The organism is Vibrio sp. BS-M-Sm-2, assembly GCF_041504345.1.
In the GTDB taxonomy this organism is placed as follows: Bacteria; Pseudomonadota; Gammaproteobacteria; order Enterobacterales; family Vibrionaceae; genus Vibrio; species Vibrio satsumensis.
In genome coordinates this window covers 230,686-692,058 of the sequence record NZ_CP167894.1, presented here as the reverse complement: position 1 = coordinate 692,058, position 461,373 = coordinate 230,686, and the positions used below count along the sequence as shown (strand labels likewise).

The following is a 461,373-nucleotide window of genomic DNA, read 5'->3' as shown; positions in this document are numbered from 1 at the left end:
AAGTCGTTCATAGACAGTACCAAGAGCACAACCACGTGCAGGTGAGTACGCTTTTATCGATAAAGACAGGTGCTTGCCCTGAAGATTGTAAGTACTGCCCTCAAAGTGCTCACTACCGAACGGATGTCGACAAAGAACGCTTAATGGAAGTTGAGCGTGTTTTGGATGCGGCGCAAAAAGCCAAGAATGCGGGCTCAACTCGCTTCTGTATGGGCGCGGCATGGAAAAACCCGAAAGAACGCGATATGCCTCACCTAACTGACATGATCAAAGGTGTGAAGGGCATGGGGTTAGAAACCTGTATGACACTGGGCATGTTAACGCCGGATCAAGCAGGTGAGCTAGCCGACGCAGGTTTGGACTACTACAACCATAACCTTGATACGTCTCCAGAATTCTACGGCAGCATTATTACCACTCGTACTTACCAAGATCGTTTAGATACGTTATCTCACGTGCGTGATGCCGGAATGAAGATCTGTTCTGGTGGCATCATCGGTATGGGCGAAAGCACCAATGACCGAGCAGGCCTTCTTGTAGAGCTGGCGAACCTTCCAGTACACCCAGAAAGTGTGCCAATCAACATGCTTGTAAAAGTGAAAGGCACACCGATGGAAAACGTCGATGATGTTGAGTCTTTCGACTTCATCAAGCTGATTGCAATTGCACGTATTATGATGCCTATGTCTGCGGTTCGCTTATCTGCAGGCCGTGAGAACATGAATGAACAGATGCAAGCGATGTGTTTCATGGCGGGTGCGAACTCTATCTTCTACGGTTGTAAGCTACTGACTACGCCGAACCCAGATGAAGACACGGATATGCAGCTGTTTAAGAAGCTGGGTATCAACAGCCAAGAAGTGGCTCAAAAGCCTGATGAAATTCAAGAAAACGAACTGTTAGATCAAGTGGTGGAGCGCGTTGCTGCTCGTCCAACGAAAGATGACATGTTCTACGATGCCACTGTTTAAATCTCGTATCAAAAGAGCTCTTGCTCATCGCCGTGAGCAAGGGTTAACTCGCCAACTTAAGGTGTTAGAAAACAGTAATGGTCCTTTGCTTACTAGCGAAGGTTCTAGCTTCATTAATTTTTCGAGTAATGATTACCTAGGCTTGGCGAGCGATCCTGAATTGGTGGAGGCGTGGCAAGCGGGACTTTCTCAGTATGGTGCTGGTAGTGCGGCATCGCCATTGGTCACGGGGTTTACTCCTGCTCATCGAAATTTAGAAGCTCAACTTTGTGAATGGTTAGGTTTTGAACGTGCCATTCTCTTTAGCTCTGGTTTCAGTGCTAATCAAGCCTTGTTGTTTTCTCTGCTCGAGAAAGACGATTCACTATTGCAAGACAAACTTAACCACGCCTCTTTGATGGAAGCGGGGATGCTTTCTCCTGCCACAATGAAACGTTTTAAGCATAACGACACGCAACATCTAGAGTCGTTATTAAGCCGTTCTCCGCAATCCTTGGTTGTGACGGAAGGCGTGTTCAGCATGGATGGCGACCAGGCACCCCTTAATCAAATATCTAACCTGACCAATCAATACGACAGTTGGCTAACAGTTGATGATGCCCACGGTATTGGTGTATTGGGTGATAAAGGGGCAGGGAGCTGCAACGCTTCGCAAATAACGCCTGATATCTTGGTCGTGACCTTTGGTAAAGCATTTGGCCTATCTGGTGCTGCGATTTTGTGTTCATCAGAAGTGGGTGACTACTTAACTCAATTTGCTCGTCATCATGTGTATTCGACGGCAATGCCACCTTCACAGGCTGTGGCTTTGTCTCATGCGTGTCAGATGATTCAAACGCAAGAGTGGCGTCGCGAGAAGCTAACCGAGCTAGGGGCTCTCTATGCGGAGCAGATGAATGGCGTAAAAGGTTTTGTTGATACTCATACTCCGATTAAGCCGTTTGTGATCGGTGAGGCTCAGGCTGCGCTCTCCGTTGCAGAAGAATTAAAGCGCAACCAAGTTTGGGTCACTGCAATTAGGCCACCCACGGTTCCGACCGGGACGGCTCGTCTGCGTATTACATTAACCGCCAATCACACTCAAAAGCAGATTCTTCAGTTAACCCGTTCGTTACGTCAAGCAGTCGAAAGAAATGTTCAATCAAGTGAATCAAGCTTTGAATCGAATAGCGAAACTCACATCGAAATAAACAATGAGGCTCAGTAAATGTCACAAGAAGCAGTCGTGCATAATTACGTAGGCCAAGATAAGAGTGCGATTGCCGACGCTTTCGGCAAAGCAGCAACAACCTATGATAAACACGCTGAGTTTCAGCGCGATGTCGGCCACCGATTACTGGATAAGTTACCTAGCGACCTCTCCGGTTTAAAGGTACTCGATTTAGGTTGTGGTACGGGGTATTTCTCCGAACAGATAGTGAAGCGTGGTGCTGAGGTAGTGTGTGCTGACCTGTCTGTTGGAATGTTAAAAGCGGCAGAACAACGCTGCGGCTCATCAGTCTCTTTATATCAACAAGCTGACGCTGAACAGTTGCCGTTTGAGGATGGGTGTTTTGACATCGTTTTTTCAAGCTTAGCGTTGCAATGGTGTGATGATTTATCGTCGCCTTTGAAAGAGATGAAGCGCGTTACAGCAGCTGGTGGACGTGTGATTTTTTCAACTTTGCTTGATGGGTCACTGTTTGAACTGGAAAAGTCATGGTCCAAAATTGACGCACATCAACACGTTAACCATTTTATTACAATCAATCAGGTAAAAATTGCGTTAGCGCAATCTAGCTGTACTGCTCATCAACTAGACTTGCCCACCATCACCGTTTGGTACGACACTGCGTTTGAACTGATGCGCGACCTTAAAGGCATCGGCGCTAATCACGTAAGTGGTCGCTCACAAGGTTTAACAAGTCGCCGCATGTTGCAGCTTGTTGAACGGGAATATCGAGAGTTCAAAAACCATCAAGGTTTCTTACCAGCAACATATCAAGTTTGTTTAGGGGTTATTCAATTATGATTGATGCATTATTCATTGCAGGTACGGATACCGAAGTGGGAAAAACTGTGGTTTCAAAAGCGATTCTTCAAGCTTTGGCCGCACAAGATTTATCAACAATTGGCTACAAGCCAGTTGCTGCAGGGTGTGAGCAATACCCTGAAGGGTTACGTAACAGTGATGCATTACATCTTCAAGAAGCGGCGACACAAGACATTGCTTACGAAGACGTTAACCCGTACGCACTGTTACTACCATCATCACCTCACATCGCAGCCAAGCATGACGGTGTCGTGATTGATGAAGCGGTATTATCAGCGAAGCTAGACGAGCATAAGCAAAACTCTGACATCGTCCTAGTTGAAGGTGCGGGTGGCTGGCGTGTACCTGTTTCAGATGACGAATACTTGTCTAGCTGGGTTAAAAAAGAACAGCTTCCAGTTGTATTGACCGTGGGTATTAAGCTGGGTTGTTTAAGCCATGCTCTGTTAACGGCAGAAGCGATTCGTGCTGACGGGCTAAACTTAGTTGGTTGGGTAGCAAACCGCATTAATCCAGGCACTGAGCACTACGCTGATATTATTGCGATGCTTGAAGACAAACTAGGTGCGCCAAAGCTAGGTGAGATCCCTTACGTACCAAAAGCGAAGTCTAAGAATATTGGCAAGTACATTAATGTACAGCCATTGCTTGAGCTTTAATTCTCAAGCTATACGTGACACAAGAAAAGGGCTGCGATTGCAGCCCTTTTGCTATTTTAAGCCTGTGTAGAGTTAAGCTTGGGATTAATGTTCTTTTGTAAGTCCCATTAGTGCTTGTTGTGTCTCTGTTATATTGGTTTGCGCTGCTTGTGGCGTAAGAATACCGATCTGTTTCTTTGCTTCTTCTTCAGTAATCCCTAGGTGACAGCACAGTAAATCGATAGCCATTTGAGTGTTAGTACCTTCAACCATGATCCTTTCCTTTTGTTCCATGAACTAGCCAATACAGTAATTGACTGACACTCTAAACGGATCGTTGGTGGTTAACCATACTACTTAGGTCTAATGGACGATTGAGAAATGAACCACTCCCGTAATCAAATGTTGCAATTTAATGCTTAACCTTGTTTTCTTAATCTAAGACTATATGTATAAGTAAGTATAAGTCTCAAGGTTGGAATCAATTGCTGTCTGCCTTGTCTATAACAATAAGTTTTATAAAAACAGCTTTCATGCGGAGATAAGTAATGAAGCGAGTAATGTTGTTCCTTGCAACCAACCTTGCGGTTGTATTGGTACTAAGTGTTGTTCTTAATATTGTATACGCAGTTACAGGTATGCAACCAGGAAGCCTCTCAGGCTTGCTGTTAATGGCTGCGGTATTTGGTTTTGGCGGCTCATTCATTTCATTAATGATGTCAAAGAAAATGGCGCTACGCTCAGTTGGCGGCATGGTCATTGAAAGCCCACGTAATGAAACAGAACATTGGTTGATGGAGACGGTAAGCCGTCAAGCTCAACAAGTTGGTATTGGTATGCCAACAGTGGCGATCTACGATTCGCCAGACATCAACGCATTTGCTACAGGTGCTAAGCGTGACGATTCATTGGTAGCAGTATCAACAGGCCTGCTACATAACATGACACGTGACGAAGCTGAAGCGGTATTAGCGCACGAAGTTAGCCACATCGCAAACGGCGACATGGTGACAATGACCCTAATGCAAGGTGTCGTGAACACGTTCGTTATCTTCCTTTCTCGTTTCATCGCGAACATTGTTGCGTCGAATGATAACGAAGAAGAGGGTGGCAGCAACATGATGGTGTACTTCGGTGTGTCTATGGTGCTGGAATTGGTATTTGGTTTCTTGGCAAGCTTCATTACGATGTGGTACAGCCGTCATCGTGAATTCCATGCCGATGCAGGTGCTGCGCACTTGGTAGGTAAAGAGAAGATGATTGCAGCGCTAGAGCGTCTAAAAGTGAGCCACGAGCCACAACTCGAAGGTTCTATGATGGCGTTTGGTATCAACGGTAAGAAGTCTCTAACTGAGCTACTAATGAGCCACCCACCGCTAGACAAGCGTATTGCGTCTCTACGTAACATGTAATGTCTAATACGATTAGCCATCGCTAATCGACAAGGTAAATCTAAAGGCTTCCTTCGGGAGGCCTTTTTTGATCTTGGCGTTTAAGATAACAAGTGTTGAGACATGAGGTGCAGTTGTCGCTAGGTGAATAATGAATGAGTAAGGGACGAGTAGATCAATTGAAGAAGGCTTGGTGTTCTATGTTGACGATTCTTTTGGCGATAGATTTAGTTCCGCGCAATAAAAAGGCTTCCACATGGGAAGCCTTGATCTATTCTGCGATTCGAAATTCGAATATTACAGCTTGTCAGTCAGCTCGATTGCTTGACCGATGTAGTTTGCTGGAGTCATCTCTTTCAGACGAACTTTCTCGTCTTCAGGAATCTCTAGACCGTCGATGAATGCACGCATGCCTTCGCCGTCTACACGCTTACCACGAGTTAGCTCTTTAAGCTTCTCGTATGGCTTCTCGATGCCGTAACGACGCATTACTGTTTGTACTGGTTCTGCTAGTACTTCCCAGTTCTTGTCTAGTTCAGCAAGTAGCGCTTCACGGTTAACTTCTAGCTTGCTAATACCTTTCAGAGTTGAAGTGTATGCAATGATTGCGTAGCCAACACCAACACCTAGGTTACGAAGAACCGTAGAGTCTGTTAGGTCACGTTGCCAGCGAGAAACTGGAAGTTTCTGTGCTAGGTGGCCAAATACAGCGTTAGCTAGACCAAGGTTGCCTTCAGAGTTTTCGAAGTCAATTGGGTTAACTTTATGCGGCATTGTAGAAGAACCGATTTCGCCAGCAATAGTCTTCTGCTTGAAGTGACCAAGAGCGATGTAGCCCCAAACGTCACGGTCGAAGTCTAGAAGAATTGTATTGAAACGAGCAACAGCGTCGAATAGCTCAGCGATGTAATCGTGAGGTTCGATTTGAGTTGTGTACGGGTTCCAAGTTACGCCAAGAGATTCAGTGATGAACTCTTCGCTGAATTGGTGCCATTCAACTTCAGGGTATGCAGAAAGGTGAGCGTTGTAGTTACCTACAGCGCCGTTGATTTTCGCTAGGATCTCAACGCTTTCGATTTGCTTGAATTGACGTTCCATACGGTACGCAACGTTCGCCATCTCTTTACCCATAGTCGAAGGAGAAGCTGGCTGACCGTGTGTACGAGAAAGAAGAGGAATATCACGGTACTCGTTCGCAAGTGCTTTGATAGCATCGATTACGTTACGAATTTCTGGAAGAATCACTGTGTCACGAGCTTCTTTAAGCATAAGCGCGTGAGAGGTGTTGTTGATGTCTTCAGAAGTACATGCAAAGTGAATGAATTCGTTAACTGCGTGAAGCTCAGGAACGCCCGCAACTTTCTCTTTCAAGAAGTACTCAACCGCTTTTACGTCGTGGTTTGTCGTGCGCTCGATCTCTTTGATACGCAGAGCGTCTTCTTCGCTGAAGTTAGCGGCTAGTTCATCAAGAAACTGGTTAGCTTCTGCACTGAACGCTGGTACTTCTTTGATTGCATCAGTTGCTGCAAGCTTTTGTAACCAACGAATTTCAACGATAGAGCGGTACTTTAGTAGTCCAAACTCACTAAAGATGCTGCGTAATGCAATAGTCTTACTTCCGTAACGGCCGTCTACTGGTGAAACAGCAGTCAATGCTGACAGTTCCATGGTGTTCTCCTGAATTGAGTTTTCTAAATTTTGAGAGGTTTATACCAGTAACAATCTCAATTGTCACGCACATTGCGCAATCGTTTGCGTGAGAGTTGTGTTGGTACAAAAAACAAGCTCGCGACGAGGCGCGAGCTAATAAATTACATTCGAGCTAGCAGGATTTGAGCCTGCTCGATCATCTTCTTGCGACCGAAGATAAGGTGGCGGCGTTTACCACCAACCTGGCGCCAAAGAACAGCGCTTCGAATTCCTGACAGAAGGAGTGCACGAACTTTGTGCTGGCTCGATGTCTGTTGAAGTACCGCTGGTGTGCCAGATACCTGAATACGTGGACCAATAGGGCTCACAACATCAAGGTAGATGCTCGCTAGGTTGCTGATCATTTGCTCGTCAAACAGATCAAAGTGTTCAGTTTGGCGTTCTGCAGTTTGAATGCGATCGCCAAGCTGAGACATTGAGTCGTTACGAGAAGATAGCTTACGCTCAAGAGCCATCAAGCTGATGATGTAGCGAGTAATATCGCTACCAGCTGGAGTACTATCGATACCTTTTACTAAGCACTCAAGACCTAGCTTTAGGTTCGCTTCACGTCCAAATACGCCCACAGTGTTCGCCGGGTTGGTATTTAAAATAGCACTGAGTGAAGCTTCGAAGGCATCTTTATCACAATGGCCGTCTTTCGCTACTTGTTGAACCAAAGCCACAGCTTGGCAAATTCCGGCGAAAGCAATCGTACGGTCATAAAGTGTATTAGCCACGTAGTAACTCCTAGTTGTCTTCTATCGTTTGTTGTTCGTTCGATTAGATGCGCTTTTCGATGATACCGCCACCAAGACAAACGTCGTCTAGGTAGAACACTGCCGATTGACCTGGGGTCACAGCAATCTGTGGTTCATCAAAAATAACCTTAATGTTCTCATCATCAATTGGGATGATTGTACAAGGAATATCGGTTTGACGGTAACGTGTTTTTACCGTGCATGTCATAACTTCAGTAATTGGAGTGCGATTTACCCAGTGAAGCTGAGACGCGATCAAACCTTCTGATTTTAGAAGAGGGTGGTCTTTACCTTGTACTGCGATCAGAACATTACGCTTGAGATCTTTTTCACCAACAAACCATGGCTCTTCGTTACCGCCGCCACCTTTAGTGCCGCCAATATGAAGGCCTTTACGCTGACCTAGCGTGTGGTACATCAAACCTTGGTGTTGACCAATAACTTGGCCTTCAGGTGTTTCGATGTTACCCGGTTGTGCTGGTAGGTATTTGCCTAGGAACTCAGTGAACTTACGCTCGCCGATAAAGCAGATGCCTGTTGAATCTTTCTTCTTCGCTGTGATCAAGTCTTGCTCTTCAGCAATACGTCGCACTTCTGGCTCTCTCTAATTCACCGACAGGGAATAGGCTGCGTGCCACTTGATCTGAGCTTAGCGTGTATAGGAAATAGCTTTGGTCTTTGTTGCTGTCTAGACCGCGTAGCATTTCTGGTTTTACGCCAGCGTCTAGCTCTTCTTGAGTTGGGAAAGTACGACGAACGTAGTGACCCATCGCAATGTAGTCTGCGTCTAGCACTTCATCCGCAAACTCTAAGAATGCTTTGAATTTGATTTCTTTGTTACAAAGGATATCTGGGTTAGGCGTACGGCCTGCTTTGTACTCTTCAAGGAAGTATTCGAATACATTATCCCAGTACTCTGCTGCAAAGTTGATAGTGTGAAGGTGGATACCTAGTTTGTCACATACCGCTTGAGCATCAGCAAGGTCTTCAGCTGCCGTGCAGTATTCTTCGTTATCGTCTTCTTCCCAGTTTTTCATGAAAAGGCCTTCTACCTGATAGCCTTGTTGCTGAAGAAGATACGCCGATACTGACGAATCTACACCGCCGGACATACCGACAATTACTTTCTTTTCGCTGTTTCCAGAGCTGATATCTGACATGTCTAAACACCGTTACTATTACTTGGTCGCAGATTCTAACAGAAAGAGAAACGCCGTGACAGATCCGAGACCGGAATCACAGTTTCATTTGCACAAATAGTGCGCTGACTTTGTTAGAGAATCGCATGAGAGCGAGGTGAGTCGCTAGGATGTCAGAAGTATATGTGGCATAGTCGCTCGAAATCCAAGACCTGAGATAAAAAAATGTCTGAACAAAATGAATTTATGCAAGAAGAAGAGCTGATTGAGATTATCGAGAACCAGCTTGAAGATGGCGAGCCAGTGAAAGTGAAAGAGACGTTGATGCGTTTAATGATGACTGGTACTCCTCGTGAAGAGGCAATTGCGGCTATGGCATGTGCATTGGCAATTGAAGTATTTGACGTTATGAAAAACGGCGCGGAGTTTAATCAGAAACGTTACGCAGAGCATTTGGGCATGCTGCCTGATTTAAGCTTTATGGAAGGCGAATAAAAAAAACCTTCAGCAAACGTTTGCTATAGTTTGAAAGATTGCCGCGTTAAATATAGCGCGGTAGAATCCGCCACCTATTTCCCCTTGACTTAGACTAGCCCTATGAAATTCCCTGGACAACGTAAATCAAAGCACTACTTTCCGGTTCACGCTCGTGATCCTCTAGTGAGCCAAGCTCAAAGCAGTAAAAGAATGTCACGCACTCATATTATCGGTATTGACCAAACATTGGTGGATATTGAAGCAAAGGTGAGTTCTGAACTTATTGAGAAGTATGGTTTGAGCAAGGGACATTCACTGGTTATTGGTGACGCAGCCGCTGAATCTTTATATCAAGAATTAAAAGAACAGTGCCTGATTACCAATGAATACGCTGGTGGCACAATTGGTAACACATTACACAACTATTCAGTGCTAGCGGATGACCGTTCTACTCTACTGGGTGTCATGAGCCAAGATATTAAGATTGGTAGCTACGGTTACCGCTATTTATGTAATACATCAAGCAGAATGGATCTGAACCATTTACAAGGGGTAGATGGTGCAATCGGTCGCTGTTTTGCATTAATTACAGAAGACGGTGAACGTACTTTCGCAATTAGCGAAGGACAAATGAACCAATTAAAACCAGAAAGCATTCCTGAAAAAATCTTCAAAAGTGCTTCTGCTTTAGTTTTAACGGCTTATTTAGTTCGTTGTAAACCAGGTGACCCTATGCCTGAAGCAACAATGAAAGCGATCGAGTACGCGAAGAAATACGATGTGCCAGTAGTTCTTACATTGGGTACTAAGTTCGTTATTCAAGATGATCCAGAATTCTGGAAAGATTTCCTTGAGCAACACGTAACGGTTGTTGCAATGAATGAAGACGAAGCTGAAGCATTAACGGGTGAAAGCGATCCACTGGCTGCATCAGATAAAGCGTTAGAGTGGGTAGACCTTGTTCTATGCACTGCGGGACCTGTTGGTCTATTTATGGCTGGCTATACGGAAGATGCAGCTAAGCGCGAAACGTCACTGCCTTTACTTCCAGGTTCAATTGCGGAATTCAACCGTTTTGAATTTAGTCGTCCTGCGCATAAAGATTTATGTGAAAACCCAACTAAAGTGTATTCGCACATTGCGCCATACATGGGGGGGCCAGAAAAGATCAAAAACACTAACGGTGCAGGTGATGCTGCGTTATCAGCTTTATTACATGATATGGCTGCTAATAAGTACCACAAAGAAAACGTACCAAACTCAAGTAAGCACCAACATTCATTCTTGACGTACTCTTCTTTCTCACAAGTTTGTAAATATTCAAACCGTGCGAGCTATGAAGTGTTAGTTCAACACTCTCCACGTTTATCTCGCGGCCTTCCTGAAAGAGAAGATAGCCTAGAAGAAGCGTACTGGGAAAGATAAGCTACTTTCTTTAATCAGTAGTACTATCAGTATCAGCTCATTTTAATACTGATAGTATAAATATAAAAAAGGCTCCGAAAGGAGCCTTTTTTGTTTCTGAATATATTGAAGTCGTAAATAATACTTTGGTTGACTTAAATATTAATTCTATTGCTTAGTGTGTAATTGATTACTCACTAAGTAAACTAAATGCTTAGATAGCAAACTCTTCTAGAGATTTACCAGCATCTAGCTGTTCTTGGATAGCTGAAGGCGTACGGCCTTGACCTGTCCAAGTTTTCTCGTCGCCGTTCGCATCTACATATTTGTATTTCGCTGGGCGAGGAGCACGTTTAGCTTTTGTTGTTTTAGATTTTGCTTCACCAGAAAGTGCAGCAATAAGATCGGCAACATCAATTCCGTCTTTTGCAATTTGTTCAGCAATAGCAGAAAGTTTAGCTTCTTGTTCTGCTTTAGCCGCACGCTCTTCAGCTTCTGACTCTTGACGCTCTTGTACAACAATAGTTAGCTTGTCTAGCGCTTCTTCAAGTTGCTCAAGAGTTAATTCACGTGAGAACGCACGAAGGCTACGGATATTTAATAGAGTTTTTGTTAATTCAGACATGATATTTTCCATCAAGGTAAACTAAATAATCCTCCTAATAATAAACAGAGCCCAAGAATAAAACAAATAGTATTTCTTCTATTACATATTAAAATATAAAAGTGAGATGAATAGTTGAAAACTCAACGTTGTATTCCTATCGAATTTATAATAATTATTAAGATTATCTTAAAAAATGATATGTGACTGGTGGAGTAGTTCACCAGAGTTGACTATTCTGTTATTGATTGCTTCATTAACAAAAAGCTATTTTTCTCGGAATGATATGTTGCATTGTTGCTCTTCATGAGTACAATTGCGGCTACCTGATGCGAGGCTTTGGTTAATCTGTTGTTAAACTCTGGTTTACACGGTTAATAATGTTATCGCACGTAGAGGTGCAATTATAAAAAGTAACTTCCGTTGGGGTGATGCCAATGAGCGGGAATGAAAGGTGTAATTGCCGAAGTAAATTGTATATCTAAGCAATTTGCTGGGGTTGTGCTCAATAGGTACAACACTGCCATAGTCTTAATTTTAAACTATGGAGCGCTACTGTAGGGTTGGGTGAAGTGTTCACTTCCCTTTCGCTTAGTTCAACATGAACTTGGTCAGCCGTATCAAGTTTGTCTGCAGTAGATCTCTAGCCAAATAAAAAACTGGTTTTTGAAGATCATGAATTTAATAGATTTTGCAACATCGCCTTTATCACTGCTTCCTCCTTTGGTTGCATTGACTCTTGCTATTGTTACCCGACGTGTATTGGTTTCTTTGGGTGTCGGTATTGTTATGGGTGCGATTCTACTTGCTGATTACTCAGTAGGTAACGCAGCTAGCTACGTGTTTACTAAAGCATCGGGTGTTTTCATCGAAGATGGTGGCATCAACACTTGGAATATGAGCATCATTGCATTCCTAATTATTCTTGGAATGACAACTGCACTATTAACACTGTCTGGCGGTACTCGCGCATTTGCTGAATGGGCACAGTCTCGCGTTAAGAGCAAACGTGGTTCAAAACTACTTGCTGCTTTCTTAGGTGTATTCATTTTTGTTGATGACTACTTTAACAGCCTAGCAGTTGGTGCCATCTCTCGTCCTGTAACAGACCGTTTTTACGTATCTCGCGCTAAGCTTGCTTATATCCTAGATTCAACGGCTGCTCCTATGTGTGTGATCATGCCTGCTTCTAGCTGGGGTGCTTACATCATCACTATCATTGGTGGCATCTTAGTGACACACGGTGTGACAGAGTATTCTGCACTGGGTGCTTACGTTCGTCTTATCCCAATGAACTTTTACGCTGTATTCGCTCTGTTAATGGTGTTTGCCGTTGCATGGTTCGGCCTAGACGTTGGTAAAATGCGTGAGCATGAGATCGAAGCATCTCAAGGCCGTGGCTTTGAAGGCGACAACGATCAAAAGCAAGCGCATGATCTAAATGAAGAACTAGATATCGAAGAGAGCGAGAATGGTTCTGTTTCTGATCTGGTTATGCCAATCGTATCGCTAATCGTAGCGACCGTTGCCGCGATGCTTTACACAGGTGGGCAAGCGCTTACTGCTGACGGTCAAGCATTTAACCTTTTAGGTGCGTTTGAAAACACGGATGTAGGTAAGTCTCTTGTTTACGGTGGCATCATCGGTCTACTTGTGGCGTTAGCGACTGTATTTAAGCAAAAGCTGTCTATGGCAGACATCGCAAGAACAATGTGGATCGGTGCAAGCTCTATGTTTGGCGCTATCCTAATTCTTGTGTTCGCTTGGACTATCGGCTCTGTTATCGGCGACATGAAAACAGGTTCGTACCTATCATCTTTAGCAACGGGCAATATTGATTACCACTGGCTACCAGTTATCTTGTTCCTTCTTGCTGGTTTGATGGCTTTCTCGACAGGTACATCTTGGGGTACGTTCGGTATCATGCTACCTATTGCGGGTGACATGGCTGCAGCATCTGACATCGCGCTAATTTTGCCGATGCTAAGTGCGGTTCTTGCGGGCTCTGTATTTGGTGACCACTGCTCTCCAATTTCAGACACAACGATTCTGTCTTCTACTGGTGCTCGTTGTAACCATATTGACCACGTATCGACTCAGCTTCCATACGCGCTGTCTGTGGCGTTCGTATCGTGCATTGGTTTCATTACCCTAGGTATGACATCTTCAATTAGCATCGCATTTGGCGCAGCGTCTCTAACGTTTGTCGCTGTATGTTTTGCATTGGCTTACTTCTCTCGCTGTAAAATGGCGACGTGCAAAAGCTAAAACTGAAAGCTAATCAGTAAACTATCAGGGAGGCGTTAGCCTCCCTTTTTTGTGCTTGTTAATTTAATTTTAAGTTTCGTGAAAAAAGTTCGAATAAATGGTTGAAAAAGGATCTCAGCTTAGTTAGTGTGGAGACAAGACAGCAAACAACTGAAGAGCTTATAAGTATGCGTAAATTAGTAATGAACATTCATCACCATCATCACCCTATCTAGTCTTTCGGGGAGATTTACGTATACCCGGGAGCAAGAATTCTCCCGGAGGTTAAGTCAAAGAATTTAGATTTAAACCCTCGGGATGACAAAGTCTTCCGAGGGTTTTTTAGTTTTAGCGCTTTTAAATAATCAATAAATTCAAATATTTGCACAGGGATACAGCAATGCAGACACAACGCCTAAGAATCGCAATTCAAAAGAAAGGTCGCTTAAGTAAAGAGTGCCAAGATCTACTTAAAAAATGTGGTGTTAAATTTAACATCATGGGTGAGCGCCTAGTTGTTCATTCATTAAATATGCCAATCGACTTGTTATTAGTTCGTGATGATGACATCCCAGGTCTTATCATGGATGGTGTGGTTGACCTTGGTTTTATCGGTGAAAATGAACTAGAAGAAGTTCGCCTAGACCGTGTTGCTCTAAAAGAGCCATCAGAGTTTCGCACACTACGTCGTTTAGATTTCGGTGGTTGCCGCCTTTCTATCGCAATCAACAAAGATGAAGTATACAACGGCCCACAAGATCTCGCGGGCAAACGTATTGCGACAACTTACCCACAACTACTAAAAGCCTACATGGATGAGCAGGGTGTTGAATTCAGCACTTGTATGCTAACAGGTTCGGTTGAAGTTGCCCCTCGTGCAGGTCTAGCAGACGCTATCGCAGATTTAGTTTCTACAGGTGCAACGCTAGAAGCAAACGGCCTAAAAGAAGCAGAAGCTATCTTCCAATCTAAAGCAACACTGATTCAACGTGTTGGTGAGTTCGACGCAGACAAAACCGCATTGATTGAAAAACTACTGACTCGTATGCAGGGTGTTCAACAAGCGAAAGAGTCGAAGTACATCATGCTTCACGCGCCAACATCTCAGCTAGAGCAAATCAAAGCACTATTACCCGGTGCTGAAGATCCGACTGTTCTTCCACTATCTACAGACAAAGACAAAGTTGCCGTTCACCTAGTAAGTACAGAGAACTTGTTCTGGGAAACAATGGAACAGCTGAAAGAGTTGGGTGCTAGCTCGATTCTAGTATTACCAATCGAAAAAATGATGGGGTAGTGACGATGAGAACCGTTGTTTGGCAATCTTTAAGTGAATCACAGCAAGACTCGGTATTAGAGCGTCCAGCTATTACTGAAGGTGCAAACATCACAGCGACAGTTTCTGATGTGATTGCAAAAGTACGAAATGAAGGCGATGCCGCGCTTAGAGAGCTGACTGCAAAGTTTGATGGTGTGACTCCAGAGTCTATCCGTGTCAGCTCGGGTGAGATCGAAGAGGCGTGTGCTCGTCTAACACCAGAGATGAAGCAAGCGTTAGAGCAGGCTTATAGCAATATTGCTAAGTTTCACGAAGCTCAAAAGCCACAGCCAATTAAGGTTGAGACACAGCCTGGTGTTGTGTGTGAGCAAGTGACGCGCGCTATTAATACTGTTGGCCTTTATATTCCAGGTGGCAGTGCGCCACTTCCGTCAACGGTTCTTATGTTAGGTGTTCCAGCTCAAATCGCAGGTTGTCGTAAGGTTGTGCTTTGTTCACCTCCGCCAATCGCTGATGAGATCTTGTATGTCGCCAAGCTTTGTAAGATCGACGAGGTATACAACGTTGGTGGTGGTCAAGCGGTGGCTGCAATGGCTTACGGTACCGAGAGCGTGGCTAAGGTCGACAAGATCTTCGGCCCGGGTAATGCCTATGTAACGGAAGCGAAACGTCAAGTAAGCAATGACTTCCGCGGCGCAGCGATTGACATGCCTGCGGGCCCGTCTGAAGTGTTAGTGATTGCCGATGAAACTGCAGATGCAGACTTTATTGCTGCGGATTTGTTGAGCCAAGCGGAGCACGGTCCTGATTCTCAGGTTGTACTGGTAACACCATCTCCAGTGGTTGCAGACCAAGTAACAGAAGCGGTTCAGAAGCAACTGAAAGAACTGTCTCGTGCGAACATCGCTCAGCAAGCATTGGCTTCAAGCCTAATCATCATTGCTGAATCTATCACTCAAGCTATTGCGATTTCGAACTTCTACGGTCCTGAGCACTTGATTGTTCAAACTAAGAATCCACGTGAATTGCTGCCATTGTTAGATAATGCAGGCTCAATTTTCCTTGGTGACTGGTCTCCAGAATCTGCAGGTGACTACGCATCAGGCACAAACCACGTTCTTCCGACTTACGGCTATACCAAGACTTATTCGAGTCTAGGTTTGGCTGATTTCTCCAAGCGAATGACGGTTCAAGAGCTAACGGCTGATGGTTTGAAAGGCCTAGCGCCAACAGTAGTAACAATGGCGGAAGCCGAGGGCTTGGATGCACACAAACGCGCTGTGACCATCCGAGTTGAAAAGTTAAATAAAGCAAAATAAGGGTAGGGCATGGAAAAGTTAGCAAGAAAACAAGTTCAGGCTCTGACACCTTACTTGTCTGCAAGACGCATTGGTGGCAGTGGAGATGTATGGTTGAACGCCAATGAATCTCCGTTTGATAATGAGTACAACCTGAACTTGTCTCGTCTTAACCGCTACAGTGAGTGTCAGCCAAAAGAGCTGATTGACGCTTACGCCCAATACGCTGGTGTGAAATCAGAACAAACACTGACAACGCGTGGTGCTGACGAAGGCATTGAATTACTGATTCGTGCTTTCTGTGAGCCGAACGAAGACGCTATTCTTTACTGCCCACCCACTTACGGTATGTACGCAATCAGTGCAGAGACGATTGGTGTTGAGCGTAAAGTTGTGCCTCTGACTTCTGAATGGCAATTGGATCTTCCAGCGATTGAAGCTCAACTCGACAACGTAAAAGTGGTCTTTGTTTGTAGTCCAAATAACCCAACCGGTAATTTGGTTGATCGTAAAGACATCATCAAGCTGCTTGAAATGACACAAGACAAAGCGATTGTAGTGATGGATGAAGCGTATATCGATTTTTGTCCAGAAGCGTCAACCGTTGATTTGCTTGAGCAATATCCAAACCTTGCGATCCTGCGCACCTTGTCGAAGGCTTTTGCTTTAGCGGGTTTACGTTGTGGTTTTACGCTAGCGAATAAAGAGCTTATCGATGTGCTGTTGAAAGTGATTGCTCCTTATCCTGTGCCAATCCCTGTTGCTGACATAGCCGTTCAAGCACTTTCAGAACAAGGACTAGCGCGAGCTAAGTTCCAAGTTCTGGATTTAAGTGCTAACCGAGCGTATTTGCAAGCGGGTCTATTAGGCATGCCTCAAGTGACGGTATTTGATGGTTGGGGTAACTACTTACTGGTTAAATTCCCGAACGGCGATGAGTTGTTTAAAGCTGCTTGGGATACGGGCATCATCCTGCGTAATTCACCAATTGAAGACTGTGTTCGTATTAGTATTGGTAACCGCGAAGAGTGCGAAAAGACACTTGGATTCATTCGTAACTTTTATCAGTAACGAAAGGCTTACCAGTAATAACATTTGCCAGTTTGAGTTGATTAATCGCAGGCTGGCAAGTGAAACCAATATTTTGGGTTAGCGTTTGATTTTAGCTAGGCCACCAGATTTAAAATTAAAAGGAAGTTCAAGTGAGTAAACAACAGAAAATACTTTTTATAGACCGTGACGGCACCTTAATTGTTGAGCCGCCAGTTGACTTTCAAGTAGACCGTTTAGACAAACTAAAATTTGAACCGCTAGTGATTCCTAGCCTACTTGCACTGCAAGATGCTGGTTACCGCTTGGTGATGGTAACGAATCAAGATGGTCTAGGCACAGATAGCTACCCACAAGAAGAGTTCGATGCTCCGCACAATATGATGATGGAGTTCTTTGAATCTCAGGGCGTTAAGTTTGATGAAGTCCTTATTTGCCCTCACTTTGACGAAGACAATTGCTCTTGCCGCAAGCCTAAACTGGGTATGGTTAAAGAGTATCTACAAGGCGGTAAAGTCGACTTCCAACACTCTGTTGTGATTGGCGATCGAATGACGGATCTTCAACTGGCTGAAAACATGGCTATCCGCGGTATCCAATATGGCCCAGATGCGGAAACTGAAGGCACGCTTAACTGGCCACAAATCGTTAAAGATCTGACGGTTAATGCGCGTATTGCCGAGGTAGTTCGTACCACTAAAGAAACAGATATCAAGGTGGCAGTAAACCTTGATGAAACTGGTGGCAACAAGATCGATACAGGCATGGGCTTTTTCGACCACATGCTTGACCAAATCGCGACACACGGTGGCTTCCAAATGAATCTGACTGTGAAGGGCGACCTGCACATTGATGATCACCACACAGTAGAAGATACCGCTCTGGCTTTAGGCCAAGCATTGAAAGATGCACTAGGTGACAAGCGTGGTATCGGCCGTTTTGGTTTTAGCCTGCCAATGGACGAGTGTTTGGCTCAGTGTGCGCTAGACCTTTCTGGTCGTCCATACCTGAAATTCGATGCTAAGTTCAGCCGTGAGCAAGTGGGTGATCTTTCAACCGAGATGGTGGTTCACTTCTTCCGCTCTCTAACCGACACACTGGCTTGTACGCTACACCTTTCTTCTAATGGTAATAATGATCACCACATCATTGAGAGCCTGTTTAAAGCGTTTGGTCGTACTCTTCGCCAAGCAATCAAAGTTGAAGGTAATGAGTTACCAAGCAGCAAAGGCGTTCTGTAAGGGATCGGTATGAAAGAGCAGAAAGTAGTTATTATTGATACTGGTTGTGCCAACGTTTCTTCAGTGAAGTTTGCGATTGAACGTCTGGGCTACGCAGTTGAAATTTCAAAAGAACCAGAAGTTGTTCTTGCTGCCGATAAGTTATTCCTACCCGGTGTAGGCACAGCAAGTGAGGCAATGAAGAACCTACAAGAGCGCGACCTTGTTAGCCTTGTGAAGCAAGTAGAGAAGCCTCTGCTAGGTATCTGTTTAGGTATGCAACTGTTAGGCAAACTGTCTCAAGAGAAAGGCCAAAAGGCTGACGAGTTAGTTGAATGCTTAGGTTTGTGTGATGGTGAAGTTCGTTTACTTGAAACGGGCGACTTGCCATTACCACACATGGGTTGGAACACTGTAACGGCAACACCGAATCACCCTTTGTTTAAAGACATTGAAGAAGGCGAGTACTTCTATTTCGTTCACAGCTTCGCAATGCCAGTGGGTGACTACACAATCGCACAATGTGATTACGGTAATCCGTTCACTGCAGCGGTGCAAAGTGGCAATTATTATGGTGTTCAGTTCCACCCGGAGCGTTCGTCAAAAGCTGGCTCTAAGCTGATTCAGAACTTCTTGGAATTGTAATAAGGATTAGGCAGCGGCTAACGTTGCCATATAAGGAATGTAAATGATTATTCCCGCGTTAGATTTAATTGAAGGCCAAGTAGTTCGCTTATTCCAAGGTGATTACGGGCAAGTAACAGAATACAAAGTAGACCCAGCAGAGCAGTTTAACCTGTACCACCAAGCTGGTGCAGGTTGGCTTCACCTCGTTGACTTAACGGGTGCAAAAGACACAACGGCTCGTCAGTTAAACTTGATTGCTAAGCTACTGGCTAGCACGCCTGCCAATATCCAGATTGGTGGTGGCGTGCGTAACGAACAAGATGTCGTTGATCTGCTAGAAGCGGGTGCACAGCGTGTTGTGGTTGGTTCTACAGCAGTAAAACAACCTGAGTTGGTGAAAGGCTGGATGGAGAAATACGGCGCGGAAAAAATCGTGCTTGCTCTGGACATCAACATTGACGAAAGCGGTACACGTAAAGTCGCGATTTCAGGTTGGCAAGAAGATTCAGGCGTGACCATTGAAGCGCTAATTGAAGACTACCTCACGGTTGGCCTTAAACACGTTCTGTGTACCGATATTTCACGTGACGGTACGCTAGAAGGATCAAACGTAGAGCTCTATGTTGATCTTTGTAAGCAGTACCCACAAGTGCAATTCCAATCATCGGGCGGCATTGGCAACCTAGCAGACATCGAAGCTCTAAAAGGTAGCGGGGTGGCTGGTGTGATTGTGGGTCGCGCGCTACTTGATGGCAAGTTTACCGCAGAGGAGGCATTTGCATGTTGGCAAAGCGAATAATCCAAAGTTCGAATGCTGGTTGATATAAAATCCTATAAATATCCTGATGCTGAATTTGGTTAAATTATTGATATGTATAAATAATTGCTTATAAGCTAAGCTTTTTAAGCGTCAGGGTATTTATGGTTGCTAATAAATTTTGTTGAAAATCTGTTGAAAAAAGAGCAGGCTGTTGAACATATGTTGAAAAAAACACATGGTCAGGAGTGAATTTTTATGCCAAAAATTGCATGCAATTTTAGCGAAAGCTGGGTGCAAGAGGAGCTGAAAAAGGAAGGTGCTGGAAGTCGCTTATTTAAAGATACGCATAAGAAAGCTAATGGACTGATGCTTAGGGTATCGCCTAAAGGTAAAGGGGCCTATTTTATTGAAGGGCGTATAAAGGGTAGCAACGGTAGCGTGCTTCGACCAAGTGTGGGCGACCCATCGAAGATGCATCTCTATGAAGCTAGAAATATCGCTTCTGAGTTCCACAATCTCATGGAGCTAGGTAAAGATCCCCGAGTTGCTTATTACTCTCAAAACTTGTCGGCAAGCCTTGAGTCAGTTCATAACGACTACACCTCTCAGCGCGACTTAAAAGATTCGAGCCTCAAATCTGTTAATGGCTTTTTGAAAGCCATGAGCCCCAAATTTAAGACGCGCAACATTCTCAGCATCAGGCAAGACGATATAATTAAAGAGCATGAGAGCATCAAAGTGCGTCACACAGGTAAAGTTGCTGACAAAGTAATGCGACATGTTGATGCTCTCTATAGGATGGCTGCGGCTGTTTATCTCGATGAAGATGAAATGCCCATTGTTCAAAGAAATCCTGTTGATGTCCTCCGAACCCAAAAGAAATGGTTTTTCAATAATGGCTATACAGGACGTAAAGCTGAAACTATCGATACTGTCCATTTACCTTCAATCTTAAGTGCAATCGCTCAAATGAAGGCATATCGCGGCGTTAACAAGTTTGTGCACAAAGAGAACCAAAGCATGTTTGTAGCAGCGTGTTTCTTTGAGTTACTGCTATTCACAGGCTGGCGTCCAAGTGACGCTGTAAGTATTGAATGGCACCAAGTGTCGGATGATTGCAAAGAGGTAAGTTGGAGCGATGAAGAGGCGGCTGAAAAGCTGAAAAATGCTGAAGGGATGTATAAAGCGCCTTTAAATAGGCAGGCTCAGAATGTACTCCTAGAACTTAAAGCACGTAACTTTGACTGCAAATACGTGTTTCCAAATGCTAGCTTAAGCAATCATCTTAAAGCAAACCCCACGGACTACAATAACAAGCTAACAGAGTTAGCTGATACAGGTCAGCGCTACACTGCGGGTATTTTCCGTAAAGCCTATCAAACTTTTGCTGAGTATGTTGGGGTTAACTCAGTAACCATCAAGCGTCTTGTGTTTCATACTCAAAAACACTACACAGTACAGGGTGGATATATCTTTCCAGAGCGCGAGAACCTAAGAAAGAAGAGTCAGAGAGTCGCTGATTTTATCTTGTTACACGGAGATCGTACTAATGAGCTAATGACAAGGGAAGTTCAGATTGATTCAAAGTTGTTTTTATATGCTCAAGAAAAGTTAAGTAAGAATGATAGCCAGTTTGACACGGCCGAAGATATTCTAGAACATTGGTGCAAGCAGGGGCGTGCTTTTGAAGAGATGAAAAATAGCTAGGTGTATCGGAATCGAAGCTAGTGCAATTAATGATGCTACCTAGGGAATGTATATGAGTGAATTTGATCTTACGGAAGAACAAAGATCGGTGATTGCAAAGGAGCTGCAAGGCGTTGCTGAGCAATCTGTAGCTTCAATGCACTTGACTAAAGATGGTTCAGTTGTTGTGCAGGTTGGAGCAAATATAACTGTGTTACAACCTGGGCAAGCTGGGGCAGCCAAAGCAGCAAGTGCGCTATTCCAAGCTATTGAACAGTCGGGTGAATGTTGAAATTGAATCCCTAGTAAAGGAGAACTGAACGCCAACCAAAAACTGTCTGTCCTATTGATTTGATGGCGATTGATGGTTGGTTTCCCCCTAATAACGTATTGAATAATATTAATAAGCGTTGGGGGAGGAACCTAAAGCCTGTGATGAGGCTAGAGCGACTTACTTTGCTTAAATCTTGTTCTATTAGATTAGGGAAGTAACACGATGAACAGTCAAAGTCATCAACTGAAATACAGGGTAGGGTCTAGTTAGCTTGACCTAAAATGCATTGTCAGACGTAAATCCATTATGTTCAGTGCCATGAGCGCCGCAGCTATGCTGCGAACTGTCGATTGTTTTGGCTATCACTTCTTCAATCTACTCACTTTTTACTGTTTTTATATATAACAATTAAAAAAAGTGAGTGGTTCGGTTGTAAAGTGTACCAATTTTGATGGTGCTGATGATTAAGGTTAGCTGTATGAGAAAATCTAGGTAATCGTATCATTCCTGCGGAGCAAGGTTTGTTCTCTTTTATTTTATTGGTAATTAATATTTTGAAAATAAATTGACTGCGCCATAATGTCGTAGTATTTTTGTTGTACAGATAACAATTATAAGATTAAAGAAGGCGTAAATGACCAGGCTAGAAAAGGCAAAACATACGGCACCTCACGTAGCTTACAACGTTGATTTTGGTGAATCAAAAAAGAGAGAAATTGCAATAGCTCCTGAAGAGATTGCGAACAGAATATTAGAGCGAGACCCTTGGGCAAGAGTAATTAAAGTAAGTAATGAGGGGGCAATGCTTGATGTTTTGGATTACTACTCAAATGATAAATCGATTAAGCTTGTTGTTACAGTTAGTAAGGACAGCTTGTCAGATGCTATTCAAGAACAAAAGTTCACTTACAAGCGTGATATTGTTTGTTTCGAAACTGGTGAACGCTTTAGTTTTAAAGCCATTCTAGAGTTGAACGCGCGGATGTTTGTGTTGACTGGTGATAGTGCTTACAGCGATGCCTTGGCATTCATTATTCAGTCGATAATTAATATCAAAGTGGGCAAAGCAAAGCTGGTTAAAATTCTTAGTAAGCTCGGTATGGCGCAACCAGTAATTAAAGACTTGATGAGCCGAAAGAACGGGAAATTAACAAATACAGTCAATGATAATCTATTTTTGCCCAAGTCGATTAATATTCTAAATATAGTCCATCTTTCAGAAGTGACTAATGCAGCGGCATCAGCAATGAAAGCTCAAACGGGCTACGGAAAAAATGTTGATTATATCGATCCTGCTATCAGGAAAGCTTTAGGTAATGGCGAGAAAGTGTCATTTATAACTTCTCTAAAGACAATTATTAACAAGAACTCCAAAACGCATGAAGATGTTTGCATGGGTTTTACTAGCTATGAGGTGGGACAGAACATTATTGATGTGACAAGCCCTAATGCTTTCGCAGTGTGTATTAATTCTCTCAACCGAAAAGTCTTTCTTGAACAGGTGCTTGGTAGTGACTTAGTCGTAATTGATGAAATTGAATCGTGTATCCGAGGAATTTTGTTGGGCAATGATAGTGAAAAATCTAAGCGTCGTATGTCAAAGGAAGAGCGTAAGTCAATTATTGACGCATTAACCAGAGTAATTAAGTCAGCACCCAAGCTTATGGTTGCAGATGCCGATATCTCGCCACTGACCGCCAACTTTCTAATTTCTATTCGCCCTGACATTCAAATCTATAACATTGAGCAGGACTACCGTGACGTTACAGCAAGTGTTGCGACAAAAGCTATGGTGATGCAAGAAGCCGCATACTCAATCCAAGAATATACTGACAATGTAGTTGTAATGTTTGACCAGATAAGAGAGTTAAATGAGTTCTTGAAGGGATTAGACCTTAACGATGAAACAGCTCTTGAAGCGGGAATTCTGGTGCTCAACTCAGCCACTAGCGGAAGGAAAGAGCAAAAAGAATTTCTTGATGATCCAAATTCTATATTAGCTCAGAACAAGTATAGGGCGATCTTGTGCTCGCCGACTTTAGGGCGAGGGTTCTCGATCACTCATCATTACACCCAAAAAGTGTTTGTAATTGCCAATGGTGTGCTTGACCCCACAAGCACAGTGCAGTTTGCAAGACGCTTTAGGACAGCTACGGAACTTGTGTTTGGTGTTAGTACTAAGCACAAAATAACAGTTGATCATGTCGCCTTGTTAAAACCAGAAGCTAGTGCATTTGATCGAATGATTGCCGAATACAAAACCGAACATGAGCTACTTACGAGCAATATTTCAATTACTCTTACGGAGACTCTCAGAGCTCTGAAGTTCAGAATGGTTGAGCACGCTTCAGTAAATGCTTCAGAAGAAGAAGTGAAGGCCGCAGAGATAGAGGCTAAAACTAATAGAAAAAAGAATAAAGATAATGAAATTAAATGCATATTAAGGGCAGGGGATAAGACAGAATCTGAAATCAAGTTGCTTAAAAAGAAAGTAGGAAGGACGAGACAAGAGAACTTTGAGGTTACACGGCATGAGTATCAGCAGAAGACGGGTATTAAAAATATCACCAAAGCTGAGATTGATTTCTGTAACAGTTTTTCAATCGGTGCATTCAGGCTTCTTGAAAACGAAAAATCTCAAATACGTGCCGCTTTTGATAAAGTGACAGTAAGAATACGTGGTAACTCAGAGATTTTAATCAATCAGAGTATTGCTATGAGCATATACAGAGAGCTCCAATTGAGCATACAAAGCATCAATGGTTCTCTTGTTGACAACCTGCGATCTGAAGACAAAATGAGCCCGTCGAAGGTACAAAAGTTTGTGAAAGATATTCTTAACGCCGCAGGCTTTAGAAGTCGGAGGCGAAAGCGCGTAATTGGTGGTCGATCAGTTAATGTGAATGTCTTTACGTTATCACCATATGCCATAACAAACGCTAAATACTTTGGCTTAGAAACGAAAGGCTTGCAAAAGTATCAATGTTCAGATAAAATAATATTTTAAATATAATCATGACAGTTCAAGGCGTATGATTACTGAGAAACAATTAGAACAGCAAACAGAACTATCAGCAGAAGAGCTAAGGAATCTTTTGCTAAGTCTTGGGTATATGAATCATTTAAAGAACCCATGCTCTAAAACACTCTCCTTGATGTTGAACATAAGCATGAGAAGCGCCCAAAGAATGCTAAACGATGCTGGCTTATCTACAGTCTATTACGATCATTTGCTGTTCCAATTAGGTGTTAAAAAGCCAGCTTTCCCAATACAGAAAATAATTAACCCTCTAACAGAATGATGTTGATTTATCCAATTTAATTAATAATTTAAAAATAAATTAACCATTGAGATGATGGAGAGACACGTAAAGGTACTAAAAATGAAAAAACTAAATATTACAATTAACATAGATGCATACGACGAAAAATTCCCATTTTACGATCTTGATGGTTATGATTGTCCTGACGAACTCTACGTGGTTGTTGACTTAGATACGGGCGATTGTTCGTTGCTGAACAGAAGTGCAGGTGAAAAAGGGGTCTCCTTTGAAAAGCATAACGGATCGGAGGAGTGGTTTAAGATAGATCCCAAAGTTACTGTCGAAAATCTTCTTGAGACCATCGAGTCAAATAGAACCTTGCTTGAAGAGTTAATGAATGAAACTCGAATTGAGTATAAAGGAGGTAATAAAATTGGAATTACTTCCGAACGAGGCATAGAAATTATACAGCACTTTGAGATGGATGGTTTCGGAGAGGTCAGTGAAGATTACATAATTACAAATGATGAAGATCTGTTGTTTTATGCCGAAGAACTAGAAGGTGAATTTGGAGATAAGGCTTTTCTTGAGGCCAGTGAAGAAGTAGCTCAAATGAAGTTGAAGCGTTTAGCTGAGTCCGTTGTAGCCACTCATGGTGAAAACATGACAGAGTGGGTATTAGAAAATATCGACTCAATAATGTGGAGTATTAGAGAACGCTATGTTGAAGAGGCTCATTGCTCGTGAAGTTTGAAGTGTAAAACCAATCAAGAATTTCAAATAAACTTCAGTAATCATTGTCAATATAATTGGTGTCGAGCAGGTCTGGCATCAATTAATAAAATAAAAATTCCAACCTAACTCTGTCTTTTTGGTTCAATTTGCCAGTTATTAATGTATGTGGCAAGTGGGTTTGAGTGACATTCTATTGGTGTTTAGTAGTCATTTTAAATATAATATATTAAAAATAAACTAAGGATGTTTGATGGCGAGGAAACCCTTAACTGAGTACGAAAAAGCTGTTAGAGCTGCGTGTAGATCACATGTGAAGCTTCAGGAGTTGATGACTGCTGCACGGGCAGAAACCGAAGCAGACCGAGAAAGAATTGCGGCGTTGAATAAATCTCGTCGTGGAAGACCTGCTCAAACGGCTAAAGACATTGCACTCAAAACCCATGAAGCATATCTGGTTGCAGTTGCTCGTGTTCGTGAAATAGAGAAACAAGATTCTCGTCCCGAAATGAGTGAGTTTGACATTCAATCTTACAATGATCCTGTTATCAATAAGCCCAAAGGGGTCGGTCATTCGGGGCAGCCTAAGAATAATGAGATCGATGATTTAGAAGCACTAATCAGGCGTATTCGTAAACGCATTGATGCGATTAACAGCGGTAAGGAAATATCTAAATATCTAACTAAAAAGGAAAAAATTTCTGGCTGTGAGAAACAGATTCAAGATGCAGAGGCTCAAGTTAGGGAACTAGAAGCATTACTGACACCACCAGAGTCTGCTTACCAACAAATTAAGCGTGCTCGTCAGAATCGTAGAGAAGCGAGAGCAGAGTACAAAAAGCAGTGCATGATGTGTGCTTTGCATGGTAAGTCTGAAGAGGTTTTTGATGAGAATGGTGTAGTCAATGCTGAATTACTTTCTGCGAAAAACAACTTAAATGAAGCTGAGTCTCAAGTAAAAATATTAGAGAGCGCTTATAACAAAGAGTTTGGTGAATTTAAAAATAGTGAATGTGGAGCGGATAACCTATCACGTCGATTACGAAAGAATACTCTTGCAGTTCAGCATGCAGAGGCGCTAATGGTAGCACGAAAAGCACAAAGGCACCCTAAACAACGAACAACAAGCATTCGAAATCTAGATAAAAGAGATGAAAAAACTGGTCAAAGATTTAGGAAAAGGAGCGATTAGAGATACTTAGCTTAGTTCTTAGCAATTTTTAACCAATCTTAAGTTCATTAATTGACCAGAGATACGCCTTAGTATTTTAAGAAGGCGGGCAAAACTCGTCTTTTTCAGGAAAGCCAGGCGTTGGCTTTCCTGGAGGTAAGCTAGCTATATTTCCATGTGAATACGTACAACTAATAGTCGATTTTCCATTAGAAAACTCACAATACAATAACTAACCTTCTATATCACACCATCTAATCATTTTGATTGTACCATGCTTGTGTTTAGAGTATATTTACCGTCAGATATTCTCAACAGAAGTTTCTGATGAAAAAACTCGAACAACTACCTCACGCTCAAAGAGAACGCTTGGCGTTTATCGATTTTAGTTTGAGCTACTTTGGTGAGATTGCTAGAGCCGATCTCATCGCTAAATTCCAAACAGGTTTAGCTGCTGCAACTCGTGACTTCGCCACTTATAAAGAGTTTGCTCCTTGCAACCTAGAGCTAATTCATCAATCAAAGTCTTATCATCGTACAGACCAGTTTGTGCCTCTGTTTGACCACGACCCAGATACCGTATTAGTGAGCCTTGCTAGAGGTTTTGGTGATGGATTGGCGAGTCAACTGGAAAACAGCCAAGTTTGTATTCAGCCTCAACAGTTGAACAAACCTTCGACTGATATCCTGTCGGCAGTTATGCGTGCCATACACCAAAAAATGGCTCTTAAGATTAAGTACATTTCCTTTAGTTCAGGTAACTCAACAAGAACCATTGTGCCTCATAGCCTTGCGAATAACGGCAGTCGTTGGCATGTTCGTGCTTATGATCGTTCGACAAGTTCTTTTCGTGATTTCGTTCTTACTCGCATGAAATCCGCGAGCCTTGCTCCGAACGAAATCGATAGTGTGAAAGAGTCGATTTCAGCAGACAAGCAGTGGAACCGCATTGTTGATTTAACCTTTGTTCCTCATCCTGCGGCAAAACACCCTGAAGCGATAGAACTTGATTACGGTATGGTGCATGGCAAGCTTCAAGTTGAATGCCGTGCTGCGCTGGCTGGATATTTACTAAACCAATGGAATGTGGATTGCTCAAGTACTTATCAATTAAACCCACAGCAATACCATTTAGCACTAGAAGAAAATGCAGTTATTTATGGTGTTGAGACCGCCAGTTTAGCTCCTGGTTATGAAGGTAATAACAATGAATAATCAAGCTTACCTGAACGCTCTGGGTTTTAAGTTCGGTAATAGTGGTGCCCATACATCTCGCAGTATGATGATCGAAGAGCTAAAGATCTTATTATTTGGACGTCCTGAAAACGCAACCTTAGAAGACTACAGAGAAGATATTGAAGTATTCAACGTTCTTCAAAAACCAAGTGAAAATGCACGTAAATACAGTTTCCAACCTCTGGCTTCAATGTATGGTTTATCACCTGATATCTTCCTCTTTAAAGTCCTTCGAGACTGGTGGGAGCAGCATGAAGGATCTCAATCGATTCTAGCGTTGCAACTTGCTGTAGCCAGAGACCCATTGTTGCGTAGTTCTGCTGAAGTGATTTTAAACCTAGAACCTGGTCAACATTTGTCTAGAGAGACAATGGAGACCTTTCTATCCAAAGATGACCCTGAGCGTTTCAGTGCGGCATCCCTAAAATCTTTCGCACAAAACATTAATGGAACCTGGACTCAAGCAGGATACCTATCAGGTAGAGCAAAGAAGTATCGAGAAATCCCAGAAGTGAGCTATGTGAATGTCGCATACGCTCTATTTCTAGCCCACTGCCATGGGCTAAGCGGGCAACGTTTATTCGATAGTTTTTGGTGTCGTATATTGGCTCAAGACAAAGAACGATTGTTTGAACTAGCACATAGAGCATCGCTAAGAGGAATGATTAACTTCAAGCAGGCAAGTGAAGTCGTTGAAGTAACTTTCCCTGGCCTAGTCATGCCTGAATTAAACGAATCTGAGGACAAATGATGTCAGATCGATTATCCAAGTTACTAACAAGCTTTGAAAAACACATTAGTATCCCATGGCCAGTGGCGGTTTCTGCTGATGAGCGAACCATCTTTCTGGTCTACCACAAAGAAGATGAGTTAAAACTTCGTGCGCGTGTCGAAGAGTTTGAACAAGCATGTGTTAAGCATAACCACCCCTGGCAACTTCTAGATTTGACTCATAGTTTTGAAAACTGGATGTCGGATCAAGATTACAAAGAAACCTACTTTGAAGATCCTGAGTATCTTAAAGGATTGTACGATGACTTCGCCGATGAACTAGTCGAAGAACTGACCAATAAAGTCGAGTCAAATCAAACAGAAGATGGAGTCATTGCTCTTCTTGGCTGCGGCACTCTATTTGGATTCGCATCTGTGTCGGGGGTCGTCGAATCTTTAGCTGAAAAGGTGACAGGGCGCTTAGTCGTCTTCTTCCCTGGTGAAGTACAAAACAACAACTATCAATTATTAGATGCGAAAGACGGTTGGGGATATCACGCAACCGCCATTTCAGCAACGTCATAAGGGCTTTATTCAATGTTAAACCGCGAAATTTTTGTAAACGATCCAGTTAGCAGCCGCTTGGCTAACAACGGGGTTGCTCAAGTAAAGGATGACCTGTCTAAAGGAGCGCTAGATACGCTTGAATATGAGTTGCGTACATTCGTTTGTGATGGTGCATATGCCAAAGGCATGGACAGCATTCTGAGCAACTATTTGTCAGCGTTTAAGACAAACAATGAGCAACCAGGTGTATGGATCAGTGGCTTTTTTGGTTCAGGTAAATCTCACCTTGCTAAAATGTTGCGTACACTCTGGACAAACCAAACGCTAAATAACGGCTCTGATGCCCGCTCAACCGCAGATTTACCAGAGCACATTGCGAAGCATTTTGATGAGTTATCATCCATTGCCGCAGGTAACGGTGGCCTTTATGCAGCTTCAGGTACTTTAGGTGCAGGTGCTGGCGATAAAGTTCGCATGGCGTTTCTTGGTATCATTTTTAAATCCGCTGGTTTACCAGAGCAATATCACCTAGCACGTTTTGTCATGTGGTTAAAAGCGGAAGGTGTTTTTGAACAAGTTAAGTCATTTGTTGAAGCTAAGGCAAAAGTGAAAGAGGGTGTAGACCCTTGGACGAAAGAGCTTAAAAACTTGCACGTATCTCCAATCATGCATGATGCGGTTTTACAAGCGATTCCAGGCATCGGCGCAGATATGAAAGAAGTGCGCGAGATGCTACGCGCTCAATACAAAATCATTGATGATGTGACCAACGATGAGATGGTCTCTGCGATTGTTGATGCCATTTCTAATGACGGCGAATTACCATTAACTCTAGTTGTACTGGATGAGGTGCAACAGTACATCGGTGACAACGTTCAAAAAGCATTTGATGTACAAGAAGTAGTAGAAACCTGTAGTGGCGCTAGTGCACTTAAGTCAAAGCTATTGTTCGTTGCAACAGGTCAAAGTGCCTTGTCTGGTATGGCAAACCTGCAACGCCTAATGGGGCGTTTCCAAGTTCCAGTGCAGTTGGAAGACACAGATGTAGATGCAGTTATCCGTAAAGTTATCCTACAAAAGAAATCGTCAGCAGAAAATGCTGTTAAAACGGTTGTCGATGATAACTTAGGAGAAATTTCTCGTCACCTACGTGGCAGCACCATTGAGCATAATAAAGATGATGAAAAGTGGATGGTGCCAGACTATCCACTACTACCTGTCCGCCGCCGTTTCTGGGAACGAATCTTACCAGCGCTAGATAAAACAGGCACAGGTTCGCAACTCCGTAACCAACTCCGTGTTGTGCATGAAGCATTAAAGACAACAGCAGATAAAGAGCTGGGTTATGTCGTTCCTGCTGACTTTCTTTATGACCAGATCTCAACAAACTTACTGCAAACAGGCGTGATCTCTAAGGAGATTTACGAAACCATCAGCCGTAAGCGTGGTGGTGATGAAGATGCGCAACTACAAGGTCGATTATTATCTCTGATCTTACTGATTAGCAAGCTACCAGCAGAGATGGAGTACGGCATTTATGCAACAGTAGATACGCTATCTGATTTGCTATTAGAAGATCTACAAAACGACAAACACAAGCTTCGCCCGCTTGTGCCTAAAATGCTGCAACAGCTTGAAGATGAGCACCTAATTATGTCCCGCGAGACAGCACAGGGGCGCGAGTTCAGCTTACAGACGGTAGAAAGCCAAGCTTGGTACGACGAGTTCCGTCGCCAAGAAAACGATCTTATGGGTAACCCTCAGACATTAGAGGCGTATCGTTCAAAAGAAATCCAACGTTATATTACTAAGCAAGTAGCTCAAGCTCGAATCACCCAGGGTGAGGTAGCAGAGCCACGAGTGATCAACGTGTCATTTGATTCAGAGTTGCCAAATGAAGCAACAAAACGCATTTATGCTTGGGCACCAGAGCAAACCGAGAAGCAATTTAATGACCTTTCTCGTGGCGCAGATCCAGATGGTGCAACCATCTTTGTTTATGTACCAACGATCCACCGTAGTGAGCTTAAGAATGCCATTGTTGCGCTGAAAGCGGCAGAAAACACGTTAGAGGTTCGTGGTCGAGCAACAACAGAAGCGGGTAAAGACGCCTTACAGGCAATGGAAACTCGTTTGAGTGAAGCTGAGCGTGCCAAGAAAGGCTATTTGAACGATATCTTTTCACAGATACAAGTGCGTTTAGCTGGTGGTCAAGAAGTTGAAGGCGAGACACTTGCAGAACAAATTCAAAACGCAGGGGCATTAGCGTGTCAGCGCTTGTACAACAAATTCAAAATGGCAGACAGCCGTGGCTGGGCAAAAGTGTACAGTCAAGCTAGTCAACTTGCCGATCCAAATGCGCTTGAAGCGGTAGGCTTCAACGGAGAAGCAAACCAACAACCAGTGTGTGCTGAGATTTACCGTTTCATTGGCGCAATGAAAACAGGTAAAGACATTCGAGACAACTTTAATGATGCGCCATACGGTTGGGGTAAAGATGTCGTTGATGGTGCGTTGTATGCAATGTTAGCGGCAGGCGTGCTACGAGCGTCTGATGTGCAAGAGCGTGCGATTGATGCCAAAAGTCTAGATCGTAGCTCAGTGACGCAAACTAAGTTCCGACCAGAAAACGTAACGCTATCTAAAGTTCAGCTTATTAAAGTCCGTGGTGTGGTTTCTACCTTGCTTGAAGAAGCATGCAATACGGGTGAAGAGGCAACTAAGCTACCTTTCGCGATTATTAATGCAAAAAACGTGGCTCGCAGTGCGGGTGGTGACGCGCCACTCCCTATGGCACCAAGTACAGCATTACTATCAGATCTTGAAATGTATTCAGGTAATGACCAACTGCAAAAAGCATTTGATAGCAAAGACCAATTGATTAGTGACTTCCAACAGTGGAAAGAGCAAGCCCATAAAGCTGAACTTCGTATGAAGCTATGGAAGAAGCTAACTCAAGCGATGGAGTACTGTTACCCACTTGCTATATACAAAGAGCTGAAACAAGAGCAACAGGCCATCGTAACTAACCGAAGCTTGTTATCTGAACCTTGCCCAGTTAAACCATTGCTAGACAAAGCGACCAATGAACTTCGCACCGCGTTGACTGCACATCGTGAGCGCTATGAAGAAGAGCATCGCGCTTGTATGTCTGACTTATTAGCAGATGAAAACTGGCAAAAGCTTGATGAAGCAAAGCGTAATGAGTTTTTGAACAAGCGCAGCTTAGACGTTATTCCAGCAATTAATATTGCTGATGAGGACTCGGTATTCAACTCGCTAGATGAAACCAGCTTTGATAGATGGAATGACAAAGTCGCCTTGCTTCCTGGCATCTTCGATGCGGTACTGAAAGATGCGATCAGTGAACTTCAACCTAAAACGAAGTACTACAAGCTCAATAAACCATTACTAGAAACGGAAGATGACTTGCAGAAGTGGCTAGCTGACGTAGAGCAAGAGCTACGTTCGGAATTAGTAAACGGGCCAGTTGTACCACAGTAATATCACTTTGTTTTTAGAAACCACCTCCTAAAAGGAGATCGCCTAGGAGGTATTCCCCTAGGCGAATTGAAGTTTGTGGTTAACGAACACTATCTCACTAGTCCAAATGCTCTTATTTAGGTAGGGCAGACTAATAGAATTAAGAAGAACGATATGAGACAAGCATTAGATAAAACACTGCGCAAGAAGCTAGAAGAAACGGTTGTCAAAGCCCGCGATATTGTAGAGCAAGCCGTATTTGAAGCGCTACAACGTTTGGGTGTTGCAGAAGCTCAAGCTCCAAGCTATTTGAGCGAAGAAGAACGTGCGCTACGTAATAAGTTGCGTGCCCATGCTCGTCAGCTCGGCGATAAGCTAAAAGATGGTAAACAGGAAACTGAACGACTAATCAATGAAATGTCCTATGAGCATTGGCATCGTATGCTGTTTGCTCGTTACCTAGAGCAAAACAATTTATTGATGTATGACGAGTACACGCCTGTCACACTGGATGAGTGTTTTGAGTTGGCAGAAGAAGAGCCAGATCCTATTTCGGGAAGAGCGGACGGCTGGGCATTAGCAGGTCGGTTGGCGCAAAAAATGTTGCCACAAATTTTCCGAGTAGACTCGCCTGTTTTTGATATCAAGCTGTCGATGAACCGCGTTGAAGAGTTAGAAAATCTAATTGCACAATTAGACCCTCAAACCTACCAAGCTCAAGACAGCTTAGGTTGGTGTTACCAGTTCTGGCAAACCAAGAAGAAAGATCAGGTAAACAAGTCTGGAGTGAAAATTGGTGCGCAAGAACTAAGCCCTGTCACGCAGTTGTTTACTGAACCGTACATGGTGAGCTTCCTACTCGACAATGCGCTTGGCGCTTGGTGGGCGAACAAGCGTCTTTCTCAAGACGATTTAATTCGCGCAAACAACGAGCAAGAGCTTCGTGAGTTAGCGGCTATTCCTGGGGTTCCTCTAGAGTACCTTCGTTTCTCTAAAGAAGAGGACGCAGAATCATGGAAACCAGCAGCGGGTGGGTTTGAAAAATGGCCTGAGCACTTATCGGAGCTTAAAACACTCGATCCTTGCTGTGGCTCTGGACACTTCCTGGTTGCCGTTTTTCTGATGCTTGTTCCTATGCGTATGCAACTTGAAGGGATGTCTGAGAAGCAAGCGGTTGATGCGGTACTGCGCGAAAATATCCATGGTTTAGAACTAGACCAACGATGTGTAGAACTGGCTGCATTTGCGCTGGCTTTAGAGGCATGGCGCTACCCCAATTCGGGAGGTTACCGTGTGTTGCCTGAGCTCCAATTAGCTTGTTCTGGTATGTCGATTGCTGAAGCTCAAAAAGAGTGGAAAGACCTAGCGAAAGGTGACGAAGCATTAACAGATGCTATTACTTGGATGCAACATACCTTCAAAGATGCGCCAACTTTGGGGAGTTTGATTGACCCAACGAGAAATCTTCAGGAAAGAGAGACTTTACCGTGGGTTCAATTACAAAATGCAATAAATAAAAAAGCGAATGCAAGTATTGAAGCGAAAGCGGCTGCTCATGGGTTAGCTAAATCAGCAGACTTGCTTTCTGAACAGTATCATTGGGTTTTGACAAATGTACCTTACTTGACTAGGAACAAGCAGTCAGATGTATTGAGAAACTTTGTCGACGAGCAATATCCGAATTCAAAAAATGATTTAGCTACGGTGTTCCTTGAATATGGATTACGGTTGTCCTCCAGTCTTGGAGGAGTTGCGAGTATTGTACTACCTCAGAATTGGCTTTTCTTGACTACCTACAAGAAATTCAGAGAGGAGTTACTGCAAAACTATACGTGGAATAATATCGCTAGACTTGGTGCTAAAGGGTTTCAGACACCAATGTGGGACTTCAACGTGCAGTTACTTACAGTTTCGAACATAAGACCCTTTGAAAACCACATGATATCGGCAATTGATGTTTCTGATTATGGAAGTGCGGAGAAGAAATTAGAAATGCTGCCAACTAGTGAGCTGTTTGTTACTCGACAAAGCACACAGTTATCTAATCCTGATGCGAGAATATCCTTAGGGGACGAGAATGAGCTTCCGCTTTTGAGTGAATATGCGGATGGACTAGTTGGAATGCAAAGTAGCGATGATCCAATGTACATGGCAGGTTTTTGGGAAATAGAGCGCCAAAACTCTAAAGTTTGGGAATGGCTACAAGCTACACCAGACTCTTATACACGCTTTGATGGCCTATCCTGGCTAGTTCGTTGGGAACAAGGTAAGGGAAGGCTACATGCATCACCAACAGCATACCCTTCTAAGGGGCTAAAAGCTGTAGGTAAGAAGGGAATTGCAGTTCATCGTATGGGACAATTGTTTTCCTATCGATATAGTTCGGAACGTTTTCATCAAAATGTTGCTACGATAATGCCAAAGAACGAGCATTACTTAGAGGCGATATGGGCATTTTGTTCTTCAGATAGTTTTGGGGAGGAGGTAAGAAAGGTAGACCAATCACTAAAGGTCACAAATGCAACTTTAGTGAAAATACCTTTTGACCTAAATAAATGGTCAATTGTTGCTAACGAAAAATATCCTAATGGTCTTCCTCTACCTCATTCGGATGATCCAACGCAATGGATTTATCATGGTCACCCATGCGCATCAGTTATTTGGGACGAAGAGGCTAAAACTACTGCCGTAAGTAATAATCGCGAAGATGATTCAGTACTTCAAGTCGCTGTTGTTCGTTTACTCGGTTACCAATGGCCTGCTGAACTTGATCCTGAAATGGAACTTGCGCCAGAAATGTGTGAAGTCATTAAGAAGAATACTGATTTTACGGACTTGATTGATGATGACGGTATAGTTTGTATTCCAGCAGTACGTGGTGAGAGAACAGCGGCTAAGCGTTTAGAAGCGATTTTACATAAAGCCTACGGTGACGAGTGGACAAGTTCAGTCGAACAAAATCTACTTAAAGCAGTAAAGGCGAAAGATCTAGAAAGCTGGTTGCGAGACAAGTTTTTTGACCAGCACTCAAAACTGTTCCAACACCGTCCGTTTATTTGGCAAGTTTGGGATGGGTTGAAAGATGGCTTCTCTGCACTGGTTAACTACCATAAGCTTGATTATAAAGGGCTTGAGCGCCTGATCTACACCTATCTGGATGACTGGATCAGTACCCAGAAACGTGATTTAGCTGATGGCAAAGATGGTGCCGATATTCGCTTAACTGCGGCTGAAAACCTTAAAAAGCAGTTAGAGGCAATTCTTGCTGGTGAAAAAGGTTTAGATATTTTCGTGCGTTGGAAGCGGTTAGAAGAACAGCCTATTGGTTGGAACCCAGATCTGAATGATGGGGTACGTCTCAACATCCGCCCATTTATGCTAGCGAAAGATGTGGGCAAAAAAGGTGCAGGTGTACTGCGTGGTAAGCCAAACATCCACTGGAAAAAAGATCGAGGCACAGATGTAGTTTCAGCTCCATGGTTTGACCTTGGCCCAGTCTACGGTGAGAAAGAGGGTAGTCGTATTAACGATCATCACCTGACGCTCGCTGAAAAGAAAGCGGCTAGGGAACAAGTGAATGATTAAGTCGGTAGAAAACTACGCGGTTTCTGCCCTGTTTAGCGTAGATGAGAAAGTCATCTACGCTATCCCTAGGTATCAGCGTGAATACACCTGGGGTAAATGGCAGTGGGACACATTATTTGAGGACTTGCTCGATAATGATCCAAGCTACTTTTTAGGTTCTATTATCTGTATCAACCAAAGTACTGACGCACTAGCCGTACAATCATTAGAGCTGGTTGATGGTCAACAGAGAATGACTACTCTGTCATTGCTTAAAGCAGCCATATACTCCTGCTTCAAGAACCTGGACGTAGAACTCGAATTTGAACAACAACTCGAACTTCATAACTTGAAGCATAAGCTGATTTTGAAAAGCAATGCAGATCAGACTCGTATTGTGCCGCAGGTTCAAAATAGCAATCAGCAGGATTATTTCTGGGTATTAAATCAAGCGGGCGTACTCAAAGAAGCCGACTACCCATCAAATGCAGGTAATCGGCGAGTTGTGCGAGCTTTTCGACATTTCAGCTCTCGAATTGAGGAATATCTCCAAGAATCAAGCGATAGAGTGTCAGCGCTAACATCACTAATTGAAAAAGTTAATACTGCAACCTTAGTCAAGATTGAGGTGGCAAGTCATTCTGATGCGTACACATTATTTGAATCATTGAACAACAGAGGTGTACCACTTACCGCGATCGATCTTATCAAAAACAAGCTCCTGGCTAAGCTTGAAAGTGATGATGAAGGCCAAATTGACAAGCATTTCAATAATTGGACGAAGGTATTAGGTTACCTCGGTGATGATTATGGCGTTCAGGAGCGCTTTTTTAGGCAATACTACAATGCGTTTAAGCCTAAGTTGAAAGACATAGTTAGTGTTCCTGTTGCGACTAAGTCGAACCTGATGCAAGTCTATGAGAAGCTTATCTCACATGATGCAGAGACATTTCTTGCTAAGATGATTAAGCATTCCGAGCTGTATGCACAGATCATTTGCCATAACCAGGTTCCAGAGCAACCAAGGTTTTCTTATTTGCTTGAAGATTTAGAACGTGTTCAAGGGGTGCCTTCTTATCTGCTTCTGATGCTGCTTTTTGCTAAGCAAGAAAAGCTAGGGTTGTCATTTGATCACCTAGAAAATATCACCAAGTTATTGATTGCTTTCTTTGTTAGACGTAATACAACCGACAAACCTGCCACTCGCGATCTTACTCGAATCTTTATGGATTTGACTGGGGTAATACCAACTCTTCAAGGGGATGAAATTGTTGATGCGGTGGCGACGAGCTTAAGTCGAGTTAGTGCTGATGACGAAACATTTAAACGTGATTTGTCAGGCAACTTATACGCAGACAATAAGTCGGTGTGTCGTTACGTGTTGTGTGCGCTAGAGCAGAGTCGGATGACACGAGAGACAGAGCGCAACTTGTGGGCTGTTAAAGGTAAGCAGTTTGTCTGGACTATTGAGCATATCTTCCCGCAAGGAGAAAATGTTCCTCAGTGCTGGGTCGATATGATCGCACAAAGTGATGAGGCTTTGGCGAAGCAGTATTTGGAAACACACGCTCATAAACTCGGTAATCTGACTATTTCTGGCTACAACAGTACGCTTGGAAACAAAAGCTTTATTGAAAAGCGAGATAGGCAGGACAAGAAAGGCAGCCCTAGTGGGATACAATAATGGTTTGTACCTCAATGCTGAGCTTGCTAAAGCTGATTCATGGTCAGTCGAGCAAATCGACAGTCGAACGCAAGATCTTGTGCAACAGATTTTGCAGATGTACCCGTTACCAATTTCGAACAAAGAAAGGCTTTAATGTTAGTCGTTAATTATTTAATCGAGCAGTTGCGAAAAGCAGCAACTTTTAATAAGTCAGTTCAAGTGGCACCTGCTGCTATTTTGTGGACAGACATTGATTGCCAGTGGCAATCCGCAATGCCATACATAAAACAACAGTTGCCTGAACTTATTGAACTCGGTGAATACAAGCCAGAAGAGCGTACAGGCCCAGCGATTTGGGTTAAGTGTGCGATTGCCGCAAAACTAGAAGAGTGCGAACTACCTGAAGATAAAACGCCAATCATTTATCTTCCTGGTGTTGGGCGAAAAGATTTGCGAGCTATTGAGCAATGCCCTGAGTATTTGCAACCATTGGCTGAGCTGCAATACCGTGGTTGCTGGTGGGCGTATAACACGGCAGGACGTGACTGGTCTGTTGGTTCATTTCTAACTAACCCTAAAGTAGGTTTAGAACTCGACCTTGCAAAAGACACTAAAACTCAAGACGCGATACTGAAGGTATTACCCGATCTACTAGAAACACCAGCTACGAAGCTGATGGGTAAAAAGTTAGAAGCCGAAGATTTTTACTCTATCGTTCTCGATGATCCTATTAAAGACATTTTGGGGTGGCTAAACAACCCAACAGAAAAAGCTGAGCAATGGCAAGGCAGTAAGTGGGATATTTTCAGCCAGTCCTGCATTTCAAGATACGGCTTTGAACCGAGCGAAGCGAATATGGCACTTGCTTTGGAGCTGCTCTGTGATGCTCAAGGTGAATGGCAAGGCGTATGGGAGCGATTTGAAGAGACAGCAAGCAATCTTTCTGCATTGGTTGATCGCCTAAAAACAGTAGTACCATCGGGGCTTGCGTTTGAGGCACAAAATTACTTATCCGAAAACTTGCGTGATGAATCTGTTATTGAAAGTGCATTTAAGCATATTGCGGGCAGTAATCGTGAGAACCTTAAGCAGACGTTCACTACACTGTGGAATAGCCAACAATCGCGCCAAGATTGGATATGGTCTCAGCTAGGCTTTTCTCCTTGGTTAGACATTTTAGAGCAAGTTACGATTGTTCTTGAGCATACAGAGATTCCATTTACATCAGGTTCGCCAGAGGGCATGGCTGAGTTGTATACCAGTCGTTTCTGGCAGGCTGATGCAGCAGTGCTAAGTGCGATGGCAAAAGCGAAAGATATTCACCATCAGCAGTTGGTTGCGGATGTACTAGCTATTATCTATACGCCATGGTTGGAAAGGGTGGCGCTTAACTTCCAAGATCAAGTCCGATTGAATGGTTACCCTGGCGAAAAACAGTTAAAAGAAACATCAGCAAACTACTCTGTTGGTAGCCAAGTGATTTTCTTTGTTGATGGGCTACGTTTTGATACCGCTAAGCAACTGGAGAACAAACTTTCAGCCATTGGTGTAATTACCGATCTCACTTCGCAATGGTCTGCGCTCCCGTCATTGACAGCAACAGCCAAAGCCGCAGTAACACCGCTGGCTGATTTGCTAACGGGTTTAGAGGATAACGATGACTTCATTCCAGCGCTAGCGAGTACACAAGCGTCTTTTAGTAGTCACTACCTCAAGAAGCTACTTGCCGAACGAGGCTGGCAATACTTAGATGGCCTCGAAACAGGTGAACCGAATGGTTATGCCTGGGTTCAAACTGGAGACCTAGATAACTTAGGTCACAAGCAACAGTTAAAGATGCCACAGTACATTGAGCAGGTATTGGATGATGTGGTCGCACGAATCCGAGGTCTATTGGACGCGGATTGGAAGCGGATCAAAATCGTCACAGACCACGGCTGGTTGTGGGTGCCAGATGGCTTACCAAAAGGTGAAATTCACAAGTCATTGGGAACAAACCGTCAACGTCGCTGCGCGATATTGAAGAGTAATGTTCAATATGATGGTTTAGTCGTCCCTTGGTTCTGGAACCCGAGCGTTTCTATCGCGATGGCTCCTGGTATCTCAGGCTATGTGTCGGGCGATCACTATAATCATGGTGGACTGTCATTACAGGAGTGTTTGACGCCTGTATTGAATATTAATCGCTAAATAAAAGTGACTCACATATGAAGTCACACTGATAATAAAGGTTATAAATGGCTGGGAACTTTGAACTTCTTGAGCATCGCTGGCCTCAGTTAGCTAGTTTTGCTCAATACGCAGAGGGTTATGCATATACTGACCCTCAGTCGTCTTTAACAAAACTTCGTTGCTTCTGTGAAGCGCTTGTGGGTATTTTGTATCGTGAGCTTTCCCTGCCGTGCGAGCCACGAACCAACTTAATCGATAAACTCAAGTCCGACGAGTTTATCGAAGTTGTTGGTGATGATGTGTGTCAGAAACTTCATGCGCTTCGTATGAAGGGGAATAGGGCGGTACATCATGATGAAGGAACAACTGACGATGCTCTTTGGCTAATTAAAGAGGCCTACCTTTTAGGTCAATGGTTATATAAAGCATATAGTGGTGAATCAGATGAAAGTTACCCAGCCTTCGTTCAACCACAGAAACCAGATTCATTTGGGCAGCTATCTAAAAGCAATGAAGAGTTGAAATCACAGCTAGAAGTAGCTAAACAGGAGCTGTTATCCGTTGAAGCTAATGAGCAAAGTGCTTTAGATGAGCTTTCTAAACTTCGTGGGGAAGTTGATGCGCTTAAACTTGAGAGGTTTAAGGAAAGTGCAGAGCAAGCAGCTCAATCTATTGATTTTGAACAGGAAGTAACTAATAAGAACATTTCAATTCATGATAGCTTTTCGGAATATAATTTAACTGCTGGGCAAGCTGAACTTGTAGAGCAATTAGAGCAATTTCTTTCTAATAAAGAAAAGAGTGTCTTTCAACTAAAAGGTTATGCGGGTACTGGTAAGACTTTCATTACAAAAGGCCTTACTGAGTACTTTAGGTCAATCGGTCGTACGTGTGTACTATCTGCGCCTACGGGCAAAGCTGCAAAGGTTATCTCAAATAAAACGGGATGCAGCGCCTTCACTATCCATAAAACAATCTATTCTTTCAAAGATTTAGTTGAATATCGAGACGAATCAGGTGAAGAGTCTGAGACATACAAGCTCTATGCTCAGATCGCGGTAAATGAGTTATCTGCTGATACTGTATTCATCATTGATGAATCTTCTATGATTTCTGATGTATACAACGATAATGAATTTTTCCGATGTGGTTCAGGAAAGTTATTGAGTGATTTATTGAAGTTCGTAAATTTAGATCACAATGATCACCGTAAGAAAGTTATTTTTATTGGGGACGATGCACAGTTACCGCCAGTTGGAATGAGTTTTTCACCTGCACTCTCCGCAGATTACCTGAAACAGAAATTTGGGTTAGATACGGTAAGTTACGAGTTAACTGAAGTTGTCAGACAAAAAGCTGACAGCGGTGTAATGAAAAATTCAATTCAGTTACGTAATGCACTGAAAGCAGGAGTCTTTAACCAACTTAGTCTAGACACTACCTCTGCCGATGTTGAGGAAATAGAATACGCTGATTTATTACCTAAATATCTTGAGTCATGTCAGGGGAAGATCAACGGTGAGTCTATAGTCGTTGCTGGTTCAAATCGTGATGTGATGCAATATAACTGTCGAATTCGAGATCACTTCTTTCCAGAACAACCAGAAATTTCAAATGGCGACAAAGTCATCGCTGTCTCAAACAATGACAGCTATGGATTCTATATTTCTAACGGTGAGTTTGGCTTAGTTCGTCAGGTACTTGGGCCGAGTGAAGTAAGAAGAGTCGTTTTAAACCCAAAAAGTAAAGAGAAGAGAGTCGAGGTAGAGCTGAGCTTCCGAGAGGTGGGCATTGGTTTTAAAGATCTCACAGGAACCGCGCGTTTCTTTAGGGCAAAAATAGTCGAAAATTTACTTTACTCAGAGCAACCACAGTTATCTTCAGATGAAAATAAGGCTTTGTATGTTGATTTTTGTATGCGGCATTCAAACCTACGTAGGAATAGCTTAGAGTTCAAAGAAACACTGCGAGCAGATCCGTACTTTAATGCACTTCGTGTTAAGTTTGGTTATGCGATAACATGCCATAAAGCTCAAGGTAGCGAATGGAATCATGTTTTTGTTAAATGTAAAACGCATCAGAATACACTCAGTGCAGGATATTTCCGTTGGTTTTATACCGCAATCACTCGTACCGCCAAGCAGTTGTACTTATTAGAGCCTCCCAAAATAAAACTTGGTGGGGGTTTGAAATCAGTAACAACCGTTGGTAATGGTTTTATAGAACCTGCTCCTAAAGCAAATGTGCGCGAGACTACCGTTTCCTCACAGCTTGAAGGTAACAACATTGAGCAATCTCCAGTATTTGATCTCTCAGATGACAACACATTTGGTATACCTCAGAGTGAAGCATTTTTAATACAGCTATTAGGCTCAGTTCGTGACTCCTTAAAAGCTAGTGGCTGTGCTGTAGTTGATATTGATCATAAGCAATATCACGAGGCATATACTATTCAACGAGGAAGTGAATTCGCTCGGATCAATATTTGGTATAACGCAAAGGGAAAAGTGAGTCAGGTTAAGTTGACCGAAGTTAATCCGTTTAGTAGCGAGGTTGCAGAGCTACTAGCACCATTAAAATTTGGCTTGGTCAATGATTCGAGTGAAGTACCTGAAGTTTTATTTTCGCAGGAATTTCAAAATCAGTTTCACCAGCGTCTGATGGAATTGGTGAGTAGTGCAGGTATTACTTTGAACTCAGCGGAAGAGCAGCAATGGGCATTGAGATATACGTTTAGTAAGGGCAATTCTGTTGCAGTTTTTGATATTAACTTTAATGGTAAGCAACAATTTACTAAAAAGTCTGTTTTACCAAATAAATGCGTAGGTTCTGAGCTTGTCGGTGAGATTGATATGATACTTACAGAGGGGCTGAGTGGATGATTACTAGTAAAGACGTTTTTGCTAAACGGAAATCAGGGCAGCTTGATGAAGCCTATCAAATGGCTGTAGAGCTTGTTAAGGTGAATGCTTCTGATGAGTGGAGTTTTAAGGCGTTAGCTTGGTGCTTAATCGATTTGTTGAAACGAGACTCTCAGTCCAATCATCAACAGAACTTAGCTTATTATTCACAGCAACTGCAATCGATAGACGTTGCTGCAAGTGATGAGATATTAACGACTCAGGTTCAATACGCACTATCGTTGTGCAACCCTAATGGGCAATTGATACAAAAGGCCAAATCTCTAAGTAAACAAGGAGATTACCTTCAGGCTGCTAATATTTATAAGCAGCTTTGCAGCACAGGTGCTGGTGATTTAAATGTACAAACCTCTTTAGGGTGGGAGTTATTTCGACTCTTACAGCACTCGTTGGGTCAAGAGCACATAAATGTATCAAGTTCAAAAAGGTTGTTAGCTGACTATCTCAAGCTCAATCTAGTTGAAAAGCCGTCACTATTGCATTCAAGCATACTACAACAAGCAGCTAAGTTAGCTGGTAATTCTAGTTTTAGTCTCATCAGCTTTTCGAGGTATTGGCAGTTAGACTCTCTCAGAGAAGAGGACTATGAACCTTATATCAACAATAACGGGGTTCAATATCCATCGTTAGCTGAAAAAGTCATACAGCAGGCTGCTAAGGAATCTATTGCTTCTGATATTATTGAGAATCAACAATATATTCTCCCACATTTAGATAATGCTATTGAACGTTTTCCTGAAAATATTTGGCTCAAACTCAATAAAGCGAAATTACTCTTAAAATTAGGGAAAAGTAAAGAGGCTTTAAGTTTTGCTACCGATGTTACCCGCTCTAAAGTCAGTGATTACTGGTCTTGGGCATTGCTTGGGGAAGTTAATGCAGATCTTGATAAGTCAATTGAATTGAGTTGCTATTGTAAGGCTTTGCTTTGTTATACCGATGATAAATTTACAGCTAAAGTGCGTATTAAAATGGCGCAAGCATTGGCTTCTCTAGGGGAGTTTGCTGAAGCCAAACATGAAGTAGATAAAGTCGTAGCCTCTAAAACGAAGGACGGACTGAAAGTTCCAGAAGATGTTGAGAAGCTTCAAGCTCAGGAGTGGTACAAAAGCTTTGCTGCTACAGAATCTAACAAGAAGTATTATCAATCCAATGTTTCAAAGGCAGAAGAGTTACTATTTAGCGATTTACCATTCGTGAAGGCTTGTATAGGTGAAAAATTCACTTTACCTGATAAGCCAAATAAACCAAAAAGAAAGTTGTATCTAGTACCGCACGGTAAAGTTGAACCAATAGAAATCTCAGTTCCTGAAAACAAGCACAAATTTGGTGATGTCGGATCTGGGTTAAGCATTAAAGGCGACTATGATGCTAGTGGTAGATATCAAGTTTATTTGATAGCTAATCGTGATTGTGGTGTTAGCTGGGACATCTTTACCGATCATGTTGCGGTAGTTGACCATGTGAATCAGAAAAAAAGGTGTTTCATTTCATTGTAAACAGGAAAATTAGTTCAGTTGTACATTTTTCAGATATTGACTTTACTGTAAAGGAAGGTGATTTTCTTGCTGTAAATGTCGCTCAGTTTAAAACTAAGCAGGGCGAACGCTATCGAGTTTTATCGGTTGAACCGACAGAGAAAACACCAAGCTCACTCGTGTATAAAGACTTTAGTTGTAGTGTTCGAGCATCTAATGGAATGGGGTTTACTGACGACAATATTTTTGTTCCGCCAACACTTATGACAAACCACAATGTTGGCGACGGTGATACTATAATTGGTACTGCGATACTGAATTACAACAAAAAAAATTCCAATGGGGTTGGAAAGTTTTAAATTTGGAGTCCGTCTGTAAGCCCGATCCTAACCAAAAAATTATTCAAGGCTGGGAAAGCATGCAGGAAGCTGCAAGCAAATCCTTTCAGCATAGTATTACTGAAGACAGCTATACAGATGAAGAGGCACTGGAAGATTTGAGTCATGTTGATGTGCGTACAGAGGAAGAAATAGAGGAAGAGTGGATTATAGGTCAACGAAACAAGTGGGGGCTTTAATTTAGCACCTAGTGCTTCCATACATGCACTCAAAAAAATAAGAATACTACCTAGCTGGTAATATTAAAGAATCACTGATAGTTGTAATTTCTCGAAGGTAAAGCCGCGAACAATGCGGCTTTATTGTATCTAGATCTAGAAGATACTGTTATGCCGTATCTGAGTGGTTTGGATGGCATGGCTAAGGTGTTGTCTAGCGTCTGAGTTAGTTTCTAGGAGTTTCCCACGTTGGTAAAGAACAATGACAGTATTGTCTTGTTCTACATTGAGCAAGCTACAGATTTCTTCCATATCATCAGAATCTAATGAGCGCTTGAATGAGTCTATTTGACCTGAAAGGTTATAAGTACTGAAGATACTTGCCATAACTTTCTTATCTTCTGTTTTTTCACCACCACCTGGATTGACTACTTGGTTAAAGGAAACCTCTTCACCTTTATCTAGTTGTGAGGTGAAAGCTAATGCTCTTGCCTTTGCACAACTTTGAGTCCCATCATCATACGTTGCGCCATTTACCCATTGTGCTTTGATCCAATTCTGATGTTCACCACGAAGGGCGCGGTTCTTCTTTCTATATGGCCCATCTTCGCCTATCAGTTCTTGACGGATTAAGCTAATAGCCTCTAAAAGTTCTGGGTCAGTAGTAAAGATGGAGAAATCGAAATCAGGGTCTCGAAGTTTACCAGGGACAGCAATATAGCCTTTGGTTGAGTAGGTTTTGCTATCGGTAAGTTTTTTCGTAACCTTAGTTTCAGAAACAGGGGCTATTGTCGTACCACGGTCAAACCCTCTTACTTCATAACGTGAACAAATTTGGTCAAATAACTGATGAAGTCCTTCAAACTCATGGCTGTTATGATTGGACTCTAAATGATCAAGTAGTTCACCATAGGCTCTGACTGCATCGAGGTTGGTGTAGTGCTTTGCTGTTGTATTTTCATGATAGCCACAAGCTCGACCAATATTAGCTTGTACAACCGCTGCAATATTAGCAATTGTGCTATCCCAAGAGTTGATCAGTGTCTCTTTCATCTCTTGACCGAAGTTAACGCCAGCCCTAAATCCCGCTACAGTTATTGCTATCAGTTTGTCATCAAATAATGCAGCAGTTTCGTATTCACGCTTAAAGTCATTGATAGAGCAGAGTTCATGTTCTTCTAGACCTACTAGTTTTTGACCAATAATATGTATCTGATGTGGCTCAATACCGTTAGAGAGCAAAACATCTCTTGCAATTTTTGCCTGACTGCTAGGTACTCGAATTAATGACCAACCAGAGCCTTCATGTTCTTTGATTTGGCGAATAAAACGGTTTCTCAACAGCGAGCTGTCGCAAAAATCACGTGAATTTTCATCCAGTTTAATGATCTGGTTATTGCGGTGCATTTGGCGAATGCCATGGTACTCATTACTGGTTTTATGGAAGACCAAAGAGGTGTTGAAGTTATGGCGGAGAATGGAGTCTTCACCAGCCGCATAGAGCGCACTAAACGGAGTCGCAGAGACAAAGGCAACATTGCAGTGGCAATTGTCATGCTCAAGGTAATTGAAAACCTTGTCGTATCGCACGCTATCAATGCTTGAACCATAGTGACACTCATCAATAATGATCAGCTTAGGGGCTTGAAACTTGAAGTGTGTCTTTATTGCGGATTCAAAATTTGTAAAATTACTGACGACCACGTTTTTGCTAGCAGACAGGTCTTGTTTGGCCTGTTCTTGAAGCGCAAGGTCAGCCATGGTTACTAAATATAACGTGTCTTTCAGACATTTTCTGTCGATTATCACTTCATCTGAAAGTGAAAGTCTTTGTAAGCAAGATAGGGCAAGTGCAACCCCTGATTTACCAGATTGCATTTCCGCAGCAATGACGACTGCTCTAGATCCTGCCTTAAACTGGTTGAATGCTTGTTGTGCTGCTTCGCGTTGGTGTGGATACGTATTATTTGAAATTGTATGCTCAGCAACTTTGCGGTGCTTATCAGAGTTATTCATGGTTAGTACCAAAAGTGGGAGCTAACAAGCCCCCGCTAAGATTATTAATGTACCGATTCGGTTTTGTCTGAAAAATGAGATTCATCGCTTAGATCTCCAGATTTTTCAGGCAATTCATTATGTTGTTTCTTTGCGATGGAACGCTCGATATCGTATTCACCACGTTTGTAGAGTACAAACATTGTGTCGTCTCGCTCGATATCGAAATAATCACACACGTCATAAACATCCTCTAAGGTCATAATTTTTTTATCAACCTGGCGACGAGAGATGTTGTATACACTGAATATGGTCGCGGTAACTAGCTTGTTTTCTGACAGTTCGCCTGAACCAGGAGCGACAACACGGTTAAACTCAAGGTATTCATCGTTGTCTAGCATTGCTGTGTAGAGCTTTGCTTTCTCTTCCTGAGTACCGTCCGCATGAGCTTTCTCAGGGTTGTTGTAACTATCACCATTGACCCATTGTGCTTTTATCCAGTTCTTCTTTTTGCCACGCATCGCTCGATTGCCTTTGACGCTTGGCGCTCCTTTGGCAGTAAACTCATTGCGAATTATCTCAATAGCTTGAAGAAGGTGTTTATCTCTGGTGTATTGGGTAAAGTCTGCTTCGTCATCCAATAGTTTAGCTGGAACAGCGATATAACTGTCTGTTCGGTAGGTTTCAACGTCACCGATAGGTCGTCTACGCTTATATTTGATCGTTAAACCAACATCTAGACCGTTAACTTGATACTCTTGACATACATCTTCAAAGAATTCTTTTAGTCCATCAAAGTCTGAGGCAGCTTCCTCGGAGCACGTTTTTTCTAAGTGATCCAAAATAGAGGCATAAGCTTCTGTTGCATTGAGATTCGTAAAGTGCAGTGAAGAATTGTTGCCATGGTAACCACACGCACGACCTATGTTGGCTTGTACAACTGCTGCAACGCTAGCAACAGTACTATCCCAAGTCGAAATTAGATTGTTCTTCATCATTGCACCAAAGTTGATGCCAGCTCTTGCGCCAGCAACAGTGATTGCAATTAATTTATCCTCAAAGATGAGAGCATCATCAAACTCACGTTTAAAGCGTTCTATACTGCAATGCTCATCCTCGGGAACACCAGTTAACGAGTTGCCAAGAATATAAACAGAACTTTCATCTACGCCTTGACTGATCAGAAACTCTTTAGCATCCATTGCAAAGCCAGCAGGGACTCGGACTAAAGACCACCCCATACCCTCGTGAGATTTAAATTGTTGGATAAACTCGTTACGTTCAGGTGAGTCTACTAGGAAGTTTTTAGTGTCTTGATCCAGTCCTTTGACTTTGCCACTCTTTAGCATTTCACGGACACCATAGTATTCATCGCTGGTTTTGTGAAATACTAATCGAGTGTTGAAATCTCGCCTCAAAATAGAGTCTTTAAGTGCACTTTGGGCGGCTTCTTTCGCCTCAAGAATAAGAGCCTGATCGTCTTCGTATTCGGCCTCTTGTTGAATTTCAATCGCCTCTTGATATTCAGTTTCCGCTCCGTACAGAGCGCCGAAAGGAGTAGCAGAAATGAATACAACCTTACAGCTATCGTTCTCTTGTTCAAGGTAATCAAAGATCTTACTGTATCTGACAGCAGATACGTTTGAACCGTAGTGACACTCATCAATGATGATCAGCTTAGGCGGATTTCCTTTAAAGTCATTCTCTAACGCTTTTTCAAAATTAACAAAGTTACTAACGACTACATTCTTCGCTAATCTTAGGTCAGCTTCGGCTTGTTCTTTTAGTGCTGTATCAGGCATGGTCACTAAGTAGAGTGTATCTTTAAGTTGCTTGCGATCACAGATATCGATGTCACTTAAACTGAGTCTTTGTAAGCAGCATAGGGCAAGAGCTATTCCTGATTTACCTGCTTGCATTTCTGCCGCAGTTACAACTGCTCGGACATCACCAATAAGAGCATTAAATGTTTTGGTTGCTGCGTTGACTTGATGGGAGTGAAGAGAGTTACTCTCAAGTATTGAATGTACCATCTGACGAAGTTTGTCTGCTTTAGTTGTCAATTTTTCTAGCCTAATTTGTACTAAAAGAATAGTTGCATATTATAACGTAGTTGACTCTGATTTGACGAAAAACTCTTTATGAGAAAGTGTTTTTCTGCAATACACAACTAAACAATCACAGTATAGGTATGAGGAAATAGAATCGGGTCTGGATAGAGCCGATTTTGGGCAACTTATTTGAAAACTTGTATCGTTCGACAATTAAGCGACGGAATCAAAACTTATCCACCTTAGTTGTATTGAATAGCTTCAACCTGCTGCATGTATTCTTTTACTTGGGTGTGAATACATGTCGTTTTTTTGAGCAACATTTCTATCTCTTCAACTGTTAAGCTTTCGTCAACTCGCATTACTTTTTTGAAGGCAGAGTCATAGTTTTTATCAGCTAGTCGCTCATCTCTAAATCGTTTATAGCTAAATTTTTTGGATTCGTTGTGACTCCTGATGTAGGCAGAGAATGGTTTAGCCCACTCATCTAGGTACTTTCTAATACGAGCAACTTTTACGTATTTATCGCTAGTTTCTCTTAACATTAGTTGAAAACTTTCTTTATGTTCATTACTCATTCAGTTAGTCTCTTTTTAAATATTTTAAAAATAATGAGTTTCAGATTTGTGGATACTATGCTCTCTTTTTTTCATGTCAATAGTTCGCTGCTTTTTCTGTCGATAGGTTTTGGTAAAGTGGGTAAAGCTGTTTGGGCGACTGGCTGCTAAATAATAAAAGTTATAATAATTAAAATATATTAACTGATTGATTGAGTTTGCCCCTACCTTTTGCATGACTGATCGTTTACAAGATTCTGCTCAAGTAGGGTAGTGTAACTCGCTTGGTTCACGTTAAATGTGATCTGATTGATAGCAATAATGCTGTTGTGGCTACAAGCACTGTAACTGACAACCAAGTAAATTTTAGTTAAATATTGAGCCTTAACGGACTGAAAATAAAGACTATTATGCATGGTGCGGCGGGTGAGTAAGAGCCTGTTGTTATTTAGCATTCCCACGGAAAAGTGTGATTGTTTGGCAATTATTCACGGGAAAAAGTGTAGTAGTCGCCAGACTTTCCCACGGAAAAGTGTAGTAGTAAGTGAACTTTCCCAAGGAAAAGTGTAGTGGTCAGCAAACTTTCCCACGTAAAAGTGTAGTAGTCAGCAAACTTTCCCAAGGAAAAGTGCGGTGTTTTAAATTATTCCCACGGAAAAGTGTGGTGGTCAGAATTATTCCTATGCTGAAATTGCTAGATTAGGGTTGAAATGTGATACGTTTTGCTTAATATTATTGATAATGTCAGACAAAGAGTATCAATAGGTGAATCCACTACACCTGGAAAAGCTAAAGGAGCTATCCATATTTACTGCATCAGATGCAGCAAAACTCGGCATAACGCGAGCAGCTCTTTCTCGCGCCGTAAAAAAGGGGCACTTGGAAAGGTTACAAAGAGGGCTTTATGGCTATGTGGGGCGAGAAGAGTCGGAGATGCAGTCGTTTGCTGAAGTTGGAGCCAGAGCGAAAAATGGTGTTATTTGCCTTCTGTCAGCTCTCAGATACCATAATCTCACCACTCAAGCTCCTTTCGAAGTGTGGCTGCGCATTAAAAAAGGCGATAGGGCACCAAACATTAAATACCCAAGCATTCGAATCATTCGCAGTCGCGAGACTGAAGATTTCGGGGTTATATCCACACAGATTGATGGTGTTCCTGTGCTAGTTACAGATATCGAGCGAACAATCATTGATTGCTTTAAGTTCCGCAACAAAATTGGCATTGACGTTGCCATTGAGGCTCTTGCAGAAGCGAAGCGGGCCAACAAGCTGAATCAAGAGAGGCTGTGGGAGTGCGCTAAGCGCTATAGAATGACGAATGTAATGATGCCGTACTTGGAAGCCCTAAGTAAGCTCTGACAAGAAAGAGGGCCAGCGGCCCTCTGTGTTTGTTTTCAATTCTGTGCCGCCTGCGGCGAAGGGGTCGAGTTATTGTTGCTGCTTCTTCCTTCTTTCTTTCTCCTGCTCGTAAGCATCGCGACATTTAGATGAGGAGCTTTTCGATATCGGATCAAGCAGATCTTCATCGCAGTTTGCGAATCGTGCAGCTCTTATTTGGTCGAGCTCGGCCTTCTTCTGCGCTTTGGTTTTTTCTCCACCTTCTCTGTTTTTGCGACTTATGATGTCGTACTTTTTATCAACAGCTTCAGCGATTTCGTCGTTTTGATACTTCTCGATATTGAAGCCTTTTGATTCGTACCCCATATTCGCAAGAATAGACTCAAGCCTGGCAGCCGCTTGCTGGATGTCTTGCGCCTCGTTTGCTCTTAGCTCTGCAACACCTCTCTCTTCAACTTTACCGATCCATTCGCATAACTCATGAATTGGCTTTGCGCTGTTGTAAATCATGCTGCCGTCTTCGTACTCAAACTTTTCCCTGCGATCATCGAACTTTTGTGCTGCTAGTTGGTTGTGCAAAACAGCAAGCTCGCAAAGCGGTTTCATCTTTTCGAAGTAGTCGGATTTAAGGTGCATCAGCTCAGGGATAAAGTGCTCAGTTGCGAACCGCTCAAGCACTTCTTTTTTGCTAACTGGAACTTTGGTCAGCTCATGAAGCGGAATTTTGATAATGGAGTTGCTTTTGCCGCTATTGACCGTAGCCCTTACATGAAGTGTTGTCTTTTTGCTTTTCTTGGTAGATAGCTCTTCGATTGTGGTAACGGAAGGAAATACCTTGTCGTAAGTAATCCTAGCTACAGCTTCTTCTTTCTTATTTTCGGATGCTTCGATTTTTTGTTTTGCAGCCAAAATGCGTTCTTCGATATTCATAGTAATCACCGTTTATTATTATTAATTAGTTTATATGTATATATTTACATGTATTCGAAAATACGCCAACAAAATATTTGACAATCTGACAAAATAATATTAATTGATATTCTATTTTGTTCAAAAATAATATTTAAGAATTTTTGAATATTGGAAAAATGGCGGGGGGAATATGTTTTGTTGATTAAATTTAATTATTGGTTATAGTTTGAGAGTCCAAATATATATAAAAATTAATTAATGTCAGGCTGGGAAAATAAAATAGTATGTTTTTTGGAATATCAAATATAGTAGCTAATATTATTTATGCAAATAGAAGAAAGGCTCCAAGTTAATTATACTTCGATTTAAATTAATAGCTTATGATGGGTTGGTGACAAGAGAAAAGCCACCCGTAGGTGGCTAGAGTTAGAGGGAAGGGGAGTAGTCAGAAGTCGTAAGTGACCGTTTTGGCAGGGGAAGTGCTGTCTGACTTCTTGGGTTTTTGAGGTATGTTTTTTGGTAATTCAATGACCTCATGTTGAGACTCGGTGATGACTTCGTTATTAAGGTTGATGCCATGGAGCTGGATGTAACTCTCATCAGGGCTTAGTGCGTGCATCAATTCGCCGTTGTCATACATCTCTTTTGTTCTCAGTGGGTCAGGCTCATTCCATCCAAAGAACTCCCCAATCATCTCTATTAAGCATTCAGCAAATTTGCGGTTAATCATTGCCTCATATTCAGGCTTGGTCATTTTTCCCAGTCTCCTGAGAGCAGTCATTTTGATGCGTTGGCTAACGCAGTACCTGCCGTCTCTCCTGTGGACTTTGAAATTTTTTCGGTTAGGCTTCCTCATCCGTTTAGCGAAGAATTGCTCGTCCATCATTGCCTGAACATCGAATGCAACTTGAGCAAGAAGCTTGATGTCTTTGATCTTGGTGAATGCAATCACATCAGCCTCAAGACCGTCTCGCATTCGGGTTTCACGCTCCGAAAGTCCTTTGGCAGCGTTAAGTTGAGCTACCGTGATTTTGGTTAGGCGCTGTTGCATCTTTTTGAATCCAAACCTTCCTGAGCCGCCTAGCTTCGATGCAGAGCAGATGAAGTTTGGGCCACCTTCTTCAGTCTTGATTCTGTAAGTGATGCCCTTGACTTTACCCGCTTCTGTGAAGCTCATCTGGACGCCAACGCCCGCTTCTCTTAGTGCTAGCATCCATTCGCTGAGGCTGGGCTTGTAGTCTTCATTGAAGAGGTTTTCATGAATAGCATTGAGTCTTCTTACAATGTCGTTTTTGTGGGGCATTCGCTTCTTGTCTGATAGCTCCTGAGAGTTGTTTTGAACCATCTCGTATGAGCCGTCAGGTTGCTTGACTGGCTTCATGTCGTCGCCTGGGCTAGCTAGCCGAGTAAGGTTGAAATCCTTTTCAATTTGACGAACAATCTCGAAAGCTCTTGTGTGCTCCTGCCATTCGGGAACTACATTGTTTGTCATTAGGTCGATTCTTGAAGCGATGATGTGCACGTGCGGATTACTTTTTTTGTTGTGTAAGAACGAGATCCAGCGAGTGTTTTTGTAGCCAAGCTTCTGCATAAAATACTCAGTTGCTTTGGCCCAGTCATCTTCTGAAAGTAAGTCTTCTTCAGGAAGTGAGAGAACAAAGTGCTTCAGGGGCTTTTCGCAGCGCGGGTTGCGATTGTTAGCATCGATGAACTCATCAATGACATCGTCCCAGTTTTCGTTAATTGCCTTTGGTTTGAATATCATCTCATCTGCTGACTCAAGCTCGTTGGATGTGATATAGATGCTTTCAGATGCCTCTTTAGATTCAGCGGCGTAAATGAGAAGCTGGATGGCGTCCAGCTCCTGATCGTCTTCTACATCCTCAATAGGCTCATGGGTGCGTGATGCGTACCTGATGAGCCTTGTTGCGTCCTCGGCGGTTTGCCTGATGTTCTTGGGCATACACTCTTTAAAAATCATTGTAGCCCCCCTTTTGCTTCAATAGTCTCTCTGACTACATCTAGCTCATTTAGCGTGAGCTTGTTGATGGCAAGGGCCATGATGACGTCATTGCTTAAGTCGTTTTGGATTTCAGCTCTCAGTCTCCTGAGTTCTTTTGTGAGTTCGATGCCGCTGCGCACTAAGTGTCGCGCTTCGTCGTCACTGATAATTGACTTGTATGTGTTGATGTGACGCATAAGCTGGCCGTGATTGGAAAAGTGGCTTGAAGACATAGAGAGAAAGCCCTTGGTGAGCTGAGTGGTCTTTGGCACGGTATTGCCGATGATGCGGTCTCTACAGTACTCGGAGACTTTTTCGTAGCCCTGATCCTCTGCTCGCTTGCAAGCTAGATCGTGGACAGATTCTGTAACCCTGCATCTCAGGTCTTTAGTCTGTTTTTGGTCGGGGGCTTTGCGCGGTGCGCCGCCCCTCTTTTTATTAGTAGTGTTCATTCTGTTTACCTATTTAATTATTATTATTTTGAGGTTAGCATTTTCTGCTGTTTATTCTTATTATTGTTTGTAAATATTCTTCAAGTGCCACTGGCGGCACAACAACTGTCACTGGCGGCACTGAAAGTGCCATTCACGGCACCAAGGGTGCCCGTGGCTCCTGAGCGAAGCGAAATCAGCGCAAAACACGAAGTGGTTTTGTAAGAGCCTGCGGAGCACTAGCAGTTGGAAGGGCAGGAACGAAGTTCCGTGTCCCTGACAACTCCAGCTAGCTACCTATATTTCAATCAAAATAAGGCTTTTACTGAATAAAAACCTCTTCATATTGCTTAGCAGTGCACGTGTGCGCTGAAATATAAGCTCGCCAAGCCTTTGCTTTGACAGTGTGCGCTTTAATTTCTATATTTTTAAAGAGCGACTGGAATATTTTCCCTAGTCATATTTATATATTAAAACTAGTGTTTCTATTAATCAACTGACATCATATTTATTATCTGGTATGCTATTAAAACTTTTTCGCTAAATATGAGTTGCTCGAAAGTTTCCCCAAAAAATATGAGCGACGCACAAATGGTTAAGTATTTGTATTAAAAGTAAACATCAAAGTAATGCTTTTTTGGAGAATTTCACTTCATACCCAATAAATTAATTTAGTAATATTACAAATGAAGAAAGATGAATTGTGAGTAATGATTGCGGTACGGCTCAATCAACCAAAAAAGGTGGAAGGGTTGCGTATACAGAGTTCATTGCGCATCACGAAGATTTTTAAGAGGTAGAAGTCATGGCTACCACAATAGAGCTGACAGGATCACGAGTGCTCCCTTAGCCGCCTCTGGCGAATAGCTCGATGTTATCTCATTCGTCTTGCTTTTAGCTTTTGGAAGTATTCATCCAAGCCTTTTAAGTCTGCTCTATCTCTTCGCAGCTCGGAAATGCTCCGCTGGCTTAGAGCGACATATCGTGTCCAAACATATAAGTGCTACATTTGCTCATCGCGGAATCGATTGTTTCAATATCGATCTCAGAGGTGCCAGCTAAATGATGAAAACGTTGTGGTTTAATCTCGTGATTAAAACGCTCAACAACACCTCGAACTAACCTCTCTTCAATGAGTTGCTCAAACGTTTCTCTCATTCTTGAGTAAATGGTTTTAGCTTGATACTTATAATCATCTTGGGAAGCGCTGCTGCTTTCAGGGCCAAAACAAGATACTCCTTCAAAGCACCAATTGGTGACTTGGTTTTCATTGAGTCATGTGGTGGAACTCCGTGCAATGCTCGTAAGAGTTTTCTTCATCGTTAATGCCGTGATTGCTCTATTCCGTGCAAAGTGATAGCAACCAGATTTTCGGTGGAGTTCATAAACTAATAGCCCAACATTTTTTCAGTATTGATGTCTGTTAGTATCTTCTACGAAAGTATTTCACAACATCAAATATGCGCCTGATTTCGCTAGGACAGTGCCTATCTGATTCGTTTTTTCGGTAAGTATTTTGAGAGTGCACATAGCACATGAAATGGAAATCAAACTGCTATATAGTTAGTCAATCGGAGCCCTGAATGGGTATGAATAATTAGTCATTGCATGAATAGACACTGCATAAATCTCCAACTTTATAAGCCATGGTTTATACGAACTGTTGAAAATGTGATGAAAAATAATTTTAGAGGGAATTTAAGGCGTTGATAAAAAACAATCAAAATCAAACAGTTAAGTTGATAAAGAAAACCTCCTTGGCAAAGCGAATAATCCCTTGTTTGGATGTCCGTGATGGACAAGTGGTTAAGGGCGTTCAGTTCCGTAACCATGAAATTATTGGTGACATCGTTCCGCTAGCACAACGCTATGCAGAAGAGGGCGCCGATGAGCTGGTATTTTATGACATCACCGCATCAAGTGACGGTCGCGTGGTTGATAAGAGCTGGGTAAAACGCGTAGCAGAAGTGATCGATATTCCTTTCTGTGTGGCTGGTGGTATTAAATCTGCAGAAGATGCAGCGCGCATTCTTGAGTTTGGTGCGGATAAAGTGTCTATTAACTCACCGGCATTGGCTAATCCACAACTGATCACTGACCTTGCTGATAAGTTTGGCGTGCAGTGTATCGTTGTCGGTATCGACTCATACTTCGATAAAGAAACCGGTAAATATCAGGTTTACCAATTCACTGGCGATGAGGCGCGTACTAAAGCAACCAAATGGGAAACTAAAGATTGGGTGCAGGAAGTACAGAAACGTGGCGCAGGTGAGATTGTGTTAAATATGATGAACCAAGATGGCGTTCGTAATGGCTATGACATCGATCAGCTAAACATGGTGCGTGAAGTGTGTAATGTGCCGTTGATTGCCTCTGGTGGCGCGGGTGCAATGGAACACTTTGCTGAAGCCTATAAGAAGACCAACGTGGATGGGGCGTTAGCAGCTTCGGTATTCCACAAGCAAGTCATCAATATTGGTGAACTTAAACAGTATTTAAAACAACAAGATGTAGAGGTGCGACTATGAGTTTTGAAACCGCAAGCTTATCAAAAACAGAAGTAGGCGCATTGTCAGAGCGTATTAACTGGGAAAAAGTAGATGGCTTAGTGCCAGCTATTGTTCAAGATTACCAATCGAGCCAAGTTTTAATGATGGGGTACATGAACCCAGCAGCACTTGAGAAAACAGGTGAAACTGGCAATGTGACGTTTTTCTCTCGCACAAAAGAGCGCCTTTGGACGAAAGGTGAAACGTCAGGCAACGTATTGCAACTGCAAAACATCGCCTTGGACTGTGACAGCGACACTTTACTGATTAAGGTTAATCCCATTGGCCCAACATGCCACACAGGTACAACAACGTGTTGGGATGGAGACAAGCAAGAAGAGTCTCAGATGGTGTGGCTTCATCAGCTTGAGCAGCTATTGGCTGCCCGCAAGGACGCAGACCCTGAGTCTTCTTATACTGCCAGCCTATATGCCCGTGGCACCAAGCGTATTTCGCAAAAAGTGGGCGAAGAAGGCGTTGAAGTCGCGCTTGCGGCGACGTCGGGCGATAAGGCGGAATTAGTGTGTGAATCAGCAGATTTGATTTACCACCTAATGGTTCTTCTTCAAGACCAAGGCTTATCGATGAACGATGTGGTGAACAAATTAAAAGAGCGCCATAAGTAAGCTCTCTTTGGATTAATCGAACCACGTAACAGATAGATAAAGCCCCGTAAGCGTTGTCGTCTACGGGGCTTTTTAGCGTTCAACTCCTGAGTATATATTTTCACTTTTAGGCCTCGTCATTCCGAGGAGCCTAAGCGACATCAGGAATCTCTTCTATTAATCTGACTTCCTAGTTGTGCGAGTTACCCGCAGCACTTTTTATATTTCTTCCCACTACCACAAATGCACGGATCATTACGGCCGATCTTGAAGCTTTCAACCGTTTGGTTTAGGCGAGGATCGATTTCTGGTTCTGGTTGGCTTTGTTCTAGGAATTCACCGTCGATATAAAACCATAGGCCGTTTTTACGAACGAAACGCGAGCGCTCTTGCATACAGTACTGCGCGCCGTCTTCATTGAAGTAAGCTTTAAATTCAACAAAGCCTTCGTCTTGGTGCGAGCCTGCCGCGGTATCGATGACTTCTAAACCTGCCCAGTCACTGTCGATAGATTCGGCAATGCCTTCTCTTTGTGCTTCTGCATTGCAGCTAGGGTGATAAGTCGCAACAACATAGTCAACCAAACCCAGCACGTGTGCTGAATAACGAGAGCGCATTAATTGCTCTGGTGTTTCAACGGCACTGTGGTTAAGGTGCGCTGATTCACAGCACTGTTGGTAAGTATTGTTGCTACCGCATGGGCATAAAGACATAGTCAGGTCCTGTAAAAATGGCCTCTATTAAGAGGCCATGAATGAATGCGTGGGAGTTTACCAAGAAACGATCGCTCACCAAAGCTTAGTTTCTATTGAAACTATTAAAGCTATAGTACGAAGTATGTTATTTCAGGGCTGGAGCCAATAGCTCTTGGGCCCAAGTTGTCGCTTCGTCATAAGCTTGACCAAGTTGAGCTTCACTCAGTTTGAGAAGCTGGCGAATACGAGTCGCTTCATCCCAACGAGCTTGTTCATAAGCAACGACCATCGCCAATACAGCACCTAACACGCCTTTACGTTGAATTAAGGCTTGTTTGATCTCTACGTCTATCGGCACTGAATCGAGTACTTGTTTCAATGGTTGGTCAAAGAGTGAGTCCAATAGAGAGAACATACCAGTCAAAAAGGCTTGTCCAGGCTCAACCTTAACATTCATCTTTTCGACTAAGAGTTCACACTGACGTGCGCGTATTACCGCTAAACCATAAAGAGAGTCGGGCTTATCTTCTTTCGCGGATGCGATAGCCACTAGTGAAACGAACTTACGTAGCTTCTGTTCACCTAGGTAAATAAGCGCTTGGCGGAATGAACGAATTGTCGTTGCTGATCCTCCTGCGGAGTTTACGTACGTAAGCAGCTTATACGACATGGTCACATCAAGCGTAATTAAACGCTCTACTTCACCAAAATCGATAGGGTCGTGTGCAATCTCTTTTAACAGTTGAACGGTAGTCAGAAATGCAGGGTTGAGCGCACGGGTTTGGATCATCTCTGGTTTGCTAAAGAAGTAACCTTGAAAGTAGGTAAAGCCGGCTTTCTTCGCTTCTTGGTATTCTTCGTATGTCTCTACTTTTTCGGCAAGGAACGTGATATCTAGCCCTTTGAGAGAGTTCATAAACATCGCCGCTTTGGCAATTGGAGTCAAACGGATATCAAACTTGATAATCGAAACGAAGGGTAAGAAGCGTTTCCAAGCTTTACTTGGCACAAAATCGTCTAACGCGATCGTGTAACCCGCGTCATAGATTGTTTTGATTGCTTCAAGTAATTCGTCTGTTGGTTCGCAGTCTTCAAGAACCTCTACAACGAGGCTTTCTTTGGGGAACAGAGTAGGGACTAAGTTGATTAGGCTTGCGTAAGGGAAGTTTACGAACCCAAGCTTATCACCCAACGTATTATAGTGAGTTGATAAGAAGTGATCGGAAAGCAAACGGCTAGTAGCGAGCTCCGGCTCTACTTCAGGGAAAGTGTTCTTAGGACCGTCCCTGAATAGCAACTCGTAACCTATGGTTTTCTTGCTTGTATCGAGTATTGGTTGACGCGCTACGTATGAATATTTCAACTTGGTACTGTGTTCGGTTTATTTCTGGTAGAGAGATAATAGCTAATTCAGTAGAAATTACCATACACTTTCTAAGAAAGTCTGACCGACAATAATAATCAAACTGAAAGTTTAAGAGTGACGTTAAAAGCTATTGCTAAACGCTCGATTCTGTAGTTCAAAACTTTGCGGCGTGAACACCAGCACGGAACCTTGCGTATACCAATCGCCAAGTACGATACGGGTTTTAATGCAATTATTGGCACTGAATGTGTGGATGTCTGGACGATGAGTATGACCGTGGATCATCAGAGCGACATTGTTTCGTTCCATCACATCTTCAACTTCTTGCTGTGTCACATCCATGATGTCGAGAGACTTGGTCTGCTTGTCATCTTTGATATCAGATTGAACCTTCGAAACAATTTTCTTCTTGATGAAAAATGGAATTCGATTGAAGACCCATTGTAACCATGGCTGATGCACTTTTTCGCGGAAGGCGAGGTACTTTACATCTTCAGTACATAGCGTATCACCATGCAACACCACTGCTTTTTGCCCGTAGATATCGATTGTCGATACTTCGTCGAGAAGTTGAACGCCCGTTTGCTTGGCAAATTTTTTACCGACAAGGAAATCACGGTTCCCTTGAGTGAAGTAACAAGGTACGCCTGTTTTCACCAAATCGATAAACGCTTGGCGAATAGAAGTCGCGAACTCACTCTTGTCGTCGTCACCAATCCAGAATTCGAAAAGGTCGCCTAGCACGTATAGTGCATCTGCTTCGATGGCTTCCTTCCTCATAAAGGTTAAGAAGCAGTCTGTGATGTCTTGTCGTGACGGAGCAAGGTGCAAGTCTGATATAAAATATGTTTTCATAGGTCTAAAAAAAGGGAGCGATTCGCTCCCTATATCCTGATTTTATCGGCTCATCAATACTAACCGAAAGCGATGAATTAAGCTTCGATTGTAGTACCAGTGATGATCACTTCTTCTAGAGGTACGTCTTGGTGCATACCCATAGAACCAGTGCTAACACCTTTAATCTTGTTTACGATGTCCATGCCTTCAACAACTTCTGCGAATACACAGTAACCCCAACCGTCTAGGCTTTCGCTACGGAAGTTTAGGAAAGAGTTGTCGTTAACGTTGATGAAGAACTGAGAGCTCGCTGAATGCGGTTCCATAGTACGAGCCATTGCTAGCGTACCAACTTTGTTCGCAAGACCGTTGTTTGCTTCGTTCTTGATCGTTGCACGAGTCGCTTTTTCTTTAAGGCCAGAAGTCATGCCGCCGCCTTGAATCATGAAACCATCGATAACACGGTGGAATAGTGTGTTGTCGTAGAAACCGTCACGGCAATACTGTAGAAAGTTTGCGCTTGTTTCTGGTGCTTTTTCTTCATTAAGTTGAACTTTGATGTCACCAAAATTTGTGTGAAGGATGATCATGATTGTTACCTTACTGTCTTTTTAATATGAAAAGCGATTCTAGCCTAGTTTGATTGAGTTTCAAAATACGAAATCGTCAATAGATAACAAGGAGTTTAGCCGATTTGGTGGTGAAAGGTATTACCTATTAAGGTATGACTTGTTATACTGCGAGCTTATTTTTGATTAATCCATAAAATAGATAGAGATCATGCTGAAGATATATAACACGCTCACAAGACAGAAAGAGGAATTCAAACCAATTACAGCTGGCAAAGTCGGTATGTATGTCTGTGGGGTAACCATATACGATCTCTGTCATATTGGTCATGGTCGTACGTTCGTTTCTTTCGATGTAGTAACTCGCTACCTTCGTTACCTTGGCTACGATTTGAACTTCGTTCGTAACATCACAGATATCGATGATAAAATCATCAAACGCGCTAACGAAAACGGTGAGTCTTGTGACTCTCTGACTGAGCGTTTAATCGGTGAAATGCACGCAGACTTTGATGCATTGAACATGAAACGTCCTGACGTCGAGCCTCGTGCTACAGAATACATCACTGAAATCATCGAGCTTGTTGAAAAGCTGATAGAACGTGGTTTCGCTTACGTTGCAAGCAACGGCGACGTGATGTTCGAAGTAAAGAAATTCGACGAATACGGCAAGCTTTCTAAGCAAGACCTTGATCAGCTTCAAGCGGGTGCTCGAGTTGATATTGAATCTGCAAAACGTAGCCCATTAGACTTCGTTCTTTGGAAGATGTCTAAGCCTGGTGAACCTACATGGGAATCGCCATGGGGTCCGGGTCGTCCAGGTTGGCACATCGAATGTTCAGCAATGAATTCATCTATTCTTGGTAACCACTTTGATATCCACGGTGGTGGTTCAGATCTACAGTTCCCTCACCACGAGAACGAAATCGCACAGTCTTGCTGCGCTCACGGCACTCAGTATGTAAATACTTGGATGCACAGCGGTATGGTGATGGTAGACAAAGAGAAGATGTCTAAGTCACTTGGTAACTTCTTCACTATTCGTGATGTGCTAGCACATTACGATGCTGAAACGGTACGTTACTTCCTTATGTCTGGTCACTACCGTAGCCAGCTAAATTACAGCGAAGATAACCTAAACCAAGCTCGCGCATCACTAGAGCGTCTATACACGTCACTTCGTGGCCTAGACCTTACAGCAGCTCCTGCTGGTGGCGAAGAGTATGTGACTCGATTCTCTACAGCGATGAACGACGATTTCAACACGCCTGAAGCTTATTCAGTACTGTTTGAAATGGCTCGTGAAATCAACCGTATCAAGCCTGAAAGCATCGAAAAAGCGAGTGGACTTGGTGCATTGATGCGTGAACTAGCAGACATCATCGGTATTCTTCACCAAGAGCCAGAAGCCTTCCTACAAGGTGATGCGGCAGGTAATGACGATGAAGTGGCTGAAATCGAAGCGTTGATCAAACTGCGTAACGACTCTCGTGCTTCAAAGGATTGGGCAAACGCCGATCTTGCACGTGACAAGCTAAACGAGTTGGGTATTGTTCTGGAAGATGGCCCAGAAGGTACGACTTGGCGTCGTAAGTAAATCTTATAAAAAGGGCTGATTTTCAGCCCTTTTTTCTAGCACGAATTCTCTATTTTCACCTTTCTATCTTCAACTTTTAATTAACAGGAATATTTCTGTGGCTCAGATGTATTTTTATTACTCGGCAATGAATGCGGGTAAATCAACAACGCTTCTTCAATCTTCATTCAACTACCAAGAACGTGGCATGACGCCAGTGATCTTTACGGCAGCGTTGGACGACCGTTATGGTATCGGTAAAGTGAGCTCACGAATTGGTCTGCAATCTGAAGCTCAGCTGTTTAAAAATGACACCAACATGTTTGATGCGATCAAAAAGCTTAATGAGGAAGAAAAGCGTCATTGTGTTTTGATCGATGAGTGCCAATTTTTATCGAAGGAGCAGGTGTACCAATTAACAGAAGTGGTTGATAAACTGCACATCCCTGTACTTTGTTACGGCTTACGTACCGATTTCTTGGGTGAACTGTTTGAAGGTAGCCGTTACTTACTGTCTTGGGCAGATAAACTTGTTGAGCTTAAAACAATTTGTCACTGTGGCCGTAAAGCGAACATGGTAATCCGTACCGATGAGCACGGTGTCGCGATTGCTGAAGGCGACCAAGTGGCTATTGGTGGTAACGACAAATACGTTTCTGTTTGCCGCCTGCACTACAAAGAAGCGTTAGGTAAATAAGTCGATTTATAGTTCAGCTAGCTAAAACGAAAAACGGTGACCAAGTGTCACCGTTTTTGTTTATTGAGCCAGTGCTGTTTCTTTATTCCAATCAGAGCTTTTGATTTATTCGAATCCGAGCTTCTTCAACGCTTGATAAGCGTGATCAACGTCGTCGGGTATTGGCATTTCAATCTGAAACCCTTTATCTGGATAGGATTTGATTCGTTCATAATCAGCAATTAATGCACCTAACACCATGTTTAACGGCAACTCTTCGTTAAAGTAATCAACCCAATCCTGCCATTTTGAAGTCACCGTGACTTCTGTCGTTTCTTCAGGCCACTGTTTGCTAAAGGTAGCGTAGGTTCGTTTCTCCATGAAGGGCTTCTGAACTAAGGTTAGCCTCTTCGGCGATAACCCTTGCTCTGTCAGTAACTTATGAGTGAATCGTACATTTTCCCCAGTATTTGTTGCGTGTTTCTCTATGATAATGTCAGAGTCAGGCACACCACAATCTCGTGCGATAGAAGCGAATGTTTCAGCTTCTGAGCGTTCAAAGCTTCCTTCCGTAAAGCGTCCCACACCACCAGAAAAAACAATGTAAGGCGCGACCTTTTGGTTATACAGATCCGCTGCGTACTCAGCGACGCGAGTATCATTACTGCACAATACAAAGATACAGTCTGAAGGCGTAACCTTGTGACCCATAGACATAAAGTTCCAAAGGGTGTCGACTGAGCGATGCAGTTTTATGTTGGGATCTTTGTTAGCTATAGATTGTTCAGTCATGAAGTGCGTCCAGTGTGAATTCGAATTTAAATGAATAACCTAAGCCGAGAATCTTCTTTGAAGAGATCAGTTTGTCTGGGGTATCAACAACAGCGGGTAGAGGCTCACTGCTGTTGGCGCTTTTCAGTGCTGCGGCATAAAATTCCGCCTTACTTACTGTGTTTGGTGTTGTCACGTTAACCACTTCGTTGTGCAGTTGACTGATAGCGAAATCGACAGCGCCAATCGCGTCGTCAAGGTGCAGCATATTGGCTGGAGCTTGGGTGCTGACTTGTTTTAACTTGCTTGCAAAGCGTGATGGGTGACGGCTTGGGCCTATTAACCCACTAAAACGAAGAATGGTGTAGTCGATACCTGAATCAATCACTGACTGTTCAGCTTGCAGCATGATTCGCGCGTTATCGGAAAATAAAGACGCGTGCTCGTTATCTGAGGTTGAAAGGGCTAGCGATGCATCCAGTTCGTTCAACACACCCGGCTTGGTTGGGTATACCGTGGTTGAACTGACCATAATGAGCTTTTTAATGTTGGCCTTTTGGCATGCGTTGGTGAGCTGCTGCCAGTAGTCGGCATACTCTTGTCCGGCTCCTTTTCTAAAGCCAGGGGGAAGCTACCAATTACAATCTCAGTGTTGTTTTCGAGTAACAGTGAATAGAGTCGCCCGATAGTCTGTTCTGGCTCGGATGAATCAAAACTAAACACTTCACATGGGATTTGCTCGCTACCAATGGTGTTTGCTCCCGCTTGGGTCGTTTTCGTGACCACCACTCGGTTACCATGTTTTTCTAAATGTTCAGATAAAGGTGCACCTACCCATCCCGCACCGACAATAAATATAGAAGCCATGTGTTCCTCACAACTGCAAATTACGAATTTACAATAAGCCTAACAAACCTTTGGCCAAAAATGAAAAAACTCCACGGCCGAAGCGAGTGGAGTTTTTGCTAGTACAATAGAGCTTTATTTAAGTACGCGAAGCAGCTTGTCTGCACGCTCTGCCATCTCAATACCTTCATCTGTTAGGTAACCGCCGTCTGGCTGAGTACAAAGGTTTTTTTCGAATAGGCGCTTAACAGCGTCTTGAGTTTCTTGAGCAGCCTCTTGATGAACTTTAATTCCAGTAGCAGCACTACTTACATCAAATTGAAGAAGGAGGTTTAAATCAGCAATATGTTCAGCGTTGTACTTCATAATTAACCTATATATTCATAACGTTCTCTACCTTCACCTTAGTGCGCATTCTCGGCTCAGGCAATAGCAAATAAAGAGAATTGATAAGTGATACCAAATTGATTAATTAATCATCGAGTGATGAGTTTATTTTGTTTATATTGGGTGATTTGCACCCACTTAAATCATCAGTGATGTTTATTGCTAAGTGGTTGTAATATATTGTGACTAGAAATAATTTGCATTGAGCGAATATTGTATAAAAAGGATATGCATAAGTGAGAGCGAACAAAGTAGCATTAACGATCAGTATGCTATTTGCTATCTCAGGTTGTCAAAGCACACCCTCAGAGCAGACAGACGCGAACCAAAACACAAACAACAATAATGAATCTACAATAGAAGTCCGTTCATTTCAGTCTGTCCAAAGCGTTTACTCCGAATGGGAAGTTAAGCTTGAAGACCATGCTCAATTGTCTCTCTATGCACCAGAGAATTACAATGAACTATTAGACGCATGGGATGATGCTGAAAGCATTTATGCGGACTTATTGAAAGACGAAACTCGAATAACCAAGAGTTACTCCATTTTTTCGAGCCTAACTTACGCTGAAGCCTTCGATGAAAAAATCGCTTTGATCAAATCAAACTATGACTCGATCTTAGTGTTAAAGAAGAAGGCTGACCGAGTACTCGCTGATTCGATTGTCCAAATGGATTACCTAAAGTTCCTTGGCGCAGATACCATGTTTACCTCGAGCTATAAACGTTTGTATTCAGAATACAGTGAGTTGTTCGAGTATGTGCTGGTCGATGAGCTTGAAGACGCTCAAGAAGCGCAGGTCGAATTTCTTAACAATGCTCGTTTACTCGAAGTTAAAGTGGCGCATAAGAAATACATCGAACCTTTGAAGAACGAATTAGAGTTCTTGGAAGATGAAGATTTTGATGATGTTGCTCCGCTGACCTTTGCGAAGGCGACATCTCAAATTGCGTTGGCCGAAAGCCAAGTGAAAGCCAGCCCTCGTGAAAAGTCGATCATTGAAGACGCGGTTCACGCTGCAGAGTTTGAATTGAATCACGTGCGCAGTGTCGCTCATGAAGTCAAAGTGCTCGCGAGTGTAAAAGGCGACAAGTTCGAACAGTCGGTTTTGAATACTGAGAATCAGCTACTGAGCATTTCACAAATCGTCAATGATGAAGATTACCGTGATGTTGGGCTACGTCAGCAATCACAGAAGATTGTAGCGAGTGTTAAAGCGTTAAAAAACTCCGATATGACAGAGCTGTTAAAGTCAGAGATTGAAACTTTAACTGAGCAATTGGCTCTGCTGGAGTCTGAAAACCAGAAGCAAGCGCAGCAATTGTCTGAAGCAACCAAGCACAGTGAGTTTCTAGGTGAGCAGATTACGAAGAGTGATGCTCACATAAAAAGCTTAGAAGAGTTAGTGGATAGTTTGAAAAGCTTAGGTGGCAAAGTTGCCAACGAAAGTGACTCTGATGTGATGCCCCCGACTATTGAATCTAATTTAGAGGATGCAACCTTAGAACAATCATCAGAAGGAGTGATTGAACCTTCGGTTTAGTATCACTAATTTCTTTATTTGTGATTGAGTTAAAAGCGCCTAAGGGCGCTTTTTTGCGTTCTGTTGATCTATATCAAAATCTACAAATAAAAGCGCTCAGTGAGTCGTTATAGTGTACGTCATTCTTTTGGTTTTAATGTAACTTGTTGATATTTATAGGTGTGTTATTTTCTATGCTGATAACTAATCATTCAGCAGAGTTTTCTTTTTACTACTAAAGTCGTATGAATTTGGAATAACTCGGACTATTTGCTTTCAACAAGGCTGTGAGAGGCATTTTGAGCCTAAAATAGCTCTTGAATTCAGAAATGAAAGAGAGGATTATCGCGCTCCCGACGACATGTTTCAAAATGTAAATCATCATGAATCTAAACCAATTTGACTCATTATTACCGCCACAAATGGCTGAGCGCGCTGCAGATATTGGCGTAGGTAAAGCAACCAAAGACCCAATCAAATCTTTTCTCTTAGCGATTTCCGCTGGCATACATATCGGTATTGCGTTTGTGTTCTACACCATCGTAACGACCGGTGCTGGTGATTTGCCTTGGGGTATTACTCGCCTATTAGGTGGCCTTGCATTTAGCTTGGGCTTAATTCTCGTTGTTGTTACCGGTGGTGAGTTATTTACCAGCTCGGTGCTTACTCTGGTTGCTCGTGCAAGTGGCAAAATTACTTGGCGCACGCTCGTCAAGAACTGGGCTACGGTTTATGTAGGTAACTTGATTGGCGCATTGTTGCTGGTGGCATGTATGCTTCTGACCAAACAGTACATGTTTGACCATGGCCAGGTTGGTTTAAATGCAATGGCGATTTCCCAACACAAGATGCACCACGATTTTATCCAAGCTATCGCGCTTGGTATCATGTGTAATGTATTGGTTTGTATCGCGGTATGGATGACGTTTAGTGGACGTACACTGACCGACAAAATCGCAGTAATGATTTTACCTGTTGCGATGTTCGTATCGGCTGGTTTCGAGCACTGTATTGCGAATATGTTCCAAGTCCCTTTAGCTATCGGCATTAAAACATTTGCTCCAGCTGAATTCTGGACAATGACAGGCGCTAACCCAGCGGACTATGTTGACCTGAACATGATGGACTTTTTGATGAACAACTTGCTGCCCGTTACCATCGGTAACATCATTGGCGGTGGTATCTTTGTTGGTATGTGGTATTGGCTAATCTATTTACGTGACTAATTCAGTTTACGAGATTAGTTGAAGCTCAGTGACAATACTGAACTGACTTATGACATTTACCAGAAGACGGTCTGCATTGCAGGCCGTTTTTTATTTGTGGAAAACCTACTCACTCACTTCTCAAATTGTCATGTGAACGCTCAATAGTATTACTCAACGTATGTGTATATGTCTTTGAAAACACCGAAGGATCAACGGTAATGATCGTTCTTTGGGTGGAAATGGACAAAAAAGGATCTATATTGTTTTGGTTATCCACAATTTCTGTGGATAACCTGTCTCAAATTCAGTGAGTAACCAGGCCTCAAGGGAGTGGGGAGGTTATTTCGAAGGCTGTATTTTAGCGAGAACTCGTCCTTCTTTCGTCAAGCAATTCTTCAATGAAAGGTGAAGAGCAAGTGCCAAAGAGCAACTCATCATCACGAAAATAGCCAGCATGATCATCAGTTGATACTTAATCGCGATCATCGGTGACGCCCCACCAAGAATTTGTCCTGTCATCATTCCTGGTAGTGTCACTAAGCCTGTCGTAGCCATAGAAGCCATAATCGGAGACATCGCTTTCTGTATTGCATTACGTACAAAAGGCGAAGCTGCATAGCTTGGTGAGGCTCCTAACGCGATTGCCGCTTCATATTCTGATTTCTGCGTTTCAAAAGCATCAAACAGGTTCTGCAATGCCACTATATTACTGCTTAAGCTATTACCCAATAACATCCCTGCTATCGGGATAAGGTATTGCGCGTTAAAAACCGGTGTTGGTTTAATGATGAAAAAGCAGATGAACAAGACAATAGGTACACAAGTTACCGCAAGGCTAATGGCGACAGGAGCCAAAAGTAGGTTTCTTGGTAGCCTAGACTTTTCAACAATCGAGCTTGCTCCGACGATAATCATCGCAAGCAACCACAGTAAATTGACCCACAAGCTATTCAACGTGAACAGATATTCTAGGTAAAGACCAACGAGAAATAATTGAACAGCCATGCGAATTATGCTGATAGAAGCTTCTTTGCCAAGGCCGAGTTTTAATTTGTGGTTGATGGTAATGGGTAGCAAGAGAAGTGAGCTGAAGAACAATAACTGCCACCAAGATATATCAATAACGTCTTGCATAATGATTCCTTTTAAGTGGTCTCCATCATATCTGAAAGTACCAAATCATGCATTTCAACTGTAAAGTCACCAATTCTAAAAATGATCAATCATTTAACAAACAAAACACAAAATAGTGGTTGTTTGAGGCTTTTTTAGCTACTACTTAGTAGGTAAAAAGTTAAAATTGGTTGTCAGATGGTTGCGTGCATGTTGGTTTTTAACATTTGTGAAATATACTTAATTCTTCACATTTGTTAATACTTTTTAATAACTTTGTTTAACTGAAAACAAGTTTGGATGACCTCAAAAAAGTATTGATTAGCAAGGGTTATAACGGGGGATTTGATTGAACCCTACTTTGTGTATGGTCTAAAATTTGTTGTTAGATACTCAAGAACTTTAGCCCCATAGAATGGGTTACTCGAAATTACTAAATACAAAATAGGCAAAATGTATGAGTGATGTTAATAAAATTGAAACTGGCGAAAAACGCTCGTTGGAGTGGAAGTCTTTCCTCTTCATCGCGGTGGTTCTCTTTCCAATATTAAGTGTGGCTTTTGTAGGCGGTTACGGCTTCCTAGTTTGGGCACTGCAAGTGTTTGTATTCGGACCTCCTGGTGCTCACGGCGGCATGTAATGCCCTCTAGTAACAACATTTTTTAAAATCAATATTTAAGAGAGCTAAACATGAAATCATTTTTAGTTAAATTATGGCGCACAATGACTCGCCCTGCAGTACACATCAGTCTTGGTGTACTAACTATGGGTGGCTTTATCGCCGGTGTTATTTTCTGGGGCGGTTTCAATACAGCGCTAGAACACACAAATACAGAAGAGTTCTGTGTAAGCTGTCACACGATGCGTGACAACGTGTACGTAGAACTGCAAGAAACGGTTCACTGGAAAAACACTTCTGGTGTGCGTGCTACTTGTCCTGACTGTCACGTTCCACATGAATGGACAGCAAAAATCGCTCGTAAGATGCAAGCATCTAAAGAAGTATTCGCTCAAGTATTTGGTGACCTAGATACACCTGAGAAATTCGAAGCTCGTCGTATCGAACTGGCTAAACACGAATGGGATCGTTTCTCTTCGAACAAATCTCTAGAGTGTAAAAACTGTCACAACTACGATTCAATGGACTTCGAGAACATGCGCCCAACAGCGCGTATCCAGATGAAGAATGCAGCAGAACGTGATCAAAGCTGTGTTGACTGTCATAAAGGTATTGCTCACAACCTTCCAATGGATATGGCATCAGCAAGCGGCATTGTTGGCGAGCTAGAAAACGTAGCAAGCAGCACATCTTACACAAATGGTTCTGACGTGATCTCTATTCGTCACCTACCAATGTACACAGATGAAACAGCAACAGTAGAAGCGGGTCTACTAAGCCCTGCAAGTAAAGTTGCGGTTATCGACGAAAAAGGCGACATGATCAAGATTCAAATCGACGGTTGGCGTAAAGCGAAAGGCTTCGGACGTGTAATCCAAGAAGACTTCGGTATGAACATCTCAACTGCAATCTTGACGAAAGAAGTATCTCAAAGTGACGTTATCACTGTTGGTGAGAAGAAAGAAGATGAGCTTACTGGCCTTCCATGGGAAGAAGTTAACCTAGCACTTTGGATGAAGAAAGAGTCTATGGTTGATAACTTCGATCCAATCTGGAACGCAGCGGGTCAAGCGTACCAATCTAACTGTTCAACGTGTCACTCACAGCCAGATGAAGCTCACTTCAGCGCTAACGGTTGGGTAGGCATGCTAGATGGTATGATTGCGTTCGTTAACTTCGATACAGATACAGAAGCACTGGTTCTTAAGTATCTACAGAAGCACTCATCAGATTTTTCTGAAGGCCATCACTAATAAGACGTCAATTGGAGTAACACAATGGCAATTACAAGAAGAAGTTTTCTGAAAGGTGTCGCTACTACAAGTGCGGCATCGGTTATCGGTCCAAGCTTATTGGCGTCGGCATCAGCGTCTGCAGCAGAAACAGACGGTGCGTGGAAAGTCTCTGGTTCTCACTGGGGTGCATTCCGAGCTCGTGTTTATGCGGGTAAAGTACAAGAAATTAAACCTCTAGAAATCGATCAACACCCAACTGAGATGTTGAAAGGTATTAAAGGTATTATCTACAGCCCATCACGTGTGCGTTACCCAATGGTTCGCCTAGATTGGTTGAAGAAGCATAAATACAGCGCAGACACGCGTGGTAACAACCGTTTTATTCGTGTGACTTGGGATGAGGCACTAGACCTTGTTTACCGCGAGCTAGAGCGCGTACAGAAAGATTACGGTCCATGGGCGCTTCACACAGGTCAAACTGGTTGGAGACAAACGGGTCAGTTCCACAGCTGTACTAACCACATGCAACGTGCAATGGCACTTCACGGTTACTCTGTGAAGAAAATCGGTGACTACTCAACAGGTGCTGGTCAAACGATCATGCCTTACGTGTTAGGTTCTACTGAAGTTTACGCACAAGGTACATCTTGGGAACTTATCTTAGAAAACAGTGACAACATTGTTCTTTGGGGTAACGATCCAGTTAAAAACCTGCAAGTAGGTTGGACATGTGAGACTCACGAGTCGTTCGCATACCTAGAACAGCTGAAAGAAAAAGTTGCTAAGAAAGAGATCAACGTTGTTTCTGTTGACCCTGTTAAAAACAAAACAGGTCGTTACCTAGAAAACGCGCAAATGTACATCAACCCACAAACTGATGTGGCGTTCATGCTTGGTGTTGCTCACGTGCTTTACAACGAAGGCCTATACGACAAGAAGTTCATCGAAACTTACTGTCTAGGTTTTGAAGACTTTATCAAGTACGTTCAAGGTGAAACGAAAGATAAAGTTGAGAAGACACCTGAGTGGGCTTCTGCTATCTGTGGCGCAAGCGCGGACTCTATCCGTGACTTCGCTAAGATGCTGGTTAACGGTCGTACACAGATTCTTGTGGGTTGGAGTATCCAACGTCAAGAGCACGGTGAACAGCCTTACTGGATGTGTGCAGTTATCGCAGCAATGGTTGGCCAAATTGGTCTACCGGGCGGTGGTATCTCTTACGGTCACCACTACTCTGGTATCGGTGTATCTTCAACTGGCTTCGCTGCTCCGGGTTCTTTCCCGCTGAACATCGACCAAGGTCAATCACCTAAGTACACCAACACAGATTACAACGGCTACAGCCGCGTAATCCCAGTTGCTCGTTGGGTTGATAGCTTGCTAGAGCCTGGTAAGAAGATCAAAGCGAATGGTTCAACGGTAACACTACCTGATATCAAGATGATGGTATTTAGTGGTAACAACCCGTGGCACCACCACCAAGATCGCAACAAGATGCGTAAAGCATTCAAGAGCCTACAAACTGTAGTGGCTGTTGATTTTGCTTGGACTGCAACTTGTCGTCACTCTGACATCGTGCTTCCTGCATGTACTCAGTGGGAACGAAACGATATTGATGGTTATGGCGCATACTCTGGTCGTGGTTTGATCGCGATGCACAAGCTAGTGGATCCTCTGTTCCAGTCTAAGACTGACTTCGAGATCATGTCTAGCCTGACTAAGCGTTGGGGTCGTTACGACGATTACACGCGTGGTATGGACGAAATGCAGTGGGTTAAATCACTGTACGACGAATGTCGCGCTTCAAATGAAGGCAGCTTTGAAATGCCTGAATTTGCTGAGTTCTGGGAGAAAGGTTTCCTAGACTTCGGTAAAGGTAAGCCATGGACTCGTCACGCTTCATTCCGTGAAGATCCAGAGATCAACGCACTAGGTACACCTTCTGGTTTCATCGAAATCACAAGCCGTACTGTTGGCAATATGGGCTACGAGCACTGTCAAGAACACCCAATGTGGTTCGAGAAATCTGAACGTTCACACGGTGGTCCAGGCTCTGACAAACACCCGTACTGGCTACAATCTTGTCACCCAGACAAGCGTCTTCACTCTCAGATGTGTGAATCTGAAGAGTGGCGTGCGACTTACGCGGTACAAGGCCGTGAGCCAATCTACATCAACCCAGTAGATGCTAAGAAGAAAGGCATCAAAGATGGCGATGTAGTACGTGTGTTCAACGACCGTGGCCAACTACTAGCGGGTGCTGTTCTAATGGATAGCTATGCTCCTGGTGTTGTTCGTATCGAAGAAGGTGCTTGGTACGGTCCGATCAACGAGAAAGTGGGCGCGCTAGATACATACGGCGATCCAAACACACTGACTCAAGACATCGGTACGTCTGAACTTGCTCAAGCAACGTCAGCAAACACATGTTTGGTCGACTTCGAGAAGTTCCAAGGCAAGCTGCCTCCAGTAACTTCATTCGGTGGTCCAATCGAAGTTTCTTAAGCATCTCGCTTAAAAGCTAAGATTAAAGCTTGAATTAAAGCCCCTGTAAGCACTCTTACAGGGGCTTTTTGTATTTTAGATGTCTGTGTTAGTGTTTCTAAATAAGCATTGTAACAGGGCTAATAGAGGGCGTTTTGAGCAGGCTGTAACGCGCTGTTTGAGAGAGGTGGTAGAAGCAGTGAAGCAGGAAGGGAATGTAAAAAGAACCTGTGGAAAGACTTAAGCAGACGGAAACAAAAAGGCCGATACAAAGTACCGACCTTACAGAAGCCTATGTAGTTAACTCTGATCAAGTTAGATCTCAAACATAAACCAATAGCCATAAGCACAGATTAAAGCGGGCACACTTGAATACAAGGTTGCGACCAGTGCTGCTTTCGGTGCCATCGCAATCGCAGGGAATAGCGCATCTCCATCATTTGAAATTGCATTACCTACCTGAGCAGAAAGTGGAAGCGCACCTGAAAGGTAAAGGCTAGTCACCAATAATTGTGGTCCACAGCCCGGTAGCAAGCCCATCAGGACCCCTGCCAGGGGGAGCATAATGCCCCAGCTTGAGAATAGCGTCGCAAAATCCACATTTGCTAGCACAGAGCCAAATTCGAAGAAGAGAAAGGCAACTACAACCCACGCTGTGACAAAGTTGGTGTCTTGAGCGGTTTTTTGCAGTGGATGAGAGCCTAAACATTTCTCATCTTCACTTACTGCTGATTTGTAATCTTCAATTTCGCGAGTGAGACCCCATAGAAACATTGAGCTAATCAGTAAAATTGTTCCCGTCCATTCCATCGACATTTCAGGCAACGCGAGTAACTCGTTTACATCTACTTGGAAAGAGCCAAGTAAGGCCACTGCAGCGCCGGGAATAATGAGTACAGACCATAGGTAGCCTTGCAGGTTGATCGCCTTTTTAGATACGGATTCTTTGTCTTGGGATTGAGATGAGCAACTGCGAACGGCTTCATTTTGCTCAGCTTGTTTTGGACGTAAGAAGTCATCCGCATGGAATAGGTTAATGATTCGACCTGACGCAGTACCTACAATCACACCCATCGCCATCATAGCCAAACCCGTTTTGGGTTCACTTGCTATCAACAAGAAGGCGGCATCTCCCATGGTGGAGACAAGTACAGCAACTACCGCACCAAATCCGAGTTTTCCCGAGATAAATTGTGTGGTCACCACGATCGCACCGCCACAGCCGGGTAGCGCCCCCATAAGTGCTGCGAAGACAACTTGATTGGAGCGGGATTGATGGACGAGTTTGTTGAAGACGTTATCTTTGTTGATGTACAGGCTTAACCAGTGGTAAATCGCCAAGGTTAAAGCCACATAGCATGACACTGCCCAGAAGGCGTCAGATAAAGTAGTGACTGTCAGTTCTCGCGTAGCAGGCGCCGCAACCAATGCTGCAAGTGAGATAGGTAATAGTAGCCGTTTAAATGACAGTGAAAACTGAGTTGTTTTCGCAGCGCTACTGCTTGGTAAAAAAGAGATTAGTCGATCCATAGGTGTTACTCAAAATTAGTGGCTTAAGATAAATATATACGAATGATAATAATTATCAATTGCATTTGTTGTTTTTTATCTATTGTTACTATTGGCTAAACCTACGAAACATGACCAATCTAAAAAAATGAGGTAAAGTATGGGTAATAAAGAGAGGCTCTAAAGGTAGAGTCATAATTGTTAGTGTAATAGGAAGAAACATGATTTTAGTTGTTGGTCACAAAAACCCTGATAGTGACAGTATTTGTAGTGCGTTAGTTGCAACTGAGCTTCTTAAAGCTCGTGGCGAGGAAGCGACACCAATTCGCCAAGGCGAGATCAACCGCGAAACTCAACACATTCTTGAAGTTGCTGGTGCAGAAATGCCAGAGCTTCGTACTTCTGTTGCTGGTGAGAAAATCTGGCTAGTAGACTACTCAGACCTAGCACAAGCACCAGATGATGTTGCTGATGCAGAGATCGTAGGTATTGTCGATCACCACCGTCTAGGTGACGTGATGACAGTAAACCCAATGGAAGCTTGGATCTGGCCTGTTGGTTGTACAAACACTGTACTTTTCAACATGTTCAAGATTGAAGGTCACGCTATCTCTCAACAAATCGCTAAACTAATGATGTCTGCAATTCTTTCAGACACAGTTGGTTTTGCTTCTCCAACATGTACTCAAAAAGACAAAGACGCTGTTGCTGAGCTTGCTGAAATCGCTGGCGTAAAAGACGTTGATGCTTTCATCAAAGCACTTCTAATCGCTAAAACAAACATTGAAGGCCTATCTGCTGCACAGCTAGTAGAAAAAGACCTTAAAGGCTACCCATTCAACGGTCGTGATGTTGTTGTTGGTCAAGTTGAACTTGCGACTCTTGAGCAAGTAGACGGCATGATCGAAGCGCTAGAAGCTGATCTTGAAGAGCGTTGTGAGAAAGATGGTCTAGCATTTGCTGCGGTAATGCTAACTGACATCACTACTGCGCAAACTCGCCTTCTTTACAAAGGTGAGTGGGCTGAGAAATTGGTTAAGCACGAGAAAGACGGCGTATTGATGATGGAAAATACACTAAGCCGTAAGAAGCAAGGCTGGCCTTGGCTGCAAGGTGAGCTTGTTTAATCAAGTCACTTAATAATAAACGCCTGCTACTTTAGCAGGCGTTTTTCTTTGAAGTAGATTTTCTTCTTCATCGATAATGTTTGAAGTTAAAAGCACTCGGCATAGAATAGCTTTGAGAGCAAAGTTACTGACTAAAGTAGGAAATTAAGATGACTACACAGCTAGACGATAAAAAAATCGCTGAAATCAACAAGTATACAGGCGAGCAACGCCTGAAATACTGTGTGAAAGAAATCGTAGCAAACCGTGAAGTATGGATCTTAACCGATGAACACGGTTGTGTAATGCTGAACACAGAAGATGAAGACTGTGTTCCAGTATGGCCAAACCAAGAGTTCGCAGAATCATGGGCAACGGGTGATTGGTCTGAGTGTAAAGCTGAGTCTATTTCGCTAAACAAATGGCACAGTCGCTGGACGAATGGTCTAGAAGACGACGAGCTTGCTGTTGTAGTATTCCCGAACGAGCAAGAAGAAGGCGTTATCTTGTTCCCGGATGAGTTCGATTTCGAATTGAAAAAGCAGGCTGCTAAGCGCTAGTTCTTTCGTAATACTGTAACATCGTAAGTCAGCGTTGCCTTTCTTAGGCAGCGCTATCATTCAATTATCTCACCTAAGCTGTTTCAACGTATTTTCTTCAATACCCAATCAACTGATACAAGGGCGCTTGTTGTGCGGCTTTAGAAGCTTGTTGAAGCACACCTGTTTTGCTGTATCTCTTGAGTATCTTTCGAACGATAGGCTTTACTTCAGACTTTGTCATTCCAGCTTTCAATTCGGGTTCATACAGTAGTTGCAGTAGCACCACATCTAAGGGCGATATCAAGTCTTCTGGTGTATGGTCATTGAAAATAGAAGGGTAGGCTTTATCTGAATCATTCGGCAGGCCTAGAGCTTGTGTGATCTCTTCTACGATACATGCGACTAACTTACCTCGCGATCTTGCCTGATCAACGGGAATTACAATCCCAGCGTAAACAATCTCACTTTTAGAATTGGTTCGATAACCCGCCGTGCAGATGGCGCTATTTAAATGCTGAGTTGATTTGAGCTTGAGCACTGATTTCGCCTCAGATATCCACTGGCTCTGCCTCGTGTATATCCACTTAACGTTCGCTTCGGACTCTTTACTGACGATTGTTATCGGGTGTTGAGTGACTTCAGATAGGTGTTGGATATGAAGCTCTGTGAGCTCTTGGTGTAGTTCCTCATCACCGACGAGGTGATCGATCCAAATCTTGATCGGTTGTTTCCATTTGGCGAGCGGTTTGTTGCCTTGGGAATATTCGTGTTGAAGCGCGACGTTATAAAAGGCAGTTTCGACGAAGGTTCTATCTAGCCAAGTGAGTGGTGTGCTTGTTGCGTTAAAGGAAAACAGTACCAACAAGAGGGGAAGCATTGAAGCTGTTCGTAACATACTTTTCCCCTCTGCTGAATGAAGCGTGATTACAGATTAGTGGTTCGGCGCTTTGGAGAAATGGCTCTCAACCAATCTTTGGGTGATTTGGTGAGTTGGATTGGTCAACACTTGATCCGTTTCCCCACTCTCAACCACATTACCTTCGTGCATGACAATGATCTTGTCGGTAATGTGCTTAACAATACCGAGGTGTTGGGATACATAAACAAACGATACGCCCATCTCTTCTTGTAACTCTAAGAACAGGTTGATGATTTGCGAGCGCATTGCCATATCCAAACCATTCAACGCTTCATCAGCGACAATGATGGATGGCTGAAGTATTAAGGCACGAGCCAAACAAACCCTTTGTTTTTGGCCTGCCGCAAGCATCTGAGGGTAGAAGTAAGCATGTTCTGGTAGAAGCCCCACGCGCAGTAGTGTGTCTTTCACACGACGCATACGGGCTTCTGGTGGCATGTTGGTGTTTCGTTTTAATGGACCTTCAAGAATTCGACCGATCTGAATGCGTGGGTTTAGCGAGGTATTCGGATCTTGGAAGATCATTCGAATCAGCTTACAACGAGTCGAGTAGTCTTTGTGCTCTAGCTTTTCGCCATTCACGCGGATCTCGCCTGCGGTTGGTTCAACCATGCCTGCGAGCATTCTTGCTAATGTTGATTTGCCAGAGCCATTCTGACCGATAAAACCTATCGTCTGACCTGCTTCGAGGGAAAAGCTAACTGGCTTCACCGCCTGATGGATCTTTTTACGGAAAAGACCAGAGCGAGTCGTAAAGTCTTTAGACAAATCACTGACTTCTAATAATGCACTCATGATTTCTTTTTCTTCTCCATATTCAGAGGGAAGTGACAGTTAAACTTGTGGTTTTTGATTCGCTTGGTATGTGGGATCTCGACACACTGCCTTTGCGCATACGGGCAACGAGGCCCTAATCGACAACCAATAGGAAGATGCTGCAGCGGCGGAATTGATCCTGGCAAAGATTGCAGTTTCTCTTTGTGGGGAATCCAGTCGTTAAAGTCTGGCATCGCTTTTAGCAGAGCAACGGTATATGGGTGTTTGGGTGCATCCAATAGCTTCTGCGTATCAGCTGATTCTACAGACTGACCACAGTACATAACGGTAATGCGAGTCGCCCATTGAGTAATGGTGGTTAAGTCATGGCCGATCAGAATGATGGTCGTGTTATTGATCTGATTCATTCGGCTCAATAAACGCAAGATCTGAGACTGAGTAATCGGATCCAAATCATTGGTTGGCTCATCTGCAATCAAGACTTTTGGCTTGGCAGCAATTGCCATTGCGATCATGACTTTTTGACACTCACCATCGGTCAGTTCATAAGAGTAGCTGTCCATTAGACGAGAGTGGTCTTTGATGCCCACTTTGTGCAATAACGCGATCGCTTGCTTCTTACGCCACTTAAATCGCTGCCACCAACGACCTTCAAATGCGTGTGAAGGAATCGCTTCAATGAGCTGATTGCCCACTTTTTCCGATGGATCAAGACACGTAGAAGGTTCTTGGAAGATCATCGCGATATCACGAGCAATTACACGCCTGCGCTCTTTAGGAGTCAGTTGCAGTAGGTCGATATTACCTAAGCGCATTCGGTCTGCAGAAACCTTCCAGTTTTCTTTACAAACCCCGACGATCGCTTTTGCAACCAAGCTCTTACCTGAGCCTGATTCACCCACTAAGCCACGAATTTCCCCTTCATTGAGGGTAATACTCATTCGATCTACGGCTTTAACCATCCCTTGAGGAGTCTCAATTTCGATAGTTAGATGTCGAATATCAAGTAACGGCATTATTCGATTCCTGCATTTAGCGCTTGGCGAACACCTTCACCGACGAGGTTAATCACGATAACTGTAAACATAATAGCTAAGCCGGGTAGGGTTACTGTCCATGGCGCAAGGTAAATCAGCTCGACTGAATCACCCAAGATTGATCCCCATTCAGTACTTGGTGCTTGAGCGCCAAGCCCCAAGAAACCCAAGGCTGTGATATCAAGAATTGCGACTGATAGTGCCAGTGTAATTTCAAGTGCCACCACGGTAAGAATGTTAGGAAGGATTGAGTTCCAGAGTAGATAGAAATCGTTCGCGCCATCAAGGCGAGAAGCCAAAATATAGTCTTTTTCTACTTCAGCATGCACGGCAATGTACACTGAGCGTATAAAGCGCGGAATCAATGCCAAACACAAGGCCAGTAAGATATTAAACTCGCCAAAGCCCAGGAACGCCACGAAAATAATCGCCAGCAGAAGAGATGGAATCGACATAACGGTATCAAGCAGGTGGTTTAGCGTGCTTGATAGCAATCCACGAGTCATCCCGGCGAGTACGCCAATCAGACAACCAATGACTGCTGCGATAAAGGTAATAACCACCGCAGCGCCGAAAGTAAGCTGAGAGCCAATAATCAGGCGAGAAAGAATGTCTCGACCTAAGTCATCGGTACCTAAAAAGTATTCGACCGTGCCAGCAGGATCCCAAGAGGGTGGTGTTAATAGGTGACCGGTTTGTTCTTGTGCATCATGGGGTGCTAGCCACGGAGAGGTGACGGTAACCAGAATGATAAGCACCAAACACCACAAGCCAAACATAGCCAGGTTATTGCTACGGAAGCTGCGCCAGAAACGTTCGAACTGGGTTGGAATTTGTTCTTCTTGGTAGACGTTATTTGTTAGCATACCATTCCTTCCTTACCAGTGGGTTGATCATCGCGCCCAGTAGATCGGACAAAATGTTTGCGGTCAAAACCAAGGTTGCCACCACAATCACGCCTGCTTGAATAGAAACGTAATCTTGATTCGATAATGCATCCAATAACCAGCGGCCAATGCCCGGCCAGTTAAAGATAGACTCGGTAATAATAGCAAGCGTTAACATACTCGATAGTTGAACACCAACCTTAGGAATAATCGGAGGTATCGCGTTTCTTAGCACGTGCTGCGTGATGATCTCTCTCGTAGAAAGACCTTTAATTCGCGCAGCACGGATGTAGTTTTGCGTCATTACTTCAGCCACTGACGCTCTCATTAATCGGATGACCTGAGTGGTTGGCGCCAGCGCTAAAACAAGACAAGGCAACGCCATATGCTCGATAACACTTTGTAATGCGTGTGCGCGGTAGCGACCTTCGGCAAAAAAGGCGTCGATCATCGCGAAGCCAGTCACGTGTTCAATTTCGTAAAGCAGGTCGTATCGACCACCAACTGGGAACATTTCAAAGTGCAGTGAAAACACCATGATCATCAGCAATGCGACCCAAAAGATAGGTGCAGAGTAACCAGCCATTGAGGTGAAGGAAATGGTGGTATCGACGAACTTGCCTTGCCTCATACCTGCAATCGTGCCAAAAGGGATACCTATAAACAGCGCAAGCACAAAGGCAAAGAAGCACAGTTCTAGCGTTGCAGGGAAAACCACGGCTAACTCATCGATGATAGGGACACCATGCTTGCTTAGACCAAAGTTTAGTGTCGACAATTCAGTGATATAACTAAGCCAACCGGGCCAAAAATCTTGAATTGCCCAAGGTGAGGTTTGGTCTAATCGAAGCAGAGCAAAACCCACTAATGTCAGAATTCCTAACGTAATAATGAATAAGTTTACACGTCTTAATGTATACCAAAACATTACTGCACCTCTCTTCTGACTTGATCAAAAGGTTGAGCATTGAAAGGGCTCTGCTTAAAACCAGTTAGCGAACGATCGTGCACGCGGAATTGCACGCCATGAGCCAGAGGGATAACAGGAACTTCTTCATTGAGAATATTTTGGGCTTGTCGATACAAGTTCACACGGTGCCTTTGTTGATTGATCTCTAATGCTAAGTCGAGGAGGAAATCAAAGTCTGAATTACACCACATAGAGACATTTAACCCTGCACGTTCAGAGCTGCATGAGAGAAGCGGACGTAAGAAGTTATCAGGATCACCCGTATTGCCTATCCAGCCTGTAAGCAACAAATCTGTTGAGGAAATAGAAGACAATTGTGTGCGGTCAAATCGGTCGTCGGTATAGAGTTTCAATTCAATACCTATATCGGCCAAGTTTGCTTGGATCAGCTCTGCCGTTTTTCTTGGGCTTGGATTGTATGCGCGTGGCTCTAGTGGTACCCACATCGAAAGCTCTAATCCGGGCTCGACACCGGCTTCTTTAAGAAGCGCAATCGCATAGTTTCGGTCGTAGCGAACTTGAACACTGTCTTTTTGGTGAGCCCAAGAAGTAGGAGGAAGCAATGTATAGGCCTTAGTACCGGTACCGTAATATACAGAATCAAGAATGTTCTGACGGTTGATGGCTAAATTCAATGCTTTACGTACTCGAGAGTCACGCAGGGCTGGGTGCTCAGTATTTAGCGCGATGAAAGAGACATTGACCGCAGGCGTGGCGGAAATCTGCAACTCTTCATGAGCTTGAATAATAGGAATTTGGCTAGAAATCGGTGAGTTCAACACGTCACATTCACTGCGAAGGAGTTTGGCAAGTGTCCCAGTCCCTCGTTGTGATGTGTCAAACACAACTTGGTCCATTTCTACGTCACCCTTCCAGTAATGCTTGTTCTTTTTTAAGCGAACTAGATCATTGATTTGGTATTCATCTAAGTAGAAAGGTCCGGTGCCGACAGGGTTGGAATCGATTTGATTTTTCTCATCCGCTGCAATGAGCTTGTTGGCATATTCTTTAGAGTGAATGACCGCATAGCTGGTGGCGATATTGTTGAGAAATGAATTGTCTGGGCGACTTAATTGGAATTTCACCGTTAAGTCGTCAACGGCAGTGATATCGACAATCAGGTTTTTGAAGTCGATGCCGGCAAACCATGGATATAGGCCGCCGCCCACATAATGAAATGGGTTTGAACTATCAATGACACGTTCAAAGCTAAACACCACATCTTGTGCATTCATGCTACGAGTTGGGGTGAACCAGTCTGTAGTTTGGAACGCAACATTTGGGCGCAGTTTGAAAGTGTACTCTGTACCTGATTTATCAACAGACCAACTTGTCGCCAAGTTCTGTCTTGGTCGGTAAGTCATTGGATCAAGAGTGAGCAGTGTATCGAAGATTTGAGGGCTCAGCGATTCTGCGGTAATACCACTATCAACCAGTTGTGGGTTGAAGGTACTAGGATTACCTTGGCCGCAATAAATGAAGCCTTTTTCGCGGATTTGCTCGTGATTCACACTCTCACCACATCCAGCTAGAAAGCTCAGCGTACAGATGCTCAGTGATAGTCTTATTAGTGCTTTCATAAAAAGAAATACTTTTCGAAACGAGGCGTTAGAGGAGCCTCAAGATCCGGACAATTTAACATTTTATTTATTCGGCTCCAAATAATAATCAAGTGTGGACAGCTATTTATCGTTAGCTTGTCCGACAATCGCATACTTCCTCACCATTCCACGTAATTGGTTGTAGGTTAACCCAAGTAATTCTGCGGCTTGTTTCTGGTTATACTTGCTCTGTTTTAGGGCTTGATTGAGTAGCTTGATGTCTTGTTGTTCTTGCCATGCTTTGTAATCAAGCGGCAAAGAAAACGAACTCTCTGATGAAGTATGGCTGTTAGACGGCTCATTGCCAGTTTCCTGCGTGGAATATTGCTCTGTTTCCCATGCGGGCTTAAATGGGTTAAACACCAAAGATTCAATAGGATATGGATCTTTACCGTGTTGGTAGATAGCACGCTCAATGACGTTCTTGAGTTCTCGAACATTCCCCGGCCAAGAATAATCCAGCAGCGCCTCAACAGCAGACGGAGCAAAGCCGACAAACAGCTCCAACTCTAATTCACGACACATCTTAATAGCGTAGTATTCTGCTAGCAGCGTGATGTCTTCTTTTCGCTCACGAAGAGGAGGGATAGTAATCACGTCAAACGCCAGTCGATCTAATAAATCGGCTCTGAATTCACCCTTTAATGCCATGTCTGGCAAGTCGGCATTGGTCGCGCACACCAACCTTACATTGGCACTTAAGGCTTTTTGTCCACCGACACGTTCATACTGTCCGTATTCAATAACACGCAACAATTTCTCTTGAACGGCAAGGGGAGTGGTCGCGAGCTCATCCAGAAACAGTGTCCCACCTTCGGCCCTCTCAAAACGACCTTGATGACGACCTTTTGAGCCCGTGAAAGAACCGGATTCATGACCAAACAGTTCTGAGTCAATCAAACCTTCACTGAGGGTTGAGCAGTTCAATGAGATCAACGGTTGATCCCAGCGTTTTGAAAGGTAATGCAGCCTTTGTGCGATCAGCTCTTTACCCGTACCTCGCTCGCCAATGATCAGAATAGGTCTTTCGATTGGAGCCAGCTGAGAAACTTTATCTAAAACAGAGAGAAAGCTAGGTGACTCACCAATGAGGTTCTGCTGCATAGCGGGTCCTTATGCGATTTAAGTACTGAAGAAGGTCATGTTAAGGCTGTAGTGGTGAAAAATACCAATACTTGGTTAAATTCATCATAGCATGATTCGAGTTAATCACCATTTTATCGTAAGTGACTGATAAACAATGCCTTAAAAGTTGGCACGCAACTTGGATTATTTATGGTAGGTTTAACAACTAACGTAAATTTTTGAGCAAGTGGATTGAGAGTCGAATAACGATTTAAAACACATTTGCCATCATTGTAATTAAGGAGTTCCTCATGGGCATTTTTTCTCGCTTTGCAGACATTGTAAATTCAAACATCAGTGCACTATTAGATAAGGCTGAAGATCCTGAAAAGATGATTCGCCTAATTATTCAAGAAATGGAAGATACGCTGGTTGAGGTTCGCACTAACTCCGCAAAAGCGATCGCAGATAAGAAAGAGTTAGCACGTAAAGTTGAAGCTATCGAAACTCAGATTCTAGATTGGCAAAATAAAGCGACTCTAGCACTGACTAAACAACGAGAAGATTTAGCTAGAGCGGCTCTAATCGAAAAGCAAAAACTGGAAGACATCATCAAGAGCCTGCACACCGAGCAAACTTTGGTTCATGAAACCATCGAAAAGCTAACCAGTGAGATCGGCAAGCTTGAAACTAAAATTGCAGAAACTCGCGCAAAGCAACAAGCATTAATGATTCGTAATAATGCGGCGAGCAATCGTCGTGATGTTCAAAAACATCTGCATTCAAGCAAAACCAACGAAGCAATGGCGAAGTTTGAGCAATTCTCGCGTAAAGTGGATGAATTAGAAGCTGAAGCGGACGTTTACGCTAAAACGGGTAACGCAAAATCTTTAGACCAAGAGTTTGCCGAACTACAAGCTCAAGATGAAATCGAAAAAGAGCTAGCGAAACTGAAGCAACAAGTTGAAAACCGCGATAAATAATTTAGGAGTTGTCTATGTCAACATTTCTAATTGCAGGTCCACTGATTGTCTTCTTAATCTTCGTGGCACCGCTATGGTTATTCTTACATTACCGCAGCAAGAAGAAATCCAGCAATGGTCTTTCAGAAACCGACCTTCAACGTCTGCATAAGCTTTCTGCGCAAGCCGAATCCATGCAAGACCGAGTGAAAACGCTAGAAAAAATACTGGATGCGGAGTCGCCTAACTGGAGACGAAACTATGAGTAGAGAACTGTATCGCGACACGATTAACGGCAAATTGTCTGGTGTGTGTGCAGGGTTAGCGAACTACTTTGGCCTTGAAGTGTGGTTGGTTCGTATCTTAGTTATCTCTGCGGCACTGCTTGGTGGTAGCTTTCTGGTGTTATTAGCGTATTTAGCTTTGACATTTATGCTTGAAAAACAACCACCTCACTATGTTGATGAGATGAAAGCCAAGCAAGAGCACACACTCAAGCAAAAACCTTGGGAAAAAGGGCAAACGGCAGAGTCGTTACTGGGCACTTTAGAGGGTGATTTCCAGCAGTTAGAGACCAGTGTCCGCAACATGGAAGCTTATGTGACCTCCGACACTTTCAAAGTCGACCGCGCTTTTAAGAACATGTAACGATAAGTCTAAAAAAGATTAGATAACGGTTTAGGAAAATTTATCCCAAGCCGTTATTTTTTTTAATAATTTTGTCTAAATAAATCTTACGATAACTGGTAAGTTACATGTGATTAATCTATGTTATAAAAATATTTATAGATATGGATGATCACCAATGTATCGAGCCTCCGTTGTCCTTCTGACAGCTTTAGTTGGGTTGTCTGGGTGTGGTAAGGAGCTTCCTCCCGTACCTGAACCTGATTCTAGACCCGCCAAACTCTTCACTGTCTCTGTCGGTAGTAATGCCTTTGAACGTAGCTTTCCAGCCACCACTGAAGCCGGTGACAAAGCGGTACTTGCATTCCGTGTTCCTGGATTGCTTCAGACTATCGATGTCACCTCTGGTCAAAAGGTCAGCAAAGGTGAAGGGCTTGCAACGCTCAACCCTGACGAATATCAGCTGTTAGAGAAGCAAGCAAGAGCCAATTTTAAGCTTGCTGATGTTCAATACCAACGTTCGATTAAGCTACGTAAAGACCGAGTGGTATCAGAGCAAGATTTCGATCAAGCGAAAGCCAATCACAATTCTGCTAAAGCGATGCTTAATCAAGCCAAAGCAAACCTTCGCTATACCACTCTAGTTGCGCCTTACGATGGAACAATTTCCATTATTCCGGCTGAAAACCATGAATACATTGCTGCTAAAGAAGGCGTGATGAATATTCAAACCAATCAAATTCTTAAAGTCGTCTTCTTATTACCCGACCAACTTATTACGCGCTTTTCTTCAGGGTTTGAGACGGATGCAACCATGGTTTTTGATGCATTTCCTGAAAACTCTTATGCTCTAACCTTCCAAGAAGTGGATACCGAAGCAGACCCGAAAACAGGTTCGTACAAAGTCACTATGGTAATGGAAAGACCAACCGATGTGGGTATTTTGCCGGGCATGTCTGGCACGGTAAATTTGGTTTCAGCGTTAGCAGCCGCCACCAAAATTCCAACGTCAGCAATGGTAGTCGACGGGGATGATGTATCTGTTTGGCGTGTTAACAGCGATGGCATTGTTGAGAGTGTCTCAATCGTCATCGATGAAAAACGCCATATTGTCTCTGGACTGGACGATGGCGATCGCATTGTGACTTCTGGCGTCAATGGTCTTGAATCGGGCATTAAAGTTCGAGAGTGGATAAAGGAAAGGGGGCTATAACATGAAAATACTTCAAGTGGCCGCTGGCCTGTCGTGTTTGGTCTTACTTACGGCTTGTAAAGATAAGCAAGCTGCAGAGGTGAATAATTCGCCCTTGGTTAAAGCTATCGAGATTTCAGTCATCGACTTTAGTGACAAACTCTATTTCCCAGCAGTAGCAAACGCTGCTGAGAAAGCTCACCTCAGTTTTCGTGTGGCTGGTGAAATTAATAAGCTTGATGTCAAAGAGGGTGAACGTGTTTCTAAAGGGGACATCATTGCAGAGCTTGACCCAACCGATTATCAATTGGATGTCGACAACGCTCAGGCGCGTTACACGGTAATCAACAGTCAATACAGACGTTCAAGCCCGCTAGTGAAGAAAGGCTTATTGGCTAAGTCGCAGTTTGATGAAATCGCAGCTCAACGTCAGATTGCTTATGCCGAATTAGAGTTAGCAAAACTTCGCTTGTCGTTCACTAAGCTTCGTGCCCCTGTTGATGGGATTATTTCACGTGTCAGTGTCGATCAATATGAAAATATTCAGGTAGGTCAACAGGTCGTTAATATTCACAGTGTTGAAGATGTTGAGGTTGTGATTCAACTCCCTGATCAAATCTATGTGAATCAACCGAACGAACAATTGCTCGCGAACGTTGAAGCTGTGGTTAGAGTACCCAGTGGAAATGAATACACAGCAGGTATTAAGGAGTTCACTACTGAGCCTGACCCAAGCACAGGTACATTCACCGTTACGCTTGCTCTACCTATGCCAGAAGATGATTTGATTCTTGATGGTATGGCAGTTGAAGTGACGTCAAACGGTAGAGATATCGGATTGGACTTAAAAGCTGGTGTACTTATTCCTATTGAAGCAGTTTTTAACGCTGATGGGGATGAATTAACTCGTCAAAACTCATATGTATGGGTGCTTAACGACGACAAGACTGTATCGAAACAGCAAGTCGTGTTAGGAAAAGCAAATCAGAAAACATTGCAGGTTACGAAAGGATTAGAAATGGGGCAGCATGTGGTTGTTGCAGGCGTATCGCGATTGCGAGATGGGATGACAGTGGAAGTACTATCTCAGGAGACAAACAATGAGTGAAGAGAATAACAAGCCCCAAAATGACGCTCAACAAGGTGATGAACAGATCACAGGTGTTGCTGCTTACTTTATACGTAACAAAGTCATCAGCTGGATGCTGTCTCTGATCTTTCTTATTGGTGGTGTTTCTGCCTTCTTCGGTTTGGGTCGTTTAGAGGACCCTGCCTTTACCATCAAAGATGCAATGGTAGTGACTTCGTACCCAGGGGCTACGCCTCAGCAGGTGGAAGAAGAAGTGACTTACCCACTAGAGAAAGCGATTCAACAGCTTACCTATGTCGACGAAGTGAACTCTATTTCTAGCCGTGGCTTGTCTCAGGTAACGGTAACGATGAAGAATAACTACGGCCCCGATGATCTTCCGCAAATATGGGATGAACTTCGTCGAAAAGTGAATGATTTGAAGGTCGAACTGCCACCGGGCGTGAATGACCCTCAAGTTATCGATGATTTCGGTGACGTTTACGGTATTTTGCTGGCGGTAACGGGTGATGGCTACAGCTATAAAGAGCTGCTGGATTATATCGATTACCTAAGGCGAGAGCTGGAGTTGGTTGATGGGGTCAGTAAGGTCTCTGTTTCTGGTCAACAACAAGAGCAAGTTTTCATTGAAATATCAATGAAGCGAATAAGCTCCTTAGGTCTGTCTCCAAGCACGGTATTTAATCTTTTATCGACTCAAAACATTGTATCAAGTGCGGGTGCGGTAAGAATTGGTGACGAATACATTCGAATCCATCCAACGGGTGAGTTCCAGAATGTAGAACAGCTTGGCGATTTGATTCTGACTGAAGGCGGTGCTCAAGGTCTTATCTATTTGAAAGACGTAGCTGACGTCACTCGTGGCTATGTTGAAGTACCGAGCAACATCATCGGTTACAACGGTAAACTTGCACTTAACCTTGGGGTGTCCTTTGCACAAGGTGTGAACGTGGTCGCAGTGGGTGAAGCGTTTGACCGCAGACTTGCTGAATTGAAATACCAACAGCCGGTCGGGATCGATATTTCAGAGGTTTACAACCAACCGAAGGAAGTAGATAAGTCAGTAAGCGGCTTCGTGGTGAGCTTAGGGCAGGCGGTTGCGATCGTAATTGTAGTTCTACTGTTCTTCATGGGTCTACGCTCAGGTCTGTTGATCGGTTTGATACTGCTGTTGACCGTGTTCGGTACCTTTATTTTCATGCAGTACTTCAAGATTGACCTCCAGCGTATTTCATTAGGTGCATTGGTTATCGCCTTGGGGATGCTGGTGGATAACGCCATTGTGGTGGTGGAAGGGATATTGATCGGCACGCAGAAAGGGCGAACCCGGATGCAGGCCGCCACCGATATCGTAACCCAAACCAAATGGCCTTTGCTTGGTGCTACCGTCATTGCAGTAACCGCATTTGCTCCAATTGGTTTATCTGAAGACTCAACTGGCGAATACTGTGGCACCTTGTTCACAGTTCTACTTATCTCCTTGATGCTGAGTTGGTTTACTGCCATCTCGCTCACGCCGTTCTTTGCTGACATGTTCTTTAAAGGTCAGAAGGTCGACCCAGATAGCGAAGGTAAAGACCCATACAACGGGATGGTTTTTGTTATCTACAAAAACTTCCTTGAGTTCTGCATGAAGCGTGCCTGGCTCACCATGTTTGTCCTGATTATTGGTTTAGGCGCGAGTGTGTACGGTTTTGGCTTTGTGAAACAAGCTTTCTTCCCCTCTTCAACGACACCTATGTTCCAAGTTGATGTGTGGATGCCGGAAGGGACGGATATTCGAGCGACGAATACCAAGCTTAAAGTGCTTGAAAGTTGGTTAGCTGAGCAGGACGAAGTTGAACACATTACGACAACGGCGGGTAAAGGTCTGCAACGTTTTATGTTGACCTATGCGCCAGAGAAAAGTTATAGCGCTTACGGCGAGATAACGGTTCGCGTGAAGAGTTACGAAGTGCTTGAAGGGTTGATGAAGCGTTTCCGTGAACATGTAAACGGCCAATTCCCAGAGATCGACTACAAGCTAAAACAGATTGAGTTAGGTCCTGGTGGCGGTGCGAAGATTGAAGCTCGTATTGTGGGTTCTGATCCAACGGTGTTACGTTCAATCGCAGCACAAGTGATGGATGTAATGCGTGCCGATAGCGGTGCATTTAACGTTCGTCACGACTGGCGTGAAAGAACTAAGGTTTTAGAACCTCAGTTCAACGAAAGCCAAGCGCGTCGTTACGGTATCACCAAGTCTGATGTCGATGACTTCCTAGCGATGTCTTTCTCTGGTAAATCAATTGGTGTATACCGTGATGGTACAACGCTGATGCCGATTGTGGCTCGTTTGCCTGAAGATGAGCGTGTTGATATTCGTAACATCGAAGGCATGAAGATCTGGAGCCCTGCGTTAAGTGAATACATCCCACTGCAACAAGTGACTTTAGGTTACGAGTTGGAGTGGGAAGATCCACTGATCATTCGTAAGAACCGTAAGCGCATGCTGACAGTAATGGCGGATCCAGATCTACTGGGTGAAGAGACAGCATCAACTTTACAGAAACGCTTACAACCACAGATTGAAGCGATTGAGATGCCGCCGGGTTACTCACTGGAGTGGGGTGGTGAATATGAGTCATCAGCGGATGCGCAGGCGTCACTGTTCACGACCATGCCTCTGGGTTACTTGTTTATGTTCTTAATCACTGTGTTCTTGTTTAACTCGGTTAAAGAGCCTCTGATTGTTTGGTTAACGGTTCCATTGGCGTTGATTGGGGTGACGACAGGCTTGTTAGCCTTGAATACACCATTTGGTTTTATGGCGCTGTTGGGTTTCTTGAGTCTATCTGGGATGCTTCTGAAGAACGGAATCGTGCTGCTTGATCAAATTGAGATTGAGATGAAATCAGGCAAAGACCCGTATGTAGCGGTTGTTGATGCGGCACTGAGTCGTGTTCGTCCGGTATGTATGGCAGCGATCACAACCATTCTTGGTATGATCCCTCTATTGCCGGATATCTTCTTCAAACCAATGGCGGTGACCATTATGTTTGGTTTGGGCTTTGCGACTGTACTGACGCTAATCGTGGTACCCGTGCTGTATCGTCTGTTCCATAAAATTGAAGTGGCTTAACGCTAATTAACCTTTGAAATAATGCCCCTGAATGGGGCATTATTTTTATGTACGATTACTAAAAGAGACTATCGAAATGGAAGCGAATACAGTGGATAGAACCTGTGCATGGGCACTTAAACACGAGCTTGAAAGGGAGTACCACGATGTAGAGTGGGGCGTACCTGTTTATGATGACCAAGTTCTATTTGAGTTCATTACCTTAGAAGGTGCTCAAGCGGGTCTGAGTTGGATTACGATCCTTAAAAAGCGTGAAGGGTATCGTGCTGCATTTGATAATTACGATCTAAATAAGTTAGCTGAGTTGAATGAAGACAACGTGCCGCACATCATTGAAAACTTCGATGTGGTTAAGCACAAGGGCAAGATTGCTTCGGTATACAATAATGCGAGAGCAACGCTTGAATTACAGCAAGAGTTCGGCTCTCTTTCAAATGCTTTATGGCAGTTTGTCGATAACAAGATGATTGTGAATCAATGGACTGAGATGTCTCAAGTTCCCGCTTCTACCGAGCAATCTAAAGCGATGAGTAAGTTTTTGAAGAAGAGAGGCTTTAAGTTTGTAGGGGAAACAATCTGTTACGCGTTCATGCAAGCGACAGGCATGGTTAATGACCATGTTGTGGGTTGTCCGCACAAATAAAAGTGTTATTTATTGTCGAAAAATAATTGCGTTAATATAGGAAAATTTACTGGTCATTTATAAACTATTCAATATCATATGCGACCAAATTCAAACCTAGAAGACGATAGTGAAACAACAAAGCTACCAAATCTGTGATGCTCGTTATGATCCTTTGCTTAGGCAGTTTGTGCGTGAAGATGGCCACGTAGAAACTATCGCGCCGATAGAAGGTAAGGTGTTTCTGTTCTTACTTGAAAATGAAGGTGAGTGCATTGAACGAGGCCTGATATTTGATAGGTGCTGGGGCAATGTGATTGTCTCAGAGCAAGCGCTCACTAACGTGATATCTAAGATTAGAAAAACGCTGTCACGAGTGACTTGTGGCTGTGCGACCATTCGCACGGTCAGTAAAACGGGTTATTCACTTGAAATCTACGAGTCGATAAAGCCAAGCAAAACTGAAATTTTGCCTTCTCAAGTGACTGCGAAGGCATCTAAATCAAACTCTTCGCCTATCGCTAAAGAAGTGTTGGCTGCAACTGAAATATCTACAGATGTTAACACGGCAACGGTAACTGATACTGGTTTCAAGACGCCTTCCAACCAAGAACCGAACTCAACTGAATTAGAACCTTCAAATTCAAAAAGTAATGCTCATGTCGTTCAAGCGGGCTATTTAGTCGCATTGATTTGTGTCGTCGTAACGGCGTTCAACCTTTTCCAAACCTATTATACGCCACAGCCTTATTTTGTGGATAAGACGGAATATCGCGACAGCTACACAGATAATACCAATCACTACTTTTTCCATATTGCGCACAATGATTCCTATTCGTTGCCTGCGATTACTCAAAAGCTAACGGATGTGATACCTAGCCAGTGTAATGTTGATGTGTTTGTCCGTATCTATCCATCAGTCGATCAACCGGAAAGTGATGCGTTATATATGCTGGTTCAGAGGGAAAATGGGGAAGCTTTGAATTACGGTGCTTCAGTTTTCAATGTAGAGTCATCTTTTGATTCATTTACTCAGTACATGGAAAAGAGGAGTTACTTTTGCGACTAATTGGCTTACTCGTTCTTGTTGCAATCGCTGCTGCGAGCTTTTTGTTGGAACAAAGCGTACTAGCAGGTACTCGATGGCACTGTAAAACGGTCAAAACTGATTTTTTATCTCAGGCATTCCAACCATACCAATCACTTTATGAGCGTATAAGTATTACTTTTCAGTCTGACCATACTTTCAGTATGAGAGAGTTTGTGACGATTACCGAACAAGATGGGAAGGAGAGTACAATGGAAAATTTGTATTCCGGGTACTATGGCCTTGATGGTAATCGTTTGTCGATGAGCATTATTGATGTGAGAACGGCGACCCCTTTTCATGATCCTATTATTAATCAGGATTACAGTGAGTATAAAGGGGTGACAATAGACTACGCCATTGTGGTAAAGGAACAGTCGTTGTATATGTTCAATGAACACCGTTCTGAAATTTTCAATTGGGCCTGTTTTAACGTTCAATAGCTTTTTAAAGCTATGTGTCTAATACGCTAATCTGAAAAAGGCAGGAATATCCTGCCTTTTTGGTCTGAGTCTGTTAACGCTTTAAATTAAACGAGTGCGTTGTAACGCTCTAACCCTGCTTCTAGGTCTGCAATCAGGTCATCAACATCTTCTAAGCCGATATGAACGCGAATTAAGGTACCTTCGAAGTTAGGGTTCGCTACTGTTCTTAGGCTATCAAAACTGTTCGGTTCGTTTGCTAGAATCAAACTCTCAAAGCCGCCCCATGAGTAACCCATACTAAAGTGCGTCATACCATCAAGTAGCGCTGTGGTCGCCTTTGTGTTGGAGTTCTTCAGTACGAAAGAGAACAAGCCATTACCACCGGTGAAATCTCGTTTGAAGAACTCATGGCCAGGACAAGACTCAAGCGCAGGGTGACGAACGTGGTCAACCTCAGGGCGAGTCTCTAACCATTTTGCGACTTTCAAGCTGCTTTCTGCGTGTTGGCGTAGGCGAACATCAAGAGTACGAATACCGCGTAGTCCTAGGTAAGCGTCATCTGGCGATACACACTGGCCCATCAGGTAGCTCTGTTCTCTCAGTTGGTCCCAACATTTTTCATTGGCGACCGCAGTCCCTAACATCACATCAGAGTGGCCCACGATGTACTTAGTCGCTGCTTGGATCGAGATATCAACACCGAAATCAAATGGTGAGAAGTTAACGCCGGCTGCCCAAGTGTTGTCTAACATCACGATGATGTCATGTTCATGGGCAATTCGCGCGAGCGTTGGAATGTCTTGAACTTCCATGGTGACTGAACCCGGAGATTCGGTAAACAGAACCTTAGTGTTTGGCTTAATAAGGTCTTGGATGCCTTCACCAATCGTTGGCTCGTAGTAAGTTGTCTCGACTCCCATCTTTTTCATAATGGTGTCACAGAAATCACGTGTCGGTTCGTAGCAGGTATCGACCATCAGAATATGGTCACCTGTTTCTACGAAAGAGAGGATAGCATTAGAAATGGCAGCTGTACCACAAGGGTAGAGTGCACAGCCTGCGCCGCCTTCAACTTCAACCATGGCATCTTGGAAGGCGAAATGAGTATTGGTTCCACGACGTCCGTAAAAAAGTGTTTTGTTAGCGCGGTTAATCGTAGCTTTACGCTTTTCTTCTACTGAGTTGAATACGACAGTTGAAGCGCGCTGTACTGGTGGGTTAACGACACCATTGGTCCACTTCTTATCACGACCTGCAGTGATCAGCTTAGTGGTTTTGTTCTCGGACATGCTGTGAATTCCTTATCAATCGGTTATGTCCTATTTAAAACATGCCAATAGCCTTCAAAGCAAGAGGGGAGCCGGAGTTTTTACGCTTTTCTTTCGCTTTTTAACCTTTCACTTAATTAATGGTAAAAGGTTAAAAACTTACGGGAGGAAGTGATGAGCCGCAATCGACTCATCATAGGTATTACAGCAGAGGGTTGAACAAATAGAACAATCTTTCAAAGAAGCGATTTCGCAACTTTCTCTGTTCCCACTGGTCCAGTACAACTGGGTGAGATAATTCAATGTACGATTGCTGTAGCTCAGAGAGCTGTTGAGTGAAGTGTACATCGTCAACGGCGAGCGTCACTTCGAAGTTTAACCAAAGGCTGCGCATGTCGATATTGACCGTTCCGATTAAACAAAACTCTTCATCAATCACTACCGATTTGGTGTGAAGAAGCCCACCGTAAAACTCGTAAATCTTCACGCCTGCTTCAAGTAGTTCGGTATAAAACGCGCGCGAAGCCCACTTAACCATCAGTGAATCGTTGTTATGTGGAATGATCAGTTCTACGTTTACACCACGTTGCGCCGTCATTTTCAGTGTCTCTAATAAATCGGCACTCGGTACAAAGTAGGGGGTTGTGATGCGAACAGAATGGTTTGCCTGATTAATCGCAATGGTCAGAACTTGTAGGATCAAATATTCCGGCATGCCAGGACCTGATGGCACTACTTGAACAGGGTGATGCGTTATTACCTCTTCAACCGGACACTCTGGTAAATCAGGAAGGATTCGTTCACCTGTTTCGACTTCCCAATCCCAACCATGAATGGCTGACAGCACATTTACGGTTGGGCCAGTTACGCGAACCATTACGTCAATCCACTGGCCAACACCTGAACTCTGTTTGAAGTGAGCAGGGTCAACCATGTTCATTGAACCGGTATAGGCAATGGTTTCATCAATCACGATGATCTTACGGTGCTGCCTTAGATCTAAACGGCGTAAGAAAATACGCCAAGGGCTTACTTCCAGTGCTTGTACAACTTGCACACCGGCGTCTTTCATCATTGAGCGCCAGTGACTTTTGAAAAAGCGCGGGCTACCTGCAGAATCAAGTAAAACCTTAACATCTACGCCACGTTTGGCAGCTCGAATGAGAGCGGAAGCAACCGAATCAGTTAAGCCTCCTGGGTGCCAAATATAGAAAACCATCTTGATACTGGTTTGGGCATTTTCTATATCTTCGATAATTGCGTGTAAGATCTCATTGGGAGAAGCTTGCAGTGAAAGCGTGTTTCCGCTAAGTGCAGGAATGCCCATCCGATTGTTACAAAGTTCATCAATCTTGTGGATAGGGGAGCCGACCTTTCCTGGAAGGTGGAGCTGACAATCATCTAGTTTTCGGAACCAATCGCCAAACGGAGTAAACATGCGATGTGCGCGCTCAGCCCGCTTTCGGCCTAGGTTTAGCTCTCCGAAAAGGAAGTAACAAGCCACACCAACTATTGGGATAATGTAGATAACCATGAGCCACGCGAGAGAAACGCTGACAGAGCGGCGTTTTAGTACGACACGAAAAGTCACACCGGCTACAAGTACCCAGTACAAAGCGACAGAGGCTAAAGTTAAAAAATGGTAGAGCTTTTCCACATTGAATACTCGAAAAAAGAGACACTTAGATAGTAATGCTATTTTACGGATATGGGAATTTAAGGAATCAACTATTTACAAATTAGAGCTAAAGCTGTAAACAGGTTATAGTTGTTAAGTTTTGGTTAACTTAAGACGAAAACGATTGTTTTGTATGAAAAGGCGGCATTTAACCATAAAAATTTACATTGGTAACGAAATTTATACGGTTCGGGCTTCCAATTTTATTCTTAAACTGGTTTACTTGCTATATAACGAGCGTCAATCAAATCTTTTAGGTGTGTAAATTTTCATGTACACCTTATCTTTTAAAGACGCCACCCAAAGCAAAACACAACATCACATAACACAAAAGTTTGGAGTAAACGTGGCTACTAGTAATACAACCACAACACCCCGCGATACCTGGGGTTCGAAGTTAGGATTCGTAATGGCTGCAGCAGGTTCTGCTGTTGGCTTAGGTAACATTTGGAAATTCCCATACACAGCAGGCGAAAGTGGCGGCGGTGCATTCGTTGCAATTTACCTGTTTTTTGTAATCTTTATCGGTTTCAGTGTCATGCTGACTGAGTTTGCGATTGGCCGTCATACGCAGAGATCAGCAGTAGGTGCATTTAAATCAACTGACCGTCGCTGGACGTTCGCTGGTGTAATCGGCGTAGTAAGTGGCCTGCTAATCATGGGTTTCTACCCTGTAGTAGGTGGCTGGTCTATCGCATACATCGGTAAAATTGCTGGTGGTCTACTAGACGCACCTGAAGCAATTGGTGACAGCTTTGGTGGCTTTATCTCAAACCCAGTTCAACCACTTATGTGGATGGGCTTATACCTACTACTTAACGTTGTAATCGTTATGAAGGGTATTTCTGGAGGTATTGAGAAAGCGGGTAAGATTTTGATGCCACTTCTTTTCATCATCCTGATTGTAGTATCCATCAAAGGCATCATGCTTCCGGGCGCGATGGCTGGTCTAGAGTTCTTATTCAGCCCTGACTTCTCTAAAGTAGACAGCGGTGTAATCCTAGCTGCATTAGGTCAAGCATTCTTCTCACTATCTCTTGGTATGGGTTGTATGTTGACATACGGTTCTTACCTGAAGAAGAAAGAGAACCTAGTTCAAACTACAGCTATGGTTACAGCAATGGATACAGGCGTTGCTATCCTAGCTGGTGTTGCAATGTTCCCTGCAATGTTCGCATTCGGTATGGAGCCAGCAGCTGGTCCTGGTCTAGTATTCGTTGTTGTTCCTCAGCTATTCGCTGAAATGGGCGGCGTAGTTGGTCTTCTATTCGCTCTAATGTTCTTCGTTGGTCTAAGTGTTGCGGCACTAACATCTTCAGTATCTCTACTTGAAGTTGTGGTTTCTTACCTAATCGATGAGAAAGGCATGAAGCGTGTGACTGCGGTACTATCTGCAAGTGTAGTAATGGCGATTCTATGTATCTTCGCTTCTCTATCACTTGGTGGCTTCGGTCCTACACTGTTCGGTACTGGCGCATTCGATATCTTCGACCTACTAACTGATAAGATCTTCCTAGCAGTTGGCGGTATGTTGGTATGTATCTTCGCTGGTTGGAGACTAAACCGCGCTGACCTAGAGAAAGAGATCACTAACGACGGTGAAGTATCTTTCCCACTATTCGGTTTATGGTACACACTAGTTAAGTACATCATCCCAGTAGCTATCGCTATCGTTGCGTTTATGGGTATCTCTTCTGGCTTCGACAGCGGTAAAGGTGCAATCATGCTACTAGGTATTGGTATCATTGCTGGCTCTGCGGTAATCTCTAAGAAGCTATAGTTCTTAGAAACCATAATTCTTAGAAGCTACAATCGCGAGCTAAAGTAAATTAAGAAACGGGGGTCATTGGCTTCCGTTTTTTTATTTCTGAAATTTGATTTTCGACGAAAAATAAAATCTTGCATAGGGCGAGTTGCTTTGTGCGAATTACTTAAATCTAATCGAGCAAATACTAAGCACTAATTGGTACAGGTTGAAAAGAAGCCCAATGATTCAATGTTTATTGAATGAGTTGGGCTTTTTCGTAGCTGGAATCTGGATTCAGACACGGTATACTCCACGTTCTACAATGGAGCTAGCCTTTACATGTTCGATATTCTTCTGAACCACTCTGATTTTTTACTTATCAATAAGCATCCTGGAGTCAGCGTCCACAAAGACGATGGCGATACTATGTTACTTCAAGAAGTTGCTAAGGCAATCAATGAGCCTAAGCTGTATCTCGTTCATCGATTAGATAAAATGACCTCGGGCATTCTGCTGCTAGCAAAAAGTGCGTCGGCGGCGAGCGAGCTTTCACAGCTATTTGCAAAGCGTGAAGTAGAGAAATACTACCTTGCGCTCGGTTCTAAGAAGCCAAAGAAAAAGCAGGGGCTGATTTCTGGTGATATGGAGCGTTCAAGACGCTCTAGCTGGAAACTTCTGGCAACTAAAGAAAACCCGGCGATTACCCAATTTCTATCTGCAACAGCGGAACCCGGTGAACGTCTGCTGTTATGCAAACCCTATACAGGGCGAACTCACCAGATCCGTGTCGCGATGAAATCGATCGGCTCAGCCATTGTTGGTGACCCTATTTATAATCCATCGAGTGAGGCTGACAGAGGTTATCTGCACGCCTTCGCGATTCGATTTACTTATCAATCAGAAGCCTACGAATATGTCTGTGACCCAAGGAGCCTAGACTCTTTAGGCGAGAAGTGGCACCAAGAAACCGTATCTAGCGGTTTGGACGGTTGGCTTGAACCTTGGTCATTAAGTTGGCCAAAGCTAAACACTAAGTGAGTGAAATAATGGAAGCATCAGCTTTACCTCTGTTTTTTAGTCATATTGAACAGCAATTAAATGAAGTGCCAAACGAACTTCGCCGTATTTTCCACGGCCGCGGTAAGTTTTGGCCTGGTCTAGAGCAACTGACATGTGACTGGGTTGATGGACAGTTACTGGTTAACGTGTTTAAAGAGGTAGACGACGAATTCTTGTCATCTCTCAAAGCTGGATTGGTTGAACTCACCGACAAAGATATCTGGCAATCAAAGCAGGGCACAAGCATTGTTCTGCAACACCGCTATGCTGACGGTGCACCTTCGGAAGTACTGTGGGGTGAGCTTAACGACTCTCCAGTGGTTGTTGAGCATGGCCTTAAGTATCAGTTAGACATTGGTCGTAATCAGAACTTTGGTCTGTTCCTAGATATGCGTAATGGTCGTCAGTGGGTACAAGGTAATGCTAAGGATAAGAACGTTCTTAACCTGTTTGCATACACTTGTGGCTTCTCAGTAGCGGCTATCGCTGGTGGTGCCCGTCAATGCATGAACGTGGATATGTCACGTGGCTCACTGAACAAAGGCCGTGATAACCACCGTTTGAACGAACATGACATGCGCTCGGTGAATTTCCTTGGTTACGATATCTTTAAGTCGTGGGGCAAAATCAAGAAAGGCGGTCCTTATGAGTTGGTGATTATCGACCCACCTTCGTTCCAAAAAGGCAGTTTCGCCCTAACTAAAGACTACAAAAAGATCTTACGTCGTTTGCCAGAGCTTCTAACGGAAGGCGGTGAAGTGATTGCGTGTGTGAACTCACCTGCAGTGTCACCTAACTTCCTTATCGAGACGATGGCAGAAGAAGCGCCAAACGTTGAGTTTATTGAACGCTTAGATAACCCACCTGAGTTTGTGGATGTCGATCTTGATTCAAGTCTAAAGGTATTGAGATTTCAAATTAAAGCCTCTGCCGATGCTTAATTGAATTTCAGAATCAGCTAAAAAAACGCCGCCCATCTGAGCGGCGTTTTTGTTTATAAACTAATACTAGCTGGTTTGATTCTTGAGGGTCTGGAATCCAAAATAGATACGCATAAATGTGGTTAGCCAACACGCGGCACCAAAGGTGTAAGCGATAACCGCAAAGTGTTGAGGCCAAATACAGAAAGCAATGAAACAAGCGATGGTTTCTGTGCCTTCGGTTAGTCCAGACATGTAATACAGAGACTTATGTTTATAGACTGGGTTTTCAATGCCTCGCTTACCAGCCATAACCGCAAACGCTAAAAAGCTACTGCCTGTGCCGATAAAAGAGAAAATCAAAAATGCACCGGCAATGGCGTTGTGTTCTGGGTTGGCGATAACAAAGCCAAAGGGGATTAATGAGTAGAATAGGAAATCTAGGCTGATGTCTAGGAAACCGCCCGCATCACTAATGCCTTGGATTCGAGCCAAGGCTCCATCAAGCCCGTCGCAAACCCTGTTAAATACAATAAACCCTAACGCCCAATCGTATTGTTGAAATGCCAATGCTGGAAACGCTAAACATCCAACCAGAAACCCAAACAGGGTGGTTTGGTTGGCTGTGATGCCGAATCTATTAAGTAGTTTGGCTGATTGATTTAATGGCCACTTAATGACCTTAATAGAGTACTTATCCAACATGGTTACTTCTCCATGGCCAAGACAGAACTTTTGCCCCTTGAGGCACATCGGCTTGGTCGTGCGTCACCATTAATGTTGGAATATCCGCTTTAGTGAGTTGCTCAAATACCCAGTCGCGAAACTGAGCTCTGAGTTCTTGGTCGAGCTTACTAAAAGGCTCATCAAGCAACGCCAATTTCGGTTTCGCCAATAGCATACGAGTTAAGCTAATTCTCGCTCGCTGGCCGCCAGATATTTGGTCGGGAAATGACTCCGCCAAGCGGGTCAGTTCAATGTCTTTTAACGCTTCCATTGCTTGTTGTTGGCGATCTGACCCCTTAACCGAGTTTGGTAACGAAAAGGCCAAGTTCTCCCATACTTTTAGGTGTGGAAACAACAAGTCATCTTGAAACAGAATGCCGACTTCACGCTGATGTGATGGGAGCTCGTCTAGCTGAATATCGTTCAAAATAACGGTGCCAGAGTATGAGAACTCGTCATTCAGGTGACCCGCGATGGCATCTAACAAAGTCGATTTTCCGCAGCCGCTTGGCCCCATCAACGCCAATATTTGGCCTGATTCTAATGTTACGTTTAGCGCTGAAAACAGCGATTCGCCATCGGTTTTACGGATGGTGAGGTCGTTGAGGTACAGACTCATTACTTAGGAAACCTTTAAAAGTAAGACGGCGATATCTAAGTTGAAGTCGGCTGACTAATATCGCTAAAGAGAAAAAGAACAGAGGCAATAGGGCCTGCCAAAGGGCATAGATTGCTGTCACCCTGCGGTCGAAACCACTGGTTAGGGCAACGGCTTCGGTTGTGATCGTGTTAATGCGACCCGCACCGAGCATCAATGTTGGCAAATACTGAGCCAAACTCACGCTGATTCCGACCGCCCAAGCAAAGGCGATAGCAGGAAGCAAAATTGGCAGTTTGATTGAATACCAACTCTGAAATGGCGATTTACCCAAGCTCAGTGAAGCTTTTATCAGCCCATCGTTGAAGCTTTTCCATGGGCCGTCCAAAGACAAGTACACAAATGGAAAGGCGAAGAATACGTGTGCCCAAATCACCCAAAACTCGTAGGCGTTGCTGCCTATGTATAGGGTGGTCACTTGCATGCCAAACAATACTGAGAGTTGAGGTATCAACATGGGAATCGCGATAATAAAGCCCGGAACTTGCCACTTGTATTTGATTCGGTATTCGTGAGCAACCAGCGCAAGCAACAAAGCGACTGAAGCCGCAATCAGACCAATCCATAAGCTTTGACTAACGGTGCTCATGATGCCATCCCACTCGAACTCCCAGAAGCGCACGCTGTAGCGGCTCGGCAGTAAATCAGGGAAACGCCAGCGCTGAGCAACGCTCCAAATTGCCATTAAAGGAATGACCAGCAATGAAAGGCTAGCAAGGACAGTGAATATGGTTTTCCCCGGCAAGTTAGCCCCTGTTCTTCCTGAATACTGCCAAGTTCGAAAGTACTTAAGAATTGCCCATTCAACTAAACGCGCCAAGGCGATGATCAATGAAGCTAAGCCAAACAAAACGATAGCACCAGCAGCAGCTCGCGGGAGTAGATTAAGATCCGGATCGTTGAACCATTGCCATACTAAAACGGCAAAGGTCGGCGGGTTGGTTGGGCCAATGATCAGAGCAATATCGACAACCGACACGCTGTAGGCGAGTACCGCCAACATTGGGAATCGAAGCTTAGTAAACCATTGTGGGAAAATACATTTCCACCAGATCTGAGCACGACTATAACCCAGAGATGCACTGACCTTAGTGATACGCTCTACATCAATTTGCTGAAGTATCGATATGCTCATCAACAATAAGAAAGGGACTTCTTTAAGCGCCAACATGATGATGAGGCCGAATGCGTATGGGTCTTTGACCAACAAAGCTAATTCAGAACTCGTGGCCGATTCACCAAGTAAGTGATGTACGGCTCTTGCGCCAAGGCCTGTTGGGCTAAATAAAAACGCAAAGCCAATGGCGAAAGCCACATGTGGAATGGCAAGCATTGGCGATAGCGTTAACTCAATCTTTCTCCAAAATTGGTTTCCCCAAGAGGCTTGAAGAATACAAAAGGTCAGGAAGCAGGCAATATAGCTGCTTGCAATCGCTGAGCCTAGGCTTAAGCCAATAGAGTGCCAAGCCCCTTCCCATTGAAAGACTTGGCTAAAACCGTTGAGTGTTGGCTCATCTAAACCTAGGGGCGGGATGAAACTCAGTGATGAAGCCACGACTCCCGCTACCCCAGGAATGGTTGGGATAATGCACACAGCTATAACAACAAAATATAGAGCGCGTAGCATGGAGGTTAGTTACCGTATCGCTTAAGCCACTCTTTCTCGAGCGCGTTTTGCCAACTAGGATGCGGTTCATCAATCGATTTAAATTGCTGGGTGTTTTTAGCGCTGCCAGTGAGGTACTTGCTGCTCAGAACCGAAGGATCGCCCCAAACATTAAGGTCACCTTTGCGAGACTGTGCTTCTGGGCTCAGCAAGAAGTTAATGGTCACTTGAGCACCTGCGGTTGCATTGGCATTCCAAGGAATCGCAAGGAAGTGAATGTTAGATAGAGCGCCGCTATCTAGAGCATAAGCCTTAGTGGTTTCCACTAGGCGACCACTTGCTTGTGCTGAATAAACAGAGTTTGGATTAAACGTAATCGCGAGGTCGAGCTGTCCGTCATCCAGAAGTTGAATGCTTTCAGATGTACCTGCAGGAAATTGCTTTCCGCCTCGCCATGCCACTTTATGGAATTTATCTAAGTAAGCCCACAGTGGTTCCGTAACTTCTTGGAAGGTATCTTCTGAAACGGGTTTAGCAAGCGCAGGACTGTTGTTTGTTAGCTCAATCAGTAGAGACTTAATGAAGCTCGTACCATGAAACTCTGGTGGGCGCGGGTAGCTTAAGCGATTCGGGAAAGCCTGAGCGTAGCTCAACATCTCTGAAAACGATTGTGGCGGATTGTGCAGTGTTTCTTGGTCGTGGATGAAGACAAGTTGCCCAACGCCCCAAGGTGCTTCAAGGCCTTCTGTTGGTTCAGAGAAGTCGACATCAATCGGTAAAGATTTATCGACATACTGCCAGTTTGGAAGTGTTTGAGTGAATGGTCCAAACAACAAAGCGTTGTCTTTCATTGAGCGGAAGTTCTCGCCATTGATCCAAACGATATCAACACTGCCTTCAGTGTTCTTTCCTGCCGCCTTTTCTGCGAGTAAGCGAGTGGTAGTTTCTGCAATATCGGTTACTTTCACATGTTTTAAGGTAACACCGTACTCACTTTGTAATTTCTTGCCCGCCCACTGTAGGTAACGATTGATTTCTTGGCTACCGCCCCAAGCGTGAAAGTAGACAGTTTCTCCCTCTGCCTGCTGTTCTATTTGGTTCCAACTGTCGGTGGATGTTGCTTCATCAGCATAAGTGGTTGCGCTGTATGCAACGGTTGCCATGATTCCTAACGTACTTACTATCTTGTTCATAAACTTTTCCATTTGGTAGTGAACGGGCAAGAGCATTGTGTTTTCGAACGCCCTAATAGTTATTCTATCCGTTTCTCAAATAAATTCTAATTCAACAGTAAATTCAATCAATTACTTGAGAACAGGCAGGGAGTTCGCGGTTGAGTTTGTTCGATATGCGATCGTCTCGAAAGCTCGACAGACTTTAGGCTCTTACCATCCTAGCAATAGACCGATAAACCAGTGAATTTATTGCATCTAAATGAGAGATATTTGAGGTTTATTGGAGTTTGGTACGAAAAGTAGTCGATGAGTGTTAATTTTGAAGGTGTTGTGAGGGTAAGCAGGCAATAAAAAAGGAGCCATGAAGGCTCCTCTAATCAATATCTATTTCGAGAACGGATTAGTTTACCCAATCACGAATTGTGTACGTTAGCGTGTGTACATCGTTTTTCAGTACTAGCGTATCGTTTGTTAGGGTTACGTCGCTCCACTCGCTTAGAGTAGCAGAAACCGACTGTTCGATTTCCATCGCAGAGCCGTGACACATTTTCATTGTCATGCCCATTTGCTTGATACGGAATTGACCGTCTTTCAGCTCGCCTTGACCGAAGAAGTTGTTACAACCAGCCATGCCGTTTGCAGTCATCTTTTCGCCGATCTCTAGGCGAGGAGCTGCTTGGTCTTCGCTTTTCACAATGTCCTTGCCATCAATTTGCGCAAGTTCCCAATTATGGTGCTGTAGATCGGTTGGTGTTACTTGCATCGCGTTGTCACCTGTTGTTGTGCATGCTGCTAGCATCATAGGTAAAGCGGCTACTGCTAGTAATTTTTTTGAACTAAACTTCATATTATAAGGCTCCAAAGGAAAGAACGAAGTTACCGAATAAGTGTAACTTGATGGGTTCAAAGTATAGTTTACAAAACACTATATGTGTCAGTATAAGGTCATAGTTTAGTATGGATTTCATGAGCTAGGCGATAAATTAATCGCTTATTTTTGAGATAGTAAGCGTAATTTTGAATGTGTAAGGAGGCACGGTGGAGCAGTTAGAGTTTTTCCAAGTTCCAAGCCCTTGCGTTGGGGTTTGTTCAAGCGATGACAAAGGCTATTGCAATGGTTGTATGCGCAAGAGAGAAGAGCGCTTTAACTGGATGTCGATGACACCGTCAGAACAATTGCACGTGATAAAGCTGTGTCGTCAGCGCTATAGACGAAAAATAATGAAGCAAAAAAACTTGGTTGGTAAGTCGGTCGACGAAGAGGGAAATACAAGTCCCCAAAGAGATCTTTTTGGCTAAAGAGGATGTATTAAGATTTTATTTAACTCCGATGTAACTATTACTTTACATAATGGTTGGGGTGTAATATTAAGATAGGTACCTTTGTACCTGAAGGAGTGGTGTCGGTATGAATAAAAAGAACGTAAAACTCAAAAAAGAGCCAGTCAAAGCACTGGATCGTAAAACGATCGGGGCGAAAGATGACCCTGAAGAGGCTCCGCGTGATTGGCATTCGATGTCAGAAGAAGAACGAATGGAAATCCTTTCTCACCTTTCAGACATGCCTTTTCAATAACACCACTGGTTCTTCAGAGTCTTTCTTAAACCCCTGTTTTCTTAAATAAACAGCTTTCTGAAATAAACATATTATTAAACAAACATGTGATTCGCTTTCGTTACACCACGATGATACGTGCAAAATGTATCATCGGCTTCGGTGGTTTTACTATGGATCTTAATGTTTGTGATGACTTCAACAGCCCCTGCATCGTAGCAAGCTTGCTCTGCTTTTTTAACGATATCGAGTAATTGGTTGAGTTCACCTTTCATCGTGGTTTCCATTGCACCAACCTGGAACGGCACATCGGATGCTTTCACAACTTCAATGGCTTTATCAACCACTTCGAAGTTGTTGCCTTCTTTAACGCGAGGTATTACTTGGAAGGCAACCATCACTTCTTTTTCTCTTTTTAACTCAGACACTTTCTGCTTACTCTAGGATAGGGAATTGTTGCAGATGATAGGTTAATGCGGAGATAAATACTACAGCGGCTATGCTGGTTGGATTACTCTTATTGTTCTACTTATTACCCCAGTGGTCGCTTACCCAGCCACCTATGTGTTCATCAAAATGACTGCCACTGAACCTCTGGTTGCGTTCCACCGAGGTATCACAATCATCTTTATTATCTAATAGGGTTTGTATGTAGTTTGCCATCGGGTCATTGGAACGTTGACGATCTCGGCGGGTTGCCACTTCCTTAATCAGTTGTAATCGATATGTAGAGCTAGCACGTTTCATTTCAATGACCTCCTGTTGTAGACACTAATAGAAAAATCTAGTTGCCAGATATAGGGGCGTCAACGTGATTTGATAGTATTTTTTTGAGCAACCAAGAATCAATACGTTGGCATCGTAATTCACAAAAGTGTCATTTAAGTTGGCAGCTTTAGGGAAGTTTTTGGGTGTGGATTTATGTTTTGTTGCATATAAAAAAGCCCAGTGCAAACTGAGCTGACCATTCTATTTCTGATTGCTTAGAGCCATTCCTGGTTACTTTGAGCTATTTGTTTTGCTTTTAAACTGCTTAATGCTCTTCTTTTTGGCTGTTCTTCGATTGGCCATTTTGTCTTTTGGCGGACGCTTACGAGCTGTTGATTCTGATGCAGGTTTATCAGTTACAGGGAAACCTTCCAACGATTGCAACGGAAGTGGCTTATTAGTCAGAGTTCGAATCGCATTGAGGTGCTCGTTTTCACTGTGGCTAACCAGCGAGATAGCACAGCCTGCGCTTCCTGCTCTCGCCGTTCTTCCTACGCGATGTACATAAGTTGCTGAGTGAGAGGGCAATTCAAAGTTGATCACAACAGGTAGCTGATCAATATGGATGCCACGAGCCATCACATCGGTTGCGATAAGCACGCGAGTTTCACCATTTTTGAAACTCTCTAATGCCTGTATGCGCTCTTCCTGGCTCTTGTTGCCATGTAACGCACTTACGCTGATCTTGGCTTTGTTCAATCGCTTGGTTAATGCGTCTGCATTGTCTTTGGCGCCAATAAAAACCAACACTTGCGGCCATTGGTTTTGATTAAGTAGGGCAATCAGTGCTTGAGCCTTGTTGCCTTTGTTTACGAGATACAGTGTTTCTTCAATGGTTTCGACAACGCTGTTTTCTTGGTGAATCGTGATCTTCTCTGGGTTTGATAAAAGCGCTTCAGCCTGATTGACCAACTCTGGAGGAAGTGTCGCTGAGAATAGCAGTGACTGTCGTTTCGCTGGCAGAGCTTCGATGATCGCTTGAATATCAGGCCAAAAGCCCATGTCGATCAATCGGTCTGCTTCATCAAGAACCAATGACACACATTGAGTTAACTCTAATTCGTCACTTTTGATAACAGCCAGCAATCGGCCCGGTGTTGCGATAGCAAGCTGTGGCCCCGTTAATAATTGCTGTTGTTGGTCATCTGCGTTCACACCGCCAGTTAACGTAATCGTTTTGATATTAAGAGCAGTTGCGATGGGTTCTAAAGACTTAGCGACTTGAGACGCAAGTTCACGTGTTGGAACGATAACAAGTGCTTGCAGTTCATTTACATCATGATTGATGTTGTTCAGCAAAGGTAAGCCGAAGGCCAATGTTTTACCGCTACCCGTTTGAGCCAATGCAAGTACGTCTTTCCCCGTAATAATTGTAGGAATTACCGCTTGCTGTATCTCTGTCGGCTTATTGAATTGAGATGGGAGCGCGGACACGGTTTTTGCGTTAAGGGTTAGGCTATCAAATGACATAAATGAACCAAGTATCAAAAGGGATGTGGAGTCTAACAGGGCTGCAAATGTTAGAGAATCAGTTTTGTACGTTACACGATAAACGTATTGATTATACGCGCGAATTATATATGTTAGCCATACGTGATAATTAAGCGTTTGTCATATTGTAATGGCAATGAATGGACGTACAATGTCCGCCCTAAAAATGTTCATGAAATGAGATCGAAATGAGTTGGGACAGTATCTGGCTGTTTATTGTTATCGTGTTTTTTATTGCCATTATTCCGGGGCCTAATGCTTTATTGGTATTAAGCACAGCCTTAACTCAAAGGAAGCTGTTCGCATTTGTGAACGTGTTGGGCGTGTCATGTGGTTTCTTTTTTCATGCCTTTATCTCGGCCAACGGCATAAGTCTGTTACTGTCGAACACCCCCATGGCCTTTGAAGGGCTAAAATGGGCTGGGGTTTTGTATCTTGTCTGGCTTGGGTATAACCATTTTCGTGCGGCACTGCGCGCTCAAGAGGGCGTACTTTCTGTGGTAAGTGCATCGGGAAGTAAGTTATATAACCAATTTTTCAAAGGGCTCCTTACTAATCTTCTGAATCCTAAAATCGTCCTGTTTTATCTTTCTATATTTCCTCAATTTGTTTCAAAAAATGCGATTGTGGCAGACAGTCTCATGCTTGGTGGGATTCAGGCGTCAGTGGTATCGATGTGGTTCTTGGTTGTGATCTTAATGGCGGATACGTTTAAGCGCTTGTTGGTTCAAAAGCGAACCTCACAAATGATGAACATCGTTTGTGGTGTTCTATTCGTGGGCTTCAGCATCCAGTTGGCGTTGTTTCAGCTTTAGGGGGCGACGTGAAGAATTGGCTATTTAGCTATCGGTTCAGTTCTGATTTCCGTCTCAGTTCTCATTTTCTACTGAATGCTAAGCAATCCTTGTTTCTCTGTATAAATCTCTAAAGTATTATCCCGGTAAGTCGATATAATAATCAGCTATTAATTTGGTGAATGTGTTTGTTTGAAACCAATTGAAGCTAAAGTTTATTGCTTGACCGAATAACAGAGACAGGGAGTCATTAATGCGTGAAGATTCATTCACCCAGAAACGCAAATATTACCGCTTAAAGTACCCTCAAAAGGCACGCCCGGTGATGCGAATTAAGGATGAGCTTTTTCATGTCAGTGAAGTGTCTGAAAAAGGTGTACGCCTGATGATGCGCAACATCATTCCGGTTTATCGTGGCTTTTCAATGGCCGGCACCTTGAGGCTGCATGACAACAACAGTGTCGATATTAGTGGTGCTGTATTGAGACAAGAGGGCGATGAAGTGATCGTTCAGTTATCACAAGGCCCCAGCTTCAAAGATATGGTGTCTGAACAAAGGCATATTAGGCAAAGATACCCGGTATTTTTTGCAAGCCTGAGAGTGGCTTAAAAGCGGCTGACGTAAGTTCCTTAAGGCGCAAATAGCTTATTCTAAGCAGAGATTAAAAAGCCCAGCACTTTCATAAGTGCTGGGCTTTGTTATATTGACCAAACTAGATAGAGAGTCAAATAAAGAGCATGGCTAATCTATAGCTCGTCTACTGTTGCCCAAACTGCTGCTAGCATGTCGTGCCCAAATGCGGCACTACGCTCTGGCGACCAGCCGTAAAGTTCGTCAGCGTGGCTGATGTGATCTTTAAATGGCATCTCAACCGTGTAAGCCAAACACTTGAACTGCTCGCCAATCCAGTTTGTACCAACGGTCATGTTCGCTTTGCCTGGTTCGTCTTTGTCGTAACCAAACTCATCTTGGAACTCTGGCGTGATCGTCAGTAGCGCTTGCTTGAAGTGGTTCTCTAATTTAGCAATACGCTCATTGTATGAAGGTGTGCCTTCGCTACCAGCAACAAAGTTATATGGAATCGCTTCATCGCCGTGAATGTCTAGACATAGGTCAACGCCAGTTTCTAGCATGCGCTCACGTACAAGGAAAACCTCAGGGCTGCGTTCCATAGAAGGTGACTGCCATTCACGGTTTAGGTTAACGCCGATCGCGTTGGTGCGCAGGTGGCCACGGATGCTGCCATCTGGGTTCATGTTAGGCACAACACGGAATACAACGCTGTCTAATAGTGAACGACCCACTGTGTCTGTCTCATCGAGTAGACGTTGAAGTAGACCTTCGATCAACCATTCAGCCATAGTCTCGCCAGGGTGTTGGCGACCAATAACCCAGATATTTTTCTTCTCTTCACTTGGCTCGCCGATAGTTAGCAAAGTGATGTCGTTGTTGTCTAGCGTATGACCCAGAGTTTCAAGCTTACAAGCCGGGTGCGTTTGAGCACTGTGCAGAAGATCTTGATGACGATCATATGAGTACGGTGCGAAGTACGCGAAGTACATTGAATCGTGCTCTGGAATGATATCAAAGCTTAGTGTGTCGCCATCGAATTGAGATGGGATACGGAACCACTCTTCACGGTCATACGATGCAACCACATCGTAATCTTTCCAGCCTTCAGGGTATGCAGACGTTGCCAGTTGGCCGATTTCAAAGTGGTGTGCTTGTTGAGCATCGCTTTCTAAACGGAAGTGAAACCACTGAGAGATTTCAGTCTGGTTGTCTGCTGGGATAGTCAGTTGAATGTTTTGTGGTGAATCTGCTGAAACGACGTGAATGTTGCCGCTTTCGAAATTGCTGAAAATTTTCATTGTAGTTTTTATCTCGTAGTTGAGTTGCCGTAAGACTAGCACACTTTTTTTCGAGCAAACCACTAACTAAATCGTAATGAGATGTTATTTCAACTATCTACTTTTTAGTTGTCTATTTTGAACAATTACTTTCAATCTATCGGCGCTGGCAAGTCGTACACCCGCGACAGGCAGAACGTGTGTGGCGATCTAACTTGCTACGTTGCACCTTGCAATAAGCGTTTTTCAATGCCCTTCGTCCAGAAAACCAATCATCAGGTTTCGCAAGAATCAGATAACCATTAAATCGTTTAACGAGCTCGATTCTGTTTTGATCGATGAACTTGCTATCAAAGCCAATCTCAAAGTAATCAAGCGCTTGTTCGATGGCAGTGAAACTCGCTATTTTTTGTTGGAATTCTGTTTGGCTCATGGGAAGTAGGTTTCTGTTCTGGTGACAACTATTGTATCGAGTTTACGATTTGTTTTATTGATTTTAGTTATGACTTACCTGGGTTTGAATCGTGGGCTTTTTAAACTTGAAGTGATCTTTTTAACTCTTTGAGGATTATAGATAAAGTATTAAAAAACTAAGACAGGACAGAACCAATGAATCGAATCAATCCAAAGAAACTACTTCGCAGTAAATGGACGGCCGTTAGCCCTTTGAAGAAAGAAAAGCACTTTATGGTCACAGAAGTTGAATTTGATGAAGGGGAAGTAGTGCGCTGCATGATAGAGGCAGTAATGACTAAACGAGAAGAAAACATCAATTGGCGAGAGCTTACTGATAATCAAAATTGGCTCCCAGGCTGGAAGTAGGGCTAGAAGCCTGTTTGATTCTAATCTGTTGTTAATGGCGAACTGGCGTTTATCGGATACTCGACGCACGCCCTTGCCAGTATTTAAGGCCTTCTAACACACCCTCAGCGTGTGTTGCTCTACTCGTGTATACGTTGTCTCTATCCGATAGGTGAGCAACCTCAGGATAATGATTAGCGACCAATATCGAGTTTACGCCCTCAATGGTGAGCATCGAGGTGTCGTTAGCAGAATCACCCGCTACGCACACTTCCGCAACGCTCAAATCATGTTGTTTGAGCAGATGATGAATCGCGGTAGCCTTATTGACGCCCTTCGGGGTGATGTCCAGATACCAGTCGTGAGAGTAGGTGAGATGTACATCCAATCCGTGCGATTCCAAACTTGATTCGATCAACTCATGTTGAGGATCAGACAGTTTCCCTTCAAAAGTAATCTTGTAATCACCTTGATGGTTTTCGAAGCGCTCACCCATAAAATCAAGTGGTGCGAGAGCCGTCTCTACCTTTGATTTGTTCCAAGAAGCTTCCAGTTGGTTATGCCAAACATGGTCTGGTTTTTGGGAATGAACATGATGAATTTTCGTGCCCACATCGCTAATAATACTGTGTGGTTTCGGGTAGTTATCCGATTCTAAACCCACTCGAATCGAAGGTAATGTTCTTCCCGTCGCTATGATAAAGCGGATATCAGGTTGCTCTGTGAGGTAATCAAACAACTGGTTAACACCGTGAGATGAACCACCATCAAGCGTACCGTCAAAGTCACACACCAACATTTTTATCATTCGAATTCCTTGTCTTTTTCTCTATTTCGTCACGGGAAAATGTTTATTTCTTTTATAAAGAATGGCTCAGCAATGAGCACTCTACAAGTTGATGTCCAGCTTAGGTAATCACCAATTGAGAGTTTGCAGCAAGTATCACAGTTGGTGTGGTGTATTAAAATTCTTGGTTGAAAAAGTTGATTTAGACTCGCTGACTTTAGCCGGTTGACCTTTGGTGTTTAGGTAGAGATTGAGAGTAGATTTTAGCTTTGTTGCCGAATGAACTTTCGCCTCTGAAACGCCATGAAAGCTTAATAAATAGTTTGTATTCGAATTATTTGTGCACGAACTAATTGTGGGTTTTCTTGGTTCATCCAGCCTATTAATTGCTCTAATGTAAAATTAATATTCAATAATCTATGAGTAAGCAATACATAATATTGGTCGTATGTTTGTTTGATTTATTCTTTTAATTATCAATATCTTGTCGTGTATTGGCTTGTTTTTTGAACTTGGCGTTATTGGTGTGGTTTCTGGTTATCTCCTTTCTTTGCCGAACGAAGCTCCTTGATTTACACTTGTTAATTACTTAGAGTGCTAATCGTTTTTCGGGTTTAAATAACCATTTTTAAGTTTAAATAACTGAGGAAGGATTAGATTACATGGATCCCATACTGGAAGTTAAGGGACTGTACAAGGTGTTTGGTGAAGACACCGACCGTGCTTTTACAATGATTAATGAAGGCGCGAACAAAGATAAAGTTTTCGAAGAAACAGGTTTAACGATTGGCGTTAACGATGTTTCTCTTAGTATTCAAGAAGGCGAGATTTTCGTAATAATGGGACTGTCAGGATCTGGCAAATCAACCCTAGTACGCCTTCTTAATCGCTTGATTGAACCTACCAAAGGTAATGTGTTTCTTCGAGGCAAAGACATTGCCCACATCTCAGAAGATGAACTCCGCGAAGTCCGCCGCAACAACATCTCAATGGTTTTCCAAAACTTCGCATTGATGCCTCACATGACAGTAATTGAAAATGCCGCGTTTGGTCTTGAGCTAGCGGGTGTTGAAGTCGATAAGCGAAAACAGTCAGCATTCGAAGCGTTAGAGCGAGTAGGTCTTGGCGCGTATTCAGAATCTTACCCTGATGAATTGTCTGGCGGTATGAAGCAGCGTGTTGGTTTGGCTCGTGCTCTAGCTTGCGACCCTGATATTCTGTTAATGGACGAAGCCTTTTCTGCACTCGATCCTTTGATTCGTACTGAAATGCAAGATGAGCTTATTCGCCTGCAAAATGACGATAAACGAACCATTGTTTTCATCTCGCATGATTTGGATGAAGCGATGCGTATCGGTGACCGAATTGCAATTATGCAAAATGGCGAAGTGGTTCAAGTAGGTACTCCAGACGATATTCTTAATAACCCAGCTAACGATTATGTCGAAGCTTTTTTCCGTGGTGTAAACGTAGCAAGCGTGCTTACTGTGAAAGACATTGCGCGTAAGAAGCCAGCTGCGGTATTTAAAAAATCAGAACACGATGGCCCAGCGTCCGCTCTACAAATTTTGATGGATAACGACCGCGAATACGGCATCGTAGTTGAGAAGACCAGTCGTTACTCCGGCATCGTCTCTATTGATTCCCTTCGTAAAGCCCATAAAGAAAACAAATCACTCGTCAGCGCGCAGCTCGATGATGGTTTAACGCTGAACCCTGATTTACCAATCAATGATGTGCTTGGCCTTGTTGGCGGTGTGCCTTATTCCGTTCCTGTTGTGGACGAGCAAGGTAATTACTTTGGCGTTGTGACTAAGTCACGACTGCTACAAACATTAGATAAGGGGGATAGATCATGTCGTCTGAACAAACAAATAATGACCCATGGTCACAGTCTACTCCTGCCGCTCAACCTGCAAGTGATCCTTGGGGCCAAGCCGCTGATACTTCACCATCTGCAGATTGGCTAAGCAGCGAAACCGTCGAAACGACACCTTTTGATCCACTTAACCCATTTGCAGAAGCAGTTCTGCCTGTTGATACTTGGGTTGAGTCTGGATTAAATTGGTTAGTTGAACACGGACGTCCGTTATTTCAAGCAATACGTGTGCCTATCGATTTCATCCTAAGTTCATTTGAAACGGCGTTGGTGTCTACACCAGCTCCGTTTATGTTGATCATCTTGTTTCTCGTCGCATGGCAGTTTTCAAATCTGAAGCTTGGCGTGGCTACCGCAGTATCGTTGACGTTCATTGGCTTGATTGGCGCTTGGTCTGAAGCGATGACCACACTTTCACTGGTTATGACGTCGGTCTTCTTCTGCCTGTTGATTGGTTTACCCATGGGGATATGGCTCGCGCGTAGTAATACTGCGGCTAAATTCGTACGCCCAATTCTCGACGCCATGCAAACGACGCCAGCCTTCGTTTATCTTGTACCCATCGTAATGTTGTTTGGTATCGGTAACGTTCCGGGTGTGGTGGTGACCATCATATTCGCACTTCCTCCTGTTGTACGTTTGACTATCTTGGGTATTCAGCAAGTACCGGAAGAGTTGATCGAAGCGGGTCACTCATTCGGTGCAAGCAAAAAGCAGATGCTTTACCGAATTCAACTACCACTTGCACTGCCAACCATCATGGCGGGCGTGAACCAAACACTGATGTTGTCGCTATCGATGGTGGTTATCGCATCAATGATCGCGGTAGGTGGATTAGGTCAAATGGTACTGAGAGGTATTGGCCGACTGGATATGGGATTGGCCGCTGTTGGTGGCCTAGGCATTGTTATTCTCGCAATCCTACTTGACCGCATTACCCAAGTTCTTGGAGTAAATGCAGGTAATACAAAATTACGCTGGTACCACATGGGCCCTGTTTCTCTTGTGCTCAATGCGATAAATCGCGGTAACAAATCAGAACTACAACTAAGGAAAAACACCAATGAATAATTCATGGAAGAGCAAACTAGCCGTTAGCATCGTTTCGACACTGGCTGTATCAACGAACGTGTGGGCAGCAAGCTTGCCAGGTGAAGGTGTATCAGTTCAGCCAGTTCAATCGTCTGTTGCGGAAGAAACATTCCAAACGTTGATTGTTAACCGCGCTCTTGAAGAGCTTGGCTACGACGTGAAATCTACGCAAGAAGTGGATTACAATGTAGGTTACACCTCTATCGCAAAAGGTGACGCGACGTTCCTAACGGTAGGTTGGTTCCCGCTTCATGCTGATAAATACAAAATGGCGGGCGGCGATGACAAATTCTACCGCGAAGGCCAATATGTAAGTGGTGCCGCTCAAGGTTACCTAATCGATAAGAAAACGGCAGAAAAGTACAACATCACTAATATTGGTCAATTGACTGATCCAAAAATCGCCAAGCTGTTTGACGCAGACGGTGATGGCAAAGCAGACCTAACAGGCTGTAACCCAGGTTGGGGCTGTGAAATGGTTATCGAACACCAACTATCGGCATTCAAGCTGGACGATACGGTAACTCATAATCAAGGTAACTATGCGGCGATCATTGCCGACACAATTTCACGTTACCAGAAAGGTGAATCAATCCTTTACTACACGTGGACACCTTATTGGGTGAGTGGCGTATTGGCGCCTAACGAAGATGTAGTATGGCTAGAAGTTCCGTTCTCTTCACTACCAGGTGAGCGTGCGAATGTTGATACTACTTTGTCTAATGGTAAAAACTACGGCTTCGAAATGAACTCAATGCGCATTATTGCGAACAAAGAGTTTGCTAAGAACAACCCATCAGCGGCTAAACTTTTCGAAATCATCAAACTTAACATCAATGATGTAAGTGCTCAGAACATGATGATGAGCAAAGGTAAAAACAGCTCTGCGGATATCGAAGCGCACGTAAACGGTTGGATCAAAGCGAACCAAAGTACGTTCGATGGTTGGATTACAGAAGCGAAGAAAGCAGCGCTGTAACTTTGACTTGTATTTGCTCTGTATTACAAGACATTTTGATTTGAAATGATGAGCGTGTTGAGTGATTGTGTAGAGTCACTCAATCACCTTCAAATCAAGTGAAATGGCGACAGAGTGAACATTAAAAAAGCCAGCAGTCTTATTTGGACTGCTGGCTTTTTGCTTTCTGTTTTACTCTTGAGCTTCTAGCGTTCGCCTTGAACTTCAAAGTAGTCGCTTACTAGGCGAGCATGGCCATCGCCTTCCAAAGCCCAGTGCTCACGGTGCACGACACCGAATGCCTTGTTCATCGTCCAGCTTGCAGTCAGGATGTAGCCGCCTTCTGGGTGTTCTGCCCACGTCACGTCTGTGTAATCAACGTCTTTGAAGCCTTGGTCAATAATATTCTGCCAAAATGCTTGAATCGCTTCACGACCTTCAAAAACACCAAACGGACGCGCTTCCATCACACATACTTCAGTGTATTGAGCTGCACACTCTTTGGCATCTTGGCTGTTGAATGCTTTCTGCCATGCGTCAATGCCTTGCTTGCATGCTTCTAATATTTGGTTGTTTAACATTATTCTCTCCATAACAGTCTTCTTTCAAACACTGTGTTTTGATTTGGGTATCTTGATAAGTTGGATTCAGTTTAGTTCTATAAATTGAATGGAAAAACAGAGATAATAAAAAAGACTGTATGTAAAAAGAGAACAATTAAATGAATAAGCTAAAGCAGATGTCTATTTTCGCTCATATTGTAGAGCAGGGTTCAGTATCAGCGGCGGCTGAAAAGCTTGAACTATCTAAGTCTGTCGTCAGCCAGCACCTTAAAATACTGGAACAAGAGTTAGGCGCCTCACTTCTTAAACGAACAACGCGGAGACAGATCCTGACCAGTATGGGGGAGCGTTTTTATCTAAGCTGTAAAGACATCAACGTGATCGCTGACTCTGCTTGGGATATGGCGAAAGCAGAATTAGAAGAGCCACAAGGTCGGATTAGAATCACGGCTCCGAATGCGTTAATGGATTTGTTGGTCGCGCCTGTTATTGCAGAGCTAATGAAGCAATACCCAAAGCTAAAACCAGAACTGATCAGTGATGATCAGCACTTAGATTTCATGGAACATGATATTGATCTCGCAGTTCGAGTAGGCAGCTCCCGTGACAGTAACCTTAAGCAGAAGCGCTTAGGCGAGTTCAAAGATGTGTTGTGTGGTGTTGAAGGTATGCAAGATAGAGAGCTTGAATCTATCCCTTACATCGCAAATTCTTGGCAGGGGAAACAGGTGACTCATCACTTTAGTTCTCAAAATGAACAAGACTTTGTCTACCAACAGCAAGCCAGCTGTACCACCAACTCTTTTCACAGTTGCCTTGCCTTAATCAAATCAGGCGTTGGTATTGGTGTAATACCAGATTTCTACCTTCATCAGCTATCCGATGAGGTGGTCGATGTCATACCGAACTTTCAATTGCCAACTAACACGGTCTATGCGTTAACCCCATTCGCTGCAAACACACCGATCGCCATTAAACTATGTGTTCAAGCATTGGAAGAGAAGCTAAGGCAAACTTTGTATAAAACAGCTGTTCAATTGAATTCTGATGCTCAATAGTCAATTTTATATTACGGACATCGAGGTTTAGGTCATTTGGTAGGTTGTTGATCGCCAGAGTAACGCCATCAAAAAAATGAATGAAGAAGTACTTATATAAAGCTAATTACATTTGGCTTAACGGCTCTTTATATGGACATAGCGGGTAGATGGCAATTACACAGGTACAATCGGCATGAACTGTTCCAAATTAGGCAAACAATACCACTCTATGAATGAACGGGTAGTTGAGGTTCATTTTAAGTAAATTTTTTGAAGAGTCCGTTTTGTTTAACATCTTTGAATATGTTCGAGATATTAAACACGGACTTTTCTTGAAACCATATTTGATTGGTGTTCCATATAAATCCTTCAATTCCGTGAACGAAATAATGCTGTTCCTATTACTTAATGGTCGTGATGAAGGTGATGAATTTGTCGACCAGTGATGGATTAAACTGCCCCTCCGATCTCTCATTAAACAGAATACGTAGTGCTTTATCAGTAGGCATGCCAGTACGGTAAGCTCTTGTTGATGTCATAGCATCCCATGTGTCGATAAGAGCAAGAACCTGTCCAATCAGAGGTGTTTCTTCTCCTTTCAATCTTAGAGGGTAACCATTCCCATCCCATCGTTCATGATGCAGTGCACCCAAAATAGAAGCAAGTTCTAACTCAGAAACGTGCTTACTCATAATGTAAGATTCTTCAACATGCTTGTTCATTAGTTGACGCTCTATCGGTGTCAGCTTCCCATTCTTATGAAGTATGTTGCCGGGCGTTTTTAACTTGCCTAAGTCGTGAACAAGGGCAGAGTCGAAAATTAACTCTAGCTGCTCTGCATCAAATCCTAAGTACAGACCAAATGAATAAGAGAGCAGGCAGACCCTTAATGTATGTTCATAAGTTTCGATCGAATGATGGCGCATTGGTTGTAACAACCTAAGTGCATCGAGTGAATGTTGGTGTTGTAGCGCAAGTGTGTACACATGGTCAATCTTGGTTTGGTTCATAGATGTTTGCCGTGTCAATGTGAATGAGTCGGGCAGTATGGAGAGGATGAGTGGAGGAGTTAACTTAATGTGATTGAATATTTATTAAACACTCTTTCTCAAATTTCATACCGAGGTTTAGAAAAATTTAGAAGTTTGAAAGGTGATAAAATTTGCATTAATAGCTTTAATTATCAATGGTTTAATTTTTAATAATGAATCATAGTTATTTAATGGAGTAGAAGTGACACAAAGTTCATAATGCAGATCTACTTCATTAATCAGAGTGCTTTTAATGTGTCAATTCAACAGTGATTTTTTGAAACGGAATTCAACACTAAATGTGTTTAGCTCAGTCAGTTTAGCAGTCTTGCTAGTAGGCTGTGGTGGTGAATCTAATTCTGGTGGAGAACAAGTCGTTATTGAATCACCAACTGGAACTGCCTCAATTTCTGCGCAAAATATTCAAGATAACTCACTAGTAGAACAAAGCTTCACTATTGATCTTACTGAGCATGTTCATACGTCGAACAACCAAGATTTTGTTGTAACCAATGCTCGCTCTCTATCTGATGATACGTGCCAAGTTCAAGGTATTAGTGAAGGTAGTTTTAATGTCTATTCGTCTGATGTTAACGACTGCTTGTTCGCGTATGAAGTAACGACTGAAACCAGCACTTCAATGACAACTGCATATGCACGAGTTGCTATGGGGCAGAATTACTCGTCTACCATACTTCCTCGTATTACAGTTTCAACCTTCGAATCACAGATGGTGGTGGTTGATCTAGAGAGGGAGCTAGGTTCATCGTTACCGAGTGATGACTTTGTACTGCAAGACAGTGTTATCAGCCTAGGCTCAGGTATCGCTCGTGTATCTGGCGAGCATCAGATTGAATTCACGCCAACCGCCAAAGGTCAAACTGAGGTGTATTACAGCTACCAAAACGGTGAGTCTATTCAACAAGGCTCACTGTCGATTGCGACTTCAGAGGTTACTTATAATACCGCACCCACAGCGGAAGATTTCGCCTTTAGTGAGTTAGTATTATTGGGTGAAAACATTGTGGTGGATGTAACTGATTATATATCAGATGTAGACCTAGACGACGTACAACTCGTTGGTGTACAGGATTTCAACTCAACAACATCACTCTACGATCCTGCCAATGTCACCAACACAAAGTTTGAGTTTTCGTCTACCCAACCAGGACCGCACGATGTGGCATATACAGTTAGTGATCACATGGGTGGGTATACAACAGCAGTAGCTCGAATTGAAGTCGAGCCGGATTTCTCCTTGATTCAGGATTGGGAAGATATCGTTACTTACGACCCAGTTATTGATTCGGATATTCGTTTCTTTGCGCCAATGACAAAAGTGTATGCAGACTACGTGAATGCATCTTATACGGGAACATATACAGAGGACGGAACACAAGGTTTGAAAGACGCTGAAATCGTGACTCAAACACTGAGCCAAGCGCGTCAATATTGCAAAGTCCGCGGCGGTCGTCTGCCTTTACAGCGAGAACTTGAAACGCTCATTATTAACGAAACCAGTGCATTCACCAACCATAATTGGCCTACAAGTAAGAAGTATTGGACAGCAGAAAATGTTAGTGAAACCAACGCTGCCACTGTTCATTTGAATGATGGCTCAATTGGCAATCAATCAAAAACGGTTGCTATATACACGACATGTGTTGATTTGAGTAACCCGAGTGTGAGCGATTTTTCTGTTGCCCCTCAATTAATATCAGCTTCAGGAAATGAGTATAGATATCAAATAGACGTAGTACATCCTGATGGCGACGTTGGTGCTTTTCAAGACATTAATTTGGAAGCTTTGAACGGAAATGGGGTGTTTGATTCGGGAGAGTTTTCAGAAACACTAACGGTCAATGAAACCGGAACGACAGAGATGAGTTACTACGATACGGCGTTTAATAAGTCGGTTATTGCGTTAGGCGTGAGTTCTGTGACCGAGTTATACCCCTTTATTCCAGATGAAGAAGCTTCAGCGCTTGAAACAACAGACCCAACTAAATGGAACCATGTTGATATCCGTTATGGTTTATCAATACCTCAAATAAGTGGAAATGGTATTCCCATTTTGTTCTCGTATGATTCTCCTGATGGAATGGGAAGCAGTTCTGTTTATAAAGAGAGTTTTCAGGGCAATGACTTTGTTATGTCGCTACACATTAAAAATAAGGGAAATAGAACTCATGGTGCTGCCTCTTTTTTCATAGAACAACAAGGTAATTTACCTGATTCAAGTTGGTATGACGTGACAAGAGCACAACCAGGAGCGCCACTGACGGACGATACTTTTAATATTGTCACTCATTTTTTCCTAAATGAATTCAATTTTTATTCGGGTTACAACAATTTTGTCGGTGAAGCAAATGCAAAAGTTCAAGAGACCGACATATATTTGTGGTTCCAGAAAAAAGGAAATCAACTCTATCACTATTCATCGTCAACAGAAACTAGACCTGAAAAGCCTGATTTTATTGTTCCCTTTAATTGGGGGGCGATTGACCCCTCACAACCATTTTGGGTGGGGACTGGTGGCTCAACTAATTATGAAGATGTTGAAGCTTATGTTGTAACCGCTAACTTTTCTGCATACCTATAGGAGTGTTAAATATGAAATTAATGAAAGAAATAATCATCACACTCTGCTCCACAATTTCGTTATTTGGTTGCGGAGAAGGTTCTGATTCAAGCTCTCAAACGACTCAACCCACTTCACCTTCAGAGGTAAATATTGAAGCCTCTGTGGTTCAGTCAAAAGCGCTGGTCGATATTGAATCTCAAACGGTTGTCAAAGTAGATTCAGATATTGATTTTCGTTTAACGTCAGTGAACCTAGTCAGTGATGGAACAGCTTGTGAAGTAACTTCTGTTGAAGGTATGACGTTTACAACTTTATCGGCTCAGGTTGGCGAGTGTCAATTTGAATATAAAGTAGAACCCGTTGAGCAAGATGTATATTCTGGGCAAGCCTCATCACTCGCAAGGGTATCTGTTTCTGAAACTGCTGATAATAATACACTGCCGAATTTGTCAGAAACGACCAATGTCGAGACTCCAGTGACGATCGACCTGTCTGAAGAATTTTCGGATGACTTGGATACATCAATATATACGGTTTCGGAAGAGGTGACTTTATTAGGCTCGGGCTCAGTTGAAGTCGACTCGCTAAATAATACGATTACATATTCACCGGCAGATATTGGTGTGACACGCATTATGTACTCAATGAGTGATGGCTCTTCAACCAAACTCGGAAACATCGATGTAGCTGTCTCTGATACTGGCAATACACCACCAATCGCTAATGACTATATTAGAGAAGGTAAGCTAGCCAAAGACATGTCGGTTGAAATCGACCTAACAGACTATGTATCTGACGCTGAAGATAGTGTGATTTTAGATTCTGTACGTGCCTATAACGCTGAAACGGAGATTACCTCAACATCTAAGCACACTTTTACGTTTCAATCATCAGAAGCGGGGCCGCACGAGGTCGCTTATACGGTAACGGATGGACGTGGTGGGTATGCAGTTGGGCAAGTCTATCTTGAAGTAGAACCTGATTTTAGTCTTGTGCAAGATTGGGACGACATTACGATTTTAGATAGTGTTCTAAATAGCGAGATTACTTATTCTGCACCCATGTCCAAAGCGATGGCTGATTATGTTAATTCCGATTATTTAACGGTTCAAACCGAAAATGGTGACTATGGGCCTAATGGTGCTCAAATTGCAGAAATGAACTGGTTACAGGCGAAAAACTATTGTGAGACACGCAATGGTCGTTTACCCCAAGAGAGAGAACTCGAAGCTTTAGCTGAGACTGATCCATACAAGAACAGTAACTGGCCAACGAACACACCTTATTGGACAGCCACAAGAGTATCGGAAACCGATGGTTCTATAGTCTCTTTAATTGATGGTACGTTCAGCAGTCAAAGTATAGAGGGTGTTGGATATGTTTCATGTGTTTACCTCAGAGGGGATGTAAATGATTTCTCAATTTTAGATGTGGAAAATAGTGACAATAACGAACCGACTAGTACGCTTCGCTATGTTACTGCGACTTTGTTAGACCCCGATGGAATTCCAGCACCTTACCAAAATATTACTTTTTGGACTAGGAATGAGCAAGGGGGGTTTGGTGTAACAAAAAACGAATTAGAAATTGAATCTATGACTGATTCTGATGGTAGTGCTACTGCTGTTTATTCTTTCACTAGTGGCTATGACGACTTTGTGATGGCGCAGTACAGAGACAGTGCGTTATTTACGGCTGTTAGCTTACAATCATCAGGATTTGATGTAACCAATCCTGATGATTGGAATGTATCAAAGGTTTATGGGGATGTTTTACTTGCTGACTATGAACCGATTATTGATGAAACTGGAACAAAGGTAGCGTTAGGAGATATGAACGAGTATCTAACAGCAATATCGAAAACTCCGATTATTGGTAGCCAGGTAACGATTAAGTTTGGCATAGATAGGACAGAAGCTGACAAGTTAAATGGCGGTGCTATCAATGTCATATTTCAGCAAGTTAGTTCCCTAGCTCCAGATATAAATGAATGGTGTGATGTTATGGTTCATGGTGACTGTGAATGGAGCCGTTTTGGAAAGCAAACCGCAGGGTTTCCTCAAAATGACACCCGCTCTTTAGGTTTTACATTTGACTACTATTACCAAATCATAAATTTTAAAAATGCGAATGAAATTGTAGCTTCAGGAACATTGTTAAATAGAACGTTAACACAACTTTATTACAAGGTTGTTATTAAAGATGGAAGTTTGTACATATATCAATCAACTCAGTTTGATTATTCTGATGAGTCGTTGGTTATTGATTATCCAATGTCAGATATAAATATAGATACTAATAAGTTTTTCTATTTTGGCCTTTCTGGCGGTGGAGATGGTGCCGATGGAACTAAAGCAAAAATTAATTATCTAGATTTTGATTTTTAGATATTATACAGCCCCTATGCTATGTCGTAGGGGCAGTACTAGTTATGTTATGTAATTTGATTGAATTAAACCTGTAACCTACGACCTGATCCTTTATATTTATGAGCCCTCGTAGTCTAATGCCTGGTCCTCATTATCAAACGCCCCCAACGTGGTTAAACCATACCTGTTCAGTGTTTTACCTATTACCACAACACCCATGGTTGAACAGTACTTCTAAAAGTGTCGTTGTAGCCGAAATCTTACAGTTGGTTGCTAGAATTTATACACACTGACTCAAAAGCAACAATGTATCGAATTTAATGGTTGTTTAGAAGTCATGTAGCTTAAGATATTATAATTCGCAGTTAGGGAACCTACGCCATGCTCAAAGAGCACTGAGTTTAATACGTATGAGACTTCCCGTGCTTGTTGATAAATGCTCAGGTCGTGAGGTTTCGTCTAGAGGCTGAATTAAGCAGAAAAGCCTCAATTGGGGCTTTTTTGATGTCTATAACTTTGAAACTATCAATCGATCGTTGGGTAGCTCCCACTAATCTTTGCCCGTTGAGTCTGAACCGCTTCAAAATTGAGCTCTTCATCGTAGGTAATCAATATTTCATCATTGGTTTGTTTACTTAAACGTGCATCAAAAAAACGATTATTTACATTGATGAAATCGCGTTTTAGCTCTGGTGTTAAGTAATCTCCAACATGAAGGAATTTAGAATTCAGTGTAAGAAAATAGAAGGAATTATTTGTAAAGCCAATTAGCCCTGAGCTTTTACGCGTTGTACCATCAGATAAAGTAGAAACAAAGGTAAACAGACCATAATTAGCGTATACATGCAATGAACGCTCTGGATTGGATAATCGACTTTCGATTATAAATTCTGAACCCAATAAGCGTATCCAAGGGCTAAGGATAATAAGAAAAAAAGGCGAGAGAAATCTTCCAAAGCGAGAATTTACCAGAAGCCCAACTTACCTTTAAATTGAATATTTTTGATCTTTTCATTGTCTAGTCGCTGTCGCATATAAATAGTATGTTGATCTGAACTTAATTGAACGATATTAATACGAGATAAATGTTGTATTGAGTCTGTTTTCAGTACTTCACCATCATCAGTGTTTTTGTTCAAAAACTCATAGTCTTTGTTTAAAGAGAGCATGAATACAGTGTCGTTAAATACGCCGTAAACGCCATATCCATTTCTCACCACCTCATTTGGGAGAAATTGAACCGATGAGTAAACGCCATGGCTAAACTGTATGTGAATTTCAGCATATTGCTTGGATATAGGGCTGTAAAAGGAAAACTCACCGCCAGTTGCATTGATGTAAGGCACTGCCAAAATCGCAAGAATGATGATAAGTGGTCGCTTTAAATTCATGATACAGAACCTCAGTTGTAAATTGAGTGATAGAGTGCAACAGTATATGCCCAGATACAGACTGCGAGTATCAGGTCACCCCAACGAATATGCCGTTTGTTGTGTTCACAAGTTGATTGGCTTGGTTGGGTCTGTTTTCTTTTAACTTTGGTGCGTTTAGACGGGGAGCCAATTTCATTAATGTATGAAACCTTTCGTTGTTTGGGGCTTTCTCTTAAATTCATGTTGGGCCGTTGGTCTTCACCAACTAACTGAATTGATGTCGGGATTTGCAACTTGTATCCATGAGAGGGCACAACCTTTATTTCTGACTCAGGAGTGAGGGACTTGAGCTTCTTTCGAAGATGCATTATGCATACATTAAGTGAATTAGGACCAACGACACGATCTGGCCATCCCGCCTTTTTTAAGTCTTGACGACTACAAGGCTTATAACTGTTGTTATAGAGAACAAGCAGAACATTAAACTCGATGGTGCTCAGAGATACAGAGTGCAACAGAGTGAGTGGTTCTCCGTCATACAGTTCTAATGCATCTTGTTTTGAATTTAGATACAACAACATGGCTTAATTACAGTGTGCGTTGGGAAGAAACACGATATCGCCCGTATGAATCAAGTCGATATCTTTGAGATCTTTAAAGCTATGATTGTGCTTTTTCAGTTCTTCAAAACTAATGTGGTGATTGTGAGCAATCTTAATCAGCCAATCGTCTTTCTGAACGATGTAGCGAACAGGCTCACAGGTTTGAGGCTCTACCTCAGCGACAACTTTAGGTTCATACACCGTTACTTCTGAAGTAGAAGTGACAGAAACGTCGTCGTACACAATCGGTTCAGAGACGGGTTCATTTTGTGTTGGGAAATGGTAGCGCATACCGACACTAAGAACTTGCAGCTCTTTTTCTGGGTCATCGCTGAAGATGAACTTATAGCCAAACTTCAGGCTTAGCTGTTCATCAAACTCATACGTCACGCCAAGCTGGCCGATCGGAGACCATGTATTGCCCTCCAGTAACGAACCCGCGCCAGCGTAAAGGTTGTAATGGCGTGACAGTGGAATAGTACCGAGTAACGAAATATCGGTACTGTTGAATCTTTCTTCATGAACGTCTGAATAAGGGAGGTCCGGTTCTTCCATGGTTTTTATATGTCCGTAATAACCGGTGCTAGCTTCTAGTGACCATGTTTTGCTTAGGTCGTAACCCAATAGAATCTGCCCACCAAATGCGGTGTCAGATACCTCAGAGTTTGTCTTACCTGCATTAGTGACATCAGCACCGATGTAAAACGGCGAGGCGTCGGCCAAGCATAGGTTAGGTAACATCAAGGCTCCTACGATAACGTATTTAGTCGTTAAAGTATTATCGAAAGAAAAAGTCGATAGTTTCATTAATACAGTTCCTCAAACATCACGGTGAAGTTTCCTGAATAAGTACCGGTTTCAACGTCTGTCGAAGGAATATTCTGGTAGTTAACATTAAGATCGAAATTGATCACTGAGCTCGGTGATTGAATCACATAGCTGGTTTGACTATTGTCGAGTTGATTGACGCCATTTTTAACCCAATCCGTATCCTCACAGTTAGCTTCATTGCACTTAATCGAGTAGGGGATAGATGTTTCTCCTGACGCTGATTTCAGCTTAAATTCATTGGTAAGTAACGTCATCGATAAGCCAGTACTGAACTGGCCTAACGCGGTGATGTTGAACGTGGTCTGCGCTGAAACGGTATGATTCGTTGTGTCATACACAGGGCTCAAAACCCCGTCGCCTGTAACGTCAATACTCTCTAAACTGTTTGGCGTGTAATCGATATTCACCGTAAAAACGTCTGGAAGAATACGGTAGGTTAACGCCCCTCCTGAGGACTGATAGTAGTATTTTATGTCAGCTGGAATCGTTGCCGTGTACACACCTTTTTCCTGACCTTGAAGCGCGTTCAATAGAGAGGTTGTATCTATATCGAAGGTCGGACGATAGAAATAAAACGGCGTAATGGATTGCGGATATTCAAGTGAGAAGTCCGCACTACAATTCTGCGTGTCATTGTCATAAAGTGTCACAATGTTGCCTGACAAATTAGAGGTGCTGCATATTGGTGCTACTAATTCACTATGGTCCACCATATAAAAATTTGAAGACACATTGTATTGCAAACCTTTTAGGGCGATTTGAATGTCGATATTCTGTCCGGCATTGTTGGTCAAGGACATGGTGTCGGGCTTATCTGTAACAAAAGCGCTCGGTAAGAACTGACTTGTTGTGGTGAGGCCATTCGCGATAGACCAATCACTCAAGGTATACTGGTTTCCACCTAGAGTGATGGCGTTTTCAAAACTTACTTGTTGCCCTTCAATATTGATATTGAGAGTGGCTGCGTAGTTAGGCATAGCCGCGAATAATAGCGACATTAAAACGAGTCGTTTCATTACTTACTCTCACTCAGACTGACATCTTGACGGTAACTTTCGTCGTGGTTAACGATCGTTACTTTTAAGCTTGAGGAATCAATGTTTTTTGGTAGGGGGTAACTACGCTCTCGACCCGCAAGAGACATGATAGTTACTTCACAATCTTCCGTTACTTCATCGCTGCATTGATCGATATAAGCACGTATAAAACTATTGCCTGTATTGTTGATGTACAGCTCGCCCTTGTTCAAAGAGATTGAGTAATCAATATCTTGATCTTGTGCAGGGATAACAAACAAAGGTCGGTATCCAAAGTTGATGGTGACGGCAGAGTTAAGCTTGCCTTCTGGATCGTACGGAGAAGGTTCAAAGCTGACGAGGTAGTATTGGTCTTCAGTGAAATCACATTTGTTACCACACAAAGAGCGAACGCCTATTTGCTTTTGACGGTGCGGTTCTAGAATGGTTTTGTTATGAGTCAGTGTGACGTGCCAATCTTCAAAGTTGTTATCTGAGTAAGGCACACGCGTGATCTCGCCATCCTCAACCACCAATTGAGTAATGTTGGATTGGATGAATTCAGTGATCTTATTACTGTTAGTCAAAGTGAATACGCCGTTTCCGTATTCGTCTCCAACCAATAACATGGTATCGACGTTCATCGCGTTAACAGAGGTTGCTAGAGCAGCAGTCAGTAAAATAGGAAGCTTTTTCATAATCAGTTACCTTCAGGTCGGTTAAGTACAAAGTTGTGCTCTCGTAGCGATTCCGAATTGGCGTAGCGAGCAACATTTTCTATGTGTTGACGTTGTTGATGACTGAGTTGAAGATCCTTATTTACAGTCAGGTAAACAAAAGAAGTACGACCTAGACGCGTGGTAATAAACTCCATCCCGTTGTCAGTCAGTGCATGCAATTGTTCGTTCAGTGTGTTGATGTCATCGAATTCACCGATGTACATCACGTTAATTTCTTTGTCGTTGCTCACCAACATCATTGATTCCATTGGACTCAAGTTTGGCTGGCAGAAGTTGGTACCAAAGTTCAGCTGTTTCGCGTCATCGACAGACGGTAAGTAACATTGCTGGCCGTTACTAGTTAGTGCGAACTGTTGACCTTCTTGTACATCGACTTTGTGAATGCCGGACGTAATGCTTGATACGTTCAGGCAAGCTGGGCCTTCACATTCAATGTGGTGTACATCGTTGCCGAAAATATCTTTGAATTTGCTGACAAAACTGATCACACGACTTACGTTTGAATTCAATTCGATGACCGAACCAGGGTGCGTATATCCCGTCACTGATTGCTGACCAGTGTTGTGCAAAGCGACGCTCTCGACATCAAGCTCGATGGTTGCGGCTTGGTAGTCATCTAGCGTAATGACCGCTCGGTCGTCATAGATGTATTGTTTATTCATCACTTGGTCATCGGTTCTTACGACCACCAAGCCTTTGGTTCTGCGCTCATCGGCATCAAAGCGAATGTTGTTTTGGGTATCGACCACCACATAGGCATCACTTTGTGCTGTAGTGAAACTCACGCTCTTGCCACCAATAATTTGGGTACTGCGTAATGTCGCGTTTAATGCTTTTTCGCCATTGTTCGCGGCGTAGACAAAGCCGTCAGCTTGGTAATGTTCATCCCGTTTAGCGGCATACGCTGTTACATTCGTCACTGCCGCATTAGGGGAGTTAACGTAGTAACTGTTACTGGCAGTAAGTCGTAAGTCTGTATCTTGGTCCTCGACTAAATCTTGTGTCTCTAAGCTGTTGGTATATTGGCTAAAGCCATTCTCTGTGACGGTGAAACCCGTATTGCCAGTAAGCTTCGATGAAAGAGGTACCGACCAATTTAGAGAGATGGAGAGCTCACCATCGTCCCAATTAGATGTCAGTTGCTCATTGTTAAAAGTGACGTTTAGGTCGAGAGTTGAATCGACAATGAACGGTGTACTTAAGCCAGAAGACAGTGACCAGTTACTTAGCGAGCTGTTGTATAAATTACTTTGTTCGATGTAATTCACTGAGCTATACCCACGCACTGTGTCACCAATGGTGTAGCTGGTGGAAATACCGAGCTGTTCTTTGTCACTGGCACCGTATAAGTATTCTGCAAATGGGTTTTGGTCTGGGTTGTTTAGGCGCTCATAGGTAAAGCCCAAGCTGCCAAGGTTCCAATATCCTGACAAATACCAAGCTTCGCTATCGATGTTAGAAAGGAACATTTCATAGCGGCTATCGAATGGTAGGTAGCCTTTAAAACCCAATTGCCCCATCGCATGTTCGTTGGTCAAAGTGCTACCAATCGCGACCGTTTGTGTATCCAACCATTTATAAGCCAATCCACCTTGAAGGAATGCCACGTCTTCGAATTCATTAGTTGAAGACATCCCGGATGGTTGGTCTTCGTCACTTTGGTAAGTGTCGTTGTCTTGAAATTGGCCCGCGGCGATCGAATAATCGAATTCGCCAGTATTCAATGTGTCTGTATTCGCGTTGTAAATTCGCACCGATTCAGAAGAAACCACTTGAGTACCCACGGAGATCTCAACGGTTACGTCATAAACGCCGTTTGGTAATTCTGAGTAGCTAACGCTTCCTTGGCCTTCTTGTACAGATTGTTGCACGATGATTTGCTCATCGCGGAAGATCTTGAGCACGCCTTGTGTTTGCGCATAGAAGTACAGTGATTGGTCTTCGTTTTTAGCAGTACGGCTTAGGTTCTTGCTTGAAGATAAATTCACGTTTACGTCATGATATTGCGTGCTGTTGAGCAAGAAAGAGGTGCTGTTTAGCGCCAAGCGATCTTGGTGGTAGCCTGCTGTTAAACGCAGGTTTTGGTACTCTAGGTTGTAGTAGCCGTAATTCAGCTCGGACGCATCTTCTTGGTTGCTCAGATAGGTATCAACATGAACCGAGCCATAAGGCAGCCCCAAGATGAATTGATCACTTAAATTCACATTCAAGTCATTAGTAAAATCGCTTGATGTGTACAAGCTTGCGTTGTTAATCAAGCCTGGGTTTGCGTTGTAAGTCGACGCGTAATGCTTCTTGATTGCTTTCGGTTGGCTCTCTTCAAGCAGTTCTTTATTCACATAGAGGTACAGCTTGTTTGAGTGATAGTCATAAAATGTGTCGTAGCTTTTCGGTGTAAGGCTACATAAGTTCAGGTCACCTTGGCAGTCGACAGTATTAGACTGACCGCGAGTAAACCCAGAGACTATCTGCTTTGCTGTACGCCCATTTAATCCTGATGACATCAGCTCATTTGCAACGGTAGTTGCATCGTCAGGGTTACTGAATTGCACTGAATCGTAAGTTACAGACATAGGAATCGTCATGTAACGACCATCAATGTTTTTTATCTCGACATCGCGCTCTTGTTGCGAATAAAAATCTTCAAATCCCGCTGGGACTAAAGTGTTTCCATTAGCAAAGACCAGTTGTGACAAGGTCAACGAACCTAAGATCGTTGTTGTAATAAACGTGCTATTTTTCACAGTGAAAGCTCCGCTAAAACAGATAACTGGCCTTGGCACAGGTTTGAGCCTGTCGGTAAAGCCCCAAAGGATAAGATGACGTCGTACTCGCCACCCTTTAGGTCGTCTGATGTGGTATTGAAATCCATCAGAACTGGGTTCGATGACGTTAGAGGGTTATCCGCGAGAGTGACATTGACAAGGTCAGTTGGCGTAGGTAATGCTTGCTTATCAATGTCGAAACACTGCGCAGTGTTGTCCATCATGAACAGCTGGAAGCGAGTCGATTGGTCTGAACTTGGAATGTCGGTTTCAACCAATAACTGGGTTGTTGCATCACGGAAAGAATCGCTTTTTGGATCGACCGTTAGTGTCAATGAAGAAGGGGAAAACGCGATCTCTGTAATCTGATAAGAGAAAAAGTGCTTCTTATCGATATCACTCGTTAACTGGAACGTATGAGTTTCTGCATTGGTATAAAGGCTCATAGCGCCTGCAGTCAACAGCACGAGAAGTGGGCGAGTTAAGTAATTCACAGTTTTCCCCAAACGACTTAAAGTGCCGCTACGTAGCTAGCAGCCATTTGAACGATAACTTGTGCTTCACCTTCCACCGCCACATCCGTCACGGGATTTGTATTCTTAACGTTAAGTTGAACGTAGCCGCCAGTAGCTGATCCTACAGAACCTTGGTCAAGCTTTTGCTGGTCGTTGTAAACTTCAACGTTTGCATCTTGAGTTACTTGGCTACCCATCAGAACTTGAGAGGTTACATAAGTCCATGTTGCTTCTGGTTGGCGATCGCCCACGGTTTGATCTTCTGGAGTGAAGTCACGAGCTTCCAAAATCACATTAGAAGAAGTGAATGTGCCATCGGTATTTACATATAAGCTGCCTTGTTGAATATCGCCACCAGCCTCACCTGTGATGATTAAATTTGAGCTCGGCACTGAACCACCAATTACACCGCTCCAAATCGCATCTGCAAGTGCTTCATCTGCCGCATATACCGAACCAGAAGTCATTGCGAATGCTGTTGCGCTCATCACGAAAAAATTATTAAGTTTCATATTTCTTACCTATTGTTGATTAATGTATGTATAAAAATAAAAGGTGCATTTGAATTGAGATTACTTGCACACTTTCGAGGTGATTGATTTGACTCCAATGGCGTATGAATTGGAAATAAAAGCCCGTTAATAGTGCTTTATACATAGTTAATAACGTTTAATTTTTTAGGTTTATGACTAGCAAGTGACTGAAAAGTCGTGTTTTATGTTTTTTTAGGCTACTTTTAATAGGTAGAAGCAATACAGGAAAAAGAATGTTTAAAAAACTTTCTATAGATACAATAAGAAGATCCATCACTTTGATAAACAGTGATTCGGGGCAAGACAATCAACCCTTGGAACTGAATCGAAGTGAATATAATTTACTGTTGGCTTTTTGTGAGTCACACGGTGAAGTGATCGATAAACAAGTTCTGATAGAGAAAGGTTGGCCAGGTAGAGTTGTTGGGGACAACTCGTTGGCTGTGGCGATCATGAAGTTAAGGAAAAAATTAGACAGTCTAGAGCTTGGATTTGAAGTGAATAATTTACCTGGAGAAGGGTATGTATTCATCAATGCAATGAACATCGAAATTGTACATGATGAACCTGGCGCTAATAATGATAATGTCGTTGAGGCTAACGAATCAGGCTATGGAAAAGAATTCTACCAAGCACCTATTTTACAAGCTGATGAAGACCATACAGATACGTCTACTCATTCTATTCAAGAAGAATCGTCTTCAACATCTAACGTATCTCATCGTTGGATCAAGAAGCCTGTGGTGTGGGAGATCACCATTGCATTATTTATCGGCTTGCTCACTTTTTACTTTGTCTATCGTGAGGCATTCGAATGTTTTGAATGTTTTGGAGGTGCTGGTGGTTAGCCTTAAATCTCTGAGTCTACGAATCGGGCTTTTCATGGTAGTACTATTTTTAGTGCCATGGTACTTGTCTTTAGGTACTTACTTTTCTGGCTACGCCCATTTTGAAGATGATGAACACGATATTATCTTAAATGCTAAATCGGGTATTTATAAGACTATTCATAGTTATGAAGGGAAAGTCTATCGCGTGCATCGTGGAATTTATGCTGCGTTAGGGGATTCTCTGTATTTCTTTTCTCTCACCGGTGATTACGTAACGGGTTTGGACCATGAGTTTGCCCAAAAAGTGGTGGCTTTAGATCTGGAAAATTACTTCCGAGGTATGACACATATTAAGGTTCAGCAACAAGGCGAACATATGATTGGATTAATGCAGAGAGATGATGTCGAAGAGAAATTTGATCGTGTCATCGTTCAAGGAAGGTTCAAGGTATGGGATTAACTACAACGAAAAAGAAGTTGTTGATCTGTGCGCTTTTATTAGCTCCTTTAAGTCTTCCTTGGATTAACGCTTTGTTCAGTGATTTTGTATTAACAAGTCAATTTTCTGATCGCGAAATCAAAATGGTAGGATCTCACGGCAGGTTTAAACTTCAGACTGAGTACGAAGATAGAACACAATCAGTAGTGACAGGTTACTACGGCTCGTTATTTGACACTCTATATATGTTAGGTGTTAGACAAAATCAAGTAGTTGAAGGAAACCCTAATAACCTAAATGTATTCTTAAAATCTCATCAACTACTGGTGGTGTTTAAGATAAAGCATAGTGATGGTCGAAATTTTATACTTAAGAGAGTCGAAGAGGATCCAAGGTTAGGCATGCGTAAAAACAAAATGGAAGCGACAGGTTATTTTGGCCCGTTATCATCGATTTAGTAGTGTTAAGGTATTTTCAGGTATCACTTTAAGCTTCTTTTAATCTGCACCGAGACTGAAAGAAGCTTACTGAATTGAAACTCTACTCAGATGGCAGGTTCTGCTTCAGCTCTAATAACATTTGATACGCGCTTTCCCCAGACATTTCATATGGGTTAAATTGGTTAGAGGCCGAAAATTGTAAGTTCAACAATTCAGTCAAGCTAGATTGGGGAATATCACCCATTGACCAATCACCAAACTGTCGGCTATCAATTTCTTTGTAATAGAGAATTGTCACGTTGTTGTGGCGATGGTCATTGAGAATATGGTTGTAGGTATGATTGACCGCATCTCTCGACCCCTCTATACACTGAAGAAAATACTTTTGATTATGACTAAGTAGCCCAGTTAAATGGCTTTGTTTATTGTGGTCACGGGAAATATCCAAAATATCATCTAAAGCTTTGGCGTCGCAACTTTCGCAAAGCGTACTGACATAAATCAACCGAGTTAGGAACATAAACACCACTTCAATTTTTGTTTAAAGGTTACCTACAAATATAAGCCAAGTTGATGGAATTGCGAATTCAGCGACAAAACAGGGTGTTCTAATGATTGATTAGTCAGTAATTATCAGAATCTAATTGGCTTGTTAGTGCGGAATTTTATGAACAAGGAGTATCATAACAATACTCCTTGTTCACTTTTCATGATATTTAGACTGACGTTAGTAGTGACCAGGGAATGTCGGACTAAATACAGGGTAGAGTGCTCTCAGCTCATCTTGGCTAAGGTAGCCACGTTGAGTCTTGATGACTTCTCCATTTTCTCGGTATACAGCCATAGCACTTGAGTAGGTGCCGGTTTCTAACCAAGAGGTCTTGAATTCGGCACAATAAGCGTCGATACAATTTCGTGGGTTTTGAGTGGCCCAACTGCCAAATCCAGTCTTCCAACCCAATAGTGTAGAGCCTTCACTTACGATTTTATCGTCATCTATGTAATGAAAACTTGATGAAGAGTGTTCAATTTCGATTTCGGTATTTCCAATTAAATCACTGTAAAATACGTAAGTAGGCCATAAGTCAGCGGTGTTATGAGAAAGAATGAAGGTCACTTTAGCTGAGCCTTCTAATAATTGTGTTTCACGCTCTATAGTAAATATGATTCTTTCTTGTATGTCCGCAAGGTTGCAGCTCCAAAGTTGACACGCATTGTACATCTCGTCGTAACTTGTTCCCCAGCGTTGGGCTGCTTCAACTATTAACGCGTCTTTAGATGGATTTAAGTCTGTATCTTCATCAGGATTGGTTTGATCGCCCGCAGAGCCATCGCCGCCTTCTGGTGGTAAGATCGGTTTTTCAGGGTTATGAGGTGCTGAACCATCAACTGAATTAGAATCATTTGAGCTGTTACATCCGGTCAGTAACGCCGCTATTAAGGAGGCAAATAAAGCTGTTCTTTTCATTTTGAAACTACTCTCTACTTTAGAAAAAAGTATCCTAACTATGTGACAAGCATTATCTTTCAATGATGGCTTATCGATAACTTTCCATTGATAGAGGTATAGTATTTGCGATGTTTACAACTGGCTAACTAGTGGTTTGAATATGAATAATAAGTAGCGCTTATCACGAGAAGGCGGAAGCAGGTGAAGTGCAGAGTCATGCTTTTATCTCTAATCAATAAACGGTGAGCTATATTATCTAAGCCCACCATCTAAGTAATTGAATCTAATATTTAGTTATTCACTACTGAGATTGACTCAACATTTGAAGATAGGTCGAAGCGAACATTAACAAGTACATCTTCACGTTTAAAAGTCACATCATCAAAATCTGTTGTCGCAATTTTAAATCCATTTCTTGCGAATAAGCTCGTCACAATTGTGCGTTGTTTTTGTTCCATTGCGTTTGTCAGTAGCTTGTCCATTATTATTTCCCTTGAGTAACCGTATGCATAAAGCAAAGGTACAGCTTCCAATTTATGAGATCAATTGCTTAATAGATAGTCATGGTTAATGTGTTGTTTAGTATTATTCAGGTATGTTTTATTGTGATAGAACGGGGTGTTTTTTTTACGTTTACTTATTGAATTTCAAGGATTTTGTGATGTGGCTTCAAGCGGCTTTGTGCGTTTTAGCAACCAGTATAATTATGAGTGAAACATATGCTTACAAAGTTGTAGGTTTTGCAGGCTAATATCATCTGTGCATTAATCTGATACTCAGCGGTAGTTCGGGTGAAGCATTACATGGGTGTCACTAATGCTCAGGCCCCTTCTAATTATGATAAATGTTATTAACCATATAAGCTTGATTTTAATATTGGCTTGATTTATAAATTCACCGTTCATTAATAACTTCATGATTATATTAGCTTTTACTAACCTTTAATAACATGGAGAAAAGCGATGAATAAGAACCATAAGCGCAATAGGTTGGCGAATATAATGCGATTTCGTAAGTCTTATAAGGAGACTGATTTTCTTGTAAATGACAGTGAATTACGAGTTAAGAAGGACGTTTATAGCGTACGGAAAATTAAACAGTTAGAAGTTCGTCAGTTAGGCCTTAAAGAAAACGCAATCAATATCGTTTCATTGGCTTTGGTGCTTTCCGCTGCTACTTGGGCATTTGTACCTCAGTTTGGTTTGCCTATGCTTGCACTGACTTTTATTTTGGCCTTTATCTCATGGCGAAGATATGAGTTGCGTGTAGAGTTTAAAGGGTCAGATGAAACGGGCGATCATTGGGTGTCTGTCGCTCGTGGTTGTACTCGCGAAGAATTCAAAGTCTTGAAAAACGTTGAGTTGGAGTTACGTGACCAGGTTTATTCGTAAACTAGTTTTCGTAATGTAGATAGCATCACTCTAACTACGCTTGTGAAAACAAAGCTCGTCATTATTTGACGAGCTTTTTGTTTTCTGAATAGCATGAATAAAGTATTCCATTATTTAACAACGATTGTTATTCGTATGATTCTTGAGTTGTGGCATTTATGATTTGGTTTTGTTCTTAGATGTAGTGATTGTTAAAACGTCAAAGGGACTATATTCAATTTCTAGGCTGGGATTTGAACTGTACGGTTTACATTGGCTCCTAATGATAGTTATCGTTGAGATTGATAACCCTTTTAATCAGGTTTGGAAAGTATATGAAAGTCACTATTAGGCCCGCCATGCCAAGTGAATTGGCCGCTATTTATGCTTTGGTCACCTCAAACGATGAGTGGACGAAGTTTAATGGCCCTTATTTTTCGTATTCTCATCCGTCATTAGAAAGTTTTGAAGCGCATTCGTTCAAACGACTGATCGAGGGCGATGATCTACAGCTGGTGGTTGTCGACGGTGTACCTGTTGGAACCGTGAGTTGCTACTGGGAGTGTGAAGAGACACGTTGGCTCGAAGCTGGCGTGGTCATTTATAACTCTGATTATTGGGGGAAGGGGATCGCAGCATTGGCACTTCCGCTCTGGATTACTTACCTATTCGACAACAAACAGATTGAGCGTGTGGGGCTAACTACTTGGTCAGGTAACCCGCGCATGATGTCTCTTGCTTTGAAGCTAGGTTTCCAGCAAGAGGCGAAGCTGAGAAAGGTGCGATATTACCAAGGCGAGTATTATGACTCGGTGAAGTATGGGGTGCTGCGTAGCGAGTGGCTGGAGAGAGGATAGCGACAAATATCTTTTTTTTGTTTGATGATTCCTTATCGATTCAGTGGTAACACCCTGATCTAAAAAGTGAGAGTGAGCGTACTTCTACTCAGATTTTAAAGGATGAGTAGACAATGAAATTATCTAAAGAGAGTGAATCAAGAATTATTGAAATGGCGTGGGAAGACCGAACGCCATTTGAGGCAATAGAACACCAATTTGGTTTAAATGAATCACAGGTGATTCGTTTTATGCGTAGCCATATGAAGCTGGGTAGCTTCAAATTGTGGCGCGCTCGCGTCGCAGGTCGTGCGACAAAACATGTAAAACTTCGTAGCTCTGAAGTGTCGAGAGGTTATTGTCCAACTCAGTACAAGCATCGTTAAAAGAGGGGATGCCAAGTCAGTATCCCAAATCAATACTCAGATATGGGGAATGAAAGAAATGAAGGTAATGAAACAATTTTGTGCTCTACTTTTAGGGCTGCTTAGCTTCGGCATCAGTCATGTTCAAGCGAATGATACGCGACTTAAGCAAGCTTACGAAAATCACCACAGCGACGTTCAGGTGCGCGGATCGGGTACGGTGTATCGATTACTGCCAGATGATAATAAAGGTTCTCGGCATCAGAAATTCATTTTACGACTTGATAGCGGACAAACATTGTTAGTCGCACATAATATTGACTTAGCTCCTCGTGTTCAGGATCTGGCAAAGGGCGATCGAGTTGAATTTTATGGTGAATATGAATGGAACAAGAAAGGTGGCGTAATGCACTGGACGCACAAAGATCCTCGCAATCATCATGCTCATGGTTGGTTAAAGCATAATGGGAAAGTATACGAGTAAGTGACAACTCGTTTTGTTTTAACGTGAAAAAGGAATTTTGATGTTCAAACTCGAAACCAGCAGACTGATTCTTCGAGACATGACACTCCAAGATGAGATCGCCTTTGTTACCATGTCTCAAGACGCTAAATATCAGCGCTTCTATGATGAGACTGATTGTGAACCTAGTAAATACCATCAACTCACCCAATTATTTGTTGAACAGGCTGAGGAAGATCCTCGTCAGTCCTATCAATTAGCTGTTGAAAGAAAAGAGTCAGGGAAGTTTATCGGAACCGTGTGTTTACGCCTTGAAGATAACCAGCAAGCTTCAATGGGCTGCGCTTTTGCGAGAGAAATTCAGGGGAAAGGGCTACCCATAGAAGCGGCCAAAGCTCTGGCTGGTTTTGGGTTTTCAGAGTTAGGGGTTCATCGAATTTATGCGGAAACCATTGGTGAGAATCTAGCGGCGATAAGATTGTGTAAGTCACTCGGGATGAGACAAGAAGCTTGCTTTAAAGAGCACCGATTCTTCAAAAATAAGTGGTGGGATACCGTTGTATTGGCGATTCTTAGTACTGAGTGGGAATGATGTGGCTACCAGCAAGAAGCATGTTTAGCTAATGCTAGGCGTTTACCTTCTGGAGAGTTAGACAGCACGCTGGTTTTCGCCAAAACGTGCTTGTCTTAATTTCTAGGATGGCTGAATCTTGATGCTTGGCATTCTCTAAGTTTATTTGTGTGTACCAACACGTTGAGTATTAAACTAGAGCTTAGCTGTCTGGTTCGTCATCCACGGTGACATCGCCATTCATCGAGTTGTAGTAAATAGATATCCCCGGTACGACTCGATAATGATAACGGCATTGGTCGGCGTGGATGTACTCAGCGATATAGTCAGTATCAGTCGATGAGTTGAAACTAGAAACGCTTGGTGGATCAAGCAGGAGAGCTCCCCATACCGAAATACAGTCTTCCGGGTTATCCAACCTTGGAAAATCTTCTGCGTAAGGCCATTGCTGTACTGGGTATCCCCATTCATTGAAGTCAAGCTGGCCAGTGGCAGAGTCATCATAGATAGGGATGTTCGTAGATGGACCGCCACCGTTTAAGGTCAAATTTTTTGAGTAGGCAAGATCGACACCTGCTTTGAAAGCAGCGCCAGTACCTTTCACGGCTGCAATATGCGAATCTGTACTCACATTCAGGAATCTGGGCGCTGCCGTAACGGCGATTATTCCAAGAATCACAATAACGACAACAAGCTCAATAATTGTAAAACCGTTCTTTTTCATTATGCACCTCTTTTGAAGGCGGCAAGTATGCACCATAAGTGACTATTGCCAAAGGAAATTTCTATATTGCAGAGGTGATTTTATTAACCAATAATGAATGTTGTGATTTACATGGCTTTATTTTATAAAACTTAATCTAGAAATATCTTAAGAGCCGGATATCTCACTTCAATATTGAATTTAGATAGACAAGGAGTTTGTTTTAGTGAGTATGGTCGAAACGGTAAAGCAGCATCTTTCAGAAGTGGGTTATCCGAAAGTGGGTATCAAAACAGCTCAGGTTCGTTCCATTTCTGCTCAGATTTTTAAGACTCTTGAAGGCAAAGATATTTCTAGCGTGTTGTCTCTGTGTACTCAATTATTGGAGCAAAGAGACTGGGCGCTAGGAGTTATCGCGTACGATTGGGCTTTTAGAGTAAGAAAACAATATTCAAGAGACACGTTTCCTGTTTTTGAGCGTTGGTTAAAAGAGTTCGTCACAGACTGGAACGATTGTGACGACTTTTGTACTCATGCTTTTGGGGAGTTACTGTCTCAATACAATGACTTGTTCGATCTCACAACCAAATGGGTCGAGCATTCGAATTTCGCTGTACGCAGGGCCGCTGCGGTCGTCTTAATTTATCCTACCAATAAGAATCGTTACGCTGCGTTGGATCCGTTTCACGTGGCGGATCTATTGCTCGAAGATAAGCATGACTTAGTACAGAAAGGCTATGGTTGGATGCTTAAAGTACTCAGTCAAAAAGAGCCTCAACAGGTTATTGGTTATCTGAATGCTAAGCATGCCGCAATACCAAGAGTGGCTTTTCGTTACGCGATTGAAAAGTTGGACAATGAAATTAAGCGAGAGTTAATGTCGCTTTGATTAGCAGTGTTTGAAGCCAAATTATAACCACAACACCTTAACGTAAACCGCATTTAACTATGTAGAGATTTCTGTAGCGATTTTTGTTCTTTGGAGAAGTTTGAAATGAGTGTCACTATCAGTTTGGCCCAAATTCCTATCGTAAGAGGCAACTGGAGAGAAAACCTTAAGCAACATCTAAAAATGGTAGAGCAATCGTCAAAGTACAATGCGGATGTGGTTGTTTTCCCCGAGCTATCACTGATTGGCTATGAGCTTGATTTGGCTGAAGAACTTGCATTGTCTCTTGAGCCATCAAATTTTGAAGAACTCTCCCGTGCTTCAGTTCAAAGTGAGATGATTGTTGTGGCTGGGTGTCCCTTGCGAGTTCCTGGCTTATCCCATCCCACCATAGGCGCCGTTGTTTGCTTTCCCGATGGCAGAGTTGAGTTCTACTCTAAACAGCACCTGCATGATGGTGAGGGTGAATACTGCTCCGCTGGCGATGTTGATTATGTATTTGATGTGAATGGGCATCAAATCGCGCTAGCAATATGTGCTGACTTCATAGAGGCGGATCACTCCCAACGAGCTAAACATCTAGATGCTGATATCTATTTAGCGAGCGCTTTAATCTCTGAGAATGGCTTTGATCCGGATTCTAAAATCTTATCTGGAATTGCGTCGGAACACGGTATACCAGTATTACTGAGTAACCATATCTCTATGACGGGAGATTGGGAAACGTGTGGCAAGAGCTCGGTTTGGAGTTCGCAAGGAGAGCTCGTGATCAGTGCAAACTCAAAAGAGAGTGGCATTGTTCTATGTACGATCTCGGGCTGTGAAACGGATCTTAATCTAGCTGGAAAGTGGCATGCTGAATCAAACTAGAGGTCTCGACAAAGACGGGTTCATCGAAAACCTATACTCTCATAAGAATATCGCTCCCGAATTCCAAGAGGTTGTGAGTGCCGTTATTGATTCGTTGTTAAGTGGCCTTCCGAATCAAATTGATGGTATCTATCTATACGGAAGTGTGCCGAGAGGAACGGCGGTTGTTGGTCGCTCGGATTTGGATGTTTCTATCGTACTCAATACACCTATTGGTCAAAAAGAGAAGCGACTATTTCAACACCTTTATGACACCATTCCCAAAGCATATCCCCAAGTCAGTAAGCTTGATATCGACCCTGGCTTTCTTTCAGAAGTGTTGCAACCACAAGAAAAATTCCATTGGCAGTTTTGGCTCAAGCACTGTTGCTGTTGTATTTGGGGTAATGATCTAGCTATTGATTTTCCACGTTACAAACCTAGTAGTGAAATAGCCCAAGCTCTCAATGGCGACTTGTCTACATTTCTGGATCAAATGAGTTCGACCTTTAAAACAATGACTGATGCGGATGTCGCTAAGGTGATTGGCAAGAAGTTGGTGCGGGCGGCGTACTACTTTGTCGCTGAGAAAGACGGCAGTTGGTACACCAACCTGAGCCAGTGCACTGCTGTAGCCAAGCGTCATTATTCAGAACAAAGTGACGATATTGAATTAGCACACCAATACGTTCTCGGGCAATTAACCTCTAAAGTTGAAGCCTTGGAGTTGTATGAAAGGCTAAGCAAGAATTTGTCGTGAGCTTAGTGAGCCTGCAAATCGGTGGGGTAAATCATTGGCATATGCATGCCGCTTCGCATTTGTTTTATAAATCATAGCCAGTTGAATGTATTAAAAACTGATGTGTTGTAAGGTCTGTGCTTTATTGCCAATAGAGACCAAGGAACAAAAATGTATGCCAATAAGTATTCTAATTTCTGGAGACGCTTCTTCGCTATCTGGATAGATTCAATCGTATTTTTACCTTTGGAGTGGATAGATGATTATGTACTTTCTGGCGTGATAAGTTCAGGTGGTATTTTTGCTTGGGGAGCGGTGAATTCACTAATTGGTGTCACTTACTACGTTGGCATGCATGCTAAATTTGGGCAAACAATCGGTAAGATGGTCACCCGAGTGAAAGTAGTCGATGTATCTGAAAGTCGAAACCTAACCCTCAAACAGTCTTGTATGAGAGATATTGTCCCAATTATGCTTATACCCTTTAGTCTCTATGCTTACGCGCAACTGTCTTTTTACGGCCAGACTTGGGAAAGTTTAGAGCAAGGCCGGGCCTTTATTTTTGTTGGGTACGCAATGATCGGATGGGTTCTTTTAGAGTTCATCTCCATGCTATTTAATCATAAACGCAGAGCGATTCATGATTTCATTGCGGGCTCTGTTGTCGTAAAGAAAGTCTAATTATCTAAACTTTGGCTTAAGGAAAAATCGATGGATGTACATGAGTGTGTTTCTTTTATCTTGCTGAACGAATCACAAGTATTGTTAGAAAAACGCAGCGAGTCTAAAGAGACGGATCCGGGATTGATTACCATACCTGGCGGTCATATTGAGCGCGGTGAAAGTCAGGTACAGGCGTTGTTTCGTGAGCTTAAAGAAGAGCTCAACGTTACTCCTACTGAATACACGTTCTTATGTTCACTTTACCACCCAACAACAGAGACCCAGTTGATTCATTACTTTGTGGTAACCCAATGGGAAGGGGAGATAATCGCACAAGAAGCTGACAGCATCGCGTGGTATTCGCTAAATACTGCTCCTGTTGGTATAGCGGCCGATGGTATTGCTTTGAGAGAAGTGGAGCGAGTGGGTAGTTATCTTTAGTTTGGATTCGATAACATGTTTAAGACGTTTTTGAGGGCCCAAAAACGGTGAAACCCCGATGTTGGTAGCATCGGGGTTTCGAATTTCTAGATTTCTCGACTGGTAAGATCGATTATCTTTTCTATGCAGAAGGCTGGATTAATCCAATCTTATTCCTTGGTAGGGAATTAGATACGGATGAAGTCCATGTGCTCAACTTTTGGCTTGAACGCGTGACGTTGAACGTCTTGCGGCTTAACCTTAACTTCTGCGCCGTCAATCAGTAGAGTGATTGCTTCGTAGAATTCAGGCTTATCCATTTGGTTGATCACGTCAGCGTGAACAAGTTCGATAGCTACAGCTGCTGCTTCGCCACCGTAGATTACAGCTGGGAATTTACCAGCGTGACGTAGGCGGCGGCTCGCACCTTTACCTAGTTCAGTACGTACTACTGCTTCAAATTTCATAGTTTTACTCTCAAATTAGTAAAAATTAACTTCACACCTCAATGCGACCTTGAGTATGTGGTAATGCCTAGGCATAAACGAGTTCATGCTTAAGCGAGCGCGGATACTAACATCACATTCCAATATGAGCAAGTCAGAAGCCCACCTCAAAGTGAATTTCCTTCAATAATGGGTTCGTTTGGAGATAAAACGTTCGCTAATGCTTGTTGAGCCCATTTTAGCCCCTATTACATCGCCATTCTTATCTATTTATATCGCTGCTAAATCATCAAGTTAATGAACGGAAAATGAATGCTTAGCTAAGGCTTGGTTAAGGCTTGGTTAGTTAATCTTAGTGTTAATTAAACAGCAGAATGAATAGGTGAAAATATGGAACCGGTCAGCATTGTCGTTATTACACTAAACGAAGAGAAACGTATTAGCCGCTTAATGGAAGAGTTGAGCGTGCAAACCCACCAAGAGTTTGAAGTGATTGTTGTCGACTCGAACAGTGAAGACAACACAAGAGGAGTGGCACAAGCTTATGAAAGCGCGTTGCCAAAATTAACTGTTCATCATATGGAAAATCGTGGTGTGAGCCTTGGCAGAAATACTGGCGCTTCTTTGGCTCAGTACAACAGAATCCTTTTTTTAGATGCCGATGTGAGCTTGCCTCGAAACTTCCTTGCAAAAGCGCTTTATGAACTAGAAGAGAACAAGCTTGAGGTCGCAGGTGTGTACATGAGTTCGAAAGGTTTGCCGCTTGTGCACAAGTTTGGTTATGGGCTATTTAACGCAGGCCTGTTTACTACCCAGTTCTTTTTTCCTACGGCGATTGGCGCGTGTATTTTCTCGACGAAACGAGCACATGAAGAAATCGGTGGTTTCGATGAAGAGATCGTACTGTGTGAAGATTGTGACTACGTTAAACGTGCAAGCAAGACATGGCGCTTTAGGTTTCTAAATCTGACCTTTGGGTTTGACCCACGTCGATTAGATCAAGATGGCGTTGTGAAGACAGGCTCAACTTACCTTAAAGCCAATGTCAGACGCTTCTTTAAAGGAGAAATGCGTAACAATGAGATGAATTACAAGTTTGGTCACTATAAAGAACAGTAAGCATTGAGGTTGTTATGTTTGATGGACTAGGGCTGTTTTTGGGAGCATTGGGTGATGCTCTCATAGGCCCAAACCTATTTGTACCGGGAGAGCCTTTTTTTATCGCAGCGGGCTTTCAATTGTATTCAGGTGCATGGATGGCGTTAGTTTTAGTGATGCTAGGTGGCTTGCTTGGTGATCAACTCAGTTATTTTATAGGTTATAAATACGGTGCTAAGGCGCAACGAAGGCTCATTAAGTTTCGCCCTAAAACCAAAAGATTAATTGCGCGCTGCCGCTACCTGATTGCTCGCAAAGGCACATATATCATTCTTTTTGCTCGTTTGTTAGGACCTATTGCTTGGGTTGTACCATTTATTGCTGGCTCGCATCGTGTACCGTGGCGCAATTTCAGTGTGTTGGCCTTTACTGGTTTGGTTCTTGGTGGTGGACAGTTCATTGCTTGGGGCATGTTGCTGGCGCATGGCGTTGAAAGCTTTCCGTGGCTTAATAGCCTTAAGATATTTATCTCTGAGCATAATAGCTTGATCGTGGGTGTGTTCGCGGTATTGGTCTTCACCATTATCGGTTACCGAATGAAGTGGCGACGCTTGGTTCTTAAGTCGAGTGCGCTGTTGTTGGCGTGGGTATTGTTTGCAAATTACGCACACTTTTTCTGGAAGGCCGATGATTTTCAGAATCAACAAGGTACGGCTCAAATTAGTAAAGTAGATTGGAACTCGGTTTCCTATAAAGCATTCCCAGGGAAATCGTCATTCTATTCAGCACAAGCGATCAACGTGATTTATGTGGGCTCAACCCCAAGAGATTTAATGCAGCAATTAGGCTGGATAGAGAATCAAACCTTTTCTAGAAATGAGATTGAATGGGCTGGTTATCTCGCATTGCTCAGAGACAAAACACCGCCAGTGTCCGATTTATATTGGCGAGACAAGCCGCAAGATATGGCGTTTCAATTGCCGGGTAACCTGATGAAGCGCAGCCATATTCGCTGGTGGCGTGCTGGTGTTGATATTCAAACTAATCAGCCTCAATGGTTAGGCGCAATCAGCTATGATGATGGCCTTAAAGTCACTCCTTATTCAGGTATTGTGACCATACTTCATAACATTGACCCTAACGTTGATGAAGAGCGAGATAGGCTCGCTAATCAGATTCGTACGTTACTGCCTGATATTGAGTTAGATAAGTATCCATTGGCAACTGTGGAAGTGATCGATGAAGATCATGATTATTATACTGATGGTAGAATTTTAATGATTGGAGCAACGACCCTGAGTGATGATTCCCAAGCTTGGGATGTCGCTGTGAACGATATATAGAGTTTGTATGCCCTAGCATTACGTTAGGGCTTATTGTGTTTAACTTTTACTTAGCTTGTTCAGCCTTTACTTATTTTAAGTACCAGAGAGGCTTTTAATCCGCCCATTGAGCTCTTGCCGAGCGTTAAGCTGCCTCGGTAACTGTGCGCCATTTCATTTACGATGTTAAGCCCCAAGCCTGTTCCTGGTGTGGTTTCATCGAGTCGAACGCCACGTTTGGTCACTTGCTCAAGTTTCTCTTCAGGAATGCCTTGGCCATCATCTTCAATCACCAATTCTATGTTGCCATCGTCGAGTTCATTTGCATGGACTCGAATAATGCTGCTCGCCCACTTGTAACTGTTCTCGAGTAGGTTACCGACCATTTCATCAAGATCGGTTTTTTCTACCGCCACTTCAATCTCAGAGTCTAGCTCGTTAATCATGGTGACTTCATTGGCGGCATACACTTTATCAAACGCCATTGAGATCGCTTCGACACGCTCGCAAGGTGAAGACTTCACAGAAAGAATGTTCATTGCACCGGCCATACGCGCTCGGCCAAGGTGATAATCTATTTGGCTTTGAATTTGATGAATGGGCTGTTGCAGCAGTGCTTTGTCATCCTCGGGCAGTCGCTCTATCTCATTTTTCAGAACGGAAAGCGGTGTTTTCAACGCGTGAGATAGGTTTCCAGCGTGGTTGCGAGCTCGCTCCAATAACTCTTGATAGTGGAAGAGTAGGGCATTGAGGTCAGAAACTAGCGGAGAAACCTCTTTCGGGTAGTTATCGCTTAACCCTTGTTGCTCGCCGTTTCTTAACATTACCAGTTCACGTTGCATCTTGCTGAGTGGTAATAACGACCAACTGACTTGAATGCCGATGAGCAGTAGCACACCCACAAACAACAACATCAGAATCAACCATACTTGACTAGTAAGCTCGGTCAATGTGGATTCTAGTGGGTCTTCATCAATACCTATGGTGATGGTAACGGGCTCATTTAGTTCAGGTAAGTAGATGTCTTGCTCAATGTAAATCAGCTTCTCATCTTGTGGCCCTTTGACCGATGTGTGGATAGGAGAACGCTTGATGGTGAGGTCTTTGTCCCATAGAGATCGAGCTCGAATAATCTGGTCTTGGGTAGCCGCTCGCCAATAAATACCACTGTAGGGTTGGTTAAACCTAGGGTCAGACAGACGCTCTGCCATGATGAGGTTACCATTGTCGTTGGTTTCTATGTTGGCGGTTAACTCGTCCATGGTTAGGCTGAGCTGTTGCTTGACGTCATCGACCAAGTAATCGTTAACCAACTTAGGTATTCCAACGCCTGCCGCTAATATCATCGCACCTAGCCAAAAAGCCGCGGCGAGGAGCAAGCGGCTTTTTAGACTGACGTTTTTAAGTGTTCGTTTTTTTAGATTCATACGTTATCAGCCTGTCTTTGCTCATCTTGCTATGAGAACAACGATGGTCAGCACAGGCTGTCCACTTAATTGATGGTTGTGCTTAAATTGACGACTGCTCTTAGCTTAATTAAATACAGCATTATTCAGCATTCAGTTGGTAGCCAAGGCCACGAACGGTTTTGATGATCTTAGGTGCGATTTTCTTACGAATACGCCCGATAAACACTTCCACGGTGTTTGAATCGCGGTCGAAGTCTTGTTTGTAGATGTGCTCAACCAACTCAGTGCGCGAGATAACCTTGTTTTGGTTATGCATGAAGTAAGCAACAACTTTGTACTCCAATGCTGTCAAGCTGACGGCTTGGCCTTGCCATAACACTTTAGAACTGCGTGTATCTAGGCTTAAATCACCAATTTGAAGTATCGGTGCCGCACTGCCTGACGCTCGGCGTAGTTGAGCACGAATGCGGGCGATAAGTTCAACCATTTCGAATGGCTTAGTTAGGTAATCATCTGCACCTGCATTCAAGCCCTCAACACGCTGAGTTAGGGTGTCACGAGCACTTAAAATAATTACTGGTGTGTTAATGTTTTCGTCTCGAATGCCTTTTAATACGGTAAGGCCATCAAGCTTAGGTAAACCTAAATCGAGAACAATCGCGTCCCACTCTTCTGATGTTGCACGGTAGAGTGCATCAATACCATCTTGAGAAAGCTCTGGAACCCAGTCGGCTCCCTCAAGTGTTTCAATAATTTGTTGGCCCAAACGAGGCTCGTCTTCAACGACTAAAATTTTCATAATTGTTCTTCTTAATTCTGTAATGACTGTTCGTTGTGCTTAATTGCTCGTCGTGATTAATGGTGTCTTTAAAGTTGCGGCTCTTACTTATTCACCGTGCTTAATTGCGTCTTTAAAGTTTCGGCCTTTAATCATGAGCATTTCTAACGTCTCAGCGTTGTATTCGACTTTGATGATGTTGTTTTGGTAATTGATTTTTAGTTCATACACCCAAATGTCGTCATCTTCTTCTAGCTCTACTTTAATAATTCGACCATGAAGATCGTTTTCAACCGCTGCATACATTTCTGAGAAAGGGCGGATATAACCTTCTCGAACCGCTTCATAGACTTCGTCTTGATCTTCTTCAAATTCGATACGAGTTCCTGCTTTGTGAACGTCTTGTACTAGGTCGTGACCATTATGATGTGAGTCAGCCCATGCGCCAGCAGAAACAAATAAGCCTAAGCTTATAGAAAACAAAGAAATCATAGCTTTACTAAACATAGCGAATCCTAGAGAAGGTTGATAGCGTTCAGTATAAAAAAGTAATTCTGAACAGAAAGTGAACCTGATTAATAATGAGAATTTGAACCTAAAAACTTCAAACTTATTGGTTAAAGACTTGATAACTGCAGACTAACCATTGAGTGTTAAGAACATAATATCTAGCGTTGTTGAAGCTCGTCTTCGAATATCTTGTCTCTCATTTTCCAAAAGCGTCCGACTTTACGTGCGATGACGAATTGAGGTGGCCGGAATCTGTGTTGGTGAGCAACCACTTTCGTTGGTGACGCTTCTTCAAAAGGGCGGTGTCTGTCTGCAAGGTGAGGGCGAACAAACTGGTCTTTGAAGTTCTGCTTCTGCTTTTTGGTGGTTAATGACCAAAACTCATGCACTTGCGCTTGGTTTTCACCGCGATAGGTGACTTTAAGTTGTGATTTATCTTTATCATCTTTAAGCACGTTGAGGTCCATTTCTAAGCACTCGAATACCAAAGCATCTTTTAGGTTCAGTGCCTCTTTAAGTTTTTTGTCTGGGTCGACTAAGGTTGCATCGCACTCATGACAAATACGCGCGGCAATGTCGTTATCGGCCCCACATTCACCACAATATTTCGCTCGGAAGCGATAATTACAGTGTTCGCGTTCGCCAGTGTCTTCATCGGTAAAGTAGCCTTGGCATTTACGACCAAAGTGTTCAAGCAAGAAGCCGTTGCTGTCCAATTTCCCCCAAAAATTGTTATTGAAACCGCAAGCCGGGCAAGGGATGGTGATGATTTCACTGTCTGAATCGGGTTTTGGGTCGCCCACTTCAGGTTGGTATAGATCGTAACTGTTGCCCGCATAGTCGAGCACTAAACACTCTTTTTTACCTGGAGACAAACGTAAGCCACGACCAACGATTTGCTGGTACAAGCTGATGGATTCAGTTGGGCGTAGAATCGCTATTAAATCGACATGCGGCGCGTCAAAGCCTGTGGTTAATACCGATACGTTGACTAAGAATTTGATCTTACGTTCTTTGAAATCGTTGATGATTTGATCGCGCTCTAGCGTAGGCGTGTCACCAATTACAATTGATGATTCGCCTTCTGGCAATAAGCCAAGGATCTCTTGTGCGTGTCGAACCGTCGCAGCAAATACCATGATGCCGAGTTTGTCTTTGGCCAGTTCAATGATTTGGTCGACAATTTGTGGAGTAGCGCGTTTAGATTGCTCGATCACCATGTCGAGTTCGGCTTCTTTATAGCGACCAGTGCTCGCTGGCTTTAACTGTGAAAAGTCATAGCTTAAAACTGGCGCATCGATCATACGTGCAGGGGTTAAGAAGCCTTCGTCGAGCAGGTAGCGAATTGGAAGTTCGAAAATACAGTCTCTGAAAAAGCGAGGTTCTTCAGATCGAACTTGTCCACGTGTGTGGTATTGGTAAAGCCACCCCATACCAAGACGATAAGGGGTAGCGGTTAATCCAAGCACCTTGATGCCCGGGTTATTCTCACGCAAGTGAGTGATTACTTTTTGATAGCTACTGGTCTTTTCATCGGGAACACGGTGACACTCATCGATCACCAATAGTGAAAATTGGTTAGAGAATGAGTCGAGGTTTCGAACGACGGATTGCACCGAAGCAAACACGACTTGTTGGTCGGTCTCTTTACGTCCTAAACCCGCAGAGAAGATCGACCCCTTCAGCCCGTAGCCTTCATACTTTTCATGGTTCTGCTCAACCAGCTCTTTTACGTGAGCAAGTACCAGTACACGACCTTTCGCAAGCCTTGCCAGTTCTGCAATTACAAGGCTTTTCCCAGCACCTGTCGGAAGCACAAGAACAGCCGGAGTTTGGTGTTTTCTGAAGTAATGAATCACTGATTTTACGGAATCAGCTTGGTACGGGCGGAGTGTATACATATCGCGTCTTGTAAGGTGGAAAACAAATAGTGTGAAATAGCTCAACTAATTGAGCAAAGGTGACTATAATACCCGACTTAGATTAGTTGAGGTATTCATGCGTTTAGATAAATTTCTGTGCGATGCATTAGGCGTCACTCGAAGAGAAGCAACACACTTATTAAAATCCAAGGCAGTGACAGTTAATGATGTCATTCAAAAAAGCGGTTCACTCAAGGTAACTGAAGAGTGTGTTGTCGAATGGCAAGGCAATGAACTGAATGTGCATGGCCCTCGTTACATCATGCTTTATAAGCCAGAAGGCTTTGTTTGTTCGCATGAAGATGGCGCAAATCGTATCGCGTTTGAATTACTCGATGAAATCAAAATGGATAAGCTGCATTTCGCTGGTCGTCTAGATATTGATACAACGGGTCTTGTGTTGATTACTGATGATGGTAAGTGGTCTCACCGTATCACATCACCAAAGCATAAGTGCGAGAAGACGTACCGTGTGTGGTTGGTTGAACCGGTTGAAGACGATTACGTTGAAAAATTCAAAGAAGGCATTCAGCTTAAGAGCGAAGATGGCCTAACACTTCCAGCACACCTAGAAGTTCGTGCAGAGCGCGAAGTATTGCTAACGATTCATGAAGGCAAATACCACCAAGTTAAACGTATGTTTGCTGCACTTGGTAATAAGGTAGAAGCGCTGCACCGTGAACGTATTGGCGAAATTGAAATGGACGAATCTTTAGAGCTAGGTGAATACCGCTACCTAACGCAAGAAGAAGTCGACTCTATCTGGAAGTAATCCTTTCTATCGTGGATGTAGCCGACCAAGGATAGCGTCGGCTGATTATTTTGACTGGTACTAGGACAGTTTCAGCCATTATTACTATATGTTCATGTATGTGTGCGCATATTCGTGTATCACTGTACGTATTCGTATATTGCTGCGTGCATGCTCGTGCACAAATAAAACCTAGTACTTAGCCGGAGAGTTATGCAAACATCGCCCCCACAGAGCCCAAGCTCCCAACCAGAACCCCCTCAATTAGGCTTAGTGCTGTTTTTGATTCTAGGTGCGATTGGTGCACTGACTCCGCTCGCCATTGATATGTATCTGCCTGCGATGCCTACCATTGCCAAAGATCTTGGTGTGACGGCGGGTGAGGTACAAATTACGCTAACAGCGTATACCGCGGGTTTCGCACTGGGGCAGTTGCTGCATGGTCCGTTGGCAGATAGCTACGGTCGTAAACCTGTATTGCTCATTGGTGTGTTCTTGTTTGCTATCGCGTCTATGGTGAGTGCGACAACACACGGCATTGAAGCGCTGACTTACATCCGTACTGCTCAAGGTTTTGCTGGTGCTGCCGCAGCGGTTATTATCCAAGCGGTGGTAAGAGACATGTTCGATCGTGAAGATTTCGCGAGAACCATGTCTTTCGTTACCTTAGTGATGACGGTAGCGCCATTAGTCGCTCCGATGATTGGCGGCTACTTAGCGTTGTGGTTCGGTTGGCGCTCTATTTTCTGGGTGCTGGCTATCTTCTCTGTGATCGTAATTCTAGCGGTATCGATGAAGATCCCTGAAACGCTCCCCGCAGAAAAGCGACAGCCACTGCGCTTTAAAACAACGATTCGTAATTACGCGCGTTTGTGTAAGAACCCAACGGCGATGGGCTTGATTTTCTCTGGTGCATTCTCTTTTTCAGGCATGTTTGCGTTCTTAACGGCTGGCTCATTCGTTTACATTGATATCTATGGTGTTCGCCCTGATCTGTTTGGCTACCTGTTCGGTCTGAACATTGTTGCGATGATCTTGATGACGAGCATCAATGGTCGAATCGTTAAGAAAGTGGGCTCTCATGCCATGCTTAGAGTGGGCTTAACCATTCAACTATTTGCTGGCTTAGGCCTACTCGTCGGTTGGATGCTGGATATCGGTTTGTGGGGTATTGTGCCGTTTGTGATGCTGTTTATCGGCACACTGTCTACTATTGGTAGTAACTCAATGGCACTGCTTTTAAGCGGATACCCGAATATGGCCGGCACAGCGTCTTCGCTTGCGGGCACATTAAGATTTGGTACTGGTTCTGTGGTAGGGGCAATTGTTGCAATGCTACCAAGTGACACTGCAGGGCCAATGGCTATGGTGATGGCAGTTTGTGCAATACTGTCAGCATTACTATATTGGACATTAGGAAAGAAGGCATAATGTCAAAATACTATATTGAAATTCAGAAGTTAGTGAACGATGCGTTAGGCGAACTGTATGCTCTACATAAGTCAGGTAAAGCGATCGATGCGCCTATCGCGAACAACCTTTACCTTGTTCGCTGGGTAACAAAAGCGATTAAGTCTCAAGCGTATGATCGTGTGATTGTGCCGGACTTGGTTCGCTGGCAGAAACAGGGGCGCTCAAAAGGCAACAACTCTGATTTAACTTTTACCTTTAAACGTATTTCTGCGTTTTACGGACGTTTTTTCCCTGAAGGCGAAGAGCCTAAAGCACTAAAAGACAGTGATGTTGAAGCGTTCATGGACAAAATGTACGAGATGGGGTGGAGCGTATCGAGTGAAGACGAGCTAACGACTGGCGGTAAGATCCAATTCTTCACCGATGGTGAGCACTCTTTTGCCTTGTGTGGCAAACAGTGCGACGACTCTTTTGACGGTGAGTTGATGGTTAAGCCTATGAACTGGTTTGTTCGTGGTAACCACGCTGAGTTCATCCAAGCGGCGATGGAAGCGGGGTTCATGCTTCACAAAGTAACGGACTATAAGTCTGCAGTGAAGTATCACGGTGAATACATCGTTTACCCTGCTAATCAAGGCAACCAATTGGCTGAGATCCCAATTAGCGTTATTGGCTAGTAGCGGATTCGGGATACGAGATGAGAGATACGAAGAGCGGAATTATCCGCTCTTTTTTTGCCTCTCATAGCGCGTGTCGCTAATTTGCTGTTAAGTCTTTTCGTATCCCGTTACCCGAATCTCGTATCCGTTTTAATCTATTCGCATCTCGACACTCGAATCCCGCATCTGCTTTTAGTCTTTTCGCATCCCGTTACCCGAATCTCGCATCCGTTTTAATCTATTCGCGTCTCGACACTCGAATCCCGTATCTGCTTTTAGTCTTTTCGCATCTCGACACTCGAATCTCGCATCTGCTCTTTTGCTTGCTTCTCAATCGCCTTCACCATGCCTTTAAAGATAAATAGGTGAGCTGGCATCATTGCGAACCAATACAGTAATCCAAGAAAGCCTTTAGGGTGCCACCACGCTGAAATGTTCAGCTCGCGAGAGTCTCCGTGGTCAGAGACGGTAATTTCGAGTCGTCCTAAACCGGGGCCTTTCATACCGAAAAGCAGAGATAAAAACTGATTCTCTTCACAGCGAATGACCTTCCATGAATCGATTTTGTCACCGACTTTTAGGTTGGGGCCTTCTGGCATTTGACGAACAGGTACCCCGCCACCGAAAAGAACATCCAACCATTCGCGTGTGCGCCATAAAGTGTTAGCGAAGAAGTAACCTTGCTTCGGGCTTCCGATTTGCTGAGCAACATGCCAAAGCGATTCTAGTGGTGCACTTGAGGTGATACTTGCGCCTGTTTTCTTCGGGTAATAGCCATACCCAGCTTGCCAGCGTTTGAAGGCGGTTTTGTCAAAACCCCACACATTACTCTTTACGAAGTTGCCCTCAGAATGAATAGCTTGCTCAACCATATTCTCGAACGAGATAAGCTTCTGAGGGTACTTTTCTCTAATGGTGGTCGAACTGGCGATAAAATCGTGTTTTAAGCCTGCGAGAAGCGCTCTGCCTATGTTAGAGGGTACAGAGGTTACCACGCCCAGCCAATATGAAGCGATTGACGGCGTTAGTAGCGATGTCGCCCAAAGCCTGAGTGGACGATCGGCTGTTTTGGCTATGTGAGCAAATTGATTTCGATAAGAGACAATATCCGGCCCGCCAACCTCGAAGGTTTGGCTTTCGCTAGGCGTTTCTTGTGCAAGTTTCAGTAGGTAGTGGTTTAGGTTCTGCAATGCAATCGGGTTGGCTTTAGAATCGACCCACTTTGGCGCAATCATAATCGGCAAGTTGTACACAAAGTCTCGCATGATCTCGAATGCCGCAGAGCCTGGGCCTATGATCACGCCTGCTTGAAGTTCGGTTATCGGTACTGGTCCTTTACGAAGTAGCTCACCGGTTTTCTTTCTCGCTTGAAGGTGCTCTGAGTCGCCGGTTTGAGGCTGAAGCGAGCTTAGATAGATAACGTGCTGGTTTTTAGGGCCAAGTGCAGAGACAAAGTTGCGAGCTAGATTTAACTCATAATCAATAAAGTCGTGGCCTTCTGCCATTCCATGGACAAGGAAGAAGATAAGATCAAAATCGGGGACTAAGGCTTGTGTTGCGGCTTGATCAGCCAGGTCAAGATACTTAAGTGATAAGTTTTCGTGAGGCTCGGTCCGTGCCTTTAAATACTCGATATGCCTTGCTGCTGCAGTGACTTGATAGCCTTGCTTAAGCAGAAGAGGGAGGAGTTGCGAACCAACATATCCAGAAGCGCCTAAAACCAGTACTTTCTTCATTGTTACTCCATGTAATGTGCTATTCAAAGTTCGGACACGTTACTCAAGGTAACTGCGTTAACTTGCTTATACACCAATTTACCAGTGATGGATGTAAAAAAGCCAATAGAATTAACCTATTGGCTTTGAGCTTCAAGAGCAGCCTGCTCTTTTATCTAAGAACGAGCGACATAAGGTATTACTTACGAGGTTGGGCTAAGGTTTTGACCTTTATATTCACCAGTGAGTGTCTTGAGGAATGCCTTAATCGCATCAACTTCTTGGTCGCTCATTTCAACACCTACTTGATACTTACCCATATCGAAAATCGCCTTGTCTAAAGTTTCTGCCTGTCCGTCATGGAAGTAGGGCGCTGTCAGCTCGATGTTTCTCAGTGTAGGGACTTTAAACTTGTGTCGGTCCGATTCGATACCTGTTACGTTGAAACGCCCCATATCTTCTGGTGTGATGTCAGAACCACGGTCAGAGAAGTAATCCGCTTTGAGGCCCATTGCCTCAAAGGTTTCACCGCCCATGGCTTCACCCGCATGGCATGTACCGCAGCTATACTTTTTGAAAAGCATTAGGCCATATTTTTCATGGCTATCTATAGCATCGACGTTACCCGTTAAGTATTGGTCAAAACGGCTGTTGGGTGTCGTCAATGTCTTTTCAAATTCAGCGATAGCGTGAGTGATTGTGTGGCCGCTGATTTCACCTTCGTAGGTCTTGTCGAACATAGCCACTAATTCTTGGTCGTGGCTAAGCTTGTCAACTATCTGATCCCAACCTTCAGAACCCATTTCAATTGGGTTGAATGGAGGACCGCCAGCTTGGTCTTGTAAGTCACTTGCTCGACCGTCCCAAAATTGGAGCTTGTTGTACACTGAGTTGAAGACGGTTGGTGCATTGATTCCGCCCACTTGACCATGAATGCCGACCGAGCCAACGAGGTTGTCTACTCCACCCGTATCAAGGCCATGACATGATGCACAAGACACGGTGTCATCTCCAGACAGGCGCGTATCGTGATATAAGGCCTTACCTAACTTAGCCCTGTCTTCGTCAACGTCAAAGCTAGAATAGATAGGCTGCAAAGCGAGCTTTTTTCCCTCGTCATGCACCGGTGAGTTGGCGTGAAGAGTGGCACGAGTGTGACGAATCCATCTAAGAAGCGTGTGTTTTTCTTCTTTTGAAATTCCCGCTGACCAGTGCATCGATTGGTAGATTTTTGGTGGCATGGAATCGTCATAAAGCACTTTTTCGATACGAGCTAATGCCACTTCAGATATCGGTTCTTTACCTTGTACCCCATTGAAGAGCTGAGTGATTTCAAAGTGTTTCATACCAGATTGAAGGTCTTTATCCATAAGGTTTTTAGCGATTGGCCAGTTGGCATAAAAAGGCATCTCGCTGTCGCCTGTATGGCAATAACTACATCCCTTATCTGTAAGTACTTTCATCGCTTGATAATCAAGAGATGACTTATCGAGTGATGAGAATTGCGCCAAGTTTTGCTCGGCCAGTTTTTGGTCATTTTTGTCGACCCAATACACCGAGCCTAAATAAGCCAATATCCCTAAACCAACTAAACTTAATATTATTTTTTTATTATTCATCTTTTAACTCCCTAGTGAATTGGCTAGGAAGTTATTGAATTTAAGCGACTTTATGAAATGACAAAAAGGAATCAATATTAATCGAATAACTAGATGGAGAATAATTTAACGAAATAAAGCCTTTTAATTCATGTGGTTATGTTGGTTTGTTAAAAATGGCAACAAATACAACGCGATGCCGATCGCTACTAACTTTGATTTCAATCAATTTACCTGTCTATAGCGTCAAATGTGTTTTTTGATATGTGCACCTGTATTAATAATGCTGATTTGATGATTTCCGCCTTGTTCGAGAGAGTGGTTGAGTGAATGTGCTTTGCTAGTTCGGTGAGTAAGGAACAAGATTATGTCACTATTGTCTGGCTAATCGAGTTTTCACATTTGAACAAGTGAATGATGCATAAATTAGGATGCTATGCGGGAATTCATGTTCACCTCGTTATTTATGTATGGTTAAAAACCGAACGTTGATATAATGGCGGGATATTTTCCTTTATTCATCAATACGTTCCGTTTAGGTATCTCTATGTTGCTCTCTTCAATTATTCATCATACTCGAGGTGATTTTGTTCGCAGGCTTATTGCGATTGCTTTGCCTATTGCTTTGCAGAGCATTATGTTTTCAAGCCGAGGCTTAGTGGATGTGTTGATGTTGGGCCAACTTGGCGAAGCAGACATTGCGGCTGTGGGTGTTGCGAGCCGAGCGATGTTCGTGACGACCATTATGCTGGTGGGTGTCACCACCGGCGGCGCGCTTCTTACTGCTCAATATTGGGGAGCGGGTAACAGGCAAGGTGTGAGAGAAAGCACCGCACTGACGTGGCTGGTTTCGACCCTATTTGCGTTACTGACCATTGCATTTTTCGTTTCATTTCCTGCACAAATCATGGGCGTGACGACCGACTCTCAAGAGGTCATCAACCTAGGCGTTGAATACATCGTAATTACCTCATTTAGCATGCTAGCGGTATCGTGCGTAAGCAGTATGGCTGTGGGTTTGAGAGCGATGCACAAACCTGGACTAAGTACCTTTTTCAGCGGTATCGGTATCCTGTCTAATATATTCTTAAACTGGGTGCTGATTTTCGGTAACTTGGGTTTTCCAGCACTTGGAATCAAAGGCGCAGCAATTGCAACAGTACTGAGTGGCGCAATTGAAGTCGCGACTTTGTTTGGTTATCTCTATTTCTCTAAGCATTTATTAGCTTTCAAGTTCTGCGATATTAAAGCGGCAGCTTCGATCGAAAAGGTGGTTCGCTTCTTGAAGTTGTCTCTCCCGACCACGTTCAACTTTTTAGCATGGGCGGGTGGCTTGTTTGCTTACCATGCGATCATGGGACAATCGGGCGTTCAAGGTTTAGCTGCACTTTCAGTAATGACGCCGGTTGAGTCTATCTCATTGAGCCTATTGATTGGTTTGTCAAATGCGGCAGCGGTTCTGGTGGGTAACCAACTTGGCGCGAAAAACAATGAAGCGGTTTACTATCAAGCGTTGGGCTTAACGATTCTGTGTTTCTTAACCAGTATCGTAGTGGCCGTTTTTCTCTACTTCGTTCAAACGCCAATACTTAATGCCTTTAGCGCATTGACTGAAGAAACCAGAGCCCTTTCAGAAAAGTTTATTCTGATTCTAAGTGTAGGTATTATTATTCGCTCGGTACCGTTGACTGTGATTGTTGGTGTGTTGAGAGCGGGCGGTGATGTGAAGTTCTGCCTCTATCAAGACTTGATTGCTCAGTGGGTGATTGGTATTCCACTGGCGGCTATTGCTGCTATTTATCTTAAGTTTCCACCGGAGTGGGTATATCTGCTTTTCCTAACCGAAGAAGTGATTAAGTGGGGCGGGTCGCTCTATCGCATGAAAACAAGAAAATGGATTAAAAACTTGATAGGAAGTTGAAGTAGGACGCACCAATCACGTCACTTTATCATTGGTGTGTGATCTATCTTTCAAAATACTTCCTCCTAACAGGGAATTAGTGTAGATTCTCCTTCCAAATTCTAACTAATGCGAGCTGTTTAATGTTAAAGCTGTCAGACCTATGTAAAGGCTATGTCGATGGGGGGAGTTTCACCCTGTTTTGCAAGGTGCTGAATTAACATTAAACCAAGGTGACCAGCTAGCATTAATGGGAGAAAGCGGGTCAGGTAAAAGCACTTTACTGAACCTTATCGCGGGTTTAGACCTTGCTGATTCAGGTGAAATCGCTTTCCCTCACTTCAATATGCACGACTCAACCGAGCGTGATCGCACTGCTTATCGTAGAAACAACATTGGCCATATTTTTCAGCAGTTCAACTTACTGCCAACGCTAAATATTGCCGATAACATCCGTTTTTGCCGTCAGTTAAAAGGCTTACCTGAAGACAAAGGCCTCTGGAGGCAGATTCTTTCTGCTTTAGACCTTATGCCTTTGCTTGGCCGTTACCCAGAAGAAGCGTCTGGTGGTCAACAACAACGTGCGGCAATTGCGCGTGCGCTGTATATGGAACCAAAAATATTACTGGCCGATGAGCCGACCGGTAGTTTAGATGAGCGTAATGCAGAAGCCGTAATGCGTTTGCTGACCTCTTTGGCTCGCCAATTAGAATGTACCTTGTTGCTGGTGACACACAGTGAAAAAGTAGCACTGCACATGGATGGCAGGATCCGTCTACAAGGAGGGCAACTGCATGTTATGGCCCGTAGTTAAGGCACTACTCGGTCACTATCGACGTTACCCACTGCAGATTATTTTGGTATGGCTTGGTTTAACCCTCGGCGTATCACTTTTGGTTGGTGTTACTGCTATCAATCAACACGCCAAGCAAAGCTATGCACATGGCGAAAAACTCTTTTCGAATCCTCTTCCTTACCGTATTCGACCAAAACACAACGCTAATAAGATCCCACAAGGTTTTTATATCCAGCTTCGCCGTGAAGGCTTTCAACAGTGCTCTCCTTTTGACCACCATCGTATCACTGATGAAAACGGCGCGAACTTCATGCTTATCGGCATAGACCCTGTTTCTATGCTTCAGTTGCAGCCGGGTATTGCGTTAAAAGATCTCACCACTTTAAACCTCATGAAACCGCCATATCCAATCCTTGTAAGTGATGATCTCGCTGAACACATGGAGTGGAACAACGGTGATTACATTCCTCTGATGGATGGCTCTGAGCTCGGTCCTGTGGTTGTCGATCAAAACAACCTGATTAATGGCACCAGGTTAATAGCAGATATTTCCTTGCTCCGCATGCTTAAACGCAGTGCAGGGCTTTCAGTTATTGCTTGCTCAGACATGTCTACTGAGAAATTTGAGCGCCTAAAAAATATGTTGCCGAATGGGCTGACGATCACCCGCAGTTCTAAAGCGGAACTCGAGTCGCTGACCAGTGCTTTTCACTTAAATCTTAAAGCGATGGGTATGCTGTCGTTTGTGGTTGGCTTGTTTATTTTCTATCAAGCGATGTCGCTGTCGTTTATTCAGCGCCAACCGTTAGTCGGAATTTTAAGACAAACAGGTGTATCGGGCTGGCAACTGGCGAAAGCGCTTTGTTTAGAGTTGTTGCTATTGGTAGTACTGAGCTGGATCTGCGGTAATGTATTCGGTGTCATGTTGGCTAATCAATTGTTACCGGCAGTATCTTCAAGCTTAGGTGACCTATATGACGCCAATGTTGGTTTAACGATTGACTGGAATTGGCGATGGAGCGGTTACAGCTTGTTAATGGCACTACTTGGTGCCTTCTTAGCGTGTGCTTGGCCGCTGGTTCGTTTGCTTAGATCACAACCTATTCGTTTGACCTCTCGATTATCTTTGATGCGCTTTGCGGGTACGGAATTCACATGGCAAGCATTGATTGGGTGTGGCTTCTTGGTTGCAGCTGTCGCTGTGTATCAAGCCCCTCAGACTCAAGAGTCTGGTTTTGCGATTATTGCGTTGATGCTCGTCAGTGTGGCTCTGTTTACGCCATTCTTGATGTGGAAGCTATTTAATAGCCTCTCTTATTCACTGCGCTGGGTTCGTGCTCGTTGGTTCTTTGCTGATGCTGCGTCAAGTATGAGCTACCGTGGCGTAGCAACAATGGCGTTTATGTTGGCGCTGACTGCAAACATTGGTGTAGAAACCATGGTAGGTAGCTTTAGGGATACCACTGATAAATGGCTAACACAGCGTTTGGCTGCAGATCTTTACATCTACCCAACCAACAATGCCGCTGCTCGCATGAGTAACTGGCTGTCAGGCCAACCAGAAGTGGACTCAGTTTGGTGGCGTTGGGAAAAAGACGTAGCTTCTCCAGTGGGTAGTATTCAAGTGGTCAGTACTGGTCCTTCTGAAGGCGAACTAGAAGCTCTGACCATCAAATTAGGTATTCCGAACTACTGGTATCACTTACATCACTCGAAAGGTGTGTTGATCAGTGAGTCGATGTCTCTTAAGTTGGGGATTCGCCCAGGCGACTACATTGACCTTTATGACAACCTCGGTTCCGGTTGGCAGGTTGTCGGTGTTTACTACGACTATGGGAACCCTTACCATCAGGTCATGATGTCGCATCGAAACTGGCTGTATGGATTTGCAGGGCGCGGCAATGTGGGCCTTGGCGTGATACTCAAAGATGATGTCAATTCAGTAGGACTTCGCAGCCGACTGGAAAGTGTATTCAGGCTTGGTTCTGAGCGAGTTTTTGATAACAACAATATTCACAGTCAAGCAATGCGTGTGTTTGATAGAACGTTTGCGATCGCTGATACGTTGGGTAACATCACATTGGTTATCGCAGTCTTTGGTATCTTCTTCGCAACCGTTGCTGGTGAAGTGTCTCGACAAAGGCATATCTCGCTGCAGCGCTGTTTAGGTGTATCGGCGAAGGAGCTGATTCTGACAGGTAGCTTACAGTTGTTTGTGTTTGGGCTTATTTCCTCCTTGATTGCGATTCCGCTCGGTTTAGCGTTAGCAAGCTTGATTGTTGATATCGTTATTAAGCAGTCTTTTGGCTGGTCTCTCGAGTTACAAGTGATTCCTTGGGACTATTTACAGACATTTGCATGGGCCATGGCTGCATTGATGTTGGCTGGTGCTTTGCCAGTGATGAGAATGATTCGGAATACCCCGATGAAATCATTGAGGGATGCGCTTTAATATGCTTCAACGAAACGGCTCAACGAAACTCAGACACCGATTTATTTCCTCTCTATTACTGATTGGTTTCTTTGGCGCTATTTTAGGTATCTGGGCGTACTATTCTTATTTTGTTGACGTTGGTGAAAAGGGGGTTAACGAGGTTAACTCAGTACTTGTTAGCGAACACTTCAATGTGTTTGAGCCTGTGCTACCTGACCGCAGCGTTTCATTGCCTCGTGACTTTCAGTTCCACCCAGAATTCCAACACGAGTGGTGGCATTACTTTGCATCTCTAAAAGGGGATGACGGTAAAAAGTACTCAGTGCAGTGGAGCTTCTTCCGTATAGCTACTGATGAACGTGAGACTCCAGGGTGGCAAAGTCCTCAGGTCTATATTTCAAATGTTGTGATCTCCTCTGATTCCAAAGTTTGGAAAGAGCAACGTTTAGCGCGTGGTGGCATAGGCCAGGCGGGAATGACCAGTCGTCCGTTTAGGATTTGGATTGATAACTGGAACTGGCGCGCACTCGGTAGCACACCATTCCCAGGTCGACTTCAAGTGCAAACTGATACGTTTGGCCTTGAACTCGACACTATAGCGAAAGGCCCATACGTGCTCAACGGCGATAACGGCTATCAGAAAAAGCACGATTTATTACCTGTTGCGTCTTATAACTTCAGCGCTCCGTTCCTGTCTCTAAGTGGCGTGTTAAATTTGGACGGTGTTGCCAAGGAAGTTGAAGGCATTGCTTGGGTACATAAAGAGTGGGGTAGTGGCTTACTCGGAGTGGGCCAGCAAGGCTGGGATTGGTTCGTGTTTAATCTTGATGATGGTACAGCACTGAGCATTAACCGCTACCGCCATAATCAACAGTTGCCTTATGTTTTCGGAACATTGGCCACTCGCTCAGGTAAAGTGTACCAGCTCACGGACTCCGATATTTCTATTAAGCCTTTACAGAATACGACGCTACTGAATGGCAGAAGAATGCCACTGCAATGGATTATTAATGTGCCACAACACAATATCAACCTCACGACGCGTATCAAGCGCAGGGATATGTGGCTGCCTTTTGTCATACCCTATTGGGAAGGGCCAATTATGGCGAGCGGAAGCCATGAAGCAACAGGCTTTATGCAGTTAACAGGCTACTAAAAAACACCTAAGGCTATCATTTTATAGCCTTTTTTTATGTTTGCGATTCCTACCAGACTCGAATTATTTGTGCATACAGCCTTGGTGATCTCATCTATACTTATTTTATGGCGCATAATAATATTATGGAATATACGACGTATTGTTTAGTATTTGTAGGAAAAACCGAAGTTAAACATCCGAAGAAGTGATTATCTATCGATAAAGCTTGGATATAAACTCTGGGTTATTCTTTGTTATTCGTTTATTTAAATAATAAATATAAGGGCGAAATCATGACCGACGTCATCCGTGACTTCTTTAAATTGGAATCTGCTGGCGGCATCATCCTAGTCATCGCTGCGGCGATCGCAATGTTTGTAGCAAACTCACCACTGAACGAAATGTACCAAGGTGTACTTCATAGTTACGTTCTTGGTATGTCTGTGTCTCACTGGATTAACGATGGCTTAATGGCTGTCTTCTTCCTTCTAATCGGCTTAGAAGTTAAGCGCGAACTTTTAGAAGGCGCATTAAAGTCTAAAGAGACGGCAATCTTCCCAGCTATCGCTGCTGTGGGCGGTATGCTAGCTCCTGCACTTATTTACGTGCTATTTAACTCAAGTAACCCTGAAGCGCTTCAAGGTTGGGCTATCCCTGCTGCAACGGATATCGCATTCGCATTGGGCATCATGGCTCTTCTTGGTAACCGTGTACCGGTAAGCTTGAAGGTATTCTTATTAGCGTTGGCAATTATCGATGATTTAGGTGTTGTTGTTATCATTGCACTGTTCTACTCAGGCGACCTATCAACGCTTGCTCTGACGGTTGGCTTCATCGCGACTGGTGTGTTGTTCATGTTAAATAACAAGCATGTAACTAAGCTGAGCGTGTACTTAATTGTTGGTGCGATCCTGTGGTTCGCTGTATTGAAGTCTGGTGTTCACGCAACATTGGCTGGTGTAGTCATTGGTTTTGCTATCCCATTAAAAGGTAATAAAGGAGAACATTCTCCGCTGAAACACCTAGAACATGCACTGCACCCATATGTAGCTTTTGCTATTTTGCCAATCTTTGCATTTGCAAACGCAGGTATCTCACTGGAAGGAATATCACTTTCAAACCTTACAGGCATGCTACCGCTTGGTATTGCTATGGGTCTATTGGTTGGTAAGCCCCTGGGTATCTTCCTATTCAGCTGGGGCGCTGTGAAAACGGGTGTAGCTAAGCTTCCTGAAGGTGTGAACTTCATGAACATCTTCGCGGTATCTGTGTTGTGTGGCATTGGCTTTACTATGTCTATCTTCATCTCGTCACTGGCATTTGGTCCAACGAACGCAGATTTTGATACGCTTGCTCGATTAGGTATCCTGATGGGCTCAACAACTGCAGCTATCTTAGGTTACTTCCTGCTAAGTATTTCTCTACCGAAAACTAAGCATCAAGAAGTAAAACTATAATCGGTAATTGGTTCGATTAACCATCGAACCAATTCCTGAGCAACAAGTCAATTTCTGAGTAGCAAGAAGAGTCACAGAGTCATCCACACGATTTATGTGACGACAAAGAACAAAAAGCCGTGATAGGTAACCCTATCACGGCTTTATTGATCATGTTGCTAAGCTACTATTTGTAAGATAGCTTTTTTTGCAAGTACGGTGACAATGTCACGCTACTTTTCTAGTGTGGTAAAAATAGTCCACTCTTCAACGATCTGCTCACTTAACCCAACTACGGTCGCCGTTACCTTTCGGTTCAGTGCGTGTGAAGTAGGGTCATCACCATCGCTTTCTAAGCGTTCTTCGCCATAGCCAACAATTCTGACACGCTCTGGTTCTATACCATTCGACAATAACTCGTCTTGCACATTATTCGCTCGTTTCTTTGACAAATCTAAGTTGTACTCATTGGAACCCACTTTACTCGCGTAACCTTGGATTTCGATAGAAGCACTTTTGTAGGTTTCAAGGAACTCTGCCATCGTGCTGATTTGATCAGAAAATATTGGGTTCACTTCAAATGAGTCATGAGCAAAGAGTATCTTTAGCTGTCTGACTTCTTCTGCACGAATCGTTTCACCACAGCCATCATTATCGACTTGTGATGCTTCAGGCGTTCCTGGGCAGGTATCGCGTGCGTTTACCACACCATCTTTGTCATCATCTTGCAGGTCTGCAATCTGCTCCGCTTCAGGTGTCTCGATGTAGGCCTCTTCCTGTTGACTAGAGCAGGCGAATAGAGTCATCGTTAATACGGGAAGTAATAAGTAAGTTATTTTCATCATTAATACTCCACGGCCGTTGTCCACTCTTCTGGTATGTCGACCAGTAGAGCGTTCAATAAAGAACCGGTTGCGTTCATCACACGGTACTTAGCGTACTGCTCAGAGTAATGCGCATCTAGATAGTCTTTACGGGCTTCAAATAGTTCGTTCTCTGTGTTGAGCAAGTCAAGCAGAGTACGTTTGCCTATTCGGTATTGTTTTTCATAAGCGATAACGGTCTCCGAAGCTGAATCAACATGGTCAGATAGAAAATTTTTTTGTTGCAGTGTTAAATCTAAGGCACTCCATGAAAGGCGAAGGCCTTCTTCCACTTGGCGATAAGCGCGATCTCTCAGATCTTTTGCTTTATTCAATTGGTAAGCAGCTGCTTCGGAATTAGCACTGTCTGTTCCACCGTTGTACAAGTTATATCGCATGCGTAGCATCGCGAGGGTCTCTTGACTAGAGCCTTCATCGCCTCCCGCATCATCACGCCACGACTGTGATGCTTCAATAGAGAACGTAGGGTAGTTCACGCCTTTCGATTGTTTGTATTGAAAATGTGCTGCGTCGACATCAGCCGTTGCGATTTTTATAACGGGGTGTTTGTCCAAGGCATCAACAATGGCGTCCGTTAACGACAAAGGAATCCTCGAAATATCGGCTCGTGGGTAAATTAAGCCTAGGGGTTCTTGGCCAACTACTCGTCTGAACTGTGTGTGTGTATCGATCAAATTATTCTGTGCGGCCAACAAGTTACCATGAGCTTTTGCAATCCTAGCTTCTACCTGAGATACATCCGCGGTTGAGCCTATGCCTGAATTAGCTCGTTTCTTTATGTCTTTGTAGATTTTCTTGTGTATCGAAAGATTACTTTCTGACAGTGCCAGCACTTCAGTGGCTTTCACTGCATCTAAATAGATTTGAGTGACCTCCAGCGCTTTGTCTTCGGCATCTGCAATCAATTGTAAACGAACCGACTCGGCTTCTGCGGCGGTACGATCAATGTCGTACAGAGTCGCGGAACCATCCCAAAGCAATTGCGTGAGGGAAATCGTCGCTTCCTTTCTTGTTAGATCGGTATCTGGACCGTTGTTTGGTGCAGGGTTTATGCCTTCGTAACCAATACCGGCGTCAAGATCGATACTGGGCTTGTATGCACCTCCAGAGGCATCGTTACGCTTTTTCACGCTCACATATTCGTTAAAGATGCTTTTTATCTTTGGATTGGTTGCCAAAGTAATAGCCACCGACTGTTCCAGAGTTTGAGCGGCGAGTGGTGTTGCAGCAACTAAGCAACACATGATGGATAATTTGAACAATTTCAAAGTAGCTCTCCTTCTACTTTCAATGTCTCATCCGTTTCCCAACCTACGTTTACCGCTGAATTGAGTGAATGGTATTAAACGAAGCTTAGGACATTTGCAAAAAAATGCGAAGTTTGTTGGTTTTTTTTTGAATGTAAGTCGCTATTGCCATTGACTAATTTGAAAAGCGCTTTGGTTGTACTACTTTAGTGAGTTGATTATCAATAGTGCTACTACTAAATTTACTGTAGGAAATAGCCACAGCGCAGAGTGGGATTGGAGCCGCGTTTGGTGTGTTCTGGGTAGAAGTGGGAATATGGATATGGGAAATATCAACCTAAATATACTAGGTCTTGCTAGCGGGAGTGTAGTGCTCGACGCTCAAGGCCAAGTTCGACGTTTGTCTCCGGGCGAACAACCAGCCGCTAGCGACGTAATTATCAGTTTTGATACTAGTGAAGAGAGTGTGCCAAGTGTTTCTGCACGTTTTGTAGATAACCAGGGCCAACAAAATGTGCTAGATACTGATGACGCGGTCGCTCAAGTTCAGCGTGCTATTGAAGAAGGATTTGATCCAACAGAACTAGGAGATGAGTTTGATACTGCTGCTGGTGAGGAAGGCTCGAGTTTGACCAACAGCGGTAGGATTGAACGTACTGGGGCTGAAACTCAAGCTGCCACGAATTTTGAAACTGAAGGGTTTGAGTCTCAAGGATTGTCAGAAACTCAAAGTATTGCTCTTTTTGATATCATCGCTTTTGCGCTTATTTCAGGTGAAACTAATGTTATTGAGTTTGAGCAGGATGAACCAATTGAGACAGGTGGCGCTTTAACCAGCGATGATCCGGACGTTACCTTTATTGGCAAAGAGGTCGCTGGAGATAATGAGCTCGGGACCTTTGTTGTAAACGAAGATGGTACTTGGACCTTCGTGGCCAATAGCCCTTATGATGAGCTTGCCGATGGCGAGCAAATTCAAGATACGACGACAGTACAAACCTCCGATGGAGGCGAACAAGTCATCACTGTAACGATAATTGGTACTGATGATGCGGCTGTTGCCACTGATGACTCAGGCAGTGTAACTGAGGACATTGATGTAGATGACATCACCAATCAATTGGTAACGTCTGGTCAGATCGTGATTACAGATGTAGACAGCGACACTCCCACCTTTTCAGCTGATGGTGAGTTTAACCTCGTAGGTTCAACAAACGATTCACAGCTAGGCATATTGAGCATCGACCCTGACGGCGTGTGGACTTACGTAGTTAACAACGATGATGTTCAGTACTTGGATGACGATGAGTTCGTAACCGAGGTTTATACCGTGACAGCAAGTGACGGTACCACGAGCGAAGTGACCATTACTATTAATGGTGCAGATGATCCATCTGATATAACCGTTGGCGAAGGTGATTCAGACACAGGTGAAGTGACTGAGGATGTGGATGTTGACCTAGAGAGCAACAACTTAATAACTTCTGGGACACTAACCATCACCGATGTCGACGATAACGATGTCGCTGCTTTTCAACCAAACGGTACGTTTAACCCAGAAGGCTCAACCAATGATACTGCGTTGGGTATGTTGACCATTACCGACGATGGTGAATGGACTTACGTCGTGGACAACGATGATGTGCAATATCTTGATGACGATGAGTTCGTTACCGAGGTTTACACGGTTACTGCGATTGACGGAACCACAAGTGAAGTGACCATCACCATAAACGGTGCCGATGATCCGTCTGAGATCACCGTTGGTGAAGGTGATTCTGACATGGGTGAGGTGACGGAAGATGTCGATGTCGATCCTGATACCAACGAACTTTCAGTTTCAGGTACTTTAACGATTACTGATGTCGATACTAGCGATATGCCCGCCTTTAAACCTAATGGTGTGTTTACCCCTATTGGATCTACTTATGCACTTGCTCTGGGCATGTTAACTATTACTCCTGAGGGGGCATGGAGTTATGTCGTTGATAACGATGCGGTTCAATACTTGAATGATGATGACGTGGTTATTGAGCGATATGTGGTAACCGCTATTGATGGTGTAGAGCATGTTATCGAGATAACAATCAATGGTGTCAATGACGCACCTGAAGCGACCAGCTTTACGGTCGTTAATGATCAGGACGCGGTCATACCTATCCTCTTCGATTCTGAAGATGGTGGTATGCCAGATTACATCTCAGATGTAGAAGATGACCATGACGACATTCCACTTAATATTCGGATAGAAAGTTTGCCAACCAACGGCAGCCTTTTGTATACCGACGAAAATGGCGTCACGAGAGAAATCGTTCAGTCTGATGTTGATAACGGTGTGTTGTTTGTTCCGAACAATATCAGTTTTGTAGCTGGGCCTGGAGAAATGTTTGAAATGGGCTTTAGTGGCGATCCTGAGGATATACCAGATCTTGTTGATGGTTTCTATAATTGGGGTGTAGAAGTTTCACCAACCGAAAGACTAATTACCCTGGACAACGGTAATACGATTACACTAACTATCGAAGATAACAATAATAAACCGTTGAAACAGTATCAAGGTGAACAACCTCATGTCGGCTTTGGTATCGGTGATACCGATGGTAGCGGCATGAACAAACAGGAGACCTTGTTCCTCGACTTTACTAATAATCCATTAGAGGTTGTTGACTTTGGTTTAGATGGTTTGGGTGGTTCATTTAACACTGATAGTAATGTTTATGTTGAAGTGCTCTATACCTTTGCTGATGGCACTACTCAGACGGAGCAATATCAAAAAGATCCAGGAGATACAGGGAATAGCCAAATTCTGTATGATTTTAGTTATTCTTCACCAGACAATCCGATTGTTGGGATGGAGCTGTCATCGACAGGGGGCAGTTGGGAGTTACGCTATGTTCAAGGTAACGAGGCGGTAACTGAAGACCCGCAGTTTGATTATGTCGCGGTCGACTCTAATGGTGCAGAAAGCACGGTAGAGACGGTCACCATAGATATCGAAGCTCCGCAGCAATATAACGTTATTAGTGCGGCGAGTAATGAACCTTTGTATGCCGAGTCAGGCAATGATTTGCTGATTGGAGATAGCGGAGACAACATCTTCACTTGGCTAGACTCTGCGCTTGACAACGGTACTGATATTATTAAAGATTTCGAGCTTTATACAGGTGGTTCTGGGGACCTGATCAACCTCAATGATTTGGTCGAAGACCCTCAAGATGAGACTCAAATGGCAGAGCTACTTGATGCGATTGAGGTCTCTGTCGACGGAGAAGATATTGCGTTGTCCATTCCAATCACTGGAGGGGATGATGTTCAAACTATCGTTGTTGAGGGGATTGCGACTGAACTGGCTGGTTCGGTTGACCTAGGTAATGACTTAGCTGTGCTAGGAGAACTGATAAAAAATGATGCTGCTTAATTAGATAAAGTGAAAGGCTCTAACGCTTAACGTAAGCAAAGCCCTCGATTTCGGGGGCTTTTTTGTGTCGAGTACCAGCCAAAGAAAAGGTATCGGAACAACACACAAAAAAAGCCCAAACCAACGTGGTTTGGGCGGATACAAGTATAGGAGTTAATAAGGAAAATGCAGTAATTAAGAAAGCAGTGAGAAGAACAAGTTTGACGGCCTGTTAAACTTCTAAATACGCTGTTTTCTACCTAATTTATGACCCTCCATTTCTATTTCAGTTCCAAGAAAATTCATTATTTTTTTATTTTTTTGTAAACACACAGCGATTCAATCGGTTAGTGCTGAGTTCTATTGACTGGTACGACCAATTTGTGAAAATGTGATGTTGCTTGCTTGTTAAATAAATGTACTAAGCGTATATTTCAAACAGTTGTTTAATACGAGTGATTGAAATGGCACCAAGAAGTACAACCAAAGACAAAATCTTAGATGTGGCTGAAGGCTTATTTGCTGAGCACGGTTTTAATGACACCTCTTTACGCACGATTACGAGTAAAGCGAATGTCAACTTAGCTTCAGTGAACTATCACTTTGGCGATAAGAAGACTCTGGTTCGTGCGGTACTCAATCGTTACTTAGAAGCATTTATGCCAGCACTGCAAGATGCATTAGTGAACTTAAACTTGAACGAAACGTATTCTATGAGTGACGTGTTTGAGTCTTTGAGACAGCCACTAAGAGCACTTAATGATGTTAGGCCAAATGGTACAAGTCGATTCATGTTGCTTATCGGCAGAGGCTATACGGATGTGCAAGGGCACCTGCGTTGGTTCATTACTACGCGTTATAGCGAAGTACTTTCTCTGTTTACGACGTCAGTAATGAAGGCGAATCCGAACCTCACTCAAGAACAGTTATTTTGGCGATTACACTTCACCCTAGGGACTTGTGTATTCACCATGGCATCAAGTCAGGCTCTGGTAGAAATTGCAGAGAATGACTATGGCAGAAAGATAGATGCTAAAGCGGTGGTCGATATTCTTATTCCATATTTAGCCGCTGGCATGTCAGCAGAAGAATAAAACAATAAAAAGCGAAACATTCACAACCAATATAGTGAACAAAAGGATCTGAACTATGAGCTCTCTAAGACAAAAATGGGTAAGTGACCCAGCTTTTAAACTCTTTAAAAAAGTACTACCACCACTATCTAGCACTGAGAAAGAAGCGATGGAAGCGGGTAGCGTGTGGTGGGACGGAGAGCTGTTTTCTGGTAAACCAGATTTCACTAAGCTTCACCAATACCCAAAACCTCAGCTAACAGCAGAAGAGCAATCGTTCATGGATAATGAGCTTGAAACTTTGCTGGCTATGCTTGATGACCACCAAATTGTAAAAGAAGACCGAGACCTTCCTGAGGAGGTATGGAATTTCTTACGTAAAGAACGTTTCTTCTCGCTAATTATTGCGAAAGAGTACGGCGGTCGTGAATTTTCAGCACACGCAAACTCGACCATCGTAACTAAGATTGCGACTCGCAGTATCAGTACTGCGGTTTCAGTTATGGTTCCAAACTCTCTTGGCCCAGGTGAGCTGCTGTCTCACTACGGTACTCAAGACCAAAAAGATTACTGGCTACCACGTCTTGCTGACGGTACCGATATCCCATGTTTTGCATTAACAGGCCCTGAAGCCGGTTCTGATGCGGGTGGTATCCCTGATGTCGGCACTGTGTGTATGGGAATGCACGAAGGTAAAGAGACGTTAGGTATTAAGCTTAACTGGAACAAACGCTACATTACACTAGCACCAGTAGCGACTGTACTTGGTTTGGCTTTCAAACTGCACGATCCTGAGAAACTACTTGGTGACAAGGAAGACATTGGTATCACTTGTGCATTAATCCCAGCTGATCATGAAGGTGTTGTGATTGGTGAGCGTCATGACCCACTTGGTCTTGCATTCATGAATGGTCCAACACGTGGTCACGATGTATTTATTCCTATGGAATGGCTAATCGGTGGCGCAGATTACGCAGGTAAAGGCTGGCGTATGCTGGTGGAATGTCTGTCTGCGGGGCGTGGTATCTCATTACCAGCGCTTGGCACGGCGATGGGCCACCTAACAGCGAAAACTACCGGTGCGTACGCTTATGTTCGTAAGCAGTTTGGTATGTCGATTGGTAAATTTGAAGGTGTTGCTGAGAGCCTAGGCCGTATTGGTGGCTTAACATACCTACTTGAAGCAACTCGTACACTGACAACCACTTCACTTGATATGAAAGAGAAGCCGGGTATCGTAACGGCTATCGCGAAATATCACATGACAGAAATGGCGCGTACGATTCTGAATGATTCGATGGATATCCACTCGGGTCGCGCAATTCAAGATGGCCCGATGAACTACTTGGCAGCGCCGTACCTAGGTATTCCGGTTGCTATCACAGTAGAAGGTGCGAACATCCTGACTCGTAACCTGATGATCTTCGGTCAAGGTGCGACACGTTGTCACCCATACGTGTTAAGCGAAATGGAAGCGGCAGCAAACCCAGATGAGAAGCAAGGTGCGAAGGACTTCGATAACTTGTTGTTCAAGCATATTGGTCACGCGACTAAGAACACGTTTGGTGCGTTCGGTGCGGCATTAACAGGCTCTAAGTTCATTAAAGCGGATATGAGCGGCCCAACGAAGCCTTACTACCAAGACCTGACTCGCTTGAGCCGTGCGCTTGCTGTAAGTGCGGATTTCGCAATGCTTACACTAGGCGGCGAACTTAAACGCAAAGAGCTTATCTCTGCACGTCTAGGTGATGGTCTAAGTTACTTATACATGGCGTCTGCAGCGCTTAAGAAGTATGAAGACGAAGGTCGTCAACAAGCTGACCTTGACTACGTACACTACGCGGTTCAACACTGTTTCCATAACGCGGCGAAATCTCTACAAGAAGCGTACAGAAACTTCCCGAACAAGATGGTTGGTAAAGTACTTAAAGGTCTTGTTTTCCCTGTAGGTAACCACTTTGAAAAACCAAGTGATAACCTAACGGTACAACTGGCTGAAAGCTTGATGACTCCGGGTGCACACCGTGAACGTCTGACTCATCTTTGCTACATCGGTAAAGAAGAAGAGGATAGCGTTGGCCTGATGGAGAGCGCGTTCAATGCGATGTACAGCATTAAGCCTCTTGAGCGTAAGATCTTCAAAGCGGTGAAAGAGGGCAAAGTTGCTCGTAAAGGTTTGTTAGAAGATAAACTTGCTCAAGCACTTGCTGCTGATGTACTAACGCAAGAAGAAGTTGATCAGATTGTGGCTGCCGATAAGCTGCGTTACGCTGCGATTCAAGTTGACCACTTCAGTCATGACTTTAGTGAAACTTTGACGCGAAAAGAGTTAAAACCTAAGCTAAATAGCGTTGCTTAGATAAAGAAATGACAAAAGGCACCTAATAAGGTGCCTTTTTTTGTTTTTGTCGTAGAAGTCGCAATAGACGCGTTAACAAATGGTGACTTAGTCAGCAAATATTCGCTGAGTGCTCCAACCACTTGCATTTTCACCACATTTTTACAGAAATTAGATGCCATTTGCGTACGAAACTTTTATCCTTAACCTGATTTTTTAAGGAAGTTGAATATGATCATCAAACCTCGAATTCGCGGATTCATCTGTACTACAACACATCCAGTCGGTTGTGAAGCTAATGTAAAAGAACAAATTGCTTACACAAAAGCTCAAGGCCCAATCGCAAACGCACCTAAACGTGTACTAGTTGTTGGCTCTTCAAGTGGCTACGGCTTGTCTTCACGTATTGCGGCTGCATTTGGTGGCGGCGCTTCAACTATCGGTGTTTTCTTCGAGAAAGCCGGTACTGAGAAAAAGCCGGGCACAGCTGGTTTCTACAACTCAGCAGCGTTCGACAAGCTAGCTAAAGAAGAAGGCCTGTATTCAAAAAGCCTGAACGGCGATGCTTTCTCTAACGAAGCGAAACAGAAAACAATTGATCTGATCAAAGAAGATCTAGGTCAAATCGATATGGTTGTGTACTCACTGGCGTCTCCAGTGCGTAAAATGCCAGAGACTGGCGAAGTGATTCGTTCAGCTCTAAAACCTATCGGCGAAACGTACACATCAACTGCGGTTGATACCAACAAAGACACTATCATCGAAGCAAGTGTTGAGCCTGCATCTGAAGAAGAAATCAAAGACACTGTTACAGTAATGGGCGGTGAAGATTGGGAACTTTGGATCAATGCTCTATCTGAAGCCGGTGTTCTAGCTGACGGTTGTAAGACTGTTGCTTACAGCTACATCGGCACTGAACTAACGTGGCCAATCTACTGGGATGGCGCGCTAGGTAAAGCTAAGATGGATCTAGACCGTGCAGCGTCAGCGCTTAACGAGAAACTAGGCCAAACTGGTGGTACTGCAAACGTTGCTGTTCTTAAGTCTGTTGTGACTCAAGCAAGTTCTGCAATTCCTGTTATGCCTCTTTACATCGCTATGGTGTTCAAGAAGATGCGTGAAGAAGGTATTCACGAAGGTTGTATGGAACAGATCTTCCGTATGTTCAGCCAACGTCTATACAAAGATGACGGCAGCGCGCCAGAAGTAGATGAAGTGAACCGTCTACGTCTAGATGATCTTGAGCTTCGCGAAGACATCCAAGATCACTGTCGTAACCTATGGCCTCAAATCACAACTGAGAACCTAAAAGAACTGACTGACTACGTAGAGTACAAAGAAGAGTTCTTGAAGCTATTTGGTTTCGGTGTTGAAGGTGTTGATTACGAAGCTGACGTTAACCCAGCTGTTGAATTTGATGTAGCTGACATCTAATTCAAACTATCGAATCTAAACGAATAGGCGCTCATTGAGCGCCTATTTTTTTGTCTGTTATCTGAGTAAAGAAATTAGGAGCAGATACGGGATACGAGTAGAGAGATGCGAAGAGATTGAGAGCAGATACGAGTGACGAGATTCGAGATACGAAGAGAGTTAAGAGCAAGAGCAAGAGCGGGGAAGAAGGCTTGAATTGCTTAAAACAGGCCATAAAAAATGCACTAACCCAAAGATGAATTAGTGCATTTTAAATATCTAATCTAAAGCGCTATAACGCTGAATAAACTAGCTAATGATGATGATAAAAGTACCAGCTAAGGTCATTAATATATTGGCTATCGCATAGGTACCTGCATAACCCAGAGCCGGAATGGTTGAGCGAGCATGGTCGTTTACGATGTCCATTGCTGGAGCACAGGTTCGTGCACCGATGATCGCACCAAACAGCAGCGCGCGGTTCATTTTCAGCACGTAAGCGCCAACTAAGTAAGCGAAGAATACCGGTAGCACACTCACCACCAGAGCAATACCAATGACCTGTGGGCCAACTTGGGTTAAGTGCTCAAATATCTTACCACCGGCGCTTAAGCCGATACCGACCATAAAGAACATCAAACCGAGGTCTTTGACCATATTCAACGCACCCTGAGGTACATAACCGAAAGTAGGGTGGTTCGCTCGTAGGAAACCAAGCATGATGCCTGAAAGAAGAAGGCCTACTGCGTTACCTAGTCCAAACGAAACCTGACCGAATGTCATGGTGATCAAACCAAACAAAATACCCAGAATGAAGAAGCTACAGAAGGCCATCAAATCTGCCATTTGACTGTGGATTGAGATGAAACCAATTTTCTCGGCTAGGCCGTGGACACGACTCTTTTCGCCACTCACTTGCAGTACATCACCTTTAGAAAGCACGATGTTTAAGTCCATCGGCATTTCAATCTGAGCACGTACTACGCGGTTAAGGAAACAGCCGTATTCAGACAGGTTTAAGTCAGATAAGCGTTTACCTGCGATGCTGTCACTTTTGACGACAATCTCTTCTTCCACGATACGTAGATCGAGTAGGTTACGGTCGAAAACCTCTTTACCGTTACGGAAGCTTGGGTCTAGACGAGCGTGGCTGTCTGGGAAGCCAACCAATGCGATTTCATCGCCTTCTTGTAGAATTGCATCACCATCTGGGTGGGCAAGAATACCATTACGTCGAATACGTTCGATGTAACAGCCTGTTTGGCGATAGATGCCCAGTTCACGCAGGTTCTTACCATCAGTCCAAGAGATAAGCTCTGGGCCCACACGATAAGCACGAATAATAGGCAGATAAACCTTACGTTGGCCAGAAGCACCCAAACCACGTTCTTGAGCTATCTGCTCGGCCGAGTCGTGTAGGTTTACTTTCTGAAGTTTTGGAATCAGGCGAGCAAACATGATCATGCTGATTAAGCCAACCAAGTAAGCCATCGCGTAACCCACCGATAGGTTCTCGATAATCAGGCTCAAGTCCATGTTTCTTGGCACTTCAGCAAGCCCAGAATTAAGAGCGTCTTGTGCACCTACCAAGATTGGCGTTGCTGTAAGCGCACCTGCCATCATGCCGGCAGATAAGCCGAAGCCAAGGCCAAGGTAATGACTGCTGAAATAGGTGAGGGCAATCGCGGTAGAAAGTACCACAAGGCTTAGAATGAGGTAATGCTTACCATCTCTAAAGAAAATACCGAAGAAGTTCGGCCCAGCCTCAATGCCAACACAGTAGATAAACAACATGAAACCAATAGTGAGACCGTCTGCGTTAAAGGAAAAGCCAAGATGCCCCATGACAAGAGAAGTAATCAGAACACCGATTGAGTTACCCAGTTGGAGGCTACCGAAACGAATTTTACCAATGGCTAAACCAATCGATAAAACAACAAAAATGAGGAGGATGGGGTTTTGTTCTAGCAAATAAACAACGTCGATATTCACAGTGGTCGCTCAATAATTGGCGTGAAACACAGGGTAAGTTTGAGGGATGAATTGTATCTAAATATAAATAAATTATAAGCGGTATTTTACTATTTTACTTGGTTTTGACTTTATTTGTTCTTAGTGCACAAAGTGTTGGACAAACAAAAGCCCGCTCAAGTGAGCGGGCTTCTAAATATTGTAAGTTTTCACACTCAAATGCGTAAAGCTTTCAAGATAAAGGCTTCGATCGCTTGAGAGAAATCTTAGCTTAGTCGAAAAGACCTAGGTTTTCTTTTGCGTATGCTTCGAATTCTGTGCAGCCGCCGATGTGGTCTTGATCGATGAAGATTTGTGGAACTGTGTCTACTGGTTTACCCACTGTTTTCTCTAGGTCAGCTTTGCTGATACCTTCAGCGTGAATGTCAACGTAACGGTAGTTGAAGTCATCACGTTTAGCTTTAAGAGTTTCAGCATGCTCTTTTGCACGAACACAGAATGGGCAAGCAGGGCGACCAAAAATAACTACAAACATTTAATTTCTCCTAAATACGGGATGAGGCTCGTTAACTCATTTATGTTAACTATTCTTTTATGAATGCCACTCAAAATTTCTTAAAACCAACTATGCCTCAATGCCATGGGGAAATAAAGATGGAATTGCCTCTTAATACAATAGGTTTTGCCTATCAGAGCAAATAATGGTCACAAAAAGGATCCATGCTGATTTCTGATGGGTATCTAGATTGATTACCCTTAATTTAAGAGTGTGAATTACCCCTAAGAATACGACTTTAATTCATCTTTAATGCCACAAGTTGCACCTCGTCAAAAAAAGCTCATACAGAACGAGGCATCTTAATACTGATGCACGATATAAAGGCTAAATTCCAACAACCAAGAGTTCGCAGTTTTGTTCGGTCATAGGCGCAGGAGGCACCATGTTTCAATTTATGACATCTACAAAGATCATCTTTGGTGATGGAGCACTTTCCGCTTCATTGTCTCTCTTTAATCAATATGGCTACAGCGTGCTATTGGTCACTGGTAATACATTGGAGCGCACCTCAATTGTTACTGACTATCTAGATGCACAGAGCATGCGTTATCAGCACATTGCCGTATCGGGCGAACCCAATATCAAAATGGTCGAGGAGGCTGCCACGTCTGCACGTCGATTTAAGCCAGATATGGTGGTCGCAATGGGCGGCGGCAGTGCCATCGATATGGGAAAAGCGTTAGCTGCGGTTTTACCTAATCAAGGCAACTTATATGACTATGTCGAAGTTGTCGGGCGTAATGTACCCCTTAAAACTAAACCGCTTCCATTCATCGCTATTCCTACCACGGCCAGTACCGGCGCAGAGGTAACTAAAAATGCGGTGCTTAAATCAGGCCAAGACCAAGTTAAGGTCAGCCTTAGAAGCCCAGATATGTTGGCTGACGTTGCGATTGTCGATCCAATTTTAACTCATGGCACCAGCTTATATTTGTCAGGACGCGGTGCGATGGATGCCTTTACTCATCTAATGGAAGCCTACGTGTGTGGCGAACCGAACCCACTGACCGATATGATCTGCGAAGAAGGATTACGTAAGCTGAGTAGTTCGGTAATTCAGGCGTGTATTTATAATGAATCTCAAGCGCGTTCTGATCTCGCTTTTGCTTCAATGCTTGGTGGAATGGCAATCACTAATGCAAAGCTTGGTGCTGCACACGGATTAGCTTCTGCATTAGGCGGTAAGATTTCTGCGCCTCACAGTGTGATTACCGCGCGCTTAGCGCCATTTGTGATGTTAGAGAACATAGCGGTAGCGAAAGAGCAGCAAAGAAGCGATATCCTAGTGCGTTATCAACGAATCGCTCAGATAGTCACGGGGAACGTCAAGGCGAAAGAAGAAGAGGCAATTTCTTGGTTATCTGAAGTGTTGGATACGTTAAAGCTTCCAAGCTTACTGGAATTTGGTGTCTGTGAAGCTCAGTTTGATGAGGTATCTGCAGATGCGTTGAAGTCAGTTGCGATAAAAGGAAACCCTCTACCGTTGAATCAAGAGAGGCTAGTTCATATTTTAGAGCAGGTTTGTCAAGAGTGCAGTTGCGGCAGTGATTACCGTGAGATAGCGCTACTGAATCAGGATGAACTTATCAACCAGCCTCAAACTGCGGAATCGAGTTTTACCATTATCAACTCTTATGCCTCTGAGAACAGTGTGGTTGAGAAGGGAAATAGTTGGACTATCTAGCTGTATTCAATCGTATCAAAAGACAAATAAAAACGGAGCGCTAGGCTCCGTTTTCTAATTCAATTTTTCCTGGTCATGTCTTAACAGACTAGAACTGAGAGTATTTTTCGTAACGTGAATCACGAAGCGACTCTTTCACTCGTTTTAGGTTCTCTCTGAAACCAGAACCGCGACGCAGTGTAAAGCCAGTCGCTAACACATCAATAACCGTCATTTGAACAACACGGCTTGCCATTGGCATATAAACGTCAGTGTCTTCCGGTACATCCAATGAGATAGAAAGCGAGCTTGCTTTATCTAATGGAGAGTCCTTCGCTGTGATAGCAATAACGGTTGCGCCGTTTTCACGAGCTAGGTTCGCAATCTCAACTTGGCTCTTAGTGCGACCAGTGTGAGAGATAAGAACGATAACGTCGTTATCACTGCAGTTAATACAGCTCATTCGTTGCATCACGATGTCTTCGAAACAAGTGATTGGGATATTAAAACGAATAAACTTGTTTTGAGCGTCTTTTGCTACGGCAGAAGAGGCACCCAGTCCGAAGAACGAGATGCGTTTTGCTTGAGTCAGCAAGTCGACCGCACGGTTTACTTGCATCGCATCTAGACTGTTTTTAGCAACGTCTAGACATGCCATAGTCGATTCGAAAATCTTATGCGTATAAGCATCTGGACCATCGTCTTCTTCAACGTTACGGTTCACGTAAGGTGTACCGTTCGCCAAACTTTGAGCTAGGTGAAGTTTGAAGTCAGGGAAGCCCTTAGTGTCTAAACGACGACAGAAGCGGTTAACTGTAGGCTCACTTACGTCAGCCATCTTAGCTAAGGTAGCAATGCTAGAATGGATTGCAGTTTGAGGGGAAGCCATGATTACTTCGGCTACCTTACGCTCAGACTTGCTGAAATTTTCCAGGTTTTTTTGTATTTTTTCTAATGTATTCATAGTGTTCACAAGGGTATAGAGAACAACTTGCCAGTTAATATCTTTTACCAGGGGGTATGGCTGAAACAAATATCAATAATCACAAAACCAAACTTAATTCAGTATCGTAAATACTGCTGCTTCAAATAGATATCAAGCTAACTAGCACCATAGAGTCAGTATAAACCCAACATACTATTTACTAATACAAAAACACGGCATGAATGCTTAAGAATATGACAAACCTCAACAAAATTTTAGAAAAGTACAGAATTGGAAGAGGGTTTGAGCAAAAAGAATGCAAATTGAGTATGAACTGACAGCTTAGTTACATCAAAAAGAAAGAAATTTTCAATTTGATGCAACTAAAATTGAATGGCTATGCGTTGATTTGCGTAACCAACTTGGTGATTTTACCCATCAAGTTAGGCGCTAGTTTAGAGATTTCGCGTTGTTCTTCAAGCACTGAAGAAAGTATCTCATTGCCTGTTAGTGGGTTAGCTAACACCACGCGGAAAACAATGATTGGCTGGTGTGCCCATGTTTCAGGATTTAAGCGAGTACGTGACACAAAAGATTTGCCGGTTTCACGCTGCTTCTTCTGAATAAACTTAGTAAGTTCGTTAAGCAACTCGTTCAGCTGCATGCGTTGTTCAGGCTCCGCTTTAAGTAGCGCAGCTTTAACTGATTCAGGTACATAACGATAAGTCAGCAGGCAAAGCTCTGGCTCTGATACTAACTCAAAATCGCTTTGCTGTTTAATCAGATCGGCAAAGTAACGCGCTTTGTTGATGCTTTGGTCGATCAACAGCTCATAACCTGGGCGGCTAATGATGTGCATAGCTGCGTAAACCAACATCGCCATGCCTGAACGTGAGCCTTCTAATGTATGACTACCTAAGTCTTTAGAACCTTTACGTAGGATGTATTGAGCATGATGCTCAATCGCTGTCATCGCATCTGGCTTCTTAAATAGAACCATTCCTGCACCCATAGGGATGTAAAGCTGTTTGTGCGCATCGATGGTGACAGAGTCAGCCAATTCGATACCATCAAGCAGATGACGATGATTGTTAGACATCAAGGTTGCACCGCCCCAAGCAGCATCCACATGGAAGTGACAATCTGATTCGGCACACACCTCAGCAATGTCTCTTAGCGGGTCGATATTACCGGTTTCGGTTGTACCAGCTACACCAATGACGGCGAAAGGTTTGATCTTGTTCTGTTTGAGCTGCTCAATCTTGAGTCGGAGATCATCCGTACAAATACGGTTGTCGTTATCCGTTTTAACAGACACTAGACCTTCTTGACCAATACCAAGGACATCCGCGGCTTTTTTCAGAGAGTAGTGACCACGTTCAGAGACTAAGATGGCTAGGCCTTCGTAGTCGTAGTGCTTCATGGCTTTAAACAAGCCTTCTTTTTCCACACCTTTGAACGAACCTTGCGCTTTTAGTGCGTTGTTACGTGCAACCCAAAGCGCAGTAATGTTCGCGATGGTACCACCAGAACAAAACGCACCTAAAGAGTGGTTTGCACTGTGCATCCAACGTGAATAAAACTGGTCACTATCTTGATAAATCAGGCGATGTAACATACCCAGAACTTGACGTTCTAGGGGAGTGAAAGCTTTTGAAGTCTCGATTTTTACTAGATTCTGATTCAACGCAATCATGATTTTAGAAAGCGGCATCAGGAAGTACGGCAAAGCAGAGGTCATGTGGCCAATGAAACTTGGCGAAGACGTGTGAACCGAATGAGACACAAGAGAATCGAGGAGATGCTCAGTATGTTCAGAAACAAACTCAGGCTGCTCTGGGATATGAGCATTTGAAAAATCTTTCTCAATTTCACGCAGTGGCTTTTCTTCAGCCACAATGTGTTCACGTAAGAATTGATTCAGGTTTCGTGAAAGTTTGTCTTCAATTTGAGTGAGTGTTGAATCTGGGCCTTCAGGTACCGTGAAGATACGTAGAAGACTGTCGAAGCTAACATCTGCTGTTTTTTGTTCCGTAACCATAGCAAGCGAGTTATTTTTCTAATATTGACGCGAGCGGGACAATCTAAACGAAAACGGGAACAATGTCCCGTCTTAATTATGAAATCCAACTTCTCAAAAAAGCCTATTAAATGAGGGGTTATTTACACTTAATCGCTTCTAGTTTACTAATCGACTGGTTGTAGCGCTGCAGCGCTGAGTCGATTTGTTTAGGGTGACTAAGCAGCTCTGCAAAGGCCGAACGTAGCTCGTAGTTTTGAGCGTGAGGCGTTGATTGGCGGTCGTCGAACGTTGTTTTCGCGATTTTACCAAGCTCATCATCACGTGTGGATAGCGTTTTAATATCGTGTTGCTCGAGTTGCAACCAACCTTCTACAGGTTGCTCTGTTGCCACTTTACTTGAATCGTTCACAAGGTAGTAGTTAACCGCAGCACGATTAAGCTCGAAGTGGTGCTTACGACCTTCTAGGAACCACTCACTGACTTCTGTTAGTTCTGGATATTGCTCAGAGGTTAATGCAGCAAGGTCGGCATACCAATTCAAAGAAGCGTCGATGTACGCATCATATTTTTTTGCTTGGCACTGGTTTGTCTCAGACATTGAATCTGCTGCAAAAGAGAAAGTAGAAGTTGAAGCTAGCAGTAATGCGACGCAAAGGCGTTTCATAGTGGTTCCTTTTGTAAGTTTATTCTTTTTATAACTTTGTCGTTACAGGTTACCGTGATCGTTATTTGTTGAGCAATGACACTTAGTGTCTTTTTATTTCGATAACTGTATCGGTGTCTTGGGCATTGGTATTCGAGTTGCATTCTAATCTAAAACAAACGCTATTCCTGCGATCTAGTTAGCAAGAGATACAAAGAACAACATCAATATCGGAACAAGCAAGCTTAGGATAAAGCCACTGACGATAGCGATAGGCACACATCGGACGCCACCTGTTGTTTGAATGACCGGTAGGGTGAAGTCCATCGCCGTAGCACTAGCATAACCAATGGAAGTGCATGGATAGCTGCGAATCAGTACTGGAATCAGTACCAAGGCAACCAACTCTCTTAATAGCTCAAGCATGAAAGATGCGCCGCCATAGACTGGGCCAAAGGCGTCACCCATCAAGATACCTGCCAGAGAGTACCAGCCAAATCCAGAGGACATAGCTAGGGCTTTGAAAAGAGGAATATCAAGAATATAAGCCGCGATCACACCGCCTAACATTGAGGTAGTGATAATCGTGATTGCGATGAACATGCCATGTTTGTTGAGCAGGATCTGACGAAGTGTCAGCCCGCTATTACGCAGTTGAATGCCGATAAAGAAGAGAAGAACAAACAGAATCCATTCGCTTGCGGTATCAACCCAATCAAGGCTAATAGGCATTACTAAACCAGCGATAAGGCCTGAACCTACCACAAGGATCAGCTTGGCAGACTCCATTGCCATAGAAGATAGGGGCAGTTTCTTGTTACTGCTGTCAGTCTTGAGTGGCAGTAACTTATCAATAGCGGGCAGAGCCATCAGGTTACAAACGCTTAAGCAGACAAAGAAAGTGGCGGTATAAAGAAGGATTGTCTGCAGGTTACTGCCCAGATTATCAAGAGCGGCTAAGCTTAACCCCATTAATGCGAGAATCACGTAGATCAACCGCGATGTTGAGCGGTTGATGAATTCGAGCGTTTGAGTGTTTGAAATAGAAAAAAGATACCCCACGACGAGTGGCGCAAATATAAAGATCATCCCTGTAAACATGCTTTCCTCGTTGCATTTATTTCATATTACATTTACTTGTAATTTAACAGTGACTTAGAAGCCGCTAGTATTGATCACGTCGCTTAGCTTTGCATTAAAATCACGTTTGCTCAAGTTGCTTAATTTATAAAGCACCTCTGCACCCGTCACGTTAAGTTCAACTTCGTGATCATCGATGTTCTCGTCCTTGTTTCTGAACATCAGCAGGTGGTTAGCGATTCGAGCGATATCCAAGTAAGACACTTCACGCTGTTCATGGCTATTGATGGTATTGCTACACACATCAATAAAGTCGCTGTCGAAACCCCAACGGTTAAGTACCAATTTACTGGTCGCAGAGCACTGGCCTTGGAATATTTGTAGGGCGATATTGTGGTCTAGGTAATTGCCGTTCTCAAGGTAAAGGTGGTATTCGCTAACCAAGCAGAACAAGCCAATGTCAGCGAGTAATCCAACAAGCAGTGACTTCTCATGTTCAAGGTAGCGGTATTCAATAGGGGAGAGCTCTTTGAAGCCGTTGGTAACTAATACCATGGTTGCGCCTAGCTCTTTTGACACAGAAGCACTCTGAACCAATAACTCATTACACTCTTTACTTAGGTTGACTGAATGCTTGAGTTGTTCAATAGCCTGAGCCGTAACGATGTCACGCACTCTTAATATACCAAGGCGTGATACGGCCGTCATAATATCGACACAAGTAATGTTGCGCCTGTTGAAAACAACGGAGTTAGCTACGCGAATGACGATAGCTGTGAGGCCTGGATCTTCGAGTAAGCACTCGGCAATTTCGGCAATTCCGGTTGAGTCTAGGGTACAAAGCTTTTGAATTTTCAGTACAACGTTAGGGATAGGAGGAAGTGTTATTTTTCCCGCTGAGATAGAATGGCCAACAAGTTGGGCAAACTCTGATTCTAGACCCTTTAGGAGAAGAGCCTTATTTTGTGGTAGCCAGAAAAACGATAAATGATTCATATAAAAAGTAAAAACATGTATGTTCTTCCATTTTACAAGCCAGGATGCTGGGAGGCAATACTCATCCGACGACATAACCTTTAATAATTTGAAGCGGTGTATCAGTGAGTGTCAAAATTCAAGCATGGTTTGATAGTTTAGTGTGATGTGAATCATGAAAAACCAGAATGCTCAATTGATTGATGTGAACTAAGTCCAGACTTATTTTTCTTTTCGAAGTATGATTTATTTCAAGGTGAAAAACGAAATCATAATATTCACCTAAACAATAAATAGATAAAAATTTTTCGCATAAAAAGCTGCTTGTCTGGTGATCAACCTAATCGGGGTAATTTGATTAAGGATCAACGGATATGACCGAGACAGCATTTATTAATTACGTGAATCAATTTGGTGAGCATCAAAAACGTTCTATGTTTGGAGGTATTGGCCTCTTTCAAAATGACGCTATGTTCGCTTTATTGAGTGAAGGTTGTTTATTCATTAGAGGTGGAAAGTCATTAGATAAGAAACTGACCGATCTTGATTGTGAAAAGTATCGTCATGTAAAAAAACAGACAACAGCAACCGTAAACTACTACGATATTACGGATCTGTTTACCTGTGAACATCCTGAATTGGATTGTATTATTCGTACTTCAATCGATAATTCAATTCAGCAGCGTAGCTTCAAGAAGTCATCAGCTAGCCGTAGATTAAGAGATCTACCAAACATGCAACTTACATTAGAGCGCATGGTTAAAAAGGCGGGCGTGGATGATGTTTCAATGTTTATGCAGTTGGGCGCGCCTGAAGTGTTTAATAAGGTTCGCGAAGCGTACGGAAACGATGTTGACCTAAAACTACTTTGGAAATTTGCGGGTGCAATTGATGGTATTCACTGGAAACTATTACAAGAGCCACGCAAGCAGCAATTACTAAAGAGCTGCCACTAAAGAAGTTTGCCTTATATGCTTAAGATTACTGTTAATAAATAAAAACCGAGGAATGTCCTCGGTTTTTTGTTTTTGTCTTAGCTAGTTTGAGAGGCTAAGTGCTCATTAAGAGCTAGCTGGGCTTTAAGTATTAGTACTTGAAGCGAGCAGTGAACATAAGTTGGTCACCGTAGAAGTCGTTAATACGAGCTTCAGCGCCTAGAGAGAATAGCTCTGTAGAGTGGAAACGCGCGTAAACAGAACCTGTCCAATCATCGTTGTCATCGATAGAAACGTAACCACCTTTACCACCAACTTCTAGTTGTGGACCAAGCCATTGACGAACACCAATGTTGATTTCCATACCGATATCAGTAGAGCTTGAGTTCTCAGGCTGAACGATACGAGCTAGCATTTCACCTGTTAGGTCTGCCCAGTTGTTTAACGGAGCGTGGAAACCAAGACCTACAGCAGAGTCGTAATCACCTTCAAATTCAGAGTCGATACGAGCTATAGCGTGAGCGTTCGGGTGAATTGACTTACTGAACGCGCCACCAAATGTTACTGGGCTAGCACCGATACGTGCTTCAAAGTAATCATAGTTAAAGTTGCTCATTACTTGTGGTTGTTCATCAACAGCTAGTGCTTGACCAGAAGCCAATAGCATAGCGGTAGTAAGTAGAATTTTGCGCATAACGACCGTAAACCTATATATAGTTAGTGTTAATTCCTTTGGTTTGAGACAAATCGGCAAACCATAAACATTGAGACAGTTTAATCTAACTCACGGAAAAGTAATCCTTTAAAATGTAAATCCTTACTCATTTAGTTAAAAAATAAGCAAATTAAGGATCAGTCTGCAACGGAGATCTCATGTTTTAGGGCGAATAAGGAAAATAGACGAGCAAATTATCCAAAATTTATATGTATTTGGACGGTTCTTATATCGGATGCTGCTTTTCTCAGTGTCTATTAACTATTCAGTGCTATTCACCAAAGCTGGTGCGTTTATCCGCCATTGAAGTCAGTATGCGCTCGGTATCTAAGATGGAAGTCCAGTTAAGCAATTGCTTGTCGTTGGCAATGACATAGTCAGTCAATTGTTGAGTAATCGTGTCTCTCAGTTGGTCACCTTGCCAAGGTTTTGAAATATAGAAATCAAGTGCAGCGTTGTTAATGGCCGTGACGGTATCTTCCAGCCCAGCTTGCCCGGTGAGCAGCAGTTTACGTGTTGGCTTAGTCGCGTCGTGTTGGTTGAGTTCGATCAGAAAATCGATGCCTGTCTTTTCTGGCATGATGTGGTCACACAAGATCAAAGCGAGCTTAATACCATCTTGTCCCATTTCTTTAATGACTTGTTTAGCTTCGTCAACCGATTCTGCACCTTCCACGATAAAGTCCTCTTCAAATACAGCTAAGTCTTGAAGGACACTGTTGAGGACCTCAGGTTCATCATCGACACATAAAATTAAGTACTTATTCATGAGGTGCTCCTTCTTGTTTGAATGGAAGCCACACTTGCATGTGAGTATGGCTACCTACCTCAGACTCAACCAAAATAAACCCTTGATGAGCCGAAACGATTTGTTGTGAAATGGATAACCCAATCCCTAAACCAAAGTTGCCTTCTTTTTTGGTCGTGAAATTTGGGTTGAAAATGGTGTTGATGTCTTCTTTGGCAATCCCGTGGCCAGTATCGGATATTTGCACCACAAGAAACGTGTCGTCGCCTTTTGTCTGTTGAGAGGTAGTAATGGACACTTTTCCTCGTTCGGAAAGGGCGTCAAGTGCATTGGAGATGAGGTTCGTCCACACTTGTTGCAGCGAGAGCGACTGGCACAATAAAGGCGGTAAGTCAGTGTCGTAATGCTTTTCCAGTTGGTGATGTTTGAGCCTGTTTTCAAAGATCACTAAGGTATCTTCAAGCCCTTCGTGGATATCTGTGTAGTGGCGAACTTCTTCATCTTCCCGGGCATAGCTTTTTAGGCTTTTGACCATGTCGGCAATACGCTTGCTGCACACTTGAATTGAGCGGATAGAGTTTCCAACATAGTGGTAATGCTCTAAGTCATTAAGCAGTTCTTTGCCTGCGACAGGGGACTCTTTCAAGGTGTCTAGTACCGAAGAATCTTGACTTAGGTTTAGTCTCACTGCCTTTTTTGCTAAAGCTCGGTCATCAATAGTTGATGTAAGATGTTTTACGAGCTGTCTTTCTTGAGCCGTCGACAGTGGCTTAGCTAACTTTGAATGTGCAAGTACGTCAGTCCCTTTATTGGACTCTGGGACGGATAGGTTTGCCAATATCTGGTCGAGATGTTCTGACAGAGTTTCGATGCTTCTCAATATTGCTGCAATCGGGTTATTCAGCTCATGTGCGACTCCCGCGACAAGCTGACCTAGCATTGCCATTTTTTCCTTCTCTATCAGTTGTTGATGAGCAGACTCGAGTGATTCCAACGTTTGCTGCAGTTTGATCTTATTGGTGATACTTCTTTGTAGGCGCCGGTTAAAGTGACGAAGCAATAGATTAGTAAATAGCGGCAGCAAGGTATTGTTGGAATGCATCACCTGAGCAAAGCTATCTTTATCCAGCTTGATAACGCGTGTTTGCGTTAGGGTTATCGCGGTAGAAAAGGAGGGCTCACCGGTCACGAATGACATCCCGCCGACAATGTTCCCCTTGGAGTGACGTACCACTTCTCGCTGTTGCCCCAACTCATCTTTCTTGTAGAGCGCAGCTTCCCCCTCAATGATTAGCCATAAAAAGCGATTGTCTTCACCTTCAACAGTGAGTAGATGTTCAGGGGAGTAGTTACGGATAGCCTTGTTTTTGTCATCTTTTGAAAATACATCTTGTAAGGCGCTAACGACACGTTCTGCAAGTGCATGATCAGAAAGCTGGTGGTAGTCGTGAATAAAACCCGATTGAAAAGAGTGAATCTTTTGCTCGATGTGGGCTCTGAGTAAGCGCTGTTGATCCAATGCGCCGCTGTAAGACAACAGGTTTTCGGAGTCGTATTGGATAACGAAAGACGTTAGCTCTTTTTGCGCTGATTTGAACAGAACCTGATCTTGAACTGGTTTGGTTAGACAGTGGTTGAGTCGGCCTTCATTCACTGCGGTCAGAATGGATTGAATGTCTGACGAGGCGCTGACTAATATCGTTCTTGCGGTATTACTATGGGGCAGCTGTTCCAGTTCAATAAGAAATTGCACGCCATTAAATTCAGAATGATGATGGGTGATCACCAAGGCAACGGTTTGGTGGTGATCATGGATATCTTCTAATGCTTGGTGCGCGTCTTCTATGTTCTCGGCAGTATAAATATCGAATACAGAAGCTAAGGGAGCCAGCTCCGAACGTATTCTTTCAATGCTAACCGGATTATTGTCCAAGCAGATAACAGCGTATTGATTCACAGTTCAACCTTAGTAGTAGCGACGCTTCTAGCCTAGCAAGAACTGCTGAATAAGGATGAGAGCTAGCCTTTAATTTACTGAGGCAATTGAAGTATCGAGCAATAGACTGATTTAACTCAATGTTTCTTGTTTGCTACTGATGGGTTAGACTAAAAAAAACAGACTAGTGTAGAAAGAGAACTCATGGAACAGTTAAGAAAAATTGGTGCAATTGGCGGAGCAATCTCATTAGCACTTTGCTGGCCGCTAGCGGTTGGACAAATTGGACAAAATGCGATTACCGATGGCGTTGCAAAGCTTAACAATTCAAGCATTCAAGCTGAGATCGTAGAATACGATAGAGGTTACTTGTCTTCCAACGTAACCACTCGTCTAACTGTGACGGATGAAAACCTGAAAGAGCAACTTGCGATCGATGGCCTGCCAAGTGAGTTTGTCATCAATAGTGCGGTTAGCCACGGTTTGGTGAGCCTAAATGCACTGTCGACGTTTGAGAATACTGATATTCTACCTCTAACTCTGACAACTAGCACTGAGCTAAATGGCAACACTGACTTTAACTTCGAGTTAAGCCAGTTCAATCATCAAGGCTCTGATGAGAATGGTACTTCGGTATCGATCACTAAATCGAATCTTTCTGGCCATGCTACTGTTTTAGGGCAGGTTGATTACGAGCTTTCTATTCCTTCAGTTCAAATTGATTTCGAAACCGGTGAAGAGGTAACGCTGTCTAATTTGAAAGGTGTTGGTTCAGGCCAACAAGCGAAAGGCTACTGGTTAGGAACCCAGAATTTCACTATCGATAGCTTCTTGGTTTCAGATTCTGCAATGCAGCCATTCATGACCATTGAAAACTCTAAGTACGATTTTGAATCGCACCTAGATGAAGCGACTAAGCGCCTGCGCAGCAATCTTAAACTGGATATCGCAAATATCGAGACCAGTGAAGGTCAGTTGAACAACTTAAACGTTGATTTTGAAATATCGAAATTAGATAGCGAATCATTCGAGAAAATCTTTGAGATTTACCAATCTAATCCAGTGCTGACGCAAGAAGACATCGCAGAGATCATTCCATTTATCGATATCCTGTTTGTTAAAGGCTTTGACCTTTCAATGAACAACATGTCGCTAGAACTAGGCAAGGGTCAATTCGAATCTAAGTGGTTGGTGAGCGTACCGGAAGGGACAGAAAATATCAGCAGCAACCCTTCGATGATCATGCCTGCATTAACGGGCAACGTTCACTCTAGCTTCTCAAATGAGCTTGTTGAAGAATACCCATTCATCCGTGAAGGTATCGATGAATTGCTTGTGATGGAAATGATCAAGCAAACAGAAAGTGGTTATGAAATCAGTGCTGACTTAGAAAATGGAAACCTAGTGTTCGAAAATGGACAAGAAATTCCGTTAATCGCTCTACTTATGCCAGTTTTTGTTCAGTAAACTGAGCTGGCTTTGATACTGATAGGGTGATTTAGCAGGTTAAGCTTAAACATTTTATACGGTACAAAACAAAAGAGGTCTTAAGACCTCTTTTGTTGTTTTTATGTTGGGTAAAACATGGTATTACTTGCATAGTTATTATTTAGCAGGAGCAATCATCCCCATGGAACTTACATTAGATAACGTATTCAACTTCAGTGCAGGTCCAGCCGCACTGCCTAAACCTGTAATGAAACAAGCGCAAGCAGACTTTATTGATTGGAATGGTTTAGGGACTTCCGTGATGGAAATTAGCCATCGCAGCAAGGAATTTATTCAAGTTGCTGACGAGTCCGAACAGGACTTACGTGATCTTCTGAACATCCCAGACAATTACAAAGTTCTTTTCTGTCAGGGGGGCGCTCGTGCTCAATTCGCTGCTGTTCCTCTAAACCTTTTAGGTGATGCGACGAAAGCGACTTACATCGATGCAGGTTACTGGGCGGAAAGTGCGGTAACTGAAGCAAGCAAGTACTGTGAGATCGATGTATTCAACGCGAAGACGTCAATTGATGGAAAAGCAGCGGTTGTTCCCGCTAAAGATTGGAAAATCGATCCAGAAGCGGCGTACGTACATTTCTGTCCAAACGAAACCATCGATGGTATTGAAATCAGTGAGCTTCCTCAAACTGATAAGCCAATCGTGGCGGACATGTCATCTAACATTCTGTCTCGTAAGATCGATGTGTCTCAGTACGGTGTTATCTACGCGGGCGCGCAAAAGAATATCGGTCCGGCTGGTATCTGCATCGCTATCGTACGTGATGATTTGCTAGATCTTGCAAATGACGTGTTGCCGAGTATTCTGAACTACAAAGTACTTGCTGAAAAAGACTCAATGTTCAACACACCACCAACGTACGCTTGGTACCTATCAGGCCTTGTGTTCAAGTGGCTGAAAGCTCAAGGTGGTGTTGAAGCGATGGAATTGGTGAATAAAGAGAAAGCAGCGTTGCTTTACAATGCTATCGATAGCTCAGTTTTCTACAAAAACGATGTTCACACTGCAAACCGTTCAAGAATGAACGTACCGTTCCAACTTGCGAAACCTGAGCTAGATGGCAAGTTCTTAGAATTGGCTGACGCTGCGGGTCTGAAATCACTAAAAGGCCATAGAGCTGTAGGTGGCATGAGAGCTTCGCTTTACAATGCGATGTCTCTAGAAGGTGTGCAAGCGCTTGTAAGCTTCATGAAAGATTTCGAAGAGAAGTACGCTTAATCTGGTCACACGAGATTAAACCATTCAAAGAGGAGCTATTAGCTCCTCTTTTTCTTTTTTAGCCCTTCAACCACTTCCCAGTAACACTAACTATTTTTTGCTGTTTAAACGAAATTGCTGCGGCGTGACGTTAAAATATGCTCTAAACGTCTTGATGTACGATGAGTCGTTTTGATAACCAACCAGGTCAGCAATTCGTTGAATCGAGAGTTCTTCATCAAGCAAAGATAATGAATAAATCAGTCGAATTTGTTGTCGCCACAGCTGAAATGACGTGTTGAATTCTTTTGAGAATAATCGCGATAATGTTCGTTCCGATGCTCCGACTTTTTCTCCCCATTCTTTGAGTGACAAGTCTAAATTTGGCTCATCAGTGAGGGCTTCAAATATCAACTTCAAACGCCTGTCTTGTGGCAATAACAGCTGAAATGTTTGCACGTTGTCTTTCATTATTTGGTCGTGCAATACGGACAGTAGGCGAGACACTTCTTCATCGCTCACCAAGCCCTCACACTGTCTTCGAATTTCTTGTAATAGCTCATTTAGAAAGGGAGTAAGTGTGATGGTTCGAACTTCGGGCTCATACTCCTTTCCAAAGGCTGGGTTAAGGTAAATACCAACAAACGTGGTATGGCTCAATGCGATAGACTCATGTGAAATACCGGCAGGTACAAATAAAGCCGATGTGTGCGGCACAAGGTGTTGATAGTGTTCTGTTTGAGTCTGTAGCAAACCTTTGAGTGGAAAGATCACTTGATGCCATGTGTGCTGGTGCATCGCATCGATGTAACCTTTCGGCATGTCGATAGTCTTAACGAGCGCGGGCGAATTTGGATTAGCGACCATCATCCTATTGGAGGTGACAACTCCGGTACGAGAATCAATTTGGCGGGTTAGCATGGTTAAGTGTCCTTATATCCCTACCTAGACGGGCGACCCTAGGCTATCATGCTCGGCAAAGAGAATGAAGTTGAGTAGCAGTGTCGTTTTATTTCACGCAGTTCAGCAAGTATGTTTTCAGTAAGAAGGAAGGGATATGAAGAAGTTAGGCGTAGTAAATAGTGTATTGGTAGGAAAAATTGTCGCCTTCGCACACGGAGCAAAAAGTGCTATTGATAAGCAAGTTTTATCAGAGCGCCAATACGCGACAGAGCTTGGTTTTACCAACGATGAACAAGGTGATCCGCGTTTCCATGGCGGCATTCAAAAAGCCCTTCATATCTACCCAAGCGAGCACTATTCAGTTTGGCAGAAAGAGTTAGGTGACAAAGGTATCTTTCAATCTTCAGGTGCATTTGGTGAGAACCTAAGCTCAAGTGGCATCACGGAACAATCTATTTGTTTGAAAGATAAGGTTCGTATCGGATCAACATTATTGGAAGTCTCACAAGGGCGTATGCCTTGTTGGAAACTCAATGTGCGATTCGAGCAGAATGATATGGCGAGAAGACTGCAAGACACGCTTCGAACAGGCTGGTATTTCCGTGTATTGGAAGAGGGCGATATTGGCGCAGGTGACGAGATTATTCTGTGTGAAAGGCCATACCCAGATTGGTCGCTCGCTCGTATCATGGGGGCTGTTTTCACAGGTAGTTTAGATAAAGAAGAGCTAAGTCAGATGGCTGAACTGCCATTGGTTGAATCATGGGGAGCGCTTGTTGCACGTCGCCTTGAAACAGGAAAAATCGAAGACTGGGAAATGCGCTTGGTTGGGCCTACTGCGGTATAAAGCCAGTAGTGAAATTAAGAAAGCCCGCTAATTGCACATAGCGGGTTTTTTAATAGTGACAAATTTTCACTTTCAGTGTGGCTATAACCAGAAACTCTTCAAAGGCATCTCAGCATCAAAGTGATGAGCAATCTGCGCTTGGAGTAGCTCAGCAGTCGCAATCGCGTCAGTTAATGCATGATGCGGTGTGTAGTCGGGTAGGTGGTATCGACGACGACTTTGGCCAAGTCTTACTGAGGCTGGTTTCTTACCTTTGAGCTTGTTCCACAGGCCACCGGCTAGCTTGTTCTGGATTTGAGATTCAATCTCGAGCGTGTCGAGGACTGGAAATTCGATCCCTTCACCTAATCTCACTTTCAATGCATTATCCAAGAAGTCCCGTTCGATACGGCGATAATGAACCACTGGGATATGTCCCCCCATCGCTTCTAATATCTCATCCAACACTTCGCTAAGATCTGGCGCATCAATGATGTCGTTGTGAGTGATGCCATGAATTACCACAGAATCTTCTTCCAACTTCTGCTTTGGCCGCAGTGTCCAGTGCCTGGCTTGTCGCAAGTAAATACGATTGAGCGTAAACGGGACAAGGCCAATGGTGATGATGCCATCTTTGTTTGGATTTAAGCCTGTTGTCTCAAAGTCGACCGCTAAGAACATCACTTCTGAAATTGGCGTATCAGGCGCGGGAAGAGGCTGGCTATAAAAGTGCTTTAAGCGCTCATCTCTCGCTCTTTCTAGCTTCTGAGCAAACTTAAATGGCCAATCGACCGCAGGTGATCTGAATAGTTTGTTCATAGGCCCTACTTAAACTTATTGCTGGCTTGATAACGGAACTTAAGGAAGTTTTGCGCATTACTTAATATTTGGAATGCATCCTTAAGGTTACGTCGCTCGAAGTCAGACAGGTTCTCTGGTTCGATGTTGTTATCAGGCTCGACATTATTATCAACATCGTGTGCTTGGTGGCGAATACGAACCAGAGAGATAAACTCCATCGCATCTTTCAAATCTTGAGCTCGACCTTTTGGCAGAATACCTGCGTCGATAATGTCATCTAAACGTTCGAATGAGTTCTTAGAACGAGAGCCCACTGCCAATGAATGAACACGAATCAAATCTGCTAATGGCGCAGTACCACGGCGCTTAAGGTTGATGGAGTTGTTATGACGGCCATCTTTCTCCATCACGAAGTCTTTAAAGAAACCAAGTGGCGGCGTACGGTTGAGTGCGTTACGTGCAAGACAGGCTAAGAAGCGGTTGTTTTTACGTGCGCGTCGAACGATAAAGCTGTTTAATTGCTCAGCCCACTTCAGGCGGCCATAAACGCCATCCAGGTCGAAGAAGATTGAAGCATTCAACAGTGCTTTCGGGTTCGGGTCATCAATCCAATCGGCAAAGCACTCTTCCCATTCTCTACGAGTCATACGCCATGTTGGGTTAGTCGCCATGATGTCACCTGTACAGTACACATAGCCACATTGGTCTAAGCCGTCACAAATAAATTTTGAGAGCTCTTCAAAGTACTTACCGTGCTTTTTCTCATCGTAGGTATCATCAAGAATAATTGCGTTATCTTGGTCAGTAACGAGCAACTGCTCATCACGCCCCATCGAGCCGAGTGCGAGGAAACAATAAGGAATAGGAGCCTTACCTAATTTCTCTTCACCCAGTTCGATAATACGTTGCTTAAAGCTACGACCAATTACCGACATTGCAGTACCCACCATGTGGGCGTTGGCATCTTCGTTAACCAAGCGCACAAAGCTGTCTTTTACTTGTTCAGAAAGCACCTTCAGGTCTTCAATACTCTGTTGCTGGAAGATACTGCTCACAAGCAATAGTGAGTTTTGAGACTCGTAACGGACAATATCAGTCGCTTCGATAATACCGATAGGCTTCTTATCTTTAAGCACCGGCAAGTGATGCACGTTGTAGCGAAGCATGGTCATCATGGCTTCGTATACGTAGGCATTGTGGTCGAGTGAGATAACCTCTGGCGTCATCACACTGGATACCTCGTCCGATGGGTCTAGACCTTCGGCGAGTACACGCGTACATAAATCTCGGTCAGTGATGATGCCGATCACTGGTGTTGAGTCATCTTCATCATCTTCAACGATATCTGGGTCGATGATAAGCAAAGAGGACACATTATCTTGTGCCATCATGGTTGCAGCTTGCTGAATAGTGCGCGTTTTTTCGATCATTGGCGCTTCGCTGGTCAGCAGCGTTTTTACTTTGGATGTCGTTAGGTCGTTCGCGTCGTTACTGTCTGAGTTGGCTTGGCGTAGTCGCGCGTTATCTTCTACTTCTACGAAATCGGCAAAGGAGTCGTAGTTGTCGTAGAGCTCTTGGAAGATAGGCTCAGGAATGCAGTAGAGCAGGGTGTCTTCGGTCGCTTTAACTGGGAAACGCACCTTGTTGTTGGTCAGTAGGCCCATTTGACCGAATAAGTGGCCTTCATCAAGGCGGTTATAGAGTTCGCCTTTACGACGGTAGACTTCGACTTCGCCACTTCGAACGATGTATAAGTCATGAATTTGATCACCAAAGTGAATGATCGGGGTATCTTGGCGGTAATAAGAAATTTCCACGCTACTGGTCACTTTCGCCAACATCTCCTCAGGGAGTTCTGTGAAAGGGGGGTATTGTGCCAGAAAGTTTTGAATCTCTAATAACTCAGCATCCATAATGATCATCCATTGGTTTGTATGATTTCATGGTACAACATTTGATAATATTTTGCCGTCACAAATCAATCTGTGAGCCAAAACCTTTTTAAAGTCTTATGGATAGACTAACCTTTCAATTAATGGAGTGACAGTTTAAGGATGATAGGAATGTCGAAGTGGAAGCTTAGTTTTGTATCTGCGGTTTTTATGTTTTCTCCAAGTTTGTGGGCGGACACTAACGCAGTGGATATTTTGGATTACGACCATATTTATGCCACGGCGCATTCGGGCAGTTTAAATGAAGATGCAGGCAGTAATAACAATGCCTCGTCGTATGGATTAGGCGTCAGTTACGCGATGACGGATGATTGGTTGTTGCTGGGAGACTACAGCGCACGCTTTATTCACCCTGATGACACCACAACTCGAATTGATACGCTGATGCCAGGTGTTGGTTACCGTTACAGCATTAAGAAAGATTTAGATATAGTGGCTTACTACCTGCTTGGTATCACGAAAGGTAAGGTTGAAGATAATGACACTAACCGAACTGAATCTTCAGACACTGAGTTCATCCAAGGGGTAAAAGCCGAACTTAACTATGGTTTTGCAAAACGTTGGGTAGCTAACGGGAGTGTGCAATTGAATCGAAGTGATCTGTTTGATGAAGAGATTTATCACTTAGGTTTACGCTATCTGGTGACCAATAAGTTTGCGATTGGTGGCTCATACCAACATCGAGATGGAGAAGGCAAGATTCGTAGCGAACGAACCAATGAGCTGGGAGTGGAGTTTGTCTTAGAATATTAGTTAGTGATATTGAGACTAAGTACGTCAACAGTTGATACATCAATGTTCAGACACAAAAAAGCCAGCTTAATTGCTGGCTTTTGTATATCTATCGGTCTGCAAATACAGTTTTAACTTTACAATTAAAGAACCGCAGCGATGCCTTTACATAGAGGGCCCATGTTTGATTTAGTCATACCAGCTACACTGATACGGCCAGAACCAACAATGTAGATTGCGAATTCATCTTTCAGGCGAGTTACTTGCTCTTTGCTTAGGCCAGAGAAAGAGAACATACCATTTTGACGTTCGATGAATGTGAAGTCTGCATCAACACCTTCAGATTTCAGTGTTGTTACGAATAGCTCACGCATCTCTTGGATACGGTCGCGCATTTCTGCTACTTCTGCTTCCCATTCTGCACGTAGTTCAGCATCACCAAGGATGTGAGTGACTACAGCACTGCCGTGCGCTGGTGGGTTAGAATAGATAGAGCGGATAATGCTCTTAACTTGAGAGAACGCTGTCGTTGCTACGTCTGCAGATTCTGCAACCAGAGTGAATGCACCTACACGCTCGTTGTACAAACCGAAGTTCTTAGAGAACGAGCTAGCAACAAGGATCTCTTTGTTGTACTTAGCAAAAACACGTAGGCCAGCCGCATCTTCTTCAACGCCTTTTGCAAAACCTTGGTAAGCAAAATCGAATAGAGGCAGTAGTTTCTTCTCGGCAACCAACTTAGCCAGTACTTCCCATTCATCAGCAGTTGGGTCAATACCTGTTGGGTTGTGACAGCAGCCGTGAAGAAGAACGATGTCGCCTTCAGAAGCTTTTTCTAGGTCAGCTACCATGCCAGCGAAGTCTTTGTCTTTAGTTTCAGCGTTGTAGTAGCTGTATTGAGCCGTTTCGATACCCGCAGCAGCGAAAACGCCGTTGTGGTTAGCCCAAGTTGGGTTACTGATCCAGATTTTTACGTCGCCCAGTTGGCGCTTGATGAATTCACCCGCTACGCGAAGTGCACCTGTACCACCTGGAGCTTGTGCTGTTTTAGCGCGTTGAGACGTTACGATCTCTGCGTCTGAACCGAAAAGAAGTTTTTGAACCGCTAGACCGTATTCAGCTGTGCCTTCAATCGTTAGGTAAGATTTGGTTTTTTCGTTTTCAAGAAGTGCAGCTTCTGCTTTCTTTACTGTTTTAAGTACAGGCGTTTGACCATCTTCATTTTTGTAGATGCCAACACCAAGGTTGATTTTCTCTGCACGAGAGTCTTTTTTAAACTCTTCAGTAAGGCCGAGGATAGGATCGGCGGGAGCAGCTAACACTTTTTCAAACATAATCTTCATCCATGTCAATTGAGAGGGGATAGTATCTATGGGTAGTTATACCTGTATGGAATTTTTAAGACAATACGAAGTGAACAGAAAGGACAAAAAAATCCATTTCAATCAGATTTATTGATTAAAGAGGGTATTTGATAACAAAACACCCTACGGATTAACCTATAGGGTGCAAGAAGTTAGTGGTTTTTGAATAGATTAAGCAGGTTGAGCAATAAAGCTTTCACGCTCAAGTTCACTGGGTACATTTTTGCCATCTTTGTAGAGCGCGGCAATTGAAACGAACTCCTGTTCGACGGCCAGAAAAGCTTGGACAACTTGCGGATCAAAGTGCGTCCCATTGCCCTCTAAGATGATCTGTTTAGCTTGTTCGTGAGTAAAGGCTGGCTTGTAAACGCGTTTTGATATTAGCGCATCATAAACATCAGCTAATGCCATTAAACGACCCGACAGTGGAATCTCTTCACCAGACAGTTGCTTTGGATAACCGCTGCCGTTCCATTTCTCGTGGTGAGTGAGAGAAATCTCTTTCGCGACTCTTAAGAAAGAGCTGCTTCCTAATTGTCTTTCTGCAATAGATAACGCTTCGGCGCCAATAGCAGGGTGACCTTTCATTATCTCAAACTCTTCGTCCGTCAATTTGCCCGGTTTCAATAACACGCTATCAGGAACGCCTACTTTGCCTACATCGTGTAGTGGAGCAGATTTGTAGAGCAGCTCGATGTAGTTGGGTGTTAACAAGCTTGAGTGAGTTTCTGACTTGCTGAGCTCTTGCGCGAGTACCTTTACGTACTCTTGAGTTCTTAGGATATGGGCACCCGTTTCATTGTCTCGAGATTCTGCCAGCGCAGATAGGCTCACAATAGCAACGTCACGTGTTGTTTTGATTTCGTTTTGCGCGTTTTCGAGGCTATCAAGCATGGTATTGGTCATTGATGCCATTGAACCAAGCTCGTTGTAGCCGAATATCGGTAAGCGAACGCCTTGCTCGCCATTGGTTACCTTGTTCAATGCGCACTCTTGGCTAAGGAGAATACGTTTAATCAGTTTGCTCCACAGTGTCATGATGGTGATTGCGTATCCACCCAGTACCACAGCCAAATAAGTAAACTCTTTGATCACGCTGATCTTGCCGGTGCCATCCAATAAGCGGTCAGGGTTATGTTCTAGCCAAAAGATGTCCTTGACGGCAATCATCGTCAACATAGTCGTCAGTGTTACCAGAAGTACGATGACTAAACCAATCATTTGCTTAACCAGCGAACTCCTTTCACCAACTAGTTGGAAGTCAAATTGCCCAGTCGTCTCCATTTTATCTATTTGGCTGAGCTTGGCGTTCAATTGAAGAATGGTTCCGGTAAAGAAACCGAATAGACTCATGCCAAACAGCACTTTCAAATTGCTATCTATCGTGAATTCATAGCTTAAGTTGTAATAGAGCGCGAAAGGGATACTTGCAGCAAAAAATAGCAGGGTATCTAGCTGGGCGAATCGGCCTTGTTTGACTAAGGTATGTTGCGCCAATAAGTAATGACGCACGAGCCATAATAAGACAAACACAATACTGACTTGTGTGAAAATCTCTAACGTCGTTAAGCTCTCGAGCATAGGGCACACCCTACTGCCGTAGGTGCCAAACAGCACGCCAGCAATGACGTATAACTTAGTCGTTAGCGATTGATTGTAATTTGAAGTATCCATCGATAAGCCTTTGTTCTCATTCTTATTAGATTTACGTATTCATTGATTCACGACTTTAGAGTTACGAATGGTTAGCATAACTGACGTGAATAAGACCGAAAATTCTATCGATAGCTTTCGTGGATTGATACAAGAAACTGGTTTGTGTTAGATATTTGTTAGCTAGGTGAGGGTTATTGCAGCATTTTTATGAAGATACTTGAATAGCCTCGGTCGAGGTTCGAGGCTATTCAGTCGGTATATTTGACTTAAGTCGCGAGTGATTGAGTTCGCGACCGACTCTAAATCAAATTACTTTTTCAGATTGATTTCAGCTTCAATAGAGCCTGTTTCAATCTCAGGGTGAGACGCTAGTTTGTCTGCAGCCCATTGGTTGATGTGTTTCAGAATAGCAGACACCGCGTGTTTTTCCGTTGGTGCTTGGTCTTGTTCGACATCGATCTTTTGCTTTGGATGTGAGCCTGTCGCATCTTCAGCAATATGGAGCCAATCTGGGTGCCAGTAATATGGTTGGCCGCTCGGTGTTGTCCAACTGTGAACACCGTTTGACTCTCCTTTATAACTTAATTGGTCTGCTTCTATTTTTTTCATTGTTATCTCGCATGTTTTTGGGTTACATCAAATTATTGAGGTAGAAAGCCAACTTAGCTCCTACCTTGGGTACAAACTTAGCAAAGCTTACAAAGTTATCTGTGAAGTAATTCACACTATTGTGGAAATTAGGTGCGATCATATGGATAGCAGCAATAGTTGCTGGCGTAAGTGATAAAATCACCGGCTCACTGAATTTCTCTAGGTAGTACAATTAGATGGCGCGTTATGAAGAGCTTGCAAAGGATATTCGAACTCAGATAGCCAACAATACGTGGCGATCCGGAGAGAAGATCCCTTCGGTACGCATGAGTTGTCGAAATTACAACGTCAGCAACAGTACTGTCTTACAAGCCTACCAGTTACTAGAAAGCGAAGGGTGGATCATCGCTAAACCTCAGTCGGGCTATTTTGTTGCGCCAAGACTGGACGGCGTTGATTACGTAGAGCCACTTGTTAGTGAAAAGAAAGCCATTAATGACCGCTTATTTGATTTCTTGAAGTCGAGTTCAGCTGAAGGAGTGATTCCTTTCGGTTCTGCATTCCCAGATCCTGACCTTTTCCCGTTACCTACCTTGACTCGAAACCTTGCCAGCGCGGGCAGGAAGATGACTGGCGCGAGTGTGATAAATAATTTACCACCGGGCAGTGAGTCCTTGAGAAGGCAAATCGCACAGCGTTATCTGCAGCAAGGGATTACGGTTAATCATCAAGACATCGTGATTACGTCGGGTGCTATGGAAGCGCTCAACTTGAGCCTGCAAACGGTCACCAAGTCGGGTGATAACGTCGTGATTGAGTCTCCGGCATTCTATGGTGCTCTGCAGGCTGTCGAGAGGCTCGGGCTTAACCCTATCGAAGTGGGCGTTTGCCCAATCAATGGGTTGAATATAGAGCAGTTTGAAAACGCGCTACAAAACCAAGATGTTAAAGCGTGTTGGCTGATGACGACTTTTCAAAACCCGACGGGAACCAGTTTGTCAGAACAGGCAAAGCACCGTGTGGTAGAGATTGCAGAACAGTATGGAACCTACATTATTGAAGATGACGTGTATGGCGATCTTTATTATGAAGGGCATAAGCCGAAGCCACTAAAGGCCTTTGATAAAACCGACTCTGTTTTGCTTTGCGGGTCGTATTCAAAAAGTTTGTGTCCCGGTTATCGAGTAGGGTGGGTTGTGAACACGCGTTTTAACGATGCGATTCAAAAGTTACAGCTTCTTTCTACGTTATCAAGCAGCGCTCCCGTTCAACTTGGTGTCGCCCATTTCTTAACACATGAAAGCTACGACAATCACCTTCGTAAACTGCGTAAAAACCTTTTAGTCAGGAAAGAGCGATTTATCGATGTCATTAAGCAGTACTTTCCGCATTCAATAGAGATTGAAGAGCCGGCTGGTGGCTACTTGATATGGATTCGCTTTTCTGAAAAATTCGACAGCCAACAGTTTCATCAACTGGCTATCGAGCAAGGTATTAGTGTCGCATCTGGTGATCTGTTTAGTGAGCAGGGCAGAGTGGATAACGCGATACGATTGAACTTCTCTTATGAACTGACAGCAGAGAAAGAACAGGCGCTCATCTGGCTTGGCAAACTGGCACATCAACTTACGCACTCGTAAAATCTTAAGTCCCTCATAAAAAAGACAATGATTCCAACTGTACGGGTTGTTTCTGGCGTAACTGTACGCCTAATTGACCAGAGAGTTGTGATTCAATAACGGTAGACCAAATATTGGAGATACCGTTATGTTGAAAATGACTATGGGAAATGAAGTTAAGCTGATTATTGTCGCGATTGTGTGTGCGCTTCTGCTTATTCTCGGCCACGTACTGCTGGCAAAAGTATTCGCTGATATGGCGTGGGCGGAATACACCACTGCCGCGATCCCATTCGTTATGATGGTAATCTGCGGTCTCGCGATAAAATACGCTAGCGACCAAGATGTCGATTAATTTTCTTGTTATATGCAGTTTGTGCTCGTTGTATGTGGCTCGTCTGGTGTACACGGTTTAAATAGCTGTTGCGTTTTATTCAGAATATAAAAAAACCTCCGCAAGTGCGGAGGTTTTTATTTGTTCTTAACTTTTAAATTCGATTTAGGCTCGAATTAGAAGTTTGCAGAGCGTGGTGTACGTGGGAATGGAATCACGTCACGAACGTTGCCCATACCTGTTACGTAAGATACTAGACGCTCGAAACCAAGACCGAAACCAGCGTGTGGCACTGTGCCGTATTTACGTAGGTCGCGGTACCAGCTCATGTGCTCAGGGTCGATACCCATAGCAATCATACGCTCGTCTAGAATGTCTAGACGCTCTTCACGTTGTGCACCACCGATGATTTCACCGATGCCTGGTGCAAGTACGTCCATTGCCGCAACTGTTTTGCCGTCGTCGTTTAAGCGCATGTAGAAAGCTTTGATGTCTTTCGGGTAGTTCTTAACGATAACAGGTGCTTTGAAGTGCTCTTCAGCTAGGTAACGCTCATGCTCAGAAGACATGTCGATGCCCCACTCAACGTCAAACTCAAATTTCTTACCAGAGTCTAGTAGGATTTGGATTGCGTCAGTGTAGTCAACTTGTGCGAAGTCAGCGTCAACGAATTGCTCTAGACGAGTAATTGCTTGCTTGTCGATGCGAGAAGCGAAGAACTCTAGGTCGTCGCGGCGCTCTTCAAGAACAGCAGCGAAAACGTACTTAAGCATGTCTTCAGCCAGTTTCGCTACATCGTTAAGGTCTGCAAACGCAACTTCAGGCTCAACCATCCAGAACTCAGCTAGGTGGCGGCTTGTGTTTGAGTTTTCAGCACGGAACGTAGGACCGAACGTGTAAACCTTGCTTAGTGCACAAGCGTAAGCTTCAGCATTAAGTTGGCCAGATACTGTTAGGAACGTCTCTTTACCGAAGAAATCTTCGTTGAAGTCTACGTCGCCTTTTTCAGTGCGTGGTAGGTTTTCCATGTCTAGCGTAGAAACGCGGAACATTTCACCTGCGCCTTCTGCATCAGATGCAGTAATAAGCGGAGCAGAAGTCCAGAAGAAGCCTTGCTCGTGGTAGAAACGGTGAATCGCTTGAGATAGACAGTTACGTACACGTGCTACTGCGCCAATCACGTTTGTACGTGGACGTAGGTGAGCAACTTCACGAAGGTATTCGATAGAGTGACGTGTCTTAGCCATTGGGTAAGTGTCAGCGTCTTCAACCCAGCCTACAACTTTAACGTCAGTTGCTGCTAGTTCGAAGTCTTGACCTTTCGCAGGAGACTCAACAATCTTACCTGTTACTTCAACAGAGCAGCCAGTCGTTAGCTTTAATACTTCGTTTTCGTAATTATTAAGATTATTAGGAACCACGGCCTGAATCGGGTCGAAACAAGAGCCGTCATAAATGGCAAGGAAAGAGATTCCAGCTTTGGAATCACGACGTGAACGGATCCAGCCGCGAACAGTTACTTCACTGTCTACCGCTAGCTTGCCGCCAAGTACGTCTGTTACAGGCGCGTAAGTCATGTTGATTTCATTCTCCATTGAGGGACAAATTCAACTCAAAGTCTCTGGCATTGCTGCATATAAACATACATTTGCACAATAATTAGCCGAAACATTAAGTTGTATAAACTTTTTAAATCGATTGAACATATTACCTGTCATACCGACAGCTTCAACCTTTATTCTTGCTTGGTGAAAGAAATATTGTGTCTACTGACCATAAATACGTTTGAGGGTGTGTTTTTTGTTCGATCTTAGCCTGCACCTTACCTTTCAGCCCAATGTCAGCCGTTGAACGAGCAGGCGTAATCGAAACCTTTGTTTTCAATAATGGGAGTGTGATTGTGTTGAGACTCGCTCTATATTGGCGCGGATTCAGTCATATTGGACTTGATCACTTTCTTAATTTCCCACTAAAGCAACAAGAGGAGTTTAATATCTACGTGTTAATTACGCCGCCTTAGCCCCTGCATTCTCTCTACACCCGCACTTTTCGAGCGCTCGCTCATTCAAGAAAACAGTCGATCAAATTATGTCTCAACAAGGCAGGACTGGCTGTACAAGTAAAAGAGAATTACATGCTTAATTATTTAAAAAAACACTGGTTATCAAATGTCAAAGGAGATTCATTGTCTGGGATTGTGGTTGCACTCGCATTGATCCCTGAAGCCATCGCATTTTCAATTATCGCAGGCGTCGACCCTAAGGTAGGGCTCTATGCATCTTTTTGTATCTGTGTTGTAACCGCTTTGGTTGGCAGTCGTCCGGGGATGATTTCCGGTGCAACAGGCGCTATGGCGCTATTAATGGTCACCTTAGTGAGAGAGCACGGACTAGAGTACCTACTCGCAGCTTCATTCCTAGCTGGCGTCATTCAAATCGCGGCTGGGTATCTCAAGCTTGGTAACCTGATGAATTTCGTTTCCAAATCGGTGATTACTGGATTTGTTAACGCGCTCGCCATCCTAATCTTCATGGCCCAGCTCCCTGAATTGATCAATGTCCCTTCAAGTGTTTACGTGTTAGTCGTTTTGGGTTTGGCGATCATTTATCTGCTTCCTTATTTTCCCAAGTTTGGTCGCGCAATACCTTCTCCACTGGTCGCGATTGTTACCCTGACAATCATTAGTTTGTTGTTTGGGTTAGATGTTAGAACGATTGGCGATATGGGTAAGCTTCCTGATTCACTGCCTGTGTTCTTGATTCCTAATATTCCATTCACGTTTGATACGCTTGCGACCATCCTGCCATATTCGATTGCTCTATCTCTGGTTGGCTTGCTGGAATCCTTGATGACAGCGACCATAGTCGATGATCTGACAGATACTGAAAGTAATAAAAACAATGAGTGCAAAGGGCAGGGCGTTGCGAACATCGTTGCCTCATTATTTGGTGGAATGGCGGGGTGTGCGATGATCGGTCAGTCGATCATAAACATCAAATCAGGCGGCTTAACCCGATTATCTAGCATGATCGCCGGGGTTGTTTTGTTATTAATGGTAGTGTTTGTTTCGGATTGGTTGAAGTTGATACCGATGGCGGCTTTAGTGTCTGTGATGATTATGGTTTCAATCGGTACGTTCTCGTGGCGCTCTATTGTTGAACTTAAAGACCACACACTTCCAACTAATGTAACCATGTTAGCGACCGTGGCGGTTGTGGTGTTTACTCATAACTTAGCGATTGGGGTTGCGGTTGGCGTGGTTTTATCGGCTCTGTTTTATGCGCATGCTAGCAAGTCTATGGTCTTTATATCCGATGAAGTGGTGACCAACGAAATGCACACCATTCACCGAGTAAAAGGGCATGTATTTTTTGCGTCTTCAGATGCGTTTGTCGACTTATTTGATTATGACAACGCGACCTCTTTAGTGACCATCGATATATCGGATGCGTCATTCTTAGATAATACGTCGGTTGAAGCGCTTGATAAGGTCGTGTTCAAGTTCCGTAAAAAAGGGGCTTACGTTGAAGTGTCAGGAATGGATAGCGTGAGTGCGAATCTGATAGTCAAACACGCGATGTATCACAAGCATAAAGACTTAACCGCGGTTTCCATTACGCACTAATCATTGTCTAAGGTTCTTTGAAAGCCTGAACTAGACATTGCTAGGAAGATAAAGCGCTCATTGTTGAGCGCTTTTTGTTGGCGATTGAAAGTCTATTTATATGCTGTTCTATTAACAGAGAATAGACGATCTATGACTTCTTCTTGGTACTCGACAAAGTAAATTGATTAATCAGTGACTCAAGGTGATCGGACAGTTCTTCCAAGTCATTACTGATCCCACGAGTTTCACCAGCAGAGCGCGACGTATTATCGGCATGAGAGGTAATGGTCTCAACTTTTTGCTGCACATCTTGGGTAGCGTGTGTGGTGGATTGTGTCTGTTGTTGAATATTTTGTGCATGAGCTAGCACTTGTTTCATCTCTTCTACAACACTATTCATTTCAATTGAAAGTGCATCGATATCTGTTGAGCTTTGATGCGCTTGTTCGCAAACGCGATCAGCAGAAGCTAGCGATTCTTCACTGCCTTGCTGGAATTGATGAATGATTGACTCAATGCTGCCTGTTGCTTCTGCGGTTCGCGATGCAAGATGACGAACTTCATCAGCCACTACCGCAAACCCACGCCCTTGTTCCCCCGCACGTGCCGCTTCAATTGCTGCATTCAAGGCCAGAAGGTTGGTTTGGTCGGCAATACCACGAATCACGCTCAATATAGAAGAGACTTCTCCAGTCTGCTCGTTGAGTGTCAGTATTTTGTGTTTCACCTCTTCTATGCTGGTGACGAGGTTTTTTATCTCACCGCTTGCCTCATGTGCTTGGTTAGCACTCTTGCACGCCACATCGGCGGTGTGATTAATGAGCTCCGACGCGGTTAAAGTGGCTTGCTCTACATTGATTTGTTGCGCTTGGATACCTTCAACATTGTGTTGTACTTCAGCGGTTTCATTTTGCTGATCGCTGGCGGCTTGCTCGGTAATTTGTGCAACGCTGGTCAGCTGGTTGGCAGACGCATTCAATTTGTGAGAGGTGTCTTGTACCTTCTCTAAGCTGTGAGAAACGGTACCCATGAATGAGTTGATGGAGTTCGCGAGCGTACCGATCTCATCTTTACTTTGCTCAGGCAACCGAGTGGATAGGTTTTTATCGTTGCTGACTTGGGTCATAAAGCGAGAAGTTTGTTGCAGCGGACGAACGATAATCTTACGAATGAGCCCCATTGTAAGAACGAATCCTGCAAACGAGATCACCGCCATAATGCCAATAGCGGTTATGGTTTGAGTGTTGATTAACGAATTGACATGACTAAGGTTATATTCGAGGCGAATCGCACCTAATACTTCGCCTTCAGGCGCCATATGGCATGCCACGCAATTGGTGCCACGGTAGTTTTCACTGGATTTCATTGGTAGGGCAATGACTAAGCCTTTACCCCAATCGGCAGAAAAGGGTTCGATAACCGTTTCTCCTGCTAGTGCTCGCTTGTCGATATCATCAACAGGTCTTTGATTGTCATTACCGGGACCGTATAACTTGCTTACAGCGTCAGCGCGCAAAACACGAACGTCTTCAATGCCTTCTTGTGCTAACGCTTTTTGACGCAAGGTCTCTTTTTGCGCCATGGTGCCAGTCAGCATCATCATATTGAGGCTATCGAAATAGTTACTTGCCTTATCGTGAAGCTGTTCACTCAATACAGAATTAACAAGTTGTTTTTGCTGCGAATATTGAAAGTAGGTCGATATTGCTAGCAAAAAAGTGAACACAATAGCGAGGGCCACTAGAATTTTGAAGGTTATAGTTGAGCGCATAAGGTATCAATTTTTTATTTTTTAATGACGCGCATACTGTACGTGTAAGAACCACTACCACCTATGGGGTATGGCTAATTGTGTGACCATACTCCGGTTGTGGTTATGTTTCTGTGATGTAGCAAGTTTGTGTTATGTGTTATGCCAAAATATAACGTTGAGTTGTGAATTTGATTCTAATTAGAGGAGAGAGTCTCGGATGCTATGGGCTAGATGTATTTACCAGCTTATCTTTTATCAATGAAGATTATTGTATTAGAAGGTTTGGTGGTTAATTTGTACCCAAATGGCTATTTTGTTCAATTTAATAGCAAAAAATGTGCTTATAGCGTTGTGTTTCGAGGCTCATTCGATAAGATGAAAAGACCTCTAATGATAGAGGTAGGGCAGCAACGGATACGCTGCTTCAAATACTATGGAATGTGACTTATTGATATTGGACACATACATGAAATTCAAGATTACATCACCGATCATCGAACCCACAGAAGGGTCACCACATCAGAAGACGGCTTCTTTGTCTGATCACACCTCTCTATACTCTCGCTTGTACTACTCGTTTTCTACTGCCTTTTCGCGATTTAACTCCGCTTATCGCTCCTATCGATATTCGTTTTAAAGCTTAACTTCTTTCGATTTTTCTTTGCATCTTGGTTGATGACAGAGAACTACACCTATTAAAAACAAAATAAATAAGTTAAAGACAATGAATATTAAAATGATGGGTAGCTCCCTAATTATCGCTGGTACCGCTCTCGGTGCTGGTATGCTTGCAATCCCAATGGTATTAGCTCAATTCGGATTGCTTTACGGCACACTGCTGATGGTACTGATCTGCTTCGGTACGACTTACGCAGCATTACTACTTCTAGAAGCGACCATCAAAGCGGGTGGCGGTTTAGGACTAAACTCAATTGCCCGAAAAACCTTGGGTAAACAAGGTCAGTTGCTTACTAACGGCTTGCTATACGCGTTATTGATTTGCCTGCTAATGGCTTACATTCTAGGCGCAGGTGATTTACTGAGTAAGCTACTGTCTAACTTTGGTATTGAAGTCACCGCTACGGCAAGCCAAATCGGATTCACCTTGGTTGCTGGCGCTATAGTTGCAAGTGGCACTGGTGTTATTGATAAACTTAACCGCGCATTGTTCTTCGTGATGCTTGCTAGCTTGTTTGCAACCATGGCGTTCTTAGCGCCGAGCATGACTCAAGAAAACTTGATGCAGGTAACCAGTCATGACCACGTTGATCTAATCAAAACCAGTGCCATCCTGTTTACAAGCTTTGGCTTTATGGTTGTGATTCCAACCTTGGTTTCTTACAACCACGAAGCGACAGACAAACAGCTGCGTAACATGGTGATCGTCGGTTCTCTGATCCCATTAGTGTGTTACTTGTGTTGGTTATTTGCTGTGGTAGGTAACTTGAGTGAAGAGCAATTCAGAAGCTTCAAGAACGTATCAGATTTGATGGCGGCGTTTGAGGCTCAATCTCCTTGGGTAGGTAACGTTCTGTCTACCTTCACTGGTTTGGCATTGTTGACCTCTTTCTTTGGTGTGGCGATGGCGTTGTTCAACCAGAACAAAGACATGTTCAACCAAAACACAGCGGTAACGTACTGCATTAGCTTCATCTTACCGTTGGCGGGTTCACTGCTTGCAGCAGACAAGTTCCTACAAGTGCTGAACTACGCAGGTATCATCTTAGTGTTCTTGGCTGTGTTTGTTCCTTTGGTTATGGTTCACAAGCAGCGTTTTATGAAAGTAGCTGATGACCGATACCGAGCAGAAGGTGGCAGCGCAATGATGTTGTTCTCATTGCTGTTTGGTTGCTTCTTGCTTATCTCGCAAGTGATCTAGTTCTTTGGTCCATTATCTAAGATGCGAATCGAGCATCTTAGATATAAGTGACCGGAATTCAGATACAAAAAAAGGAACGCATCGGCGTTCCTTTTTATTATCTGCTCGTTACCAAGCAAGCTCTGTTAAGTGTTGGCTTGTTAACTTATGCTGGCCAATAAACGAATACGGACTAGCAAACCAACGTTAACTAACAAACGAATGCTAATTAACAAACAACCTTAACAGCCAAACCACCTTGAGAAGTCTCACGGTATTTAGCGTTCATGTCTTTACCTGTTTCTAGCATCGTTTCGATAACTTTATCTAGAGAAACAGTAGGAGCAGAAGAACGACGAAGTGCCATACGAGTCGAGTTGATTGCTTTAACTGCAGCAATACCGTTACGCTCGATACATGGTACTTGTACTTGGCCAGCAACTGGGTCACACGTTAGACCTAGGTTGTGCTCCATGCCGATTTCTGCAGCCATACATACTTGCTCAGGGCTACCACCCATAAGTTCAGCAAGACCAGCAGCAGCCATAGAACATGCCACACCAACTTCACCCTGACAGCCAACTTCAGCACCAGAGATAGAAGCGTTACGCTTGTAAAGACCACCGATCGCGCCAGAAGCTGCGAAGTAACGGATGTAATCTTTCTCTGTCACTGTTTGGATGAACTTATCGTAGTAAGCCAATACAGCAGGGATGATGCCACATGCGCCGTTTGTTGGTGCCGTTACTACACGACCGCCAGCTGCATTTTCTTCGTTTACTGCGAAAGCAAACATGTTTACCCAGTCAACAACCGACATTGGATCATTGGTTGTTTTTTCTGAAGTCATTAGCTGTTGGCGAAGTGCTGCTGCACGGCGAGGAACACGCAGTGGACCAGGCAGGATACCTTCAGTATTCATACCGCGATCCATACATTCACGCATCGTTTTCCAGATGTTCGCGAAGTAAGTACGAGACTCTTCGTCTGAGTGGAAAGCCGCTTGGTTTTTCATAACCAGTGTACTGATAGAAAGGCCGCTTTCTTTACACTGATTAACCAGCTCTTCAGCTGTTGTGAATTCGTAAGGTGCTTTAATTGGGTTTTCTTCTTCTTTGCCGAAGTTCTCTTCGTCAACGATGAAACCGCCACCAATTGAGTAGTACGTTTTTGAGTATGCAACTTCGTCACCAATCCAAGCATGAATGCTCATGCCGTTCTCGTGTAGAGAAAGGTTGCTAGTGTGGAAGTTCATACCGCCATCGCGTGGGAACGATACTGTATGACAGTGCATGCCAACAGGAAGGCGCTCAGTTTCTTCTACGCGAGCAATGAAGCCAGCAATAGAATCGATATCAACACGCTCAGGAGTATTGCCAGCAAGACCCATGATGATTGCGATATCTGTGTGGTGACCTTTCCCTGTCAGTGATAGTGATCCATATACGTCCACGGTGATTTTAGTGATGTCGCGCAATTTTCCCATTGAACGTAGGTCATCAATAAATTCTTTACCCGCTTTCATTGGTCCAACTGTGTGTGAGCTCGATGGACCAACACCGATTTTATAGATATCAAATACACTAATCATAGCGATTACCTCAAAAAGAGAGCCTCCCAAGGGGAGTCGGGAGGCTCATTTATTATCATTATATTTTGTGTCTAATCTCGCGATATAAGATGAAGCACATCTTATAAAAAGGGCTTGAGATTAAAGAGCGCCGTAGATTACAGAACTAATAGCCGCTAGACCACATAAAGCTGTAAAGATTTGTACAGGCGCTGAAGTTTTGTACTTAGCCATTGCTGGTACTTTGTTCATTGCGAATACAGGCATTAGGAACAGGATAGCTGCAATCATTGGAGCACCCATTGTTTCAATCATACCTAGGATGCTTGGGTTAACTACCGCAACAATCCAAGTTGTAATAACGATGAACGCTAGAGATGCTTTTTCAATCTTGCTTACTGAAGAACCAGAGCGAGATTTGATTAGACCAACAAGACCTTCGTGAGCACCAAGGAAGTGACCAAAGTAGCTTGAAGTAATTGCCGCGAACGCTACTAGAGGACCCATGTAAGAGATAAGTGGAGACTCGTGAACGTTAGCTAGGTAAGAAAGAACAGAGATGTTCTGTGCTTGCGCTGTTGCTAGTTGCTCTGGAGATAGAGAAAGTACTACAGAGAATACGAAGAACATTACAAAGCCCATCAGCATCATTGCTGCGCCGCCAGTAATTTGGTCAGTTTTCTTAACTGCGTCTTCACCGTATACACGACGTTGCTCTTTAGAGAACTGTGAAATGATTGGGCTGTGGTTGAAAGAGAACACGATGATTGGAATAGCAAGCCAGATAATAGAAGGCATTGTTGACCATTCTGGGCTTACATCCATCATTGAAGTGTTCCAGTCAGGAACTAGGTAGAAAGATAGTGCTAGTAGGATGAATACTAGTGGGTAAACCATCGCTGAAGTTGCTTTAAGCATCAGCTCTTTACCGAATACAACACCTGCTGTCATAGCAAGGATAAGTGCACCAGAAAGAAGAGGACGTGGAATAGATTCCATACCCATTTGGTTTACTAGGAAAGAGTCAACTGTGTTTGTGATACCAACACCGTAGATAAGAACGATCGGGTAGATAGCGAAGAAGTAAGCAAAAGTAATAATGTTTGCGCCAGTCTTACCGAAGTGCTCTTCAACTGTGTCTGTAATATCAGCTTCAGGGTTTTTAGCAGACAGTACGAAACGAGCTAGAGATTTGTGTGCGAACCAAGTCATTGGTGCCGCGATTAAAGCTAGGATAACTAATGGCCAAAAACCACCCGCACCAGCTTTGATTGGAAGGAATAGTACGCCAGCACCAACTGCTGTACCGAATAGTGATAAACACCAGGTAAAATCTTTGTAGTTAAACTTGCTTGAATCTTTAACGGCATTTGCCGAAGAAGTTGTTGTGTTCATGTTAAATTACTCATTTTTTGGGAACAGGAAATAAGTCGGGGCTAATTCTGCAGAATTTTCTTCTACAAAAAATAGATCTAAATCATGTAATGAAACGGCGTGTCACATGATATGCGAAAAACGGATTTTTGATCACGAAAATAGCGTGCCACAGGTGATTTATGCTTATGCTTGGTATTAGTTTTATTAATGCGAAAGGAGGTGTTGTATAGATTTATACCAGGGAAACGTTTGCGTAAAATTGCATTAATAAATCTGTTCCATGGAAAGACTGGTTTTTGTTAACAGAGATTAAACAAAACGTAGTTGCTATGTAATTTGTTGCACTACATGTTGCTGCAGTGATTGAATGATTTGCGCCGTAACGCCCCAAATTAGGTGCTCTTGGAAGGGCATCGCAAAAACACGATGCTTGATTTGTTTGAAGTTAACAGTGTGGCTGTGTAACTTGGCTTGGTCTAAAACATAGGTAGCGGGTACCTCAAAAATTGAGGCAACTTCGTTTTCATCAATGATGGCTTTATAGTCAGGATCGACCATGGCAACAATCGGCGTCACAGAAAATTTACTAATAGTACTCAATGCAGGTAATTGCCCAACAATTTTAACTTGATCCGATCGAATTCCCACCTCTTCATGGAGCTCTCTGAGTGCAGTAAATTGCATAGAAGGGTCAGAAAGTTCGTGTTTACCTCCAGGAAAGCTGACTTGGCCGGGGTGATGCTTTAAATGAGCGGCTCTTTTAGTAAAAATGACATGTAAACCATCTTCTCTTTCAACTAAACCTACCACCACCGCCGCTTTACGTAATTGATCGCCATTGATATGCGAAACACGCTCTACTGACTCTGGGTGATAGCCAACGGTAGGGTTAAGTTGGAATTGTTGAAGGAAGTTTTCTTTATTCATATCAAGCCAATATATTGATTGTTTTGATTTTAAGTATAGACATAACAGTGGGTTGATTACCAATACTGAGTTTTTCTTCATTTACTTTCCCTCTTTAATTATGAATTGGGCGTCATGAGGGGCTGTTTACCGATGAATCTCCTCGAAATGACGATTTTTGCTATATTCAATATGTGCATACAGGCGAGCAAGCGTTATCCATGTCATAAAATTGGGTGACGAAACGTAGATTTTTCGTTTAAGAATTTGATAACAATAACTTAGTGGCCCATTCTAAAAAGAAATAGAAGAAAAGGTATGAGATGAAAGGAATCATATTCACCGAATTTTTAGAGCTTGTTGAAGACAAGTTTGGTTTAGAGCTTTTGGAAGAAGTTCTAGAAATGTCAGAAGATGAAGGGATCTACACGTCCGTTGGTAGTTATGATCACAGAGATTTGGTTAAGCTCATCATTAACTTGAGCAAAAAAACGGATATCGATGCTGCAAGCTTGCAACGCGTTTTCGGGCAGTCTGTATTTAAGAACTTACTCGCCTCTTTACCTAATAAAGCGAGCCTTGCTCATAGCAATACCACCTTTCAATTTATTCAGCACGTAGAGCGCTACATTCACGTTGAAGTGAAGAAGCTCTATCCGGATGCTGAGCCACCTGAATTCAGTTTTATTACTACGACCGAAGCACAACTTGTTTTTGACTACAAAAGCGCAAGGTGTATGTCTCACGTTTGTTTAGGGCTTATCGAAGGGTGTGCTGAATACCATGGTGAATCTATTGTGGTAGAAATGACGCCACAAAATGATGACCAAAGCGTGGTTAGGTTTAATCTCAAAGTAGAAAAGTGATATGGATCTGGCATCAGCCCTAGAGAAAAAGCTTAAACGTCAAATTGCTGCACGCAAAGCGGCCGAAGCATTGTTGGAACAAAAAAGTCTCGAACTGTTTGAGGCAAACCAACAACTTGAGCTTGCGCTGCGTCAGTTAGAAAAGCGCTCCAACGCAAATTTACGTCGGATTGAATTCCAAGAACAGATTGATAACCTGTTGATTGATTTCGGTCGTACATTTCTTATGAATGATCTAGACGATGTCATGTTGTCACAGTTGACGACGAATGTGACCAACAGTTATTTGATTGAAGGCAGTCGCTTGATTTTGCCTCCAAAATTACTTCCCCAGCTAAAAACCTACGACTATGGCGATGAAACTGTCGAGGTACTAGACCAAGATATTCAAGAGCCTCATTGGCAAGGCTGCCTACTTACCGTGCCGTTAGAGGTAGAAAAGGTGATAGTCGGTGCGTTAATAGTGAAGGTCAGGTTGTTAGATCAAGACTATGAATTTATACAGAGTCAACTGGTGTTGGTGACTGATCTTATCTGTAGTGCACTAACTCATCAGCTTGCTATTAATCGAAATGTTGAATCGCGTAAACGAGCAGAGGAGTCCGAAAGGGCAACCCGTGATTTTGTCGCGATGATTAATCACGAATTAAGAACCCCTCTTAATGGCTTACTCGGTAGTGCTGAACTGATCAGTGATACAGAATTAAGTGGATCTCAGCGTGAGATAGTGAATAACCTGAGCCAATCTGGAGAGTTTCTCAGAACCATCATTAATGACCTACTGGATTACAGTAAAATCAATGCGGGAATGTTGGAGTTAATACCGAAGAAGTTCGCGCTCCATGATCTGAGAAATACTATTGATAGTATTTTTACCAATCGAGCGCTTGAAAAGCAGCTTCAGTTTGAAGTCAACGTATACAAAGGTGTACCGAGCCACTTCTATGGTGACTTAGAGCGTATTACTCAACTGTTCGTAAACCTGATTGGAAACGCAATCAAGTTCACGGCTCAAGGTCATGTGAATGTTGAGATCAAATGGCTGAAAGACCAATTTATCTTTTCCGTTGAGGACACTGGAGTCGGGATCGCTCAATCCGCTTATAAGACACTGTTTGAACCTTTTACTCAGGCCGATAATTCAAGTAGCCGAAATTATGAAGGCACAGGGCTAGGTCTGGCTATTTGTCGTAAGCTAGTTGGATTGATGCATGGTGATATTAGCGTGACCAGCATCGTGGGAAGTGGGACGACTTTTACTATTGCGCTGCCTTTGCAGGTAATCGATGTTTCTGATGAAAACAGTCGAGTGTCGCAAGATACTGAATCAGATGTCGGCTTGTCTTTATTAAAAGTGCTGGTGGTTGATGATATTAAGATGAACCAGATCATCATCCAACAGATGTTGCGTAAGCACAAGATAGAGCCTGCTATTGCCAGCAATGGAGTCGAAGGGCTAGAGCTTGCTTCAGGTAATGAATATGACATAGTGTTTATGGATTGCAGAATGCCAGTCATGGACGGTTTTGAAGCGACAGAGAAGCTTAGAGAGAAGGGTTACGTTAAATCTATTGTGGCACTCACCGCCGGAACGACGCTAGAAGAGCGCGAACGTTGTATTCAGTGTGGGATGGACGACATTCTTAGTAAGCCTTATACAGCTATCGACCTTAAAGAAATGCTCAAGAAGTGGGGTGCTTCTGCTGTGAAGGTCGTTTAAGCCACGCTAATAACGAGTGATTAATTGTGAACCCCCTGATTTAGAAACTAAAAAAACCGAAGTGATTTTGCGATCCTTCGGTTTCTTGTTATATCGAGTTTTTGCTAGTTGCAAAGCTGCGGAATGGCGATTAATGACGCTATGCTTAGCAATCTTCAAGTATCGGTAGAATTCGACTCAGCTTATCCAGTGTTTCTTGGTATTCAGAAGCACAATCACTATCAAATACCACACCACCGCCAGCCCAAGCATAAAGCGTATTGTTCTCTGCCACCAAAGTACGAATAGTAATGCTTGTGTCCATTCTGCCATTTCGGCTGATGTAACCAATACTGCCGCAATACGCTGAACGTCGATGCGGCTCTAATTCCTCAATGATCTGCATAGCGCGAACCTTTGGTGCGCCGGTAATTGACCCGCCAGGAAAACAAGCTCTCAGAAGGTCAGTCGCTGAATATTGGTCATCAAGGTCAGCTCGTATCGTGCTAACCAAGTGATGCACAGCAGGGAAGCTCTCAATATCGAACAGCTTTGGCACATGAACCGTGCCCGGTTTTGCCACTCGGCCAATATCGTTGCGAAGAAGATCGACGATCATCAAGTTCTCTGCCTGATCTTTATCGGCGCTTGCTAGGTCCTGCGCGTTAGCGTCATCAATCACGTGGTCGTCAGAACGAGGTCGTGTGCCTTTGATTGGCTTGGTTTCAATCACATTGTCTTTGAGTTCTAAGAAACGCTCTGGCGAAACGCTGATGATTGCGCAGTCGGCCAAACGGATAAAGCCAGAAAAGGGCGCTGAGTTGTACTGCTCAAGCTTTTCGTAAGCCAGCCATTCACTGCCTTGGTATTGGGCATTGAAGCGCTGAGCCAAATTAATCTGATAGCAGTCACCGGATAACAGGTACTCTTGAACACTATCGAACTTGGTCGCGTAGCGCTCTTCACTCATATTGGATTGCCACGGCGCGGTTAATCCAAAGGGCGCATGTGTTACGTTTGATTGAGCCATTTTCTGCATCAGCCAATCATGATGTTCATCGATATTGCTGCCGACAATACACGCCGTTTTCAATTTGTGGTCAACGATCACTGCCCATTCATACAAGCCAACCGCCATGTCAGGTGCTTCAATATCACGCTTTGCGAGTGAAGGAAGTGTCTCTACTCTGCGCCCTAAATCATAACTAAAGTAGCCTAAAGCGCCGCCAACAAATGGCAACTCAGCGTGCTCTTTAGTCGCAGGTAATAACTGTTGCTGATATTGGTCGAGTAGTTCGAAAGGATCAGAGTCTGAAACCTCGCACGTTTCATTAACATTAACGGTTGTTTCTGCACCGATTGTCTCGAAGGTGGCGATGGGTTGAGCAACTAAAATATCGTATCGACTATCAACGTGGCTTTCTGAAGCGGAGCGTAATAGCATAGCCCACGGCAGGTTTTCAATATGGGAAAACAGCTGTTTAGCTAAAGTTGATTGATATTCAAGCGGCTTGATTTGGGTAGAGCGAAATTCGTTGTTATTCATTTGTTTAATTTGTGACAAAGAGTTCGATCACTGCATGGCGTGTGAGAGGAAGCAAGAGTATCATAAATTGAAAATAAAATGGGTTCTTGATTAGAACGGAGTAATCCAAGTGGTTTAGTTTAAAGCTATGCAAGCGATTGCTAAAGCAACTAAATACAGCTCAACACAATAAAAAGCTAAACCACCTAATTCGATTTGGCATATATAGCCAAGCTGTGAACCCACATGGAACCAGAACAATAAAGAGGCATGCAATGACGGTTATTCGTAAGCAAGATGTGATCAGCAGTGTCGCTGACGCACTTCAGTACATTTCTTATTATCACCCTTTAGACTTTGTCCAAGCCCTAGAAAAAGCGTACGAGAAAGAAGAGAGCCAAGCAGCAAAAGATGCTATCGCTCAGATTCTTATTAACTCGCGCATGTCTGCGGAAGGCCATCGTCCAATTTGTCAGGATACGGGTATTGTTACTTGTTTCGTGAACATCGGTATGGATGTTAGGTGGGAAACGGATCAAACAGTACAACAGATGGTTGATGAAGGCGTTCGTCAAGCTTACAACAACCCAGATAACCCATTGCGTGCATCTGTCCTAATGGACCCTGCAGGTAAGCGTATTAATACAAAAGATAACACACCAGCGGTTGTCCACATTAATATGGTTCCAGGCAACAAAGTTGAAATTCAAATCGCGGCAAAGGGCGGCGGTTCTGAGAACAAAACCAAGATGGTTATGCTGAACCCTTCTGATGATATTGCAGAGTGGGTAGAGAAGACGCTACCAACAATGGGCGCTGGCTGGTGTCCTCCGGGTATGCTTGGTATAGGCATCGGCGGTACAGCTGAGAAAGCAGCAGTACTAGCGAAAGAATCTCTGATGGAACACATCGATATCCAAGAGCTTATCGAGAAAGGTCCAGAGAACGCAGAAGAAGAGCTTCGTTTAGACATCTTCAACCGTGTAAACAAACTGGGTATTGGTGCACAAGGTCTTGGCGGTCTAACGACTGTGGTTGACGTCAAAATCAAAACAGCGCCAACGCATGCAGCCTCTAAACCAGTATGTTTGATCCCGAACTGTGCAGCAACGCGTCACGTTCACTTCACACTAGACGGTAGCGGCCCTGCAGAGCTAACACCACCTAAGCTAGAAGAGTGGCCAGACATCACTTGGGAAGCGGGCGCAAATACACGCCGTGTTAACCTTGATGAAGTGACTAAAGAAGACGTACAAGAGTGGAAGACCGGCGAAACGGTTCTTCTATCTGGCAAGATCTTAACAGGTCGTGATGCTGCTCATAAACGTATTCAAGGCATGCTAGAAAGCGGCGAAGGCTTACCTGCTGGCGTTGATTTCAAAGGCAAGTTCATTTACTACGTGGGTCCTGTTGATGCTGTAGGTGATGAAGCGGTAGGTCCTGCTGGCCCAACAACGTCTACTCGTATGGATAAGTTCACCGACATGATGCTGAACGAAACTGGCATTATGGGTATGATCGGTAAAGCGGAACGTGGTCCTGCAACGGTTGAATCAATCAAAGAACACAAAGCGGTGTACCTAATGGCGGTTGGTGGTGCAGCTTATTTAGTCGCGAAAGCAATTAAAAAAGCACGCGTAGTTGCGTTTGAAGATCTCGGTATGGAAGCGATTTACGAGTTTGAAGTTGAAGATATGCCAGTAACGGTAGCAGTTGATTCTAACGGCGTGAACGCACACCAGATCGGCCCTGACACGTGGAAAGTGAAGATTGCTGAAGCTGAGAAAGCGTAATTAACCGAAGCCAAAAAATCGTAATTGTCGCTAACTTCAGCGTTTGAATTGCAATTTTTGACAGAAAGTTGAAGACAAAAGTGCAGCATTATCTGCACTTTTGTCATATTATCAATGATATAGTGATAAACACATAGTTTGATATAAGAACATAGGAGAGAGGAATGCCTCGTTTTATTCAGATCCTACAGATTATCTTGGCAGTGGTGATTGGTGCTTTTGTTGGCTACGACCTGATCTTGAAAGGGATTAGTATCTTTGATAATAAATACGTGACGATTACTTGTGCGCTTTGGCTAATTGCAGAGATTGCACTGTTTGTTATCTACAAGTTGATTGAAGACGATTAAACGTCGGATATCGTGCAAAAATTTTAAAGCCCCTGATTATGAATGTAGTCAGGGGCTTTTATTCATCTAGCATTAAGAATGTGTATTGCATACTAATCACCATAAGCATAAGCATAAGCATAAGCATACAATCTATCCCATCTGGGAAAGAACATAGGCTTGCCTCGCTATTATCATAATCAGCTAGCCTAATTATCACGGAGTCGTTCAAATGAAACACCTAACTCAAGAAATGAGTGACTTTATAAGCAGAGGAACGGATTCTCATATTCGAGTAGCGGTCACGGGGCTTTCTCGTGCGGGTAAGACAGCATTCATTACTTCGCTGGTTAATCAGCTTCTTCATACGTCTACCCATAAAAAACTACCACTGCTTGCATCGGCGAGAGATGGAAGAATTATTGGTGCAAAGCGGATCCCTCAACACAACATGATGATTCCACGTTTCTCATATGATGAAGCGATGGAGTCGTTGAATGCACAGCCACCAGAATGGCCTGTGCCAACGCGTGATGTCAGTGAGATTCGTCTAGCTATCAAATATAAGCCAGCGAAGGGCGCAAAAAAACTACTGAGTAAAAACAGCACCCTTTATCTCGATATTGTCGATTACCCAGGCGAATGGCTGCTTGATTTACCCTTACTGGATATGGATTTTGAAACCTGGAGTCATTCTCAATTCGCTGCGTTGAAAGGGGATAGAGAAACCTACTCGCAAGAGTGGAACGTAATGCGTGGTGATATCGACTTGCTAGCAGAAGCGGACGAAAAGAAACTGGTCGCGATTGCCGATAGCTACACCCAGTACCTTCATACTTGTAAAAGTAACGGACTGCATTGGGTACAGCCGGGTCGATTCGTATTACCCGGTGAGCTTGAAGGCGCGCCTGTGCTGCAATTCTTCCCGTGTATCGCACCTGAGGGTAAGTTCTCAAAAACAAGTAACTATGCGGTACTGAAAGCGCGTTATGAAGAGTATCAACAGAAGGTCGTGAAAGCGTTCTACAAGAATCACTTCGCGACGTTCGACAGACAAATCGTGTTGGTGGATTGCTTGCAACCACTTAATGCGGGCTATGACTCTTTTATGGATATGCGTGGCGCGTTAGAGCAGTTATTGAAGAGCTTTAAGTACGGTCGAAGCAATATCTTAAGACGCTTATTCGCGCCGAAGATCGACAAGATCTTGTTTGCAGCCACTAAAGCTGACCACGTGACACCGGATCAACATCCGAACTTGGTGTCACTGTTACAACAGATGGTGCATCCGGCTTGGCAACAAGCGGCGTTTGAACACATCGACATGAGTTGTATGAGTATCGCGTCTATTCAAGCGACCAGTGCGGGTTATATCTCGTCGGGCTCAGACAATGTTCCGGCGTTGCAAGGTGTGACTTTGGATAATGTCCCTCAAACCATGTATCCGGGAGAAGTGCCGCGTAAGTTGCCCAATAAACAGTATTGGGAAAACAACCAGTTTGATTTCACGAGCTTTAGGCCGATGGAGCAACATTCCGATGAGCCTTGCCAACACCTAAGAGTCGACAAGGTTTTAGAGTATCTCATTGGCGACAAGTTGAAGTAATTGAGGTAATTAAAATGAGTGAATTAAAAACAAAGCAGGTCTTTAATGAACCGTTGAAGACCTCTTTTGATCAGCAAGATAAGAACGAAGTTGGCCCGGATTTAGGCGCTCAACAACAGTTCACAGAGCAAGAAAAATTTGTACCTGTCGCACCACAAGTGGAAACTGACCTTGATGGTGAAGCTGAGCAGCAATTGGAACAGGTGATTCGACCGAACAAAAAGAAGAAGTGGTTTGGAACGGGCTTACTGGTCGCTTTTTCTGGCCTAGTTGGATGGCAGGCAATTGATTCGGTCATAATCGCGATTCAAACTGCCGATTGGCTTGCGTTGGGTTGGGCTGGCTTTATTGCTGCCATTGCTTCATTGGGTTTAGGCGCAATAGGCAAAGAGCTATGGAAACTGCGCTCGCTTAAAGATCACTTTAGTGTGCAAGAGCAGAGTGAAGAGCTCTTGCAAAGCCAAAGTGTCGGCAAGGGTAAAGTGTTCTGTGAAAACATCGCAAAGCAGGGCGGCATTATTGCTGAGTCACCTTCGTACGATAAGTGGCGAAACAGCATTAACCCAGCGCACAGTGATGCAGAAGTGTTGGATATGTACGATGCACTGGTTGTAGCCCAACAAGACAAAGTGGCGACTCAAATTGTCACTAAGTTCTCGACCGAATCGGCGGCTTTGGTTGCGGTGAGCCCATTAGCTGCTGCTGATATGTTGCTGGTGGCGTGGCGTAATTTCACCATGATAGACAAGCTTGCTGATGTGTATGGCATTGAGCTTGGCTACTGGTCTCGAATTAAGCTGTTTAAGTTGGTGTTAATCAACATGGCAGCGGCAGGTGCGAGTGAGCTGGCGATTGATGCGAGTATGGACTTAGTCTCGATGGATCTTGCGGGTAAAGTCTCAGCTCGAGCAGGTCAGGGCTTAGGTGTTGGTATTCTGACTGCTCGATTAGGGTTAAAAGCCATGACATTGCTTCGCCCAATGCCTTGGCATAACGAGCGAAAAGTAAAACTGGCAGACCTCCGCAAAGCCGTTCTTTTAGAAATAAAGCGTATTACTCTCAAATAAAGTATTGAAAGCTCAATAGTTTGAGAAGAAGAGTAAACATATGTTTACTCTTCTTCTTGACTGAACTCAGAGCTTAATCCACACTACTGTCAACTTATCCTGACACCTATAATAGGACTATTTGTGCGTCTTGAAGTATTGTGTGAAGACAGACTCGGCTTAACGCGTGAGTTGCTCGATATCTTGGCCTCAAAAAGCATTGATTTAAGAGGAATCGAAATTGATGTTAAAGGCATTATTTACCTCAACTGCCCTGATATCGATTTTGATGCTTTTAGTGAACTTATGGCTGAAATTCGCCGAATTTCAGGTGTGAAGGATGTACGTAAAATCCAATTTATGCCAAGCGAAAGGCATAACACAGAGCTGATTGCTCTGCTGGCTAACCTGCCAGACCCCGTGATTGCGATTGACCTTAAAGGCTCAGTCGATATGGCTAACCACGCTGCGTTGAACCTCTTCAACAAGCAAGAAGACGAAGTGATCGGTGAACCACTAGCGACGTTTGTTCCTAGCTTTAACTTTGCTCGCTGGATCGAAGGTGATGTAACGCGCCATCGTGAAGTTGTCGTGTTGGATGGTTTAGATTTCTCTATTGAGATCCTGCCGATTTACCTTGGTGGTGATGTCAACGAAGCGGTACTGGCGAGCGCAGTAATGACGATTCGTTCTTGTAACCAAGAGATGAACTCGCCAGATTCAATCCCAGAACAGAACAACCTAGGTTTCGAACACTTTGTTGGTGTCTCTAATCGCCATAAAGCCTTGATCAGCCAAGCCAAGAAACTGGCGATGCTGGATCAGCCTCTATTAATTGAAGGCGATACGGGTACTGGTAAAGAGATGCTGGCGAAAGCGTGTCATAACCGTTCAAATCGTTCTTCTTTCCCATTCTTGATTCTAAGCTGTGCATCGATGCCTGATGACGTAGCGGAAACGGAATTGTTTGGTCATGCGCCGGGTTCATTCAACCATGAGCAAGGTCATAAAGGCATTTTCGAGCAAGCGAATGGCGGTACGGTATTTTTAGATGAAATTGGCGAGATGAGCCCGCATCTACAAATCAAACTGCTGCGTTTCCTACAAGATGGTTCATTCCGTCGTGTTGGTGAAGAAGAAGAGATGCACGCTGATGTTCGTATTATTGCATCAACGCGTCATCGTCTTTCTGAATTAGCAGACTCGGGTTCGTTCCGTGAAGATTTGTTCTATCGCTTGAATGTACTGACTCTGTCTATTCCAGCATTGCGTGAACGCTCAAACGACGTAGCACCGCTGTTGGAATTGTTCGTTGCAAAGTACGCCCAGCAATTAGGTATGTTAAAACCAAAACTGACTCAAGAGTTAATCGACCAGCTTGGTAATTACCAATGGCCGGGCAACATTCGTCAATTGGACAACATGGTTCTTCGTGCGCTAACAGAGTTGGACTCAGACACACTAACGGTTGAGCAATTCCATTTGCCACAGCTTGAAACAATGACAGCTGGAATGGCGAATTTAAGCTTAGATGGTTCTCTGGATGAGATCATGAAAGACTATGAATCTCAGATTCTAGAGAAGCTTTACCAGTCGTTCCCATCAAGCCGTAAACTAGCAAAACGCTTGAATGTATCTCACACCTCAATTGCGAATAAGCTTCGTGACTACGGTATCAGAAAGAACTGATCGAATAAGAACAAGATTATGGAAGATTTGAGCACACCGGAACGCATTTACAAGCGAGATGGGAATCTGATTTTGCGCACCGCTGAGATAGATGATGCGATTATGATCAGTGAGTATTTTCAGGTTAACCGAGAGTACCTGAAACCTTGGGAGCCAATTCGCGAAGATGCATTTTTTGATAGAACGGGCTGGGCACAGCGCCTGATTAAGTTAAACGAGCTTCATAAAATGGGGCTTGGTTACTATTGTTTATTGATTAATGCGGACTCTAACGAAATGTTAGGGACTATCTCGTTCAGTAATTTGTCTCGTTTCCCGTTCTACGCGTGTAACGTTGGCTACTCATTGGCTCAAAGTGCACAAGGCCACGGTTACATGCGCAGAGGCTTGAATATGGCCAAAGACTACATGTTTGATGTGCAGAACATGCACCGCTTAATGGCGGGCTACATGCCTCACAATGAACGCAGTGCGAGCGTATTGGAACATCTTGGTTTTGTTCGAGAAGGCTTTGCCAAAGACTACCTACAGATTAACGGTAAATGGGAAGACCATGTACTGACCGCGTTAGTTAACCCAAACTGGGAAGACAAACGTAATGTTTAAATAAATAGTATTTAAGCGCACAAGCTAACAACGAATTTAAAGGCAGCGAATATCAAGCGATAAGACATCGCCGCTGTATCAAAAAAGAACATATAGGCATGGTAGATCCATCAGCCTGAGAAGATATTTGAGGAATTTTGATGTCATACACAACTTTGGACGAATACCAAAGAAAATGGATTTTTACTCACCAGTCAATGCCACTGCCAGCTGAGGACTTGGAAAAGATTAAACCAATGACACAGGCGAGAGCATCTCAGTTCTGGAAAGAGAACGTGAGCCCTCAAAGCCCAGATGCAGAACGCCTAAGCTCACAAGACTGGCCAAGCAAAGCATCGAACTGGAATGAAGAGATCAGCTGGATGGCGCATTGGGAAGCGGATGAGCCTGAAATGCCAGAAGAGATTCTTAATTTTATCGATTGGCAAGATGATGTAACTGTTTATTTTTGTTACGAAAAATACAATATTCTTGAAACCAAATGGGCGATTTTCAAGAAGCATTGGAAAAACTTTTTGTTCTACGATGACGGCCCAATTTTATTAGGTCGCCGTCGTTCAGAAGCACTTTGGTTTGCAACAAACGGTACTGTGAAAATCGGTAACCGAGCATAAGCTGTAGAACGAGTTAAAAGCTATAGAAAAGCGAGCCTAGAGCTCGCTTTTTTATTAGAGCTGGGCATAACGTTTACTCATTTTGTTTTCATACATTTGTGTGTCTGCTAGTCGAATTAACTCTTCGATAGCTGGAATATTTGATGAATAAATCAGTGAACCATGACTAAAGGTAGCATGGCAATCTATACCTAGCTTTTGAGAGTGTTTGTCAAAGTCTGATTGTATTCGACTTAGAATCTTATTTAAGGATTTTTCTGTGATGTCTCTACATAATAAGATAAATTCATCTCCTCCAAGCCTTCCACAAATATCTTCCTTGCGGGTGTTGTACTGAAGTGAATGAGAGAACGACTTTATATATTGGTCGCCAATATTATGTCCAAAGTTGTCATTGACATACTTAAGGCCGTCAATATCAAAATAGACGGCTCCAATACTAACTCCACTATCTATAGTACTATCGATGAATTTAGGGGATTCACTTAATATGGCTCGTCTATTAAAAACCTGAGTTAACTCGTCATGATTAGAAGTGTATTTTAATTTTCGTACCTGCTCAGCAGTGTGGACCTCCCTCTCTAATAGAGCACGAATACTCTCCATTAAATTTATCTGTATCGGTTTATAAGAGGTCTCTTTAGTGTCTAGGGCACAAAGTGTCGCAAACATTCTGCCGTCTGATTGGAAGATGGGTAACCCAAGATAAGAAACGTAACCCATTTGCGTCAGTTCTGGGTTGTCGCTCCACTCCTCTTTACCGGAAGCATTTTGCACATAAAGCATGGCCTTGGTTTCCATTACTTTCTTACAGTACAAATTGATGTCTCTAGGGATGATTTTTCCGGGGTTTGCTTTTACGCCTGGTGATGAAGACATAGCAATATTTTGGAATCCAACTTTTGACGTGAGAATAAGCCCTACAGCTGGCGCGTTAAGCACTTCTGCTATGTTATTGAGCATACTTTTCCATAAAGAGAGGTCCATTTCTTTAACTAGATCATTGATGGCATATTTAGAACTGGATTGATATATATTGGTAAACGGCATAAATGATCACTTTTTTGGAATGTCATACTGTTGACTCTAATGTCAAATTTGCACCTTTGCAATCTGAAATAGTGTATTTCCTTGTGTTTGTATTTTTAATAAGACAAAGGTGTAACCCCTAGGTAGTGCATTTATAAAAACAATCAGAAAATCATCATGACCATATTTATTTTTTAATAAAAATAAGTGGTTTATCTGTTTGAATAGTTCACTTACAAAGCTGTTTTCGATATGTAAATCACAAATTCGTTATGGTTTAACCGGAAAATATTGAATCAATAGGGGGGACCTCTATATTGGGAAGTGTAGCCTTAGTGGAGGTGAAGTATTATGATTTGGGATACTCTCGAACGTGTAAATAAACTTCGCAAGGAAGCAATGGAAGATCCAGAGTTTTTGGATTCAGCAAAAATGCATGAGCAATGGCTTTTAAGCGAAACTCATAATCAATCGAATAAAGGAGCTAAAGAGAAGAAACCGAAAAAGTTATCTGATATTTATGAAAATACGGATTTTCCTATCAACCCAACAGGAACGAAACATTAACAATGATGAACTGCAATACGGCTAAGGCTCTTAACCAAGATGCGATAAGTCGACTAAACATGCCAGCCTTAAGCCACCAATAAAAAAGCCACTTTCAACGAATCGAAAGTGGCTTTTTCTTTACTAGTTAGCGCTCCAATCTATTGAGCCCTGAAACTAGTTATTAATCAGGCTTAAGCCGCTTGGTAATGCATCACCAAATACGCGCTTAGACTCGCTCTCAGAAAGCTCTGTTACTTCACTCACTAGCGTTAGCCATGAATCAGGTACCTTGCTTTGCTTTAGCTTCTCAATCACTTGATTACGATAGTCGTCAGAGATATCAAATTGACGGTCACCGGTTTTACGGCAAATCATCACCGCTGCAAAGGCGATCATTTGCTCTTTATGCCAGTTCTGTTCAAGCAGTTTCGGTAACCACTGTTCAGCTTGTTCTCTTGGAATCACGCTGTGTTGGCTACCATACAAAGGTGTTCTTGATGCTAATCGACCTAGCGCCCACCAGTGCGCTTGTTCAAATTGGTTATGATTAATCGCTTTGCTTAAGAACCAACTTGCCAGCAGTACTTTGTCTTCAACCTCAAGTTGCTCAAGCGACGCCGCTAAACGAACCATAGCTTCATAACCATTGTCTTGCGCATCTTTGGCTGTTTTGGGGTTCTTCATTGCACCTGGGTGAAGGTACTTAGCGATGTCTGCCAAGATACTTTCTTGCTGCTCTTGGTTTAGTCCACCAGCGACACGACGCCAGAATACCCACCAGTCCGTCCAACCTTGATGGTTCTTAAACTGAATGTTCTGTTGGTAAAGGCCCCAAATTTGTTCGATACGCCATGAGTCAGTCGGATCGCCAAAGCCAGGACGCAGCGAGTAACCCGCCAAACGCAGCCAATTCTTCTCGTGTGCTTCTGAACGACGGCGGCGTTTACAACCTAATGAAAAGGTATCAAACAGATGGCGAAGGGTCGTGAAGTCCCATTCATCGCGTTTACCTAGTCGCTTCTCAAGATCTTTAGATAGTGTTTTGATCTCTTTCGATTCAGCACTCTTTTTGTTGCCACTGTAGAGGCGAGAAATCAACTCCTTACACTCTTCCAACCTTGGATGAAGTGTGGAGGCATCAGATTCATCGCCTTGCTTGTTTCTCACTTCAAACTCGAGCAACCAACGCTTAGAGTCATCTTCTGTACTTACACACTCCATTTTCAGTGTGCCGACTTCCGTTAACTGACAAGCGAGTAAAACTTCGACGCGTTCTTTTTGGTTGGCTTGAAGCTCTGCAGTACCTGAGCCTTCCAAGGTCGAAATATAAGGTGGAAGAGGAGAGAACAAATCGGCATCCACATTGACCATCACGCCGTTTTGAATGGCGGTGTCGTGAGCAATTTGATCGTGTGTTGAAGTCAGTAGATTAAATCGTACTGGCTCACCTAAAGTCAGCGAGAAACGACGGCTGTTTAAGCGTATCTCTTGTCCTTCCTCAGTCCCCTTGGCAAGCAGACAAAGTGCTTTGCCCATCTTGTTCTTCTCTTGTAGATGCAAGAAGTAAGAACGAGCGGCACCGCCACCGATTTTCAGTTGCGCGCCACGGCGGGCTTTACCAAAGGCAACCGCGCCAAGGGCAACAGACCAATCTGGATGAGGGTTATCAAGCACTGTGATTGGAGAACCGTTCCAGTTGCCCAGTAGCTGAGTGATTCGCTCTGTTACCAATTCACTGTTAAACACACCACCATTGAGTAGTACGCCAACTGGAATTGCAGGTTTAGTGTCATCGAACTCAATAGAGCCTGAGTTTTCCAATGCGGCTTTAGACACTTGTTGGTGAGTTGCTAGGAATTCTGCCACATGCTTACTCACCGCAGGGTCAGCCACGTAAGGCAGGCCAAATTCAACAACAGCACTGCGGCGTTTGTCTGGCACTTCTGTAAACTCAGAAAGCGGGAAGAAACCTTCCAATGCGATTTGATGAACTTCTTGTTTGGTTAAACCAATACTCTTAGTTCCGCCAAGCAGTTTTGAACCGCTGCCTAGCATGGTGATCTTCACATCATCGGGTGCATTTGCAGAAAGCAGGCTCTCTTTTGCAGCGCGAGTTTGTTGAATCAGTTTGGTGAGGCTAGAGGCATTCAGCTTCTTATTTTGAGTGAAGCGCTGCTCTGCAAGGTGAGCGAGGGCTAAATCTAGATTATCGCCACCGAGCATTAAGTGTTCGCCAACGCCGATACGGTCGAGTGCGAGCTCGTTAGTACCGTCGCTATTCGCATCGAACTTGGCTTCAATTAAGCTCAAGTCGGTGGTACCGCCACCAACATCACACACTAGAATCAGTGGGATCTGTTGAAGTTCATCCGCTGCGGTTTGTTGGTGACGGGCATACCAGTCATAACAAACGGCTTGCGGCTCTTCGAGTAACAGAATCTTACCTAAGCCTGCTAGTTCTGCTGCTTCGAGTGTTAGTTTACGTGCTGTCTCATCGAATGAAGCGGGAACGGTAACCACAACATCTTGGTCTTCAAGCTTATTGCTAGGATTACGGTAGTTCCATGCTTGGCGAATGTGATTCAGGTAGCTCGCACTCGCGACAACCGGCGATACTTTATCGACATCAGCTGCGCCTGCCCAAGGGAGAATATCGGAGTTACGGTCAACCGCTTGGTGCGATAACCAACTCTTCGCACTTGATACTTGGCGGCCTTCAACCTTAGCGCCCAATTCACGCGCCCATTCACCGACGATAACATTTTTGATATCGCCTTCAACTGGGCTTGGTTCCCACGGCATCGTCAGGTCAGAAGGGGAGATTTGACCTTGTGCTGGGTGGTAACGAAATGATGGAAGTAGAGGCTTGCGAACCACTTCACCGGGGCCGATGAGTTGGTCAATATCGAAAAGAGAAACGGGAGCATGTTGTAGGTCGTCGTTGATTTCACAGTAAGCGACAACCGTATTCGTTGTGCCTAAGTCAATGCCGACTAAAAAACGAGGAGTTGCCATACAAAACCTTATTCTTCCAGAGTGATGACCAGTGTGTTTATAGATTTGGTCTTATTGTTGTTATTCGTATACGTCGTTCCTGAGAAACAGGTAGGGCTGGGTTGGAACGGTATTGATAAAATAACGGCACCCGCTAAGGTGCCGTTGATTCATTATGCTTGTTCGTTTGAGTCGTTGTTCGAATCTTCACGAACGTCGAACTCAACGTGCCATTTCTGACCGTTGTCAGTGGCAATTGCTTCTAGGTATAGAGTACCCAGTTCAGTAACGCGAGAAGCCAGAGTAACTGGAACCACTTCACCTTCGCGACGGCCTTCAGAAACAGGCAGTGTCACTTGGATTTCAGGAAGCTCGTCTAGCTCTTCTGGTGCCCAGTGATCAAGGTGCGTACCGGCTTCATCTTCACGGCGAGTTGTTGAACCGAAGAATTGGAAGTGTACTGGCTGACCAATCACTAGACCGAACTCTTGGCTAGGCACTTGTACGCTTGAACCTTCTTCCATACCAAATGGTGCAACACACAGTGCTTCCATTGGAGGAGCCATACCTGGGATTGCTGGCATCGCGCTTTCAATTCCTACGTAGTAAGAAGATGCAATACCGCCACGGATACGAACACCTTGACCACGACGTACCGCGCCGTAGTAAGAAGCACCACTTGCAACGGCTAGATCTAGATCTAAACCTGAAAGTTGTTTCGTAAATTCAGCGTCAGCGTTGATCAACCACTCGTTGATTGTGTCTGAAAGACGATCAGCAAGTAGGTTAGATTTTAGAACACCACCGTTGAACAGGATTGCCGTTGGCTTGATGAAGTCTGCTGCAGGCGCTTCAGCACCTGGCATACCCGGCATGTTTGCAAACGGGTTGAAATCTTGTTGAGCCGTTTCGCTGTTTCCAGAAAGCGCGTTAGCTTGCTTAGAAAGGAACGCAGCAATGTGACGGGTAATACCTGCATCTTGAGCGTAAGGCAGACCCATTTGAGTCAGTGCACCACGTGTCTTTTGTACTGGGTGCTCTGTCACAGAAACTTTAGGGAAGAAGCCATCAACCAGTGTTTGTTGTACTTCTTGCTGAGTCAGTTCTGTTTTCAGCGTTGCGCCAAGCAGTTTAGAACCACGGCTTGGTACTACGATTGGCACAGATTGCAGTTCAGCATCGTTTAGCAGTGCTTCTTTCGCATCGCGACAAGCATGAGTCATCGCTTGAACTTGCCAAGGTGCCAGCTCTTTGCCGTCTTGCGCCAGTTTCATCTTCAAGCGGTAAGCAAGAGCCAAGTCCATGTTGTCGCCGCCCAGTAGGATGTGTTCACCTACTGCGATACGGTTCAGGCTTAGGTTGCCGTCGTCTTGCGTTACTTCAACTAATGAAAGGTCGGTAGTACCACCACCGATATCAACAACAAGAACGATGTCACCAACGTTTACTTCATCACGCCATGTGTCGTTGCTGTTATCAATCCAGCTGTAAAGAGCAGCTTGTGGCTCTTCAAGAAGCGTTAGGTGAGTGAAACCAACATTACGTGCAGCTTCTGCTGTTAGGTCACGAGCCGCAGGATCAAACGAAGCAGGGACCGTGATCGTTACATCTTGGTCTGCCAGTTTGTGTTCTGGGTTTGCGTGGTTCCAAGCATCTTTAAGGTGCTCAAGGTACAGTTCAGTCGTTTTAAGAGGAGATACCTTTTCCACTTCTTCTGGGCTGCCTGCCGGAAGGAACGCATCGCGACGGTTCACACCACCGTGGCATAGCCAAGATTTAGCACTTGCTACCAAACGGATAGGGGTTTTAGAACCAAGGTTACGCGCAATTGCACCCACTAGAGCTTTAGGCTCAGAAGACCAAGGAAGAACGCGAGAGCCCGCATTCATTTCATGTTCGTGCGGTTGGTATAGGAACGAGCCAAGTTGGCTGCGAGTTTCTACTGTACCTGGCGCCGTCAGTTGAGGGATTGGCATCACCTCTACACGAGCGTCTTCATTGCTTGTGTCGATGTAAGACAAAACGCAATGTGTAGTACCTAAATCGATACCAACACTGAACTTAGGTGCCTGATGTTGCTCTTGAGAAGATAGTGCTTGTGAATGCTCTTGAGCTGAATGACTTTGGTGTTCCATTATAGCTCCACCTCTGCCGGTGCAATCACAGATGCATCGTAGTTCTCAGCAAGCTTTGGCAGGTTCATATCAGTTGCTTTCCAACCTTTGTGAACCAGTGTGCCGTTGAATGGTGCATTGCCCGTTACGTTGCCTGTTAGGCGAATTTCTTGTGGGTTGAAACCTTCTGCGACAGTGATACGAGTTTCTTCATCTTCGTTGCGGATGTGAGAAAGCGTTACGTAATCTGCTAATACTTTTTGGCCGCCAGTGTGAATAACACGTGCCGCTGCGCCCACTTCTTCATCAGAGAATGACGTCAGGTCTTCTTTTAGGAAGTCGATTAAGCGCGCTTCTTGCTGCATGATAGACAGTAATTGCATTGCTGAATCAGTCGGTGCGGTTGCTAGCTTAGATTCAACTTCTACTACTTTTTCGATAACACGTTCAACTTCGACAACTTTCTCTACTTCGACAATTTTCTCAACTGGCTTTTCAACTTCAACGATCTTTTCTACTGGTTTTTCTACAATTTTCTCAACCACTTTGGATTTACGAGAAACAGCAATTAGCAGTAGTAAAACGCTTGATGCAGTTAGGCCTGCGTGAAGCATATCAAACGTTTGTGGAATTAGGTTCAAATCAACGATCATAGTGATTTCTCTTTAAAATTGATTTAACGGTATATTCGTCGGTTCAAAGGAATATACAGATTGGAAAGAAACTCAATGGCACGAAGCCGAAATGGTCACTTTCAAGCTATAAATATGGATGGATACTAGCATATTCAAGGCCTAAGAGTGGTATTTAATGTTTTCAAACAAGTGGTTTTTGAGTGTGTTAGCTTGAAATTTAGTCGAGATTTGGTCGATTGTTAACCTGTGATGTGAGGGCGAAGTAAACTGTGCGCGATTTATGTCATTTTTAGGACGAAAACTTAAATGGAGCGTCATTCCCTTCCGTTATATACTTTTAGTTCATCGAAGCCTAATTGGAACCTTTATGCCACACACTACCGACCCACTAACAGGGTTGAAGAGACGAACGCTCCCACTGGTCGTGTTTTCGATCAGTTTTTTGATTACTGTGTTGTGTTTTATATTAGTCGCACTCAACCAAAACCGTGCGCTAAATATGAATCTGGATAGCTTTGCTACTCACCAGACACTGAGCTTGGAAGCGTTTATCGACAATGATGTGGCTTATATCGGCTCTGGGGCTAATTTTTTCTATTCTAACGAACCTGAAAACTGGGATAAATTTGATCGTTTTGCTCAGCAAACTATAAACGGCTCAAAAAGCTTAATCGGCTTGCAGTGGATGCAAAAAGTGGAGCCGGATGAGATTGCTGAACACACGGCTCAGATGAAAGAAAAGTATCCATCCTATAAGCTGTTCACCATCCCGAAGCATGAAGCAAAAACCTATGGCTACATCTTAGACGGTGAGCCGGCTTTTATTGCGACTGATTTGTATCCCAATACTGCTGCTAACGACAAGGTACTTGGCTTTTACTCTTCTCGTGAGCGATTCAAACGTGTTCTAGAAAACATCAAACAGACCCGCGAAGCGAATATTTCAGACAAGGTACGTCTGATACAAGACGGCCTAGATCAAGATACCCTAAAGAGCGGCATGTTGGTTTACCACCCAGTATTTGAAGGCGAAAGCGACAACTTACTCGGTGTTGTGATTGGTGTGGTGCGCACCACATATTATTTTGAAAACCTTTTGGCATCAGCAGTGGGTGATATGGATGTGTACATTCGTGTTACTGACACGGGATTTGAAGCCGAAGATTCCCCAATTCTATTTGAAACCGCCGGGTATGAAGGTGTGACAGGGCATCACATTACTAAGACCATTGAATTGACCAATCGGGATTGGAAAATTGATTACAAAATAGATTCTTGCATCTCTTTTTATGGTTATCTCGTGTTAACAGGAATCGCGTTGGTTGGTACAACCATTTCATTACTACTTGCTTATATCGTGAATATGCAAATCCGTGAAAAAGAACGTCTATATCAAATGTTGGATGAAAGAACCGAAGAACTTCGCTTCTTAGCTAACCATGACAGCCTTACTGAAGTCTATAATCGACGTGCATTTAACAAGGAGTTAGAAAAGGTCACTGAATCTGGTCAATCGTTTAGTTTGATTGGGTTTGATGTAGATAAATTTAAAGGCATCAACGACCAATTTGGTCACCCCGCGGGTGATGCTTTGTTGATTCATGTGATTCAACTTATCTCCGTTAGCTTGAAGGAGGACGATTATGTGTTCCGTCTCGGTGGTGATGAATTCAGTATCATTTCCAGCATATCAGACCATGAATCGTTAGCTCGATACCTGGAATGTATTCTTCGTACAGTGAGCCACTCTCATTGTGAGTACAAAGGCCAACAGTTAAATTGTACGTTGAGTATTGGTGCAACTATTCATTCGACAGAAAACATTGAAGAGATACTTCAGAAAACCGACAGTATGCTCTATCAAAGTAAGTTAAATGGTCGAGATCGCGTCACAATTGCAGGCTAAATGAGCACTTAGTGCGACTAGGGTCGAGTTCTTTATTAGGCTCATGTACAATTTCACGAAATTTTTGACGAGAGAATTAGGCGACGTATGAATCACAATCGAGTGGTGTGTTTCGATTTGGAAATGTGCTGTTGGAGCGAAGACGGTGTAGGGACAACAGGTGAGATCATTGAAGTAGGTCTTGCTGAGATTGATCTAGCATCTGGCACTATCGTGAAGCGAGCACAATACTACGTTAAGCCAGAGAAAGACGAAGTCTCTCTATTCTGTGCCGAGTTAACGGGCATTACACCTCGAAAAATCGAAAAGCAGGGACGCCCATTAGAGTCTGTCATCAAGTCGATGATTAAAAATTTCGGTGGTCCAAAAAAAATCTATGCAGCGTGGGGACGTGACGACCTCATTTTACACAAAGAGTGTATCGAGAAAGGCATCGAGCCTCCGTTCAGTGAGTTCTTGAATATCGCAACGCTTTATCGAGTTCAGAATCGATTGAAAGACAAACGCATTGGTCACCGCGCCGCTCAAGAAGCGAAAAACATTGAGTGGGAAGGCCGTCAGCACTCTGGTTATGTTGATGCTTACAACTTGGCTAAGCTTGCGCTGACGATGCTGTAGTCATTGCGTTAAACAGGCACTTGGTTAAAAACTTAAAACCAGCCTGATTCTTATGAGTTATTCAAATCAAGAGCCACCTACTTATTAGGTGGTTTTTTTGTACCTGCTATTTGAGGGTAATTACTATCGAAAGAAAACTCATATCAGCGAGTGGTTTATCAATAGTAAATGGCTACATCGCTTATTTAACGAGTGAATAATATTGGTTTTAAATTTAGCTTTTTAATTAATATTAAATCGCAGGTTGTAGCCTTGATTGGGTAGGGCTAGATGATAGCGTTAGCTCACCCAAAACAAGGAGAATAGGATGAAGAACATTATTAAGTATGGAATGGCATTGGGAGCCCTAAGCGTGAGCGCATTGGTTTCGGCACAACCCGTTGTATTGATTAACACTTTTTCAGTCGAGCCAGTCCATGAAGCTGCGACATTAACGTATTGGGAAGATGCGCGAGATGTATTGGTGAAGCAACCCGGATATATATCCACTAAATTGCACCGCTCTTTAAGTTCGGACGCGACATACCGCTTTATCAATGTCGCTGAATGGGAGAGTAAGAAGCAATTCCATGATGCAATACAAGTGATGAGAAAAGAGCTACCACCTTTAAAAGTCGAAGGGGTTTCTGCTGACCCTAACTTGTATGAAATTATTCGCGACTAATTAGGAAACCACATAATGGAAACAATTCAAGGAACCTTTTTAGCTATTTTTAGCTTTCTATTTTCAGCGATTCTATTCTCTAGCTATAGTCATGCTGCGGCATACGGCGTGTCAGTGGCTTGGAAAACCGATGATGCTCAAGCGGTATTTGAGGTGATGCCTCAGCAGAAAAAAGCATTTGCTAACTTGATTGATGCTGGCTTGGTACATGACATGTTCGTGTCTGAAAGCTTTATTGGGGATAAGAAATTTCCGCTCATCAAGTTTGTTATTGAAGCGGACAGTGAACAGCACGTTAGAGAGTTGATTGGTAACTTACCATTTCAATTTAAAGAGCTTGTCGAGGTTACTGAAATCAGAGATATCGGTAATAAGTGGTTAAACACTGATGTGGCATTCAAAAACTACGCAGTGGAACTCGCTTGGAAAGAGCCAGAGAATCAATTCATTGTCGACGAGATTATCAGCCAAGATCTGCAAATGGTTGTTGATTGGAGCGCTCAAGGTGTGATTACTTCTGCTTACTTAAAACACCAAGAAATAGCACAAGAGAAGCCAAACCAAAAAGCGATGATCAGACCAATCTATTCAATGGCGATATTGGCTAAAAACGAAGAACAAGCACGCGAAGTTGCCAATCAGTTGAATGCGGTACGGTTAGGTTTTGCTGAAGTCATGGTTAGTGAATTGGGCTTTAAGTTAGATCTATAAGGAAAAGAGAACTATAGAAAACGAGAGTTATAGATATCATTCGATATCGCTTTGTTAATCTAGGTTCCGTTTATCACGGTTTGGTACAAAGGTGAGTGAGTTTACATTACCAACTCACCTTATTCTTATTTCATCTTGTTACTTGCTGAGCTTATATTTGGCTCAATTATTGGTTAAACTTATCACCATTCTTTTCTATGTATGGTTCGGCATTAGCTCAACCTAACAAATACCTTTTTGATGACCTTTTTATATACGAGCCCCTCACCTAAATGAATGCTAATAGCCCTGAAAAAATCACCTTAGATGATTCGGGTGTAGAGCTTATTAATAATACTCTTACCGATTCGAACTTTAATAAGCGGGTCTCCTTGTCTCCCTCAGAAAGTCTGATCCTTGAACATCTTGTGAAGAATAGCCCGAAGGCCGTTGGTCGAGACTTCTTGCTTGAGCATTGTTGGCCGGGCAGGGTCGTCACGGGAAGCTCGCTCAACGTTGCGGTTAAGAACATTCGCACAGCCTTAAATTCAATCGGGTGTGATTGCAAAATTCTAACGGTTCAAAAGGAAGGATACAGTTTTAGTAAACCTCAACAGCTTAATAGTTATCTATCAAACTCGACTTCTGCTAGTCAAGTTGAAGCACCTCAAATTGAAGTTCCTCTAGCTAAAGATCTTAGCGAAACCTCGGTTTCAAGGGGGCTAATACCGAGCGTGACTGCAATGCAGGCGAGCCACTATTAACGCAGCAACAGGAATCACAAAAATGGCGTCAGGTGCAGCGCTTTATTGTTCGTCACAAATCTAGCATCGCCGGAACCATTGTCAGTGTGTTTATTCTTATGCTGTTTTATCAGTTTGCGTTTTTTATGGATAAGACGACCTATCGCGGCATGGATGTTTATCACGACAGTTTGAATTTTGATCAAGCGCTCTTAGCCGAGTTGAATACCGTGTCAGAACTCGGTGTTGATTCGCTCTATCTACATCGCATCGGAGTTGGGTGTCAGAACATTCAAGCTGTTGCGTTGATCAATGGGCGTTGGAAAGAGATGAGCCATCAGTTTAAATCGCTCTCTTGTGATGACGACAATGAAGATGAGCAAGGATAGCCGATATGAATCGTAAGTTTTGGATGCCTATCTTGTTGACGCTTTTTGTGATTCTAAATGTAGGCTTAATTTCTGGGTTCGTAACCAAAAGTACATATAAATTTACCGCGAAATACCCAATGGTAGGCTGGGAAAAGATCTCACTTCGATTGGAAAATGGCCGTGTTAAAATGCAGTACATTGGTTACGACATCGATGGGAATGTGGTTCAAACCAAGCAAATGTTTGGTGTGTTCTTACGTTGGGGGAATCACTACTACTTTTATCAATTGGATCAAGATCAGGCCCAAGATAAACAGACGTTCAATATTAAGCACTTATATATTCAACAAACACAAGGTAAGCGCAGTGTGTTGGTATCAAATCAGCGTGGTCTTTATGTGACGAAAAAGGGCACGCCGTTAGAGCTTAAAGGCATCATGCATGGCGACCTTTTACGCTAATAGATACCATTTACTTTGATAGTTACTGTTTACTCTAATAGTTACTGCTTAATTCAATAGAGAGCATTAACGCGACTAGAAAGCCTTTGGTTAGCTTTTACCGAGGACGTTCAGCTTAGTCTTGATAAAGTCACTGTGGTCGACGTAGAGCAGTTCCGCTGTTTTACGGATCACAGAGTCTTCGATAGGGTCAATTTCCCCGTCGGCGTGCGCCACTTCCCACATAGCTTTGATTAAATCGATTCGCACTGCCTGAGAGAGATCTCTAAGTTGCGATGTAAAGTCATACAGTGATACTGATTGCTCTACTTTTGGTTCTGCTTGTTCTAGCAGTGCCTTTGCTTGTTCTTCATCTAGATCGAGCAAACGTTGCAGAAGCTGCAGCTTAGCGACTCTTTCTGATTCGTTGATTTGATGGTCGGCACCCGCGACTTCACACAACAAACTCGCGACGGCGATATTAGGTGATGTACCTTGGTTTTTGCTTAGGTCCTGGCCTTCAATCAACTGTTTAAACATTGATGTGAGAGAATTGAACATAACGAGCTCCAGTTAAAATTTGTATCGGGTTCCGTAACGCTGATAGTTATAACTATTGGGCCTACAGAGTGTGATCGCAAGTCCCTTTACTTAAAACTGACATTACGGATAAGCCAGCAATAAGGAACACATCCTAGTCCGGTTCCGGAAAACGCGTGACCTTGCCATCGCCGCTCAGGGTGGTAATCGATTGCGGTTTCCCATCGCTGTCTAGCCTCAATTCACCAATCGCACTGCGGTTTGAAAGGCGATAGAAGGTCTGATTGTCAGGGCTTCGCTTTTCGATCTTCAAGCGTTTACGCTTAGTGAAATAGTTCAAGACTGAGCGAGGGCTGTACAACAAACGGTCCCATACATCGCAGAATTTAAGCAGAGGAGCAGGGAATTGATTTTTAATGCCACTACAGGTGATTTGATAGATGTTCGGGCTGTTTCGGCGATATCTCAGCTTGATATCGTAAGCAAATGAGTAGTGAACATCGCCAGAAAGCACCACGAAGTTGGTCGGTGTTTTGGTATGGGTAAAGATGCTGATCAGCGTATTAGCACTGCCCGGGTGTGCCATCCAGTTTTCAGCGTCAATCACTAATGGCTTGCCTATGGTCGTTGCCATCTTTTGCAGTGTTTCAATAAACTTCACGCCAAACATCGGCGCAGCAGAAACGATCACCACTTTATCTTGATGCAGTAACTGATGTTGGAACTCAATCAAGGCTTCCCAGTCCATTAAACCTGAAGGTTTATTCATGCGTGATTCTGAACGCCAACGGCGGGTTCGAGTATCTAACACAATGACTTTGGGTGAAGTATCTATCGTGTAATGCCACTCTTCAAAGCGATTCAGTATCTCAATGAAGGCTTGATGCTTGTCTGGTTCTATTCGGCTAATAGAGTGAGTAGTCACTGCATTACCGGCTTCATTATGCCTTTCTGTAATGGCACGCACTTGAACAGTAAAAAGCTGTTTTGCTTGCTCGATGAACGCTTCGTTAAAGCTTTCCGGTTTGTTACCCCAACCCTGGCACATCCAGTAGGCGGCAAGGCCATTACCAATCACTTGAGTAGCGAACTGGTTTTGATCGACAGCATGCTCCCAGCCCACGGTAAGGTTCCAATCGTCAGTAACATCGTGATCGTCGAAGATCATGTAAGTCGGAATGTGCGCGAACAGACGTTGTACTTGCGGCAAGCCAGCAATGAAATCATCGATGATGACGCTTTCATCACGCCACTGTTGCTGCTCAGTCGGTGTTAATTGGCGTCCTCCTTGAGTGAAGTTATTCTCAATTAAACGCTCTCGATTGACGCATTGCCACAGTGTTGGAGACCAAACCAACAAGTACATCGCGATAAACTCGGACAGCGTGACCAAGTGGTTTTCACAATCAGTAGAACTAAAAATCGGCATGCCACGATTTGGGAAGAACTTATCGAGCATGGATTCTGAAGCGGTGTGGTGCGGTAAATAGTGATGACGCTGATATAAGTGGTATTCACTGTTATACAGAGCATCACTGCTGTTGATTTTTTTAATTTGCGAGTCAGTCGGTAAGCTCTCACCAACAAGACCAAGTCGTTGAATCACTTGCTGAATAGCATCTAGCGTCGGGCCTGCCACATGGTCGGCGTAGATCTGATCGCCGCTCATCATAAGCATATCGGGTCTTTCTACGATGCTTTGATCGGCAATCTTGTTATCGGCTGCGACTAAACTGTCTTTGCTTGGATGATGTGGATTACGACAAGAGCCATGCAAAATGTAATCAGCCGAGGTCGATATCTTAAACTCAACGCGAGATTTACCGTTGTAAACAAGGTGAGGGGCGAGCTCTTTTAGTGAGCCTGTTTCTGTGTGAATATCATATTCAAGGGGCGTATTGGTTGGAAACTCACCTTGTAAGCGAATTAGCGTTACCCACGCATGTGTACCGATTTGAATCGAATCATGTTCTTCAAGCGATGAGGTATAAAACGGTTGGTCTTGCTCTACGTTGGAATGGCCGATTTCTCCAACGAGATCTGTTTCGTTAACATATAGCTCAGCTCTGCCTGTAAGAGGCGAGCTGGTGGCTAACCAAAGTACCACTTCAGTCGCGGTGGTTTTTCTTAAAATGGGTCCGGCGAGTAACAGGGGAAGAGATGATGTCGTAGAGGGTTTCAATACGGTACCTAAAATCGTTGGTGGCTAGTCGTCGTGGTGTTCTTTTATTTCCGCTTCATGCGCGTCGAAAACCGATGTTTTCAGTTCTGGCATTTCAGGTTCAATTACTTCGAATTCTGTTGTTTGAGGCTTGCTTATTTCAAGCTCCGATAACTCAGACTTTCTTGCTTCAGACTCAGTTGCTTCAAGTATTTCGATAACTTCCGAGCTAGAAAGTTCATGGCCCATTAGAAATATTGCCAATAGGGCATCGGCTTTTGTCTTGGTATCGGATGTGTCGTCTAACACCTGCTCCAGTTTTTCACGAATCATCGCGATTTCGTGTTCAACAAAACCGCGGCCTTCTTCATCCCCTTGATTGTCTTCAGGGGCATTATCAAATTCAAGGAATAGCATGTCGCCGTCTAGGTTAGTATTCACCAAGCGTTCGGGTAGCCACGCTTCACCCATAACAATATCTGGATCGGAATCTTTGGGTAAGTGGTCTATAATGTTTTGTAATTCTGAGACTTTCACAATACTTTCATTTAACCGAGAATATTCTTTATTGTAACGGTCAATCTCGATCAAACCTAAAAATTGTTGGCTAGAATAGTCAATAAATGTCTAACCAGTACCACAAAACTTATTACAAAGAGTAATTAAACAAGAATGAAGCGCAAATTTTCACCGAAGCTCATCTCGTATGGGACAATTCTACTAAGTAACGCTTTTCTAGCGAACAGCGTGGCGTGGGCTACTGAAGAGCAAGAGTGGGGGATTGCGGCGATGTTTCGTACCGCCAGTATTCCTTACGACACGTCAGGTGGGGACCAAACGGTTAGCTCTTTTGTTCCAATGCTATTTTTCAAGAACGACTATGTGTTTATTGATGGTACTGAGATGGGAGCCTACCTCTATCAAACCGATGACGAGAAATGGTCTTTTAATGCTATCTCTCGCATGCGTTTTATTGATATCCCGGCTTCTGAACAGAATGCAATTGAAGGTGACACTGCGGATTTTGGTGCTCAACTGACTTACCAACTTGATGGTCCTTGGTCTGTCGAGACGGAATTAATGAGTGACAGTGAATTTAACCTTCACGGTAACTTACGAGCGAAAGCTAAGTATGAAACCGGAGACTGGGAATTTTACCCAAGCGCGACACTTCGTTATAAAAGCGCTGATTTCAACAGCGAGTATTACTCAGCTGGTAATGAAACCATTGGTGCAGGTGTTGATCTGAATCTTGGTGTTGAAGCGCGTTACCATGTTATCTCCAACCTTTACCTATTGGGTTCAACCAGTGTGACTCGACTGGATGATAACGCTTATGACTCTTCTATTATCGAAGATCGTTACCAAGGCGAGCTTTACCTTGGTTTTGGTTTCTTCAACGACAAAACAAAAGCGCCTAAGCCTAAGTTAAGTAACGCACCTTATTTACGAGTCGCGCACGGTTGGGCAACGCCGTCGAATATCGGCGACATCATGAAATTCAACACCGAGAAAGACGAGTACAATAACCAACTTACATCATTCTTTTATGGCCACCCTTTAACTGATGAGATCTTTGGCTTGCCGTTGGATATCTACTTAACGCCAGGTATCGCTCACCATTGGAGTTCAGAGGTTCAATCCAGTAGTACGGAATACATCATTGCGATTAAAGCGTACTACACCTTTAACTGGCCAACGCAGTGGCGATTCGGTGTTGCAGAGGGTATGTCTTATATAGATTCGATTACTTACATCGAAGGTTCTGAAATGGATCGTAAGGGCTACACGGCAAGTCACTTGTTAAACTACTTGGACTTCTCATTTGATGTGAATGTCGGTGACCTTATCGGTAAGAATGACCTCAACAATTTATGGTTTGGTTACTCATTGCATCACCGCTCGGCGATCTTCGAAAATGCGTCCCAATTTGGACGTATCAAAGGTGGCAGTAACTACAACACGGTTTACTTCCAATACGAGTTCTAAACCATTATTTCGACAATACCATTATTTCGACAATATAAAAAATGCTGCTCTCAATGAGCGGCATTTTTTTATTATCAAAGAAAACAGAGATAATCACTATTTGCCACTGCTAATCAATTATTCGAAAGTCACTTTAACTGAAATCTAATATATGGGTTTATTCTGATTATCTAATATTCCCTGCTTGCTTTTTGGATTTTACTACTATTTGATTATTTAACTTTCTTTCATTGTTCGTTAACTTTTTTATATTATTTACAATGACTTATATTATGTTGCCATCCTGGATTTTTATGATGCTCTAACTGTGTTTGTTATCTGTTAATCGATTGTTAATTGCTGTGCTGGTCACGTTAATTATTTAATTGCCTCTATATGATTAGCTCGAATTTATATAACAACAACGTCAGCTAGGAAGAATAATGAAAGCATATGTATTTGATGGAAAAGACAGCGCGAAATTGGAAGAACGTCCAATCCCTACAATTGAGAAGCAAAGCGATGTCATCGTAAGAATCGAGAAAACCACAATTTGTGGTACGGATTTACATATATTAAGAAACAACGTTGCGACATTTAAGCCAGGCACAATCATGGGCCATGAAGGGGTTGGTATCGTTGAAGAGTGCGGTGAGTTGGTGAGTAAGTTTAAGCCAGGCGATCGCGTGATCGTGTCATGTATTACTTCATGTGGTAGCTGCAAAATGTGTCAAGTGTCTAAATTTGGTCAATGTTTAGATGGTGGTTGGCTACTTGGTAATGAAATTGATGGCTGCCAAGCGGAATACGTTCGAGTTCCTTATGGTGATACAAGTCTGCACCTTGTTCCTGATGACATCGATACAGACTCTCTGGTTCTATTGAGCGACATTTTCCCAACAGGTTACGAAGTGGGTGTATTAGATGGGCAGGTTCAGCCGGGTTGCTCTGTTGCCGTCATTGGTTGTGGACCTGTTGGCCTTGCGGCCCTAATGACCTCTAAGTTCTTCACTCCAAGCGAAATCTATGCAATCGATACTAACCCTCATCGACTGCAAGTGGCTAAAGAGCTAGGCGCGACTCATGCTATCGATAACTCAGATGGTAGTGCCGTGCAGCAAATCCTCGACATGACCGACGATGTGGGTGTGGATGTGGTGATTGAAGCTATCGGTATTCCTGCTGGTTGGGATATGTCTCAGAAGTTGGTGTGTCCAGGGGGCAATATTGCAGTACTTGGTGTTCACGGAAAATCTGCAACGATTAACCTAGAAGACATGTGGAAACGAAACTTCACTATGACAGCTGGCATGGTTCATACCAACACAACGCCAATGTTAATCAAGCAAATTAGAGCGGGTTATTTGGAACCTCAAAAACTGATTAGTCACCAGTTCAATTTAACAGAGTCAGAAGAAGCTTATTCAACATTTATCCATGCTTCAGACCACAAGTCGTTGAAAGTCATCATTTCTAACGATTGTTCATAAACAGCGAATTGTTGAGGTTAGCTTGATTAGTAAACCATTTAAAATACTCGTGATAGGTTTAATCGTGAACCTATCGATCGGTATCCTATATGTATGGGGCGTTTTCAGTGAACCTTTGGCTGAGGCGCTAGGTGTTGATCCTAAGGACGTAGATGGGCCTTATCAGACTTCCGTGTTCGCATTTTCGGTAAGTCTATTTTTGGCTGGGGTATGGCAAGACAAAATAGGACCAAGGAAGGTCACAATACTTGGTGTGTTTCTTGTCGGGGCGGGGCTTTTAGCGTCCGGTTATGCCTCAACATTAGCGGAATTGCAGGTTACCTTTGGGTGCATGGTCGGTGCGGGGATGGGTTTTGCCTATGCCTGTATAGGCCCATGCACCATGAAGTGGTGGCCAGAGAACAGAAAAGGGTTGGTTAGTGGCTTAACCGCTGGTGGGTTTGCGATGGCGGCACTGTATTTGGCTCCGTTATCGACCGTTCTCATCGAACACTATGGCATCTTAGATACGTTCAAGATCCTTGGTGTCGGTCTACTCTTCATGATCCCGATGGCGTCACTGTTGGTGAATCCACCCAAAGGATATGTTTCAGAAATTCCCGGAGGAAAGGCTGCGGGATATGGATCAGACATAAACATCCAGTGGCTAGATATGCTGAAAACACCACAATTTTACCAGATATGGTTAATGTTCATGGTGTCATCAGCAGCAGGCATCATGCTTATCGGCTCTATTGGCAACGTCAGTAAATCGATAGGATTAACCGCTGAAGAAATTGCGTTGGGTATCATTTTATTAGCGATTTTTAATACCGCAGGGCGAGTCATTGGCGGCGTTGTATTCGACAGGATAGGGCGCGTTCATACTCTGGGCTTAATATTCATGTTGCAAGCGGTCAATATGGTGTTTTTTACAACCATTGAAACCACGATCCCTCTCATGATCGGGATCTCCGCAGGCGCTATGTCTTATGGTGCGTTATTCGGTGTTTTCCCTCCAGTAACAGCGGTGGATTATGGTTTGAAGACGTACGGAACCAACTTTGGAATACTCTATTCAGCATGGGGTGTGTCAGGGTTCTTCGGAGGAATACTCGCCTCGGTAGCGGGGACGGCTGAAAACACCTATTTGGCTTACGCTGCGCTTTTGGTTTCGATTACCGTAATGAATTACTTAATGAAACCCGTTGATAAGTCTGTGCTATTAAAAGACGAAGTTAATCTGGAATACTAAACACGAGACCAGTGAAGCCTTATTGCCTTCAAAGTCTCTACCAGTAACGTGTTTTCACCTAATGTTGGCTTGGGTAATCCAAGCCAACATTCTTTAATTGAATCATCGACTGCCTACCAATAATGAGTTTCAGTTTTTAGTCTAACAATTGAACACGTTAGTTTGCATTATCCCTGTTTCAGCAGGTGTTTAGGCAGCTAATATTCCTTGCTTTGTGTTAACTCGTTCCTTTCCTTTATGCTACAATCGCGCGAGTTTATATAAGAGAAAGAATAGGACACGCTGTGACTTCGTCTCCGGAAAAAGCAGATAAAAATAACCATGTAGCGAATACCAACGCGACATCGGATTCTGCTGCTGATCAAGCTAATCAAAAAAAGCAAAACAACAAACAACAAGCACCTAAAGCTAGCGCATCTCAAAATAGCCCAGCCTCTCTTCGTAAGGCCTTAAATGAGTGCATGATGCGCGATCGCTTCCGTTTGAGTAAGCGAATTGCTGGTGCGAGTAAAATTAAGAACGAACAAGCTAAGCACGCTGTCTTTGATGAGATTGCGTTAGACATTGCTAAGTCGATGATGACGGCAACTCAGCGTGCTGCACAGAAACCAACAATTGAATATCCAGAAATTCTCCCTGTTAGCCAAAAGCGCGAAGACATCGCGAAAGCCATCGCTGAAAACCAAGTGGTTATCGTGGCGGGTGAAACGGGTTCGGGTAAAACCACTCAGCTACCAAAAATCTGTTCTGAGCTTGGCCGCGGCCGCTTTGGCCTAATTGGTCATACTCAGCCTCGTCGTCTTGCTGCACGTTCGGTTGCGAATCGTATTGCTGAAGAGATGGAAACACAGCTGGGTGAGTTCGTTGGTTATAAGGTTCGATTCAACGATCAAATCTCTGACAACACCCAAATCAAATTGATGACCGACGGTATTCTACTGGCGGAAATTCAACACGATCGTTTCTTAAGCCAGTACGACACCATCATCATCGATGAAGCGCACGAACGTAGCCTGAACATCGATTTCATCATGGGTTACCTGAAAGAGTTGCTGCCAAAGCGTCCTGATTTGAAAGTGATCATCACGTCGGCAACCATCGATCCAGAGCGTTTCTCTAAGCACTTCAATAATGCACCAATCATCGAAGTCTCTGGCCGTACTTACCCAGTAGATACGCGTTACCGCCCATTAGGTGGTGATGACAGTGATTCAGACCGCGACCAAATCGAAGGTATCTTTGAAGCCGTTGATGAGCTGTGTGATGAAGGCCTTGGTGATATCTTGATCTTCATGAACGGTGAGCGAGAGATTCGTGATACCGCAGATGCATTGAGCAAACGTAACCTTCGTGATACTGAAATTGTTCCGCTTTACGCACGTCTATCGGCAGGTGAGCAGAACCGTATCTTCCAGTCTCATACTGGTCGACGCATCGTGCTGGCAACTAACGTGGCAGAAACCTCGTTAACGGTTCCTGGCATCAAGTATGTTATCGACCCGGGTACGGCGCGTATTAGCCGCTATAGCTACCGCACTAAGGTACAACGCCTACCGATTGAGCCTGTCTCTCAAGCGAGTGCCAACCAACGTAAAGGTCGTTGTGGCCGTGTTGCGGAAGGTATCTGTATTCGTCTGTACTCAGAGGAAGATTTCGAATCGCGCCCAGAGTTTACGGACCCAGAGATTCTTCGCACTAACTTAGCCTCTGTAATTCTTCAGATGACAGCGCTAGGCTTAGGCGATATTCAAGCGTTCCCATTTGTTGAAGCGCCCGATAAGCGCAACATTCAAGATGGTGTAAGGCTGCTTGAAGAGCTTGGTGCAATCGCGACAGTCGAACCGTCTGCGAATAAAAACAAGAACCACGGCGATGACAAGAAGAAGCTAACCGCGATTGGTCGTAAGCTGGCGAAACTGCCTATCGATCCGCGTTTAGCACGTATGGTAATTGAAGCGCCACGTAACCGATGCCTACACGAAGTGATGGTGATTGCGTCTGCGTTGTCGATTCAAGATCCGCGTGAGCGTCCATCAGACAAGCAACAATCGTCTGACGATAAGCACAAGCGCTTCTTCGATAAAGAGTCTGACTTCATCACGTTTGTGAACCTGTGGGATTACATCAAGCAGCAGCAAAAAGCGCTGTCGAGCAACCAGTTCCGCAAACAGTGTAAGCAAGATTACCTGAACTATTTACGTATCCGTGAATGGCAAGATGTGTACTTCCAAATTCATCAAGCAATGCGTGAACTGGATACTAAGTTGAATACAGAGCCGGGTAGCTACGATGGTATTCACATCTCACTACTATCAGGTCTGCTTTCGCACATCGGCATGAAAGACCAAGAGAAGAATGAATATCAAGGTGCACGTAATGCGCGCTTCCATATCTTCCCTGCGTCGGGCTTATTTAAGAAACAACCTAAGTGGATCATGTCTGCTGAGCTGGTGGAAACCTCGAAACTTTGGGGTCGTGTGATTGCGAAGATTCAACCTGAATGGATTGAGCCACTGGCGAAACACCTGATTAAACGCAGTTACAGCGAACCACATTGGTCGAAGAAACAAGCGGCGGTAATGGCACACGAAAAAGTGATGCTTTACGGAATCCCAATTGTTCCTAAGCGCCTTGTGAACTACGGTGCGATTGATGCAACCGTCAGCCGCGAGTTGTTCGTGCGTAGTGCATTAGTAGAAGGTGAGTGGGAAACCAAACACGCTTTCTTCAAGCAGAACCGTAAGCTACTGCAAGAAGTGGAAGAGCTAGAGCATAAGTCTCGTCGTCGTGACATCTTGATCGATGATGATGAGCTGTTCGATTTTTATGACCAGCGTGTGGGTGAAGAGGCTGTTTCAGGCCGTCACTTTGATACATGGTGGAAGAAAACCAGCCAGAAAACGCCCGATCTGCTGAACTTCGAAAAGTCGATGCTGTTCAGAGGTGATGCAAGCCACGTTACCGATTTGGATTACCCGAACTTCTGGCACCAAAACGGTATCAAGCTCAAGCTGAGCTACCAATTTGAGCCGGGCGATGACAACGATGGTGTAACGGTCCATATTCCGCTACCTATCTTGAACCAGATCGACCAAAACGGATTCGATTGGCAGATCCCAGGTTTACGCCAAGAGTTGGTGATTAGCCTGATTAAGTCACTTCCAAAAACGCTACGCCGTAACTTTGTGCCTGCACCAAACTACGCCGATGCATTCTTGGCACGTGTTACGCCACTTGAAGCTCCGCTATTGGATTCTCTTGAGAAAGAGCTACGTCGTATGACAGGCGTGGAAGTGGTACGTGATGACTGGAAGTTAGACCAGATTCCAGAGCACTTAAAGGTAACATTCCGCGCTGTAGATCATCGCAAGCGTAAGCTGAAAGAACAGAAAGATCTGCATGAGCTGAAAGAGAGCCTGAAAGACAAAGTTCAAGAAACGCTTTCTAAAGTGGCAGACGATGATATCGAACAGCAGAACCTGCACACGTGGAGCTTTGGTGAGCTACCAAAAGTCTACCAACAGAAGCGTGGCGGCTACGATGTTAAAGCTTTCCCTGCGCTGGTGGATACCAAAGACAGCGTAGAGATCAAACTGTTCGAAACTGAACAAGAACAGATCTCTGCAATGAAATCGGGTCAGCGTCGTTTAATCTTGTTGAATGTACCATCGCCGATCAAATACTTGCACTCGAACTTGCCGAACAAATCGAAACTTGGTTTGTACTTCAACCCATACGGACAGGTACTTGATTTAATCGATGACTGTATCGCTTGTGGTATTGATAAGCTGATTGAAGAGAAGGGCGGTTTGGTTTGGGAACCAGAGCAGTTTGAAGCACTGAAAGAGCACGTACGTGCAGAGTTGGGTGATACGGTAGTTGAGATTGCTCAACAAGTTGAAACCATCTTAACCACGGCATTCAGCATCAGTAAGAAGCTAAAAGGCCGTGTTGATCTTTCTATGGCATTCGCACTTTCGGATATAAAAGCTCAGGTAGAAGGCTTGATTTTTAAGGGTTTTGCCACAGAATGTGGGTGGAAACGCCTGCCGGATATTCTACGCTATATGAGAGCGATTGAACGCCGCATGGAAAAACTGCCAATTGACCCGAACAAAGATCGTCTTCATATGATCAAAGTTGAGTCAGTAATGAATGATTACAAAGAACTGCTGAATAAAATTCCAAAAGGGATCGCGGTTCCAGAAAATGTAAAAGAGGTGCGTTGGATGATAGAAGAGCTTCGTGTAAGCTTCTTCGCACAGCAGCTCGGTACGCCTTACCCAGTATCAGATAAGCGTGTTAAAAACGCGATTGATGCTTGCTAAAGGAATAAAGCTAGACGCAATAGCAAGGTTTAGGTATAAATCTTGCTTATTGCATTACTAATTGAATAGTTATTACATACAGGGCGACTTGGTGGCAATTTATTACCACTCAAGGCCTGCCACTAGGACGAAAAAGGTCGAATATGAAAAAAACGTTATTGGCACTAGCACTGCTAGGTGCATCTTCAACAGCAATGGCTGATTCTTGGTTGTACGGCGGCGTAATGGGTGGTCAAAACTCATTAGGTAATGAAGAAGAAACAGCGATGGGTATCCACGTGGGTACAGGCATCCTGCCACTAATTGGTATTGAAGCGGGTTACTGGGACCTAGGTTCTTTCGACAGCGTTAAGTACGGCAACCGTGACCTTACAAACCTAGATGCAAGCACTGCTTACCTAGCGATCAAACCAAGCATCGACTTCGGTCCTCTTCACGTATACGCGAAGGCTGGTGTTCACTCTTACGATCTTAAATCTGACGGCTTCAAGCAATCAGGAGAAGATGTAATGTACGGTGTCGGCGCTGAATACTTCATCTTTGGCCCACTATCTGTAGGCGCTAGCTACCAAAACTTCAAAATGAAAGATGACGACTCTGGCGTATTCACGCTAAACGCAACTATCCACCTACTGTAATTAATCAGTGAAACGATCGTAAATATCGGTCGGATAGTCGTTAAAGAGTTCGTAAGAATTCATAAAAAATGCCAGCTTGATAGCTGGCATTTTTGTATCTGTTAACCGTGTAATCGCAACTCTGTTTTCTTATAACAGATAGCTAGCGGATGGTTACTTTTTACTGTTCAGAATACGCTGGATTCTTGGGTTAATCGCTTTGCCGTGTTGGCTTTCGTACTCTTCGCGCTTCAAGTCGTTAAGGTTCTTCACTGAGTTAGCAGCAAGAAGGAATTGCGGTAATTCTGTTTCAAGCATGCCTTTCTCATCTAAACGCTTTGCTTCCAAGTAGTACTTTTTAAACAGACCATCAAGCTTGTTTTCAGCCGTACGCTTTAAATCGTACAGCTTGTTTTGGATAAGCCACTTTTCAATCTTGTTAGCGGCAGTACGCGATAACACACGAATACGGCTATCCAGCAGTTCTTCTTCAGTCAGTGAATCTTTAAGGATCCAAAGTTCACCCATTTGCGGCGGCCAGCTGTTGCCAAGTTGAATACGCTCATGACAGTGCATTAGCACGCGGTTAAGGCCGTCTGAATCAACAGAGTTGGCAAACTCAATGAATTTACCACTTGGCTCACTACCATATTGGTATTCCCACTGTGTTTCGTACACGCTCAAGAAAGAACCAAACACATGGACACACCAATCTGTGAGCTCTAATTCTGCAGGATCTTGATCAACAACAGGCACTTGTTGAGACGCACCTGAACCTGCAGCTTGTGCCGCAGCTACTTTCACATCGGTACTTTGTGCTTCAATCACTTCAGGTACTAGTGGAGCTTTAGGTTGAACGTCCGGAGCTGGCTCAGAAGGTTGGCTTTTTGCCTTTTTGAATGAGCTGCTGCCTGAAGCGTTCAGATGGGCTAAGCTTTTGTCGATACCCATTTCCTTGAGCTTGTCCTGCATTTCCTGAATATTGAGAGGTCTTCTGCTGTTGTTGTCTTTCATTTTGCTTCTCGTTAACTAACCAATACTGCAACTTAGATTCGATGCGAGATAGTGGCATTAGTTCATTGGCTTTGGCTTTATACCAGAGGACAAATTTCTTCCATACTAAACTATGGTCACCGGCAAGGCCGGAGAATTTAAACGCGCGTTCTGCCCATGATGGTATCTCTTCTTCGTTGAGATCATGAGTAGAGACGGTGTTGCTGTTCATTGAGCCTCGGCCTTGTGGGCGAGGGGCATGCTGCATGTGTTGCATTGGCGCCGGAGCAGGCTGAAACTTGGGTGCAGGTGCAGGTGCAGGTGCAGGTGCAGGTGCAGGTGCAGGTGCAGGTGCAGGTGCAGTAGAGTAGACCGGAATACTATTGGTCGGTTGAACCTCAACGTGCGCCGTAGCTTGCTCTTGCTCAATGAGCATTTTGAAAACGTGAATCTCTTTTTTATCTCGATAATCTACTTTCACCTTATCGAGGAAACCTTGGTCGACTAAACACTTAAGGCAGTCGGCTAAACCAAACGTAGATAGAGCACAAAGCTGACCTGCCGTTTGCAGGCACACATTGGTGTAGCCGAATTCGTCAGCACCATCTGCAAGCATCAATAAAACCAGCTTTTCTGCCGGGCTAGAAGTATTCACTTGCCAAGCTAAATAAGAATATTTGGCGCTCAATATCGTGTTCTCAAAAAAGGTAAGTCGTTGTCACTATTGTAAGTCACCCCTTACCGAATTTATAGCAACTTAACAGAAAACGACATTAGTAAGCCAAATATTGACCATAAGGAGAGGTCTGCCCTAAAAAGTAAGCCTACACTCATTCATTCTAGGTCAGAAGGTGGCTAAAGGTGGGTTTTACGGCCGTCTTTTTCGGGTCTGATTCTGCACTAAGGCTTAAAATAACGTGGTCTATTAACGTAAAGAATGAGCTTCTCACCTTTCGTGTTCTCTTCATGAAAGCGCCTATCTTCTCTCTCTAGTGACTGTTGATGACTTCTCTATCTACTTGTTGACATATTTATCCATCCATTCATAAGTTATATTTAATTTATAAAACACCTTGATATGATCAATATTTGCGCTATTATGACGATAAGTCAGAAATGACGAAACGTCATAAAATGGTTAACTACATGAATTTACTATTCGTGTTAATATATTGGACAGGAGCGTTTTAAATACTGGCGAAGCTTAGATAATAGCTAAGCTAAAATACGGACTGAGAAATTATGTTTGGCTTTGGTTGTAAAGGCGATAAACAAGGTATCTTTGGTTGCAAAGGCGTGTTGTCTAAAAAGCAGCAGTCTATCGCAGACCGAGAAGTAGAATTGATGTTGTTAGCGAAAGATCTGGTTCGAGAACAAGGGTTCGGAAACCTGACGATGGATAGGCTAACGGCGGCAAGCTCTTATTCTAAAGGTACGATATATAATCACTTTTGCAGCAAAGAAGACGTAGTTTTAGCCTTGTGTATTCACTCTTTAAAGACCGAGGCATTGATGTTTGCTCGTTCTGGAGAGTTTGAAGGCAACTCACGCGAAAAGATTGTCGCATTGCACGTTGCGTACCGAGTTTATGCTCGTATGGAACCGGTATTATCAACTTGCGCGATCATGGCTAAAAGCCCGTGGGTACTAGAGAAAGCCTCCAGTGCACGCGTGGCCGAGATGAATCAATTAGAAGAGATCGTTATCGAACAAGCGGATCTGCTCGTCAATCAAGCAGTAGAAGCCGGTGACCTAAAGTTCTCTTCTGGCGTGGGTTCAGATGCCATCGTGTTCGCCAACTGGTCAATCGCATTTGGTTCAAATGCTTTGTCTCAGAATGCTTCAAACAGTCATTGTATCAAGCGGTTACAAGACCCGTATTCAGTATTACATAACGCGAACATGATTTTAGACGGCCTCAACTGGCAGCCCCTTTCGAGTGATTGGGATTACCGCAAAACCTGGCGCCGTGTAGAACAAGAACTGTTCAGCGAAGAGATCGCTTACTTAGAATCAGTAGGTCGATAGCTTCTATTAAGCCCACTCATGTGGGTTTATTAATAACCATTTTTGACGATTCGTCACAAACTTGAGATTAACCGACTGTAGTTTTGGTTTCTTGAGTGTTTGACTAAGAATTGTGTCTTTTGTCAGCTTCGGTTGGCTTTTTATGACACAAATATGACGAATCGTCACAAATGGAGACTGTGATGAAACATGACAGCCAGAAGCCCGCTTTCGATCAGCAAAATCGAGATAACCGTAATGTCGATAACGCAAACACTGATCTAAATAACAGTTGGCACTCAATACCGACCAAGCGTTCGTTTATCGTTCTGCTGGTGGTTTTTTCAATCATCATGCTCTCTGCTTTTGGGGCAAAGAACCTCTACTTTAGAGGGGACTACAACATCTTCTTCGAAGGCACCAACAAACAGTTGATGGCGTTCGATGAAATTCAAACCACTTTTGCAAAAACCGACAACCTCGCGATTGTTGTCGCCCCTGAAGATGGCAATGTCTTCACCCCAGTAACCCTCACTCTAATTCAAAACCTCACGGTCGATGCGTGGCAGATCCCGTACTCAAGCCGTGTCGATTCGCTTGCCAATTATCAGCATACCGAAGCCGTTGAAGATGACCTCTTGGTAGAAGACCTGCTGTATGAAGAATATGAGCACACACCAGAGCGAATCGCCAAAGTTAAACAGATCGCCCTCAATGAACCTCTGCTTAAAAACGCATTAGTCTCAGCCTCTGGCGATGTGACGATTGTGAACGTGACCGTGCAATTGCCTGAAGTGGATAAAACTGCGGAAGTGCAAGAAGTAATCGCGGCTATCAATACTATGATCGCCAAGTACCAAGCCGATTACCCTAATGTCGAATTCCATAAAGCGGGCATCATTGCCATGAACAACGCCTTTATGACTTCGGCTCAAGAGGACAGCTCAACACTGGTGCCATTAATGCTGTTGGTGGTGTTGGTGTTCCTGACCTTTATGTTGCGCTCGTTCTTTAGCGTGGTGGCTACCTTAGTTGTGATTATCTCTTCGATTGTTGCGACCATGGGTTTGTCTGGCTGGGCAGGGATGTTCCTTAGCACCGCAACGGTCAACGTTCCGACCTTAGTGCTAACCCTTGCCGTTGCTGATTGTGTTCACGTGATTGTGACCATGAGACAAGCCATGCAGCGCGGGATGGAGAAAGCACAAGCCATTCAATACAGCATCAAGTTGAACGCGATGCCGATCTTAATTACTTCTGTCACCACCGCGATTGGCTTCTTGATGATGAATATGTCGGACTCTCCAGTATTGCGAGACTTCGGTAACTTGTCGGCATTGGGCGTGATCATCGCGTGTTTCCTATCAGTGACTATGCTTCCTGCGCTGTTAAAACTTTTGCCAGTTAAGAGCTTGCCAGTAAACCCATTAGCGGCAGATAAAGTGACTTTCATGGATAAGCTGGGTGATTTTGTGGTTGCGAACCGCAAAGCACTGCTGCCTATTTCTACCTTAGTGATTGTTGGCGCTGCCGCGTTAATTCCATTGAATAAAGTGAATGACGAATCGGTGAAGTATTTCGATACCTCAAGTGAGTTCAGACAAGCAGCCGACTTCATGGAAGAGACCGTAAGCGGCATGACAACCATCAGCATCGCAGTCAAAACCAATGAGTCTCAAGCGATTGCCGATCCTGTGTTCTTACAAGCGATTGGTGACTTTACCGATTGGCTACGCGTTCAACCAGAAACCGACCATGTCGCCACACTTTCCGATGTTTACATGCGTTTGAATAAGAACATGCATGGTGACGACGATCGCTACTACCAACTGCCACTTAACCGTGAACTCGCCGCGCAATATCTACTGCTTTACGAGATGTCTCTGCCTTATGGCTTGGACTTGAACAACCAGATCAACGTCGATAAATCATCGATCAAAATGGTGCTGACGGTGGACAACCTAGGCAGTGTGGAATTGGTTGAACTCGAAGAGCGCATCTACTCATGGTTTGCCGCTAATGCGCCGCAATATGAAGTGGTCGCATCCAGTCCGTCATTGATGTTTGCTCACATTGGCGAAACCAACATGGCGAGCATGCTATCGACTCTGCCAATCACCTTAGTGCTTATCTCTGGCCTGATGACCTTCGCACTGCGCTCGGTTCGCTTGGGCATCATCAGTTTAGTACCGAACATTGCCCCGGCGATTATCGGCTTTGGTTTATGGGCGCTTATTTCGGGTGAAATCAACTTGGGTTTGTCAGTCGTGGTCACGCTTACGTTGGGTATCGTGGTCGATGATGCAGTGCATTTCTTAAGTAAATACCAACGCGCCAGAATCGAAGGGAAATCAGCAGAAGAAGCGGTTCGTTACGCCTTCCACACCGTTGGCCGTGCATTGTGGATCACCACAGTCGTACTCGTGGCGGGTTTCTCTGTACTGGCGATGTCGAGCTTCAGACTCAATTCCGACATGGGCTTACTCAGCGCGATTGTGATTTTCATTGCGCTGGTGGTCGACTTCATCTTGCTACCGAGCTTACTGATGATCTTCGACAAACAGACCCACTATTCAGTTAAAACTCAGCACGAATCAAAGCATGACACCAAGCCACAGCCTAGCTCGACAGCCGAACTGACTACATCGACCAAATAAGGAAACGTCAGCCTGCTGCGGTCGGCTGACTCAAGGAGAAATTTATGAAAATCATTAAACAAACTCTCGTTACGACACTATTTACTATGGGCGCGTTTGTCGCTTTCCCTACTATGGCTGACCCGGCGAAAGGCTTAGAAATTGCCGAGCAACGTAAAGCGGTTGATGTCGGGTGGGGCGATTCTGTCGCAACCATGGAAATGTTGCTTCGCAACAAACAGGGCGAAAGCAGCACACGCCTAATGCGATTGAAGTCGTTAGAAGTGGATGACGATGGCGATAAAGGGCTGACGATTTTTGATGAGCCTCGCGACGTAAAAGGTACGGCTTTCTTGAATCATTCACATATCACTAAATCGGATGACCAATGGTTGTATCTGCCTGCATTGAAACGTGTAAAGCGCATCTCTTCACGCAACAAGTCAGGCCCGTTTATGGGCAGTGAATTTGCTTACGAAGATTTGAGTTCGTTTGAGCTAGAAAAGTACACCTTCAACTACATTGAAGACGCCAAAATTGAAGGCGTGGATACCTTTGTATTAGAGCAAGTTCCGACCGATAAAAACTCCGGCTACACCATGCAAAAAGTATGGCTAGATCAACAATATTACCGCCCCGTTCAAGTGGAGTTTTACGACCGAAAAGGTGCATTGCTCAAAACCCTGTCGTTCCAAGACTACAAACAATACCTAAACCAATACTGGCGCGCTCACACCATGTCGATGCAAAACCATCAAACAGGCAAAAGTACGGTATTAACCACGACAGATTTAGCCTTCCAGACCGGTCTTAAAGACAAGGATTTTCAAAAGAACACACTTAAACGTGCAAAATAAGGCAGGAATATGAAAAGGATTGTGGCAACAGGAACCCAGTTATCCTTAACTTTGGCAGTGACCGTCGGGCTTATGCAGGTGTCGCTGCCTTGTGTGGCGGCAGGCTTTAGTCCGGATCTTTCAGGGCAGGTGAACCTTGAACACAGGCAGTTCTTTAGTGACGGTTTGCAAGGGCAAGATAAAGGACAAAGCTCACTGGTGTTGCAGCCAGAATTTTACTGGGAGCAAGAGGAGGGCAACGGCAGCTTTACCTTCACCCCGTTTTATCGCCTAGACAGCGAAGATGATGAGCGAACCCATGGCGACGTTCGTGAAGCTCTGTATCTCAATTATTGGGATGACTACGAACTGCGAGCGGGTGTTGGCAAAGTGTTCTGGGGCGTGACCGAATCGGCGCATTTAGTAGATGTGGTAAACCAAACTGATGCCATTGAATCGGTCGATGGTGAATCCAAGTTAGGTCAGCCGATGGTGCACTTCACCTCGATTAAAGACTGGGGAACCATCGATGCCATGTTACTGCCGTATTTTCGTGAGCGTACCTTTGCAGGTGAAGACGGTCGATTAAGGCCTACTGTACCTGTATCGGACGATGCGCTTTACGAATCTTCAAGAGAAGAAAAGCACGTCGATGTGGCACTGCGCTATAGCCAAATGTACGGCGATTGGGATGTCGGTTTAAGTTACCTAGGCGGCACCAATCGCGACCCTTATTATCGTGTAGAAGGCAATGAACTCAAGCCGTATTACGCGCAAATGCAGCATTTCGGATTGGATGTGCAAGGCATTATCGGTGATTGGTTATGGAAGTTGGAAAGCATTTATCGCGACAGTTACGACAACCACACAGGCGTAGCGACAGGCTTTGAATACACATGGGTGGGGGCGCTTGAATCATACTGGGATATCGGCTTCATTGCTGAATATCTGTATGACAGCCGAGGCAATAACGCCCAAACCATCGGCCAAAACGATGTGTTTCTTGGGGCGCGTTTCGAATTGAACGATGAAGATGGCACCGAGGTACTTACAGGCATCACGCAAGACTTGGACAACAGCGATGTCTACAGTGCAAAACTGGAAGCTTCAAGTCGCATCAACAACAACCTCAAGTGGCGATTGAACGCGTGGTTGTTTGAGAACGAAACCCCAGAGGACTTGTTGTTCTTTGCTCGTAAGGACGACTTTGTTGAGATGGCGTTGGAATATTATTTCTAATGTTGGTTTGGTGGGGCATTCTTGTTAAAGGGGGTGTCTCAGATTTAAGACGCGCTATATTTATAATGTTTAACGTCGTCTTTTTATAAAAAGGAGCAAATAATCGAATAGTCTCACAGGTAAGATGGTTATATTTTTCGAGTATCTATAACCTCCGAATATGCATGTAAATCGTGCTGGTGGTATCGGCCCTAAGGGATCTATGAATTTATTTAATTGGGATAAAAACTTTGAAACAGGCATTGGTGTTGTCGATGAACAACATCAATACCTTGTTGGTTTTATCAACCATTACGGAAATCTTTTGTCAGAGAATACTATCTCTATAGACGATATTAACATCGCTTTACTCGATCTCACGCGCTATGCCGAATTTCACTTTAAAGAAGAAGAATCTTTGATGAGAGATTGTGGTGTGTATGAGCGACACATTGAAGAGCACATCAAAGTGCATCGTGTATTTATGCAAGATATCTACAGTATGCAAGCTTTCATCTTGGAAGAAGATCAGTCGTCAGCACGGCAGTTACTTGATTTCTTGATCCACTGGCTTGCTTACCACATCCTCGGTATCGACCAAAACATGGCGCGACAAATGACCGCCATAGAAGAGGGCGCGACACCTCTGCAAGCCTTTGAAGCGGAAGAAAAACAGCAAGATTCTTCGACTGTTCCTTTGTTGGCGGCGCTTAATGGCCTGTTTGAACAAGTCTCTGAACGCAACAAGCAGTTGTTACGCTTCAACCAGTTACTCGAAGATAAAGTTGAGGAGCGTACGGCAGAATTAAAACGAGCGAGTAAGAAACTTGAAGAGTTGTCGTTAACAGACTCACTCACTAATTTGCCTAACCGCCGTAATGCCTTTAAACAGTTAGCGCTACATTGGCAAGACTCCAAAGAGCTTGGTTTGCCTTTAGTGTGCATTATGATTGATGCCGACAATTTCAAGCGCATTAATGACACCAGTGGACATGATGCAGGCGACTTGGTGCTACAAATCCTCTCCCGTGAACTGAAAAACACCTTTCGTAATGATGATATTGTTTGCCGGTTAGGTGGCGATGAGTTCTTGGTTATTTGCCCTAACACCGATCTTAAAGGTGGAATGCACATCGCGGAAACGGCTCGACAGAAAGTGTCTGAATTAGAGGTTGAAACCAGTAATCAAGTTTGGATTGGCAGTATTAGTGTCGGTGTAGCTGAAATAACCCGAGAATTCGGCTCAATGAACGAGTTAATTAAAGCCGCCGATGAGTCCGTCTATTTAGCAAAAAACGCAGGCAAAAACAGCGTTTGTTCGATTCAGGTTTTGAGTTGGCTTGCGTTGAGTTGATAGCTCTACTCACTTAAAACCTAGAACCATCGCTCTTATCAGTTTTAGCGCTCAAGATACTTAAAATCGAGAGTACTTTTCACTTTAGTTTTTAAGCGCTATTCACTTCCAAACAAAGGAGTGGCACTCGTATTTGTGCCACTTCCTCTTACTCCTCATTAATATCCTGTTAAATTTGCCGTGTTTTTAGTCAATAACTTGCTCTTTTAGCGATTCAATTTGGCATTGGTAGCGTGTTTGATTACTATGTGTAGCTATCTAAAAAAACTAATCATCCGATACGGACACTACCAACTGGTAGATGAGGAAATGATGCAACATCTAGAAGAGATCATTGCTAATGCAACGACTGCTATTGATACAGCAGATTCGTTAGTCGCACTTGATGAAGTGCGAGTTCAGTATTTAGGTAAGAAGGGTGAACTAACTCTTCAACTACAAAGCCTAGGTAAACTTCCACCTGAAGAGCGTCGCACTGCTGGTCAAGAGATCAACAAAGCGAAAGGTGCTGTTCAACAAGCGATCGCAGCTCGCAAAGACGCACTACAACGTGCAGAGCTTGAAGCGAAACTAGCTGAAGAAACTATCGATGTGAGCCTACCAGGTCGTCGCATTGAGAACGGTGGTCTTCACCCAGTGACTCGCACAGTTGAGCGTATCGAACAGTTCTTTGGTGAGCTTGGCTTTAGCACTGAGTCTGGCCCTGAGATCGAAGATGCATTCCACAACTTTGATGCACTAAACATCGCAGACGATCACCCAGCTCGTACTGACCACGATACTTTCTTCTTCAACCCTGATCTAATGCTACGTACGCACACTTCTGGTGTTCAAATCCGTACGATGGAAAACGGCAAACCGCCATTCCGCTTCATTGCTCCGGGTCGTGTTTACCGTAACGACTACGATCAAACTCACACGCCAATGTTCCACCAAGTGGAAGGTATGTTAGTTGATGAGAACGTAAACTTCGCACAACTTAAAGGCATTCTTAACGATTTCCTTTGTAACTTCTTTGAAGAAGAAGTTGAAGTGCGTTTCCGTCCTTCATTCTTCCCGTTCACAGAGCCTTCAGCTGAAGTTGACGTGAAACGTAAAGATGGCAAATGGCTAGAAGTTCTAGGCTGTGGCATGGTTCACCCTAACGTACTTCGCTCTGTTGGCATCGACCCTGAGAAATACTCTGGTTTTGCATTCGGTATGGGTGTAGAGCGTCTAACGATGCTTCGTTACGGCGTAAATGACCTTCGTGCGTTCTTCGAGAACGACCTTCGTTTCCTTAAACAATTCAAGTAATCCGGGGCAGTCAAAACTATGAAATTCAGTGAATCTTGGCTACGCGAGTGGGTTAAACCTGCAATTAACAGCGAAGAGCTAGCTCACCAAATCACTATGGCTGGTTTGGAAGTTGACGATGTAGAACCTGTTGCTGGTGAATTCACCGGCGTTAAAGTAGGTAAAGTGGTTGAGTGCGGTCAGCACCCAGACGCAGACAAACTACAAGTAACTAAAATTGATATCGGCGAAGAAGAGCTTTTAGACATCGTTTGTGGTGCATCTAACTGTCGTCTTGGCCTAACTGTAGCAGTAGCGACAGTTGGCGCAGTACTTCCTGGTGACTTCAAAATCAAGAAAGCAAAACTACGTGGCGTTCCATCGCACGGCATGCTTTGTTCTTTCTCTGAGCTAGGTATCGACGTAGAGTCTGACGGCATCCTTGAGCTGCCAGAAGGCACAGCGCTAGGTATGGACGTTCGTGAGCTTCTAGAGCTTAACGACGTAACTATCGACGTAGACCTAACAGCAAACCGCGCAGACTGCTTCAGCATCCGTGGCCTTGCTCGTGAAGTTGGCGTACTAAACCGCGCAGACGTTACAGAGCCGACAGTTGAAGCTGTTGCAACAAGCATTGAAGACACAGTATCTGTTGAAATCAAAGCAACTGATGCTTGTCCACGTTACCTTGGCCGTGTGGTTAAGAACGTAAACGTGAAAGCGGAATCTCCAATCTGGATGCAAGAAAAACTGCGCCGTTGTGGTATCCGTTCAATCGACCCAGTTGTAGACATCACAAACTACGTGATGCTAGAGCAAGGCCAACCAATGCACGCATTTGATCTCGCTAAGATCGAAGGCGGTATCGTGGTTCGTCTAGCAGAGCCGGGCGAAAAGCTAACACTTCTAGATGGCAACGAAGCTGAACTAAACAGCAACACACTTGTTATCGCTGACCACAACAAAGCACTAGCAATCGCTGGTATCTTTGGCGGTCAAGATTCAGGTGTGACTACTGAAACAACAGACGTACTTCTTGAAGCTGCATTCTTCGCACCGGATCACATCCGTGGTCGCGCACGTGCTTACGGCCTTCACACTGATTCTTCTCTACGTTTCGAACGTGGTGTTGATTCAACACTACAAGCAGCAGCAATGGAGCGTGCAACACAGCTTCTAGTTGAAATCTGTGGTGGTGAAGTTGCGCCAGTAAACGGCAGCGAATCTGAAGCTGATCTTCCTAAAGCAAACGTAGTTGCTCTACGTCGCGCTAAGCTAGACAGCCTACTAGGTCACGAAATCCCATCTACAGATGTAGTGGAAATTCTTACTCGCCTAGGTTGTGAAGTTGAGACGACAGAAGCAGGTTGGACGGCAACGTCTCCATCTTGGCGTTTTGATATCGCAATCGAGCAAGACCTAATTGAAGAAGTAGGTCGTATCTACGGTTACGATAACATTCCAAACCAAGCGCCTAAAGCGGCACTTAAAATGAATGACCACAAAGAAGCTGACCAACCGCTTAAGCGCGTTCGTGACCTTCTTGTAGACCGTGGCTACCACGAAGCAATCACATACAGCTTCGTAGAACCAGAACAGCAAAAACTTGTTGTACCTGGTGTTGAGCCGCTAATCCTGCCATTCCCAATCTCTGCGGACATGTCAGCAATGCGTCTTGGCCTAATCCAAGGTCTACTAAACACAGTTGTTCACAACCAGAAGCGTCAACAGTCTCGTGTTCGTCTATTCGAATCAGGCCTACGTTTCATCCCTGAAGCAACTGCTGAAAACGGCATGCGCCAAGAAATGATGCTTGCGGGCGTTATCTCTGGTACTCGTGGCGAAGAGCACTGGGACATTGCAACTAACACTGTAGATTTCTTCGATCTTAAAGGTGACCTAGAAGCCGTTCTTGAGCTTTCTGCAAACGAAATTGCATACAGCTTCAAAGCAGCGAAGCACCCAGCACTTCACCCAGGTCAAACTGCGGCTATCGTAGTAGACGGCAAAGAAGTGGGTATCATTGGTACTGTTCACCCAGAACTAGAGCGTAAGTTTGGTCTTAACGGCCGCACTATCGTATTCGAAATCGAATGGGCAGCTATCAACACTCGCGTGCTTCCAGAAGCAGTAGCCGTATCTAAGTTCCCTGCAAACCGTCGTGATATCGCCGTTGTTGTTGATGAAGCAGTCGCTTCTGGTGACATCGTAGAAGCGTGTATCGCAGCTGGTGGCGAATTCCTAACAGGCGCTAAACTGTTCGACGTATACGTTGGTCAAGGCGTTGAAGAAGGTAAGAAGAGCCTAGCTATCGCACTTAGCCTACAGTCTGTAGAGCGCACACTAGAAGATGCAGACATCGCTGGTTCAGTAGATGCTATCGTAGCTTCAATCTCAGAGAAATTCGGCGCAGCACTTCGCGACTAATCTCTTCTGATAGATAGAAAAATCAAAGGCCTCGCAATTGCGAGGCCTTTTTGTTTGGGTGTACCGTCCTAAATATGGTTGACACATTTCCAACATGAAATTGGAGAGTGTCATGAAAACAACAAGTAAACGTACTCAACGAGATTATTCTCTTGCCTTTAAATTGGCAGTCGTAAGCCAAGTTGAAAAAGGCGAAATGACTTATAAGCAAGCTCAAGAACGTTATGGGATCCAAGGTCGCTCTACCGTTTTAGTTTGGCTTCGCAAACATGGTCAACTAGATTGGTCTAAAGGAACAGAACAATCGAGAGCGTTAGGAGCGATTATGCCAAATTCTTCCTCAACTCAAACCCCAGAACAACGAATCAAAGAATTCGAGCAGCAATTAGAAGAGAGTCAGCTCAAAGCTGAGTTCTTTGAAGCGGTTATAAAAGTCATGGATAGAGATTTCGGAGTCCGAATCTCAAAGAAGCGCAAAACCGAGTTATTAAGGAAAAACGGTCAGGAAGTTGACTGTCACTAAAGCTTGTCACTTCATAGGTATTACACATCAATCTTCTATGAGTATAGATGCATTAGAATTACTTGTTAAATCTGGCTAAATAAGATTAAGACTTTAATCAGTATTGAATTAAAAAAATTAATATCTAATTAAAGAATGACTTCTATAGGAAGGGAGCAATAGCTCCCTATATGCACGGCTAAAGCGTTAAGTGACTTAAATCATATGGTTCATTTGAAAGGTCATCAATAAAACCTTGGCTTGTTATATCAAGGATTTCGCTCGATTTTATGACCTGATGATTTGCGAACATGATTAAATTTTCGAGGTTCATAGGATAGTCAAACTTCTTTTCATACAAGAGTGCTATTAAAGCTGAGCGATCTATCCTAAAAAATTTTTTAGCTAAATCTATATCATTATCAAATATGTCGATTATCGGTTGAGGTAGAGGTTTATCATCTAGTCTCAACCTGAGTTTTTGTCTAAGCATCGACTCCCAATTACGCTGCTTGTAATGTCCATATGCTATTTCTTCAAAGATTTTTATCATAGTCCATTCATTGGTTTCAAGAGATGCATAAATACCATTGAGCATTCGAGTCTCTTCGGGAAAGTTGACCCAATCTTTTTTGCATTTATATCTTAAGTCATGCTCAACCTCGTGCCACCCCTCAGATAGTACAGTACGTAATTGGATTTCAAACGTTGTGTCAACTTTACCGACTAATGTTGGTGGGAGTTCATAGTTCATTCGGGAGGGGACGTCATAAACTAAGTTATACCTAACAGGTTTAAACGTCGTAGCTTTAGCTCTATCAATACTTTGATCTTTTTCGCGTTCATTGAAGAGTGCGCTTATTGCATTGTGAGCGACCAACACGTCATCAGGGAAATATAGAACGATGCGGATCCCTATCATATCTTGTAACTTCTTGGACACGCCATATTGGTCATCGCTACTTAGCTTTTTGTTAATAGACGTAAAACTTTTTACACGACCAAAAATACGAAACATTATTCCCATTTGATCCAAAGCTTGAGATATTTCGGCTTGGATATCTTTTGAAGTCACATCTGCAGGATACTTCATTATGCTTTCCCTAACATTTGTTTTATCTCACCCATTCTTTGTGGGTTTACCCCGACATAAGATCCATCATTTGCATCAGTCAAAAGGCCATCTCTTTTTAGCTTCTTGATCTCTTGAGTGATCTCGCGTTTGGAGTAACCTTGAGACTGAAGCTTATAAACGGTAACTAATGGTATATGAACACGTTCACAACTATTTGACCCAACAGGGAAGAAACGTCTAAATATGTTCAATGTTAGATCACCAATGCTTTCCGCTTCTTCTTCTACATGGCACTCTTCAAGTTGGGCAATAAAGTTGTTAGTTGAAGTACAGTTAAGGAATTCCAAGGTGTTGGATTCGATAGCATCTGATACCAACTCACAATTATAAAATTTGCAATTGATAAAGGTAGCGTTCTTAATATTGTCGATGTGAAATATTACAGACGAAAAACTACAATTACTGAATGAAATATCTTGTACACAAGTCTTTTCAAAAAATTCAACATTATTAATATCGATTGAATTTACGGAAGTCTCGTTATATGTATCATACAATATTTCACCAAGCATTTTTATTTCATATGACATTCTATCCGACTCAGATAAAAACTCTGACATCGGTTCTAACTTATTCCATAGAGTCGCACGTTCATTATGAGTTCGTGCTCTATATGATGCAATCGCTGGTTCAACAAACCTTTCGTCACTCGCTAACCATTCGCCTTGATATTCTAAAACTGACTCAGCGATATAGTTACCGAAAACAAATTCGTTTATAAACTCAATTCTCCCATCGCCCTGATTGCTGCGGTCAAAAAAAGCATGAGTAGCTAAAGTTGTCGCTAAGCCATCCAATGTTGGCCTATCTTTAGCTGCGTATAACCGGCGAGTATCTTCAAGAAGTTTTGTACATTTAGATTTTAAAAGGTCAACTATTTTTTCTTTACTATCCGATGTGTAGTTATGTTCACACATATGAGAAGCAACAGTTGTAAGTAATTTTGTTTGTTCATCTGGATTCATTGGTAGCTTTTGGCGTTCCATTTCTCTTTCAAGCATTGCTACAAAATAGTGAGAAACCACTTTCTCTGGCGTTTTTAGTAATTCATTAAAGGAATCAATAGCAAGTGCACGTAGGTAAGCAAGCAATACTGGATTTGAAAGCTGGTCTAGATCCAGCCCTGCCTCCCTAAGTGCCATGCGTCGAGGTTCAGATAGCCAGTCTTCTATCCGTGGTGACTGGATACGGTAGCGTTTAAACTTAAACTTATCTTGATATTTGTCTATCCATTCGTTGAACACACTGCCGTCAAAAATCGCCGCTCTACGTGAAGTTATAATTACTTTTGCATTGCGGTCTAGCAATTCGCTGATAGTTTCTAGCATTGGCTCTGCGTTGTCGTAATCTTCTTCAGATGAATCTCCAGAGTCGTCGCTTAATAGTTCGTCAAAACCATCTAAGACCATGACAATCCGACCATTTTGAAGCTCATCAATGACAACGTCAGACTTAACTTGACTAAACGCTCTATCTACTTCGCGAACGAAAACGTGGCCAAAGACTCTTGCCTGTCTATCTCTAGAAAACTCTGTGAAAAACGGTATTGGAGCGTCTGTTTTTTTTGCTAATTGATCAATTATTTCGTAGGAAGTACAAGTCTTTCCGAACCCCGCGGGAGCTTCTACTAATATTAATTGTGAACCTGGATCATTAAGGTCATTAATAATGTCATCAACAATCGATTCGTTGTCATGCCTAACCCTTGCGAATCCCCTCATAATTAGGCATAAAAACAATGAGGTAGACGCGCATCGCCGTCTTTGATCTAATGAATATCGCTGAACACACATTTCGAACAAGTGAACTAACGATGCGCGATATTCAGATTTTACAACAAACCATACAAAACCAATGCCCCTCCATTCACAAAAAACGCGTTAGTTCTCTGATACTTGCTACAAAAAGTGTACTTGACGGCTCAGACTTGACGCTAACTAAACTAGGTCGCAAACTGGAAACTAATACCACGGTAAAACATGCGATCAAACGCGTTGATAGACTGCTTGGAAATCGCCAACTACATCGTGAAAAAGACCTAATTTATAAATGGCATGCCTACTTAATAACGGGCGCCAACTCATGCCCTGTGATCCTTGTGGATTGGTCTGATGTTCGTGAACAACTTCGTTATATGACGTTAAGAGCATCCGTTGCACTTGATGGTCGAGCCATCACAATCTTTGAACAAGTTTTTGAGTATGGCCAATATAATTCACCGAAAAGTCACCAAACATTCCTCGATAAATTGCAGAGTATTTTACCCAGTAAAACCAGTCCAATCATCGTTTCTGATGCGGGTTTTCGAAATACTTGGTTCCGACAAGTTCAAGAGAAAGGCTGGTTTTGGTTAGGTCGTGTCCGAGGTGAAGTATCAATCAAACAACCTCATAAACCTTGGGTCTCAAATAAAACCTTTTATCCAACCGCTGTCCATAAACCCAAATATCTTGGCCACTGCTTACTAGCAAAGAGATCACCGATATCTTGTGAAGCCTATGTTTATAAGGGATTAGAAAAAGGCCGAAAAGCCCAGCGCCATAGTAGAACCAGCCAAAAACACTCCGCTACACATCTCTACCAGCGCAGTGCGAAGGAGCCGTGGCTACTCGCGACGAATGTCCCTAGACATATCTTAAATGAAGTACAAATTACCAATCTGTACGCCAAGCGTATGCAGATAGAAGAGGCCTTCCGCGATCTAAAGAGTACCGCCTATGGGATCGCACTTCGTCACAACAGAACTCGTTGTACTAAACGATTAGATATCCTGCTTCTTATTGCGTTGCTCGCTGAAATCTTGATGTGGTGGAATGGCCTCATTGCAGTACAGGCCAAATGGCATTTTGACTTCCAAGCCAACAGCATTAAACACCGCCGAGTTCTCTCCATACCTCGTCTAGGGAGAGAGGTTCGAAATCATCGGCGATATCAAATTAATGAATCCCAATATCAATGGGGAATGTTCGAATATCAAAGGCTCACACACAACGCAGGACTAGGGAAATTATGAGGGGATCCGTCAGTGCCTAACCAAGGCTGAATCAACACTAAGAGAAAACGGGGCATTTATGTAATTATAAGAAAGCTCTTCAGCTTCAGGGAAGCTGCCTAATATTGAATTTACGTAATTCGCATATTCATCTTTAATTCGACTCTTCCAGTGCACTACATCAAAAAAACCTTCAAATAGACCTCGTTCTATTTGTTCAATTGTATCGTATTTGTTTCGCTTTATAGATACCCCGTGTGATTCAAGATCTTTAACTTTCTTTTCTATATCTGTTGAGTCGTGGTTGCTTTCTGCAACTTGAACAACTTCGGCATTATGAAAAAAACCTGATTTGAATGTAAACGTAAGGTATGAAGAATTTGAATAAGCTTTTTTGTATTCAAAACCATAGCGCTTAAACTTATCTACTACTTGAGTGCAATTTATTGTCATCGGTAAGTCTCTGAAAGAGTATTTTGCCGATATTACATAAATTGCACCTGCACATAAAGGCATAAGTGTGTAGGTTTGTCGCGTTTGAGATCTAACATTTAAAATTATTATTTTTTATAAATTATCTATTAATAACAGTTGGATGGATTGTTGAGAACACTTTAACAGTGTGTGAGAAATTAGTGTCTAGAAAACTAGTCGATTCATTTAGAAGTAACGATATAGCTAGACCAAAGTGGTGGAGCTCTGTTGACTCTTAACTAACCTTTAATGTTCGAAATTACCCTTGACCCGTCTACAACTCCACACTTTATTGTGACTACAGTGATTGAGAGGGGGCTTTCTGTGTTCCCTCCAAAGTAAGTAGAGAGACACTATGAAACGTTTAATTTTGTACATCACAATTTTGGTATTCATGGCGCTTGGTAGCTTTAATGCCATGGCTCATGATTCAACGGTTAAGTACGGTATTGCGATATCTCACGATGGTGAGCAAATTGCGTATGGCAAAAGTGGGAGCGGGGACACGGCGCTGATCTTCATTCATGGCTGGAGCTTAGACAGTAGGCTGTGGCAAAACCAAGTGAGTGAGTTTTCAAAGCAGTACCAAGTGATCACTATGGACTTAGCTGGGCATGGTAACTCATCGTTCAACCGCGAAGAGTACACTATGGTCGCGTTTGCTGAAGACATCAAAGCCGTCATCGAGAAAGAACAACTCGAATCCGTCATCTTAGTCGGCCATTCCATGGCGGGTGGTGTGATTGCAGAAGCCGCTAAACTAATGCCAAAAAGAGTGAAGGGCATTATTGGTGTCGATACATCGCAAAACGTCGCATTAGCGGTTTCCCAAAGCGACCTAGATGCAATGACTAAACCGTTTGAAACTGACTTCCAAGCGGGCATTACTATGTTCGTGAAAGACTCGCTACCAAAAGACATAGACGCGGATTTACTTTACTGGGTAACGCAAGACATGGCATCAGCACCGCCAGCTATCGCGATAAACCAGTTCCGCCATTATCTAGGTCAATACGTGACAGGTGAAGCACACCGCGTGTATAAGAACGTGAATGTGCCAGTCATATTGGTTAACGCTCGCCTATGGCCAACGGATTCAGAAGCGAATAAGAAACACATCAAGGATTACAGCATTTACTACATTGAAGACTCAGGCCACTTCCCAATGCTAGAACAACCTCAGCAGTTCAACGCAACCTTGATGAAAGCGGTGAAATCAGTGAAGTAGGGCGGTTGTAATCATCCTATAGATAAAACTAAGGCCTCGCGTGTGTGAGGCCTTTTTGTTCGTTGGAGGTTTTGCTAGATACATTCATTTCAATTTGCGAGTAATGATCGCATCGTTCATTCGTTTATAGTCCTTAAACGATGGCCTCATAGTTATATAAATGCTCTATCAACCACCTCTAGATAAGTAATTAGCACCACTGTCATTAGTAATAGCTGACCGAATCTAGTAGGTGCTTTCTACTGATAATCACTTTAACTATGTGTTTAGGACGTCCTGCTATGGCTAAGAAAATCATATTCATTCATGGTCGCGCTCAAAAGCCCGATAAAGCTCCTCTTCAAGCACTCTGGTACGAGGCTATAGAACATGGTTTGCAGCGAGATTGTGGAGAATCAAGTTCATTACAAGCTTTTAAAGATGTCGATAAACGGTTTGTCTATTACGGTGAACTATCGAACACATTGTTAGAGAAACCAACAGAAGACCCTGCAAGTCGACAGCAAGCGCTGTCTGAACTCAAAAAGTACAAGACAAGCCAGTTCAATAAAACAACGTATAACAAGGTATCCAAAATTGGTTTTCTGAAAGAGGCGTTAGCAGATACTTTTTCGTCACTATTTGGAAAGCTGGGTGTGGCTGAGACACTCATAACGAAGGTCGCGCCGGACATGGCGCATTATTGGTATGAAGATACTTATTTTGGTAGCGATGTCAGGCATAGGCTAATGGTTGAGCTGAAGGAAGCGCTTGATAATCAGGATGACGTGATGATTGTATCGCACAGTCTCGGATCAATGATCAGCTATGACGTGTTATGGAAGTTATCTCACTACGGAGAGTATAGACACGACTATGGTGCGGACAAGAAGGTCAACTTATTGCTGACGCTCGGGTCACCGTTAGGCGATGAAAACGTAAAAGATAGGCTAAAGGGGAGCCGCTTGAAAGATGAGAAGAAGTACCCTTTAAACATTCAGCAATGGATAAACATATCGGCAGAAGATGATTTTATCTCTCATGACAGCAAAATTAGAAATGACTTTGAAGATATGCTCAAACTGGATCTGATACCCGGTGGAATGAAAGATATCCACCCAGTTTATAACCTCAATATTCGCAACGGAGAAAGTAATCCGCATGCTTCCATCGGCTATCTCGTTAACCCTAAATTCATCACAGTACTGGATGAATGGCTCTCTAGTTGATTTGGTTTACCATCGTCAATTGCTTCGCTGCTCGTTCGTTGAAACTTAGATAAAACAAGGCCTCACGCGTGCGAGGCCTTTGTGTTCCGACTAAAACTCAATATTAATCAAGCTTAACGAAAGCTTGGGATAATCGCCGGAATTCCCGGTAGAAGGCCAACCAACGCCATCACGCCACTTAGCACAATAAACATAGTGCCAGGCAACACCCAACGGCTCATTTTACTCAGTTCGCTACTACGTTCTTTACAACCGACTAAGCCTAAGTTATCCAACAGCATGGTGAGAGCCCAACCAAATGCAGGGTTAACCAGTGCTGAAGAGAACACGACAATCGCGGCCGATTGGGTTGTTTTCCCTTCACGCGTCATTTCCATTCCAGCTTCTAGCAATGGAACAAATACCCCAACAATGAGCGCGACACAAAGTACAGGTTGCCAGATAGCTAAATCCATCGGGTAGCCCCAAACTGCGGCGATGATACAGAACAGAGCTGTGAGCAAAGCGCCAGCAGGAATAGGGCGTTTAGCAATCGCCGCTGGTACGATATAAGTACCCCACGAAGACGTAAAGTTAGTACCACCGAGCAGAGAACCGAACGTTTGACGAATAGAAGCCGTGGTCATGGTGTCGTCAATGTTCATGTGTACTTTCTCGGTACGTTCTGGGTAGCTGATCTTTTGGAATACTTGATGCCCTAAGAAATCTGGAGACCACATCGCTACGGCTAGAATTGCAAATGGCAATACCACCATGAAATGTTCAATCGTCGGTAGACCTAACATCCAACCTGTATCTTCGCCCCACCAATACATAGGGTTCATGTTAGGTAAGCCTGGCTCAGTGTGGAAAGCGAATGGGGCGCCCATGGCAAATGCAATCGTACCACCCAGCAAGCAGCTAAGAGGTACAGCTAGCCAACGCTTACGGAAATGCTCCAATAACGCGTACAAAATGATGGTGCAGAAGATCACGACAAAAGCGATGTGGCTCATACCAATTCCTTCAGCCCAAGCGAACAGCTTTTTCACTTGAGAAGCGGTTCCAACAAAGCCGAGGTAGAGCAACAAGCCGCCACACACGCCTTTACTGGTAAGGTTGGCCAACATGCTGCCCCCTTTACTGATGGCTAAGATGAGGCCAAAAGCGCCAATCAACAAGCCAAAGGCCATAGGGTGACCGCCTGCTGCAACCACAATCGGAATTAAAGGAATGAGTGGGCCGTGTGTACCTGCGAGGTTCGCGGTCGGCAATAGGAAGCCAGAGAAAATAATAATGAAAACAGAGGCGATGAGCAGTTCATAACGAACGTTTTCTAGAATGAAGTCTTCATTTAATCCGAGAGCCCCTGCAAATGTGGCAGCAATCGCGCCCACCATAACCACTTTACCAATCGTGGCTGCCATCGCTGGGATGGTGTCTTCTATCTCGAATCGATAATCTTTAAACGGCAAATTAGGACGCCAGCGTTTCGGCGCCATGATTTGTAATTCATGCTCTAAATATTGTTCGCGGGAATCAAATTCCGATCTTGGTTTGTGTTGCTGTTCATAAGTGAGTTCATCCTCATTGGCTTGAGGCTTATCTGCTTGTATATGTACGGACTCTAAAGTACTGCTCATGTTGATTCCTTTCGTTCACACTCTAAGGCGTGTTATTCCAACAAACGTTATTGACTCACGCAGAAGCGCAAACAATGCGTCAACGTATTATTAAAAACTCATTAACATTTAGTTGTTAGTACCTTATACCAAACCCAAAAAAACAAATAGTCTCAGTTAGTTAGACATTAGTCGTAGAGTTGGGCGACTAGTATTAGACTCTGTAGATAGTATGTGTCTGGTTATTTGTAGTCCCTTAATTTCTCCCACGTTCTGCACTTGATAGTGATAGAATCTCCGCATTAGAATTATCGAGAAACTAGGTATTTATAAACAATGTTTATCCATCAGGTAAATGGCATCGATTGGCTGGTAATTACAGCCTTTGAAGAACTGAAAACTATGTTTATCGAAGATGCTGGTCCTATCCCAGCTTACTTCTCTACCGCCAGTGAACTGAGCCTGATTGATCAAGCCAAGCGCAGCTATGGATTTTTGCCTAAACTCCGCGGTGTGATCACCGATACCGGCACGTATCAAAGTGAAAATCTTGAAGAAGATTTGAACCCACAGCTTGCGTGTATAGTGGAAGGGCGTGGCCGGGTGTTTATCTATCACGGCGACTATGTGGCTTTTGTCGATGACGAGCAAACCTTCATTACCCGTATGGACTGAGAGTGATTCAGTGAGTTGAGATCGGCGAATTGGTAAATCGGCGAGTTAGCTCCCCTAGAATTTAAAACTAAAGGATTAATATGATGGCAAAAACGATCTCATTGGTACTTGGCAGTGGTGGCGCAAGAGGCTTGGTGCACGTTGGAATCATCCGTTGGTTAATGGAGCATGGCTATCAGATAAAATCCATCTCTGGCTGTTCAATTGGTGCACTTATCGGTGGTGTCTACGCTGCGGGTAAGTTGGATGAATTTGAAGAGTGGGTTACCAGTATCGACCAATCGGATATGGCTATGATGTTGGACTTTTCATGGCAATCGAGTGGTATCTTCAAAGGGGACAAGATCATCGACACACTGCGTGGATTGATCGGCGAGATTTCAATTGAAGATCTGCCCATCCCTTATACCGCAGTCGCTGCCAACGTCGCCGATGAAAAAGAGGTTTGGCTGCAATCAGGTTCTCTGTTTGATGCCATTCGCGCTTCTATCTCTTTGCCATTGTTCTTCACACCTCATGTTATTAATGGCGAAGCGCTCATTGATGGCGGGGTACTCAATCCCGTACCGATTGCGCCTACCTTTGGTGATAAGACAGACGTTACTCTGGCCGTGAATTTAGGCGGCGAACCTGAAATGGTTCAACAGGAAGTGATACCTGTTTCCCTACCAACAAAAGAGAGTAACTTGCATGAGAAGGTTGTTCACTTTATCGATAATCTCGGTAGCAGTGTAAAAAGTAAAATGAGCTTCAATTTTGCTGCCTACGACATTGCCAACCAAGCGTTTGATGCGATGCAATCGACCATTGCTCGTCAAAAACTGGCCGCTTACCCCGCCGATATTACGCTTGAGATCCCACGTAATGCCTGTGGCACTTTAGAGTTTGATCGCTCACAAGAGATGATAGACAGAGGCTATCATTTGGCACAGGCTAAACTGGGTAACTGGCTTTAATGTATTTGCTGCTGAATGAGAGTATTTATGGAAACTGAACTTAAAGGTCTGGTCACAACAAAAGATGTCATCGTGCTCACCAGTTCAGAAGAGTCCGCCGTATCATGGCTGATAGAGTGCTATCAAGAGAACACTGATATCCAGATTATCGAGAACGCACACCAACTAGATACTGAAGCGATTTTGGCGCAATGTCGAAACAGCCTTAGTGAAAGTAAAAAGGTTATACTTACCGCGCAGTTTCGTAGCCAACTGCCGATCATCAATATCGCTTCATTGTGTAATGAGAAGCGCAAATCGTTGATCAATATTGAGTTATCCGGCTGGGACGAAGAAAAACGCCTTCCTCACTCTTATAGCAGTTTCTAGCTTCTAGCGGTTTATTAGTAACAGCATTCGCTATATAGCAGCCGTTTTAGGTAGCAGACAATGCAAGACCATCACTTCAAATGTCTGCCGCCATCAAGGTGTAAAGTTCTTCCTGTCATGTAATGACTGGACAAAACATACTTGATGCCATCTATTATTTCCTCAAAGCCCGCTTCTGTGGGGATCAGAGCTTTCTGCAGCGCTTTGGTTTTGTATGCCTCATCGTCATGTTCATTAAACTTAATCATGGCTGGAGAGAGGGTATTTACTTTCACCTTGGGAGCCAGCATCGCTGAAAAAGACAATGTTAGGTTGTTGAGTGCAGCTTTACTGGCCGCGTAAGCGATGTGTTTTTTACTGCCTTTTTCCGCAACGTAATCACTGATATGGATGATGTCTGAGGTTTTATCGCCAGACATCAATTGGTCTTTGAGCGTTAAATTGAACAGATAAGGCACGGTGGCGTGAATCGTCATCATCTGGTGCATGATTTGTGATGCATTTTCACTGGGATTGTTCTTGTTCTCAGGTTTCCAGTCGGAAGCGTTATGTATGATGGCTCGAAGTGTCTTATATTCTTGACCAACGTAATGAAGAAAGCCCTCTAGGCTACTTTGTTGATAAAAGTCTACTTGCTGCAAGTCGGCTCCACCATCGCGCAACAGTTGCAGTTGAGGGTAGTCGCTGCGGTAGGTGCCAACTACTTTGTATCCATCCGCTAAAAGTTGCTGCGCCAGTGCGAAGCCGAGTCGCTTTCCCACGCCGGTTATTAGTATCGTTTCACTCATCGTAAAAACTCAGCTCTGGTTTGAGGGTTAGTTTTGAAAATGCCACCGAGCGCGGTTGTTGAGGTTTCAGAGTTTGCATCCATGACACCTCTGGATTTAACGCAATAGTGAGTGGCTTTAATTGTCACGGCTACGTTTTCTGTTTCCACTAGAGTCTGTATCGCGACTAGGATTTGCTGAGTAAGGCGTTCTTGTACCTGAGGGCGCTGAGCAAAGAATCGAACGATACGGTTGATTTTAGACAGCCCAAGAATCTTGTTTTCAGGGATATAGGCCACTTCTGCTAAACCATCGATGGTAATGAAGTGATGTTCGCACGTCGACGTTAAATCTATGTTCGACACCTTGACCATTTCATCAACCGACATTTTGTTGTCTATCACACTGATTTTTGGAAAGTTATTGTAATCTAGCCCTGAAAATATCTCATGGACGTACATCTTTGCAATGCGATGGGGTGTTTCAGCTAGGCTATCATCAGTCAAATCCAGTCCAAGCGTACTGACCACTTCCGTTAAAAGACCTTTGATGCGGTTGTACTTCTGGCTTGGGTTCATTTCGCTCGGTGTCATCGGGGTTTCTAGTCCCTTTTCGAGCAAAGCTTCTCTTACTTTTTCAGCTTCTGTGGTTAGCATTGACTCGCTCCTTATGAGTTAATTTTCGAGCTCTGCTTCATAGCTAAGCGTGAGTGAAACGGAGTCGGCAAAACGTAGGGCATGAGGCTTGTCAATTCTCACTTGAGCGTATCGAACCCATGGATGATCGATACAAATGCCGAGTACGTCGCTGGTTAACTTTTCTAAAAGCAGAAATCTTCCGGATTCGACATGTTGAATGATCTTCTTGCAGATGTTTTTGTAGTTGAGTGCGTTGTCCACGTCATCAGAGAGACAAAGGTTGTTAGCAGGGTAGTGGATCTCTGCATTGATAACGATGTCTTGCTGCTTAGACTTTTCTTCTTCGTTGAAACCGATGAAGGTTCTTAGTCTGAGATTTGTAATGGTGATAATGGCGTTGTGATTCATAACAGTGTCCAATCCTTAGAGAGTGAAGTCAGGTACGTGCTTGTTTTAAGAAAAGATCAGTAAAGCTCACGCGATTAAGAGTTCAGTCGTTCCTTTAGCCGTTCTTTTTTCAGTCATGTAGAGGCTAGGTGAAACTGATATCGAAAGGGATGGTTTCGGTTTTCTGACTTAACTGATCGAAGTTTTCCCAGAGCTGCTGATATGAGATGTCTAGAGTGGGGTGACGTTCTTGTGCGGCAATATCGACTAATGGCCTGAGCACAAAAGCGTACTCGGTGATTTCGCCTCTAGGCAGCTCTACGCCATCGATAACGCCCACTTGATTACCATAAAGGAGGATGTCGATGTCCATCGTCCGTGAAGCATAGGCTTTGGTTTGGCGCTTGCGATCGTTCTCTGATTCGATTTGATGCAGAACCTTAACCAGCTCTGCGACTGGGAGGTCACATTCGAACCCAATGACTAGGTTTAAGAAGTTATCCCCTTTAAAACCGACAGGCTCGCAATCGTAGAAATTAGAAATGTGCAGCGGTGCAAAGCGGTCATGCAATGCTTTGAGAGATTCTGTGACGTGATGTTCGCGGTTAATGTTGCTTCCGATGCTGACATAGACGGTGGCCATAGTTTTCCTTCCTTTTAAGGAACTATACGTCCGACTTGCTATGAAGATCAGCTATGCGTCCTTTTAATGGCAGGACGGCAAAAGAAAATACGGTTCTGTTACAAGTTTTGCCCGTTTTGAGCCCGACAAAAGGGCACCAGTGAGCTAGAAAGTGCCACGAGTCAAAGCTCGGCCTATGAAGGTTCCGGGCATAAATGAACTACAGCTTCCCCCTAAATTAGCATTTACTAGAAAGCTAAAGGTAAATGAAAAAGCCCAAACAAAGGATTGGGCTCAATTCAATCATCATGAAACCATTGTCATGGTGATTATATTCCGATTAATTTCCCCAGATTTGACTTACAAACTCTGGATGGTCAATAAACGGATTACGATTCCCTTGGAAATCATGTACCGCATTATTTCGGTCGATTTCTTTTTGGCTTACTGGATCTTCAGAATGCCAACGCTTTAGCATGGTAAGTAGCCAAGGTTCAAAAACGGTTGTATTGGTTCCATCCAGAACGGCATCAGAGCTTGTAGAGTTCCCTTCCCAATTAGCGATTTCATTTTCATAGCGTGTTGCCATGTAGAAATATGCTCTTGCGAAATCACCTTTAAACTCATCAATTGGCTCAAACACCGTACCTACATAACCAATAGAGTTCGCTGCACTGCCTAACTTAGAACCATTGCTTGATGTGTATGTCGCGCTACTCACCTCACCAAATGGCCAATTACTACGTTTCGAGTTAACGTAGCCGTCAGTGGCAAATAAATGGTGACCGTCAGAGTTCATTGGCTCGACTTTCCCACCAAACCAGCTTTTCGGGAATGAGTGCTCACGGTTGTAGCAATCACCTTCTTTGCTGTATTGACCACATTGGTCGGCCACCTTAGTAAATTGGATTGAATCTGAGCCTGAAGGTTTCTCCGAATACATATCGAGAATCGACCCATCAGTGTCATAGTATGCGTCTAGGTCAGCCTCAGACACTAACGTCCAAATAGCGGTGTAACCCTGACTACTATGATTATCAATAATTTGATATAAGGCTGTTTTTAACGCAAAGCCCACTTTGCCTTCAGCGTCTTTGTAATACTCACCTAACACTGGTGGTTCAGTTGGTGGTGTAGTTGAGCCACCAATCGTAAATTCTGTACTCTGACTTGCTTGGAAATCACCACCAGATGCCACAACGGTCCCGTTTACCGACAAACTGTATGAACCATTCCCCACACTGCAGCACATTCCATCTCCATAAGAGTCTGAGACTTCTAGGGTGTAGCTACCATCCGCTAAACACATTTCCACTTCATTGATGGTGTTACTTTGATAGTCTGAACCAAAATAAAGAGTTTGAGAAACTGAGTTTTTGAGAGACCAACTGGTTTCAGAACCATAGTTATCCGTCACTAGCGTGAGTGCGGCACTTGTGTCATTGCAGCTTTGTGTTGGTGGAGTCTCCGTAGGCTGAAAGTTATCTAAATACACCACTTCCGAGCCATCAAAACCTGCATCATCATAAAATCGTACGCCCACAACGATATCTTTAGTGCTCGTAGCGCTGTACGAGTGAGTCAATGCTTGCCACTGATTCGTTAAACCATTATTCGAGTAGCCTAAATAGCCATCAACAAAAAGGCGAGCTTTCACGTTACCTTCAGTGTGATAAACATCGACAGAGAAATCATAAGTTTTCCCTTGTTCAACACGTATCGTTTGCAGAAAATCAGTATTACTTTGAGTGCCTGTATTCACGGTTACTTGCGCAGAGAAACTGCCGTTATTTACAGGGTCGGTAGAGGGTGATGCCGCAATGCCGGAATCAATTACACTCCATCCAGATGGTACGTTTCCTTCCCAGTTTTCGAAACTTCCATTTTGGATTTGTGCATGCGCATTCGCTGAACAAAGTAATGCAACGCCACTTAGCGTTATTATTCTATTTATCATATAACCTTCTGTTTAATTGGATAAAAATCAACTAAGCTTAGAAAGTAATAAAAAGGCGAATGGAGATAAACATCACATTTATAAATGTAAGTAACATTACTTTTATTAATATATGTGATGTAAAGCAATGTGATATCGACCTGTCTAATGCTTTCACACGCTAGATTATTGAAAAAAGGTTCATCTTGGCTTTCAGGGGAAAGCTGCGATGAACCCAAAATAAGCACTTATCCGCAAGCCCTGCCTATAGTAAATGTAACCTCTACTAAAGTTCGATCCAGCCCTTACCTAACCAACTGAAAATTATGCGCACAATTCAGTTTGGTTCTGATTTCTAGTTTAAGATCGTGCAAGCACATATTGCTTCCGACTCAAGGCTCGTTATTAATCAAGAACTTCCTTTTATTTAGATATTGTTCAATGGCTTAGGGGGCAATATGTTTGTGCGTAAGTGTGATTAAAGGTTGGTTTGTTTTGGATTAAAACATTTAGCTACATTGTTGGAACTCTAGGCCTGAGGAAAAGTAAGGCAAGTTGCAGGGTTTGAAACTGAGTTCAATCCCTCTCTGGCTCACTTTGGGGCGAAATATTTGTTGGTGCAGTTCAGGGATGATGAAGAGCAGCCTCTAGAGACCCCCATAAACCCCGAACAAAAGCGAACTTCATCTATCTCACTGGCAATTTGGTCTTTGTTTTTACCTGACCGAAGGCGAAGCTGGATTCGATAGAAGCAATATTGGGTAGGCGAGTTAATTGCTTGCGGATAAACTGCTCGTAGCTTTTGAGTGACTCGCTCACTACATGCAATAGGTAGTCGTGATTACCTGTCATCAAAAAGCACTCTAACACTTCATCAATCACTTCAATGTGTTGCTCAAAGTCTCGCATGTTCTCTTCAGTTGGCTTTTCAAGTTTTACCAATACAAACACATTCACAGGCAAGCCACACGCTTCTTGGTCAACACTGGCGTGATAGCCACGAATAATTCCTTGCTTCTCTAATGCTCGAACTCGGCGTAAACAAGGAGAGGGCGATAGTGCCACGCGATCAGCCAACTCTTGATTAGTAAGCCGAGCGTTGCTTTGCAGTTCAGCCAGTATTCTTTTATCGATCTCATCCATTGGCATATTCCATCAATATTGAAGTTTATTTGGCAATATTATTGCTCAAAGTGTATGTCTTACTTCGCAAATAGCAATTTTTAACATCTGCGCAAAACTAAAATTAAAGGAGGAACAACAAGCATGGAATGACTTAGGAATTATGAATACTTCAACTCAACTTAGCCCGCTGCGTAAAACCACCAAACACGAACAAGCAGAAGCTCTTGCCATTGAGCAAGCAAAACACTTTGGTATCGACCCAAATAGTGATTACGGCGTCACGCTGATTGAACTGGCGACGACCCTGTACAAAGCTAATACCAAGACACACGATCTTTGGGCATTGACGGTTGATGGCTTATCAGATCTCGACAAGAGCGACCGGATCGCTTGGTTTAACGCTAAACGTTTCTTGTCATTCCAGATCGCTAAGATCCTCGATAACCTGCAGAACCCAATGCGTGCCACTTACCAATCTATCGCGACTAACAATGGTAACTTTGCGTCTAAAGGCGCGTATCCTATCTTCGATAATGTTGCTGCTATCTTCTCTGCAAGTCCTGTTATTACGCGCACTGCGACTTATTTGTTTGCCTGTACCGAGTGGATTGAAGATGCATTCAACGGTAAAGAGCCGCTGCACGATATTTACTCTCGACTGCTAAACCCAACATCAATCTCACTCGCGAATCACATGGTTGACCTTGAGGCAGGTTCTAGAGCTAACGAATATCTAGCATGGAACTTTAACTCTGGGATGGCGGCCATTGATGGGTTGCTGAGCCATTTACTTGGACATGAAGATATTGTCTTGGCCTCGCGCAATATCTACGGCGGTTCTTATCAGCTGTTGGAAGATTGGTTTGGCAAGCCGTCGAATCTGAATGTCGCGGTAGAGTGGGTGGATGGTTACTCTGGTGATGATTTTGCGGCTCGCCTTGATGAGATTGCTGATAAGTACGCAGACCGCCTGGCTGCAGGTAAGAAAATCTACGTTTACCTAGAGTCACCGTGTAACCCACACGGGTACGTGTTAGATGTAGCCAACATCAGTAAGGCTGGTCACTCTCGTGGTTGGGATGTGATTGTTGACTCAACAGTGGGTACACCATTGCTTCACCCTGTACTCAAACGTGATGATGTGATGGAAAGGCCTGATTATGTGATTCATTCCTACACCAAAGAACTGGCGGGTTCAGGCACCACAACCGCTGGAGTCGTGATTGGCCGTAACGAAACCATGTTTGTTCCTAAAGGAGAAGAGGTCGCCTGTACCAAACCCAACGGTGATGAGGTCACTATTCCATGGAACGAAACGTTGTTTTGGAATGTGTATTACATCAAAGGCGCATTCTTAGATGCAGACAAAGCGTTTGAAGTGCTCAATGGCATGAAGACGTATGAGATGCGAGTGGTGCAAAAAACCATTAATACACTGACTCTGGCGAAGATCTTCGATGCTCACCCAGACATCAATGTGTCGTGTCCCGCTTTACCAGACAGCGATAACTATGAACATTGCCAGAACAACATGTACTTGGGGCTACCAGCCGCGCTGTTTACTATCGACATGGAAGGTAACGGCGATCGTGCACCAATCAATCGTGATGGGTTCAAACAGTTCTTCGATATGCTTGAGCCAGCAATCGGCATGCAAGTGAGCCTTGGGCAAACCAATACGGTGGCGCTGTGTCCGGCACTGACCACGCACTCAGAGCTGAGCGACGAGGCGCTTAATGAAGCGGGTATCAAGCCGACGACTATGCGTATCTCGATTGGGTTGGAAGATCCTCGCATGTTCATTGCTCATATTATCGAGGCCGCCAAATTGTCGATTGACCGTAAGCACGCCGACTTCTCATCGAGCTTCCCGAGTAACGACCGTATTGACGAGATCTATATGCAAACCTATATGGATGTACACCAGAGGTTTGTGAAGAGTTTGCCGAAGTTCAGTCAGCTCACTCAGTGACTTAGGTCAGTAATGAAAGCTGCAATAAAGGGTTAGCAAGAAAAGTCAGTGAAGTCGGGTAGCTGTAACCGTTATAGGACAGTCATAACCGCTAAATAGAAAAACTAAGGCCGCGCTTGAGCGAGGCTTTAGTTTTAGAAAGCTCTCACTGTGTAGCTTCATCGAGTGCTATTCAATTGGTGCTTGGAAAGCGACTCTGTTGATGACTTATTACTGGGCTAATACTGAATAACAAAGAGCAAGAGCTCTAGAAAAGGAATGATTTTCGTAAAACGTAAAATTATTCGATTAAGATAGCGTTTAATATCACCATTAAGATCATGTGGTTATGGTTTTTTTGGGTATTGTCATTCTACGTATTTTCAACATGAATGAATTATGAACGCTACTTTCATCCGCGATTAATACCACCTCCTGCATAGTAAACCCATCAAAACAAACTATGACTCTTTAGAGGTTCTTATGAAAAACGTACTTATTGCTACTACACTGGTTCTGGCTTCAGGCTTAGCAACAGCAAACACTTTACCAGCAACGGGCGGATTTAATGGCCCGACGGCTAGCGCTCCTGTTACGGTTGCTCAAGTCCTAGAAGCAAGAGATGATACCCAAGTTCAGGTGACGGGTAACATTGTGCACTCTTTGGGAGATGACGAGTACAAGTTTACTGATGGCAAAAACACAATTGTGATCGAAGTAGAGGATGAAGCTTGGGCTGGTTTGACGATTGCTCCAAATGACAAGATAACGATTGTTGGCAACGTTGAAAAAGATAACTGGGAAGAGGCCACAATTGAAGTTGATAGAATTACAATTGGTAGCTAAATCGAGTAAATGCAGTAGTAACTGAAGCGATAACTTAAACTTCAAAGGAGCTCATTGTGGCTCCTTTAAAGTTTTAGAACTATGACAAATAGAGAACATGTATTTACTTTGTATTCTTGCTCATAGCTCATAGCTCATAGCTCATGACACATAGCTAAGTGCTATAACCGTCCAACATTAATTCAGTAAACAGTCACGTTCTCTAATAAAGCTAGATTATTAGGTAATAGACTGAATTTCTGCTGTACCAACCCATTTTTGTGTTGGGGAGCAAATATAAAGGTGACTCATTTTGGGGAAAACGGTGAGAGCAGGAGCTAACTCATTGACGCAAAAAGTATCTGCTCCATTGGTTGTCAGCATGAAATGGCTCATGTTGAGATTACTCGGCAGAGAGACTCAAAAAGCAGTCGTTAGAGAGCGTTGTAACTCTCTCTGCTCACTCGTTTACTATTTAGGCTGGTGGCCAGTCTTCTTCGCAAGCTCTTGCATAGCCTCGGCAAACGTTGTTGTCCCGCCTTTAGCTTTAACCTGTACCACCTTATACCCCAGATTTTCCAGCGCTTGGCGCTCTGCTAAAACAGCTTTATCATCTGGCTGACTGCCCTGTACTGGCTGATGAATGTAACACCCCTCGAGTTGACCATCTTCGACCAGTTGGTGGTGTTTTAATGCATTGATATCAAAATTCATAGTAAGTCTTTTCGTTTAAAATGGAGAGTCTCTGTGGCAAAGGCCGCAAGTCTTCAGAATTCTATGTTTTGTACCATACGGCATTTTAACCATAAGAAGCTAGTGTAAATACAGTAATTCAAAGGAATGCGACCTTTAAAAGGGCAGTGTAGGTTGAGCTATAGAGAGCGTTTTAGTCTAATAGCCGATTAAGTATCTTGTTTTTTTGCTGCCTCGAAATACCATCTTCATTATTTTCGCACAGAAAACGGATGTGACTACAATTCCACTGCAGATTCCTATGTAGAGAGTAATGTTAAAATCGCTTTTTAAGGTGCCACCAAAATATTTAGCGTCTGCGATTTCGAGGATCAGTAGCAACCACGGGTGGATGAAAAAAATCGCAAAGCTTGTATCTGAAATGGTGTCTAAATATTTAGATTTAAAACTCAATTTTTCAAGAGCTCCATACAGTAAAAAGATGAGGGCAACCTTTTGAATAAAAACAACATCTATCCCATCGTATTCAAAAAATGGCTTGTGTGAATTACCATTGATACCAGTGTGATTTTGATAAATAGACAGCATGACAACGATAAATAGCAACAGAAGTAGTGTCTTACTATTTAAGCACTCAGTGACCTTATCTTTATTCATACACACGCTAATCCCTATCAAATATATTGGCGTAAAATACACCAGAGACTGGAGTGGGTTAGTCCCTTCAACCGCTCGATGAACGAACAGAGACAGTATCGAAAGGAAACAAATAACCATAAGCTGTGACTTAGGCGCTAATTTGATAAAACGCATGTGCATAGGAGCAGATAAGAAGCACAAAAGAACAAAGGGGATATACCAATAGGCAGTGAGGAAGTGCCCTGTAAACAAATACTTTATTGCGGTGATGATGTCTGGATCTGACTGTTCGAACAATACACCATTGCGGTATGCACTTTCCGGGTCAACCATGTTCTCAATAGGATTAAAGTAACCCCAATTAAGGTAATAGAAAGCGAGGGTGGCGATACTTCCGAGAATTAAGTAAGGCACACCAACATTTTTAAATTTCCCAAGAACGAATTTACTGTAGCCATAGCGGCTGTAGAAGACGTGGTAAAACATATAACCTGATATAAAAACGAAGAGCGATGTACCTCCAGTTATTATGTTTTTTAGAATATTTCCAATCTCATCGGTGCTCGATAGTCCGTAAGTATACGAATGTCCCATGACGATTAGAACTATTGTAATTCCTCTAAAATTACTTATCGATTGTAGAAACATATAAACTTCCCGTTTGATTTTAGCGTCGATCTCCCTTTGATTTAACTATAGACCTGATTAAAAGTTATTCTTGCCATTTTAAGAGCATACACAATTGAGCTGCCTAATTTTTATTATGAAGTAGAGGTTTAAACTTTGTTATTGTGTCTTCAGGTGGTAAGAAACTTTAAAAAGTAAATTTTGAAGCTTTATGCCGCTAGGTATTTGTTTTCTAAAAAGCATGGGGAACACAAGGGTAAAAGTAGCAACAAGATTAAAGCGAGATAATTTTAAAAGTAGATAGCTTGGCAGTCGATAGAATGCGCCGAGAATGAAATTCTATTTAACCCGACCTTCTCACTGCGATTGTATTCATTGATAGAGTGGTTAAATCCATAGGCTGTTGAAGGGGCCATATATTGAGTTATGCCCTGTTGTGTAGCCGTTATCCCATCATGGCCGTGACCACAGATAACCTCACGTACGCGATATTTTCTCAGCACGTTCATCACATCGGCATCGTTTTCTAGACGGATGGCTTTCATCCAATCTGCACCGACTGGAATGAGAGGGTGGTGAACAACTACGATAGGGTTGTTGGCCTTTTTTAGCTGTTGTTTTAGCTGAGCCATACCACGGTTATCAATACGCCCAGACCCGAGTGGATGCTGGTCATCGAGCGGCTTGAAGCTTGAGTCTAGGAACAAAACTTCTCGTCCACAGATAGTGGCTTTATCAGTGACGAAAATTGTCGATCCTTTTAACTCTGTACGCATTAGTGAAGAGTCATCATGGTTGCCGGCAATGGCGTAAATAGATTTATCGCTAATGTGTCGCCTAATGAACGCTTCTAATCGAACGTAGTCGCCGTGTTTTGGATTACAACATATGTCACCAGTCAGAAAGATGGTCTTACATTTTGTGTCTTCATTGACGTATTCCAGTGCTCGACGCAGGTTCTCATAGCTGGATTTATCTGAAAGGTGACAATCACTGATTTGGTATACGGTGTTCATTGTTATAGTCCGGTCATTCCATACACACCGTTTACGGTGAATTAAAAATGCCTGCAAATTGGCAGGCATTCATTGGTGTTAGTTAGCTTTTGATGCGGTGTGGTGTTCAATCATGAAGGCAATGGCTTCATCGCTTAAGCAAGATTTACTGACGTATTGGCGCTGTTTGCCGACATGAAGGATAAAGCCGAGATCGGTCTGCTCAAGCTGGTCGATGTCACTCCAAGCGATAGTGTTGGTCGCTTTATGGTTTTTATAACTCACACCGTTCGTGTCACCTTGAAAGACTATTTTGCTGCCAGCGCCAGAGCTGATTCTTTGTCGCCATAACCACCATGTTCTTTTACAGTACACACTGAACGCTTCAATGACACTCAAAACAATAAAGAACCAGCCAACGTAACCGTTAGGTAATAGTTCAAACTCCAGCAGAACCACACCAAAAATTAGAAACAGTATGCCTTTCAAATAGGCTTTGGGAAATTGAGTCGGAAGGCTAGTTTGATCATAACACTCTGCGAAAAACGTTTTGTCGAGGGTGTATTCTGTGGTGAAACCGGGATCTTTAGACATGTCTGGCTACTTTAATGTTTTCTGTGAATGGGTTTACTAAGCTGCGTTCTTGCAACGTTAGTATTGTATCGCTTCTCATGGCTTATCTTTAGCTATTTTGGTTATCTTTTGTAAATCGATAATACCAATGGATGTACTTTCGCCATCGCTAACTTGCTGCTTAAACAGGTACTAAATGATGTTCATAAAGGCGATACTGAATTAGCAAAGCAGTGATTGAAGTCGTTTTGTTTAGAGCTAATGAAAAAGCCTGTAGCGAGACTTCAGGCAAAAACACATAGCGACCAGGTCGCGGTGGAGTTTGTGTGTCATCTATTGCACTTAATTCTGGCTGATTCCTCAATTGTTAAAACTGCTGCTCTATTTTTTTGAACAACAAGTAGAGGTTTTCTATAGTTAAAGCAGTAAAGAATAATACTAGGGCAGTACTGAATTCATCATAAATTTTTTCCACTTCTGAGCCACTGACGTTCATTTGTTAGGCTAGGCTTCTTACTTGATCTAATTCATCGCTGCCTCTTTCTGGAGGATTGCTGATGCTTTTGGTCTTCAAATCGTCACTTCGTTATTGTGTAACTTTAGTCATATTTCTTTGTCCTTTGTTCAGCGCTTTATCGTCGGCTTCTCCTCTGAAAGTTGGTGTCTATCCGTGTCCTCCATTTGTGATTAGTTCGATGGAAAATGAATGGAACGGCCTGAGTATTGAACTTTGGGAGAGAATTGCAAAAGAAATGGACGTTGAGTACACGATAGAAAACCACCGCTTGGATGACTTACTCAATGCGATTGAAACCGAGCAAATCGACATCGGCGTGTCTTGCATTTCAATCACGCCAGAGCGAGAGATTTTTGCTGATTTTTCCCATTCCTTTTACGAAACTCACCTTGCCATTGCAGTGAAGAAGCAGGGTTATCTTCATACCTTACACGCTATATTCTTGAACCCTGCACTGTGGATTATCATTGGAGTCATCGTGATGATCTCAGGAGTGATTGGAGCGTTTTTCTACTTATTGGAGCATGGAGAGAACGAAAAGCTTTACTCGATGAAAAGCCGGACTGGCCGTTGGCTAGAAAGCTTCATACTGGGTTTACTTTTCATCACTCGAGGTCCATTCAATTACTTTGAGTTTAAGAGCCTAACTGGACGAATTGCCACGGTGTTTATTGGCGTATTTAGTATGCTTTTTATCGCCAGTATTACTGCTGTGTTAGCCAGTAAACTGACTCTAAGCCAAGGCTCTTCCCATATCAAAGGTGTGAATGATCTTGCGGGTGTGGAGGTGGGTGCCAAAATTGCCACGACGTCTTCTCTGATGCTCACAAGTTTCGGTATTCGACACAAGAGTTACATTGATATGCCAAGGCTATTAGCAGCTTTAGAGGATGGCGAGGTTGAAGCGATTGTCGCTGATGATGTGGTGCTCAAATACATGATTGGTAATGGTAGGGTAGGCGGGCAATTTGAGGATTTAGAGGTGCTGCCTTATCAGTTAGAAAAGCAAAATTATGGCTTTATCATCACTGAAAACAACCAGTACGAAGAAGAGATAAACCGAGCACTATTGAAAATTCGTGAGTCACGGAAGTGGCGCAAAATACTGGTCGAATACTTTGCGGATAAGTAGTTTAAGTAAATTAGATACACCAGGGCTTCTAAGCTCTTTCTGCTAGAGTTGCTCAGAACCAGCGGCTTTATTTTTCTTGAAGTACTTGAATACTGTCCAAACCAGATAAGCCGCAACACCGACAATAAGTGCCGAACGAATTAAGATAGGAGCATCATGCTCAAGTTGGCCTACATGCGGCACAATACTGGCAAACAATCGACTTGTGAAAAGCAACCCCATTACTAACATTACAATTTTATTCATGTGACTTGCCATTCTATTAGGTGCGTTACACAGAACAAGCTTTGGGCATTTGACACTATCAATGCGACCAATAACGGTTCTGCTCGGAAACAAAAGCATGCGCTTCTCAAGAATAGTCGTCAATGCAATATCCGCTTAAAACCAGTAAGCTAAAGTTTCGTTTTTGGAAGAGGTTTGTTCTGCCGGATACAGCTATAAAGCGAAGCGTATATGAGTGGAAATGGGTTTAAAATATTTATGTCAGTGTCTCTTAGATTGCCAGCGAATTGAAAGCAGGGATTGATTGACGAAAAAGTTATTATCTTTGAAGTATACAACTTATTTGAAATTATTAACTTCAAAGATAACATTGCTCATGAGTTCATGATTATTCGGAATTTATCTCGTCGAATATATTTTTTCCACAATAGATAAGTCCATACAAAAAATGAGGTTATGATCAAGGTTGGTATACATTATACCAACTTCACCAGTGTTGAAATCAACAGACTTTGCGACTCTAGAAAGCCTCACTTTGTTGAGTGAAAAGGTACAGGGAGTGGTTGATAGGAATAACCAGATCGCCGTCGCTATTGAAGAGCAAGTGAATGTCTCAGAAGAGATTAACCAGAATATTCTTTCCATCCATAGTAAAGCTGAAGCTTCACACGAACTAATGGAAGACAGTAAAAAGCAGTATGAACAAAGTGTACTTAGCTTGAATGAGTTAAGAAAAGGAGTGGCTCGATTTTAAACTCATAGAGTGAGTGACTCGCTACTTTGATGAGAGGCTAAACTGTGAATTCAGATTTGAACTAGTTTTAGCTTTGCTCGCAAATATAAAACCTCGCAATTGCGAGGTTTTTTATTTTTGTTCGGTTGAGCTTACTTGGATGGGGCATCTTAACAGCCAGATCAGATGCCGGGTTAAGTCACTGCGCTAAATTAACTGGCCGTCGCTAGTTCAATTGTTGGTACTACATATGAAGGGTTGGGCGTGACGGCTCATTTCGTTCTTCAGATCTTGTTCATACTGATCTAGCCAGGCATAACGTTCGCGATACAACTTACGCTTTTGACGTTTTAGAGCTTCAAGATCTTTCCTGTTCGGGTTTGTCGGGATACTATAAAAATAGTCATCATGCAGCTGTCCATCGTGCTCTTCCCACAGACTGTTGTATTTAAGGCTGATGTCTTTGTTTTTCTTACCGTAGCGTAATGAGTTCGACACATGACCAGATTCTTTTACCGCATAGATATTGTCGATACCCAAGTTAATAGCGAGCAGTCGTAGTGTTTCTACCATGAAGGATTTAGGCCTTAAACCGTAAAAAGCTTTGGTGAATGTGCGGCTAAATCCATTGTCATTGGCGCCACCCTGTATACCGCCGATGTAGATGTTGTTGTCGAAAACAGTAAACGAAATGGTATACATTTTTTCGAGTTGAGAATTGGTCAATGAAACTGTGAGTTCACCTTCTTTTCTCGCGTTTCTTTCAAAGCTGAGATTAACTAGATAAACGTTGTCATCTATCTCAAGTTTTAAAAGATTGAGCCTTTCGTTATAGATTTGGTGTCTAGCTTCTGTTGCGAAGGTGTTTTCAAACCAGTCGTAGTGTTTGGATAAGATATCGATCTTTTCTTTATTGCTAAAGCCAGTACATAAGTAGGGAGTGACAAATTTAGAAAGGAAGTTGGGTTGCTTGATAAATAACAACTTTCTCTCTTCAGAGTTGAAATTATCACTCATTTTTCGAGTAGCTGAATAATAAAACAGGGCTCGAATAGTAAACTTAACTATCGCTTTGTACTTACCCTTATTTTTATGGGTATTTGCTTCAATCCCCATGCGAACGACATTCATAATCACCTCAAAGAAGAAGGATTGCTCGAACACAGTCGTGTCATGAACCCTCCCAATAATCTCACCAATAACAAGAAAATGATGATAGTGAAAAAGGTGATTTGGGTAAGTATGGATATGTATAGCTATGTAACTCAATCAGTTACTTAGCGTTCAGATTTTGGGCAGATGTGTTTGTCGCTTTAGTGGGAAGGGGTATGGGTATCAATGTTATTTATTGGAGGCGCTTGCTCCTAAATCAAAAATGCCACTACAAATATGCAGTGGCATTAGAACGATAACAAACTATCACTTTGCTTAAACCTAAACTTTAGTTCTTATATAAACTATAGTACTTACATAAACTAAAGTTCTAACAGTTTGGCCAGTTCACGCTCTTCGAGAAGCTCTTCAATGCGTTGACGAGTCTTAGGCGTTTCGGCTTGCGCTTTAGTCGACTTACCTGCTTTTTTGCTTCGGCTCGTTTTCGCTTTTTCCTTAGTCGTCATCGTAACCTTCCTTGTGTTTTCTGTGTTACAGGTTGCACGTCTCTTTTAGTGCCTTGCCCGCTTTAAATGCTGGCGTCTTTGATGCAGCAATCTGAATCTCTTCTCCGGTTCGCGGGTTACGACCAGTGCGAGCTGCTCGAGAGTTAACTTTAAAGCTACCAAATCCAAGGATCGATACGTCATCACCGTTAGCAAGCGAAGTAGAGATACCTTCAACTAGCGCATTTAGTGCTGTGCCTGCTTGGTCTTTTGAGATGTCTGCAGAAGTCGCGATGTGTTCAACTAATTGAGATTTGTTCATAATCTATATTCCTTATTGAGTACGGCTGGCGTCTACCTTTAGCACCTAGCTTATGCGATCTTATCAACAGCAACTGAAATAATGTCAGTGATTGGGTAGAGCTTTGTAAAGTAACCAACAGAATTGACTATAAAAGCATCTGCCGGTTCAATCAATGCAATTCATTGATTATTATTGGTTTATAGACATGTTGCCCAAATTTACGTGAGAAAAGAGCATTAGGGTTGCCCGATCGATTCATAATCCAAATTGAGGCTGTCATCTATCACGTTGACAAACGAAACTGCACAACAAAGAAGCCCAGCTTAATTGCTGGGCTTCTTTGTTGTGCAGTCAGAGCGATTTGTTCATTCAGAACTATTTAGTAATAAAAATTTGTTCTGTTTCTAGTGATGTCATCGTGCGAACTTGACGCCAAATGTAGTAGAAAATACCTAACATCATCAGCATGCTTGGGATAGCGATTGCTGGGTAGCTGTAAAGTGTCAGCTTGCCAAGTTCTTCATTAAAGGCAGCGGTGCCAGCAGGGCTTGTCACAATCCAAGTCGCTAGGAAGTAGTTCATAGCTGAAGAAAATGCGAAAGTACTCGCGAATAGGTAGTTGGATGTCATTAGGCAACGATCAAACTGAGCCTGCTTACCAAACTGCTTCAAGCGCTCTTCTATAAGAGAGATATTTAACAGAGCTGGCGTGAAGATAACTTTTTGGATAAACGGATAGCGAGTGAACGTTGAGCCAAGTACCGCTAAACCAATTAGACCAGGAATTAATGCTTCTTTTAGTGCTAACCAACGAGTGTCTAGTTCGAAGAAACCAATACCGCCGGTTAATAGCACGCTGACAAAGCCGAGCGCAGCGATGAAGTTGAACTTCTTATTGCGGATTAACTCCATGCCACCATAAGCAATAGGGAAGGCAAGGGCAACAAGCAAAGCTAAGCCCGTTCCTAGGTGCTCATCTCCGCTGAATTTCATTAAGATGAATGAAGGAAGAAGGACGTTAAAGACGACTTCGAAAAGAGGACTCGATTTTTTATTTTCTGTACTACTCATAATTTCTAAATACATTATGTTATGGATTTATTCTCAGGGATTGTTGTTTACCTCGCCCAAGATGTAAAGCCTTAAGGTATCATGCAGTGTAACGACATGTGACATCAACGACATCTATGAGCCTATTTCACGTTCGATTCAGGGCTTTACTTGTCCTATTTATCAGCCTCTTAGCAGCTTAATATCATGGTGTCGCAGCGTTTTGGTTAATTGCGCTATATTCGAGATACTATTTTTTTAAGCAGATGGATCATCTCTTTTCGTTCATCCGGCTCTAGTATGTTAAATAAATATTGAAAGAACGACGGCTACTTTGGGCGGGTCGTCGTTCAATCAAACCAAGACGTTCGAGCTTATTCAAGGCTCGAGTTGTAGTCGAGTTTTCTACCTTGGATTTCTGAGCTATTGCTCGTTGAGTTATTCCTTCCTGTTCCCATAAACACATCAAGGTGGGGCAAAGCGCGACAGTTAATCCATGTTTTTTAAGCTCAAAGTCAAATCTCTTTGCTGTGCTGTTTGCGATTACATGGATCAACCAACAAGCGGTGTGCTCGCTATCAAGTATTTTAGTCATTGATTCATTCCGGTGTACCAAATTACACCTATTTTTATTTACGCTAATGCAACCAGAGTAACGGTAAGCATTGCAGCTAAAGTAAGTACGGACAACGCTCGCCATTGCGAAACAAATGCTACGCGGCCATCAAATTGCATTCGTGTTTGAAAACCAGTGATCATTGCCCAAGTTAATGGCTTTGAACGTAATTTGTAGAATAGAACGGCAAAGATGTGTATAGCAACCAGAGCCGGGAGCACTTTTACCATGGCTAGGTGGATGTTTTCTAGCAAGGTAAAAACTGAATCATTCAACCAGATACTTGCATAGGGTAAGTGATCAAGAAGGCCAGCTAAGGCTAAGCCAGAAACACATTGAAAGAATAAAGCTGATAGTAGCGTCACAACCATCCAACCCCCAGCAGGGTTGTGACCAGGTTTAGCACTTTCTTTTCCTAGTAAATAGCGAACCACTGATTTTGGGGATCGCAAAAATTGTCTGAATCGGCTCGTTTCGCTACCAACCCATCCCCAAATTAATCGCCAGATAATTAAGGTAATCAGTGCTAGCCCTAGTTGAACGTGGGGACCATTGCCTGAAATGCCAGACGCCATTAACCCGATGAAAAGCGCTGCTTGAGCCCAGTGGTATAGGCGAGTTGATAGATCCCAAATTTTCATAACGTCATTCTCTCTGTTGTATTTATTTACTTAGCATCAATTTGACCTGCACTAATTTACACAACAATAGTTGCACGTGCAACTATTGTTGTGTAAATTAGGTTCATCAAAGCAAGACACTACATAGAAACGAACTATTGAAACTAGACAACAAAAGCTAAACGTAGCGGAGAGAGATATGAACAAGATAATGACGGGCCTACTGTGTACTACAACAGTTCTACTCAGTACCTATGCTACCGCTGAACAAGGCGATGATTTACCCGATTACTCAAACCAAATTGAACAGCGTCAACACGCATTTACGCAAATCGAAACCTTAGTAGAGAAAGCCAGCGACACTTTAGATGGCAATGATACGAATTGGCAGACACTAGAAGAAACGAGCTTAGAGCTAACGAGTCACAGCCAATCATTGCTGACGTTATTTCCGGAAGGCAGTCACGAGGGGAGTAAAGCAAAAGAGAGTGTTTGGAGGCAACCTGAAAAATTCCATCGTCTGTTAACACAAATGGACCAGGGGTTTCAGGAGCTTTTCCAAGGCAGTCAACAAGGTGATGTATCGCTTGCGGAATCAGGATTAGAAGCAGCACAAGATACTTGCAAGAGCTGTCATCGCTCATACCGCTCACGTTGGTAACACAGGTTAAACCGCTCAATTAACTTAATCGAATTAAGCTAACCAAACACATTTATTCGTCTAAGCCTTATTAGCGATTGGCTTTTCTCGTAGGTAACACCCCAAAAAACAGGCTGATAAATATAAAGCGTGCTGTATAAATAATCGATGGTTCAATAGTCCACTCATTAAAAATATCTGTTTTTATAGGCCAGTAATTTAAAGAATTTCAGCAATCTAAGTATTCGAGTATAAATATTGACTTGAGAGGAAGTGAAGATTCTATTTAGTTAGATTTGAGATAAATAAAAAGAACTGAACGTCATACGTTTAGTCCTTTTTATTTTGAGGTTTACAGCATGCCGAGAAAATAGAGCGCAATCAATAAGTGCTGCAGCCAAAAGGTTGCCTGATCTCATTTGGCGTAGAGGGGGGTGATATTTACTCGATGAATGTGCCCCTATACGTGCCCTCGTTCACATATATCAATAATTCAATTCGTTAGCCGGTTTCTTAATTTATTTTAAGGCGTAAAATATATCGCGCTTGCAAGCCGTTTTGGCAACAAACTTGTTGCCACGGACTTTTATTTCCAAATTATAGGTTTCCTATGTTCAAGAAACTCTCGCTTAAAAATAAGCTGGCGATTTCAGCCAGTATGGCCATTATCCTGGGGGGATTTTGGTTGAGGCACTGTCTTTTCGTGCTTCATTGCAACGACTAGATATTGAAGTTGAACAGCGTTTAGAGGGCGCATCGGCTTCTTACAATCAATATGTATCGGATTGGATCTTATCCAAAGAACGTGCGCTGACCTCTTTGTCGCATGAGTCTAAGCAAGAAAGCTTGGTGACTCACCTAAAACAGGTTCGTGATTCTGCCTCTTTTGATAATGTCTTCTTGGCATTTCCTGATGGTTCGCAAAAGAACGCGAACGGAGTAGTACTGCCGCCGGGCAATGATGATCCTCGTTTGTGGGGCTGGTATACCAATGCGGTTGCCAATCCAAGTAAGGTTTTCATGGATAACCCTACGGTTGCAGCGGCAACGGGAGCGAATGTAGTGTCTCTGGGCACTGCAATGCAACTGCATGGCCAACAGGTAGTATTGGGCGCGGATGTTGAAATTACCGACATTCTAAATAGCCTTGAAAAAGTAATCCTTCCGGGTGAAGGTTACATGTTCATCGCGACCAATAAAGGTACGGTCTACACGCATGCTGACACTAAGTTGTTGAACAAGGATATCAGTTCACTTGGTTTGAATTTTTCAGATGTGCAAAAGGCATTGGTAAGCGGTAAGGACATCTCTATTGAGTTGAAAGGTACCGACTATGTGCTATATGCGCGCGCAATTGATGGAACCAATCTAATTACGATTAGCGTGGTGAATCATGACTCTTTAGTGGCGCCACTCTTTGACGCTGTTATCGGGCAAGTGTTGGTGACATTGCTAGTGGTTGTGGTTTGTACGGTACTATTTAACTTACTTTGTACCATTCTATTCCGTCCACTAAATCATGTGTCTCAAGCTCTGGCGCAAATCGCTAACGGTAGTGGTGATTTAACTCAACGTATTCATGTTGAAAATCAAGACGAAGTAGGCGAGTTGGCTCATAACTTTAATACCTTTGTGGGCAGCTTACAGCTGTTGATTGGTCATATTCGTGGGCAGTCAGAGCAGTTAAATAGCCAGTCAGAGCAAAGTGCTCAACGTGCGAACCGTTCTGTGGATGAGCTTAACCACCAACAGCAAGAAATCACTATGGTTGCAACGGCAGTCACTGAAATGGCGAGTGCAACGCAAGAGATCGCATCGCATGCAGAGCAAACGGCAAAAGCAGCGCAAGACTCAGCGGCGAGCACCAACAGCGGTCATGCACTGGTTGTCGACACTAAAGGTTCCATTAACAACCTAGCGAATGAAGTGAACGAAGCGGGTAGTGTAATTAGCGATCTGAATAAACACGCTCAAGAAATCTCGACCGTATTAGCCACTATTCAAGGCATTGCGGAGCAAACGAACTTGCTTGCTTTGAATGCCGCTATTGAAGCCGCTCGTGCTGGTGAACAAGGTCGTGGTTTTGCCGTAGTAGCTGATGAAGTTCGTGTGCTTTCTCAACGCACTCACTCTTCAACGGAAGAGATCAAGGCAACGATCGATGTTCTACAGCGCACAACAGCACAAGCCGTTGAACTGATGGAAACAAGCTCTAAGCTAGCACTACATTCTGTAGAAGATGCAGACCGAGCTTCTCTCGCGCTAGAAGAGATCAATACGTCTGTTGCCTTGATTAGCGACATGGCGACTCAAATTGCGACTGCAGCAGAAGAGCAAACACACGTGACGGGTGAAATTACCCAAAACATTACGACCATTAAAGATGTCACTGACCACTTGGTTGTGGGCGCACAGGACAGCTTAACTGAGTCAAACGAACTTAAAAGCCAAGCCGCTGGTTTAAGTGACAAAGTGGCTACTTTTAAGCTTGCTTAAGCGTCTAATGGACTGATGCCTGATCAGTCTGCTTGCGTTAAGCAATAAGCCAAAGCGACGTACATTACGTCGCTTTTTTTGTATTTGTTAGTAATAGAACTCTTTATCAATCTGTTTCTGAGAACTCTTTCAGCGCACTTATTGCTGCATCAGCTTTGTGCTTCTGGACGAAGATATGATCGTGATAATAACCTGCAATCACATTGGCACTGATGCCGTACGAGCCTAGTTTAGTCGCAAAGGCGGCTGTTAGCCCCACGGCTTCTAGGCTCGAGTGTACCGATAAAGTGATCATGCTAAACACACCGTCGAAACTTAACTGCGCTTGAGTCGCCACTTTTTCTGTCAGCACCAAAGTTAACCCTTCTCTTTCTCGAAAGGTCGCCATAGGATTGAGATGGACATAGTCGGCTAGTCCTCCCTCTACTGTACAAAAAACATAATCACCTTCAATGAGCTCAGGTGACATGGACTTCAACAGAATGTCTAAATCGGTAATGGCGGTCATCATTTTCCCTGCTTAATCGCGTTTGTTTAGGGTGTTGGGTAATGTAGCCAAGATAGAGATAAGCTGTCGGCGAGTACAATTAATAATATTTATTCACTATAAGTACGACTAATCGTATGTGATTTTGATGCTGCATTTTTTAGTTTTTTCGGGATTTTTGGTGTGTGATATGTCAATAAAGAAGATCATTTCTCTTACATACACCATTTTTAACCAACCATTCGACTTTTGTTAAAATTAGAGCTTTTGATCAAATTATATAAAATGTGATTGCATAAGCTTTTCAAAATAGTTTGTTCCAACTCGAAGTTCTTAGTGTGAGGAATGTAAATTAATAAGCAATCTCATTCGTACTGTCTTAGGTTGAATTTGTAACACTGTTGCTTCACGTATTGAGCGTATAACGCTAGCTGTCTGCATTTTCGTGTTTGTCGTAGGTAACAACCAACAAACCTAAAATATCAAGGAACAAGCTATGTTAAAGAAAGTATTAAGTTGTTGTATTACAGCCACATTTGGTATTTATTTCGCATCAAGTTTGGCTCAAGGTTCGGTTTTAAATTCGACTGAAAACTCACAACAACCTATTGCTCCACTGATGTTGGCTTCATCAGATGATGCGATCACCGATCGCTATATTGTTGTATTGAAACAACCGCAGATGCTAATGAATGATGCGGTTGGATTACAGCAGTTCACTCAACAAACGGTGGGTCAGATGGCCAATTCGTTTTCAATCAAAACAGACGATGTTTTTGATAGTTCCATTATTGGCTTTGTGGCAAATCTAGACGCACTTCAATTAAAGCAACTCAGACGTGACTCTCGCGTTGAATACATTGAACAAGACCAAATACTCAGTATCGATCCTGTTGTTTCAAATGAAGCCGTCCAAAGTAACGCGATTTGGGGTTTGGACCGAATAGACCAGAGAAGTCTTCCTTTGGATCGAAACTATAATGCCAATTTTGATGGTTCTGGCGTAACGGCTTACGTGATTGATACGGGCGTTAATAATAATCATGAGGAATTCGGCGGTCGCTCGGTTTCTGGCTATGATTTCGTAGATAACGATGCTGATTCGAGTGACTGTAATGGGCATGGTACCCACGTTGCAGGAACGATTGGCGGCAGCCAGTACGGTGTGGCTAAAAACGTTAACATTGTTGGGGTAAGAGTACTTAGCTGTTCGGGTTCAGGAACTACATCTGGCGTGATATCTGGTGTGGATTGGGTAGCGCAAAATGCATCAGGGCCTTCAGTCGCCAATATGAGTTTAGGTGGCGGGCGTTCAACTGCATTGGATAGCGCGGTACAAGGTGCAATTCAATCCGGAGTGAGCTTTATGTTGGCGGCGGGTAACTCAAATGCCGATGCGTGTAATTCATCGCCGGCTCGTGTACCAAGTGGTGTGACGGTGGGCTCAACAACCAGCTCTGATTCGCGTTCAAGTTTCTCGAACTGGGGCAGCTGTGTTGATCTATTCGCACCGGGATCTCAAATCAAGTCTGCTTGGTATGATGGCGGCTATAAAACGATTAGCGGAACTTCCATGGCGACACCACATGTTGCCGGCGTTGCTGCCTTGTATTTACAAGAAAACAACGGCTTAACACCGCTTCAGCTTGCAGGGTTACTGAACTCAAGAGCCTCGGAGAATAAGGTTTCTGACACAAGAGGAACCACCAATAAACTGCTGTATAGTTTGACTGATAGTGGTTGTGAACCGGATTGCGGTGGTCCAACACCTGGACCAGATCCAGATGGAAAACTAGTTTCTGGCGTGCCGGTTAATGGACTGAGTGGCAGCCGAGGACAAAAGGACTACTTCTACATAGACTTAGAACAGGGCCAACAGCTGACAGTGGTCACCATTGGTGGCACAGGCGATGCGGATCTGTATCTACGTTTCGGGGATAAACCAACGCTTAGTACGTGGGACTGCCGACCTTACCGATCGGGCAACAGCGAGACGTGCACGGTGAATGTCACCCAAAGCGGCAGATACCACGTTATGTTGAATGCATACTCGGCTTACAGTGGTTTGACGCTCCAAGCAAACTTTTAAGTTTAGGTTTTAATGATGGTTTCAAAAGTTACTCACTAGTTTGGTAAGTTTAGAAGCCAGATAGCCAAAGCCCACCTCGTTGTGGGCTTTTTGGGTTTGTAGCAGGCAACAAAAGGATATGACGTTGTTTTCTTAGATTGATAAGCAGGAATTCACGCTACTTAAACGAACTTTCGACTACGTCTCAGAAAAACCTGAAGTTTGTATGCTAGATTTATTAGTGATACACAACTGGAGATATCGATGATCTGGCTTTCGGTGAAAGTACTACAGATTGGACTTGTCTACGGATACAGGAAGTATCAACAAACAAAAAGAGCTCCAGTGTAGGGGCTCTTTTCTTTTGCTTTTCGAATAACCTCATCTTATGTTGAGTAGTAAGGAAATAAAAACCGGTTCTGTCCGGTTTAATAACGAGTAGCTAAATGAACCTCCTTAATATCACCTCACCGATAAGCGAAAGTATGTTGAAAATTGAACCCATTACACCTCACATTGGCGCTCGTATTCATGGATTAAACCTAGCGGATTGCAGTGAAAGCGAACTTGATGATGTGTATAAGGCACTTGTTACTTATCAAGTCATTTTCCTAGATGAGCAAAGCCTTTCGCCGGAACAACACTTGGTGCTTGCAAAGCGTTTTGGTGAGCTTGAACCCGCTCATCCTTTCTTCCCACGTGTAGAACAAGTACCGCAAGTCAGTGTGATAGAAACCACTCGAGGCAATGCGCCAATGGAGAGTTATTGGCATACCGATTTAACCTGGCGCAAATTGCCATCGAAAGCCTCTCTATTACATGCTCAATATATACCGGATGTCGGTGGCGACACGATTTGGTGTTCGATGACCGCAGTGTTTGATTCATTAGATGAAAGCATGAAAGATAAGCTAAGAGGCTTATCGGCAACGCATTCATTAGTCGCGTTTGAAGGTATTGAATCGGATCAAATCGAGTTAGATTGGCATAAGTCACTGCTGAAAACCGCGCAAGAAAATCCGCCAGTGGTACATCCCTTAGTACAAGTTCATCCGGAAACAGGCAAAGAGACGTTATACATCAACGAGCAATTTACCCGTTATATTAATGAACTCAAACTTGAAGATAGTAATTCACTACTTAGCCAGCTGTTTGAAATTGCACGACAACCAGAATATCAAGTGCGTTTCAAATGGAACAAGGGCTCAATGGCGATATGGGACAACAGAGTCACTCAACATTATGCTGTGATTGATTACGGCGATACACCACGGAAAATGCATCGAGTAACAGTGACATAACGGTAAGCTGAACACAGTTATCAAAGGAACACCGTGCATGCCCATCCCTTGAACCAAACTCTCGTACTTAAATTTAAGTGTCGGCAGGGTGCATTATTTATCTACGCTTAAAAATAAAAACAAATGCGTTGGTACATATTTGATTGAAACCTCACTGCTCGGAGGTGATGTGTAATATAATTGGCGCCAAAATATAAGTATAAAAACTAAATCATAGAATTAATAAACGTCAGGGCTTAGAGAACAAAGTATTTCGTATGAACGCGATTCGTAAAGTTTACCAATACGCAGAACCGAATCTAACCCTCGTGGGTTGGATGGGCTTTGTCGGCTTTCCAATTTACTACATTGTGTGGGAGTTTTTGTTTCCACAACCCTACGAAAACTTAGCGCTTCGCTTGTTTTGCTCGGTATTGTTCTTTGGCATTATATTTCGCAATCGTGTCCCATTTGAATGGCGCAAGTACCTCCCGGCTTATTATCAAGTCGCTGTAACTATCTGTTTGCCAGGTTTCTTTTTCTACATGCTGCTAATGAATAATTGGTCTAACGTTTGGGTTATGTCATTCATGTCGGCCATTTTCCTCCACATTTTATTGGTGCACGTCACCAGAGTGATGTTTGCACAAACCTTTGCCGGTATTGGGATTGCGACCTTGTGCGCTTGGATTGCACAAGGCTTCTACCTCGAACTCACAATGGATTGGACGCACGTGCCAATCTTTTTGTTTATCTACTTATTCGGCAACTTGTTCTACTTCCGCAATCAGGTGGAACATGAGAACAAGGTATCATTGGCGAAATCTTTTGGGGCTGGCATTGCCCATGAGATGCGAAACCCTCTAAGTGGTTTACTGACCTCTATTGATGTTATGCAATCCATATTACCGAACCCTAAAAGTGGTGATCACAAAGGGCAATATGTTTTAAGCAGTGAAGAAGTTATACAGTTGCGTGAAGTGGGTGATGAAGCGATGGAGATCATTCACTCCGGTAACGAAACGATTGATCTGTTGCTGACTTCAATCGATGAAAACCGAGTATCTCGTTCTACGTTTAAGAAGCATTCAGCTCAAGCAGTGGTTGAGGACTCGATAGGCAGCTTTAATTACAAACGCGCGACAGATAAATTAGCGATATCTTTAGACGTACAGAGTAACTTTGAGTTCTTAGGTAGTGATACCTTGCTGAAGTACGTAATGTATAACTTGTTTAAGAACGCGTTCCATCATCGCAGCCCCGAAGATTTTCATATTCATGTCACAATGTGCAGTGATGAAGTGACCAATCAAATTATGGTTACTGATAACGGTTCGGGTATCTCAAGTGATGTGATTCGACGCATTTTCCAAGATTTTTATACCACGGGCCAATCGGGAAATTACGGTTTAGGTTTGCCATTTTGTCAGAAGGTCATGCGCTCGTTTGGTGGTGAGATTAAATGTCAGTCGGAAGTGGAACAATGGACTCAGTTTACGATGACGTTCCCATCTTTGGCTTCAAATACAGTGAAAGAGATTAAGAGTGATCTCACTAAGCTAAAGACTGTGTTGATGGTAAGCGACCAGAAGATTCTGACCAGTAAAATGACCGAGATATCGCGTTTTATGGGCTTCGACCTCGCCATCTTAGATGTCGCATCCGCCCTAAAAAATAAGGAATACCAGTTCGAATTCGATCTGATTTTTGTTGATATGGAGAGCTTGGACTTACGAGCCAGTTGCCTAGAAAGGATTGAGTCACTGCTTTCGTTCACTGAAGCGCGAATCATCTACTTGTATGAGCATCATCCTATTAAGCGTGTACGTAACGTTTCTTTCGAGCCTATTTGGGTGGAAACGCAAGTTTGGCTGCTGAATACTAAAGCGACCATCGACCGCTTACTTTTCGATTCCAATTACGTGATGCCAGCAGCGCCTACAAAACCGCTAGAGGCCGCGAATAAGCGGACGATTATGGTGGTGGATGACAACGAATCTTTGCGCCGCTTTACTGCGATGTTACTGGAAAAGCAGGGTTTTGATGTTGTGCAGAAAGAAGATGGCCAACAAGCATTAGACGCGTTGGATAGCGACGAGATCGACTTGATTCTCATGGATATCGAAATGCCCATCATGGATGGTGTGGAAGCTTCTCGCCGAATTCGAGGTGCTAATAAAGCGTACTCTTCGGTGCCAATCATTGCTCACACAGGTGATAGTTCCCCCGTCACTTTGGAGAAAATGGAATCGTCAGGCATGTCAGACTTTATCGTCAAACCGGCAGATAAAAACCGACTGTTCGATAAGATTGCTCACTGGATTTAGTGAATGCTATAGGTTGAAGCGCACGGCCATTTTGTCAGCGAACACAAACACAAGAAAGAGCTCAGCAAAATGCTGGGCTCTTTTTGTTTAGCGACATGATAGCGTCCATTCCGTCCTGCCGTTTGTTGTTTATAGAATGGGTGTGAACAGAGTTATACGAACTCTAATTCCGAATGATGGTACGCTTCGTGACAAACCGTGAGCACATGGTCAATGTCTCGTGGTGTCATGTCGGCATTCACTGAAAATCGGATGATGTTCTTATTCTTGCCCGTAGCGGGGCGGCAGAACACAGCACCGAACACATCACGCTGCTCAAGGAAGTCGCGCACTCGCTCTGTATTTCTCTCATTGCCGCACTCTAACGCAACGATTTGAGATTCGCTACGGATGTTAAAGCCAATCCGCTTGAGGCCTGTGGTGAGCGATTTAGCGCGTTCAAATAATGCTTTTCGTTTATCTTCTGCACCTTTAATTACCTCCAAGGTTTTCTCTAAACGAATCACTTCTTGCGGCAACACGGTTGAGCTAAAAATCGCAGGGTATGCGACAAACGGCAAGGTTCTAGATAGTTGTTTAGGGCCAAGGATTGCACCTGCACGATAAGCAAAGGTTTTTGCCAAGCTAACGGTGATGAAGTCGACTTGGTTGGTGAGCCCTAACGCTTGAACTAAGCCTGCACCATTTTCCCCATGTGTTCCCAGTGAATGCGATTCATCAACGATGACGGCACAATCAAACTCTTGCGCCATTTCGTAGATGTCGCGTAACGGAGCAATGGTGCCAATCGTGCTGTAGACCGAGTCGACTACAATCACACCAGAGCCATGACGTTCTAGTTGCTTACGTAAGTGACTCATATTGTTATGCATAAATGGATAGGCGGTTGCACCAGCAGCGCGAATACCTTCCCATAGCGACATGTGTGCAAAAAAGTCGATATACACCGGCGTATCTGGCGGACAGATAGTTTGAAGTAACCCAATATTGGCCGCCCAGCCTGATTGAGAAAGCAAACAGCTCTCCATTCCGACATAGTTAGCGAGTTTGGTTTCAAATGCGGGTTTAGACTGATCATCTTGTAAGAAAATGGCAGACATCACCACATTGTCATCGTGCTCACAGATCGCCGCTTGATGGGCGTGTTGGATCTGTTTGTTGTGTGACAGGGCTAAGTAATCATTGCTCTGCATCACAACGGCATTGCGCTGGGGGCGTTTACCCAATACTAAGTGCTTTTGGCTTTGGTTCTGGGTAATCAGGTCTTGAATGTAGAAGTTCAAGCGCTCTTCGATAAAGGAAGGTAGTGGTTTGTTTTTTGTTTTATCACTCATAATAGTTCTCTTCAAATACAGGAAAACGCCAGCGCTGACGGCTGTATATTGACAATAAAAAGTGATGTGTCATTAGCCAAGTTGCATATTTTTGTAGGTGCTTGCAAACTCAGCATTTAAGGGTTTTGAGGTAAGTGGGTTTCCTTACGGTTCGGGGCTTTAACCGAATCAAGATAGGAATAATAGCCTTCTTTTTTATGACAAAAGGCTATGGAAATTCGGCGTTCGAATGGCTATGAAAAGTCTATTCTGAAAAGTTACGGTCTGTTAGCTGTGAATGTGGATAAGCTCAATTAAAGCATCCAATTGTTGCTTAGCTTCACCGTCTAACGAATACCCAATATTGATGCGTAAGCAGTTGCTGTAGAGATCGAGCGTGCTGAAGAGATGTCCGAGCCTGATATCAAGATTCTGTTCAGCTACGGCTTGAGCGAAAAGTGGTTGGTTCAAATTTGGGATTTGCAGCCAAAGTACCATGCCACCTTGTGGGTTACTTATCTTCACGTCTTGAGGGAGGTGTTGGGCTAAATAATTAAGGTATTGCTGGCGCAACGAAAGGATTTGAGAGCGTCTTCTTCGAACGTGTTTTGCGTATTGGCCAGATTCGATAAAGTCAGCAACCGCGAGTTGAGTCGGTAAGGCAACGCCATAGCTCGCGGCAGAAAACTGCGCTTTGTATTCATTAATATACCTTCCCGGTAAACACCAACCTAAACGGTAGCTCGGTGATAGGCTTTTCGATACCGAACCGCACCACAGTACATAGCCGCCTTTATCATAGTATTTCGCTGGCAGTGGTGTGTGTGATGTGTAAGAGAGCTCTAGATACACATCATCCTCAATGAACGGCACTTGGTAATCATTAGCTAACTCGGCAAGTTTTTGTTTTTGATTAGCTGACATATTGATCCCCTGAGGGTTCATATGAGAGGTACAGAAGATCGCGGCGTCCACTCGTTTGTTCTTCAAATGAGTTTCCAGTTGTTGTAAGTCGACACCGTCATTGAGAGATGGGATCTCGATGATTTGGCGTGACATCTTTCCGAGCAACTCCAGAATGCCGTTGAAACAAGGTGAGCTAATCGCAATGGTGTCGCCTTCTTTGGTACACGATTCAAGTGCAGCCTTAATCGCCGACATACAACCAGCCGTGATCACCATCTCTTCAGGTGAAAAGTGCACATCGAGCTTGGCAAAGTGAGTGGATAATGCTTGTCGCAACATCGGCTCACCTTGTGTATCTGGGTAATGGTTGAGTCTGCTTCCCATCCGTTTGATTGAACGGCGGAAACTGCGTTCTAGCTCAACAATCGATTGTTCATCATTGGTGGTGCTCGAAACCCCTAAAGGCCCATTGATTGAGTTGTGAGCCGATGACGTTTCTTTAACTCTGGAAACCTTACTCTCAAACTGTGCCCACTCAGGCGTTGAATGAATAGGCTTGTGAGGCGAGACAAAATACCCAGCTTGCGGTCGCGAGTGTATCCAACCCTGCGATTCTAATTCTTGGTAACAGCTCACCACGGTCGACATGCTGATGGCCTGCTGCTTAGCCAATTGACGAAGTGAAGGCATGCGTCCGCCTTCCGGTCTTTTACCTGTTTCTATCTCATCGATAAACTGATTGGCTAGCTTTCTATAGATGCTCATTATCACGACCGTTATTAACTGTACTGGTTTTTATTGTAAAAATTGTATCTGTACTGGTTTTATTGTTCAAGGGATACTCTTTTAAAACAAAGGAGGGGTCAGTATGAAAAGAAATGATTTGTTGTTAGCGGTATTTGTGATGGCAATTTGGGGATTCAATTTCTCGATGATAAAAATGGGTGTGACCAACGTTCATCCGTTGTTGGCAACCGCCGCGCGTTTCTCGTTAGCGGTTATTCCGGTGATATTTTTTGTGGCAAGACCGAATGTCGCTTGGCGTTACTTAGTCAGTTACGGCTTTGTGTTCGGTGTGGGTATTTGGGGTATGGCTTCATGGTCGATCACCGCTGGGTTATCTTCTGGGCTTTCATCGGTATTACTGTCAACCAACGTATTAATCGGCATGGCAGTTGGCGTATGGGTGTTCAAGGAGAGTGCTTCTATGCGCAAATTAATGGGAGCGATGTTAGCCATGTGTGCCTTAGCAGTATTGGTATCAGCGGCAACAGGTAATGTCACCTTTAACGGCGTGATATTGATTATGATTGCGGCATGTAGCTGGACGCTGATGGGTGTAATTGTTAAAGCTTCAAAAACCACTCAAGCTTTTGCGTTTAACGTGTGGGGAATGTTGTTTGCGCCAGTTCCATTAGTGTTGTTTGCCGTCATGTTACACGGTGACCAAATTATCTGGCAGGGCATAGAACAATGGGATTCGAACACGACGATTGCAGTGCTTTTTCAGGCTTACCCAACTACGCTGTTTGGTTATTGGGTTTGGAACAAATTACTAATCCAATACCCTTTAAGCACTACCGCACCGTTAACCTTGCTCGTGCCAATCTTCGCATTGATCAGTGGTTACTTTATGTATGACGAGGTGCTGTCTGTGGCTCAGGTTGTTGCATCAATACTGTTTCTTGTCGGGATTGGTTTGATAGTGAAACCTGCGAGTGCGGCTCTAACCGATAAGGCAACTAAACTCGTAAAACAGTAATTGCACAATGTTGTTAGAACAATGGGCACTGTTAAGGCATACCTAAACTAAGTTTACTGGTACTTTGAGTTTTGGGTGGAAGATACCTTTGGCGCCCATGTCGACAACTGCATAGTCGTTGACTCCTTCAGTCATTCGGCTATGCGACTGACTGATCTTTAGGGTTTCGAACATTAACTCCTCAAGCTTGGTGTTATATTCTTTAAATTCGCCTTCGGTCAGCCTAAGTTTGGTCGTAATAAAGTAAGCTTGTTTGTTACTTACATCGATATATTGCACGGCCTGTTTTAGAGCATCTATGACTTGGTTTTTGAACATGACGCTAAATCGCGCTTGTTCAGAGAAAGCTATATTGGCAGGTACAATGACATGGAATTTTAAGCCTAATAACATTGTTATTAGTTTTAACTGTTCAAGTTTCCTTAGGTAGATATACAGTGATGGCTCGTTTAAGTCAAAACTGGCCATTAACTGCTGGGCGTTTGCTCCTTCATTGACAATCTCGTGGAAAATCGTAAACAACGGTGGCTCTTTACAGAAGGCTGTGTCTTGCTCATCCGTAAATAATGACACCGAAGCTGAAGCTAATGCTTCTTCTGCTTCTGTGATAATGGCTGATAAAGGAAGCTGAATTAATTTACATATCTTCTGTAACTTCAAAATAGAGAGCGATTGATGGCCGTTCAGCAATCGTTTAATGCTTATTTCGGAAACTTCTGTGAATTCTGAAACTTCTTTATAAGAGATACCCGCCTTTTTTAAATGGCGTTTGATTGTTGTGCAAATTTCGTCGTCAAGTGCGTCCATTACTCTATACCATCGCTATTTCATACACCTAAGGTAGCATAAAGTGTCACTTTTATTATTATCTTTGAAATGTAAGCGATCTTTTTTGATACTTCCTTTCGGTAGTCAATACTATTTGAGAGGTTACGATGAATTTAAGGTTAGGGAATATCAATGTTGTTGTCACTGGAGGTTCTAGTGGAATTGGGGCGAAAATAGTTGAAGGCTTTGCTAACGAAGGGGCGAATGTTTGGTTCTGTGGCCGTTCTCAACATCGGATAGATAAGCTGCTTAAACAACTTGGAAAAGCGTCAAAGCAAGTTGTTGGTAAAGTAGTCAATGTTCATGATTTGGCGCAAATGAAAACTTGGATTGGGTCTATTCCTAATATCGATATCTTCGTTCCTAATGTCAGTACGCTTTCTGATGAGTGGGAGGATGTTCTACTGAAAGATATTGCCGCTACGCAGCAGGCCATCACGTTAGTCTTACCTAAGTTACTTGAATCGCGTTGTGCTGCAATAACCTATATTGGCTCAAAAGCGAGTGGCTATACTGTTTGTAACGCCAATGCTTATGGAGCAGGGAAGGCCGCGCTAGCCCATTATATGAAATCCTTGTCTTTGACCTACGTTCATAAGGTGAGAGTCAATACTGTTTCGCCTGGAGACACATATATTGCTGATGGTTTATGGGGGCGGTGTAAGCGTGAAGATCCGGACACTTTCCAGAAAGTTATCGATAGAAATCCAATGGGTCGCTTAGCTACCCCTGAAGAAGTAGCCAACGTGGTGACCTTTATTTCTAGTCCTGCTGCGAGTTTTGTTTCTGGGGCAAACTGGTACGTAGATGGAGCATCGACCAGCCATGTTCAATACTAGCTGTATCGGCTAGGTTGTTTATGCAAAGGTGAGCTTTATTATGTTAACTTCTAAACAAGTAACTCCGTGGGAAGCGTAACTCAGTAAGGTTTTATTCAGGCTAATTCGAATTAAATGCTGAAATGATACGAATCTCATATTTAATAACGCTTATTTAGTAACCTCTGTTGAGTTCGATATCAAATCAAGTGGCTGATTTTATTGGGTATCGGAGAAAAGTCTCAGAAATTAATATTTAGAAAACTAAAGTTTTAAATATTGGTTAAGCTGGTTTTGTTGGGATATAACTCTGTTTGATGGCTGTGAAGTAGAGGTTTTTTAGCTATATGTGTGAATTTAGGAGCGAGTTATCTTTCTGATTTGAAAGAATAATTCAATAGTTCAGATAAAAAAGTTGGCGAAAATCAGAAGCTTGGCATACACTTTCCTTGTAAATGACCTTATCTCATTGATTGAATAGGGTAAATGCTTTGGCGCTACTGGCGATGGTAGCAATGTTTAACATAGCTTTGAGGAAAGTTTTATGGCACTCACGAAGGCCGATTTGGCTGAGAACCTGTTTGAGACACTCGGATACAGCAAGCGGGATGCCAAGGAAACGGTTGAAGTGTTTTTCGAAGAGGTTCGTAAGGCACTTGAAAATGGCGAACAGGTAAAACTGTCTGGTTTTGGTAATTTTGATCTTCGCGAGAAAAACGAGCGACCTGGTCGTAACCCGAAAACTGGTGAAGACATTCCAATTTCTGCTCGACGTGTTGTTACTTTTAGACCGGGACAAAAACTAAAGGCCCGTGTCGAGAATATTAAAATCGAGAAGTAGCCAAGCAATAGACCACGCCTAGCGTGGTCTTTTTGTATCTAAAAGAATCGATGTATACGTCGAAATAAATTAGTCACACTAAAGCCTACTTATGAACACTTCGAAACAGCTTGTAACTGTATTGCTGTCTTAGTAGAAATCTCTAAGTCATTTCAGGGAATCTAATCTTTAACCTTTCGCAGGTACATGCCCACGGCAAGTGTACTCTGTACCATCCAATGCGTTTAATTCGATGATGTAGTTCAGAGCTAGGCCATTTTCAATAATGTCGTCCAAACCTTCAGTTTTTGAATCATGCATACGCTTGTTGTACATAGCACAAACTTGCTGTTCACCAGTCCAAGGCGTTCCTTGTATCTCATGTCCGGATGCTAGTATATCGACCCTTGGTTCGCTGTTGGTCTTCGCTGCCGCTTTTTCAGTCACGATCGTTGTAGTCATCGATTCATATCTGATGCCATTAATTTTACTCGATGCTTCGGCAAGTTGGTCATGGTCGGCATGGGTGACGATGGGTTTGCTTACTAACCAGTTCGCAGTTTTTACCTTTAAACTAGTACAGCCAGTCAGGGTGATTAGTGAAAGCGCGATTGCGGTAAAGCCAATTTTTTTGATGCTGTTCATTTTTATTTCCTACTAGTAAATTCTGTCTACTCCTCAAACTATATCCAATAAAACACTGTTTTATTACTGTGAATTATGCATTCTTATTTACCATTAAAGTAGACGTATGCTAGGTAGGCATTTGCCAAGGGCAGATTTAGTCCGCTAAAAGCGCCAATTCCGGACGATATGTATATATCTCTTCAAATCGTTGTTATCTATTCCTATGTCAGCTCCCACCCTTAACAAAAGCCCTGCATTCGGCGCGGTTGGGTTGCTATCCATAGTTATCGTTCGTGGGAACGTGGTTGCGTCAGTGTAGTGAGAGCGGTTTAATTTGAATAATCAATTGTGTGGTTACAAGTTTAATCATTGCGATGGCCTTCGATCGTATTTTGAAACGGCTCTATACAACCGCTCTAAAGAGTATTACCACCAATAGTTTGAAACGGTGAGTTGGGACTTACAAGTGAAGGGTTTGCTTATCAAACAGAATCTAAAAGGGCTGCGGGTGCAGCCCTTTTGGTGTCTATCGGTATTACGCTGTTTGCGTTAAGCCGCTTTAATGTGCGTAGTAATGTACGGCTGCCATGCTTGTTGGTATAGCTCTAGAGATTGGCGTCTTAGGCTATTGATTTGCGCTGCTTCGATGTCGTTGATTGGGCGTTTTTCTGCAATTGCGTGGCGCTCAATGCCTTGGATGATTTCATATAGTTCGTGCTCAGGGCCACTTTTCACATCAGCAATCGCTTTCAAGTGAAGTTGAACTTCAGCAATGATGTTGGTTTTCGGCAAACGAACTAACAGGTTAAGGTCACGGTAGCCAGAATCAGCAGGTGACTTAAACTTGTTTTTCAATTTCACAACGTCCGCTTCACGGCTTAGTGATTCGTACACTTCAACCAAGCTCTCTACGTCGTTTGCGATAATCGTTGCACGAGCTAGGTCGGTAATTCTTGTTACATCGCCATCAAGCTCAAGGTCAATTTTCTCTTCTGCACGAGCTTGAGATTTAACACCTGCGAACAAGGCTTCTGAGTTGGTAAGTAGGGCAGTACTTTTACAGATAGTTTCTAGCTCAGCTTGTGCTTGGTGAGCTTTGCTGTAAAGGATGTCGAAATCGGTATAAGGCTGAGTCGGACGTGAGTCAAAGGCTTTAATGCCATATAGACCGCTTAGGCTATGGCGGAATACATTTGATGAAACTTGGTTTTGCGCTGGAGTGCGCGATTGATCAGTTGAACTCGTTGAAACAGGTGCTGCTGCGAATGCAGGCGCTCGGCTCAATACTAGAAGCATTAGGGCCGTCGTACGGAGAAATACACTCATTCAAACTCCAAAATACAAGGTTACAAAAACGGGTAGTCAAAAGGGGTAACCAGTAACGCATAAGAGTAAAAACAGCTTAACTAAACTCACTACATATTAAATGGGGCTAGCTAAGGCAGAAACCAACTCTAACGTTTAATATTGCTTTAAAATGTGAACATATAGACAAATAATTCAAGTGTTGGTTCCGCAATTTTAAGAACTTTGAACTTAGCCAGTTTCTGATTCTGCCGAAACCAATTTGGTACTTTAAACCAAGCTAAGGTTGCTCTTACCTCTCTATACTGTACCCTTGCATTATGACTGTTTAACATGAACGAAAGATGAATAATCCTGAATTTTGGCACAATAAATGGGCAGCCAACCAAATTGGTTTCCACCTCGAAGATGTAAACCCACTTCTGATTAAATTTTGGGAAAAGACTGAGACTAGCTACGAGAAGAGTGTGTTTGTTCCACTTTGTGGCAAAAGTGAAGATCTGATTTGGCTAGCTTCAAAGCATGAAGATGTTCAAGGTGTCGAGTTAAGCCAGATTGCGGTTCGCGCATTTTTTGCAGAGCACCTTTACACGCCGACTGTGACTCAAATTAGCGGTCAGCACGAGCTGTATCAATTTGATGAACTGAACATCTATACAGGCGATTACTTCACTGCACCTATCCAGCCTGTTGATACCATTTATGATCGCGCGTCTTTGGTCGCACTGCCTGAAGAGATGCGAGTGCAGTACGTAGAGCGTTTAAAACAACTGCTGAAACCGGGTGGAAAGATCCTTCTGGTCACTCTGGATTATGACCAAAGTGAGATGGCAGGGCCTCCGTTTAGCGTACCTAAACTAGAGATCGATCAGTTGTTCTCTGGGTACAAAATCACATTGTTGAATCAAGATATTGCGGACGATGAACATCCGAAGATTGTTAAGAAAGGTTTGTCTCGCTTCTGTGAAGAAGTGTATTTGATTGAGTCAGACGCTTAAGTTCAGTCTGCTTAGTTAAGCCAACAGATAACACCAATAAAAAAGACGGGCTCGATAGCCCGTCTTTTTTTATTGTTCAGATTTGAACTCGTGATTGTTCAGAATTGAATGGCAGGTTAGTAAATCACTTTTACTTTTGACGCGCTCTCAATTGCATCTTCAATCGCTGTCTCAGTGCTGTTGCGACGAGTAAGCGCCACACCTAGGCGGCGGCGACCATCGATATCAGGCTTACCAAACAAGCGAATTTGCGTTTGTGGTGCGTCTAGCGCCTCTGTAAGACCTTCAAAACGAATGTTAGTTGAAGTGCCTTGGCCTAGAATAACCGCTGATGCACAAGGGCCGTATTGCGTGATTGATTTGATCGGCATACCAGTAAAGGCACGTACGTGCAGTGCGAATTCCGATGAGTCTTGAGACATCAATGTCACTAAACCAGTATCGTGTGGGCGAGGGGATACTTCGTTGAAGATCACATGGTCGCCTTTAACAAACAACTCAACACCAAAGATACCATGACCACCTAGAGCATTAACCACTTGTTCAGCCGTGTATTGTGCGGCTTTAAGCGCGTTGTCTGACATAACCTGAGGCTGCCATGATTCGCGGTAGTCTCCGTCTTCTTGGCGGTGGCCGATAGGTGCACAGAAATGAACACCGTCGACTGCACGAACAGTGAGAAGAGTGATCTCGTAATCAAAGTCGATGAAGCCTTCAACGATTACACGCCCAGCGCCAGTGCGACCGCCTTCTTGTGCATAGTCCCACGACTTTTGGATGTCTTCTTCGGTTTTGATAACGCTCTGGCCTTTGCCTGAAGAACTCATTACTGGTTTAACAACACAAGGCATGCCGACAAATTCAACCGCGGCAGCGAAGTCTTCAAAGGTGTCTGCAAAGCGGTAAGGAGAAGTGCTCAGTTTTAGCTCTTCTGCGGCTAGGCGACGGATACCTTCTCGGTTCATCGTTAGCTTAGTTGCGTTAGCTGTTGGAACGACATTCAAGCCTTGCGCTTCTAGCTCTACCAATTTGCTGGTGGCAATAGCTTCAATTTCAGGAACCACATAATCTGGCTTTTCTAGTTCAATGATGGCTTGAAGTGCATCGCCGTCTAACATGTCTAATACATGGCTACGATGCGCAACTTGCATCGCTGGTGCGTCTGCATAACGGTCACAAGCAATAACTTCCAAACCTAAACGTTGGCACTCGATAGCAACTTCTTTGCCGAGTTCACCTGAACCTAATAGAAGTACACGAGTAGCATTTTCACGAGTAGCAGTACCAAACATAGAAATTCCTTCCGATCTTTTGAACGATTGATTGAAAACGGGGAGATCATACTTATTTTAACGATAAAAGCAAACGTTTGCGCGAGCTGTTTCGTTAATTGCAAGGATAAAAAAAGCAGCCCCGTTAAATGGGGCTGCTTATTTAAATTTTTGTTAATTAGATGTGCTTAGATTGCTAAGTAAGTCACTGGAATGTCTGGATTAATCGCTTCTAATGTAGATTGCGTATCCGCAAGGTGGCTGATGCTACCTTCTGCGATTTCAACCAAAGCAGCACTTTCAATTTGTTCAAAATCGAAGCCAGCCAGTTTAAGTTGAATCAACGCCACTTGCAGAGGGGGTAGGCTCGGGTTAAACGCGGCATTTTCTGCATAAGCACCCGTGAAGATCTCACCTGACGTCAGTTGTAGTGAAACACCACTTAGGTTTTTGGTGTAAGGAGCATGGCTGCGGTTTAGTGCTGCTAGCGCTTCCACAACAATAGGCGTTGTTTCTTCGGTCGTGTATTTATGATCAAGCTTCGTCATTAGGCCAGTTGTCACACCTAAATCAGCAGGGCCGAATGAGTCTGGCAGGTATTCTTGCAGAGACATTTCATCACGTTGTGGAAGCTGAACCTTAAGCTCTTTCGCTGTGGTCAGTTCGTTCATGAATTGACGACAGTGACCACAAGGGCTGAAATTGATTGTGATATCAGAGATACCTTGTTCGCCTTTCATCCAAGCGTGGCTGATTGCAGATTGCTCGGCGTGTACTGTTTGGCCAAGTTGAGCACCAGCGATTTCAAGGTTTGCACCAAAATACAGAGTGCCAGACAAACCACGCACGATTGCACCAACATAAAAGTCAGATAGCGGAGCGTAAGAATAGGCTGCGGCAAAAGGAAGTAGCGCAATACGTAGCTCGTCATCCGCTAAACCACTTGCTTGCAGTAAGCTAGCAAATTGTTCTGGAGACAATGTCGCGTCAAAGTTGTCTGCTAATACGATGTCACTCAAAAGTGCTTTGATTGCTGTTGGAGCACTTTCCAGCGCCAGGGTAATACGACTGTTCATGTTGAATCCTTAATTGACCTTAGGCTTTAATTCTATGCAATGCTCAGGAATTTTCTGTGACTTTGATCACTACTGCGTTGTTGTTGTTACATTGGTTTGCATAATTAGAGTGAGGTCACAGATGAAATCGATTGCAAGAGTAAAAACTACCATTGATATCGCACTTATTGCTTGAAATTGAGTTTGGTTTGTCACGTATTGATGAATAAATGAGAGAAAAAAGCCCAAGCTATCACTGAAATAATCAGGTTATGCTTGGGCTTATTGATATCTGTAACGCTTAAAAGTCGCGAACCAGTGAGTTTAGCTATTTACCAACTCATCTATTAGAGCACGTATAAACTGCAATCAAAGTGGTTAAGAATAGAACCAAACCACGAGCGAAAATATACTCGGTGCAATGATTGAGGTGATAACCCCACAAAGAACCAATGCCAACGAACTGAATGCAGCATCTTCCTGATTCTTTTCAGCACAGGTCGCAGTACCTAAAGCGTGAGACACGGTACCCATGGTTAAACCACGCGCGATAGGGCTCTTAATGCCAATGAGATTGTAGATTGGATAAGCAAAAATTGCCCCAAACAGACCAACAATCAATACCAGTATTGCCGCAATCGCTGCTTCACCACCTAAATGGCTTGATACTTCCATCGCAATTGGCGTGGTGACTGATTTGCCTAACAAACTCGCGATCAAAGTTAAGTCCGCTTTAAAAGCCACTGCGATTAATGCCGTTGTTGTCATCGACATTACACTGCCTAGCGTGCAAGCAAAGGTAATGATGCGCCAGTTGGCTCTGATTTGAGGTAGCTGTTCATAAAGCGGGTAGGCAAGTGCAACAACCGCAGGCTGAAGCATGTAGGTAATCCAGGTGTTATCAGCATAGTAAGTCTCAAACGGTACTTTGAAGAACGTGAGAATCGGAATGATTATACCAATGCTGATAAGCAGCGGGTTACACAGCGGCGAGTTTACTTTTTGGCTTACCCAGCGAGCAAACAGGAATACCACGATGGTGAGTAGAATCCACATGATCAATTACCTCTCGAAAGCAAGCGGTCTAAGAACCATGATAAGGACACCAACACCAGTAATGTGCCACCAACGGCGCTCGCCATAATTGGCAATGCGTTCGCGATGAGCATGTCGAAGTGATCCATCAACCCGACACTGATCGGAACAAATAGTAAGATCATTAGGCGGATAATCAAGCTTGCACCGGGCTGTACCCAGTGCGAAGGAACAATACCAATCACCATGGCGGCAAACAGAATCAACATGCCAAAAATACTGCCTGGGATTGAGGTATCCAAAAAGTGCTGTAACGCATTACCTGCTGTAAGAGCACCTATGATTAAGGTGAAGGAGATTAAGCAGTAAACCAGTTGGATCAATCTTTCTTTCAAAGTGTTACGTCTCTTGATAATGGAATTAGCTAGCTAACTTTTCTACGTATTGATAAACCGCTTTCAAGATAGCCATTTTCTTCTCGTCGCTTTCATGTTCGTGCGCGAGGTTTTCAAGGTTGAGCATGTACTCTTCTAAACGGCTCTCATAAAATTCACGACAATGGTTCGCCCATTTCAATTGTTCAGCTTCGTCGAGCGTCCATGGGAAATTTCGAGCACGGTAACGGAACAGTAGCGGTTTAATACGTTCGTCACTGAAGGTGATATCCAAAGCTGCTAAGTTATTTGGGTCAGTTTCGCGAATGATGTTCATTGCTGTTTTATCAGCAGGTGAAAAGAAACCGTCGTAAAGGTGTGTATCAACATCATCACTCTTCTCGTACTCACGCTCTTGCGAGTAGAGGCCGATCAGTTTTTCGCGGATCTCTGGGTGTTCACGAAGCAGTGCTAGGTTCTTTAAGCATTGTTGGCGATCGATACCGATGGTTTCGGCATTTTCAGCCGTCAGTGTTTTGGCTGGCGCAAGAATAGGGCACTTGTTCAGTTGAACCAATTTGATTGGTACGGGTAGCTCGTCTTCACCCAGTTCACTGCGTTTGGTGTAGAGTCTGTCTCTGAGTTCATCAGCGTCCAGTTCTAACAGTGGGCTTGGATCTTTGGCTAAATCAACCACGATAACGGCATTTTGATTGGTTGGGTGCCAAGCCATAGGCACAATCCAACTTGTGTAGTTGCAGTCACGGCCAAACATGCCCGAAACGTGCATCAATGGTGTCATGTTTACAATATCAACCAGGTCATTCAGCTTACGCTTATGACGCATGTTGTAGAGGTAATCAAACATCTTAGGTTGTGCGGCCTTTAACTTCTTAGCCAGTTCGATGGTCGCAATAACATCTGCCATCGCATCGTGCGCGTTCTCATGTTCAATACCGTTTGCCACCGATAGATGTTCCAGTTTGAAACTTGGGTAACCTTCTTCATTTGGTGGCCAGTTGATACCATCAGGGCGCAGTGCGTGAACAGCGCGCATTACATCGAGTAGATCCCAACGTGAGTTACCGTTCTGCCAGCTCCACGCATACGGGTCGATGAAGTTTCGGTAACAAGTGTAACGCGTTACCTCATCATCGAATCGAATACTGTTGTAGCCAAGGCTTGTGGTGTTTGGTTTCGCTAACTCAGCATGGATCTTAGCGATAAACTCTGGTTCAGGAAGACCTTGTGAAGCCGCTTTCTGTGGTGTGATACGGGTGATCAACGCAGCTTCAGGCGCAGGGAGGTAATCAGCAGGAGGTTGGCAATAGATAACCAGAGGCTCTCCAATAACATTGAAATCTTGGTCGGTACGAACACCCGCAAACTGACTCGGACGGTCTTTTGCTGGGCTAACGCCCCACGTTTCGTAATCAAAAAAGAAGTAGGTCGGCTGATTATCTGAACTCATTGAATTTCCTGAACAGCAAGCGCGGAACGTTTACTGTGGCTGAAGGTTAGTTTTGTTCAGTATCTGATAGTATGCGGTACGCGTGCAACCCAGATCACAAATAAATTGCCGGAAAACGGTGCTTTACTATTCAATCGAGTCGGTGGGGAAGGTTTTGAATCCAATTGTGGCTTTTCTATGGTCACAATTCTGCCTGTGTACCTCTTTTTTACCTATCTTTTCACCTTAGCTGTTGTAAGGCGATGAGTCGGGTTTCAGGTTTACCGCGAATGAGTTTGTTTGTCTTTTACTCTAAAGCCGTGTGATTAGAAACACCTCGTTGTTTTTTGACTGGTGGCTAATCGGCTGTACCTGTACCTGAGGCTAATCCGCTGTGCTTATGTCTAAACCGCAGCGCAGATGTTTAAACTGCTTCACTTGCCTGTCTTGGATCTGTCCAATTAAGGTGTATTTCGCAATACAATCCTCTTAGATTTAATTAATTTTTCTGTATTTATGATTGTCGGGGTTAATTTTACTGGAGTGTTATGTTTGTCTCATTTTTAATACTTTCTATAATCCGTGTTTGAATTGGATATAAATAAAGCTCTAATATTTCATTTTCATTACAATTTATTTTAATTGTCAGTATGTTTCATTTTTGAGACTGTATTGCAACACGGTGATCTATATAGTAATTAACCTGAATATAATAAGGGCTTATTCTTGTCCTTTATTTTAGGGTTACTTTAATTAAGGTCTTTTTATAGAAATAATTACGTACAAAAATAAAGGAGTTAAGTGTAAAACCAGTTTTATATATAATTGGTGAAAATGAACCAATACCATTATTATTGTTAGTGTTATTTATGTCAATTTGCGTGATCTTATTCTCACTGCGCCTCATTTTTTTATAAATAAGTGTCAATATATATATTTTCTAAATAGGATTGTTGTTACTTAATTGTTAACTTTGATTGACTATTAGGTAACCCTAATAATAAAGCCGATTTTATATAAAGGATTAAAGAAATGAACAAAGTATTTAAGGTTGTTGCTGTATCTGCACTTTCTATCTCTTCAGCGAACGTTTTCGCTGTGAGTGACACTTTTGATGCAACACTAGAAGTAAAACAAGCGATTACAATGACAAAAACAAGTGATCTTGACTTCGGTATCATCACTTCAGACAACACAACGGACGTTGTTATCGCTCAAGGTGATGCTGGAGCTGCGGCATTTACTCTTTCTGGAGAATCTGGTGATGCAGTAACAGTAAGTATTTCTGATACTAACTTGGTGAATGGTGTAAATACGATTGCAGCTGAATTTGACTTTAATAATGCTATTACCCTTACCGGTGGTACTGCGGATCTTAATATTGGTGGTACTGCACGTACTTCAAGTGCGACATTAGTTGCTGGTACATATACTGCTAACGTTGCAGTAGATGTTACTTACCAATAAATAAATGAAACCAGTATAATATTACGGCTGTTGCAAAGCAGCCGTCTTTACTATGAGTCTTCTATTCAAATACGCGATTTATATCGGTCTGATTTTTTATTCTAGCCCTTTTCATGCGCTAGAAATTATTCCTGAGAATATGGAAGTGAAATTTCCGGGTATGTATATCTCTGGGTCGGGTCAGAATGCGGATTCAAACCCATCCAATAGTCAGGTTTATGTGGTTCGTTTTTATGTTGAAGGTGAGCCTGGTAAAAAAATCGTGGTTTCTCTCCCTTCCAAGCAATATCTAAACCATTCTCGTAAATCCAAACGCCTGCGTATTAGAAAGTTCTATTTTGGTTGTGGCTTATCAAAGCGTGGTAGAGCCATAATCAAAGGGAACGGGAGAAGCAAATTATTGTGTATTGGTGCCAAAGTGAAAATCGGTGCTAACCACCCAGCAGGCCTTTACACCAGTACAATCCCTTTTGAGGTTAATTATAAATGAAGTTGTTTATCTCATGTGTTCTCGGCTTAATCTTCACAACACAAGCCTATGCTCAGTTACTCATCGCACCGACTCGTTTTGTGCTGGATGCCGACACTTCGGTGACTGAAAAAATCGTCGTCGAAAACAATTCAGATCAACCGATTCGCTTGGAGATAAAACCGATTTATCGCCCGGTAAAGGCGAGTGGCTTAGTTCGAACTGACGCTAATATCGCGCAATCAGAAGATATCGCGAGTTGGATTAAAGTGTCACCACCAATAATTCGTGAACTTAAACCCAATCAAAGACGCACGGTTCGCTTACGTATGAATGCTTTACCTGCTGACATGGCTGATGGTGAATATCGTGCTTACTTGTGGTTTTCTCCAATAGCAAAAGCTGCAGAGCTATCAGACATTGCGTTGTCTTCAAGTAAAACCAACAGTGATGGTTCAGCCTTTCAACTGAACTTTCACATCAACAGTTATGTACCCGTTTATGTTCAGAAAGGTGAGCAGGTGCAAGATGTTAAGTTTGCGTGTGACAACCAAAGCATCAAGATTCGCAACGATGGTAACTTTCAATTTACTGCGAAATTGAATGTTGATGAGCATAGCGAAAAAGTGGTGCTACTTCGTAATGCTGAATTAACCAAGCCTTTCCCAAAAGGCTCAAAGATCTCACTGGTTCAGAACGAACAGCCTCTGTACGAATGTGTTCTGTAGTGCTCGTTTCATTGTCGCTGACTCTGTAAAAGCCAGTGTTCAATTGCATGGTTTGGCGACTTTTGTTGCTCGCCTCACTGTTTCCTTTTGGTGCGTATTCGCAATCTAAAGCAGAAAGTGAGGCGAGTGAACTCTATCCAGCCCATGTTGAAGTTCGAGTCGGGAAAGTGGGGGATAGCTTTTATCGTGTCATGATGGATGACTACGAAGAACCCTTCATTTCGATATCCAATGCCTCTTTTTATCTGCTCGAAATGAATGGTCAGTGTGATGAAAGCGGATATTGCGAACTGTATTTGCCTCAAGATGTGGGAAGAGAATCTCCTCCGTACATTCTAGATACCGAACAAGCCATTTGTTATCGCGATGACAACAATATCCAGTCGATCAAATATCAAGTCATCGACTCAGAAACTTACATCCACTGGTACAGCTTACAAGCTTGTATCCCGGCAAAAGTGCGTTGGGATATTGATGATTATCGGCTCACCGTTACTCCAGAATTCAGTTCATTGACTGAACTGGAAGCCGCTATTTCTAAGATGAAAAATGAATCACGTAAGAAGGCCGAGGATCTCAAGCGAGCTGAAAGCACGCCAGCTTTCGAACCTGTTGCCGCCGTGGGTTTGGCGACTCGCTTAGCGACTTCGGTTTATCACGACAGTGAAACTGGTGGTGATGTTTACGCAATCTCAGACACCATATTAAGCACTGAACACTCTTTGTCTCGCTTGTCGATTGATTCACGAGAAGATAACCCCATCGTTTATTACAACATTGCGGTAGAAGCTCATGACGGTGAAGGCTCTTTGGAAGTCGGCCATGTGTTATTAGATGGCAGCGTCTTTACCGTGAATCAAACCCTCGAAGATGGGCTCTATTACACCAACCGAAAGCGACAGACAGAGTTCGGCAACCTTCAACTCGAACGAACTACTCAACCTAATATCAGCATCGATGTTTTAGTCAATGGCATTTATCAAACCACTTATCGCTCTGATGAGTTTGGACGCTTCGTGGTTGAAGAAGATAACATTTCCCCAGGTGACACCATCAAGTTTCGCTACTACTTATCGAAAGGTGTCTGGCAGGAAGAAGAGATCACCGTCGCCGGTTTAGAAGATGCATTTCTGCCAAGCAACGAGTGGGGTGTGCAAGTGGTGGGCAATGAAGGTGCAGACCGAGCTGGCGCTGTGTCGCTCGAATATGGGCTTGCCGATTACTTCACCGTGGGTAGTGCCTTTATGAGGCAAAATGGTAAAGACTTGATTGGTGTTCAAGGACGATACTTACCGGCGCATTGGTTCGCGGGTCATATCGGTTGGTTACCTGAGTTCAATCGCTTTCCAATGGAATTTGATATTTTGATCAATGGTGATCAGTCGGCATCGATAGAGCTTAATAAAACCGATGAATTGGACTTAGAGTCGATGGAGTACGATGTGTTCAAATACAACCTGTCGCTTGCCAATCTAACGGCCTTTTTGACGGTAAGGGATGATGAAGATGAGTTGAGCGTTGAACCTAAGTTGAACTCGAAAGTGGCTCGTAATCTGTTTGTCTCATACGCTGGTGACTATCGATACATCAAAGCTTCTCATCAAGACGATTACCTCCATACGATTGGCTTGGCTAAAAGTGGTTTTTCGGATACGTCGTGGAATATTTCTGGAACTGTTGATGGCTCTGGTCATCATGAACGAACAGAATTATCCCTAAGGAATGCCTGTAAAGAGTGCCTGCTAGATCCTCTAGAGGTTTTTCAAGAGCTCACGACGAACGTATCGGCTCGCTATCAGAAACAGGAAGTTTCGTTTTCCGCCTCTTTAGAAGCTCGAGTGAACCCTTATTTACTCTTTAAGATAGAAGGAACTGAAGACCGATACGGTGTCGAGATGACGACCGAATTCGGTGCTAAAACTTACTTTGATGAAAGCATTGGTGAGTTTGTTGAGTGGAATCGATACAACCATTCTAAGTTGACGGGCGTTGTCTACGATCACCACAAACAACCCATACCAGGCGTAAGCCTACAAATCTTGGACCAACGAGCGGTCAGTGATGCAAAAGGCCGATTTGAATTCTCAAGTGTTCCGGCTCGAGATAATCTACCTATCTATATTGATGAAGGGGCACTCGACCTTAACCTCACGCCGATTCAAAACCCTGTGTTTGTAAACACTAAGCAAGTCGGGTTAACTGATGCTCACATCGAAATGGTGGTGTCATTTGGTGTCGATGGTACGCTTGAAGGCACATTAGAAGACAATGCCTATTTGCACTTTAAGCACATACAGAAAGGCACCGAGTATTCGAGTGAAATCGAAAGCGATGGCTTCTATATGGTTGAAGGGCTCATCGCGGGTAAATACATTGTGACTTTAGAAATGGGCGACAAGCGATACGTGCAAGGTGCCGACTTGGACGGCGATTTCTGGGTAAGCGACCTCACATTCAACCTCATTGATTTTCATAAGGTGTACTAAATCCGATCGTTTTGATTAGTCTGAAGGAGGCGACAGTATCAATCGCACTTTTTGTTTCATGGTTAGCTCTCGGTTCTTCAAATCTTTGAATATGGCCTTCCATTCTTGAAAGGTGACCACTATCGGGTTAAAACTGTTTACTGGCTTGGTGACGCCGTAACGTACGGTTTCAACTTCCGGTTCGAACGTACCAAACAACTTATCCCAAATGATCAAAACACCGGCGTAGTTCTTATCTATGTATTGCGGGTTTTTGCCGTGATGCACACGGTGGTGTGATGGGGTGTTAAAGATGTATTCAAGTGGTCCCAAGCTTCGTATCCATTGTGTATGGACAAAGAATTGCAAACCAAGGTTGAGAAGCACCACAAAGATGACCCATTTAGGGTCGAAGCCTATGATGACTAGCGGTACCCAAAATAACCACATGCCTGCGAATGGGTACATCAAACTCTGACGGAAAGCCGTACTGAAGTTCATCTGTTCTGAACTGTGGTGCGCGACGTGCGCGGCCCACATCCAGCGAATACGATGGCTTGCTCTATGGAACCAGTAATAGCAAAAGTCTTGTAACACCATCAATACGACAAAACTCAGCACGCCCATGTCGATGTCCATTAAGTGCCAACCGAACATCCCAAGATACAGCTGCACGACCAATAACCCGGTGAGTAAATCGGAGAGTTGATGCATTCCCGCAAGCGTGAAGTTACACATCACCTCTGAAAGTTTATAGCTGGAGTTATCTGGTAGTCGACCTTGTTTCTGACCGATAAAATACTCAGCTAACATACACACCACGAACAAGGGCGCTAATACCAGCAGTAGCCATTCTGGGTGATTGATTAATGCGTCGATATTCATGTTTTATCCTTGTTGAGACGCCATACGCGTTCTTAGTATCAAGTTTACTTAGACTTGATCGTCTGAGATTCAATCAGCAGAATTACGTTACCAGCGAGCAAAGTGATCTTCTGTTAGGCCAAGAACACCATCGAGTTGATGTGTCACTCCATTGTTGTCTTCAATCGAGCCAGAAAAATGACCAATGAACTGACGAAAGTTACTCTTTAACAGCCATAAATTGAGCTTTTCGCTGCGGTTATTAAGGGGCATAAAGGCCAGGTTTATACGTCCATCTTGTGATGTTATCTGCCAAGGCAAGTTCGTGTCTTGGCGACTGAACGTAAACTGTACCGGGTTAAGCAAGTGTCTGGTTCCATTGACCCATAATACGTTTTCGCAGCCTCCGGTTTCATTCACGCCCGCCGCGAGGTTTAGGCCAATATCTGTGCCATTGGATTGCGTGTTGATGCTTGCCCAGCGCCAACTGGTTTCACGTCTCATGTAGCCCGCTGAAAAGTCATAACCGGCACGAGCTTGTTCGAGAACGAGTGATTCTCCCTTGATTTGGATTTCACCGCTGATGCGCAAAGCATTGTGCTTTTGGGTGTAAGTCCAACCTGAATAACCCGTTGGGCTGCACATCGCCAAGGGCAAGCTGTCGGCTTCAGGTTCTAAAGCGATATCGGCCTTGATGAGTTTGGTATTCAAGCGAACTTGCCATTGCCCGCCTTCAATATTAAAGGTGATGCTTTGGCCTGCAATGTTTGTCGTGCCGTCAAATGGCGAAGCGGTAACTTGTTTATCAAACCCTAATGGCCTCAACCAAGATGACTCTTCTAGATGGTTGTTTTCAATATCGTACAGATAACAAAATGCCGAGCCCAAGTAGCGAATATCCGCGATTGCCACGCCGATAACGTGCGTTTCGGTGACGATGCTGACAAATTGAAATTGCTTGTAGTGGAAGTGCTTCTGCCAAGGACCTGCTTTTGAATCCATCGAGTTTCGGTAGTCAAAGTTCTCGATGTTCAGTTGTTTTGGGATGCCATCGAAATGTCCAATGATCGGCTGACCATTAGAATCAATCAAACTGTGTGGGGCAGGGTTCGTTTTTATCATTGCGATGGTTCACATAAATTTAACAATTAAAGCCATTGTGCGATGAGTAGCGTAGAATTGGGAGGTCATATTCGGACAAGAGCGCGTTACCAATCACGATTTTGTCAGTAGTGTTGTTGAAGCTGAGTAGTCATGTTGATGGGAATGGGCTCGATATAAGGAGAGACGATTGGAGATTATCGCGGAGTATAAGCCGACCGGACATCGGCATCAGTTGGGGACATTAGATATCGCGCTGCTGTTGAATACGTTAGAGCAACGAGGTATCGATATTGAAAGGTTACTCAATGATGTGGGTTTGCCGAACATGGATTGGCGAGACCCGAATGGAAAGCTGACTTACGCTGACAAGCTTGCGTTATTTAGCGCGGCTAATCAGAGTTTTCCTCACGATGGTCTAGGGCTTTGGTTGGGCGAACACGCTAGCTTGAGCCACTTTGGTGTGTTGGGTTATGCGCTATCGACCAGTCAAAATGTCGGGGAGGCCATCAAGTCGGGCTTTAAATATCTGCGCCTGAACGGTCCTATTTTCTCGGTTAAATTGTTTCTAGATTCCGAGCAAGCAGTGATTCAGATTGAGAACACCTTGGAAGTGGGTGATCTCCTTCCTTTCTGCAGTGAATATTTCTTGAGTTCAATCGTCTCTTTGTTCAAAGAACTGACTGGTCATGAGTTGGATATTCATACTTTGGCTTTGCCTTATGCTCGCACTAATTACGCCAAGCTCTATGACGAGCGTTTCCAGTGCCCTGTAGTTTTTGGGCAGAGCCATTGTGAACTGCGTTTTGATGCCTCGGTTTTGTCACAAACCTTATTGACTCATGATGCAGCGACACTGAAGCGCTACCTTGCGTCTTGCCAGTCGATAGTTGAGACATTGGACTCGGAACATTTGCTGACTAACCAGATCAAAACGATCTTTTATCAAACCGCAGGCTGTTTCCCGAATATAGAACAGCTCGCAGACGAATTTGGTTGTAGCTCTCGCACGCTCAGGAGAGAGCTGGTTACTCATGATTCCAGTTATCAAGTATTGCTTACCGAAGTTCGAGTGGAACTAGCCAAAGAGCTATTACTTGGCACATCCATGAGCATTGATGATATTGGTGAAAGGCTTGGTTATAGCGACCCTGCAAATTTCAGAAGGGCGTTTAAAGGGTGGCTCAATAAAACGCCTGCTCAGTTCCGTAACGGTTTAAGTTAAAGCGTTACTTGCTAAAAAACTGCTCCCTGAAATCGGATACTTGCTGCTGATAGTAACTGTCCCAATCTTGTTGAGTCCAAGTGGCATAACTTGAGCTTCGCTGAGAGTCCAAGGTCGCTTTGAGCTGATCCAGTTGCTCATGATAAGTCATCACGGTTTGTTGCTGTTGTGCGACTTGTTGTTCTCTTGCGGCAATGTTGTTGGCCTGCGTTTCATCTAAGTAGGTTTCTTGAAGGTCGGCTTTGACTGATGCGATTTCAGCAGGGCTATAGCTGCTGGGTATCAAAGAGACTGCCAGTTCATATTTTTGAAGCTGTGTTTCGGCGTTTAATGTCGCTGTATTGTTTTGCCATTCACTAAGCAAATCTTGATAGTTGGCCAAAAACTGGCTCGCTTCGTTCTCTTCAAGGGTATTGGCGTCAAGCGTAAAATCTAGATGAGCAAATTGGTCTGCGAATAGCTGGTGGGCCAACTCTCCCCATACTTGCTGTGCAGATTGTTTGAATAGGGCAACACGCTCTTCAAGAGTTTCTATGGATTCTAGTGGGATAGTGCTTTGGGTTAATTGCCAATCGACGAATAGCTGCGGATAGTCGCTCAGTAACTCAAACCATATGCTCGGTAATTCTGATTTCAATCGTACGAGTTGTTCAGTGCAGTCATCGCGTTGTTTGCAAAGCGCCCAGAACCCATCGAGTTCATCGAATAGAGCTTTACCTTCAAGTTCGCTTAAGTTTTTAACATGCGTTTCTCCGCCCGATGATTCTGCTTCGGCTTGTTTGTTCTGCGATGCTGCATTTTCCGAACTGGCGGTTGCAGTTGGCGTGGAATTGTCGTCAGCAGTTGTCGTAGAAACCCGCTGTTTTGCTTCTGTGTGTTGAGCAGAAGATAGCGGTGTTTCAGTGGATTTTGATGACCAAGAATAGCCAATAATGCCCGTCGTTAAGACGAGCATTAGGATTAAGATGACTCGATGCATTATGGGTTCACCGAGTTACTTAATGAGGGCGCTAACAGGGAAGTGGTCTGAAAGGTTGTAGTGCTTCCATAACTCACTGCTTGTTGATCTTGGGACATCCACACGATTGTCGTTATGAGCTTTAGCAGCATACTCTGAACTCACCACTACATAATCGAGATACTCAACATTCTCGCCACCCGATATAGGTTCGCCTGCAAAGTTGTTGATGCGAGGGTCAAAAGTAGACGCGGTGTAACCTGAATATTGTGGCTCTTCGGCCTGCAAGTTAGCGAACATCTCTTGGTAGTCGCCTGGGAACTTAAGCTTGTTCACGTTAAAGTCACCGCTGTAAATAACCGTCTCTGAAGTTGGTATTTCCAGTGATTGAGCAAGCTGACGCATCTGTTTAAATTGACGCTGTCGGTAGTCACGAGCTGTGTCCGTATCGAATGAGGCGGTGTGAGTGCCAAACACGTGGTAAGCCTGACCATTTTTGATGACTTCCGCGTAGTTAACACCTTTATCAGCAAAGCAATCTGTGCCTGTACAATCAGGAAACACGTATTGCGCTTCGTTGACGATAGGGTAACGGCTCACAATGATCACGCCGCCGTCATAGATGTTGATGCCATCCTTATTGAGCATCTTGGTTTGGTAAGGGTACTCTTTCGCAAGTTCACGTAGGAACTCATCTCGTCCGTTGGCAAACACCTCTTGAAGCGCCAACACGTCGTAGCCTTTTACGTATTGAGGGAGAAGATCGTAGCGGTCACCAATATGCGAAGCGATGGCAGGCAGTGCCCAGATGTTATAGGTCATGACTTTTAGTGACTTGGCATCCGGCTCGGGTTGCTCATCTACTTTTGGTGGGGTGATGGTGTAATAAATATCATCATAGCGCGCTGTAGAATCGGCTTTGAGGGCTAGCTCTGCATTGACCCCGAATGCATCGGTTGTGCTGCGATGAATATTACGATCGTCATGCAAAGTTAGGTTGACGTCTGCGGCACTCAAACCATGTTGCAGTGTCGAATTATACCAATGTCCTTCCATGGTTTGATTGAGCGTGACACTTTCTCCAATAGAGTTTGATACCACTGTGTCAAACTCGTATGTCTTACCGGACTTTACGCCTGTCCAGCGATTGAAACTGATCAGTTTTTTGGTCTCCCACGGTCCAATCTGCTCAACGTGTTGTTGCCACTCATCGCCAAGTTGCAGTAAGTCGGTACCGGTATGATTGGTTTGAATCGTCATCACTTGGTTGGTGTTGTTGGTTAGATACACATCGGTATCTGCAATAGCCGAGGTTGAAATGAATGAAGCTGATGCAAGTAATGCACTCAGGCAAGTCCATTGAGTTTTCATTTTCACGTTATCCTTACTGATTGGTTTAAAGAATAACGTAGTAAAGAGTTGTGACATTGGAGTTATAACTCTATCAGAATTATCCAAATATTAGATATATGCCATGGTTTTATAAATTTGATTACTCATTGATAATTAACATATTGCTTTATCGGAATGATAAGTGATACGCGCGCACGCTAACAAACAGAGGAACGATTTGGATTTGAGGGTAAGTCACTAGTGGTGTGTTTTTGTGGAAATCATAGGTCGGTAAATAACCAGAAATGGATGCTCTGAATCACGATAAGGGATAACGCTAGCGGCCTTGCTCTATCAGCATAAATTTTGCCATTGTTCAGTAAACAGATTCCTCAAAAACAGGTATGATAGTGTCGTTTTTAATCCTGAACTGGGAAAGTCATGGCAAAGTTAACACTCCAAGAGCAAATGCTTAAAGCTGGCTTGGTAAATGAGAAAAAATTAAAGAAGGCGAAGAAAGGCTCTAAAAAGTCTCGCGTTCAGTCTCGTGAAGCAAAAGCGGCAGCTGAAGAAACTAAACTGGCGCAGCAAGCGAAAGACAAAGAGCTAAACCAACAGTTGAAAGAACAACAGTTGAGCAAAGAAATTAAAGCTCAAGTGAAGCAATTGATCGAGATGAACAAGCTCGAACAGAAGAACGGTGAGATTAAATACAACTTTACCGACGGTACGTTAGTTAAATACCTTTACGTAGAAGAGCTGACTCAAAAGCAACTAAGTAAAGGTATCCTAAGTATCGCGCGTCAAGGCGAAAGCTATGTTGTTATCCCTACTGCGGTAGCGAACAAGATCGCGATGCGTGACGAAGAATCTATCGTTGATACTCAAGCTTCAAGCTCTGATGAAGTAGACGAAGATGACCCGTACAAAGACTTCGTGATCCCAGATGATCTAATGTGGTAGCCCTCGACTAAACCACTATCTAATTCGTCAATTACTTGTGGCGTTGAAGAAGTATTAAAAGCCCCGATGTGTTTTACATCGGGGCTTTTTCAATGTTGGCAACTGCATAGAATTATTTACGGGCTCATCTGAACCGGTCGTGTCTCTATGTTCGAGAAATAATTCATTGCCAGTGTCTCACTTACGACCGCTTTACTGGTAAGTAGGTAAGCAAGTAGGTTACCGACTAAGGCTTTGGCCAGCTAATCGGCAACAATGTCTGCGATGTCGAAAGTTGAGTCTTGTTGGTTGTTTTTAAGTTGATGATATTCAAGCTGATATTGCTCATAGCCATCAAAATAGCAGTCGCCGATTTCATTGCGCGGGCAAATTTTTACATCGTCTCTTGCGACCAGTTCAGTTGAACAAGATGGGCAGTGTTTCATAGATCCTCCTGATGGAATACCAGTGTATAAACGGCCCCATTAACTCAAACTTTTGTTTCGTTGTGATTTCATTTTTAAGTCAAGTAGCGGGTTTATTGGCCATAAACTCGCTACTTGTTGCTGTGCTTGGCCACAGAAAGGAGCAGCGATATAAGGTGCTTCGAGTTCGACAATGCTGTTTATTGGATGCTACATATATTGAAGCGAGAGCGGCTACCTCCACCTAACATTTTCACATTCTCTTTGTTGCTAAGTGCCTTCCATGCAGTACTTTCTTCCGCACTAAGGTTTGAAGGTTGGTAATCTAAGTTAGCGTATCTGGATACAACCACTTGTTTATCCATGCCACCAGATAGGCTATCGATTACATTAGTTGTCACTTTTCCATCGGAGTAGGCCATGACCAAAACTTCATCATTTTCTTCAAGCGCTGAGACTAACGTGCTTTGATTGTCTTTGCTGTATTGAACATCACTGTAACCTTGGTCTGCGTCTGTCTGTTTGCCTGAAATTGAACGATAAAGAAGGCTCTTTTTACGTTTCTTTAAGGAGCTAAGTGGGGTCTCATTCTGCTTGCTATAAATATTGACCACTTTAATATCGTTTTGAGCAGCGTATTTCAGAATTGAACTTTGGTTTCCGAGTCCTCTGCGTGTCAGCGCTGGCGAGTTTTGCAAGCTTTGAGATAAGCGTTGTTCGGTAGCATCAACGATGACAATCGCAGGTTTGTTACCTTCACTTAACGATTTCTTTAGTGCTTGTCTAACTTCGATATGTGCCATTTTCCCTTCTACAGTATCCCAGTTCGGTGCATGCTGAGGTGTTGCGGATGGTCTTGTTTCAAGCGTATATGGCTTGTAGTCGTAGTGCTCTTTCGGCCAATAGGTGTTTCTTTTTACTTTTCCCAAATCGTCAGCCAAATGAAATTCACTCACGAGCTTTTCATTTTTTAAATACGCCTTAGGTTTTTCTTGTCCTAGCGCTTTCCATTGGAAGTACATCTCTTCACGAAGGTTGATGATTGACTGCCTGGCATTACTGATTTCCGCAACGGGATCTCGACCGTGTTCAGCATTGTTGTAGTGAGTAATTCCTGTGGTCTGATATTCATAATTTGGAATCACATACTCTGTCGCTTTATTGGTGTCTGGGTGTCGGTGAGACAGAGGCGCATTACCTTGAGGGACGGCACCAGAAGAGAAGTCTCTCGCGTGTATGAGTTCATGCCCTAATGCGACGGTTTGATCAAACGGTGTCTCTGTTCCTGGAATATTGACTATCTCCGTGGTGGAGAAGTAAACCGTATTCGAGACCCCCTTACCATTAAATTGTCGCTGCCAAGCAAGCGAGGCCTTTTGTTGATCTTCAAATATAGAGGGTATCGTCTCAAAGAGTCTTCCTGGTCCTTCTGGTTCTCTTATCACAGTGACAATAGTAGCTTTAGACTGATCGACCCCTATCGTGTGTTCAATTAATGGGGCAACACCATCATTCGGCGCATTGACCGGTGTGTAAGTTGCTATTTGTCGTAAGATTTCTCGTCCAGTTTGCGATAGCTGCAGTTTGCGGATCAATACGCTCATATCGGAGAGGTAGGCGTCACTCTTTGTTTGTACATAGAGGTTTCTCGACATGCGATAGAGTTTTCCGTAGGTGTCTGAATTGTAGCCAGCAATGACTTTTACGCCATCCGGAGCATCGTAAAAAAGACCAAATTCTGACCCTTTTCCTGCGTATGTATTTATTGAGTTAACAAGCATTAAAAACCCTGATAGGGCTAGGATAATACTATTTTTCATAAACTGACTCCTCTAACGCTATTTGTAATTCAATCCAATCTTCGAGTTCTACAAGAAGAAAATGGGTGATATGTGGAAGCAGAGTCAGCTCTTCTTGTTTAATGATTTGCCCAAGTTGGTCAATTGCAGACTCAAGGTTTCCTTCGTTCAACGCTATTTTTATGTCCGCTAGCTGGCTCCATAGCGCATGCGAAGCTACATAAGCTACCTGCTGTTCCATTTCATCTTGATACTCATTGGAAAGGTAGTTTAGGTGAGGAGTTGAAAGCGTACTGTTAAACAGCTGATGCTTGCTGTTAGGTGATACATTGACTTCTGACTGCTGATGTTGTGCGATTTGTAGATAGAGCGAAAGGTCGCCTAATAAATATTGAAGTTGGTTGGCATTCGTCGTCTTCATTGCCTTTTCAATGATGCTTTCAATAGCGCTTTGAAAGTTTCGTTCAAAGTGAGCGCTTGGCTGCGACATCACGTCATCGAGTATGTCTGCCATTTTAGGGGCATAAAACCTAAGGTTTGCTGCAGAGTATACACTTGGATACGGTAACGAGTAGTTGAGAGAGCGGATGTAAGACATTGAAATCGCGAGCTTGAATTGAGGTTGAATAAAATGTTTAAAAATTTCATATTGTTTGATTTGATCTAACACTCCGCCGCTCGGTCGCTCTGTTAGCAGTAGTTCATACCAACGGCTAATCTGATACCAACTTTTACGAACATTTGGATCAGAGCTGTCAATTCCTTTGCTATCTAAGTATTCGCTGAAAGGCGTTTGGTAGCTAAGAATCTGGATGTTCGCTAACTCGGACACTAGCTCTTCAAATAGTTTATTCGATGACTGGCCTGATATGTAAGCGCTAGCGGTGTTGATTAGCTGAGTTCTAAATAAGCCAGTGGGCCAACCATTAATAATCCTTGATGCAATATGATTTTCGACATTAAATTCTACCTTTTTTAGCAACAACTCGGATAACTCAGCGTCTTTTTTAGGATGGTAAGTATCATACAATGGGCCAGAGTCTTTACATGCATCTAGAGAAGCTTGAATACCGCCTGGGGCAATGGAAGGAACACCCCAGCAAGTTCTTGCGGGACGGACTTCTATAGTTGCTGTACTGAGTTGTTCCTCGCTCAGGTAATCGATATCCCACATTTCTTTCGCATACTCTCTCAATCCACTTTGCCTTACTTGAAATTTCAATATACTTCGGTTGATTTTGCTTTGTGTAATGATCGATGCTACGTGAGGCTTTGGCCTTTCTATGAGTCGTTTAACTATGTTCTCTCTGTGTGTGGATAGTCGGCGCAAAGCGATTTCAACAAGTTCTCTTTTTTTGCTATGTATATTTAAAGCGAGCGCGTGATAGTTATCTGCGTTCAGGTTGTTAATCAGATCATCAATGCGTGCTGGTCCTTCAGTGCGAATGCAGCGTTCGATCTCTGTTAAAGAGGATCGACCGTTTTGGCATAGAGGTTGGTTTAGATTTGAATCAGGGGAAAGGTGTCCGATTGACTTCAACAGTTCTAAATCAATTCGAGCCATTTGCTTAGAAAGTTGCCTATCGTATGCAGAGGTGAGTCGTCGGTATTCGGTGTCTGCTTCAAGAAGCAGGTGGTCGACGTACATTGAGGCACTGTGTAATACGTGATTGTCGTATTTGTTAAGTAGAGAAATTGCGTCCTCTTTTTTGTGGTGGAAACGAGAAAATTCTGAGGAGTGGTTGGTAAACACGTAATGTGATTGGTTTTCAAATTCGGTGATTTTTTCTTTGGCTGCGAAGTACTTAATGTCATTCGATAATAGGTTTAGCTCATCACCAACTAGAGGAACTAAGGAAAAGATAGAGGCCGCTTTATCGAGCCGAGTTGAGGATTCCTGAGAGAATGTTTGGACCATGTTGTCGACCCAAAAGCCGACTGCGACTGCATCTCCGATTGGTCCTAATACTTCCAACGTCGAAGAACCAGCCTGACCTAGTCGGTTTATTAGGCTTTCCTGGCTTAACGAGCTTTCGAATGTCTGCGGGACATTAGCCAACGCTTTCTCTGTTTGTGGCCATGCTGATGCGAAAGATTGCGCGTGCGCACTGAGTTCAAGTTCGCCTAACGCAGTACCAAAATCTGGCTCTGCATAAAGCTCATTTTGAGACCATAAAGCGGCCCGATTATTGTTTATTGTGTGTAGTGATTGTGTATCTTGAACTCCGTCACTTAAGCAAAGTGCGGCTGATAAAGGACTATATACGATAGCTGTGAGCCACCATAGATCGTTTTTTTTGGTCATATTCAAATACTAGTTTTTTATCGCGGTTAGGTGGATAGCACTTTTCGATTAGCTTTTTACTGACAAAAAGGAGATCAGTGTGGGCATAAGTGGCGAATAGGTGCTTTGGCTTTCTTTGGGTTTGTCATCAACAAAAAAGCTCATCACCAGTGTGATGAGCTTAGATAGGGGGAAATGTGAGCTTGTTTATCGCTGTATAGGGTTAATCATAAGTTGAGCATCTTCATATCCCAGCTGCGCGAGGATTTCAGAATCAAAGTCAGTTATCACCTGAACATCGCCGACATAGTAGATTTTATGATTGTTCAGTGCGCTCATCGCATCGAATGAGTCGACAGAGTGTTCTTCACCGATATCGATCAGGCCTGAATATTGAGATTCAGCACTGAATTGACCTGATACATGAGTGTAGAACGGACGCAAACTTGCTCCTGCTGCATATTGCATGTTGCTCAATCCATTGGTGTTGATAGCCCAGCTCCAATCCCACCATTTCATTTCTCCAGGAATATAGCGGTGATCCCATTGGTAGCGGATGTTCGCTTGTTTTTCACTGTTGGTTCCCATGGTGAAGGTGTGGGAAACAGTTGGACGATTTGTCGGGTGATTACTGAGTGCATTGCCGCTAAAGCGTAAGAAGCCTGTGAAATTGACGTCGTAGCCGATGTTCGTTTTGATGCGGTACGGGTAAGAGATACTTGAGCGATAAAACTCGACTCTAAAGGGCAAAACAGAATTAGCCGGTACGGTGATGATCGCTTGTAGCTCTGTAGGTTCTGAGCGAGAACCATTGTTGGTATCAGAGAAACGTTGGTCTTGCTCAAGCACCACTGTTACATCTGTTTTCCCAACCAGAGGCCAAGTAAAGTTCTCTTTGAGCATTACTGAGTCTGAGAGGTCAAAGCTGTTGGTTTTGCGCCACTGGGTGGATTGCTCAAAATGAAGGTCAACGATAATCTGCTTCGGTTCGTCGCTGTCATTAATAGCGTAAGCCGACACTGTATTGATAAGCGTTTGTTCTGGTTCGCTAACGTTACCATGAGAAAATGCATTGCTATCGAGCGTGTAAGAGAAGTTGTCGATTGTGATTTTTGTTTTTTCGTCACAGCGATCACCGGTGCAGCTTCTATCGCTATTCCCTTTAATCTCCCAACCATTGTTAAGCGGTTTTATTGCCATATCTTGACCGACATAACGCCCGTTGTCGCCTCCAACCCAAGCGTAACCCAGGTTATGGGCCAAGTAACTCAGTGGTCTGATAAAGTTCGTGTTGTCGCTGACTAACGCGCGTTGAACATCAAGGTTATTGTTCGTTTCGATGGCTTGCGCTTCGTAGTAAGGGAGGCCTGCGTCTGGGGTATTGGGGTAACACCAGGTATTGTCGCTTGGTTGTCCTTGTTTGATGAGCCCGTGGTAGCCAGACCCCATGATCCCCCAGTCATTTTGAAGGCCTGCTATGTCCCACACGTTCATGCGAGAGATTAGCGCTGTTTTGTGTTCTTGTGCTTCGGTATGAGTAAGTGGGCGATAGTCCGAGCGACAAACATCTTCCCCAAGCTTGTCTAAGACAATTTGGTCTGAGTATATTTTTGAATGAGCCGTCAAAGGTATTAATGATAGGGCAGTGCTAAATAGCATGGTTTTACTGACGTTGAGCATGAATAAATTCCTAGGTGCCAATATTTGGCTATTATTTTTAGATGCGATTTATATGTGTTTTTATAAGTATTTTCTAGCCGAGGGTCTCTAGCGGGGTGTACTCTGTCATATAAAACAAAGCCAAAAGTACTGAAATGAATTGAAAATAAATACTCATAAATATCAGAGGCTTGTACTGATCAACTTGTCGTTTGATAAAGACTTATCTTGATTGATTTCAATTACTTTCAACCATCCAATTAATGGACGGTTAATTGTTGAACGTTTGTGTTTCTGTAACTTCGTTATCTAGGGCATGGGTTTGGAAAAATAAGTCAGCAAGATTGATTAGAAAGATATATTGTTGACTGGATGGTGAGTAAGAACGTAAGCCAGAATAAGAAATGATGTTGTGATAGGTAGGATCAAAAAATGCAGCGAACAACCTTTCGATTGTTGCTGCATTTTTGTTTGTATCGCTCGAATTAACTTGATTGAACGCGATTAAGCATCCCCAGGCTTTTCCCGTTTGCTGTTCCAGCCCATAAAATTATAGATGTTGTATCGAGCAAAGCCGACTTGTTCGTGCAGAGCAAAGTCTGTTACCGCAAAGTTGTACCACAGTGGCAGCCATGAGATTTGAGCCGCCATGTAATCAGCTCTAACCGGAATCACGTCCAACCCGAAGTGGTTGAAATAGAGTTCACTACGGCGAATGTGCAGGCCAGATGAAACCAGCACAATGTTGTCGAATTTATGATGCTTCATCAGGTCGCTGGTCAGCTGTGCATTTTTCCACGTGTTCACGCTGTTCGGTTCTTGAATTATGTCGGCCATTGGGACGCCAAGCCTAAGCAGTTGCTGTTGATAAACTTCAGCCTCTGTAACGCCGTTATTCTGAGCATCACCACCACTGATGATCACTTTGCATGTGGTTTGCGCTTTTGCACAATCTTTATATTGGCTTGCGGTTTCGCTGATTCGACCAAAAGAGAAAAAGGCTGGCTCGAACTCTTGCGTGCTTTTAATTAACTGTGTGCCTGCGCCTAGAAGAACAATGGCGTTATTGTCAGACCATTGGATATCAGGCTTATTTTCATAATTCGCTTGTAGGTCGTCTAATAAATAACGAGGGATCAAACCTGAACCAATCAACACAAATGACGATATAAGAACAAGAGATAAAAACAGAGAGGTTTTTCGCCACTGAAGTAAACGTGTAAAGCCTACGAATAGCAGAAGAAGTAATAATATAATAAAGCTCATGAGGATCCCGTTGTCGAACTGATGCCAAGGTGGTGTAGCATGTTGAAGCGTTGCATCATATATCAATCATGATGATTCTTCATAGCTAACTCATTGTATTATTGAACAAATGCACGATTTCTCTCTATTAACGATTAATGTTCGCGATAGTAGTAACTAAAATGCTTCATTATTGTTCGATTTATCCCTCTTAAAATATAGGCATATAAATCAGGAGGATTATTTAAATCTTATTTTGTGTCATTTAAACCTTATTTCGTGTTATTTAGTTTATTTGTTTATCAACTTCTCATCTTTTAAATTCATCAACTCAACTCAACTCAACTCAACTCAAGCTATCAAAGTAATTCTGAGAAAACTTGATGAACATTTTATTCAACATCAAGGGCAGGTGCTTGGGGCGGTTGGTATCAGTGGGTTGAGTGAAGGGGGCGATGGAGCATTAGCTGAGAAAGTGATTCGATTAGTGCTTTAAGCTCTACTGTTCAGAAAGTGGCTCTGACATAAGACAGAAAATAAAAAACCGATGCATGAACATCGGTTTTTTTGTTGGTCGAGCTGTTTGATTCAGAATTAAGCGTTCGCTTGTTCCAGATCTTGTTGCTTGTCTTTCTTACCTAATAGGCGACTTGTAATAGTGCCGGCTGTCATTGCACCAGATACGTTAAGCGCCGTACGAGCCATATCGATAAGTGGTTCGATAGAGATAAGCAGTGCTGCAATCGTTACAGGAAGGCCCATAGCTGGAAGTACGATAAGTGCTGCGAACGTTGCACCGCCACCCACACCTGCGATACCGAAAGAGCTTACTGTGATAATTGCAATCAGAGACAGAATGAAGTTGATGTCCATAGGGTCGATGCCAACTGTAGGTGCAACCATAACTGCTAGCATTGCAGGGTAGATACCCGCACAACCGTTTTGACCAATTGTTGCGCCAAAAGATGCAGATAGGTTAGCAATTGCTGGTGGCACGTTTAGCTTCGTGATTTGAGCTTCAACGTTCAGTGGAATCGTTGCTGCAGAACTACGCGAAGTGAAAGCGAACGTTAGAACAGGCCAGATTTTTTGGAAGTACTCTTTCGGGTTTACACCAACAAAAGAAACCAACATACCGTGAACAACGAACATCAATAGAATTGCTACGTAAGAAGCGACGATGAAACCTAGTAGGCTTAAGATGTCAGAAGCGCTTGATGTTGCTACTACTTTCGCCATTAATGCTGCGATGCCGTATGGCGTTAGTGCCATGATCATCTTAACTAAGCGCATCACGATAGATTGAGCCGCTTCAACGAACGTACGAATTGGAGATTCTAGCTCTTCTTTCTCTGCCATTACTTTACGTGCAGCAATACCCGTTAGCACACCAAAGATAACAACCGCGATGATAGACGTAGAGCGAGCGCCCGTTAGGTCTGCAAATGGGTTGGTTGGAATGAAGCTAACCAGCATTTGAGGAATCGTTAAGTCAGAAACAGTACCAATGCGGCTTTCTAGCGTTGCGATACGTGCTGTTTCACGAGCACCTTCTGTCAAACCTTCAGCAGATAGGCCGAATGCTTGAGTCACAACAATACCGACAATCGCAGAAATCGCTGTGGTTGCGAGCAACACAGAGATTGTGATGCCAGAGATTTTGCCCAGTGAACCGCCTTTTTCAAGCTTCACTACTGCAGCAATCATTGAAACCAATACTAATGGCATGATCACCATTTTCAGTAGGCCAACGTAACCACGACCAACAATGTTTACCCAGTCTAGCGTTTCTTTAATAACAGGGTTGCCTTCACCAAATAGCAGCTGAAGACCTAGGCCGAAAGCACTACCAAAAACTAAACCTAATAGAACTAAGCGCGATAACGTGTTTTCTTTTTTCTGCTGTCCGTAGAGAAAGAAGAGGATACCAGTGAATACCGCTAAGGCAGCGATAGCTGAAAATGACATTTGTTTTCCTTATGAATTTCTTTGAATCGATAGGGCGCTTAGATATATGGGCGCAAATACTGTTAGCTACAGTAGCGACCTGTAACAAAACGTAAAATAAGGAAAAGTAATTAAATAGAACGATAGGTAATATCCACTGAATAGAATGAGTGGATATCCAACATTGTGGTGAATAGATGAGCTTTTTAGCGATATTTTGCCAATAAATTAAGCATGTCGCTTGACGAGTAAATTTCGATATTTTGGAAATTATTTTCGAACAATCGGAACAACATGGCTTGCGCAACGTCTTTTGACTGAATTGGGCGCAGGTTTTTGAATTTGCCAAACATAAAGGGCGATAGGAGAGGAAACAGGCTTTGTAGCAGTTTTTCGTCGGCTCTTGGTTCTTCTCGCTCACCAACCAATGGCCCAGGGCGTGCAATGAACAGTTGCTTGAAGCCGATACGTTTTAAGTTCTGTTCCATTTGCCCTTTACACTTGAGGTAGTGCGAATAGGAATCGGCGGACGCGCCGTAACTGGACACAACCGCAACGCGTTGAACCCCAAGAAACTTCATCGACTGAGCCACATGGCTAACCAACTCTACATCGACTTTACGCAATGCTTCTTTCGAACCTGCCTTTTTCTTAGTCGTTCCTAAGCAGATAATACCGAGATTAGGTGTGGCTTGGGTATCGTCCCAACTCGTGACTTGAAGATCACTGTGAATGAGCGTGTGGAGTTTATCGGAATGAAACTGCGAGTCTAATGCTCTTCGGGACAAGGCATAAATATGATCAACTGCAGGTTCGTCGGTGAGCAGCTTCATCACATGTTGGCCAATTAGCCCTGTTGCACCAGCCACCACGACCGATGTTTTGTCTCCAGTAATGCTCATGGTTATCCCTAACGTATATGTAAGTTACTGTTTTTAATTTAAACCTTATTTAGGAATGTTGGCGATTTCATCGTCGGTAATGTGAAGGTGCATACAAATTGTCAATTCCATGTCGGCAAAGTCGCTGACAACAAACCGAAGAAAAGGTGAAAAACAGCTCACGAATACAAGCTGTTTTAATTAACTGTAAAAGCAGGTGTTAGGTTTAGTAAGACTTCACGGCGCTTGAGTTAGCACCCGTCATAGAATGTATTGATCGTAAGATCACCAATGTTGACGAGCTGATCTTGATTTAATGTGTAGGAGCGAGTGAGTTGAACGAAACAGTTGTAAGCTTTCAGTTCTCTAAACTGCCTTTCTTTGCCTGTGTAGACAATCAGCGTAGGGTTAAATTGAGGTCCGTAGCTCAATAGATGGTAGTTTTCCGTTTCCATAGCGTTTTCAACATTGTCAGAGTCGAGAGCGATCGTTCCCCATCGTATCCAAATATTTTGATCTGAGAGCTTTGCTAGTTTTTCCTTCTCTAAACCTTCAATAGTGGCTTTACCCATCACGATTTCGTTTGTTGCGTTGAAAGCGCCAATGAATCCATCGAGTGTGGCTATCCTGGCATCAGAGTTCAGGTTCAAAAATCGTGGTGCTACAGTCACTGAGAGAATGCCTAAAATGATGATAGTCACCACCATTTCAATTAACGTGAAGCCTTTGTTTTCCATAAGTACCCTTAATAACTGACAGGGAAATATTAGCAACAAGATTTAATATGTAAATGGATCTGAGATTTATGTAAGTACATAAAATGTAAGGGATAATTTACATTGAGTGATAAGTGTACCAAAGCAATTTGATTTACTTATTTAGTGGTTTCGTTTTGTACTAAATGTCTAATTAGTTGGACTTGGTAGCTGTTCGATTGAGTTTTGCACAAAGAGATAGGAAGTGATGTCAGTAGAGATAACAAAGCCCGCTGGGCGACGGGCTTGTTATTTACTTTGTTGCTTACTAGGTAAAGGAGAGTGGGATTTTCCTTACCTTCTTGCTAGTTTTCTTACCTGATTTATTTGGTTTTCTTTTGCTTGAATTCGGAATCATTACACCTCCTAAATCACTTTTCTGAACTTTGTTGCTTTCAACCGGTTGTGTTGCTTGGTGTTGCATTTTGTAGCTAATAATGTGGGTGTTCACTGTATGGATACGTATCAATGGAGAGATCAACAAGTACTTTAAATAAAGCATAAACGGTGCCAAAACATAAGTTATTGATTTTTAGCTTTGGTGGTGTTCGATACGAAACCCTGTTGTGTTTTTTGATTCTCAATTTGAGAAAAAGTGCTCTTGAACTGATTAAATTAAGAACACTCTCTGCGATTTCGGTTGATTAGGCATAGATACAGCATTGCTTAACACGTAAACTGAGTCGTAATTCACATAGACCAAGGACGTGCTATGAACCTCAAGCTTGATACTCTCGCTCCCACTCAGATCTATCACCTGATGACACAAACCGTTGTTCCTCGCCCGATAGCGTGGGCATTGACGGAATCTTCTGACCAAGAGTACAACCTAGCGCCTTTCTCTTATTTCACGCCTGTTTCCAGCAACCCGCCGCTACTGATGCTATCGGTTGGGAAAAAGCCATCGGGCGAAATCAAAGATACCACCCGTAATGCCCTTGAAACGGGTAAGTTGGTCATTCATATCGCGTCAGCCAGTTCTGCCGAGGTGATGACGGCGACAGCAGCCACGCTCGATCATGGTGAGTCTGAAGTAACCGCGAATAATATCGAGTTGGTTGAATTTGAAGGCTTTTCTTTACCTAGAGTGAAGGAGTGTGCTGTGGCGTTTGGTTGCACATTGTATGAAGTTAAAGAAGTCGGTGAAGTACCGCAAAGTCTCATCTTTGCTCAAGTTGAAACCGTGTACATTTCCGAAGATGTGATCGATAAAGAGAGTGAGCGCTTGAAGGTTGATGCACTAGCACTGGATCCTTTATCTCGACTTGGTGGGGGGAATACGCGACGCTTTCCAATGTGTTCTCTGTCGCACGCCCTAAGTAATAATCCCTAAGTAGTAGCTCCTAAATCAACGTACCCAGAATAAGCGTTTTTAAAAACTATGTTAGATACCCAATACTCGCAGTACATCCAACACCGAATTGACCAAAAAACCAAGCCGCTCGGTGCGCTTGGCTTACTAGAAAAAGTCGCACATAAACTGGCATTGATTCAGAGCCAAGGCAAAGAAACTGCGGTTGAGCACATCGAATTGAATAAGCCAAGTATCATCATATTTGCTGGCGACCATGGCATAGCCGATGAAGGTGTGAGTATTGCTCCAAGTGCCGTGACGCAACAGATGGTGTTGAACTTTTTAAGCGGTGGCGCGGCGATAAATTGCTTCTGTGCGGTGAGTGATATCGATATCACGGTAGTCGACACGGGGATATTGTTGCCTGTGGAATCAGACAGTGGCATGTTGATCTCTCAGCGTTTAGGTACACGAACCAATAACTTTGCCAATGAAGCGGCAATGAGCCTCGAAACGGTTGAGCGTGGGATTGAACTGGGTACAGAACTTATTTCTAGAACCATTTCAAATGGAACCAATATCATCATGTTTGGTGAAATGGGCATCGGAAATACCAGCAGCGCATCTGCGATCTTAAGTGCGTTAGCGAATCGGTCTGCAGATGAGTGTGTTGGCCTAGGCACTGGCATCAACAATGAACAGCTTGCACGTAAAGTGGCTGTGGTTGAGCAAGGTGTTGCTCGTTGCAAAGGTTTAGCTGCGAAAGAAGTTAAAGATATTAAAGAGGTACTAGCACAAGTCGGTGGCTATGAAATCGTTCAAATGGTCGGTGGTTTCCTTGGTGCTTACCAGAACAAAACGCCAGTATTAGTCGATGGCTTTATAGTGTCGGTTGCTGCGTATGCCGCGACTTTAATCGAGCCGAACTGTCGTGATTATATGATTTTTGCACATCGCTCTGAAGAGTCGGGACACAGAATCTTGTTAGAGCTTCTGGACGCAGAGCCACTGCTCGATCTTGGCTTGAGACTGGGCGAGGGCACGGGGGCTGCACTAGCCATGCCTATCATTCGAGCGGCTGCAGAGTTTTACAACAACATGGCGAGCTTCGAGAGCGCTGGAGTCACTGTTTAATGAATGATGCACCAGAAAGATCATTGAAAGATCGAGTCACTTATCAGTGGGAGTTGTTTGCGCTGGCGATGGGTTTCTTTTCTCGCTTGCCAATGCCAAAGAACACGTCCTATTCATCAGAGCGAATGAATCGTTCGGGTCGTTATTTTTCAGCTGTTGGTTTGTTACTTGGTGTTCTTTGTGGCGGCGTATTCTTGTTGCTCGATGCCATACTGCCAAGTGCAGTTGCCATCTTTTTAATGATGAGTTTCAGCTTAATGCTCACCGGTGCTTTCCATGAAGATGGTCTGACCGACATGGCGGATGGCATTGGTGGTGGAATGACGCTCGAACGCCGTTTGAGCATCATGAAAGATAGCCGTATCGGCACATATGGCGCGTCTGCGCTTATCATGGCTTTGCTTGGTAAGTGGATTCTTTTGAATGAACTGGTCACCATGACTGCTCTGTTTATGGTTATCGTTACCAGTTATACCTTTAGTCGCGCGATTGCTGCATCGCTGATTTACGACATGCCTTACGTTAGCGATTTAGATACCAGTAAAAGTAAGCCATTGGCTAACAAGCAAACCAAAGGCGAACTTGTCTTCTTATTGCTTGTAGGCGTGCTGCCTAGCTTATGGTTTGGTCTTGAATTCGCTTTGGTTTTATCTGTCGTCGCCTATCTGTTCAGAACAGGTTTCAAAAAGTGGTTAACGGCTCGAATTGGTGGCTTTACTGGCGACTGCTTGGGGGCAGCTCAACAGTTGATTGAGTTGCTGACTTACCTTGTATTCATTACTGCATTTTACAATGGCTTTCTATAACGGCTTTCTATGACGAACACGAATCAAACTAATCAAACAAGGCAGCGAAACAGCCATCTGATATTAGGCGGGGCTCGTTCTGGCAAGTCGAGTTTTGCAGAGCAACAAGCATTATGTGCGCTTGAAGCATGTTCAAATGGACGCCTCAACTATATTGCGACAGCCACTTACTTGGACGACGAAATGCGAGAACGAATCGCGCACCATCAACAACGTCGTGGCGAGCATTGGATTGAGCATGAAGTTCCTGTTGAGTTAGCCGAAAAACTGCAGTGTTTTAACCAAGATGATGTGGTGTTGATTGATTGCCTAACCTTGTGGCTGAACAACGTCATCTTTGAACTGGGTGATGACGCAACCAATGAACAGGTTGAAGCCGTTGTGGAACTATTGGTGCAAAGCGTCGAGCAAAGCCCTGCGCAAATTATCATGGTCTCTAACGAAGTCGGTTTAGGTGTTGTGCCATTGGGTAAAGTGTCGCGCTTGTTTGTGGACAATGCAGGGAGAATGAACCAAGCGCTAGCTTGCGTCGTTGAACGCGTCACACTGGTCGCTGCCGGATTGCCGCTTCACTTAAAACCATCTAATCACTTGCTTGATACTCAAGGCTAGGTCGCACTCATGGTCAATGGAACAACCAAAAACATCTATATGCTAAGACATGGCAAGGTTGAAGGAAAAGCTGCACTGAATGGTTTATCTGATGTGTTGGTTAACCCAAACCTTCAACAACAGATTTGTGATGCGTTGGCTGAACATGATATCGCTTTCGATGGTGTTATTACCTCACCATTAAGACGATGCAGTGACCTGGCAACCCTGTATGCAGAGCGTATGTCAGTGCCTTTATCAGTTGCACCAGACTTTCAGGAAATGAACTTCGGTGAAGTGGATGGTGTCCCATTTGATAAACTTGAAGACAAGTGGGGAATGTTAGAAACCTTTTGGAAAGACCCTGCTAATCATCAATTAACTGGTGCAGAAAGTTTACAGGGCTTCCACGACAGAGTAACTCAAGCTTGGTCGCAACTTTTGAACAATCCAAGTGACAATCTATTGTTGGTTACTCATGGTGGCGTTATTCGAATGTTATTGGCGCATTGCCTTGATATTGATTGGAAAAATCCGAGTTTGTACTCGAAGTTATCGATAGAGAATGCATCAATAACCCATATTCAAGTCACTCAGTTTGCACAGAGCTTTATCAGCGTCAAAGCGATAGGCCTGCCTGTTCTCTGAGTGTTAAAAATACACAGTTTTAAGAATTAACAATCTATTAGAACTGTAAATAGAAATAGAAATAGAAACAGAAATATAAATAGAAGTATAAAGCGGCGTTCACAGCCGCTATACCTGATTGGTATTACTACCTACGTGAAAGGAATTTAGTCATGACAACACCAAGTTGGGATCTAAGCATTGCTTATAGCGATCTTAATGATGCAAAAATCGAACAGGACATTGAGCTCATTCAGCAGTGCATTGAGCTGTTGAACCTACACGTTGAAAAGCGTCACATTATTCTAGCGATGCAAAACGCGATTCAGACTTCTGAAGCGGCTGGCACGCTACTAAGCACGATCAACACCTTCGCTAACTGCCACGCATCGGTAGACGCGACGCACACAGAAGCCAAAGCACTGCTTGGTCGAGTTGCCAAACTGAACTCTGAAATGTCTCAAGCATTTAGCCCTTACGAAGACACACTAATTCATGCAGAACCGGAGTTTATTGATGCAGTATTAGAGCATGAGAGTGCGGACGTAGCAGGGCAACGTTTTGCGATTGAAAGCTCTCGTAAGTTATCAAGCAGCCGACTCAGTGTTGCTGAAGAGCAGTTGTTAGCGGCTATGAAGGTTGATGGCCGTGATGGGTGGGGGCGTTTATACGACAACCTAACCGGTTCTTTAAAGCTGTCACTAAAGCTGGACGGTGAAGAGGAAGCTCTGGGCTTTTCTCAAGCGGCGAGCTTGTTGTATGGCAGCGAATTCGACAAACAAGAACCGGCATGGCGTGCCGTTCAAGGCGCAATGAAGACGCATCAAGAGTCTTTTGCTTCGATCCTAAACGCATTGGCTGGGTGGCGACTGACAGAAAACAAAAAGCGCTCGAAAATTAGCGATGTGCATTTCCTTGATCCAAGCCTACACGGCAGCCGCATTGTGCCTGAAACGTTAGACACCATGATGTCTGTCGCTAAAGCTAATCGTGAGGTTGGGCAAAAAGCGGGTCTATTAATGGCAAAGGTTCACGGGCTCGATGAAATGAAGCCTTGGAACCATTTAGCAGCGATGCCACCACTCGGTGACAGCGAATCTAAGGTTTATCCATTTGATGAAGCGATCGAAGTGATTAAAACCGCCTTCGCTGAAGTAAATCCAGAGATGGCTGATTTCGTCGCATTAATGGTTGAGAACGGTTGGATTGATGCCGCTCCAGCAGCCAATAAACGTCTAGGTGCGTACTGCACTAAATTTGCTGCGACACGCACCCCGCTTGTGTTCATGACATGGAGTGGTAGCCGCTCAGACTTAATGACATTAGCGCACGAGCTAGGCCACGCGTTCCACAACTGGGTGATGAAAGACATGCCGTTGTGTCAAACACGCTACCCAATGACGTTAGCAGAAACCGCTTCAATCTTTGCTGAGAACATCGTTCGTGACCACCTATTGAAGCAAGCACAAACACGTAATGAGAAACTTGAAATGCTGTGGGAAGAGCTTTCTTCTTCTTTGGCACTAATGGTGAATATTCCCGTTCGCTTCGAATTTGAAAAAGCCTTCTACGAGCAGCGTGAAAAAGGCGAGCTCACGGCTCAGCAGCTGTGTGACCTGATGGAAACCACTTGGAAAGAGTGGTACGGCGAGGCAATGACAGAAGCTGACCCTTACTTCTGGGCGAGCAAGCTGCACTTCAGCATCTCTCAAGTTAGCTTTTATAACTATCCATACCTGTTCGGTTATCTGTTCAGTAAAGGTGTTTACGCTCAGCGCGATGCGAAAGGTGAGCAGTTCTACAGCGATTACGTTTCGTTGCTTCGTGATACGGGCAGCATGATGGCGGAAGAAGTCGTTCAAAAGCACTTAGGAATGGACCTGACTCAAGTTGATTTTTGGCAACAAAGCATCGACATGGTCAAAGTTCAAATCGATGAATTTGAAAGATTGCTCGATCAGGAAGATTAATTGATCTCAATCTGTTCATGGCAGGTAAGAGCTGTGTTAGCTTACGTGGCTCTTATCTTGCTGACATGACTTGAGAAAAGCTGAGACAGCCAAAAGTTGCTTTAAATAGAGAAAGTTATTTGGAACAGATGTCGGTTAGTAAAGTCAGCAGGTAATATAAAAATATATGGGTAGTATTTGTGAGTGATAACGGAGTTTCTATTGATAAGTGCGATCCTAGCAACACAATTTCTATGTACAATTTATTAACATACGGCCGTGCAATTAAGGAGTAGCGCATGACGAAGACCCTCTTTCGCCAATCATTTCTTTTTGACAGCCTAGATCTTGAGCAAGAAGTGGTTGCAGGACAGACCGTACTGAGTAACGGTGTTCAAATTAAGCTTCATCAACGCGGTGTATTGGAAGTGATTCCCGCGGAGTATAATTCCGAAACCAAGAACATCATCTTTTCAACCGGTGTTCATGGCGACGAAACCTCACCAATGGAGCTGATTGATAAGCTCATTGAGGATATTGAAACTGGCTTCCAAGTGGTGACAGCAAGATGTTTGTTCATCATCGCACACCCTGAAGCGACCAACGCGCATACTCGTTTTCTTGATGTGAATATGAATCGTCTGTTTGATGAGAAGCAGCACGAGAGTAATCGAGAAGTGGATATCGCGAAGAATCTAAAGTACTTGGTTACGGAGTTTTACAAAGAAACGGTACCTGCCACTCGCTGGCATTTAGACCTGCACTGTGCAATCCGTTTATCTAAGCATTACTCTTTTGCCGTGAGCCCTAAGGTTCGCCACGAAGTACGTAGCAAGGCCTTGTTCGATTTTATCAACAGTGCTCACGTTGAAGCTGTGTTGTTGTCGAATGCGCCAACCAGCACCTTCAGCTGGTACAGCGCTGAAAACTTTGAAGCGCAAGCACTGACAATGGAGTTAGGGCAGGTAGCAAGAATTGGTGAGAACCAGCTTGATAAGCTTACTGCTTTCGATTTGGCGATGCGCAATCTGATTGCTGAAATAGAACCAGAGCATTTACCAAAGAAAACCATTACTTATCGCGTAAGCCGAACCATAGTTCGTTTGCACGATGACTTTGATTTCATGTTCTCTGATGCCGTTGAGAACTTTACGGCGTTCAAACACGGTGAAGTGTTCGGTCATGATGGTGATAAGCCATTAATGGCGAAGAATGAAAACGAAGCCGTCGTGTTCCCGAATCGAAACGTTGCTATCGGTCAACGAGCTGCCTTAATGGTGTGCGAAGTTGAAACTCGATTCGACCATGGTCAGTTGGTTTACGATTAATACTTAGACGTTGTTTCGTTTGTTCAAAACAGCCTCTCAACTGGTTGAAATATCAAGGTTCACATTACGGTGTGAGCCTTGAGTTTATTTGGGGATACAGGTAAGGTTACGCGAACAATTTCAAAGTAGCTTGATATGGATTTCCAACAACTTCTTCACCAAAAACAGCGCAAATGGACCCGAGCCATTTATCTGATGGCAGCACTGCTTGTCGCGCTGAGTGCGATTTACCTAATGGTTGGCGATCTTTTCATTTCCCCTCTGGGCACCTTGTCCACGTTAGAACAAAAACTACTGGTTGATTTACGCTTACCTCGATTATTGGCGGCTATTGCCATCGGGGCAGGGTTAGCTGTATCTGGCGCAAGCTTACAAGTCTTATTAGGCAATGTATTGGCAGAGCCGGGTGTGCTTGGCATTTCTGGTGGCGCAAGCTTGGCGATGGTGATTGTACTGTTCTTCTTGCCGTTTGCTCCGACTCCAGAACTGTTCATGATTGCCGCCGTTTTAGGTTCGCTCTGTTTCACCGTGATTCTGGTGAGCATGGTAAAAACGATGCGACTCACCACGGCTAAATTACTGCTGGTGGGGGTAGCGTTAGGCATTCTTTCTGGCGCGATGGTGACATGGGCGTTCTATTTTAGTGATGACCTCAGTCTACGTTTATTGATGTACTGGCTGATGGGCAGCTTGGGTGGCGTCACTTGGTATCAACACTCGCTCACGTTAGTCATGATTCCCGTGATTATTTGGCTGTGCCTGCAAGGTAGCAAGTTGGATAAGTTGATGATTGGCGAGACTCATGCTGCGCAACTGGGTGTGAACGTGCCTAAACTGCGTTGGCGCTTAATCTTCGCTGTGTCTATTTTAGTCGGCTGCGCCGTGGCATTAGGCGGCGTAATCAGCTTTGTTGGCTTGGTTGTGCCACACTTATTGCGTTTAGCGATTGGTACCGATAACCGATACCTTCTTCCTTTATCTGCCGTTGCTGGCGCTGCATTGTTGGTGTTTGCTGATATTTGCGCGCGTACATTACTCGATTCTGCAGAACTGCCTTTGGGTGTGATGACTACAAGTATCGGTGCACCTATCTTCATTTGGATGTTAATTAAAAATCATGATTCAAATTAAGAGCCTGAGCGTCGGCGCTCGTTTATTACCCCTATCATTTGAGCTCAAGCAAGGGCAGGTGACTCACGTTATCGGCCCGAATGGCAGCGGTAAAAGTACCTTACTCGAATCGATATCTGGCATTAGTGATGGTTACAAAGGCGATATAAAGATCGACGGGCAGGATTTGTCGGAACTGTCTCTACAAGATTTATCACTGCATCGTGCTTATCTTTGTCAAAGTGCAAGACCTGCTTTCAACTTAGAAGTGTTCCAATATCTCGCGCTCTCATTACCAAGTTCATCACACGGCCTTGATACTGAAATCAACGCAGCTTTGGAAGAGATAAGCCAGATGTTGGACATCACAGACAAACTTCATCGCTCAATTCAGACACTGTCTGGTGGTGAATGGCAACGCGTCCGTTTGGCGGGAATGTGCTTGCAAATTTGGCCGACGCTTAATCCTTACGCAAAGCTATTGATCCTCGATGAACCCGCAGCTCCGCTGGATATTGCTCAAGAAGCCTTATTGTACAAGCTTATTGAACGAGTGGCGGAGAAGGGTATTACCGTGATCATGGCCAACCACGACCTGAATCGCACCTTAAGACACGCCGACCAGGTGTTGCTGCTCGATAAAGGCGTACTTCAAGCATCAGGTACAGCTGATCAAGTGCTTACTCCAGAACAACTAGAATCGGTGTTCAATACCGAAGTCAAAAGTATCTCAGTCGATAATCAAACCTATCTGCTGTTTGGTTAGAGAGGGCTTTTGGCTAGAAAGAGTATTTGCTAAAAAGGTCATCTGGTTCAGCTGATTATTGGGTTAAAGACGAGCTAGTAAAGGGATCAAATATGTTTAGATACATCCAAAGACGAAGAATCAAAAAGGTGATTAAGCTGCTATCTGCAAAGATGGTAAAGAGCTACGGAAGCCGTGACTTCTTCTCTATCGGACAAGTCGAAACGAGTTCTAAAGAGCTGAGCAACCGCCAACAACAAATTGCATTGGCGTTGTTTGCTGATCCACAGAATCTCGATGCTGAGCTGGCATCCACCATTCAATTGTTGAGAAATGATGTATCTAACGATTTCTTTGGTGGTGAAGGCTACAACGCACGCGACGTTCTAAACCTTTTAGGTGGCAGAGGCTGGAAGGGCGGTCGCATGGACGATGACATGTCACACCGTATGGGCATGAATAGCCGCTATTAAAGCCTGATACCACTTATTTCTTCCGGTATTGTTCTCGTTAAAATCGTTATTTTAACGAGAAGCTCCTTTTCATCCATTCTCTATTCGTTAAAACCCATCTATTAAACAAGCCTAAAATCCTTTTAACAACCAGTAACTGCTTTATTTCTTTTCTGGGTAAACCTCATGTTTTTCAGTTAGATAAACCTCCTTCCAGTTCATGCACATCTGCGATTTATCTAGGTGGTGAAGTTGTTCTCTACACCAACTAACTTTCATAAACTGTTACGGCGTCGGTCTAGTTAGGACTTAGTCAATACTCATATAAATGTAAATGGCACTACAATGATGTAGTGCTATTTTTTAGGCTTAGTTTGTCGTCACTTGGCGTAAAATGGTAAGCCTTAAATCAAGTGTCTGAGTAGAATTATCTCAAACGAAACAAGTGAACTAGGAGTGGTTCTAGTCACTGTATCTTATTCGAATGGATGCTTTGAAACTCCGAAAGAGGAATGACTTATGTACGAACTAACACTACTTCTAAGCCTAATGATCGGTGGTGCGGATAGCACTGCTGAAATGGATATCAATACCCAATTTACGACTCTTGAAGAGTGTAACCAAGAAGGTGCAGCGTTAGCTAAGAAGTTAAATGCAACAGACCTTAAAGTCATTCAAGTTCAATGTGAGCGTGATTAACCAGAACAGAATTAGTTAGATCATGATGAACCAAAGCTAACTAACACCATAGATTTGTCGGTGTGGGCACACCCGAGGTGCCCATATCGAATTACCTCCAGTTTAACTAACCTTAATTCCTCAAATGTACTTCTTCAGATCATCCACATACATTCCCCACATCAGCCCCAATAAAAACAATTTCATCTAACCTATTGTTAATTATTTACTATTTGATAGTGTGTCTAGGTGCACATTAAGGATGTGTTTCATATTTAGCGAAGAAATATTAGGAGTTGCGATGAGTATTATAGTGAGACGGTCTGAACCGTCAGATGCAAAGGGAATCAAAGAAGTTTACGAATGCACTAATGCTTATACCGGTACGCTGCAACTCCCAAATCCGTCTCTTGAAAGCTGGCAAAAACGAATCTCTAATATCCCCGACAACGTGTACTCGTATGTCGCGATGATCGACGATGAGATTGTTGGCAACTTGGGAATGGAAGTGTGTGTAAACCCGAGAAGGCGTCATGTTGCTTCATTTGGTATGGGTGTTAAAGACGATGCATTAGGCAAAGGTGTCGGTAGCCAACTGCTCGCAACAGCAATCGACTTGTGTGATAACTGGATTAACATCAAGCGAATGGAGTTAACGGTGTATACCGATAACGAAAGAGCGATCAGCCTGTATAAGAAATTTGGTTTTGTCATTGAAGGGGAGTCTGCTGGGTTTGCCTTTAGAAATGGCGAATATGTGGCGGCTTACCACATGGCGCGACTGGTATAGCGCTCGGCTTCTAAAACACGGCTACAATTAACACAGCCAAAGTTCCCTAATAGATAATAAAACGCCACGTTATTTAAACGTGGCGTTTGCTATTTTAGTCCGTTGGTCGCATTAAACAACCAGTCTTAACCTGGCTTAAGCCGTTAGAGGCTCAAGGTTCGCAGGACGGTAATGTACAGATTTTAGTACTTTACCTTGGCGAACGGTTTTGCCTTCAGATACGAAATCTTCCGCGCACTTCGCGATGATGTACTCGCCTTTTTGAACCGCCATCAGTTTGATGTTCTGCTCAGCATAGAAAGCTTCAGTTTCTGCGTATTCTGTTTCGTTACGGCACACTTTGCTCATGTTGCTTGAGTGCACTTCATCCCAGCAAGGTAGGAAATCGATTGAGCGGTTTTTAGAAACATTCAACAGTAGGTCGATCAGGTAGCTGATTGCTAGGTTGTCTTCTACCTTAGCTTGACCAAGGTGAACCAAACGTCCCATCAAAACATAAACGCTGTCTACAATAGCGTCCGCTTGTTCGATTTTAGAGTCAGCTTCTGCAAGTTCTGTTAGTTCTTCGATCGCTAGAGAGGTGTGTAGCGTATCGCCTTTTTCGTCCATTGTTTCAGGAGCAGCAACAGGCAGATCAAAAGTGCTGCGGAACTCTTCAATGTCGCGGTAAAGGTGATCGTAGATTTCTTGGCTTAGTTGAGAAAGGTTCATATTCCTATCCATTCTGTTTCGTTAATGGGGCATTTTAACAAAGGCGGGAATAGGGTGCTAATGCAAAGTCGAAGAAGTCGACTTTTATTCATTGGACGAATGAGGTATTTTGCATACAAACCAATTGATTATTATGTTTTATTACCCTTTACTCTTCTAAATATACCAAATATTGATGTTGTCATTAAACTCGGCAGCAGTGGGATCCCAGTTATGAACCAAGCCAGTGAAAGTGAAATTGTGATACGACGCTTGTATCAAATCACCAATGATTATCGAAAGGGCTTCGATAGCCAGATCGTTCAGCTGCTTATCATGGGGCTTGAACGCTTCAATCTAGATATTGGAATCTTATCCAAAGTCGATGGTAATACTTATTTGGTTGAACACTGCGTAACACCTGAAGAGGTTGATCTCAATAGCGGAGATACCTTCGATTATCGTTCTACCTATTGCGAAATTACTTGTAAATCGATTGGTCCTATCTGCATTGAGCATTGCGGTAAACATGATAAGTATGCGACTCACCCTGCCTACCAATCTTTTGGTTTAGAGTCTTACATTGGCATCCCGATCTTCGTTAATGATGAGCTTTATGGCACCTTAAACTTCTCAAGCCCAGCCCCTTATCACCGTGAGTTTAAAGAGTTCGATATCGACGTTATGAGGTTAATGGCTTCATGGATCGAAGTGGAACTGGTTAGAAGACAGCAAGAACGAAAGCTAAAAGAACTGAATGAGAAATTGGAGTACCAAGCACTGTATGATCCTCTGACACATTTGCCAAATAGACGTTGCTTGTTCAAAACGTTGAACGCAGAAGTGGAGCAGTTAAAAGGATCTTTAGGGAAGGGAACCTTGGCAGTTGTAGACATCGATTTCTTTAAACAGGTTAATGATACTTATGGTCACCAAATGGGTGATGTTGTATTAAAGAAAGTGGCAAGCGTACTGAACAATAATACCCAAGAAGGTGAGTTTGTGGCGCGTTTTGGTGGTGAGGAGTTCATTCTTTGGTATCCAAATAAAACACCAAGTTGTGTTGAAGATAAGTTCATGATTCTTTTGCAAGAGATGAAGAAAATCACACTGGATAGAAAGCCTGTCACTATATCAATCGGTGCGTGTCATTTTGAGTTGAGCACAGGGGATACCAAAGGGGAAAGGATGTCGGCGTTAGATAAGCTAATCAAAGTTGCCGATGAATGTCTGTATATTGCGAAACAAAATGGACGAGATCAGTTCATTTCTCGTCCATATCATCAAGAGCGCTCAGGAATATGAGCCAGCATGTTAGCGATTAACTGAACAGGTAAGGGAACAGTTTACGACGTTCTTCTGGCGTTAAAGATTCAACTCGAGCGATGTTAGTATCTGGAATTGCTTCAGGGTTAGGGTAATGCTTTAACACCTTTTCCATGCTAGCTTCACGAATCAAATGGTAAACCGGATACGGAGAACGGTTCGTTAGGTTTTCATCGTCTTCTGGATCCGCGCCACCAAAGCAATAGTCTGGGTGGAAGGTTGCCACTTGGTAAACACCTTCCCAATCTTCTTGCTTGATCAATGCTTCAATCCAATCAATGAACATGTTGTAGTCGAAGAAATCTTGCAGCATGTTTGGCACGACAACCAGCGTTGTTTCTAACTCAGCGACTGGCGTGTTATCTAACTCTACGAAATGCGTCATGATGTCTTCCAACAACGCTTCTTCCGTATTCGCTTCACTCACAAAGATCTTAATCTGTTTATTACGTTGTGGCTTGGCTGCGAATGGACACAGGTTTATACCAATAACGACATCATCTAACCACTGTTTTACTTGGTCGTGGATGGTTTGAAGATCTGTGCTTTGAGTGTTCGACATAACAGGTTCCGAAATGAAATTTTGCGTAGGATATCAGAACGGACGTTAATCAAAAGCAATAATTGAGTTACAAACTCAGCCGTAGTTATGCTTGTGCGAGTTTGGACGCCGATACTTGTAGCTGTTTCAACTGGTTGACCCAAGCAAATATCGCGACATAGAAGATCGAGCCGCCTGCAATCACGCCATTCCAACCGAACAGTTGCCAGCAATATAAGAGTAAGAAACCACCTAAACTGCCGCCGATGTAGTAGTGGACTAAGTAAAGTGCCGTTGCTGTCGCTTTGGCGCTCGGCGCTTTTTGACTCACCCAAGAGTAGGCTAGAGTGTGGGCAAAGAACGCGCCGCCACTAATCAATAACAAGCCAGCTAACATGAACGGGACTTTATCGACCGCAGAAACCAGCATTCCAATTAAGCTAACACACACGCCCATCAATATACCGTTTAACGGATCATAACGAAGTGTCCATTTGTTGGAGAGTTTAGAGCTTACCGTTCCGGCCAAGTAACATAAGAATATCAGCGAAGCTAAACCAACGGGCACCGAGTGAGGTGCTGATACTAGCTTAAAGCCCATTACTGAATACAGGTTAACGAACAGAGCAAAGTTAGCACCACCAATCAGCATAGCGAGCCACAGTGTGCGGTTTTTTAAGTGCATCATTACAGATCGGTTATGATGAAAGAACAACCCTTTCTGTGGTTTGAAGTTTTGTTGATCAGGCAGACTATACGTAATATAGAGTGCGCCAAGCAAAGAGCCGACAACGAAAAACAACACCGTTGCATGCCAGTCGAAATAATCCGTAATCAAGCCACCTAGTACACGCCCGAAGATACCACCTAATGAGTTAGCCGCAATATAGCCGCCTATCGCGACTGCGAATGCTTTGGGTGATAACTCCTCGACCATATAGGCAACCGCCACACCAGCGAATGCCGCAACAGCAATCCCCATGAGTGCTCTAGCAATAACAAGTTGCAGTAGGGTGGTTGTGAACACCATACTCAGCCCAATTAGCGGGATAGCAAATAAGCTGAACAGAATGATGGGTTTTCGACCGAAGGTTTCAGAAGCGATTGCCCAAGGCACCAAGCTGATGGAAAGCCCAAGTGTTGTTGCAGCAAACAGCCAGTTGATTTGAGTTTCAGATACTTGGAAGTGCTCCGCCATGTGCGGCAAGATTGGCTGAAAGAGGTAAAGGTTACAGAAAATGATAAACGAGCCAATCGCTAATGATTGGGTGATGCGTTTGTATTGAGGACTGCCTTTATCAAACATTTACGTTGTGCCTGCACGAGTTAGTAAGCTATTTGTGAACAAGTTATCAGCACAAGTGTGATTAAAGAAATATATTAAAAATATCACCTCTATATATTAAATATATCGTCATGCTTGAATCAAAACCACTTCGACATTTTCTGGCTGTTGCGCAGTTTGGTAATTTCACTCAGGCCGCCAAAGCGCTGCATATCGCTCAACCCGCATTGAGTATCTCCATAAAAAAACTCGAACAAATGCTTGAGTTGATTCTGTTTCGTCGTGGAGATAAATCCGTCACCTTAACGGAAGAGGGAAAGGTACTGTTTGAGCATGCAAAGCGAATCGCCCAGCAGTTTGATGATGCGCAGCTTGCGATGAATGAGTTAAAGGGGTTGGAGAAAGGCGAGGTGCGGTTAGGCGCTCCAAGCATGATGGGGAGTTATTTTTTCCCGCAAGTTGTGATGGCATTTAAAAGCCAATACCCAAACCTAAAGTTGACCTTGATTGATGCCGGCACCGCATCGATTCGAGAAATGTTGTTAAACGGCGAACTCGATATCGGCGTAATCAACCATGAGAATGTCCCTGATGATCTTGAAACTGACCACCTGTTAAGCTCAGAAATGCTAGCGGTCGTTGGCAAAGATCACCCACTGGCAACGCAACCATCCATCACCTTTGAAGAGTTTTTTGCTCAAGAACTCATCATGTTCAAATCAGGCTACTTCCACCGTGATTTTATCGATGCTACTTGCAAGAAGTACAACCTCGATATGACCATCGCGTTCGAAACCAATTTATTGCCGATGATTCTTTCTATCGTGAAGCGAGAGTTTGCCATCACCGCTTTGCTCAGTTTGGTTACAGAATACGAGGAAGACGTAGTAGGCGTGCCATTTAAAGACCCTGTGAAGCTGAATCTATCTTTGGCGTGGAGAAAGGAAGGGTATCTGTCAAAAGCAGACCGAACCTTTATCGAATTCGTTAAGCGGTACGTGTGATTTAGAATGCAATAGACAAAACAAAGCCCGAATATCCTTGGTTGGGCATTCGGGCTTTGTTTGTAGAAATATAAGTCTCTTAAATCACGTTAAGTGTTCTTTGAGTTATACATCTTATCGAAGTTTTTCTGATTCCAGCCGACCATCACTTGATCGCCGATCTTAAGCACGGGGATAGAACGAGCACCCATCGCTTGCAATTCTTTACGACCACGCTGCATCTTTGCATTCGTTAGGCGGTAAACAATTTTCTTAGAGTCTAAATACCTTTGGGCATCTTTACAGTGCGGGCATTTGTCTGCGACGTACAATACAACACGTTTCATTTTTACAATCTCTTTTTGAGTCTAGCTCTTGGTGAATCTCACTAAAGTGTAACGAATCCTAGGTGATTAGAAAAGAGTGATCAGTTACACTATGCAGCTCAATTTTCAAGACCACAACGTATTGTCGTGGTGTAACTTGTACGGTCTTTCAGCATGCATCCTTCTTTACGCTATATTCAAGGCTATCCAAAGCACATACTTGATCCTGTGACGCAACTTGTTGAGTCGGGAAAATTAGTGCCGTGGTTTGAAGCTCGCTACCCAAAGAATCATGAAATAAAAAGCGAGAAAGCCCTGTTTGACTATGCGATTGAGATAAAAAATCGCTACATGAAAAAAACACCACCGATCAGCAAAGTGATTTACGACGGTAAGATACACCTAATCAACAATGCGTTGGGTCTGCATTCTTACGTTGCCAAGAATCATGGTGGAAAGATCAAATCAAAGAATGAGATTCGTATCGCCAGTGTTTTTAAAAATGCACCAGAACCTTTGCTGAGAATGCTGGTGGTACACGAACTGGCGCATATCAAAGAGAAAGAGCACGACAAAGCCTTTTACCAACTATGCTGTCACATGGAGCCGGAATATCATCAACTTGAGTTGGATGCCCGTTTATTCATGATGTATTTAGATTTAAAGAAGTAGCCCAATGAGCCAATCACAAAATAGAACGACGCTAAGCCTGTCGAAAAACAGCACTTCATCAGTAAAAACAAAAGACAATAAAAATAAAGAAGGTAGCGACAAGCGTATTTCTACAAAGAACACATCTGATAAAAGCCGCAAGAATAGTGCACCGAAAGGTGCGGGCAATAACAAAGCAAAGCGACCTTTTGCAAAAGATAGCAAAGGCAAACCGGGTTCAAATAAAGGATCATCGAACAAGGGTTCTTTCAATCAAACGGCTTTTAACAAGAACGCAGCCCAGAAAAGACGTTCGGCTGAAAAACCTCAAGGTGGGTTACACCCAAGAAACCAGCACACTGGCCGTTATGACTTTGAGTTGTTGGTTGCAGCCTTGCCCGAGCTAAAAGAGCATCTGATCAAGAACCCAGTGGGTGAAGACACCATTAATTTCTCTGATCCATTAGCCGTTAAGCTACTCAACAAAGCTTTGTTGGCGCATCACTATGGCGTTAAACATTGGGATATTCCTGCAGGTTACTTGTGTCCGCCAATTCCTGGTCGTGCAGACTACATTCACAGAGTAGCTGACATCCTTAATAGCGATGGCCAAGGCGAACCTTATAACCACGCGTCTGTGAAAGCGCTAGATATTGGTGTTGGTGCAAACTGTATTTACCCAATCATTGGTGCGACAGAGTATAAGTGGCGCTGCACGGGAACTGATGTCGACTCAGTCTCTATCAAAACAGCGAACTTCATTGCGGAAAGTAACCCTAATCTAAAAGGTAAGATCCGGGCTCGCCTACAAGCGGACTCTGAATCTATCTTTAAGGGCGTGATTAAAGATAATGAACGTTACGATGTCACTATTTGTAACCCTCCATTCCACAGCTCTCTTGAAGAAGCGGAAAAGGGGTCACAACGTAAACTGGATAATCTAGCGGCAAACCGTGCTAAGAAAGCAGGTCAGTCATTCAAGCCAGAAACGAACAAGAAGCCAGTTAAGTTAGATAAATCAACTAAGCAAGATAAACCAACCTTAAACTTTGGTGGTCAAAAAGCCGAGCTTTGGTGCCCGGGTGGCGAAGCCGCTTTCATTATGAAGATGGCAAGAGAGAGTCAACTTTTTGCTACTCAAGTCTTGTGGTTTACGACATTGATTTCTAAGAAAGATAACGTCGATATGGTTCGTTCAGAGCTTGGTAAGCTACGAGCTAAACAAGTGAAAGTGGTAGAAATGTCGCAAGGGCAGAAGGTAAGTCGCTTTATCGCATGGACCTTTATGGACGACGAGCAAAGACAAGAGTGGATTGCGCTCAAATAGCCGCTACACTTAGTTAAGATATTAAGCTGAAATTACGAACGGGCTTGTTGTTAATGCAACAAGCCCGTTTTTTGTGTTTTGCATATACGCTAAGCAGAAAGTAACTCATCTAACTTACTCTGATATTTCTGTTCTAGAGCTCTGTTACCTGCTTTGTTTTCGAGATCGACCAAGATTTTAAGCGATGGAATTTGATAGCCATAACGCTGGTGGAATTTGAATAAACGGAGTCGAGCGTCATTGTAATTGGCGTCACTCACTTCAATTTTTGATAACTGTAGTATCGATTTTACGCGGTTTGGATCGTGGTCAATCGCTCTGCTGAAGTAGTACTTCGCTTGGTCGGTATTGCCAGCCTTAAATGCGCAAAACGCGGCATTTTCATAACTTGCAGACACCAAGTAGTAGTAGGGCTGGTCGATAGCACGATTAAAGTATTTATCGGCTTGTTCGTATTCGCCTTGTTTACACAAGAATGTACCGTAGTTGTTCAATACATTGCCGTTTCTTGAATCGAGACTGAGCGCTTTGCGGTAAGTGGTTCTCGCTTCGTCTACTTCGCCCACTTGTTCGTAGTAATGCGCCATTGAAAGCCGAGCACGGTAGTAGCTAGGTGCGTGTTTAATTGCGAGCTCAAGATTTTCACGCGCTCTTACCATATTGCCTTGTCCCATATAGCCCAAACCTAATTCGATTCGAGATTCAGACATCGCAATAGGGTCACTTTCAATTTTTGGTGGCCCCTCAGTAACAGAGACGCAACCGACCAACGAAATCAAGGCGAGTAGAACCACGCTTGATAATGGACGGGGTCGGGATGACGAAATCGGGTTTGAGAATGACGGCTTGGCAGGCATGTGAAGCTCCTTATGAACACCAACCCATCATATGAAATCAAACCCATTGAAGTGTTAAATCTATTATGGAATGCGACTCAACCACCATAAAAAAACCGCGTCCAATTCGTCGTTTTATCAACAATCTACTGAACACGGCTTTATGTGTTTTTGAATCGGAATAAAGAACTTAATCGTCTTTAGTGAAATTTTCTTCGCTGAAATGATCCAAATCATAAGGCGTTTGTTGGTAAACGCAGTAGTTTAGCCAGTTAGAGAACAACAAGTGGCCATGACTACGCCAGCTTGCAACAGGCTTGTTGTCTGGATTGTTGTTCGGGTAGTAGTTGATCGGTATAACAGGCTCCATGCCTTCACCTAAATCACGAATGTATTCATTGTGAAGTGTATGGGAGTCGTATTCAGGGTGACCTGTTACAAACACGTTTCGCTTATCTTTGGTCGCCGCTAGATATACACCCGCAACATCAGAAGTCGCAAGAACATCAAGGTCAGTATGCTCAGCTAAGTACTCCTGAGAGAAGTCAGCATAGCGAGAGTGCGGTGCCAAGAATGTATCGTCGAAGCCACGTAAAATAGGGTGGTATGGGTTATGTATCTCGTGGTTATAAACACCAGACAGCTTCTCTTTACGAGTACGTTTAGGCAAATCATACAATAATTTCAAACCAGCCTGAGCCGCCCAACATACGTATAGAGTTGAAGTCACGTGTTTGTTTGCCCACTCCATGATGGTTTTTAAATGATCCCAGTAGATAACATCTTCAAATTGAACCAAGCCAAGCGGCGCACCAGTGATGATCAATCCATCAAAGTTTCTTCCTTTGACCATTTCAAATTGGCGGTAGAAGTTATCAAGGTGTTCAGTCGGTGTGTTTTTACTTGGTCGGTCATCAATGCGCAGCAGCTCTACGTCCACTTGCAATGGGCTGTTTGATAGTAGGCGTAAAAATTGAGTTTCAGTTTCAATCTTTTTCGGCATTAGGTTGAGGATCAAGACTCGAAGTGGACGAATTTCCTGTGTCGATGCTCTTGATAACGGCATAACGAAGATGTTTTCTTCACGAAGAACATCAGATGCTGGCAATTGGTCTGGAATGCGAATAGGCACAGCTTTCTCCCTAAGCTAGATATGTAGACGTCTATACATCTAAATCTATAGTAGTTTGATACGCTTGTCGATATGCAAAATGGATAGATGTAAATTATTTGTGTTTTCTATCAGAAGCAATCCACGGGCTTCGAGGGGAGTCTCGTAGTATTCAGTGATTACCTGACTCTAGTGTAAGGACTTGGTTTTCGGACGCAGAGTAAAGGCAGTTATCAGAGAAACTCGTTACTATTTACGATAAACTCATGTTTTCGAATTAGCCTATAAAGTGACAGATGAAGTTAATACTCATTCGAGGGTTGCCTGGCTCGGGTAAATCAACAAAGGCAAAGACCTACGATGCATTACATGTCGAAGCCGATATGTATTATGTGAATGAGCAAGGTGAGTACCATTTTGACCCTAGGCAGCTGCAACAAGCACATGAGTGGTGTCAGAACACGGCTGAAAATGGTCTAAAGCAAGGCCTTGATGTCGTGGTCTCAAATACCTTCATCAAACAATGGGAAATGAAGGCTTATCGTCAACTTGCACTCAAATACAACGCTGACTTGGTGATTGAAGTTTGCCGAGAGAACTATGGCACTATTCACAATATTGAACCTTCAGTGATCAAGCGAATGGCGAAAGATTGGCAAGAATAGCCTTGAGCTTGATTGGCTGAATGGCAAATAACATAAAGTTAATAGAATAACTCCAAGGTAAAGATTGAAATGGCAAAGCGCTCTGTTGTGGTCGACATGACCTCTTATGGTATCTACTCCACATGGGATTCAAAATCTAAAGACCTTCCAAAAATCCAAGAGTTCACCACCATCGTTGATGCTGAAATCGACGTGGAGTTTGGCTATATCTTGAATATAAAAAAAGCCAAAGGCGAGAAGATTCGTTACTGCATTTATCACCCGAACATCATCACTGATAAAGGTGAGGTACTTGAACCGTTCGATGGCGAAGAGTATGTCGGCAACAATGACTGGGATTTTTACTTAGGTGACACTATTTGGGCGCCTGTCTCGAACAAGCTAGGTAAATGGCGTATGACGGTCGAGCTAAAAGGCAACATCATCGCAGATAAGACATTCGACCTAGTAGCAAAAGACGAAAGCCAGTTCTGGAAGCGTCGAGGTTTTTAGACGAAATTTCTGGTAAACGTTAGTTTTAGGCTAAACGCAAGACAATAAAAAGCCGAGTCGCACCTCATGGGGCGACTCGGCTTTTTGATATGAGCTAAATGGTAGTCTCCATCTAGCTCACAAGTAAGATTATTGTGTTACGTAAGCCACAACAAACTCAGTGATAGCAACCATGTCTTTCACTGCGATGTACTCTTCAGTGGTGTGTACTTTCGCCATACCAGTCGATAGGTTAACGGTTGTTAGACCTTTCGCATTGAAGTTGTTTGCATCACTACCGCCACCGGTGCGTTTGGTGTTTGCCGTTACGCCAAGCTTTTCGAACGCTGATTTGATCGAAAGAATATGCGGGTGATCGTCTGCAATAACGAATGCATCGTAAGCACGAGTTGATTCGATTTCTACTTCAGCGCCGAACTGCTTTGCGCTCTCTTCGAATGTCGAGATCATGTGTTCGACTTGCGCTGTTAGCTTTTCGCCGTTTAGGGAACGAGCTTCCGCAACCACTTTAAGCTCTGGCATTACGATGTTAGTCGCTTGACCGCCTTCAATAATACCAACGTTTGCTGTTGTTTCTTCATCGATACGAAGCAGGTTCATCTTAGTGATAGCGTCTGCTGCCACTTGAATCGCGCTGATGCCTTCTTCTGGTGCTAGACCAGCATGAGCAGGGCGACCTTTAATCTTAGCAACGATTTTCTGTTGGCCAGGTGCTGCATTTACGATAGTGCCGATCGGACCGCCCGTATCTAGTACAATAGCGTGCTCAGATTGAATGTAAGACATATCGAAGTTCAAAGAACCAAATAGACCACCTTCTTCGAATACTGTGAATGCAATTTCAATGGTTTTGTGTGCTAGGCCTTCAGCTTTAATTACGCGAACTGCTTCCATGATAGCTGCGATGCCAGACTTATCATCACCACCTAGAATTGTGTTGCCTTTTGAACGAATGATGCCGTCTTCGATGATTGGCTCAATGCCGATGCCTGGCGTTACAGTGTCCATGTGGCAGCTGAACACTGTGCTGCCTGGAAGAGTGCCATTAAGACGAGCGTAAATGTTGAAACCATTAGACACTTCTTCAGGAACCGCCAGTTTGTGAACTTTAAAACCTAGTTCACCGAGTTGCTCAGCTAAAGCTTCAGCAATCGCTTTTTCGTTACGAGATTCACTATCAATTTTCACTAGATCGCAGAAATGTTCTACAAGACGTTGTTCATTAATTTGGGTCATTGTTAATTCTCATTATGCTTCCGCTTGTTCTAAAGAAGCCGCGGAGGTAGGAACAGGAAAATTACTATAACGCCAATGTGATAGATGATTGTCTGAGTTAAATCAAGAAAGTTACCTGATTATTCTATTTAATGAGAAAAACACTACTCAGATCTACCAGTGCACAGGATTTTAATCTGTATATCTGTCGGGTATAATGTTTAGCCGCTTTGTAAAACGTCGATGAAATTGGAATACAATCAATAATGGCACAGATAAATGAATAGAAACAATGTGTTAGGTTCATTCCTTCTCGTCATTCTGATGAGTGTTGTGCTTGGGCTGTATTTGCTCTATCCAACTTATGACGACGATTTAAAGCATATTCGCCCTGCAAACCCGAGTGTTTATAGTCCAGAGAAAGAGTTATTACTCTCTCAATATGGATCTGCATTGATTGATATTCTCGATATATCCCGTGGTGATCCTAATCTAGCTTCCAAACAACTCGAAGCTCTGCAAGTCAAGTTCCCAAACCAAGATAAAGCCATCTATCGTGCTTACGAATTGATGATTTTGTCGAACTTCGCCCAACACAAACTGGATACCGAAGCGGTTTCCGAATACGTCAGACAGATTAAAGCACTCGCACAACACGAACATATGGGTTGGCTAAAGGCCCAATCTCTAGTTGAGTTGGCGATCGAATACATCAGTAAGGGTGAGTTAGCGGAGTCTGAAATCCAAATCAGAGCAGCGATAGATATCGCAGAATCGCTCCACTATGAAGAGTTGTTGATTAAGGCCTATAACACGGCTGGTGTCATCAACAATATCCGCAATGACTTTCCTGAAGCTCAATACTTTTTCCATAAAGGCTTAGATCTGGGCAAGAAGTACCCTCATCACATCTACAACAGCAAGTTAGTGTCTAACATGGCACTGCTTTATATCTATTTGGAAGATTGGCCTAAAGCACTTGAGCTGATTCAAAAAGCCAAAAGACTCTATTATAAGAGCGGATTACTTGAAGCGTCTACCATAGGTGTGTTGCATGTGAATGAGTCTTTTGCCTATCTGCGCAGTGGTGAGTTAGTGAAAGGCCGAGAGGCGTATCAAAGTGCTGCCAAACTCAATGGCGATAACGTGAGTGAGCGATACAAAATCATCTTGTTAAAAGCAGAGAGTGATGTGTTGTTGGCGGAAAAGAACTTTGAGTCAGCACGGCAAGTCGCAAACCTGTGCCTTAGATATCCGAGAGTGGACAGATACACACTTCAACTGGGTCAGTGTTATTTAAACAGAGCCTTAGCTAATATTGGTCTGAATCGAGACAATTTTGTCTTTGCAGATCTTAAGCGGTCGTATGCAATGTTCGACATTGTTGGCTCTCGAAGTTGGAAGGTTCTCGGTTTAAGAACACTTGCAGAATACTATGACTCGAGAGGCGACAGCGAGAACGCACTTCGCTACTTCAAACTCTACTACAAGGGTAACAAGGCACTGTTGTTTGACAAGCGTCAGAGCGATATTTTCTTGCTCGAACAAGATTTTGCTACGGCATCATTAGCTAAAGAGAATGAACTGCTAAATGCAGAGAAAGAGTTGGGTGAGCTGACCTTAGATAAGCAGCAGTTACGAAATCGAATTGTTGTCGCGTTGGGTATCATGGTGATGTTCAGCGCCGCGTTACTTTTGATAAGGTTGCGCTCCATCCAGAAGACCAACAAAGAGTTACTCAAGCAATCAACAAGATGCGAACTGACAGGCTTATACAATAGGCGTTACTTGGAACAACTGTTAACTCAGCCAATACCACACCATTTGTCGCCATTCGGGTATACGCTCGCTATTCTTGATTTGGACCGCTTCAAACAAGTTAATGACACTTATGGGCATGATATCGGCGACCAAGTGCTGGTGGAAGTCGCTAAGCGTTTGGAGAAAATATTATCAACAAATGATGTTGTGGCAAGATGGGGTGGGGAAGAGTTTGTTTTGTTGCTTGCTGGGAATCAAGAACCTGATAAAGAACTTGAGCTGATAAGGCAAGCGATCGCTGACCAACCGATTGAAACGCATTCTGGCTTACTAGAATTAACTACATCGATTGGTGCGACGACTCATCTAACGGAACAACAGTTAAATAGTCGTACCTATAAGAAACACTTAAAATCGGCAGACGACGCTTTGTATCAAGCTAAGCAGTCAGGGCGTAATAAAGTCGTTATCGTTTGAGAACCCAAACTTGGTTAATCCCCTGTAATCAGGAAACCTGAACTTCCATAACTAAGCGATAAGAGTGCTTATCTGAAATAATACAGCTATCTACTCTTATTCGCTTAATTCAGACTTTGATTTGGTGAATTATTTAGCGACACCTTGAAGCATTTCAACCAGTTCGCCTTCTGTAGAAGGTTCTCTTGCTAGTTCAATCACAGCGGAAGCGCCACCTTTTAACATGTAAGCTCGAGTTCCGCAGTGGTCATAGTGGAACCATTTGCCATCAACACATACGTCGGTATAACATCTTGGGTCTTGTTTAAGTTCCATATCAACTTCCTTATTAACATTTGCCTAACGTTTTTTAGACTAGTTGATCACAAATTCAAGTAAATTGATCTAAATCAATCTAGAGTGTAATTGATGATTTGATCATCAAAATAGGAGAGATGTGTCTAGCGCGGGAGCGAGCTCTCGGTGATTACAGCGCTCAAAGGTCGTGATTTTGGTTGGTAACTCTCGCTCTTTTGCTTGCCAGGTGGTGTATTTCTACATACGCTAGCCACTCTCTTAATCCCTATACAGACTTAATTGTGTTGGAAAATGACTAATATCTTTATCGTTGTGATTGTTCTGGTAGTGTTCTTTTACTTTATTCAAAAGTATGTAGTGAAACACGATGACACCAAAGACCATGCTTACCAGAAGAAAGGGGCGTTGATGTCGGCGCAACAGGCGACATTCTATAATGCGCTAAAATCTGCTGTGGGTAACCATGGGGAAGTGTTTGCTAAAGTCAGCATGTCGAACGTGCTTGTTCCAGCTAAGACGAATAACAAGAAGAATTGGTTTATCGCCAACAACAAGATCTCACGTAGTTACTTTGATTTTGTCGTCTGCGACCCACGAACGTTAGAACCCCGTGTGATCATCGAACTCGATAACGGTAAAGAGCTCAATAAAGGGAAAGTCGACCGCGAAAAGCTACTGATTCACGTTTGTAAATCAGCAGGCTTGCCACTGATTGGTGCATCTATTAAACACAGCTATCAAGTGAGCCGTTTGAAGAGGCTACTGGCAGCCCACATCGATTTGATCGAGCCATCAAAAGAAGTTCGATTCTGTAAGAAATGTGGCAGCCCGATGATCATCAAACTGGCAAGCCAAGGCGATTACAAAGGTCGACGATTCTTCACTTGTAGCCGCCAGCCTAACTGTACGTATACCGAGAATTACAACGTCGTGTTCGATGTAAATGAGGAATAACGTAAAGTAACACTCAATACTTAGTGTGATGTAACTCAACTTTATTTGCGTTTCACGTCTAAAAATTCAACGTATTGGTGCGAATAAGAGCAAACGGTTGATTCAAGTGTAATTTCTACTTGCGCCGCAATAAATCAGTCGTTAATATCTTCCTCGTTCTAAAGGAATGCGTCCGTAGCTCAGTTGGTTAGAGTACCGCCTTGACATGGCGGGGGTCGGTGATTCGAGTTCACTCGGACGCACCATTCCTTCTTTAGTTTTTATTGCATAACTATTGAGTTTGTCACAATGCTAGTAATAAGAAATTAGAACATCGCCCGCTTAGCTCAGTTGGTTAGAGTACTTGCATGACATGCAAGGTGTCACTGGTTCGAGTCCAGTAGCGGGCACCACATTATACAAAAGAGCCCACCTAGTGTGGGCTTTTTTGTGCCTGTAATTCCTTGTTTTATCAGGCTCTTAGCTATTTTTTGGTCCCAAGAGATCCCATGATGTGTTGTAAAATCCACCGTTTAAAGTAATCTCTGAAGTAGTCTTTTAAGATCTAAGCAATTTCGAGGTTACTTCAGGGGGTTACGATGGCGAAAAAGGTACAGCCTTTAACGGCTACTCAAATCAAACAAGCAAAGCCTAAAGAGAAAGAATATAATTTAGGTGACGGTGATGGATTATCATTGAAGATTAAGCCTATAGGAACAAAGCTATGGCGTTTTTCTTATTATCATCCCATTTCACGAAAGCGCTTGAACCTAGCCTTAGGCAAGTACCCTGACGTCTCACTAGCTAAAGCTCGAACCAAAGCTATTGAAGCTAGAGAACTACTTGCTGATGGTATTGACCCTAAAGAGCACCGTGACACTACTCTTCGAGAAAAACAGTTAGAATTGGCGAATACGTTACAGTCGGTGTTTGATGACTGGATTGAAGTGAAGAAAACAAGCGTCAAAGAGCAAACTGCTAAGAAGCTAAAGCAACGAATTGAGAAGTACCTCTTGCCTGATCTTGGTAAGTTTCCTCTTGGTGACATTACGGCACCACAAGCGATCAAAACAATTAAACCCATTGCGAATCAAGGTAAATTAGAAACAGTAGGGCGTTTGTGTCGTAACCTCAATGAGATAATGACCTTTGCAGTAAATACGGGTGTGATTGAGCACAACAAGCTAGCAGGCATTGGTAAAGCTTTTGAAACCGCCAAGGTAACCAACCAAGCTTCGTTAGCCCCAGACGAGCTTCCAGAGCTCCTCAAAACAATCAACTACGCATCCATTAAACCTATCACTCGCTGCTTGCTAGAATGGCAACTTCATACCATGACAAGGCCTGCTGAAACTGCTGGGGCACGTTGGGATGAAATTGACAGAGAAAAGATGCTTTGGGTTATTCCTGCTGAAAGAATGAAAAAGGGGAGAGTACATACTGTCCCTTTAACAAAACAAACTCTAGATCTATTAGAAACTATTGATTTCATCACAGGTGATAGTGAATACCTTTTCCCTGCAGACAAAAGTAACAAAAATCACATCAACAAAGAGACAGCAAATAAAGCATTAGTAAGAATGGGCATGAAGGGCAGGCAAACTTCTCACGGTTTACGCGCATTAGCTAGTACCACTCTAAATGAACAGAACTTTGACCCAGACATTATTGAAGCTGCACTTTCTCATGTAGATAGAGATAAGGTAAGAAGCGCATACAACCGTACTGATTACCTTGAGCGTCGTAAAGTTCTCATGGCGTGGTGGAGTGATCATATTGAAGGGGCTGCAAAGGGAAGCTTGTCGATGAGTGGTAAAAAGAGCCTGAAGGTTGTGGGTTAATAGGTATATGTAATTTGATTTCAGTAAACGTATGTTACGGTGTAATAAGTATCCTTCACTGAATTTAGAAGTCGGACAGGGCATTGGCAAAGGGTACGGTTTTTCTGTTATGCATATAACCTAAATAATTTCAGACATATGTCATTTAAGTGAAGTCCACTCACTTGTAAGGTGTCAATATGCCAAACGTAACCACTCGCTTAATTCGTCTCAATGAAGTGCTAGTAATGACTGGCTTATCAAGGTCGGGAATGTATCGCTCTATAGAAAAACAGCAGTTTCCATCACAGGTGCCAATTGGAGATAGGGCCGTCGCATGGGTCGAAAGTGAGGTTCAAGACTGGATTCTTGATAGGGTTGCTCACAGGTAACAAGTTATGTGGCGGAGAAGGTTGTCACTCTCCGCTACATATCAGTTGTATTGCCACCTAATTGATAATTACTTAATTTATCAATTGCTGAAAACGTGATGCCGGAGAAGGAAATTGCTCGCATAGTGGTAACGAATAGCAGTTACAATAAACTATTTATAAGGTCTTTGCCGTCCTACCAACCTTTTGATACGTAGTCTTGCGTCCCTGTCGTTCAATGACTTTTGTAAGGTTGCATTCTTCGCCTTCAATTCTTTTATCTCTTTTTTCAGCTCCTCAATATCCAACAGTTCTTCTAATAGTGAATCAATCGCGTGCTCTTCTCGTTCCAGTTTTGGAAGCAAAAGGTTGGCCTCGAATTTCTTGTTTTTGTTCTTTTTTATTAGGTTAACGGCAGCCACAAGCGTTTCATTCACTACGTATGTTTTAGATACTTTCAGCCGTTTAGATAGGAAGTTGAGGCACTTTTTTGCATTTGGGGATAGTAAAAATGTTGACGTTTTTTCACGCTTTGAATGACTACGCCATGCACTTCTTAACAGGTTCACCTTGTGCTTGTCTTTGTCACTAATATAGCTTTTACAGGTCCAATTATCGATGAAGTTTTGAGCAAAGTGTTCATCGGTTTGGATGTCTTTAGTGCGATTTTTTTTTGCTATTTCTTCTATCCATGTCTGTCTTTTAGCATAGCTTTTTAACCACGTTGCCATTTCTAGGTTGTCTGACTTGAACCAACTCATTCTACTTTTTAGCGATTTTTCATCCATAAAATAATACACCTATTATCCACTCTCAAATGATAGTAAATGTTTCGTGTTTAATTTTAAAACTTTATTTTAAATACGTTTTATATTTGTGATTAAGGTGGTTTTAAAGTTTGTACAGTTTTTCTATTATTACGCGCAAATAGGGTTTATATAGTGGTATCTAGGGTTGTGTCTGATGGCTGTTGTTAAGTTTTTATCTGAGATGAAGCATATTTCTCCTGAGGGAAGATACTTATTTTTAGCGATAATTTGCGAGCAAATTAACAAGAGAAACGTGTTGGCAGATATGTCGGTTTCACATCTACGTGAAAGTTTCGGCGTCTCTCATAAAGTCGTTTCTGAATTGCTTGTTTATCTTCAATATCATCACTTAGGGGAAGTGAAAAAAACAAAGCACGGGAAGCACGAATTCATTTTTGATTCAATCTATTTAGACTCATTGAAAGAGGGGGCTTTCTATCTATTCATGAAGCATTTTTTGAGGCTTTTTCACCAAAAGTTCAAACAGTTCTAAAAGGAAAAAACCTCAAACTTAGGCCCTCAAACCTTCTTTTGATCGGGATATTTATCTTCCATGCAAATGAATTGGGCTTTATTCAGTCATCCACCACTGGAAATGAAGAGCTGCTATCAGAAAGTAAGATTCGACGTTTAATGGGGGGATTAATCAGAGTCGTTTGAAATCTCAATTAGCAACACTGCGCAAAATAGGGTTTATCAAAAGAGAGGCTGGTGGAGGTGTGTGTCCGATCTACTTCGGCAAGTTTGGCAAGCGATATCAGGTTGATTTAGGCTTTTTCTCGTCGCAAGAAAGTGAAAATGCAAGGAGAGCAATACCTAACAAGGAAGCAATAAAAAACGTGAATGGCTTAATATATGAGACGCCTGAATGCTACCTGATCTATCAAACAGCAAAAGAGTGCTCTCTGAAATATGAATTTGATTTTGAACTGCCCTTCAAGCTCTCTTTTTTGATAGGTAAAAAGATCAACCTTGATAAGAGGCTTGAAAATACGAAATCTAAACTTATAACTGAGGCAGATTTCGTTGATGAGTTTGATCTGTCGCGACTAGCGTGCGATCCCTTTTTCAGAGTGGATGGGCTTACTTTAGGCATCTTGGCCAAATTAGAAGTTTTGACGGCTTTGATACTGATGAACCATTGGCAAGCATTGACCAGTGAAACGTTCGATAAGCTCGATAAGTTACTGGAGGATGATTCCGAAGTTCAGCAAGTTGTTCAAGAAGGTTCGATATTTACTCAGAAGTACCTCAAGGAGCCAAATGATTCTGTGTTATTAAAAGACGTGCATACATTTTGGAAGAATAGTTTGCTCTCTCTTTCTTCAGGGTTAGCAATGTCGTTGGCAAAAGTGATTCGAGGGCATTGTTCCCAAGGTGCTCGTCTGAACATGGTCAACTTCTTGATGCATGATTTTCAACACTACGCACCGAGAAAGGGGAAGTATCCTTCCTGTAATATTTCAGCGTCATATGTTGTTGATGGCACCTATTACGACTTAAATATCGCCAGTTCCAAATTTCATGATAGTCCAACTCTTCGAAGCGGGCGTTTACTTGATTTGGATTGTGAGAATCTATTTATAAAGGAGCATACCTATATCTATTTTGGCGAAGGTTAATGCATGACCGCTTAGTACTTAATTTCAGAGTAGCCTCAATTGCTTGAATCTAGTGTTTATTACTCAAAATTGATTGAACTGTCACGTTGACATCATTTGCGTTTGGTTAAACTTAGAATGCAATGGTTCGACAGGGGCATGTGCTGATCTCGTTATTGCGGTATGGTAATATTGCGTATATATCATTTATCAACTTACCCTTACCAAACACAATTCAATAAAGATACTTACCTCATTAAATAACCACTCCCAATCATCTTATACCAGAGACATTCACCCCAAAGGTATAATGATGAAAAAATTTAAAATAACGACCAATGATACATTCAATGGATTGCCAATCTTAAAGCTAAAAGGCGGTTTAGTTAGTAGCTATCTTGATAAGGTGTATGAGACGATTGATAAAGCCGTTACACAATATCCTCGAACGACAGCCATTAGAGTAGACTTGCGTTTAGCTAAGTCTTTATTGTTTGATGACTCTAGTGTCATAAAGAACTTTATCGCTTCGCTGGATGCTCAAATTCAAGCTGATCTCAGTCGAAAAAAAGGAGAGGTCAAACGGCTCGTAGTTGTAAGGTTCGATATGCTTGGTGTAAAGAAAGAAGCACGTCATTGAGTCACCATTACCACCTTGTCTTGTTATTGAATAAAGACGTCTACCACTCTCTTGGAAGGTTTGATCAAAAAGGCAATTTATCAGACATGATAAAGAAGGCGTGGTGTCGAGCGTTGGATATCAAAGCCAATGAAGGTGATACCTTAGTTCACTTCCCAGACAACCCTACCTATTGGTTAGAGCAAAACTCAGATAAATTCAACCAACAGGTGGATAACCTGTTTAAACGGGTCAGCTATTTGGCTAAGGTTGAGACCAAGCAATATGGGAATAGATCACGAAGTTTTGGGTGCTCTCGAACTTAAAAAAAAGAGGGCAAACCATCGCCCTCATTAATCCTTATAAACAATTAGTTTTGAGTGACGGTTTGCATTTTAATAGCCGTTATTGAACTCACTTCTTTTTCAACTGTAGTACCAGCGTCAAAGTTGATGTAGTACTCAGTAAAGATTCCACTTGGGTATTGATAGAACATCAGTTCATTATCACTGACGACGGCCATTCGTTCATTGGCATCAAGTTTAGTACCACTAGAAGCATTGATTGTCGTTGTAGCGGGTTGGTTAAGTTCAGCCTTACTGATATCAAAACGCATGAAGTTAGGCTGCGCACTATTATCATCTGCACTTGAGTACATGCAGTACAGTGAGGTTTGGCCTGCATTGGCTACGTGGCCACTAAGCGCTTTAGAGGGTTCGAGTTGTGTAATAGTTTTGGTTGTGTCATCGAACTGATATACAGAGCAATCTGAATGCATTTTATAGTCACCACGGACCACACTCATAGAGGATGGCCTGTATCCATTGGTGGTCCATAGAGCATCGGTTTGGTCTAAGGTAGTTCCATTTAATGTAAGCTCTATAAGTGCATCATCGGAATCTCGAATTGCATATAGTTTATCTGCGTATAGAAATGGAACAGACAACAGTGACGTATCGTAACTAAAGTTGTGCTCGGTACCGTCTGGCTCTAGCCACGTTAAGCTATCGCCACTCCAAGGAACAGTGACAATATCACCAGTTGATAGAATGACGTTATTTCTGAAGTAATCATCAAAGACTTTAGAAATGGTAAACGTCCCATCAACAAGTTCGGCTTTATGAAGGCTGAGTTCATTACTGTGCCTTAAGTAAATACGCGTGCTATCTCCGTTGTGGGAAAAGCGTGTGTTGGTGACCCAAGCCTCATGTTCAGCTTCGACCTTCTTATAGATAGGAACGCCGCTCTCGACCAATGGATAAAGATCACCGGTATTTTTGTCCTGTATGAGGGTGTAACTGCCTTCGTATACCACGTCATCCACGGTGACGCTGACGTTGCTCATGTTGATTGCGGAATAGGTGGTATTGAGGTCGACGATCATATCGATAGTCGGAGTCACAACGCTCTCAGCATCATCGCCTTCAAAGCTAATCGAGCTGACTTCACCATTTTCTGGGTTCTCATAAACGTAAGCACTTTGCCCGTCATCTAAAGGCATATTGAACGCGGCTGCTCTAGAGTATGCTCGATAACCAGTTAGATCGTGAGCGCGAGGCTTAAAGGTCTGAAAACCATCATTAACAACACTCATGCTTGATATTGAGCGTGTTTGGTAGCTAGGTGGGGTATTGCTATTGGATCCCCCTCCGCAAGCTGTCAGAGCGAAAGCGATAGAGCTGACGAGAGTTGTTCTTAGTAAGTTAGTATTTTGCATGATCATTCCTTGTGTGGTTGTTTGAACATTTGGCTATAAGTGTTGGTTCTCGTTTAGGTGTAATGACCTCAGATAGTGAAAATCCCTTTGGATAGGTAAACCCGAATGTACTGATGTAGATGTCTTGAATTTGATTGAGAGGGATGGCGCAAACATGGCTTTCGAATTGGTAGATCAATTGAAGGGCTTCACTCTCTAACACAAGCCCAAGCGGACAGACATACTGGAGTGTTTGTTCGCTGTTGAGATGGAGGCGAATTTCACGCTGGTAATAGATTGCTAGACAAAGCTTGTCAAAAAGAGCTTCGTCATAATTTTCTTTCTGATTTATTAACGTGTATCGAATATCAATACGTGGACCTTGGTTGTGGTCCATTAGCAAAAAGGGTGCAAATGCGCCTTGCATACTTGGTAGATAACTTTCAGGAAGTGCTGCTTTTAAACTCTCAAAAGCAAACTCAAGAAGTACAGATTCTTTAGGGCCCATGAATACATTGGGCTGGGATCTTCGATGATAGCTATAGGGCAGGGTTCTATCGTCTTTTTCAATATCTAGGTAATCCGTCAGAATATTCAAGCAGCGTTGTACGGTACGTTTCGAACGCTTAATCCCAGTACTCGCTAATCGTTCATGAATTTCACTAACTGTAACTTTTCGTTGAGTCGGTATGTGAGAGTAAATTTCAAATACTAACTCTATATGTTCGATGCGTTGTCTGTTTGGTTTAGAAGACATGGGACCACCAAAATTTAAACGTGATCAATCGCCTCATCACTAAAAAGTAATGAGCTAAAGATTCAACTTGATTAGGGATCGGCTGGTGGCCACACAGCCTGATGCGATTACTTTTTGTAGTTAATGACTAGTTTCTTAGCTAGAGGGTACTTAGCTATTTCATAATCTGGGTTTCTGGTTGCTAAGTTATGCGCCGATATTGCGGCAGCTGAAGCTAATCCAAAAATGACAGCAGGGCCTGAAGCCAAAGTTGCTGCCATCGTGGTTGAACGACCTGCTGTGTATATTCGACAAGATAGCCTTTGCTCCTCTATGAGCCGCTCAATCTTTTTCACTGCTTGAGAGAAGTTTTTTACCCGAGTTATGGTGAACGACTCTTTTCGTTGGATTAAAGCGATGAGCTCTTCATCATTGGTATGATGCAGTACATTACTTGTGGTCATTGTGAATCCTTAGTTGGGTGTCTATGAACCATCACTGATGGCATTAGGATAAGGATGGGTGAGACAAATAACGTCTCACTCAAATTGCGGATAATGATTATGTGAAATGGGCTGTATATTTGAATTTAAATGACCTCGGGAAAGGCCATTATTTATCCTTTGCTGCTTCTAGAATTTCACTCAGTAGATAACCTCTGTTCATCAACTCAATAGTGGCTAAGAGCCGTTTTAGGTGAGCCGAAGAAAGGTGTTGAACGAATTCAAACAGTTCGTGATCTGAGCTTTGCTCTACCTCCTTTTTAAAATGCTGATACTGTTCATTAAGGTAATGACAACTCGCGAGAGCGACTCTGATGAGAGCTTTTGTAAGCTGCTCTTTCAAAGGGGGAATATTGGGCATGGTTGGTATCACTTATCGGTAATGTCGTGATAAGTCGTGGGGTGGGAGTTAATGATGAAAAGTCATTCAGGCCTTGCTACATATAGGGTTAGCTCTCTCCGAAGCACGACTTTTGATGGCTGTAGTGGTCCGGTGCCTTTGTATCGTGACATAGACCCGGACGGGTTGTTCTTTCATCACGAAGTGATAGATATAGAGTCAAACGCTTCCATATCGATGTAGTTTAAGAAGTTACCCTGCCAAAGCTCGAACATCTCTACAGCGGAATAGTTACCCTTGATAGGACTCCATCCCCCGAATTCTGTAAAGAACGCTTGGTCTCGAAAATCAAAGTCTAGACATCGCGCCAATTCTGGATACACATTCCCAACGTAAGCAAAATCAGTGATGTATTCGACATTCCATTGACCACTGGAGATCTGTGTCATCGCGATTTCAACAGGGTGAAATCCACCAGCTTCTGAGCTGTATGAACTATCTCGAAAGTTGAACGTCAGGTAAGTACTTTGAGCTATTGACTCACTCTGGGTTAATTGTTGTTGAAAATGGTTGTTTAACAGTGCGTGAAGTTTGTCTGACACAGGTAAACTTGATGGGTGAAAGAGCAGAGTAGACATACTGATGCCTCCTTGAATTTACGTGAAAGAGTGGGGTGATTGGTTAGCCTTAGCGGACTTGAGTGAGTTGTATGTCATCGAAGACATGCTGAGTTAAATGTTCATGGAAAGCGCACATCCAGGCTTGAAACACTTTTGTTGTGACAGGGTGGCTCAGGCTCGCTGCCCCTGCATCTGGTTGATAGCACCAGTGATTAAGTAGGTGGAAATAAAGATACACATCGAGCGAGTCGGTGGCTTTGTCTTGATAAGTAAAATTGGCCACGAAAACCAAATTCCAATCAGAGCGTGAATTCTCCCGCTTTAACTGAATTTCTACAGGGGCGACCCCTTCCTTTGTTTTGTAGTAGCTTGTATTTCGGCAGTTGAGTGCAATGCGTGTCGTGTCTTTAGGAATCGAGTAGCGAGCGATGGTTTGCTCTAACTGCTGGTGGAGTTTGCTATTGAGGGTGATGTCACCATAGTGTTTCTCAATCATAACCAGCCCCTTTCCGCAAACGACGTGCATTGTTCTCCGACCACAATATGATCCAAAACTCGAACATCAATAAGCGCCAAAGCGTCTTTCAATCTCGTTGTGATGCGCCTGTCTGATTGGGAAGGCTCAGGATCGCCTGATGGATGGTTATGAGCAAAGATAACCGCTGCCGCATTGGCCTTCAGAGCAGTCTTTACTACCTCCCTTGGATAGACGCTTGCTGCATCAATCGTCCCTTGAAACAACTCCTCAAACTCAATTAATCGGTGTTGGTTATCTAGCAACATGACAGCGAACACTTCGCGTTCACTGCCGCCTATCTTAAATCGCAAATAGTCTCGGGTAGCTTGTGGATTGGTAAATACATCTCCTCGTACATAACGCTCTTCTAATATCTCTGCTGCTTTTTCTAGAACGCGATGTTCATGCTCTTGCTGTGAGAGTAGTGGTGGTGAAAGTGTTCTCATTTTGGTTCTCCTTTAATCAGGCTTTAGGTCATTCACTTTAATGACATATACCTCAAAAAGGTTTGAATCAGAGTAAGCCAAGCCAGCCTCATTTTTTTTAACACTATCTCCTTATCCCATGAGGACTACAGGCATAGGAGAACGTCCCATGAGATTTTTAAAGCTAAAAGAAGTGATTGAGAAAACTGCATTAAGCCGCTCGGCGATCTACAGAAAAATGGACGAGGGTGATTTTCCTGTATCGGTAAGCTTGGGAGATAGGGCTGTCGCTTGGGTAGAAGAAGAGGTGAATAACTGGATGGAAATGCGCTTGGCTCAAAGACCAAGCCATTAAGACTGAATCAACGCTAAGACACAAATTAGGGCCTTACCAAAATGGTAGGCCAAAACTTGAACAGAGGAACAAGACTATGAACGAAGAAAACTGTGCAATCTATATCGGTATCGCAACATCAAAAGGAAATGCATCAAACCTACAGGGTGGGGTTGGTATCAGTGTTTATAACTATGATGAGCAGCTTGTTGACGAAAGTAATTGGTCGATAGGTGGGACTACGGATAGCTCAGAGTTAGAACTTATCGCTTTAATAGAAGCGATCGCTTATGCCAAGGATGGAGACTGTTTATATTCTAACAGTGAGTATTGTGTGAAAGGGGTCAATGAATGGTTAGATAACTGGAAAGAGAAAGGGTGGCGAAAATCAGATAAGAAGCCAGTAGCGAATAGTCATTTGTGGAAGAGAATCGATAAGCTTCTTGCGAGTAAGTTTGTTGAAGTAAGGCGTGCACATAAGGTCTGGGGCTTTGAACAGATGGGGAGAGCGGGGGAGATGGCTAGGGAGGTGCTCTAAGTACATATTGTTGATTAGATAAAGGTAATGTCTAGGTCCGTAGTGTAGGTATGGCGATGTCTGACTGTCTTTCAGACCATTAGTCTGCTTTTTGACCTTAAACGATCTAGACACGTCATATGCTTTTAAATATTTTCTCTCCAATCACCTCGCCGATTTTTATAGTCCTGATTATTAAGATGTAACTGTCTTAATCAACCAGGAGCTATACCATGACGAAATCTAAGAAACCTTTAACGCAAACTGATGTTCGCCGCATACAGTCAACCACGGCGAAAGCCAATGGAGGCAAAATTCCTAAAGGCAGCTTTGCAGCCAAAGCTCAGAGTGTCGTAGATAAGCGTTCTAAATAACTAATTTTGGCATAGGGTCGGTTTACGGCCCTATGAAGGAGTTTATATGCGAAAAATGAGCAAAGATAAGGATATCAATAAGTTTGTACTTTCATTACTTAAATTGAGCTGTTGGACAGCTGTCCGTGGTACAAAACATATTGCATTGTTATCACCTTTAGGTAAACGTATAACCATACCTTCCACTCCCAGTGACCGACGGGCTTACATTAACTTCAAGAAAGACATTTTAAGGATAATCAGCAATGAAGCTGCTTCACAAAAAACGAGCTAAGCCGTATCCAACTATTCAGTGTTTACTTCGCGAAGTCGCTATTGCATTTGACGTAAAAACAGCTAGTGACGAAGGTGACAGCAGGCGTGCAGCGAAGCAACTTGATGATAGCTGAAAAGTAGAAGAACTAAGCATCGACAAGTATCACGCGATATTGTCGTTGAATATTCTGAACCCAATAAGATCAAATTTTGATGACGAGATATCTGCGAGAGTAGAAAACTTTTTGGTTAACTTACTCAAACGTTACGCTCATTGGATGAAAAACTATCCGTTGGACGGTCTTTCTGTTGAACAGGCTAATCAACTGTTTGGGCGCACACAGTTTTTTGAAAATCTTGTCCTGAACTGCTTTCTGAATGAAGAGGAAGAAGGAAAAGCCCTCTGTCTGCCAGATAGCACGGAGCTAACCTTATCTAATCCGGATATGCTTCCATTACTTCAAAGCTGTTTCGATGATAAGGATATGAAGGACCGTCTACGAACGTGGTGGAATGGAACTGAATTACCTTCTTTTCGTTATGTGATGAGAATGGACAGCGCAGCTGATCACGCTTTATCGGAGGAATCATGGAGAATGATAAAGTGGGGTATCATTAGCTCGCGTTTTGTTCGCTATATACAATCAAGTTCGACGTTTACTAACGTATCATTTTCACATGCAGAAGCCTTTCTGGACGCTAACAGGAATGGTTGTACAAATAATCATGAGTTCTACGAACAGATCAGTTCATTGAAACAGTGGTACGAGGCAGTCAGTCATACTTCAAAGTCTTTGGCTGACAATGACGAGTTTGAAAAGCGGTTAACAAGCTTGGAGCTGACGATGGAAGGATTTCCTAGCGAGATAGAGGCTTATCATTATCTATTTTGGTACAAAGCTAGGCATTCGATTTTGTCTGGGAAGCTAACCGAAGCGAACGAGTACTATCAGCAAGCGTTTACAGCGGCTTTGTATCGGGATCATTCAAATGCAGTGCTAGGAGAGATCATCAAGGAGTCGTTGTTGGTCTCCGCTCATCAAACTAGGCCAGATTTGGTTTTTCTCAAAAGATTAAAAACGGCACAGGTCTACTTTTTTAATGAACTGATGCCAGCAAAGTACCAAGAAGAAGATTCAGGAAAATACCAGGTTCTAGCTAACAACGAAGTGGAGGCTTATCGCACTGAATTTAAGCGCTATTTCCCTGATGAACATTGTTACCCAGGAATTAAATGGTCGGTATACAAGCAAAAAGTCGGTTATGTTCTAGAAGATATCGACTCTTCCGATCACGCCGACTCTAAGCGAAAGAAAATTGAAATTGGTCTGGAAGGGGGAGCTAAGCGAAAGACGACACCACTTATCTATGCTTGTTTAAATAACGACGTTGAGAAAGTTGAAGAGCTGCTTAATTCAGGAGCAAGCGTTAATGCTCTTTCGGAAGGGGGCGAGTCCCCGCTATTGATTGCTTTAGCGAATATTGATTTTAGTGAGCCGACGTCTCTACTTGACGACTCAATTTTCAATCTTGTCTCAGAGTATGCGCACAGTGAGAAAACTCTAAATACAGTCTCTACACGAAAAATGAGCTTTCCTTTGTTTGCAGCGGTTGAGAGTGGTCGTCCAGACGTAGTGAAAAAGCTGCTATCGATGAACAAGGAAATCACTATCGATCTGAAGGGGAGCATTGAATATCAAACGCCGCTGTATGCATGTTTGGGTATGCTGGCAATGACCAAGAATCCTAAGCAGTTTAGGGAAAAACTTATGGCGGTGCCAAGTGAAGAGGCAGTGAACCAACTTAGGCCCTTATTCGTAGGGATGAATTCACCATTCAACGCAGAATTAAGTTCTCATTTGAGCGCTCAACAGCTGGACCCCAAGTTTCTTGCTGTTATGGACGCTATATTTGAATATGTTCAGGCACGGTTTCCCAAGACTTCATCTGTGCGTCACATTGCTAGAATCCTATTAAATGCTGGTGCGAATCCAAACGTTGAAGTTGTTAAAAATGGCATGCGTTACACGCCATTAATGTTGGCTTCAGAACTTAATGAGCTAAAACTGTTCAAAAAAATGATTGAACACGGTGGGGATTGGAAAAAAACGTATACGGTACCGGTTGGCACATCTTTCTCTAAAAGAGCTATTGATTGTTTAGATATCGCGGAACACTTCGAGGCAGGTGATGTGAAACGGTATATAGAAAACAACCTAACTGGAAATCAGGTGGGTTAAGAGGGCGTAGACTATTTGTAGAAGGCATTATAGATAAAATTAGAGCAGTTTGTAATGAATGTGATTAGATCGTTTAGCTGATTGATTTAAATGCGAATATCTGGTTGTAACTGTTCACGAAAATCGTGTTGCTCTGACGTTATGGCGGCTTCCAAGGTCTGAGTAATGCCCAGTCGCTCTGGAAGCTGCCGTTAATTTATTGTGTTCGAGAACTGATTAACTTAATTTTTAAACCCGAGAGTAGTTACTCGAGAACACTTATACGGTGACTATCAATGATTCATAACTTTGGATGGGGAGTGATACAGCATTTTCCTTTTCTAAGCATTTAACGACACCGTCGACATCCACATCATTGAATATTGTTTTATTGGTGCTAGATATATCAATAACAAGGTGCCCGTTGTCATTTTCTGTTTTGCCTTTAAACAACAGTATTCGTTCCAGAGATATGTCGTTCAAGCTTTCTTGATTACCAACTAACTCCAGTATATCGCAGTAGCCGTTAAACTTAGGAAATAAGACGATAGATCCGAACACGTATTCGTCAAAGTGGTTACTATGACTGGCTTTTTCAACTCTTCTATTGCTACGAAGACGGTGCCTTAATCCACTGGGAGAGCTGCTTGGACTGTCTTGGATCTTTTCTTCTGACATCAAATCAATACGAGATTTAAACCCAGCAATTATCATTTCGTCTTCAGTAGACTTAGGCTGACGAACTTCCCAGTTTTTGGCATAACTCTTTTTCATTAATTGATTACGATATTGATGAGTTTTATACGATATATTTTTACAACTATATGAAGAAAATGAATCGGTTAGGAAGCGACCGTATTCAGCAGAAGCTATAAATTGTGAAAATAGCCCCTCAGCTGAGGTGTTGAGTTCAATTTGATGTTCCTCATTTCCTAAATCTATATCGTCTAGAAGCTCATCTTGTAGAACGGGTACGAAAACCTGATTGGTAAGAAAAATGTTTTTTATATCAAAAGATAAGTCCTGTTTAATCCAAGCCTGAGTGCGGGGTGATAGCGTAAATTGTTGTTTTGACCAATTTAATACATCATCTTCGTTTGGCATCATTCGTACTATATCTTTGAAAAACAAAAGCCCCGTAGAGTGCCAATGTTCAACTCGAACTATAGTGTTTGTTTCTAACTCGTCCCAAAATAGACTAGGTGTTGAAGATGTACAGATATCTTCAGAAACAGGCAACCCGCAAAAGTGAGATGATGGACGATTTTTCTTCTTGATGGGGATAAAATCTAGTAGAGATAAGTAATTATTATGGTAGTTGGCTTCAGGGTGAATGTTTGAAGTTAAGAGAAAAAGCTTCATTGAGTAAGAAGGCGTTTGTAGGTTTCGTTTGTATTCTCTAACCTTTTCGAGTGCTTTTAATGGGGTTTGATAAACTTCGCTATTAAACTTTAGACGATCAGAAGCATTCGATAACTGGCAATTAAAGGCGTCATAATGTTTGAGGGCATTGTCGAGCATAAAACTATTGTTAGCCAAGTGCTGACGGTATTTTTCTTTCCATAGCTCTGTAGTAAAACCACATTTATTAATAGCTATGAGTGCGAGTTCTACCTTATGCAGCGATGCTATCACTTGCTCTTCGACTTCCTCATAGAAGGACTTGTTGTGCTCAAATGCAAGCTCTTTGTTTTTATCTTCGTCGAACACGAGCTCGTTGTTGGATATTGAGAGAGAAGGGCAGTCAAAGCAATTAAAGCCAACTGTTATCTTTGTTTGTAATTTCTCTGCCGAAGTTTCGTCGGTCTGATAATTATCGAATGCTAATTGAATATTTTCTGTTGTAGAAGAAGACAGCTCGGCTCCATATATGGATAAGTGATTCTTAGGTTTCTGGTGCCAATATTTTAGCTTACTCAAGCTGTCAGTTAGCGCTTGAATCCCTTCGTTCAATTCTACGTAATGGTGTACGGACTCTTCCCATTTCAAGGTCAGGCTTTGTTTGAATTCGTATTCTGCTAGCTTCGAGTTGAGTTGAAGACTTTGTTCTTCTAAGTGCTCTTGTGTTTTACTGATGTCGATAGATTTTTGTGCCAGCATAATGGCAATGATTGCTCCTGCCGCTGTAATTGGAAGCCCAAGTAGGAGGTTCCACAGTCCAGTTATACTGGATAATTTCTCCTCTATTGTTGCCGTCGAATAGGAACTACTAATATAAAGAGTAAATAAAACAGCTATCACTGAAACGAAAAAGAACAGTGAAAAACCTCGGATCAGATTGTTGGTTATCTTTCTATTACTAGCCATAGTTCTACTTTTCCAATATCTAAGATATCTATTTATTGTTTGACCTATCTTAGAAAGAAAGTGTAATGATATAAATTGCGGCACATTTCACTAAATGCTAGTTATGGCTTGAGCATTCGCCGTTAGGAGAGTGACTCAAAAAGTACTAACCACTAATTAGGAGTCTTTCCTAAAGATGTGTTTTCGATGATACTGCAAAAAATGATCATGCTGGGGGAAGCACCAACGAAGCTTCATAGTGGGTGAAATATTCAGTTTTTCGACGTCATTTGATGTTAATTGTGGTGATAACATAATCAGCCCATCACGATCAAAAGATATGTAGCCTTTATCAAAAGCAGTATCTAAGTTTGGGGTAAGCAATAATCCATTTGTCATATCTATCGCTTCGGATGCGGAGCAGTCACGCCAAGGTTTGATGTGGGATGCAACAAGAAAATCCGTGTTATCGAATCCTGTCACCGAACAACTTGTCCAATGGTGAATGAGCCGAGATCGAAATAGTCCTTGCCCGATACGCGCTTGAATGGTTATCTCTCTATCTTTTTCTGACAAAGTATCGAGCTGAGCCTGCATCATTTCTAAATCTGTTATTACGTTGTTTGGAGCGATAGGAGTGACCCATTTTAACTCTTCTAGAGCTTCTGCCACCTGATCTTTTAATACCCACGTGAAGTGACCATTGATATTTGTTTCATCAGCCGCTGTACAAATGGTATATGTCCAAATAGGTACTCCATTTTTTTGCTGTTCAGGTGTGTGCTGGAGGATAAGGCTTAGCTCATGAGCAAAGCTGCCGTACTGCTCATTACCCGTCATGTAATTTTCGTACCCTGCAGCTTTAGCTAATTGAATAGCTGTTATTTTCCTGTCTTCGGCTCGATAGTTTGCCTTCAGCATTTTAATACCGTTCTGTATTTTTTTTGAGGAGCTTGTAGAAAGCTCCTTAAGCGCTTGTGCAATTTTTGTTGAGTTGTGTGTCATGGTCGACCTCTTTGTTTTATTCGCTATCGATATCATGGTCAATGCCCCCTAAATTGGATGATTTATCAACATGGCCTGTAGAGTCATTTGAGATACTCATTGGGGTCTATATAGAGGTTAGTATGCTTGTCCTCATTAGCTTAGAAAATGACAGGTTTTATGACATCAGCGAGGGCGACCGGGAGAAGGGTGAGTGAGTTAGTGTGTTCTTATTGAAAGTGATACCAAAAAGTCGGGTTCTAATTGCTAGCACAGACAGGTGATGTTCCATCTAGAACATCACCAATCTTATCGGGCTGTCTCGAACGAACCTTGATTTATATAGGTAGACTTTCGTCAAAGTGAGCAGTCAATTGATAGGCTTCTGGTTGTTCTTTTAGCAGCTTTTGGTCTTGTATGACGCCCATACGTCGCAAGTAATAACTGACTAAAGCTCCACGAGTTACTATTTCCATCTTCTTGTTTTTCATAGCGTAGTCGTCAGCAACAACAACTTGTTGTTGCTCAGACAAGTAAGGATTAGGTGTAATCGTTAACTTAACTTAACTTGATGGTTCCAGTTGTCATCATGTTCTCGCATTTTTGGTGACTTATCCATTAAGTCAGGTTCGTTCCTAAAGCGACTTAACACGAAATCTCGAAATCCATTTTTCTCTTCACAATATGCTCTTACATGCCACCTGATCCCATCATAGACTAAGCTGTGAGGCGCAATAATTCGACCTCGAACCTCAGGTGTAGAGAGTGATACATAGTCAATATCGACGCGAAGGTTAGCCCTTGCTGCCGCGATTAATCCTCGAACAATGCTTGGTGATATAGCCCTTTCAGGAACGTTCAATACGGTCGATTGAGCTTCCCCCCAATTAAAGAACTCGAAGGTCTCTTCTTGGTTATATTGCTGATGAAGCATAAGTAGATACTCATGAGCAGTCCCTTTAGTAAATGAAGGCTTAAAGTTGTCTGCTGGCCTATAGCCTTTAATTGTCCTATCGAGTATCAATTGACCTTGGTCAGTTAAGCTAATGTACTTGTTGATATCCCTAGAAGCCTGTTGTCGCCCTATGTGAAAAGCATCACATAGGTGATTTGTCGTCAGTCGACCCTCCCAAAGAGCAATGATCTCAATTAGTCGAAATCGTACCTGTTGGTCCCATTTGATATCTGCTTGACTCATGTTCGTGCTCATAAATGTTACATGTTGATGTATACAGTATATACATGTAGTAAAAAAGTACATATATTTATTGTGGATATTGAGAAGGGCAGGAAGAGTCAGGAATCTTTACTGTGAGAGAGTCGATGGTATTGAAAGCTGTAACCTGATTTAGTGGCCACAAATTCAAACTGGTTGATTTTCAGTCAAGAAAAACAACATAACTCGAGATAGATACGATGATGTATGCCGGATTGACCAAAGTTATCGCAATAAATTCTTATCAGAAAAACAAGATGTTTTCTGAGTATTCTTTTGATGCCCCCACTCAGATCACTGGCGGTAACGGAGAAGGCAAAACATCACTGTTAAGGCTCATTCCGTTCTTTTATGGAGCGACTGGTACGCAGATCGTCAGAAAATCGAATGTCAATAAGCCCTTTGCCGAATGGTATTTACCACACAACAACAGTTATATTGTTTTCGAGTACATTACTGCTCGTGGTCAAGTTGCTCATGTCATTTGTTATCGAAACCTTAGTACTAAAGGTGGCATTGTTTACCTTTTCGTTAAAGGTCAGTTTGAGCAGTCAGTGATCATTAAACAAGACAGCGAAGATAAGCCTTACGCTATCGGCTGTACAAAGCTGGCCGCGGAGCTGAACGCTAACGGCTTAGAATACGAGTCGCGTATTACTAGCGTCAAAGAGTACCGCGAAATTATCCAAAATATTAATGCAGGGAATTTGAGTAATCAGTTCCTAAGCTACTCTTTGTGCTCTGGTCGTCATGATGTTCGTCACATTGAAAAAATTACAGCGGCGTTGATTCAAGGTGAATTCAATATGGCCGACACAAAGGCGCTTTTCCTGGATATCCTCGAGCAAGGGAATAGCACATTAGAGTTTGGTGTGGATGCAAACAGAATTGAACAATGGTGTGATGACTACAACGGCCTAACAGCGTTCCTAGACAAAAAAGAAGCGTTCATTGAAGCTATTGCGAACAATAAGCAGATTGCCTATCTAACCACTCAGCTCGCCAATGCCTTAACAATCATTCGTGAAGCCTCTGAAAGCCTTGATGGCTCTCTTAAGAAAACCGAACTGCAACGCTCAGATTTTCTTGAAAACAGTGACAAGCAGATTGGCGAAATTAATCAAGATAAGCTTGATAAAGAGGTTCAAAAGAGCGCTCTTCAACGTTCTATCACAAGTATTAACTCTGAGATCGAAGTACATCACAGCAAGCTTATAACATACGAAAATAGTGGTTATCCAGAGCTGTCCGTTAAGCTAAAGCAACTGCCAGAAATGGAAAACAGGGTGGCACAACAAAGACAAAGTTACGCCGATCTTGAAACTAAGGTAAATGATGCCAAAGCAAAGTATGAGAAAGACAAACAAAGCCTTGTTAGTAAGTTCAATAAAGAAAAGTCTGACCTAACAGAGCAAAAACTTGATGCCGAGAAAGAGTGCAAGGTTAAAAAAGACAAGATAGACGATGTATATCAGCCACAGTTAAAGGAACTGACCCAAACCCATACGATTTTTACAGCGGATAAATCTCAGGCTCTTATGGAGCATAGGGCTGAACTCGCTACTCAAAAGCAGCGACTAAAGAACCCAGATATTGATGAGTTTCTCATTGAGCAGAGAGAGCAGTTGGAGTCTGAGAAGGACAGATTACAAGAACAAGTAGACACGTTAAAACACACGACAACTTTGAGTGAGAAGGAAGGAGTCAACTTACAAACTAAACGTGAAAAGCTACTCGAAAGATTAGAGGCCACTCGTCGAAATATGCGCGATGCCGAAACCAGGCTAAAAGTAGTAAGTAACCGATTAGACCCAGATTCAGGAACCTTGTTCTCGTTCCTGGAGGCTAATCGACAGGGGTGGCAAAGCTCTCCACTTGGTCGTGTTCTCACCGATGAGCTTTTGATGGACACGACACTCACACCATCAATGACTGAAGATTCAGGTTCAATGTACGATTTATATATCGATACGAGCAACCTAGCAGATTGTAGTGTCACCAACAAAGCTGATGTGGAAGAGCAGGCTCACTTGATGGACCGTATCGTTGAGCTTGAAGACGCAGAGGCTGATTTCAATAAGCAAATTTTGAAAAATGATTTTGCTATTAAGCAGTCAACGCTTGAGTTATCACGATTACGCAATGAGCTGCGAAACGCTGAGGGTGACCTATCACAAACTAAGGTTAACCTTAAAAACAAGAAAATAGAGATTGCCCGTGCAAAAGAGGGCTTAGTCGAAAAAATTAATATAAACATCAAATCGATTGAGAAAGCTATAGCCCTGATTGATAGGGAAATCTCAGTGACGCTTGAACGTTTTGAAGAAGCAAAATTAGAGCTAAACAACGACAGGCTTACTCAAATTAGCAATGTTGAATCATCACTTGATCTCACGATCGGAGCTATAGACGAATTACTGGAAAAAAGTACTCTGACGTTAGGCGAGAACAAACAGCGCATCAAAACGGAGTATGAACAGCGGTTGAGTGATCAAGGTATTAGCGGTGAAATCTATCAACGCTACAAAGAAGAAATTGAATTGCTTGATAATGAGATCAAAAACTTAAAAGTGAAGTCTCATAAAATCAAAGAATACGAGATATGGCTTGCTGTTTATGAAGTGGATGATCCTAAGAGACGTGACGATCGAAATACTAAGGTCAAAGAACTTGAAACGGTGCATCAAGAGTTTGAATCTTTTGAAACTAAACTGAAAGAGTTGAGAGCCAAAGCTCATCGAACCAAAAAAGAGTTTGATGAGAAGCTCTCTATCTTGAGAAACCACAAACAGCGAGCTGACAGTGCAATCTCTCGCCTAACTAACTATGTGATGTTTGAGGGCGAAGAAGGCAGCCAAGAAGCGCTCGATTATAACGGCGATTTAAATTCACTCTTGAGCTATGTAGAGAGCAAACTCCCGGAGTTAGAGAGGCTTACTAAGCTACGTAAAAAAGATATACAACAGATGGAAACTATCACTCTCAACCTTGGTGACGGGGAGCTGTATCGTTTCTGGAATGAAAGCAGCCGAAACGCCATTACAGAGGATATTGTTGCTAGTGACTCTAAGCGAATAGATATTCTAGAAATCATCATGAATGACATTATTCCTCAGGTGACCAGCATAACAATTGAAAGCGCGGTCAACATGGGGCGTATGCTCGTTGACTTCAAGCATCGGCTACTCGGCTTCGACCGTGACATTAAGAAACTTGGTCGTAATATCTCTGAACAAGTAAAGCTCAATAACACGTTCTCGGTGGTTGGTTCTATTGACATTAACGTTGAAAGTTCACTTTCCAAACTACAAGGTTGGCAAGATATTATTAACTTCTCTGAGATTTACGAAGAGTGGGATAAAACGGGATCGGCTGAGCTACCAACCAAAGAGTTTTTCAACGCTTTAAGTACACTGACATACCATATTAGTGCCGAGAAAGTTAAGAAGCCTACTGAGCTGTTTGACATCAAATTTGAAGTCATCGAGAACAACCAGCGTAAAACGGCCAAAACAGATAAAGATATGCGTGATTTGGCCAGTAATGGTACGAACTTGCTCATTCAATCCATGTTGTATTTAGCACTACTGACGCAACAACGTGGAGCAAGTCGACTATCCATAACTTACCCAACCGATGAGATTGGTAAGCTGACGGCAGAAAACCAAGCTAAATTACTTAAAATGATGGGGGCACACAACTTCAATGTTATTGCGGCTCAACCAGATGGCAATAACCGTACAGCCAATTTATTCAAGTACCTGTACCACTTAACGCCTTACAAGAACATTTTCAACAAACCTAAAGTAAGCAAACTTGCGTTAGCTAAAGCCGCTGAAACTAGCACAGGAGTAGAAGCATGAAGCCAGTATCACAAGTCCTAGAATCTCTGCTTAGTGGTAGCTTTATCTGCCCAGCAACTGATCGTGAAGCTTACAAGACGCTTAAAGAGGATCGTACACGCCGAGAAATCAATCAAGCGTTGACTCTTATGAGCCGCGAGCTCCAATGTACGAGCAGAACCAGCGCTTATTATGTCACCTATAAAAATATCGACGACCACAATCGTCGTCAGGTGACCGCGTTGATGAGTAATGTACACGGTATCATTCGACCTGTGGTTAAGTTCGTGGCGACAGTCAGTGAGGCTGCTCAAGTTGAAGCAGTGATGGTTGGTGGTGATGAGTTAAATGTGCCTGTGCTGAGTGCGCAAATCCAATCGTCTCCTAGCTTGATGGAGAAACTCGATAGTATTTATCGACTTCCAAAAGTGAGTCGAAAAAAAGTGCGTGACAGTGCCGCTGATAAACTAAATGTGGTTGTTGAATTTCTGGTTAAAGAAGGGGTGGCTCATTTAGTAAACAAAGAGCGCCAACTCTATGTGATGACGGGAAAATTAGACTTTGTTTACGAGGTGCTCGATTTCATCGATACGCATGAAAAGATCGTTGAGACAGTTAACAAAGCAAACGAGAACCAAGGGGAGTTCAACTTTTGATGAGCCCTCAAAACAATGGCAAACATGGTGGTGTTAACCACATGCTTCGCTTAATCAGCCAAGCAAAGGACACATTAACGCATGTTTTTGAAAATGGCACGATACGTGAAACTCATGAAAACGCCAATGACCTACGTAAATTAAAAGAAGCCCGTGTTGTTATCGTGACAAGCCGCGGTTACCGCGTGCATCCTAAAATGGAAGCACTGATGAACTATTTCCTTGAAACGGAAGCGAGTTCATTTCTCGGGACTCAACATGCTGAGCGCATTCCAGAAATTCAGGGCTTAGCGCAAGAATACCTGGAAGCTAAATTAAATGGCAAAAGAGAACAAGAGGCGGATAGGTTTAATAGCCTTGAAGGTGTGGTTTATGAAATCACAATGGACTTGCAAGAGTCTTGTCGCCGCTTAAGAAACCGTATCAGTTATGATTTTGGCTATGGCCATACGCTCGCTCAAAAACAAAAAGAGAACCAAGTTGCTATAGAGCAAGCTGAAAAGCTTGTTACTGGCATGAAAGCTTTCTCTTTTAAGTTGTTGAGTGAAATGGCTGGAGATAACTCAGAGCTCAACACCTTGTTTTGTGCTGAAATGCACAGTGCGATTCGTAGTTGCCAACAAGAGCTCGGGTCTATCCTAATTCAACTCCGAGCTTTGATGCTGAAGTATCGTAACCGCGAGCGTGATAAGGACCTGATCAATGCCTTTGATCGGTTTATTGATCAAGAACCACACTGGGCACCAAGTGACGATTTGATCTTGCCTGATGAGGTAGCAAAGCATGATGGTATACCGATGTTTTGGCTTTCTGAGCCTATACAATTTGCGCATCACCCAAATCCTGATGATATGGACCAAGAGCCGGAATTGGCCGATATTGTTGAAAAAATTACGGCACAGCCCGCCGAACAAGAAGAGCTTCCGGTTGTTGAAGAAGCTGAGCGCCGAGAATTAACTCTTGATGTTGAAATACAAGAGCTGATTGAAGCGGACATTGATTCTCATTGCGATACCTTTTTTGCTGAAGCCTTTATTGGTAAGGGAAAAACCAGCATTTCCGCTTTGGAGTATTACGAGCAAATCAATAGTGACTTACCGGAAGATCTTGACCAGCTCACTTGCGCTAAAGACGTGTGGCTATTTAGCGTGCTTAATTTCCATAGTTCAATGCTTCCCGAAGATAGCAAAGGCTTTACCGTTGAGCCTATCGGGTCTTATACCTATTCAGCAAAAGGTAGCAATATAGGTTACGGCAACCTTCACTTAGAAGATGTGTCTATAGCGAGGAAATTGTGAGTAGAATTATTGATGATATAACGGGTAGTGATTTAAATCGGCTAAAGCAACTCTTCTCTCCTGCGAAGGTTAATGAAGGTGCCAGTGTAGCGCTGAGTGGCGTGTTTGATACTTTTCATCGCGACTTTAGTGTTGGGAGCGCCAGAGGAGAACATTTACAGCTGACGCCTAGAGATATACGTCAAATTAGGAAGGTGATTAAAGAGCAATCTGGTTTTGATCTTTTAACTGATCCCATCCCTAATTCTCGAACGGATATGGCTCAGTTCTTTCCTAACGAGAAGTTAAGCTCAAGTCCTGTTAAAGACAAGGTCATTAAAGTTTATGGGATTTTGTCCACGAACATTAATGGCAAATCGTATGAATTACAAGAGGGTATGAACATTGAGGTAGCTCTAAGCCATTTGACGAGCATTGAGCACAGCCAAATTGTAATTGTTGAAAACTATGAGGCATTCTCTAAGTTTAGATTAGTACAAACCGACATAGGGCCTAACCCTCTTATCGTTTACCGGGGGGATAAGGACACGGGAGTAATCTCAAAAGAAATTGCGTTGGCTTTTCCAGACGTAGAGCTTATAGCTTGGTTTGATACCGATCCTAAAGGTATTTCTTTAGCTTTATCATCGGGAGCGACTTATATGCTGCTACCTAGTTTATCAACAGATACTCTCAAAGAACATGGCCGATCAGAGCTATTTGCGGACCAATACCAAGACTGGAATCGAGTCTCAAAACTTATTCCCCCTAAGTTAGAGTCCAGAATGTCTGAACTGGAAAAAGGGATAACCCAAGAGTCAATCATGGCAAATCAAATAGCCGTAAGGTTACACCAAATTTAGTTACGTAAAAGTCGAGCTCCCCTGTAAGTGCGAAGATAGGCATCTTTACCTTGGGGTAATCAATCAAATGTTGTGAAGCTCATGCAGAGTGCCTACAAGGCAGTTAGGTACTACTAATCTAGCCACTGAATTATTTATAAAGATTAAACGAATTTTTTGGCTTTTTTAAAATGCTCGATCATTTGGATATTTCCTTACCTTAAGGCACGTAAAAAGCGTCTAAAATCGGAGCTTTATCAATTCAACTCATTCAATTTCATATATAATCGCCCTCAATAGTCTGCGCTTGAAAGCAGAGTCCTACATTATTCGAGTAATTAACAACATGGCAAAAGCACCCGCTAATAAGAAACCTGCCTCAAAAGCTAAGCCCGCGTCAACAGCTAAAAAAGCGACCAAAGGCTTCGAAGAGACCCTTTGGGATACCGCTAATCAGTTGCGTGGCAGTGTTGAGTCATCTGAATACAAACATGTGGTATTAAGCCTTGTGTTTTTAAAATTCATCAGCGACAAGTTTGAAGCACGCCGTCAGAAGATGATAGACGACGGGCAAGAAGCTTTTGTTGAGATGAAAGAGTTCTACCAACAAGACAACATCTTCTTTTTACCAGAAGATGCGCGTTGGTCATTTGTTAAAGCACGCGCTAAGCAAGATGATATCGCTATCATCATTGATACCGCTTTATCGACGATCGAAAAAAACAACCCAAGCTTGAAAGACGCTTTGCCAGACAACTATTTCTCGCGCCAAGGTTTGGAAATAAAAAAGCTGGCGTCACTTATCGACAGCATTGAAAACATCGATACGCTGGCGAACGAATGCGACATGAGCGAAGAAGACTTAGTCGGTCGTGTTTACGAATACTTTCTAGGTAAGTTTGCAGCAACCGAAGGCAAAGGCGGGGGTGAATTCTATACGCCTAAGTCAGTGGTAACGCTATTAGCTGAAATGCTAGAACCTTTCCAAGGCAAAATCTACGATCCGGCTTGTGGCTCCGGCGGTATGTTTGTTCAGTCGTTAAAGTTTATTAAAGAGCACGAAGGGCGCACCAAAGACATCGCTATTTATGGTCAAGAGTTGACCTCGACCACTTATAAACTGGCGAAGATGAACTTAGCCATTCGCGGTTTATCTGGCAACTTAGGTGAACGTGCCGCCGATACCTTCTTTGCTGACCAGCATAAAGACTTAAAAGCCGATTACATCATGGCTAACCCACCGTTTAACCTTAAAGGTTGGCGTAATGAAGCCGAGCTAACCGACGATGCGCGCTTTGCTGGCTATCGTACACCACCAACAGGCAACGCCAACTACGGTTGGATTTTGCACATGCTCTCTAAGCTAAGTGAAACAGGCACGGCGGGTTTTGTATTGGCGAACGGCTCTATGAGTTCAAATACTTCCGGTGAAGGGGAGATCCGCCAGCAGCTTATCGAGAACGATCGCGTTGAATGTATGATCGCTTTGCCGGGGCAGCTTTTTTATACAACAACAATTCCAGTGTGTATCTGGTTTATCACTAAAGACAAAACTGAGAACGCCACCAAAGGTTACCGTAACCGCCAAAAAGAGACTTTGTTTATTGATGCTCGTGAAATGGGCACCATGATTAGCCGTACCAATAAAGAACTGACCAAAGATGATGTAGCTCTAATTGCCGACACCTACCATGCATGGCGCAGTGATGAAGCGGAATTAAAAGCGCGTATTGAACGTGGTGATGGCAAAGTTGAGAAATACGAAGATAAGGCAGGCTTTAGCAAATCAGCCACCATTGTAGATATCAAGGCTAATGATTTTGTGCTGACTCCGGGGCGCTATGTCGGCGCAGCCGAAGTAGAAAATGATGATGTTCCATTTGAAATCAAGATGCGTGAGCTTTCACAAACGCTATATAGCCAAATGAATCAATCTCAAGAGTTAGATAATGCAATTCGCCACAACTTGGAGGCGCTAGGCTATGGTGAATGATGAGTTTGAACATTTCTTAGATGGGGCGAATGTAGTAAAACTGAAGGATATTTCGTTAAAAATAGGCTCAGGTTCTACACCTAGAGGTGGGGAGTCAGCATACATTGATGAGAGGGAAGTTTTTGCGTTTGTTAGAAGTCAGAATGTGTATGATTTTCGGTTTAACACTGATGGAATCAGATTTATAACTGATGGAGATGCACACAAGTTAAAAGGTGTTCATCTGCAACGTGATGATATTTTATTAAATATTACCGGTGATGGACTAACTTTCGCTCGTTGCTGTTTAGTTCCCGAGAGCATATTACCAGCAGCAGTCAACCAACATGTATGTATAATTCGTGTAGATAAGGAAAAGTGTCTACCTAGTTATTTATTAGCTTTTCTTTGTTTGCCAGAGACCAAAAAGTATATTGAGAACTTCAATGCAGGGGGAGTAGAAGAGCTATTACCAAAGGGCATATCGAATCATTTGAAATCCCATTACTCCCTATGACTATTCAAAAAGTTATTTCTCGTAATGCTGAAGATATCCTATGCAAACAGAAATTAAACAACCAAATCAACCAAACCCTAGAGCAAATGGCGCAAACGTTGTTCAAATCTTGGTTTGTCGATTTCGACCCTGTAATTGATAATGCACTTGATATGGGCAATGCAATTCCAGAAGGTTTCGAAGCTCGCGCTGAACGCCGAAAAGCAGTCCGTGAAAGTGCGGAATTTAAGCCACTCCCTGATGATGTTCGCAAGCTATTTCCGAATGAATTTGATGAAAGTGAGTTAGGTTGGGTGCCTCATGGGTGGGCTACCACTCAGCTTTCGGATATTACAACAGAGCTTCGTCGAGGTATATCACCAAAATATCTTGATGAAGGCGGTATCCAAGTTATAAATCAAAAGTGTATACGCAACCATGATATTAATTTCGACTTGTGCCGTCGTAATAACCCGGAGTTGAGAAAGATTACAGGACGAGAGATAGAAGTTGGTGATGTTCTTGTTAACTCTACAGGTGTTGGCACTTTAGGCAGGGTTGCTCAGGTGACTTATCTTGATGAAATTACAGTAGTAGATTCGCACGTAACAGTTGTTCGTCCAAATGAAGAAAAATGTCTGAAGTACACTTTCGGGCAGCTAATGTTAGCTCATGAAAAGCGTATTGAAGCTCTTGGGGAAGGTAGTACAGGACAAACTGAATTAAGCCGAAAAATTCTGTCTGAACAGAAAGTAGTTGTGCCCCCGATCAGCTTGGCGGAAGTAGTCGAACCGTTGTTTGCATCTTACACATCAAAAAAAGTCTCTTTAAATAAAAGTATAAGTAGTTTAACCAAACTTCGTGACACGCTGCTTCCTAAATTGCTTTCCGGCGAAATCGATTTAGAAAACGTGCAAGTAGAAGCAGCGAAAGCAATCGTGGAGTAACTTTTCGTCATTCCAGAAAGGGAGGGACGAACTTATCAGGAATCTCGTTTTTGGCGGTGGTGAAAAATGAGATCTCAGATACCTCGTCCCTCGGTTCTGAGATGACAAAGGCGAGGTTCTAAGCTGACGAAGGTGAAGTTCTAAGGTGGCGAATCAAACACACCTCAGATGACAGAACAAAATCGATTTGCTCCAAAGATAAATTCAAATAACTCAATCTAGAAAACAACAAACAACGTCAAACAGCAGTAGGAAAAGGCGATGAGCTTAAAATTTACTGAAGCCAAACTCGAACAGGCCATTATTGAGCTATTGGGTGAGCAAGGCTACCCACACGTAGTGGGTGAACAAATAGCGCGTGAAGACAAAGAGCAAGTACTCATTCTAGATGACTTACGCCGCTACCTTGCCAAGCAGTACCGAGGCGATGGTATAACCGAGAGCGAAATCGACACCATTGTGCGTATGATCTCAACGTTGCCTGCCAGTGATTTGTACCATAGCAATAAGACCTTCTGCCAATGGCTAACTAATGGCTTCTTGTTTAAGCGTGAAGATCGCTCAAAGAAAGACCTCTATATTGAGTTAATCGATACAAGACATTTGGCACAAGCCTTGCGCTTGATGTTTGTCCCGCTGCTAGAGAATAAATCTAAACCAGATAACTCTGATAGAGAAGTTGCTGAAGGTAAGGTTACGTACTTAGAAACAAATCGGTTAGAACCGACTGACACCAATATCTATAAAATCGTTAACCAGCTAGAGATTGAGGGTGTCGATGAACAAGTTCGAATCCCTGATGGCATTCTTTATGTGAACGGCTTACCGCTGGTGGTGTTTGAGTTCAAAAGTGCCGTGCGAGAGAAAGACGCGACCATTTTTGATGCTTGGAAGCAAATCTGCATTCGCTATCGCCGTGATATTCCTAAGCTGTTCGTCTACAACGCGATGTGCATCATTAGTGATGGTGTGAACAACAAAATGGGCAACCTGTTTGCGCCTTATGAGTTCTTCTACGCATGGCGCAAAGTAACGGGCAACGAGTCTACCGAAAAAGACGGTATTAATTCCCTCTACACCATGATTGCCGGGTTGTTTAACCAAACTCGATTACTTGATGTAGTGAAGAACTTTGTCTTCTTCCCTGATACCTCTAAGAAAGAGATAAAAATCTGTTGTCGTTACCCGCAGTACTACGCAGCGCGTAAGCTTTACTACAACATAGACAAAGAGCGTAAGCCATACGGTAGTGGTAAAGGCGGTACTTACTTTGGTGCAACAGGGTGTGGTAAGAGCTTTACCATGCAGTTTCTATCTCGCCTATTGATGAAAAGCATCGATTTTGAAAGCCCGACCATTGTACTTATTACCGACCGCAACGATCTCGATGACCAGCTTTCTAAACAGTTCTGTAATGCCTCTGATTACATTGGTGATGAGATGGTAGTGCCAGTTAAAAGCCGTCAAGATTTAAGAGATAAGCTACAAGGCATCAAGAGTGGTGGTGTGTTCCTGACTACCATTCATAAGTTCACCGAAGACATCGAATTGCTTTCAGAGCGTACAAACATCATCTGTATTTCTGATGAAGCGCACCGTTCACAGGTCAACCTCGATAAGAAAGTGGTGATCAAATATCAAGATGGTATAGCCGTCGATGTGAAAGAGACATACGGCTTTGCTAAGTATCTGCACGATTCTCTACCAAGCGCGACTTACGTTGGTTTCACCGGAACACCGATTGATGCCACCCTTGATGTATTCGGTGATCCAGTAGACAGCTACACCATGACAGAATCTGTTAATGATGAAATTACGGTTCGTATTGTTTATGAAGGCCGAGCCGCTAAAGTCATTCTTGATAACAGCAAGCTTGAAGAGGTAGAGAAATACTACCAAGCGTGCGCAGAAGCTGGCACTAATGAACATCAGATAGAAGAGAGCAAGAAAGCTTCTGCCAATATGAACGCGATCCTTGGTGACCCTGACCGTATTGAAGCTTTGGCGAAAGACTTTGTTGAACATTATGAAGGGCGAGTTAAAGAAGGTTCTACGATAAAGGGCAAGGCGATGTTTGTCTGTGCGAGTCGTGAAATCGCGTTTGATTTTTATAAGCAAGTCAAAATCTTAAGGCCAGAATGGTTTGAGGAAAAGCTATCAATTGATGGCGTCGAGCTGACTGATAAAGAGAAAGAAGAGTTAAAGCCACTTGCGATGGTGCAAATGGTGATGACGCGCGGCAAAGACGATGATCCTGATCAGTACAGCCTGTTAGGAACCAAGGAATATCGAAAATCGCTCGACCAGCAGTTTAAGAGTCCTAAGTCGAATTTCAAAATAGCCATTGTAGTCGACATGTGGTTAACAGGTTTTGACGTTCCTGAATTGGATACTATCTACATCGATAAGCCGTTGCAGAAACACAACCTGATTCAAACCATCTCACGTGTTAACCGTAAGTTTGAAGGCAAGGCGAAAGGGCTAGTTGTCGATTACATTGGTATCAAGTCGCGAATGAATCAAGCCTTAGCGATGTATTCAAAGGCTGATGAGACTAACTTTGAAGATATTCGCTTTTCCGTTATTGAGGTGAAGAACCATCTCGATCTGTTAAGGCAGATGTTCCACAAATTCGATACGTCAGGTTATTACACAGGAGAGCCGTGTAAGCAGCTAGAGTGTCTTAATCAGTCGGCAGAATACATTCTTCAAACCAAGAAAGGCGAAACCCGATTCATGGCTTTAGTTGGCCGTATGAAGGCGGCTTATGATGTTTGTTGTGGTAGTGAATTGTTATCTCAGCAAGAGCGCGACCAAATTCACTTCTATATCGCAGTGCGCTCTATCATCTTTAAGCTAACCAAAGGTGATGCACCAGACACGGCACAAATGAATAAGCGTGTTCGAGAGTTAGTGGCAGAAGCACTCCGTGCCGATGGAGTAGAAGAGATCTTTACCATTGGTGATGAGCACGCCGAAGCTATCGATATTTTTGACGAAGATTACCTAGCTCGTATCAACAAGATTAAGTTGCCTAACACCAAGATTCAGTTGCTTCAAAAGCTACTAGAGAAGGCGATAAGTGACTTTAAAAAGGTCAACCAGCTACAAGGGATGAATTTCTCTAAGCGCTTCCAATCGCTGGTGGAGCAGTATAACGAACGTCGTGAAAATGATGTGTTGAATGGTGAGGAGTTCGATACTTTCTCTCAAGAAATGACCGACATTATCTTTGATATCGTGAAAGAAATGGGCTCGTTTGAAGACCTAGGCATCGACCTAGAAGAGAAAGCGTTCCTCGATATCTTGAATCACATGCGTAAGAAGTACGATTTCACTTACGACGATGGCAAGATGCTCGAACTGGCGAAGGAAATGAAAATTACCGTAGACAATGTCGCTCAATACCCAGACTGGGCAGGCCGCGATGATATCAAAGCTAAGTTGAAAGTGGATTTAATCTTACTGCTACACAAATACGGCTTCCCACCAGTCGCCAACGATGAAGTATACAAAGGCGTGCTAGAGCAGGCTGAGAATTATAAGAAGAACCGATAAAAATGACTGAGTATCAAGATAAAAGACATAATAAAGAGCCACTTGAAGGTGATAAAGCTTTTGATGAAATCACACATCATTTAGAAAAGTATAGAAATGCGGAAAAACGTTTCTCTACTCCTCATAAAGTGACAAGAAGGTTGGCACTGCACAGTATGTTCTGGGTTGTTTTCTCCTTAACACTGATTTATTCCAACAGCTTGTTCGACATCAACTTAGTTGATACTAACCCATTCCTGTTAAGAGACTTTGATATTGTGAATTGGCAACTCACACTGTTCTGGCCCGTGGCGGTGGTTTTCTTCTTTCTTGAAAGCTTCAATAAATGGGTTAAAACCTTGTTTATTACACAAGCTATCTTGCTAGGTGTTTTCTATTCAAAGGAAACTCTTGCAGCTATTTGTACGGTGCACATTGCCGTATTTGTAGTGACCTATGCGGCTAACCGAATGCTTGGCTACACAAGAGCATGGAGTCGTAATCGCACAATGGTCTATCATTTGGAACGTTTAGAACGAGAACATCAGTTAGCAGTAATTAATGCCGATAAAAGAACAATTGAAATAGAGCAAGAAAATACACTGACAAAGTTGTTTTCTCTAGAAGAAGCTAACGTTAATTCTGCTAATCAAGACATTGTTGGTGATTATTTCTCAGTAGCTGATAGTGCTATTGGTTGGGTGAAAGGGTTTAAGAAGTAGGCTAGTTATGACAGGTATATTAAAATTAAATTACATAAAAGCTGAATATCTAGATGATTATTCAGATTCCAGTGGTGAATTTTGGCAGTGTGAGGCGCAAGAAAGTTTAATTAATAAACTTGAAATTACATTGCGAGAAGCTAAAGAGTATAAAGAGAATAGAAAGAAAGATAATAACAAAACATGGTTATCTCACAATGCAATTCTTGTTTCTGGTCAGAGAGGTACCGGGAAAACTGTGTTTTTGAGGAATTGTGAGAAGTTGTGGAAAAAATCTTGTAAAAAAGAAAATATACAGGAAGAAGAACTTAAATTTCTAAACGTAATTGACCCAACAATGCTTGTAAATAACGATCATTTTTCTAACGTAATAATCGCTCAAATTTATTATGTAGTTGAAAAAAAGATTAAACGTTCAAGTGGATGCCATGGTGTAAGTTCTGTTAGTGAGCAAGAAAAGTCGCATTTCTATAACTCACTAAAAAAATTAGCAGATGCGCTTGGAAAGAAAGATGACTTTAATGGTCATTCAGGAATTGATAAAATTCTACAATATAATTCTGGTATTCAAATTGAAAACTATTTCCATTTGTTTATAGAGTCGGCAATTAATTTATTGGGTTGCCAAGCTCTGGTGCTACCAATTGATGATGTAGATATGGCGCTTGGTCGAGCATTTGAAGTTGTAGATGATGTGCGTCGTTTACTTGGGTGTCCATATATTATACCTATTGTTAGCGGTGACATGCGTTTATATGAACAAATGACAAATGTCCATTTTGATAGCAATGCTTATGATAGTAAATCTAAAAATGAAGGTTTAACTGATGAAGGAAAGGATGTATCGAAGGAGTTGACTACATCTTACTTAACAAAAGTTTTCCCAAATCAAATGCGAATTGGTTTGCAGCCGATAACACAAATTATACCAAAGCTAAGAATTGTGCCTCACTTAAGTGGCGGTTTAAGAATAGTTGAATATTATAATTTAATATTTAACCGATTTTATTTTTTATGTTCAAATGAAGAGGTTATAAATAATTGGCCTGAACCAGAGTCTGCACGAGAACTAACACAACTAGTACGTTCTATTAATCCTGAAGTATTACGTGATGAAAGTATTAATCCAGTATGGATGGCTTACCAAAGTTGGGCTGCACAAAAGAAAAACGGTGTTTCTTTTACTAACGCAATGTCATGGTTTACGCTTAATAATTTAGATAAGGATTCTTCTTTTAATATTGAATCTCTAATTGCATTTAACCCTAAAATGCAAATGAGCAAAGACCGATATCCTTGGGCTAACAAATGTTTTTTTGATTCCCAAAAAGATTCTTTAAATTCAATGTTTTCATTACAACCCAAGCAGGTGTCAGCTCAACTAAATGGTAATTTATCTATACTGGAGAGTGCATATAATGAAAAAAGTTATACTTTACGAAGTATGCCACCTTATGAGTTTTTTGACGACAAAAAGTATGTTACACAAGGGGCAATAAAAAACACGAATTCCTCCTTGTCTGAAGAGCGTAAAAGTAAATCTAATCTATTACTAGATGTTTATACATATGGTGACTATTATTCAACACTATCAAATACATACCAATATGTATTTTGTAGTCGTGCATTTGAATTGATTTTATTTTCGTTCGTAAATAAGTCTGTAGATGTCGAAAAAGATATTTATAATATTCTTGGTCGTAGACCATTTTATTCAATATTTAATGCAAATCCAACTAAAGTTATTCAGGATGGCGACTATGAAGAAGAGGTTGAAAAAGAAAGTGATTCTAAGCGCTCTTCTGCAAAGATTCTGTCAGGAGAAATTAATGAGTGGAAGGTAAATAATAGAGAATTATTTGAAGAAATAAATTCAAGTGATCTTATATCCATATTTTCATTTATGTTTAATAAGACATTTTCTGCGCTAAATTTATATAAATCTAAGAAGAATTACTCCGACGAGCATTTGACGGATTTAGCAAGACGTTTTGAATTGATTCTTGTTAACTCAGCAATGACAGCATCGATTAAAGGTAATGCAATAAATGCTAATGTTGCTCAAACAGATAATTATAATACATTACGAGATTATAATGAATTTGAGAAGTATGACCGGACAATTACTCGTAATGAAGAGAAGTTAAGGTCTGAGTCAAAGGATGATAGTAAATGGAATGTAAAGTTCATAGATGCTCTATGGGAACATCCAATATTTAAGTTAAATAATTCAAAAGGTAATTTGCATTCACAGTTTTCTTTGGGGAAAGGAGAGTTGGAAGGTAAATTGGTGAAGTTAAGAAAAGATTTTGAACTTAAAGAGCTTAAGCAAGTATCTACACTTAAAAATAGATTAGACGCATTAGATGGAAAAAATAAAAACAAATTAGATGCCTTTATTAAAGACAATAGAATAACAAATAATACTATATTAGTTGAACCAAAAGAATTAAACGCTAACTTATTAAAAGCAATACAGTTATATGTAGAGGGTGATGATGCTTAAAGCTAGTGATGAAAGTATCGCTTACGCTTCCTTACTTGTATCTGACCGTTTTTTATTTAATGAGGCTGGTATTGATAAGCAAAGTTTACTATTACAAGAAAAAAGTATTTTTGACTATCAACCGTATATATCAAGAATGCTAAGAAATGAAGATGTTACGGCTCTTATTTTTTCATTTAACCTTGATCAGATTAGTTTGAAAAAATTATTATCTTTATTGGTTGAGAAGTATTTAATCTGGCAGGGTAATCGTTTTGAGGTTAAGTCAAATTATCTTGAAGAGTGGTTAGAATTAGCCTCTCTAATTGATGTTAGTTGGATTGTTGCAAAAGCTTATAGTGATTTAGCTCATGATTATGATATTAGTGAACAGGAGATTATAACTTGTATTAAAAATCATCAGTGCCCTACGGCTCTTCAGCAATCAAAAGGAAAGAAGGGTTTTGCTGATAATCATGTTCATCAAGGTGGGCATGGGCATACAGGTCCATCTTTATTGAGCTTTTCATTATATGGAGTAGAGGTAAACGGTAAAATTAAGTGGCCAAGGAGACCAGAAAGCACTTTATTTGAAAGTGAAAAATATAAAAAGAGTGATTTGCCTAAGTGGAGTGCTTTATTGGGTGATAATTTGGCAGCTTTTGCTTTTGATAATGATTATACGCGAATAAATGAACTACATATAAAGCCTGATATTAATATTGAGTTTAAGGGTGATGCGATTTCATATATTGAACGTGGTGATTGTGCTAATTTTACTCAACATTGTTTATCACAAGCTAATTGTTTATTAATTCCATCAGCGAATCGTTGGCTCTTATTCTGTACCGGCTTGATTTCTTTAAGTAACAAAGCAGATAAAGCTTTAGAAACCTATATTCGTATAAGCAATATTTTACGTAATTATATGATTGTAATGGGGGTTGGATTAGGCCAATTTGTAGAATCTTTTCGTTTTCCACTCCGTAGGCAGAGATCTTTAGCTTCGCAAGATATTGTTGGTCTTGATGCTTTTAAATCAGATATATCAAAAGAAACAGTAAGGGAGTTTAGAGTATCACCAAATTTTGCTATTGGGAGTAATAGCTTTCCGGCAGATCCGAAGGCGTTAAAGGCTAGTTTAGAAGTCCTCTATAAAGAATCATTAACAGAAAGGGTGCACTTTGTTTTGCATTTTACCAGAAGCGGTAAAAGGGAAGACAAAAGACAGTCTAAGTTTAGGGGTAATATAAAGAATCAAGTTAGGCTCCTTCAACAATTTCATGGTTCTGTTTCTTTTTCTGATAGCGAGGTAAAAGCATTTCGCATTGAAAGTGAGAATGAATCATTACAAGTTGATTTGCGTAAAGCAATACGTGGTTATGATGTGGCAGGTAATGAGAACGATTTACCAATTGAAGTATTTGCTCCTGCTTTGCGGGTTTTGCGTTCAGCTAAACACTCATCACAGAGCCTATTTACAACTCGTTATCAAAGACCATTTTTAACTATTCATGCAGGTGAAGATTATAGCCACTTGCTCTCTGGATTAAGAGCAATCGATGAAGCTGTGTATTTCTGTGATTATCAGTCAGGAGATCGAATCGGTCATGGGCTAGCACTCGGGGTATCGCCTATTTTGTGGGCCCAAAGACAACAAACGGCTTATGTCACAATAGGTGAACATTTAGACAACCTTGTTTGGTGCTTTCAGAAATCACTTGAAGTTATTCAAAAAGTTCCGAAATTTACTGGTGTTTTGCATTTACTGCAAGAGAAGATTAATTTCTGGTCAGGCTATCTTTACGAAGAGGAACATTCATGTCGAAGTTTATATGAAGCTTGGAAATTGAGGAGAAATTGCCCTTATGCATTAAACCTTGATAAGTTATCTACTGACATGCCTCCAGTTATAGATGCTAAGAACCCTTTATTCCGTGATTGGATAATAGATTTTGACCAAATACAATGCAACGCTAGTAATCAAAAGGCATTCGCACTTTGGCAAAAATACATATTAGCTGAGTTAGATGAACGCTTTTTTGATAGGCGTGAAAAACCAGTAATTATTCATTGTAATCCCAAGCAAGGTTTTGAGCCTTTTGGCTATAAGTATGGGACATATTTTGACTCTATATCAGCAGCAGAATTAGAGTTGTACGAAGCAATTCAAGATTTACAAATGGAAAAATACGGATCTCAAGAAATAGTATTCGAAGCTTGTCCAACATCAAATATATATATAGGGCGCTTTGAACATTATCATGAACATCCTATTTATCGTTGGAATCCACCTATTGAATCTTGGTTAAACGCGGGAGAACGTTTTAACAAGTTTGGTTTAAGGCGTGGTTCAATTTCAGTATGTGTAAATACAGATGATTCAGCATTAATGCCAACATCAATTCAGAATGAGCATAGAGTATTACAACGAGCAGCTGTTGATCATTTTGGGGTGGGAGCAAATAAAGCTGAGTACTGGATTAACCGCATCCGCCAAAAGGGCGTAGAAGTGTTTGAAGAGAATCATTTGGACTGGGTGAATTAACTTTTAGTGGTTACTCAGGTGAGCCGTTGAAGTTACCTTATGTGATGGTGTTTGAGTTCAAAACGTATGATTATTGATTTGAGGTTAGTTTGGTAAAAAACATAGAAGTAGTGGCGGCCATTATTCAACATGAAGGCAAAACTTTGTGTGTTCAGCGCGGTCCTTCAAAGTTAGCTTATATCCATGAGAAGTTTGAATTTCCCGGCGGGAAAGTGGAAGTAGGTGAGCAGAGAGAAGAAGCCATTAAAAGAGAGTTGAAAGAAGAGCTTCATCTAAATATCGAACATGTAGATTATGTCATGACGGTTGAACATACTTACCCTGATTTTCATATCACGATGCACGCTTACTTATGTCCTGTCGAAAACCGAAAGATAGTACTTACTGAGCATATTGAAGCATTGTGGTTAAATCTCGATGAGCTAACTTCTTTAGATTGGGCCGAAGCTGATGTTCCCATCGTTGCAAAGTTGCAAGCAAACTGAAGAGGACCGTGAATGACTTATTGCTATGCAAATAGGATTGATGTTTTTCTTCAAGAACAAGAAGAAAACTGGTTGGCCAATATGTGTTCTGAGTTTGGTGAGAACTTCCCTGGCTTGGAGCTCGGTGAACTTCAGAAACGAGCTTGGGTTGATTGCTTTCGTCATCTTCAGAAAGAACTCTCCAAGCGTGCCCAATCTGATGGCTATATTATTTTTGAGTACGCTCTACCAATGGAAGGAGGGCGTAGACCCGATGTTCTGCTTCTTGTCGAAAATAAGCTATTCATTTTAGAATTCAAAATGAAGGATCGCTATCAGCGAGCGGATTATGATCAGCTGTGCGGCTATTATCGAGATCTCTGTAATTACCATCATGAAAGCGCTGAGCTAGAGGTGATTGCCGGTTTGGTTTTGACTCAATCCACCGGTAAATTAACGGATATCGAAAGTAATATCTCAATCCTATCTAGCGATAAACTCAAAGCCTTTCTTGATAAGTACTTAACGGGCGCTCCAACTAACACTGATTTAAAACAGTGGCTTGAATCGCCCTATGCACCATTACCTAATCTAGTAGATGCAGCGGTAGAGATATTTCAAAACAATCCAATAGAAGAGCTAAAGAGCGCTAAAAGCGCAGGAATATATGAAGCGCTTGATGAGTTGGATAAAGTAACTGCTTGGGTTGAGAGTGAAGGAAATAGAAATCGGGCGAGTGTATTGACCCTGGTTACTGGTGTTCCTGGAGCAGGGAAGACGTTGCTGGGTTTGGAGTTTGTACATCGGAACAAAAGAGGCCAGTTTCTATCTGGGAATGGCCCGCTGGTAGATGTCTTGCAATATGCTCTTGATGACAAAACGTTTGTTCGCGCGTTGAAAGACTTTAAACGCGAATATATGAAGCCACGTACAACCCCTCATACTAATTTGGTTGTTTTTGATGAAGCTCAGAGGATGTGGGACGAAAATAAAAACAAGAATTACCAAATGTCGGAGCCTTCTTGCATCATCAGGATCGCAGATAAAGATAAAGATAAAGATAAAACGCCTTGTCACTATGTCGCTCTAGTTGGAGAGGGACAAGAGATTTATGTAGGTGAAGAGGTGGGTATTTCTCTTTGGTGTGATGCTTTGAAAAGTAGTGAAGAGCCTTGGATTGTTTTTTGCCCACCAGCGTTAGAGCATCATTTTCAATTCATGAGCAGTAATCGTGTTCGAGTAAACCCATTGCTAAATTTAGATCAGTCTTTACGAGCTCATAGCGCAAGTTTATATCCTAAGTGGGTGGAAGGTGTTTTGAATGATAAGCCGGATGTTGCGCTGGCTAAGCAGACGATTAAAGACGGTTTTAATATCTATCTAACCAGAGATTTGGAAAAAGCCAAAAGATACTGTCTCAATAGATATCAAAACACCAACAAGAAGTATGGCTTGTTAAGTTCGTCAGACAACATCAAGTATAACAAACAACCATTGGGCCCATGGTTCCATGATGACGTTAGTTCTTCGACATCGTGTTGTAGTTTCCAGCGCACAATTAGTGAGTTTGATTGCCAGGGGTTAGAGCTTGATATGCCAGTGCTAATCTGGGCGAAAGACTTTCTCTACAATGGCAGTGGCTGGGTTCTTCATAAAGGCAATAGAAATGTTCAAAACCCTTTTCAAATTAAGCTTAATAGTTACCGGGTACTGATGACAAGAGGTAGAGATGGCGTAGTGTTTTATTTCCCTCAAGAGGCACTGTTCGACGAAACTTACGAATATTTCTTAAGTGCAGGAGCACAATGCCTATAAAGGCAGCAATCATTCAATCAAAACTATAGTTGTGTTTATCAAAATCCTGTTAGAACAGGACAAAGCAAGAATAATAGTAAGGAAAGAGGCTAGGTATGGACGTTTCAAAGCGGTCAGTTGAGGATGCCGTAACTCGGTTGAAGCAAGATGGTTATTACGAAAAGGACTTTCATCACTTTGTTGAAATTGAAGGCAATTTGTATCCAGCAAAAAGACTCTACAGTGTGATTTTTGATGTTCACCACAGTAAGTGTCATACCTCTGACGCTGAGAGGTTTTTTGAAAAGCACGGATATGAACTGGTTAACAAAGACCCACTAAAAGCTATCCCTAGTATTTGGAAAGTTTCCCATGGAGTTGGTGAGATTTCTTCAGCAAATTCAGATTGGTTAGATAAGAACCAGTATATTACGGTACACGAGAGCACAAAAAAAAGCCAAGGCTTGAAGTTTGTTCGAGAGGTGAAAGTCGGAGATATTGTCAGCCTTTGTCGGAGTGGGGATGTTAAAGGATTAGTTAGAGTTGCAAGTGATATAGTTAGCGATCCTGGTTGTCCATTGGGGGCTGGGTGGCAACTTAGAAAATACGTGGTGATAAAGTGGTTGCCTAAATTGGTGCGGTATTCAGGCTTAGGTAATGGATGGGCTCCTAGTTATAACAATACACTGGGGAAAGTTCCACATCAAAAAGCGGAGTTAGAATTGTTTCAGGAAAACATACTGCGCCCATATTATTTAACCAGTCTAATGGACTTAGCTGAATTACCTCAGATAGAGCAATGTTCAAAAGAACCTAGAGATCTTGTGCTTATGCCTCTTAATCAAATCTTATACGGACCACCAGGGACAGGCAAAACCTATCACACTATTGAAGCAGCGGTTCAAGCTGCAGAACCTGAGTTTTATGCCAACCTTAATATTAGCGAACAAGCTGGTGGCGCATCAGAAGAACAACGAACAAAGTTGGTGGAAAAATACAAAGAGCTCACAAGAACTGGTCAAATTCGCTTTGTTACTTTTCATCAAAGCTATGGCTATGAAGAGTTTGTTGAAGGGTTAAAAGCAAACTCTGAGGGTGGTGATATCTCTTATGATGTCGAGAAAGGAGTGTTCCGGAAAATCTGCAAGGAAGCAGAAAAACACAGTACTGAAAAACCAGCATCACAAGGCCACAACTTTGAGGTATGTTGGCAAGCTTTCGCAGCAAAGCTTGCAGAAGTAGACAGTCTTGAAATTAACATGTCACAAACCTCTTTTCATGTTGTTGATTTCAATGAAAAGCGCATTTTCTTTGAGAAAAGTAACGGTAAGAAAGATCACACTCTTAGCATCAATACGCTAAAGCAGATCTTTGAGGGCTCAAGGGAATACTCAACAGGTCTTGGTGTTTACTATAACCCACTGGTTCGTTACTTAAAGGGACTAGTGGATATCGAGCAACAGCCTGCGATTAAACGCCAAAACTATGTGTTAGTTATTGATGAGATCAATCGAGGGAATATCTCAAAAATTTTTGGTGAACTGATTACTTTGATTGAGCCTTCTAAGCGCAAAGGTGCGCAGGAGCCGCTAGAAGTCACCCTACCTTATTCTGGTGATAGTTTCTCAGTGCCAGATAACCTATATATCATCGGCACTATGAACACGGCGGACCGTTCATTGGCTATGATGGACACAGCATTACGTCGTCGTTTTGACTTTAAAGAGATGATGCCAAACCCCGCGCTTTTTGCTGATAAAGAAGTTAAGGGCATCAATTTATCTAAATTGCTCGAAACACTTAACAAGCGAATTGAAGTTCTCTATGACCGAGAGCATACGCTTGGTCATGCTTTCTTGTTCCCTGTTTTCAGTGAGATTGATGAAGGCAAAGCGTTTATCGAGCTACAGACAGCATTTAAGAACAAGATAATCCCACTATTGGAAGAGTATTTTTATGAAGATTGGAGCAAGATTCGTTTAGTCCTTGGTGACAGTTTGAAACAAGATGAGAGTCTACAATTTTTGCAAAGAACAGAAGACTTCTACAGCGAGTTATTTGGCCCTGAACATGGGTTAGATCTGTATGAGGATTGCAAAGTGACATACTCATTCAAGCCTTTTGGGGAAGGGACTGTTTGGCAAAACCCGACAGCGTTCAAAGCTATCTACGCAAAAGATAGCGAGTAAGCTTAGTGAAAGCCAAGCAAGAAATCACTCTCTTCGAGTATGACTGTTTAGTGAGTGAAGATGTGCTGAAAGATCAGACTACATCTTCACACATTCAAGTTATCTCTGTATCAGCCTATCAATATCTCAAGCAGCTTTGCTTGAGTAATGAGAATGAAAGAAACCTTCTCCAATTACGTCGTCGAAATGGTATGGAAGTTCTGCAAGTTCAAAACTATGCAGGAGTTATGTTCACGCCAGATAAAACGCAAATTGAAATCTTGCCTAAAATCGGAAAAGGCTTAACAGATGAAGGTAGTGACAACAACTATGATGACGCTTATGTGAAAGCTCGGTACACACTACTAGTAATGTTACGTGCGTTGAAAGGTTTCTCACATATTCAAACCTCGAATGCTAATATTACTCGCCAAAGAATGCCGTTGTTAGAGGTATTTATAGGCCAGTTCTTACAGTCGGTGAACACGCTCGTAAAACGTGGCTTAAGAAGTGACTATGTGCGTAGGGAAGACAATTTAGGTTTCTTAAAGGGGAAGCTGAATGTAGGAAAACAAGTTAGGCATAACTCCATTAGTAAGCATAAATTTTACTGTGAGTACGATGAGTTCTTACTCGATCGTCCCGTAAACCGGTTAATGCATAGTGCTCTAAAACGAGTGAAAGGCTATACGCGGAGTGCAGAAAATCAAAAGTTGTTACAAGAGCTAGACTTTGTATTTAATGAAATACCAGAGAGTAAGGACTACAGCGTTGATTTTTCGAAAGTCAGGCTTGATAGAGGGATGAGTTACTACCAAATACCTTTAGACTGGTGTCGACTAATCTTAGAAGGCTTTTCTCCACAAACGATGAAAGGTGGTGCTAACGCAGCTTCTCTTTTATTCCCTATGGAGAAGGTATTTGAAGACTACGTTGCTAAAGTTTTAAAAGAACAACTAGCGGTCAGTCATCCTAAGCTCAGTGTTAGTACACAAGTTACTGGTGAGTACCTTGCCCGTTATGACGGTAGAAACAAATTCAGTTTACGCCCAGATTTGATTATTAAGGAAGGGAGCTCCAATCAAGTCGTGCTCGATACGAAGTGGAAGCTTCTCAATACCAAGTTAAGTAATTCAAATATCTCCCAATCGGATATTTACCAACTGTTTGCTTATGCAAAAAAATACCTTGCGGATGATGAAAGTGGTCAGGATGTGGTGCTGATTTACCCTAGCCAAGACAACTTTGATGAAGCACTGCATTTCCCCTTTGAGTTGGGAGGTGGGCATCAGCTTTGGGTCGTACCATTCGATATATCAGAGAAGAAACATACGGGCATCAGATGGCCATCAGCTTTCCACTTACCCTCTAGTATTGAAGTTCTTCAACAGCAATCAAACTAATGCGAGTGCGGGAAAGACTCTAAGAGTTGATTGTAATGAACTAGATCAATATGCATGTGATGGATCAATCTATTATTGCGCCATGAATTATGTACTAAGGCTTGGTGGATATTTAGAAAGAGCTACGAGTTAGATTATCAAAATACCTTAAAAGAGATAACGAGCCACAGGCATAAAAAATATATAAAGCTTTGAAAACTTTTAGCAATAGATGAAGTCTTCGCAGCTTCGTTAACACAAAGCACTCAGCGCATGGTTGAGTTGTAGGTTCATAGAATTTCAACAATCAAGTTTGTTGACGTATTAATTTTGGAAGTGATTTAAATGAAAGATAGCCTTAACCTCTCTAGTTTATGGCCCGACTTGAACAGTCTAAACGTAATTCCACCACAAACAGCAGATCAGTTGAGTGCCTTGTTTGTGGTGATTTTGTGGTTTGTAGCGGCATTTTTCTTGCTGTGGTCTATATCTGCTTTCATTCGAGCTACTCGTCGTGTGAAGTGGTTAAATCACTTGCTTAATGATGCTGAGAAGGCAAACCCTGCTGATAGTAGACATGACTTAATTGCCAAAGCAGAACTAAAGAAAAATTCAGTAGGGCATTTGTGGCTAGAATTTGATGAAACGCTGTTGGAAGTCAGAGGATCTGACGAGGTGTTACGGTTACATAATACATTTGATGCTGACTATTTCTTCAATAGTTCCACTCTGGCTGGTGGTAGCACTGAGAATAGAATGATAGCTGCAGTACCTGGTTTCTTAACGGCCTTAGGGGTAATTGGTACTTTTGTGGGTTTGCAACTCGGTCTTTCTGACTTAAACATTGCAGGTAATGTTGATGTAAATGAAATGAAAGATGGGGTGGCGGGAGTTATCAATGGAGCAAAAATTGCTTTTATGACATCGGTCTGGGGTGTCCTATTGAGCGTAGCTTTCAATTTCATTGAAAAAATACTTGAACAGATTATTAGGAAAAAGATTAAGGTTCTGCAAAATAGAATTGACAGATTATTCCCTCGATTGAGCGCTGAAAACCAATTGCAATCTATTGCGAACAATAGCCAGCAGTCACGTGAAAGTCTACAAGGGCTAGCTGAGAAAATTGGCGAGAAAATGCAAGAGTCTTTAGTACAGGCAACTCAGGGCATTCAACAAGGCCTGGAGAGCAGCTTAGAAAAAATTATGGCCCCAGCTATTAATAAGCTCGTTGATGAAACCTCTGACGGTAATCAGAAAGCACTAGAGAGTGTTCTTCAATCATTCATGGATGGTTTCGGGCAGCAGGGTGAACAGCAGCGTGTTGCTATGGATAGTGCCTCTAAAGGAGTGAATGAAACTTTAGAATCTATGAGCACATCTTTGGCAGCATTTGTTAATAAGCTTGAAGCTCAACAGAGCGCATCAACGGAGAGAGAGAAAGAGCTGATTTCTTCGATTTCTGTACAGGTATCTGAGTTGGTAACACAAGGCAATGAGCAAAAGAGAATGATGACCGAGTTTGTGGAGAAACAGGTCTCGGAAATGGGTGAGCAACTTAGCCAGAGAGAGAGTGCAGCTTCGGAAAGAGAACAAAAGCTGGCTTCTTCTATGGAAACGACAATTAAAGAACTTGTCGATAATGTGTCGGGGCAAAGCCGAGTTTTAACAGAATTTGTTAATAACCAAGTAGGTGAACTTACACAAACGTTCTCTAAGCGTGATGAGCAGTCAAGCCTGATGGAAAAAGAGCGCAATGACATGTTTGTTTCTCAAACAAATGCAATGAAATCGGGAACTGATGAGCTACTAGCACAAGTTAAATCAAGTGTTGATATGCAGCAATCTGCGTCTCATCAGGTTTTAGAACAAGGTAAGCATCTTCAAAATAGTATTGAAACTTCTGTATCTGCATCTGCGAGAGCGACAGAGAGTATGCAGCTATCAGCGGTAGAGTTGAGAAATGCAGCTGACAGTATGAGCGTCTTTGGCTCGAATATTAAAGATGCGGGTAATAAGCTTTCAGGAGCAGTAACTGAAGCTGTAAGCAGTACTAAAGATTTGGCTGAACTGAATCAGTTAAGCGTAGAGAAAATCCACTCCTTGAGAGAGCAACTTGTTGAGGATACGAGTAAATTTGGTGAACTTGCTGATAAGATTAATGGCATGTTAGATAGCGCAGAATCGTCGTTCAATCAATTACGTTCTACTCAAAATGAGTTTTTGACAGAGCAAAAGAGTAACCTGACCGAACTAACTTCAGAAATGAAAAATAACGTGAAGGAACTGAGTGAGCAAATGTCGACCCTACTGGAAGAGTATGCTGATGAGGCAAATAGCCAAACCAATGAACACCTAAAAATTTGGTCAACGACTAGTACTCAATACGCAACGCAGATGGTTAATGCCGTCAATGCAATTTCAAGTGTCGTAGATGAAATCCAAGACAAAGTGAGTCACTAATGCGTAGAGGTTCGCGATACCAATCAAACGGTTCAGTTGACGAAGAAAACCCGTATTGGGTTTCCTTTTCTGACCTTATGTCAGCGCTTCTTGTTATCTTCATACTGGCCGCTGTAGCGTTAATTATTGAACTTACTCAAAAGACAAATGATGTTGAAGCAGGAATAGAAGAACTAAAAAAAGCTGAACAGGCGAGAAAAGATATAATCTATGACGTTAGAGATGAATTAGCTAAACGAAATGTTATCGTTGAGATCGCCGATAATGACACTGTAATACGTATACCTGAGAGCACTCTAACGTTTGCTTCAGGTAAGGATTCCATCCCAAAGAGTCCCGAAGTCCAACAGGCGGTAAAAGATATTGGTGCTGTGCTTCATATGGCTGTTCGAAAGAACGAAAGATTCAAGTACCTAGATACAGTGTTTGTAGAAGGACACACTGATAGTGATAGGATCTATTATCGAGGTAAGGGGAACTGGGGGTTATCTGTAGATAGAGCTATATCAGTATGGAATGTTTGGCAAGCTGAAGTAGAACTTACACCTAAGTTGGGTGAATTAGAAAATGCGTTTGGACAGCGACTTTTTTCTGTAAGTGGTTATGCAGAAACACGGAGAGCGAATCTACAAGAAGCTAACCAACAAGATAAAAGCCAGAACCGAAGAATCGATATTCGCTTTACGGTTAAGAAACCATCTATTGCTGACTTAGAAAGGATTGTTAATTAGTGCGCCTTCGTATTAAAAAGCTACCGGTAACTTTACGTCACGATCCTTTGGGTAAGTCAATAGAGGAGCTGTCTCAGCTCACCCAGAAACTTGGAGTACTGTCCAAGAGCGCTGGCATTGAAAATACTAAATTTAAGTCAGCATACGGTGATGTCTACAAAGCACTGATAACTAACAAGGCTGTAGAAGATGTAGTAGATACTTCTGTTCATGTGCGAGCGTTGGCAATCTCTTTGCAAACTGACGTAAAAAATAAAGTCAGCTTTACTCGTCGTCTTCTCAATAAGATCACAGAAATCGTGGGGAAGCCTAGTGCACTTGTTATTGAATCATTTTATCAGCATTTCCTATCAGAGTATGACCAGCTAACGGATTGTGATGCGACCGCTGAATGGTTATTAGAAGCGAAGCGAAAGAGAGGCTACGAGGGAGAGTTTGATGAGAAACTCCTGTCAAGCAACGGACCTCAGTGGCTTGCTAAGCAAGCAATCGAAAGAAATATTGATTTTGACCATTGGATTAATGAGCTTGATTTACAACATTACGCTAATGGTCGCTATTTGACGACAGCTAAAGGGATCTATTACGTAGAACAGCTTGAAACGATTCCGATCGGTATGAATCATCCATTGTTATCTGAGGTTCAGAAAAAGGCAGTTTTTGAAGCTCAATATGATTCAGAGGACTTGTTAGGACACAAGATTCTGCGAATTTTAATTGGTCGTTCTATTGGTTCTCATATGAGTGAATCATGGATGAATGTAGTGCTTGCTGTGGCAGGAGATCCTCGAGTGCCAAGCTCCAATCCACGGTACATAAAGTGGTGGAGAAATATTGATGCTCAGTTGACTCAAGCGGTTCGGGGGTGGTTGTCTAAATTAGACCTTAAGCTGTTCTTAGAGGCTTTGGAGGATTATTCGTATTCCTCATCCAACTATGAACTACAAAGAATGTACCCATCTAGGAAGCATTTTTTAGAAGGAATGTTTGATGCAGGTGTTATTACTAATACACGACTGTATCTGAGTCGAGATGCCGCTCAATATTTGAAACGAAACTATGACGCTAAACACTTGCCAAACTTTTCGACAGTGAAAGATGGGGATAAGTCTATCATCTATGTTCAGATGGAAGGCGCACACATGATTGAGGGAAGCCATAGTTGTTACTTATGGCTTTACAGACACTTAGAACCTTCAGCTTGTGTGTTCAATTATAATATTACTAGTCCAACTTATTCGCAGTTGACCAGTGGATTAAATTACCAAATGACTAATTTATCCGGTGGGGCGACAGCAAAGATTACGCATTCTCCTTCAAGTTATTCTTGGCAGCGACGCGCATTGACTGAACTCAGAGACTTAGGGGTTCAATTGACAGCTAAAGATATACTTTCTAGTGATGATTATGTCGACTTTAAACAACGTTTCGGAGTAAGAGAATGGAGCTAACTTCTTTAATCAGTAGATTTTTTTCTGGTTTAGATAAAACATCCAAATTTGATTTGGTATGTGATGGTAGCCTTGATTTCACTGCTTCGAAATCTAACTTAGAAAAAATACGAAGCGGTCAAGCAAATGAGTGGTTCACTGCTCAATTTGTTGCTCTTAAAATGCTTGAAGAACAAGGAGAAGTAACATCGTTTCCCGATGGGTTTATGATGCCTGCATCGACTGCTGTTCGCTTAGATTCAGAGTTGATGACTCTTTTAGGCCTTCCTGAACTTTGGGGAGGAATAATTGATGCTGACATAAAGGGAAAGGCAAGTAATCCCGACTTTAAAATTGACTTGGCAGTGACTACGCAACAAGGTCGTTCAACGCTTAATTATTCAATTAGTGGTCCTTTTATTAGGTTTGGAAAAGAGGCAGAGTATTTGTTAACACCATCACAGTTGATGGTGTTTGAGGCACAAAATCTTCATCAAAACTCCGAAAAGTCTGAGTACGATAATTTGCTTTTTCTTCATGCTCTTCAAGAGGCGCAATACCAAGGCTGTCGGTTAAAGTTAAAACATTTTGATAAATTAAGAATTTTAACGCCTAGCTCAGTGACTGTAGATGTGGAACTTAACGCTGTTGGGGACCTTATATTAACGCCTAATATGGGGCAACATGCTAGTCATGAAGCTATCCAGAGGGTGCTAGGTCAATTACAAAGTGATAGTTCGGTTTCTCTTAAAGTAGGTGATGAGATAGTACTTTTTTCTGAGGAAAAACTGAAAGCTGTCAAAGAAGTTATCAGCAATAGGGTTGTACCAAAAAGCCAGGTTAAAGCATTTTTGGAAAATCCGACCGCATTTATTGACGCGAGCTTAGTTGACCTTGATTTAGGGTTTTCTTTAAGGGTTCGTGGTGCAACGACATTTAAGCATGCCTATTTTGGGGAGACGGATGAATCCGGCATTGATTGGTTTGGTACCTCATTAACAACAGAGACCATTTATCCAATATCAAAGCTCATTGATGCAATTGATGACAGGCCCGCTTTATTAGAAGTAAGCAAAAAACTCGATGACGCTCAACATACCGGAGCTACAGTTTTTGATTACGAAGGGAAGTCGTATGACATTGGTGATCGTGAGGCTGTGAGTAAAACACTTGTAGCAATCGAAGACAAAATTTCTAAACCAGCTGGTGATACTTCTGAAGATGAACCTGGAGAGTCGGAGAAGGACTCTAGTGAAAAAGAGATCCATGTTGTTGATATCGATCTAAATGATGAGGAGTTGTCAGAAAACTCCCCGCAGGTTGATAAATTGATCGCAGATATGGCGTGGGAAGGTGAGTTAAATTGGGACAATCACAAACGAAAACCATTCCCGCATCAAGAGGTAGGCGTTAGGTGGATTCTGGGGGTAGAACAGAAGATTCTTACTGAACCAAGTATCAGCGGAGCATTACTAGCTGACGATATGGGTTTAGGTAAAACCTACATGGCTCTCTCGGCTATAGAGCATATGTACCAACGTATGACGATTGACGCTAAGACTAAGAAACCGACATTAATCGTTGCTCCGTTAAGTCTGCTTGAAAACTGGAAAGATGAAGTAGATAAAACATTTGAAGCGTCTCCTTTTAAAGACATAGTCATTTTGCAATCGGCTGCCGATCTAAACAGATACAAGATGGGTGGCGTTGAAATCCGAAACCAAAAAAATCAGATGAAGAGCTTGAACCTAAATATTCTTTAAAAGTAGGAAAGAACTTTGGTTCCGAACGTCTAGACCAACCACAACGACTTGTTATTACTACTTATCAAACGTTGCGGGATTATCAGTTTTCATTGTGCTTAATTGATTGGGGTGTTGTTGTTTTCGATGAAGCTCAGAACACTAAAAATCCTAATGCGCTGCAAACCAGGGCAGCTAAAGGACTGAAAGCGGATTTTAAATTGGTCGCTACCGGTACGCCGGTGGAGAATAGCTTGGCAGATTTTTGGTGCTTAATGGACACTGCCTCTCCCGGGTATTTAGGGACTTATCAGGAGTTCCGTTCTCACTACATTTCACCTATTCTCAAATCTGCCGGAGATGAAGTTGAAGAGGTCAGAGCTAGACTAGGGAGAGAGTTGCGTATCGCGGTGGGTGCTTTGATGCTTAGACGAGTTAAAGAAGATAACCTGAAGGGCCTACCTGCTAAGAATATGTATGCTGGTGGACACTTTGATGGATGGGAGTACCTGAAAGAATTAGAATCTACGATGGTCGGGTATCAGCGCGATGTCTATGAAGGAACGATAAGTAATCAAATTGAAAATGAAGATAGCCATGCCTTAACTACATTAATGAGATTACGAGACAGTTCATTACATCCGAGATTAAGTGACGGTGGACGACTAGAACTTCCTAGAACCAGTAAAGTGGCTCGTGAATTATATCTAGAGTCGGGGAAATTAAGTTCATTGCTTGAGACTCTTGATAGAGTGAAGAGCCAACAAGAAAAATGCATCATTTTTGCGGTCAATAAGCGTCTACAGAGCTTTTTAAGCATCACCCTCGGTCAAATCTATGGTTTAGGACCACTGTCGGTGATTAATGGTGATGCCAAAGCTGTAGCTAAAAGAAAGTCAGTTCCAACTCGTAAATCCATGATAACGGACTTCGAAGCTAAAGAAGGCTTTAATTTGATTGTTATGTCACCAGTGGCGGCAGGTGTTGGTTTAACTGTCGTTGGCGCTAATCATGTCGTCCATCTGGAGAGGCACTGGAACCCAGCTAAAGAAGCTCAAGCAACCGACCGAGTGTATCGAATTGGGCAAACAAAAGATGTTCATATTTACATCCCTTTGTTACATCATCCTGAGTTTGAGTCGTTTGATGTCAACCTTCATAGGCTACTAACGCAGAAAACTTTATTGAAAGACGCTGTAGTCACTCCAGAGGATGTTGTACCGCAGCCACCTGGTGTCGGAGGGAGCATTACTGGGGATCTCATTAACAAACGTATAACACCTGACGAGTTGGACAAATTGAGTTGGCAGCAATTTGAGGCTCTGTGTTTGACGCTCCTGTCCAAGCATTATGATAGTGAAAGCGCATGGTTAACGAATGCTGGTGCTGACCATGGTGCAGATGGTGTAATCCTGACTCAGTCGGGCAATATTCTAATGCAAGCTAAATATACGCAACGAAGATACGATGGATATAAAGGTATACAAGAGATTCACTCTGCTAAGCCGATTTATGAATCTGAGATGCAGAAAACTTTCGGCCGTTTAGTATTTATAACTAACTCACCATCGTTAGCTAAGCGAACTGATGATATAGCTAAAACATGCGGGGTTGAGGTTATCGATAGAGCTAAGCTGCTAACATATCTAGATGAGAATGAAGTGACTTACAAAGATGTTCTAACTCGTCTTGAGAAGCGTAGGCTTAAGGTGTGAAAATTTTATAATGCGTGCTGGTACCGTTTATGGCCGACCAGCATGTTTGTTTTGTGAAAGTAATCTGCTCTTCAGATAAATTTAGTGCTGATCTTGTCTCAGAAGTTGAGTTCTTTCCGAAGTAACACCTGAGGTAACATCTTAAAACTCTACTTTTATATTGTTCATTTTAATCAATTGGATAGGTTTGATAGTCGAGTCCAGTAGCGGCACCAAATTCGTTCTTTATGAACAAGCAGAAAGCCCACCTAGTGTGTAATGCCGATCAGTTAAGAAATTTGTGAGATCATTTGACCGATCCTCAAAAGGCTTCAAAATCCGATATTAGGAAACTAATATCGGATTTTTTATGTCTTTAGAAAGCCAACTTGCTAATACTTTTCGGTCATGTAATACCTTCCATCACTTTGACAAATACTCTGACATTCTTAGTCCAGAGCTTATCCAGCAAGGCTTTGAGCAAGCTGGCGTAGCAACCGTTAGAAGAAGGCGGTTACCTTTGGAAGCAGTACTTTGGTCCGTTGTTGGAATGAGTCTCTTTCGTCAACAATCTGTTTGGGATATCGCTAACCAACTCGATATTGTCCTGCCAGACAAACAACGCTTTGTTGCACCAAGTGCTGTTGTTCAAGCGAGGCAGAGATTAGGTGAAGAAGGTGTAAAGCAAGTCTTTAAGAAGATGGCAGCGCATAGCTATCAAGCGTCTAACTTCGAAACTTGGTGTGGATTAAACCTTCTCTCCGTCGATGGTGTCGTTTGGAGAACAACAGATACACCTGAAAATCATCAAGAATTTAAAGCACAGCGTAATCAATCATCTGAAAATATTTACCCTAAGGTACGTATGGTTTGCTTGATGGAGCTTACAAGTCATCAACTAATCGATAGTGCATTCTCTGACTATCGCACCAGCGAAATGCGGCTCGCAGAAGAGCTCATCGAGCAAACACCAAATCATTCTCTGACTATTTTTGATAAAGGATATTACTCTTTAGGGCTGCTTAATCGTTGGAACAAAGTAGGTCAAGAAAGGCATTGGATGCTCCCTGTGAGAAAGGACTTTCAGTATGAAGTCGTCCATAAATACAGCCGGAGTGACGCTATCGTTGCCATAAAAACAACACCTCAGGCAAGAAAGAAGTTCAGTGATCTCCCTGAGACAATAGAAGCAAGGTTAGTATCGAAAATTATCAAGGGTAAGGAATATCAGGTACTTACATCAATGTGTGATGGGTTGCGCTTTCCTGGTGAAGACATCGTAGAGCTCTATCGCTATCGTTGGGAGATCGAATTAGGCTATCGGGAAATGAAGCAAACCTTGCTGGATAGTGAGTATACATTGCGAAGTAAGCGGCCAGATATGGTCAAACAGGAGCTCTGGGGAATTTTGTTAGCCTATAACCTTATAAGGCAGGTTATGACAAAAGCAGCGAGTAAGTTAGATAGCATCTGGCCGAATCAATTAAGCTTTACGAGTAGTGCCATGGCTGTGACTCAATACTTCGCTGCTTTACCTTTAACGAGCCCGGGAAAACTACCTAAACACTATGAAGTGTTATTACAGCAAGTATCTATGTTTATCCTACCACCCCGAAGAGAAGATAGAAGCTATCCTCGCTGGGTAAAACTGAAACCCAAGAAATATGCAACAAACAGAAAAAATGCCAGTCAGCTTAACTGACTGGCATTACACCTAGTGTGGGCTTTTTTGTGTCTGAAATTTATTGCCAGCAAAGCTTTCAGACTTCGTCCTTCAATGATCTAAAGTGCGATGGTCATTTAAAACCCGTTCGGGTTATCAATTACGTATAACCAGCCTCCATCTACATATCTCATCACTTCCAGAGCGGTTCCTTTAGGGCCTCCAACTATCTCCCAATCAGACTTAACAAGAGCCGTATCGCCGTTAATATGGATGGATACATCATGGGTTAGCATTTCAACGTCACCTTGAAGGTAACCTTTCAATATCGGCTTGATAGCCCTTGGCCCTCTAGCAAGGTTCCCTTGAGCATCCAGGACGAATATGGCGTCTTCATGGAACAGAGTGCCTAGTCCGTCTATGTCTTGTTTTGAAAAGTATTCCGCGAAAAGTTGGTGCAGTTCAGTTGGCGACTGCGGTTTTTTGTAATCTGTTGATGCGTAAGAATAGAAAGTTATAAAGTTTAAAGCTAGGAATAGAAATATCTTCATGGAACCACCTGCTTGTTTGTGTTTTGGGTTGAGGCCATAATAGATAGGGTGCTTACTAAAAGAAATTAGCTACCTAAAAGTAACTAATTACCTTAAGGTAACTAACTATCTTTGAGTAACTTTACAATCTTGATAATCTGAGAGGTAAATATGAGTGAACAGGGTAAGCAACCTGAAGGTTACTGTAACGCTGATAAATATTTGACCTTGATCTCTACGAAGTGGACTGCTCACATCGTTTGGTTATTAGGTCAGAGTAGCGAGATACGCTTTGGACAAATTCAAAAGCAACTGGCTTTAGTGTCTAGTAAAGTACTTAGTGAGAGGCTGAAGTTACTTAGCAAAGAAGGTTTTATCTGGCGCAGGCAAGAAGAAACCGTTCCTGTGACTGTATATTATGGTCTGACAGAAAAAGGAAAAGAACTTGCGGATATTGTTGATATTATAGTAAAAAAATCTGAAAGCTGGGATTAGTTTGATGTATCTAAAGAAAGGCTCTTAACCAATGCCATTATCTTTTGTGGGTTTTCTGAGTTCATAGCTTGAGAGATGTTGTTCGAGATTTGGTGACGCACTAAGTATTAGTTAAGTGCTGAATAATCTTAAAGGCTGGTTTCTATCTAGGTTTTATTACAGATTTATGAACGGGTAGGTAATGAAAGACTCGAAGTAAATGATAATGCATATATTAGCCGATGCATCTGATAATAAATATATATATTTTATATGCTTTGCTTGGCGTTTATATTCGGATAAATATCGGGATTGAAATATCACACTCAAAGCTGGAGAGTGCAATAGAGTGTGATCGTCATGATTTTAATAGAACGTTATTGAGCTAGATCAGCAACAAATGTTTGTTTGTAATTAGTTGTGGTTTGTAGCTCTTTTTTTATCCATTGGTTAAACAAGCTAAAGTCAGAATGTATGTGCCAGAAGAGGGATGCAATAACTCGTTTGCCAAAAAAGTCAGGGTGATCGGTAATAACCTTAAGCTTATGTTCTTTGATGTTACCTTCGATGAGAAACCCTGGCAGAAAGGCGATGCCTTTTTGAGCTTTACATAAATCGATGATGGTTCCTAAATCATCCAGCCGCCATAGGTTGTATGTTGCGATGTTTGACAAGTTAAGTAGCTCTTCACAACCATCCATTAATAGAACTCGCTGTGATGGTGCTTGGGACTTTAAGGTTACTAAGTCTTCATGGGCCACCCACCAACAGTTAACGTGGAATAGTTCCTCGATGTTGAAGTCGTAATTTGTCTTGTGATACGGGTTACCCAGCGCTAGGTCTATCTTCCCTTCGTTTATATAGTTACCTAACACGAAACTGGGTTTCGTCACGACAAGTAGGTCAACATTCGGGAATGCTTCCGAGAATGCTAGCAGTGTTTTCTTTACGTTTTTATTGAACACTAATGGATCGATGCCCACGCGGTAAACTATCTGGTCGGATATATTCATTTGCTGGGCAACAGTGATTAATTCCCGATATTTTGATACTACAGGTAAAGATAATTGGAATAGGCGTTCCCCTTTTTCTGTTAACCAGACTTTAGAGTGTTCTCTATTAAATACGTTGAAACCTAAGTCTGACTCAAGATTTTGGACAGCTGTGCTAACTGTTGACTGTGATTTTCCAAGCTTGCGTGCAGCAGAGCTAAATGAACCTTCTTCAACTACTGCTATGAACGAAACAATATTTTCGAAATGTAGTTTCATGATTCGACTAACCTTTTGACACAAAGAAGTTATATTTATTGTTGTTTGTTGATTCGAAGAACAATAGCGTGATGATCTTTGTATTTCAACAGGTTTTATAATGAATAATAACGTAATTTAAATTATTAAATTCTTTATTACTAAATGTTATATAAAGAAAACATTGAGCAAAGTCTTACTTTTTAACTTTATAAAATTAATTTAAAATTAAAGATTGAAAGTTGAAGTTAATCTAAGTGATTGTTATTTATAGATAATCTTGCGAGGTGATATATTTTATAGTGTTTTATTTGATCATTTTTTACTCGATCTATTGATTAACTCGATAGAAGGTATTTTTGATAGCGTTGGGGTGCTAACTATAATGGCGGTGAATTTTAAATAGGCCTTTATAGGAAAAATGATGATTACTAAACTATACGTAAAAACAAACATGTTCTTATCACAGTTCAAGAATGATGAGCGCGGTGTAACTGCAATTGAATATGGCCTAATTGGTGTTGCGATGGCTGTATTAGTCAGTGTAGCTGTGGGGACTGGTGGCTTCATCACGGAGTTAGGTCTTGCGTTTGATAAGATTGCAGCAACGATAAAAACTGCTAGTGGTACCCCTTAGTCAAAGTTTTCGATGTAAAAAATATCGAAAGGTATTTGTGCCAGACCTATTTTTTATTGGTCTGGCTTAGTTAATTTATAATGTGAAATAAGATTTCGCTACCTAAAGTTAGGCGGTAATTCCAATTTTTAGTCATGAATTGTATTTAGTGACTTTGGCAATATTGGGTTTATATGTGTCGGTTACTGATTTTATCTATCGTAAGATACAAAATTATGCCTTATGCGTATTACTTTTCCTGCAGTCTTTTTTGTCACCTCTAGATATTCAAATTATGAGCTTTCTACTGATGTTAAGTTTAGGGCTTGTTCTTTATAAGCTGATTTGGATTGGAGCTGGCGATATTAAATATGTCGTTATTTTGTCGCTTACCATTCCTGTTGGTGACTTATTATTGGCGTTTGTTCTGATGGCTTTTGCTGGTGGTATTTTAGCTGTCACTTATCTAATAATTAAAAAAATAAAAAAACCAAGTCCCCATGACCAAGATGGTATTCCATATGGTATAGCAATTAGCATTGGATTTTACATAGCCATTTTAACTCAATCTACACCATATATATAAACCTCAAAAAATGAGCACATTATGAGATCTCGACTGGTATTACTTGTTGCCATTACTGCCTTAATAGTGGGCGCACTAGGCGTTGTCGATTTGTTGAAGAGTGAACCTCAGCCGACAACGACCGCTGAAGTGGTGGAAGAAAAAAATGAAGAGCATGTTGCCGTTTGGATGACCACGGAACCTTATGAAAAAGGACGTGCGATCGATGCGCAAGGTGTCGTAAAACAACAACTCCCTCTTAGTGAAGCATTAACGCTTGGTGTTAGAGAAGATGCACAAATCAGCTTTTCGCCCTCCATTTTGCTCAATCGCAGCCTTAACGCAGGTGAGGTTGTACTGCCTGAATATCAAGTGACGCCAGGCCAGCCCGGATACATCGACCTTTTGGTCACGGAAGGCATGACGTTATACCCACTTAAAGTCAGTGACAAAAACCTAATCAACGATTACATCCGCCCTGGAACGTCCATCGATATCCTCACTGTGAGTTCTCCAAACGATAACTTAGCCGGAATTATCGATAAGCCGAAGCGCTTTAGAGGTGTGAAGGCGTCAATGTTCCTTAAAAACGTCAAAGTACTCAACATTGGCAATGACGCCACTGGCGACAGTTCTATTACCGCTCGCGCTCCGAGTAAAGAGGATGGACTGACTACGGTGGTCATCGAAGTTAGCCCCGACGAGTTACCAAAACTTGCGCTAGCACAACGAACAATGCACATCGAAATTTACCGAAGCCAAACCTACACGCAACCCGAGTTCGCGGAGGTGCGCAATATTATCGATAACTATACAGGGATTGCTGAGTTACGTGGTAACGAGAACAATCCGAGAGAGGCTTTGTGATGATGATTCACCATCGAATCAAACAAGTACTGTTTGCTTCCATTCTAGCGCCACTGATTGGCTTACTTTCTATAACAAACGCTTTTGCCGCCGATCGCTCCATCACGCTCAACGATGGTCAGCACATCCAGTTAAAAAATCCGATTGGCCAAGTGTTTATTAATAACCCTGACATCGTCGACTACAAGATAATCAACGACAACACGATCGTTGTGTTCGCCAATGCTATTGGGCAAGCACGACTGATCGTCTACGGCATTGATGGTGATGTTCTGCTTTCCGACCGCATTATTGTTGATTTGGATTTAACGGATATTAGACGTCAACTCAAATTTCATTTCCCTGATGCCAAAGTCAAGATTCAGTCTGTGGGAGAGCAAGTCGCCGTGAGTGGTCTTGTTGATTCCGAAGCGACTCGTGACGATATCTATCGTTTGGTTGCCACTCTGCTTGGACGAGAAAAGACCGAGAAGTGGGACAAAACTCAGAAGCTAGAGTTTAAATCCGACAACTCTGATTATGAAGAACCTGAAGGTATGGTATTTGCCCGCAATATGACGTGGGAAGGGATCATCGAACGCATTGAAGTTGCAACGACTCAGCAAGTGAACGTCAAAATATCAGTAGCGCAAGTCACCGAATCATTTGGACAAACTGTTGGTGTAGATTGGAGTTCCGTCGGTTCAAGTGTTGGTGAATTTGTTTTCGACCAGTTCGACGCTGCAAACCTAAGCACGTTAATCACTGCATTAGGCAATGACCAGATTGCAGAGGTTCTGGCTGAGCCTAACTTAACCGTGTTATCCGGTGAGTCGGCAAGCTTTCTCGTTGGTGGCGAAGTGCCGGTTATCGTCTCTACCAGTAGCAACGTAAACATTTCATTCAAAGAGTTCGGCATCAAACTCGACCTTACAGCAAAAGTGCTTAGCCAAGACAAGATTCGAATGCAGCTAGCGCCTGAAGTGAGTGAAGTAGAAGGTTATGTTGAAGCAGCAGGCATCAAAGTTCCGCAACTGGCTTCACGACGCGCCATGACAACTGTTGAGCTAGCCGATGGCGATAGTTTCGTCCTTGGTGGTTTGATGAGCAGTGCCGATCTGGAAAAAATGCAAAAAATCCCTTTTGTTGGCGACATACCAGTACTCGGTGCCGCATTCCGAAAAGCGACCACAGAAAGAAAACGAACTGAATTGATCATCGTTGCGACCGTGAATCTTGTGGAACCGATGAAACCGAAAGACATTCAACTGCCTTACATCAAAAAGACTTCCACATTAGCGCGTTGGCTCAATGTCAAATGGGATGGCAAGGCGGTGACATCTTCTGATGCAACGATTCGTCTGTTGTCGCAAGGAGGGTTTATCCAATGAAGAAATTATTACTGATGGCGTTATTTACCACGTCACTTTTTGGCTGCGCCTCTGAGCAATATTTTGTCGGACATGGCTCTGAAGCTTTGGTGTACAAAGAGCACCACAGTTTTGAGTTTGCGATGAAAAACCGTTCTGAAACGACTAAACAGATTACCGCCTTGATTCAAGATATTGAGTCGATGGACAAAGAAGCGACCTATGTTGTGGATTACAAATCATCTCGCAGCAAACAGATGTTGCAGGCGATCTTCGAACAATATCCTTCACACCTTATTGCACCACAAAGAGTGACGTATCGAAACGCTCAATTGTTGCCTAGCGATCTAAATATTCAGGTGACGTTAACGCGTTTGAAGACTCAAGAGTGCAAGCCAGCACAGATTCACGCTCGGTTGAGACAGCAAGATTGTTTTGTTGAATCGATGCGTTTGAAGCAAGTGGCTTACAAGTCTCGATTGGTAGGAGAACAATAATGTTTGACCTTACGAAAGCATTAACAACAAAGGCCAAGCCAACTCCGACCGCAACAACAGGTGTTGCGGGGTGCACTTTGTTTTATCAATCTCAAGAGTGTTTAGACCTTGTTCAAGAAGTCTTTCGATTTGAAGGGTGGAATGATCCAGCTTGCGTCAAAGCCAAAGCGGGATTGACCAAACTGACAGAGCAACAGAGTAGCCATATCGTTATTCTGGAACTTAATGAATCGACCAATGTTGTTGAAGACGCTAAATCTTTTGCCAGCAAACTGCCTACCCACAAAGGTGTGGTCGTGATTGGTAAAGAAGACGCCATTTCTACGCTTCGTTCGCTTAAAGACATGGGCTTTTATTACGTTTTCTGGCCAGTGAACAAACAAGAATTTGCGGACTTCTTGAACCACGTTAGCAAGAACCTTAAAACTTTCTCTGGTGTAAGCCAGAAACGCAAAGCGAAGCGCGTAGCAATTGTTGGTGCCAAAGGCGGCGTTGGCGCGTCGTTTATCACCACTGAGTTGGGCTCACTGTTATCAACGCAAGGCTCGGACACGATTCTTGTCGACCATCAATATGCCGATACCAATATTGATGTCTTGCTCGGCCTCAAAGACTTTAAACCGCGAACCATTGATGAATTTACTGCGCCATTGCATGAAATGGATGAAGAAGGGGCGTTGAGTTACTTAATTAACGCACGAAAAAACTTACGTCTGTTGGCTATTGATGGCGACATGAGCCAAACCGATGTTCTTAATTACAACCAAACTTTGTGTGAGTTGTTAGCGCGCAACGCCAACTTCATTATTGAAGATTTTTCAGGTGGTGTGGACTTCAAAGTTGAACCTCAACTCTTGGTAGAAAACTTTGATGTGGTGGTTCTGATTTTAGATGCTTCGGTATCTTCAGTAAGAAGTGCGAAGCGACTGTTTGAGAAAGTCTCTAACTTACAGCTTTCGTTATCGTCTCGTACGCGAGTGATTACCGTGGTGAACTTCCATCGACCGGAAAACGCTTACGTCTTACAAAAGTCCGATCTGACTAAGTATTTAGGCGCAGAGGTTGATCTCGAAGTCGACTATTGCAAAGCGCTGGCGCACATCATCATAGATGGCAAACGCGGCCATAAACATGATCGCCACATCAGCCGTTCTATGGAACAGCTGGTGAAGCTGATTAATGGTCAACCTATGGATCACAAGGGCATGAATTCTTGGTTGAAAAAGGTACGTGCTAAATGAGTTCTAACAAAGACTTATACCTCGCGTTTCGTGGCCAAATATTTGAAGCCCTAGATGCAGAAGCGGTTCAGAAAATGAGCCGCCGAGACCTTGAATCTCAGATACAAGCAGCGGTTGATCTACTCGCTAATAGCTACCAAAGACCGATCACTTCGATGATGAAATCAGGGTTGGTGAAGAGCTTAATCGATGAACTGTTTGGTTTAGGGCCTTTGCAACCTTTGGTCGAAGATCAGTCTATCTCAGACATCATGGTGAACGGGCCCAACAACATCTTTTTCGAACGACATGGTAAGGTTAAAAAGTCCGAAGTCTCGTTTGTGAACGAAGAGCAGTTGCTCGCTATTGCCAAGCGTATCGCATCACGTGTCGGAAGGCGTGTTGATGAACTGTCTCCGACGGTCGATGCCAGGTTGGAAGACGGCAGCCGTGTGAACATCGTGATTCCTCCGATTGCTTTAGATGGCACAGCGATTTCTATTCGTAAGTTCAGAGAGCAGAACATCGGCTTTGAAGATTTGATTGGCTTTGGGTCGATGTCTCCAGACATGGCGCGAGTGTTGATGATCGCTTCGCGCTGCCGCATCAATGTATTGATCTCTGGCGGTACTGGCTCAGGTAAAACAACGTTGCTCAATGCGCTGTCTCAATACATCGCTGAAGATGAACGTATCGTGACGATTGAAGATGCGGCCGAGCTGCGTCTCCAGCAACCCAACTTAGTTCGACTGGAAACACGTACTTCAAGTGTTGAACAGACCGGAGCAGTTACCCAGCGAGAGTTGGTGATCAACGCGCTTCGTATGCGTCCAGACCGCATTATTCTGGGTGAGTGTCGTGGCTCTGAAGCGTTTGAAATGCTGCAAGCCATGAATACGGGGCACGATGGCTCAATGTCTACATTGCACGCCAACACACCGCGCGATGCGATTGCTCGTGTTGAATCCATGGTGATGATGGCGAACTTGAATCAGCCTCTAGATGCGATTCGAAGAACGATCGTCAGTGCCGTTCAGATGATTGTTCAGGTTAATAGGCTCCGTGATGGGTCTCGTAAGATCACGAGCATCTCTGAAATCGTTGGTTTGGAAGGTGAGAGCGTAGTGATGGAAGAGATTTATCGCTTTCGTTATGACGACGCACATTACGGAGAAACTGTTAAAGGCGAATTCGTCACCGACGGCATTATGCAACGATCTGAGCTTGTGAAAAAAGCGCAATTTTTCGGGCTCTATGACGAGCTTATCGCATCGTTTAAGGGGGCATAACATGCTTTGGGTTTCATTAATCCTGTTTGCCTTTGTGCTGCTTTTGATCCGAGATTCAAAAGTCAAAAAGGTCTACCAGTTTTTCAATATCGAAGAAGCGGAGGCTGAAAACTTTAATGCGATTAACGTGAAGTCATTAGTGCGTAAGCAGGGCTGGCAAAAGTTCAAAGATTCCATCTCACCAACATTAATGGTGTTGGGTCCACGTTCGACGTTATACATCGCGCTCTATATTACGGGCAGCCTGATTGCATCTTGGTACATCGTTACCGATCTACTCTCCATCACCAACTTTTGGTTGGTGCTTGGCTCCTCTTTGATGTTTACCTTCTTCGGCTATCGTTTTCTGGTAACAAGAAGGCGTCGAGATTTTGAGAATACGTTCCCTGACGCGTTGAATATTCTAATGAGTGCCGTCACCGCGGGTGACAGCTTAATGCAAGCTATCAGTTATGTAGGCGATGTCATGCACAACCCGATTGGCCGCGAGTTTAAGCTAATGGGAGAGCGACTGAAGTTAGGCGAATCTCCAGAAGTAGTGCTTCAACGATCGTGTAAAAACTACCCTTATCCAGAGTTTCTGTTTTTTACCGTGACTATCAGGGCGAATATTGCTCGAGGTGGCCAACTTAAGGGCGTGTTAGCACGATTGATTAGGGTTTTGGTTGACTCTCGTACACTAGAGAAAAAGAAGATGGCGATGACTTCGGAAGCTCGAATCTCCGCCAAAATTGTTGCAGCTATTCCTTTGATTTTTATGATTATTCTTAACTACGTTAATCCCGCTAATGTGGATTTTGTTCTCTATGACCCAGAGGGAAGAATCATATTGTTTTACGTGCTTGGCAGTGAGCTGTTTGGTTTGTTCATTGTTTGGTTATTAGTAAGAGGAGTACGCGCATGATGTTACTGGCTTCCCTTATTGTGCTGTTCTTTTCGTTACTCTTTCTAATAGTCGACTCGATTCGCAAAGAGCAGCGACATAAGAAAGTTGCACTCTATATTGGCGATGATGCTGTTCGCGCACCTTCGCGTGTAAACCGCTTTTTTGTTCGTTTTGGTAAAGAACATCGACACGAACTCGAGCAAAAGATGATAGAGGCCGGCTATTACAACACTGAGTGGGCGAAATTCTATTTCCCTGCCAAGTTATTGGTATTGGCGTTGGTTTCTGGGTTGGTGCTGCTGGGTGACATGACATCAACTAACAAACTGGTCGTGGTTATTTTCGCGCTGATTGGTGTCATTGTCGTTCCAGATACCTTGTTGCAAATGCGACGTAAGATGTTGATCAGTAGAACCTCGGCTCAACTGCCGTATTTGCTCGACATGATGTCGGTTTGTGTTCAAACCGGTATGACGATTGAAGCGGCGCTAGTCTATTTGGGCAAAGAGTTAGCGGAATTTGATTCCGACCTTTGTTACCAGATTAAGCGCACCTCCGACTCTGCGAAAATTCACGGTCTAGAAAAGGCGCTCAATGACTTGAGTGAACGTATTCCGACGCCACCTGTTCGAAGCTTTGTATTGACCATCATTCAAAACCTGCAATACGGCACATCCGTGGCGCACGTGTTAAGTGATCTCGCAGAAGATATGCGAAAGGTCCAGATTCTTACGGTCGAGGAAAAGGTGGGTAAGCTCTCAGCGAAGATGAGCGTGCCTTTGATCCTCTTCATCATGTTCCCGATCGTTATCCTGATTCTCGCGCCGAGCATCATGCAAATGACATTGAGCATCTAGGGAGAATTACGAATGATTGGAAAACGCATCGGTTTCATTTTGCTCACGTTGAGTGTGTTGGCGGGCTGTCAATCGGCCCCTTCACCACAAGACCAGCAGCTTGGCGACGTGACTAGCATGGAAAAAGTGAACAACTATGATGGCTTGATTAGCTATTACAAAGCTGAATTAGAGCAAGGCTCCGAAGACCCAGAAGTTAAAGAAAAATTGGCATGGGCTTATTTCTACAAAGGGGATATTGAATCGGCTGACTTTTATGTCCAACACTTGCAAAAAGAGGGGTTCGAAAATCCCAACTTGTACCAATTAGAAGGCCAAGTGTTTGATGCAAAAAATGACATTGAAAGTGCCATTTCTGCTTACTTAGCCTCTATCGATAACGGAAACAGAACAGGGCAAATTCACGTCTTGCTCGGTGTGTCTTACACCAAAGTTGGGAAATACGACGAAGCACAGAAAGAGCTCAACCAAGCTCGTTTACGCGGTTATGACGATGTCGTTGTTAAGAACAATATCGCAATGATTCAAATGGCCAATGGTGAGTATCAACAAGCGATTCAAACATTAGCCCCTGTGTTAAAAGAAGATCCTGCGAATAAAACCGTTAAAGCGAATCTGGCGATTGCCCTGATGAAAACCCAGCAAATCGATTCGGCAAAAAAGTTGCTTAAAGGCGACTTCTCTGCAGAAGAAATCCAGAGCATCGCTGCTGAATTAACTCAATTGGGAGTTAATGATGAAGCGTCTTAATAAGCAGAAGGGCGTGACGGCGATTGAGTTTGTACTAGGTGCGCTTGTTCTGTTTTTTGCCACCTTTGCGATCTTCGAATCGAGTTACCAAATTTACGTTGTGAACATGACCGAGTATTCGCTGAGAGAAACCATCAGGAACACCAAAATATATGAAGGCAAAGGGATCAACGAACAGTACGAGAATAAGTTTAGGTCGTTAATTGAAGACGATGACAATCTTTGGAGTTTCTTAATTGATAGCTCACGTTTTTCTATCGCAGGTCAGTACTTCAAAACCTATGACGATTTTATCGCGAACAGAGGACATTCAGATCAAGGCTTGAACTTCAATTACGACTTAGCCGAGATCACTGTGACCTACCGTTATACCCCAGTCATTAAATTGACCGGTGCCGCAGATAGAAATATTTCACGCACCATGGTTTTGAACTTAGAACACGAGGGGTGGGAAGATGATTCTCAGTAATCAAGGTGTGTATGCGAAACGTAGTCAACAAGGCTCTTACACCATTGAGTTAGTTTTCATTCTTGTGGCCTTATGGGGCGTTTACCTGTTTGCTGCAGACCTGAGTTATCAGCTGCTCGTGCGTGCCAAGCTCGATCGATCCAGCTTTGCTTTGGTGAATGTCATTAAAGAGCGTACTCGCTACTTTGAAGCCGACGTGTTGGCAGGACAAAACCTACCCGTAACAAATGCAGAGTTAGAAGAGATGGCGAAAGTGGCAAGTCGAATGCTCAATACACCACTAGACAATGTGGCCATCAAGATAGAGTCACTGATCAATAAAACGAATGTCGCTGAATTCTCAACCAGCAAGTATCGAAGCTTAAATTGCCAAACCGATTCGATTCTAGATCATGCAGATTTGACGCCCGTAGAGAAGGGAGTCGTGTATCCATTGTACCGCATCAGTCTTTGTGAAGAGGAGAGCTCTTGGTTCAAACCCTTCTTCAACGGTGGTACGAGTACCACGGTCAAGGTTGGCTCATCTTCAATAATGCCAGGGAGATAGTGAAATGAAAATGCAGCATGGGCGTCATATCAATCGCCAGCATCTCAGTCTCCAAAGGCAACAAGGGGTTGCCGCAGTGTGGATGGGCTTATTGCTTGTTCCAATTATGGGCATGACCTTTTGGGCGGTGGAAGGCACACGTTATGTTCAGGAGACCAGTCGATTACGAGATTCCGCAGAGGCTGCAGCCATCGCAGTGACTATTGAAGATCAACCGGATCAGGCTCGAGTGCTTGCGACCAAGTATGTCGAAAACTATGTGCGTGATATCAAATCAACCAACCTTTCTGCAGACCGTTTCCACCAAGCGGAAGACGAGGGTGCTGGGGTTCTTGAATACATCCAATACACGGTGAATGCCAAGACGACGCATGACTCTTGGTTTGCGAGCAGCTTTATTCCGTCTTTTGATGAGCAGCAAGACCTGGCGGGCCGTTCGTTAGCGAGAAAGTATCCGGTGTATCTTGGTGATAACAACATCGACATTGTTTTTGTGTCGGACTTTTCCGGTTCAATGAACGACAGATGGGGTTCAAATCGAAACAGAAAAATCGACGATTTGAAAACCGCCATCGATCAAATATCCAGTAAAATTCTTTGCACATCGATTAAACAGGACTATGTCGATGGAGAGTGGAAATACGTTTGTGATGAGCCCGGAGAAGATACCACCGGAGACAAGCTGCTTAACCGAGTTGGCTTTGTGCCATTTAACGTTCGAACGAGGGAAATCGTCTCGGGTAATAGAGCCAACGCAACCAGCCAATTAAGCTACAAAGATAACTATAAAACCTACGTATCACCTTATTCTTATAACGATGTTAACTGGAATTACTGGCGTACGTACTCTCAAAATGACGTAATCAGATGTGCTGACCGACAGTCACGTTGCAATAATCCAAAGGCGGACAATCAAAAGTACGCCAAACGTATTAAGGATGTGATTAATCAAGATAATTACCGAGTTGCTGACGTATACAACTATGTAGATTTACCGACATCAGTGTCGACGATGTTTACTGATAAGTCGGGGTTAAAGCCTGATTTCTATGGTGTGAGTGGAACAGAGCTATTTAATGCGCATGGCTCTTCCGATTCATCGCAGTTTTCCAACATTCGCTTATCGAACAAGCTTTCAGACTTGAATCCGATTAATTCGATGTGGGCAGACGGTGGCACTGCGGCTTTTCAAGGCATATTGAGAGGATCTCAGGTTCTTCATGACGGTGACCCGAACAGTTCCGATCAAGAAGAACAACAGGCTTACAACAAGAAAATCAAGATGCTGCTGATCTTAAGTGATGGGCAGGAAAGCCCAAATAACGGCATTCTCAAAGGGTTAGTCGATAGAGGCATGTGTGACAAAGCAAGAGAAGAGATACCAGGCTTATACATAGGTGTTATCGGAATTGATTTTCGAGCATCTCAGCAAAGTGGTTTTCAAGACTGCGTTGTCGACCCAAATGAAGACATTATCGATGTATCTAACTTAGATGAATTGATTGAAAAGATAGAAGAACTCATCCGTAAAGGCTCAAAAACAAGCGGAATAACTAAGTTGTACTAGAGGAAAATATGAAAAAGTTAATGATCGGTTCAATCGTCATATCGACATTGCAATTTAGCCTTATCGCCAATGCAAAAGAAGGCATCAGTGTTTATTGCGATACTTTGTTCAGTGAGTATCAACACAGTGTCACGGTTGATGATGTCGTTGGTATTGCACAACACAGGCAGGGCTTTCTACAAATAGAGCAGTCGTCTGACAGCAGTGAGCTAAAACAAGCGTTAGCTGGTCAATCCAATCTAGGTATGAACCAGTCAGGATGTAAGACTTGGATCAGTAACCAAGAGCGTCAAGGGTTATTGGCTCGCCTTCATTTTGGTTTTGACCAACACAACTTAACGCCGATGGGCAGTAAAGCATTGAGCCAACTCGCAGGCGAGTTAAAGACTAACGGCAGCGCGATTACGGTGGATGGCCACACTGACAGCACTGGCGAAGCAGGTTACAACCAAGCGTTAGGGCTTCAAAGAGCGCTGACTACGTCGGACGGTTTAATCGCGGATGGTGTCGAGAAAAATCGCCTTGTGATTCGTTCGTTTGGTGAAAGTGAACCGATCGCGTCTAACGCAACGCCAGAGGGTAGAGCGAAGAATCGACGCTCAGAAATTTGGGCCTCTACGAATGATGCTTCTGAATTAGAAAATTAGGATGTAGGGCTTGGTTGTTGCTGAGTGGTAGGTAGTAACCGCCCTAGATGATAGCTCTCGGGATTTTTGTTACAACGTATACTAATGAATGTTCGATTAAGTTTAACTGTCTGATACTAAAGAAATATAAATGCTTTTTGATAAGTTCTCTTCTGAAGGGATGCAAAGAAATATCGATGTCGATACTTGGGTATCTATATTGGATAACATACGAGACATAATGGACGCATCGAATGCGGGCATCATCATGATCTCTGATTTGAGTTGCTCTGGTTCTGAGAGCGTGTGGAGCTCCTCAAACATATCGTGTAACCAACATAAGAGCAAAATTAGCCTCTTTTGTGAGTATGTGCATAACGAAAATCGCACGGTTTATTTGAGTGGTCACGCTGGTGGTGATTCCGTTTCTGCAAAGGGAGCGGATGCCTATAAGTCTTTTTGCGGGGTTCCTGTTAGGGATATAGATGAAGAAGTGTTTGCGGTGCTCTTGGTGTTTGATTTAAGCCCAACAAGGTATACCGAAAGCCAAGTTAACTTGATTGAGAACATATCGACTCTATTGCGTTCTGAAATTTTGTTAAAAGAAGAGAGCAGGATTTTATACAAAAACAGTCACTTTGATATCATGACGACGCTGCTTAATCGAAGGGGCTTTTTCCATGAATTCAACAAAGCAAACATCAGCGATGGAGAGATCGTTTGTTTGTATTTTGATTTGGATAACCTGAAATATATCAATGATACGTATGGTCACTTCAAAGGTGATGATTACATATCTGGCTTTGCGTCATGTATTAAAAATAATTCAAAGTACAACACTATATCGGCCAGAGTCGGTGGTGATGAATTCATCGTCGTCATACACTCAGAAGAGCCTGGGTATGCTCGTGAATTGGTCAAAAAAATTCACGCTGAATTCAATGATTTCATTGAAGGATTTCGTTGTGATGATGAGGTTTCGCTCGGCTTTTCATATGGTTTTGGTACTGCTGATTCTCGAAGCTTCAATATCATTAATCTAATAAAGTCGTCCGATGAAAACATGTACCTCAATAAGAAAAACAAGATTTAGATGTTCGTGACAGTCGTAAAAAAGCCCACTGAATGTGGGCTTAGATGTAGATGTAGATGTAGATGTGGGTGTAGTAGTCTTCTAAACTAGCCACGAATGATCATTTGTTCGCGCTCAGGACCTACCGATACCATTACAATTGGCACGCCCATCAACTCTTCGATACGAGTTACGTAATCTTGTGCTGCTTGAGGAAGGCTCTCAAACGTGCGGCAACCCGTGATGTCTTCATCCCAACCTGCCATATCTTCATAAACAGGTTTTAGCTCGGCAGTTTGCGGCCAAATTGGGTTCTCTGTGTGTTCACCTGAGTAAGCCGTACAGATCTTAAGTTCAGATAAACCAGACAAGCAATCAATCTTAGTCAGTGCGATCTCAGTCGCGGCTTGCAGGTCAACACCGTTGCGAGTTGCTACTGCGTCGAAGTAACCCATATCACGTGGGCGACCTGTTGTTGCACCGTATTCGTTAGAGCTTTCGCGGAAGCTGTCTTGCTCTTCCATTGCCGTAACAAGCGTGCCAGTACCCACTGATGAGCTGAATGACTTAGCAACGGCAATAACGCGCTCAGGGCGAAGAGCGGGTAAACCGCTACCAATGCCTGCGTAAGCTGCAGTTACATTAGAAGAGGTCGTCCATGGGTATTCACCGTAGACAAGGTCACGACCTGCACCTAATTGAGCTTCAAATAGTAAGTTTGCGTCTTGTGATTGAAGTGCTTTAAGCGGCTCAGTCACGTTGCAAATGAACGGACGCCAAGCTTTAGTCACTTCAAGTAGCCACTCTGTCATTTCAGAAGCGGTTTGAGTGAAGTCACATTGAGGGTATAGCGCTTTGAGCTGAGGCATCTTCCAATCAAGCAGGAACTGAATGCGCTGCTCTAAAATCTCAGGTTGATTCAACCAACCGACAAGAATGCCTTTCTTCATTACGCGATCGCCGTACGCTGGTGCAATACCTTGACGTGTTGAGCCGTAAGCACCATCGCCTAAACGTTCTTCTTCAAGCGTATCTTCAAGGGCGTGTAAAGGTAGACACAGTGTCGCACGGTCTGAAATCGCCATTTTCACTTTGATGCCAGCCGCTTGTACTTCTGCAATCTCTTCAGTTAGCGCAGCAGGGCTGATCACCATACCTGGGCCAAGAACCGCCGTACAATCAGGATTAAAAATACCACTTGGTAGCTGGTGCAGTTTGAAGGTTCCGAAGTCGTTTACTACGGTATGGCCAGCATTGTTTCCGCCTTGAAAGCGAATGCTAGCAGAAGCTTGGTCTGCTAAAAAATCAACGATACGGCCTTTGCCTTCGTCGCCCCAGTTTGCGCCTACAACAACAATAGATGGCATAATTTTTCTCCTGACTGATTGAGAAATCATGTTAGTCCTGCAAAAGTAATAAGAGAAATTAATTATCTTTATTATCTTGATAAGAATTTCATATATCATATGGGGAGCACAGGAGAGATATGATGCTTGATATAAATTTGTTGAAGACGTTTGTGACGCTAGCGGAATACAAGCATTTTGGGAAAGCGGCCAATGCGCTTCATATGACACAGCCCAATGTGAGTTTGCACCTGAAACAATTAGAGCAACAAACACGTATAAAGTTGATAGAGAGAAGCCCATTTCAATTGACTCAAGCGGGTGAGCGGCTATTGGAAACAAGCCAAAGAACGCTACTCGAACTGCAGATTTGTCAGGCCGATCTCAATGCCATCAACGACCTTAAAATAGGGACGTTAACCATTGCTGTGAGTGACATCATTTCTCGATTCTTGTTGATTCGTCCGTTCCAGAAGTTCAAAGCGCAGTATCCCGGTATTGATCTTACGCTATTGAATACCACCTCATCTCAGGCATCGAGTTTAGTTAAAAATGCTCAAGCGGATATTGGTTTTGTTATCGCCAAAGAACAGCACAACGAGTCACTCTATTTCACTAAGCTGCAAGAGCTTTCTTGGTGTGCACTTGGTGATGGTTTGGATAGGCAAGGCTCTGATTGCTCGACAGAAAATGAGGTTAAAGAAGCCGAAGCTGATCCCGAACTAACCTTGATCCTACTGGGTCATGATACGAGAACCCGCGACTTTATTGATGAAGGTTTACCTAGCCTGAATCTACCCAATCACAGGGTGATGGAAGTAGGGAGTGTTGACGCTCAAATCGACTGGGCAGAAGCGGGTTTTGGTGTGGCTATTGTCCCCGAATTTGCGGTATCAACTAAGCCTCACCTGAATTCAAAAGTGACACCATTGATCAACTTCTCGAGCACCAGCCTCGGTTATATTGTTAGGCAGAACCAAGTGTTGTCGAAAGCGACCAAGCAGTTGTTAGGCTGGGTGAATGATGAGATTACTCTGTTGCAAAACAAATAAACGCCATCACTGACTTTGATTTACCTGAGTCTGCCAAGTGTGCGCTTTTGTGTACTGTTAATCATAGTTTTCTAGCATGCTAATTCGTAGGTGACTTCCCAAAATAAAAGGCGCGTTAATGAAGTGCTTGGTTGATTCGGTATAATTCAATGATATGAACGTTACTTTAGTACGCTAGTTTGGTAAATAGAACATGAAAAACACTGATTTTAGTCTGATCCCGTATTTTGTTGTGATGATGGAAGAGCTGTCTATCTCGAATACCGCGAAACGTTTTGGCGTTACTCAGCCCGCGATTAGTAAGGCACTCAACCGATTAAAAGAAACCTATGATGATCCGTTGTTCGTTAAAACTAAGGAGGGTTATAGGCCGAGCAGTTTTTGTTATGACATATATCCACAAATAAAGCAGGCATACGATGCCTTTGAATCTACATTCCCAAGTAAACGAAAGTTTGACCCAACAAAAATTGAACGGTCGTTTAATGTCGCTTGTATTAGTGGTGCGACTTATTCATTGATGAAGCGTGTATCGGATATTCTTTACGCAGAAACGCCAGACATCGGTCTACATGTTGATCCTTACTACACCGCAGACATCATTCTTGATCTGCGCCAACACCGCTATGATTTGTGCATAGTTCATACACCGATAAATGACCCCGCAATGGAGTGTATTCAGCTCTCGAATGAAGGCATGGTGGTGGCTTATGATAAAAACCATCCTAGATTAGGGGACGAGATTACATTGGAAGAATACCTTGCAGAGAAGCATGTTCTTCATAGTATGTGGGATACCAAAGAGTCACCATTAACCAAAACCAGCAAATATGCGAAGAATAGAAAAGTTGCGCGAAAGGCGCCCGGACCTTTTGAAATGCTTGATATGGTCAGAGGGACGGATTGGCTTTGTATTAGTCAGGAATCGATAATTGAAAGGTTTGGTCTGATGGATGATTTTAAGTTATCACCGTTACCATTTGAATCAGACCTTGGGACTGAGTATCTGGTGTGGCACAAGAGTCGCAATGCAGATATGGCCCATTCATGGTTTAGAAAAAAGATTATTGATGCCTCACAAAAAAAGCCCCAGTGGGGCTTTAACTAGTCGTTATCTTTAGTCGCGGCAGCTTGACTATTTAGCCATTGCTTCGCTATTGCGCGTTTTGTGCTTGCATCTGCTGAATTAGCTTTTGCATTTTCAGCGTGTTGTAATTGATGTTTGCCGCGCTGAAGCCTTGGCCTTGTTGCATTGGGTAATCGTTTAGAGACCCCATGAACTTAATCACTTCTTGAGACATTGGTACGAATAACCACATATTGTCTACCATCCAACGAGTGTACATACCTGACTCTTTAGCCGCTGTTTCAAACGGGTCCATACGTAGGTTCGTAATTGAAGCCCAAGCCGGAACTTCACGAATAGCTGACTGCATGGTGCCTTCCATCATCGCAAAGCTTGCTTTCCAGTCGTTCCAACGAAGCGCGTTGAAGTCACCGTTTCCAGAGAAGTAGAAGATAGTTTCACGAGGTGATTTTTCAGTTTTACCTTCAAAGTATGGCATGAAGTTCGAGCCATCTAAGTGAACTCGCCAATCTTTATTGTTGAGTGAAACACCTTCTTTAAGGTCGTCAACGATAGAGTCGTTACCTGCTGCTGCAGCCAGTGTAGGTAACCAGTCCTCTTGAGACATTAGCGCGTTAACCGCAGAACCAGGTTTGATCACACCTGGCCATTTAACGATTTGTGGAACACGCATACCACCTTCGTAAGTTGTTCCTTTTTCACCGTGGAAAGGAGAAGTACCGCCGTCAGGCCATGTAAACTTCTCTGCTCCATTATCGGTAGAAAGGATAACAATAGTGTTGTCAGCAACTTCTAAGCGTTCAAGAGTATCAAGCAATGCGCCGACATTGTCGTCTAGTTGAACCATACCATCAGCGTAGATGCCTTGACCAGAAATGCCGCTGTAATGTTCGTTCAGACGAGTCCAAACGTGCATGCGAGTAGAGTTGTACCAGATAAAGAAAGGCTTCTCTTCTTTTACAGATTTCTCCATGAACGTGATGGCCGCTTCGGTAAAGTCCTCATCGATGTTTTCCATACGAGCACGAGTCAGTGGACCTGTATCTTCAATTTTGCCATCAGAGGTTGCTTTGATAACGCCACGAGGCCCGTAGTTTTTTCTGAAATCTGGGTCTTTGGGGTAAAAGTAGGTTTCTGGCTCTTCTTCCGCGTTTAAGTGGTAAAGGTTACCAAAAAACTCATCAAAACCATGGTTGGTAGGAAGGTGTTTGTCTTGATCGCCTAAGTGGTTTTTACCGAATTGTGCCGTCGCGTAACCTTCTTCTTTTAGAGCGTCACCAATGGTAGGAGCCCAGTCAGGAATACCGTGCGCAGAACCAGGCATACCGATAGTAAGTAGCCCAGTACGGAATGGGTGTTGACCGGTAACGAACGCAGAACGACCAGCCGTACAAGATTGTTGTGCATACATATCCGTAAAGATAGCACCCTCATTAGCAATACGATCGATGTTAGGCGTTTCGTAGCCCATCATTCCACGGTTGTATGCGCTCGTGTTGTAATAACCAAGATCATCTGCCCAGATAGCAAGAATGTTCGGTTGGTCTGCAGCAGCGACGCCTTGTGCAACGCTGAGTGCGCTCATTGCTAACACGGTTTTGGTTAATTTAGTCAAGGTAATGTCCTTTCTTTAGTTTCTATTTGTTTAAAAAGAAAATACCAATTTTGCATTAACTCGGAGGACTACTGCGTATGAATTCTGGTTACTTAAAAGAAAAGTGGAGCCGTGATCAGGCCTAGTGTTTTACTCAAAATCAGAGACCTGACCCAGAGTTATTTTTTGATTAAGTGCGCATTAATCATTTTCGTTCCATTTCGAAAACCAAATTCGTCGTTGACAAGGTTTGATAATCAAACTAAATTTCAATGAATTACTTTGATGATCAAATTACTTGTTAATCAAAGTTATCTTAATAAGAAAGATCGTCTAACTACTAACACAATCTAAGGACGCCATTTTGAGTTTTCCAACACGTCATCAACACAACTTCTCTTCACACAATCAACAAGGTGAAAAACGCACTTTCTACGTTCTCTTGTTAACCGTCATCACCATGGTTGTCGAGATTATTGCAGGTACTATTTACGGTTCTATGGCGTTACTTGCTGATGGTTGGCACATGGGAACGCATGCTGCAGCGTTTGGTATCACCTTGTTCGCCTACCGTTATGCGAAGAAGCATGCTGACAGTGAACGTTTCTCTTTCGGTACGGGCAAAGTCAGCGTATTAGGCGGGTACACCAGCGCGATTGCATTGGGTATTGTGGCGTTGTTGATGCTGGTGGAGTCAGTACATCGCTTGTTCAACCCACAGGCTATTCAGTTTAATGAAGCGATTATTGTTGCGTGTATTGGTTTAACCGTGAATGTGGTGAGTATGTTTTTGCTAGGGGATCATCATCATGACCACGGACATGATCATGGACACGAACACTCTCATTCTGAACATAAGGGACACAACCACAATCATCAACATGATGGGCATCAAGAACACACTGAGCACAAAGGGCACCATCACGATCACAACTTGCGTGCGGCCTACATGCACGTCTTGGCCGATACATTGACTTCTCTGTTGGCGATTGTTGCTCTGCTATTTGGTAAGTTTTACGGTTGGAACTGGTTGGATGCCGCAATGGGTATGGTTGGTGCGGCTGTGATTGCCAAATGGACAATGAACCTCATGAAACAGACAAGTCCAATCTTACTCGATCAGAATATTGACGATGAGTACCGTAACGGCATAACTGAAGCTTTAGCTCCTTATGCAGCCGTAACCGACTTACATATGTGGAAGGTGAGTGGGCATCACTACTCAGCGGCGATTACTCTTGAATCAAACAGTGATAAAACCGTCTCTGAATATAAACAAATGCTCGCCAAGTTTGGTAAGATTAATCATCTTACTCTTGAAGTACATTCAAATGACCATGCGAAATATAGAACAGCTTAACCAAATACTGACTGAGTTCTACGATAAAATGTCTTCGTGGGAGCAGTCTGTTGTCAAAGAGACGGGTTACTCCCTGGCTCAAGTACACACCATTGAAGTACTTGGTATGCATGGCGCGTTAAGAATGAAAGAGCTCGCTGAAAAGTTGGGTATCACCACGGGTACACTTACCGTTCAAATCGAAAAGTTGGTTAAAGCAGAATTGATTGAACGCCATGAACACCCAACGGATCGTCGTGCGATTGTGGTGGCATTAACTGATGAAGGTCATAAGATCCACGTTCACCATAATCGACTCCATTTGAATTTGGTTGATGAGCTGACGCAAGACATCGAAGAAGACGAGAAAGCGGTGTTATTTAAGTGCTTAACCAAGATGGTGAAAGCGTTTTAGTCAGCCTTAAGTTCGCACCCTAACTTATTAGCGGCAAAGCGATTGATTAAGAAATCCAAAAATGGACCTGACTCGAATTAAGTCGGTCCATTTTTCTCGCCGTTTACGCTCGACAGTACAATCACCAATCGATGGATTCACAGTTTAAAAAAACAAGTCAAAATCTCCAATATTGCTCTTCGCTCTTGCTCCTTTTATGAGCCAAAAAAACGTCATTTCTAACCCTTCGGTCAATAATAGTCCAAAGTGTTTTAATTCAAAGTCTTATATAGCGGGGTGTTCAGGCCTTCACGCTCCGTCAAATAGCTGTCTCTCACTTTTATCATTCAACTAATGTACATGTATTCAATTTGTGTTATTGATGCATTTATCTTTAGTGAGAAGGATCATTCTCTGTTTGAATACCATTGAGAATGTCACTGCTGGTGGACTAAACAGTCGCTAGGTTTAGTGCTCATTACTGATACAAAAACCATAACAATAACCAGGTCGCACGAATTAGATATCCATTCTTCGATGCGATTCATTTAGATACTCATAGTTAATTTAGTAAAGACGAGCCGCATATATGAATATAAAGAAAAAGCTCTATTCGTTGGGGATGTTCTCCATCTTCGGTATGATTTCACTGCTATTTACCACATCACAATTTGCAGACACCACCGCTCAAATGAGCGAAGCTAAACAAATTACCAAAGAACTTGAAGTACGATTGCTCAACCTTCGCCGTAACGAGAAAGATTTCTTACTGCGTAGCGATATGAAATACCTCGATAAGTTCGACGTAAACTACAACAAATTCTTAGCGTCTGAATCTGAACTAGGAGCAGTGTTAACTGATTTAGGTTTAGCCAACAGCACACACTTACGTGAAGACATCGAAACCTACCACACAAGCTTTGTTAACTTAGTAAAAGCGAGTGAAGTCTATGGGTTAGCGCGAGACAAAGGTTTGCTAGGCGAGTTTCATGTTTTGCTCGATAACATCAGCGCGACAGCCAGTGCTGAACAAAAAATCGAGCTTTACCTGTTTAATGACTTAATTGAGAAGGGGAAGTTTGACCCGAGTGTTCTTTCTATAACTTCGAATATGAGTAGCTCAGCTGCTTTGATAGATGCTGCTCGTCAAGTGGTTGAACAAAAGCGAGTGATTGGCTTGAAGCACAACGAAGGTCTGCTTGGGCAAGCCCGCTCTGGTTCACACGCTATCGAAACTCAGTTTAAAGAGTTTTCCGCTGTATTAGACCAAGAAACCCAACAAGAGATGGACAAACTATCGCTGATCAACAACATCCTTTGCGTCACGCTACTCGTGTCGATCATTCTGTTCAGTTGGTTAATTGTCCGTTCTATTATCGGCAAGATTGAGTCACTGCTTTCGGTGATTCGCAACATCGTTGATTCTAACGACGTGTCTATTCGTTCGCACCTTGATGGCAAAGACGAACTCGGCACTTTAGGCCAATACTTCAACCAATTGCTTGATCAGCTAGAAGGCTTGATCGCGGCATCTCAATCTAAGTCACAGCAACTGACACAAAGCACGTCGAACATGCATGACGAGCTAGAGTCAGTAATCAAACAGTTTGAAGTGCAAGCTAACCATACCTCAACCATGACAACCTCAGTGCAAGAGATGGTACTCACCATTGGCGAGATCTCTGAAAGTACATCGGTTGCAGCGGAAGGTGTACATCAAGCGAAAGTGAATGCCGATAAAGGACGTGAAGTGGTGGTTGAAACCATCAGCAACATCACCCAGTTGTCTGAACGCCTTTCAAGCAGCCAAGATTCGATCAGCTCATTGAACCATCATGTTGATCAAATCGGCGATGCAGTAAACATCATCCAAGGCATTGCAGAACAAACCAACTTATTGGCATTGAACGCAGCGATTGAAGCAGCACGTGCCGGTGAACAAGGTCGTGGCTTTGCGGTGGTTGCCGATGAAGTTCGAGCGCTGGCAAGCAGAACGCACCAATCAACGACTGAAATTACCAGTGTAGTAACGGCAATTCAGAGCCAAATGAATGCTTCGATGACAGAAATTGGTGAGTGCAATCAACAAGGTCAATTAACACTAAAAGATTCAGAAGAACTTGATGCAAGCCTACAGCTCATCCTAAGCGACATGGAAAGCATTCAAGGCAACTCTGAACGTATTGCTTCTGCAATTGAAGAGCAGGGCGCAGTGATGACGCAAGTGAGTGATTCAATCACAGAACTTAATACCATTTCTAACGATAACAACGTGTCAGCGCAGCATTGCTTGGTAGAAGTCGATAAAGTCGCAGAGCAAGCTAGTGACATGGACAAAGCAGTCGCGCAGTTTAAGACATCTTAGAACCAACCTAGTTGCATTAAAGAAGTGCAGCCAAACAACACAAGCGAAAGGCGCGGATTATCTGCGCCTTTTTTGTGCCTAATGGATAGGCAAGTTCATGAATAGATAGAAATAAGAATAAGGCATTCCAAAATAGACTTAAGTATCTGTGAAATATAACTAAAATAATGACAGACTATCGAATAAACGAACGAATTGGCCCGTTTCTGACAATCGGTTAAATCTATAGGAAGAGGAACAACATGCACTACGACGTATTTAATGGAGATGCAGATGGCATAATCGCGTTGTTACAACTGCGATTAAGTGAGCCGAGAGAGAGCGTGCTCATTACTGGTGTAAAGCGTGATATTAAGTTGGTCTCTCAAGTTGTTACTCAAATTACGGAGCCGGGCAAACAAGGTGACGTTTCATCCGTTACCGTTTTAGATGTGTCGATGGAGAAAAACTTATCTGCATTGCACTCACTGCTAGACGCCAACATTAATGTATTTTATTGCGATCATCATCGAACTGGTGAGGTACCTGACTCTAGCTATTTGGATACTCTGATTGATACCGCGCCAGAGAGCTGCACGAGCTTGCTGATCAACCAGAAGCTGAATGGTACGCATGTGGCTTGGGCAATCGCGGCTGCCTTTGGTGATAATCTAAAAACTGTGGCCACACGGCTAGCGGATGAAAATGGATTCGATCAATCGCAAACAGAGTTTTTAGAAGAGCTAGGTACCTTGGTGAACTACAACGGTTACGGTTCGTCACTCAGTGATTTGCATTTCACGCCAGCTGAGCTTTACAACATTCTTTATCAATACCCAAATCCGTTTGATCTTTTGGATGATAAAAACTCTGTGTTTTATCGACTACGAACTGCCTATCAAAGTGATCGCCAGCAGCTATCAAACCTTGTTCCTGTTTATGAAAGTGAAGTCGCACGTGTGTTTGAACTGCCAGGTGAGACTTGGGCAAGGCGCATCAGTGGCGTATTTGGTAATGAAATCGTTAATCAAGATCCAAACCGAGCGCAAGCAGTATTAACGAAAAACAAAGATGGAAAGTCTTACACGGTGAGTTTACGGGCACCATTATCAAACAGAATAGGCGCGGACGAAATTTGCTCAAGTTTTACAACTGGTGGAGGAAGAAAAGCAGCGGCTGGAATTAATCAACTTAATGAACTTGATAAGGTGAATTTTATTTCACTATTGGACGCATATTATTCATCTGGTGCTGAGGGTTAACTGAAAAATTCCTGAGGTATACATCCAAAATTCCACAAATTTTCACTCCTATATTCCGTTATACGTGTGTATCTCTAGCACATGTATGACGATTATATCCAAGCTATTTTAGTGATGTCACTCGCAATGGTATCTGGTCTGAGGTCAGTGATTACGGCATGTTTGGGGTGATTTTTGCCGATTTAAAGTTCGTTTTTTCCTATTGGTTATTTTTTATGTTTTTGGTTAATTATCTTAGTGAATTAAGGTTGATTAAATATTTGCTCAATCAATGCATTTAGCTGAAAATAACAGATTTTAGCATTTCAATTTGAATGAAAAGTCAAAATCATATTGATTCTGATATTCAATCTGTGACTTAAAATCACAAGTTAAATCAAAGGTCATCTTTTCCTATAAATTCCATTACTTCTCTATAAATATTCATGATTACAATGAATTGGTTCGGTTGTGATTGGCACAGCTGTTAAGTAAGGAAGTGGGACTAATGTTGAAACGTAAAGCTCTACAATTAGCAGTATCGGTCGGCATGGCGGCTATGTCTGGCGCTGTTTATGCGAATGGTTCAGATATGACGAATCCAGATTCAGGCGTCGTAGTTGGCTATTGGCATAACTGGTGTGACGGTGGCGGCTACCAAGGTGGTAATGCGCCGTGTGTGACGCTAGATGAAGTGAACCCAATGTACAACATCGTGAATGTATCATTCATGAAAGTGTACGATGTAGCGGATGGTCGAATCCCAACTTTTAAACTGGACCCAACGGTTGGGCTTTCAGAAGAACAATTTATTGACCAAATCTCAGAACTCAACAAGCAAGGTCGCTCTGTACTGTTGGCTTTGGGTGGTGCAGATGCACACGTAGAGTTAGAAACAGGTGATGAAAGAGCCTTTGCTGATGAGATCATTCGTCTCACGGAGCGCTATGGCTTTGATGGTCTAGATATCGACCTCGAGCAAGCGGCCGTTACCGCTGCAAACAACCAAACTGTTATTCCAGATGCGCTGAAGCTTGTGAAAGATCACTACCGTGCTGAAGGCAAAAACTTCCTTATTACTATGGCGCCAGAGTTCCCGTACCTAACGACGGGTGGTAAGTATGTTCCTTACATCGATAACTTGGAAGGTTACTACGATTGGATCAACCCGCAGTTTTATAACCAAGGTGGCGACGGCATCTGGGTTGACGGCGTAGGCTGGATTGCTCAAAACAACGATGAGCTGAAAGAAGAGTTCATTTACTATATCTCTGATTCTCTAATCAACGGTACTCGTGGTTTCCATAAGATCCCGCACGATAAGCTTGTGTTTGGTATCCCTTCGAGTATTGACGCAGCGGCAACTGGTTTTGTGAAAGAGCCACAAGACCTATACGACGCGTTCGATAGTTTAACTGCTCAAGGCCAGCCTTTACGCGGCGTAATGACTTGGTCTATCAACTGGGATATGGGCACCAACAAAGCCGGACAAGCATACAACGAACAATTCATCAAAGACTACGGTCCATTTGTTCACGGGCAAGTGACACCGCCACCGGTTGAAGGTGAGCCTGTATTGAAAGGTGTTGAGAATACACGTGTTCTTCACGGCACTGTTTTTGACCCAATGGAAGGCGTGACAGCAACAGATAAAGAAGATGGCGATTTAACTTCATCTATCGATGTTGAAGGCTATGTTGAGACCAGTGTTATTGGAACTTATGTGCTGACTTACCGCGTAAAAGACAGCGACAACAATGAAACAACCAAGGCAAGAACGATAGAAGTTTACAGCCAAAAACCTGTTTTCGATGGTGTGTCGGATACTACTGTAGTGCTTGGTAACTCATTTGACCCAATGGCGGGTGTTACAGCAAATGATGCTGAAGACGGTGACCTAACAAGTTCAATAACACACACTGGTAGTGTCGATGTGAATGAGATAGGTAACTACACGCTTGTGTATAGCGTAACAGATAGCGCGAACCAAACTGTAACAGCTGACCGTAAAGTGTCTGTGACGGATGGTTCTAACTGTGCTGCTGCATGGGATGCCGACACCGTTTATGTTGAAGGTGACCAAGTATCGCATGATGGAGCAACGTGGGTTGCAGGTTGGTATACTCGTGGCGAAGAGCCGGGAACGACAGGTGAGTGGGGCGTTTGGAAAAAAGCGTCAGACAGTTCATGTGGCGGCAACCCTGATCCAGGTGGTGATTTAGAGCTAAGTGTATCTGGTCTTCAGTCGGAATACATTTTAGATAATGGCAATGTACGTTTACAGTTCACACTAGCGTCAAACGAAGCGCTTGATGTCACTGCAACGGTGAGCAATAGCTCGGATACTGTTGTTGAACAGACTAACGTGAATCTAACTGATAGCCGCACGATTACTATGGAGCTGAGTGATGTTGCAGAAGGTCAGTACCAGCTTGAAGTGGTTGGTACTGCGACAGACGGTGAAATGGTGATGGTCGATAATTCATTCGCTATCAAAGAAGAGGGCGGTACAACGCCACCTCCAGGTGATTACCCTCCGTACGAAGCAGGAACGAACTATAAAGCGGGCGACATCGTGGTAGGCACTGACGATGGTCTATACGAATGTAAGCCTTGGCCATACACGGCTTGGTGTGCAAGCGCGTCTTATGCTCCTGGTGACAGCCAGTACTGGCAGGACGCTTGGACAAAGCTTTAGTCTTATAGTTTAACGCTAGCAATATAAAGTAGACGATCAAAGAGAGGCCATTGTGCCTCTCTTTTTTATTTGGGGAATTTTAAATCTATAAAGCAACCTAAAAAGGTGTGAGCTTCGCTATAAATTTAACCAACTTTACCGAAGTTGAACGTGACTCTCACGGTAAATGACCTACGAACAATTAAAGTAACGTGCGGTGCAAATGCTATAAATAGTTACTGTAACAATGTTTGTAACACCATGTGTTCTAATGGGGTTTGCATATGTAGCGACAAGTACTCCTTAACTTTATCGTATAATCTCTAGCCAATGCATGACTTTGGTAAATAAATTAATTTCGATGTTAACTCCGTTTTATTGATTTTTGTGGTGTTAAATTCCTTTTATGTGTCTTTAGTTATTAATGTTTGGAGTTAAATGCTGAAAGGTGTGAGAGGTTTAGATGGGATGGGTCTTTTTGGAGTCTAATTGTAACCGGTTACAATTAATGTGGCTTTAATCACGGTGTGGTTTAAATGTCTTCGTTAACATGATTCCAAGATCATTTAAAACGTTAGGTCCTGAAATGTACGCTACGAATACACGTGTCTGGGAAAGTCCAGAAATTACCTCTTTCAATCGACTACGAGCACACACGCCACTATCTAGTTGGCGTAGTGAATCTTGTGCTCAGGTTGGAGGTATAAGCTCATCGGTTATGAGCCTAGATGGAGAATGGGATTTTGCACTATTTCCGTCTCCTGATTCTGTTCCTGAAAACTGGACGGCTGATGAACAGCTTCCGAGTCAGAAAATTACAGTTCCAGGGAACTGGCAGTTACAGGGGCATGATTTTCCAATTTATACCAATGTGAAATACCCATTTCCGTGCAACCCTCCATTTGTTCCAAAAGAGAACCCAACAGGTTGTTACCAGACGATTTTTGAATTGCCTGAAAGTTGGGAGCAAGAGTCACAAACGCGAGTCGTTTTTGATGGTGTAAATAGTGCATTTTACGTTTGGTGTAATGGTGAGTTTGTTGGTTACTCTCAAGATAGTCGTCTTGCTGCAGAGTTTGACCTTAGTCCATACCTAGCCGAAGGCAATAACACACTATCCGTCAAAGTCCTTCGGTGGTGTGATGGCAGTTACATGGAAGGTCAGGACATGTGGTGGATGAGTGGTATTTTCCGCTCTGTTCGTCTACTTAATAAACCAGTTCGCCACATTAAAGATGTAAAAGTGACACCAGACCTTGATGCAGCCTATAGAGATGGTGAGCTGAAAATCAATGTCGACACCATGAATGGTGAGGGTTTGTTGGTGAAAAGCGCATTGTTTGATGATGAGAAAGAAATTGCGTCAAATGTTACGGAAGTCGGTACAGCGCCAGTCGATGAAAAAGGCGGATACAGCGAACGTTGTTTCGCAACGTTAAAGACAAACAATCCAAAGAAGTGGAGTGCTGAAGCTCCAAACCTTTACCGTCTGGTTGTGAGCTTAGTGACAAGTGAAGGTGATGTGATTGAGTGTGAAGCCTACGATGTCGGTTTTCGAAAAATCGAAGTCATAGGGGGTCAGTTGTGCATCAATGGTCAAGCACTGATGATTCGTGGTGTAAACAAGCACGAGCACGATCCTACAACAGGTCATGCAGAAAGCCTTGAACGCGTAGAGCAAGATTTAAAGCTGATGAAACAGCATAATTTTAATGCTGTCCGCTGCTCTCATTATCCTAACCAGCCTGGCTTTTACAGCCTGTGTGACCGCTTAGGTCTATACGTTGTCGATGAAGCGAACATTGAAACTCACGGCATGACACCAATGGGACGAATTGCCGATGATCCTCAGTGGGCGAGTGCTTTCTTAGAGCGAATGACCCGCATGGTGGAGCGAGACTTTAATCACCCTTGTATCATTATTTGGTCGCTTGGTAATGAGTCTGGCTATGGTTCAAACCATAACGCAATGTATCAGTGGACCAAACGAGTCGATCCTTCTCGTGTTATTCAGTATGAGGGAGGCGGATCGGACACAAGCGTAACTGATATTATCTGCCCTATGTATGCAAGAACCGACGCCGACCAAGAGCAAGGGCATACCAACGAACCTAAACTTTCATTAAAGAAATGGGTTGGTATTGGTGATGAAAACCGTCCAATCATTTTGTGTGAATACGCACATGCGATGGGCAATAGCCTTGGTGGATTTGCAGAGTATTGGGATGCATTTAGATCTCATCCTCGCCTGCAAGGTGGTTTTATTTGGGATTGGGTTGACCAAGGGCTTGATAAAACGAGCGAGGATGGCGTTCATTACTGGGCATATGGCGGTGATTTCGGTGACGAAATTAACGACCGTCAGTTCTGTATAAATGGCCTAGTTTTCCCTGATCGAACGCCGCACCCTACGTTATTCGAAGCAAAACGGGCTCAGCAACCATTCAGTTTTGAACTTGTATCTTCAAAACCGCTTGCAATTAAAGTGACCAGTGAACATTTGTTTGTTGATACTGCTCACCACAGCTTAGATTGGACAGTCATTGATGATGAAGGATCTGTCATTAGAAGTGGTGAATTGAGTCTAAATCTACCAGCTCAACAGACGCAGCTGATTGAATTAGATTCTGAGTTTGGATTGCTTAACACAGAGGCTTATCTTAATGTTGCGATTCGACAGCAGCAAGATACTAACTGGGCTAATGCTGGGCATATTGTTGCAGAACATCAGGCAACATTAGGTAAGAAACTTCAGCTTGAAGACGTTGAAAGCCAAACATTTGTACCAGTTAAATTTGAACAGGTTGATGGCGGGTTGCTTGTCACGGCAGCGGATAATCAATGGTATATCAATGCGACCACAGGTGAAGTGGAAAGTTGGAAAAAAGCGGGCCGTGAACAGCTGCTTTCTCCAATTCGCGATAACTTTTTCCGCGCACCACTTGATAACGATATTGGTGTGAGTGAAGTCGACCGTCAAGACCCAAATGCTTGGATAGTTCGTTGGCAAAACGCTGGATTGTTTAACTTAGAACACCGCTGTAAAGGTGTTGAGGTTAATGCTGTGATTGGAGAAGTACGTGTGCGACATGCGTATTTTGCAGCCGATAAGTTGGTTTTAACATCCGTTTGGGATTACCGCTTTACGCAGCAGGGTGAGGCTCAAGTATCGGTATCTGTCGATGTTGATGATTCAATGCCACCAATGCCAAGAATCGGCGTTGAAATGCATTTGAGTGAGTGTCCTCAAAGTGTAGCTTGGCTAGGCCGAGGTCCACATGAAAACTATCCTGATCGTAAGGTCAGTGCAGACTTTGGCCGTTGGACTCAACCAATTGCGAGTATGCATACGCCATACATATTCCCGTCTGATAATGGATTACGTTGTGATACCCAACAACTTCAAATCGGTGACATTGAACTATTAGGTCACTTCTATTTCAGTGTTAGTCAGTACGGGCAGCAACAACTCACTCAAGCAAAGCATACTTATGAATTGCAAAAGCAACCTGGATTGTTCGTTTACTTCGATGGTTTCCATATGGGGGTAGGCGGAGATGATTCTTGGACGCCAAGTGTTCGACCAGAATACCGTTTGCTACGCAACCAATACCAATGGAAATTCTCTTTAAAATAACAATTTGAGCTCGCCTCCATTGAGGGGTGGGCCACTCTCTGAACTCTCAATTATTTTAATAATAAAGGCTAAGGAGCCTTATATGTCTGAAGGTAGTATATCGATAAAAACAAAATTTTCTTACGGCCTTGGTGCACTGGGAAAAGATTTCGCTTGTTCCATTATTTACATTTTTCTTATGTTCTATTACACCGATGTGGTTGGTATTTCTGCCGCTTTCGTTGGTACGCTGTTTCTGGTCGCGCGATTTGTGGATGCAGTGACAGATCCTGTGATGGGCATGATTGTCGATAACACTCGCACGCGTTTTGGTAAGTTTCGACCTTGGATTGTTATAGGTACACTCGTCAACTCTGTATTCTTATTGTTGGTATTTAACACCCACAATATCGAAGGGAATATGGTGTATGTATACGCAACGGTCACTTATATCTTATGGGGTGTAACTTACACAATCATGGATATTCCTTACTGGTCGATGATTCCTTCGATGTCTTCAAAGCGTGTTGAACGTGAAAAATTAGTGGTATGGCCTCGTCTGTTTGCTAGTTGTGCATGGACACTAATGGGTACGTACGGACTGTACTTAGTTGGTTTCTTTGGTGGTGAAGATAAGGGGGCTGGGTTTGTATACCTGAGCTTGGCAATTATCGCGGCATTCATAGCGAGCGCTTTGATTACGTTCTTTAACGTTAAAGAGCGCATTAAAGATAAGCGTGTATCTACAGACAAATTCACATTCAAAGATGTAAAAAACATTATTGGCAAAAATGATCAATTGAAGTCACTGATTGGTGTAGTGCTAACGTTCAACATCGCTATTCAGTTGGTTGGCGGCTTTGCTATCTATTACTTCAGTTACGCAATTGGGCGTGAAGATTTGTTCCCAATGTTCGCTTTAGTATCTGGTATGGCTGAAATCGCTGGTGTGTTTTTGTTCCCCAAGCTTTGCAACTTAATCAACCGAAAGTTTATGTGGCTGGTAGCGTGTCTGTTCCCGCTGTTGTGTAGCTTAATTCTTGTTCTAACGGGCATTTTCGCCCCTGAAAACGGCGTCTTAGTAGGTATTGCTGGTGCAGCGCTAAAATTCGGTGGTGGTTTATCAAACGGCCTATCGACAGTGATGTTAGCTGACGTAGTCGATTATGGAGAATACAAAACAGGGCACCGCAGTGAAAGTATTATTTTCTCAATTCAAACCATGCTAGTTAAATTTGCGGGTGCGCTTTCAGGGTTCTTTGTCGGTATTGGGTTAACCGCAGTTGGTTATGTTCCTAATATTGAGCAGAGTGAAGAAACCATATTAGGTCTAAGAGCGTTAATGGTTGGTATTCCTACATTATTAGTATTATTTAGCGCTTATATTTATCAAAAAACATATCGCCTGAATGGTGAATATCAAAATATGGTTTTAAAAGAGATTTCTTCTACATAATTATATCCAATAATAAAGGTTAACAATGAAATTAAATAATAAGGCATCTTATTTAATGTGCTCCGCGCTTGCTTTTTCTTCATCGACTATGGCTGGTTATATCGAGCTAGGTAATGAGTATGAGAACTGGGGTGACCAAGAGCAACGCTCTAATACCATGCCATACATAGCTATGGAATTTAATCCAATCGAAGATTCATCCATGTTTTTGTACGCTAACTTCAGCTACCGTCATATGATTGAGAGTGAAGAGCGTACTTGGAATGACCGTTCTCGACAGGATGTCGCGATTGGTTGGTCTGAGGGTTACAAAGACTTTTGGTGGGGACCTAAATTCCAAATTCGCAATGAAATGTACGCGAATGATACTCGCCGCACTGAATATCGATTTTACAACAATATGGCGTATTATCTAGCAGAAGACCATGACTTAATCCTTGATGGCTTTATAGCCCCCGTTGGTGTTAGAAATCGCCCTCGTGGTGAAGACTGTGTCGGCGAAAATGGCTGTCAGGATGAAGCTAACAACGACCTAAGAACCAGCTATACAGATTATTATCACGAGATAGATTTTGGTGTTCGCTCTCGTTTAGCTTACGACAAAACATTGCAACTAACGTTATATAGTGAAGTTAGTAAGCAAAGCGAGTTCGAAGGGGATAACCGTGCTTGGGAAGAAGAAAAGCGCGTAGAGTGGCAAGTGCGTATGAACTATACACAAACATTCAATGACCTGACTGTAACGCCATTTGTGCGTTATACCTTCTACCGAAATGCGGAGAGTGTTGATTACGGTGATAAAGACGAACTGCGAATTCGAGCGGGCTTCTGGGGTGACTACAAAATAGATGATAAGTCTAAGTTTGTATTCGAAACCTATTACCAAACTGAAGACAAAGAAAGCTTTGAGCAGGATTGGAACCAAAATCAATGGGAAGATGATTACTTCTTTGTGAAACTTGGATATCGCCGTTCTTTCTAATTAATTCTGAATATATCCTAAATCTATACGATTATTAAATTAATAATATCGAGATGTGAAATGAGAAAAATATTATTATCAATGGCAGTTGCATCAATACTGTCAGTGCCGAGTTATGCCCAAACACTAGATGTGGAAATTGAAAATACCAAACAAACAATACACAGCTTTGGTGCTTCGGATGCTTGGTCTATTAACCCAACAATTAACAAGTGGCAGAAAAAAGGGGACGATGCGGCTATCGACCACCTCGCTGATTTATTGTTCTCTACTGACAATGGTATTGGCTTAACAGCGTGGCGATTTAATATAGGTGCAGGCAGCACCGAGCAAGGTGATGGTAGCTTTATTCGTGATCCACTACGCCGTGCGGAACTATTGGTACCTGAGCCGGGTGGCGCGATAGACACGACTAAGCAGCAAGGACAAATTCGTTTCATGCAAGAGGCTCATCAACGTGGTGTAAATAACTTTATCGCGTTTTCTAATAGCCCACCGCATTACCTAACAAAAAATGGCTTAACACACCCAACGGCGGCGGATGACCTAGGCTCTACTAACCTTAAACCTGAAAATGTGGATGCATTTTCCGACTTTTTGGTTGAAGTGTTGACCTACCTACGTAGTGAAGAAGTAGGGGTCCCTGTTAATTACATCAGCCCAATTAACGAGCCAACGTGGGAATGGGAAGGACAGACTCAAGAAGGCAATCGCTACAATATACAAGAAGTCAAAGCGGTATACCGTAGTTTAGATAAAAAGCTGACCGAAGCGGGTATTCGTAGCGACATTCATATTGATGGCGGTGAAGTGGTCGAATTCACAGCAGCACTTCGTGATGCTTATAAGCGTAACTTTGACGGTTCATCTCAAACTAATGGCATGAATTCTCGTGGTGTTGGCTTGTACCGAAACTACATTGATGAACTGTTAGGGGACCCTGAAATTAGAGACATCATTGGTAACCAAATCTCAGTGCATGGCTATTTTTCTGACGCTTGGCCAGACCGTTTAGGCAAGCTGCGTGATATGACATATGGAAACCTACAGGATGTGTCTCCGGGTGCAGAAATTTGGATGAGTGAAATGAGCATCTTGGGCGGTGGCGGTTATTCTCGTGACTTTGATGGTCATGGCTTTGAGGCTGATGATATGGATTATGCGTTACATGTGGGACGTATCATGCATCGAGACCTGACTCGTTTGAACGCTTCAGCATGGCATTGGTGGTTAGGTTTGACGCCATATGATTACAAAGATGGTATGGTGAAAATTGACCCATCTTTAGAAGCCAATACGGTAGAAGATTCGAAAATGATGTGGACTGTCGGTAACTTCAGTCGCTTTGTTCGCCCGGGTTATCAGCGTGTAGAACTGAGTGGGGTAGACAACCTTGATGGCTTGATGGCATCGGCTTATGTCAGTCCAACACAAGATAAAGTGGTGATTGTTGCCGTTAATACGAGTGACAAGGTAGAGAATGTTTCGATTAACTTAGAAGGCGTTGCTAATTCTGCCACTTATACAACACACATTACCAATGCGCAGAATGATTTGGCGTTGGTTGAATTAGAAAAAGAACAAGACGATTACCTTGTGCCTCCGCGCTCAACGGTGACATTTGTTGGCTCACTATAACGTAAAATTTAGCCAGTAATAATAAAGAAACCCCAGCCTGAATAAGGCTGGGGTTTCTTTTATAAAGAGAATGCGAGAGTGCGAGAATAAGAGCCTAAAGCCAAGCTTGTATTCAGTGTTGATTCCCTAACAAATCATAGGTTAATTGTTAGGTGAAGCAATGGAATTACGGCTCACCAGTGTAGGAAGGTAAAGGTTTCCTTTATGCTCGTGAGGAGACTTTTCTACCAACTGGATAGAAAGCTTTGCCGCTTGGCTCGCCATGATCTGTACTGGGTAGCGAACGGTGGTCAGGGTTGGCTGTAAATAGCTGGCTATCATGGCATCATCAAACCCGATGACAGAGACATCTTCTGGTACACGTAGGTTGTTTTCTTTAAGCACCGCAATGGCACCTGCAGCCATTAAATCGTTGTATGTAGCAATCGCGGTAAACGGTTCATTCTTCGCTAACAAATTACGCATGGCATCTGCGCCGCCAAGCTCATTCGGTTCGCCGGACACCACCAGAGCCTCCGAGTAGGGCAGTTGGTTCTTTTCTAGTTCAGAACGATAACCCAGTTTTCTATCTATTGAATCATCGATATTATGAGAAGAGGCTAAGTAACCAATTCTCTTATGGCCAAAGCGGATTAGGTGGCTTAGTGCCAGGCTGCTGCCTCGAATGTTATCTAACGCGACACAGCGTTCCGCTATTTCTGGGATAAAGCGGTTAATGATGATAAGACCAGGGATCTGTTTCGAAAATTCAATCAGCTCTTGATCCGATAGGCCTTTGCTATGAATAACAAGATGCTCACACTGGTTGTTTATCAACAGCTCGATCGCTTCTCTTTCATAGGTTTCGTTGTGGTAACCATGCGTAATCAATATATGCTTTTTGTGTTCACGCGCGATTTCGTCAATAGCTTGAACCATAGCACCATAAAATGGGTTAGATACGTCTGCCACTAACACACCGATGGAAGACGAAGTTTTATTTGCAAGAGCTCTTGCATTCGCATTTGGGCGATAATTCAATCTTTCCATCGCTTCGTGAACTGCTTTCGTTGCTGTTTCACTTGTATGAGGTAGTTTATTGATTACTCTCGATACGGTAGCGACGGATACTTTAGCTTCTTTCGCGACATCTCTTATGTTAGCCATAATGTTCTTTATATTGAGTGTGTTGTAACAGTTTTCATCGTAGTGCTTCGGTTCCTTTAGATGGGAGCGCCTTGTACGGTTTAAACTTTGCTGATGGTACGTATAGTAGCAATATACGAGGCTGAGTCCATATGTTTACTCTGTTGATTGATGCTTAGTTACAGTATGTGAATTTCTATATTTGATTTCGTGTTATTTTTATTGTTAGCTGATGCATTGTTCTTTGTTGATCTATGTGTTTAGACTAATTTGCTGCGTATCGACTTCTCTAGATTTTCACACACGTGATCAGCGCATTGCCGGATTGAGTATCCCAAGGTATCAGTTTGTCGTAATCGTGCTCGAATATATTAACCTCGAAGTAGGGCTTCAATATTTCGATTAATTCCTTAAACGAGAATGCCACCATCGGGTGTTCATCATTCCACACTTGAGTTTCACCCGCGGTCGTCTTTTCAATACTAAGCTTTAGCGCTTGCTTATCACCCTGACCAGAGTAATACCAACCAGAACGGAACGTGAAATCGTCTTTGTCTTGGTTTGTTGTGTGTCTAACAAATAGGTCGTTACTGATCTTGTCTTTATCCACCACGTTAAAACAGAAAATGCCTTCAGGCTTTAATGCGCGATGTACACTTTCAATACACTCTTTAAGTTTCTCTAGGCCATCGTTGTAATGGATGGAATACAAGAAACAAGTGATAAGATCGAGTGGTTCAGTGACCTCAAAGTTACTCATGTTTTGTACTGAGAACTTGGCTTCTGGGCAGCGAACTTCTGCGATGTCTAACATCGGCTTGTTAAGATCTAGGCCACCGCTTTGGTAACCAAAATCAATAAAATGACGAACGTGTGGGCCAGTGCCACAAGCTAAGTCGAGGTGTGTTTTTCCTTCATTTCCAAAGATTTGATGGAGTCTACGTACGCAGTTACTTTGCGCTTGGTAGTCAATATCTACACACATTAAGTCATAGTAACCGGATAGGTCGGTATAGAGTGCGTTAGCGGACATGTTTGCCTGCAGCATAAGCTGAAAAATTAGGGTGGCGCATCATATACCGAAATGCAGAGAACGCAATCAAATATCGATCAATATAAGCGCTTTAATTGTTGGTGGTTGTACTTTAATTGTGGACGGTGGAGTTCAATTCATGCAGTTAGTCGACTGACTTTACGTATATTTAAACTATCTCCGGATTATGAATGAGAGGAGGTCGCTATGATTACGAAAGTGCTTCATAGCACACCGTGTCGTCGTTAACTGAGACTTGGTTTTTCCCCCTTGTTTTCGCAAGATAAAGCGCCTCATCAGTCACGCGAATCAATGTGTTAATTGTGTTGGATGAGTGGCACTCGCACTGGTTGGTGACGCCAATACTCACGCTCGATGTAAATTGGTGGCGATTAAATCCAAAAAAGATATGTTGATTGAAGGTGTGGCAGATTCGTTCGCCAATGATTTTGGTATGCGCGGACTTCGCTTTTGGAATGAACACAATAAACTCCTCGCCACCCCATCGTCCTACTACACCCCCTAACAATTCAACGTGAGTTTTAATGGTGTCTGCTAAGTGCTTAATGACCGTGTCACCGACTGTGTGCCCAAACCTGTCGTTAATCGATTTGAAGTCATCAATATCAATCAACATACATGACATCACCATATGCTGATTAACCGGTTTTTTTAACCAATCGTAAATAGCACGTCGATTGAGCACATGTGTTAAATCGTCATGCATCGCACGATGCAGTAACTCCTTCTCTAGCAACACCTTATCAGTGACTTCCTCAAGGATAACTTGAATGGCGTCTTCACCTTCCCAGTTAATCACGTTGTCATAGAGGTTGAAGTATTTATAGGAGCCATCGAAACACTGGTTAGATACCACGGAACTAAAGTTCGGTGTATGGCCGTCGAGAATATTGCCACAGCGTCTTATCGCAGCTTCGCGCTGATCTTCAGGTACAATGGATATGATAGAGTCCATAGCAAGCACTTGTTCTATAGATCCTGCACCTTGCTGCTCAACCCATGTTTGGTTGACCATTAAAGGCTTGAAGTTTCTATGGATCAAGATCCCTTGTTTTGATGTGCTGAGTAGCTTGCGGTACATACGATCGGTTTCGTTACGTTTGCGCTGAGCTTCGACTACGGATGTAATGTCAATGATAGTCACTTTGAGCGCGGGTTTGCCATTGAGTTCAATAATATGTGATAGGCAGAAGATAGAGATGTTGCGGTCATTGGCTGGAATATCTGTATACAACTTACCTTTGTTGAGCTTGCCTTTTATTGCTTCTAAATAACGCTTTTTTGCTAGGTTTTGGTAATTCTCAGGGACCAATGCATAAACAAATTCTACGTTCAGTAAAAGTTCTTCCCGGCTTCGGTAACCAAAGATTCGGGCGATCTCATTGTCGACATCAATAATTCGGTGATTTTGTAGAGTCATATGCCCTTGCGCGGAATCGAAGTTCTGGCAGGGTGTTGTGGTGGTTAAATCTACTTGAATGCTCATATCGACCGGACTACTTATTCGTTAAACTGAAACAGCTGTTGCTCCCTCGCTGCTGCGACCTACGGGCTTTGCGGCACGCTTTTATGACGAGACTAGATAGGAAAAATATGGTACCTAGGTAAACCCAGTGTGACATTTATAATTTTATGATTAATCAGTAATTTTACTGATTCAAACCGAGTTCTTGAAAAGGAAACAATTCAGGAAAGTAGGCCAGTAATTAACGCCAAATCACTCAAATTAAATAAGCGAACCAAACAAGGAGAGTTGAGGCAATGAAGCCAGCAACAAATGCACAGGATTCAATGGAAAATGGAACAGCATTGAAAAGCAGCACATCGATAGAAATTAAGCTTGATGACTTATCGGGCGGGGAAGTCGTTGAGTTGCTTGAAGAGCACCTCGCTGATATGTATGCAACTTCGCCAGCCGAAAGCGTTCATGCATTGGATCTGGAAGGGCTGAAGTCGCCAGATATTACCTTTTTCAGTGCTTGGAAAGACAGCCAACTGCTTGGGTGTGTTGCCATTAAAGAGCTAAATACACAACACGCTGAACTCAAATCAATGAGAACCTCGCAGTTTGCTCGAAAGTCAGGCGTTGCCAGCCAACTCTTACAACACGTATTGGATACCGCAGCCATTCGCCAGTATCAAACAATCAGTTTAGAGACAGGTTCAGAAGACTACTTTAAGGCCGCACGTAACCTGTATGAAAAGTTTGGCTTTGGATACTGTGAACCCTTTGCTGATTATGTGCTGGACCCGCACAGCCAGTTCATGAGTATTGAGTTGCGTTAGATGCGATCGAAATTGTAGATCGAAGTAAAAGAAAGATTCCCTATCACGTTCGTTCCTCACTGTAGGGAATGACGGGCGGGGTGTATCTCGATGACTTGTACTTCTGTTTTGCTGTTGTAAAAAAAGGTTGCTCTGAGCAACCTTTTTAATAGGTAACGATAATGGCTAAAGCGTTAGCGAGTTTCTAGCTCCGCGAAAATGGCTTCGGCATCTACTACGCTGCCTGAGATAGAAAGTGTGCTGAAAGGAACCAAATCTTCTGGGCTTGATGGCTTTTTAACAAGCAGCTCTGGGTAGATTTTTGATTCACCCATTAACATCGCCTTTAGCTCTTTTACCGATAAATCAGGATAGCGCGACCACACTAACGCAGCGACGCCAGAAACCACTGGCGCAGCCATACTTGTGCCACTTTTCGAACCGTAAGTATTCCCCGGTGTGGTTGATAAAATGCGGTACCCAGGTGCAAACACATCAACCGACTTTTGACCGAAGTTACTGAAGCTCGCCACTAATGTTTCGTCGGCGTATTTCGCTGATGCACCCACATCTAACCATGTTGAAATAGGCTTTGAGCGGTAGTGCTTCGCGTAGCGGTTTGGAAAGCTTGGTTTGATGTCGTTATCGTTGCGGCTGTTACCCGCAGAGTGAACGATCAACACGCCTTTACGTGCCGCATAACGGAACGCGTGGTCGACAATGTATTTGCGTGGTGAGTAACTTTTTCCGAAGCTCATGTTAATGATCTTCGCACCATTATCGACGGCGTAGCGTACTGCGTTAGCAATGTCTTTGTCTCGCTCATCGCCATTTGGCACCATACGTACCGCCATGATCTGAGCATGATCCGCCACACCATCAATACCAATAAAATTGCCGCGTTCAGCAGCGATGATTCCAGCAACGTGTGTACCGTGCGAACCGACAGGGCCTTTTACATCGTTGTTGCCGTAGCCTTTTTCCCAAGGGTTAGAAATGTCATCCCAAACAATATCGCCACGCGTATCGAGCTCTAGGTTAAGGTGAAAATCTAGAGAATCTTGATAGCGGCTACGACGAGATTCCAGATATTCAAAGGAGTACCATGAATCAAACAGACTCAAAAGCCCTTCAGCAGCGGTTACAACGCTAGCGTTCTCGCTATCCAATAGTGTTTTTAAACCGTTAGTAGAAAAGTCTTTTTGATCGACGAACTGAAGAATCTGTTCTTTGAACTCATTGGCTTGGTCAATTGCTGTCGTTACACGATTCAACGCATCTTGGTCATCTTTTAGAGATGACAAGTAATCGGATTCAACACCTTGATAGTACTTACGTTTCTTACGCGGAATCCAATGTCCGTTCTCTTTTAACTCAAGGTACTTTTTGTATTCTCTAGTGACTTCTAGCGTGTCCTGGTCAACGTTAATGCCTAATGAGTTACCAAGAAAATTCCAACCATGGACATCATCGATGTAGCCATTGCCATCATCATCGATACCGTTGTCTGGGATCTCTCCTTCATTGGTCCAAAGCTTGTTTTTGAGGTCTTCGTGTTCAACGTCGACACCCGAATCAAGAACGGCAACGATGACAGGTTGTGGTTGAAGAGGAGGCATCAAGTAGTCATATACCACATCAGAACCCACACCCTGAATTCTTGTGTAGCTTGCTGTTAAGTTAAACCAATCACCGCGTTGTTCATCAGCGTTGCTCATCATTCTCATCGAGAAAAATGAAGGTTGGATAGTTTCTCGCGAGTAATCCTCAACAATTGTCCCTTTTACATCTTGGATGAAAGGTGAGTTGGCAGGTTGTGGCTCTGGGCTACTCTCATTCAGAGTTGTAGCTGATACGTGAGCCGAAGCCATAATAGCCAAAGCAAGCGTGGTGAGTCTTTGTCCGTGATTCATGTGTGTTGCATCCTTATCATTGTGCGACTAAATAGTTGTGCGACTAGAACTGACTCCTTAGCGAAGCTTTATGAAAGCACGCAGTCAGTTCTGTGAGAGGGAAATGCCCGCTCAAAAAGCAATCAAAAGGTAATATGCAATCAGACTTGTATCATTCGTTTGATCAATGAAATGGTAGGAGGATCTCACTGTGATTAATTTTAAAGTCTCAAAGTTTGAGCTAAATTCTATTAACAAAACCAATATTTATAAAATTAAGAATTGAAATTAAAGATGTTTAGAATCAACTGATTAGTTTGTTAATTGCAGGGGATGGTTTTGGCTCTCACTCTGCATTGAAGTGCTTTTGAAAGAGCCAAGATCAAGGAGCTTAGTCGTCGTGAGAGCTAAATTTAAAGTTTCCGTTGACGGCAAAATGGT

General features: G+C 43.1%; 390 protein-coding genes, 2 tRNA genes, 14 pseudogenes, 1 riboswitch and 1 other annotated feature (2 of these 408 cut by a window edge). Of the genes and pseudogenes, 240 read left to right on the top strand and 166 right to left on the bottom strand.

Annotated features, from left to right (window positions below; genetic code table 11):
* The 4 genes in view from bioB to bioD are tightly spaced (each overlapping or abutting the next) and all read left to right on the top strand, a layout consistent with a single transcriptional unit that may run on beyond the window.
* A protein-coding gene (gene bioB, locus AB8613_RS03040; protein ID WP_048609384.1) for a biotin synthase BioB crosses the window boundary here: on the top strand, nt 1-971 show its 3' portion. It extends 82 nt beyond the left edge of the window; only the last 971 of its 1,053 coding nucleotides appear in the window; its start codon lies off the left edge, out of view; its stop codon occupies nt 969-971.
* Nucleotides 958-2,178 carry an 8-amino-7-oxononanoate synthase gene (gene bioF / locus AB8613_RS03035; RefSeq protein ID WP_372384459.1) on the top strand — a complete coding sequence of 407 codons (1,221 nt, stop codon included), beginning with the start codon at nt 958-960 and terminating at the stop codon, nt 2,176-2,178. The genes bioB and bioF overlap by 14 nt, the downstream gene beginning before the upstream one ends.
* Entirely contained in the window at nt 2,179-2,982 is an 804-nt protein-coding gene (gene bioC / locus AB8613_RS03030) for a malonyl-ACP O-methyltransferase BioC (RefSeq protein WP_371713210.1), read from the top strand.
* Nucleotides 2,979-3,662, top strand: coding sequence for a dethiobiotin synthase (gene bioD, locus AB8613_RS03025; RefSeq protein ID WP_017631372.1), 684 nt, complete (start codon nt 2,979-2,981; stop codon nt 3,660-3,662). The genes bioC and bioD overlap by 4 nt, the downstream gene beginning before the upstream one ends.
* Nucleotides 3,663-3,746: 84 nt before the next feature.
* On the opposite strand, the gene AB8613_RS03020 is transcribed toward bioD, so the two are convergent.
* Nucleotides 3,747-3,914: a hypothetical protein gene (locus AB8613_RS03020; RefSeq protein WP_017057057.1), complete on the bottom strand. Its 168-nt coding sequence runs from the start codon at nt 3,912-3,914 to the stop codon at nt 3,747-3,749.
* A gap of 275 nt (nt 3,915-4,189) precedes the next feature.
* Here AB8613_RS03020 and htpX point away from each other — a divergent pair, with 275 nt between their 5' ends.
* Nucleotides 4,190-5,053: a protease HtpX gene (gene htpX / locus AB8613_RS03015; RefSeq protein WP_102344686.1), complete on the top strand. Its 864-nt coding sequence runs from the start codon at nt 4,190-4,192 to the stop codon at nt 5,051-5,053.
* Between the two features lie 276 nt (nt 5,054-5,329).
* Here htpX and purB read toward each other — a convergent pair whose 3' ends face one another.
* The 3 genes and pseudogenes from purB to mnmA form a co-directional block, all read right to left on the bottom strand.
* Nucleotides 5,330-6,700 carry an adenylosuccinate lyase gene (gene purB / locus AB8613_RS03010; RefSeq protein WP_372384458.1) on the bottom strand — a complete coding sequence of 457 codons (1,371 nt, stop codon included), beginning with the start codon at nt 6,698-6,700 and terminating at the stop codon, nt 5,330-5,332.
* 143 nt (nt 6,701-6,843) lie between these two features.
* Entirely contained in the window at nt 6,844-7,461 is a 618-nt protein-coding gene (hflD, locus tag AB8613_RS03005) for a high frequency lysogenization protein HflD (protein WP_009848813.1), read from the bottom strand.
* Between the two features lie 43 nt (nt 7,462-7,504).
* Nucleotides 7,505-8,642, bottom strand: a pseudogene (mnmA, locus tag AB8613_RS03000) (tRNA 2-thiouridine(34) synthase MnmA).
* A 204-nt stretch (nt 8,643-8,846) separates the two neighbouring features.
* Here mnmA and AB8613_RS02995 point away from each other — a divergent pair.
* The gene (locus AB8613_RS02995) at nt 8,847-9,116 is read left to right on the top strand and encodes a hypothetical protein (protein WP_010439986.1); all 270 of its coding nucleotides are present in this window, start codon (nt 8,847-8,849) and stop codon (nt 9,114-9,116) included.
* 102 nt (nt 9,117-9,218) lie between these two features.
* A complete protein-coding gene (locus AB8613_RS02990; protein ID WP_017065317.1) occupies nt 9,219-10,523 on the top strand; it encodes an inosine/guanosine kinase in 1,305 nt (434 codons plus the stop codon).
* A 193-nt stretch (nt 10,524-10,716) separates the two neighbouring features.
* On the opposite strand, the gene AB8613_RS02985 is transcribed toward AB8613_RS02990, so the two are convergent.
* The gene (locus AB8613_RS02985; protein ID WP_017060262.1) at nt 10,717-11,127 is read right to left on the bottom strand and encodes an H-NS family nucleoid-associated regulatory protein; all 411 of its coding nucleotides are present in this window, start codon (nt 11,125-11,127) and stop codon (nt 10,717-10,719) included.
* Between the two features lie 364 nt (nt 11,128-11,491).
* Nucleotides 11,492-11,669: riboswitch (Lysine riboswitch) on the top strand.
* Nucleotides 11,670-11,781: 112 nt separating this feature from the next.
* On the opposite strand from AB8613_RS02985, the gene AB8613_RS02980 reads away from it, so the two are divergent.
* The 24 genes from AB8613_RS02980 to AB8613_RS02865 all read left to right on the top strand — a co-directional run bounded on the left by AB8613_RS02980 (nt 11,782) and on the right by AB8613_RS02865 (nt 45,088).
* Nucleotides 11,782-13,374, top strand: coding sequence for a Na+/H+ antiporter NhaC family protein (locus AB8613_RS02980; RefSeq protein WP_132744986.1), 1,593 nt, complete (start codon nt 11,782-11,784; stop codon nt 13,372-13,374).
* 190 nt (nt 13,375-13,564) lie between these two features.
* Nucleotides 13,565-13,700 (top strand) — a sequence feature (His leader region).
* A 53-nt stretch (nt 13,701-13,753) separates the two neighbouring features.
* Nucleotides 13,754-14,650, top strand: a complete 897-nt coding sequence (gene hisG / locus AB8613_RS02975) for an ATP phosphoribosyltransferase (protein ID WP_048617711.1) — start codon at nt 13,754-13,756, stop codon at nt 14,648-14,650.
* Entirely contained in the window at nt 14,650-15,951 is a 1,302-nt protein-coding gene (gene hisD, locus AB8613_RS02970; RefSeq protein WP_102433208.1) for a histidinol dehydrogenase, read from the top strand. Before hisG ends, hisD begins: the two co-directional genes overlap by 1 nt.
* Before the next feature lie 9 nt (nt 15,952-15,960).
* Nucleotides 15,961-17,001: a histidinol-phosphate transaminase gene (gene hisC / locus AB8613_RS02965; RefSeq protein ID WP_048609393.1), complete on the top strand. Its 1,041-nt coding sequence runs from the start codon at nt 15,961-15,963 to the stop codon at nt 16,999-17,001.
* Between the two features lie 131 nt (nt 17,002-17,132).
* Complete coding sequence (hisB, locus tag AB8613_RS02960; RefSeq protein WP_285952925.1) at nt 17,133-18,221, top strand: bifunctional histidinol-phosphatase/imidazoleglycerol-phosphate dehydratase HisB; 1,089 nt, start codon at nt 17,133-17,135, stop codon at nt 18,219-18,221.
* A 9-nt stretch (nt 18,222-18,230) separates the two neighbouring features.
* Entirely contained in the window at nt 18,231-18,845 is a 615-nt protein-coding gene (hisH, locus tag AB8613_RS02955) for an imidazole glycerol phosphate synthase subunit HisH (RefSeq protein WP_060982828.1), read from the top strand.
* 43 nt (nt 18,846-18,888) lie between these two features.
* Nucleotides 18,889-19,626, top strand: coding sequence for a 1-(5-phosphoribosyl)-5-[(5-phosphoribosylamino)methylideneamino]imidazole-4-carboxamide isomerase (hisA, locus tag AB8613_RS02950; RefSeq protein ID WP_372384457.1), 738 nt, complete (start codon nt 18,889-18,891; stop codon nt 19,624-19,626).
* Between the two features lie 216 nt (nt 19,627-19,842).
* Nucleotides 19,843-21,294 carry an integrase arm-type DNA-binding domain-containing protein gene (locus AB8613_RS02945; protein ID WP_372384456.1) on the top strand — a complete coding sequence of 484 codons (1,452 nt, stop codon included), beginning with the start codon at nt 19,843-19,845 and terminating at the stop codon, nt 21,292-21,294.
* A gap of 52 nt (nt 21,295-21,346) precedes the next feature.
* Complete coding sequence (locus AB8613_RS02940; protein WP_372384455.1) at nt 21,347-21,565, top strand: hypothetical protein; 219 nt, start codon at nt 21,347-21,349, stop codon at nt 21,563-21,565.
* A 616-nt stretch (nt 21,566-22,181) separates the two neighbouring features.
* Entirely contained in the window at nt 22,182-24,554 is a 2,373-nt protein-coding gene (locus tag AB8613_RS02935) for a hypothetical protein (protein ID WP_372384454.1), read from the top strand.
* 376 nt (nt 24,555-24,930) lie between these two features.
* A complete protein-coding gene (locus AB8613_RS02930; RefSeq protein WP_372384453.1) occupies nt 24,931-25,557 on the top strand; it encodes a hypothetical protein in 627 nt (208 codons plus the stop codon).
* A gap of 238 nt (nt 25,558-25,795) precedes the next feature.
* Nucleotides 25,796-26,734 carry a hypothetical protein gene (locus tag AB8613_RS02925; protein WP_372384452.1) on the top strand — a complete coding sequence of 313 codons (939 nt, stop codon included), beginning with the start codon at nt 25,796-25,798 and terminating at the stop codon, nt 26,732-26,734.
* A gap of 306 nt (nt 26,735-27,040) precedes the next feature.
* Nucleotides 27,041-27,928: a helix-turn-helix transcriptional regulator gene (locus AB8613_RS02920; protein WP_372384451.1), complete on the top strand. Its 888-nt coding sequence runs from the start codon at nt 27,041-27,043 to the stop codon at nt 27,926-27,928.
* Nucleotides 27,921-28,700, top strand: a complete 780-nt coding sequence (locus AB8613_RS02915; protein WP_372384450.1) for a hypothetical protein — start codon at nt 27,921-27,923, stop codon at nt 28,698-28,700. The genes AB8613_RS02920 and AB8613_RS02915 overlap by 8 nt, the downstream gene beginning before the upstream one ends.
* Nucleotides 28,700-29,245 (top strand): BREX protein BrxB domain-containing protein, encoded by a 546-nt coding sequence (locus tag AB8613_RS02910; RefSeq protein ID WP_210447441.1) that lies wholly within the window; start codon nt 28,700-28,702, stop codon nt 29,243-29,245. Before AB8613_RS02915 ends, AB8613_RS02910 begins: the two co-directional genes overlap by 1 nt.
* A gap of 12 nt (nt 29,246-29,257) precedes the next feature.
* Complete coding sequence (brxC, locus tag AB8613_RS02905; protein ID WP_372384449.1) at nt 29,258-32,731, top strand: BREX system P-loop protein BrxC; 3,474 nt, start codon at nt 29,258-29,260, stop codon at nt 32,729-32,731.
* Nucleotides 32,732-32,884: 153 nt separating this feature from the next.
* Nucleotides 32,885-36,295 (top strand): Eco57I restriction-modification methylase domain-containing protein, encoded by a 3,411-nt coding sequence (locus tag AB8613_RS02900; RefSeq protein WP_372384448.1) that lies wholly within the window; start codon nt 32,885-32,887, stop codon nt 36,293-36,295.
* Nucleotides 36,288-37,958, top strand: a complete 1,671-nt coding sequence (locus tag AB8613_RS02895; RefSeq protein ID WP_372384447.1) for a DUF262 domain-containing protein — start codon at nt 36,288-36,290, stop codon at nt 37,956-37,958. The genes AB8613_RS02900 and AB8613_RS02895 overlap by 8 nt, the downstream gene beginning before the upstream one ends.
* Nucleotides 37,945-38,094 (top strand): hypothetical protein, encoded by a 150-nt coding sequence (locus AB8613_RS02890; protein WP_372384446.1) that lies wholly within the window; start codon nt 37,945-37,947, stop codon nt 38,092-38,094. The genes AB8613_RS02895 and AB8613_RS02890 overlap by 14 nt, the downstream gene beginning before the upstream one ends.
* Nucleotides 38,094-40,130, top strand: coding sequence for a BREX-1 system phosphatase PglZ type B (pglZ, locus tag AB8613_RS02885; protein ID WP_372384445.1), 2,037 nt, complete (start codon nt 38,094-38,096; stop codon nt 40,128-40,130). Before AB8613_RS02890 ends, pglZ begins: the two co-directional genes overlap by 1 nt.
* Nucleotides 40,131-40,177: 47 nt before the next feature.
* Entirely contained in the window at nt 40,178-42,994 is a 2,817-nt protein-coding gene (locus AB8613_RS02880) for an AAA family ATPase (protein ID WP_372384444.1), read from the top strand.
* The gene (locus tag AB8613_RS02875) at nt 42,991-44,532 is read left to right on the top strand and encodes a tetratricopeptide repeat protein (RefSeq protein ID WP_372384443.1); all 1,542 of its coding nucleotides are present in this window, start codon (nt 42,991-42,993) and stop codon (nt 44,530-44,532) included. Before AB8613_RS02880 ends, AB8613_RS02875 begins: the two co-directional genes overlap by 4 nt.
* Nucleotides 44,514-44,870, top strand: a complete 357-nt coding sequence (locus AB8613_RS02870; protein WP_372384442.1) for a hypothetical protein — start codon at nt 44,514-44,516, stop codon at nt 44,868-44,870. The genes AB8613_RS02875 and AB8613_RS02870 overlap by 19 nt, the downstream gene beginning before the upstream one ends.
* 59 nt (nt 44,871-44,929) lie before the next feature.
* Nucleotides 44,930-45,088, top strand: a complete 159-nt coding sequence (locus AB8613_RS02865; protein WP_372384441.1) for a hypothetical protein — start codon at nt 44,930-44,932, stop codon at nt 45,086-45,088.
* 135 nt (nt 45,089-45,223) lie between these two features.
* On the opposite strand, the gene AB8613_RS02860 is transcribed toward AB8613_RS02865, so the two are convergent.
* From AB8613_RS02860 to AB8613_RS02850, 3 genes are all read right to left on the bottom strand, one after another.
* Nucleotides 45,224-47,083 carry a DEAD/DEAH box helicase family protein gene (locus AB8613_RS02860; RefSeq protein WP_372384440.1) on the bottom strand — a complete coding sequence of 620 codons (1,860 nt, stop codon included), beginning with the start codon at nt 47,081-47,083 and terminating at the stop codon, nt 45,224-45,226.
* A gap of 44 nt (nt 47,084-47,127) precedes the next feature.
* On the bottom strand, nt 47,128-49,125 hold the full coding sequence (locus AB8613_RS02855; protein ID WP_372384439.1) for a glutathione synthase: 1,998 nt from the start codon (nt 49,123-49,125) through the stop codon (nt 47,128-47,130).
* 230 nt (nt 49,126-49,355) lie between these two features.
* Nucleotides 49,356-49,691, bottom strand: a complete 336-nt coding sequence (locus AB8613_RS02850) for a hypothetical protein (RefSeq protein WP_372384438.1) — start codon at nt 49,689-49,691, stop codon at nt 49,356-49,358.
* 744 nt (nt 49,692-50,435) lie between these two features.
* Between AB8613_RS02850 and AB8613_RS02845 the strand changes: the two genes are divergently transcribed.
* Complete coding sequence (locus AB8613_RS02845) at nt 50,436-51,029, top strand: type IV toxin-antitoxin system AbiEi family antitoxin domain-containing protein (RefSeq protein WP_372384437.1); 594 nt, start codon at nt 50,436-50,438, stop codon at nt 51,027-51,029.
* Between the two features lie 69 nt (nt 51,030-51,098).
* On the opposite strand, the gene AB8613_RS02840 is transcribed toward AB8613_RS02845, so the two are convergent.
* The 3 genes from AB8613_RS02840 to AB8613_RS02830 all read right to left on the bottom strand — a co-directional run bounded on the left by AB8613_RS02840 (nt 51,099) and on the right by AB8613_RS02830 (nt 54,374).
* Nucleotides 51,099-51,938 carry a hypothetical protein gene (locus tag AB8613_RS02840; protein WP_372384436.1) on the bottom strand — a complete coding sequence of 280 codons (840 nt, stop codon included), beginning with the start codon at nt 51,936-51,938 and terminating at the stop codon, nt 51,099-51,101.
* Nucleotides 51,939-52,365: 427 nt separating this feature from the next.
* Nucleotides 52,366-53,901 carry a relaxase/mobilization nuclease domain-containing protein gene (locus AB8613_RS02835; RefSeq protein ID WP_372384435.1) on the bottom strand — a complete coding sequence of 512 codons (1,536 nt, stop codon included), beginning with the start codon at nt 53,899-53,901 and terminating at the stop codon, nt 52,366-52,368.
* On the bottom strand, nt 53,898-54,374 hold the full coding sequence (locus tag AB8613_RS02830) for a hypothetical protein (protein ID WP_372384434.1): 477 nt from the start codon (nt 54,372-54,374) through the stop codon (nt 53,898-53,900). The genes AB8613_RS02835 and AB8613_RS02830 overlap by 4 nt, the downstream gene beginning before the upstream one ends.
* A 1,736-nt stretch (nt 54,375-56,110) precedes the next feature.
* Here AB8613_RS02830 and hisF point away from each other — a divergent pair.
* Together hisF and hisIE are read left to right on the top strand one after the other, a co-directional pair.
* A complete protein-coding gene (gene hisF / locus AB8613_RS02825; RefSeq protein ID WP_050648833.1) occupies nt 56,111-56,881 on the top strand; it encodes an imidazole glycerol phosphate synthase subunit HisF in 771 nt (256 codons plus the stop codon).
* Nucleotides 56,878-57,528 carry a bifunctional phosphoribosyl-AMP cyclohydrolase/phosphoribosyl-ATP diphosphatase HisIE gene (hisIE, locus tag AB8613_RS02820; RefSeq protein ID WP_146491859.1) on the top strand — a complete coding sequence of 217 codons (651 nt, stop codon included), beginning with the start codon at nt 56,878-56,880 and terminating at the stop codon, nt 57,526-57,528. The genes hisF and hisIE overlap by 4 nt, the downstream gene beginning before the upstream one ends.
* 182 nt (nt 57,529-57,710) lie before the next feature.
* On the opposite strand, the gene AB8613_RS02815 is transcribed toward hisIE, so the two are convergent.
* The 4 genes from AB8613_RS02815 to AB8613_RS02800 form a co-directional block, all read right to left on the bottom strand.
* Complete coding sequence (locus AB8613_RS02815) at nt 57,711-58,220, bottom strand: YchJ family protein (protein ID WP_372384433.1); 510 nt, start codon at nt 58,218-58,220, stop codon at nt 57,711-57,713.
* Between the two features lie 127 nt (nt 58,221-58,347).
* Nucleotides 58,348-59,565 carry an EAL and HDOD domain-containing protein gene (locus AB8613_RS02810; RefSeq protein ID WP_285952928.1) on the bottom strand — a complete coding sequence of 406 codons (1,218 nt, stop codon included), beginning with the start codon at nt 59,563-59,565 and terminating at the stop codon, nt 58,348-58,350.
* 123 nt (nt 59,566-59,688) lie between these two features.
* On the bottom strand, nt 59,689-60,423 hold the full coding sequence (gene lpxH, locus AB8613_RS02805) for a UDP-2,3-diacylglucosamine diphosphatase (protein ID WP_372384432.1): 735 nt from the start codon (nt 60,421-60,423) through the stop codon (nt 59,689-59,691).
* 77 nt (nt 60,424-60,500) lie between these two features.
* Entirely contained in the window at nt 60,501-60,995 is a 495-nt protein-coding gene (locus tag AB8613_RS02800; protein WP_017060275.1) for a peptidylprolyl isomerase, read from the bottom strand.
* 190 nt (nt 60,996-61,185) lie between these two features.
* Here AB8613_RS02800 and cysS point away from each other — a divergent pair, with 190 nt between their 5' ends.
* Nucleotides 61,186-62,571 carry a cysteine--tRNA ligase gene (cysS, locus tag AB8613_RS02795; protein WP_019824320.1) on the top strand — a complete coding sequence of 462 codons (1,386 nt, stop codon included), beginning with the start codon at nt 61,186-61,188 and terminating at the stop codon, nt 62,569-62,571.
* A 97-nt stretch (nt 62,572-62,668) separates the two neighbouring features.
* Nucleotides 62,669-63,247, top strand: a complete 579-nt coding sequence (locus tag AB8613_RS02790) for a thymidine kinase (RefSeq protein WP_017060277.1) — start codon at nt 62,669-62,671, stop codon at nt 63,245-63,247.
* A 105-nt stretch (nt 63,248-63,352) separates the two neighbouring features.
* On the opposite strand, the gene AB8613_RS02785 is transcribed toward AB8613_RS02790, so the two are convergent.
* The 3 genes and pseudogenes from AB8613_RS02785 to AB8613_RS02775 all read right to left on the bottom strand — a co-directional run bounded on the left by AB8613_RS02785 (nt 63,353) and on the right by AB8613_RS02775 (nt 65,209).
* Nucleotides 63,353-64,018: a YdcF family protein gene (locus AB8613_RS02785; protein ID WP_372384431.1), complete on the bottom strand. Its 666-nt coding sequence runs from the start codon at nt 64,016-64,018 to the stop codon at nt 63,353-63,355.
* Nucleotides 64,011-64,864, bottom strand: a pseudogene (locus tag AB8613_RS02780) (NAD(P)H-binding protein). The gene AB8613_RS02785 and the pseudogene AB8613_RS02780 overlap by 8 nt, the downstream one beginning before the upstream one ends.
* Nucleotides 64,865-64,978: 114 nt before the next feature.
* On the bottom strand, nt 64,979-65,209 hold the full coding sequence (locus AB8613_RS02775) for a TIGR02647 family protein (RefSeq protein WP_017630468.1): 231 nt from the start codon (nt 65,207-65,209) through the stop codon (nt 64,979-64,981).
* A 257-nt stretch (nt 65,210-65,466) separates the two neighbouring features.
* Here AB8613_RS02775 and AB8613_RS02770 point away from each other — a divergent pair, with 257 nt between their 5' ends.
* Together AB8613_RS02770 and focA are read left to right on the top strand one after the other, a co-directional pair.
* Complete coding sequence (locus tag AB8613_RS02770; RefSeq protein ID WP_146491864.1) at nt 65,467-66,774, top strand: ATPase; 1,308 nt, start codon at nt 65,467-65,469, stop codon at nt 66,772-66,774.
* Between the two features lie 362 nt (nt 66,775-67,136).
* Nucleotides 67,137-67,979, top strand: a complete 843-nt coding sequence (gene focA, locus AB8613_RS02765; protein WP_048614492.1) for a formate transporter FocA — start codon at nt 67,137-67,139, stop codon at nt 67,977-67,979.
* A 321-nt stretch (nt 67,980-68,300) separates the two neighbouring features.
* On the opposite strand, the gene AB8613_RS02760 is transcribed toward focA, so the two are convergent.
* On the bottom strand, nt 68,301-69,095 hold the full coding sequence (locus AB8613_RS02760) for an ABC transporter permease (RefSeq protein ID WP_146491865.1): 795 nt from the start codon (nt 69,093-69,095) through the stop codon (nt 68,301-68,303).
* A 436-nt stretch (nt 69,096-69,531) separates the two neighbouring features.
* Between AB8613_RS02760 and torE the strand changes: the two genes are divergently transcribed.
* Genes torE through torA form a run of 3 tightly spaced genes read left to right on the top strand, consistent with a single transcriptional unit; the run spans nt 69,532 to nt 73,433 of the window.
* The gene (gene torE, locus AB8613_RS02755; RefSeq protein WP_008222628.1) at nt 69,532-69,714 is read left to right on the top strand and encodes a trimethylamine N-oxide reductase system protein TorE; all 183 of its coding nucleotides are present in this window, start codon (nt 69,532-69,534) and stop codon (nt 69,712-69,714) included.
* Between the two features lie 50 nt (nt 69,715-69,764).
* Nucleotides 69,765-70,946, top strand: coding sequence for a pentaheme c-type cytochrome TorC (gene torC / locus AB8613_RS02750; protein ID WP_146491866.1), 1,182 nt, complete (start codon nt 69,765-69,767; stop codon nt 70,944-70,946).
* Between the two features lie 24 nt (nt 70,947-70,970).
* Nucleotides 70,971-73,433: a trimethylamine-N-oxide reductase TorA gene (gene torA, locus AB8613_RS02745; protein ID WP_372384424.1), complete on the top strand. Its 2,463-nt coding sequence runs from the start codon at nt 70,971-70,973 to the stop codon at nt 73,431-73,433.
* A 294-nt stretch (nt 73,434-73,727) separates the two neighbouring features.
* Here the strand turns inward: torA and AB8613_RS02740 are convergent, their stop codons facing one another.
* Complete coding sequence (locus AB8613_RS02740; protein ID WP_372384422.1) at nt 73,728-74,942, bottom strand: putative manganese transporter; 1,215 nt, start codon at nt 74,940-74,942, stop codon at nt 73,728-73,730.
* 200 nt (nt 74,943-75,142) lie between these two features.
* On the opposite strand from AB8613_RS02740, the gene AB8613_RS02735 reads away from it, so the two are divergent.
* Nucleotides 75,143-76,048, top strand: coding sequence for a manganese-dependent inorganic pyrophosphatase (locus tag AB8613_RS02735; RefSeq protein WP_372384420.1), 906 nt, complete (start codon nt 75,143-75,145; stop codon nt 76,046-76,048).
* 149 nt (nt 76,049-76,197) lie between these two features.
* Nucleotides 76,198-76,587 (top strand): DUF2750 domain-containing protein, encoded by a 390-nt coding sequence (locus AB8613_RS02730; RefSeq protein ID WP_004734596.1) that lies wholly within the window; start codon nt 76,198-76,200, stop codon nt 76,585-76,587.
* 97 nt (nt 76,588-76,684) lie between these two features.
* On the opposite strand, the gene AB8613_RS02725 is transcribed toward AB8613_RS02730, so the two are convergent.
* The 7 genes from AB8613_RS02725 to pspF all read right to left on the bottom strand — a co-directional run bounded on the left by AB8613_RS02725 (nt 76,685) and on the right by pspF (nt 83,864).
* Complete coding sequence (locus AB8613_RS02725; protein ID WP_285952932.1) at nt 76,685-77,464, bottom strand: DUF2927 domain-containing protein; 780 nt, start codon at nt 77,462-77,464, stop codon at nt 76,685-76,687.
* A 36-nt stretch (nt 77,465-77,500) separates the two neighbouring features.
* Nucleotides 77,501-78,283, bottom strand: a complete 783-nt coding sequence (locus AB8613_RS02720) for an ATP-binding cassette domain-containing protein (protein WP_017060304.1) — start codon at nt 78,281-78,283, stop codon at nt 77,501-77,503.
* Nucleotides 78,280-79,281 (bottom strand): oligopeptide/dipeptide ABC transporter ATP-binding protein, encoded by a 1,002-nt coding sequence (locus AB8613_RS02715; RefSeq protein WP_060982812.1) that lies wholly within the window; start codon nt 79,279-79,281, stop codon nt 78,280-78,282. The genes AB8613_RS02720 and AB8613_RS02715 overlap by 4 nt, the downstream gene beginning before the upstream one ends.
* A complete protein-coding gene (sapC, locus tag AB8613_RS02710) occupies nt 79,281-80,168 on the bottom strand; it encodes a putrescine export ABC transporter permease SapC (protein ID WP_060982811.1) in 888 nt (295 codons plus the stop codon). The genes AB8613_RS02715 and sapC overlap by 1 nt, the downstream gene beginning before the upstream one ends.
* Nucleotides 80,155-81,117, bottom strand: a complete 963-nt coding sequence (locus AB8613_RS02705; RefSeq protein ID WP_060982810.1) for an ABC transporter permease subunit — start codon at nt 81,115-81,117, stop codon at nt 80,155-80,157. Before AB8613_RS02705 ends, sapC begins: the two co-directional genes overlap by 14 nt.
* A complete protein-coding gene (sapA, locus tag AB8613_RS02700) occupies nt 81,117-82,739 on the bottom strand; it encodes an ABC transporter substrate-binding protein SapA (RefSeq protein WP_146491871.1) in 1,623 nt (540 codons plus the stop codon). The genes AB8613_RS02705 and sapA overlap by 1 nt, the downstream gene beginning before the upstream one ends.
* Before the next feature lie 102 nt (nt 82,740-82,841).
* The gene (pspF, locus tag AB8613_RS02695; RefSeq protein ID WP_372384415.1) at nt 82,842-83,864 is read right to left on the bottom strand and encodes a phage shock protein operon transcriptional activator; all 1,023 of its coding nucleotides are present in this window, start codon (nt 83,862-83,864) and stop codon (nt 82,842-82,844) included.
* Between the two features lie 272 nt (nt 83,865-84,136).
* Between pspF and pspA the strand changes: the two genes are divergently transcribed.
* From pspA to AB8613_RS02650, 9 genes are all read left to right on the top strand, one after another.
* Nucleotides 84,137-84,808 (top strand): phage shock protein PspA, encoded by a 672-nt coding sequence (pspA, locus tag AB8613_RS02690; protein ID WP_010440091.1) that lies wholly within the window; start codon nt 84,137-84,139, stop codon nt 84,806-84,808.
* 14 nt (nt 84,809-84,822) lie between these two features.
* Nucleotides 84,823-85,056: an envelope stress response membrane protein PspB gene (gene pspB / locus AB8613_RS02685; protein WP_004734605.1), complete on the top strand. Its 234-nt coding sequence runs from the start codon at nt 84,823-84,825 to the stop codon at nt 85,054-85,056.
* Nucleotides 85,049-85,435 (top strand): envelope stress response membrane protein PspC, encoded by a 387-nt coding sequence (gene pspC / locus AB8613_RS02680; RefSeq protein WP_372384411.1) that lies wholly within the window; start codon nt 85,049-85,051, stop codon nt 85,433-85,435. Before pspB ends, pspC begins: the two co-directional genes overlap by 8 nt.
* Nucleotides 85,436-85,592: 157 nt before the next feature.
* Nucleotides 85,593-86,627 (top strand): efflux RND transporter periplasmic adaptor subunit, encoded by a 1,035-nt coding sequence (locus tag AB8613_RS02675; protein WP_372384409.1) that lies wholly within the window; start codon nt 85,593-85,595, stop codon nt 86,625-86,627.
* 1 nt (nt 86,628) lies between these two features.
* Nucleotides 86,629-87,714 (top strand): efflux RND transporter periplasmic adaptor subunit, encoded by a 1,086-nt coding sequence (locus AB8613_RS02670; RefSeq protein ID WP_146491874.1) that lies wholly within the window; start codon nt 86,629-86,631, stop codon nt 87,712-87,714.
* Entirely contained in the window at nt 87,707-90,817 is a 3,111-nt protein-coding gene (locus AB8613_RS02665) for an efflux RND transporter permease subunit (protein WP_146491875.1), read from the top strand. Before AB8613_RS02670 ends, AB8613_RS02665 begins: the two co-directional genes overlap by 8 nt.
* 76 nt (nt 90,818-90,893) lie before the next feature.
* Nucleotides 90,894-91,460: a DNA-3-methyladenine glycosylase I gene (locus AB8613_RS02660; RefSeq protein WP_372384407.1), complete on the top strand. Its 567-nt coding sequence runs from the start codon at nt 90,894-90,896 to the stop codon at nt 91,458-91,460.
* A 109-nt stretch (nt 91,461-91,569) separates the two neighbouring features.
* Entirely contained in the window at nt 91,570-92,508 is a 939-nt protein-coding gene (locus AB8613_RS02655) for a transcriptional regulator (protein WP_372384405.1), read from the top strand.
* Nucleotides 92,499-92,969 (top strand): hypothetical protein, encoded by a 471-nt coding sequence (locus AB8613_RS02650; protein ID WP_372384403.1) that lies wholly within the window; start codon nt 92,499-92,501, stop codon nt 92,967-92,969. Before AB8613_RS02655 ends, AB8613_RS02650 begins: the two co-directional genes overlap by 10 nt.
* Nucleotides 92,970-93,055: 86 nt before the next feature.
* Here the strand turns inward: AB8613_RS02650 and AB8613_RS02645 are convergent, their stop codons facing one another.
* Complete coding sequence (locus AB8613_RS02645) at nt 93,056-94,240, bottom strand: cystathionine beta-lyase (protein WP_050645075.1); 1,185 nt, start codon at nt 94,238-94,240, stop codon at nt 93,056-93,058.
* Nucleotides 94,241-94,421: 181 nt separating this feature from the next.
* Nucleotides 94,422-95,876, bottom strand: a complete 1,455-nt coding sequence (gene cls / locus AB8613_RS02640; protein WP_146491879.1) for a cardiolipin synthase — start codon at nt 95,874-95,876, stop codon at nt 94,422-94,424.
* A 367-nt stretch (nt 95,877-96,243) separates the two neighbouring features.
* Here cls and AB8613_RS02635 point away from each other — a divergent pair, with 367 nt between their 5' ends.
* From AB8613_RS02635 to AB8613_RS02625, 3 genes are all read left to right on the top strand, one after another.
* Nucleotides 96,244-97,677 carry a sodium-dependent transporter gene (locus tag AB8613_RS02635; RefSeq protein ID WP_080967341.1) on the top strand — a complete coding sequence of 478 codons (1,434 nt, stop codon included), beginning with the start codon at nt 96,244-96,246 and terminating at the stop codon, nt 97,675-97,677.
* 306 nt (nt 97,678-97,983) lie between these two features.
* The gene (locus AB8613_RS02630) at nt 97,984-98,682 is read left to right on the top strand and encodes a TIGR01621 family pseudouridine synthase (protein ID WP_146491880.1); all 699 of its coding nucleotides are present in this window, start codon (nt 97,984-97,986) and stop codon (nt 98,680-98,682) included.
* A gap of 8 nt (nt 98,683-98,690) precedes the next feature.
* A complete protein-coding gene (locus AB8613_RS02625; protein ID WP_372384400.1) occupies nt 98,691-99,644 on the top strand; it encodes a class I SAM-dependent methyltransferase in 954 nt (317 codons plus the stop codon).
* A gap of 66 nt (nt 99,645-99,710) precedes the next feature.
* Here the strand turns inward: AB8613_RS02625 and AB8613_RS02620 are convergent, their stop codons facing one another.
* From AB8613_RS02620 to AB8613_RS02600, 5 genes are all read right to left on the bottom strand, one after another.
* Complete coding sequence (locus AB8613_RS02620; protein ID WP_372384399.1) at nt 99,711-100,328, bottom strand: CDP-alcohol phosphatidyltransferase family protein; 618 nt, start codon at nt 100,326-100,328, stop codon at nt 99,711-99,713.
* Nucleotides 100,318-100,968, bottom strand: a complete 651-nt coding sequence (locus tag AB8613_RS02615) for an ATP-binding cassette domain-containing protein (protein WP_146491883.1) — start codon at nt 100,966-100,968, stop codon at nt 100,318-100,320. The genes AB8613_RS02620 and AB8613_RS02615 overlap by 11 nt, the downstream gene beginning before the upstream one ends.
* Nucleotides 100,934-102,634 (bottom strand): ABC transporter permease, encoded by a 1,701-nt coding sequence (locus AB8613_RS02610; protein ID WP_372384398.1) that lies wholly within the window; start codon nt 102,632-102,634, stop codon nt 100,934-100,936. The genes AB8613_RS02615 and AB8613_RS02610 overlap by 35 nt, the downstream gene beginning before the upstream one ends.
* Before the next feature lie 5 nt (nt 102,635-102,639).
* Nucleotides 102,640-103,806 carry an ABC transporter substrate-binding protein gene (locus AB8613_RS02605; protein WP_372384396.1) on the bottom strand — a complete coding sequence of 389 codons (1,167 nt, stop codon included), beginning with the start codon at nt 103,804-103,806 and terminating at the stop codon, nt 102,640-102,642.
* 382 nt (nt 103,807-104,188) lie between these two features.
* Nucleotides 104,189-104,635: an META domain-containing protein gene (locus tag AB8613_RS02600; RefSeq protein ID WP_004734625.1), complete on the bottom strand. Its 447-nt coding sequence runs from the start codon at nt 104,633-104,635 to the stop codon at nt 104,189-104,191.
* Nucleotides 104,636-104,826: 191 nt separating this feature from the next.
* On the opposite strand from AB8613_RS02600, the gene AB8613_RS02595 reads away from it, so the two are divergent.
* Together AB8613_RS02595 and AB8613_RS02590 are read left to right on the top strand one after the other, a co-directional pair.
* A complete protein-coding gene (locus AB8613_RS02595) occupies nt 104,827-105,087 on the top strand; it encodes a DUF1289 domain-containing protein (RefSeq protein WP_032545919.1) in 261 nt (86 codons plus the stop codon).
* 109 nt (nt 105,088-105,196) lie between these two features.
* On the top strand, nt 105,197-105,364 hold the full coding sequence (locus AB8613_RS02590) for a hypothetical protein (protein ID WP_186728085.1): 168 nt from the start codon (nt 105,197-105,199) through the stop codon (nt 105,362-105,364).
* 74 nt (nt 105,365-105,438) lie between these two features.
* Here AB8613_RS02590 and AB8613_RS02585 read toward each other — a convergent pair whose 3' ends face one another.
* The 3 genes from AB8613_RS02585 to AB8613_RS02575 form a co-directional block, all read right to left on the bottom strand.
* Nucleotides 105,439-105,741, bottom strand: a complete 303-nt coding sequence (locus AB8613_RS02585) for a thiamine-binding protein (RefSeq protein WP_061018985.1) — start codon at nt 105,739-105,741, stop codon at nt 105,439-105,441.
* 127 nt (nt 105,742-105,868) lie between these two features.
* A complete protein-coding gene (locus AB8613_RS02580; protein ID WP_146491886.1) occupies nt 105,869-106,090 on the bottom strand; it encodes a hypothetical protein in 222 nt (73 codons plus the stop codon).
* Between the two features lie 252 nt (nt 106,091-106,342).
* Nucleotides 106,343-107,581: a DEAD/DEAH box helicase gene (locus AB8613_RS02575; protein ID WP_372384395.1), complete on the bottom strand. Its 1,239-nt coding sequence runs from the start codon at nt 107,579-107,581 to the stop codon at nt 106,343-106,345.
* A gap of 209 nt (nt 107,582-107,790) precedes the next feature.
* On the opposite strand from AB8613_RS02575, the gene AB8613_RS02570 reads away from it, so the two are divergent.
* On the top strand, nt 107,791-108,417 hold the full coding sequence (locus AB8613_RS02570) for a LysE family translocator (RefSeq protein ID WP_372384393.1): 627 nt from the start codon (nt 107,791-107,793) through the stop codon (nt 108,415-108,417).
* A gap of 232 nt (nt 108,418-108,649) precedes the next feature.
* Nucleotides 108,650-109,006 carry a hypothetical protein gene (locus AB8613_RS02565; RefSeq protein ID WP_048658352.1) on the top strand — a complete coding sequence of 119 codons (357 nt, stop codon included), beginning with the start codon at nt 108,650-108,652 and terminating at the stop codon, nt 109,004-109,006.
* A 137-nt stretch (nt 109,007-109,143) separates the two neighbouring features.
* On the opposite strand, the gene AB8613_RS02560 is transcribed toward AB8613_RS02565, so the two are convergent.
* Nucleotides 109,144-110,268 carry a M14-type cytosolic carboxypeptidase gene (locus AB8613_RS02560; protein ID WP_372384391.1) on the bottom strand — a complete coding sequence of 375 codons (1,125 nt, stop codon included), beginning with the start codon at nt 110,266-110,268 and terminating at the stop codon, nt 109,144-109,146.
* Between the two features lie 136 nt (nt 110,269-110,404).
* Nucleotides 110,405-110,680 carry a nitrogenase-stabilizing/protective protein NifW gene (locus AB8613_RS02555; protein ID WP_327783991.1) on the bottom strand — a complete coding sequence of 92 codons (276 nt, stop codon included), beginning with the start codon at nt 110,678-110,680 and terminating at the stop codon, nt 110,405-110,407.
* 176 nt (nt 110,681-110,856) lie between these two features.
* Here AB8613_RS02555 and AB8613_RS02550 point away from each other — a divergent pair, with 176 nt between their 5' ends.
* Nucleotides 110,857-111,069 carry a TIGR02450 family Trp-rich protein gene (locus AB8613_RS02550; RefSeq protein ID WP_017065368.1) on the top strand — a complete coding sequence of 71 codons (213 nt, stop codon included), beginning with the start codon at nt 110,857-110,859 and terminating at the stop codon, nt 111,067-111,069.
* A 49-nt stretch (nt 111,070-111,118) separates the two neighbouring features.
* On the opposite strand, the gene AB8613_RS02545 is transcribed toward AB8613_RS02550, so the two are convergent.
* Nucleotides 111,119-111,856, bottom strand: coding sequence for an HAD-IIB family hydrolase (locus AB8613_RS02545; protein ID WP_146491891.1), 738 nt, complete (start codon nt 111,854-111,856; stop codon nt 111,119-111,121).
* A 641-nt stretch (nt 111,857-112,497) separates the two neighbouring features.
* Here AB8613_RS02545 and proV point away from each other — a divergent pair.
* The 3 genes and pseudogenes from proV to proX form a co-directional block, all read left to right on the top strand.
* Nucleotides 112,498-113,682 (top strand): annotated as a pseudogene (gene proV / locus AB8613_RS02540) (glycine betaine/L-proline ABC transporter ATP-binding protein ProV); the annotation flags it as partial.
* An 8-nt stretch (nt 113,683-113,690) separates the two neighbouring features.
* Complete coding sequence (proW, locus tag AB8613_RS02535; protein ID WP_372384390.1) at nt 113,691-114,785, top strand: glycine betaine/L-proline ABC transporter permease ProW; 1,095 nt, start codon at nt 113,691-113,693, stop codon at nt 114,783-114,785.
* Entirely contained in the window at nt 114,778-115,785 is a 1,008-nt protein-coding gene (proX, locus tag AB8613_RS02530; RefSeq protein WP_372384389.1) for a glycine betaine/L-proline ABC transporter substrate-binding protein ProX, read from the top strand. The genes proW and proX overlap by 8 nt, the downstream gene beginning before the upstream one ends.
* 185 nt (nt 115,786-115,970) lie before the next feature.
* Here proX and AB8613_RS02525 read toward each other — a convergent pair whose 3' ends face one another.
* Complete coding sequence (locus tag AB8613_RS02525; RefSeq protein WP_010440397.1) at nt 115,971-116,345, bottom strand: nuclear transport factor 2 family protein; 375 nt, start codon at nt 116,343-116,345, stop codon at nt 115,971-115,973.
* A 140-nt stretch (nt 116,346-116,485) separates the two neighbouring features.
* Between AB8613_RS02525 and AB8613_RS02520 the strand changes: the two genes are divergently transcribed.
* Entirely contained in the window at nt 116,486-117,385 is a 900-nt protein-coding gene (locus AB8613_RS02520; RefSeq protein ID WP_372384388.1) for a LysR family transcriptional regulator, read from the top strand.
* Nucleotides 117,386-117,768: 383 nt separating this feature from the next.
* Here the strand turns inward: AB8613_RS02520 and AB8613_RS02515 are convergent, their stop codons facing one another.
* Nucleotides 117,769-118,377, bottom strand: a complete 609-nt coding sequence (locus tag AB8613_RS02515; protein ID WP_016788927.1) for an HD-GYP domain-containing protein — start codon at nt 118,375-118,377, stop codon at nt 117,769-117,771.
* A 298-nt stretch (nt 118,378-118,675) separates the two neighbouring features.
* Between AB8613_RS02515 and AB8613_RS02510 the strand changes: the two genes are divergently transcribed.
* Both AB8613_RS02510 and AB8613_RS02505 read left to right on the top strand, forming a co-directional pair.
* Nucleotides 118,676-121,000, top strand: coding sequence for a hypothetical protein (locus AB8613_RS02510; protein ID WP_241911083.1), 2,325 nt, complete (start codon nt 118,676-118,678; stop codon nt 120,998-121,000).
* 11 nt (nt 121,001-121,011) lie between these two features.
* Nucleotides 121,012-123,369, top strand: a complete 2,358-nt coding sequence (locus tag AB8613_RS02505; RefSeq protein ID WP_016788925.1) for an Ig-like domain-containing protein — start codon at nt 121,012-121,014, stop codon at nt 123,367-123,369.
* 507 nt (nt 123,370-123,876) lie between these two features.
* Here AB8613_RS02505 and AB8613_RS02500 read toward each other — a convergent pair.
* The 9 genes from AB8613_RS02500 to AB8613_RS02460 form a co-directional block, all read right to left on the bottom strand.
* Nucleotides 123,877-124,251, bottom strand: coding sequence for a hypothetical protein (locus AB8613_RS02500; protein ID WP_016788924.1), 375 nt, complete (start codon nt 124,249-124,251; stop codon nt 123,877-123,879).
* A gap of 65 nt (nt 124,252-124,316) precedes the next feature.
* Nucleotides 124,317-124,742, bottom strand: coding sequence for a hypothetical protein (locus AB8613_RS02495; protein ID WP_016788923.1), 426 nt, complete (start codon nt 124,740-124,742; stop codon nt 124,317-124,319).
* Nucleotides 124,743-124,753: 11 nt separating this feature from the next.
* Nucleotides 124,754-125,305, bottom strand: coding sequence for a helix-turn-helix domain-containing protein (locus AB8613_RS02490; protein WP_016788922.1), 552 nt, complete (start codon nt 125,303-125,305; stop codon nt 124,754-124,756).
* Between the two features lie 3 nt (nt 125,306-125,308).
* Nucleotides 125,309-126,133 (bottom strand): outer membrane beta-barrel protein, encoded by an 825-nt coding sequence (locus AB8613_RS02485; RefSeq protein ID WP_016788921.1) that lies wholly within the window; start codon nt 126,131-126,133, stop codon nt 125,309-125,311.
* A complete protein-coding gene (locus AB8613_RS02480; RefSeq protein ID WP_371957230.1) occupies nt 126,133-127,173 on the bottom strand; it encodes a hypothetical protein in 1,041 nt (346 codons plus the stop codon). The genes AB8613_RS02485 and AB8613_RS02480 overlap by 1 nt, the downstream gene beginning before the upstream one ends.
* Nucleotides 127,173-127,871: a hypothetical protein gene (locus tag AB8613_RS02475; RefSeq protein ID WP_016788919.1), complete on the bottom strand. Its 699-nt coding sequence runs from the start codon at nt 127,869-127,871 to the stop codon at nt 127,173-127,175. Before AB8613_RS02475 ends, AB8613_RS02480 begins: the two co-directional genes overlap by 1 nt.
* A 2-nt stretch (nt 127,872-127,873) precedes the next feature.
* Nucleotides 127,874-130,657 (bottom strand): TcfC E-set like domain-containing protein, encoded by a 2,784-nt coding sequence (locus tag AB8613_RS02470; protein ID WP_372384386.1) that lies wholly within the window; start codon nt 130,655-130,657, stop codon nt 127,874-127,876.
* Entirely contained in the window at nt 130,654-131,172 is a 519-nt protein-coding gene (locus tag AB8613_RS02465; protein ID WP_016788917.1) for a hypothetical protein, read from the bottom strand. Before AB8613_RS02465 ends, AB8613_RS02470 begins: the two co-directional genes overlap by 4 nt.
* A 17-nt stretch (nt 131,173-131,189) precedes the next feature.
* Entirely contained in the window at nt 131,190-131,705 is a 516-nt protein-coding gene (locus tag AB8613_RS02460) for a hypothetical protein (protein WP_016788916.1), read from the bottom strand.
* A gap of 254 nt (nt 131,706-131,959) precedes the next feature.
* Between AB8613_RS02460 and AB8613_RS02455 the strand changes: the two genes are divergently transcribed.
* Genes AB8613_RS02455 through AB8613_RS02445 form a run of 3 tightly spaced genes read left to right on the top strand, consistent with a single transcriptional unit; the run spans nt 131,960 to nt 133,453 of the window.
* Nucleotides 131,960-132,574: a transcriptional regulator gene (locus AB8613_RS02455; protein WP_372384385.1), complete on the top strand. Its 615-nt coding sequence runs from the start codon at nt 131,960-131,962 to the stop codon at nt 132,572-132,574.
* Between the two features lie 34 nt (nt 132,575-132,608).
* The gene (locus AB8613_RS02450) at nt 132,609-133,016 is read left to right on the top strand and encodes a hypothetical protein (protein ID WP_022570788.1); all 408 of its coding nucleotides are present in this window, start codon (nt 132,609-132,611) and stop codon (nt 133,014-133,016) included.
* Nucleotides 133,007-133,453 (top strand): hypothetical protein, encoded by a 447-nt coding sequence (locus tag AB8613_RS02445; protein WP_065099449.1) that lies wholly within the window; start codon nt 133,007-133,009, stop codon nt 133,451-133,453. The genes AB8613_RS02450 and AB8613_RS02445 overlap by 10 nt, the downstream gene beginning before the upstream one ends.
* A gap of 82 nt (nt 133,454-133,535) precedes the next feature.
* Here AB8613_RS02445 and AB8613_RS02440 read toward each other — a convergent pair whose 3' ends face one another.
* From AB8613_RS02440 to AB8613_RS02430, 3 genes are all read right to left on the bottom strand, one after another.
* Nucleotides 133,536-133,955, bottom strand: a complete 420-nt coding sequence (locus AB8613_RS02440) for a BLUF domain-containing protein (protein WP_016768597.1) — start codon at nt 133,953-133,955, stop codon at nt 133,536-133,538.
* A 207-nt stretch (nt 133,956-134,162) separates the two neighbouring features.
* Nucleotides 134,163-134,903: a hypothetical protein gene (locus tag AB8613_RS02435; protein WP_010440403.1), complete on the bottom strand. Its 741-nt coding sequence runs from the start codon at nt 134,901-134,903 to the stop codon at nt 134,163-134,165.
* A 272-nt stretch (nt 134,904-135,175) separates the two neighbouring features.
* Nucleotides 135,176-135,367, bottom strand: a complete 192-nt coding sequence (locus AB8613_RS02430; protein ID WP_010440405.1) for a hypothetical protein — start codon at nt 135,365-135,367, stop codon at nt 135,176-135,178.
* Nucleotides 135,368-135,847: 480 nt separating this feature from the next.
* On the opposite strand from AB8613_RS02430, the gene AB8613_RS02425 reads away from it, so the two are divergent.
* The 6 genes and pseudogenes from AB8613_RS02425 to AB8613_RS02400 all read left to right on the top strand — a co-directional run.
* Nucleotides 135,848-136,276: a hypothetical protein gene (locus tag AB8613_RS02425; RefSeq protein ID WP_016794656.1), complete on the top strand. Its 429-nt coding sequence runs from the start codon at nt 135,848-135,850 to the stop codon at nt 136,274-136,276.
* Between the two features lie 314 nt (nt 136,277-136,590).
* A complete protein-coding gene (locus AB8613_RS02420) occupies nt 136,591-137,112 on the top strand; it encodes a GNAT family N-acetyltransferase (RefSeq protein ID WP_372384384.1) in 522 nt (173 codons plus the stop codon).
* A 113-nt stretch (nt 137,113-137,225) separates the two neighbouring features.
* Nucleotides 137,226-137,477 (top strand): TIGR03643 family protein, encoded by a 252-nt coding sequence (locus AB8613_RS02415; protein WP_372384383.1) that lies wholly within the window; start codon nt 137,226-137,228, stop codon nt 137,475-137,477.
* A gap of 67 nt (nt 137,478-137,544) precedes the next feature.
* A complete protein-coding gene (locus AB8613_RS02410; protein WP_372384382.1) occupies nt 137,545-137,940 on the top strand; it encodes a DUF3465 domain-containing protein in 396 nt (131 codons plus the stop codon).
* Between the two features lie 40 nt (nt 137,941-137,980).
* Nucleotides 137,981-138,511, top strand: coding sequence for a GNAT family N-acetyltransferase (locus AB8613_RS02405; protein ID WP_372384381.1), 531 nt, complete (start codon nt 137,981-137,983; stop codon nt 138,509-138,511).
* Nucleotides 138,512-138,610: pseudogene (locus AB8613_RS02400) on the top strand (N-acetyltransferase); the annotation flags it as partial.
* 82 nt (nt 138,611-138,692) lie between these two features.
* On the opposite strand, the gene AB8613_RS02395 reads toward AB8613_RS02400, so the two are convergent.
* Nucleotides 138,693-139,214 carry a prepilin-type N-terminal cleavage/methylation domain-containing protein gene (locus AB8613_RS02395; protein WP_372384380.1) on the bottom strand — a complete coding sequence of 174 codons (522 nt, stop codon included), beginning with the start codon at nt 139,212-139,214 and terminating at the stop codon, nt 138,693-138,695.
* Nucleotides 139,215-139,419: 205 nt separating this feature from the next.
* Between AB8613_RS02395 and AB8613_RS02390 the strand changes: the two genes are divergently transcribed.
* The 5 genes from AB8613_RS02390 (at nt 139,420) to AB8613_RS02370 (ending at nt 142,774) form a co-directional block, all read left to right on the top strand.
* The gene (locus tag AB8613_RS02390; RefSeq protein ID WP_372384379.1) at nt 139,420-140,082 is read left to right on the top strand and encodes a DNA alkylation repair protein; all 663 of its coding nucleotides are present in this window, start codon (nt 139,420-139,422) and stop codon (nt 140,080-140,082) included.
* A 105-nt stretch (nt 140,083-140,187) separates the two neighbouring features.
* Nucleotides 140,188-140,952, top strand: a complete 765-nt coding sequence (locus tag AB8613_RS02385) for a carbon-nitrogen hydrolase family protein (protein ID WP_372384378.1) — start codon at nt 140,188-140,190, stop codon at nt 140,950-140,952.
* A complete protein-coding gene (locus AB8613_RS02380; protein WP_285952961.1) occupies nt 140,936-141,691 on the top strand; it encodes a nucleotidyltransferase domain-containing protein in 756 nt (251 codons plus the stop codon). Before AB8613_RS02385 ends, AB8613_RS02380 begins: the two co-directional genes overlap by 17 nt.
* A gap of 150 nt (nt 141,692-141,841) precedes the next feature.
* Nucleotides 141,842-142,351, top strand: a complete 510-nt coding sequence (locus tag AB8613_RS02375) for an RDD family protein (RefSeq protein ID WP_285952962.1) — start codon at nt 141,842-141,844, stop codon at nt 142,349-142,351.
* A 30-nt stretch (nt 142,352-142,381) separates the two neighbouring features.
* Complete coding sequence (locus tag AB8613_RS02370; protein ID WP_146491910.1) at nt 142,382-142,774, top strand: NUDIX hydrolase; 393 nt, start codon at nt 142,382-142,384, stop codon at nt 142,772-142,774.
* A 167-nt stretch (nt 142,775-142,941) separates the two neighbouring features.
* Here AB8613_RS02370 and rplY read toward each other — a convergent pair whose 3' ends face one another.
* Nucleotides 142,942-143,220 (bottom strand): 50S ribosomal protein L25, encoded by a 279-nt coding sequence (gene rplY / locus AB8613_RS02365; protein WP_010441516.1) that lies wholly within the window; start codon nt 143,218-143,220, stop codon nt 142,942-142,944.
* 369 nt (nt 143,221-143,589) lie between these two features.
* On the opposite strand from rplY, the gene AB8613_RS02360 reads away from it, so the two are divergent.
* On the top strand, nt 143,590-144,318 hold the full coding sequence (locus AB8613_RS02360; RefSeq protein WP_146491927.1) for a glycosyltransferase: 729 nt from the start codon (nt 143,590-143,592) through the stop codon (nt 144,316-144,318).
* Between the two features lie 14 nt (nt 144,319-144,332).
* Nucleotides 144,333-145,640: an LssY C-terminal domain-containing protein gene (locus tag AB8613_RS02355; RefSeq protein ID WP_285952963.1), complete on the top strand. Its 1,308-nt coding sequence runs from the start codon at nt 144,333-144,335 to the stop codon at nt 145,638-145,640.
* A 59-nt stretch (nt 145,641-145,699) separates the two neighbouring features.
* On the opposite strand, the gene AB8613_RS02350 is transcribed toward AB8613_RS02355, so the two are convergent.
* The 4 genes from AB8613_RS02350 to AB8613_RS02335 form a co-directional block, all read right to left on the bottom strand.
* Complete coding sequence (locus AB8613_RS02350; protein WP_123325945.1) at nt 145,700-147,046, bottom strand: ATP-binding protein; 1,347 nt, start codon at nt 147,044-147,046, stop codon at nt 145,700-145,702.
* Between the two features lie 121 nt (nt 147,047-147,167).
* Nucleotides 147,168-147,827 (bottom strand): response regulator transcription factor, encoded by a 660-nt coding sequence (locus AB8613_RS02345; protein ID WP_017060377.1) that lies wholly within the window; start codon nt 147,825-147,827, stop codon nt 147,168-147,170.
* A gap of 87 nt (nt 147,828-147,914) precedes the next feature.
* Nucleotides 147,915-148,313: a PepSY domain-containing protein gene (locus tag AB8613_RS02340; protein WP_017108242.1), complete on the bottom strand. Its 399-nt coding sequence runs from the start codon at nt 148,311-148,313 to the stop codon at nt 147,915-147,917.
* A 161-nt stretch (nt 148,314-148,474) separates the two neighbouring features.
* Complete coding sequence (locus AB8613_RS02335) at nt 148,475-150,217, bottom strand: DEAD/DEAH box helicase (protein WP_372384376.1); 1,743 nt, start codon at nt 150,215-150,217, stop codon at nt 148,475-148,477.
* 97 nt (nt 150,218-150,314) lie between these two features.
* Between AB8613_RS02335 and rsuA the strand changes: the two genes are divergently transcribed.
* From rsuA to AB8613_RS02320, 3 genes are all read left to right on the top strand, one after another.
* On the top strand, nt 150,315-151,010 hold the full coding sequence (gene rsuA, locus AB8613_RS02330) for a 16S rRNA pseudouridine(516) synthase RsuA (RefSeq protein ID WP_017060380.1): 696 nt from the start codon (nt 150,315-150,317) through the stop codon (nt 151,008-151,010).
* Between the two features lie 192 nt (nt 151,011-151,202).
* Entirely contained in the window at nt 151,203-152,420 is a 1,218-nt protein-coding gene (locus tag AB8613_RS02325) for a Bcr/CflA family multidrug efflux MFS transporter (protein ID WP_146491930.1), read from the top strand.
* On the top strand, nt 152,420-153,079 hold the full coding sequence (locus AB8613_RS02320; RefSeq protein WP_010441495.1) for a DUF2913 family protein: 660 nt from the start codon (nt 152,420-152,422) through the stop codon (nt 153,077-153,079). Before AB8613_RS02325 ends, AB8613_RS02320 begins: the two co-directional genes overlap by 1 nt.
* Nucleotides 153,080-153,336: 257 nt before the next feature.
* On the opposite strand, the gene AB8613_RS02315 is transcribed toward AB8613_RS02320, so the two are convergent.
* Together AB8613_RS02315 and AB8613_RS02310 are read right to left on the bottom strand one after the other, a co-directional pair.
* Nucleotides 153,337-154,797, bottom strand: a complete 1,461-nt coding sequence (locus AB8613_RS02315; protein WP_372384373.1) for a DUF2867 domain-containing protein — start codon at nt 154,795-154,797, stop codon at nt 153,337-153,339.
* 182 nt (nt 154,798-154,979) lie between these two features.
* Entirely contained in the window at nt 154,980-156,395 is a 1,416-nt protein-coding gene (locus AB8613_RS02310) for a cytochrome c peroxidase (protein ID WP_372384372.1), read from the bottom strand.
* A gap of 526 nt (nt 156,396-156,921) precedes the next feature.
* On the opposite strand from AB8613_RS02310, the gene AB8613_RS02305 reads away from it, so the two are divergent.
* The 5 genes and pseudogenes from AB8613_RS02305 to nhaA all read left to right on the top strand — a co-directional run bounded on the left by AB8613_RS02305 (nt 156,922) and on the right by nhaA (nt 164,099).
* The gene (locus tag AB8613_RS02305) at nt 156,922-158,295 is read left to right on the top strand and encodes an MATE family efflux transporter (protein WP_146492372.1); all 1,374 of its coding nucleotides are present in this window, start codon (nt 156,922-156,924) and stop codon (nt 158,293-158,295) included.
* A 122-nt stretch (nt 158,296-158,417) separates the two neighbouring features.
* Nucleotides 158,418-159,088: pseudogene (locus tag AB8613_RS02300) on the top strand (ABC transporter ATP-binding protein).
* Complete coding sequence (locus AB8613_RS02295; protein ID WP_146492368.1) at nt 159,069-161,522, top strand: ABC transporter permease; 2,454 nt, start codon at nt 159,069-159,071, stop codon at nt 161,520-161,522. The pseudogene AB8613_RS02300 and the gene AB8613_RS02295 overlap by 20 nt, the downstream one beginning before the upstream one ends.
* The gene (locus tag AB8613_RS02290) at nt 161,512-162,660 is read left to right on the top strand and encodes a lipocalin-like domain-containing protein (RefSeq protein ID WP_372384371.1); all 1,149 of its coding nucleotides are present in this window, start codon (nt 161,512-161,514) and stop codon (nt 162,658-162,660) included. Before AB8613_RS02295 ends, AB8613_RS02290 begins: the two co-directional genes overlap by 11 nt.
* A 275-nt stretch (nt 162,661-162,935) precedes the next feature.
* A complete protein-coding gene (gene nhaA / locus AB8613_RS02285; RefSeq protein ID WP_060982751.1) occupies nt 162,936-164,099 on the top strand; it encodes a Na+/H+ antiporter NhaA in 1,164 nt (387 codons plus the stop codon).
* Nucleotides 164,100-164,311: 212 nt separating this feature from the next.
* On the opposite strand, the gene AB8613_RS02280 is transcribed toward nhaA, so the two are convergent.
* Both AB8613_RS02280 and AB8613_RS02275 read right to left on the bottom strand, forming a co-directional pair.
* Entirely contained in the window at nt 164,312-164,923 is a 612-nt protein-coding gene (locus AB8613_RS02280) for an OmpA family protein (RefSeq protein WP_060982750.1), read from the bottom strand.
* Nucleotides 164,923-166,230, bottom strand: coding sequence for a TolC family outer membrane protein (locus AB8613_RS02275; protein WP_372384370.1), 1,308 nt, complete (start codon nt 166,228-166,230; stop codon nt 164,923-164,925). Before AB8613_RS02275 ends, AB8613_RS02280 begins: the two co-directional genes overlap by 1 nt.
* Before the next feature lie 301 nt (nt 166,231-166,531).
* Between AB8613_RS02275 and AB8613_RS02270 the strand changes: the two genes are divergently transcribed.
* The 4 genes from AB8613_RS02270 to fabV all read left to right on the top strand — a co-directional run bounded on the left by AB8613_RS02270 (nt 166,532) and on the right by fabV (nt 174,451).
* Entirely contained in the window at nt 166,532-169,627 is a 3,096-nt protein-coding gene (locus AB8613_RS02270) for a VCBS domain-containing protein (protein WP_372384369.1), read from the top strand.
* Between the two features lie 443 nt (nt 169,628-170,070).
* Complete coding sequence (locus AB8613_RS02265; RefSeq protein WP_052878168.1) at nt 170,071-170,700, top strand: TetR/AcrR family transcriptional regulator; 630 nt, start codon at nt 170,071-170,073, stop codon at nt 170,698-170,700.
* A 55-nt stretch (nt 170,701-170,755) separates the two neighbouring features.
* Nucleotides 170,756-173,038, top strand: a complete 2,283-nt coding sequence (locus AB8613_RS02260; protein WP_372384368.1) for an acyl-CoA dehydrogenase — start codon at nt 170,756-170,758, stop codon at nt 173,036-173,038.
* A 210-nt stretch (nt 173,039-173,248) separates the two neighbouring features.
* Nucleotides 173,249-174,451: an enoyl-ACP reductase FabV gene (gene fabV / locus AB8613_RS02255; protein ID WP_372384367.1), complete on the top strand. Its 1,203-nt coding sequence runs from the start codon at nt 173,249-173,251 to the stop codon at nt 174,449-174,451.
* Nucleotides 174,452-174,739: 288 nt separating this feature from the next.
* Here fabV and AB8613_RS02250 read toward each other — a convergent pair whose 3' ends face one another.
* Nucleotides 174,740-176,422 (bottom strand): aspartate:alanine antiporter, encoded by a 1,683-nt coding sequence (locus tag AB8613_RS02250; RefSeq protein WP_372384366.1) that lies wholly within the window; start codon nt 176,420-176,422, stop codon nt 174,740-174,742.
* A gap of 250 nt (nt 176,423-176,672) precedes the next feature.
* Entirely contained in the window at nt 176,673-176,936 is a 264-nt protein-coding gene (locus tag AB8613_RS02245; protein ID WP_009847069.1) for a GrxA family glutaredoxin, read from the bottom strand.
* Between the two features lie 406 nt (nt 176,937-177,342).
* Between AB8613_RS02245 and AB8613_RS02240 the strand changes: the two genes are divergently transcribed.
* A complete protein-coding gene (locus AB8613_RS02240) occupies nt 177,343-178,644 on the top strand; it encodes an iron-containing alcohol dehydrogenase (protein WP_372384365.1) in 1,302 nt (433 codons plus the stop codon).
* A gap of 88 nt (nt 178,645-178,732) precedes the next feature.
* On the opposite strand, the gene AB8613_RS02235 is transcribed toward AB8613_RS02240, so the two are convergent.
* The 5 genes from AB8613_RS02235 to AB8613_RS02215 form a co-directional block, all read right to left on the bottom strand.
* Nucleotides 178,733-179,587 carry a MurR/RpiR family transcriptional regulator gene (locus AB8613_RS02235; RefSeq protein ID WP_004734686.1) on the bottom strand — a complete coding sequence of 285 codons (855 nt, stop codon included), beginning with the start codon at nt 179,585-179,587 and terminating at the stop codon, nt 178,733-178,735.
* Nucleotides 179,588-179,945: 358 nt separating this feature from the next.
* Entirely contained in the window at nt 179,946-181,589 is a 1,644-nt protein-coding gene (gene panP / locus AB8613_RS02230; protein ID WP_146492363.1) for a pyridoxal-dependent aspartate 1-decarboxylase PanP, read from the bottom strand.
* A 118-nt stretch (nt 181,590-181,707) separates the two neighbouring features.
* Nucleotides 181,708-182,235 (bottom strand): hypothetical protein, encoded by a 528-nt coding sequence (locus AB8613_RS02225; protein ID WP_017065407.1) that lies wholly within the window; start codon nt 182,233-182,235, stop codon nt 181,708-181,710.
* 174 nt (nt 182,236-182,409) lie between these two features.
* Complete coding sequence (locus AB8613_RS02220; RefSeq protein ID WP_372384363.1) at nt 182,410-183,315, bottom strand: lysine exporter LysO family protein; 906 nt, start codon at nt 183,313-183,315, stop codon at nt 182,410-182,412.
* 54 nt (nt 183,316-183,369) lie between these two features.
* The gene (locus tag AB8613_RS02215; protein WP_146492360.1) at nt 183,370-184,290 is read right to left on the bottom strand and encodes an HDOD domain-containing protein; all 921 of its coding nucleotides are present in this window, start codon (nt 184,288-184,290) and stop codon (nt 183,370-183,372) included.
* Nucleotides 184,291-184,643: 353 nt separating this feature from the next.
* On the opposite strand from AB8613_RS02215, the gene AB8613_RS02210 reads away from it, so the two are divergent.
* Nucleotides 184,644-185,225, top strand: coding sequence for a TfoX/Sxy family DNA transformation protein (locus tag AB8613_RS02210; protein ID WP_060982740.1), 582 nt, complete (start codon nt 184,644-184,646; stop codon nt 185,223-185,225).
* A 130-nt stretch (nt 185,226-185,355) separates the two neighbouring features.
* On the opposite strand, the gene AB8613_RS02205 is transcribed toward AB8613_RS02210, so the two are convergent.
* The 3 genes from AB8613_RS02205 to AB8613_RS02195 all read right to left on the bottom strand — a co-directional run bounded on the left by AB8613_RS02205 (nt 185,356) and on the right by AB8613_RS02195 (nt 188,624).
* Entirely contained in the window at nt 185,356-185,898 is a 543-nt protein-coding gene (locus AB8613_RS02205) for a hypothetical protein (RefSeq protein WP_060982739.1), read from the bottom strand.
* A 292-nt stretch (nt 185,899-186,190) separates the two neighbouring features.
* A complete protein-coding gene (locus AB8613_RS02200) occupies nt 186,191-186,688 on the bottom strand; it encodes a response regulator (protein WP_146492359.1) in 498 nt (165 codons plus the stop codon).
* Nucleotides 186,681-188,624 carry an ATP-binding protein gene (locus AB8613_RS02195; RefSeq protein ID WP_372384361.1) on the bottom strand — a complete coding sequence of 648 codons (1,944 nt, stop codon included), beginning with the start codon at nt 188,622-188,624 and terminating at the stop codon, nt 186,681-186,683. Before AB8613_RS02195 ends, AB8613_RS02200 begins: the two co-directional genes overlap by 8 nt.
* A 183-nt stretch (nt 188,625-188,807) precedes the next feature.
* On the opposite strand from AB8613_RS02195, the gene AB8613_RS02190 reads away from it, so the two are divergent.
* Entirely contained in the window at nt 188,808-190,070 is a 1,263-nt protein-coding gene (locus AB8613_RS02190; RefSeq protein ID WP_372384360.1) for a DUF945 family protein, read from the top strand.
* A gap of 163 nt (nt 190,071-190,233) precedes the next feature.
* Nucleotides 190,234-191,328: a 3-phosphoserine/phosphohydroxythreonine transaminase gene (serC, locus tag AB8613_RS02185; RefSeq protein WP_285954017.1), complete on the top strand. Its 1,095-nt coding sequence runs from the start codon at nt 190,234-190,236 to the stop codon at nt 191,326-191,328.
* 90 nt (nt 191,329-191,418) lie between these two features.
* On the opposite strand, the gene AB8613_RS02180 is transcribed toward serC, so the two are convergent.
* Nucleotides 191,419-192,228 carry a helix-turn-helix transcriptional regulator gene (locus AB8613_RS02180; protein WP_146492355.1) on the bottom strand — a complete coding sequence of 270 codons (810 nt, stop codon included), beginning with the start codon at nt 192,226-192,228 and terminating at the stop codon, nt 191,419-191,421.
* A 136-nt stretch (nt 192,229-192,364) separates the two neighbouring features.
* Here AB8613_RS02180 and AB8613_RS02175 point away from each other — a divergent pair, with 136 nt between their 5' ends.
* A complete protein-coding gene (locus AB8613_RS02175; RefSeq protein WP_372384358.1) occupies nt 192,365-193,057 on the top strand; it encodes an MOSC domain-containing protein in 693 nt (230 codons plus the stop codon).
* Nucleotides 193,058-193,138: 81 nt separating this feature from the next.
* Here AB8613_RS02175 and AB8613_RS02170 read toward each other — a convergent pair whose 3' ends face one another.
* Both AB8613_RS02170 and AB8613_RS02165 read right to left on the bottom strand, forming a co-directional pair.
* Nucleotides 193,139-193,855, bottom strand: coding sequence for a 3'-5' exonuclease (locus AB8613_RS02170; RefSeq protein ID WP_123325961.1), 717 nt, complete (start codon nt 193,853-193,855; stop codon nt 193,139-193,141).
* A gap of 5 nt (nt 193,856-193,860) precedes the next feature.
* Complete coding sequence (locus AB8613_RS02165) at nt 193,861-195,750, bottom strand: DUF294 nucleotidyltransferase-like domain-containing protein (protein ID WP_086713110.1); 1,890 nt, start codon at nt 195,748-195,750, stop codon at nt 193,861-193,863.
* Between the two features lie 150 nt (nt 195,751-195,900).
* On the opposite strand from AB8613_RS02165, the gene AB8613_RS02160 reads away from it, so the two are divergent.
* Nucleotides 195,901-196,542 (top strand): outer membrane beta-barrel protein, encoded by a 642-nt coding sequence (locus tag AB8613_RS02160; RefSeq protein WP_372384357.1) that lies wholly within the window; start codon nt 195,901-195,903, stop codon nt 196,540-196,542.
* 122 nt (nt 196,543-196,664) lie between these two features.
* Here AB8613_RS02160 and AB8613_RS02155 read toward each other — a convergent pair whose 3' ends face one another.
* The 3 genes from AB8613_RS02155 to AB8613_RS02145 form a co-directional block, all read right to left on the bottom strand.
* Nucleotides 196,665-197,855 carry an amino acid aminotransferase gene (locus AB8613_RS02155; protein WP_146491319.1) on the bottom strand — a complete coding sequence of 397 codons (1,191 nt, stop codon included), beginning with the start codon at nt 197,853-197,855 and terminating at the stop codon, nt 196,665-196,667.
* 201 nt (nt 197,856-198,056) lie between these two features.
* Nucleotides 198,057-199,559 (bottom strand): HD-GYP domain-containing protein, encoded by a 1,503-nt coding sequence (locus tag AB8613_RS02150; protein WP_372384356.1) that lies wholly within the window; start codon nt 199,557-199,559, stop codon nt 198,057-198,059.
* A 291-nt stretch (nt 199,560-199,850) separates the two neighbouring features.
* On the bottom strand, nt 199,851-200,150 hold the full coding sequence (locus AB8613_RS02145) for a hypothetical protein (protein WP_017060414.1): 300 nt from the start codon (nt 200,148-200,150) through the stop codon (nt 199,851-199,853).
* 218 nt (nt 200,151-200,368) lie between these two features.
* Here AB8613_RS02145 and AB8613_RS02140 point away from each other — a divergent pair, with 218 nt between their 5' ends.
* Together AB8613_RS02140 and AB8613_RS02135 are read left to right on the top strand one after the other, a co-directional pair.
* On the top strand, nt 200,369-201,772 hold the full coding sequence (locus tag AB8613_RS02140; RefSeq protein WP_372384355.1) for a PLP-dependent aminotransferase family protein: 1,404 nt from the start codon (nt 200,369-200,371) through the stop codon (nt 201,770-201,772).
* 127 nt (nt 201,773-201,899) lie between these two features.
* A complete protein-coding gene (locus tag AB8613_RS02135) occupies nt 201,900-202,106 on the top strand; it encodes a hypothetical protein (RefSeq protein ID WP_372384354.1) in 207 nt (68 codons plus the stop codon).
* A gap of 155 nt (nt 202,107-202,261) precedes the next feature.
* Here AB8613_RS02135 and asnS read toward each other — a convergent pair whose 3' ends face one another.
* Complete coding sequence (asnS, locus tag AB8613_RS02130; protein WP_017060416.1) at nt 202,262-203,662, bottom strand: asparagine--tRNA ligase; 1,401 nt, start codon at nt 203,660-203,662, stop codon at nt 202,262-202,264.
* Between the two features lie 557 nt (nt 203,663-204,219).
* Here asnS and AB8613_RS02125 point away from each other — a divergent pair.
* Complete coding sequence (locus AB8613_RS02125) at nt 204,220-205,710, top strand: SulP family inorganic anion transporter (protein WP_050634570.1); 1,491 nt, start codon at nt 204,220-204,222, stop codon at nt 205,708-205,710.
* 130 nt (nt 205,711-205,840) lie between these two features.
* Here AB8613_RS02125 and AB8613_RS02120 read toward each other — a convergent pair whose 3' ends face one another.
* A complete protein-coding gene (locus AB8613_RS02120; RefSeq protein WP_372384353.1) occupies nt 205,841-207,463 on the bottom strand; it encodes a methyl-accepting chemotaxis protein in 1,623 nt (540 codons plus the stop codon).
* A 718-nt stretch (nt 207,464-208,181) separates the two neighbouring features.
* On the opposite strand from AB8613_RS02120, the gene AB8613_RS02115 reads away from it, so the two are divergent.
* Nucleotides 208,182-209,324, top strand: coding sequence for an amino acid permease (locus AB8613_RS02115; protein ID WP_146491325.1), 1,143 nt, complete (start codon nt 208,182-208,184; stop codon nt 209,322-209,324).
* Nucleotides 209,325-209,532: 208 nt separating this feature from the next.
* On the opposite strand, the gene AB8613_RS02110 is transcribed toward AB8613_RS02115, so the two are convergent.
* From AB8613_RS02110 to AB8613_RS02100, 3 genes are all read right to left on the bottom strand, one after another.
* Nucleotides 209,533-210,894 (bottom strand): L-serine ammonia-lyase, encoded by a 1,362-nt coding sequence (locus AB8613_RS02110; protein WP_060981746.1) that lies wholly within the window; start codon nt 210,892-210,894, stop codon nt 209,533-209,535.
* Nucleotides 210,895-211,014: 120 nt separating this feature from the next.
* Nucleotides 211,015-212,268, bottom strand: coding sequence for an aromatic amino acid transport family protein (locus AB8613_RS02105; protein ID WP_076652937.1), 1,254 nt, complete (start codon nt 212,266-212,268; stop codon nt 211,015-211,017).
* A gap of 309 nt (nt 212,269-212,577) precedes the next feature.
* On the bottom strand, nt 212,578-213,177 hold the full coding sequence (locus AB8613_RS02100; protein ID WP_146491314.1) for a CoA pyrophosphatase: 600 nt from the start codon (nt 213,175-213,177) through the stop codon (nt 212,578-212,580).
* Between the two features lie 302 nt (nt 213,178-213,479).
* On the opposite strand from AB8613_RS02100, the gene AB8613_RS02095 reads away from it, so the two are divergent.
* Nucleotides 213,480-214,022, top strand: coding sequence for a heme NO-binding domain-containing protein (locus AB8613_RS02095; RefSeq protein WP_146491313.1), 543 nt, complete (start codon nt 213,480-213,482; stop codon nt 214,020-214,022).
* 1 nt (nt 214,023) lies between these two features.
* Nucleotides 214,024-215,742 carry an ATP-binding protein gene (locus AB8613_RS02090; RefSeq protein WP_372384352.1) on the top strand — a complete coding sequence of 573 codons (1,719 nt, stop codon included), beginning with the start codon at nt 214,024-214,026 and terminating at the stop codon, nt 215,740-215,742.
* A 145-nt stretch (nt 215,743-215,887) separates the two neighbouring features.
* Here the strand turns inward: AB8613_RS02090 and pabB are convergent, their stop codons facing one another.
* Nucleotides 215,888-217,267: an aminodeoxychorismate synthase component I gene (gene pabB, locus AB8613_RS02085; RefSeq protein ID WP_146491311.1), complete on the bottom strand. Its 1,380-nt coding sequence runs from the start codon at nt 217,265-217,267 to the stop codon at nt 215,888-215,890.
* Nucleotides 217,268-217,521: 254 nt separating this feature from the next.
* Between pabB and AB8613_RS02080 the strand changes: the two genes are divergently transcribed.
* The 7 genes from AB8613_RS02080 to AB8613_RS02050 all read left to right on the top strand — a co-directional run bounded on the left by AB8613_RS02080 (nt 217,522) and on the right by AB8613_RS02050 (nt 224,929).
* Entirely contained in the window at nt 217,522-219,039 is a 1,518-nt protein-coding gene (locus AB8613_RS02080; RefSeq protein ID WP_017068776.1) for a fumarate hydratase, read from the top strand.
* Between the two features lie 164 nt (nt 219,040-219,203).
* Nucleotides 219,204-219,389 carry a hypothetical protein gene (locus tag AB8613_RS02075; protein WP_004734731.1) on the top strand — a complete coding sequence of 62 codons (186 nt, stop codon included), beginning with the start codon at nt 219,204-219,206 and terminating at the stop codon, nt 219,387-219,389.
* Between the two features lie 211 nt (nt 219,390-219,600).
* Nucleotides 219,601-220,974: a YcjX family protein gene (locus AB8613_RS02070; protein WP_372384350.1), complete on the top strand. Its 1,374-nt coding sequence runs from the start codon at nt 219,601-219,603 to the stop codon at nt 220,972-220,974.
* Between the two features lie 14 nt (nt 220,975-220,988).
* Nucleotides 220,989-222,041 carry a YcjF family protein gene (locus tag AB8613_RS02065; RefSeq protein WP_372384349.1) on the top strand — a complete coding sequence of 351 codons (1,053 nt, stop codon included), beginning with the start codon at nt 220,989-220,991 and terminating at the stop codon, nt 222,039-222,041.
* Nucleotides 222,042-222,164: 123 nt separating this feature from the next.
* Entirely contained in the window at nt 222,165-223,709 is a 1,545-nt protein-coding gene (gene tyrR, locus AB8613_RS02060; RefSeq protein WP_019822554.1) for a transcriptional regulator TyrR, read from the top strand.
* Nucleotides 223,710-223,727: 18 nt separating this feature from the next.
* Nucleotides 223,728-224,315: a ribosomal protein S5-alanine N-acetyltransferase gene (rimJ, locus tag AB8613_RS02055; protein ID WP_285954030.1), complete on the top strand. Its 588-nt coding sequence runs from the start codon at nt 223,728-223,730 to the stop codon at nt 224,313-224,315.
* Between the two features lie 140 nt (nt 224,316-224,455).
* Complete coding sequence (locus tag AB8613_RS02050) at nt 224,456-224,929, top strand: DUF2947 domain-containing protein (protein WP_372384348.1); 474 nt, start codon at nt 224,456-224,458, stop codon at nt 224,927-224,929.
* Nucleotides 224,930-224,983: 54 nt separating this feature from the next.
* Here the strand turns inward: AB8613_RS02050 and AB8613_RS02045 are convergent, their stop codons facing one another.
* Nucleotides 224,984-225,979 (bottom strand): sensor domain-containing diguanylate cyclase, encoded by a 996-nt coding sequence (locus tag AB8613_RS02045; protein WP_372384347.1) that lies wholly within the window; start codon nt 225,977-225,979, stop codon nt 224,984-224,986.
* Nucleotides 225,980-226,309: 330 nt separating this feature from the next.
* Between AB8613_RS02045 and AB8613_RS02040 the strand changes: the two genes are divergently transcribed.
* Entirely contained in the window at nt 226,310-226,525 is a 216-nt protein-coding gene (locus AB8613_RS02040; RefSeq protein WP_054546551.1) for a hypothetical protein, read from the top strand.
* Between the two features lie 156 nt (nt 226,526-226,681).
* Here the strand turns inward: AB8613_RS02040 and AB8613_RS02035 are convergent, their stop codons facing one another.
* The 3 genes from AB8613_RS02035 to AB8613_RS02025 all read right to left on the bottom strand — a co-directional run bounded on the left by AB8613_RS02035 (nt 226,682) and on the right by AB8613_RS02025 (nt 232,268).
* The gene (locus AB8613_RS02035) at nt 226,682-229,522 is read right to left on the bottom strand and encodes an Hsp70 family protein (protein WP_372384346.1); all 2,841 of its coding nucleotides are present in this window, start codon (nt 229,520-229,522) and stop codon (nt 226,682-226,684) included.
* Nucleotides 229,523-229,674: 152 nt separating this feature from the next.
* Nucleotides 229,675-231,636 (bottom strand): Hsp70 family protein, encoded by a 1,962-nt coding sequence (locus AB8613_RS02030; protein WP_372384345.1) that lies wholly within the window; start codon nt 231,634-231,636, stop codon nt 229,675-229,677.
* Nucleotides 231,636-232,268 (bottom strand): DUF2760 domain-containing protein, encoded by a 633-nt coding sequence (locus AB8613_RS02025; RefSeq protein ID WP_086713135.1) that lies wholly within the window; start codon nt 232,266-232,268, stop codon nt 231,636-231,638. The genes AB8613_RS02030 and AB8613_RS02025 overlap by 1 nt, the downstream gene beginning before the upstream one ends.
* Nucleotides 232,269-232,617: 349 nt before the next feature.
* Here AB8613_RS02025 and AB8613_RS02020 point away from each other — a divergent pair, with 349 nt between their 5' ends.
* The 7 genes and pseudogenes from AB8613_RS02020 (at nt 232,618) to AB8613_RS01990 (ending at nt 237,703) form a co-directional block, all read left to right on the top strand.
* Entirely contained in the window at nt 232,618-234,156 is a 1,539-nt protein-coding gene (locus AB8613_RS02020) for a diguanylate cyclase domain-containing protein (protein ID WP_372384344.1), read from the top strand.
* Nucleotides 234,157-234,243: 87 nt separating this feature from the next.
* Entirely contained in the window at nt 234,244-234,774 is a 531-nt protein-coding gene (locus AB8613_RS02015; protein ID WP_102321043.1) for a 3'-5' exonuclease, read from the top strand.
* Between the two features lie 307 nt (nt 234,775-235,081).
* Nucleotides 235,082-235,438 carry an antibiotic biosynthesis monooxygenase gene (locus tag AB8613_RS02010; protein ID WP_285954035.1) on the top strand — a complete coding sequence of 119 codons (357 nt, stop codon included), beginning with the start codon at nt 235,082-235,084 and terminating at the stop codon, nt 235,436-235,438.
* Nucleotides 235,439-235,453: 15 nt separating this feature from the next.
* A complete protein-coding gene (locus tag AB8613_RS02005; RefSeq protein WP_285954036.1) occupies nt 235,454-236,149 on the top strand; it encodes a hypothetical protein in 696 nt (231 codons plus the stop codon).
* 272 nt (nt 236,150-236,421) lie between these two features.
* Nucleotides 236,422-236,773, top strand: a pseudogene (locus AB8613_RS02000) (transcriptional regulator); the annotation flags it as partial.
* Between the two features lie 151 nt (nt 236,774-236,924).
* A pseudogene (locus AB8613_RS01995) lies at nt 236,925-237,260 on the top strand (helix-turn-helix domain-containing protein); the annotation flags it as partial.
* A 5-nt stretch (nt 237,261-237,265) separates the two neighbouring features.
* Entirely contained in the window at nt 237,266-237,703 is a 438-nt protein-coding gene (locus tag AB8613_RS01990) for a hypothetical protein (RefSeq protein WP_372384342.1), read from the top strand.
* A 90-nt stretch (nt 237,704-237,793) separates the two neighbouring features.
* Here the strand turns inward: AB8613_RS01990 and AB8613_RS01985 are convergent, their stop codons facing one another.
* The 3 genes from AB8613_RS01985 to AB8613_RS01975 all read right to left on the bottom strand — a co-directional run bounded on the left by AB8613_RS01985 (nt 237,794) and on the right by AB8613_RS01975 (nt 240,974).
* Nucleotides 237,794-238,243 (bottom strand): TerB family tellurite resistance protein, encoded by a 450-nt coding sequence (locus AB8613_RS01985; RefSeq protein WP_285954039.1) that lies wholly within the window; start codon nt 238,241-238,243, stop codon nt 237,794-237,796.
* Between the two features lie 133 nt (nt 238,244-238,376).
* Nucleotides 238,377-240,404 carry an alkaline phosphatase family protein gene (locus AB8613_RS01980; RefSeq protein ID WP_372384341.1) on the bottom strand — a complete coding sequence of 676 codons (2,028 nt, stop codon included), beginning with the start codon at nt 240,402-240,404 and terminating at the stop codon, nt 238,377-238,379.
* Nucleotides 240,405-240,428: 24 nt separating this feature from the next.
* The gene (locus AB8613_RS01975; RefSeq protein ID WP_285954041.1) at nt 240,429-240,974 is read right to left on the bottom strand and encodes a hypothetical protein; all 546 of its coding nucleotides are present in this window, start codon (nt 240,972-240,974) and stop codon (nt 240,429-240,431) included.
* 81 nt (nt 240,975-241,055) lie between these two features.
* Between AB8613_RS01975 and AB8613_RS01970 the strand changes: the two genes are divergently transcribed.
* The 5 genes from AB8613_RS01970 to AB8613_RS01950 all read left to right on the top strand — a co-directional run bounded on the left by AB8613_RS01970 (nt 241,056) and on the right by AB8613_RS01950 (nt 250,041).
* On the top strand, nt 241,056-242,372 hold the full coding sequence (locus tag AB8613_RS01970) for a MipA/OmpV family protein (RefSeq protein ID WP_372384340.1): 1,317 nt from the start codon (nt 241,056-241,058) through the stop codon (nt 242,370-242,372).
* A gap of 422 nt (nt 242,373-242,794) precedes the next feature.
* Nucleotides 242,795-243,841: an alcohol dehydrogenase catalytic domain-containing protein gene (locus tag AB8613_RS01965; protein WP_008222112.1), complete on the top strand. Its 1,047-nt coding sequence runs from the start codon at nt 242,795-242,797 to the stop codon at nt 243,839-243,841.
* A 22-nt stretch (nt 243,842-243,863) separates the two neighbouring features.
* Nucleotides 243,864-245,075 carry an OFA family MFS transporter gene (locus AB8613_RS01960; protein ID WP_372384338.1) on the top strand — a complete coding sequence of 404 codons (1,212 nt, stop codon included), beginning with the start codon at nt 243,864-243,866 and terminating at the stop codon, nt 245,073-245,075.
* 461 nt (nt 245,076-245,536) lie between these two features.
* A complete protein-coding gene (gene hrpA, locus AB8613_RS01955; RefSeq protein ID WP_372384844.1) occupies nt 245,537-249,403 on the top strand; it encodes an ATP-dependent RNA helicase HrpA in 3,867 nt (1,288 codons plus the stop codon).
* A 143-nt stretch (nt 249,404-249,546) separates the two neighbouring features.
* Nucleotides 249,547-250,041, top strand: coding sequence for an outer membrane beta-barrel protein (locus tag AB8613_RS01950; protein ID WP_146491286.1), 495 nt, complete (start codon nt 249,547-249,549; stop codon nt 250,039-250,041).
* Nucleotides 250,042-250,194: 153 nt separating this feature from the next.
* Here the strand turns inward: AB8613_RS01950 and AB8613_RS01945 are convergent, their stop codons facing one another.
* Nucleotides 250,195-250,971, bottom strand: a complete 777-nt coding sequence (locus AB8613_RS01945; protein ID WP_285954220.1) for a hypothetical protein — start codon at nt 250,969-250,971, stop codon at nt 250,195-250,197.
* The gene (locus AB8613_RS01940) at nt 250,892-251,701 is read right to left on the bottom strand and encodes a hypothetical protein (RefSeq protein ID WP_372384337.1); all 810 of its coding nucleotides are present in this window, start codon (nt 251,699-251,701) and stop codon (nt 250,892-250,894) included. The genes AB8613_RS01945 and AB8613_RS01940 overlap by 80 nt, the downstream gene beginning before the upstream one ends.
* Nucleotides 251,702-252,255: 554 nt before the next feature.
* Here AB8613_RS01940 and AB8613_RS01935 point away from each other — a divergent pair.
* The 8 genes and pseudogenes from AB8613_RS01935 to AB8613_RS01900 form a co-directional block, all read left to right on the top strand.
* Nucleotides 252,256-253,041, top strand: a complete 786-nt coding sequence (locus AB8613_RS01935; RefSeq protein WP_146491284.1) for a TetR/AcrR family transcriptional regulator — start codon at nt 252,256-252,258, stop codon at nt 253,039-253,041.
* A gap of 170 nt (nt 253,042-253,211) precedes the next feature.
* Nucleotides 253,212-255,677, top strand: a complete 2,466-nt coding sequence (locus tag AB8613_RS01930) for an RND family transporter (RefSeq protein ID WP_372384336.1) — start codon at nt 253,212-253,214, stop codon at nt 255,675-255,677.
* A 44-nt stretch (nt 255,678-255,721) separates the two neighbouring features.
* Nucleotides 255,722-256,513, top strand: coding sequence for an outer membrane lipoprotein-sorting protein (locus AB8613_RS01925; RefSeq protein WP_372384335.1), 792 nt, complete (start codon nt 255,722-255,724; stop codon nt 256,511-256,513).
* A gap of 9 nt (nt 256,514-256,522) precedes the next feature.
* Nucleotides 256,523-257,731 (top strand): hypothetical protein, encoded by a 1,209-nt coding sequence (locus AB8613_RS01920; protein WP_372384334.1) that lies wholly within the window; start codon nt 256,523-256,525, stop codon nt 257,729-257,731.
* Nucleotides 257,732-257,891: 160 nt separating this feature from the next.
* Nucleotides 257,892-259,064: a GGDEF domain-containing protein gene (locus AB8613_RS01915; protein WP_372384333.1), complete on the top strand. Its 1,173-nt coding sequence runs from the start codon at nt 257,892-257,894 to the stop codon at nt 259,062-259,064.
* Between the two features lie 312 nt (nt 259,065-259,376).
* Complete coding sequence (gene pheS / locus AB8613_RS01910; protein ID WP_004734764.1) at nt 259,377-260,360, top strand: phenylalanine--tRNA ligase subunit alpha; 984 nt, start codon at nt 259,377-259,379, stop codon at nt 260,358-260,360.
* A gap of 18 nt (nt 260,361-260,378) precedes the next feature.
* Nucleotides 260,379-262,766, top strand: coding sequence for a phenylalanine--tRNA ligase subunit beta (pheT, locus tag AB8613_RS01905; protein WP_372384332.1), 2,388 nt, complete (start codon nt 260,379-260,381; stop codon nt 262,764-262,766).
* Nucleotides 262,767-262,878: 112 nt separating this feature from the next.
* A pseudogene (locus AB8613_RS01900) lies at nt 262,879-263,323 on the top strand (IS3 family transposase); the annotation flags it as partial.
* A gap of 144 nt (nt 263,324-263,467) precedes the next feature.
* Here AB8613_RS01900 and AB8613_RS01895 read toward each other — a convergent pair.
* Nucleotides 263,468-264,361 (bottom strand): hypothetical protein, encoded by an 894-nt coding sequence (locus tag AB8613_RS01895; protein ID WP_372384331.1) that lies wholly within the window; start codon nt 264,359-264,361, stop codon nt 263,468-263,470.
* Nucleotides 264,361-266,124: an NACHT domain-containing NTPase gene (locus AB8613_RS01890; RefSeq protein ID WP_372384330.1), complete on the bottom strand. Its 1,764-nt coding sequence runs from the start codon at nt 266,122-266,124 to the stop codon at nt 264,361-264,363. Before AB8613_RS01890 ends, AB8613_RS01895 begins: the two co-directional genes overlap by 1 nt.
* Nucleotides 266,125-266,216: 92 nt before the next feature.
* Here AB8613_RS01890 and AB8613_RS01885 point away from each other — a divergent pair, with 92 nt between their 5' ends.
* Nucleotides 266,217-267,416, top strand: coding sequence for an IS4 family transposase (locus AB8613_RS01885; protein ID WP_065681753.1), 1,200 nt, complete (start codon nt 266,217-266,219; stop codon nt 267,414-267,416).
* A gap of 9 nt (nt 267,417-267,425) precedes the next feature.
* Here the strand turns inward: AB8613_RS01885 and AB8613_RS01880 are convergent, their stop codons facing one another.
* Entirely contained in the window at nt 267,426-267,848 is a 423-nt protein-coding gene (locus AB8613_RS01880; protein ID WP_372384329.1) for a hypothetical protein, read from the bottom strand.
* 376 nt (nt 267,849-268,224) lie between these two features.
* Here AB8613_RS01880 and AB8613_RS01875 point away from each other — a divergent pair, with 376 nt between their 5' ends.
* Together AB8613_RS01875 and AB8613_RS01870 are read left to right on the top strand one after the other, a co-directional pair.
* Entirely contained in the window at nt 268,225-269,097 is an 873-nt protein-coding gene (locus AB8613_RS01875) for an alpha/beta fold hydrolase (RefSeq protein WP_372384328.1), read from the top strand.
* A 281-nt stretch (nt 269,098-269,378) separates the two neighbouring features.
* Complete coding sequence (locus AB8613_RS01870; RefSeq protein ID WP_372384327.1) at nt 269,379-270,305, top strand: hypothetical protein; 927 nt, start codon at nt 269,379-269,381, stop codon at nt 270,303-270,305.
* A gap of 113 nt (nt 270,306-270,418) precedes the next feature.
* Here AB8613_RS01870 and AB8613_RS01865 read toward each other — a convergent pair whose 3' ends face one another.
* Complete coding sequence (locus AB8613_RS01865; RefSeq protein ID WP_054546531.1) at nt 270,419-271,927, bottom strand: DUF3360 domain-containing protein; 1,509 nt, start codon at nt 271,925-271,927, stop codon at nt 270,419-270,421.
* 315 nt (nt 271,928-272,242) lie between these two features.
* Here AB8613_RS01865 and AB8613_RS01860 point away from each other — a divergent pair, with 315 nt between their 5' ends.
* The 3 genes from AB8613_RS01860 to AB8613_RS01850 all read left to right on the top strand — a co-directional run bounded on the left by AB8613_RS01860 (nt 272,243) and on the right by AB8613_RS01850 (nt 273,906).
* Nucleotides 272,243-272,581 (top strand): cytosolic protein, encoded by a 339-nt coding sequence (locus tag AB8613_RS01860; RefSeq protein WP_285954065.1) that lies wholly within the window; start codon nt 272,243-272,245, stop codon nt 272,579-272,581.
* 83 nt (nt 272,582-272,664) lie between these two features.
* The gene (locus AB8613_RS01855) at nt 272,665-273,537 is read left to right on the top strand and encodes a patatin-like phospholipase family protein (protein WP_285954221.1); all 873 of its coding nucleotides are present in this window, start codon (nt 272,665-272,667) and stop codon (nt 273,535-273,537) included.
* A 15-nt stretch (nt 273,538-273,552) separates the two neighbouring features.
* The gene (locus tag AB8613_RS01850; RefSeq protein ID WP_372384326.1) at nt 273,553-273,906 is read left to right on the top strand and encodes a hypothetical protein; all 354 of its coding nucleotides are present in this window, start codon (nt 273,553-273,555) and stop codon (nt 273,904-273,906) included.
* 71 nt (nt 273,907-273,977) lie between these two features.
* Here the strand turns inward: AB8613_RS01850 and folM are convergent, their stop codons facing one another.
* The 6 genes from folM to AB8613_RS01820 form a co-directional block, all read right to left on the bottom strand.
* Nucleotides 273,978-274,694 carry a dihydromonapterin reductase gene (gene folM, locus AB8613_RS01845; RefSeq protein ID WP_372384325.1) on the bottom strand — a complete coding sequence of 239 codons (717 nt, stop codon included), beginning with the start codon at nt 274,692-274,694 and terminating at the stop codon, nt 273,978-273,980.
* The gene (gene folE / locus AB8613_RS01840) at nt 274,691-275,329 is read right to left on the bottom strand and encodes a GTP cyclohydrolase I FolE (RefSeq protein WP_372384324.1); all 639 of its coding nucleotides are present in this window, start codon (nt 275,327-275,329) and stop codon (nt 274,691-274,693) included. The genes folM and folE overlap by 4 nt, the downstream gene beginning before the upstream one ends.
* A gap of 18 nt (nt 275,330-275,347) precedes the next feature.
* Nucleotides 275,348-275,719, bottom strand: coding sequence for a dihydroneopterin triphosphate 2'-epimerase (gene folX, locus AB8613_RS01835; RefSeq protein ID WP_048664833.1), 372 nt, complete (start codon nt 275,717-275,719; stop codon nt 275,348-275,350).
* Between the two features lie 124 nt (nt 275,720-275,843).
* Entirely contained in the window at nt 275,844-276,341 is a 498-nt protein-coding gene (gene folK / locus AB8613_RS01830; RefSeq protein ID WP_372384323.1) for a 2-amino-4-hydroxy-6-hydroxymethyldihydropteridine diphosphokinase, read from the bottom strand.
* Between the two features lie 319 nt (nt 276,342-276,660).
* On the bottom strand, nt 276,661-278,277 hold the full coding sequence (locus tag AB8613_RS01825; RefSeq protein WP_372384322.1) for an endonuclease: 1,617 nt from the start codon (nt 278,275-278,277) through the stop codon (nt 276,661-276,663).
* 666 nt (nt 278,278-278,943) lie between these two features.
* Entirely contained in the window at nt 278,944-279,399 is a 456-nt protein-coding gene (locus tag AB8613_RS01820; RefSeq protein ID WP_060981796.1) for an Lrp/AsnC family transcriptional regulator, read from the bottom strand.
* Nucleotides 279,400-279,541: 142 nt separating this feature from the next.
* Between AB8613_RS01820 and AB8613_RS01815 the strand changes: the two genes are divergently transcribed.
* Together AB8613_RS01815 and AB8613_RS01810 are read left to right on the top strand one after the other, a co-directional pair.
* Entirely contained in the window at nt 279,542-281,353 is a 1,812-nt protein-coding gene (locus tag AB8613_RS01815) for a PLP-dependent aspartate aminotransferase family protein (RefSeq protein WP_372384321.1), read from the top strand.
* A 462-nt stretch (nt 281,354-281,815) separates the two neighbouring features.
* Complete coding sequence (locus tag AB8613_RS01810) at nt 281,816-282,178, top strand: NirD/YgiW/YdeI family stress tolerance protein (RefSeq protein ID WP_285954073.1); 363 nt, start codon at nt 281,816-281,818, stop codon at nt 282,176-282,178.
* A 450-nt stretch (nt 282,179-282,628) separates the two neighbouring features.
* On the opposite strand, the gene AB8613_RS01805 is transcribed toward AB8613_RS01810, so the two are convergent.
* The 4 genes from AB8613_RS01805 to AB8613_RS01790 all read right to left on the bottom strand — a co-directional run bounded on the left by AB8613_RS01805 (nt 282,629) and on the right by AB8613_RS01790 (nt 285,705).
* Nucleotides 282,629-282,871 (bottom strand): hypothetical protein, encoded by a 243-nt coding sequence (locus tag AB8613_RS01805; protein ID WP_065205428.1) that lies wholly within the window; start codon nt 282,869-282,871, stop codon nt 282,629-282,631.
* Nucleotides 282,872-283,048: 177 nt separating this feature from the next.
* Nucleotides 283,049-284,137: an acyltransferase gene (locus AB8613_RS01800; RefSeq protein ID WP_146491261.1), complete on the bottom strand. Its 1,089-nt coding sequence runs from the start codon at nt 284,135-284,137 to the stop codon at nt 283,049-283,051.
* A 269-nt stretch (nt 284,138-284,406) separates the two neighbouring features.
* Nucleotides 284,407-285,132, bottom strand: coding sequence for a metallophosphoesterase (locus AB8613_RS01795; protein ID WP_327783943.1), 726 nt, complete (start codon nt 285,130-285,132; stop codon nt 284,407-284,409).
* Nucleotides 285,133-285,210: 78 nt separating this feature from the next.
* The gene (locus AB8613_RS01790) at nt 285,211-285,705 is read right to left on the bottom strand and encodes a YcxB family protein (RefSeq protein ID WP_372384320.1); all 495 of its coding nucleotides are present in this window, start codon (nt 285,703-285,705) and stop codon (nt 285,211-285,213) included.
* Nucleotides 285,706-286,241: 536 nt separating this feature from the next.
* Between AB8613_RS01790 and AB8613_RS01785 the strand changes: the two genes are divergently transcribed.
* On the top strand, nt 286,242-287,333 hold the full coding sequence (locus tag AB8613_RS01785; RefSeq protein WP_372384319.1) for a transporter substrate-binding domain-containing protein: 1,092 nt from the start codon (nt 286,242-286,244) through the stop codon (nt 287,331-287,333).
* Nucleotides 287,334-287,375: 42 nt separating this feature from the next.
* Here the strand turns inward: AB8613_RS01785 and AB8613_RS01780 are convergent, their stop codons facing one another.
* Nucleotides 287,376-287,579: a hypothetical protein gene (locus AB8613_RS01780; RefSeq protein ID WP_102530138.1), complete on the bottom strand. Its 204-nt coding sequence runs from the start codon at nt 287,577-287,579 to the stop codon at nt 287,376-287,378.
* Nucleotides 287,580-288,117: 538 nt separating this feature from the next.
* On the opposite strand from AB8613_RS01780, the gene AB8613_RS01775 reads away from it, so the two are divergent.
* Nucleotides 288,118-288,312 (top strand): hypothetical protein, encoded by a 195-nt coding sequence (locus AB8613_RS01775; RefSeq protein WP_372384318.1) that lies wholly within the window; start codon nt 288,118-288,120, stop codon nt 288,310-288,312.
* Between the two features lie 210 nt (nt 288,313-288,522).
* Here AB8613_RS01775 and AB8613_RS01770 read toward each other — a convergent pair whose 3' ends face one another.
* The 6 genes and pseudogenes from AB8613_RS01770 to AB8613_RS01745 all read right to left on the bottom strand — a co-directional run bounded on the left by AB8613_RS01770 (nt 288,523) and on the right by AB8613_RS01745 (nt 292,500).
* Complete coding sequence (locus AB8613_RS01770; protein WP_146491255.1) at nt 288,523-289,422, bottom strand: VirK/YbjX family protein; 900 nt, start codon at nt 289,420-289,422, stop codon at nt 288,523-288,525.
* 344 nt (nt 289,423-289,766) lie between these two features.
* Complete coding sequence (locus tag AB8613_RS01765; protein WP_017059112.1) at nt 289,767-289,910, bottom strand: hypothetical protein; 144 nt, start codon at nt 289,908-289,910, stop codon at nt 289,767-289,769.
* A gap of 25 nt (nt 289,911-289,935) precedes the next feature.
* Nucleotides 289,936-290,211: an HU family DNA-binding protein gene (locus AB8613_RS01760; protein ID WP_017059113.1), complete on the bottom strand. Its 276-nt coding sequence runs from the start codon at nt 290,209-290,211 to the stop codon at nt 289,936-289,938.
* A gap of 357 nt (nt 290,212-290,568) precedes the next feature.
* Complete coding sequence (locus AB8613_RS01755; protein WP_146491254.1) at nt 290,569-291,264, bottom strand: VC0807 family protein; 696 nt, start codon at nt 291,262-291,264, stop codon at nt 290,569-290,571.
* Nucleotides 291,265-291,479: 215 nt separating this feature from the next.
* A pseudogene (locus AB8613_RS01750) lies at nt 291,480-291,838 on the bottom strand (MarR family winged helix-turn-helix transcriptional regulator).
* A gap of 38 nt (nt 291,839-291,876) precedes the next feature.
* The gene (locus AB8613_RS01745; protein ID WP_146491253.1) at nt 291,877-292,500 is read right to left on the bottom strand and encodes a cytochrome b/b6 domain-containing protein; all 624 of its coding nucleotides are present in this window, start codon (nt 292,498-292,500) and stop codon (nt 291,877-291,879) included.
* 178 nt (nt 292,501-292,678) lie between these two features.
* Between AB8613_RS01745 and AB8613_RS01740 the strand changes: the two genes are divergently transcribed.
* Together AB8613_RS01740 and AB8613_RS01735 are read left to right on the top strand one after the other, a co-directional pair.
* Entirely contained in the window at nt 292,679-293,140 is a 462-nt protein-coding gene (locus tag AB8613_RS01740; RefSeq protein WP_146491252.1) for a cytochrome c, read from the top strand.
* A 589-nt stretch (nt 293,141-293,729) separates the two neighbouring features.
* Nucleotides 293,730-295,615 (top strand): annotated as a pseudogene (locus AB8613_RS01735) (methyl-accepting chemotaxis protein).
* A gap of 106 nt (nt 295,616-295,721) precedes the next feature.
* On the opposite strand, the gene AB8613_RS01730 reads toward AB8613_RS01735, so the two are convergent.
* Nucleotides 295,722-296,123 (bottom strand): ACT domain-containing protein, encoded by a 402-nt coding sequence (locus AB8613_RS01730; protein WP_372384843.1) that lies wholly within the window; start codon nt 296,121-296,123, stop codon nt 295,722-295,724.
* Nucleotides 296,124-296,598: 475 nt separating this feature from the next.
* Here AB8613_RS01730 and AB8613_RS01725 point away from each other — a divergent pair, with 475 nt between their 5' ends.
* The 3 genes from AB8613_RS01725 (at nt 296,599) to AB8613_RS01715 (ending at nt 301,777) form a co-directional block, all read left to right on the top strand.
* Nucleotides 296,599-298,191: a S8 family peptidase gene (locus AB8613_RS01725; protein WP_372384317.1), complete on the top strand. Its 1,593-nt coding sequence runs from the start codon at nt 296,599-296,601 to the stop codon at nt 298,189-298,191.
* Nucleotides 298,192-298,655: 464 nt separating this feature from the next.
* Nucleotides 298,656-299,471: a TauD/TfdA dioxygenase family protein gene (locus tag AB8613_RS01720; RefSeq protein WP_372384316.1), complete on the top strand. Its 816-nt coding sequence runs from the start codon at nt 298,656-298,658 to the stop codon at nt 299,469-299,471.
* A gap of 257 nt (nt 299,472-299,728) precedes the next feature.
* Entirely contained in the window at nt 299,729-301,777 is a 2,049-nt protein-coding gene (locus tag AB8613_RS01715) for a response regulator (protein WP_372384315.1), read from the top strand.
* Between the two features lie 152 nt (nt 301,778-301,929).
* On the opposite strand, the gene cqsA is transcribed toward AB8613_RS01715, so the two are convergent.
* Both cqsA and AB8613_RS01705 read right to left on the bottom strand, forming a co-directional pair.
* Nucleotides 301,930-303,111: an alpha-hydroxyketone-type quorum-sensing autoinducer synthase gene (gene cqsA / locus AB8613_RS01710; RefSeq protein WP_372384314.1), complete on the bottom strand. Its 1,182-nt coding sequence runs from the start codon at nt 303,109-303,111 to the stop codon at nt 301,930-301,932.
* Between the two features lie 267 nt (nt 303,112-303,378).
* A complete protein-coding gene (locus tag AB8613_RS01705) occupies nt 303,379-304,761 on the bottom strand; it encodes a PLP-dependent aminotransferase family protein (RefSeq protein WP_372384313.1) in 1,383 nt (460 codons plus the stop codon).
* A gap of 103 nt (nt 304,762-304,864) precedes the next feature.
* Between AB8613_RS01705 and AB8613_RS01700 the strand changes: the two genes are divergently transcribed.
* Nucleotides 304,865-305,758: an EamA family transporter gene (locus AB8613_RS01700; protein ID WP_239717910.1), complete on the top strand. Its 894-nt coding sequence runs from the start codon at nt 304,865-304,867 to the stop codon at nt 305,756-305,758.
* A gap of 42 nt (nt 305,759-305,800) precedes the next feature.
* Here AB8613_RS01700 and AB8613_RS01695 read toward each other — a convergent pair whose 3' ends face one another.
* A complete protein-coding gene (locus tag AB8613_RS01695; protein ID WP_327783932.1) occupies nt 305,801-306,565 on the bottom strand; it encodes a helix-turn-helix transcriptional regulator in 765 nt (254 codons plus the stop codon).
* Between the two features lie 128 nt (nt 306,566-306,693).
* On the opposite strand from AB8613_RS01695, the gene AB8613_RS01690 reads away from it, so the two are divergent.
* Both AB8613_RS01690 and ihfA read left to right on the top strand, forming a co-directional pair.
* Nucleotides 306,694-307,425, top strand: coding sequence for an SDR family oxidoreductase (locus tag AB8613_RS01690; protein WP_274138056.1), 732 nt, complete (start codon nt 306,694-306,696; stop codon nt 307,423-307,425).
* 523 nt (nt 307,426-307,948) lie between these two features.
* On the top strand, nt 307,949-308,245 hold the full coding sequence (ihfA, locus tag AB8613_RS01685) for an integration host factor subunit alpha (protein WP_004734853.1): 297 nt from the start codon (nt 307,949-307,951) through the stop codon (nt 308,243-308,245).
* A gap of 168 nt (nt 308,246-308,413) precedes the next feature.
* Here ihfA and AB8613_RS01680 read toward each other — a convergent pair whose 3' ends face one another.
* Together AB8613_RS01680 and AB8613_RS01675 are read right to left on the bottom strand one after the other, a co-directional pair.
* Entirely contained in the window at nt 308,414-308,869 is a 456-nt protein-coding gene (locus tag AB8613_RS01680) for a hypothetical protein (RefSeq protein ID WP_299137526.1), read from the bottom strand.
* 531 nt (nt 308,870-309,400) lie between these two features.
* Nucleotides 309,401-310,177, bottom strand: a complete 777-nt coding sequence (locus AB8613_RS01675) for a RelA/SpoT domain-containing protein (protein WP_055318633.1) — start codon at nt 310,175-310,177, stop codon at nt 309,401-309,403.
* A gap of 323 nt (nt 310,178-310,500) precedes the next feature.
* On the opposite strand from AB8613_RS01675, the gene AB8613_RS01670 reads away from it, so the two are divergent.
* A complete protein-coding gene (locus AB8613_RS01670; protein WP_146491239.1) occupies nt 310,501-311,154 on the top strand; it encodes a thiopurine S-methyltransferase in 654 nt (217 codons plus the stop codon).
* Between the two features lie 116 nt (nt 311,155-311,270).
* Here AB8613_RS01670 and purT read toward each other — a convergent pair whose 3' ends face one another.
* The 5 genes from purT to sbcB all read right to left on the bottom strand — a co-directional run bounded on the left by purT (nt 311,271) and on the right by sbcB (nt 316,360).
* Nucleotides 311,271-312,446, bottom strand: coding sequence for a formate-dependent phosphoribosylglycinamide formyltransferase (purT, locus tag AB8613_RS01665; RefSeq protein WP_146491238.1), 1,176 nt, complete (start codon nt 312,444-312,446; stop codon nt 311,271-311,273).
* Between the two features lie 167 nt (nt 312,447-312,613).
* The gene (gene cdd / locus AB8613_RS01660; RefSeq protein WP_065676922.1) at nt 312,614-313,501 is read right to left on the bottom strand and encodes a cytidine deaminase; all 888 of its coding nucleotides are present in this window, start codon (nt 313,499-313,501) and stop codon (nt 312,614-312,616) included.
* Nucleotides 313,502-313,858: 357 nt separating this feature from the next.
* Nucleotides 313,859-314,536 carry an LrgB family protein gene (locus AB8613_RS01655; RefSeq protein ID WP_004734865.1) on the bottom strand — a complete coding sequence of 226 codons (678 nt, stop codon included), beginning with the start codon at nt 314,534-314,536 and terminating at the stop codon, nt 313,859-313,861.
* A gap of 2 nt (nt 314,537-314,538) precedes the next feature.
* Nucleotides 314,539-314,910 carry a CidA/LrgA family protein gene (locus AB8613_RS01650; RefSeq protein WP_004734867.1) on the bottom strand — a complete coding sequence of 124 codons (372 nt, stop codon included), beginning with the start codon at nt 314,908-314,910 and terminating at the stop codon, nt 314,539-314,541.
* Nucleotides 314,911-314,935: 25 nt separating this feature from the next.
* Nucleotides 314,936-316,360, bottom strand: a complete 1,425-nt coding sequence (sbcB, locus tag AB8613_RS01645) for an exodeoxyribonuclease I (protein WP_372384312.1) — start codon at nt 316,358-316,360, stop codon at nt 314,936-314,938.
* A gap of 1,011 nt (nt 316,361-317,371) precedes the next feature.
* On the opposite strand from sbcB, the gene AB8613_RS01640 reads away from it, so the two are divergent.
* From AB8613_RS01640 to AB8613_RS01625, 4 genes are read left to right on the top strand one after another with little or no spacing between them, the layout of a single operon-like run.
* Nucleotides 317,372-317,806, top strand: a complete 435-nt coding sequence (locus tag AB8613_RS01640; RefSeq protein WP_048611824.1) for a DUF4402 domain-containing protein — start codon at nt 317,372-317,374, stop codon at nt 317,804-317,806.
* Nucleotides 317,807-317,858: 52 nt separating this feature from the next.
* Nucleotides 317,859-318,296, top strand: coding sequence for a DUF4402 domain-containing protein (locus tag AB8613_RS01635; protein WP_372384311.1), 438 nt, complete (start codon nt 317,859-317,861; stop codon nt 318,294-318,296).
* Nucleotides 318,293-319,003 carry a molecular chaperone gene (locus AB8613_RS01630; RefSeq protein ID WP_017090896.1) on the top strand — a complete coding sequence of 237 codons (711 nt, stop codon included), beginning with the start codon at nt 318,293-318,295 and terminating at the stop codon, nt 319,001-319,003. Before AB8613_RS01635 ends, AB8613_RS01630 begins: the two co-directional genes overlap by 4 nt.
* A 47-nt stretch (nt 319,004-319,050) precedes the next feature.
* On the top strand, nt 319,051-321,489 hold the full coding sequence (locus AB8613_RS01625; protein WP_372384310.1) for a carboxypeptidase-like regulatory domain-containing protein: 2,439 nt from the start codon (nt 319,051-319,053) through the stop codon (nt 321,487-321,489).
* Nucleotides 321,490-321,504: 15 nt separating this feature from the next.
* Here AB8613_RS01625 and AB8613_RS01620 read toward each other — a convergent pair whose 3' ends face one another.
* Nucleotides 321,505-322,353 (bottom strand): sterol desaturase family protein, encoded by an 849-nt coding sequence (locus AB8613_RS01620; RefSeq protein ID WP_372384309.1) that lies wholly within the window; start codon nt 322,351-322,353, stop codon nt 321,505-321,507.
* A gap of 87 nt (nt 322,354-322,440) precedes the next feature.
* Nucleotides 322,441-323,454: a DUF2804 domain-containing protein gene (locus AB8613_RS01615; protein ID WP_054546460.1), complete on the bottom strand. Its 1,014-nt coding sequence runs from the start codon at nt 323,452-323,454 to the stop codon at nt 322,441-322,443.
* 169 nt (nt 323,455-323,623) lie between these two features.
* Between AB8613_RS01615 and AB8613_RS01610 the strand changes: the two genes are divergently transcribed.
* Nucleotides 323,624-324,658, top strand: a complete 1,035-nt coding sequence (locus AB8613_RS01610) for an AraC family transcriptional regulator (protein ID WP_372384308.1) — start codon at nt 323,624-323,626, stop codon at nt 324,656-324,658.
* Between the two features lie 4 nt (nt 324,659-324,662).
* On the opposite strand, the gene AB8613_RS01605 is transcribed toward AB8613_RS01610, so the two are convergent.
* Both AB8613_RS01605 and AB8613_RS01600 read right to left on the bottom strand, forming a co-directional pair.
* A complete protein-coding gene (locus AB8613_RS01605; RefSeq protein WP_372384842.1) occupies nt 324,663-325,613 on the bottom strand; it encodes a chromosome partitioning protein ParA in 951 nt (316 codons plus the stop codon).
* A gap of 39 nt (nt 325,614-325,652) precedes the next feature.
* The gene (locus AB8613_RS01600; RefSeq protein ID WP_372384307.1) at nt 325,653-326,987 is read right to left on the bottom strand and encodes a sphingomyelin phosphodiesterase; all 1,335 of its coding nucleotides are present in this window, start codon (nt 326,985-326,987) and stop codon (nt 325,653-325,655) included.
* Nucleotides 326,988-327,389: 402 nt separating this feature from the next.
* Here AB8613_RS01600 and AB8613_RS01595 point away from each other — a divergent pair, with 402 nt between their 5' ends.
* Nucleotides 327,390-327,911, top strand: coding sequence for a DUF2058 domain-containing protein (locus AB8613_RS01595; protein ID WP_055318645.1), 522 nt, complete (start codon nt 327,390-327,392; stop codon nt 327,909-327,911).
* 242 nt (nt 327,912-328,153) lie between these two features.
* On the opposite strand, the gene AB8613_RS01590 is transcribed toward AB8613_RS01595, so the two are convergent.
* The 5 genes from AB8613_RS01590 to AB8613_RS01570 form a co-directional block, all read right to left on the bottom strand.
* On the bottom strand, nt 328,154-328,336 hold the full coding sequence (locus AB8613_RS01590; protein WP_285954099.1) for a hypothetical protein: 183 nt from the start codon (nt 328,334-328,336) through the stop codon (nt 328,154-328,156).
* A 179-nt stretch (nt 328,337-328,515) separates the two neighbouring features.
* A complete protein-coding gene (locus AB8613_RS01585; RefSeq protein ID WP_372384306.1) occupies nt 328,516-330,135 on the bottom strand; it encodes a M91 family zinc metallopeptidase in 1,620 nt (539 codons plus the stop codon).
* Nucleotides 330,125-332,419, bottom strand: coding sequence for a hypothetical protein (locus tag AB8613_RS01580; protein WP_372384305.1), 2,295 nt, complete (start codon nt 332,417-332,419; stop codon nt 330,125-330,127). The genes AB8613_RS01585 and AB8613_RS01580 overlap by 11 nt, the downstream gene beginning before the upstream one ends.
* 186 nt (nt 332,420-332,605) lie before the next feature.
* A complete protein-coding gene (locus AB8613_RS01575; RefSeq protein ID WP_372384304.1) occupies nt 332,606-334,078 on the bottom strand; it encodes an aerolysin family beta-barrel pore-forming toxin in 1,473 nt (490 codons plus the stop codon).
* 483 nt (nt 334,079-334,561) lie between these two features.
* On the bottom strand, nt 334,562-335,323 hold the full coding sequence (locus tag AB8613_RS01570; RefSeq protein WP_285954103.1) for a YdcF family protein: 762 nt from the start codon (nt 335,321-335,323) through the stop codon (nt 334,562-334,564).
* A gap of 373 nt (nt 335,324-335,696) precedes the next feature.
* Here AB8613_RS01570 and AB8613_RS01565 point away from each other — a divergent pair.
* Nucleotides 335,697-335,798, top strand: a pseudogene (locus AB8613_RS01565) (heme-binding protein); the annotation flags it as partial.
* Between the two features lie 98 nt (nt 335,799-335,896).
* Here AB8613_RS01565 and AB8613_RS01560 read toward each other — a convergent pair.
* From AB8613_RS01560 to AB8613_RS01550, 3 genes are all read right to left on the bottom strand, one after another.
* Nucleotides 335,897-337,270, bottom strand: a complete 1,374-nt coding sequence (locus tag AB8613_RS01560) for an L-cystine transporter (protein ID WP_285954104.1) — start codon at nt 337,268-337,270, stop codon at nt 335,897-335,899.
* 185 nt (nt 337,271-337,455) lie between these two features.
* Nucleotides 337,456-338,151, bottom strand: a complete 696-nt coding sequence (locus tag AB8613_RS01555; RefSeq protein WP_372384303.1) for an NAD-dependent epimerase/dehydratase family protein — start codon at nt 338,149-338,151, stop codon at nt 337,456-337,458.
* 230 nt (nt 338,152-338,381) lie between these two features.
* Entirely contained in the window at nt 338,382-338,867 is a 486-nt protein-coding gene (locus tag AB8613_RS01550; RefSeq protein WP_372384302.1) for a type II secretion system protein, read from the bottom strand.
* A 730-nt stretch (nt 338,868-339,597) separates the two neighbouring features.
* Between AB8613_RS01550 and AB8613_RS01545 the strand changes: the two are divergent.
* The 12 genes and pseudogenes from AB8613_RS01545 (at nt 339,598) to AB8613_RS01490 (ending at nt 350,389) form a co-directional block, all read left to right on the top strand.
* Nucleotides 339,598-340,208 (top strand): annotated as a pseudogene (locus tag AB8613_RS01545) (flavin reductase family protein).
* A 58-nt stretch (nt 340,209-340,266) separates the two neighbouring features.
* Complete coding sequence (gene cobT / locus AB8613_RS01540) at nt 340,267-341,313, top strand: nicotinate-nucleotide--dimethylbenzimidazole phosphoribosyltransferase (protein WP_372384301.1); 1,047 nt, start codon at nt 340,267-340,269, stop codon at nt 341,311-341,313.
* Nucleotides 341,313-342,119, top strand: a complete 807-nt coding sequence (locus AB8613_RS01535) for an adenosylcobinamide-GDP ribazoletransferase (protein ID WP_372384300.1) — start codon at nt 341,313-341,315, stop codon at nt 342,117-342,119. The genes cobT and AB8613_RS01535 overlap by 1 nt, the downstream gene beginning before the upstream one ends.
* Before the next feature lie 9 nt (nt 342,120-342,128).
* Complete coding sequence (gene cobU / locus AB8613_RS01530) at nt 342,129-342,731, top strand: bifunctional adenosylcobinamide kinase/adenosylcobinamide-phosphate guanylyltransferase (RefSeq protein ID WP_372384299.1); 603 nt, start codon at nt 342,129-342,131, stop codon at nt 342,729-342,731.
* 9 nt (nt 342,732-342,740) lie between these two features.
* Nucleotides 342,741-343,358, top strand: coding sequence for an alpha-ribazole phosphatase family protein (cobC, locus tag AB8613_RS01525; RefSeq protein WP_372384298.1), 618 nt, complete (start codon nt 342,741-342,743; stop codon nt 343,356-343,358).
* Between the two features lie 152 nt (nt 343,359-343,510).
* Nucleotides 343,511-345,307 carry a M3 family oligoendopeptidase gene (locus tag AB8613_RS01520; protein ID WP_372384297.1) on the top strand — a complete coding sequence of 599 codons (1,797 nt, stop codon included), beginning with the start codon at nt 343,511-343,513 and terminating at the stop codon, nt 345,305-345,307.
* 278 nt (nt 345,308-345,585) lie between these two features.
* Nucleotides 345,586-346,614 carry a succinylglutamate desuccinylase gene (locus AB8613_RS01515; protein WP_019824082.1) on the top strand — a complete coding sequence of 343 codons (1,029 nt, stop codon included), beginning with the start codon at nt 345,586-345,588 and terminating at the stop codon, nt 346,612-346,614.
* A gap of 135 nt (nt 346,615-346,749) precedes the next feature.
* Nucleotides 346,750-347,745 carry a vitamin B12 ABC transporter permease BtuC gene (gene btuC, locus AB8613_RS01510; protein ID WP_372384296.1) on the top strand — a complete coding sequence of 332 codons (996 nt, stop codon included), beginning with the start codon at nt 346,750-346,752 and terminating at the stop codon, nt 347,743-347,745.
* Nucleotides 347,732-348,490: a vitamin B12 ABC transporter ATP-binding protein BtuD gene (gene btuD / locus AB8613_RS01505; RefSeq protein ID WP_285954113.1), complete on the top strand. Its 759-nt coding sequence runs from the start codon at nt 347,732-347,734 to the stop codon at nt 348,488-348,490. The genes btuC and btuD overlap by 14 nt, the downstream gene beginning before the upstream one ends.
* Before the next feature lie 92 nt (nt 348,491-348,582).
* Nucleotides 348,583-348,942: a DUF6559 family protein gene (locus AB8613_RS01500; protein WP_285954114.1), complete on the top strand. Its 360-nt coding sequence runs from the start codon at nt 348,583-348,585 to the stop codon at nt 348,940-348,942.
* Nucleotides 348,943-349,440: 498 nt separating this feature from the next.
* Nucleotides 349,441-349,620 (top strand): hypothetical protein, encoded by a 180-nt coding sequence (locus AB8613_RS01495; RefSeq protein WP_285954115.1) that lies wholly within the window; start codon nt 349,441-349,443, stop codon nt 349,618-349,620.
* A gap of 280 nt (nt 349,621-349,900) precedes the next feature.
* The gene (locus tag AB8613_RS01490; RefSeq protein WP_285954116.1) at nt 349,901-350,389 is read left to right on the top strand and encodes a GNAT family N-acetyltransferase; all 489 of its coding nucleotides are present in this window, start codon (nt 349,901-349,903) and stop codon (nt 350,387-350,389) included.
* Nucleotides 350,390-350,524: 135 nt separating this feature from the next.
* On the opposite strand, the gene AB8613_RS01485 is transcribed toward AB8613_RS01490, so the two are convergent.
* The gene (locus AB8613_RS01485) at nt 350,525-351,100 is read right to left on the bottom strand and encodes a nucleoside triphosphate pyrophosphohydrolase family protein (protein ID WP_017059167.1); all 576 of its coding nucleotides are present in this window, start codon (nt 351,098-351,100) and stop codon (nt 350,525-350,527) included.
* A 213-nt stretch (nt 351,101-351,313) separates the two neighbouring features.
* Here AB8613_RS01485 and AB8613_RS01480 point away from each other — a divergent pair, with 213 nt between their 5' ends.
* Entirely contained in the window at nt 351,314-352,384 is a 1,071-nt protein-coding gene (locus AB8613_RS01480; RefSeq protein WP_372384295.1) for a diguanylate cyclase domain-containing protein, read from the top strand.
* Between the two features lie 16 nt (nt 352,385-352,400).
* On the opposite strand, the gene AB8613_RS01475 is transcribed toward AB8613_RS01480, so the two are convergent.
* Nucleotides 352,401-352,967 (bottom strand): DUF1415 domain-containing protein, encoded by a 567-nt coding sequence (locus tag AB8613_RS01475; RefSeq protein ID WP_372384294.1) that lies wholly within the window; start codon nt 352,965-352,967, stop codon nt 352,401-352,403.
* 85 nt (nt 352,968-353,052) lie between these two features.
* A complete protein-coding gene (locus AB8613_RS01470) occupies nt 353,053-354,252 on the bottom strand; it encodes an MFS transporter (protein ID WP_372384292.1) in 1,200 nt (399 codons plus the stop codon).
* A 110-nt stretch (nt 354,253-354,362) separates the two neighbouring features.
* On the opposite strand from AB8613_RS01470, the gene AB8613_RS01465 reads away from it, so the two are divergent.
* The gene (locus tag AB8613_RS01465) at nt 354,363-355,235 is read left to right on the top strand and encodes a LysR family transcriptional regulator (protein ID WP_372384291.1); all 873 of its coding nucleotides are present in this window, start codon (nt 354,363-354,365) and stop codon (nt 355,233-355,235) included.
* Nucleotides 355,236-355,324: 89 nt separating this feature from the next.
* Here the strand turns inward: AB8613_RS01465 and AB8613_RS01460 are convergent, their stop codons facing one another.
* On the bottom strand, nt 355,325-355,561 hold the full coding sequence (locus AB8613_RS01460; RefSeq protein WP_016786183.1) for a glutaredoxin family protein: 237 nt from the start codon (nt 355,559-355,561) through the stop codon (nt 355,325-355,327).
* Between the two features lie 153 nt (nt 355,562-355,714).
* Between AB8613_RS01460 and AB8613_RS01455 the strand changes: the two genes are divergently transcribed.
* Both AB8613_RS01455 and rlmF read left to right on the top strand, forming a co-directional pair.
* Nucleotides 355,715-356,212, top strand: coding sequence for a YgjP-like metallopeptidase domain-containing protein (locus AB8613_RS01455; RefSeq protein ID WP_004734935.1), 498 nt, complete (start codon nt 355,715-355,717; stop codon nt 356,210-356,212).
* A gap of 4 nt (nt 356,213-356,216) precedes the next feature.
* Nucleotides 356,217-357,518, top strand: coding sequence for a 23S rRNA (adenine(1618)-N(6))-methyltransferase RlmF (gene rlmF, locus AB8613_RS01450; protein ID WP_327783893.1), 1,302 nt, complete (start codon nt 356,217-356,219; stop codon nt 357,516-357,518).
* Between the two features lie 89 nt (nt 357,519-357,607).
* Here rlmF and pilW read toward each other — a convergent pair whose 3' ends face one another.
* Complete coding sequence (pilW, locus tag AB8613_RS01445) at nt 357,608-358,375, bottom strand: type IV pilus biogenesis/stability protein PilW (protein ID WP_327783892.1); 768 nt, start codon at nt 358,373-358,375, stop codon at nt 357,608-357,610.
* A 169-nt stretch (nt 358,376-358,544) separates the two neighbouring features.
* Nucleotides 358,545-359,486, bottom strand: coding sequence for a homoserine O-succinyltransferase (metA, locus tag AB8613_RS01440; protein ID WP_060981869.1), 942 nt, complete (start codon nt 359,484-359,486; stop codon nt 358,545-358,547).
* Nucleotides 359,487-359,761: 275 nt separating this feature from the next.
* Between metA and AB8613_RS01435 the strand changes: the two genes are divergently transcribed.
* Nucleotides 359,762-360,130, top strand: coding sequence for an ATP-binding protein (locus AB8613_RS01435; RefSeq protein ID WP_146491203.1), 369 nt, complete (start codon nt 359,762-359,764; stop codon nt 360,128-360,130).
* Between the two features lie 69 nt (nt 360,131-360,199).
* A complete protein-coding gene (locus AB8613_RS01430) occupies nt 360,200-360,622 on the top strand; it encodes a DUF3859 domain-containing protein (RefSeq protein ID WP_372384290.1) in 423 nt (140 codons plus the stop codon).
* 129 nt (nt 360,623-360,751) lie between these two features.
* On the opposite strand, the gene AB8613_RS01425 is transcribed toward AB8613_RS01430, so the two are convergent.
* Nucleotides 360,752-361,858, bottom strand: a complete 1,107-nt coding sequence (locus AB8613_RS01425) for a M20/M25/M40 family metallo-hydrolase (protein WP_372384289.1) — start codon at nt 361,856-361,858, stop codon at nt 360,752-360,754.
* A gap of 258 nt (nt 361,859-362,116) precedes the next feature.
* Between AB8613_RS01425 and AB8613_RS01420 the strand changes: the two genes are divergently transcribed.
* On the top strand, nt 362,117-364,075 hold the full coding sequence (locus AB8613_RS01420) for a diguanylate cyclase (protein ID WP_372384288.1): 1,959 nt from the start codon (nt 362,117-362,119) through the stop codon (nt 364,073-364,075).
* Nucleotides 364,076-364,204: 129 nt separating this feature from the next.
* On the opposite strand, the gene AB8613_RS01415 is transcribed toward AB8613_RS01420, so the two are convergent.
* Entirely contained in the window at nt 364,205-364,390 is a 186-nt protein-coding gene (locus AB8613_RS01415; protein WP_048658547.1) for a hypothetical protein, read from the bottom strand.
* Between the two features lie 273 nt (nt 364,391-364,663).
* Here AB8613_RS01415 and AB8613_RS01410 point away from each other — a divergent pair, with 273 nt between their 5' ends.
* From AB8613_RS01410 to AB8613_RS01390, 5 genes are all read left to right on the top strand, one after another.
* Nucleotides 364,664-365,326, top strand: coding sequence for a DUF2726 domain-containing protein (locus tag AB8613_RS01410; RefSeq protein ID WP_372384287.1), 663 nt, complete (start codon nt 364,664-364,666; stop codon nt 365,324-365,326).
* Between the two features lie 168 nt (nt 365,327-365,494).
* A tRNA-Val gene (locus AB8613_RS01405) sits at nt 365,495-365,571 on the top strand.
* A gap of 70 nt (nt 365,572-365,641) precedes the next feature.
* A tRNA-Val gene (locus AB8613_RS01400) sits at nt 365,642-365,718 on the top strand.
* A 186-nt stretch (nt 365,719-365,904) separates the two neighbouring features.
* The gene (locus AB8613_RS01395; protein WP_372384286.1) at nt 365,905-367,146 is read left to right on the top strand and encodes an integrase domain-containing protein; all 1,242 of its coding nucleotides are present in this window, start codon (nt 365,905-365,907) and stop codon (nt 367,144-367,146) included.
* 179 nt (nt 367,147-367,325) lie between these two features.
* On the top strand, nt 367,326-367,517 hold the full coding sequence (locus AB8613_RS01390; protein WP_004734946.1) for an AlpA family transcriptional regulator: 192 nt from the start codon (nt 367,326-367,328) through the stop codon (nt 367,515-367,517).
* A 152-nt stretch (nt 367,518-367,669) separates the two neighbouring features.
* Here AB8613_RS01390 and AB8613_RS01385 read toward each other — a convergent pair whose 3' ends face one another.
* Entirely contained in the window at nt 367,670-368,284 is a 615-nt protein-coding gene (locus AB8613_RS01385; protein WP_372384285.1) for a hypothetical protein, read from the bottom strand.
* A gap of 175 nt (nt 368,285-368,459) precedes the next feature.
* Here AB8613_RS01385 and AB8613_RS01380 point away from each other — a divergent pair, with 175 nt between their 5' ends.
* The 3 genes and pseudogenes from AB8613_RS01380 to AB8613_RS01370 all read left to right on the top strand — a co-directional run bounded on the left by AB8613_RS01380 (nt 368,460) and on the right by AB8613_RS01370 (nt 370,851).
* Entirely contained in the window at nt 368,460-368,798 is a 339-nt protein-coding gene (locus tag AB8613_RS01380; RefSeq protein ID WP_372384284.1) for a hypothetical protein, read from the top strand.
* Nucleotides 368,799-368,961: 163 nt separating this feature from the next.
* On the top strand, nt 368,962-369,927 hold the full coding sequence (locus AB8613_RS01375; protein ID WP_372384283.1) for a hypothetical protein: 966 nt from the start codon (nt 368,962-368,964) through the stop codon (nt 369,925-369,927).
* A 289-nt stretch (nt 369,928-370,216) separates the two neighbouring features.
* A pseudogene (locus tag AB8613_RS01370) lies at nt 370,217-370,851 on the top strand (inovirus Gp2 family protein).
* A 44-nt stretch (nt 370,852-370,895) separates the two neighbouring features.
* On the opposite strand, the gene AB8613_RS01365 reads toward AB8613_RS01370, so the two are convergent.
* The 6 genes from AB8613_RS01365 to radC all read right to left on the bottom strand — a co-directional run bounded on the left by AB8613_RS01365 (nt 370,896) and on the right by radC (nt 375,383).
* A complete protein-coding gene (locus AB8613_RS01365) occupies nt 370,896-372,242 on the bottom strand; it encodes a hypothetical protein (protein ID WP_372384282.1) in 1,347 nt (448 codons plus the stop codon).
* A complete protein-coding gene (locus AB8613_RS01360; protein ID WP_372384280.1) occupies nt 372,229-372,978 on the bottom strand; it encodes a hypothetical protein in 750 nt (249 codons plus the stop codon). The genes AB8613_RS01365 and AB8613_RS01360 overlap by 14 nt, the downstream gene beginning before the upstream one ends.
* A gap of 107 nt (nt 372,979-373,085) precedes the next feature.
* Nucleotides 373,086-373,421, bottom strand: coding sequence for a hypothetical protein (locus AB8613_RS01355; protein WP_099166899.1), 336 nt, complete (start codon nt 373,419-373,421; stop codon nt 373,086-373,088).
* A gap of 576 nt (nt 373,422-373,997) precedes the next feature.
* Nucleotides 373,998-374,438: a DUF2787 domain-containing protein gene (locus AB8613_RS01350; protein ID WP_372384279.1), complete on the bottom strand. Its 441-nt coding sequence runs from the start codon at nt 374,436-374,438 to the stop codon at nt 373,998-374,000.
* Nucleotides 374,439-374,487: 49 nt separating this feature from the next.
* Complete coding sequence (locus AB8613_RS01345; RefSeq protein WP_065678384.1) at nt 374,488-374,916, bottom strand: DUF2787 domain-containing protein; 429 nt, start codon at nt 374,914-374,916, stop codon at nt 374,488-374,490.
* On the bottom strand, nt 374,913-375,383 hold the full coding sequence (radC, locus tag AB8613_RS01340; protein WP_372384278.1) for a DNA repair protein RadC: 471 nt from the start codon (nt 375,381-375,383) through the stop codon (nt 374,913-374,915). The genes AB8613_RS01345 and radC overlap by 4 nt, the downstream gene beginning before the upstream one ends.
* Before the next feature lie 148 nt (nt 375,384-375,531).
* Between radC and AB8613_RS01335 the strand changes: the two genes are divergently transcribed.
* The 5 genes from AB8613_RS01335 to AB8613_RS01315 all read left to right on the top strand — a co-directional run bounded on the left by AB8613_RS01335 (nt 375,532) and on the right by AB8613_RS01315 (nt 379,082).
* The gene (locus AB8613_RS01335) at nt 375,532-375,717 is read left to right on the top strand and encodes an AlpA family transcriptional regulator (RefSeq protein ID WP_065103595.1); all 186 of its coding nucleotides are present in this window, start codon (nt 375,532-375,534) and stop codon (nt 375,715-375,717) included.
* Nucleotides 375,718-375,793: 76 nt separating this feature from the next.
* Entirely contained in the window at nt 375,794-376,234 is a 441-nt protein-coding gene (locus AB8613_RS01330) for an RNase H family protein (RefSeq protein WP_065112420.1), read from the top strand.
* A gap of 212 nt (nt 376,235-376,446) precedes the next feature.
* Complete coding sequence (locus tag AB8613_RS01325; protein WP_017083504.1) at nt 376,447-376,587, top strand: hypothetical protein; 141 nt, start codon at nt 376,447-376,449, stop codon at nt 376,585-376,587.
* Between the two features lie 245 nt (nt 376,588-376,832).
* Nucleotides 376,833-376,976, top strand: a complete 144-nt coding sequence (locus AB8613_RS01320) for a hypothetical protein (RefSeq protein WP_372384277.1) — start codon at nt 376,833-376,835, stop codon at nt 376,974-376,976.
* A 45-nt stretch (nt 376,977-377,021) separates the two neighbouring features.
* Complete coding sequence (locus tag AB8613_RS01315; protein ID WP_372384276.1) at nt 377,022-379,082, top strand: ankyrin repeat domain-containing protein; 2,061 nt, start codon at nt 377,022-377,024, stop codon at nt 379,080-379,082.
* 258 nt (nt 379,083-379,340) lie between these two features.
* On the opposite strand, the gene AB8613_RS01310 is transcribed toward AB8613_RS01315, so the two are convergent.
* The 3 genes from AB8613_RS01310 to AB8613_RS01300 all read right to left on the bottom strand — a co-directional run bounded on the left by AB8613_RS01310 (nt 379,341) and on the right by AB8613_RS01300 (nt 383,529).
* Nucleotides 379,341-381,368: a hypothetical protein gene (locus AB8613_RS01310; RefSeq protein ID WP_372384275.1), complete on the bottom strand. Its 2,028-nt coding sequence runs from the start codon at nt 381,366-381,368 to the stop codon at nt 379,341-379,343.
* A 156-nt stretch (nt 381,369-381,524) separates the two neighbouring features.
* Complete coding sequence (locus AB8613_RS01305) at nt 381,525-382,352, bottom strand: HNH endonuclease (RefSeq protein ID WP_065100345.1); 828 nt, start codon at nt 382,350-382,352, stop codon at nt 381,525-381,527.
* Nucleotides 382,353-382,884: 532 nt separating this feature from the next.
* Nucleotides 382,885-383,529 (bottom strand): WYL domain-containing protein, encoded by a 645-nt coding sequence (locus AB8613_RS01300; protein WP_372384274.1) that lies wholly within the window; start codon nt 383,527-383,529, stop codon nt 382,885-382,887.
* A 275-nt stretch (nt 383,530-383,804) separates the two neighbouring features.
* Between AB8613_RS01300 and AB8613_RS01295 the strand changes: the two genes are divergently transcribed.
* The 20 genes and pseudogenes from AB8613_RS01295 (at nt 383,805) to AB8613_RS01200 (ending at nt 418,438) form a co-directional block, all read left to right on the top strand.
* Nucleotides 383,805-387,410: an ATP-binding protein gene (locus AB8613_RS01295; protein ID WP_372384271.1), complete on the top strand. Its 3,606-nt coding sequence runs from the start codon at nt 383,805-383,807 to the stop codon at nt 387,408-387,410.
* Nucleotides 387,407-388,045 carry a hypothetical protein gene (locus AB8613_RS01290; protein WP_065100348.1) on the top strand — a complete coding sequence of 213 codons (639 nt, stop codon included), beginning with the start codon at nt 387,407-387,409 and terminating at the stop codon, nt 388,043-388,045. Before AB8613_RS01295 ends, AB8613_RS01290 begins: the two co-directional genes overlap by 4 nt.
* Nucleotides 388,045-389,343, top strand: coding sequence for a hypothetical protein (locus AB8613_RS01285; RefSeq protein ID WP_372384270.1), 1,299 nt, complete (start codon nt 388,045-388,047; stop codon nt 389,341-389,343). Before AB8613_RS01290 ends, AB8613_RS01285 begins: the two co-directional genes overlap by 1 nt.
* Nucleotides 389,340-390,185: a hypothetical protein gene (locus tag AB8613_RS01280; protein WP_372384269.1), complete on the top strand. Its 846-nt coding sequence runs from the start codon at nt 389,340-389,342 to the stop codon at nt 390,183-390,185. The genes AB8613_RS01285 and AB8613_RS01280 overlap by 4 nt, the downstream gene beginning before the upstream one ends.
* 325 nt (nt 390,186-390,510) lie before the next feature.
* Nucleotides 390,511-392,157, top strand: coding sequence for an N-6 DNA methylase (locus AB8613_RS01275; RefSeq protein ID WP_372384268.1), 1,647 nt, complete (start codon nt 390,511-390,513; stop codon nt 392,155-392,157).
* Complete coding sequence (locus AB8613_RS01270; protein WP_372384267.1) at nt 392,147-392,653, top strand: hypothetical protein; 507 nt, start codon at nt 392,147-392,149, stop codon at nt 392,651-392,653. The genes AB8613_RS01275 and AB8613_RS01270 overlap by 11 nt, the downstream gene beginning before the upstream one ends.
* Nucleotides 392,650-393,579, top strand: a complete 930-nt coding sequence (locus tag AB8613_RS01265) for a restriction endonuclease subunit S (protein ID WP_372384266.1) — start codon at nt 392,650-392,652, stop codon at nt 393,577-393,579. Before AB8613_RS01270 ends, AB8613_RS01265 begins: the two co-directional genes overlap by 4 nt.
* Nucleotides 393,580-393,840: 261 nt before the next feature.
* Nucleotides 393,841-397,137: a type I restriction endonuclease subunit R gene (locus tag AB8613_RS01260; RefSeq protein WP_372384265.1), complete on the top strand. Its 3,297-nt coding sequence runs from the start codon at nt 393,841-393,843 to the stop codon at nt 397,135-397,137.
* Between the two features lie 2 nt (nt 397,138-397,139).
* The gene (locus AB8613_RS01255; protein ID WP_372384264.1) at nt 397,140-397,838 is read left to right on the top strand and encodes a hypothetical protein; all 699 of its coding nucleotides are present in this window, start codon (nt 397,140-397,142) and stop codon (nt 397,836-397,838) included.
* Nucleotides 397,839-397,845: 7 nt separating this feature from the next.
* Nucleotides 397,846-400,344: an antiviral RADAR system adenosine triphosphatase RdrA gene (gene rdrA / locus AB8613_RS01250; protein ID WP_372384263.1), complete on the top strand. Its 2,499-nt coding sequence runs from the start codon at nt 397,846-397,848 to the stop codon at nt 400,342-400,344.
* Nucleotides 400,334-402,871 carry an antiviral RADAR system adenosine deaminase RdrB gene (gene rdrB, locus AB8613_RS01245; protein WP_372384262.1) on the top strand — a complete coding sequence of 846 codons (2,538 nt, stop codon included), beginning with the start codon at nt 400,334-400,336 and terminating at the stop codon, nt 402,869-402,871. Before rdrA ends, rdrB begins: the two co-directional genes overlap by 11 nt.
* An 89-nt stretch (nt 402,872-402,960) precedes the next feature.
* Entirely contained in the window at nt 402,961-403,356 is a 396-nt protein-coding gene (locus AB8613_RS01240) for a (deoxy)nucleoside triphosphate pyrophosphohydrolase (RefSeq protein WP_372384261.1), read from the top strand.
* Between the two features lie 12 nt (nt 403,357-403,368).
* Nucleotides 403,369-405,150, top strand: a complete 1,782-nt coding sequence (locus AB8613_RS01235; RefSeq protein WP_372384260.1) for a DNA/RNA helicase domain-containing protein — start codon at nt 403,369-403,371, stop codon at nt 405,148-405,150.
* A 95-nt stretch (nt 405,151-405,245) separates the two neighbouring features.
* On the top strand, nt 405,246-407,318 hold the full coding sequence (locus AB8613_RS01230; RefSeq protein ID WP_372384259.1) for an McrB family protein: 2,073 nt from the start codon (nt 405,246-405,248) through the stop codon (nt 407,316-407,318).
* Between the two features lie 5 nt (nt 407,319-407,323).
* Nucleotides 407,324-408,700, top strand: coding sequence for an McrC family protein (locus AB8613_RS01225; protein WP_372384258.1), 1,377 nt, complete (start codon nt 407,324-407,326; stop codon nt 408,698-408,700).
* Between the two features lie 324 nt (nt 408,701-409,024).
* Nucleotides 409,025-411,139 carry an anti-phage ZorAB system protein ZorA gene (gene zorA, locus AB8613_RS01220; RefSeq protein ID WP_372154682.1) on the top strand — a complete coding sequence of 705 codons (2,115 nt, stop codon included), beginning with the start codon at nt 409,025-409,027 and terminating at the stop codon, nt 411,137-411,139.
* Nucleotides 411,139-411,870 carry an OmpA family protein gene (locus tag AB8613_RS01215; protein WP_146491456.1) on the top strand — a complete coding sequence of 244 codons (732 nt, stop codon included), beginning with the start codon at nt 411,139-411,141 and terminating at the stop codon, nt 411,868-411,870. The genes zorA and AB8613_RS01215 overlap by 1 nt, the downstream gene beginning before the upstream one ends.
* Nucleotides 411,870-413,321 carry an EH signature domain-containing protein gene (locus tag AB8613_RS01210; protein ID WP_372384257.1) on the top strand — a complete coding sequence of 484 codons (1,452 nt, stop codon included), beginning with the start codon at nt 411,870-411,872 and terminating at the stop codon, nt 413,319-413,321. Before AB8613_RS01215 ends, AB8613_RS01210 begins: the two co-directional genes overlap by 1 nt.
* Nucleotides 413,312-416,757 (top strand): annotated as a pseudogene (locus tag AB8613_RS01205) (SNF2-related protein). The gene AB8613_RS01210 and the pseudogene AB8613_RS01205 overlap by 10 nt, the downstream one beginning before the upstream one ends.
* Nucleotides 416,758-417,106: 349 nt before the next feature.
* The gene (locus tag AB8613_RS01200) at nt 417,107-418,438 is read left to right on the top strand and encodes an IS4 family transposase (RefSeq protein ID WP_372383695.1); all 1,332 of its coding nucleotides are present in this window, start codon (nt 417,107-417,109) and stop codon (nt 418,436-418,438) included.
* Between the two features lie 98 nt (nt 418,439-418,536).
* Here the strand turns inward: AB8613_RS01200 and AB8613_RS01195 are convergent, their stop codons facing one another.
* Complete coding sequence (locus AB8613_RS01195; protein WP_372384256.1) at nt 418,537-418,950, bottom strand: nuclear transport factor 2 family protein; 414 nt, start codon at nt 418,948-418,950, stop codon at nt 418,537-418,539.
* A gap of 150 nt (nt 418,951-419,100) precedes the next feature.
* Here AB8613_RS01195 and AB8613_RS01190 point away from each other — a divergent pair, with 150 nt between their 5' ends.
* Nucleotides 419,101-419,424 carry a helix-turn-helix domain-containing protein gene (locus AB8613_RS01190; RefSeq protein WP_285954140.1) on the top strand — a complete coding sequence of 108 codons (324 nt, stop codon included), beginning with the start codon at nt 419,101-419,103 and terminating at the stop codon, nt 419,422-419,424.
* 356 nt (nt 419,425-419,780) lie between these two features.
* Here AB8613_RS01190 and AB8613_RS01185 read toward each other — a convergent pair whose 3' ends face one another.
* On the bottom strand, nt 419,781-420,674 hold the full coding sequence (locus AB8613_RS01185; protein WP_372384255.1) for a LysR family transcriptional regulator: 894 nt from the start codon (nt 420,672-420,674) through the stop codon (nt 419,781-419,783).
* A gap of 403 nt (nt 420,675-421,077) precedes the next feature.
* On the opposite strand from AB8613_RS01185, the gene AB8613_RS01180 reads away from it, so the two are divergent.
* From AB8613_RS01180 to AB8613_RS01110, 15 genes are all read left to right on the top strand, one after another.
* Nucleotides 421,078-421,290, top strand: a complete 213-nt coding sequence (locus tag AB8613_RS01180) for a Flp family type IVb pilin (RefSeq protein ID WP_372384254.1) — start codon at nt 421,078-421,080, stop codon at nt 421,288-421,290.
* Nucleotides 421,291-421,429: 139 nt separating this feature from the next.
* Nucleotides 421,430-421,855: a prepilin peptidase gene (locus AB8613_RS01175; protein ID WP_372384253.1), complete on the top strand. Its 426-nt coding sequence runs from the start codon at nt 421,430-421,432 to the stop codon at nt 421,853-421,855.
* Between the two features lie 21 nt (nt 421,856-421,876).
* The gene (gene cpaB / locus AB8613_RS01170) at nt 421,877-422,701 is read left to right on the top strand and encodes a Flp pilus assembly protein CpaB (RefSeq protein WP_372384252.1); all 825 of its coding nucleotides are present in this window, start codon (nt 421,877-421,879) and stop codon (nt 422,699-422,701) included.
* Nucleotides 422,701-424,071, top strand: a complete 1,371-nt coding sequence (locus AB8613_RS01165; protein ID WP_372384841.1) for a type II and III secretion system protein family protein — start codon at nt 422,701-422,703, stop codon at nt 424,069-424,071. Before cpaB ends, AB8613_RS01165 begins: the two co-directional genes overlap by 1 nt.
* Nucleotides 424,068-424,547 carry a hypothetical protein gene (locus tag AB8613_RS01160; protein WP_285954142.1) on the top strand — a complete coding sequence of 160 codons (480 nt, stop codon included), beginning with the start codon at nt 424,068-424,070 and terminating at the stop codon, nt 424,545-424,547. The genes AB8613_RS01165 and AB8613_RS01160 overlap by 4 nt, the downstream gene beginning before the upstream one ends.
* A complete protein-coding gene (locus AB8613_RS01155) occupies nt 424,547-425,788 on the top strand; it encodes a chromosome partitioning protein ParA (RefSeq protein WP_285954143.1) in 1,242 nt (413 codons plus the stop codon). The genes AB8613_RS01160 and AB8613_RS01155 overlap by 1 nt, the downstream gene beginning before the upstream one ends.
* Nucleotides 425,785-427,056, top strand: a complete 1,272-nt coding sequence (locus AB8613_RS01150) for a CpaF family protein (protein ID WP_372384251.1) — start codon at nt 425,785-425,787, stop codon at nt 427,054-427,056. The genes AB8613_RS01155 and AB8613_RS01150 overlap by 4 nt, the downstream gene beginning before the upstream one ends.
* A 1-nt stretch (nt 427,057) precedes the next feature.
* Nucleotides 427,058-427,960 (top strand): type II secretion system F family protein, encoded by a 903-nt coding sequence (locus AB8613_RS01145; RefSeq protein WP_372384250.1) that lies wholly within the window; start codon nt 427,058-427,060, stop codon nt 427,958-427,960.
* Complete coding sequence (locus AB8613_RS01140) at nt 427,957-428,799, top strand: type II secretion system F family protein (RefSeq protein ID WP_372384249.1); 843 nt, start codon at nt 427,957-427,959, stop codon at nt 428,797-428,799. The genes AB8613_RS01145 and AB8613_RS01140 overlap by 4 nt, the downstream gene beginning before the upstream one ends.
* A gap of 12 nt (nt 428,800-428,811) precedes the next feature.
* Nucleotides 428,812-429,549: a tetratricopeptide repeat protein gene (locus AB8613_RS01135; protein ID WP_372384248.1), complete on the top strand. Its 738-nt coding sequence runs from the start codon at nt 428,812-428,814 to the stop codon at nt 429,547-429,549.
* Entirely contained in the window at nt 429,536-430,018 is a 483-nt protein-coding gene (locus AB8613_RS01130; protein WP_372384840.1) for a TadE family protein, read from the top strand. Before AB8613_RS01135 ends, AB8613_RS01130 begins: the two co-directional genes overlap by 14 nt.
* Nucleotides 430,005-430,565, top strand: coding sequence for a tight adherence pilus pseudopilin TadF (gene tadF, locus AB8613_RS01125; protein WP_372384247.1), 561 nt, complete (start codon nt 430,005-430,007; stop codon nt 430,563-430,565). The genes AB8613_RS01130 and tadF overlap by 14 nt, the downstream gene beginning before the upstream one ends.
* A 10-nt stretch (nt 430,566-430,575) precedes the next feature.
* A complete protein-coding gene (locus AB8613_RS01120) occupies nt 430,576-432,132 on the top strand; it encodes a TadE/TadG family type IV pilus assembly protein (RefSeq protein WP_372384839.1) in 1,557 nt (518 codons plus the stop codon).
* A gap of 8 nt (nt 432,133-432,140) precedes the next feature.
* Nucleotides 432,141-432,779, top strand: a complete 639-nt coding sequence (locus AB8613_RS01115) for an OmpA family protein (protein ID WP_372384246.1) — start codon at nt 432,141-432,143, stop codon at nt 432,777-432,779.
* A gap of 130 nt (nt 432,780-432,909) precedes the next feature.
* The gene (locus tag AB8613_RS01110; protein ID WP_372384244.1) at nt 432,910-433,851 is read left to right on the top strand and encodes a diguanylate cyclase domain-containing protein; all 942 of its coding nucleotides are present in this window, start codon (nt 432,910-432,912) and stop codon (nt 433,849-433,851) included.
* Nucleotides 433,852-433,937: 86 nt separating this feature from the next.
* On the opposite strand, the gene AB8613_RS01105 is transcribed toward AB8613_RS01110, so the two are convergent.
* Complete coding sequence (locus AB8613_RS01105; protein WP_017099849.1) at nt 433,938-435,197, bottom strand: adenylosuccinate synthase; 1,260 nt, start codon at nt 435,195-435,197, stop codon at nt 433,938-433,940.
* A 119-nt stretch (nt 435,198-435,316) separates the two neighbouring features.
* On the opposite strand from AB8613_RS01105, the gene AB8613_RS01100 reads away from it, so the two are divergent.
* Nucleotides 435,317-436,228 (top strand): LysR family transcriptional regulator, encoded by a 912-nt coding sequence (locus AB8613_RS01100; protein ID WP_372384243.1) that lies wholly within the window; start codon nt 435,317-435,319, stop codon nt 436,226-436,228.
* A gap of 193 nt (nt 436,229-436,421) precedes the next feature.
* The gene (locus AB8613_RS01095) at nt 436,422-437,336 is read left to right on the top strand and encodes a LysR family transcriptional regulator (protein ID WP_372384242.1); all 915 of its coding nucleotides are present in this window, start codon (nt 436,422-436,424) and stop codon (nt 437,334-437,336) included.
* Between the two features lie 46 nt (nt 437,337-437,382).
* Here AB8613_RS01095 and AB8613_RS01090 read toward each other — a convergent pair whose 3' ends face one another.
* On the bottom strand, nt 437,383-438,900 hold the full coding sequence (locus AB8613_RS01090; protein ID WP_372384838.1) for an arylsulfatase: 1,518 nt from the start codon (nt 438,898-438,900) through the stop codon (nt 437,383-437,385).
* Nucleotides 438,901-439,273: 373 nt separating this feature from the next.
* On the opposite strand from AB8613_RS01090, the gene dmeF reads away from it, so the two are divergent.
* From dmeF to AB8613_RS01045, 9 genes are all read left to right on the top strand, one after another.
* Entirely contained in the window at nt 439,274-440,269 is a 996-nt protein-coding gene (dmeF, locus tag AB8613_RS01085; RefSeq protein WP_372384241.1) for a CDF family Co(II)/Ni(II) efflux transporter DmeF, read from the top strand.
* A complete protein-coding gene (locus tag AB8613_RS01080; RefSeq protein WP_372384837.1) occupies nt 440,247-440,663 on the top strand; it encodes a MarR family winged helix-turn-helix transcriptional regulator in 417 nt (138 codons plus the stop codon). Before dmeF ends, AB8613_RS01080 begins: the two co-directional genes overlap by 23 nt.
* Before the next feature lie 619 nt (nt 440,664-441,282).
* Nucleotides 441,283-443,007, top strand: coding sequence for a methyl-accepting chemotaxis protein (locus AB8613_RS01075; protein ID WP_372384836.1), 1,725 nt, complete (start codon nt 441,283-441,285; stop codon nt 443,005-443,007).
* A 242-nt stretch (nt 443,008-443,249) separates the two neighbouring features.
* The gene (locus AB8613_RS01070) at nt 443,250-444,248 is read left to right on the top strand and encodes a DHH family phosphoesterase (protein WP_372384240.1); all 999 of its coding nucleotides are present in this window, start codon (nt 443,250-443,252) and stop codon (nt 444,246-444,248) included.
* Between the two features lie 487 nt (nt 444,249-444,735).
* A complete protein-coding gene (locus tag AB8613_RS01065; protein ID WP_372384239.1) occupies nt 444,736-446,925 on the top strand; it encodes an immunoglobulin-like domain-containing protein in 2,190 nt (729 codons plus the stop codon).
* A gap of 565 nt (nt 446,926-447,490) precedes the next feature.
* Nucleotides 447,491-450,541 (top strand): beta-galactosidase, encoded by a 3,051-nt coding sequence (locus AB8613_RS01060; RefSeq protein WP_372384238.1) that lies wholly within the window; start codon nt 447,491-447,493, stop codon nt 450,539-450,541.
* Nucleotides 450,542-450,623: 82 nt separating this feature from the next.
* Nucleotides 450,624-451,976: a melibiose:sodium transporter MelB gene (gene melB, locus AB8613_RS01055; RefSeq protein ID WP_372384237.1), complete on the top strand. Its 1,353-nt coding sequence runs from the start codon at nt 450,624-450,626 to the stop codon at nt 451,974-451,976.
* A gap of 25 nt (nt 451,977-452,001) precedes the next feature.
* Nucleotides 452,002-452,958, top strand: coding sequence for a hypothetical protein (locus AB8613_RS01050; RefSeq protein ID WP_327783875.1), 957 nt, complete (start codon nt 452,002-452,004; stop codon nt 452,956-452,958).
* 60 nt (nt 452,959-453,018) lie between these two features.
* Complete coding sequence (locus AB8613_RS01045; protein WP_327783874.1) at nt 453,019-454,596, top strand: glycoside hydrolase; 1,578 nt, start codon at nt 453,019-453,021, stop codon at nt 454,594-454,596.
* Nucleotides 454,597-454,737: 141 nt separating this feature from the next.
* Here AB8613_RS01045 and AB8613_RS01040 read toward each other — a convergent pair whose 3' ends face one another.
* From AB8613_RS01040 to AB8613_RS01030, 3 genes are all read right to left on the bottom strand, one after another.
* The gene (locus AB8613_RS01040) at nt 454,738-455,742 is read right to left on the bottom strand and encodes a substrate-binding domain-containing protein (RefSeq protein WP_239829401.1); all 1,005 of its coding nucleotides are present in this window, start codon (nt 455,740-455,742) and stop codon (nt 454,738-454,740) included.
* Between the two features lie 268 nt (nt 455,743-456,010).
* Nucleotides 456,011-456,754 (bottom strand): class I SAM-dependent methyltransferase, encoded by a 744-nt coding sequence (locus tag AB8613_RS01035; RefSeq protein WP_029235856.1) that lies wholly within the window; start codon nt 456,752-456,754, stop codon nt 456,011-456,013.
* A gap of 211 nt (nt 456,755-456,965) precedes the next feature.
* Nucleotides 456,966-458,261: a diguanylate cyclase gene (locus tag AB8613_RS01030; protein WP_327783873.1), complete on the bottom strand. Its 1,296-nt coding sequence runs from the start codon at nt 458,259-458,261 to the stop codon at nt 456,966-456,968.
* Between the two features lie 275 nt (nt 458,262-458,536).
* On the opposite strand from AB8613_RS01030, the gene AB8613_RS01025 reads away from it, so the two are divergent.
* On the top strand, nt 458,537-459,061 hold the full coding sequence (locus AB8613_RS01025; protein WP_285954157.1) for a GNAT family N-acetyltransferase: 525 nt from the start codon (nt 458,537-458,539) through the stop codon (nt 459,059-459,061).
* Between the two features lie 173 nt (nt 459,062-459,234).
* Here the strand turns inward: AB8613_RS01025 and AB8613_RS01020 are convergent, their stop codons facing one another.
* Together AB8613_RS01020 and AB8613_RS01015 are read right to left on the bottom strand one after the other, a co-directional pair.
* Nucleotides 459,235-460,953: a S8 family peptidase gene (locus AB8613_RS01020; RefSeq protein WP_372384236.1), complete on the bottom strand. Its 1,719-nt coding sequence runs from the start codon at nt 460,951-460,953 to the stop codon at nt 459,235-459,237.
* Nucleotides 460,954-461,323: 370 nt separating this feature from the next.
* On the bottom strand, nt 461,324-461,373 hold the 3' portion of the coding sequence (locus AB8613_RS01015; protein WP_372384235.1) for a sphingomyelin phosphodiesterase. It continues 1,306 nt past the right edge of the window; only the last 50 of its 1,356 coding nucleotides appear in the window; its start codon lies beyond the right edge, outside the window; its stop codon occupies nt 461,324-461,326.

Coding starts and splice junctions, on each gene's coding strand:
- sapC (WP_060982811.1), bottom strand. CDS start 80,168: ATGCTAACAAATAACGTCTACCAAGAAGAACAAATTCCAACCCAGTTC.
- AB8613_RS02160 (WP_372384357.1), top strand. CDS start 195,901: ATGTCGAAGTGGAAGCTTAGTTTTGTATCTGCGGTTTTTATGTTTTCT.
- AB8613_RS01305 (WP_065100345.1), bottom strand. CDS start 382,352: ATGACACACAACTCAACAAAAATTGCACAAGCGCTTAAGGAGCTTTCT.
- AB8613_RS02420 (WP_372384384.1), top strand. CDS start 136,591: ATGAAAGTCACTATTAGGCCCGCCATGCCAAGTGAATTGGCCGCTATT.
- AB8613_RS01090 (WP_372384838.1), bottom strand. CDS start 438,900: ATGAGCGCACTCAGCGTTGCACAAGGCGTCGCTGCTGCAGACCAACCG.
- AB8613_RS01130 (WP_372384840.1), top strand. CDS start 429,536: ATGAAGCGTCTTAATAAGCAGAAGGGCGTGACGGCGATTGAGTTTGTA.
- proW (WP_372384390.1), top strand. CDS start 113,691: ATGTCGTCTGAACAAACAAATAATGACCCATGGTCACAGTCTACTCCT.
- AB8613_RS02340 (WP_017108242.1), bottom strand. CDS start 148,313: ATGTTTAGTAAAGCTATGATTTCTTTGTTTTCTATAAGCTTAGGCTTA.
- AB8613_RS01050 (WP_327783875.1), top strand. CDS start 452,002: ATGAAATTAAATAATAAGGCATCTTATTTAATGTGCTCCGCGCTTGCT.
- AB8613_RS02990 (WP_017065317.1), top strand. CDS start 9,219: ATGAAATTCCCTGGACAACGTAAATCAAAGCACTACTTTCCGGTTCAC.
- AB8613_RS01230 (WP_372384259.1), top strand. CDS start 405,246: ATGGACGTTTCAAAGCGGTCAGTTGAGGATGCCGTAACTCGGTTGAAG.
- AB8613_RS02140 (WP_372384355.1), top strand. CDS start 200,369: ATGGCGCGTTATGAAGAGCTTGCAAAGGATATTCGAACTCAGATAGCC.
- AB8613_RS01535 (WP_372384300.1), top strand. CDS start 341,313: ATGAATGATGCACCAGAAAGATCATTGAAAGATCGAGTCACTTATCAG.
- AB8613_RS01475 (WP_372384294.1), bottom strand. CDS start 352,967: ATGTCGAACACTCAAAGCACAGATCTTCAAACCATCCACGACCAAGTA.
- AB8613_RS02175 (WP_372384358.1), top strand. CDS start 192,365: ATGAAGAAGTTAGGCGTAGTAAATAGTGTATTGGTAGGAAAAATTGTC.
- pspA (WP_010440091.1), top strand. CDS start 84,137: ATGGGCATTTTTTCTCGCTTTGCAGACATTGTAAATTCAAACATCAGT.
- AB8613_RS02980 (WP_132744986.1), top strand. CDS start 11,782: ATGAATTTAATAGATTTTGCAACATCGCCTTTATCACTGCTTCCTCCT.
- AB8613_RS01470 (WP_372384292.1), bottom strand. CDS start 354,252: ATGTTTGATAAAGGCAGTCCTCAATACAAACGCATCACCCAATCATTA.
- AB8613_RS02715 (WP_060982812.1), bottom strand. CDS start 79,281: ATGCCGTTACTTGATATTCGACATCTAACTATCGAAATTGAGACTCCT.
- AB8613_RS02180 (WP_146492355.1), bottom strand. CDS start 192,228: ATGCTAACCCGCCAAATTGATTCTCGTACCGGAGTTGTCACCTCCAAT.
- AB8613_RS02730 (WP_004734596.1), top strand. CDS start 76,198: ATGACTACACAGCTAGACGATAAAAAAATCGCTGAAATCAACAAGTAT.
- AB8613_RS02020 (WP_372384344.1), top strand. CDS start 232,618: ATGCCACACACTACCGACCCACTAACAGGGTTGAAGAGACGAACGCTC.
- AB8613_RS01790 (WP_372384320.1), bottom strand. CDS start 285,705: ATGTCTAAAGATCCCGGTTTCACCACAGAATACACCCTCGACAAAACG.
- AB8613_RS01725 (WP_372384317.1), top strand. CDS start 296,599: ATGTTAAAGAAAGTATTAAGTTGTTGTATTACAGCCACATTTGGTATT.
- AB8613_RS02170 (WP_123325961.1), bottom strand. CDS start 193,855: ATGAACAAACTATTCAGATCACCTGCGGTCGATTGGCCATTTAAGTTT.
- serC (WP_285954017.1), top strand. CDS start 190,234: ATGGAACTTACATTAGATAACGTATTCAACTTCAGTGCAGGTCCAGCC.
- pspB (WP_004734605.1), top strand. CDS start 84,823: ATGTCAACATTTCTAATTGCAGGTCCACTGATTGTCTTCTTAATCTTC.
- AB8613_RS02645 (WP_050645075.1), bottom strand. CDS start 94,240: ATGTCCGAGAACAAAACCACTAAGCTGATCACTGCAGGTCGTGATAAG.
- AB8613_RS02785 (WP_372384431.1), bottom strand. CDS start 64,018: ATGACTGAACAATCTATAGCTAACAAAGATCCCAACATAAAACTGCAT.
- AB8613_RS01930 (WP_372384336.1), top strand. CDS start 253,212: ATGGAGACTGTGATGAAACATGACAGCCAGAAGCCCGCTTTCGATCAG.
- AB8613_RS01795 (WP_327783943.1), bottom strand. CDS start 285,132: ATGAACACCGTATACCAAATCAGTGATTGTCACCTTTCAGATAAATCC.
- hisG (WP_048617711.1), top strand. CDS start 13,754: ATGCAGACACAACGCCTAAGAATCGCAATTCAAAAGAAAGGTCGCTTA.
- AB8613_RS01655 (WP_004734865.1), bottom strand. CDS start 314,536: ATGTGGATTCTACTCACCATCGTGGTATTCCTGTTTGCTCGCTGGGTA.
- AB8613_RS02280 (WP_060982750.1), bottom strand. CDS start 164,923: ATGATGAAAATAACTTACTTATTACTTCCCGTATTAACGATGACTCTA.
- AB8613_RS02010 (WP_285954035.1), top strand. CDS start 235,082: ATGAAGAACATTATTAAGTATGGAATGGCATTGGGAGCCCTAAGCGTG.
- AB8613_RS01075 (WP_372384836.1), top strand. CDS start 441,283: ATGATTTCACTGCTATTTACCACATCACAATTTGCAGACACCACCGCT.
- AB8613_RS02225 (WP_017065407.1), bottom strand. CDS start 182,235: ATGAAACGCCTTTGCGTCGCATTACTGCTAGCTTCAACTTCTACTTTC.
- AB8613_RS02120 (WP_372384353.1), bottom strand. CDS start 207,463: ATGCGCTCAACTATAACCTTCAAAATTCTAGTGGCCCTCGCTATTGTG.
- AB8613_RS01815 (WP_372384321.1), top strand. CDS start 279,542: ATGAATACTTCAACTCAACTTAGCCCGCTGCGTAAAACCACCAAACAC.
- purT (WP_146491238.1), bottom strand. CDS start 312,446: ATGTTTGGTACTGCTACTCGTGAAAATGCTACTCGTGTACTTCTATTA.
- AB8613_RS02580 (WP_146491886.1), bottom strand. CDS start 106,090: ATGAAACGTGCTAGCTCTACATATCGATTACAACTGATTAAGGAAGTG.
- AB8613_RS02200 (WP_146492359.1), bottom strand. CDS start 186,688: ATGAATAAGTACTTAATTTTATGTGTCGATGATGAACCTGAGGTCCTC.
- AB8613_RS01695 (WP_327783932.1), bottom strand. CDS start 306,565: ATGGACGCACTTGACGACGAAATTTGCACAACAATCAAACGCCATTTA.
- hisC (WP_048609393.1), top strand. CDS start 15,961: ATGGAAAAGTTAGCAAGAAAACAAGTTCAGGCTCTGACACCTTACTTG.
- AB8613_RS02350 (WP_123325945.1), bottom strand. CDS start 147,046: ATGAATCTAAAAAAACGAACACTTAAAAACGTCAGTCTAAAAAGCCGC.
- AB8613_RS02305 (WP_146492372.1), top strand. CDS start 156,922: ATGTTGCTCTCTTCAATTATTCATCATACTCGAGGTGATTTTGTTCGC.
- AB8613_RS02520 (WP_372384388.1), top strand. CDS start 116,486: ATGAATAAGCTAAAGCAGATGTCTATTTTCGCTCATATTGTAGAGCAG.
- AB8613_RS02670 (WP_146491874.1), top strand. CDS start 86,629: ATGAAAATACTTCAAGTGGCCGCTGGCCTGTCGTGTTTGGTCTTACTT.
- AB8613_RS01820 (WP_060981796.1), bottom strand. CDS start 279,399: ATGGATGAGATCGATAAAAGAATACTGGCTGAACTGCAAAGCAACGCT.
- AB8613_RS01620 (WP_372384309.1), bottom strand. CDS start 322,353: ATGAATATCGACGCATTAATCAATCACCCAGAATGGCTACTGCTGGTA.
- AB8613_RS02575 (WP_372384395.1), bottom strand. CDS start 107,581: ATGTCATTTGATAGCCTAACCCTTAACGCAAAAACCGTGTCCGCGCTC.
- AB8613_RS02045 (WP_372384347.1), bottom strand. CDS start 225,979: ATGCCGTTTACCAATATATATCAATCCAGTTCTAAATATGCCATCAAT.
- AB8613_RS01155 (WP_285954143.1), top strand. CDS start 424,547: ATGTTTGACCTTACGAAAGCATTAACAACAAAGGCCAAGCCAACTCCG.
- AB8613_RS02110 (WP_060981746.1), bottom strand. CDS start 210,894: ATGATTAGTGTATTTGATATCTATAAAATCGGTGTTGGTCCATCGAGC.
- AB8613_RS01760 (WP_017059113.1), bottom strand. CDS start 290,211: ATGAACAAATCTCAATTAGTTGAACACATCGCGACTTCTGCAGACATC.
- AB8613_RS02585 (WP_061018985.1), bottom strand. CDS start 105,741: ATGGTTGCCTTCCAAGTAATACCTCGCGTTAAAGAAGGCAACAACTTC.
- AB8613_RS01640 (WP_048611824.1), top strand. CDS start 317,372: ATGAACAAAGTATTTAAGGTTGTTGCTGTATCTGCACTTTCTATCTCT.
- AB8613_RS01570 (WP_285954103.1), bottom strand. CDS start 335,323: ATGAGCTTTATTATATTATTACTTCTTCTGCTATTCGTAGGCTTTACA.
- AB8613_RS01195 (WP_372384256.1), bottom strand. CDS start 418,950: ATGAAGATATTTCTATTCCTAGCTTTAAACTTTATAACTTTCTATTCT.
- AB8613_RS01580 (WP_372384305.1), bottom strand. CDS start 332,419: ATGACCAAAAAAAACGATCTATGGTGGCTCACAGCTATCGTATATAGT.
- fabV (WP_372384367.1), top strand. CDS start 173,249: ATGATCATCAAACCTCGAATTCGCGGATTCATCTGTACTACAACACAT.
- AB8613_RS01700 (WP_239717910.1), top strand. CDS start 304,865: ATGAAAAGAAATGATTTGTTGTTAGCGGTATTTGTGATGGCAATTTGG.
- AB8613_RS01160 (WP_285954142.1), top strand. CDS start 424,068: ATGAAGAAATTATTACTGATGGCGTTATTTACCACGTCACTTTTTGGC.
- AB8613_RS01515 (WP_019824082.1), top strand. CDS start 345,586: ATGACGAAGACCCTCTTTCGCCAATCATTTCTTTTTGACAGCCTAGAT.
- AB8613_RS02600 (WP_004734625.1), bottom strand. CDS start 104,635: ATGAAGTTTAGTTCAAAAAAATTACTAGCAGTAGCCGCTTTACCTATG.
- AB8613_RS01615 (WP_054546460.1), bottom strand. CDS start 323,454: ATGATAAAAACGAACCCTGCCCCACACAGTTTGATTGATTCTAATGGT.
- AB8613_RS01395 (WP_372384286.1), top strand. CDS start 365,905: ATGGCGAAAAAGGTACAGCCTTTAACGGCTACTCAAATCAAACAAGCA.
- AB8613_RS01670 (WP_146491239.1), top strand. CDS start 310,501: ATGAATAATCCTGAATTTTGGCACAATAAATGGGCAGCCAACCAAATT.
- AB8613_RS02450 (WP_022570788.1), top strand. CDS start 132,609: ATGGTAGTACTATTTTTAGTGCCATGGTACTTGTCTTTAGGTACTTAC.
- bioC (WP_371713210.1), top strand. CDS start 2,179: ATGTCACAAGAAGCAGTCGTGCATAATTACGTAGGCCAAGATAAGAGT.
- AB8613_RS02385 (WP_372384378.1), top strand. CDS start 140,188: ATGAGTGTCACTATCAGTTTGGCCCAAATTCCTATCGTAAGAGGCAAC.
- AB8613_RS02135 (WP_372384354.1), top strand. CDS start 201,900: ATGTTGAAAATGACTATGGGAAATGAAGTTAAGCTGATTATTGTCGCG.
- AB8613_RS02325 (WP_146491930.1), top strand. CDS start 151,203: ATGCAAACATCGCCCCCACAGAGCCCAAGCTCCCAACCAGAACCCCCT.
- AB8613_RS01590 (WP_285954099.1), bottom strand. CDS start 328,336: ATGAAACACTGCCCATCTTGTTCAACTGAACTGGTCGCAAGAGACGAT.
- purB (WP_372384458.1), bottom strand. CDS start 6,700: ATGGAACTGTCAGCATTGACTGCTGTTTCACCAGTAGACGGCCGTTAC.
- AB8613_RS02835 (WP_372384435.1), bottom strand. CDS start 53,901: ATGATTTTTAAAGAGTGTATGCCCAAGAACATCAGGCAAACCGCCGAG.
- AB8613_RS01885 (WP_065681753.1), top strand. CDS start 266,217: ATGCGCGATATTCAGATTTTACAACAAACCATACAAAACCAATGCCCC.
- pabB (WP_146491311.1), bottom strand. CDS start 217,267: ATGAATAACAACGAATTTCGCTCTACCCAAATCAAGCCGCTTGAATAT.
- AB8613_RS01990 (WP_372384342.1), top strand. CDS start 237,266: ATGAATCGTAAGTTTTGGATGCCTATCTTGTTGACGCTTTTTGTGATT.
- pglZ (WP_372384445.1), top strand. CDS start 38,094: ATGTTAGTCGTTAATTATTTAATCGAGCAGTTGCGAAAAGCAGCAACT.
- AB8613_RS01635 (WP_372384311.1), top strand. CDS start 317,859: ATGAGTCTTCTATTCAAATACGCGATTTATATCGGTCTGATTTTTTAT.
- sbcB (WP_372384312.1), bottom strand. CDS start 316,360: ATGAGTTCAGATAATCAGCCGACCTACTTCTTTTTTGATTACGAAACG.
- nhaA (WP_060982751.1), top strand. CDS start 162,936: ATGACCGACGTCATCCGTGACTTCTTTAAATTGGAATCTGCTGGCGGC.
- AB8613_RS01935 (WP_146491284.1), top strand. CDS start 252,256: ATGTTTGGCTTTGGTTGTAAAGGCGATAAACAAGGTATCTTTGGTTGC.
- AB8613_RS01855 (WP_285954221.1), top strand. CDS start 272,665: ATGGCAAAAACGATCTCATTGGTACTTGGCAGTGGTGGCGCAAGAGGC.
- AB8613_RS01070 (WP_372384240.1), top strand. CDS start 443,250: ATGCACTACGACGTATTTAATGGAGATGCAGATGGCATAATCGCGTTG.
- AB8613_RS02490 (WP_016788922.1), bottom strand. CDS start 125,305: ATGTTGTTGTATCTAAATTCAAAACAAGATGCATTAGAACTGTATGAC.
- AB8613_RS02050 (WP_372384348.1), top strand. CDS start 224,456: ATGTCATACACAACTTTGGACGAATACCAAAGAAAATGGATTTTTACT.
- cqsA (WP_372384314.1), bottom strand. CDS start 303,111: ATGAGTGATAAAACAAAAAACAAACCACTACCTTCCTTTATCGAAGAG.
- AB8613_RS02555 (WP_327783991.1), bottom strand. CDS start 110,680: ATGAGCCAAACAGAATTCCAACAAAAAATAGCGAGTTTCACTGCCATC.
- AB8613_RS02830 (WP_372384434.1), bottom strand. CDS start 54,374: ATGAACACTACTAATAAAAAGAGGGGCGGCGCACCGCGCAAAGCCCCC.
- AB8613_RS01310 (WP_372384275.1), bottom strand. CDS start 381,368: ATGGCTAGTAATAGAAAGATAACCAACAATCTGATCCGAGGTTTTTCA.
- AB8613_RS01865 (WP_054546531.1), bottom strand. CDS start 271,927: ATGAGCAGTACTTTAGAGTCCGTACATATACAAGCAGATAAGCCTCAA.
- AB8613_RS02735 (WP_372384420.1), top strand. CDS start 75,143: ATGATTTTAGTTGTTGGTCACAAAAACCCTGATAGTGACAGTATTTGT.
- AB8613_RS01690 (WP_274138056.1), top strand. CDS start 306,694: ATGAATTTAAGGTTAGGGAATATCAATGTTGTTGTCACTGGAGGTTCT.
- AB8613_RS02760 (WP_146491865.1), bottom strand. CDS start 69,095: ATGCAAGACGTTATTGATATATCTTGGTGGCAGTTATTGTTCTTCAGC.
- AB8613_RS01945 (WP_285954220.1), bottom strand. CDS start 250,971: ATGGGTATCGACAAAAGCTTAGCCCATCTGAACGCTTCAGGCAGCAGC.
- AB8613_RS02355 (WP_285952963.1), top strand. CDS start 144,333: ATGTTTGATGGACTAGGGCTGTTTTTGGGAGCATTGGGTGATGCTCTC.
- sapA (WP_146491871.1), bottom strand. CDS start 82,739: ATGAAAGCACTAATAAGACTATCACTGAGCATCTGTACGCTGAGCTTT.
- AB8613_RS01035 (WP_029235856.1), bottom strand. CDS start 456,754: ATGTCCGCTAACGCACTCTATACCGACCTATCCGGTTACTATGACTTA.
- AB8613_RS01030 (WP_327783873.1), bottom strand. CDS start 458,261: ATGAGCATTCAAGTAGATTTAACCACCACAACACCCTGCCAGAACTTC.
- AB8613_RS02005 (WP_285954036.1), top strand. CDS start 235,454: ATGGAAACAATTCAAGGAACCTTTTTAGCTATTTTTAGCTTTCTATTT.
- AB8613_RS01285 (WP_372384270.1), top strand. CDS start 388,045: ATGAGCCCTCAAAACAATGGCAAACATGGTGGTGTTAACCACATGCTT.
- AB8613_RS02880 (WP_372384444.1), top strand. CDS start 40,178: ATGGCTGGGAACTTTGAACTTCTTGAGCATCGCTGGCCTCAGTTAGCT.
- AB8613_RS02310 (WP_372384372.1), bottom strand. CDS start 156,395: ATGAATAATAAAAAAATAATATTAAGTTTAGTTGGTTTAGGGATATTG.
- AB8613_RS01985 (WP_285954039.1), bottom strand. CDS start 238,243: ATGTTCAATTCTCTCACATCAATGTTTAAACAGTTGATTGAAGGCCAG.
- AB8613_RS02865 (WP_372384441.1), top strand. CDS start 44,930: ATGCAGGAAGCTGCAAGCAAATCCTTTCAGCATAGTATTACTGAAGAC.
- hisIE (WP_146491859.1), top strand. CDS start 56,878: ATGAGTTTTGAAACCGCAAGCTTATCAAAAACAGAAGTAGGCGCATTG.
- AB8613_RS02815 (WP_372384433.1), bottom strand. CDS start 58,220: ATGTCTTTATGCCCATGCGGTAGCAACAATACTTACCAACAGTGCTGT.
- AB8613_RS02215 (WP_146492360.1), bottom strand. CDS start 184,290: ATGAATCATTTATCGTTTTTCTGGCTACCACAAAATAAGGCTCTTCTC.
- AB8613_RS01860 (WP_285954065.1), top strand. CDS start 272,243: ATGTTTATCCATCAGGTAAATGGCATCGATTGGCTGGTAATTACAGCC.
- AB8613_RS01430 (WP_372384290.1), top strand. CDS start 360,200: ATGGCAAAGCGCTCTGTTGTGGTCGACATGACCTCTTATGGTATCTAC.
- AB8613_RS01095 (WP_372384242.1), top strand. CDS start 436,422: ATGAAAAACACTGATTTTAGTCTGATCCCGTATTTTGTTGTGATGATG.
- AB8613_RS02370 (WP_146491910.1), top strand. CDS start 142,382: ATGGATGTACATGAGTGTGTTTCTTTTATCTTGCTGAACGAATCACAA.
- pheT (WP_372384332.1), top strand. CDS start 260,379: ATGAAATTCAGTGAATCTTGGCTACGCGAGTGGGTTAAACCTGCAATT.
- AB8613_RS01520 (WP_372384297.1), top strand. CDS start 343,511: ATGACAACACCAAGTTGGGATCTAAGCATTGCTTATAGCGATCTTAAT.
- AB8613_RS02900 (WP_372384448.1), top strand. CDS start 32,885: ATGAGACAAGCATTAGATAAAACACTGCGCAAGAAGCTAGAAGAAACG.
- AB8613_RS02070 (WP_372384350.1), top strand. CDS start 219,601: ATGAAACACCTAACTCAAGAAATGAGTGACTTTATAAGCAGAGGAACG.
- AB8613_RS01875 (WP_372384328.1), top strand. CDS start 268,225: ATGAAACGTTTAATTTTGTACATCACAATTTTGGTATTCATGGCGCTT.
- AB8613_RS01805 (WP_065205428.1), bottom strand. CDS start 282,871: ATGAATTTTGATATCAATGCATTAAAACACCACCAACTGGTCGAAGAT.
- AB8613_RS02030 (WP_372384345.1), bottom strand. CDS start 231,636: ATGGAACACCAAAGTCATTCAGCTCAAGAGCATTCACAAGCACTATCT.
- AB8613_RS02705 (WP_060982810.1), bottom strand. CDS start 81,117: ATGTTTTGGTATACATTAAGACGTGTAAACTTATTCATTATTACGTTA.
- htpX (WP_102344686.1), top strand. CDS start 4,190: ATGAAGCGAGTAATGTTGTTCCTTGCAACCAACCTTGCGGTTGTATTG.
- AB8613_RS01385 (WP_372384285.1), bottom strand. CDS start 368,284: ATGGATGAAAAATCGCTAAAAAGTAGAATGAGTTGGTTCAAGTCAGAC.
- AB8613_RS01120 (WP_372384839.1), top strand. CDS start 430,576: ATGCAGCATGGGCGTCATATCAATCGCCAGCATCTCAGTCTCCAAAGG.
- AB8613_RS01380 (WP_372384284.1), top strand. CDS start 368,460: ATGGCTGTTGTTAAGTTTTTATCTGAGATGAAGCATATTTCTCCTGAG.
- AB8613_RS01145 (WP_372384250.1), top strand. CDS start 427,058: ATGCTTTGGGTTTCATTAATCCTGTTTGCCTTTGTGCTGCTTTTGATC.
- AB8613_RS01020 (WP_372384236.1), bottom strand. CDS start 460,953: ATGAATCACGGACAAAGACTCACCACGCTTGCTTTGGCTATTATGGCT.
- AB8613_RS02930 (WP_372384453.1), top strand. CDS start 24,931: ATGAAAAAACTAAATATTACAATTAACATAGATGCATACGACGAAAAA.
- AB8613_RS02570 (WP_372384393.1), top strand. CDS start 107,791: ATGAGTTGGGACAGTATCTGGCTGTTTATTGTTATCGTGTTTTTTATT.
- AB8613_RS01295 (WP_372384271.1), top strand. CDS start 383,805: ATGTTTTCTGAGTATTCTTTTGATGCCCCCACTCAGATCACTGGCGGT.
- AB8613_RS02860 (WP_372384440.1), bottom strand. CDS start 47,083: ATGAATAACTCTGATAAGCACCGCAAAGTTGCTGAGCATACAATTTCA.
- AB8613_RS01770 (WP_146491255.1), bottom strand. CDS start 289,422: ATGAATGTCGTTCGCATGGGGATTGAAGCAAATACCCATAAAAATAAG.
- AB8613_RS01500 (WP_285954114.1), top strand. CDS start 348,583: ATGTTTAGATACATCCAAAGACGAAGAATCAAAAAGGTGATTAAGCTG.
- AB8613_RS02945 (WP_372384456.1), top strand. CDS start 19,843: ATGCCAAAAATTGCATGCAATTTTAGCGAAAGCTGGGTGCAAGAGGAG.
- AB8613_RS02625 (WP_372384400.1), top strand. CDS start 98,691: ATGGAAGCATCAGCTTTACCTCTGTTTTTTAGTCATATTGAACAGCAA.
- AB8613_RS01150 (WP_372384251.1), top strand. CDS start 425,785: ATGAGTTCTAACAAAGACTTATACCTCGCGTTTCGTGGCCAAATATTT.
- folX (WP_048664833.1), bottom strand. CDS start 275,719: ATGAATCACAACGCCATTATCACCATTACAAATCTCAGACTAAGAACC.
- AB8613_RS01040 (WP_239829401.1), bottom strand. CDS start 455,742: ATGGCTAACATAAGAGATGTCGCGAAAGAAGCTAAAGTATCCGTCGCT.
- AB8613_RS02345 (WP_017060377.1), bottom strand. CDS start 147,827: ATGAAAATTTTAGTCGTTGAAGACGAGCCTCGTTTGGGCCAACAAATT.
- AB8613_RS02485 (WP_016788921.1), bottom strand. CDS start 126,133: ATGAAACTATCGACTTTTTCTTTCGATAATACTTTAACGACTAAATAC.
- rlmF (WP_327783893.1), top strand. CDS start 356,217: ATGAGCCAATCACAAAATAGAACGACGCTAAGCCTGTCGAAAAACAGC.
- hisH (WP_060982828.1), top strand. CDS start 18,231: ATGAAAGAGCAGAAAGTAGTTATTATTGATACTGGTTGTGCCAACGTT.
- AB8613_RS02915 (WP_372384450.1), top strand. CDS start 27,921: ATGAATAATCAAGCTTACCTGAACGCTCTGGGTTTTAAGTTCGGTAAT.
- proX (WP_372384389.1), top strand. CDS start 114,778: ATGAATAATTCATGGAAGAGCAAACTAGCCGTTAGCATCGTTTCGACA.
- AB8613_RS02920 (WP_372384451.1), top strand. CDS start 27,041: ATGAAAAAACTCGAACAACTACCTCACGCTCAAAGAGAACGCTTGGCG.
- AB8613_RS02895 (WP_372384447.1), top strand. CDS start 36,288: ATGATTAAGTCGGTAGAAAACTACGCGGTTTCTGCCCTGTTTAGCGTA.
- AB8613_RS01745 (WP_146491253.1), bottom strand. CDS start 292,500: ATGAAAATTTGGGATCTATCAACTCGCCTATACCACTGGGCTCAAGCA.
- AB8613_RS02415 (WP_372384383.1), top strand. CDS start 137,226: ATGAAATTATCTAAAGAGAGTGAATCAAGAATTATTGAAATGGCGTGG.
- AB8613_RS01950 (WP_146491286.1), top strand. CDS start 249,547: ATGAAAAAAACGTTATTGGCACTAGCACTGCTAGGTGCATCTTCAACA.
- AB8613_RS01420 (WP_372384288.1), top strand. CDS start 362,117: ATGAATAGAAACAATGTGTTAGGTTCATTCCTTCTCGTCATTCTGATG.
- AB8613_RS01965 (WP_008222112.1), top strand. CDS start 242,795: ATGAAAGCATATGTATTTGATGGAAAAGACAGCGCGAAATTGGAAGAA.
- AB8613_RS02375 (WP_285952962.1), top strand. CDS start 141,842: ATGTATGCCAATAAGTATTCTAATTTCTGGAGACGCTTCTTCGCTATC.
- AB8613_RS01480 (WP_372384295.1), top strand. CDS start 351,314: ATGAACCAAGCCAGTGAAAGTGAAATTGTGATACGACGCTTGTATCAA.
- rdrB (WP_372384262.1), top strand. CDS start 400,334: ATGATGCTTAAAGCTAGTGATGAAAGTATCGCTTACGCTTCCTTACTT.
- AB8613_RS01550 (WP_372384302.1), bottom strand. CDS start 338,867: ATGGAAAACAAAGGCTTCACGTTAATTGAAATGGTGGTGACTATCATC.
- AB8613_RS02675 (WP_372384409.1), top strand. CDS start 85,593: ATGTATCGAGCCTCCGTTGTCCTTCTGACAGCTTTAGTTGGGTTGTCT.
- AB8613_RS01560 (WP_285954104.1), bottom strand. CDS start 337,270: ATGTCATTTTCAGCTATCGCTGCCTTAGCGGTATTCACTGGTATCCTC.
- pilW (WP_327783892.1), bottom strand. CDS start 358,375: ATGCCTGCCAAGCCGTCATTCTCAAACCCGATTTCGTCATCCCGACCC.
- AB8613_RS02940 (WP_372384455.1), top strand. CDS start 21,347: ATGAGTGAATTTGATCTTACGGAAGAACAAAGATCGGTGATTGCAAAG.
- AB8613_RS02125 (WP_050634570.1), top strand. CDS start 204,220: ATGCTTAATTATTTAAAAAAACACTGGTTATCAAATGTCAAAGGAGAT.
- rsuA (WP_017060380.1), top strand. CDS start 150,315: ATGCGTTTAGATAAATTTCTGTGCGATGCATTAGGCGTCACTCGAAGA.
- AB8613_RS01705 (WP_372384313.1), bottom strand. CDS start 304,761: ATGAGCATCTATAGAAAGCTAGCCAATCAGTTTATCGATGAGATAGAA.
- AB8613_RS01850 (WP_372384326.1), top strand. CDS start 273,553: ATGAGAGTATTTATGGAAACTGAACTTAAAGGTCTGGTCACAACAAAA.
- AB8613_RS02620 (WP_372384399.1), bottom strand. CDS start 100,328: ATGTTGGATAAGTACTCTATTAAGGTCATTAAGTGGCCATTAAATCAA.
- lpxH (WP_372384432.1), bottom strand. CDS start 60,423: ATGAAAACATATTTTATATCAGACTTGCACCTTGCTCCGTCACGACAA.
- rdrA (WP_372384263.1), top strand. CDS start 397,846: ATGACAGGTATATTAAAATTAAATTACATAAAAGCTGAATATCTAGAT.
- AB8613_RS01810 (WP_285954073.1), top strand. CDS start 281,816: ATGAAAAACGTACTTATTGCTACTACACTGGTTCTGGCTTCAGGCTTA.
- AB8613_RS01495 (WP_285954115.1), top strand. CDS start 349,441: ATGTACGAACTAACACTACTTCTAAGCCTAATGATCGGTGGTGCGGAT.
- AB8613_RS01290 (WP_065100348.1), top strand. CDS start 387,407: ATGAAGCCAGTATCACAAGTCCTAGAATCTCTGCTTAGTGGTAGCTTT.
- AB8613_RS02720 (WP_017060304.1), bottom strand. CDS start 78,283: ATGAGTGCATTATTAGAAGTCAGTGATTTGTCTAAAGACTTTACGACT.
- folM (WP_372384325.1), bottom strand. CDS start 274,694: ATGAGTGAAACGATACTAATAACCGGCGTGGGAAAGCGACTCGGCTTC.
- AB8613_RS01425 (WP_372384289.1), bottom strand. CDS start 361,858: ATGACCCAAATTAATGAACAACGTCTTGTAGAACATTTCTGCGATCTA.
- hrpA (WP_372384844.1), top strand. CDS start 245,537: ATGATGCGCGATCGCTTCCGTTTGAGTAAGCGAATTGCTGGTGCGAGT.
- AB8613_RS01485 (WP_017059167.1), bottom strand. CDS start 351,100: ATGAACCTTTCTCAACTAAGCCAAGAAATCTACGATCACCTTTACCGC.
- bioF (WP_372384459.1), top strand. CDS start 958: ATGCCACTGTTTAAATCTCGTATCAAAAGAGCTCTTGCTCATCGCCGT.
- AB8613_RS01595 (WP_055318645.1), top strand. CDS start 327,390: ATGGCAAAGTTAACACTCCAAGAGCAAATGCTTAAAGCTGGCTTGGTA.
- AB8613_RS01215 (WP_146491456.1), top strand. CDS start 411,139: ATGCGTAGAGGTTCGCGATACCAATCAAACGGTTCAGTTGACGAAGAA.
- AB8613_RS02425 (WP_016794656.1), top strand. CDS start 135,848: ATGAATAAGAACCATAAGCGCAATAGGTTGGCGAATATAATGCGATTT.
- AB8613_RS01895 (WP_372384331.1), bottom strand. CDS start 264,361: ATGAAGTATCCTGCAGATGTGACTTCAAAAGATATCCAAGCCGAAATA.
- AB8613_RS02925 (WP_372384452.1), top strand. CDS start 25,796: ATGGCGAGGAAACCCTTAACTGAGTACGAAAAAGCTGTTAGAGCTGCG.
- AB8613_RS02395 (WP_372384380.1), bottom strand. CDS start 139,214: ATGAAAAAGAACGGTTTTACAATTATTGAGCTTGTTGTCGTTATTGTG.
- AB8613_RS02560 (WP_372384391.1), bottom strand. CDS start 110,268: ATGAAAATTTTCAGCAATTTCGAAAGCGGCAACATTCACGTCGTTTCA.
- AB8613_RS01880 (WP_372384329.1), bottom strand. CDS start 267,848: ATGACAATAAATTGCACTCAAGTAGTAGATAAGTTTAAGCGCTATGGT.
- AB8613_RS02265 (WP_052878168.1), top strand. CDS start 170,071: ATGGCACCAAGAAGTACAACCAAAGACAAAATCTTAGATGTGGCTGAA.
- AB8613_RS02410 (WP_372384382.1), top strand. CDS start 137,545: ATGAAACAATTTTGTGCTCTACTTTTAGGGCTGCTTAGCTTCGGCATC.
- hisA (WP_372384457.1), top strand. CDS start 18,889: ATGATTATTCCCGCGTTAGATTTAATTGAAGGCCAAGTAGTTCGCTTA.
- AB8613_RS02080 (WP_017068776.1), top strand. CDS start 217,522: ATGACGGTTATTCGTAAGCAAGATGTGATCAGCAGTGTCGCTGACGCA.
- AB8613_RS01600 (WP_372384307.1), bottom strand. CDS start 326,987: ATGAAAACTCAATGGACTTGCCTGAGTGCATTACTTGCATCAGCTTCA.
- AB8613_RS02630 (WP_146491880.1), top strand. CDS start 97,984: ATGTTCGATATTCTTCTGAACCACTCTGATTTTTTACTTATCAATAAG.
- AB8613_RS02290 (WP_372384371.1), top strand. CDS start 161,512: ATGCGCTTTAATATGCTTCAACGAAACGGCTCAACGAAACTCAGACAC.
- rplY (WP_010441516.1), bottom strand. CDS start 143,220: ATGAAATTTGAAGCAGTAGTACGTACTGAACTAGGTAAAGGTGCGAGC.
- AB8613_RS01915 (WP_372384333.1), top strand. CDS start 257,892: ATGCATGTAAATCGTGCTGGTGGTATCGGCCCTAAGGGATCTATGAAT.
- AB8613_RS01100 (WP_372384243.1), top strand. CDS start 435,317: ATGATGCTTGATATAAATTTGTTGAAGACGTTTGTGACGCTAGCGGAA.
- pspC (WP_372384411.1), top strand. CDS start 85,049: ATGAGTAGAGAACTGTATCGCGACACGATTAACGGCAAATTGTCTGGT.
- asnS (WP_017060416.1), bottom strand. CDS start 203,662: ATGACTTACGCGCCTGTAACAGACGTACTTGGCGGCAAGCTAGCGGTA.
- AB8613_RS01185 (WP_372384255.1), bottom strand. CDS start 420,674: ATGAAACTACATTTCGAAAATATTGTTTCGTTCATAGCAGTAGTTGAA.
- AB8613_RS01360 (WP_372384280.1), bottom strand. CDS start 372,978: ATGTCTTCTAAACCAAACAGACAACGCATCGAACATATAGAGTTAGTA.
- AB8613_RS01720 (WP_372384316.1), top strand. CDS start 298,656: ATGTTGAAAATTGAACCCATTACACCTCACATTGGCGCTCGTATTCAT.
- AB8613_RS02155 (WP_146491319.1), bottom strand. CDS start 197,855: ATGTTTGAAAAAGTGTTAGCTGCTCCCGCCGATCCTATCCTCGGCCTT.
- AB8613_RS02610 (WP_372384398.1), bottom strand. CDS start 102,634: ATGCTACGCGCTCTATATTTTGTTGTTATAGCTGTGTGCATTATCCCA.
- AB8613_RS01390 (WP_004734946.1), top strand. CDS start 367,326: ATGCCAAACGTAACCACTCGCTTAATTCGTCTCAATGAAGTGCTAGTA.
- AB8613_RS01300 (WP_372384274.1), bottom strand. CDS start 383,529: ATGAGTCAAGCAGATATCAAATGGGACCAACAGGTACGATTTCGACTA.
- AB8613_RS02165 (WP_086713110.1), bottom strand. CDS start 195,750: ATGGATGCTGAGTTATTAGAGATTCAAAACTTTCTGGCACAATACCCC.
- btuD (WP_285954113.1), top strand. CDS start 347,732: ATGATTCAAATTAAGAGCCTGAGCGTCGGCGCTCGTTTATTACCCCTA.
- AB8613_RS01785 (WP_372384319.1), top strand. CDS start 286,242: ATGCTTTTGGTCTTCAAATCGTCACTTCGTTATTGTGTAACTTTAGTC.
- panP (WP_146492363.1), bottom strand. CDS start 181,589: ATGGTTACGGAACAAAAAACAGCAGATGTTAGCTTCGACAGTCTTCTA.
- AB8613_RS01140 (WP_372384249.1), top strand. CDS start 427,957: ATGATGTTACTGGCTTCCCTTATTGTGCTGTTCTTTTCGTTACTCTTT.
- AB8613_RS01870 (WP_372384327.1), top strand. CDS start 269,379: ATGGCTAAGAAAATCATATTCATTCATGGTCGCGCTCAAAAGCCCGAT.
- AB8613_RS01060 (WP_372384238.1), top strand. CDS start 447,491: ATGTACGCTACGAATACACGTGTCTGGGAAAGTCCAGAAATTACCTCT.
- AB8613_RS02190 (WP_372384360.1), top strand. CDS start 188,808: ATGGAACAGTTAAGAAAAATTGGTGCAATTGGCGGAGCAATCTCATTA.
- folE (WP_372384324.1), bottom strand. CDS start 275,329: ATGCTAACCACAGAAGCTGAAAAAGTAAGAGAAGCTTTGCTCGAAAAG.
- AB8613_RS01110 (WP_372384244.1), top strand. CDS start 432,910: ATGCTTTTTGATAAGTTCTCTTCTGAAGGGATGCAAAGAAATATCGAT.
- AB8613_RS02455 (WP_372384385.1), top strand. CDS start 131,960: ATGTTTAAAAAACTTTCTATAGATACAATAAGAAGATCCATCACTTTG.
- AB8613_RS02985 (WP_017060262.1), bottom strand. CDS start 11,127: ATGTCTGAATTAACAAAAACTCTATTAAATATCCGTAGCCTTCGTGCG.
- AB8613_RS01605 (WP_372384842.1), bottom strand. CDS start 325,613: ATGCTCGTCTTAACGACGGGCATTATTGGCTATTCTTGGTCATCAAAA.
- AB8613_RS02205 (WP_060982739.1), bottom strand. CDS start 185,898: ATGCGCAAAATTCTACTTACTACCGCTATGCTATTGGCTTCTGGTCAA.
- AB8613_RS02995 (WP_010439986.1), top strand. CDS start 8,847: ATGTCTGAACAAAATGAATTTATGCAAGAAGAAGAGCTGATTGAGATT.
- AB8613_RS02525 (WP_010440397.1), bottom strand. CDS start 116,345: ATGTTAAACAACCAAATATTAGAAGCATGCAAGCAAGGCATTGACGCA.
- AB8613_RS01270 (WP_372384267.1), top strand. CDS start 392,147: ATGGTGAATGATGAGTTTGAACATTTCTTAGATGGGGCGAATGTAGTA.
- AB8613_RS02090 (WP_372384352.1), top strand. CDS start 214,024: ATGGATCTGGCATCAGCCCTAGAGAAAAAGCTTAAACGTCAAATTGCT.
- AB8613_RS02115 (WP_146491325.1), top strand. CDS start 208,182: ATGATGGGTAGCTCCCTAATTATCGCTGGTACCGCTCTCGGTGCTGGT.
- AB8613_RS02505 (WP_016788925.1), top strand. CDS start 121,012: ATGAAATTAATGAAAGAAATAATCATCACACTCTGCTCCACAATTTCG.
- AB8613_RS01255 (WP_372384264.1), top strand. CDS start 397,140: ATGACTGAGTATCAAGATAAAAGACATAATAAAGAGCCACTTGAAGGT.
- AB8613_RS02210 (WP_060982740.1), top strand. CDS start 184,644: ATGACCGAGACAGCATTTATTAATTACGTGAATCAATTTGGTGAGCAT.
- rimJ (WP_285954030.1), top strand. CDS start 223,728: ATGGAAGATTTGAGCACACCGGAACGCATTTACAAGCGAGATGGGAAT.
- AB8613_RS01755 (WP_146491254.1), bottom strand. CDS start 291,264: ATGAGTAGTACAGAAAATAAAAAATCGAGTCCTCTTTTCGAAGTCGTC.
- AB8613_RS02075 (WP_004734731.1), top strand. CDS start 219,204: ATGCCTCGTTTTATTCAGATCCTACAGATTATCTTGGCAGTGGTGATT.
- AB8613_RS02295 (WP_146492368.1), top strand. CDS start 159,069: ATGTTATGGCCCGTAGTTAAGGCACTACTCGGTCACTATCGACGTTAC.
- zorA (WP_372154682.1), top strand. CDS start 409,025: ATGAAAGATAGCCTTAACCTCTCTAGTTTATGGCCCGACTTGAACAGT.
- AB8613_RS01045 (WP_327783874.1), top strand. CDS start 453,019: ATGAGAAAAATATTATTATCAATGGCAGTTGCATCAATACTGTCAGTG.
- AB8613_RS02545 (WP_146491891.1), bottom strand. CDS start 111,856: ATGATAAAAATGTTGGTGTGTGACTTTGACGGTACGCTTGATGGTGGT.
- btuC (WP_372384296.1), top strand. CDS start 346,750: ATGGATTTCCAACAACTTCTTCACCAAAAACAGCGCAAATGGACCCGA.
- AB8613_RS01105 (WP_017099849.1), bottom strand. CDS start 435,197: ATGCCATCTATTGTTGTTGTAGGCGCAAACTGGGGCGACGAAGGCAAA.
- AB8613_RS01350 (WP_372384279.1), bottom strand. CDS start 374,438: ATGTCTACTCTGCTCTTTCACCCATCAAGTTTACCTGTGTCAGACAAA.
- AB8613_RS01465 (WP_372384291.1), top strand. CDS start 354,363: ATGCTTGAATCAAAACCACTTCGACATTTTCTGGCTGTTGCGCAGTTT.
- AB8613_RS02035 (WP_372384346.1), bottom strand. CDS start 229,522: ATGGCAACTCCTCGTTTTTTAGTCGGCATTGACTTAGGCACAACGAAT.
- torC (WP_146491866.1), top strand. CDS start 69,765: ATGAAATCATTTTTAGTTAAATTATGGCGCACAATGACTCGCCCTGCA.
- AB8613_RS02495 (WP_016788923.1), bottom strand. CDS start 124,742: ATGAATTTAAAGCGACCACTTATCATCATTCTTGCGATTTTGGCAGTG.
- AB8613_RS01730 (WP_372384843.1), bottom strand. CDS start 296,123: ATGACCGCCATTACCGATTTAGACATTCTGTTGAAGTCCATGTCACCT.
- AB8613_RS01555 (WP_372384303.1), bottom strand. CDS start 338,151: ATGAGCATTACTGGAGACAAAACATCGGTCGTGGTGGCTGGTGCAACA.
- AB8613_RS02935 (WP_372384454.1), top strand. CDS start 22,182: ATGACCAGGCTAGAAAAGGCAAAACATACGGCACCTCACGTAGCTTAC.
- AB8613_RS02150 (WP_372384356.1), bottom strand. CDS start 199,559: ATGGATACTTCAAATTACAATCAATCGCTAACGACTAAGTTATACGTC.
- AB8613_RS01585 (WP_372384306.1), bottom strand. CDS start 330,135: ATGAAAAATAGTATTATCCTAGCCCTATCAGGGTTTTTAATGCTTGTT.
- AB8613_RS01260 (WP_372384265.1), top strand. CDS start 393,841: ATGAGCTTAAAATTTACTGAAGCCAAACTCGAACAGGCCATTATTGAG.
- AB8613_RS01115 (WP_372384246.1), top strand. CDS start 432,141: ATGAAAAAGTTAATGATCGGTTCAATCGTCATATCGACATTGCAATTT.
- AB8613_RS02875 (WP_372384443.1), top strand. CDS start 42,991: ATGATTACTAGTAAAGACGTTTTTGCTAAACGGAAATCAGGGCAGCTT.
- pspF (WP_372384415.1), bottom strand. CDS start 83,864: ATGCAGCAGAACCTCATTGGTGAGTCACCTAGCTTTCTCTCTGTTTTA.
- AB8613_RS02435 (WP_010440403.1), bottom strand. CDS start 134,903: ATGAAAAGAACAGCTTTATTTGCCTCCTTAATAGCGGCGTTACTGACC.
- AB8613_RS02270 (WP_372384369.1), top strand. CDS start 166,532: ATGGGAAATATCAACCTAAATATACTAGGTCTTGCTAGCGGGAGTGTA.
- AB8613_RS02615 (WP_146491883.1), bottom strand. CDS start 100,968: ATGAGTCTGTACCTCAACGACCTCACCATCCGTAAAACCGATGGCGAA.
- AB8613_RS01325 (WP_017083504.1), top strand. CDS start 376,447: ATGACGAAATCTAAGAAACCTTTAACGCAAACTGATGTTCGCCGCATA.
- AB8613_RS01345 (WP_065678384.1), bottom strand. CDS start 374,916: ATGATTGAGAAACACTATGGTGACATCACCCTCAATAGCAAACTCCAC.
- AB8613_RS02910 (WP_210447441.1), top strand. CDS start 28,700: ATGTCAGATCGATTATCCAAGTTACTAACAAGCTTTGAAAAACACATT.
- AB8613_RS02480 (WP_371957230.1), bottom strand. CDS start 127,173: ATGAAACGACTCGTTTTAATGTCGCTATTATTCGCGGCTATGCCTAAC.
- cysS (WP_019824320.1), top strand. CDS start 61,186: ATGCTGAAGATATATAACACGCTCACAAGACAGAAAGAGGAATTCAAA.
- AB8613_RS01330 (WP_065112420.1), top strand. CDS start 375,794: ATGAACGAAGAAAACTGTGCAATCTATATCGGTATCGCAACATCAAAA.
- AB8613_RS01165 (WP_372384841.1), top strand. CDS start 422,701: ATGATGATTCACCATCGAATCAAACAAGTACTGTTTGCTTCCATTCTA.
- AB8613_RS02800 (WP_017060275.1), bottom strand. CDS start 60,995: ATGATCATCCTTCACACAAATTTTGGTGACATCAAAGTTCAACTTAAT.
- brxC (WP_372384449.1), top strand. CDS start 29,258: ATGTTAAACCGCGAAATTTTTGTAAACGATCCAGTTAGCAGCCGCTTG.
- AB8613_RS02245 (WP_009847069.1), bottom strand. CDS start 176,936: ATGTTTGTAGTTATTTTTGGTCGCCCTGCTTGCCCATTCTGTGTTCGT.
- AB8613_RS02100 (WP_146491314.1), bottom strand. CDS start 213,177: ATGAATAAAGAAAACTTCCTTCAACAATTCCAACTTAACCCTACCGTT.
- radC (WP_372384278.1), bottom strand. CDS start 375,383: ATGAGAACACTTTCACCACCACTACTCTCACAGCAAGAGCATGAACAT.
- AB8613_RS02145 (WP_017060414.1), bottom strand. CDS start 200,150: ATGAAAAAAATAGAAGCAGACCAATTAAGTTATAAAGGAGAGTCAAAC.
- pheS (WP_004734764.1), top strand. CDS start 259,377: ATGCAACATCTAGAAGAGATCATTGCTAATGCAACGACTGCTATTGAT.
- cpaB (WP_372384252.1), top strand. CDS start 421,877: ATGAGATCTCGACTGGTATTACTTGTTGCCATTACTGCCTTAATAGTG.
- tadF (WP_372384247.1), top strand. CDS start 430,005: ATGATTCTCAGTAATCAAGGTGTGTATGCGAAACGTAGTCAACAAGGC.
- AB8613_RS01455 (WP_004734935.1), top strand. CDS start 355,715: ATGCATCCTTCTTTACGCTATATTCAAGGCTATCCAAAGCACATACTT.
- AB8613_RS01025 (WP_285954157.1), top strand. CDS start 458,537: ATGAAGCCAGCAACAAATGCACAGGATTCAATGGAAAATGGAACAGCA.
- AB8613_RS02380 (WP_285952961.1), top strand. CDS start 140,936: ATGCTGAATCAAACTAGAGGTCTCGACAAAGACGGGTTCATCGAAAAC.
- cobC (WP_372384298.1), top strand. CDS start 342,741: ATGGTCAATGGAACAACCAAAAACATCTATATGCTAAGACATGGCAAG.
- AB8613_RS01680 (WP_299137526.1), bottom strand. CDS start 308,869: ATGAACAGCATCAAAAAAATTGGCTTTACCGCAATCGCGCTTTCACTA.
- AB8613_RS01925 (WP_372384335.1), top strand. CDS start 255,722: ATGAAAATCATTAAACAAACTCTCGTTACGACACTATTTACTATGGGC.
- AB8613_RS02335 (WP_372384376.1), bottom strand. CDS start 150,217: ATGTATACACTCCGCCCGTACCAAGCTGATTCCGTAAAATCAGTGATT.
- AB8613_RS01355 (WP_099166899.1), bottom strand. CDS start 373,421: ATGACCACAAGTAATGTACTGCATCATACCAATGATGAAGAGCTCATC.
- AB8613_RS02320 (WP_010441495.1), top strand. CDS start 152,420: ATGTCAAAATACTATATTGAAATTCAGAAGTTAGTGAACGATGCGTTA.
- AB8613_RS01415 (WP_048658547.1), bottom strand. CDS start 364,390: ATGGAACTTAAACAAGACCCAAGATGTTATACCGACGTATGTGTTGAT.
- AB8613_RS01180 (WP_372384254.1), top strand. CDS start 421,078: ATGATTACTAAACTATACGTAAAAACAAACATGTTCTTATCACAGTTC.
- AB8613_RS02260 (WP_372384368.1), top strand. CDS start 170,756: ATGAGCTCTCTAAGACAAAAATGGGTAAGTGACCCAGCTTTTAAACTC.
- melB (WP_372384237.1), top strand. CDS start 450,624: ATGTCTGAAGGTAGTATATCGATAAAAACAAAATTTTCTTACGGCCTT.
- AB8613_RS02550 (WP_017065368.1), top strand. CDS start 110,857: ATGAATCGAATCAATCCAAAGAAACTACTTCGCAGTAAATGGACGGCC.
- AB8613_RS01275 (WP_372384268.1), top strand. CDS start 390,511: ATGGCAAAAGCACCCGCTAATAAGAAACCTGCCTCAAAAGCTAAGCCC.
- AB8613_RS02025 (WP_086713135.1), bottom strand. CDS start 232,268: ATGATCGTTGATTTGAACCTAATTCCACAAACGTTTGATATGCTTCAC.
- AB8613_RS02105 (WP_076652937.1), bottom strand. CDS start 212,268: ATGAACACAACAACTTCTTCGGCAAATGCCGTTAAAGATTCAAGCAAG.
- AB8613_RS01320 (WP_372384277.1), top strand. CDS start 376,833: ATGAAGCTGCTTCACAAAAAACGAGCTAAGCCGTATCCAACTATTCAG.
- AB8613_RS01575 (WP_372384304.1), bottom strand. CDS start 334,078: ATGCTCAACGTCAGTAAAACCATGCTATTTAGCACTGCCCTATCATTA.
- AB8613_RS02240 (WP_372384365.1), top strand. CDS start 177,343: ATGTTTCAATTTATGACATCTACAAAGATCATCTTTGGTGATGGAGCA.
- AB8613_RS01625 (WP_372384310.1), top strand. CDS start 319,051: ATGGTTTGGCGACTTTTGTTGCTCGCCTCACTGTTTCCTTTTGGTGCG.
- AB8613_RS01765 (WP_017059112.1), bottom strand. CDS start 289,910: ATGACGACTAAGGAAAAAGCGAAAACGAGCCGAAGCAAAAAAGCAGGT.
- AB8613_RS01460 (WP_016786183.1), bottom strand. CDS start 355,561: ATGAAACGTGTTGTATTGTACGTCGCAGACAAATGCCCGCACTGTAAA.
- AB8613_RS01365 (WP_372384282.1), bottom strand. CDS start 372,242: ATGCAAAATACTAACTTACTAAGAACAACTCTCGTCAGCTCTATCGCT.
- AB8613_RS02850 (WP_372384438.1), bottom strand. CDS start 49,691: ATGAGTAATGAACATAAAGAAAGTTTTCAACTAATGTTAAGAGAAACT.
- AB8613_RS02775 (WP_017630468.1), bottom strand. CDS start 65,209: ATGAAGTACAACGCTGAACATATTGCTGATTTAAACCTCCTTCTTCAA.
- AB8613_RS01825 (WP_372384322.1), bottom strand. CDS start 278,277: ATGATAAATAGAATAATAACGCTAAGTGGCGTTGCATTACTTTGTTCA.
- AB8613_RS02220 (WP_372384363.1), bottom strand. CDS start 183,315: ATGTTTACAGGGATGATCTTTATATTTGCGCCACTCGTCGTGGGGTAT.
- AB8613_RS02740 (WP_372384422.1), bottom strand. CDS start 74,942: ATGGATCGACTAATCTCTTTTTTACCAAGCAGTAGCGCTGCGAAAACA.
- AB8613_RS01335 (WP_065103595.1), top strand. CDS start 375,532: ATGAGATTTTTAAAGCTAAAAGAAGTGATTGAGAAAACTGCATTAAGC.
- AB8613_RS01080 (WP_372384837.1), top strand. CDS start 440,247: ATGCGAAATATAGAACAGCTTAACCAAATACTGACTGAGTTCTACGAT.
- AB8613_RS01490 (WP_285954116.1), top strand. CDS start 349,901: ATGAGTATTATAGTGAGACGGTCTGAACCGTCAGATGCAAAGGGAATC.
- AB8613_RS01630 (WP_017090896.1), top strand. CDS start 318,293: ATGAAGTTGTTTATCTCATGTGTTCTCGGCTTAATCTTCACAACACAA.
- AB8613_RS02660 (WP_372384407.1), top strand. CDS start 90,894: ATGGAAGCGAATACAGTGGATAGAACCTGTGCATGGGCACTTAAACAC.
- AB8613_RS01410 (WP_372384287.1), top strand. CDS start 364,664: ATGACTAATATCTTTATCGTTGTGATTGTTCTGGTAGTGTTCTTTTAC.
- AB8613_RS02590 (WP_186728085.1), top strand. CDS start 105,197: ATGAATAAAAAGAACGTAAAACTCAAAAAAGAGCCAGTCAAAGCACTG.
- AB8613_RS01800 (WP_146491261.1), bottom strand. CDS start 284,137: ATGTTTCTACAATCGATAAGTAATTTTAGAGGAATTACAATAGTTCTA.
- AB8613_RS01890 (WP_372384330.1), bottom strand. CDS start 266,124: ATGAGGGGATTCGCAAGGGTTAGGCATGACAACGAATCGATTGTTGAT.
- focA (WP_048614492.1), top strand. CDS start 67,137: ATGAATCTAAACCAATTTGACTCATTATTACCGCCACAAATGGCTGAG.
- AB8613_RS02360 (WP_146491927.1), top strand. CDS start 143,590: ATGGAACCGGTCAGCATTGTCGTTATTACACTAAACGAAGAGAAACGT.
- AB8613_RS02605 (WP_372384396.1), bottom strand. CDS start 103,806: ATGAACAAGATAGTAAGTACGTTAGGAATCATGGCAACCGTTGCATAC.
- AB8613_RS02095 (WP_146491313.1), top strand. CDS start 213,480: ATGAAAGGAATCATATTCACCGAATTTTTAGAGCTTGTTGAAGACAAG.
- bioD (WP_017631372.1), top strand. CDS start 2,979: ATGATTGATGCATTATTCATTGCAGGTACGGATACCGAAGTGGGAAAA.
- AB8613_RS02315 (WP_372384373.1), bottom strand. CDS start 154,797: ATGAAGAAAGTACTGGTTTTAGGCGCTTCTGGATATGTTGGTTCGCAA.
- ihfA (WP_004734853.1), top strand. CDS start 307,949: ATGGCACTCACGAAGGCCGATTTGGCTGAGAACCTGTTTGAGACACTC.
- AB8613_RS02515 (WP_016788927.1), bottom strand. CDS start 118,377: ATGAACCAAACCAAGATTGACCATGTGTACACACTTGCGCTACAACAC.
- AB8613_RS02440 (WP_016768597.1), bottom strand. CDS start 133,955: ATGTTCCTAACTCGGTTGATTTATGTCAGTACGCTTTGCGAAAGTTGC.
- AB8613_RS01780 (WP_102530138.1), bottom strand. CDS start 287,579: ATGAATAAAATTGTAATGTTAGTAATGGGGTTGCTTTTCACAAGTCGA.
- AB8613_RS01190 (WP_285954140.1), top strand. CDS start 419,101: ATGAGTGAACAGGGTAAGCAACCTGAAGGTTACTGTAACGCTGATAAA.
- AB8613_RS02840 (WP_372384436.1), bottom strand. CDS start 51,938: ATGAATATCGAAGAACGCATTTTGGCTGCAAAACAAAAAATCGAAGCA.
- AB8613_RS01675 (WP_055318633.1), bottom strand. CDS start 310,177: ATGAGTGTATTTCTCCGTACGACGGCCCTAATGCTTCTAGTATTGAGC.
- AB8613_RS02445 (WP_065099449.1), top strand. CDS start 133,007: ATGGGATTAACTACAACGAAAAAGAAGTTGTTGATCTGTGCGCTTTTA.
- AB8613_RS03020 (WP_017057057.1), bottom strand. CDS start 3,914: ATGGTTGAAGGTACTAACACTCAAATGGCTATCGATTTACTGTGCTGT.
- AB8613_RS01200 (WP_372383695.1), top strand. CDS start 417,107: ATGTCTTTAGAAAGCCAACTTGCTAATACTTTTCGGTCATGTAATACC.
- AB8613_RS02725 (WP_285952932.1), bottom strand. CDS start 77,464: ATGTTACGAACAGCTTCAATGCTTCCCCTCTTGTTGGTACTGTTTTCC.
- AB8613_RS01715 (WP_372384315.1), top strand. CDS start 299,729: ATGAACGCGATTCGTAAAGTTTACCAATACGCAGAACCGAATCTAACC.
- AB8613_RS01065 (WP_372384239.1), top strand. CDS start 444,736: ATGTTGAAACGTAAAGCTCTACAATTAGCAGTATCGGTCGGCATGGCG.
- torE (WP_008222628.1), top strand. CDS start 69,532: ATGAGTGATGTTAATAAAATTGAAACTGGCGAAAAACGCTCGTTGGAG.
- AB8613_RS01135 (WP_372384248.1), top strand. CDS start 428,812: ATGATTGGAAAACGCATCGGTTTCATTTTGCTCACGTTGAGTGTGTTG.
- AB8613_RS02405 (WP_372384381.1), top strand. CDS start 137,981: ATGTTCAAACTCGAAACCAGCAGACTGATTCTTCGAGACATGACACTC.
- AB8613_RS02430 (WP_010440405.1), bottom strand. CDS start 135,367: ATGGACAAGCTACTGACAAACGCAATGGAACAAAAACAACGCACAATT.
- AB8613_RS02475 (WP_016788919.1), bottom strand. CDS start 127,871: ATGAAAAAGCTTCCTATTTTACTGACTGCTGCTCTAGCAACCTCTGTT.
- AB8613_RS01920 (WP_372384334.1), top strand. CDS start 256,523: ATGAAAAGGATTGTGGCAACAGGAACCCAGTTATCCTTAACTTTGGCA.
- folK (WP_372384323.1), bottom strand. CDS start 276,341: ATGGCCACCGTCTATGTCAGCATCGGAAGCAACATTAACCGCGAACAT.
- AB8613_RS02565 (WP_048658352.1), top strand. CDS start 108,650: ATGCGTGAAGATTCATTCACCCAGAAACGCAAATATTACCGCTTAAAG.
- AB8613_RS01435 (WP_146491203.1), top strand. CDS start 359,762: ATGAAGTTAATACTCATTCGAGGGTTGCCTGGCTCGGGTAAATCAACA.
- AB8613_RS01265 (WP_372384266.1), top strand. CDS start 392,650: ATGACTATTCAAAAAGTTATTTCTCGTAATGCTGAAGATATCCTATGC.
- AB8613_RS02460 (WP_016788916.1), bottom strand. CDS start 131,705: ATGAAACTTAATAATTTTTTCGTGATGAGCGCAACAGCATTCGCAATG.
- torA (WP_372384424.1), top strand. CDS start 70,971: ATGGCAATTACAAGAAGAAGTTTTCTGAAAGGTGTCGCTACTACAAGT.
- AB8613_RS02065 (WP_372384349.1), top strand. CDS start 220,989: ATGAGTGAATTAAAAACAAAGCAGGTCTTTAATGAACCGTTGAAGACC.
- AB8613_RS01740 (WP_146491252.1), top strand. CDS start 292,679: ATGAACAAGATAATGACGGGCCTACTGTGTACTACAACAGTTCTACTC.
- AB8613_RS02015 (WP_102321043.1), top strand. CDS start 234,244: ATGAATCACAATCGAGTGGTGTGTTTCGATTTGGAAATGTGCTGTTGG.
- AB8613_RS02235 (WP_004734686.1), bottom strand. CDS start 179,587: ATGAATACATTAGAAAAAATACAAAAAAACCTGGAAAATTTCAGCAAG.
- cobU (WP_372384299.1), top strand. CDS start 342,129: ATGACGAACACGAATCAAACTAATCAAACAAGGCAGCGAAACAGCCAT.
- AB8613_RS02040 (WP_054546551.1), top strand. CDS start 226,310: ATGATTTGGGATACTCTCGAACGTGTAAATAAACTTCGCAAGGAAGCA.
- cobT (WP_372384301.1), top strand. CDS start 340,267: ATGTTAGATACCCAATACTCGCAGTACATCCAACACCGAATTGACCAA.
- cdd (WP_065676922.1), bottom strand. CDS start 313,501: ATGAACAGTCGTATTACCCTGGCGCTGGAAAGTGCTCCAACAGCAATC.
- AB8613_RS02665 (WP_146491875.1), top strand. CDS start 87,707: ATGAGTGAAGAGAATAACAAGCCCCAAAATGACGCTCAACAAGGTGAT.
- AB8613_RS01235 (WP_372384260.1), top strand. CDS start 403,369: ATGACTTATTGCTATGCAAATAGGATTGATGTTTTTCTTCAAGAACAA.
- AB8613_RS01970 (WP_372384340.1), top strand. CDS start 241,056: ATGAAGCGCAAATTTTCACCGAAGCTCATCTCGTATGGGACAATTCTA.